Genomic DNA, 382,835 nt, shown 5'->3' on the forward strand with positions numbered 1-382,835 from the left:
CGCACGTCGATCGCCGATGGCAGGGGAGACGCCAGCGCCTTGAGCAAGGCAGAATCGAACTGCTCGAGAGTGTGAACCGAGAAAGCCTCAGCGCCCAGGCCACGGGCGACGGTGGCGACGTCGATCGGTGTGCCGTACATGGCGCTGACGGAGCGCCCGAACAGACCCTGATGAAGGTTGTGGACCATTGCGTTGCCGGCGTTGTTGAGGACAATCCATATGACAGGAAGGCCCAGTTCAGCGGCGGTGTGGATCTCCATGCCGACCATGGCGAACGCGGCATCGCCGGTCAGAGCGACGACGGGCCGGTCTCCGGCGGCGATCTTGCCTCCAATGGCTGATCCCGCGCTGGAGCCCATCGAGGCTATGTTGAGCGAGACGTGAATGGCGCCGGGAGGGCGGCTGATGAAGCCCTGCCCGAGCCAGCTGACGCAGTTGCCGTTGTCCGTGAACAGGATGGTGTCTCGCGGAAGGAGACGGCTCATGTGGGTCACGACCGCTGAAGCGCGCAGTGGGACGTCATCCTTCGATGCGTGTGCGGCTGGAGGGGGTGGTGTGATGACGGGCTTGGTCGAGGCTGGGCGGCACCGTACCTCGGCCAGCAAAGCGTCCATCACCGCGGTGGCGTCTCCGGAGACGTGTACGTCCGCTTCGAAACCGGCACCCGCGTGCAGGGGGTCGATGTCGATACGCAGGAGACGGCGACCTTTCACCAGGCGAGGCTCCCAGCCGTGTGTGGCAAGCTCTCCCAGCGCGCTGCCGACGACGAGCAACGCGTCCACGTCAGGTGCGAGCACTGTCTCGTGAGCCCTGGCGCCGCCGCCGAAACCGAAGACTCCCGCCGAGAGTGCATGGTCCTCGGGGAAGACACTCTTGCCCTTCAGAGTTGTCGCCACCGGCCAGGACAGTGCTTCTGCGAACCGGACCAATGAGCTGCCGGCCCCGGAGAGCTTGGCGCCCTGACCTGCCAGTACCACCCCACGGTGTGCGGCTCGCACGGCTCCGACCAGTTTCGCGACGGCCGAAGGATCCGGGGGGCCGATGCAGGGGCGGCGAAGGTCGGGCAGCGGCGTGGCCACTTCGAGGTATCCGGACAGCACGTCCGCGGGCAGGCTTATGTGCACCCCGCCGGGCCGCCCGAGGTACGCCGTGCGCACAGAGAGAGCCAAGAGCCGGGGAACCTGTGCGGGCGTGGCAGCCAGTGCCGAAAGCTTGGTGGCGGACCGGAAGACGTCCACGGTGTCCACACCCCAGCTGCCCCCGCTGCTGTCCTGGAGCCCTCCTCGTCCGAAAGACGAGGAGCTCACCTGCGCGGTGAGCGCCAGCACGGGCACTCCGTCCGCAGTCGCGCTGGCCACCCCGGTCAGCGCGTGCAGCGCACCGGGCCCAGCGGTACCGCAAACGACCCCCAGGCGGCCGGTGACCTGAGCATGCCCCAGGGCCATGAAGGCTGCCCCCTCTTCGTGCTTGGCCAGCACTGGCTCGATGCCCGGACAGTCCTCCAGCGCTTCGTAAAGGGGCATCAGCGGACCGCCCGGCACTCCGAAGACGTGGGTGACGCCCGCCTCGGACAGGGCCCGCACGATGAACCCGGCCACCGACTGAGGCTCGTCGGCTTCCCGGCCGGGAGGTTCAGGCGATTTCGTCGGATGAGTGCTCATTGCTTGACGCCTCGCTCACGGACATCGCTGAGTGGCCTGCGACGCGTGCGGCCGTCGGGGGACTGGGCGCGGCTCATGGCGTTGACGACGGCGGTCGCAGTTGCGATTGCAGGGTCGCTGTCGATGCCGATGCCGTGGGCGGAAGTCCCCTCGGTGGTGAGGTAGACGTACGCGACCGTGCGGAGGTCGCTCGGGCTGCCGAAGGAATGGCATCGGTGGTCATGCAGCTGTGAGTGGCTTCCGTCGCTTCGGGCGAGAGCGTCAAGGAGGGCTTCGGCGGTGCCTGCACCGACCCCGCTGAGGCGTATTTCCCGGCCCTGGGGTGTGACGAGTGTGGTGTGCACCAAGGTTCCGGCGTCGTGCTCTTGCTCGTGCAGCTCTTTCAGCTCGAGCCAGGGGATGCTCTCGAGATAGGTGTCGCTGAAGATTTCCCACATGCGTAGAGGGGTCACTTCGGTCCCGGTCTCGTCTGTGATTTTCTGGATGCGTCCTGCAAATTCCACGCGCAGAGCCGGCGGCAGGTCCAGGCCATGGCGAGTCTTCAGGATGTGAGCGACACCGCCCTTGCCCGACTGGCTGTTGAGACGGATGACTGACTCGTACGTTCGGCCGACATCCTTGGGGTCGACTGGCAGGTAGGGCACCCTCCACGGAAGCTCGGAGACCGTTCGGCCTGTGCGGTCGGCCTCCTGCGCCAAGGAGTTGAGACCTTTGGCGATGGCATCCTGATGGGTGCCGGAAAACGCGGTGTAGACCAGATCGCCCGCGTAAGGATGACGGGCGTGGACGGGCATCTGGTTGCACCGCTCGACCGTGTCACGGATGCTGTCGATGTCGGAGAAGTCCAGCTGCGGGTCGACGCCCCGGGTGAAGAGGTTCAGCGCCAAAGTTGCAAGACACGCGTTCCCGGTGCGCTCGCCGTTCCCGAACAGCGTGCCCTCGACCCGGTCGGCGCCGGCCATCACAGCGAGCTCGCCCGATGCCACAGCAGTGCCCCGGTCATTGTGGGGGTGCACCGACAAGATCACTGAATCCCGACTGCTCAAGTTGCGGTGCATCCATTCGACCTGGTCGGCAAAGACGTTGGGGGAGTCGGTCTCCACGGTCGTCGGCAGATTGACGGTCACCGGGCGGTCCGGTGAGGCATCCCAGGTGGTAGTCACCGCATCGCACACCTCCAGAGCGAACTCCGGCTCGGTGACGTTGAACGTCTCGGGTGAGTACTGGAAACGCAGCTGCGACGCCGGCGTCGCTTCCGCCAGTCGGACCATGTGCTCCGCCGCCCGGACAGTGAGCCCCTGCAACTGAGCAGAGGTCATCGAGAGCACGACGTTCCGCCACAGGCAGGCGGTCGCCAGACACAGGTGCACCATCGCGCGGTCCACCCCGCGGATCGACTCGAAGGTGCGGTCGATCAGGTCCATTCGGGCCGGCGTGAAAACCGAGATGGTGACGTCGTCCGGAATCCGATCTCGAGTGACCAGATCCCTCACGAATGCGAAATCTGCCTCGCTGGCTGCAGGGTAGCCGACCTCGATCTCTTTGAAGCCCATCTGCACGAGGAGATCGAACATCGACGCCTTGCGCACCGTGTCCATAGGACTGGGCAGAGCCTGATTCCCGTCCCGCAGGTCCACAGAAGCCCACAACGGAGCCCGGTCAGGAACGCGATCAGGCCAATGCCGCTCACGCGACCCAGCCGAAGAGCCTGCACCTGAACGTGCGTAGCGCGTTGTCGGCATCCCTGACGGCTGCTGAGGGTTCCACCAGGGCTGCGCGCCTCCGCCCCCCGGTGCCACTGGAATCTCTCGCATTCTGCGTCCCTTTCGAGTGTGGTGCCAGTCCGCACCGTGGATGGAACGGTGCGGTGGCTCGGAGCTGCAGGTGCATCCCACTTTGAGGTGTTATGTACGGTATGTTGCTTCGTACTCGAATGTCCATGAGTATGATTTTGGGATATAGGGCAGGCGCTACTTGGAGGCCTGCGATGGGCACAGTGGCCGCCGGTGAGGCGAGAGCAGGAGCTAGCGGCGTTCGAGGCGGCGTGGACGGACCGCCGCCGCAACGGCGTGGTGATCGCCGGGCCGGCAGGGTAGGCAAGCCGCGGCCGGCCGAGGAGTGCCTGGCAAGCGGCGAAAGCCGGATGCGCATGGCCGGGCGAGGGCCTCGGTAGCGCCCCGCCCGTGCCGCTGGGGGCCAACGCACATCTACTGCCAGGCGGGGCGGATATGCCCGAACACCGGGCTTCGCGCAGGTGGCGGCGGTGTTGGGGCGCGCGGCGGTGGTACCGCGGAGCGCACCGGCGGCGTGGAGTCGTCTATGTGGACGGTCTGCATCTGTTGGACCGACAGCTGGTACAACGTGCACCGGCACCACAGCAGCCTCGGCTACCGCAGTCCCGCCAACACGAGACCGCACTCGGGGCCTGCCCACACCAAAGGTGTCCGTCAAATCGGGGCAAGCTCACTGGCCGCCCCGTGGGCTTTCGATCACGCAGGACGGAAGTCCGGCCCAGGCGAGCCAAGCGTCGGTGCTTGCAGTCCGGCAGGCTCGCCAGAGCAGGCCCATAGGCATGAGATACCGCTACTCCGGCGTCGGGGGAGCGACGGAACCTGCCCCATATGTTCCACATGAGGGGAAAGCAACGGAAATGTCTAGGTAGTCATTGCTCATACGAGACTGGACCTCCCCTGCTGTGCTGAACGCATGCGAGATCTGCCGAGCATCCCGAAGGCCACCCCGGATCAAACGAACATGGACCAGCCGACCGAGGACCGGTGGGTTCAACTCGCCGGTCGGCCCAGCCTGCGATCCCCTCGGCGCAGCCGCGGGAGTAGGCAATGAACTCGGTGCGACGTATCTGCGTCTTCTGTGGATCGTCCCCCGGGGGCGAACCCGCGTTCCTGGCGGAGGCTGCACAGCTCGGACGTGAGCTGTCGCGGAGGGGGATCGGCCTGGTCTTCGGCGGCGCACGCGTCGGCCTGATGGGTGCCGTGGCTGCAGAAGTCTCCTCCAATGGGGGCGAGGTCATAGGGGTGCTCCCCCGGCAGCTGGCCGTCCCCGGCATTCGTTTCGAAGGCGCAGCCCAAATGCATCTGGTCGATTCCATGAGCGAGCGTAAATTTCTCATGGCGCAGATGTCCGATGCGTTCGTCGTCCTTCCGGGAGGGCTGGGAACCATGGACGAGATTTTCGAAGTAGCAACCTCAGGTCAGCTTTCCATGCACGGAAAGCCGTTCGGGATCCTCAATGGGAGTGGATATTACGACGACCTGTTCAGATTCCTGGATCGCGTCACCTCTTTCGGGTTCATGCGCCCGAAGGATCGTGCGCGATGGATCGAGGAATCCGATGCCGGTCGCTTGCTCTCTCAAATCGAGTCGCATCATTACGGGTCAATTTGCGGAACAGGTCGGGACGGCAATCCGCCCCGGAACTCCTGAAAGCGTCTTGAGCCGTAAAGGGCAACCATCCCTCCGGAGGTCGCAATGAAGTACATCTCCAACAATTCCCAGATCAGATTCCCAGAAAACTTCAAGGGAATATTCGAACCGGAGGCGCGATGGTATGAGGAGCGCCTGACGATCGCACGCAGGGATCTTTGCGAGATGCCGATCCCCGAAGGGTTCCGGACGTTCTTCGATTTCATTACTGAACGCAGCCAACCCTCTTTCATTCTTCTTCCGATCCTGTTTCTCGAAGTGGCCCGAGAATCCGGCGGAATCACGGAGCGACATCAGGAGTTCCTCCCCGTCCTGATGCTGTCCATGGAAATGATTGCCGTCATGGACGACACAATCGACGGTTCAAATGCAAGGTCGGAACATCTCACCTTCCCCGGACGATGGGGTGCACACAGCTCGACGCCCTGCGTCGCCGTTCTCATGTCCATGCTCATGCAACAGATCGCCAACGGCTTCCCCTCGCTCCTGGACCTGGCACTGGAGTCCGTACGCGGCATAGGGGCCAAAGAACTCCGAGAGGAGTTCGACAGGTACCCTCGACACCTCGACGACTTCCCCCGAATACTCGAGAACCGCTACGGGCAAGCAATCGACGGCTACCACTTCGTCATCAGCAGCGCCTTGAGACTGAACGGGAAAGCTGACTTTCCCCGCGCCTCCATGGTTCCCTTCGCCCGTATCGGACAGGACGTTGACGACCTGGTCAACGTGATCGAGGACAGAGAGAAGCAAGGAGAAAACGACGACCTGAGGAAGGGGCTCGTGACCGCAGCACTGCTCCAGGCCCTGCGCCAGCGCCCCGAGCTGGCCGTGGAGCTGCGCGAGCTCTGGCACCTGCGCACCGAAACGAGACTCCGAAGGCTCGACAATCTTCACCGATCGATCCGCACTTCGATTCTCGCCCATGGCGTTATGCCAGTAATCGACCAGATCGCAGCGGATGTCGAGACATGCGAGCAAGCCGCCCCCGTCTATCTGCAGAAACTGATGCGCCGCGCCGGGCAGACATGGCTTGACCGAGTAGCAGGATTCAGCCGCCCTGTCGTGACGAAAGACGCATAACAGTGACTGACCATGGGATTCTCTTCGCGACAACGAGCCCGGACAAATTCCTCCTAGCCAAGGCCGAGATGTCCGGCACGCAATTCACCTTGACTAGGTCTCCACTCCCCATCCCTGAAATACAGTCAGTCGACCCCTTGCATGTCGCCGTATACAAAGCCAAGCAAGCGCACGCAAGCCTTGGCCGACCGGTAATAGTGGTTGACAGCGGGCTTGACGTTCCTGCACTTATGGGATTCCCGGGAGCACTCCTAAAGCCACTTCTGGAGCGAGCCGGAGCATGCAGCCTCGTCCGGATGGCCAACGGATCAGAAGACCGGTCATGCGCTCTGGTCGACTGCCTTGTATACGTGACAGGAAGACAGAAAGTCAGAGCCTTCGTCAGCCGTACCGAAGGTCGTATTTGCCGCATGGTTCCCGTCGATATGGCTCGCGGTCCCAGCAGCGACATCCGGACCATATTCATTCCTGACGGTTATGATCAAACGATATCGAACCTTCCTCCGTCCGACTACTCGAGATTCATCAAGAGTTGGACCGAAGCTTCGGCATACCGGAAGTTCGCCGACTGGGTACGTCGATTTCCCGGTGTGGTGAGGAGCGATATCAGAAGGTCCTCGAAAAATCGCCCCTTTGATGCACCCCCTGGATTCGACGGAGCTTGGAAATGGCCCTCAGGATGAATGTGCAGGCACGCCTCGACCACCGGTTCGCTGCGACCTACAACCGTTTCATGGCTGCCGCCGAGCGCCGCTGGGCGTACGAGAGCCGTGGACAGCTTCTCAGCGGGCTGACCGGCAGGGTGTTGGAAGTGGGTGCAGGAACCGGGGTCAACATCCCCCACTACAAAAATGCGGACCACGTGGTGCTTGTGGAGCCCTGGCCCGCCATGCGGTCACAGTTGCATCAGAAAGTCGCCCGCGATGCCCGGGTAGCGACGACGGTGGTCGACGCGGTCGTGGAGGACCTGCCCTTCCCCGGTGCCAGCTTCGACGCTGTCGTGTGTACATTCGTCCTCTGCTCGGTCGAGGACTCCTATGCCGCACTCGCAGAGATACAGCGGGTACTCCGCCCCGGCGGGACCCTCGCATTCCTCGAGCACGTGCGCGGTGGCTGGCTGGCGTCCCGCGTCCAAGACCTCCTCACTCCCGTCATCCGACGCTTCGCAGCAGGGTGTCACCCCAACCGGGACACCGAAGGGGACATCGAGAGAGCCGGTTTTACCGTCCTGCAGTCCGAAACCTTGAAACCGCTGCCGGTCGTCCCCTGGTTCGCCCCGTTCGTCAAAGGAGCCGCAAGCCCTGCAGACCATCCGTGAGACTGTCGGCACTCAGGTCGCCCTTTGCAGGCTGCTACCGCTCAAGGCATCGAGCGCGCCAGAGCCGGTGAGGACTCGGTCCTCGGCACCGTCCTGCCGGCCCGTGCGGGGAGCTGGCCGGCGAGAAAGACGCGCGACGAATCACTGCACCAGACCGAACGATAACGGCTACGCCCCGATGCCGTGGCGCCCGTCCGGCCGGCCCGGCATGCGCATGACCTCGGAACCGGATGAGATGCGGGAACTGTTCCATCTGCGTGTGCGTCGAGTCGGCCTGCTGTGTCCGCCTCCGAGCGGCAATCAGCTGCGACGAGGCCGAACTGCATTGATTCGCCCTGGCTTTCCGGCACGCAGGCCGTAGCCCGGTTCCCCCCCCGTTATGTTCTTCGCGGTCCTGCAAGAGGGCCGCTGGCCTCCGGGTCCGGCATGACTGTGTCCCCCTGTCGAAGGCATGACCTGGGGGGTGGTGTCACCGGGTCCGGGGGTGTTCGTCGGAGACGCTGATCAGAGGTCCGGCCACCGCCCAGTCCGGCGCAATGCCGGACGGTTCGCGGGCGGCAGGTCTGCATAACGTGGATGCGCGAGCACGACACCCGAGCCGAGGCCGGTACCGCCAACACCCTTGAAAGGGAGCGATGTTCGAGATCGAAGACGTGGGCGTGTTCCTCGGCCTGGACGTCGGCAAGTCCGCTCACCACGGCCACGGACTGACCCCGGCCGGGAAGAAGGTCTTCGACAAGCCGCTGCCCAACAGCGAGCCGAAGCTGCGGGCCGTCTTCGAGAAGCTGACCGCAAAGTTCGGCACCGTCCTGGTCATCGTGGACCAGCCCGCCTCCATCGGCGCCCTGCCGCTGACCGTCGCCCGCGACGCCGGCTGCCGCGTCGCCTACCTGCCCGGCCTGGCCATGCGCCGGATCGCCGACCTCTACCCCGGCGAGGCCAAGACCGACGCGAAGGACGCGGCCGTGATCGCGGACGCCGCGCGGACGATGCCGCACACCCTGCGTTCGCTGGAACTCACCGACGAGATCACCGCCGAGCTGACCGTGCTGACCGGCTTCGGCCAGGACCTCGCCGCCGAGGCCACCCGCACCTCCAACCGGATACGCGGCCTGCTCACCCAGTTCCACCCCAGCCTGGAACGCGTCCTCGGGCCGCGCCTGGACCACCAGGCCGTGACCTGGCTGCTGGAGCGCTACGGCTCCCCGGCCGCCCTGCGCAAAGCCGGACGCCGCAGACTCGTCGAGCTGATCCGCCCCAAGGCCCCGCGCATGGCCGCACGGCTGGTCGACGAGGTCTTCGACGCTCTGGACGAGCAGACCGTGGTGGTGCCCGGGACCGGCACTCTGGACATCGTGATCCCTTCCCTGGCCAGCCAGCTCGCCGCCGTCCACACCCAGCGCCGGGCGATGGAAGCCCAGATCAACAGCCTGCTGGAGGCCCACCCTCTTTCCAAGGTCCTGACGTCGATGCCCGGCGTCGGCGTCAGGACCGCCGCCGTCCTGCTGGTCACCGTCGGCGACGGCACCAGCTTCCCGAGCGCCGCCCACCTGGCCTCCTACGCCGGACTCGCACCCACGACGAAGTCGTCGGGGACCTCGATCCACGGCGAACACGCGCCCCGAGGCGGAAACCGGCAGCTCAAACGCGCCATGTTCCTCTCCGCCTTCGCCTGCATGAACGCCGATCCCGCCTCCCGCACCTACTACGACAAGCAACGCGCCCGCGGCAAAACCCACACCCAAGCCCTCCTCCGCCTCGCCCGCCACCGCATCAGCGTCCTGTTCGCCATGCTCCGCGACGGCACCTTCTACGAATCCCGCCCGCCCGCGGACGTCGAACTCGCAGCATGACCCCAACAAGCCGAATCACCCCAAACCCGACAGGGATGCCTTGACGAAGGACATAGAGGCACCCCACCGGTGAAAGGGCCTTGACCCGGACGGACTTTGAGCACGTCTATGCGGCTTGGGGCAGGGTAGCCGAGGTTGGGTGGAAAATGTTCTCGTAGGGCGATCGGCGATCGTTGTCCGAGGTGGGAGTGGTGACGTCGGGTGTTGTAGCGATGGAGCCCGCGGAAGGGCGTCGAGTCGTGCCTCATGCTCGCCTGACCAGCCCTTTCGGCCCTTGTATGTCTCTCTTTTGAAGGTCGGGTGAACGGCTCGGCAGCGGTGTTGTCCACGCGATCCGATCGCGCCCATGCTCTGCCGCAGCTCTGCTGACCTGCATGCTTCGGCGAATGCCCGACTTGTGTGCTGCGATCTGCGGTCGGTGTGTACTATCGTCGCGGCCACGCCCCGCGCTTCCGCTCGGAGCTTTGCGCCAGCGGATGTTGCGGGTCCGACGGTGCTCGTACAGCAGCCGGGCGACATGCTCGACGAGCTCATGCGGGACGTCGGGCGTGGCAGGATACGGAACCAACAGAGCCTTTCGGTCGGCTGAGCGGAACCACCACGCCAACGATGACGGGCTGGCCCTGCCTCACCACGCCCGCTGACCAGTGGCCGCCCGCATGCTGCGACTCGGGCCGCTACGCCGGTGCAGTACCGCGCCAGGGAGACAGGCTGCTCCCTCTGCCCTGCAGATCACGCGGTGCCAACGGGCAAGGCAGCGCGTGCAGGAGTCAAGCTGTGGTTGTCGATCCCTGTCACGACGCCGCCCGAGTAAGGCTTTCACTGACTGGGTGGGCGGGTGGCACGGCCCCGGTTGCGGGTCGACACGCGCTATCTCCCGGGCTCCGCTACTGGACACTCCGGGTCCCGCACCCCTCACGATCCGTAAGCGGGTCGTGGGGGTGTTCTGGCGATCCTGCAAATCCCGCAGCCGTCTCTGACGTCGTAGATCTCGGGATGCGGGTCGTGCGGCTACAGCACGACCCGCGCCGCCGCTCAACATTCCATGCCGTCAAGCAGAACCGTCAGATGATCTCGCCATATATGGGTGCCTTGTTCTGGAAGTGAGCATATCAAGGAGCTCTTCTCGTCTTCCTGGAAGGCGATTCGAGTAGCAGATACTCGGACTTGAAGCCGCCTCTAGGTGTTTACTGTAGATCTGTCCGAACTGAGAAGAACCCTCTCGGACGCATTGTGGGCAATCGCAGTATAAAAGCGGGTTCGTCTTTCCTGTAGATATCATCTCGGAATGGAAATGATCATGTTTAAGCGTGCAGTAACAACTGTTGTGGCCGCACTCTCCATTGTCGCCACCGCTGCAGGCGTCAGCAGCGCCGCCACTCCGTTCAACGGAAACTGCCAGACGGCAGAGTTCTGCATCTATAAGGGTACCAACTACACCAACGGCATCGCAGACTTCACCGGCAGTAACGCCCAGTACATGCCGGCGGGGGCGCCCTACTTTGTCAACACGGGTGACTCTGTGAACGATGACGCCGGGAGCAGCTGGAACAAGTCGGTGGGCAACCCGGTTCGCGCCTATGTCGAGTCGAACTATGGTGGGGCTAGTGTTTACCACCAGGCCTCAATTGGTATCTGCGGTGGCGGTTATTGCAACAAGTACTCCGACCTTGGAACTTTCAACAACCACTTCAGCTCGCACCTATTCCTGTGAGCCACCTGCCTCCTGGCGGGGGTGATCCAGTTTCGTTTCCATCTCGACCTCCCCGCCACTAGCACCCCACTTCTGGCGCATTGAGTGCAAGAGCCCCCGGCTATTGGCGGTGCTGATTCAACTCGACACGGCCGAGGACCCGGGGGCTCTGGTGGTTCCGTATCTTTCCATGTGGAACCGCAGGCCTGCGTGAAGCTCTCGTAGGACCAGGTGACGCCTTCAGGATGATTAAGGATCTTCAGAGTGGTCGCCGAACGGGTGACGGCAGAGGATGGATTGCAGACGGTGCCTTCGGGCGGTGGTTCGAGATGTCTGCCGTCTCAACTGCTGCAGCCGGAGGCCTCGTTGGTTCCTTTTGTGGTGCCGCACTCGACCTGCCGCACGCACTCGGTGGAGTGAGTCACGATGCTGATCGTCACCCGTGAGGGTGACCGCCGCTGCAAGCTGAGGCCCTCACCACGCGCGATCATCACCCTGGTCTGCCTGCGTGAGCACACCACCTGTGCGAAGCCCGCCGCAGGCTTCCGCATCAGCGAAGACACCGCCATGCCGACGTACCGAGCCTGATCAAGCTCCTCGCCTCGAAGACACCGTCCCTGACGCAGGCTTTGCGTCACGTGCGTCCCGAGTACGTCCTGGCCGAGGGCACCATCGCCGAGTACGACCGGGCTGGTGACCACGAACGGGACTACTCGTGCAAGGCCCGACGGCACGGAGTGAACATCCAGGCCGTCACCAGCCCGGAGGGTGAGCTGCTCTGGCACTCGCCGGCACTGCCGGGCCGCACAGTCGGCATCACCGCTGCCCGCACCCACCGCATCGTCACCGTTCGTGAACGGCTGCGGATCCCCGTCCTCGCCGACATGGCCTGGCCTACGTCAGGGCCGGCAGCACGTTCCAAGTGCCGCTCATACGACACCTCGCACGCCCCCTCACACCCAGACCGTTGCTGAGGAGATCCGCGGCGAAGCCGCACTCTTTGCCGGTGAATCCCGGGCTTCGGGTCCCGGGCATCGGCTATGCATAGAGCCGTTCTATCGGAGGAAACGCTGAATTTTGAAACACGCCGGGACGCTGGCCGACTGCATTGTCGTGTACACCTGACGCGCGACGCATCCGAGTAGTGATTGCTCAGCCTTTGCTCGATGCGGGACGCAGAAAATCCTGATCATAGACGGACAGCTGCAGCGCGGCCCCACGACCTCTGCTTCTGGGCTGGGCGCGGAGCCAAGTCGTCCCTGCGCGTGACAGGGCCTGCAGAGCAGTCCCTCGCTGCACTTTGGAGAGTCGGAGGGGAGAACGCCCCTCACAGAGTTGGTACTCACAGGATTGGGGCACGGCGCATGGAGCAGTACGAGCCCGACAGCCTCTCCGCCGCGCAGACGGCGGCGATACGTCGCAGCCTGACGAGCGGCCGGGGAGCCCTCACCCGCCGTTCGATGCTGCGCGCGGGCGGTGTCGGCGCGCTCACCGTCGGCGGCCTCGCGTCGTTGAGCGCCTGTGGCATCCCGCCGGCCAAGCGGGAGGGCCAGGGCCCCGCCTCCACCGACGCGTCGGCCACGGAGAAGACCCTCGCCTTCTCCAACTGGACCGAGTACATGGACGTCAGCGAGGACGAGAAGTCCCGCCCGACCCTGGAGGCGTTCGCGAAGCGCACCGGGATCAAGGTCAAGTACACCGAGGACATCAACGACAACGTCGAGTTCTTCGGCAAGATCAAGCCGCAGCTCGCGGCCGGCCAGGACACCGGCCGCGACCTGATCTGCGTCACCGACTGGCTCGCCGCCCGGATGATCCGGCTCGGCTGGGTGCAGAAGCTCGACCCCGCGAACCTGCCCAACGCGTACGCGAACCTCTCCGCGCAGTTCCGGCGCCCCGACTGGGACCCGGGCCGCTCCTACTCGTACCCGTGGACGGGCATCTCCACCGTCATCGCGTACAACTCCAAGGCCACCGGCGGCAAGAAGGTCGACTCGGTCACCCAGCTCCTGGACGACCCCGCGCTCAAGGGCCGCGTCGGCTTCCTCACCGAGATGCGCGACTCCGTCGGCATGACGCTGCTCGACCTCGGCAAGGATCCGGGCGACTTCACCGACGCCGACTACGACGCGGCGATCGGGCGCCTCCAGAAGGGCGTCGACAAGAAGCAGATCCGCCGCTTCACCGGCAACGACTACACCTCCGACCTGGACAAGGGCGACATCGCCGCCTGCCTCGCCTGGGCCGGCGACATCATCCAGCTCCAGGCGGACAACCCGGACATCAAGTTCTCCATCCCGTCCGCCGGTTACATCACCTCCAGCGACAACCTGCTCGTCCCCGCCCAGGCCCGGCACAAGACCAACGCCGAGAAGTTCATCGACTACTACTACGAGCTTCCCGTCGCCGCCCAGCTCGCCGCGTACATCAACTACGTCTGCCCCGTCGACGGGGTGAAGGACGAGCTCGCCAGGATCGACCCCGAACTCGCGAACAACACGCTGATCCTCCCGGACAAGGCCATGGCCAAGAAGTCGCACGCCTTCCGCTCGCTCACCAGCGCGGAGGAGACGGCGTACGAGGAGAAGTTCGCCAAGCTCATCGGCGCCTGAGGCCGGGCAACGAGACCGGCGCCCGCGCCTGAAGGCCTTGCACGTTGTCCACTCCTCACCACGATCCGGGACCACAACCCATGACTGACAAGAACACCGGCGGCGACGTCCGTCTCACCGGGATCAGCAAGTCGTACGGCTCCTTCACCGCCGTCCACCCGCTCGACCTGACCGTCCCGCAGGGCTCCTTCTTCGCCCTCCTCGGCGCCTCGGGCTGCGGCAAGACCACCACGCTGCGGATGATCGCCGGCCTGGAGGACCCCAGCACGGGCACCGTCTTCCTCGGCGACAAGGACGTCACCGACCTCCCGCCGTACAAGCGGCCGGTCAACACCGTCTTCCAGTCCTACGCGCTCTTCCCGCACATGGACATCACCGAGAACATCGCCTTCGGCCTGCGCCGCCGCGGCATCAAGTCGGTGAAGAAGCAGGTCGACGACATGCTGGAACTCGTCCAGCTCGGCGACAAGGCCCGGCACAAGCCGCACCAGCTCTCCGGCGGCCAGCAGCAGCGCGTCGCCGTCGCCCGCGCGCTCATCAACCACCCGCAGGTGCTGCTCCTCGACGAGCCGCTCGGCGCCCTCGACCTCAAGCTGCGCCGCCAGATGCAGCTGGAGCTCAAGCGGATCCAGACCGAGGTCGGCATCACCTTCGTGCACGTCACCCACGACCAGGAGGAGGCCATGACGATGGCCGACCAGGTCGCGGTGATGAACGGCGGCCGCGTCGAGCAGCTCGGCAACCCGGCGGACCTGTACGAGAACCCGCAGACCACGTTCGTCGCCAACTTCCTCGGCACCTCCAACCTCATCGAGGCGGAGGTCCTGGAGACCGGTACCGACGTCCTCGTCACGGCCGGCGGCGGCAAGCTCCGTGTCCCCGGCGACCGCTGTACCTCCGCCGTCCGCCAGGGCGGCAAGGTGCTCGTGGGCATCCGCCCGGAGAAGATCTCGCTCGCGCACGCCGACGACGCGGGTTCGATCGCCGACGGCCGCAACCGGGTCACCGGCCGGATCGTCGACTCCTCCTTCATCGGCGTCTCCACCCAGTACGTGGTGAACTCGCCGGCGGGCGCGGAGCTCCAGGTGTACGAGCAGAACATCGAGCGCGACACCCGCCTGGTCCCCGGCGCGGAGGTCGTCCTGCACTGGAACCCGGCGCACACGTTCGGGCTCGACGCCGCCCAGGACATCGACGCCGGCGTGGAGACGGTGGAGGACGCCGGATGACTACGTCCACGCTCACGAAGGAGGAGGCGCCGCAGCCGGTCGAGGAACCGGTTCTGCGCAAGCCCTCCACCCGCAAGCGGCTCGTCCCCTACTGGCTGCTGCTGCCCGGCATCATCTGGCTGCTCGTCTTCTTCGCGCTGCCGATGGTCTACCAGGCCTCGACCTCGGTCCAGACGGGCTCGCTCGAAGCCGGCTTCAAGGTCACCTGGCACTTCCAGACCTACTGGGACGCCTTCCAGGAGTACTGGCCGCAGTTCATACGCTCCCTGCTGTACGCCGGGACCGCGACCCTGCTCTGCCTGCTGCTCGGCTACCCGCTCGCGTATCTGATCGCGTTCAAGGCCGGCCGCTGGCGCAACCTGCTCCTCGTCCTCGTCATCGCGCCCTTCTTCACCAGCTTCCTCATCCGGACGCTGGCCTGGAAGACGATCCTCGCCGACGACAGCCTGGTCGTCGACGCGCTCAACGCGCTCCACGTCCTCGACGTGACCAGCTGGATCGGCTGGACCGAGGGCGACCGCGTCCTCGCCACCCCGATGGCGGTCGTCTGCGGTCTCACGTACAACTTCCTGCCCTTCATGATCCTGCCCCTCTACACCTCCCTGGAGCGGATCGACGGCCGGCTGCACGAGGCCGCGCAGGACCTGTACGCCTCCCCGGCGACCACCTTCCGCAAGGTGACCTTCCCGCTGTCGATGCCCGGCGTCGTCTCCGGCACCCTGCTCACCTTCATCCCGGCGAGCGGCGACTACGTCAACGCCGAACTGCTCGGCTCGACCGACACCAAGATGGTCGGCAACGTCATCCAGTCGCAGTTCCTGCGGGTCCTCGACTACCCGACGGCCGCCGCACTCTCCTTCATCCTCATGGCGATCGTGCTGGCCATGGTCACCGTCTACATCCGCCGAGCGGGAACGGAGGACCTGGTCTGATGCGTTGGATCCGTCGGAACCTCGTCGTCATCGCGGGCCTGCTGACGCTCGCCTACATGATCCTGCCGAACCTCGTGGTGATGGCGTTCTCCTTCAACAGGCCGAAGGGACGCTTCAACTACTCCTGGCAGGAGTTCTCGCTCGACGCCTGGAAGGACCCCTGCGGCGTCGCCGACATGTGCGAGTCGCTCTCGCTCTCGCTCCAGCTCGCCGCCTGGGCGACGGTCGGCGCGGTCGTCCTCGGCACGATGATCGCCTTCGCGCTCGTCCGCTACCGCTTCCGGGCCCGAGGCGCGATCAACTCGCTGATCTTCCTGCCGATGGCCATGCCCGAGGTCGTCATGGCCGCCTCGCTGCTCACCCTCTTCCTCAACATGGGCATCGAGCTCGGCTTCTGGACGGTCCTGATCGCCCACATCATGTTCTGTCTGTCGTTCGTCGTGACGGCGGTCAAGGCCCGGGTCATGTCCATGGACCCGCGCCTGGAGGAAGCGGCTCGCGACCTCTACGCGGGACCCACGCAGACCTTCCTGCGCGTGACCCTGCCGATCGCCGCGCCCGGCATCGCCGCCGGCGCCCTGCTCGCCTTCGCGCTCTCGTTCGACGACTTCATCATCACCAACTTCAACGCGGGCTCCACCGTCACCTTCCCCATGTTCGTCTGGGGCTCGGCACAGCGAGGAACCCCCGTTCAGATCAACGTCATCGGCACCGCGATGTTCGTTCTCGCGGTACTGGTGGTCATGGCCGGGCAAATCATTACGAACCAGCGCAGTAGACGAACAGCACACTGAGCACGCCCCGCCACGCAAGGGAGGATGGCGAACGGTGTGGGCCCCTCCAGTCCTGGGTTTATGCCCCGGCGCGAGCGCCGCTGCGCCGCCGCCTCATCATCGACGAGACCGGGTGCATCGACGAGACCGGGTTCATCAAGAAGGGCATCACCTCCGCTGGGATCCAGCACCAGCCGGAAGCAATGAGAACTGGCGTCTTCGCCTCCTACGCCACCACCTGCGGCCGGGCCCTGGTGGAGCTGTGAGCTCTACCTGCCCAAGTCCTGGGCCGAGGACCGGATCCGCTGCCGCGCGACCAGATTCCCCGACGAGCGGGAGTGCGCCACGAAAGGGCGAACTGGCCCGGCGCATCGTGCTGCGGTCCGTACCCTCGCTGCTGCCCATCGCCTGGGTCACCGCGGACATCGCCTGCGAAGGGGAGAGCCGCTTCCGCCGGCTGCTGCAGCAGCCGGGTATCGGCTACGTGCTGGTCGTGTCCAAGTCCCAGTTCACCGCGGGCTGCCCCGTATCGCGCAGGCCCCCGGACGAAGCGTAGGAGAAAGTCTCGTGCGGTGACGGTGTGAAGGGCCCTCGTGTCTACCATTGGGCAGCGGTGCGGCGAGTTCGATTACCGGGGCAGGCTGCTTACCGCATGCGGTGGGGCACACTGGCCCGTCGGAGCATCCGAAAGCCCGACGAGATCGCCTACTGAGCCGTTGCTGGTGAGGATCGCCGGGACGCGCTGGGCGATCGAGGAGTGCTTCCAGGCCGCGAAGGAACGAACGCGGCCTGGACCAGTAGGTAGTCCGCCGTGGCGGCCAGGAAGGCGTGCGCGAGCATTGTGAAGGTGATGTGCCGATACCAGTCGTAGACGGTTTTGAACGGCGGGAAATCGTGCGGCAGGTACTCCCACGGGATCCCGGTGCGGTTGACGTAGAGGATCGCGTTCACGATCTCTCTCAGATCATGAACCCGCGCAGCGGTCCCGGGCCTAGACCGGGCGGCCCGCCAGGCGACGAACACCGGCTCGATCAATGCCCAGCGGGCATCGGAGACATCACTGCGATACGCGCGTCGAGGAGTCACACCCTGGCCAATGAGTGCCACCGTCTGCAGTCACAAGAACATCCCAAAACACCAACTACCTAGATCAGATGGCCTCTTAGCAGGGCCAGTGCCAGGGCTCGGTGACGGATCTGCCGACGGCGGTGCCTGAGGATGTAGGGATTGGTCCACAGGCCGATAGCGGTGGCATAGCGTCGGACGGACGGGTCCGGTGACGGGTCGCGCCGGACATGGGGACTACGAGCACGGGCGCCGGCGCCCTGAGTGGTGCGGGCTGCGATGGGGGAGGCGTAAGGACTGAACGCAGACGAAGATTCATGTGTGCGTTCTGTCCAAGGAACACCCCTGGACAGTTTCTGCGTTTGCCGCTACTTTCCCAGCGCTCGACATCGCACGCGAGCTCCAGCAGCAGGACAATCTGTGCCGGGCTGATTTGTCGTCCGTTCGACTTCAGGTACCTGTGGAGCATCGAGACGACCGCAAGAACGAGGCTGCGATTCGATAGGGAGCCATCGGCTCCTCGAGGAGTGATCGGATGACCCGTGTCCAGCGTCCAGCAGCGACACCTCTCGCAGTGGAGGTCACGGCATCAGGGCCGCCAGCGGGCGTCGCCGCGGCTGCGCAACTGGCCGAACAGCATGGTGTCGAACGGCTGTACGTGGCAGAGGCGGCTTACGACCCCTTCCAGGCGCTCGCCGTCGCCGCCGGACGCACGTCGAAGATAGAGCTGGCTACAGGTGTTGCCGTCGCGTTTGCGCGGACACCCATGACGCTGGCAAGCAGTGCGTGGACCCTGCAAGAGATGTCCGGCGGCCGAGCGGTGATCGGACTTGGATCACAAGTGAAGGCTCATATCACCCGCCGCTTCTCGATGCCGTGGAGTAACCCTGCTGCTCGCATGCGAGAGTTCGTGATGGCGACTCGGGCCATCTGGGACAGTTGGCAGGCCGGGGAAAGTATCACCTTCCGAGGGGAGTTCTACACCCACACCCTGATGACACCCACGTTCACGCCGACGCCTTTGGAGCCAGGTCCACCAAAAGTGCTGATTGCCGCAGTGGGCCCGTCCATGACACGCACGGCTGGGCAAGTCGGTGACGGACTGCTGTGCCACCCTTTCAGCTCAACTTCGTACCTCGCTGCATGCGTTGTCCCTCGCGCGATCGAAGCACGACTGGAAGAAAAGGCGGACAGTGCTCCATGGAGCCGCTTCCCCTTCGAAATCGCCGGCAGTGTAATCACGGCGACCGGCCGGACGCGGCAGGAGTACAACGATTCCGTGAGGGCAGCCCGTGAACGTATCGCCTTTTACGCGTCCACGCCAGCCTACCGGCCGGTGCTCGATCATCATGGGTGGGGACCCCTACAGGATGAGCTTCATGCGCTGGCAAGGCGTGGGAGGTGGTCGGAGATGGGTCGTCTCATCGACGACGAGATGCTTCGCACCTTCGCCGTGGTAGCGGAGTCACCTGCAGCAGCGGGACGTCTTATCCGGGAGCGCTGCACCGGGTTGCTTCACCGCGTTTCGCCATCGCTTTGTGGGGGGTCAGACCTGAGTCTCGCGCTTGAGGTGATGGCAGGTGCCCGAGAGTGATGCGTGCCCGGCACTGGGCACGCCCCGTGCAGGTGCATCGGAGCTTTCGGACGTCGCGTTGGGTTGCATGCCCCGGGCGCTATGGCCGGGGCAAGGTGGTTTCTATTTGCAGTGACCAGCCAGTCGCACAAGTCGTTCCGGCGGCTGGTTGAGGTCCAGATCGCTGCCACGATGGCAACGTTCCCCGCCAGCACGTTTGCCCTGGAAGTGAGTGCGCGCACTGCCGGACACGGTCGATCGTCCTGGACCTGGACCTGCTACTCGCCCATCCTGACCAGCAGCAGGTCCAGGTTCATGTGAGTGACGGCGGTCCGCGGAAGGCTCCCGAGCCGTGGGCTGCCCGCCGGCCCGACGAGCACGCCCGCGGGGATCTGATCGTCACCGCGCCGGCGCGTCACACCGGAAGCGGACACGACGGCACCGACGGCCTCCTCGACCCCTGGACCGACCTCGACATCACCTAACAGACGATCGGCGGACGCCCGAAGGCGCCCGCCGACCCATCCACTGTGAGTGGCCAGCCGCTCGGTCATCGTTGGGCGGCGATAGGAGATACCCCGATCTCGACACCAACCTGAGTGACCGAGCCCCCTTCAGTACCTGATGCTGTAGCCCGATCTCAGTCGGCGGTCATGAGACGAAGGCGTGAGCCTCCGTTCGTCCGGCGAAGGCGATGAACCTCACCGAACCCGAAAATCCGTCGACTGCTCAAGATGGCGCGGCCGGGGTCCTGCACAACGCCCGGAGTACGAGATCGAGCGTGGCAGTAACTTCACCACTCCCCGCGGAAAACCAGCACACGAGGGCCCCCACCCGTATGCGACATCGCTTGCCGAGCGGCAACTGTAGCTGCCTCACTGGCCTCATGACGGTGGGCACTGTCAGGAACGGCCACGTCGGGGCCGACCTGAACGGTGCTGCGGTAGGTTGTGCCAGTAAGCATCGCTGGTGTCCTCTGCTGTTGACTTCTCTTTCCCTAAGTCTCACCTGGCCCGTTCGGCCTGCCCTGAGTGGTGAGTACCTACTTGATCGTGTGGGACTCAAGTTGGTGAGTCAGCCCAGTTGTCGTGCCTCTACCCCGGCTCACCTGCCTGGCCAGGAGTACCATGCTGCGGCGATCGAGTCGTTCTGCTTCCGGGCCGGAGGTGTGGCCGGTGTGCGCGCACCCTGAAGCCGTTCCAGGGTGCGCACTCTTCTCGTCGACTCACGACGTCATCCGATAGGCCGGTTCCTGCCTTGATATGTCAAAAGGCGCCAAAGCCGGCCGACAAGCTGTTCCCGTACTTGGTGGTAGCCGCATCTGGTCGCACCCCCGCACCCACCTCTACCGTCGTTGACATGTCTCACCTACCCGATGCCGTGCTCTGGTCCATACCAGCATTTCTCCTGCTCGCCATCCTGGAGATGGTCAGCTACCGGCTCCATCCCGACGAGGACGCTGCCGGCTACGACGCCAAGGACGCGGCAACCAGCGTCGGCATGGGACTCGGCAGTCTCGTCTTCGACCTCCTCTGGAAGCTACCGACCGTCGCGATCTACACCGCCGTCCACGAGCTGACACCCATGCGTGTCCCCATGCTGTGGTGGACGCTTCCCCTGATGCTGATCGCACAGGACTTCCTCTACTACTGGCAGCACCGCGCGCACCACGTCATCCGCATACTGTGGGCCTGCCACGTGGTGCATCACAGCAGCCGCAGATTCAACCTAACCACTGCGCTGCGACAGCCCTGGACCGCGCTCACATCCTGGCCTTTCTACCTACCGATGATCGCCCTCGGCGTGCACCCGGCCACCGTGGCTTTCTGCTACTCGGTCAACCTCGTCTACCAATTCTGGATTCACACCGAGCGCATCGACAAGCTGCCGCGCCCGTTCGAGTACATCCTTAACACGCCGTCCCACCACCGCGTGCACCATGCCTCGCAGGGCGGCTACCTCGACCGGAACTTCGGCGGCATCCTTATCGTGTGGGACCGGATGTTCGGCTCGTGGGCCCGTGAGACCGGCAGGCCCGTCTTCGGTCTCACCAAGAACATCTCAACCCACAACCCGCTGCGGGTCGCTACCCACGAATATGCCGCTATCGCGAGAGACGTCCGAGTCGCACGTCACTGGCGCGAGCGCGCTGGGAACGTCTTTGGAAGACCGGGCTGGCAACCGGAGACGCGGCTGGACGACGGAGCCGCTGGAACCAGGATCACCACCCCGGAGCCGGCCGCGTCCACGGGACCGCTGGGGGCGAAGGGCATTGACTTGTCCTCAGAGGGTCGGCGAACTGCGTAGCCCGATAGTTGGGCCCTTCAGCCCGGCGGGGCCGCGCCCTTGCGCGCGGCCCCGCCGAGCGACCCGAAGTGCTTGCGCAGGGGCATCAGCGGCGAGCATGCCCATGAGTCTCGGACGGTCGCTCGGGAAGCACCCGAGCAGTTCGCAGCGACTCCTGAGTGCGAGGCTGCCTGCGCTCTTCGGCGCTTCGGAGTGAGGTACCCCCGGACCGGATCGCCGCTTCGATGACAGGCCACCCGCACCCCAGCTCCAGCCCGCGGAACCACAGCCTCCCGCGACACGCTTTCAACAGTCAGCGCCCCGACTCAAGTCGATTACTGGTGTGTGCCTTGACGTCGGTTCGAGCCGATGCTTCGCTGGCTTGACAACCGAGTCGCGATGCGCGTCAGCAAGGTGAGAGGACAGACGCCGGCTCGCCCCTTACGCAGCAGTGGCGCGGCACATCGCCTAGCCGGATGGGCCGAGGCAGCCAACACCAGGAGACTGCCAAACGCGCAGAACTGAAGTACGGCGCAACCAGCTGTCACGCCGTCCGAATGGACTTGTTTCCACGGTTCGGGAAAATGCCCCCATGGAGCGAATTCGGCGAGCTCGCCGAGATGAGCCTGATCCTTCATGGGCGGGTTGCCATCGTTACGGCCCGCCTGGCTCAACCCGGACAGTCACGTCGTGTGTGCCATGACAGCTCACGTCGCCGCTCACCGGAATGCGACGTCCCTTGTTGATCAAGGAGGTCCGGAACATGCATACTCGATGGCGCAGGGCCATATTACGCATGGGAGTGATGATGCTCCTTCATGCACTGTTGGGGCCAGCGCAGCCGAACGCCGAACAGGCTGAGCCGAATACCGTGAGGGTCTTCGTCCACTACGACACAGGATGGGGAAACCAGCTGACCATCCGCGGTAGTTCGGCACCTCTGAGCTGGACTGCCGGGAAGTCGATGACTTGGACCAGTGGGAACGTCTGGACGTGGGAGGCACCCTCCACGATCGGAGACTTCGAGTTCAAACTGCTGATCAACGACAAAACCTGGTCCACCGGAAGCAATTTCAAAACCACGACGGCCGTTTCACGCTCAATCCATATCTACCCGTTCTTCGGCATCCCCCGCGGCAGTATGGTGACGATTACAAACTTCTACTCGCCGCAGCTAGATAATCGTCGTAATCTCACTCTCTATCTTCCGCCGAGCTACGGCGAAAATCCTGCCAAGCGCTATCCGGTGGTCTACATGAACGATGGACAGAACCTGTTCGACCCTCGGTCTGCATTCGGGGGCATCGAATGGCAGGTGGATGAGGCCATCGACCGGTCTATCGGCCAGGGCTCCACACGGGAGACGATCGTTGTGGGAATAAACAATACGTCCAGCCGAATCAGCGAATACACTCCGAGCGTCGACCCTCGCTACGGGGGAGGTAACGCCGATGCCTATCTCGATTTCATCCAGCAGACCTTGAAGCCGTACATCGACGCCCACTACCGCACCCTGATCGGTGCACCGGACACACTCATGGTGGGGTCGTCCTTGGGCGGCCTTCTTAGCTGCTACGCCGGCTGGACCCGCAGCGCGATCTATGGAGGAGTCGGCTGCATGTCGAGCAGCTTCTGGTGGGACGCAGAGGCATTCACGCACGGAGTCGAGACCTATCAGGGAAAAAGGCCGGTGCGGTTCTACATGGACGCCGGCGGCAACAATGACGGCCTCACCGAGACGGTGCATTTCCGCGACGCCCTACTCGCCGACGGTCATGTCAGTGGCGTCGACCTGTTGCACGTTTATGATCCTTCAGGAAAGCACACCGAGTCGTCCTGGGCGCGGCGATTGCCCACGGCGCTGCAGTATCTTCTGCCGTTTGATGCAGAAATGCGCGCAGATTGACGTTGAAGGCAGTCTCCAGAGTCCCTGATCGACAGCGCGGAGGCAGCAGCCGGTGTGACAATCTCCGACGACTGGAAGGGGCATCGACGATGTCCCGAGAGGGTGGATCCCCACAGCCAGGCTTTCACGGAGACCTGCGATGGCAGGTGAAACCTCCGGCAGCTGGCCCCTGCCCGGCCGCGAACGAAACACGACGGGACGGATTCCGCCAGGCTGTGCTCCCGAGGGACGCCGTCTAGGCGACGGCCCGACCAGGGACGCGACGCGCTCGGAGACTTCATCGCGGTACCGCCGCGCCGTGACAGCGCCACTTCTCCACCGTGGCAGGCGGAAGGCTGCATGACCAAGAGCCAGCCGCTGCCGCCAGCGCGACGTGCAGTCCATCTCCCTTGACCGGCACTTCGAGCCCTAACTGGCTCAAGCGTGGTCGCGTTCTGGCAGTGAGCTTCTTCAGCGGTCACTCCAGAGGATGAGTGGCTGGCTGAGGTTGACTGCCCTCTGAGCTGCGGCAGCGCAAAGCTCTCGTGGGCCCAATCGTCACCCGATCGGTGGCCACTCTGAAGAAGCTCAGTGACTCGTACGAAACAGGCGGCGGATCTCGGCACTGAGCACTGAGCCTCCTCTCCTACGGAAAGCCCCACCAGGAGCGCTCTCCCCAGATCGAACAGCAGAGACGTGCGGAGTCCTGCCGATCGGCACCCGCCGTGCCATCGCACCGCGTATGAGTGGTGACTGCTCTGGTTGCCCACAGGTTCGCGTCCAGAGACTGGACGCGTTTGATGACCAATCGACCCGAGCGCAGAGAGTGTAGATGTCAACGAAGTTCAAGGTACGCCGATGGCATACTGGTGTCCTTGGGGAAACCGAATAACAGCGTCTCTTCGTGACGCATAGAGTGTCCGGACGATAGTGCATTGACCGGATGCGAGTCGGGGAGCTCCTTGCCCTGTCCGTCCGGCAGGGTCTGCCCATGAACAGGGGCGTCGTTCTTTTCGTCGGCATCGCTCATGCTGGTGTTGCGCTGTGATTCGTCTGCTGGTCGCTGTGTCGCGCACCGACCGCTGTAATCTGTCTGGAAGAGGAGTCATGCCCACGCTGGACCGCAAAGACGACGTCTTCGTTCTCGATCTGGGGGACGGCGAGAACCGTTTCCATCCCGACTGGATAGCCTCGGTCCAGGTCGCGCTCGACGCGGTCGAGAAGGCCAAGGGACCGCGCGCTCTGGTGACCTGCGCTACGGGAAAGTTCTACTCGACCGGCCTGGACCTGGAGTGGCTTCTCGCCCATCCTGACCAGCAGCAGGACTACGTCAACTCAGTCCACGGACTCCTCGCCAGGATGCTGACCCTGCCGATGATCACCGTCGCAGCACTCCAAGGGCACACCTTCGCCGCCGGCGCGATGTTCTCCCTCGCGCACGACTTCCGCATCATGCGGGCCGACCGTGGATTCTGGTGCCTGCCCGAAGCCGACATCGATATCCCCTTCACCACCGGCATGAGCGCACTCATCCAGGCCCGCTTGTCCCCCCGCACCGCCCACCAGGCAATGCTCACCGCTCACCGCTACGGCGGGACCGATGCAGCGACCGCCGACATCGTCGACCAGGCAGTCTCCGAACACGCCCTCGGACCGGCAGCACACCAACTCGCCCACGCGCACTCTGCCAAAGCCGGAGACACCCTCCACACCATCAAGAACCGCATGTACATCAGGGTCGTTAACGCCCTCCACCAGACACTCAGCCCCCATAGCTGACACCACCTGGCAGCACTCACCGCTAACGGAATGCTTCCGACTCACAAGCAGGACCAGCTGAGACGCTGCGATCCGGAGCAGGCTGCAGTTGACGCATCCAGCTGAGCGGGCCCCTGGATGCGTCAAAGAGGCACGCCGTGGGCGTCAAGGCTGCGTCCTGAGGGCCGACCGTATGCAGTCGGCTCGCAGCGGTGGCGCACGGCGGTGTGTCTGAATGACAAGCCGGGGGATGCTGGTGCGACGGCATTTCTCCTCGCCGAAACCTCGATTCGGTACGAGGCTACGGCGGGATCGCCCATCATCTGGTCGCCGATACCTACGTTCGCTCTCTTCACGGCTCGTGCTCTGTGGAGTGTGGCAAGCCGTCTATCTGATCGGACTCCCTGCTCCAGAACCATTCGGCGGTACAGCCGGAGCAGGTCCACGCTGATAAGCAAGGCCAGTTGCTCCCTGTCTTCGAGCTTGCGCACTTGCTGGGGATCGATCTGCTCCCCAGGATCCGACTCCGCACTACACGAGCAGATCCAGCGACCCAGAACACGGCCGAAGGCTTACAGCGGATTCGCCAAGCAGCTCTACTTCGGCAACGCCGGGCCGGCTGACCAGCTGCGACCCCGAGCTACAGGACAAAGCGATCAAATCCTCGGCCTCATCGCGGTGAGCGTGATCTTCTCCACCACCATCGACATGACCCGCACCGTGCGGAAGACTGGACGCGGGGGCTGGCCCCTGAGAGGGAGCGATCTGGCGATACTCAGCCCTTACCGGCGCGAGACCTGCGTTACGAGTAGATATTACTTAAAAGCGAGCAGAGCTGAGACCGATAATCTTCCGGAGGGTAGCTGCTCGTGGGGCCCTTGTTGGAGATCTCGCGTGGATGCCAGTGCTGACTCCTCGCTAGGATGCAGTATGGCTATATTCCGAGACTTAAATTTCAAACTTCTCGTCATTGAAAAGCTTATGTACGAAGACGGATCACTCGCCCCCGTATACAACATTATCGAGCGGATGCGGGGGCGTGGGATAATTGACCCCTGGGGGCACCTCCATGAGGGGGGCCTTCTGTACGATGTGCTCGATGAATCGCGGGCGTACTTCGAACAGCTGGAGATCGGCGACGAGCTCCTTGCTACAGTGGACGAGATCTACATCGAGGGTGGCCTCCAGGCACAATTGGAGTGCTGTCCATACTGGGACGGTGAGGACGACATGTTCGATGTCCGCTCCCTGGACGACCTCGTTCTTCTTCCGAATCTGAAACGGTTCCTCGGCGCAGACGAGAGCATGCTCGATGTGCCCGACAAGCTTGAGATCTTGGCCCGCCGCGGCATAGCTACAACCTAAGCGCCCTGCGCGACCCCTTGCGCGGGGCGGTTTCGACTGGCCCCGTACAAGGGATCCAAGATCCTCGTGCAACGGACACCTGGACATCCTCGCGAAGCTGAACGCCTGGTACCCCCGTGAAGCACAAGGCGTTTGGAGCGAACCGGCGCGGGGATCTGAGTCGTTACCGCGCCGGCGCGTCACACCGTAAGCGGACACGACGGCCTCATCGACCACTGGGGCCGACCTCGACCCAACAGGACAGGTCAACCCGGAATGCGTGGGTCGGACCGTCGGGACTCTGCTTGCTCGGTCCCTGAAGCTCCGATGCCGCCTGACGTATCCGCAGACTCCGATTCCGCTGACAGCAGCCACAGTAGGGACTTGGACGGGACACCCTGCTGAGCATGTTCCTCGCTCTGGACGTGACCAGTACCCGGCCCGCTCGGGATGACCGACCGGTTGCCGGCCCCCGCCATCCGCCGCATCGGCGTCGTCCGACTGGCGAAGTGGCTGGCCAACTGTAAGGCCTGCAACACCAGAACCTTTGCCGAATGTGTTCGGGGCGGCCGAACGCCAGCACTCCTCCGTCCCCGGGGGAGAAGATCACCGCGAAACTGGCCCGCATCCTGGCCGAGCAGGTGATGGCCTTCAACGAGCAGACCATCGAGATCGACAAACACGGAGGGCCGGTTTCGCCGGTACGAACTCGCCAGTATGGTCGCAGGCGTTGGCCAGGGGTGCCGTCAGCACAGCCTCTTTGCAGCGGGACCCGCCCGTTGGGACAACCAACGGGCGGGTGAACCGACACAGGGGGGTTGGACTGTGCCGGCCCTGACAACGCACCCCCCCGGGGTAAGCGTCGTCACTCCACCATCGCCGCGAGAAGGCCTTCCGTGGCTGGAAAGATTGGATCATGCAGGGATGGCGTCGGGATGAGTAGAAGCTACTCCAAGGATGGGCGAGGGGGTTCGTCTCGAGACCGTTGGTCACACGGAGCGTCAGCCGATTCCCTTTGTGCTTCCTGATGTCCGAGAACCGGTGTTAAGGGGCCGTTCTCGAGCAGTGGTCAGGCGTGAGCTTCGGGATCGGCGCTGGGCCAGCGCGGCGTCCACCACTGCCGGAAGTGCGCGTTATTTCGCGTTCCTCGCTGCGCTGGGACAGGCCTGCGTATCGTGTGAACTCTACGATCAAGCGGGGTTCTTTGCGCTTATGCTCCGCACGGTTCGGATCGCGCGGGCCAACTCTCGTTATTCGGGCCTTGGCTGAGCGTATGGGGAGCTGATCAGACGCAGCTGAGGCTCGTCCGGTGCTCACCGCGTACCCGCGATCGAGTTCTCCGGCCGAGCGTTTTGCGTGGCTGTGACCCATTGCTCGAGTTTCCGTGTCGCTGATCCTGAGTCGATAGACTTGGTCACCTGGATGAGCGAAGAGCGTAACTGATGCAAGAGCGGTTCATCGGTGAGCTGTACGGCTGTGATAGCGGCTGCTGCGTTCAGTAGTACTGTGTCGCGAATGGGGCCTCGTTCCCCCGCCAGCACGCTGCGCGCCACTTTGGCGTTGTGCCGGGCGTCGCCACCCTTGAGAGCGTCGATCCCGGCACGTGGGATACCCAGAACTCGAGGGTCGAGAGTCTGCTGGTGTGCGGCGCCTCCCTTGACTATCCAAACATCGGACGAGGCGCAGACACTGAGTTCGTCGAGTCCGTCTTGCCCTCGGAACACCAGGCCCTGCTTGTTTCGGTGAGCCAGCACGGAAGCGAACCTTCCTACAAGGGCACCGTCGGAACATCCCAACGCTAACGCTGGAACGTTGGCAGGATTGGCGAGAGGACCGAGGAAATTGAACGTGGTGGGTACGCCCAGTTCCGCTCTGACCGGGGCGGCATGGCGCATTGCCTTGTGGAACGTGGAGGCCAGGCAGAAGGTGATGCCTGCTGTGCGGGCCACATGCTCGACAGCACGCGGCGGTAGGAAGATCTCGACTCCCAGCTCCCTCAGTACGTCCGCAGCCCCGCTTGAAGAGGAGACAGCCTTGTTGCCGTGCTTGACCACGGTCGCGCCGGCGCCTGCGGCCACGACAGCGGCCATAGTGGAGATGTTGACTGTTTGAGCCTGATCTCCACCGGTGCCCACGATGTCCACGCTCGGGCCAGGTACGTCCAGGAGTTCGGCATGGGTGTACATGGCCTCAACCATGCCGTGCAGTTCGGTGACTGACTCTCCTTTCGCCCGCAGTGCGACCGCGAACCCCGCTAACTGTGCGGGAGTTGCGTTGCCCTCCATGATTTCGTTCATGGCCCAAGCAGCCTCTGCGACGCTGAGATCGCGTCGCTCAATCAGGTGTTGGATGACATGCCGCCAGGTCCGCGCATGTGGGTGTTGGGCCGTCACCGAGCGGACCAGGCCTTCCGGAGGTTCTTGTGCGCGGAACGCTCGACATGGTGCACCAGTTCGGCGACAACACCGATTCCGCGGGTGCTCAGCACTGATTCGGGATGGAACTGCACACTGGCGAAAGCGCTTCCGCGTAGTGCGTGCACTTCGCCTGTGCGCGGGTCACGTGCGAGTTCGATCCCCTGATCGAGTAGGGCACCCTCCGCAAGATCATCGCACCAGGTGGTGAAGGTGTTGTAGAAGCCGACGGTTTCACGTCGGCCGAAGAGCGTGATCTCCTCCTGGGTTCCTTGCCTTGGTTTCGGCATACGACGTATCGGTAGACCAAGCTCGGTGGCAAGCATTTGGTGCCCCAGGCATACACCCAGGACGCCGGCGTCTCGCTGAAGGGCTGCTTGGGCGATCGTTCTCAGCGTCCGTACCCGCGGATCGGTTGTGCTGGTGGGGTCACCGGGACCGGGTCCGAGCAGGACGATGCCGTCGTGGAATGCGACGCTCTCACTCAGTCCAGGAGAGTCGTAGCTCTCTACGACGACAGGATGGCCGAGAGAGCGGAGCTGATGCGTGAGCATAGCGGTGAAGCCGTCTCCGCAGTCCACGACCAGAGCCCGGCTGGCAATGGTCGGTGGGGAGGCGTCCTGCTTCTTCAACCAGAACGAGGCCAGCTTCCCTCTGCGCTTGTACAGCGCAGCCTGTACCTGGTAACTCTCGGCAAGCGTGTGTCCTTCACCTGGAGTGGTCTGGTGCTGTGGTGATGACTCGATCGCTCCGATCGCTCCGAGGATGGCAGCGGCTTTGACATGGGTCTCTGCCACTTCGGCCTCCGGATGGGAATTGCGGACGAGCGTGGCTCCGACTCGTACCACCGTGCGCCCCGTGGACACATCGATGTCCGCTGTCCTTATGCAGATTGGGGAATCCATCGTCTGGCCGCCGCTGGCCGAGCGGCCTATCAGGGCCAGCGCGCCGGCGTAATACCCACGTCCGGACTGTTCGTACCGGGAGATCACACTGGCAGCGTTCTGCAGGGGACTGCCCGTGACTGTAGCGGCGAACATCGTCTCACGCAGGACATCACGCACATCCATGCTCGTCCGCCCGCGCAACTCGTACTCCGTGTGTGCCAAGCGAGCCATCTGCTTGAGACGCGGCCCGATCACCTGGCCGCCGCGGTCACCGACGGAGCACATCATCTTCAGCTCCTCGTCCACCACCATGGTCAGTTCCTCGGACTCTTTGGTGTCCTGGAGGAATTCCATCAGCGATGACAACGTCGGACCGCCATCCGGGTAACGATATGTCCCTGAAATCGGGTTCATCACGACCGTGCCTTGGGCTTGACGGACGTGAACCTCGGGACTGGCACCCAACAGAACGCGTTCGCCGGTGTGAACCAGGTATGTCCAGTAGGCGCCGCGCTCCTGCTCCATGAGCCGACGGAACAGGCCGAGCGCCAAATGCAGCGAAAAGTTTCGTATCGTGGCTGTGAAATCCCGCCGGATCACGAAATTTGCTCCCTCGCCCTGCCCGATCTCGTCGCTGATGATCCGACGGACAGTCTCCGCGTACTGATGGTCGGATGTGACGAACCCTCCGTCAGCAAGATCAACCTCCGTCTCCGGAAGGGCAGCCAGCAGAAGTGCCACAGGAAGGGTTCTCTGCTGCGTAACCTGCAAGGCCTGCAGCGGAGTTCCATCGTCCTGTGCCTCGAAACCCCGCTCGCGTATCTGCCGGTAGGGGACAAGTGCGAGGAGATCGTGAACTGGACCGCCGCAGGCAGGTGCATCAGGAACAACGGGCAGCTGAGCCAGCCGCTCGTAAGTACCTATCGTGCCTGTGAGTACCTCGATGGTGCCGGGTGTCACGTGCGGCGCATTGCGGCGCAGCAATGCGAACGGAGGTGCGTCCTCGGAGGTGAGTCGATCGACGAGCTCGGCGACGGACAAAGGCAGAGTCATGGGGCTTCCTCATGGCGCGGTGGCGTGCACACGTATCCACGGAGAGAAGGCCTGGGGGCGTGCCTCAGAGAATACTCGTGAAGCACGCACCCTTGCCCTTGAGGCGGAGCAGCGTGGGGCCTTCATGAAAGCCGCCGATGGCCGTTGCCGCGCCGGTATCAGATACTCATCCTGACGAAGGATCATGAATGGTGTGTATGGCGCACGGAAGGTCACAGCGACTTGTGATGTGGAAGTCTGACCGTCACGCAATCACGGTGAGTCCATTGCGCATGGCTCAAGAGCGATGACTGCCCGGTCCGACACGGGTGGGTGATCAACTTGTCTCACCGAGTCGGACTTAACCAGCTTTTCGGGCGCTGTAGCACATAAACGTGCACCAGGTGCTACGGTGGCTGCTTCCAAGGCGCTTACCCTCTGGGTTCGGGATCCGCCTTCGGCCCCATCGGTTCCGAGGATGACGTTCACTCCCGAGCTGCTCATGCCGTCCGCACCTGGGTTTTCCTGGGCCGACAAGATGTCGGACGTAGCCACAGCTACAAAGGCCGGTCCGGCAGCGACCGCAAGACTGCGAATCCTGGACACGGAGGCCTCCTTCTAGAGTCCGTACCCTCACGACAGGGAGCCTTCAAGCTCCAGAGCGCACTGCCACCGCTGATGAGTAGTTTGCTACTTGCTTTGCGGTGAGAACCGCACACGAGTTTTGCCGCCGTGGCCAGCGAGGACCGCGGGGACCGAAGTGCCGAAGCAGGCGATTTTCAGGATCGCGGGGCGTGATGGAGCCCGGGACCGATGAGAGTCTGTGCCCGTTGAACAACCTGCAGCACCGGCCGGGATTCAAGTACGCAGTACTCACTCCACTATGCAGCTGAGGCGCTATGTTCAGGCGTACCGGGATTCCGGTGCGGACGCGCTCCTACGACCCCGGGGGCGCAGATCCCGGGCGGGCGGCAGTCGCCCCACACTTCCGCCGCCCGCCTGCCTTCGTAGCTCCCGTGGGGGAAGCTACGAAGGCAGGTACTGAACTACCTCTTGCACCTTGTGCATTCGCTGAGCACTGCCAATCGTGCAGTCATGTGCGCAGCCCTTTAACGACAGGTCGATGACTTCGGTACGCTGGAGCGCGGTGAGGGCCGCCAGCCGGCCGCCGGATCGGTGCCGGTGCGAAGCACCCGTTCGCGTTCGTTGACCGGCTCCACGCCGGGCTCGTTCATCTCCACCATGGGGCCACTCACGATGTGCCGGCCTGTTGGTTCGGCGTGGACCGCTCCACTGTCCCCCGGGCTGTCGGCGAGAGACCGACTCTTGTTCGCCGAGTACAGGTGCACGGTCGGCCCCGGTGCCCGGCTGCGAACGCTGGCTGAGGTCGTTGACCACCTTGGCGGCGCCAGCGGGCAGGCCGGCGGCATTGACGTCACCGGGATCCGGGTCCGGGGGCCAGCCCCGGAACTCAAGGACCGGGACAGTTGCCTCTCCGGCAAGAACAAGCGGAGCGACGCTGTTGTGTGAGGCATCGAGCTGGCGGATGAGTGTTACTGCCCGGTGTCCCAGGGCCTCCTCGACCTGCGGCAGCCGTCCAGATAGTCGGCGGTGAAGGTTGCCAGGAGCCACTCGCAAGGGCCTCGGTCTGCTGGAGAGCTCATGGGCTCGCGAACTGTTGAGAGGCCGGCCCTGCCAGCGGGCTGAGGACATGAAAGCTGGTGGTATTCCAGCCTCTGCCGGGCGGGACCGGTTTTTGACGAGGGGTCAAGGCCCCGGAACTACAGAAGGTTTGCGCCAGGCAGGGAGCGGGCGAGATAAGACCGGTCTGAACAGAGGGATTCAGTCCCAGAACGGCGGCAGGCTTCGACCTTGTCTGGTGGCCCTTCACTCACACGCCTGGGTTCACCTGTGACCTCTTCGAGCTACCCGTACTGCGTAAACCGTCAGGTCCGCGCCGCCGGCACCTGGCCGCGGCTGGCCGTCGCGGCCAGCCGGCCGTTGTAGGCAGCCGAAACGGCTGCAATTCATGAGAGTCTTCCGGAGCGACGGCCGCCATAGGACCCATGAGAGTGATCACCGACGGCGGCTACCTGGGTACCTGCGTGGTCAGGGACGGGTAAGGAGGAAGACGTCCGGCTGCTGCTGCTCCCATTCGGCAAAGGGAGTACCTGCCACGACTCGGAAGATCTCGTCGCGGGAGGCCTCGAAGGCGCCTTGTGATTCCCATAGTGCCAGGCCAACAAGGCGGCCGCTGCGCTGGTCGTGCCATACATCGATCTGTACCAGCCCTGGTGCACCCTGTGCGGCTTCCACGACTCGTTGCATCGAGGCGAGCACGTCGTCTCTGTTTTCGGGCCGGGGGTGATGGACGGCGAGCATCACGAACATCAGCGGGTTCCTGCCTTCTCGGGGGAGCGGAGGAAGGGGGCCCGCCCGTAGTCGTAGCACGGAGTCGTGCCATGGCTACGAGTGGGATCCCTATCCCGGTCGGCGCACGCGATGGTCGTCTTGGTGCCTTCAGCGCCGGCTGCTAAGACTTCCAGATCTGGCTCGGGAAAGGGGTCCTGGTCGTCTGGCCGCCGAGCAAACGTCATCCGGCCGGTCTGGAACCTTGCACCGGAATCGGGATCATGGAATTTGGCAACGGATCGGAGGGCGTCTCGCTGCCGTGGGCTGCCGGGGTCGGCAGTGAAGGCCGTCGTTGGCTTGTAAGGTGCCTTGAAGGGGAGTGCTGCTCTCGTTTTCGTGTCCATATGAGTTCCTTTGGTCATGCGCTCGCACGGGCATCCCAGATGCGCGATCCAACTGCCTGAATCCGGCCAAGCCGCAGCTAGCAGTGCCGTCGTGTTCATGACGGCACCGCTATGCGCAGATTTGGGCGTTCTTCGCACGCCGTCCGTGATCATGGGCTACCCGAGGGTGCCTGGGTTGCTGCCGGTGCGCAGTTCGGTTATCCGGCGCAGTACCTGACGGAGACATCAGGGGTCACATCAACAGCATCAACCACGTGGCTGACGGTTAACAAGGGCATTCGGCTGTCGATGCCTCACAGAACAGCTGGCGGATGGTGCGTCGTGAAGCAAATTTCTGACTGCATCCAGTCAGATCCTCGGGCAGAGTTCCCCCCTCCCTTCCTCCCCCTGGCGGCGGCTGGGTGGAACGGGCAGCGGACCTGTCGGCTGCCGGGTCTCTTGATCCAGTCGCATAGGTAGAGGCGGGTTGCCAGCCGGAGGCGGGCTCGTCAGGCAGGAGGCAGGTGAGCAGCAGAAGACGAGCCGTCATCCTTCCGGTCGGTGCGGATCGTCAAGCATTCATCGGGTTGAGCAGGCCCGCCGCCCGGCGAGGCGCGAGCACCTTGTGCCTCGGAACTCCCGTGGATTTTTCCTCCTCTGCGTCTGCCTATGGATTCGGACGGCTCGCGCGTGCGCCAGGCTGCTCGCTTCTGCGGTGTTGCCTCCGCGGGCGCGATGCCCGTCTCGGGGTGATCCTGGATGTATGGGTGACGTTCCCGAGGGGCTTCCGTCGTGGTCGCCCATGTACGCGTCCGTCGGCTCTCTACCCGGCCCCGCCAAAGAAGCGGAGTACACCTATGAGACGCTGTGGAACGGTGCGCGCGTCCTTGTTCATTTGCCCGGTGACGGCACGATGCGACTGATCACGGCCGCCGGTCTGGACGTCACCGCCGACTACCCAGAACTCACCCCGCCGGCCGGACTGCTGCCGCAGATACAAGCAGTGCTCGACGGTGAGATCATCACCCTCGACCACGCGGGACGCCCGTCAGTGCAACGGCTCCAGCAACGCATGAGCCTGCACCACCCACGCGCCGTCGCCTATGCCATGATTGAGCAGCCTGCTCATCTGATGATCTTCGATGTGCTGTTCTTGTGGCAGCCAGTCCTTCATCTGCCTTACACCGCTCGCCGCGCCCTCCTCGACGACCTACCTCTGAAGCACGACCACATTGCGGTGCCTGCCAGCTGGCCTGCCATGGGCGCGGAAGCCCTGGCCCAGGCGCTGCAAGAGGGCTACGACGGCATCATCGCCAAGCGCCTCGGCAGTCCCTACCTGCCCGGCCGCCGCAGCCGGGACTGGATCAAGATCAAAGGTATCGACTGAGCTCGTCTGCCGGCCGTCGCTGCGCTTCTTCCAGCTTGCCGGCGAGCCCTACTCGGCCCTGGGCAGGCGCTGTCAGCAGGCAGGAGTGAGCGTCTCCGCGGGCCTGTCGCCAGCTTTCGCGGTTGCGGTCGACCTGCCGGTGATCACTGCTGACTGCGTCGGCATCGACGAATCTCCTACCCTCCAGGGCCCAGACAGGCAACGGTTCGTCGCTCTCGGCAGTCGTCGGAAAACGCCGGCTCTGGCCGAAGGTACCGGGCGGGCTGGGTCATCCTGGGCACGGCCGCCTGTCTCCTGCAGCCATGGGAAGCGTCGGCCATCGCCGGACCAGGCTGGGGCGGTCGGGACTGTGGCGGTGCTTCTTGCGAAGCCCCCGTCCTTGGCAGCCCTCAAGGAGTGCGGGTCGGTCCACCGGCAGTGCCGCGACGGCTGGCGCTGCCGCCGTCGAGGCAGTGTGCCCCTGGCGCTGGCGCGGAGGAGCCGAGAGACAGGTACCAGGCACGAGCAAGAGGTGCTATTTGCATAAATGGACCTAAATAGGTATCTAGTGCTCAGGTGTAGGGGTGGGCATAGGAGTGGGCTGGAGAAGAGAAGTTGTGATTTGGCGCGTTTCACTACCAGGAGCCGTGATTTCCGTGATCTCATCGCCGCCGCAGATCGCTCCAGCCAAGGGTGGGTGGGGGTGCCCTCAGCCCCTACCCAGGGTCACCTTCGCCTGGTTTCTCGGACCAGGCGAGACGACTGCAGGTGGCGGCAGGAGCGCTCGATGAGGGGTGAAGAAGGAGGGTGCCCGACTGCACCCGACCACCCCCACCGATCGGGGGGACGAGGCAAGCGGGTGTACATCTTCGATACCAGCGTGCTCCTGTCCGACCCAAGGGCAATGACATGCTTTGCTGAGCACGACGTCGTGATTCCCATCACCGTGGTTAACGAACTCGAGTCCAAACGAAACCACCCAGAGCTCGGCTACTTCGCGCGTCAGGCCCTGCGACTACTAGACGAGTTCCGGACCAGATGGGGCCGTCTCGACGAGCCCGTGCCTATCGGAGACTCCGAAGGCACCATCCGTATCGAACTGAACCACAGTTCCCTCTCCCGTCTCCCCGTTGGCTACCGTCTCGACACCAACGACACCCGCATCCTCGCTGTGGCCCTCAACCTTCAGGCCGAGGGGCGCAGCGTCATGGTCGTCTCGAAAGACCTGCCGATGCGGATCAAGGCTGGCTCGATGGGGCTGGCTGCCCAGGAGTACCAGGCAGAGCTCACTGCCCCTACCGGTTGGACCGGCATGGTTGACATGCCGGTTGACGCAGACGAGGTCGACACGCTCTTCGAGCAGGGGGCGATCGACGTGCCCGAAGCAGACGACCTGCCTGTACACACAGGCGTTGTACTCACGTCTCCCCGCGGTCGGGGATTGGGCAGGGTCACCGTCGACGGACGGATCAGATTGGTTCCAGGCGAGCGAAAGGCGTTCGGGCTGCGCGGCCGCAGCGCCGAACAGAGAGTCGCGCTCGATCTACTTCTCGACCAAGAAGTTGGGATTGTCTCCCTGGGGGGCAGCGCAGGCACAGGGAAGTCGGCCTTGGCGCTATCGGCAGGGCTGGAGTCCGTCCTGGAGCGTCAACAGCATCGCAAGGTCATGGTGTTCCGGCCTCTGTACGCCGTGGGTGGGCAAGAACTGGGGTACCTCCCCGGCGGCGAGGCCGACAAGATGGGACCGTGGGCACAGGCCGTCTTCGATACGCTCGGTGCCCTTGCCGCGCCGGAAACGATCGAAGAGATAGTGTCTCGGGGATTGCTTGAGGTATTGCCGCTCACTCACATTCGTGGCCGCTCGCTGCATGATGCATTTGTCATTGTCGATGAAGCCCAGTCGCTTGAACGCAACGTACTTCTCACGGTGCTGTCAAGGATCGGGAAGAACTCGCGAGTGGTTCTCACCCATGACACAGCACAGCGTGACAACCTAAGGGTCGGCAGGTATGACGGCGTCGTTGCCGTTGTCGAGAAACTGAGAGGCCATCCGCTCTTTGCCCATATAACCTTGAATCGTTCTGAGCGCTCCGCGATTGCTGCCCTGGTGACACAGCTGCTCGAGCACGGCGATCTGCACTGATTCACGGCGAGTCACTCCAGAGGAGACCAGACGCGGCCGCGTCCACTTCGGAGCCTTGCGACAAAGGAGGCCAGCCGGGGCCTCCCGGTCCACGTCCGGCCGGCCAATCGGCCTGCTTCCGCATCGACGTGGCGGGGACCCCACGCCCTTTGACAAGCTGTCGAGATGATGAGCCGGCATGGCTGGTTCAGGAGGCCCAGGACAGACGCCACCGTCCATCGCGGCGGATGCGCGGGATTCCGGGACCTCTGATCCTGCCCAGGCGGCGGGTGGGAGTCTCGGTTCGGACACGCACGGCGATTGATTCGCATGTGAGACAGGCGGGTTCGCATAGAGGCGATGGTGTGGCATCGCCCCCGCTGGTCAGCGATGCGCAGCGTATCTCGAGGAGTGATACCCCACGTAACGCGGTGGCACTTCAGCCAGTTGGGCCACGAGACCCGCTCGAGGCTCACTTCACGTTCTCCACGTACTGGTCAAGGCAATCCGGCAGAGAGACTTCCGGTGGACCAGCACACGAATTCCTATCGGAATGGCTCCTGGCGTCGTCGGCGGATGAGCGAGCAGGCGGGGCCAGTGGAGATGGGGAGAGGCACGCTCGACGATCCGCCGGTGGGTATCGAGCCCGGATCGATGTGGGACGCCATGTCGGGCGTGGACGGGTTTCATGCCCAGGGCCCTTGGCGGCCGATGATGCCTTGCGCGGTCGTAGCCCGGTCGCCCGGTACGGGGGCCGTCGTCGCGGTCGGCCGAGGTGCCGCGGGCCGGTGGGACGGCCTGGAGCAGGGGGAAGAACCAGGTAGCGTCGTTGGGGTTTCCGCCAATGGGCGTGAGCGCAGGCGGCATGCCTGAAGCATCCGGTGATCAGGCGGTGCTTGCTGCCTCCTGCCCTGGCCGACGGGGCTTCGTCCCGTCCTGGATCCTCCTTTGACGGCCCTATGCGGGAGCCGTCGACCACTGCGCGCGAGAGAAGTTCGGAACATGCGCCGAGCCGGGCCAGGAGGGTCTCGTGCAGGCGCCCGGCACCTGCCCCTGCGCACGCTTCCCGATCCCTGCCGCGAGCCTTGTGACGACACCCTCGGCCACGGCCTGCCATGGATCGGCCACTCCTCGACCAGACGGCCGCATGCTGCCGGGAAACCGCCGTGAACACCTGATGCGCAAGAGCCGAGCATCCGCTCTCAGCACCCCGAACATAATTCCGAAACGATCGGTAACAACAGCGGCCCGTCCCCACGCCGACATCTGATGCGCGAAGGGATCCGGAAGCGCGACAGCCTGCCAGTCCTCTCCAGAGCAGGTGCTGTCGACGGGGCGTGCTTCTCAGAAGGCTCCGTCGTGCGCCACGGCTTGGTTCCCCTCAAGGAGGGCTGCTCGCCTTCTCGCCAATCCGTTGCGGCCATCCTGAGGCCTTCGACGGCATCAGAGTTGGCCCGTCGTTGCCTGCCGGACACAATCCGAAGCGGACGCTGCGGACTACGCCGGCCCTACACGGCTGCGCCACCAGTCGCGGGGGCGCGGCCATGGCGCATCAGTACAGCGATAATCAGACCGACCGCAGCAGCGGCAGCAGCCACGTAGAGCGCTAGTTCGTAGGCCGAGGCGGTGTAGAGCTGTGGAATTGTCTGGGCGGGACTCGTCGGTTTTCCGGGAATTTCGACGACGAATTTCAGAGGGTTCGCGCTCTGGAAGGCAGTCACGACAGCCGTTCCGATTGACTGGCCAACGGCGTTTGTGACGCCGTACATTCCGGCACTCACTCCCTGTTGCGTCGCCGGGACCGCTTCCACGATAAGGTTCGGGATCGAGGAGTAGAAGCCTCCCAGCCCGATTCCCTGAATCACCGAGATGATGGCGTACTGCCACCAGACGTGATTGAAGAGGGCGAACAGGACCGGAGACACCACCAAAGTGACTGTTGCAATGATAAGAGGCAGCCTCGGTCCCACTTTTCTGGACCAAGCGCCTGCCCCGACCCCGGTGACGCTGAAGGTTCCATAGCCGAAGACTGCTGCATGGGTAGCGAATCCCAAGAGGGTAAGGCCGAGGGCAAAGCTGATGTCTCCGATGACTCCGACATGGATCTGCTCAAGCAGGGACGCAGGCGGTGGAGTAGGGGAACTATTAGACACTTCACTGATGACTCGACCGGTGATCTGATCCTCGGTAGGTGACTGCATCATATAAGGGATGGAGTAAGTCATGACGCCGATAGAGACGGCGGTGATCAGTGAATTGGCGAGCACTAGGGAGAGTTTAGGATTGAAGAGAAGGCGGAGGTCGATGATCGGTTCCGAGACGATGCGTTCTGTGACGACGAATGCGACGAGCAACGCGACGCCTGAGAGCAGCCAGGCCAGTGAGGCTGCATTCGCCCAGCCCCACGTAGCCCCATTGGCCAGGTAAAGGAGGACGAGGGCCACTCCTGATGCCAGGAGGAATGCACCTGCGAAATCGAGGCGCTGCCGGAGCCGAAGCCTGCTCTCCGGAACTACGATCCAGAGAAGTGGAGCCACGATGCCGACAAAGATCAGCATGCTCCAGAACAGCCAGCGCCAACTGTAATGATTGAGGATCCATCCCCCGAGCAGTGGAGCGATGACGGCGGCAAGACCGAACCCACCGGCCACTGAACCGACCGCGAGTGGCACGTATCTGCGTGGGAGGATATCGCGGAAAAGACCGAAGGCGAGAACGGGAGTCGCGTACCCGAGAGCTGCTACACCGCGGCCCACAAGGAAGACGGGCCAAGATGTGGTGATGGCACAGATCAGATTCCCGGCAAAGAATGCTGCTCCAACGATCAGCAATAGGCGACGCTTTCCCCACATGTCGGACATCTTGCCGATGATGGGCGTTGTTGAACCACCAATGAGCAGGAATACGATGAGGATCCAGCTGATGTTCGGACCCGCCTCAGGGAAAGATGGCGCAATCTGCGGGATCGCCGCGAATACCATCGTGAACTGCAAAGGCGCAATCTCGACAAAGGCGATAACTACCGCGATGATGGCAAATACTTGAAATTTGGAAGGATTCTTCAGTCGGCCTTCACTGTCAAGTGGAATCCTCTGAAGCGTCATAGGGGAAATTCTCCTGAGATTGGGTTTGTTTAGGGGATGCAGAAAGGAGGCAGTCGGGTGGGATGGTGACGGGCCGCGGGATCCCATGGGGTTCCGCTCCGGCAATCAGTGTCATCTCGATGAGTGATCGCTGCGGAAACACCGGTGTCGCATTTCTCGCCGCTTATTCGGACGCGAAAAGTTTGCTTCTCACGCCCGCTGCTGGCCTTCCATGCTGCCCGTGACGTATGAATCAAAGGCAGGGTCGAGGGGTGAACACCTCGCCGCCGCTGGCTTGACCGGTGTCGTCCAGGACTATGGTGGCGATGTCCCTGTGCGGCTGATTTACCGCTATGCGGCAGGCGTTCGCAGGTGGCGCGCTTGTGCCCCGGAGCCGCCTACTGCTGCCCCTGAGCCCTGAATCCACAGCCTTGCCTGAGGGGGCTGCAGGGCCGCCGCCCACGTTCTCATCGGGATACGGACACTGGGATTTCTCCTCGAGTCGACTGTTGAAGGGGGTGTGGAGCGAGTGGCTTGCCGCTCGCGGTCGGGACTGCTCGGCGCATCAGCGATGACACGGACCAGGGAACCATCAATCGACGGCAATGACATTTCCGACATACCTCCAGCGGTGTAAATTGCGCGAGTCGTACTCCAGTTCGATGGATGTGCGGTAGCCGGTGGGACTGCCAGGGCCAAGCCCTGTGGATGTGACCGGGGCGCAGCCTCGGCACTGGTGGTGGAGGCGGGGTCGGCCTCTCGGCGTCGAGGTCACGGGGTCGTTTGCGCCAATCCGGGATCGCACCGGCCGGTATGTCCCGGTGGACGACGACCGAGGGGTGTCGGCTTCGGGCAGGCACCAGAATCCACGCTCGGCCCGCATGATGCGGAAGTCGTGCGCGAGGGAGAACATCGCGCCGGCGGCGAAGGTGTGCCCTTGGAGTGCTGCGACGGTGATCACCGGCAGGGTCAGCATCCGGGCGAGGAGTCCGTGGACGGTGTTGACGTAGTCCTGCTGCTGGTCGGGATGGGCGAGAAGCCAGTCGAGGTCCAGGCCGGTCGAGTAGAACTTTCCCGTGGTGCAGGTCATCAGAGCGCGCGGTCCCTTGGCCTTCTCTACCGCGTCGAGCGCGACCTGGACCGAGGCCGTCCAGTCGGGATGGAGGCGGTTCTCGCCGTCCCCTCAGATCGAGAACGAAGACGGGCCGTGCGGTACCAGAGAACGCAGCGGTGCCCCTCACGCCACTGAGGCTGATCCGCCAGGCCGGCTCTTCGCGGCATCCAGACGCGTCGTCTCTGAAGAAGGCTGCTGCGAGCGAGACCGTCCAGCGCAGATGCAATGCCTCTGGGTCCACCCCGTCGCGCACCTGGCATGCAAGGGGGCTTGCTTGCAAGCGGTGGGCCTGGCGAAGAGGGGTGAGTACCGAGTGCTCAAGCAGGTGCGTCCGGATGAGAAGGAGTGTGAGAGGGACGCCTCACCTGAGGAGAGGCGACGGCAGGCCAGACAGAGCGACCAGAGGCAGAGGTATGACAGGCAGTGGTGTTGGCGATCAGAGTTCTGTTTCGACGTCGGCGGATTCGGTTCTGTTGATCGATGTCGCACGTGCGGTGCTGGATCGATGTGGTGGACAGCGGTGGTCTATCAAGCCGAGTGAGGCATGGTGCTATCTGTCTCCACCGGATGGGCATTCGCGCGAGCACGGCTGGAAGCTGCATGTGTCGGCAACGCCCTTGTCGGCGCCGTTGGTACTGGCGCGTGCAGGGGAGGTGCTGGTGAAGGCAGGGTGCGCGTTCAAGTTCGGTACGGACCTGCCTCGGGTGGCGCAGTTGGTTAATCAGTGGTACTCCCGTGGGGGCGGGGGGAAGTTCATCACGGTGTATCCGAAGGACGACGCACAGTTCCGCGAGTTGGCCGAACAGCTGCACGAGGCGACCGCAGGGCTGCCAGGGCCAGGGATCCTGTCGGACAAGCGTCTGCGGCCGGGAAGTCTCGTCTACTACCGCTACGGTGAGATCAGTGGCAGCGGCCAGCGTTTCTTCAACGACGACGGCACGTTCGAGCGGCGCATGGTGGGGCCGGACGGTACGGCTGTCGAGGACGAGCGCAACGCGTGGTTCTCGCCGCCGGCGTGGGCGACCTCGCCGTTTCCCGACGAAGAGGTGGAGACCCCGCAGACGCCAGCATCAGTGCTTTTGGGCGACCGGTATCGGGTGCTGAAGGCGATCCGGCATGCGAACAAGGGCGGCGTCTACCGGGCAGTCGACGAGCGAGACGGTTCGGACGTGGTGATCAAGCAGGCGCGCGCCCATGTCAGCTCCGAACTCGATGGCACGGACGTGCGCGACCGACTCCGTCAGGAGGCCCGGATGCTGCAGGAATTGCAGCCTCTCGACGTCGCCCCCGCCTGTCTGGAGCTCATGCAGCTGGAGGATGACCTGTTCCTGGTCCAGGAACAGGTCCCCGGCCAGACCATGGAGAAGTGGGCCCAGGGAAACGGCGGCGCATCGAGGCTGTCCCGTGCTGAGGCCCTGGAGACTGCAACACGCCTCGTGGGTCTGGTGGAGAAGATCCACCAGGGGGGGTACGTGATCCGAGACCTGAAGACCAGCAACCTCATGATGCTCCCGGACGGCGACCTGCGGATCATCGACGTCGAATACGTGACCCGTATCGACACCGTGTGCCGCCCCATCGGCACGCCACACTTCATGGCCCCGGAACTGGCGAAGAAGGACGAGGCATCCAAGGTCGCCACGGCGGCCACCGACTGTTACAGCCTGGGTGCCACTCTCTTCCATGCCATCACCGGACTCTCGCCCTCCTGGCTGGCACGCAAGAGCGACGCGACCCGGCAGGAGATTGAGGAGACCCTTGCTCAAATCGTCGGTTCCTATCCTGCTCTGCCCGACTTCGCCGACCTGATCCTCAACCTGACCGAGCCGGACCCGGAGCAGCGCTGGACACTGCCTCAGGCCCGCGAACGACTCACCGCTCTCGCCGTTGGTGACAGCACCCTGGCCGCACTCACCCTGCGCCGGCCTGTACTCACCGACGAGCGTCTCGACACCATCATCGACGAACAGGTCCGCCTGCTGCAGACCTCTATGACCCCGCAAGCCGAACAGCTGTGGAAGCAGACCGAGGGCGACCGGGACGATTGCGCACTGTGGCAGGGTGCCGCTGGTGGGCTGTCCGCACTCACTCAAGCAGCTGCCCACGGCCACGGCGACGACACACTGCGCGAGGCCCTCACCCAGGCCGCTGCATGGGTAGATCAGAGGCTGTTCGCAATCCCCCGCCTGCTGCCCGGCCTCGCTTTCGGTCGCGCCGGCACCGCCTGGGCACTCCACGATGCCGGCCGCCTGCTGGAGAACCTCGAACTTCAGGCACGTGCCATCGAACTCGCGGAGAAGCTTCCTACCCGATGGCACACCGCGGACGTCACTCACGGCCTGTCCGGCGCCGGCGTAACCCACCTGCATCTGTGGTATACCACGGGCAAGTCCGAACAACTCGACCAAGCGCTGGCATGTGCCGACGCTGTACTTGCCGTAGCCCACCGCGACGGTGACGACTGGTCCTGGCCTATCCCCGAGGGCATCGACTCCGCTCTCGCCGGGCTGGAATCCTACGGATTCGCCCACGGGGTCGCAGGTGTCGGAGACTTCCTGCTAGCCGCCGCACAGGCAGCCGAACAGCACATGCCCGGATCAGGAGACCGCTTCCACCAAGCCGCCCTCGGTGCCGGCGACACTCTGGTCCGTGCTGCACAGATCACCGAGACTGGCGCGTCCTGGCCCCGCAGTACCAAGAAAGACGACTCCGACGCCACCCCGGACACCGAGAGCAGGATGTTCTGGTGCAACGGATCCGGAGGCATCGGCTCCTTCCTCATCCGCCTGTGGTCGGCTACTCGTGAACAACGCTTCGCGGATCTTGCCGAACACGCAGCTGCCGCGATTACTCACAACCCCTGGCCCCACCCCGCCGGTGCCTGCTGTGGCCTTGCCGGCGCAGGCCACTTCCTCCTCGACATGACCCACCACACCGGCCAGGACACCTACTACCAGCAAGCGCGCACCCTGGCCGCAGTCATCGACGCTCAAACCGCTGCCGCCCGCGATCCGCAGCACCCCCAGACTGACTACAGCTATCAGACCGGCACTGCGGGAACCCTCCGCTTCCACCTCCGCCTCCGCCACCACGACCAGCATCCCTGGACACCACCACACGCAGAAATCGCCCCGCTCGGTTAGGCCGTGCTTTTTGGTCGGGGTGCCGGTCCATGCCTCATGCCGTGATGATCACGGTGTGGGCATGGTGATCCTTCTGGTGGGAGTGGTCGGTGCAGGGGTTGTTGCTGCCGATGGTGGGCGCGGACCCGGTGTTCTGTGGCGTCACCTGTCGTGTGGGTGCGGGCCCTGGCAGGCCGTCTACGGGCTGTTCCGCGGGTGGCCAGAGGCAAGGGTAGGGCCCGGCTGATGTTGTTGTTGCAGGTGCAGGCCTATGCGGCAGGGCCGTTCACCTGGGAGACCGATGTCGACTCCACTGTCTGGCGTGCCCACGGCACGCAGCTGGTATCCGCAGGAACGGCGCCGGCAGAGGGGGCCGCCCGGCGGGTCGGGCACGAGCCGGACGACCACGGGCTGTGCAGGTCCCAGGGAGGGTTCACCGTGAAGATCCACTGGCATGCGAACACGTCCAGAAGCCGTTCTCGCTGCTGGTCATGATGGGCCGACGGGGTGACAGTCCGCAGTCCGAGCCGGTCCACGATCCGGGTTGCCAGGCACGGCCAGGGGCCGGCCACGGAGCCGACCCTGCGAGTACATGGGGGCAAGGCGTACTACTGCCGAGCGAACCGCGACTGCCGGTGCAGTTCCGGGATCTGGTGCACGATCCCGGAATTGGCAGCCGGATCCGCCACCCCCAAGTGCCGAGGTCCTGCGGGTGGTCGCCAAGCCTCCTTGCATGCGCGCCGAGCAGAATGCGGCATGGCGGCAGGTAACTCTCTCGCCTGCGGTGCAAATCGGCGTGCTTCCTGATGACATCGGAGTTGCCGATTCGGACGACCGGGCCAGAAAAATATGTAAGTCGAGCGTGGCGTGCCCGCTCGTGAGAGAGGAGGTGGGCAATGCTGCGAGACAGTCACGTCAGGAAGGTGGATGTATGTCGGTCACGTCCGTTTGTTCGAGTGTGAGGGTGCGCCGGTTCAGCGATGAAGACCGGGCGGCGGTGCTTCGGCTCATTGACGAAGACCGGCTGCCAGGCCAACCGGCTGTTAGTCCGACCGTGCTCAGTCATGCTCTGCGAGCAGAGGAAGGGCTTGAAAACGCCGGCTGTGACGTGCTGGTCTCTGCGGACGATGCGGTTCTGGGGGCGGTGTCATATGGTGTGCCTAAGGGCGACGGCGCTGGAGTGCTGCTGTGGTTGCACTGCATGGAGGACGAGCAGGGCCTCGCACAGAATCTGATTGATCACACGCTGACCCAGCTGGGACGGCGGACTGTGCACGCATATGCCGTGTCCACGGCGATGGCACCTGCCGGACTACCGATGCGGAAAAGACCTGGCACTCGGCGTGCCTTGGAGGCGTGTGGTTTCTCCGGGACTGACCGATGGCGGTACCTCCACCACAGCCTGGACACGCTTAGCCCTCGCCTGTATGCGATCGCGGACCTGATCGAGCACGTAGATGGCGGCTGGCAGCTCGATCTGCGGGAGCGGGACGGCACTCGGATCGGTGAGGCTTGTGTCAGTGTCCCGGTCGGCGGCGTAGCTGCCCTGGAGTGGGTCACTCTGGCTCCTGAACGCCGGCGCCTGGGCCACATCCTGCTCGAGCAATGCCTGACAAACCTCTCCGACCGTGGCGTTCGCCATGTCACCACGTGTCTGGACGCTCCCGATTTTGACAAGCCTCACCACGAGGCGGCCATCCACCTCCACGAGGCTGCCGGTTTCACAGTGACCGATCAGCTTCACACGTATATTCGCTGCCCTTGATGCACCCACCGTCAGCGTGCTGAGAACACGCTGACGGTGGCCCGGAGACCGAGGGGGAGAGCCTCGCGGGTTGCTGGGGCGGTCATCTGCTCGGGCTGTGGCTTTGCTGGTGTATTCGGGAGTGCCAGTCTCCGACTGCTTCAGAGCATGCTCGACGAGCGGTACGGGGTGCCACCTCGGCGATCTCCCCGGTCCGGTTGGCGGCAGGCTGCGGTCACCATGGCGGGACACCAGGTCCGAAGGGCGCCGTGTCTGGGCCGACTCGATGGGACTCCGTTTGCCAGAACATACCTGCCGTCTCATGCAGCGCCCGAAGCACAGCAAGCACTAAGTCGGGATCCGTCGGGTCGAAGTGTGCAGCGAGCGATGCGGCAAGGAAGGATCACCGCGTCGGCTCCGCAGTGGCATGAACAGAATCCCCGCTACTCTTGGCCTGTATGGGTGATGCGGCACGACGAGCCAGCTGGTTCCATGCCGTTGCCATTGAGGAGGTGCCAGGTGAGCACTGTCAGCCGGATGCAACGCTGGCCGTTCGTGGGCAGACAAGAGGAGCTTGACGCATTCGCCAAGGCATTGGCGGATGGCCGGGGACGGGGATTCGTGATCTACGGGCCCGCTGGCATCGGCAAGTCAAGATTGGCGGAGGAGTGCCTGGCCCAGGCGGTGCGTGCTGGCTACAAGAGCATGCGCGCGACGGCTAGCGCGGCGGCTGGCACCGTGCCTCTGGGCGCGATTGCACATCTAATTCCCGAAGGTGTCGATCTATCCGACCCGGTGCGCGGCTTCGCCGATGTTGCGGCAGCCTTGATGGGCCCTGGACGAGGCCGCCGCTGGGCCGTATGGGTGGACGACCTCCATCTTCTGGACGCCACCTCTGTCGTGCTGCTGCGACAGCTTATGGACGCAGGTGTGATACGGCTGGTCGCAACTGTCCGTACGGGAGAGCCGGCGAGCGACGCCGTAAACGCACTCTGCCACGGGGATGCCATACAGCGAGTGGACCTTGAAGCGCTGGACCGGAGGAAATGTGCGCGACTGCTGCACGAGGCGCTCGGCGCCCCCGTCGGACGGCGCACCCTGCGCCACCTGCACGAAGGCTCCGGCGGGAACGTGCTCTACCTACACGAGCTCACGCTCGGCGCTGTCGCCTCAGGCAACCTGATTCACGATGGAGAAGTATGGGAGCTCGCCGAGGCTTCGCTGGCGGGCACGCCCAGGCTGACGGAGCTGATCAGCACACGCCTTGCCTCGGCCGGCCAGGCCGGCCGCCCTGTGCTGGAGCTGCTGGCCTCGTGCGAGCCCGTTTCGCTGGCCGATACCGAAGCGGTGGCTTCACTTGAAGTGGTCGCCGACTTGGAGCAGGCCGGGCTGATTCAAATCACGGTGGACCAGCGACGGACCAGAGTGGCCCTTGAACATCCTCTGTACGGAGAAGTGCTGCGGAAGGGGATTCCTGACCCGCAACGGCAGGCATTGATTCGGGAGCATGCCGAGCGGGCGGAGCGCTACGGTGCACGGCGCCACGATGACCCGCTTCACGTTGCTACCTGGCGATTGGCTGCCACGGGTACCGCCGACCCCGGCCTGCTGATCCGAGCCGCAACACTCGGATTTCACACCCACGACTACGCCCAGGTCACCGCACTGCTGGACTCCCTGCCGGAACGGCACCAGACCACCGATACCCGGCTCCTACTGGGCTACGCGCTGATTGAGACCGGCAAGTGGGAATCGGCGGAGCGAATCCTGTCCGATGCCGACGAGCAGGCCGCTGACGAGAAGGAGAAACTGGAAGTCACTCTCGCCCGGATCATGAGCCTGTTCTGGCTGGGCTCGCGCACTCAAGAGACGCTGAAGGTCGTAGAAGGTGCACTCCAACAAGTGACCAGTCAGGCGGGTCGCCGCACGCTTCGCACTATCGAAGGCTACGTGCGCGTCATCTCCGGTGAACCTGCCCGCGGCCTGACCCTGCTCGAAGAACAGCTGGAGCCAGACCCCAGCGAGAGCTATGACCTGAACACATGGCTGCGCGGAGCCCTGGCGAAGACTCTCGCACTGGCAGCGGTCGGTCGCACCACGCAGGCCACGGCTTGGGCGGAGTTTGCCTACGCCACTCACGTGCGCGCCGAGGCCGAGGAACAGCTGGTGCCGCACCCGGCGACGCAGTTGAGCACCACGGCCCTGACGGAGGAAGGAAGGCTTTCCGAAGCACTCACTGTGGGGGAGCAGGCATTCAGCGACCTGATGATTTCTACAGATACAATGATTCCTCGTATCTGGGTCGCCTTCTGCCTGGGCAGGGCCGAATGGCAGTCCGGGCATCCCAGTGCCGCGCGACTGTGGTTCGCCGAGGCTTTCACGCCGGCCCGAAAGGCCAACCACATCAATGCCCTGCGCCTGATCTCGTCCTACGTGGCGGCGACGGCTGCCGAGCTCGGTGACCTCGGCGCTGCCCGATCAGCCCTTGCCGAGCTTGAGCAGTACCCGGTCAGGGGGTATCTGCGTGGAGAAGAGCGGTTGGGGGAAGCGTGGCTTCTTGCAGCGCAGGGCCAAGAGAGCAGAGCCCGAAGGGTACTGCTGGAGGCTGCCGAAGACGCCCGCACCGCGCAATACCTCACCTCGGAAGTTCTGCTCCTGACGGAGGTCGCTCGCCTGGGGGGTGCAGAAGACGTGGTGGAACGGCTCGTCGAACTCGCACGCACCTGTGACGGAGTCTTCACCCCCGCCAGGTCGCGCTTCGCCCAGGCCATCGCTGCCGACGACGTAGATCAACTTTTGGCCGTGTCGGCCGAACTCGAAGACATCGGTGCGGATCTGCTGGCCGCCGAGGCGGCGGCGACTGCAGCAGCGGCCTTGCGCCGCCGAGGGGAGCCTCGGCGCGCAACCGCGGCAAGCAACCGGGCCGCCGACGCGGCAGCACGCTGCCAGGGCGCGCGCACACCCTTGTTGGCTCTGGCCGAAGCCACTGCCCCATTGACGCAGCGCGAACGTGAGATCGCCGTGCTGGCAGCGGCCGATACCTCAAGCAAGGATATCGCCGAGATGCTGAGTCTTTCCGTACGTACCATCGACAACCACCTGCACCACGTGTACACAAAGCTTGGTGTCACTACCCGGGGTGAGCTCCGCAGGGCACTCGACACTGCCAAAGGCAACGCATCTGGCCTGCAATCGTCCTGACGAGTGACGAGCAGCGTCGTCTTCTTCGTCCACGAAAGTACCGGCTGCGGTAGGTGTTTGGGATGGATCGATCCACGGTGTCACCGAGCTGAAGAGTGCACATCACATCAGGCCAGTGCTTGCCTCTCGCTGGCGGCGTGTGTCAGCAGCTGCAGACATCCGTTCTTGCCGAGACAGAGATACTCGGCCGGGTACGTAGGGGCGTTCAGTAGCGACTGCGGTCAGCCTGCGGATTCACGATGCGCCGGGCAAGCGGCCTGGGGCGCGGTCGAAGGCAAGGTTTTCAGCGTGATCTAGCGAGGAACCCCGGGCCTTCGGGCGTTTGCCGTTCCTCGAGTCGGACTTCACCGAGAGGGTCTGTCCTCGCGCCCTCGAGAGCCGACTCCAGCAGCCGCTTCGTCAGCTGCTGGAGCAGACCGCCCTCACTCGTCGGCTGAAGAAGACCCTCGGCCCGGGCCCGTTCGGGAACCGGCCATCCACGTCCGTCGGCACGGCCCCACCTTCGGACGCCTTGGCCATATTCTTGCTGGTCAAAGGAGCAACCCTCCACGATCAGAGTCACACCGTCTTTTTTGCAGCCCCAATGCGGACAGAGCCGTTCTCTTGACAGGCCCTTGCAGACCCCTGGTTGAGCGTGTGAGCGAACTGATCGACCGCGTGGTTGAGGGCGTCGGCGGCAGGGGGCTCAATGGTGACGGACCCGTCCTCGTGGACGGTGATGTCTTCATCGAGAGTGAAGCGGCCCTGGACTATATGCGCCGCCCCCATGGAGTTGAGGACAGGGCGCAGGGCGTAGTCGATGGCGAGGACATACGCGTTGGAACCGCCGGTGGCCAGGGGCAGAACAATTTTGCCGGCAAGCGCGTGCTGGGGCAGAAGGTCTAGGAGCGTTTTGAGGGCACCGGAGTAGGCCGCTTTGTATATGGGTGTGGCGATGACGATGCCGTCTGTTTGAGCGACGTAGCGTACGGCTGCCGCGATGGCCGGGTGCCGGGTGTCGGCGTGAAAGAGGGCTTGGGGCGGAAGGGCTCGGATGTCCAGGCTGGTGACTTCGTGGCCATGCGCGGCCAATCGGTTGTCCAGCTGCCGTAGCAGGTGGGCGGTGCGGGAGGAGGCGGAGGGGCTTCCACAGACGGACAGGACGGAGGCCATGGGCCCTCGTTTTCAGGTGGGGAGCGAGCGCAGGATGGTGGCGGTGACGGCTGCGGTCGTGACAGCCTCGTACCCTTTGTCTTCGTTCGAGTTTTCGATGCCGGCCCGGTCCAGTGCTTGTTCCTCGGTGTCGCAGGTCAGCACGCCGAAGCCGACCGGGACGCCGGTGTCGATGGAGATTTTGGCCAGGCCCTGGGTGACGCCTTGGCATACGTAGTCAAAGTGTGGGGTGCCGCCCCGGATGACGACCCCGAGAGCGACGACGGCGTCGTAGCCCTGGCCCGCGAGGGCCTTGACCACGACCGGCAACTCGAAGCTGCCAGGCACTCGCAGGATGGTTCGCTCTTGGATCCTGAGCTCGTCCAGGGCCCGCAGGGCGCCACCGACCAGGCCATTCATGACCTTCTCATGCCACTGGGCCGCTACAACTGCGACTCTCAGGCCGGTGCAGCTTTCAACTACGAGTTCGGGTGCGCCGTTGCCGCTCATGGTTTTCCCTTCCGTTCGGGTCTCTGGGGCCAGGCTCTAGGGGTGTCACGGAGCGTCGTGCGCTGATTGGTTGTCGAGCCAGGGCAGTTCGTGGCCCATCCGGTCTCGCTTGGTCTGCAGATAGAAGAGGTTGTGCTCACCGGCCTGGACAGGCATGGGATGGCGCTCTTTGACCTCAAGCCCGTACCTGGACATGGCGGCAGTCTTCTCGGGATTGTTGGTCATCAGACGGATACTGCGTACACCCATGTCGTGGAGGATCTGGGCGCCGGCCGCGTAGTCACGGGCGTCGGCGGGCAGGCCGAGCTCGAGGTTGGCATCCAGGGTGTCTCGGCCTCGTTCCTGGAGTTCGTAGGCGCGGAGCTTGGATGTCAGGCCGATACCGCGGCCTTCGTGCCCGCGCAGATAGATGACCACGCCGCGGCCCTCTTGGGCGACGCGTCGGAGGGAGGCGTGCAGCTGTGCCCCGCAGTCGCAGCGCTGGGAGGCGAAGATGTCCCCGGTGAGGCATTCGGAGTGGACCCGCACGAGTACGTCTTCACCGTTTCCTATCTCGCCTCGGAGTAGGGCAATGTGTTCGACGCCGTCGGTGAGGGAGCGGTAGCCGAAGGCGGTGAAGTCGCCGAACGCGGCCGGGAGTCTGGTCTCCGCTTCCCTGCGGACCGTGGGTTCGCAGCCACGTCGGTAGGCGATCAGGTCCTCGATGGAAATGATCGACAACCCGTGCTTGCGGGCGAAAGGTACTAGCTCAGGCAGCCGTAGCATCCGGCCGTCTTCGCCTGCGATCTCGACGATTGCAGCGGCGGGCTTCAGGCCTGCGAGACGCGCCAGGTCTACGCCTGCTTCCGTGTGTCCTGGACGGACCAGTACGCCGCCATCCTTTGCACGCAAGGGGAAAATGTGCCCCGGGCGCACAAAGTCATCTGCGTTCGTCGTACCGTGAGTCAGCAGTTGCAGTGTGGTGGCCCTGTCGGCGGCGGAGATGCCGGTGGTGACGCCGTACTGTCCGACGGCGTCTACAGAGACCGTGAAGGCTGTACCCATGGACTCCGTGTTGTTGTCGACCATCTGCGGCAGGCCCAGCCGGTCGCATTCGGGCCCCGGCAACGGCGCGCAGATCAGGCCGCGACATTCGCTCATCATGAATGCGACGATCTCGGGAGTGGCCTTTTCTGCAGCGATGATCAGATCGCCCTCGTTCTCGCGGCCCTCGTCGTCGACAACGACGACGGGCCGGCCGGCCGCGATGTCGGATATCGCCTGTCCGATGGGGTCGAGAGTGAGATTCTCGGAGGTGTCCTGGCTCGTGCTCATGTGGTGGGCTCCTGGGGATTGAGGTTGATCAGGCGCTCGATGTGCTTGGCGATTGCATCGACTTCCAGATTGACCAGGTCTCCGGGCTGCTTGAATCCGAGTGTGGTCTCCGCCAGTGTGGTGGGGATGAGACTGATGGTGAAGAAATCCGAAGAGGCATCGACGACTGTGAGACTGACCCCGTCGATGGTGATAGAGCCTTTCGTCACGACGTACCGGGCCAGATTGGCGGGTAGTGAGACCTTGACGATCGTCCAGTTCTCGGAGGGGATGAGATCGAGAACTGTGCCGATTCCGTCAACGTGCCCTTGCACCAGATGTCCGCCGAGCCGCCCCCCCAGAGCTATGGGGCGTTCCAGGTTGACGCGAGAGCCGGCATGGAGCCTGCCGAGTCCTGAGCAGGCAAGCGTCTCGGCCATGACATCGGCGGTAAAAGTGCCCTCTTCCAGGTCCACGACGGTCAGGCAGACACCGTTAACTGCGATGGAATCACCAGCCTTGGCATCTTCCGTAACCAGCGACGCATGCAAGGTGAAGCGGAAGGCGTCGCCAAGGTCGTCCGCGGCGGTAATCTCACCCACTTCTTCAACGATTCCAGTAAACACTACGGCCCCTTAAGCTTGTGAAATACTATGGTGCGACAGATAGGGTCTGGGATCGGCCAAATTCACCGGCGGCAGAATCCTGATTCCCGAACCGGAATGTTGTGCGTTCTGTCACGGGAATGTGACTTGACCGCCATTCGCCTTCACGGTGAATACTTACCTGAATGGTGCGCGTTGCTCTGCAGCCATGCTCGGGCGAGACGCACATCTTCCTCGATCTTGGCAACCAGCGTTGCGGCATCCGGAAACTTGCGCATCTCTCTGAGCCGTGTCCCGAGAATTACGGTGACCTTTCTCCCGTATATCGAAAGATCGGTTCGATCCAGAACGTGCACTTCGACTCTTCGCTCGGCTGCGTCAAAGGTGGAGTTGACCCCAATGGAAATCGCTGCTGGCATGTAATGCTCATCCAGTACGAGCCATCCGGCATAAACGCCGTCCACCAGTGAGGGGGAACCTGCCTCTAGGGCAATGTTGGCTGTCGGAAATCCGAGAATGCGCCCTAGTTTGTCGCCGTGAACAATCGAACCCGCAACTCGGGTGGCCTCGTCCATGTAGCGCTGCGGCTCGTCCGCCGGAACACCCTCAGCGGGAATGTCTATGGCGTTTCTAAGCTCTGCTCTGTTGCTACTCATTAAATCCTCGGCGGGTCAGAGATAACCACTTGATTACCGAATGGAATGGGTAGAGAAACTGTGCGGCCATGTCGAGGAAGGCTGCATGGAGCGCATATGCCTACTGAATCCAAAAGGCGGCAAATGGGACTGAGTAAAAGATACTCATCATCGCTGTGTAGCCATCGCAGGCCATCAGTCGGCTGCCGGGAGCGGTCGGGCTGGAGGTCTTCGCGCCCTCGCCCGGTTCGGGGCATGTCCGGCCGTGGTGGTGACGTCCGGCCCGGGTCGCGGAGGCTCTACGGATGAGTGACGGTGATCCGATCTGGCGGCCTGACGGAGACAGGTTCGGTGCGGTGGCCGGCGCGGTGAGCGGGTGCCACGTCGGTGTCGGAATGCGGGGAGAGGTGGCGCCGCGCAGCTGGGTGATCATGCCATCGGGCAAGCCTCCGACCCGACTGGACAACGCCGCCGGCAATCCCGGGCCGCCGCGAACGATCAGTGCTCCTGCGTGCGGCCGCGGCTCGGCCCTGGCGGCAGCCCGGGGTGACGCTCTGTCACTTCCCTGTACGTCATTCGAGTGGCGTTCTAGGCGAGCGCGTCAATCATTATCTGCCGATACATTCCATTGAGTAGCAATTGCTCACTTCGATGGAGCAAGTGATCGCGAACTGTGGATGGTGCTCAGCTGATCCCCTTCCAAGGAGGACGCTTTGAAGATCGACCTGACCCGGGAGGGCTGTATGCCCCCCGCCGCCAACGGGGCAGCAGCCGGGCCCGAGGAGTTCGGTCCGGGCTTCCGCGAGACGCTGTACGAGCTGTTCCGATGGCGACGGGACGTACGCCATTTCTCAACCGAGCCCATTCCGGACGATGTGGTGGAGCAGTGTCTGGACGCTGCCTGTTTGGCGCCCAGCGTCGGTCTGTCGCAGCCTTGGCGCTTTGTATCCGTCGATGCCCCGGACAACCGGACCGCCGTGGCGGAGAACTTCACTCGGGCCAACGCTGACGCACTGGCCGGCTACTCCGGAGAACGTGCGAAGCTGTATGCGACGTTGAAACTGGCCGGACTGCGCGACGCGCCGCGGCAGCTTGCAGTGTTCTGTGATGAGGGAACCACGCAAGGGGCCGGGCTTGGCCAGCGCACGATGCCCGAGATGCTGCGCTACTCGGTGGTCACCGCTGTCTTCTCGTTCTGGCTGCACGCGCGGGCGCACGGCATCGGCGTGGGCTGGGTTTCGATCCTGGACCCCGACGGTGTCGCCAGGCAGCTTGAAGTACCGCCGGACTGGCGACTGGTCGCTTACCTCTGTGTGGGGCGCCCGCTCGACCGGCACGAGACACCCGAGCTGCATCGGGTCGGCTGGCAGCAGAGCACACCGGTTGGGCGCCGCGTATTGCAGCGATGACCGGTGCTGCAGCGCCTGGGAAGCACCTGGCCGGTGCGCGACGCGCCCTGAGCCCAGCCCTGCTGTGCCGCTGGAATTGGACATGCTGTTTCTGCTGCCGGGCCGGTGGGACGGACGGCCATCGGCGGAACACCCCACGACGGCTCCGCCGTCGTGGGGTGTTCCGCTTCGCGGATGGCGACCTCGGTCGGACGCCGCCAGCAGAGCATCGCCACGGCTGGTGCAAGGACTAAATTCTCAGGGTGCGAGGCCGTGGTGATCGTGAGGCAGCGGATGCGCCACAGAGACGGTGATGGGTGGTGCGGGAGGAGGCTTGGTCCTGTTTCACCCCAGAATTCCTGCCGCTTCGTGGCCCGTGCTCCTTATGACCCCATCGATGTCCTTACCGGGTGCCTGCTGTGATGATCCGGCGCGCGATGCCGGTCATGCCACGTTGGGCGGCGATGGTCGCAACTCGCCCGCGCACACACGGCGCTGGAGTACTTGTTACTCCGGCCCGGTGTGGCATGGCGTGATCGAATAGGCCCGCTGTCAGAGCGGGTTTCGCGCTTTCGACGGCGAGGGGTGGTCGCAGCCGGGGGGCGTGCGGTCTGGCCGGCCCAGGCAGCTGTTCCCTGTGCCGGCCGTCCTGCCCGTTTTCACCGGGCGGGCAGGAACCCCTGACCTGGCTTGACGCGAAGCACTGTCTTTGGCGGTCCTTTGGGGCTGTCGTCGTGTTCGGCCGGGAGTCCCAGGAGCTTGTTGTAGCCGGCTGAATCGCCGGTGATATGGATCTTGGCCGAGCAGGGTGCCCGTGTCGTCGACGAATGCTACGTCGTAGTGTCGGTCCGCTCAGTCGAGTCCGCAGAAGACGGTCAAAGACACCCTCCAAGATCTGTTCGTTTATACAGGTCACGAGCACATTCGGGGTTCACGTGGCGCCCTGATCCCAGGACGTGTTGGTCGGCCATCTCAGCAGCCGTTTGCGACACCAGTGCGTACCAGGGCTCGATCTGCCTGCAGAGCTCGCGGGTGTTGCAAGAGACCGGACCCGGAGAGGACCCGCGCCGTGATCCTCAACGTTTGGACGGCGTCCATAGGTCTCGCGGTGGTGGAGGAGACCCCGGAAACGAGGCCGCAGTCCTGGGGCCCGTCACTCCGCGAAGTCCGCTGACGGTGCCGCCCTTTGAGGAGGCCTCGGCGGGGCCTGGCGGACTCAAGGCATCTGTTGTGAACGACGCCGATGTTCCCCACCCCCAGCGTCACGGAATAGGCCATGGGGATCGCGGAGGTGCACCGTCGTCCCCATGGGGAGGCCAGATCTTCCCCGGCCGCCCGAGGTTCAGGGTCGGGGCGGGCAGTCAAGGATGAGCGCAGCTCATGGCCTTGGCGACGCCGGAGGCGTCCTTGACGGCCCGGCTCGGCCCGCACACTTCGAGATCGGGCGGCCCCCTCAACCAGCACGGTCGTGTCGATGCCGACGCATGGGGACGAAGGAGGCCGGGATGGGGAATTACGTGAACGCTGACATCTGTCACAGGCGTGATGCGGATCGAGCCCTTGCACGAACGAGTTCGAACCGTCTACAGCACGGACTAGGGGGCTCGCACTGGACCCTCGTCGGTCGACCAGCGGCGGCCGGGCAGCAAGCACCACCTGATCGTCGACCGACACCGGACCCCGTTCGCCGTCTCCCTGAGAGGGGAAACAGGCATGACGTCACCCAGTTCATGCCACTGCTGAAGAGGCCGGCCCCGCCATCGGCCCCGCAGGCTGTTCGCCGGCCGCTCCGGGGTGCCCGATCCGGGCACCCCGGACTCCAGGGTCTCGTGTTGATGCTGTTCTCGTTGTTGACGGTCCCGGGGTGCTCGAGCCGCGGAGTTGGCCATTGGACCATCTCAGCCTCTGGCCACCGTTGCGCCTGCAGGATGAGGAGGGAGGCCTGCTGTGCCGTCCGATTGGTCAGCGGACCGGCTTCAGAGCAACACCCGATGAGGGTTTCAGCCCCAGGGCTTGGGCGAGGCCTCGACGGGTGGTGACGCCTAGTTTGGTGTAGGCGTGGTGCAAATGGTTGTCAACAGTGCGCACTGACAGGTGCAGGGCTTCGGCGATGTCCTTGCTGGTGGTGCCATGAGCGGCAAGCCGGGCGACCTCCTGCTCACGGGCAGTAAGAGCGAGTGTGGCTTCACTGATGGCTATCAAGGGCGTGCGGGCACCTTGGCAGCGGGAGGCATACGCCTGCGCGCACTGTATTGCTGCCGTGGCGCGGCGAGTTTTGCCGACTCGCCTCAATGCAGCGGCGGCCGCACTGGCGGCCTCGGCAGCGAGGAGATCGGCACCGACGGCGGTTAGTTCCTCCGCTACAGCCAAGCACTGGTCGGGGTCGTCCGCGGCCAATGCCGTTGCCAGGTGAGCGTAGGCGGCGGACAGCGCACCGTCGAAGGTGCGGGTGAGCTCGGCCAGTCTCTTGGCGACATCCTTGGCACCCCCGAGTCGAGCGATGTCGGTCAGGAGAAGAGCTTCGGAGGCGACGTGGCCGTTGCGTTTGGCTTCCTCTGCTGCTTCTGCCAACACAGTGCGGGCTTTACGCAGATTGCCGCGGGCGACGTGCAGCCATGCCTCGCCCAGGCGGTCCTCGCCGTTGTGGAAGCCCATGCTGGGGTAGGAGGCGGCTTCGTTTACGAAGGCCTCCGCCTCGTCCACTCTGCCCAGCACAGCCGCAGTAGCAGCGAGTCCTGCAAGTGCAGGCCGCAGCCCACGGTAGTTGCGGCAGGCGCGAGACAACGCGGCTGCCTCGGCGAACCAATGGCGTGCGTCCTCTGGGTGGCCGGCCAGCCATTCTGTATGGGCCTGATAGAAAGCAAGCCAAATGCCGACGAGGGGGCTGTGCACCTCGTCGAGCTCCTGCCGGGCGCGCCCTCCGATTTCACGTGCTTCATCCAGACGCCCTGCCTTGGCAAGCGCCAATACGAGGGGTATCAACTGTGCGACCGGGCGCAACAGTGTCTGGTCACTGATTCGGGAATGCCGTGCGTACGCCTCTTCGGCCTCCCTCACCGCGTCACTGGTGCGCCCGATGAGAGCCAGCGCCGTGGGCTTGACTGCGGCCCCCATCACCCAGATGTTGGGACTCGGAAATGTCAGCGGGTCGTCCCCGAGATCCTGCAGCAGCGTCAATCCACGCTCTGGATGGCCGGCGAATATCCTCATGAAGCCTTCGTTCACCCGAAGGCATGCCTGCTCTGAAGGACCGGAGAGCTCCGCAGCGGCTTCTTCGTTGACCGCGAAGGCCTCGGCGGTACGGTCTTTCGCCCAGAAGAGACTTGTGGTCCGGGCAAAGACTGCACTCAGCTTCTCGGAGTCATTGCTCGCCAGCTTGTGAGCGCCGATCAGCGCTTCATCGGCTGCCGAAGCGTGACCCAGCTCGAAGAGCGAGTTGCCGAGCAGCAGCAGACTCATAAATATGTGTTGATCGGCGGGTATGGCACGCAGCAGAGTGACAGCCTGCTGAAAATCAAGTGAATGGGAGGCGAGGGCGGCAGCCTGGATGAGCTGCATCGGGTCAGCTGTCCCGGTGGCAGTGAGCCGCCAGCTTGCGATGTGCAGTTGATCGTCCCTCCGTCTGGCCCCGTGGGACTCGATGCGGTGGACAAGTTCGAGCAGGAGGCCACGACGGCGGATGCTGGGAATCTTGGACCGCAGCACTTCCCCGTACAGGGGATGCGCGAGGGAGATGGTGGTGCGGCGCCGCTCCTGCAGGGTGTGCGTCAGTCCGGCCGCCTCGGTCTCCGCGAGAACGCCCCTCGGCGCCAATGCTTCGGCATCGGCCAGAGACATCGACTCACACAGGGCGAGCATCTCCAGCACCGGCCGGGCCCGCGCATCCGCCGATGCCAGGTGGGCGCCGATCAATTCGGTCAGCCGGGGAGTCCCCAACGGCTGATCCTCGGACAGTTCCCAAATCTGTCCGTCGTTGGTCAGCGTCCCGGACGACAATGCACCTTCAACTAGCTCCCGAAGGTAGAGCATGTTCCCGCCCGATGTGGTGTATAGCGTATGCACGGTGCGTTTCCCCACCGTGCCGCCAAGAGCGCTCCGGAGCGCCACGGCGACCTGCTCACGGTCGAGCTCGCTCAGGTCCACCCGGTAGATGGCGTCTCCGCCACAAAGGGCCTGCACTGCCTCACTCATCGGCTCCCCGTTACGCACCGTGCCGATCAGCCGCATCACTCCCACGTCCAGCAGTTGCCGCAGCAGTACTGCCGAGGTGGCGTCCAGGAGATGCAGGTCGTCGACCAGTACCGCCCATCGGCTGCGCTGCGTGCCAGACAGCACTCGAGCCACATCGGCGAAGCCTTTGACCGGATTGGAAAGATCCACACCGTCCGGGATCAAATGGGCGACAGCACCCAAGGGTATCGCGGCAGCGGCTGCCGATGCGGTTACCCGAGCGATCTTCCAGCCGTCCTGCTTCGCCCAGGAGAGGAACTCATCTGCCAGCCGGGACTTGCCGGCTCCACCAACCCCGAAGATCACCGTTCCCTCGGCTCGCCTGGCCGCCCATGCCTGTTGAAAGCCCTTGAGCTCGGTCTCTCGGCCGACCAATGGCCACTGCGCGGTCCTGGTTTGCGTGTTCACGACGACTTCCTCTCGGCGTGCCCGGTTGCCTGAGGAGAATGGCCCGAAACTGCACGCTTAACACTGCTCTGCTCAAGACAGCGCGCCAGAGTGGGTGTACAGAGAATGCCCGCACACGTCACAGTCGGCGCCTGTGTGTGATCTGGTCCCGTCCGCTGTTCACAGTCCTCCCACCGGCTGAGGCGCGCATCGTTCGGCGGCTGCCGGTGTGAAGCCATGGCAGCCAAGGGCAACGTAGGGATCAGCAGAGTGTCGGGGGATGAGCAGTCGTTACCTAGTTGACCGATAGTCTTGGGGCCCCCGAATGTCGAGTGCCTGGATGAGCGGGACCGGACCCGCCGGATGGGGCCCGCCCGAGACACCGAGATGCAGCAAGCGTCGACCTATACCGGCACGGACTGCGTCCGGCCGGTGCCCTGCAGTACGACGTGGAGTGCACTTGGCCCTCGAAGACGAGCCAGGTCCACTGGCCGCCGCGAGTCTTCCGCGCAGGGCCACGCCTCCTTGGCCTACCCGGCCACCGCCTCATCCCGCTCGATCGCGTGTTGGGCCAGTACCTGGCAGGACCAGCCGTTGCGTACCAGGAGCTTGCGCACGCTCTGGAGGTGCAGGTCAGGTGGAAGCGCCGGTCGAACACCGCCTTCACGCAGCTCAGGGTCCAGCGCTGGTCTTTCCTGCCGTGAGCGGCCGGCTCCTTGGCCGCCTCCGCCTCCAGCTGGGCGAACTGCTTCTGCCTCAACCTCGGCAGCGACGCCGGCCCCTGCGACCGCAGGGCCCGCGGACCGCCCTGGTCCCACATCTGCCGCCATCGCTGCACCGGGCGGACTCTGACCCGCAGGTCTTTGGCGATCACTGAGCCGTTTTCATCCTGTCTCTGTGGGGTGAAATAGCAGGTCAGTAGGGGTGCGCAACGAGTCGGGGCTCCTGGTCGTTGTGGTGGTGTTCTCTACGCACCACGCATCGTCCGAGGAGCCTCGCCTGGTCCCGTCCCGTGCCACGGCCGACGTCCCGCATGAGCTGGCCGAGCACGTTTCCTGGCTCATCTGCGCGCGAAGGTGTGAACGCCGTTCGCGGTGGCGGAAGCCGGGGTGTTTCCAGCAGGCCCTGCTCGCGCTGGTGCACCTGCACAGGAACGGGACGCTGCCCGCCCTGGCAGCCGGCTTCGGTATCCCGGCAGCCACTGCCTGGCGCTACGCCGACGAGACCCCCGGCATTCTCGCGGCATGGGCGCCGGGCCTGCACGAGTCCCTGACCGGCCTGGGCGAGGGCGACTTCGTCATCGCCGACGGCGCCCTGATTCCCATTGCCCGCATCGCCGCCGACGAGCCCTGCTGCTCGACGAAGCACCGCAAGCACGGCTCGAACGTGCTGGTCATCGCCCGGCCCGACGGCACACCACTCTGGTTCTCCCGCGCGGCACCCGGCCGCACCCACGACCCGACCGCAGCCCGCGCCCACGGCATCGCCCAAGCCTGCCTCACCAGGCAGATCTCTGCCCTCGCAGACCGCGCCTGCCAGGGCGCCGGCGCCACCGTCCGCACCCCGTACTACCACCACCGCGAACAGCCCGAGCACTACCAGCAGTTCAACCGCGACCAGGCCAGACTGAGAGCCCCTGGCGAACGCGCCTTCGCGCAGCTGAAGTCCTGGCGAATCCTCCGACGAGCCAGGTGCTCCACCCGCCGCATCAGCACCATCGTTCAGGCCGTCCACACGCTGCTGACCTGTGGCTATTCAGGATGAAAAACGGCTCACTGAGACCGCCTCTCCCTGAGTGAGCTTCTTCAGCGGTCACTCCAGAGGATGAGTGGCTGGCTGAGGTTGACTGCCCTCTGAGCTGCGGCAGCGCAAAGCTCTCGTGGGCCCAATTGTCACCCGATCGGTGGCCACTCTGAAGAAGCTCAGTGAACCTCTCAGCCGCCCTGAGCCGTAGCGTAGTCACTTCCCGGATACCGCAGCTGACGACCGGCCGGCAGCTCTACGACTCCACGAGTTCAACCTCAGTAACTCATGACACTCCCGGTATCTCCGGTGCTTCAGGTACGAGTCAGAGCCGGGGGATTTGATCCCTCCATCGGGATTGGATAACCAGCCCGGATAGCTCAAGCCGAAATGCCTGCGCCTACTCTCATTTGAACCAGAATCTGACTTTGATCCCCGTGGTTCCCTGGATCACCGAATGGGATCTGCTATCGGCGATGTCCAATCTGTGAAGGTAGAAGCCTTCCCGCCGACTCGCCCTCAGTACACAAGCTTTCTCCGAGTTGGATTTCTATTGATCTTCGCCTTGATCCCATTTGAATGTCCTGATAGAGGCAAAAATCGCCATGCAGGCAACGCTGACGACGACCAGGACTGAAAGCCATGCAGGGTGAGACGACTTACTCTCAGATATCTGTGTCATCATCAGGTCTGCGTAGAATGTAGTGGGCAAGAAGCTCAAAACATTCGCAAGGGCTGATGGCATCAGCCAGAGCGGAAATGCCAAACCACTCAGGAAGAGAGACGCGAGCTGCAGTAGGTTGCCGACATTTGCCGCGGCGTTCGCGGACTTCAAGCGACCGCCGATAAGATAGCCGATGGATCCGAACATGGCCATGCCGAGCAACGTGATACCAAACATTACCGGCACTGCAGAGATGGCTACCGCCCCGATAGCGACTGCCACGGTCAGAAGTAGCACCGATTGGAAAGCCACCATCACTACTCGTATCGCCATATGGGTCATGATAAGTCGAGTTCGGCCAAGCGGAGTTGTCCCGAGGAGTTTCAGCGTTCCTTTGGTTCGCATCTCTGTCAGCGGCCCCGCGGTAACGGTCAGGGCGCTACTCGTAACCGCCAGGAATAGTGACATGGGAATGACTGTAGCCGTGAAGTCCGGAACGCTGGGACCCTTCGGGAGAAGTGCATTTATACCCAAGAATATGCCGAGCATTCCGAACGGGAAGACCAGAGCGAAGTAGAAGTATTTGCTGTCCCGGACCAGTTCGCGGGCGTGAAGTAGCGTCATCTCTCGAGTCGCGGTTGATATCACAGTTTCGCCTTCCTGGTGCGCTCGGCGGACTCTGTGTGGTCAGCCTCGGCAAATGCTCTGCCAGTGAGTTTACGAAAGACCGCATCCAGGCTGGCTTCTCGGATTTGAATCTTCCTCGCCGCCACGGGACCGGTGAGAATCCCCAGTACCGAGTCTGAATCCATGGTCCGGAGCCGTACTTGAATACCGGTGTCGGATTCGTGCGCCACTAGATGCGAAACCGCACTGTGATCTTTAAGGAATGTCAGATCAGTGTCCGGGGACACAGTAAAGTGCAACTCCTGCTCAGGAGCATGATTGCGCATGAGTGTATGAGGGTCACCGCACGCGACCACCCTGCCTTGGAAGAGGATGGCGACTCGATCGCACAACATCTCTGCCTCCTCCATCGAGTGAGTCGACAAAAGTGTGGTGCCACCGGAATCGGCATGCATGCGGATAGCATCCCAGAGTTCCTGCCTGGCGTTGGGGTCTAGCCCTGTTGAGGGTTCGTCAAGAACGAGAACCTTCGGTCGGGAAATTAACGCGGTTCCAACCAGGAGCCGCTGTCGCTGACCACCTGATAGCTTGGAAACCCGGACGTCCCTGGCGCCTTGTAGACCCATCCGCGAAATGACTGAATCGACGCTGTCTGGCTCCGGGTACAGTGATGCCCAAGTGCGTAGAAGCTCGGCTACAGTCTGGTTCTCGAATAGTGCTGCTTGCTGAGGTTGAATAGCAGCACAACTACGCAGCTTGTCCCGCTCTCTCGACGGATCAATTCCCAGGATGCGGACAGTTCCGCTGCTCGGTGCGCGGAGCCCCATCATGATTTCGATGCTTGTTGTTTTGCCTGCACCATTAGGTCCGAGGAGGCCAAAGATTTCCCCGGGGAGAACACCGAGATTGACATTATCGACGGCGGTGATGTCGCCCTGTGGCCCTCTGTAACATTTCGTCACATTGGTCATCAGGATTGCCGCTTGAGGCATCATCAGATGATCACTCATCGCTACCCGCCTTCCTTGAGTGCGTGGAGCCAAATTTGGGTTTTGCGTGCAGTCTCGCCGAGGTTAGTGCCTTCTTTGATCACTTTCGGTTCCTGGTTTCGTTATGGGGGCTAGGTGGGTATCTGGGACGAGGAAATAAGCCCCAACAGGCATTCTTCGGCGGGGAGGAAGCCCCAGCGGTTGAGGTCCATATGCATGTAATAGAGAAGCAGTTGGGATCGAGTGACTGGCAAGGCTGCAGCCTGACCGATATCCAGGACGTTACGGATGGTATCGACATGCTTCCGTAGCCCCGGCTGGTAATCGAGTTGGTTTTCGGTGCTCGACTCGATTTCAGACACTCGGCGGCGCAGCAGCGCTCTCAGATCTTCCCGCTCTGGAATGACCATCCGAAGCTGCCATCCCCAGTGCCGCCTGTGCTCTGCCCAGAATGCCTTCTGGTCATCGAGTGGCAGGGCCTCGCTGACAATTGACTGCATGTACTCGATGGCAAGAGCCGCACGGCCGAGGCGGTGATCCAATCCTGCTAGATCTTGCTCGGCGTACCAGGAGGTTGAGGCCGTGAATAGCTTCTCTGCAAGATGCACACCTCTCTCACCCCCGTACCTGGCGAGCTCGGGTGCGTACAGACGGGTCCGAACGAGACTGCTGCGGGGTACACCGGAAAAGGCGGCCCCGGGAACGAGCCGTTCACTGGGTGTGCCGGGTTTCAGGGTTCTGAGCAGGCCGGCGATCTCCTCAGTGCGACTGTACAAACGATCTGCCCCGTCTGCAGTGCACTGGACACGCATTCTTAGGTGATGACCCGAAGTGTCCCAGTAGCGAATGAAGAACCACTTCGCTGCTGACTCTTGGCGTGCTTGAACCTTGAGCCAGGGGATGAGGACACGGGTCGCCTCGTCCATCAGCTCTGCACGTCCGGGATAAGCGCAGACATACCACCAGTCCATCTCACACCTCCCGCGGCCAGAACAGCAGCGCAGCATGCTCAGTTACACGGCGCCGGCCGCCGAGGTCGGCCTGCGGCTGCAGGTGACGCTGGGGCAGAGCCTCGACCATGCGGACATGCCCGGTGCTGGAGCCAAGCCAGTGCAGGAGGACTTCAACGGACAGCGGCGAAGCCAGCGAAACCCACATGGGTTTGCGGTCGGCTCCGAGCGGTGATCCTGCGCCGGTCAACTGGTGTACGAAGAGTTCTTCCGGCATGTTGTTGGCCCGGCGGAACTCGTCCAGCCGCATGGCAAATTCGGCCTCGCGGTGTCGGCTGGGTTCAGGCCGAGGAATCCTAGTGACAGGCACGACCCACGAAGCGCGCCTGGTGACGAGCCGACCACTGGAGATCCTAGGAAGCGCTTTGACGTCCTCAGAGCAGTGCTCATACAAACTGTGGCTCATGGTGTAGTCGGAGTGCGGTGATCCGTTGATCCAGGGGTCCGCCAGGACTGCCAGCAGTCGTACATACGACTGCAGCATGTGCGGTGGTATCAGTCCCAGGTACACAAGGCCAATGGGCGCTCCGTGCACGTCGTACAGCGACACGGTGTCGGTGGCAGGATCATGCTTCAGGACAAGGTCGTCTAGCGAGGTGCCGTTCTCAGCCTCGATCTCACCTGGAATCATCAGCGATGGCAGCAGCCCTGAGCACTGGGCCTGGGCCGTGTTGCAATCAGTCCAGACAACTAGCTCCAGACACTGCAGGCCGTTCCAACTGCGTTCGACATGGCCGGTGAGCTCAGCCCGGAATTCCTCTCCCAGCAGTGCGCTGAACCTGGTGAAGAGCCCGCCGCTGCCTGGATTGAACTGATTAACGACTATTCGGTGACTTCCTGGTTCTTCGGAGAGCTCCTCAACCTGAAATAGAACGCTCGTGCCAGGAGGTGCGCTCGTAGGTCCGACCGGGAGTCGGGAACGATGGTTTGTCTCCTTCCCTCTGGTCGAGGCGTCCGATGCCAGGGCGGCTTCGAACTGCGGATTCGAATCACGGTCCACAGTGAGTCGCATGAGGAAGCCCAGCACGTCGCGGCAAGTACCTCCCGGACCGAATTCATCCCGGAAGCGGTCGACGATAAGATCGTAGACATGGGACCGGAAGACGTAGGGCCGCACCTGTTCCCCGAGACTTTCGAGACCGGCGTGGACTTCAGTTGAGTCGCAAGGGTTAGGGAGGAGGAGCTCGGTCTCCCTGTCTTCATACAGAAGGGCTGTGTCCAGCTCACGCTGCCCCCCGGCGCGCGCTCCCCAGTCGGCTGTGAGCCGCCGAATCCGCTCGACTGCATCGATCCGGGACTGAACGTCCATGTGGTGAGCAGTTGCGCCCGTACGGCGTACCTGCGACAGGACCTTAGCCAGTTCCGGCACGTATGCCGCAACGGTTTCGAGAGCGAGGAGAGGGTCCTGCCCCTGGCGCCAAGGCGCTATGGGGTAGATCACACCCGAGTCGAGGAGCCGGAGGAAGCGGGAGAAAGGCTGCTTGCCGCCCATCTTTCTGAGGAATTCGCTCAGTGTGAAGCGCTCGGGGAGTCGGCTGATCCATGTCAGAGCATGATCGGCTTCGACGACGCGTTCCTGGCGCCAGATGGCACCGGCCGCCGCGGTCAGCTCCGCCTGCAGCATGAGCCCGTTGGGCTCTTGAGGACCCCCGGGGCGTACCGGCGCTGTCCGGTACTCGATGAGGTCTGCAGTCTCCCTTGTGCGGGCGATGTATTCCAGCGCCACGTAGGCCGTGGCCGCGGAAACCCGGCTCTGGGCGCGGCCGAGCCCTTGGGCGCCGGCCTGCCCCACGGCGGTCAGTCCCGAAAACGGACTGGTCTTCGCTGACGTCCGAGACACATAGGAGTACAGCGTCCTGATACTTTTCGGAGACGCGGCACGATGCTTGCCGTGCCGCATCCAATCAGGGGCAGCCAGTGCCAGCGACTCAGCAAACCGATCTGACTCCATGAGGGCTCTGAATCGTTCGACCATTTCGGTGCGGTCAGCCTCCAGTTGGCGGCCGAGTGCCTCTCGCAGGTCCATCTGGTGTTGAGCCAGATCCATCCATGCCTCGACCTGGGCGAACTCCTGCGCCGTGGCCCGGGCTGCCAGTCGCTGGTGCGCTTGCGCGTTCCAGGGGAGGGGGGCAAGCCTGCCGACGGCTCGCTTGCCCGCAAGGACCTGACGGCGCAGCGGCACATCGTCGTCCAGGAGGGGGATAAGACCATAGAGAAAGTCGATGAGAGCTGGCGCCGCATTCCTGAGTTGCTCGTCGTGTTCGGCCAGTTCGGTAAGCAATCCTCGGGTGGACGAGCTGACGATGTCCAGCACATCTGCTGGAAGACCGGCGATCCTGGTCATGACCGGCGAGGAGACAATTGTCATTACATCACCGCCGTCGCTATTCCGCGAAGCATGCTGAAGGCTGCCCCGAGGACGTAGGCGCCCGATACGAGTCCGTATACGGTATAGGCAGCCTTGGCGCGCTTGCTCAGGTGTTCCAGGTGAGCCGGGAGTTCGGCCCGGCGCACGCGGCTCTTAAGTAGCGTAAAGGCCCGCCCGCGGGTGTCGACTGATCCGATGCTGGCCTCAATGGCCGAATAGCCGTCACTCGGGAACAGGGGGTTAAGGTTGATAACCAACCCGAACATCTGCATGGCCACCACATATGTCGCCACGTGCTGCACAAGCCCATCCGAATTGACGGCCACCAGACCTGCCACGCCCGTGATCCAGCCATCACTCATTATGCCCGCGAGTGCAAGTGCGACGCGACCCTTCCTGCCACGGACTCGGTAGGCGTCGGTGCGGTCCACGTAAGCAAGAGGCATAAAATAGAACAGCAGGGCCACGCCGAGTCCGCGAATCGGGACCTTGAGAACCTGTGCTACTAGAGCGTGCGCACTCTCGTGCACGAACATGATGGCTATCTGAATCACGCCAGCGCATGCAAATGCCAAGCCGACTTTTGGAGTAATCGGCGGAACGCTGGTGAAGAGGGCATGGAAAGCGAAGGCGAATCCGAGGATTGCACCAGCTGCGAACAATCCGCATATCAGCCCGAGGGGGCCGCTTCTTAGTGCACTCGCTATTGGTTCGAGTAGTTTTGGAAGAGATTTCGAGATGACGAAACGAGGCATCAGCATGTCGCCTCGGAAACGGCCGCCAGCCGCCTTCTTGGCGTCCTTCTTTGGAAGCTGAGATCCAACTAGCAGGCCACTTTCCTCGAGCGTAACAAGGAACGAACCTACCTGCTTGCCCACTTTTTCAGATCTGCTCGGATTGTGTCGGGAGAGGAACTCAATGAGCTCCTCAGTGGTACGAGTGCCATCCAGGAACGACAGTACCTTGACGGCGGCCGGCGTGATCCTGTGGTAATTTCCGGTGACCGGGTCAAAGATTAGTGGAATATCGTCCATTCCGCTAATAACTTGAAGTTCGGTTCGGATCTGAACTAGTGAGTCAGCCATTCGTCTACTACCTTCCGGATCGCTTGTTGCATGGGATCCTGAAATCTCTTCACATGTGGTACGGGCCCGGAGCCTCAGGCCTTTCGTCAGACTCCGGGCCCGACCTTCAAATCGGCAGATCTCAAAAGCGAACTAGAGGGAATTCAGGGGAGTCGATTCATGGAGTAGTGCTCGATCCCTGTATGCCGTGATTCCCCTTTTGGGCGGCGGGAAAGTATTCCCAGGCGCCTAGCTTGATTCGAGCCCCCTGCTATCACCGTGGGACTAGATCGCCACCACCGCTGAGGGTGGATGCCGTGCTCACAGACGAGGCCGATGTGAGAGGGCATGAGGCAGTTGTGGCACTACCATAGGTTGCAAAGCAGTCGGAGGGAGCATTTCCTTCGGGAAGTGCTTCGATCCCGAGGTCGCTTTCCACTGCGTAGAGGTCGAACTCGTTTCCCATAACTACCTACCTTTGAGTAAGGGTTCCGGGGGCTACGCCACCCTCGTACGTCGATGCGCTCATTACGCTTGCGGCGGTTCCTGCCGGGCAGGAAGCCGTTGAGAGGGTGGAAGCGCTCAACCAGCAGTCGAGAGCATTGCCCTGGGGGAGCTCTTCGAATCCGACGTCCCCCTCCACAGAGTAGAGATCAAATTGATTCTCAGGCATGTGGAATTCTCTCTTTCGTCTTACGAGCGGCATATATCCATCCGCTCATGAGGGGGTTAGGTGGTTAGGCCGCCGGCGGGGGGGCAGACCGAAGCTGCGGTGGAGACTGATCCTGCGGAACTGACAGGGCAGCTGGCCGTGCTCGCGGTGCCGGTGGAGCTATAAGTGCAGAGGGCCGTGCCTTCCGGGACCGTCTCCAGCGACAGTCCGTCATCCGGTAGATCCACAGAGTGCAGATCGATTTGAGTGTTCATTGATCCTCGCTTTGATGAATTAATGACTGATTGGTGCTAATTGGCGGAGAGCGCCGGGGCGGGTGCAAAGTCGCTCGTGTAGCAGCCCCACGTCGAGAACGATCCAGCCGACGTTGCAGGGCACGAGGCCGAGCTAACGCTGGTAGTGGTGGAAACGGACGCCGATGGGGCGCTGCTCTCGGCGAGAGACTCCAGCTCCAGTCCCTCCTCGAACGCGTAAAGGTCAATCTCTGGTTCGCGCATTGTCATTCCCTTCTGGGAATCGTTGGGATTCATTTCTCTTGAATGGACTCGCCAGTATGAGCTGAGTCCACTTCATCCCCGGCGTATGGTGGGACACCCAACGCCAGAGCGAAGATCGGGTGACGACTTGCACCGTCGTTGCATAGCGGCTCACGGATTGATGCCTGGATAAGGCCTGCAAAGACGCCACCTGCAAGACCATGAGAAACGGCCTCAAGCCACATCGAATATGCTGCTGCCGAGGCACGGCCAAGAAGTAGTCGGTATCCATGCGGGCCATGCGCCTCAAGAGCACCATCCAGGTCCGCCGCAATTGAGATGATGACGGCGGAGTCACAGAACTCTCGCTGGATCGTCATGTCGTAGAGCGTCTCAGGGTCGGGAAGCGGTGCCACCGGTGTGTACGAGAACGTCTGGGAAGAAAAGGAAAACATCCCCTGTGGTAGGCCGCCGACCCGCATAGCAACCACATCGGCTTGGAGGGAAGTATGGGTCTGTTCGTCCGGCCAGGTTCCGCAATCATCCTCGAACCCGCGGCCGATGATCCTGCTGACAAGCCCAGCCGGAACCGGGTCCGGGGCGAACGTCCTGACCGACCTCCGGGCACACAGTGTGGTGAGCAGATCTGCCTGTTTCCAGTCCCCCGGCCTGAATTGCATCGCTGGTCCGAGCGGATGCGGCCGACGCGGCGACCTCTCAGTCACAGGGGATGCCGGGGGTGGCGAGCGGAAAGCACGAATGAACTCTGCCGCGAGCCCAGTTGCATCATTCATCTTGGCACTCCGAGGTCTATGACGGCAGTGATCGGGTAATGGTCGGCATCAACTCCGGCAGCAGCGGCGAGAGCATCGTCGTCCCAGCGAGTTCGCGGCGAGAATTCAAGACGCAGTGCACGCGCTGCGACGCGAGCAGCAGCCTGGGCGCATCCGCTGTCCAGGAGAATGATCCGCAGAGCGAAGGCCGAGTACTTGGATGCCACCTTGCCGTAGTCACCTGTCAGAACCAGGGTGAGTGGTGCACCATGCGGGTCCTCCTCCACCGAGGGTGAGAGGCTGGCGAGCCGGTGTTCGGCAGGAATATAGGCATACACGCCAGAATCAAGGCCTGGTACATCCCGCACTATGCAGAACACGCCTGCTGAGCCGAGATTGCCTCCGGTTGCGGTCCACCGTAGGACTTTGCCGGCTTCCTCTCCCTGGATGCCAGCGGTGACTTTGAGCAGCAGGGAGAGCTCTTCTGTACCCAGTGCCGCTGTGGGCTGCTTCCGCGCCAGGTGCTCGAAAGGCGGCTCTGGAAGACTGACAACCCGTGCGACCGGCCAGGCTTTCGAGACATGCTGCAGGGCCAGATTTGATGGCCGGTAGTGCATCTGGTGTGCTTTGGGATCTGCATACTGCTTGGGCGGTATGGCTACATGCGCCTCGAATCTGGCGGCCAGGGACGCCTGCTCCGCGAGCGGCCCGTCGACGACAGAGCAGTTCGGGCACCCTGAGCGTGTCGCTGACGAGAGGTCAGCGATACGGAGAGTCTCAAGATCCACACGACGCCACCGAAGCGGTAGGGTCGTCGGGGTGGAGCGGGAGACCAAGGCGAACAGCTCTCTGGCGAAGAGAGCTGCGGCGAGCGCATGGTCCCCGTCGGTCGCCACACGTTCGTCGCTCTTGTCCTCGGTGACCAGGCAACTGAAGCAAGGGGTGACGCCAGCTTGCACGTAAGGCCCGAAATCAGCGAGGCGCCCGTCGATCCGCAGCCTGATCAGGGGCAGCCGATGCGTCCAACAGTGCTGCACCAACTCCGCGGATGGACTGCCCGCACACACGGCCAGCGTCGTTCCAGGCTGCGGTAGCTCTCGATCAGAGACTACGACCGGAAGCGCCCTGGCAAGCTCGGACTGGACCAGGCCTGCCAGCGTACGGTCTCCGAAGACCTCGACCTGCGCTCCGTGAAGGCGCGCTGCAGCCTGCTCCCAAGTCGGGTTGGCCCCAGTGGAGTCGCCCATCCGGGAAAGAAAGTCAGCCAGTGCATCATGTACTTCGGCCAACGACTCGGCGGGCGGTCCCTCCTCAATGACTCCGCACGTCCAGAGCAGGGAAAGCACCTTGAAGATCACGTCGTCGGACTGGCCCAACTCACGGGCGAGTGAAGGGTGATCACGTGTGCCGTCGAGCTGCGCGAGCAGGCTGGGAAGCAGATCGGTTGCCGTGCGGCCCCGCAAGAGCTGCTTCTTGGGGCCGCCCTCAATTACGATCTGGTCTTCCTCAGCGGTGATGACTAGACCTCTGCGTACACGTGGCTTCAGGGGAATCCTCAGTTGAGGATCTGTCCTTGCCGCGGCCCCGATGACGTCGGCTGTCATTGCCGCTTTGTCATTCATTTCCTTCTCCCCTCTTCGCCAGCTCAAGCTCGTTCCATATTTCGCCGCCTGCAAGACTAGGAGGGCTGCACCTTGAACATCGGTGCGCTCGGGCTACAGATGCTCTGCTTGTGATCCCGTTGATTTGGTCGAACCGCCGTACCGTGCCGCCGAGGCCCTTTGAGTTTCCGCTGAAGGCCTCGTTGATTGCTTGGCGTGCGAACGCAACGGCGATGCCTACATGATGATCGGGATAGCCCGTCGGGTGAGTCGCACCGTCCGGTTTGATTTCGCGTCTGGCCGCCGCGTGCTGATTCCTGCGACGGACGAAGCACTGGTAGCAGGCGGTGCGGCCGGGATCAACCAGTGGTCCACACTGGATTTCCGTGGGGCTGCTCCAGACAGGAAGCCACGGAATGCGCCGGACGAAAGACACTTGGTCGATGCTGTCGGCCAGAGCAGAGCGCTCGTGCGAGGCTGCCAGCACGATCATGTCTGCGTATGGCCAGAAGCTGGGATGTGTGGCAGGCTCAACATCCTGGACCACGGCGTGATATTGATCCTCCAGGCGGCTGGCTACATCCTTACCGAAAGCGCCGGCCGTGAGCACGAGAAGACGAGGGCCTTCAGAGATAGACTTCATGAGATCCTGTCTTCACGCGAAGGGCTGAGGGTTGGGATTGATGTGTTCCTCGTCATGTACGCTGTGCCCCATGGCCTCGGGAGCCTGGTAGAGGCGACGGTGACCGAGGTACCGCGCTCGATGGGCAAAGGACAGCGGCATGAGCTGCGGCACCATGACCTTGACGACGCTGGCGCCGACTTGCCTGGCCTCATCAGTGGTGAGGTCTGCTACCAACACTTCACACCCTGCTCTGGCCATGCGCTCCAGCAACCAGGGCAGGGGACTTGACAAAGCGTCGGGAACTGGAAGATCGGACAGCTTTCGGACCGGGCGGTCTCCCTCCAGCAGGAAGTCAAACAGGTGTCGCTGCGCGACCGGCCCTGCCAGCAGTGCGCCGCCTACCACGCTCTGCGTATCCTGTGGGTCCACATCCGGTGCTCTGCCTGCCATGGATCGCAGAGCGATGCGAAGCGATGCTGTCTCACGGTAGAGTTTGGCAACGCCCTTGGCCGGGTCGAGATCGCAGGTAGCAGCGACGACCTGCGCCAATACGGGATCATGGTCCGCTAGCTGCAGGCCATAGATGACGGGGACGCCGAGGTCGGTGGTGGCATCGAACAACAGTGTTCGCAGGTTGCGAGATGTGCCGCGTTCAACGTAAGCGCGGTACTCAGCAGGCAGCTCCTCCAGCTCGAACTCAAGCCGCGGGAGGCGTAGCCGCTGGAGCCATGTCAGTGAAATAGAGTCACGCTCGATGACCTCCAGCAGCCCGTTGACGACTGCGCTGACGGGGTCACCATGTGCTGCGCACCCAGTTGAGACGGGGTGGACGAAACGCTCGGCTGTGGACTCAGGCATGCAGCGCAGGTACACCTGCACGGCCGGGATGTACACTGCGCGCCCGCGTGTCAGGGACCACCCCTTCACCCACCGAAGGGGAATACGCGGATCCGGCGGGAGTAGACCGCAGTTGGGGTGAGTGAACTCTCGCTCCGAACACTGAGGCCAGTCCCACGGCGGGATCGCATCATCACCCAGCTCGGCAGCGGTAGCCCAGATCATGTCTGCCGGATCCCATGCGCAAGACGAGTAACGCTCGAGCGACTCGGCGACCGCAAGGTGCGAGGCGAGCTCATAGTCCAGGGCGCCGCCGGCGCCATCAAAATTCCCCGAAGCGGGATCGTGCGACCAACTGCTCTGGGCGGTTAGTACCTCGCCAGGGTTCCCCAGGGATCCCGACACGATCTGGTACTCCGGCTCTCCCTCCGTCGCCTTCAGCCAGGACAGCCTGGAGACCAAGCCGAATGGGGAGACCAGGTCCATCATGGATTTGAGCGATGCGGGGATTGTTGATGCTTGTACTGGTTCGTTGAGCGTCGTCATGCCGCGTGCTCCTGTTGTCGCTATGTCCCAGGGTGGGATGACTCACGCGCCCAGAGGCGTGCTCGCAATGCGATCGTGCAGGGTGTGGCCAAGCAATCGGGTGAGCAGGTCATGCTCATCTTGAGTGCAGGCGTGTGTTTACCCAGCTCAACGGCCTCTTCGGGCAACTCCTCCGGGGGAAGGAAGGGCGGGTCGCTGGCCGTTCAGCCTGCGGATCGAAGCCGAAAGCGTCAAGATCTCCACCTGAACCGTTCCGGGTTGGGTAGAGACTTCAGACGTTGGTTGTGACCTGGGGTTTCGTGGTCGCTCGGTAGTGGCTGACTTCGTAGTCGGCGGCGGGACGTGGCCTGTCTCAACGTGGAGTCGCCGGTGTTGTACCAGTGGATGTACTCGACGGTGGCGAGCTCGACCTGGGATGGTGCCTTCCAGGGCCGCTGAGGCTTGATCAATTCGGTCTTGAACAGGTGATCATGCTCTCCATCAGGGCATGAACCTCTCGGATGACGTAGCGGATGATCTCCCGTTTTGTTTTGGCTTCGGTGGTGTGACGCGCGAGGTAGTCGATCGCGGCTGATGGATTGCATCCGGACGATGAAGCCTCCCCCTTGATCGTGGACACCTGGAGACTGGGACGTGAGGTCCAGAGGGAGTGGTGACAGGTGGGAAGTAAGGGCTCGCAGAGGATCAACATGCTGACTTGATCTTCGTGGGGCTGCTGCTGGTGATGAACGCGGTGACGTCGGCGGGTATGCGGAACCTGGCTGTCGAGGGCGGACGGTGTGGCCGTGCTCGGCCAAGAGGGGCTGGACAATGGTGAGCTCGCCGGCGAGTCTGCGGGTCGACTTCGTCATCCATCGCAGCGGCGACATCGGATCCCCTCGCATATCGGGCTCGGCCAGCGCCAATAGTGCGGGCCGCAGCTCTGATCCACCTCGGCCGCCCGCTTGCGTTCGCCGCCACTGGGACGGCGGGCACGGCCCAGCCGTTCCGCCCCCGCCTCCAACTCGTCCACGCCTTTGCGTACGGTGGTCTCGATGACCTCGGCTTCCGGGCGACCGCCCGGATCCCGCCGTGGCCCAGGATCCTGGCCTCAGCCCCCATCAGCAGACGGCGCTGCCGCTCGTCCAGGTGCGGGAACAACACCGCGAACGTCAGGCCGAGTTGACCACGGACCTTGCCAGATATACGCACACGACACCAATGAGCTTCTTCAGCGGTCACTCCAGAGGATGAGTGGCTGGCTGAGGTTGACTGCCCTCTGAGCTGCGGCAGCGCAAAGCTCTCGTGGGCCCAATCGTCACCCGATCGGTGGCCACTCTGAAGAAGCTCAATGAGCTGAACTACGGGAGCAACACCTGGGCCTTGACCCTGAATCCTGGACACGGGTTATGCGGCTTGGGCCAGCGTAGTTGGCGTTGTTGTGGTTGCTGTCTCGTAGGCGGTGGGGCTGCGGTGTCCGAGGCGGGAGTGACGGCGGCGGGTGTTGTATCGGTGGAGCCGTCGAAAGGCATCGAGGCGGGCCTCGTGCTGGACCAGCTCTTGCGGCCTTGGAGCGTTTCGCGTTTGAAGGTCGTGTTGAAGGATTTGGCGAGCGCATTGTCCGCGCTGGTCCCGCTCGCGCCCATACTCTGGATCACCCCGCTGACCTGCAGGCTTCGGCGAATTCGGCTCTTGTATTGCGGCCGTGATCGGTGTGCATGATTGCGCCGGTGAGGCTGCCGCGCGTCCGCTGGGCGGCGGCGAGCGCGTCGGTGACGAGTTCGGTTCGCATATGACCGGCGATTGCCCAGCCGGTCAGGCGGCGTGAGGCGAGGTTGATGACGGTGGCGAGGCAGCAGAACTTCCCGCCGTCCAGGGGCAGGTAGGTGATGTCGCCGACGTACTTCGTGTTCACCTGCCGCGGTGAAGTCGCGGCCGATCACGTCGACGGCCTTCGCCGCGGCCCTGGGCCGGGATGTTGTTCCGGCAATGCGTTCGCCAGGCAGGACCCGACCCGTCGCGATTTGGAGCGCTTTCCCTGTGAAGATCGCCTAGAAGACTGATGAAGATGTTGGGTTCTCGCCCCGCCGTGTCAGCGGCGGGGCCAGACTAGTTGTTGTGGTTCAAGGGGAGTGGGTCGGGGAGACCGTCGGGCCTGATGTGTGGGCGACGTGCCGGGAGTTGATTCCGGCTGGGAGTGTGTGTTCGCGTTCCTGGCCGGGCATCGTGGCCGGCTGTTTCCCGCGGAGATGTTAAAGCGGACATGTATCCGTCGGTGAACGGGCGGCCGTCGATGCCGCCGCAGATCCTGGCCGCCGCGACTACGGTGCAGGCCTTGCATGGCCTGTCGGACTTCGAGACGGTCCAGGATTTACGCTGTGACCTGCGGTGGAAAGCCGCCTGCGGGCTCGGCCTGCACGACAATGGCGTTGGATCAGTCGCTGCTGGCGTACTTCCGTCGACGGCTGGCTCGTTCAACGCGCCCGAACCGGGTTTTCGAAGCGGTCCGCGAGGTCGTCAAGGCCACCGGGGTCCTGAGGGGCAGGCACCGGCGGGCGCTGGACTCCACCGTTTTGGACGATGCGGTCGCAACCCAGGAGACCGTCACTCAGATCATTGTCGCTGTCCGGGCGGTGATCCGGGAAGTCCCGGGAGCCGGCCCGGCCGCGGCCGGGCAGTGCACGGCCCGCGACTACACCGGTCCGGGCAAACCCCGAATCGCCTGGAACGACGCCCAGGCTCGCGCCGGGCTGGTCGACGCCCTCGTCACGGATGCACTGCGGCTGCTGGGGCACCTGCCGAGCAGCAGCTCGGCGAGAAGGCCGCGAACGCGGTGGTCATCCTGGCTCTGGTTGCCGGGCAGGATGTCGAACCGGCCGAGGACTCCGACGGCCGCGACGGGCGCTGGCGCATCACCCGGGGCACTGTCCCGGGCTGCATGCTCTCCACCGTCGATCCCGAAGCCCGCCACGTCCACAAGACCCGCTCCCACCAGCAGGACGGATACAAGGCTCACCTCGCCTCGAGCCCGAGACCGGCCTGTTCACCGCTGTCGCCCTCGCTCCCGAAGCCGGGCCGGAGCACCACGAAGCCGCTGTCGGCCTGGACCTGCTCGCCGAGGAGGACGAGCCGGTGCACGCCTTCGGCGACACCGCCCATTCCACCGGCGAAGCCCGCCAGGTGCTGGAACGGGCCGGACACCGGCTGTTCCTCAAACCCGCCCCGCTGCGGGCGGCCGTTCCCGGTGGCTTCACCCTCGACGACTTCGCCATCGTCACCACCGCGGCCACCGTGACCTGCCCCCAAGGACACACCGTCGCGCTGTCGGACCCCGGCGGACAGCACCACCAGCGCAAAGCAGCGTTCAAAGACCTGCGCACCAGATGCCCCCTGCGGGAAAAGTGCACCAAAGGCAGAGCGGGCTGGATCCTGACCATCTGCCCCCACCACGACCAGCAGGCGGCCGCCCGCCACCAGGCCGCCACCGACCCCGACTGGCAAGCCGACTACCGCCGCTGGCGCCCCCCGTCGAACGCGCCGTCGCCTGGATCGTCCGCCGAGGCAACCGCAGACTCCGATACATCGGCACCATCAAGAACGACCTGGCTCCGCACCCGAGCAGCCGCCCTCAATCTCCGCCGGCTGATCAACCTCGGACTCACCTACAACAACGACACCTGGCACCTCGCCCCAGCCGGCACATGACCACGCGAGGCTGCCCGGCCTCCGGCCGGACAGCCCCGCAACAAGATCTTCATCAGTCTTCTAGGGGCTGGCCAGCCGGGATGCGGCGATCACGTGCGGCGTATCCCCGGTGGTGGAGCCCGGTGGTTCTGTGAGTGTGGCGGCATGCCGACGGACCAGCTCAGTCGGCTATCAGGCCGGTACCTGTTCTTCACGGAGTGCGAAGAGATCGCGCTGCTCAATGCCCAGGGCGAAGGCGCGCGCGAGATTGCGCGTCGGCTGGGCAGAAACCCGTCGACCGCCTCACGGGAGCTGCGGCGCAACGTGACCACACGCGGCGGACAGCTCAACTGCCGGGCCTCAATCGCGCAGTGGAAGGCGGAGCTGATGGATGGTGTCCGAAGACGCCGAAGCTCGTAGCTGCGGTCCGCCAGTAGTGGAAGCTTGAGCGGGCGATTCCCGGGATGCGGCACAGCCGCTGGACGCCGTATCGGCGCCTGGTGGTCCTCGACGAACTGGCAGCGTTTGACCAGCACGTCTCCCTGAACCGCGAAACAATAGAACTACAGCTGTCGTGACAGAGTCCCCGGTCTTTGGCGTGATCGAATGGTCTCAACACGCCAAAGACCGGGGGTTCTGTTGCGTCACCGCCAACTCGACCAGAGCCTTTCACGCACAAGGGAGGATGAAAGAGGTCCCCTGCCGGAGGATTACTTCTATGCGGTGTCGAGTTCCTTTGGCAACTTTGATAGAATGACAGCACCAGACTTCGCTGAGCCGAGCGCGCAGCCGGACCTTCTTCACCAAAATATCTTCCTACCTGGGCAGGGTACATACCAGCTCGACGAGGCTATTCGCTGGCGAATCCCAATTACGAGGCGGTATTAGGGCTCAGGCTGGCACTCGAGAGTGTGCCGATGCATGCGACGGTTCCAGTCGAGCTGGTAGTCAGTGCGGTTAGAAAAGTGCTCGCCGGGGCGTTTCCATCTGGAAGTCCTTCCGTGGCGAGGTCTTCAACGACGTAAAGGTCAGTCTGTGAATCCTGCATAACATATTGATTTCTTCTGCCGAAGTGGTTTTCTTGGGTGCGTAGTCAGTCAAGGCTGCCCCGCAGTGAATGCTCGCATCCCTAGCCGAGCGAGTCTTGGGCATTGCTTACTCACCCCCAGACACACACAGGTCCGCCACGGTCGGCCCCGCGACCCGATCTCCACCGGCTACGCACTCGCAACGCTTGGCCCGCTCGCGCATCTCATGGTCCTGCAGGCTGCCCGCGCCTAGCTGAGCCACCACCAGCAGGCCGACGGCAGGGGCCGCCTGCCCGGCGGACACCGTCTCCCCATGCCGCTGGACCTGCCTTCGCTGGTTTCGGTCTACCGTTCCGGCACCCGATAGGGAGGCGCACGAGTGCCGAAGCATACGGAACCGGCCGCGCCACTCGGGCGCCCCACAGCTCAGCAGGTTGGGCCGAGTCCCTGTACCTCGTGCGGATCTTCGCTGGCCTACTCCTCGGAGCCGACCACCCAAAGCCCAAGGCCGTGAAGGTCACGGTCCGGGATCCGCCGTCTGGATGTCGATGCTGATGGTGGCGTTGTAGGTGTGGTGGTCGACCTTGATGCTTGGGCCGACCTTCGCCCGCCTTCACTGAGCGTTTTCAGTGTGGCCACTGATCGGGTGACGCCGGTGAGGTTGAGGTGGGGGGCCGCAAGGGACAAGGCTCCCGTGCCGTTGGGGGAGGTGTTCGAAGTCTCAACCCACCGGCACAGGAGCCTCGTTGGTTCCCTATCCTGCCGCACTCGACCTCCCGCATGCCCTGGTCGAGTGGGTCACGATGCTCGTCGTCACCCGTGAGGGTGACCGGCGGTGCAAGCTCCCGCCGCACCAGCGTGCGCTCGTCGCTCTGGTGTACCTGCGCCGCCACGACACCCTCGCCCGGATCGCGTCCGGGTTCGGGATATCCGTCGGCACCGCCCACGCGTATGTCACCGCCGTGACCGGCCTGCTTGCCGAACGGGCCCCGGGCCTGCTCAAGACGCTGCGCGAGCATGATCCGGAGTTCGTCCTCCTGGACGGGACCCTCGCCGAGTGCGACCGCGTCGGCGACAGCCGGGCCGATTACTCGGCCAAGCACCGCCGGCAGGGCGTGAACGTCCAGGTCGTCACCGACCCCGCCGGCGAGGTGCTGTGGATCTCGCCCGCACTGCCGGGCCGCACCCACGACCTGACCGCGGCCCGCACCCACCGCATCATCCGGATCTGCGAACGCCAGGGCGTCCCGGTCCTCGCCGACCGCGCCTACCAGGGCGCCGGCCCCTGGGTCACCACCGGACTCAAACGCCCACCGGGCGGCGAACTCACCCTCACCCAGCGCACCGTCAACCGGGCCCTGGCCGCGGCAAGGGCACCGGTCGAACGCGGCATGGCACGACTGAAGTCATGGCAGATCTTCCGCAGATCCCGCATCAGCCCCAACCGCATGACCGTCATCGCCAAAGCTGTCCTCACCCTGGAGAGGCAACGTTGAAAATGCTCACTGGTTCCGCCGACTGCGGATCCGCTGGGGAAGTACGGGACGACATCCACGAGGCGTTCCTCAGCCCCGCTTGCTCACTCATCTGCTGGCGACGCCTGAGGCCGGTAGCAGTTCTTACTCGGCTTCGCCATCAAGGCATCCATTTGGAATTGAGCAAATACTGCTCAGGAAGTCGGTCGTGAGGGCATTCTAGAGTCAAAAAACCAGTCGCACTACATCACTGTGGGCGGTACGTCCCTTACTTACGATAAGGATATAGTAATGATGGAATCTGATCTCGACCTCTACGCGCTCGAAGACGGACTCGGCGTTGAAGAGCTTCCTGAATCAAGCTCACTCAGCACCGTGTCGTCTGCAGCTTGTCACGGAACCTGCTGGGGTACCCTCACTCGGTAGATATTGATACGGCACCCGTGGGCACCACCCCTCGGGGCTGGTCTTCGGCGATGAGCTGATTGACGGAGCCGCCTCGATGAACGGGTCCACGTTCATCGGGTCTCCGTCGCTAAGAAAGCTGTTGCCCGCTTGAGGACCTCCACGTCCTCCCATACCCTGCAGTTCTCACGCCGTACAGCGGCCAGTTCCTCGCGTTCTCTGCTGGTCGGGCCGTCACGTTTCACCGGCGCCGACCTTGGTCTGAAGGATCCAGTCGCGGACCGCGGACTCGGTCAGGTCGACGTCTTTGGCGGCCTGACCGACCGAGCGGTCCACTCTGCGGCACAGCTCGACGATCTCGGCTTGAACTGCGGCGTGAACGAGCGGCGAGGGTGCGGCTTCCTTTTCCCGATGCTCTCCATGATGAACATCATCCTTCCGGGGCCGAAGCCCTGATGTCAGCCGTCCGTCAAAGCGGATCAGGCTCATCTATCAGGCGATCCGGATCGCCCTAGGCTCTGTCTGACAAACGATCTTGGGTGGGTTCGCGGAGCCAGAGGATGAGCGAGGCGAGGTGGACTCCGGCCTTGTAGCGGGCGGCCAGTTTGTCGAAGCGGGTGGCGATCGCACGGAACTGTTTGAGGCGGTTGAAGCAGCGTTCGACCACGTTGCGTGCCTTGTAGAGCTCGCGGTCGAAGACCGGCGGCCTGCCGCCGGTCTGCCCGCGCCGCACACGGTTGGCCTTCTGATCCGACCGCTCAGGGATCACCGCTCGGATGCCCCTGCGCCGCAGGGTCTGACGGATCGCCCGGGAGGAGTACGCCTTGTCCGCGATGACCACGTCGGGCCTGCGGCGGGGCCGCCCGGCACCGGTCCGGGGCACCCTCAACTCGTCCATGACCGTGTCGAAGACGGTGGAGTCGTTGACGTTGCCCGGCGTGACGACAACGGCCAGGGGCAGGCCCCTGCCGTCGCAGGCGAGATGGACCTTGGTGGTCAGCCCGCCGCGGGACCGACCGAGCGCCTGGCCAGCCGACGGACGTGCCGGATCTTCCAGTTCGTCCCCCGCCGCCGCCCCTTTTTGCGGGCGCCGGCGGCGTGCTGGTGAGCTCGGTTGATCGTGGAGTCGACCGACACGGTCCACTCCACGGCTCCGACGGAGTCGTCCCGGACCTGGGCCTGTTCGAGCAGACGGGCCCAGGTTCCGTCCGCCTCCCAGCGAGCGAACCGCTCATAGGCCGTCTGCCACGGCCCATAGCGTTCCGGCAGGTCACGCCACGGCGCACCGGTCCGCAACCGCCACAACACCCCGTTGATCACCTGCCGATGATCTCGCCACGGCCGACCTCGCCCATCAACACCCGGCAGCAGAGGCGCTATCCGCTCCCATGCCGCATCCGTCAGCTCACCACGACCCACCACAAGATCAATTATCAGACAGGTCCTAGCCGACGCCACCTAGCATCCGGTGCTGATCCCTACCGCTGCAGCTTCTCCATCGCCCTGAACTCTGGTCGACAGCCACACCATCAGCATCGACATCCTGACGTCGGATCCCGGGCCGTAACCTCACTGCCTTGGGCTGTAGGCCGGGCTTCCTGGGGGAGTGGGTGGGAACAGGCCTGCATGGCCCGAGCGATACGCGCTCGGGCCATGCCGATCTTGGGCTGTGGGGTCCTTGACGTGTCAGAAGTGCAGTGACCAGGAGTCGATAAAGCCCTTGTCGAAGTAGGCCACGTCTCGGACCCGGAGGCGCCAGATGCCGTTCGCTGTCTCCGATGAGCCATCCACGACGAACGTAGTGTTGACGTCGTCGGAAGAATCCCAAGAGGCAGCTGCCTTGACCGGGTAGACACTCCCGTCAGGTGACACGAGGCTGATGGTGAGGTCGCCGCGGTAAGGGTGCTTGATGTCCACGGCGACACGGAGGTCGGAGGGAGCCTTCTCTGCAACTCCAGTTACCGGGATGAGCGATTCCACGGCGGATCCGTGGCTGGGAATGTCCACGTTGCCGGTGTTCTCGAAGATCTGCGAGTCCGCCAGCGCTTGCAGAGTCCTGGTGGCGTCGACCAGGCCTGTGCCGCAGCCGCCGGGGCACTGTCCCTGTAGAGGACGTGTGTGCGCCTTGATGGTGGCCTCGACGGTAGCCGGGGCGAGTGGCTTCATGGAAAGCACGAGGGCGACCAGACCGGCGACGTGTGGGGTGGCCATGCTGGTGCCCTGGTAGAAGTCGTAGGCCTCCGCGGACGGTCGGGTCGTCCCAGAGTTCAGAGTGGAAAGGATGCCGTCGGCACGGGACGGGCGGGTCTCTCCTCCCGGTGCTGTCACATCCACTGCCGCACCGTAGTTGGAGTAGCTGGCGAGGTTGCCCTGGCGGTCGGACGCTGCGACAGCGATCACATTGTCGCAGTTCGCCGGTTCGGCGTCGCGTGCGTCGGCGGCTTCGTTGCCGGCGGCCACGACGACCGTCGTGCCACGACTGACTGCAGAGTTGATGGCGTTCTGGAAGGTCGCTGAGCACGATCCGGATCCGCCGAGGCTCATGTTGATGACCTTGGCGGGCGTCGGATTGAGAGGGGCACCCCATACGAAGCCGCCCGAGGCCCAGATGATCGCATCGGCGATATCGGCAGTCGAACCGCCGCATCGGCCGAGGACCCTGACGGGCTGGACCTTGGCTTGGAAGGCCACGCCTGCGGTGCCCCTGGCGTTGTTGGCGACGGCAGCGATGGTCCCGGCGACGTGGGTTCCATGCCAGGAGGAGGTGTCCGGCGCCTCGTCCGGGTCTCCGGTGCATTCGCCGGGGGAGCTGGTCCAGTCACCTTCGTCGCTCGCATCGAGGTCGCGGCCGTTGCCGTCTCGGGCCGCGGCAGCGTCGGAGATGAAGTCGTAGCCTTGGACGACATTGGCGGCCAGGTCTGAGTGTGCGGTGATGCCTGTGTCGATGACGGCCACGGTCACGCCGGTTCCAGTGGCGCGCTTCCATGCCTCGGGGACGTTCATGCCGGCTACAGGGTCTGCAAGGTCCCATTGCTCGGAGAAGCGTGCGTCGTCGACGGTTGCTGTTGCGTGCAGGCGCCTGTTGGGCTCGACGTAGGCCACGTCGGGTCGGTTGCGCAAGTCGGCTATCAGATTAGCCGTCTGACGAGGAGTCAAGGAAGAGTCGGTGCGCAGCAGCGCTCCTTTTGTGCCCAGTCGGCGGACGAATGACACTCTACGGCCCGCCTGCTTGAAGGAGTTCGCCGCCGTGTCGCGCGCCGCCTTGTCCGACACAGCGCCAGCCGCACCCTGCCGGTACCCGACAATGAACTCCTGAACTCCGATCTCGTGGATGGTGATTGGAGGCGAAGATGACGGCAATGGGAGGGCGGGGGCGAGAGCTGCTGCGCCGGCGGGAAATGATCCAAGAACCGCGAGCATGGTTGCCCCTGCGGCTAGAATGCTGAGTACAGGGCGTCTGTGTACCTGAAGTCTGGGCACGGTGGATCCCTCTGGTGAGAGGTGGTTTGGTGGCCACACCCTGTTCCCGGAAATGCTTGTTGGAGTGAGTAATTACTCCTCAACGATTGTCGTTCCGGGGACAGTTGGTCAGCCACCCTGTATCCCTGATTCTGGCGGGGCGACGGGTCCGCAAGGTGCGCGATGGCGCGGAGTCCGCGCACAGCGGATCGGACACCGGAGGCCGATCGAGCGCTTCTTCGGCACGAACGAGCTGGTGCCTTCGAAGAATCGAGCCCGATTCTTCGAAGGCACCAGCTTCATATGGGCGGGTCAGAATCGGAGGGACCAGGAGTCGATCTTTCCTCGGTCGAACATGGCGCTGTCCCTGACACGGAGCTTCCACGTACCATTGGCTGCCTCGGAGGAGGCATTGACGAGGTAGCTGGCGAGGACGTTGTCAGCGCTGCCGCCGGCGCCGGCCTTCTTGAGCGTGTAGACCGATCCGTCGGGGGCGACCAGGTCGATCTGAAGGTCGCCGATATAAGTGTGCTTGATGTCCACCGAGACACGGAGTCCGGACGGTGCGTTGCCGGAGACTCCAGCGACCTTGATCGGGGACTCCGTGGTGACGAAGTCGGAGATCGGGTAGTCGGTGGCGTTCTCAAAACGGGCCGGAGGGGCGACGGGAGGCATGACACGGAGCAGCCTGTTCGGAGAGCCCGTACCGGGGTTGCCCACGACGCCCGCAGTGGCTGTTGACGTCAACGCAGCGGCGACCTCGGTGGGCAGAGCCGCCGGGTGGTCCGCCAGGTAGAGCGCGGCCGCGCCTGTCACGTGCGGGGCCGCCATAGAGGTTCCGGAGATGGTGTTTGTGGCGCTGTCTCCGGTGTTCCACGCGGACGTGATGGCAGTACCCGGCGCAAAGATGTCGAGCGAGGTGCCCCAGTTGGAGAATGAGGAGCGGCTGTCCGTGTCGGCGGTGGCCCCGACAGTGATCGCTTCCGCCACGCGAGCAGGGGAGTAGTTGGCGGCGTTGGCGTTGGAGTTACCGGCCGCGACGGCATAGGTGACGCCAGAAGCGATCGAGTTCCGTACCGCATCGTCAAGAGCGGTGTTGCCGCCGCCACCCAGGCTCATGTTGGCGACTGCCGGCTTCACCGCATTCTGCGTCACCCAGTCGATACCTGCGATCACGCCCGTGAGGGTTCCGGACCCACTGTTGTTGAGCACCCGAACCGCCACGATCTTGGTGTTCTTCGCGACGCCGTGCGCGGTTCCGGCCACATTGGCCGCGACATGCGTACCGTGGCCGTTTCCGTCGTCGGCCACAGCGTCATTGTCGACGAAGTCGTAACCGTAGGAGGCACGCCCGCCGAAGTCCTGATGGCTGATACGGACACCGGTGTCGATGATGTATGCAGTGACCCCGCCGCCGGCTGAATCCGGGTACACGTAGCGGCTGTCCAAGGGCAACGAAGGCTGGTCGATCCGGTCGAGGCCCCATGACGGCGGGCTGGGCTGGGTTGCCGACGCCGAGACGACCTGATCCTGGACGACTGACTGCACCGCAGGGTCCTGTGCGAAGCGCCTCGCCTGCTGCTCCGTCACCTTCACCGAATAGCCGTTGAGGGCCGAACCGAACGTTCTGACGACGCGGGCGCCGAAGTGGCTCGCGAGATCCTTCGCCTTGGGCGAGCGCACATTGAGTCGGTCTGACTTGAAGGTGACGATGTAGCTGTCCTTGATCACGCCTGGCTGGCCGGCGTTGGCGATGAGCTTGTCCGCGTGGTCGGCCGCGACCGCGGGCTGGACCAATCCTGCACCGAGAGCAAGGAGTACGCCCGCGGCGGTCCCGCAGACAGTCACCTTGGTGGTACGCATCACTGCCATCAGAGGGATCCTCCTCATAGGTGGTGCGCAATATGGGTAGTAGCCGACTGGGAAGAGCCACACATGCATCTGACTGAGCGTCAGCTACTGGTCTCAAAGAGTGCCGACAACCTGTCGCCAGCGCAAGGGTGGCGCAGTGGTTCATACACCAAGCCGAGTCAGACCTCCGCTCTTCGAAGGTCACACACTGCTGGGTCGACGCTGGTCAGCGATCCCACCAACGGGCCCTTGCGCTACACAGGACCCTGAACATCGAATGAGCCATTGCGGCGCAGTTCGCTTGCAGCTTCAGGCGGGCGCCCCGACACCGCCGGGGCGCACCGTCCCTGTCAGGGCTTCCAGACACACCGACGGCAGGCCACGGAGGGGCGGCTCCCGTGTGGGGCGGGGGCTCACGAGACGGCCGAGAGCTCAAGGCCGCGGACAGTGGCGGGCTAGTCGGCGCGGTATGTATCCCTCCCAAGATCTGGGACGGCGTTGATGTGGCGCCCTCCGCATCAACTGACTACACAGGGTGACACCTGGGGGCGGTGAAGAAACCGAGCCAGCTCGCGGTCGGAGATGATCCGTTTGAACCGCGGCCAGGCCGTCCGCTCCACCGACGCCACAACTCCACCACCAATCACATGATCGGCAGCACTCGACTCGAGTCCGGAAGCGTACGAACATCACGGACCGTCATCACGCGATGGGTGCACCCCCGACGATCGTCTCGGGTGCTCCCTGCGGATTCCTCTGCCGGACCTCGGCGTTTCGGCTCAGTCGGGTGGGCATCCAGGCCTGCGGCACCACGACATCAGCCCGCAGGCGTCCCGCCTCACCGTCATCGCCCGAGTACCGATTGCTCAGGCGAGCCGGACTAGGGCGACGTTCCCTGGAACCTGATTCCGTATCGTCCGTCTGTCGTTCCGGGAGCGTGCAGCCGGCCCGTCCTAGCCCGCTAGTGCCGGTGAGTTTCGACGCAGCCGTACATGTCGGTCTGGACTCTTCGATGAATGCTCTCGGGGCTGCGCGTACTGAACAGGCCCATCAAATGATCAGCGAACTACAGCGGCGGAAGTATGTGCACCGATTCACCACCCTCGATGTGAACGGCTCAGGGTTCCTGGAGCTCTCGGACTATGTCACGGTGGCTGTAAGGATGTGCCACGCGTCCGGAGTGGCCACGAACAGCACCCTCGGCGCATCCTTGGTGAGTGCATGCCGGCAGGCGTTCGAACGGCTGGCCAGGGACTGTGGGCCAGTTGAGGACGCCAGAGTGGATCTCCAGACCTTCGTCGACTTCATGGGAGGTGAACTGGCTGGCCGCCCGGACGTCTTTGACCGAGGGATGAAGCCCATCGTCGACCTCATCGTCGACATCTGCGACATCGATCGCGACCACTATCTGGACGAGTCCGACTTCTGTCGTTTCCTGGGCTCCTACGCCGTCTCCGAGTGCGAAGTGATCGCTGCTGCGCGACGTCTGGGGATCGGTCCCACCGATCTCATCTCGCACGAGGAATTTGTCCACCACAGCCGGAACTTCTATTGCGGAGACGACCCCTCAGATCCTGGAAACTGGTTGTTCGGAGATATTTCTGCCCTGATTGAGTGAGGGGCAGCAGACTAAATCTTGTGCGCGGCTCGACGATCGCGTCGGGTTCGAAAAGCTGAAGCCGGCCGCACCGATTCATAGCGCGGGAACCCGACCGCTGCGTGAGTTGTCGCCGCGGCCGTCCCAGGCGGCGCCATGGGCATCACCACTGCCCCGGACCCGAACCCTCCAGAAACGCGCGAGCGAGCCGATGACGAATAGGCGTGCTCCACGTCGATGTTTAGTAGCCTCGGGTCCCCGGCTGGCTGTCGGACCGTTGCGACGGTTTTGGGTGGTGCGACCGATCAGGTATCGCAGGAGCGGAGAGTGGCAGCGTATCGGTGCGACACCCCAGCCTGGGCTCGGCAAGGCGCGCCGTCTCCTGGCAGCAACACCACATTGGTCCGAGGCGCCGTTTCACGCAGTCGGCCGCGGGACACTGAGCATTTTCAACAGTGAGCTTCTTCAGCGGTCACTCCAGAGGATGAGTGGCTGGCTGAGGTTGACTGCCCTCTGAGCTGCGGCAGCGCAAAGCTCTCGTGGGCCCAATCGTCACCCGATCGGTGGCCACTCTGAAGAAGCTCAGTGAGCTTCTTCAGCGGTCACTCCAGAGGATGAGTGGCTGGCTGAGGTTGACTGCCCTCTGAGCTGCGGCAGCGCAAAGCTCTCGTGGGCCCAATCGTCACCCGATCGGTGGCCACTCTGAAGAAGCTCAGTGAGTCTCCAGGATGAGGATGGCTTTGGCGGTTGACGTGAGGTTGTTGGGGCTGAGGCGGGCTTTGCGGAGGATCCGCCAGGTCTTGATCCGGGCGATGGCTCTCTCGACGGGCCATCGCAGCCAGGAGTGCGCACGGTTGACGGATCTTTGTTTGGCTGTGAGGTCTTTGCCTGGCTTTCTCCGGCAGGGCACGGCCACATTGCTGCCCGCTCCCTGGTAGGCCTTGTGGGCCAGAATCGGGATGCCGAGGCGGATACAGGTGGCGATGATCCGGTGCCGGCGGGCAGCGGTGAGGTTGTGGACACGGCCGGCGAGGGTCGGCGAGATCCAGACCAATGTCCCGTCCGGAGCTGTGATGACCTGCAGGTTCACCCCGTGTCGGCGGTGCTTGTCCGAGTAGTCGGCGCGGCCGTCACCGACCCGGTCGCACTTGATGAGCGTGCCGTCGAGCCGAACGTACTGGGCCGCGGAAGCCCTCAGGGCCGCGGTCAGTCCCGGTGCCCGGCCGGCCAGAAGGGCGATGACGGCGTGGACGTAGGAGTGGGCGGTGCCCACGCTGATCCCGAAGCCGGCGGCGATCTGTGTGAGCGTGTCGTTCTTGCGCAGGTACACCAGTGCGGCCAAGGCGCGCTGGGACGGCGGCAGCTTTGCACCGGCGGTCACCCTCCCGGGTGACGATCAGCATCGTGACCCACTCCACGAGGGCATGCGGGACATCGAGTACGGCACGATAAGGAACCAACGGAGCCCCAAGGCTGAGGAGCTGAGCGTAGACAACTCGCCCAACAGCCCTGCGGCTTCGTCCGTTCCACAGCCGCCCTCACGTCACCCGATCAGTGGCCACTCTGAAAATGCTCACTGAGCTTCTTCAGCGGTCACTCCAGAGGATGAGTGGCTGGCTGAGGTTGACTGCCCTCTGAGCTGCGGCAGCGCAAAGCTCTCGTGGGCCCAATCGTCACCCGATCGGTGGCCACTCTGAAGAAGCTCACTGACTGCGTCCTGCGACCGACCAGGGAGGGCTGCCCTATCGGCCCAGCACCGCCATCGCGGCATTGTGCCCGGGCACGCCGCTGACTCCCCCGCCACGTACGGCACCTGCCCCGCACAGCAGAACATTGGGGTGCGCCGTTTCCACGCCCCACCTTCCCGTCGACTCGCTCGCGTAGGGGAATGACAGGTCCCGGTGGAAGATATGACCGCCAGGCAACGACAGCTCGTGCTCGAGATCGAGCGGGGTCTTGGCCTCAATGCACGGAGCACCGTTCCCGTCCAGGGCGAGGCAGTCGGCGATCGGCTCCTCCAAATGGGAATCCAGTTCGGCGAGCGTTGCAGCCAGCAACTCCGCGCGCGCTGCGTCGTTGTCCGCTGCGAAAAGCCGCGCCGGGGTGTGCAGTCCGAACAACGTCAGGGTCTGATACCCCTGCGCCACCAGCTCGGGTGCGAGGATCGACGGGTCCGTCAACGAGTGACAGTAGATCTCAGACGGCGGCGCACTGGGAAGCCGTCCCGACGCTGCTTCCCGGAAGGCACTTGCCAACTGGCCATATCCCTCCGAGACATGGAATGTGCCGGCGAAAGCATGGTGGGAGTCGACCGAGCGATCACGCAGCCGGGGCAGGCGGCGCAGAAGCATGTTCACCTTAAGCTGGGATCCCTCCGCAGGCTCCGGCGCAGGCTCGCCCAACAGAGTGGCCAAAGCCTGAGGCGAGGCATTGACCAGAACATGCCGGGCGGCGACGGTGCCCTCACCGTCAGCCGAACAGAAGGAGACCTCGGCCCGTTCTCCATCGGTCTCGATACCGACAACCTCGTGCAGCGGCGCGATCTCCGCACCCGCCGCCCGCGCCGCGGTAGCAAGTGCGTCGGTGAGCGCTCCCATTCCACCGACGGGTACATCCCAGTCCCCGGTGCCACCGCCGATGACGTGGTAGAGGAAGCAACGGTTCTGCACCAGCGACGGGTCATGGGCATCGGCGAACGTCCCGATCAAGGCATCGGTGAGCACCACCCCTCGGACCAGGTCGTCAGTGAAGCGCTCCTCGATCGCGACGCCGATCGGCTCCTCGAACAGCATCCGCCAGGCATCGTCGTCATCGACGACGGCCCTCAGCTGCGCTCGAGGCAGCAATGGTTCGGTGAGCGTCGGAAATACCCGCCCAGCGACTTCGCGGGTGCGGCCGTAAAACTCCTCCCAGGCCGCGTACTCCTGTTCGCCACCTGTGAGTGCCGCAAACGAATCCCGGGTGCGGCCAGCACCCACGAGGAGACCACTGTCTCCCTTCGGCGTGTAAGAGGACACCGTGCGCTTGCGGACTGCGAAGCCGAGCCCCAGATCACGCACGATCTTGTCAGGCAGCAGGGAGACGAGATAGGAGAACTGAGACAGTCGTGCATCGACACCTGGGAACGGGCGCGTGGACACCGCAGCTCCACCGATGGCTGCGCGTCGTTCCAGAACCAGTACGGAGCGACCTGCGCCTGCCAGGTAGGCGGCGGCGACCAGACCGTTGTGGCCTCCCCCTACGATCACCACGTCGTACGAGGTGTGTGCGAGCATGCTCGACCCCTTGATTCGAATTCTGTACTCGCCACCACAGGAATGGTGGTCGATTGCGCTGGTGTTCTGGAATTTATTCTTACTTGTTTGTTAGAGGTTATGCAGCCAATCGCTATGGTCGACGCATTGAGCAGGCAGAACACCGTGGCCTGGGTAGATGCGAGCCGCCCTGAGTTGAGATAACTCCGACGAGACGTCCTGAAGCGGCGCAAGGATCTTCTCATCGTGCCACCTTGGCATCCCTATTTCAGGAGCAATAGATACTCAAACCCAGGCGGATTGGGACTGTCTTCGCGACCGGACCCGACGACTGAAAGACCATCACTGCGTGGCCTGTGCCGCAGGGGGACTTCTCCCCGCGGGGCGTATCCGTCAGTGGTGCACCCTGCAGGTGGGCACGAATCGAGTGAAACCCACAGGCCTTCGTAGGGCGGTGACTAACGCGCTCGGATCACACGATCGTCCAGGCCGACCGGCGTGTTGCTCTGAGAGCTGGATCAACGGACGCCGGACCCGGACAGGTCTACGAGCCCCGAGCGGCAGGCTCCGCCACCCACAGCAGGCAGAGTCAACCGCGGACGACGACAGCAGGACTGGACCTTCAGGCCCCCTCGGCCGAGGGGGGCACCAGGACTGAGGACCCACAACGCGTCGCGAAACACAGACGGCACTGCCGACGCGCCCCGCAGGCCCGGAAGAGCCGCCACCCGCAAGGCGGCATCGTCGAATGCCCCCTGCACCGCCACCGACAGCGCCCCGGATCGCCACCCATCGCAATAAAACACCCTATCTCCAATCCCGCCGAGGAGCGGTCGGCAGAGCTCATCTCCACTGCCCTGCGTGCAGTTCTGAGCGCTCGCCAAATCCCCCCGGGGACGCGAGGATCACGGCGATACGCGGACAAGATCCATTTGTGGACCACAATGGTCCGTGAGTAGTCGACACTCAAGGACATCCCTGCATGCACTCTGGACTTGTCCAAGCTCTTCTACGCGCGTTTCATGTCTCGTGCCGCAGCGCAGTCTGCGGCCATACACCGGATCGCCGCATGCGCCATGCACAACTGCCCAGCTGCAAAGCTACCGGGCAGCGCTTCCCTAGGAGGACCCCTTCGTGTCCGTCGTCCGCTTCAAAGACCACCGCAAACCCCTCCGACGAGCAGCAATATGGGCCTTCGTCACGTCGACAGCAGCCACATCCCTCGTTCTTGCAACGTTGCCTGCCGCGCAGGCGGCTCCGTCCACAAGTCTCGTGATTGCGGAGGTCTATGGCGGCGGAGGCAACGCGGGGGCGTTGCTAACGCACGACTTCATTGAGTTGGCGAACGCAGGCTCGACCGTGCGTGACCTGACCGGCTACAGCGTCCAGTACCTACCCGGCTCTCCCTCGGCCGGCTCGGCATGGGGCGTCACACCACTCACCGGCTCTCTGGCACCTGGAGGGCGCTACCTGATCAGAGAGGGCGGGGGGAGTAGCGGAGTGACGGCGCTGCCTGCCCCCGATGCGGCGGGCAACATAGCGGTGGGAGCCACTTCGGGCACAGTCGCTCTCGTCTCCGGCTCAGCAGCCCTCACCTGTCTGACTGCTCTCGACTGCGCAGCCGATGCTCGCGTGGTGGACCTGGTCGGCTACGGCAACGCGGTGGTACGCGAGGTAGGGCCGGCCGGAGGCGCCAGCAGCACCTCCAGCGTCTCGCGTCCGGCAACTCTGCTTGACTCGGACAACAACGCGGCGGACTTCAGCGCAGGGCAGCCTTCCCCGGTCAACAGCGCCGGACAGGCACCTGGCGGGGGTGACGAAGAGCCGGGCAGTCTCCGTATCCATGACATCCAGGGGCACACCCGGCTTTCCCCGTTCGTCGGGCAGAATGTCGCTGCCATCCCGGGCATCGTGACAGGTGTACGGACATCCGGATCGAGGGGCTTTTGGATTCAGGACCCGGTGCCTGACAGCGATGCCCGAACGAGCGAAGGCGTATTCGTTCATACAGGAGCGGTCACCCCATCGGTCAAGGCAGGCGACTCGGTTCTGGTCGGCGGTAGGGTCAATGAGTACCGCGGCGCCGGTCCGGCCCAGTCCCTGACCGAGATCACTATCCCGACGGTCACGGTACTCTCGAGCGGCAACCCTCTTCCCGCAACTGTTGTCCTGGACAGTGCCTCCGTTCCCGACAGCTACATCCCCACTGCAGGGGGCGGTAGCGTCGACGGGCTCCCTCTTCAGCCGGACGTGTATGCGATGGACTTCTACGAGTCCATCGAAGGTGCCCGTGCCGAGATCACGGAAGCTCACGTCGTGGGTGCAACGAACACGTACCACGAACTGTGGGTGACATCGAAGCCGGAGGAGAACCGGACACCGCGTGGCGGCACCGTCTACGGCTCGTACGCGCAGCCCAATACCGGCCGCATCAAGGTGGCGTACCTGGGTAGCCAGAGTGCCTTCCCGGTTGCCAATGTCGGAGACGAGCTGGCGGGCGTTACGGCCGGCCCGGTGGACTACTCGAACTTCGGCGGGTACAGCCTGCAGGCCACCACCCTGGGCACACACGTCGACCACCACCTTCAGCGAGAGATCACCCGTAAGCAGCGCCCCACTGAGCTGGCTGTTGCCACCTTCAACGTAGAGAACCTCGACGCACGAGACCCTCAGAGCAAGTTCGACCGCCTCGCCTCAGGAGTAGCCGTCAACCTGGCGGCTCCCGACATCGTTGCTCTTGAAGAGATCCAGGACGACAACGGAGCCACCAACGACGGTACTGTCACCTCCGAGGCGACGCTCACGCGCTTCACCGACGCGATCGTCACGGCCGGCGGACCGCGCTACACCTGGCGCTACATCGCGCCTCAGAACCTGCAGGACGGTGGCGAGCCCGGCGGAAACATCCGCCAGGTCTTTCTCTACAACGCCCAGCGTGTCACCTTCTCCGACCGCCCGGGCGGTAACGCCACCACGGCGACAACGCCCCTCACAGTCAAGGGTGCTGTTCAGCTCTCGCATTCGCCAGGCAGGATCAACCCCACCAGCCAGGCCTGGGCGAACAGCCGAAAGCCGCTCGTGGGCGAGTTCGAGTTCCTTGGCAAGAGCGTCTTCGTCATTGCCAACCACTTCGCCTCCAAGGGCGGCGATCAGCCACTACACGGGCACAACCAGGAGCCCGAACGCTCATCGGAAACCCAACGCCACCTGCAAGCAGCCGAGGTCAACGCGTTCGTCCGGCAGATCCTGACAGCCGACAAGCACGCTCAGGTGATCACACTCGGGGACCTGAACGACTTCGAATTCTCGCAGACCACCAAGATCCTGACCGGTGGCGGCACCCTCAAGCCGCTTATCAACACCCTGCCAGCCAACGAACGCTACAGCTACGTCTTCGATGGCAATGCACAGACCCTCGACCACATCCTGACCAGCCCGGCCATCCGACAGTTCAGCTACGACGTGGTACACATCAACGCGGAGTTCTCCGATCAGGCGAGTGACCACGACCCTCAGATAATTCGCTACAACCCTCCGCGCGCTTACTAATAGCGCAGGCGAGCGGCGGCTGATGGGCGGGGGACGCCAGTACCCCGCCCATCAGGCATCCCAGGCCCGCAGCAATCCGCCGGGCCCTGAACAGCCTCTACTCCGTGCCTTCCCCGCCACCACACTGAGAGACAGACAGTGGGACTTGAGCAATCGGAGTCGAGTCCGGCGCGATGCCATCTTGGATGCCGTCCATTGCACCCGATCGCACCCCCCAGCAACTCGACTACACCGTAAGCCTGTTCGGCAGTGACAAGGCCAGCGCTGGTGCACTGTCCGGCAGCAGGTGGCGCGACTTGAATCCGCTGCCCGCTTCGCAAGATTGCTGCGGACGGTCGGCTCGACTGAGTGTGGAGATGCGGAACCCTGCGCGGGGAGGGTGCATTCCCGCTTCGGCCATGAGTCGACGTTGCGAAGCCTCGGCCATGACCGCGACGGTAGACATATTGAGCTGTGACTTATCCGAGAACCATCACCCGATGATCAATGATTTGCCTAACAATTCTGTTAAATGGGGTGAGAGGTGCGCTATGTTCCGATGGTCTTCGAACCCGTTATGAAGCCCCGATTCCGTCCGAGACCAGGGCCCGCCGACTGCGAGGGAGAGCTGAGCATGACTGACTGCACGACACGAGGGGTGCACGTCTCCCCGCTCGTCAACGATGAAGGCGGCTGGCGATGAACTCAGCAGAGAAGGTGATGATCGAATCCTCGGGAGGTGGATACCTGGCAGCTACTGTCACTCTTCCGCCCGGAGACCCAGAGGCCGTGCTGCTCGTGTGCCCCGCGCTGGGGGTGAGAGCGGACTACTACACACCGTTCTGTGAGCTCATAGCAGAGACAGGTGTGGCAGTGGTGGTTGCCGACATGAGAGGCCAGGGCGACAGTGCCCCGCGAGCCGGCCGGACCACCCGACACGGATACCACCTTCTCGCCTCCCGGGACTGGCCCTCGCTGGTCGCCTGGACGAGCGAGCGCTTTGGGCCCGAAGCACGCCTATTCCTGCTGGGCCACAGCATCGGTGGGCAGATCTCCCTCCACTACAGTGCGCTGGCCAAGAACGAGGTCGATGGACTGGTACTGGTTGCCTCCGGATCGGTGGACTATCGCGGTTTCAGCGGACTAGCACGGCTCAAAGTCCTACTGGGTACTCAGTTCATTGCCGGTGTTGCAACGCTTCTGGGCTATTGGCCGGGACACCTTCTGGGGTTCGCCGGCAGACAGCCCGCACGTTTGATGCGCGACTGGGCGCGCACCGCGCGCACCGGCAGTTTCCGTCCAGAAGGATCGGATATCGACTACGAGCGGCTGCTGGCGAATGGTGGCGGCCTGCCCACTCTCGCGATATCACTGTCTGGCGACTCCCTGGCGCCGCCAGCTGCCGTGGACCGTCTCTGCTCCAAGCTGCCGACTTCACGGGTCGAGCGGTGGCACTACGAACCGAGGGAGGGAGGGAAGGCCGACCACGTCAGGTGGGTACGTGACGGGGCGGAAATCGCCTCGTACGTGCGGTCGTGGATGAATGGGAACGGCGCCCGCACTCAAACGGGAGACTCCGATGGCTGATGTCTCGAAACCGGGGGAGAGGCGTCCGGGCCGATCGCGCTGGAGTACAGAAGGGAAAAGTACATGCCGCATACCGTTGGTCGGCTGGGGCCGATCGTAGGTGCCATCCAGGCGGTGGCAGTCCCGGACTGCAGCCCAAACTGAAATGGTAATCAGATATGCGACTGATGGTCAGTCAAGTCGCCCGCGCCGGCAACGAACTCAGTGCCCGGAATCACCTCCATCCCCAGGCGTCGACGCGATGATCTAGGCCCGATGCGGGTGGTTTGGCGGATCTCCCGATCTTGTGCTTGAAAGCCAGGAGATGGGGAAACAAGGCCGCAGTCCAGCTCGGCGACCCGCTGTCCACCCGACGCTGCGGACCAGCCTTGCCCTCAACCGCCTGACGTCGATCCGTCTCCGAGGATCCTTCCTGATATTCGGCAGAGGCTCACCGGAAGGTCGCGGGGCGGTCTGTCCAGTAGACGGTGTAACCACCCGGCGGACCTTCGCGTTGACGGGAATTGATCGCATAGGTTTGCAGACGATCCGGCGGATCTCTGCATCGAACTGCGGGAACGGTACGAAATCGCCCCAGGCATCTTCCCCGCGATTGGACGATGGCCGGGCGCTTCTGTCCCGCATCCTCACAGAACTTGAGGAAGCTGCTGGTGGCGGCGTCATCGGTCGGTGCGGTGCAGCCAGGCTTGGGGGTCTTGGCGACCTGGCCCCGGCTCTGGAGGCCGGCATAGCGGAACCGATGCCGCAGCAGGCGGACGCGCAGATTTGGACGACGGTGTGGGGCCAGACCTCGCTGACGGCGTCGGGCAGCCCTTCAACCCGCCTCATCCAGCTGCCCCACGGCTGGAAAGCCCCGAAGATACGCGACGCGCTCGCCGGGCAACCGCCGGCTGCCCGCCTCTCTGCGTGGAACCCCTGACCTGGGGCCAGGGCCGCGAGCTCCACCTTCACCAGGAGGCAGAGGAGCTGACCGGATTCCGAATCCCATCCCGCGAGTCCCACTCACCCTGGCAGCGCGGCACGAATGAGAATCCGAAGGGACTTCTGCGGGAGTACCTGCCGAAAGCTACCGACCTCGCCCTCTACGCCTGTTGTCGAGGCGTGAAAGCTGACCCCTGAGCGACTTTCTAACGAGCTGGTGTGTGATAGCGGCGGCTGGTGGTGTGGCCGCTGCGTGGTGGCATGATCGGGATGTGGCGATCATGGTCAACCGGATGGTTCTCGCGCATCGGGTGTTCACGGGGGATCTCCCGGCGCCATCTCGTTTCTCTGCTTGAGGAGTTGGCTGGTCCGTGGCAGGCCGTGGCCGAGGGGCGTCGTCACGAAGTACGCGGTGGTGTCAGGAAGCGTGTGGCAGGTTCCGGCGCCCAGAACCAGCTGGTGTCCGTCGACCGGCTGGTGGCCACGCTGATCCGTCTGCGGCACGATCTGCCGCACGCGGTCCTGGGTCTGCTGTCCGGTGTCGGCCGTTCCACGATCACCCGCGCGACCGGTGAGATACGCGGGCTTCTCGCCGAGCGTGGATGCACGGTCCCCGACCGTCCTGGGCTGCGGCTCCGGGCCCTGGCTGACGTGTTCGCCTATGCCCAGGCCGAGGGTGTCGAGCTGCGTCTGGACGCTACCGAAGTCCGGGGTCCGCCAGCCCGCAGCCGGCTGCGGCGGCAGGCGCGCATCCGTCCCGGGATAGAAGAGGCAGAACACGGTGAAAGCCATAGTTATTGCCGACGCCCGGGGGCGCATGCTCTGGACCGATGCCCTGCGGCCAGGGCGCATGCATGACGCGACCGCCACACGCAGTGAAGGCATCGCCGTCTGCTATCAGCACTTTCCCGACGAGGAAGCACTCCTGGACGACGGCTATTCCGGCCTCAGACGCGACCACCCCGGTCAGGCCATCACACCACCCAGGAAAGCCAACAAGACCAGCCCACCCCTCCACGAAGCCCGCCTGCAAGCCCGCCACCAGCACTCGTCCCGACGTATCAGCGTCTCAGGCCCGGGCATACTCAAAGGCTCCACTCGCGCCCACGAAGGCCAACATCCGCCAGCCTTCGCCTCCCATTAGGCGTACTCGTCCAGGGCGATCCGTCAGTCCCTGCGCGGTCGGGGCATCCGGACGGTGATCCCGGAGCGGTCGGACCAGAAGGCCAATCGGATACTGCGCGGGCAGGCCGCCGGCCTTCGACCGAGAGCTCTACAGGGGCCCGCAACGTAATCGAATGTTGCTTCGGCCGTCTCAAGCAGTTCCGCGCGATCGCCACCCGCTTCGGCAAAATGGCCACTTGGTACAAAGCCGGAGTCCACCTCGCCTCGCTCATCCTCTGGCTCCGCGAACCCACCCGAGATCGTTTGCCAGACAGAACCAGCGGTGGTTGAGGCGGCGGTGGCCGGTGGGCCGGGACATGGTCCGCTCGATCGCCCGGCCGCGGCGTCCGAGCCGTTCTGATGACTCGGCGCCCTTGCAGGCGGTGGGGACACCGGTGCGTTTGCCGCGGAGTCATTTCCGAGTTGGAGTATGTCGCAGGGCGCGTCCCGGTTGGTGACCAAGCGCCATGAGCTTCAGAGCTTGGCTGTCGTGGATACTGGCGGCCGGGACGTTGATGAGGAGGGGCAGTCCGTTCGCGTCCGGCAGGAGGTGCGTCCTGGTACCCGGCTTGCCCAGGTTCACGGGGCTCGGACGGACCTGTGAGTTTGCCCCCTTTCTTTCGCCCGGCCGTGTGCGGAGTCGAGGACCGCACGGGAGAGGCGGGCAGGCCGGCGTGGCCGAGGCGGTGCAGGATCTCCTCGTGGAGTCGGCCCCTCACGCGGGCCCGCGACCAGATCAGGAACCGGCGATGGGCTGTCGACTTCGACATACCGAAGCGTGGCCGCCAGGCGCAGCCGGACACCAACACGTAGATGATCGCGGCGAACAGTGCCTCATCAGGTGTGTCCCGTATTCCGCCACCCTGTGGCCGCATCCGAGAGGGTGGGTGCAACGGCTCGCTGATCTCCCACAGCCCGTCCGGAACAATCCAACTCCACGTACCCCGCCCTATGTCGGTTTCAACGACCGCCTCACTACATGGGGCACGGTCTAAAGCCTGCGTCTGGATATCGGTGGCTGCTGGGGTGATCTTGGTGAGGAATTTGAGGATCCCCTCGGCGGACTTTGTCCAGGTGAAGAGCTTCGGGTCCTGGTTCCTGGTCTCGATCCAAACCCGGATGGAATCTTTGAGTGGCTGCATCGAGGTGTGGACACCACGGCGGATGAGCTTGTAGGTCAGTAGGCCGAATCCACCGCTCGACCTGGCTGATCCAGGACGATCCATGGGGGCGTGAAGCGGATGCGGAAGTGGGGGATGCTTGGCCAGCCACGTTCTGATCTCCATATGTTGTGGGTGGCATAGTCGTCTCAGACCAGGTGCACGTCAAGGTCGCGGGTCCGCTTGATCCGCGTTCACCAGGAACTTCTTGAACTCGATGGCGGTGGAGTTCACGGATGACGGTGCCATCGGCGATGCTGAGGGCCGCGAAGAGGTTGGTGCCCACCGGGCCTCGGATGGTCGTGGATGCGCCGCTCGGGCATGCCCGGCATCCTCGGCAGGGCCGCCTGAGAGCGGTCCAGTGCCTAGATCCGGGACGTCTTGGCCATGCAGAGCCCCAAGCTCCTCACCTCAGCCAATGCCGAGCCGTAGAGACCCCATGGACTTCAGCGACGGAGCCTTGGGGACCGGTCTTCGGTGACGGCGAGAGCCACGCTGAAGGTGTTTCAGAGCGCGCCGAGGTAGGTGCGCCCAGCGAATCTCTGCAGTTCGGTGGAACAACAGTAAAGCGTCTGGTAGAGAATGTGAGTAGCATCTACCTGTCATCACGTCTACCAGGGAGCGGCCATCATGCCCAAGTTCTCCGCCGACGCCATCGGAATCAAGTCGCACTACGCCACGCAGATCGCCGCGGACTTGGAGCGCAACACTCGAGAGCAGGAAGAGATCAGCTCGCAACTGACCGCACTCAAGGATCAGTTGCTGGCTCTCCAGAACGACCACACACTGCTCGTACACATGGAGCAGTCCCTCTCGAACTCGCTCTCAGCCGCAGGCAGGGACGGTGAAGCCAACGGAAGCAACGGGCACGTCAAGCCTGCCGAGGGTGGCCGCGCGCCGGCTTCGGCAGTCAACGGCGCAGGAAACCCCGTCAAGGAGACGGGCTCCCCCAAGAAGCGGGCCAAGTACCGTCGCGCGGATGGCAGCCTGCCTCTTCGTGAGCTTGTCAGCATGCATCTGGCCGAGCACGAGGGGCCGCGGTCCGCAGCCGAGGTCGCTGCTGCGGTTTCGGAGGCTCACCCCGAGCGCAATGTCAGCATCGCTGTGGTGCGCAACACTCTCGAGAACCTGGTGGCCAAGAGTGAAGCTTCGCGGACTAAGCAGCAGAAGTCTGTTTTCTACTCAATCATCGACGGGATGTCGGTGACTCAGTCCTGATCGCATCCGACATCTTCGCTGTTGGAAGCGAGTGATTATTCGAACTTCCGCTATCGGGAGACCCAGACTGGCCAGAAGGCCCGAGCATGAGTGCGGGCCGAGAGGAATCCGCTGGCCTGAGTCTTCCGGGAGCGGGGGCTTTCAGCGGGTCCTAGCGAGGAACCCCGGGCCTTCAGGCCCGGGAGGAATCGCTTCTCTGGGCTGCTGTGACCCGCACTGGCGCACGGGTCATCACCGTCGACCTCAGCCGGGGCGCTTCTGATTCTCGATGTACTCCTGCACCACCGCGAGCGGCGCACCGCCGCAGGAGGCCGCGAAGCAGGACGGGGACCAGAAGTGTGCGCCTCATAGGTACTTGCGGATGTGGTGTCCCTGCCACCCCATAGGGGTGTCTGGAGCTCACCCAGCAGCCAGTTGGGCACTACCTCCAAGCCCGGCCCTTCAGGGCCGGGTCAAGTTGATGGCGAAGGTAGGTTCTCCAAACGGGAGTGGCTCCGGCCGGGCCAGGCTGAACCTCTTCGGGGCATGCGGACTATTGTCGAACGGGTTGGAGGGCCTGGGCCGTCGACTGCGGCCAGCGGGGCATCCGCCACCGATTCGATATCCGAGACGCTCAGCCACTCCCACCATGGATGGCTCGTTGGCACAGGTGCCGTTCTGGATTCTCCGGCGACAGCGCGTGCCAGGTGGCCGACGATCTGCTCGGGGCCCCACTCCAGGTCGAGCTTGGCCCTGGACCTCGGAACGAAGCTCCGCATCGAGCCTGAGTTTCGCCTGCCTACGGAGTCCTGCCTAAACGGGAAGCGACCTCGCCTATGCCCAGGCGGCGCTTGCGTAGCGTCGCGATCCTCTTGCGTTCAGCAGGGACAGGCACCGTCAGCCCAAGAGTCACTGACATGGCGCATCGGCGGGTTCCATCTGCACTTTCACGCCCAAGAGTGCCTCGTGGCTGAACCTGGTCGAGCGGTGATTCGCCGAGCTCACTCAGAAGAGGCTCAGGCATGGAGTTCACGGCTCCGAGCGCTCGAGCGTGACATCCGGGCCTCGCTCGCTGACCGGAAAGACCAGCCGCGGCCGTTCGCCTGGAGGAAGGCAGCTGACGAAAATCCTCGACAAGGCCACGGCTCAATGCCGCCGCTCTGACCCAGGTCACTAACAGCCTGGCATGCACACCTCACTGGGATCCCGACCTGCACTTGGGTCGGCCCTTTCCTTCAAGGTCAGCCAGGTGCTGTCTCGGCCAAGAGCCTGGGCTCGGGAGATCCCGGACCGCGGCCTTGGGCAGGTTCGTTGCCGAGTCCGGGGACAAGCCTGCGCTCTGTCTACGCCCCGCCGGTCGGGCGCTGAATCTGCAGAGACTTCCAGCCGACTGGGTGGTTGGCAGCCCGCATGCGCTCAAGGGACCGAAGCCACCAAGCGGGCGAAGAGCGGAGCAGGGCCGGGCTCTACCTCGTGAGGTGATCGTTCAGATCGGCATACGGGATTAGGTGGCCGCGGGGTGTTGGAAGGTGGAACACCTCTGGCGAGCGTCGTTCGCCGAGATCACCCACGTGTTGGTGTCCGGCTGCTGACGGGCTCCGTCGTCCCGCTTCCAAGTCTTGGCATCGCTGGCTTGCCGCGGTTCCTGATCCGGCGGCGGGCCAGAGCGCAGAGCCGACTGTGCAAGGAGATCCCGCCCGCCTCGACGACGTCGGCCTGCTCGATCTCGACTCGGACCACGTGAGGGCGAAAGCGGGTAGGCAAGCTCGCAGGGCTCCTCGTCGGCGTCTCGGACACGACCGTGATGCCGAGGCAAGAGAAGCGCATGGTCGCATCCTAGACGTACGATTCGTCGGAATTGTCCAAGTAGTGACTACTCAGGCGCCAGGACGGCAGGCCAGATCACTGTGGCAAGGAACGTATCCGCTGTCACTGCAGAACGGACGTCCGCATCGCCATGTCAATGATCGATCTGGCAATACGCCAGGCTCTGCGTTCCGACTGCCGCCACAGGGTGGGGGCAGTACTGGTGGCAGGACGGCGTGTTATGGCAGCCTCACCAAACCTTCGCCGCAATGACCCGATGATCGATTTCCGGCATGCCACATTCCATGCGGAAGAGGCTGTCCTCAGGCGAGTGCGCCACGCCGCCGGGGCGATCATCTACGTTGCTCGGGTTGCTTCCGACGGGGCCTCTCTCCTTGCCCGCCCGTGCCCACGCTGCCAGGACGGGCTGGCCGAGGCTGGTGTCGTCCGCGCGTACTACACGGCCTCGCCCACCGCAGTGGACTACATGGGTATTTGCTCGACCGGAGGCCCGTCACGCCGAGCCGCGAGACGGGACCGCACTGCCTGAGCCTTTGGTGGAACTTACAGACGCCGGCACCGGCATTCCGGTCGTGCTGGCAGCCAACAGGCTCTCAGGCATCGAGGAAGGGCTAAGTAAGCACTGACTGCTCATGAGCCGTCGCATGCGAGGGCTCATGTTGGGAAAAGCTTGGGCAAGTGGCGGAAAGGCAGACGCGGCGGACTTAAAATCCGCAGTCCTCGAGACGTGTGGGTTCGAATCCCATCTTGCTCACTGTGCATGGCGCCCCGCAGCGCCACTACGACGCTGCGGGGCATCGAACATCTCGATTCACCGGTCATTTCGCATGCGGCTCGGGAACGGATCGCGTAGAGCGGATTCAAGCGGATCTCGCTCGTACCCGGCATCTGCAGCAGCTCGGAGTGCTGGCGTCAGTCCATTTCGTCTTGCGCCAGAACTCTCGCCATATTCCGTTCGGCGAGAGCAGTGATCGTGACAAACGGGTTCACTCCGAGGGAACCTGGGATGAGTGACCCGTCGGTCACGTACAGCCGCGGCGACCCTTTGACGCGGCCATAATTGTCGGTCGCACGGCCGAGGACACAACCACCCAGAGGGTGATAGGTAAAATCATCGGCGAAAGTCTTATTCTCGCCAAACAGATCGTACCGGTAAATAGTTGCGTTCGCTCGGTTGATGCGGTCGAAAAGCGACTTTGCAGCGGTTACGGACGGTTGATTCTGGGACCGACGCCATTGCAGTCTTGCGGTGTCGGATGCAGAATCGTAAGCGATAGTGCCTCGTTCAGGGTTCTTTGTGATAGCAAGGTAAAGGCTGATCCAGTGCTCGAACCCCATCGGTAGAGGCGCAATCTCTGCGAATACCGGGTGTGTGGGATTTGACCAGTCGTCAATGCCCATGACAGGCATCGTCGCTTGGTTCTTTCCTACCGTGTCCCAGAGATGGTTAGCACGGGCAGTCATGACGTTGCCGTTGCCTCCCCACCCTCGGCCAACCTCCAGGCTCAGGTCAGGCAGAGTGCCCCTGTCGCGTGCACGCAGAAGAATCTCGGTAGTCCCGAGGCTTCCCGCGCCGAGAAACAACTGACGACAGCCGACTTCGGTAGTGGCCACGACCCGTCCATGGTCGTCAGTCCGGTCGACAGTCAGTACATAGGTACCGTCTGGCTCTCTCCGCACACCTCTGACTCGACTCATGGTCCGGATCGTGACATTTCCAGTGCCCAGAGCCGCAGCCAGGTACGTCTTATCGAGGCTGCGCTTACCATGATTGTTGCCATAGATGACCTCGCCGGCGAGGGCAGATTTGACCGCAAGGCCCGCCGCCTCGCGCTGCATGTAAGCAAAGTCGTAGACGCTGGGGACAAAGACAGTATTTAGCCCTGCTCTCTCTGCATGCTTGCGGGAGACGCGTGAGAAGCGATACCAATTCGTGGAGTTGAACCATGACGGATCCACGGTATTGACGCCCAGCATTTGGCGCGCTTTGGGGAACCAGGTCTCATACATCTGTGCAGCATTGACCTGAGGCAGCACTTCGGAGAAATATGAGCGCTTCGGGGTCACCGCCATGCCGCCGTTGACAAGTGATCCCCCTCCCACACCACGGCCCATGAACACAGACATGTCGGAGTAGCGGACACGATCGAGGACTCCTGGATAGGGGTTGATGTCCTTGTTGACGACATCCAGCCACAGGAAAGTGGCGAGGGGCGCCTCGGTGCGAGTACGGAACCACATGGAACGACGATCGGGTGTTCGGGTGGCGCAGAAGACCTTCCCGTCCGGGCCTGCCGTGTTCCAGAGACGGCCCATCTCGAGGACCAGTGTCTCGACGCCTGCCTCGCCGAGGCGAAGCGCGGCAACTGCTGCACCGTAGCCAGAGCCGACGACGACAGCGGGAGCGTACTGGGTCGCCTCAGGCTCCACCGCAGCTGCCGCGGTAAGGCCGATACGAGTGAACCCGAATGCCGAGGCCGCCTGGAGAGCGCCAACACCTAGCATGTGACGTCTCGTCAGATAGTTTGTCATGTGCGGAGCATGGGTGCCAGATGGGCGCTCCGGCAACCTCTGGGACTTGAGCGGATACCCGATGAGCGTTCCGCGTCGAACTCTCGCTCCCCGAACACATCGAGACCGTTGCCCGCAGGAGAAGCGTGTCACGCAGCAGGTCTGAGCCAATCGCGGTGAGTTGGCGCCGGCCAACTACCGCCCCTTCGGGCTCACAGCCCCCGTCTGCCGCTGCAAGCACTTCCGTGGATCATCGAGCTGAAAATGCTCTTGCCGATCATCACAATAAATTCGGCTCAGTGAGCTTCTTCAGCGGTCACTCCAGAGGATGAGTGGCTGGCTGAGGTTGACTGCCCTCTGAGCTGCGGCAGCGCAAAGCTCTCGTGGGCCCAATCGTCACCCGATCGGTGGCCACTCTGAAGAAGCTCAGTGATTTAGTGGTTATGCTGACGAACGGCGACGTCAGGGGCCGGACGATCTTGTGGAGCTGACGGCTGCCGCCTCACGGGGCATCGCCTGCGCGAGCCGCCGGATCTCCACCACGGTGCGGACTGCGATGCCAGGCATTTCTGCAGTATTGCAAGCCCGGCGCATCTCAGGTGCTTCGGATCACCACTTACCGTCCGGCCTCCATCCATCGCGCAATTCTCTCGCTCAAGTAGCGACACGGGCCCACGCAGTGAGAATTTTCGATTTGGTCACTGAGCATTTTCAGCGTGGCCACCGATCGGGTGATGACCTTGGCGCCCGCAACGGACAGGGCTCCCGGGCCGTTGGGTGAGGTGTTCGAAGTCTCAACCTGCCGGCCCAGGAGCCCTGTTGGTTCCCTATCCTGCCGCACTCGACCTGCCTCATGCGCTGGTCGAGTGGGTCACGATGCTTATCGTCACCCGTGAGGGTGACCGCCGCTGCAAGCTCCCGCCGCACAAGCGCGCCCTCGTCGCTCTCGCCTACCTGCGCAAGCACGACACTCTCGCGCAGATCGCCGCCGGGTTCGGCATATCCGTAGGCACCGCCCACGCCTACACCACCGCCGTCGTGCGGCTCCTCGCCGACCGGGCGCCGGGCCTGCTCAAGACCCTGCGCGAGCACGACCCGGACTACGTGCTCCTGGACGGCACCCTCAGCGAGTGCGACCGCCTGGGCGACGCACGCGCCGATTACTCCCACAAGCACCGGCGCCACGGCGTGAACGTGCAGATAGTCACCGATCCCCAAGGCCAGCTTCTGTGGATCTCATGCGGCCTTGCCGGGCCGCGCTCACGATCTGACCGCCGCACGCACCCACCGCATCATCCGAATCTGCGAACGCCAGGGCGTCCCGATCGTCGCCGACCGCGCCTACATCGGCGCAGGCTCCTGGGTCACCACCGCCATCCGCCGCCCGCCCAACGGCGAACTGTCACCGACCGAACGGACGCTGAACCGGGCACTCGCCCAGGCCCGCGCTCCTGTCGAACGAGGCGTCGCCCGCCTGAAGTCCTGGCGGATCTTCCGCCGGAGCCGCTGCAGCCCGAACCGCACGACGGACATCGCCGCCGCGGTCCTCACCCTGGAGAGGCAACGCTGAAAATGCTCACTGATCGGGTGGGGGTGGAGTGGGCTGAGCCCCACGGATGTTGAGTGAGGTGTTTGGCCTCGGCTCTTCATCGGTGGGGATCTGTGGTTGCTTGTCGTGTCGTACTCACTCGACGTCCCGCAGGTCCTTGTGGAGTGGGGCACGCTGCTGATCGTCACCCGTGAGGGCGACCGCAGGTGCAAGCTGCCGCCGTCCCGGTGTGCTCTGGCCGACTGGTGTACCTGCGCAGGACGAACGCACATCGCCGTCGGGTCCGGCATCGGTGCGGGCGCTGCTCACGCCTGCATCCGTATGGTCGTGGCGCTTCCGGCCGGCCGGGAGCGCCACGCCTGACCGCAGCGTTGAGACCCGTCAACCCCCGGTATGTCCTGCCCGACGGGACGCTCGCCGGGTGTGACCGGGGCGATGATTCGGGCAAGCACCGCAGGCACGGCGTGACCCTTCAGGCCATCACCGCTCCAGACGGGACATTCGTGTGGATCTCACTCGAGGTGCCGGGCCGGCCCATGATCCGGCCGGGGCCCGTTGGCACCGGATCACCGCCACCTGTACCCGGCTCGGCATCCCCGTCCTGGCCGGCAAGGCGTACCAGGGAGCCGGAGACGGTGCCGGTGCCGCGTCGCACAAGGCCCGGCAAGGACCCCGCGATCGCGCAGAGATGCGCCGCCCGGGCACACTCCCGCCTGAGACGGCCGGTGGACAGAGCGACCGCCCCGACCAAGACCTCCCGCGTCCCCCGTAAAGACACCCTGCACCCCCGACAACCTCACATCAATGAGCTTCTTCAGAGTGGCCACCGATCGGGTGACGATTGGGCCCACGAGAGCTTTGCGCTGCCGCAGCTCAGAGGGCAGTCAACCTCAGCCAGCCACTCATCCTCTGGAGTGACCGCTGAAGAAGCTCAATCGCCAAGACCGTCCCCACCCCGACGACTCACCGGCTGAAACGGCTCAGTGGTCTCCCGCCGTTTCGCCTCACTCTGCTTCTCAGGCTGACAGCAGGTGCAGGCCGCGCCCCGTGACCGGCTGGGTGTAAACCCACATCTACCGAGGGCTGTGTTCAAAGTCACGCCGCTTGAGCGCTGACCTTGACTCGCCGACGGCCGCGTTTCAAAGCGGGCATGCACAAGGGTTCCAACCTGACGATTACGGGTGAAACTGCGATCTGATGCGTCCTTCAAGCCCGCCACAGACCTCGATTCGCTGTGCGTCCACCAGTCGTGATCCACGGCCGGAGACAACGCGCCACGCAGACGGCTTGGGTAGTTGCTACTCAAGTACTGCCGCACGGGCTTCTGTCGGGAAGACGGATAGGCAAGGGTGCCGTCGTCCGATACCGATTCCGGTTCTCTCATTACATGCAGGGATGCACATGACCCCCGAACCCCAGGAATCCATAACCCGGCGGCGGCGCCGCGGTTTTGTGGCAGCCGCGGCAAGCCTTGTTGCCGCTTTGGTCGGCGCCGGCGTCACTCCCGCGTTCTCAATTGCAGCAGTCGACGCCCCGTCAGGATCCGTCCCGTTCAAGGCGGTATCCGACAAGCTGGGGAAGGCTGACGCGGATCTACTGGCGCAGGCGGAAGCCAAGGGCGAAAAGACCGTCACCTTGATGGTCGCGACCGCGCCCGGTTCCACTGCGGCGGTCGCCGCGCAGCTTGACGCAGTGAAGGGAGGTTCCGTAGGCCAGGTTTATGACAAGCTCGGTTACGTTCGCGCCACGCTACCGACCGAGGGCGCGAAAGCCGCGATCAAGGCGGCTGTCAAACTCTCGGCTGTCCACGGCATCGACCTCAGCCACGAGATCGAGCTGGACGATCCGACGCCGGCTGCGGACCGGGCCAAGAACGCCCTCCTGGCCTTGCCGGTAGCCGGTTCTCCGGCCCCTGGCAAGGACACGCCTGCAGCGAACCCCTACAACCCGTCCTTCGAAACTGGAGCGGTGGAGTTCGTCAAGAGCCACCCCGGATACGACGGCCGCGGCGTGACCATCGGCATCCTGGATTCCGGCGTCGATCTGGGCCACCCTGCCCTGCAGCAGACCACCACCGGCGAGCGTAAGATCGTCGACTGGGTAACTGCCACGGACCCGATCACCGACAACGACGGGACGTGGCGGGCTCAAACAACGCCTGTCACGGGCCCGACGTTCACGGCATCAGGCACTTCCTGGAAGGCCCCTGCCGGTTCGTACCAGTTCAGTCGGTTCAGTGAATCGATAACAGCCACCGGTGACATGGCGGGCGACGTCAACCGGGACGGAGACACCTCTGACCGGTTCGGCATGCTCTACGATCCGGCTGCGGGGACGGTACGGGTCGACACCGACCAGAACGGCGACTTCACGGACAACGTGCCGATGAAGCCGTACAAGGACGGGTACCAGGTCGGCTACTTCGGCACGGACAACCCGGCGACCCCGGTGGCCGAGCGGATCCCGTTCGTCATTGAAATCCGCAAGGACGTCCCGATGGACCCGCTCGGCGGCACCTGGGTGGGCAAGAAGGCCGACTTCGTCAACGTCGGCATCATCGAATCCGAGCACGGCACTCACGTGGCCGGCATCACCGCCGCCAAGGGCCTGTTCGGCGGGAAGATGAACGGCGCCGCACCCGGTGCCAAGCTTGTTTCGTCCCGCGCCTGCTCGTGGAGCGGTGGCTGCACCAACGTCGCACTCACCGAGGGCATGGCCGATCTGGTCATCAATCGCGGTGTCGACATCGTCAACATGTCGATCGGCGGTCTGCCCGCGCTGAACGACGGCAACAACGCGCGCGCTGAGCTCTACTCCCGGCTCATTGACACCTACGGCGTTCAGCTGGTCATCTCGGCCGGGAACGAGGGGCCTGGTCTCAACACGATCGGGGACCCCGGCCTCGCCGACAAGGTGATCTCCGTCGGCGCTGCGGTCTCCAAGGAGACGTGGGCCGCCAACTACGGTTCGGTCGTGACGAATTCGTACGCCATGTTCCCCTTCTCCTCGCGCGGGCCGCGCGAGGACGGCGGCTTCACCCCGACCCTCACGGCACCCGGTGCTGCGGTCAACACCATCCAGACCTGGCTCCCCGGCGCGCCGGTGAAGGAGGCCGGCTACCAGCTCCCGGCCGGGTACGGCATGCTTCAGGGAACCTCGATGTCCTCGCCTCAGGCCGCTGGTGCGAGCGCGCTGCTGCTCTCTGCTGCCAAGCAGCGTGGTATGGAGCTCTCGCCCGCAGATCTGCGCACGGCACTCACAAGCACTGCGAAGAGGATCGTCGGGGCAAAGGCGCATGAGCAGGGCTCTGGGCTGATCAACGTCGTCGGAGCCTGGGCGGCGGTAGAGGATCATGCCACGGCGCACGAGTACAAGGTCATGGCACCGGTCGACACCGCGATCGACGAGTTCCTGCAGACTCCTGGCTTTGGTACCGGTATCTACGATCGCGAGGGCGGTCTGAAGGTCCGGCAGAAGAAGACGTACAACGTCACGGTCGTCCGCACGACCGGGCCGGACCGTCCGGTTCGTCATGAGATGCGCTGGAAGTACAACGACGGCACCTTCAGGCTGCTCGGTGCGCCTTCCGTGGAGCTCCCTCTGAACACGCCGGTCACCGTCAAGGTCGGTGCGCACCCACTTCTTTCGGGAGTTCGCAGCGCCATCCTGGAACTGGACGACACCACCACCGCCGGTGTGGACAAGCAGGTTCTCGCTACCGTTGTCGTCTCGGAGAAGCTGACCAAGCCCGGGTACTCCTTCTCGGCCTCCAGTTCCGTGCAGCGCAACAGCCACAAGTCGTACTTCGTGACCGTTCCGGAGGGCGCCAAGACTCTGGAGGTTGCCCTCGGCGGGCTGAAGGACAGCAGCCAGACCCGTTTCATCTCCATTCATCCGTACGGTGTGGGCGTCGAGGACAGCGCCACGATCAACTGCTACCCGAACTACACCAACCCAGAGAACACCTGCCGTCCCGACCAGCGCTCCTACAGCGACCCGCAGCCGGGAGTCTGGGAGATCGAGGTCGAGTCCCGCCGCACATCCCCGCTGCTGGACAACCCGTTCAGAATTGACGTCACACTGCTCGGCGCCGCTTTCGACCCCGCTGTGCAGACCCTCTCCGAGGTTCACGTCGGTGCACCGACTCAGGTCCAGTGGACGGTCAGCAACGGATTCGCCGGCATCAACGGCAAGCTGAGGGGCGGCCCGCTGGGCTCGGCGAAGGTCACCCGTCCATCGATCGAGGACCAGGAGACCCAGGAGACGGCCGTCACTCTCGCGAGCGGCGTCGAGAGGCTGGATGTCTCCATCGGCGGTGTCTCGGATGCCGCGGCCGACCTCGACCTTGAGCTCTGGCTGGGCGACACGTTGGTGGGACAGTCCGCGGACGGCGACTCGGAGGAGTCCGTCAGCATCGACAACCCCGCTGCCGGCACATACACGATCCGTGTGGTGGGCTATGCCGTACCGGCTGGTTCGACGGAGTTCGACTACCAGGACGTGTACTTCGCGCCCTCTCTCGGCAGCGTCAACGTCGACGATGCGCAGCCCGTAGTGCTCGCGAACGGTGCAACAGCCCAGCTAGCTGCCGATGTGGTTGCAGCCGCCCCCGCCCCCGAAGGACGCCGGTTCTTCGGCGAGGTTCAGCTGCTCAACGCCCATGGCACGCCCGCTGGCACGGGTCACGTCGTGATCGAAAAGGTCACGCCGTAGGAGCGTTGCGTATAGCAAGGGTGGGCATCTGGGCTACCGGGTGCCCACCCGCGCACGTTGCCGCAGAGTGGGCGCGTCCAGCATGGCGCCATTCTGAGCACGGCTTCACCCGCCTTGCCTTGCTCAACTGGAGGCCTCCGCGTAGGCGGGCGGGCCAGAGCTGTCTCTCGCATCTAGCGCCCTCGACTGTTGTCAGGGCGCTCAGCGATTTGCGCCACCATGGATTGCTTCGTGCAGATCACGAAGTGAGAGCTGCACCCCGGCTTAGCATGGGTACCGCTACTCCATTGTGCGAGGTGAGAGCCCTATAGCCTCTAATGCGCGCAGGCCCCGCCGCCATGCCCACTCCCGGGACGCAGTTTCTCGCGCCGACCCTGGCTGGAACGGGGCGAGCTCACCAATCGGCAGCGGCAAGCGCCCCGTGGCACTTCAAAGGAGACTTAGAACCGTGGCTGTACGCACTGCTGTCCTTGACGATCTTCCGTCCGTCTTGGAACTTGCCATCGCGTTCTACGAAGAAGGTGGATTCACCACACCGGAATCCACCCTTCGCGCCAACCTCGCCGTCTTGGTCGGTTCATCCATCGCTCGAGTGGCGGTTCAGGCCAAAGGTGATGACATCCTAGGGTTCGCGATCACCACGACGACCTTGGGGCTCGAAGGAGGACTGGTAGCTGAGCTCCAGGACCTCTACGTGACGCCAAACATTCGCGGACGCGGCTACGGTAGTCAGCTGATCAAGGACTCCTTGCGTTGGTCCTCTGCGCATGGCTGCAGCGCAGTCGAGTTGGTAATCGCCCCGAATGGAAGTGACGTTCGGCACTTGTTCGACTACTATGCCCAGCGCGGATTCGTCGACACAGGGCGGAGCCTGCTCGCCCACAGGTTCGCGTGGAATTCTCAGCCAGCGCACGGGAATCGGATGCCAGCATCTGCCACGACGCTTCCCAGCAATGCGCCTGGGCACTGAGCGATGTGGCGGTTGTTTGGTCGGCCCGAGGGACCGTAGCGCGAAGGCACCTTCGAGCCGCAGATCGTCAAGAAGCGCCAACACCGGCTGACCGGCGTTGACGAATTATCCTGTCGCTCGCGGCGAGGGGCCTGACCCGCAGCGAGATCTCCGCACCTCCGCCAGACGTCCAGGGAGCCGAGGTCTCCAAGCAGACCATCTCGACGATCACGGATTCGGTGATGGAGGGCGTGGCCGAATGGCAGGCGCGCCCGCTCGGCAAGGGGCGGTTTCCAGTGATCGTTTCGAATCAGCAGTAGGTGAGTCGCTTGGCCAGCGTCTCATGCCTCGGCCGGGGTGCGGTCTCCGACGACCCGGCGGGCACGTTGGCTGAAATGCTGCTCGACTTGCGCGAGGTCACGGGCGGCGGTGTTGTCAACGACTCTTTCATCTTGCCCCCTCCCGGGGCTCTCGGGCTCTGACGCTTGTCGTAGCACTCTTTGATCATGATGGGTGCGTCGATGGCGGGGCGGGGAAGGAAGCGGAGGCCGGCCCCTGAGGCTGAGTACTGGCGGCTGCTGGCGTCGGGTAAGGGCACGGTCAAGGCGCGCAGGCAGCTCGGGATTGGCAGGAAGACCAGCTGCCGTTGGAGGGAGGAGAGCGGCGGTGTCCCGCCGGCCCCCCTCCGGAGCATTCCGTTCGGACCGCTGCCTCTCGCTGCTGGCAGGCAATGGGATCGCCACCCTGCACGAGCGCGGCCTGGGCGTCCGCGAGATAACCGGGCGGCTCGGACGGGCGCCGTCGACGGCCAGGCGCGGGCTGCGCTGCAACAGCCGTCGTCATGACAACGGCGTCTATGACGCCGGCTTGGCCCATCAGCGATCCCGGGGAGCGGTTCCGTCGACCGCGGCGAGTCAAGATGGCGGCCGATCTGGAACTGAAGGCCGAGTCCCAGGACAAGCTCAATCCGAGTGCATCGCCGCTATCCGGGCGGCCATCCGGGAAGTCCCGGCAGCTGGCCGGGCCGCGGCCTGCAGTGCACCGCCCACGACTACACCGAGCCGGGCAAACCCCGCAGCGCCTGGAACGACGCCCAGGCCCGCACCGCGCTGGTGGAATCCCATGTCACGGATGCACTGCGGCTGCTCGGGCGGGACAGCTGCCCGAGAAGCGGCTCGGCGAGAAAGCCGCGAACGCGGTGGGCATCCCGGCCGCCGGGCAGGGCGTCGAACCGGCTGAGGGACTCCGGACGGCCGCGACGGGCGCTGGGGCCCGGGCCACCGCCCCGGGCCGCATGGTCTCCACGGTCGATCCCGAAGCCCGCCACGTCGCAAGACTCAATCCCATCAGCAGGACGGATACAAGGCCCACCTCGCCGTCGAGCCCGAGACCGGCCCGTTCACCGCCGTTGCTCTCGCTCCCGGAGCCGGGCCGGAACACCAAGAGGCCGCTGTCGCCTGGATCTGCTCGCCGAGGAGGACGAGCCGGTTCACGCCTTCGGCGACATCGCCTGCCTCACCGGCAACGCCCGCCAGGTGCTGGAGCGGGTCAGGCACCGGCTGCTTCGCCGTCGCCGCCACCGTGACCTGTTCCCAAGGGCACACAGTCCCGCTGCCGGACCCCGGCGGACAGCACCACCAGCGCAAAGCAGCCTTCAGGGACCTGTGCAGCGGGTGCTATCCGCGCGAGCGGTGCACCAAAGCCAAAGCAGGCCGGATCCTGACCATTCGCTCCCACGACCTCCAGGCGGCCTCTTGTCATCAGGCCGCGACCGCCCCTGGCAGGCAAGACGCCCACCGCCACCGGCAACCACCCGCCGAACATGCCCTGGCGGGGTGGCCGGAGCAGCGACGGCAGAGCTCTAGGCCGGTGGAAAATGGGGCGAACAGATTGCATGGATCATGAAGCTGCTGCGCCTGACTGATGAAATTGAGTACTCACTGCTCGGGAGATTGTCTATGTTTTGTCAAGATAATTCATACGAGCTAATCGACCCATGGGCATTGCCGCCTCACGGTAGGAACCGCTGTAGGAGCAGTGTGCAGGGCAATAGGTAAGGAATGAAATTGCGTATTCAATTAAGGATCACCAGTATGGGGATAGCGGCAGGGATCGCGCTTGCTGCTCTTTCCGGGTTTGCCGTCGCCTCATCCGCCAAGGGGGATCTTCGAAGCGCTGTAGTCGCGGGCGACGAGCTTGACCCGCCAAGGCCTACGACTGGCTACATCATCCACGTAACGGGCGGGTGACTGTCCAGGGATTCAAGTGGCTCATGAGCATCCACGCATAGAGTTGTGTCTTTGCCAGGCCTGCGCGGGCAATCGCCAGCTCAGGCCTGGTTGCTTGGACCGCTTGTCGTTCCTGGATTTGCCGCCGTTCTTGGCTGCCGGAGCCGGCCGGTCACAGCCGAGAGGATCGCTCATCTCCCCTCGAGAGCAGACTCCAACACACGCCCTGGCGGCTGCCTGGGCAGGCCTCCCTCATCCGTCAGCTGCAAGCCCTCGGCCTGAGCCCGGGCCACGAGTTCGTTCATGAACCGGCCATCCACGCCCGTCGACGCGGTGCCCGCTCCATGACCGGAGTTATACCGCTCTTCCATGCAGCCCTTCTGGAGTCGCCAGCAGGTGAGCGGGCGAGGCTTCTGGGGCGGTGGCGTGCTCGCCGACCTGCTGGCGGGCGCCGGGCCCGGATCCGTGTGAGACGCCACGTCCGGCATGGACGCGTTTCACGTCCAGGGCCCATGCCGGGCGACGGTGCCTGTCGTGGCCACGGTCGCCTGACACGGGTCGGGCCGTCGCCGCGGGCGGCCGAAGTTGCCACGGACCGGTGGGACGCTGCCTGGAGCAAGGGATGAACTGCGTGACGGCGGTGCGGTTCCCTCCGGTGGGCGTGACCGCAGGCGGATTGCCTGAGGCATAGCGACCAGGTGATACTTGCTGCCGTCCTGCCCGGTCGACAGGGCTTCGCCCTCTCTTGGATCCCCCTCTCTGCCGCGTGTATGCAGGAGTTGACTCACTGAGCTTCTTCAGAGTGGCCACCGATCGGGTGACGATTGGGCCCACGAGAGCTTTGCGCTGCCGCAGCTCAGAGGGCAGTCAACCTCAGCCAGCCACTCATCCTCTGGAGTGACCGCTGAAGAAGCTCACTGCGCGCGAGCAGTCAGGAACATCCGCTCCGCACAGCCGGGCCAGGAGAGTCTCGTGCAACCGCGGCCAACCGTCGGCTTCAGGCCACTCGGCCAGACGCCCCGGCAGGTCATGCCCGAACCGAAGCCCAGCTCCTGCGGAAGGCGCTTCCACATGATCCCTGCGTGCAGCACGAACAGGATGCTGCAATACCAGCCGGTCCGGATGCGGCTTCGGCCCAGGATGACGAACCGAGCCGCTACGCCTCGGCAACAGCGGCTCGATCACCGCCCACACGTGTCATCGACGTCCCACTGCCTACGCCGGCGCACCCCACACGACCGGATCAACGCTCTGAGAGCCACCCACCCAGCCCGAAGATCATTTCACTCAGGGGTTGTATAAGAGCGTCCGCCAGTAGGTGGGTGAAGTGGTGCAGGCACGGTCCCCGATCATGGAGTTCTTCACGCTTCATGATCACTCGGGGTGTCCGTGCCTGCTGTTCCATCATGCCTGCTCAAACCAGTCCGCGACCAGTTCCTGGCACTGTTGCCTGCCCGTGAGGACCATCATCCGCTCGGCTGTCACAACCCCCGGATTGCAGACGAGGTCGTCTTCGACCGCCTGGTGCAAGTGCTCGTGTTCGGCTGCGGATACGAACGGGTGGCCGATGGCCGCTGCTCTGCCACCACGCTGCGCCGGCGCAGAGACGAATGGATCGCACTCGGGGTGATGGAACAACTTCGGCTGCTGGTCCTGTCCGCCTACGACCGCATGATCGGCCTCGAACTCGATCATCTCATCGCGGACGGATGCATCACCAAGGCGCCCGCCGGCGGCGAGTGCGCGGGAAGAAGCCCGGTCGACCGCGGCAAACAGGGCCTCAAACGCTCGCAGTTGACCGAAGCGCAGGGCATACCGCTCGTCACCGAGCCGGCGCCCGCGAACATCCGCGATCACACCTTGCTGCCAGCCATTCTGGACGCCTACCGCGGCCTTGGGAACGTCCTGGGCCCCTTGCCGGAACACCCGCGGCTGGGTCTGGACGCCGGCTACGACTACCGGGGCCTTGACCCCTGATCTTGGACACACGAGAGACTGGATCCTGTGGATCTGAGGACGGACATCTCGTGGTCATGAAGAACTATCCGCCGGAGTTCAAGGCGGACGCTGTCGCGCTGTACCAGTCGCGGCCCGGAGCGACGATCAGGCAGATCGCCGCTGATCTGGGGATCAACCCCGAGACGCTGCGCAACTGGATCCGGGCGGGCGGCGCGAGCCGTCCCCGCGGTCACCGGGCGGAGGAACCGGCCCGGCCACCGGTGCCCCTGGAGGCGGAGAACGCCGCTTTGCGCAAGAAGGTCCGTGAGCTGGAGGAGGAACGCGAGATCCTGCGGAAGGCGGCGAAGTATTTCGCCGGGGAGACGCGCTGGTGAACCGCTTCCAGTTCGTCGCCGACCATCAGCGCCGCTTCGGCGTGAAGCGGCTGTGCACCATCCTCTGTATCGCCCGCTCCAGCTTCTACCACTGGCGCGCGACAGCCCCCGACCGGGCCGCCCGCCAGGCGGCCGACGCCCGCCTCGCAGCCCGGATACGGGCCGTGCACCTCGAATCGGATGGCACCTACGGCGTTCCCAGGATCACCGCCGAGCTCCGCGCGGACGGCGAACATGTCAACCACAAGCGGATCGCCCGCGTGATGCGAAGCATCAATCTGCAAGGAGTGCGGCTGCGTCGCAGACACCGCACCACGATCCCGGACGAGGCGGCCGCGAAGACCCCCGACATGATCAAACGGGACTTCACGGCCGACACGGTGAACAGTAAGTACGTCGGTGACATCACGTATCTCCCTTTGGAAGGCGGGAAGTTCTTGTATCTGGCCACCGTCATCGACCTCGCCTCACGGCGTCTGGCCGGCTGGGCACTCGCGGAGCACATGCGAACCGAGCTCGTCACCGACGCCCTGGCCGCCGCCCAGCGAACCCGCGGCAGCCTCGCCGGTGCGATCATGCACACCGACCACGGCGCGCAATACGTGAGTCGGGCATTCGCCGAAGCCTGCAGGTCAGCAGGGGTGATCCAGAGCATGGGCACGATCGGGTCCAGCGCGGACAACGCACTCGCCGAGTCCTTCAACGCAGCCTTCAAACGGGAAACACTCCAAGGCAGAAAGTCCTGGCCCAGCGAGCGCGAAGCCCGCCTCGACGCATTCCGGTGGCTCCACCGCTACAACACCCGGCGCCGTCACTCCCGCCTTGGACACCGCAGCCCCATCGCCTACGAAACAGCAGCCACAACACCATCAACTACGCTGGCCCAAGCCGCATAACCCGTGTCCAGTATTCGGGGTCAAGGCCCCCGGCCCGTCCGCGACGACCTGGCCGAACGCGGCATCGACGCCCGGATCACTCGCCGCGGAATGAAGGTCCCTATCCAGGCCGGTGGACGCTGGGCCGTCGAGCGGACGAACTCCTGGCTGAACAGCTTCGGGAAACTCCGCCGCTGCACCGAGCGACGCAAAGCCGCGATCGGGTTCTACATCGCCCTGGCCTGCATATTCGTCACCATCCGCCACCCGATCCGCAAGGCCTGGACCCACTACCGATGGGACACACGACCCCGCACACCCCGCATCCGATGACCTACTGGCGGACGCTCTAAGTACCGGCTGCTCATGAAGAAGCGCCGGGACTCATCGCATATTTGGAACCTGCGCCGGCAGCCCTGTTCAAGCTGACGGGTTTCAGGAAGCGGCCTTTGTTGTGCCGAACGTGGTCTGCTCCAAGGCACCGGCCTGCGTCAGTGATACCGCACCGGTGCGCATGCCACGTGATTCATCGGAAGGTTGCTCCATGGTGGGTGTTCCCACGGCTCCGCCCCGTCTATTGTCTCCTGACGCGCTCAAGGAGCAGGTGGCGATTGGGCAGATTGCCCTGCACGTCTCCGGTGACGGCCAAGGCACGGTCGTGTACACGCGCCGGGAGATCCGTGACGGCTTGGATCGCATCGATCTGTGGGCAGTGGACTATGACGGAGGGGAACCCCGTCGGCTCACGGACGGTCCTTCCATCGACACCCACCCCCGGATCGCGCCAGGCGGTGGATCGGTGGCGTTCATCTCTGATGACGGTGATCTTCCGGCACAGGTGGACGTGGTGTCGTTGGAGACCGGCAGCAGGCATCAACTCACTGCCCTTCCCGGAGGAGTCCGCGATTTCGACTGGTCCCCTGACGGGCGGTGGCTCGCCGTACTCGCTCAGGACGTGGATTCTCCATTCGAAGTGGCGGCCGCGCCACCGTCAGCGGACGCGGATGCCAAAGACAGCTACGGTGTGGTCTGTCGTGTGATCGAGCGTTCGAACTGGCGCTTTGACGGGGAAGGGCTGAGGCTGCGCCCGTTCCATGTGCACCGAGTGCCTGTGAGTGCCGACTCCACCTCAGCGCGTCAGCTGACGTTCGGCCCCGAGTTCCTATCTCGTCCACGCGTTGACCGTGACGGTGTGATCCATGTTCTGGCCGACCTGCGGGAGGACGCAGACATTGCGCCGTGCCCCCAGGTGCACAAGCTGCAGCCGGGGCCGCAAGGCACACAGGAGTGGGAGCAAGTCACATTCCTGGCTGGGGGAGTGCGGCGCTATCATCTCGCGGCTGATGGCAGCATCGTCGCGATCGGTCACGACGTCGCTGCCCCGCGTTCAGCCGAGCCCTCACAGGCGTACCGGATCTTGCCCGACCTGAGTCATGTGCCATTGCTCGGCGACTCCGTGGCGGACCTCTGGGTCGGCGAGCTCGGCGGTGAGAGCGATCTGCACGACTGGTGGACCGATGGCGACGACTCGGCGGATGTCACCACGGTCAGCATTGGCGGCGATGTGCTTCCTGTCCGCCTCAGCAGCGGGGAACGCCTGCTGGACGCCCGCTATGGATGCCAGGTGTCTTCCATAGCGGAGCACGGTGGGCGCACTGTCGCCGTACTGGTGCAAGGAGCTCTTTGCGCACCGGAGGTCTACGCCCTGGAGGGCTCAGGATCTCGCCGTCTGACCCAGCACGGCTCGCTCTGGCTGGACCGCTACGTGCTTCCTACTGTGGAACGCAGACAAGTGCCGGGCCCGGCCGGAAGCATCACCGTCTACCTTGCAGAGCCTCCCGGTCTGGTGGACCGGACAGCGGTGCCGCTCGTCCTGGCCCTCCACGGCGGTCCGACGCTCCAGTGGGGCATGTATCCCACTTTGGAAGCGATGATTCTGGCCTCTGCCGGCTACCGAGTGGCCATGCCGAACCTGAGAGGATCCCTTGACCAGGGCCGTCACTGGGCCGGCAGCTTGCACGGTGCTTGGGGAGAAGTCGACGCCGCCGACGCTCACGCCGTGCTGGACCACCTCATCGAGACAGGTCTTGCCGAGCACGGCCGCATCGGTGTGTGCGGAGCGTCGTACGGCGGCTTCCTCACCTATTGGCTTGCCGCCACCAGCCCTCGCTTTGCCGCGGCCGTCGCGGAGAACGGGGTCAGCAATCAGATCACGGCGTGGAGCGCCTGCGACACCGGCCCCACGTACGCAGAAGCCGCAGGGCTGGGCGACCCGACCAGCGAAGAAGGAGCAGCCCGCCTGTGGAGGGCCTCGCCGTTGCGCCATGCCGAACACCTGAACACCCCGCTCCTCATCCTGCAGGCCGAGGACGATCTCCGATGCCCCCCCGCGGACAACGAGCAGATGTTCATCGCGCTACGCCGCCTGAGCCGGCATGTCGCCTATGTGCTCTACCCGGAATCCGACCACCTGATGCAAGGCACGGCACGGCTGGACCGGCGCGTCGACCGTCATCGACGCGTCATGGACTGGTTCCGCCGCCATCTGCCGCTTCATCGCACCTGAAAGACAGGAAGGCCCGCACACGCCATGCCCGCATCCTTCAGCCTGCACCGACTCATTCGGCTCACCGCTCCGCTTGCCGCCGCGATCGGCCTCACCGTAGGCGCGAACTACGTGATCCCCGCCGAGTCGCTCGCCACAACGCCGTCAACAGGGGACTACCGCATCGGCCACGAACAACCGATCGACAGCATCAACCCTCTGGGGCAGCAGAACATCATCGCCAACACCGTCTCCCAACTGTCTTATGACCTCCTGCTGAACTACCGCACCCTGGACGGTCGCCCAGACCTGGAGCACTCGCTTGCCGAGTCCTACTCGCTCTCCCCGGACGGCAAGACGTGGACGTTCAAACTCAGATCCGGTGTCACCTGGTCCGACGGGAAGCCCTTTACGAGCGCGGACGTCAAGTGGACCTACGACGCAGTACGTACCAACGAGACCAACATGCTCAGCGGGTACACGACCAGCGTCCGTGAAATCGCCACACCCACCCCCCTCACCGTGCGCCTCAGCCTGACGGAACCGGACGCACGACTCGACTCCGTCTTCATTCCGATCCTTCCGAAGCACATCTTCGCCAGCGTGCCCATCGACAAGATCGACAAGGCGCCGGTACCACTTCCCAGCGTGACCACGGCACCGTTCAGCATCAAGAAATGGAACAAAAACGGCACCACGGAACTTGTCCCCAATCCAACTTTCCGTGGCGAGAAACCTCAGATGAAGCGCGTGCTCTTCGTCCACTATGACGACGGCGAGGCCGCACTGCGCGATCTGAAGCTCAAGGGCCTCGACATGGTCTCCGAGGGCAACAGCCGATGGGTGGAACAGCTCAAGACGGCCAAGGACATCAAGGTCTGGGGTGCTGCATCCCCCGGGTTCTCCGAAATAGCCTTCAACTCCTGCCCGCCCAAGGGAGCCGGGGCATGTTCAGGACCGGGCAAGGGGGCAAAGGTCTCCGTAGTGCAGGATCCCGCTATCCGGCAGGCCATCGCATGGGGCATCGACCGCGAAGCCCTCTCCCGCACGGTTTACGGCGGCCAGAACCCCCCTGCCTACGGACTGATTTCCCCTTACTACTCGCGATACTTCAAAGACCACTCTCGCGACGCAGAGATCGGCTACCAGTACGACCCTGCCAAGGCGCGAGACATCCTGAAGGCCGGCGGCTGGGACTGCACCCGGCATCCATGCACCAAGGGCGGCACACCCGCACGCTTCGAGATGATGGTGCGATCAACCGAAGACCAGGACCAGAATGCCGTACGTCGCATCCGTGCCTGGGCAGCAGACCTGGGCATCACCATCGACATGGCCGTCGTCACCGAAGACGCCCTCAACAATGCCATCTACGCACCGGGCAAGGACGATGACCACTACGCGCCCACCTTCGACGCCTTCTACTGGGCATGGTCCGGAGACATCGGTACCCCGGACTTCAACTTCGAAGTCCTCCGCACAGACAGCACCTGGCAGGACTCCTTCTACTCCAACCCCGCCTATGACCGCGTTTCCCTGAAAGCCCTGAAGAGCACAGACCCCGCAGAACGCATGTCCGCCATGCACGAGGCGGAGAAGATCGCCATGAAGGACCTGCCCTACATCCCCACGGTCTACTCACACAGCCTCACCCTCACCCGCAACGACACATGGCACGGATACCTCACATCACCGCAGCCGAACGGATCGCCCTTCGGAACGAACTGGCTGCAGCTGACTCACCTGCGGCCAGGACCCGACACGGCAAGCGCGAAGAGCCAGCGCCCGAATGCGGGCCCCCGGCAACTGTCGCTCCCCTCGGTAGCGGTGCTCGTTGCGGCAGCAGCGGGCGTCGGATTCATCCTAGGACGACGCAGGAAGCCGTCAGTAAGTCACCTGCGCGACTGGACCGATGAGGACTGAGAAAGGCGAGCGCCATGAACATGTTGAAAAAGTTGCTCACCGCAGGCAGCACCCTGGCCTTCGTTCTCTGCTTCAACTTCTTTCTCTTCCGCGCCGTCGGTGACCCCAAGCAGGACCTCGCGCGCAACCCCAAGCTGTCGAAAGCGGCACAAGACGCCATCATCGAGCAACGCGGCCTCGACCAGAGCCAGTGGATTCAGTTCAAGCACTATGTGGCGGACACCCTCTCCGGCGATCTCGGACGCTCCTTCGTCACCAACCGGCCCGTAGTCGAAGAACTCATCGATGCACTCCCCGACACCCTGCTCATCGTCGGTGTAGCCACCGTGCTCGCGTCCCTCATCGGCCCCTGGATCGGTCTCCACGCGGGTTGGAAGCGCGGGCGAACACAGGACACCCTGCTCACGCAGAGCTCCGTGGTCCTGTACGCGATACCCGTCTTCTGGCTCGGCATGCTGCTGATCGTCGCCTTCGCCCAGGCCATCCCTCTCCTACCGACCGGCCACGCCACGGAACCAGGATCAACCGCAAAGGGCATGGCACACGCAGTCGACATCGCAAAACACGCCGTACTACCGATCACGACACTGACCCTCGGGCTACTGGCCCAGTACTCCGTGAACATGCGCAGCTCCGTCGTCACAGCCATGCAAGAGGACCACATACTCACAGCCAGAGCAATCGGCCTCCCACCACGAACCATCAGGCGACGCCACATCCTGCGCAACGCCCTCCTCCCTGTCGTCACCGTCATCGGACTCAACCTCGGCTTCGTCCTCGGCGGCGCCATCACAGTAGAAGCGCTTTTCTCCTGGCCAGGCATCGGAACTCTCACGATGCAAGCCATCCAAGGCAAGGACTATCCCCTGCTTCAGGGCCTGTTCCTGCTCTCCTCAGCAATGGTCATCCTCATGAACGTGGCCACTGACCTCATCTACAGCCGTCTCGACCCCCGCATCAGGAACTGACCGGAGACTGCCATGAGCGAATCCTCAGAACCCCGTCAGCTCCTTACCTTCACGGAAGAGCAACGCGCCACAGCCCAAAAGATCCTTACTGCGAATCGACGAGGACCCATCGGAAGGATGGCCCCAGCCACTCTGTCAGTGATGCGCGACGCACGCGGAGCAATAGGCGGAATCATCCTGCTTCTGTTCGGCGTGATGGCCCTCCTGGCCCCCATACTCGCGCCGCAAGACCCGAACGCGGCATCGTCGTTCTCAAGCGAGATCCTTACCGGACCATCGGCACACTACTGGCTCGGCACCGATGAGAACGGCCGCGACGTCCTGTCCCAACTCCTTCTGGGATCACAAGCATCCATGCTCGTGGGACTCGCCGCCGCGTTCGTATCCACCGTCATAGGAACCGCCGTCGGCATAGCCTCGGCCTGGTTCGGCGGCGCCATGGACCGTGCGCTGAGCATGCTCGACGACTGGTTCCTCGTCCTTCCTCTCATTCCCGTAGCCGTCCTGGCCGCCGCCCTGCTCGGCAACCGGGCATCCTCCGTACCCCTTGGGCAAACAGGCGTCCTGATAGCCGTGATAGGCGTCTTCGGCTGGGCCGGCACCTCGCGCATCGTCCGAGCCGAAGCCCTCTCCCTCAAGAGCCGTGCCTACGTGGAACGATCACGCGTCCTGGGAGCCAGCCACCTACGCGTAATCCGCCAACAGCTCATCCCCAATCTACTGCCCCTCGTACTCGCCAACTCCGTCATCTACGTCTCGCTCGCCATCCTGACCGAGTCAACGCTCTCCTTCCTCGGCCTCGGAGACCCCAACCGATACTCCTGGGGAGGAATGCTCGAATCCGCGCAAAGCGCAGGTGCTCTGACATCAGGTGCCTGGACCTACTTCCTCCCACCAGGCCTGTGCATCGCCCTCGTAGTCCTCGCATTCTCACTCGTCGGACACGCCATCGAGCACCGCATCGATCCTCGGCTGGGAGAACAAAAATGAACCGACCCGGCGCAACCGAGACCCTGCTCTCCATCCGCGGGCTGACCATCACCAGCAGAACCGTCCCCGGAGCCACCCTCGTCAATGACATAGACCTCGACATCCAAAAGGGCCGAGTCCACGGACTCGCAGGCGAATCAGGCTGCGGGAAGTCCACCACAGCACTCGCCATCATGGGCCTTCTCCCGCCAGGACTGCATCGGACAGCGGGAGAGATCCACCTCGCCACCCCTGCCGGCCCCCGCCCATTGCACACACTCTCCCCACGAGGCATGCGCTCGATCCGCTGGAGACGCATCTCCATGATCTTCCAAGGCGCGATGAACGCCCTCGACCCCGTCATGCGCGTCGGCGAGCAGATCCACGAAGCCATCCAGACCCACGAACCGGAACTGGACCGCCCCGAGACGAACCAACGAGTCGGCGAACTCCTGCAGCAAGTCCACCTCAACCCCGCCCGGGCCCGGGACTACCCTCACCAATTCTCCGGAGGGCAACGGCAACGACTCATGATCGCCCTCGCCCTGGCCTGCCGTCCCGACCTCATCATCGGAGACGAACCGACCACGGCCCTGGACGTCATCACTCAACGCCAGATCCTCGACCTGCTGCACGAGCTACGGAAAGACCTCGGGCTCTCCCTTCTGCTCATCTCACACGACCTCTCGCTGCTGAGCGAGGTGTGCGACGACATCACCGTGATGTACGCAGGACAAGTCGTCGAACAAGGGGCGCCCCATCACGTATACACGAACCCCCGGCACCCCTACACCGAGCGTCTCCTGGCAGCGCTGCCGACTTTTGGCCCTGTCCGACAGATACCGACTCCCATCCCAGGCCACCCCCCAAGCCCCCTTGAACCACGAGGCGCCGGCTGTGCGTTCGCCCCCCGCTGCCACCGGGCCGACACCCTGTGCACTACCACGGAGCCAGCCTTCCACGAGGGCGTGACACCACACCACACGGCACGCTGCCACCGCCCGAGATAGGACCTCGACATGCTCAGCGCAGACCGCCCTCTGTTCGAAACGCACGGCCTCGGTGTCGAGTACGTCGCACGCACAGCCTCCGGCACCGTTACAGGCCTAGCCGACATCGACATCCAGTGGAACAAGGGAGAAATCCTCGGATTGCTCGGAGGTTCAGGCAGCGGTAAGACCACACTCGGGCGGACCCTCGTCGGGCTGCAACAACCGACTACAGGCGACGTGACCTATCAGGGACAACCCCTGAGCAGAGCACTGGCCGCCCGCTCCTTCCGCCGCGATGTACAGATGATCTTCCAGGACCCATATCAATCCTTGAACCCGCGCCGCACCGTCGGGCAACAGGTAACGGAGGGACTGGACATCCATCGGATCGGCACACCAGGACTGGAACGAACAGCCCTTGCGGTCGCTGCGCTGGAACAGAGCGGACTCACCCCCGCTGACCGCTACTGGCATTGCCACCCGCATCAACTCTCCGGGGGGCAACGGCAACGAGTGGTCATCGCCGCAGCCCTCGCGCTGGGTCCTCAGGCACTCGTGTGTGACGAGCCGGTATCCGCGCTGGACGTCTCGGTCCGCAGCCAAGTACTGCAGGTACTCAAGCAACTCCGCTCAGATCACGGGATAGGCCTGCTCTTCATCACGCATGATGTCGGACTCGCATGGGCCCTCTGCGACCGGTTGGCTGTCCTACATCAAGGGCAGCTCGTCGAATGCGGTGCAACCGAGGCGGTACTGAAAGATCCTCAGGCGTCGTACACGCGCGCGCTTCTGGCAGCCATGCCACGGCCGCTGCGACACGGTTGAGCAGACCTCAACACAATCCCGACTCTGATCAGGATGCCACACGAGCGGATCTGCAACCGCAGCAGAGCGCTATGGGAGCAATCGACTCATGGGTGCTTCACCTGGTATCTGCCGGGGCTCATTCTGCAGTACGCAGAGTAATGGAAACTTCCCGGCGACTCGTCGGCCGGCACTGGGTAGCCTCAGCGTGATCACTGATAGGGCCTGAGGCCGGATCGAGCCGTGAACGCCGCCGAGGTGTGGCGTAGGCAATGTGGCCCACGACCACCGAGCCATTGAGGTGCCCGACGAAGTGTCGTACTGGCCCGCGCTTCGACAGGACGTGCCCCGCGAGAATCGAGACGGGCAACCGCGGCGCGAACCCCTGCAGGGAGCGAGACCACAGCAGCCGCTCACCTTGGTCGCCAGCCTCGGCGGGCGTACGCCGGGGATTTTCAGCCGGTGAGTCGTCGGGGTGGGGACGGCCTTGGCGATTGATGTGAGGTTGTCGGGGGTGCAGGGTGTTTTTCTGGGGACGCGGGAGGTCTTGATCCGGGCGGTCGCTCTGTCCACCGGCTGTCTCGGGCGGGAGTGTGCCCGGGCGGCGCATTTCTGCGCGATGGCGGGGTCCTTGCCGGGCCTTGTGCGACGCGGCACCGTCTCCGGCTCCCTGGTGCGCCTTGCCGGCCAGGACGGGGACGTCGAGCCGGGTACAGGTGGCGGTGATCCGGTGCTAACGGGCCCCGGCCGGATCATGGGCCGGCCCGGCACCTCGAGTGAGATCCACACGAATGTCCCGTCTGGAGCGGTGATGGCCTGAAGGGTCACGCCGTGCCTGCGGTGCTTGCTCAACGCTGCGGTCAGGCGTGGTACTCCCGGCCGGCCGGAAGCGCTATGACCATACGGATGCAGGCGAGCGGCGCCCGCACCGATGCCGGACCCGACGGCGATGTGCGTGTCGTTCCTGCGCAGGTACACCAGCCGGCCAGAGCACACCGGGACGGCGGCAGCTTGAACCTGCGGTCACCCTCACGGGCGACGATCAGCAGCGTGCAAGCAGCCACAGAGCCCCACCGATGAAGAGCGGAGGCCGAACACCTCACTCAACATCCGTGGGGCTCAGCCCACTCCACCCCCACCCGATAAGTGACCTAGGTTCAAATGCTCACCTATCGACCGGTGTGTTGGTGGGAGCCCAGATTACTCGGGACTCCCACCAACGCGTTGATCTGGGAGGAACGACCCGTAACTTCAACGGGCCGGCCCAGGAGCTCTCGAATCTACGCCGGAGTGGAACAAGAGGGTGTTTCAGTGCGCTGCTTCGTACGCCTCGCGCACTTCGGCGGGCACTCGACCGCGCTCGTTGACCTCGAAGCCGTTCTGCCTGGCCCATTCACGGATCTCGGCGGTGGACGGCCCCTCTACCTGGTTGCGAGGGGAAGTGAGCTTCCTCGCCTTACCGCGCACCCTTCGGCCCGACTTCAGGTACGGGCCCAAGGCATCGAGCAACTGGTCGTAGCTGTCCGGAGAGAGGTCGATCTCGTATTGCACTCCATTGAGCGCAAACGTGTGGGTCGAGCCCTCCTGCGTTTCCTGTCCGGTCAGGTCGTCGATATAAATCGTCACGTGCTTCTGTGCCATAAGGGCAGAGTACACCTTCTGTCGCGCAATGAAACCTCGAGGGAAGAGGAGACTCGAAGAGTGTGATACGAAAGGGTCCTGTGTGCCAGAGAATCAGGACTCTACGCCAAACACCGGTCCGGATTTAGAGCACGGTTACCGATGGTCACCTTGAGGGCTGAGCGCGAGGAGCGCCTTTTATCGGTTATCCCGCGAATGATACGTGATGTGCCGGATGGCCCGGTAATGCGTTCCGATGGGTCGGAGGAAACCACCTAGCGGTAACCAGGTGGCTGGTAGGGCGTGTTTCGAAGTCCTGCCGGATGGCTCGAGTCGACATCGCAGATTGAAGCTCCGCGAACGCAGCAGGCTTCCGTGACAACAGCGGTTGCGAACCAGAAGGAGCCTCGTAGTGGTGCTCTACCGTTCTCAGCCGACGACGCCAACTAGGTTGCCTCTCCGTGCTGTCCGCGACCGGCACGTCGCGTCGGCCGCGGTGCCGCCTCACCTACTCGTAGGTGGCGCTATTCGTCGACATGACGGATGTCGAGTGGCGGTTCATCGAGCTATTGCTGCCTGCCTGTCGATGGGGGCGAGGCGGGCGCTCGGGAGGAGCGCCGCCGGCGGAAAATCGTCGATGCTGTCCCGGCATGTGGTGGGCAACGGGCGTAACGACCCCTAACGAAATGATCTTTCGGCTGGTTGGATGGCTCTGAGATCTTTGATCTGGATCTGCGGGGTGGCTTGGCGGAAGCCGTGGGAAGTGGATGATGGGATCTCGGCGGTGATCGGATCGCTCATTGTCGAGGGTGAAGCGTGGGGTTTGTCATCCGGGGCGGATGTGGCATCCGGGCCGACTGGTGTTCCAGGGCAGCACCTGTTCGTCCTGTATGCCGGGATCGTGTGGGAACGCCTCCCGCAGGAATTGGTTTTCGGATCGGGCCTGACCTGTCGGCGGCGTCTGGCCGAGTGGCCCGAGGCTGGCGCCACGGCTGCCCGAGGCCCTTCTCGCTCGGCTCCGCGGAGCGAACGGTCTGGACCCCTCACGTCCGACGGTCGAGGGCTCTCCCATACGCGAGCGTCTGGCCCGGGCCCTGGGCGTGAAGCCCGTCATCGCCCGACGTGGTGTCCCTTGCGGATCCGGTCTCGGCACCGACCGCTGGATCGTCGAGCAAACGTTCGCCCATCTCTACCGGTTCCGCCGACCACGGATCCGCTGGGAAGTACGCGTCGAAATCCACGAGGCCTTCCTCAGCCTCGCTTGCTCACTCATCTGCCGGCGGCGCCTGCAGTCATTCGGTAGCAGTTCTAACGAGCTGGTGCGTGATAGAGGTGGAGCCGTGTCTGCCTGATCGAGGTCGTGGTCAGGCGTTGGCGGTGCGGCCGGAGACGAGGTCGGCGATGGCCCGGCAGGTGTCGGGCAGAGTCTCGCGCCGGTGGGTCCAGCGGGTCAGCTGCTTCCAGCGTTTGTGGTCGGCGAGTGCGTGCTTGACGGTGATGCGTTTCGATGAGTGTTGGTGCCGGGCTTCCTCTCGGGCGGCATACACGTGCGGGAGGGCGACCTTGTTTGGCTTTCTGGGTGGGGTGATCGCCTGGCCGGGGTGGTCGCGGCGGAGGCCCGGACATCCGTCGTTCAGGAGAAACCTCCACATCGGGGAAGTGCTGGAAACAGACACTGATGCCTTCGTTGCGCGTGGCAGTCGCGTCATGCATCCGCCCTGGCCGCAGGGCATCGGTCCACAATGTGCGGCCCTGGTGGTCTGCGATGACGGTGGCCTTCATCGTGTTCTGCTTCGTCTTCCCTGAGACGAACGCGCCGCGTCCGCCGCGGCCGGCCAAGGGGCGGCGGACCTGGATTTCGGTGGCGTCCAGAAACAGCTTTGTGCCCTCGGCCTGGGCATAGCCGAACGCATCGGCCAGGGTCCGCAGCCGCAGGCCAGGACGGCCGGGGACCGCACATCCCCGCTCGGCCGGAGCCGTCCGTATTTCCCCGATGGCCCGGGTGACAGTGGAACGGCCGGCACTGGACAGCAGAGCAAGGACCGAGTGCGGGAGATCGTGCCGCAGATGGATCAGAGTGGCGACCAGCCGGTCGGCAAACACCAACTGGTACCGGGCGCCGGCACCCGCGGCCCGCTTCCTGGCCCCGCCGCGTGCCTCATGACGACGGCCCTCGGCACCGGCCTGCCACGGGCCGTCCAACTCCGCGACCAAGCAAGCGAGATGAAGCCGGGAGACGCCCGTGAACAACCGATGCACGAGCACCGTCCGACTGACCATGATCGCCACACTCGGATCATGCCACCCACCAGCACGGACGCCTCACCCGCAATCACGCACCAGCTCGTAAGCGGCGGGCTCTGCCGGTCGACTTCCCACAGCATTCCACCGTGTATGCCTTCTTTGTGTAGTGGGAGCGCACGCAGCACCTCGACGACCTCCAGGACGCACTCCGTGATCGCCTTCATCGCAAGGTGGGACGCGTCAACGAGCCGAGCGCAACCGTGACCGGCTCGTAGTCGGTCCGCGCCGCCCGAGACCGCCGCCGTCGTCAACCGAGGGTGGGACGCCGACAAGAAGGTGGGGCCGCAAGCGGCATACCGCGGTCGACGCCCTCAGCCTGCTCTTGGTCGTACCGGTCATGGCGGCCTCGGTCCAGGACCGTGACGGCGCCCGGCCCTGCTCTCGCAGCGGCGGCAGGTCCACCACCGAATGCGGCTTCGTTGACGTGGGCCGTAGTAGAGCACGGTCTGGGTCACGTCGAGAAGGCCGGCGTCCTCGAGTCGGCGCAGGACCGCTTCGTGGAGTCGGCCCCCCACGCCGGCCCGCGACCAGATCGGGAACCGGCGATGCACGGTCGGCCTCAAGACGCCGAACCGGGTGGCAGCGCCCCCAGGCACACCCGCCGACCAGCACGCAGACGATGGCGGCGAACAGCGCCTCATCAGGCGTGTCCTGCGTACCGCCGCCCTGCGGCCGTACCCGAGAAGGCAGGATCAACGGCTCCGTATTCTCCAGCAAACCATCCGGAACAATCCCAGCCCACATGGATGGCTGAGGTCCAGGTGTGGGCTGCGGAGTCGGACGCCGTGTTCGTACAGGTGGCGGGCCGGTTCGCCTAGGCTGATCCGCACTGGCGGCGCGACTATCTGCGGGGTCTGCTGGCGGGTGGCACGGAAGAACGGTTGGCAGCTGGCCGAATACACAGGTCATCGCATCCCGGATGGTTTCCAGAGTCTGTTGAACTCACGTGCGGGGTGTTCGTCGCGTCGCGTAGGCCACGAGCTTGGGACGGGCTTTGGTGGTCTGGGACGCGGATGCGGTCTGTGACGACGTGGGGGAGCATGTCGACGAGCGGATCGGACCGGGCGGTGTGTGTGATCTCGACGACATCGAATTCATCAAGAGGGGATCCACCGCGGCCGGGTCGGCCGACAGTACAGAGGCATCTTGGGGAAGACCGACCACGCCTCGCGATCAACCCACCCATCATGATCAAAGAATGTAGCGACAAGCGCTAGAACCGAAGGAGCAACCGAGCAACCGGTCCGTTGCTCGAGGAGCCAGGTGACGGCGGGGTGATCCAATCGTGGGCTCTGAGCCCGCTCAAGACGAGGAGCGGGCCGCCTCGGCCGAAGCCGGTCAGCACGCTCGGTTCAGCGGTGATCTCGACAGTCAGCTCCGGCCGCGATCCGCCCAATGCGAGTCCGGGCAGGTATCCGACCTGGCAGCCTGCGTCGCGGGCCACGGCCGGGCATCTGATGTATGCAGGCGCGCTGGTCCGCAGTGTCCAGGACACTTCCCGGCCGGGGCGGGCACACACGGCCGTGGCGGACGGTCTTGTCGATTTCCTCGAAGACCCCGCGCACCGCTGATTGGAAGCCAGCAGGCTGGGACTCAGCCTGCTGATGTCGAGGTACGACGCCGACGAAGGTAGCTTGCTATCCCGTGGGTCGGATGCCCCGCGAGTAGGACGATGGCACCTGCGTATGTTCCGGCCACGTCTCCCCAGGCCAGCAGATGTTCATGCTCCGAGTGATCGGCTGAGGCGGAGAGGAGCATGGCCGTGGCGTGCAAGAGGTTGGACGCGATGACGTAGTCGACGAGTGGCCTGTAGCGCAGCGGGTCCCGCGCCCCCCAGACGAGGAAGAAGCCCAGGGGGACGTAGATGGCGAAAAGCATGTGCTCGAAGGCTGGCATTCTGTGAGGTTCGCCCCACACCCACCCCGGTGTGGCGGAGATCACCAGTACCGGGTAGAAGACGGCGTAGCCAAGTCCTGCCACCGTCATGGCTATGCATGACTCCCTTGGTATCGCAGTGCCTTCTAGGCGACTACCCATTCTTTCCTCCGCGCTCTTGTGAGGTATGAGCTGAACTCGGCAGTCCTACTGGATGCCCAGCCACTTCGATACTGGCCGACTAACCTGGTTCGTGACCTGGAGCGATCGGCTTGGCATGGATCAGGTCTGACCAGCCGGGTTCGAGTCCCAGAAGATCGGTTTGTGGAACAGACACCGGATAGCGGCTGGTCGCGCCGTCTCAGGCGCGACCAGCACACGGGTCAACGCGGTGGTGTTTTCACCCGCTCCAACTTCTGGGTTCCGTGGAGAGTCCGGTAGGAACGATCCCAGGTTGCCGTCGCGTTGGGATCGGTGCGATCGGAGAGGACGTAGTAGTCCATTTGGGCACGCTCGGCGGAAACATCCAGGACTCCAAAGCCGTGGGAGTCGAGGTCGACCCACTTCAGATGACGGTTGGCTGCCCGCAAAGCAGTGGTGCCCACAAGAGACACAGTGTGGGGCGGCACCTTCAGGATGTCGTCGATGTTGTCGGACGTCACCGAAGTGACAACGAACTCAGTGGCCACAGAGTCAGAGAAGGGATACGTGGCTGCTTCGAAAGGCACATCACTCGCCCATGCAGAGTGGATGTCACCTGTCAGGAAGACCGTGTTCTGGATTCCGAACTTCTTGAGATGTCCGAGAAGCTCACGGCGATCGGCCGTGTAGCCGTCCCATTGGTCGGTGTTGACCGCCAAGCCTTCCTGCGGAAGACCCAGGAGCTTCGCCAGGGGACGCGCCAGATATGCTGGCAGAGAGAGGAACTGGACGGGTGACATCATGACGGAGTTGCCGACGAGACGCCAGACGCTATTGGACTGAGTCAGACCGGACTTGAGCCACTCCATCTGGGTTCTGCCGGTGATTGTCCGATCGGGAGCGTCCACATCACTTCCTGGACCCCAGTCACCTTCCGCAGAGCGGAAAGAGCGAAGATCCAGCAGGGCGATGTCTGCCAGCCTTCCATAGCGAATCCAGCGATAGGTCGTGCCTGCGACGGACTGCCGGACTGGCATCCACTCGAAGTACGCCTTCTTGGCAGCCGCCATGCGTGTTGACCAGTCGCCCTCGGAAGCGGGTTGATGGTTCTCGGCTCCCTCCGCAGTAGCGTTGTTCGCGAACTCGTGATCATCCCAAATTGCGATGGCGGGCAGCGAGGCATGCAGACGCTGAAGGTCTGGATCGGTCTTGTAAGTGCCGTGTCTCAGACGATAGTCGGCAAGGCTGACGATCTCGTGCGAGGGCTGGTGTGGCCGGACCACTTGATCTCGGGCGGTGTACTCGCCTGAGGCGTACTCGTAGATGTAGTCGCCGAGGAAGAGCACAGCATCAAGGTCACCACGTGCCTCCAAGTGCCTGTACGGGGAGAAGTAGCCGGCCTCCCAGTTGGCGCACGACACCACACCAAGACGAATCCGATCGACCATCGCATCGATGGCCGGGGCCGTGCGGGTCCGGCCCACGGGAGACTCCGCTCCCTGCATGCGGAAGCGGAACCAATATGTGGTCGCGGGCGCGAGACCTCGAACATCGATCTTGACCGTGTGATCGGCCTCAGGCCCTGTGTTTACCGAGCCGGAGGCCACGATGTGAGTGAACTGACGGTCAGTCGCTACGCTCCAGTCCACGACGGCGGCAGGGCCCCGTCCTGAGCCTGGAATAGAATCTGGTGTCGGGGTGACCCTGGTCCACAGCATGATGCCATCGGGCAACGGGTCGCCGGAGGCGACGCCATGCAGGAACACCGGAGCCGTATAGGTCGCATGGGCAACGCCGGGAGCGGTTGCGCAGGACACGAGCGCGACTCCCGTGGCGGCTTTCACGACCGAGCGCCGAGTGGGCTTCGCCGAATTCTGTGTGGTATGCGTCACAGGCGCAGAAATTACCAGTAGGTAACCGGATCGGCATGAGTACACCCTACTCATGCGCTTTCGGCAAATTGCTCATACCCGCAGCGGCTGCTCCCGCTCATCAGCCGGCTTCGGCCAGGCAGGAGATTCCGACGATTGACCCGGTCGGACAGGAGGATCAAGAGGGATCTCAGTCAACCGGTCGGCCAAGTTGTTGATGCTTAGGGCAGCAGGGTGTTGGCGTGGACGCATGCGATGGTGCGAGCGTTTATCCAACAGGAACTAGCGAAAGCCTTGGCGCGGAAGTCTTTTCATCGAACACTTGTCGATCAGTCCGCCGTATCATCCACGGCGGCAAACGTTCCCGTGGCATCGCGGACTCCGCCGGGTGTCACCGGGCACTGGACGTGGAAAGGTCACCGTGTGCCCGGTGACTGCCGGCAACTAGTCGGTCTAGCAGGTTTCAGCACCGGACGGCGTTGTGTAATCGGTGTCGCAGTGGGTGTAGTCCGTGTCGCGACACTGCGTGGCTGATGCGCCGCAGAGCGTCTTTACGAGTGTGAAGAAGCCACACCCGGGATGGGCGGACAGTCCCACTTCTTCGCTGGGAAGCATCTCTAGGTTGGCAATTTCTGGCATGATAGTCCCTATTCGCTCGCGATATACTTCATTTACGGATTTGTGGCTAGATGGCTCATCGGTGACGCCCGAATGCCAGTGGAGGTTCTACACCGGAAGACGGAGACCTGCCTCAGCAACGGCGATGCCCGGACTCGGCACTGCTGCAATAGTGGCAGGTCGGGTTGCTTTCGGCGTGAGTACTCCGCACCCTAGTTCTTCCCGTCGGCAGAAGTGCGATTGGAGTGGCTGCGCATCAGCCCTCGGTTGTCGTTGACCGCTGCGATCGGTGTGGCAAGAGGAGTTCCACAGCATGTCCGTCTCGCAAGTCGATCGCTCAGTTCACATCGGCGACGGCTATTGGTGAAATCCTGGAACCTCAAATGACAGCACAGTGCGCTCCGTGTCAGTAAGGGTCCACCTCTGACAAGCTCGTTCGATGGTGGATCATGGTGGCATGATACGCCGTATTGAACTTACTAATCAGGAGTGGGAATTGCTCGCCCCGTTGAGCTCCCTGTAGTAGTGAGCGGCTTATGATTCCGTGGATCGGTCAACGGCAGCTAAGATGAAGTCTGAGTGGATTAATTTCAATTTAATCCAACTGGCGGTCATTTTCGCCACCCGAGGCACTTGGTGTGCCCAATCAGTACCAGGGCTCGAATGCCCACCCGGTGGCAAAGGGGGTTGGGAAGCTTTCCATCCAGGAGTACCGGACCGAGGTAGATCCTGAAGCCTTTTCGGGGCCCCAGGTGAAGTCGTCAACCCAGACGGTATAGACCTTTGTTGAAGCATTAATCGCGAGTGCTTTCACTTCGCGCTTGTAAGCAAGTTGGTTTCCGTCGTCATCCCGGAGGGTCGCCGTAATGGCAACCTCTTTGGAAGATCCTGATCTATTTTCCACCTCGGTGTAGGCACGATCCGCGGTGGTCCCCGACCACTGAATGCAGCCACGCATCCAGACGTTTTGGTTAATTGTCCAGCTGCTGCATGAAGTTCCGCTAGCCGCCTGAGCGTTTCCAGCGGTAGCTCCGATAAACGCCCCAGCTGCTATCGCCGAGGTGAGCAGTGCCGGAATGATCCTTCTCTTTTTCATGCTCCCAATCCCCTGGTTTGTTGGCCAACACCTCAAGATAATGCTGGAACTCTCTTACCGCGTGAGCACGGAGTACTCGTCTTCGATCAAGCTCTTCGACCTGCACCTGTCGCTGGCCTGGGACCGCGGCACGAACGAGAACACGAACGGGCTGGCGCGGCAGTACTTCGCGAAGGGCACGGACCTGCCCCCGTGGCAGGCGGACGACCTCGAGGCCGTTGCCTTCGCCCTCAACTGCCAGCCCCGCGAACCCTCGGATGGAAGGCACCCGCCGAAGCCCTCACGAACACCCGCTCTCGATCCAAGAAGCGGGTGTTGCAAACGACCGGTTGAGTCCGGATCGCGATCTGGCATCGCTGTGGCGGATGAGCTGGTCCCGCCTGGCGGGCAGGGGTGCATTCGTGGCTGCGACACCACAGCGTCACTCCCCGGGGGCAGGTCGACCAGCCTCAGACCCTGCTTGGCCGAAGCGTGCCAGCCGACGATGAGAGCAGTCAGCCTGGCAAGGCGTCCGAGGCGGGGCCTTGACGGCCTTCTGCTTGTTCTTCCCGGAGACGAACCTGTCCCGGTCTTTACGTCCGGGGCGGCAGGCCGCCGGCCCCGGGTCTCAGTGCCGTCGATGTTGCCGGTCTTCCCGCTCGCACCGAGGTGCTCGACGACCACGGCCAGCGTCCGCAGCCGCACCCCGGGACTGACGGTGCACCCCCCGCTGGGCAAGCAGGGGCCGCACGTCGCCGATGGCGCGGGTGATGGTGGAGCGGTCCACACTGAACCAGCAGGCCAGCACATCGTGCGTGGTGCCGTGACGCAGATGAACGAGGTGGTCAGGAGCCGGTCGATGAACACCAGCCGGGTGCTTCGCACCGGCGCCCTCGGCCCGCTTCCGAGGCCGAGAGTCAGGCCTGTCCTGGTGACACGCATGTCACAACGGACCCGCCTCGGCGATGAGTTCAGCAACCACGTGGGCCGACAGACCCGTGACCCGGCGGTTGCTGATGACCACTGCGCGAGTCGTGTTTCCACCACCTGCCCATGATTACCCATCCAAGGCCCGACGTCTCGCCGGGGCGAGCCCGACCTGATGCCGTTCCTGCCACAACGGGCTGACCTCGGAGACGAGTTCAGCAATCACCGCAGGCGAAAGCCCCGTGATCTACCGGAAAGGCCTGCCAGGGAGCGGTCGACGATATGACGGCTTTCCGTCACAGGAGCCTGGCAAGGACCTCACCATCAAACAGAGATCTGAAACCGGGCCTGCTCCCACCCGAGGCGGCCCGGCGAAAGAGCCATCGCGCGGATGCAAGATCTTTACCTAGCCTGACTCAGCCCCCAATAGGCGCACGTCAACCCCCAGAACCATCCTCACCCTGGAGACTCACCGCTGAAAATGTTCACTGAGGCGTTTTCATCCTGAATAGCTGCAGGTCAGCAGGGTGTGGATGGCCTGAACGATGGTGCTGATGCGGCGGGTGGAGCATCTGGCTCGCCGGAGCAGTCTCCAGGACTTCAGCTGGGCGAAGGCGCGTTCGCCGGGGGCGCGGAGCCGGGCGTGGTCGTGGTTGAACTGCTGGTAGTGGGCGGGCTGTTCGCGGTGGCGGTAGTAGGGGGTGCGGACGGTGGCGCCGGCGCCTTGGTAGGCGCGGTCCGCGAGTACGAGGATGTGCCTGGTGAGGCAGGCCTGGGTGATGCCGTGGGCACGGGCGGCGGTCAGGTCGTGGGTGCGTCCCGGCGTGGCCCGGGAGAACCAGAGCGGTGTGCCGTCCGGCCGGGCGATGACCTGGACGTTCATGCCGTGCTGCTTGTGCTTCTGTGAGTAGTACGCTCGTCCGCCGCGATTCGGTCGGTGGCGATCAGGGTGCCGTCGACGATGACGAAGTCGCCCTCGCCCAGCCCGGTCAGGGCCTCGTGCAGGCCCGGCGCCCACGCCGCGAGGACGTCCAGGGTCTCGTCGACGTAGCGCCAGGCCGTCGCGGTCGAGACGCCGAACCCGGCCGCGAGCTGGGCGAACGTCTCGTTCTTCCGCAGATGGGCCAGGACGAGCAGCGCCTGCTTGAAGCAACCGAGCCGTCTCCACGGCGAGTTCAGTTCACGCCTTCGGGCGAAGATAAGCCAGGAGACATGCTCGACGAGCTCGTACGGGACGTCGAGCATGGAAGGATGCGGAACCAACAGGGCCCCTCGGTCGCCGGTGTGATGAGTGAGATCACCACGCAAACGACCAGGGGCCCTGCCCCGTCACACCCCCGCCCACCAGGTCATTCCACCCTCCCGGCACAGGATGAAAACACCTCACTGAACCTCTTTCATCTTTCATCCTGGCTGGCGGAAAGTGGGCTGGTCAGCGGGTGGGGTGACGAGGAGGGCCCCACTCAGCACACCGGCAGCCGAGGAGCCCCTGCTGGTCCCGGATCCCGGGTCTATCCCAGGCCGCCGCCTGGCGGTATGCCGACGAGATCCTAGACGTTCTCGCAGCGTGGGCGCCGACCCTGCGGGAGGCCCTCGTCGGCCCGGATGAGAGCGATCACGTCGTCTTCGACGGCTCCCCTGATTCCCACCGACCGGATCCGCACGGACGATCCGTACTGCCCGATGAAACATCGCAAGCACGGTATGAACCTGCAGGTAAAGCCCGCCCGGACGGCACACCGCTCTGCCTTCTCCCGCGCGGCACCCGGCCGCACCCATGATCTGACCGAGGCCCTGGCCCACCCCATCGCCTCCGACCGCTCCCACCAAGGCGCCGGCGCCGCCTTGCGCACCCCGTGCCACCACCATCGCGAACAGCCCGAGCATCACCAACCGTTCAACCGCGATCATGCCCGACCACACGCTCCCGGCGAACGGACCTTCACCCAACCGAAACCTGGCACCTCATGCACAGAGCCCACCGCTCACCCGACACATCAGCCGCACCCTCCAAGCCATACAAACCCTAGCGACCTGCGGCTATTCGGGATGAAAGAGGTTCACTGTGATTGCGTCTTCATTGCCTTGACGAGCTCCTGGCGAGTGGTGACAGAGAGCTTGGTGTAGGCATGCTGGAGATGGTTGTTGACGGTGCGAATCGAGAGCTGGAGCGAGTCGGCGATCGCCTTACTGGAGTTGCCTGAGGCGGCGAGCACTGCGATCTCACGCTCGCGCGGAGTCAGCGGTATGGCGGCATCTGCGAATGTCAGTAGGGGTGTATGAACCCCCGGACAGAGGGCCGCGTATGTCTTGGCTTGATTCGTTGCGGCGGCGGCCTGTCTCGATTGTCCCTGCTGTTGCAAGGCTACCGCGGCTGCGTTACTCGCTTCGGCAGCGAGAAGATTTGCCCCGATTTCACCAAATTTATGTGCTGCCTTATTGAGGCCAGAGGAGTCACTTGCAGCGAGGGCGGCAGCGAAGGCGGCTCGTGCGGCAGAGAGGCGGCCGACACAGATCTCAGCCAACTCTGCAAGCCGATCAGCGACTTCAGCTGCACCACCGAGGCGAGCAATGTCGGTCAGCAGTCGTGCTTCGGAGATGAGGCGGCCGGATTTTCTAGCCGTGCTCGCTCCTTCGTGCAACGTGGCTCGCGCCTCGGCAGCGTGCCCACGAGCACCAAGTATCCAAGCCTTACCGGAGCATTCTTCGGCGGCCAGATGAGAGAACTGAGCGTATGCCTCAAGGTCTGCGATGGCGGATTCAGCGGCTGGAATGTCGCCGAGGAGTGCCGAACAAGCAGCCAATCCAGATGCCGCAGACCGCAACAACCAAGTGTTGCGGTCTCTTGCTAGGCGGCTGACCTCGGCGAACGAGCGCCTCGCCTCGCCCAGATCGCCAGTCAACCAATCCGTGCCAGCCAGTACGTAGAGCAACGACGTTCTTGTCCTTGTATCCACCGCTGCTTCCAAGCCCTGCTCGGCAAGGAGCCGTGCACGACTCAGCTCCCCAAGTCCTGTGTACGCCTCGATGAGCCCTGGCAGCTGAGCCGTCGAATGGTGAACGACGACCTCAGGATCAGCAGAGGCATGCTCGATGTAAGCGCGTTCCCCCAACTCCACTGCCTCTGCTGATCGGCCTACGTCACCCAGACCAACCACCTTGAGTGCCATCCCATAGGTGCGAGCGCGGATGTCGGGGAATTCCTCGACACCGTCGAGGAATCCCAACCCTGCCACTGGATCCCCGGCAAAGATCTGCATGGCCCCATGGTTGATGGCCAGCACGTTTTGCATGACTGGATGACTGACGCTGGCCTCGGCAGCCTCATTAATCTTCATTGCCTCATGCACCTTGCCCAGGCCCCAGAAGAGATTCTGCGTGCGCTCCATGACGATCGCGAGTGCTTCCTCATCGCTCGTCGTATGCTCAGCGGCATCTGCGAAGACGTCTTCGGCCCGAGTGAAGTCATTCAGTTCATAGTGGGCTTCGCCGTAGAGCAGGCGAGTAGCCGTGGTGTGCTGTCTTGCAGGCAAGGCTTGCAGGAGCGATACGACCTGCTCATAGTCGTGGGCGTGGCGGGCAAGGCTGGCAGCAAGGACCAGTTGCTCGGCGTCTGCGGTGCCCGTGGCTGCCAGTCGCCATGTGGCAATCCGCAACGGATCATCGTGTCGTCGAGCGCCGTGAGCCTCGACCCTCTGGACCTGGTTCAGCAGCAGTGCCCGGCGCCGCAGCATAGGAGTGCCCGCTCGCAAAACCTCTCCGTACAATGGGTGAGCAAGTGCAATGGTTGTTCGATGCGCGTCGTGGCTGAGATAGACCAGCCCCTCATCCTCGAGTCTTGCAACAAGCTCGCTAGTGGCGACTGCTGTGGCGTCGGCAAGGGACAGCGGCTCGCATTCGGCGATCAACTCAAGGACCGGCCGTGCATCCGGGCCAGCTGCAGTCAGCCTCGTACTGATCAGTTCGGTCAGTTTCGGCGTTCCCGCACTGCGGCCTCCGGCCAGCTCCCAGATCTCCCCGTCGCTCGACAGAGTGCCGGCTTCCAGCGCGCCTGTCACCAATTCCCTCAGATACAGCAGGTTGCCCGCCGAAGCGGCGAACAGCTCGTGCACTGTTTGGCGCCCTACAGCGCCTCCCAGAGCCGCCCGCAGAACCGCCCCGATACCGTCGCGATCGAGCGCACCGAGCTCTATGCCGCACATCCCCCCGACACTGCACAGGGCCTCGCCAGCCTCACTCATCCTGGTTCCGCTGCGTACCGTCCCGACCAGCCGCAGCACTCCGGCCTCCAGCATTTCGCGCAACAGGACCGCCGACGCAGCGTCGAGCAAGTGCAGATCGTTGACCAGAACCACCCGCTGGCGGCCGCCTGCCCTCATCACCCGCACGACCTCGGCAAACCCGTGGCCTGGGTCAGCGAGATCCACCCCTGCCGGAATCAGGTGAGCGATCGCTCCCAGTGGCACGCCCGCAGCGGCCGCAGACGCCGTCACCCTGCCGCCCTGCCATCCCGAACGCACCATCTGAGCGAAAAACTCTTCGGCAAGACGGGACTTTCCCACCCCAGCCGCTCCATGGATCACCACGCCCGGGCACCGTGGTTTAGACCAGGCCACCTCGAGCACGCCCAACTCGGCCTCGCGTCCAACCAACGGCCATCGCGCCAAACGCTGCCGCACCACCACGACAACCTCCAAGCGGGACACACTTCACCAGCCCACCAGCACAACCATATATCGGGTAGGTGCATAGTATGCACCGGTCTACCGCAAACGCCTAGGAATAGACCTATATGCCCTTTGGTCCGGAGGCATCTCTCCAGTGATCGGATCGCAGGTCGGGGCTTTGATGTCGCATGGCCGTGACCGCGTCGCTGCCGCCCGTGGGCCGGGCTAACGCTCACGCACACCACCCCCCGGCGAGGCTCGAAAGGCCCGCGGGCCATGACTCGCCTGTTCCCCCACCTGCGCGGGCGCAGCCAGCTGGGACGAGGCCGGCTCGCGCCAGCAGTCCGGGCGGAGTGTTCGAAATCAGGTGCCGTGCGTTCTGCATGAGCTTCGAAAGGGTCCTGCTACTGCGGGACGGTCCGTCTGCCGCTCTCGGGCGCTTGGCTGCTCGTAGTAAGAGCTGGTTGCACGGTTCACCTCTGCCTTGAGCTTGCAGCTCTGGCGCGAACCGCGGACCGCGCGACTCGCTGGGGTTGCGAACGCCTGGCGGGATGACGTGTCTTGAGCACTTCCACTAGGGAGTACGCGCACCCTGCGCAGGCTCTGGCCTGGGAAGAGAGTTGTCACTAAGGAGGATCGGATGGAGATCACCGGGTTGCCGGCGCCAGTGTTCTGCGGGGTGGGCTGGGCCGGAGCTCACCACGACATCGCACTGGTCGATGCGAGTAGGCGGCAGCCCGCAAAGGCGCGGATCAGCGACGATGCCGCGGGGTTTGCTCTGCTGGCCGGGCACGGCAGTAGCGAGGACACCCCCATTCCGGTGGCGATCAAGACGTCACGCGGACTGTTGTCGCGTGTCTGCGGGCCACCGGCCGAGCAGTCCTCGCGATCAATCCACTGGCGGTCGCCCATTATCGGGACCGCCACTCCGTCGCGCGCAAGAAGTCGGACGCCACCGACGCCGCGGCCCTGGCCAATCTCCTGCGAACCGACATGGCCGTCCACCGCCCGCTGCCAGCGGACTCCGAGCTCGTCCAGGCCGTCGCCGCGCTCGCCCCGGCCCATCAGGACGCCGTCTGGCCCCGCGGTCAGGCCCACAACAAACTTCGCTCCCGGCTCAGAGAGTTTTTATCTGGCGACCCTCGACGCCTTCGCCCAGCACAAGCAACGGCCTATGTTAGAGGGAAGCCCACAGCATCGCTGATGCATCCCCGGCCTGGCCAGGTGCGAACACAAATGCCAGGCCGGCATCGGCAGCCAGATGGACCTTCGTCGTCAGGCCGCCACGCGACCGGCCAAGGGCATGATCGTCCGGCTCACCGGCTTGCGGCCCCGAGGGGCTATATCGCGTCATTGAGACGCGGCGGAACACTGTCTCCGCCGCGCTGCGAGCCCGACCCGCAAGCACTGCAACAGCGTCACGACCTGCAGGACCCATGCAGTCGCAGGTCACACTTCGCCTTCCTGCAATGCGAGTAACATCTACCCAGAGGCCGCGTGCTCGACCGCAGTGCATTGGAAAAGCTAGAGCCGACTGACCAGCGCCGGCTCGGACAGGCAGTGATCCCGATGACGATCTCGATTCCCTGCATTCGGTACCTACACCTCAGCGGTGGCACCGCCCCAGGCGGAGAGCATGCGCTCGACCGACGCGTGGAGCCTGCGTCCAGCGCCCTTCACCTCACGGCATCAAGCCTGGCCGTCCCTGCCTCTCCGTTGGCGGACCGCCAGCACCATCATTCACACAGTCCCCACCCGTCAGCCTGCATCCCTCCGTGTCTCTATCAATCGCGCCTATGCCCGCATCAGCGACAGCGGCCTGCACATCGCCCCCTGGTCACTATGGTCTCGAGGCCGCGAACCGCTCCCAGGCGACGGCCGCTAGGCCTGAACGTACGCGTTGGCTCTGCACCACCATCGCCAGCCCGACTGCCGCAGGAGCTGCCATGGATATGAAAGACCGGGCGTCGCAGTGGCCGCTCGCTGGACGGGATCATGATCTGGAGGCTTTCGCGGCGGCATGGTCGAGTGGCCGCTGCCAGGGAGTGCTGATCTCCGGGCCGGCCGGCGTGGGCAAGTCTCGGCTTGCCGAGGGATGCCTGGCCTTTGCAGTTCGCGATGGTTCGAAGGGCTTCCGTGCGACGGCTTCTGCCTCCGCTGCAGCAGTCCCATTGGGTGCGATCGCGCACCTGATTCCGGACGGGGTTGACCTGTCCGATCCAGTAAAGGGATTCGCTCAGGTCGCCACGGCTCTCGCGGGGCCGCAACGCCGATGGCGTTGGGTGCTCTGGGTGGACGACCTCCACTTGCTAGACGCTGCGTCTGCGGTACTTCTGCGACAGCTGCTCGACGCTCGCGTGGTAAAGCTGATAGCCACCGTTCGCTCCGAGGAACCGATCAGCGACCCTGTGAAGGCCCTGGCCGGTGGCGATGGCATAGACCGGATCGATCTGGCGCGATTTAGCCGGGAACAGACGGACGCCGTCCTGCAGGCTGCGCTAGGCGGGCCGGTAGGGCACCGTACGTTGCACCAATTGCACAACGCCAGCGACGGCAACGCACTGTACCTGCGAGAATTGGTTCTCGGGGCACTGCACTCAGGAACTCTCGCAAGCGACGGGGAGATCTGGGAACTGACTGGCAACGGGTCGATCAGAACGCCGAAACTGACAGAGCTGATCGGAGCCAGACTGGCAGCCCAGGGCCTGCACACCCGGCCAGTATTGGAGTTGCTCGCGCTCTGCGAACCTGTATCCCTGACCGACGCCCTTGCCGTGGTCTCGCTGGAAATACTGGCCGACTTGGAAGAAACAGGACTGGTCGAAGTTGTCACCGCCCGTCGGCGGACGACCGTGCAGTTGGCCCATCCGCTGTACGGGGAGGTCCTGCGCAGCACGATCCCCTACATGCGGCGCAGTGAAGTGCTCACGCAACAAGTAGCCCGAGCCGAGGGCCACGGCGCACGGCGTCGCGAAGACCTCCTGCACATAGCGACCTGGCGGCTGGCGGCGACGGGTTCTGCCGAGCCCGGCCTCCTTGTCCGGGCCGCCACTTTGGCCAGACACGCCTACGACTACCAGAGTGTGGTCGCCTTGCTCGAAGCCGTGCCTGACACGCACCACAGCACAGAGACGCGCCTCATCTTGGGCGAGGCATACTCGAACCTGCAGCGATTCGGTGACGCTGAAACAGCACTGACGCTGGCGGACGAATCAGCTGCCAGCGAACCGGAAAAAATCATGGCAGTTCGGACGAGGGCCTTGAATCTGTTTATTAGTGGCCGATCGGAGGATGCACTACGAGTCACTGAAGATGCGCGACTGACGATAAAGAGCGCACTTGGGCGAAGGATTATAGATGTAACCGACGGTGCCATACGGGCCCTGACAGGCGACCCCCGACGGGGTGTCAGGGAAATACAGGACCTTACAGATCTTCAAAGCGCAGAGCAAGGGCCAGTTGCCGCCGACGCATGGACGCACGCAATTGCGGCAAAGGCGAACGGACTCGTGTTTCTCGGCCGGATCGCCGATGCTGTCGAGCTGTCCCAAGGCGCATACGATTTTCACACAAGCAACTCGGTTCGTTTCTACCACCCAACGACCCATTTTGTAGCATGGACAGCAGCCCTGTGTGAAGGAGCGAGGATAGAGGAGGCCCGGTCCATGGCCCGGAGCGCCATGCATCAATCAATTCAAGACAAGGCCGCCGTTCCTTATCTTTGGCTGTCGTTCTGGTCGGCTCGAAACGAGCTCGTGGCGGGACATTACGCAGAAGCGCGTACTCTCTATGCAGAAGCCCTGGCTAACTCGAGGAATCAAAACTCAATACTTTCTATTCGCCTTGCAGCTTCCGGACTGGCAGCAGCTACCGCAGCATTGGGACATTACGAGGCAGCGGTATCTGTACACGACCAGAACAAGAAGTATCCTGTTCTTGGGCTTCTCGCAGGAGAAGAGCGACTCGGGGAAGCGTGGATCCTGGCAGCTCAAGGAAACATTTCTGGCGCCCGTCAAGTTCTGACCGAAGCAGCCAGATATTCCCGTGACACCGGACACGTGTCTTCTGAAGCGCTGATCCTCGCCGATATAGCACGCCTCGGCGGAGCAAGAGAAGTGTCGCAGCGCCTCGCAGAGCTGGCAGAAATATCCGACGGACTACTCACCCAATGTCGTGCTCATTTCGCCCAGGCCTTGGCGGCAGACGACCCGGAGCAACTCCTTTTGGTCGCGCAAGAGCTTGCTGATCTTAGGGTCGATGTCATGGCTGCCGAGGCTGCGGCAGCGGCGGCGGCCATATTTCGCAGTAGAGGAGAAGGACGGAGAGCCACCGCAGCGAGCCATAAAGCGACGTCCATCACCGAACGCTGCAAGGGGGCGCGCACCCCACTCCTTGGGCTGGCAGAGGAGACCGCACCTCTTACCGGAAAGGAAAAAGAGGTAGCGATGCTTGCTGCCACAGGAAGCACGAGTAGGGAAATAGCACAGAAGTTGACGCTTTCAGTCCGCACCGTCGACAACCACCTTCATCACGCATATACGAAACTCGGCGTATCGACGAGACAAGAATTGGCTGCTGCGATGAATGTCAAATACCGGCGATCTCCGTAGCCGGCGCCCGCTCACGCCACCACCGATGCCAACGAGATGCATCGGAGTCGAACCCGTTCTAGCCTGCTGCATAGAACACTGCCCACGTATCCTGTCAAGCATGAGCCCAGAAGAACACCATGTTCAACCCGCCGAAGCAGACTCCGACCAGGCCATCGCCCGCTGGCTCGCACATGAGACCACGGACAGCATGCGAAGGCTGGCCGAGTTAGGTCCGAAGGCACTACGTCGGGCAATTCATATCTACTACGAGGGCGCAGCTTCGGAAACCATCACCCTTGCCCTGAGATCTCGCGAGGACCGCCCGATCGTCGACGCCTGGGCAACCTTGCTAGCCGAGCTGGCGACCACTTTCCCTGCTGTGTACCTAGAAGAGTTCGAAGCTGGCCGGGTGCGTCTGGGGAGCAGCCCGACATTGGAGGTCATGATTCTCGACTCCATCCATCTACCGCAGGTAACCGCCCTGCTGGCTCCCTTCGTCAAACACTCGGACCAGCAGACACGCGCACGAGCGGTCGGAGGTCTGGGTCGTCGGTCTGACCTTGCGTCCTTGCAGGCTCTCGCAACTGCGGTGACCGACGAAGAGGAGTCGATCAGGCGGGAAGCGGCCCGGTGGCTGGAACGCCGAGACCCGAGGCGTGCCCACAGCCTCTACCTGTCCCTCCTGGAAGACCCGGCTGTCCCGCTCAAGGTCCGCGCTGAACTCGTGAAACGTACACCGATCGCGAAGCGTCTCTCCGCTCGACGAAATCGAGGCTGTCGCCCGAGGTGATCGCGCAACTCGTTGCCAAGGTCGGCCCGTTGTGCCACAAACGGCATCAGGCCGTGCTTGCCTCGGCACCGGCCAGTGGGCGCAGGGGCGAAGCGCAAGCTAGTCGTCGATCGGCTGCTGGCCACTCTCGTTCAGCTTCGCCACGGTGCCACCCATGACGTACTGGCCTGCTGGTTCGGTATCGACCGGTGCACCTCACGCGTGCGATCGGTGAGGTGCGGCCGCTGCTCCCCGAAAGGGGTGCACCATCGCGCCCGGCGTCAAGCTCCTCACCCTTGCCGAGGTCATTGAGCATTTTCAGCGTTGCCTCTCCAGGGTGAGGACCGCGGCGGCGATGTCCGTCGTGCGGTTCGGGCTGCAGCGGCTCCGGCGGAAGATCCGCCAGGACTTCAGGCGGGCGACGCCTCGTTCGACAGGAGCGCGGGCCTGGGCGAGTGCCCGGTTCAGCGTCCGTTCGGTCGGTGACAGTTCGCCGTTGGGCGGGCGGCGGATGGCGGTGGTGACCCAGGAGCCTGCGCCGATGTAGGCGCGGTCGGCGACGATCGGGACGCCCTGGCGTTCGCAGATTCGGATGATGCGGTGGGTGCGTGCGGCGGTCAGATCGTGAGCGCGGCCCGGCAAGGCCGGCGAGATCCACAGAAGCTGGCCTTGGGGATCGGTGACTATCTGCACGTTCACGCCGTGGCGCCGGTGCTTGTGGGAGTAATCGGCGCGTGCGTCGCCCAGGCGGTCGCACTCGCTGAGGGTGCCGTCCAGGAGCACGTAGTCCGGGTCGTGCTCGCGCAGGGTCTTGAGCAGGCCCGGCGCCCGGTCGGCGAGGAGCCGCACGACGGCGGTGGTGTAGGCGTGGGCGGTGCCTACGGATATGCCGAACCCGGCGGCGATCTGCGCGAGAGTGTCGTGCTTGCGCAGGTAGGCGAGAGCGACGAGGGCGCGCTTGTGCGGCGGGAGCTTGCAGCGGCGGTCACCCTCACGGGTGACGATAAGCATCGTGACCCACTCGACCAGCGCATGAGGCAGGTCGAGTGCGGCAGGATAGGGAACCAACAGGGCTCCTGGGCCGGCAGGTTGAGACTTCGAACACCTCACCCAACGGCCCGGGAGCCCTGTCCGTTGCGGGCGCCAAGGTCATCACCCGATCGGTGGCCACGCTGAAAATGCTCATTGAGCATCTCGGCGCGAGCGGGCAGACCGGGATCATCGACGGCACCGAGATCCGGGTCCGCAGACCCGCAGCGGGGCGCAAGGGCCGGGAGTAGTTCATCTCCGGCAAGGCAAGCAGAACGTCGTGAAGTCCATGGTCGTCACGGACGCCGCCGACAGGCTTCTGTTCCGACAGCCCGGCCGAGCCGGCGAGCTGTGCCGACATCACTCATGGCCGACGGTTAGGCCTGGTCAAGCTCCTTGCCGACGGGCCCGCCGTGGAGGTCCTGGCCGACGCGGGCTATCAGGGACTCGGTGCCCAGAGGGCGGTCGAGTCGTGGCGCCGCCGCACCGCAATTTCAAGAAGAACGCTCCGGACCGGTACGAGGAGATGCACGAACGGCAGCGTAAAGCTCACTCCTCCCGCCGCATCCGCGTCAAGCACGGCATCGCGCACCTGAAGAACTGGCGAGCCCTCGCTCGCCACCACGGCTGCTGCGAGCACATGACCGACACCATCCAAGCCATCGCCGGGCTGCTGTCGCACCAACAGACCACCATCCTCATGGCTGGTCAGCGAATGTGAACACCGGAGCGGAACCAGACCTCACCAGGCACCAGCGGCCAACCATGCACGAGCTCGTTAGGGCTCGCAGAAGAACAACACGCGGACGAGCAACGCGCTGACCTGCTGTGTCAAGGCCTAAAACACGCAAGTTTATTCTCTGCGAGCCCTTAGGGCCCGGCGATCCGACGATCCGAGGGAAGCAGCCCTATTCCTCCGAACCGGGGCTACGCGGCGCAAGGCCGACCTGCTGCTGGAGTGCACGGCGATTGGTGATTCCCAGTTTTCGATACACCCGGTAGAGATGGTTACTCACGGTGCGGACCGACAGGGTGAGCTGCTGCGCGATCTCTTTGTCGCTGTGTCCTTGAGCAACGAGCGTGACGAGTTCTTGCTCTCGCGAAGTGAGCGGCTCGCTGGAACTCAACAGCCACAGCGCTGGCGTCTTCGCTCCCTCACATCGCTCTGCGAGCTCCTGCGCACGCCGGGTCGCTGCAGTGGCTGCCCTCCCCTGACCGGTTCGACGCAGCAAACGAGAGAGTTCAGCATATGCTTCTGCTCCGTAGAGTTCGGCCCCACTGTTGGCGAAGGCTTCGGCCGCCCGTCGCAGCATCGCGATGTTATCTGTGGCGAGGCCGCGAGCATAGTTGATGCGGGCGTTGAGGTATGCCCCTTGTAGTTGCGTCTGCCAGTACGGACTAGATTCTGCGGCCACGCCGATGCGTGCCATCTCATGCACTGCGATGGCTACATGCGCGTACGCTCCTTGTTTCACGGCAGTTTCGGCGGCACGGATGAGGATTGCGGCAGAGCGTTCTCGATTGCCGTCAAGCGAACTGATCCATGCCTGGGCGACTTGCTGGAAGATCAGGAAGTGGCTGGGATTTTCTTCCGGCAGGTCTACCTCGTTATTTCGACCGAGCGTCACTGTGGCGAGTGTCCTCAGGGTGCGGGCTCGGTCATGCCAAAGCTGCCACCCGACCTGGTAGGAAGGATGAAAGGTGAGCAGGTTCAATGCCTCGCGAGGTCGGCCTCTCTCCAGTAGGACAGCACCAAGGGCAAGGCCACGCTGGGCATCAATGCGGGCCCGGCCGTCCCTGACAGCACTGCGATGGGCCTGTGTGAGATGAGCGACGGCGTCACTGAGCTGGCCCAGGTCGGCAATCATGACAGCGTAGATCTGTTTGAGCGAGTCCCCGTGGAAAAACCTCCGCTTCTCGGGGCTGGCGGGGAGCCGTTTGTAGATCGTTAAGGCGTCCTGGGGACGGCCGGCGTGGAGCAAGGAAGCCATATAGAAGATCGCGGCCTCCAGGTATTGATCGGACGTCGGATCTTCGACCAGGGGTCGGCACAGCTCGAGGGCAGTGCCAATCGCCCCCTGAAAGTAGGCAGCCATCCCCATGTAGAGGCGTCGTTGATCTTCTGGAAGGCGGGCGATCACGGACTCAGCGGCGTCGAAACGTCCCTGAAGAAGGCAACTACGGGCCCGAGCAGCCGTGAGTTCCCAATTTGGCGAGACGGTAGCCTCAGCAGCGTCCAGCACCTCTGCGGCAGTGGTGAAGTCCGCGAGTGCGATGAGCGCACGTGCATGCGCAGCAGCCGTCTTGGGAGACGGGGAGATGCTCCAGGCGGCTGCAGTCAGAAGGGATGCACCATCCAGATCCTGGACCTCTTCTGCACACTGGGCAGCCCGCAACAGTTCGTCTGAGCAGATAGGCGTTCCTGTCTCCAGCATCCAGCTGGCAACAGTGACGGCGTCCTGCCCTGCGCACTGCTCCAGCGCTGGGTACGCCTTGAGCCATGCTTCGAGATGGGCGCGCCGGCGTAGAACAGGAAGAGTGTGGTCGATTGCATAGCCGATCAAGGGATGAGCCACCTCGACCAACGGTGCTGTGTGAAGCCCCAGTGATGCTGAGGGGGTCACACGGATGAACCCTTCGTCCTCCAGGTTGAGCAGGCTGTCCTGGGTAGCGACGGCCTCTAGTCGAGGGAGCGGCACAGGCTCGGCGACCACTACACGCTCAAGGACCTCCAAGGCGTCTGGGCGCAGACGGCTGATCTTTCGCGTGAGCAGTTCACACAGCGGCACAGAAAGGGGAATCTGGCCGGACAGGGTCCAGCCTGCCGGCGAGGGCTCGAAAAGGTGATGCTTCGTTGCTGCCCGAATCAGCTCACGCAGGAGCTGAGGGTTTCCCTGCGCCAGCCGGGCGAGCGATGCTGCCGTCTTGTGTGCCAGGCGCCGTCCGGAGAGTGCAGCAACCAGGCGACGCGTGGCGGTGACATTCAACGGTCCGATGTCCATCCGGTGCAGGTGGTCATCCTTCCATAGCGTAGTGATCGCCATGGGAGCAGGTTCGTCGGTGTTCAGGGTCAACAGCATGCGAACGGAACGCCGCTGGGCCAGCTCGAGGACGAGAGCGGCTGCGGCTGGTTCAAGCAGGTGAGCATCATCGATCAAGAGCACGACACTGCGCTGCCGGTTACGGATCGATTCAAGTGCTTGCCTGAGCTCCCACGCTGGCAGGCCATTGGCATGTGCTTCCGATGGGGTCTGCTGGAATCGCTCTTCCTCGGTGAGACGATCACGGTCTGGCCAAGCCGCCACCACCGGAACGACTTCGATCTCCGACCCAAGTTCCCGAAGCGCTTCCGCCGCCAGTCGGGTCTTACCTGTACCTGAGGCGCCAGCCAGCAGTACGCCGCTATGGTGACTGCGCTGGGCAAGCAAGCGTACAAGCCTGGCCAACTCGACCTGGCGCCCTACCAACTCCACTTCCTGCGCGGGTAGTGCAAAAGAGCCCTCGCCACCGCCGATGGCCGAGTGGGCCTGCGGTGCGCACCTACCAATTGAGGTAGGGCCTGCAGGACTGCGAGACGACAGGGGCACTCCGACCGTTGTCGACACTTCGCCACGTCGGGCCGGATCCAACTTTCTCAGCTCCCTAACCCTCTTCAGTCTTCAGCATCCTCGATCTGGCCATGTAGCGGCGGCCAGATCACGCGCGCTGCCGCACACCACGCCTATTGGTGTGCGGCAGGCTCGCCGCGGCTCCCGTGCCAGACGGGGGTTCTGGCCCGATACCGCACAACAGAGCCTGTGCGCACTGCAGTAGAGATCCATGAGTAATTGATACTCATTCATATGTGGTCGGGGCATCACTTATAGTTACATGCGAGCCTGCGCGGTGGCGCTGACATGGGTCACTCAAGGCGACTCCCTGGTGCTCAGCTTGCTGCTGATACTGGAACGGTCTGCCGTGCCGGTCGGGCAGGTGGGTCGTTGATCTGTTCATCGGCGGGTCGCGGCGATGCCGGTCGTGGGCTGGTGAACTGAAGGCTCTGCATGAGCGGTTCGTGTACCGTTTCGCCAGGTTTGAGCTTCGCGAGTCGGCGATGGCATATATGCACGCCTTGATCGCTGGGTTGGGGCGGAGGAAGGGCTGGGCTCTGGCGCAGGAGGCCGGTCATGCGAGTCCAGACCGGATCCACCGGCCGACTATGAACAGATTGGCTCGGAATGCCGGGAAAGTCCTCGACGACACGCGTGGGTGCGCCGTCGAGCATCTCAGTGAGGTGTTTTCATCCTGTGCCGGGAGGGTGGAATGACCTGGTGGGCGGGGGTGTGACGGGGCAGGGCCCCTGGTCGTTTGCGTGGTGATCTCACTCATCACACCGGCGACCGAGGGGCCCTGTTGGTTCTATATCCTTCCATGCCCGACGTCCCGTACGAGCTCGTCGAGCATGTCTCCTGGCTCATCTACGCCCGAAGGCGTGAACTGAACTCGCCGTGGAGACGGCTCGGTTGCTTCAAGCAGGCGCTGCTCGTCCTGGCCCATCTGCGGAAGAACGAGACGTTCGCCCAGCTCGCGGCCGGGTTCGGCGTCTCGACCGCGACGGCCTGGCGCTACGTCGACGAGACCCTGGACGTCCTCGCGGCGTGGGCGCCGGGCCTGCACGAGGCCCTGACCGGGCTGGGCGAGGGCGACTTCGTCATCGTCGACGGCACCCTGATCGCCACCGACCGAATCGCGGCGGACGAGCGTACTACTCACAGAAGCACAAGCAGCACGGCATGAACGTCCAGGTCATCGCCCGGCCGGACGGCACACCGCTCTGGTTCTCCCGGGCCACGCCGGGACGCACCCACGACCTGACCGCCGCCCGTGCCCACGGCATCACCCAGGCCTGCCTCACCAGGCACATCCTCGTCCTCGCGGACCGCGCCTACCAAGGCGCCGGCGCCACCGTCCGCACCCCCTACTACCGCCACCGCGAACAGCCCGCCCACTACCAGCAGTTCAACCACGACCACGCCCGGCTCCGCGCCCCCGGCGAACGCGCCTTCGCCCAGCTGAAGTCCTGGAGACTGCTCCGGCGAGCCAGATGCTCCACCCGCCGCATCAGCACCATCGTTCAGGCCATCCACACCCTGCTGACCTGCAGCTATTCAGGATGAAAACGCCTCAGTGAGCTTCTTCGAGTTGGGCACTGACGGGGTGGCCGGCGAGGGCTCGTGACGGACAACTCCCGGGCGGTTGAGCAGAGATTTGACATCTCAACTCGTGCGCCAAGGAGCCTGGTTGGTGGCGTGTCCTGCCGAACTGAAGCTTGCGCATTCTCTCGTGGCGTGTGTCACGATGCTGATCGTCACCCGTGAGGGGTGGCTGCCGGTTCAAGCTGCCGGCCTCCCGGCGGCTCTCGTGACGCCGGTGTACCTGCACAAGTACGACACTCTGGCCCTGATCCCTGCCGGGTTCCGGATCAGCGGGAGCATTGACATGAGCCTTGGACGCCTCAAGGTCTGGCAGATCCTTCCGAAAGGCACGCGCCAGCCCCAATAGACTCCCGTCACACCCTGGAGAAGCAACGCTGAAGAAGAGCTCAGGGACCCGGCGCCGCCTGACGCATTCGAACAAGCCCAGGCTGGCAGTGATGCAGCGGTACGTGCTCGTGGATGGCCCGCGCGGTGTGGGGGACCTTTTGGGAGAGCGGCGATCACTCGGATCTGGCATCCCTCCGGGCTCACGTTCATTTGCAACCGTTGCGATGGCCGCGGAGGCAGGCATTATGTGCGGAGGGGGAATTGAGGTACCCCTCCCACGCCATGGCCCCTCGGTGGGAGCCGGCGCGAAGCCCACGAGCCGACCTTCATCGACCGACTCGTGGACCCCTTGATCAACCTTGCCGGAGTGTAACTCTAGACGCGCTCGCGCTCGGAGTCCGTGGTTAGCCGCCGAGCGCCTTGTGAGCGTTCCTCATCCGCTTGTCCCAGGCCTCACGCCTGATGCGAAGAGCCTCTGAATGCGTTTCTATCGCACGCTTCTGATATGCACTCTCCAAAGCGAGCCACATTCCCGGAAGGTTGGTCTTCTGCTTGCATGAAATATCAGCCTTCGCGGTCGCTATTTCAAGATCGGATACAACCTTCTGCTGCCAGCGCTTATCATTGTTGGACTGGATCGGGGTTGTGTACTCAAATCCATATTTCGCCATGCAGGAGCTCCACGCCTTGAAGACCTTCTGCATACGGCTGTCTTCCTCGCTCCTATGCCAGGATTCGGCGCTCAGCTCATGTATCACCACATCCGAGTCCTGCCCTACACCCTCTTCCAGGATCGAGTGCGCGGCTGCTCCGCATCCCTTCCCGGAGTTCGGGTCTTGGCTTTCATCGTCAGGGTCATGCCCGAGCCAGGCGGTCAAGGCGGCTTTCGACTCGAGACCTGAAGGAGATTGCTTCTCCTTTTTCTCCATCATTCTCGACGGTCGATATCCGTATCGTTCTGCTTCGGCCATGTTGATGATGAAATAGCGTCGGCCGTAGATGGATTCCGCGTCCTCTGGGCGACGCTCGGGCATAGTAACCTTAAAGCCCTTTTCTTTCATACACGCAGTACCCATGAGGTCGTATACCTGCTGAAGAGCGCTCCGTTCCTCGGAAGTAAGGTCATAGGCGTCTAGAGGCAGGGAGATGTCGTTTGCGGACATCACCTTTTTGACCTCGCCGATAGGAGGCGGTGAATCGCCGGTTTCGGCTGCACCACACGCAGTGGCCAGAAGCACCGAAAGTGCAGCAGTTGGTCTTCCGATCCTCATCTATGTTTCTCCTTCTGTTGCCAACGCGCCGGTGGAACCGCTTCGATTCACCGGTGGCTACTCATGGCAAACCGTCCGCGACCGGGCCTCACATGCAGGTGTAGAAGCTGGAGGCTTAAGTTCTTCGCGAGGCCATGCCTACGGAGAGTTTTAGAATCCATACACCTGTTTCGGCCCCGGTGTTTTGTGTATCTTGGAGGCGGCCCCAGAGGTGATGTGAGGTATTGCAATTCTCCAGAGTGTGCTATGAGAGTTTCTCAGATCCGTCGCCAGCCAGGCAGAGTAGTAGTTGCTTGGTGTGAGGGCAGCCCGGCTGGGAGGGCTGCACGCCTGGGCGATTGACTGCCGGCGCTCCAGGATCGGACGACCCGCGAGGGTCAGTGCCAGCGCTCATGATCGCGATTGGATGATCGGCGTTTGAGTACTAAGTACCCACTGGTCGTCGCGGTGGCAGTGGTTTAATTGTCCGAGGATGTCCGATAGGGATTCCAGGGCGTCCGGATATACCGGGTCACCGCATGAGTGCTATCGATCGAGTTCGCTCTCCGAGGCGGAGACTTCCTGCATTGTTGCGCTTGCCGTGCAGGCGAAGAGCGCCCTTCCTGTACCTCGCTCGGCTGGGTCGGCAGCATCATCAGTTCGCACGAAATGGTCATCCGATTCGATCGGGTTGATGACGGATTTCGCATCTATTTGCTCGCGGATTGAAGAATTGGTCTGTGGCTTCGAGATGTGCGGCTTCCAGTATTGCTGGGGGCGAGCGCAAAAGTGCGGACGGGTGACCAATGTGACTGCTTGCTGATCGGTTGAGTGTTTCACCTGTAGGGAGACTGTGAATGTACGACCATTCTGTAGAGGAAGCTGGCGGAGTGTCTGCCGCTGCCGAGCACAGTGACGTTACGGTGCGCAGGAATGGGCGGTCATCCCTGCTGGCAACACGGCGACGATGGGTCGCCGCAGTTGCTGGGGGAGGCATGCTGCTCGCGGCCGCGGGCGTGGCTGCCTCGTTCCTTGTGAAGTCTCCCGCCCAGGTCGCGCTCGACACTGACGCCCCACCCCCCGGCGTCATAACGGCGAGGGTCGAGCACCGGCTACTGACGGATTCGGTGATTCTTCGCGGCACTGTTACGGCTGGTCAATCTGTGCTTGTGAATCCCACTGGCGCAGGCAACGAAGGGGGACGGCCGGTCACAACCAGAATGCCGATACGAATGGGCGGTCGAGTTAATGCCGGTCAGGTAGTGCTGGAGGTCTCGGGGCGACCTGTCTTCGTGCTGAAGGGCAGCCTACCCGCATACCGAGACATCAGCCCGGGAACCGTCGGCAAGGACGTGAAACAGCTGCAGCAGGCCCTGTCCATGCTTGGACATTCGTACGGCTCGGACGGACTGGGAACCTTTGGTGCAGGAACGAAGCGCGCGCTGAACTCCTTCTACGATTCGATCGGTTACAAGCCCATCCCCTCCAACTCTGAGAGTGCAGACCAGCTAGAGGCTGCCGAGGACGGCGTCGTCGCTGCTGAGCGCGCCCTGGAGGACGCGAAGGACGCTCTTGGCCAGAATGCGAGCACGCCGGATGGGGATCTGCACAAGAACGCCGGCCGTGCCGGCGAGGACCTCGCGAAGGCACGTAGACAACTCGCAAAGCTCCGTGATAGCTCCGGCCCTATGCTGCCTGCTGCTGAGGTCGTCTACGTGAGAGAGTTTCCGGCACAGGTGACGCAGGTCTCAACATCGGTGGGAGCCGCAGTCGCGAATACTGCACTCACCCTGTCCTCTGGCGAACTTGTCGTACACGGCTATCTGCAGAATTACCAGAAGGATCTGGTGAGAGCAGGACAGAAGGCACACGTTCTGTCGGAGTCCAGCGGTGACGACGTGGAAGCCACCGTCGTATCAGTTGGGAACACGCGGCTCGCAAGCGGTAAGGGGCAAGACGCGGACAGCGGAAACGGCGACGCGGGCACGCCGGAGCAGACTGGTGGATACCTGATGGTCGTTCGCCCCAACCAGGCCATCGCCAGCTCGCTCACCGGCCAGGACGTGCGGGTCACGGTCGAAGCTGCCTCCACCGTGGCCAAGGCCCTCGTGGTGCCTGTGTCCGCAATTTCCTCCAGCGCCGACGGCAAGAGCGTTGTCACCGTCGTGGAGGACAGCGGCGCGCAGCGGCGCGTCGTCGTGAAAGCAAGCACGTCGGGCGACGGCTTCATAGCCGTGTCTCCTTCAGCCGGCGAGACCCTGCGAGAGGGCGACGAGGTGGTCGTCGGGGCCGACAGGGGCGACACAACGGGGGAGGACGGCAAGTGAGCACCCAGCATCCACCTGTGATCGAATTACGGCAGGTCGGTCTGACGTACGCTGGCCCACCTCCTGTCGTGGCGCTGAGACAGTGCAACCTGACCATCGAGCGAGGCGAGTTCGTCACCGTGGTCGGCCCATCCGGCTCCGGTAAGTCGACATTCCTCAACATCGCAGGTTTGCTGGATACCCTTACCCACGGTTCCTATCATTTCGACGGCATCGACACAGCAGCTCTCAAGGAATCAGAACGTACAGCCCTGCGGGGCCAGCGCATCGGCTTTGTCTTCCAATCCTTCCACCTGATGCCCCACCGCACCGCTGAAGAGAACGTGGCGCTCGGCATGATGTACAGCGGAGTTCCCCGTGCTGATCGCATCTGTCGCGCCCGTGAAGCCCTGATACGGGTCGGGCTCGCCCACCGGATGGGAGCCCTCTCGTCCAGACTCTCCGGAGGCGAGCGACAACGTGTCGCCATAGCCCGTGCGGTGGCGGCCACGCCCTCACTGCTGCTGTGCGACGAGCCGACCGGTAACCTCGATTCGGCCAGCGCTGAGGCAGTCCTGGCACTACTTGACGAACTTCACGCGGACGGCATGACGATTGTGGTCATCACCCATGACCAGACGGTCGCCGAGCACGGCGATCGAACCATCTCAATCCGCGACGGAGCTCTATATGAAAGGGCTGCCACATGAGGCGATCAACGGCAGCCAAGCGGAAGCCATCTACCATCACCCTGCGTGACCTCATGTCCGAGGCACTTACAGGGATTCTGCAGCGGCCCGCCCGGGCGATTCTGACAGCATTAGGCACAGTCTTGGGCGTTGGCGCATTCGTCGCGATCCTGGGACTTACAGCGACCGCCTCCTCGCAGATCGACACAAGGTTCTCGGTACTCACGGCAACCGAAGTGACTGTCGAGGACGTGGCGAAGAAGGTCAACCAGTTTGCCGATCCCGCCTTTCCGATAGACGCCGACGATCGAGTCGCAAGGTTGCCGGGCGTACGCGAGGCAGGAGTCTTCTGGACAGTAAGGACGGACACCCGCACTGCCGTGAGGCCATCGCTGGCCGCTACCTCCGACAGCGGTGAGACAACCAGCGTCATGGCGGTGTCGGCGGGAGCCTTTCGCGCTGCCGTCCCCCATCTCCAACAGGGGCGGATCTACGACGACTTCCATGAGCGGCGAGCCGAGCAAGTAGCGGTCATCGGGTCGGCCGTCGCTGCTCAGCTCGGCATCACCACCCTGACCGCCCAACCAGCTGTCTTCATCGGCGAGCAACCGTTCACCGTCATCGGAATAGTCGATGACGTCGAACGCAAGGCCGAACTGCTGCTATCCGTAGCCATACCGAGGGCTACGGCCGAGGCGATCTGGGGACCACCACGCGACGAACCCGCCAGCATGCTGATATCCACCAAGATCGGCGCAGCGACGCAGGTTGCCCAGCAGGTACCGATCGCATTGCGCCCTGACCACCCGGAGTACCTGAAAGCGACCCCACCCCCGGACCCACGCAGCCTGAGAAGCGGGGTGAACAACGACCTCAGCCAGCTGTTCCTCCTCCTCGCCACGATCTGCCTGATCATTGGCGCGGTCGGAATCGCCAACACCACGCTCGTCGCCGTACTGGAGCGGACCGGCGAGATCGGGCTGCGCCGTGCGTTGGGGGCACGAGCCCACCACATCGTCGCCCAATTCCTGGCCGAGTCTGCTGCGCTGGGCACACTCGGTGGCATCGTGGGTACGAGCCTGGGAACGATGACGGTTGTCGCAGTCGCTGTAGCCCGCGATTGGACACCGGTGATCCACCCCCTGACCGTAGCAGCAGCCCCCGGAATCGGACTGCTCACAGGTATCGTGGCCGGCTTGTACCCGGCACTGCGAGCCTCGCAGATCCAGCCAGTAGAAGCCCTGCGCCGCTGAACCTTGGTCCCGCGTAGACTCGCGCGGGAGAAAGGAGGCCCTCGAACTTGCGGTAAATCGATCATCCCCCGCAGACGAGATACCCGGCCTCCGTCGCCACCGCCCCTCTCGCTGGCCGCCAGCTGTCCACGACACCGTGCTACTGGATCACCGCCGACATGCGGATCTGCGAAAGCTGAGACTGCTCAACTGGTTTCAATAGCTTCTCAGTTCTCCCCGGAGCGAATCGGTGACCACGATGTGAGCGTGGCGGAGGAGCCGGTCGACGCCCGCAGCGGCGAGGGTCATGGGCGTGATCTCGTCGAAACCGGACGGGTGGAGGTTGCTCGAGACGGCCAGGGCTCGTCCTTCGCAGGCGGCGTCGACCGGCCAGGAGAAGCCCTCGGCGGCGTCCGGCGTGGCGGGCGCTTCCGACCGAGGGACTGATGCCCTCGGGCCGGAGATGTTGAACCGTACGCTCGTATATTGCGACCGAGTGGCATGTGAGCTGGTCCCGCCGGCACGGGTGCCCTCGTGATCGCGGCGACCTGAGCGGCGCGTCGACCAGCTCCACGTTCCGCTTCACGGAAAGCGTGCCAGCCCACGGTCTGGTGGGAGAAGCAGTCCACGATGAACGCGAGGTAGGTGAAGTCGGCGATCCGCTTCTGGGCCGCGGTCGGCGCGGTGGAGTCCCTGTTCAGCAGGTACGCAGCCAGGCTGCCGACTGGGTTGGGGACGGTAGTTCTGGGTTTCTTCCCTCGCACCACGCTGGCCAGTCCGAGGGCCCCCATGGCGCGGTCGACGGCTCCGAAGCTGGCTTCGGGCGATGAGGGCCAGCATTTTGTGCCGTAAAGCCCCTCTGGGGCCAGCAGACGCTTTCCTGCCCCTTTGGTGATGGTGGCCAGCGTCCGGACGGTGTCCTCGGCCAGGGCGTCACTCACGGTCCGGGCCGCGGGTCCGGTCGCCCGGTCCGGGGCGCTCCAGGCCCGTAAGAGTTCGTGCCGCGATCTCTCTCTCCCCGTTATGTTCTTCGCGGTCCTGCAAGAGGGCCGCTGGCCTCCGGGTCCGGCATGACTGTGTCCCCCTGTCGAAGGCATGACCTGGGGGGTGGTGTCACCGGGTCCGGGGGTGTTCGTCGGAGACGCTGATCAGAGGTCCGGCCACCGCCCAGTCCGGCGCAATGCCGGACGGTTCGCGGGCGGCAGGTCTGCATAACGTGGATGCGCGAGCACGACACCCGAGCCGAGGCCGGTACCGCCAACACCCTTGAAAGGGAGCGATGTTCGAGATCGAAGACGTGGGCGTGTTCCTCGGCCTGGACGTCGGCAAGTCCGCTCACCACGGCCACGGACTGACCCCGGCCGGGAAGAAGGTCTTCGACAAGCCGCTGCCCAACAGCGAGCCGAAGCTGCGGGCCGTCTTCGAGAAGCTGACCGCAAAGTTCGGCACCGTCCTGGTCATCGTGGACCAGCCCGCCTCCATCGGCGCCCTGCCGCTGACCGTCGCCCGCGACGCCGGCTGCCGCGTCGCCTACCTGCCCGGCCTGGCCATGCGCCGGATCGCCGACCTCTACCCCGGCGAGGCCAAGACCGACGCGAAGGACGCGGCCGTGATCGCGGACGCCGCGCGGACGATGCCGCACACCCTGCGTTCGCTGGAACTCACCGACGAGATCACCGCCGAGCTGACCGTGCTGACCGGCTTCGGCCAGGACCTCGCCGCCGAGGCCACCCGCACCTCCAACCGGATACGCGGCCTGCTCACCCAGTTCCACCCCAGCCTGGAACGCGTCCTCGGGCCGCGCCTGGACCACCAGGCCGTGACCTGGCTGCTGGAGCGCTACGGCTCCCCGGCCGCCCTGCGCAAAGCCGGACGCCGCAGACTCGTCGAGCTGATCCGCCCCAAGGCCCCGCGCATGGCCGCACGGCTGGTCGACGAGGTCTTCGACGCTCTGGACGAGCAGACCGTGGTGGTGCCCGGGACCGGCACTCTGGACATCGTGATCCCTTCCCTGGCCAGCCAGCTCGCCGCCGTCCACACCCAGCGCCGGGCGATGGAAGCCCAGATCAACAGCCTGCTGGAGGCCCACCCTCTTTCCAAGGTCCTGACGTCGATGCCCGGCGTCGGCGTCAGGACCGCCGCCGTCCTGCTGGTCACCGTCGGCGACGGCACCAGCTTCCCGAGCGCCGCCCACCTGGCCTCCTACGCCGGACTCGCACCCACGACGAAGTCGTCGGGGACCTCGATCCACGGCGAACACGCGCCCCGAGGCGGAAACTGGCAGCTCAAACGCGCCATGTTCCTCTCCGCCTTCGCCTGCATGAACGCCGATCCCGCCTCCCGCACCTACTACGACAAGCAACGCGCCCGCGGCAAAACCCACACCCAAGCCCTCCTCCGCCTCGCCCGCCACCGCATCAGCGTCCTGTTCGCCATGCTCCGCGACGGCACCTTCTACGAATCCCGCCCGCCCGCGGACGTCGAACTCGCAGCATGACCCCAACAAGCCGAATCACCCCAAACCCGACAGGGATGCCTTGACGAAGGACATAGAGGCACCCCACCCCGCGGTGTTCAGGGCGATGAGGATCGACGCGACGGCGACGGGTGACGACGGCTTGGAGCGTTTGCCGTTTCTCGAGTTGCCGCCGTTCTTCCCCGGCCGGATCGTGCCGGACTTCACCGACAGGGTCTGTCCTCTCCCCCTCGAGAGCCGACTCCAGCAGCCGCTTCGTCAGCTGCTGGAGCAGACCGCCCGCACTCGTCGGCTGAAGGCCCTCGGCCCGGGTCCGGGCTCGTTCGGGAACCGGCCATCCACGCCCGCCGGCACGGCCCCACCTTCGGGCGCCTTGACCGTGTTCTCGCTGGTCACAGGCGCAACCCTCCATGATCGGAGTTACACCGTTTTCTTTACCGTCCCCGATCCTCCGGAGGACGCGACCTGCCGACCTCAATTGAGTAGCGCCTACTCGCGATGCCGGTTATGCCTGATGATCAAATGAGGTCCTGCCGGGGCGGTGCCCCCCACCTCTCGGCAGTGTTTCGGGGTGGCAACGTGTGAGGGGAAGCCACGTTGCTCGGTTGGTGAAACTACCCCTCTGTGAAGCCGGCCGTCCTGTCCGCGTTCGCCTGTCGGGCAGGCCCTATCCCTTCGCTTCCTCGGGCATGGCGGAACCTCCGACTGTCGGCGGCCGGAGGTTCCGTCACGCTGCGACCGTCCCCCTATCTGCACACACCCGAGGCTCCCCTCCGGCGGGAGTGCGTAGGGCTGATCTGGAACCCAGTGGATTTGGATCATGCCGCGAGTGATGCCCCGCCTACGTCTCGATGCGGCGCAGGCCAGCTGGAGTGCGTGAGAATGCACCCCTTGTCGGAAGCGGCATGCTGAGTTGTCCGCCGGGTCGTGGGCTTTTGTCGGCGCCGAAGAAGCACTTTGAACTGCGCAGAGGCGGCCTGAAAGCAGCAGCGGCTGCCCGCTGGGCCACTGTGCGCAGATGCCGGCCCAAGCCGGAGAAGCTCCGGACCGGCTCCGAGCTGCGTGACCTCGTCAACGCCAAGCTGGGGCAAGACTGGTCACCGCAGCAGATCACCCGCCACCTCGCCTGCATCCATCCCGGTGAGCCGACAATGAACCTGTGCCTCGAGACCGTCTGCCGAGCCCTCCACCAGGAGGGCATCTGATCTAGGTAGCTGGTGTTACCGGCACGGAGACCTCATCGCCGGAAAGGCGCAGGCATCCGCGATCGACACCCTCGTCGACTGCGCCACCCGCCTCATGCACCTGCCCCAGGTTTCAGCCAGTCGTGTGTGGTGGTGAGCACAGACGGGTCCATCAGCGGCCGCTGCGGACAGCGAGGCCGGGCGGAAGGCGCGACTGACAATGCGAGCGATACTTCGGCATAAGCCGATGCGGTCTCCTGACCCTGGAATTGAGGCATGGGTGGAATGCTCTGGGTTTCGCCTCGGCACGCGAGACGGTCAGGCCTTATGGTCGAAACCGGCTGGTGAACCCAGTGAGACTGGGCGCGCAGTGTTTTGATGCACGCCATTACCCTGGAAGGACTCTGGTGTCTTCCTGTCTGAGATACGAGAGGTGTCAGGCCAAGGTTTCTGTCCGAAGGGTTTCCGGAGGTAGCTGTGCTACCTGATGAACTGCTGCGGATCCGCAGCCTGCGACGTGGGGACACAGTGCTTCTGCGGCTGACCGGGGAGCTCGACATGGCTACTGCCCCGCTGGTCGACAGTGCGGCGGTGTCTGTACCTCTGAGCGACGCGCGCTGCCTCCATCTGGATCTGGCGAACGTCACGTTCTGTGACGAGGCGGGACTTCGAGCGCTGCGGCGTATCTCTGACCTGGCCCAAGCATCCCATGTCGCCCTGTGCCTTGTCGGGATCCATCCCAATGTCCGGAGAACCGTGGCCTGGCTTGGATCCGCCTCGCCTTGGCTCCCGCCGATGGCTCTGAGCTGAAGGGGGAGCCACCCCTTCCACGCGGTCCGTAACCAGACCGTGATCATCAAGCAGTTCTCCATTGACCGGCCAATTCGGGCTCATGTATCCGTGGGGTGGCCGCTGTCGGGGCTATGTGGCTTGGAGCTGTGGCGAGGGGAAGTCCTGACGATTTGCCGCAGTCTCCGATCCTCGAGCACGCTGTAGTTCGACTCGATCAGCGTGAGAAAGAGAATCGTGACGTCGTGTGCTGGCAGATCGCACACGCAGCACCTGGCATCGAAGGCGGAGCATGCATGCATCGGTGTTTCCCTTCATCAGGAAGAACGGACGCTCTGGTGAGGGATCTACTGCTTGTGGAGGTGGGCCACGGCGAACGTGCCGAGCGAGCTGCTGCTGACTGCGAAACTATCTGCTAGCGCGGAGACCAGCTGCAGCCGGTAGGAGCCGGCCCCGGCGTCCGGTGTTAGGGGCGTCGCCGCCGGAGGGCCGGTGTGGTGGAGAATAACGGTGATTCCACCATCGGCGTAGACTAGCTGCAGCCGTATCGGATGCCCGACGTGATGTACGGCGTGGGCGACAAGCTCACCAACAAGTAGGCATACGGCGCTGACTAGTTCGGCGTCGAGCTTCCATCGGCGCAGGTGCGGGCGAACAAGACGCCGAGAGGCAGGAGCGGCGTCAACTGATGGAGGAAGGTGCCACAGGGCGCTCCAGTCGGTCACGGTGGTCATCTGTACAACAGTCCGTGATACTCGAGCTTCGAGCCGAGGCGGTCAGGATCCGGCGGGCGGATGTTGCGGTGACCGGCCCGGAGAGGCAGATGGTTCGCACGAGACCCGGCTCCTGGGTCCTTGCGTGCAGGTGGAAAGGCCATGCCCGTTCTCTCCTTGCTGACGCTACCGGCGATCCGCCAATCAGATGTCGGCGCATGTGGGGATGCCTGCTGGGGCACCCGATGCGAGTCGGGTAGCTGATAGAGTAGACAGCCCGATGATCAGCCCGGGGTGACACCCCTCGCCAGAGCACCTGGTACTCGTTCCGCCGTAACACCTGTCGAACGCTCTACCCTTCCATCTTGACCGTGCGTAAGCTCCGGCCGTGTATCCCTGAAATGGATGCCACGTCTGAGATGCGCGGCGTAGCAGGTCGGTTTCAGTGGGTAGTCGACGGCTTTGGCTGCCTGTGCGTCTGACGAGATCGTGCTGTGTGCAGCGACTATCGGGATCTGGCGGATCACGGGGCTGACACCCGATGTGATCGCTGAACTCATTGCCGAGGTACTACCAACCCCGCATCGACGGCTGGGCCGTCCACCAGGATCTTGACCAGGCCCAGCTGGCGGGCATGGGCGATGTCCGCGCAGCGCCCGACCTGGCCGGGCTGCAGAACAGCATCCGCCCGTTCTGGTCGGTGAGGACCATGGTCCTGACGGCGTTCTGCTCGTTCTTCCCAGAGATGAACGTGTCCCGGTCCTTGCGTCCAGCAGCCGGCGGACCCGGATCCCGGTGCCGTCGATGATCCCGGTCTGCCCACTGACGCCGAGGTGGCCGATGACTTCGGCCAGTGTTCACAGCAGGACGCCGGGGCTGATCGGGCACCCCCGCTCGGCGGGCAACGGCCGTATCTCGCCGATGGCCCGGGTGATGGTGGAGTGGTCGACTCCGAACCAGCAGGCCAGCACGTCATGAGTGGCACCGTGACGGAGATGGACGAGGGCGGCCAGAAGCCGGCCGGCGAACACGAACCGGTGCTTCGCACCGGCGCCCGCAGCACGCTTCCGCGGCCGAGAGGTCAGTTTGGCCTGGTGACACTCATGCCACAACGGGTCTAACTCGGTGATGAGTTCAGCGATCACATCGGCCGACAGCCCCGTGATCCGGCGATTGCTGACGATCACTGCACGAGTCACGGTCCCCACCACCCGACCATGATCAACCACCCGAAGCCCGACGTCACACCGCTTACCGTGCACGAACTCGTTAGGGCTCGCAGAAGAACAACACGCGGACGAGCAACGCGCTGACCTGCTGTGTCAAGGCCTAAAACACGCAAGTTTATTCTCTGCGAGCCCTTAGTCGTCCCGGTTCAGCGGGTTCCTTTGCCTAACGGGCCGCGAGGGGGTCGGCGGATGCTGCGCCTTGCGCTCGGAGGCGATCAGGAGACCGAAGAGCGTATCGATTGTGCGTTGCCGGAAGAGGCACGGACAAGCGGCTGTGTTGCGGATGCTGCAAAGAAGAGCCATCTCATCCTCCAGGGCGAGTGTCGGTATTGGCCGGCAGAATGCCCGGTTTGCCCGCTTATTGATCGCTATGCTGCTAGGGTTTCCCCTCGCAGTCCTGAGCAGACGCTACTTACGTCACGCCGTGTCGGCATATGGGTCTCAAATGTAACTCTATGTGATGTAGGTGAGAGTCTTCAGAGGGTGTTGCCAGTCCAGCTCTCTCAATCGCCCAAGGCCCGGCCCAGCGTGCTGGCGCGTGCGTGGGGATGGAACAACACGGCGCTTGCTGCGCGGTTGGGTATCGAGCGTAAGACGGTGGCTAGGTGGTGGACCCGGTTCTGCGGGACCGGCTCGGTGGCTTGCCGGACGAGTCACCGCCGCGGTTCCGCGGACCATCACCGATGCCGGGGTGGAAGAGGCCGCGGTCCGCCCCCTCGAAGCAGGGCCGGAGGCCGTATGGCCGACCGCGTAGGCCGCCCCTGCGTGAACTGCGTCGCCACATCGGTGCCGGGCCGATGCGGATCCTGTTCGACGTACTTGTTGGGCCGCTTGCCCGGCCGACGATACGCGGCGTGGACCGGACCGTTCCACACGGTCTCCTTCAACGGCTCCAGCTCCATCAAGGTCCCCGAGAGTGACAGGAATGTGGACTGGGTGGGGTCGCAGAGCCGCGGCGGCTACCCGAGGGCGGAGTCGAATACCTCGGCGAGACCGGCATCCGGGCCCTGATCGGCGCGGTGTCCGGCCTCACCGACGTGGGCGAGACTGACTACGCTCGCCAGCTGCAGCGCCATGCGCCCCGACGAGCTCAGCCTTATGAGGCAAGGGTTTCGACGCCCTTGCCTTCGTGGCCGGTACCGGTACCGGCGCCCAGTTCCTTGGCCGACTCCTACCTGTCCCTCCGCGGTCCCTCGCGGCCCGCATCGTCGAAGTGACTGTCACCGTCACTGCGATCTGCAAGGACGGCACCTCGTTCACCAGCTCCTACCGCCTCGCCACCGCATTGACCGACGCCACCCTGCCGGACCTCTTGTCGCCCTCTGCCGTCGGCGGTGGGATCACGAGTCCGCCTACTTCGCGCTGCGGCACACTCGCTGACCGGCCGACGTGCTCCGCTCTGGCGGCGTCGAGCAGGCGATGTGTGGGCCATGCTCCCGCTCTACCGGGGCCCTGCGCATGGTCATGGCGGATGTCGCTGAGCCCGGCCGGGCACTGCCCCGGACCGCTGCGGCTTCACCACCGCCCGGGATCTGGTCGTCCAGGCCACAGGCATCACCGGACACGGCACGACCGGCGCCATCGGCTAGCGGATCCTGGCCCAGCTCCTCTCACTCAGGCGGCCACGCGTTCGCACCCGCACGGTCAAGTCACCGATCTCGCGTGACCACGACCGCCGGCAAGACGACCGCCCGGACACCAGCCGCACCGTCACCGGTCTGCCCGGCACCGTCCTCGAACCCGAGCCAGTCTGCTACCGCGTGGTCGCCCCCGGACCTGGGGAATGCATGGCCGCGAAAGCTCTCCGATCCTCACGATGTGCAGGTCGAACGGGAACCGCCACCTTATGCTCGCGCCAGCCTCTGCCCGCTGCACGCGGTGCCCTCCTCGGTGCCCACGCAGGTACTCGGGCCCTCTTGAGCGTAGCGAGGCTCCGACCACGACTGTGGCGACGACCGTACCCGAACGCCGCCCTTGTCACGCCGCGGTGCCTGACACCCAGTCCCAGGGGATCTGACTGAGGGGCAGAGATGAAGTGGACGGACCCAGTCATCGCATCATCTGTGCATGACTCACTGCTCCGCCTCTTGTACCCGACGGTAGGTTACTGCATCCTCTGTGTGCTGGTCCTGACGCCTCGTGACGTCACGACACTGGCGTTCCTGAGTCATTGTTGTCCCGCTCCGCTTCGGGAGGTCTCATGTCTTCGCTGCGCATACGTACTTCAGTAGTGTCCCTTGTTCTAGGGACATGTGCTGCGCTCATTCCCAGCACCGCGTCCGGTGCTTCGACCACACACACTCTGCCGGTTTCATCTGAGGATCACGTAGGGCCCTTCGTCGAGCCTGGGTTTGCCAGCGCATGCGAATGGCACAGGTTCGGGGAGGGGGAACGCCCGTCCTGGCGACTGATGTTCGCTGATCCGTTGTGCATCGAGTACAGCAAGCGTGACATCACGATCGACAACGGTGGGGCGACCCAGTTTCTGCTGGCCGAACCATCCCGATTCGCCGTGGCCTCGATCACCTGTCGCTACTACCAGAAAGACCACTGGAGTGTTCAGTCCACCTCGGGGGCCGTCCCCTGGGTGACCTGGGATGGCCAGTACTGGTGGGACAAGCGGGCGCGGCGCGGCGGCGCACGACTGACGAACTTCAAGGTACAAGGTCAGGCGGTCGGCATCGGTGATGCCGTTCTGGCCCTCCGCCCGCGCTTCCCGCAACTTGCCGATGCCCTCGATGACTACGGCAGGACCTCTGGGGAGAGCGGTATGACGGTGGACTTGCCGATGGATCTCTACTGCGCAGCGACGGGGTGACAGCAGTGCCCCCGTTGGACCGCCGGGCGGTGATCAAAGCGTTGACGGCTGCAGTCGGCATCTCGGTCGGGCAGCCGGCCTCTTGGCTGCCCGCTGCTGCGGCCGTCAACGAAACGAATTGGACGGTGCAGACCTTGGAGGCCTTCGCCGACACCCTCGTCCCTGGAGAGCGCCGCTTCTCTGGGGACGTGCCGATCGCAGGTGTGGTGCAAGGGCCCGGGGCGGTGCAGGCGGGCGCCGTGCAGGTACTGCAGTCTCCCGACCTGCCCCTGTTCCCCTTCTTGCCGGGCATCGCCGCACTGCTCAATACACGAGCAACCGCCTATGCGGCGATCCGCCTGATCTGGCTGCCGGTGACTCGACCGGCCTTCGTCGGGTTGTCATTCGCCCACCGCACAGCGCTAGTCAGCAGCTTGTTCGACGCCAACGACCTAGATCGACAGATCTGGCAGATGCTGAGCCTTCTGACAAGTCTGGCCTTCGACAGTGCCAGCCACCTCGACACCTCTGCGGCCGTCGAGCAGCATCACTCGGGGCTCGCCTGGTTGGGCTTCCCGCCGCCGGACACGGACGGGCTCTGGAGGTTCTCTCAGTTCTCCTACGGCAGGGCCCTCGCAGATCTCCATCCGAAGACGACCGCTTCAGGAAGCCCGGCATGAACCAGCAGACGACAGATGTCCTGGTAGTAGGTAGTGGATTCGGCGGCGCGATCCCTGCATATCATCTTGCGGCCGGCGGTGCGCGAGTCACGATCCTGGAGCGTGGCCCTCGCCTGACGGCAGGGCAATTCGAACAGTCCATGGAGCTCGGTAAGTTCAATCGGATCGTCGACGTGATCCAAGGGGACGGCGTTTCCGTGCTCGCTGGCAACTGTGTAGGTGGAGGCAGTGTCGTCTACTTCGCAGCTTCCTTGCGCGCTCCAGCACTGGCTTTCGAACGGCGTGGCAGTATCGGACAACGCATTTGGCCTGCCAAGCTGACGCGCACCACTCTGGACCCCTGGTATGACCGGGTCGAGGAGGCGCTTCCCGTGGCTCGTGCGAACTGGAACGATGTCTCCTATGCCGGTGGCGTGTTCGCAGCCGCCTGCCAGCGAGCCGGACACACCTGCAATCCTGTCCCGCTGGCGGTAGATCTTACGGCCTGTACCAACTGTAACTGGATGCTGTCCGGTTGTCGGTTCGATGCCAAACGCTCGATGCTTTTGAACTACCTACCGGCGGCGGAGTCGCACGGTGCCGTTGTGCGCCCGCTCCATGAGGTCCAACTCCTTACACCGTCATACGTTCCCGGCTATCGGTACGCGGTCGGCTATACGGTCCTGGATGGCGATGACTACACTTGCACCGTCGAGTCAGGTGTCATTCATGCGAAGGTGGTCGTCCTGGCTGCAGGGGCAGTCGGCACCCCGGTGATTCTGCAGCGCTCGTCATTGTTCCTGGGTGGAGTGCCGGCTGCCGTAGGCAAGTACTTCTCGGGAAACGGCGACCGAGTCAGCGTCGCCGACATCGACGAAGGCAGGGTGCGCTCTCTTCTGGGGCTGTCCCGATCTGATGACATGGCCTACCAGGCATTGCCCATTGGGCGTCCTATCACTGCTGCGACCTATGACTACCTGAACCCGGACGCTCCAGAATTCGAGCGATTCACCCTTCAACAGATATACTTCCCACCGCTGACGAACCTGCTTGCGCAGGCGGCAGGTTCGCCGGGCTGGTTCGGGATCGCTAAACGTGACATGCGCGCTCGCTGGCAGTCGTGGCTCACCCTCCTGGCGATGACCGAAGACGACAATGAGGGAACCTTCGGCTCGCCGCCTGTCACGGGAGGCTTCACTCGCCTGGCTCCAGGACTGGGGAAGGGCACCATGCGGTATCACCCCACTTTCCGCACGCGGCACTCGTGGAGTGTCGCAGATGATGCACTCCGACAGATCGTGGAGAAGGACGGACTCGGTCGAGCGCGCCCCTGGAGCGAGCAGGTAGCCGGCACCGTCACGGCCCATCCACTGGGATCGGTGCGCATCGGCGACAACCCCGCGACCAGTGCACTGAACGCCAATCACGAACTGCGCGGATGCCCCGGAATCTTCGTCACAGACGGGTCGGCCGTGCCCGCTTCCCTGACCGTCAACCCGTCTCTGACCATCGCTGCGTTGGCCGAGCGCGCGAGTCCCGTGATCACAGACCGGACGGCCGAGGCCGGTGTCGCTGTCCGCTACCTTGCCACCTTGCCAGCGAGATAAGAGTGCATGCCCCTGTGAGACACGGAGAGACGAGAAGCCAGCGTAAGGGGAGTTGCGAAGCAGCTGGGGCGAACCGCTGTCCGTCTTGCTCCGCACGCTCTGGGACTGCTCGGGCCCCGTCCTCCCAGCACAGCCTGGGCGGAAGGGGAGGGGATGGAGAGCAGTGGGCGGAGGATGTTGCCAGCCGATTGTATAACTGCTGTTGTCTCTGTTGATGGCTCTGATGCCGGTGTGGCGGTCCAGGAAGGAGCGGATTGCCGGGGTCTTGTGGGTGGCGTAGTTATCACACAGCAGGTGGACGTCGAGGCCGTCGGGAAACCTCTCGATCGATCTTGGCGAGGAACTTCTTGAACTCCACCGCCCGGTGTCGGGGTGCAGAGGGGAGATGGCCTTTCCAGCGATGGTGTCGAAGGCTCGGACGTCCGAAGAGCACTGCCATTCTGTCTCCGGAACCCGAGTGGTCATCGGCCGAGGAAGTCGGCTATCCGATGGTTGATCGAGCGCCCGTTCTGATCGAGCAGGGGACTGTGCCCGGCATCAGGTGCCTCGATGAACTCCAGATCAGCGCCATATCGGAGGTCGATGAGCTGCTGATGGAGTGTGCGACTCTGAGATATCGGGACAATAGAATCTGCGGTGCCGTGGACCAAGAGGATTTTTGCGCGCAGCGCCTGAGCGGTCCGTAGCAGGTCACGAGAGCCGATGCGATCGGTGATCTCGGTACGACCTCCGAGACGGTTCAGCAGGTTACGGACGGGCGTCGTGGCCTCGGAGTAGAGACGCTTGCCGCTGAGAAAGGGCGCCACAGCCACACAATGCGACCATCGGGCGGGCTGCGTGGAGGCTGTGAGCAGCGCCAGGAACGCCCCGTAACTCGTGCCGTAGATCATCAGCCGGTTTTCGCGGTGAGGCCGACGCATGGTGGCGATGTGGTCGGCGATGTAGTGGATGTCTGCCAGATCCGGCCCGCCCCAAGCGTCTTGAATGGCCGTCTGATGTCGATGCCCGTACCCCGTGCTTCCGCGTTGGTTGACAGCGATCACGGTGAAGCCGCAGTTGGCAAGGTGCACAAGCGATGGATTGAAGGCGGCCTGCCAATGAGCCTCGGGTCCACCATGAAGGGCGATAACCACCCGGTGCGCGGTGGTCCATGATTCCCCGTAGACGAGTGCTTCCACCGACCCCGCGGGCGTGGAGAACGATTCGGTCCTGACGGAGAGACAGGGGACCGATTCGCCGGCAGGCTGCACGGCGAGGCGGGCCCGACGTGCCGATGCATCGCTGACTGTGGCGAGTGTGAGCTGACGGACGGGCGTGGAGACAGGGAAACGCAGAACTCCGTCGTGGCAGGCACCGCTTGCAGTCACCACCCCGAGAGGCATCGGCACCTGCTCCTGGAAGCCGTTTGCGAGCCGATGGCGGATCATACAGGAACGCACCCCACGGTCGACCGCCAGGTACAGCGCAGAGCCGAGCGTGTCGAAGGCCACCGGACGAATAACGGCGTCGAGATCGTTGACATGCGGTGGCAAAAGCACGATGTTCTGCGCAATGAGCAGGATCGGGTCGAGTTGTGCGGTGGCCAGCCTCGGCCGTTCGGGGAGTCCGACGGCCAGCAATAACTGGCTTCTGCCCGGCTGGGTGAGGAGGATCTGCACTCCTTGCTGATCTGGTACCAAGGGGGACAGGATTCCCGTGTCCGTGTCGAGGCAGACAGGCTCACCGTGGTCGTCACGGCTTAGCCGGTTGAAGGCGACGTGGCGCCCCGACGGTTCCAGAGAGAGACCACCCTTGAGCGTGCCATGCGTGGTGATCAGTGGAGACGGCGGCCCGTCCGTGCTGAGTTTCCATACGATGGTGCCAAGGTCTGTGTAGCTCATGGCGAGTCCTGGTGCGCCTTGGGCAAGCTGACAAATGAGAGCCGGAACAACCTGCCCCGGCCCCTGGATGGTGCCCTCATGGAGAGCAGGTATCCGCAGCAGCTCGTGCTGGCTGCCATTCGGCGTGAGCACAGTGATGGTCCCGGCATCGTCGACGCCCACCTGGGCAAAGCCTGCAGCCGGCACGCTGAGCGGCCAGCTTCGAACCGGTTCCCCAATACTCCAACGCTCGATCATCCATCGCTCGCCGGAGAGCAGCAGGCACACGCTGTGCCTGCCGTTGGGCGAGAACCGGAAGGCGCCACGTGACGTGTCGGGATGCCCGGACTCAACGAGAGCCCCATCGGCGGAGAGAGATGCGCCATTCTCTAGCGGAACAGGAGAAGAGCTGACCATGAGGAGCATACTCCGTGTGCGTAGTCGTACAGGGCCAGCGCGATTCCCGACGCGCCGTCGAGGAACTCCGGTGAGTCCAAGGCTCCGGACTGGCGGAACTGAGGGAACCCGAACGTGGTGCGGGGGTTCCAGTAGTCCAGTGCACCCTCGGCGGCCGAATCGGCCAGGCGCTTGAGCCGGGGGTCAGGGTCTCGACTCATCACAGTCAGCGCGGCCTGGAGCACGCCGCTGTAGCCACAGCACAGTGCAGGCCCGCTCACCGCCCAGTGGCCTCGAGGGGATGCGTCGAGCGAGACGAGTGCCCCGATTCCTGCGTCGACGAGAGGTTGATCATTCAATGCCCTGCCTGCAAGATGAATGGCTGTCGCAATCCCCGTCGACCCGGCGCACCAGCGGTGATCCGGAGCGGGCGAGCCAACCGGATGGCCACGGCCGACGCTCGCGGGCCACGTCCAGGTCCCGGCATAGCGCTGGGCGAGAAGCCATTCGGCTGTGGAACGGATGACGTCGTGCTGACCCTTTACGTAGTTGCCTTTAGACAAGGCAGTGGAGAGAAATGCCAGGGGACCTGAGACCCCGCGGGCCATACCCAGCTCCGCCTCGCCCCGGCGGGAATCCTGCCTCGAGGACGCCCATAGACCTGACATGCGGTCATCCAAGCCTGTGAGTAATTCGGTGAGCACCTCGAGTGCAGCTTGAAGTCCGGGCTCGGCCGGGGAGTAGCCACTGTGGAGTCCGAGCAAGAGCATCCGTCCCAGACCGGCCAGGCCGCTGACAGCGTCGTAGTCCGCGACCGCCAGATGCCGGCCACCGCCGCGGCGCTGCACCCTGCATCGCTCCGCGAGACTCTCGGCCTGGTCGCTCAGCCGAGCTGTGCCCGAAAGGAGGAGCGGTCGCAGCCGAGGATCGCCTGTCATTGCATTGACGATGAGAGCGGTACTGATCGCTCCAGTCACACCTCGGAACAGATTGCTTGGATGCGCAGGCAACACCTGCGTGATCGTGCGCAGATGCTCCACGGCGGACTCTGCGAACTGAGGGCTTCCGAAAGCAAACCTGGCGGCGAGCATTGCGCAGCCCGGCAGAGACACATGTACAGGAATCGGCCTCTGTGTCAGGTCCAAGACACGTGCGGTGACCCTGACGCGCTCTGCTACATCGGCAGATACATACTTGGCTCTTTCAGCAGTGGTCACGCCTGGCTTTCCTGCCGAGGGGAATTCTGGGCCGGGAGACTGTACTGGTGACGTTGCGCCTGGTACATACGGGCAAAGGATCCACCAAGGGACATGAGTTGATCGTAAGTGCCGGCTTCTGTGAGACGACCCTCGTCGAGGTGATAGATCCGGTCGGCGTATCGAATCGAGCCAAGCCTGTGCGTGATCAGTACGACCGTCTGGCCATTGCTGGCGAGACGCATCAGTTTGTCGAAAGTCTCTATCTCGGTCAGAGGATCGAGAGCAGCTGTCGGCTCGTCGCAGATCAGGATCTGAGCATCCCGGAAGTGCCCTCGGGCCAGGGCCATGCGCTGCCACTGCCCGCCGGAGAGATTGACTCCACCCTCGAATTCTCGAGCCAGTAGGGTGTCCCACTTCTCGGGGAGACCGGCCACGATCTCATCTGCCTCCGCGAAGCTCGCAGCAGCAGCCAAACGGGCTTCCTCATTGTCGGTTCCTGGCCGTCCGAGCGTGGCGTTGAGCCGAGCAGTGAACGGCCAGCGATGGAAATCCTGCCCGATCCACGCCACCCGAGAGAACAGCGAAGCGCGGTTCAGGCTGCTGACATCCACTCCGTCCCAGGTGATGGAGCCCTGCTCCGGCTGGTGCAGTCCGGCAAGGAGTCGCGCCAGAGTGCTCTTGCCGCTTCCGTTGACGCCCACCAGCGCGATGATCTCACCCCGGCGCAGCTCCAGATCGACCCCCTGTACAGCCGGCTTCTCACTGCCCGGATACGTGAACTGAACATTCCGAACAGCGATGTGCGAGGGGTACTCAGACACTTCCCGGCCATCTACCGGTATGGCGTGGGTAGCTGCCTGGTCCATCGTCCTGGTGTAGTCCGCAACAAACAGCCCATGTGTGTAGAGGTCGTTGAACTGCAGCAAAAGGGAGGTCAACTGTCCTGTCACTCGCGTGATCGCAATGACTGCCGTGGCAGCTGTAGCCAGCGGTACTGCGCCTGTCACCAGGAGCCACCCCAACGCAACGTACGTCAGCACACGTGCAATCCCACCTGCGGCATCGGCGATGACTCCCACCACGGCCTGGCGCTTCGCCAGCCGAGAACGCTCGCCCTCCAGGGCGCCTGCCAGCCGGCGATAGTGGCCCAGCAGGAAGTCGGCCAGCCCGTGCACCCTTACCTCTTCGGCCGGAGCACCTTGTGCCGTGAGAACTTCTGCGAGGACGCTCTTCTGTCGGCTTTGGTTCATCCACTTCATTGCGGAGAGGTACTCCCAACGCGCAGTGGTGACTGCTTTCCAGGCCTGCGGGATGACGGCCAGGAGCAGGAGCGGTACAAGGAGTGGATGCATCATAGACACCGCGCTGGCCATGGCCGCGACACTGAGCATGGCCCCGGCTGACGACAGCACGCTGGAGGTCAGTTGCTGGGTGGCAGTCACACCAAGCTTGGCGCCGGCCAACGAGCGTTGGAACGCTCCGTCCTCAAGCACAGAGAGCTCGACTCGCGCAGCGTGCTCCAGCATTCTCTGCTCTGCAGCCCGCTGAACCTTCGGTGCGAGCGTGCCCTGCGCAGCCGTGGCCAGCGCACGCGTCAGTGAACCCACAGCAAGGACAAGGCCGACCACCAGCAGCGCCGGCACAGCTGCTCGCACACGTTCCGGCGTGGGGCCGGCGGCCAGCAACCCGATCAGCACTTTGTTGACGGCTAACAGACCAAATGCGCTCACCGCTGCTTGCACCACCTGGGCAAGGCCCACTGCGAGAAAGGCCCTTCGATCAGCGCGCCAGGAGGTCCGGAGCGCAAACCGAGCCAACGACGGCAAGGCTCTCGCTGTCGTCCAGAAGCCAACTTCTGACGCAGCCGAGACGTGGGATACCCACGCTCCGTTCATCCGTATACCGGACCCGTACAGCGGATCGTGCGCCACGCGGTACCTCGTTCCCATGGTCAGCATGCGCCTGGCGCGGTTGCCATCGGCGGCCGTTCGCTCGGGGCGTCCATTGATCGACAAGACAGCCATTCTCGGTCCGCGCCGTGACCGGGGGCATGAGTATCAACTACCTGCACTGGCCGCCGCTGCCGGGTGCGAGTCCGCAGGACACCGTCCAGACACAGGATGACAACCGCTTTCTCGACCCTTCACTGAGGTCTTCGGGCCGCCGTCAGTCGTGACCCGTCATGGTCCCTGCCACGTGCCGACTGGGTGAGATATACGAAGGGTGGGAGCCTCGCCACGGAGCGTCGGGCGTTTCGCAAGAAGAGCCGGCTTCAGGCCGGCAGGCGGTTCGCAGTGAGTGAGATGACTGCGGTGATCGCGGAGGATCTGCGGGTGAGTGTGCGGTCGGCAGAACGCCAGCGTCGTGCCTGGCGCGAGGGTGGGATGGAGGGCCGGTGTTCCGTGGGTCGGGCGCCCCCCGGACGTCGCCGATGCCTGGTTCGGCGTGCTGGAGGAGAAACTCGGCAAAGGCCCCGGCAGCGCACGGCTTCGACGACGAACGCCGGCCCCTGTTCCGGCTTGAGACCGTGACCGCCGCGGCCGCAGGTGGGTCTGCCGGCGGCAACGGTGCGGCGGCTGCTAAAACGGCACGACTGCCCCCTGGCAGGCACCCGCCCGCGGAGCCCTGGAGCGTGACGAGTACGCGGTGGAACTCTGGACACGACACACTCCCGTCATCCGCGTGCGTGGCAGGTTCCGCCGCCTGACCTCGGTCTCCGACCTGTGCAGCTACAAACCCGGCGAGAAGAGCCGGCTCATCGACCGACCCCGCACCCATCTTCTATTCAAGGGCGCACGCAAGTGCTTCTCCTGCAAGACCATCGCGACCTCCTGGTGCGGGGCACACATCCATGCCTGACGGCCCGATCGTTGTGGTCTGGGACAGACAATCTCAACACCCATCCGGCCGCCGGGCTGCAGCCGTACGACGCCGAACACGACCGGTTCACCACCATCGACTGCCGACGCGCCCGACCCGAACCCCGTCGAAGCCGTCTGGCGAATCGTGCCCAAGCGACACTGCCTTCGCCGTACCCGACGACCTCGACCGCAAGCTCCGCCGCGAGTTACGCAGGATCCAGCCCCGCCCCGCGTGGTCGACGCCTGCCCCACCGCCACCAGCCTGGCCATCAACCCACCGGCCTCGCCCTGAAAACGTCAACAGGTAGCGCGGGCATCGACTTGCGGCTTCGTTCATAGCGGTGAGCTGACCAGAAGGTGCCGCCGCGCCCGGCGGGGCGGGGCAAGCCTACGTTCACCACAGGCGCCGACGACGCCAGGCAGACGCCGATACCGACAGAAGGCCCATCAGCCTGCATGGTTCGGGAGTGGTCCCGGGCCCGGCCGCTGGGCCAGGGCATCTGCATCCGGGCCATGACCATGTGAACGCGGGCGGCAGCGCCTGTCTGTGCCGAGGTGGATCTCGGTTTTCGGTCCGCGACGGGGCCTTGGCCGAGAGGTAATTGAGTGGAGTAGTGAGTACTCACGTCGACCTACTCATATCCCGGTAGGCATTGACACACCGGCGAGCAATTGAGTGTGCACATTGTCATTAAAAATGCCGACAGTGGCCGCCTGGACTCTCAGCGAACTGGCGGGCAGCAGACGGCTTCTAGTGAGGTAGCAAGTAGTGAGTAGTCTGATCGGGGCTGCAGGAACAGACGGCTCTGCGAGGTCTGCCGACCTCACTCGGTGGCCTTTCGTCGGCAGACAAACGCAGCTGAACGCCTTCGCCGAGACGCTGGCAGCACGGCGGAGCTACGGGTTTGTAGTGTGCGGGCCATCAGGTGTCGGCAAGTCACGGCTGGCCGAAGAGTGCCTGGCAAGCGCAGTGCGCGCCGGATTCCAAGGCGCTCACGCTGTAGCAAGCGCAGCTGCTGCGGCAATGCCGCTGGGCGCAATCGCACATCTCGTCCCGGACGGCATCGACCTCAATGACCCGGTTTCAGCATCGGCAGATGTAGCCGCCGGTCTGAAGAGGCGCACTCGCCGAGTCATCCTGTGGGTGGACGACCTGCACCTGCTGGACGCGACAACCGCGACGCTGTTGCGGCAGCTGATGGACGACGAGTTGGTGCGACTGATCGCCACTGTTCGTGCCGGAGAACCCACGAGCGACGCGGTCAAAGCACTCTGCCTTGGCGCCTCCGTGCACCGGGTAAATTTGTCCGAGCTGAAACAGAAGGAGAGCGAGCAGCTCCTCAAGGCCGTGCTCGGAGGGCCGGTGGGCCGGCGCACCGCGCAACGGCTGCATGCAAGATCGGGCGGGAATCTCCTGTACCTGCGTGAACTAGTACGCGGAGCCATGGACACCGGAAGCCTCGTTCATGACGGAGAAGTGTGGCGCCTGTCCGCTACATCACTCTCGGTCCTCCCGACACTGACTGAGTTGGTCGAGTTCCGCCTGGCAGCCGCCGGCCCGAAGGAACGGCCTGTGCTGGAGCTACTTGCGCTGTGCGGGCCGCTGACGTTGGACGATGCAGAATGCGTGACGTCACCGGCAGAGCTCAACAAACTGGAGAAGGCAGGGCTGATCCGCACGATGGAATATCGGAGTCGGACGGCCGTAACCCTCGTTCATCCGCTGTACGGAGAAGTGCTCCTCAAGAACACTTCCGTCCTTCGGCGCCGGAACCTTCTCCGGGGCCAAGCACAACGAAAGGAAGCGCTGGGTGCCCAGAGACGAGAAGATCTCCTTCGCATTGCCATCTGGAGACTGAACGCGTCCGAAAGCGTAGATCCTGATCTCCTGATCCAGGCAGCCACCTTGAGCTTTCACGCGCACGACTACCCCCAGGCGGTCGCTCTCCTGGAGGCCCTGCCCGATGCAAGGCACACGACATCGACTCGAGTTCTCCTTGGCCACGCACTGACCGAACTTGGGAGATGGCAATCCGCGGAGAGTGTGCTCTCTGTTGGTGACGCACATGCTGCCGACGAGCAAGAAAGGCTGGAGGTCGCGCTAGCTCGTATTATGAACCTCTTCTGGCTCGGACAGGAGACCGAGAAGACGCTGGAGGTCGTAGACAGTGCCCTGCTGCATGTCACTAACCTCTCGGGCCAACGAACACTGCGGATCATCGAAGGCTACGTTCGGGTCATCTCAGGCCAGCCGGATCATGGATTGAAGCTCCTCGAAGAACACATGGAAAGAGAAGCCGAAACCAGCCACGACTGCAGCACTTGGCTCCTCGGCGCACTCATGAAGACCATCGCGCTTACTGCAGTCGGGCGCACCGCCGAAGCAATGACCTGGGGAAAACACGCCCATGACATTCATGTAAGAGCCTACAAGGAAAAGCGCCCCGTGCCTCATCCTGCAACGCAGCTGATTCATCATGCGTGGACAGAATCCGGCATGCTTACCGAAAGCATCGCAACGGGGGAGCAGACGTTCCGCGCGTTGATGGCCACTGCTGGCACAACAGAGCCACGAATCTGGACCGCGTTCTTGACAGGACGAGCAGAATGGCAAGCAGGTCATCCAGGAGTGGCTCACCGATGGTTTTCAGAAGCGCTGGCTCCTGCACGGGAAAGCCAGCACCTCAGGGCACTACCGCTGACCCTGTCGTACCTGGCAGCGACGGCGGCAGTGCTCGGCGACTTCAGCACTACAGAATCATCCCCGCCGGACACCCGCGCATACCCCACGACGGGGTGGCTCACTGGGGAAGAGTTTCTGGGAGAAGCGTGGATACTGGCAGCCCGTGGACAGACGGCAGATGCCAGACGAGTGCTCACGAAAGCTGTAGCCAGAGCCCGCGCCGGGCATTTCTTCACATCTGAGATTCTACTCCTGACGGATCTGGCCCGACTCGGTGGCGCTAGGGAGGCGACCGGACGGCTTTCTGAGCTGGCAGAATTCTGCGATGGAGCGTTCACGCCAGCACGGGCTCACTTCGCCTCAGCTCTGGCAGCCAACGATCCAGACGAACTAATGGCTGCCGCTGATCAACTCGAGGATCTCGGCGCGGATCTTCTGGCTGCAGAAGCCGCTGCTGCTGCAGCCACGACGCTTCGTCGTCTGGGCGAGTCCCGAATGGCCGCTGCAGCGCGGAACCGCGCCGCAATCGTCTCCGGACGATGCAATGGGGCCCGCACACCTCTTCTGGGGTTGACAGAAGCAACTGCAGCACTGACAGCACGTGAACGAGAGATCGCTCAGTTGGCTGCAGGCAGCCTCACAAGCAAGGAAATCGCTGAGATGCTGAGTTTGTCTGCACGAACCGTGGAAAACCATTTGCAGCGCGCCTTTACCAAGCTGGGTATCACGAACCGGCGAGACCTGCGGCGGGTTCTACGCTTGTGACCGACGGTCAGCTGCAGCTGGCAGAAGATTGCACCGCCGCGCTCCTCAGCCCGACCTCGACTGGCCTTAACCAAGGCACCTGGCACTGCGAAGTCGGCGCAACTCCATCCACTGGAGTCTTGACCATCGGACGCCGGCAACGGACCGGCCCCTCAAATCGCTGGAAGTGAGGGGCACCCGGGCGCGGTCCGTTGCCGGCGTGGCAGTTGTCGCAGGCTCCGCTTCTAAAATTTGCGCACGGCGAGGAGAAGGCGAGCGCCGGCCAGGGTCAGTCGTTTCTGAATCCCGCAACGGTTTTGGCACGTTCAGCCAGCGGGGGAGAGATTTCTGCATCCACGTGAACTTCGATCACCGTTGGCCCCGAAACGGTGATCGCCTCTCTGAGGACGTGGCCGATCTGACCTGGCTGATCAACTTCCCACACTGGGATCCCCATGGCACCGGCAATGGCTGCCGCGCTGATCCGCTTATTGTTCACGATGCATTGCATGGCGCGCCCACCGTTCACGAGTTTGCTGCCATGATAGGAGATTCCGTGCCCCTGGTTGTTCTCCACGATCCACACAACGGGGATGTCATATTCACGGGCCGTCAACAGATCCATTCCGTTCATCGTGAAGCACGCGTCACCCACGATTGCGATAATCGGTGTTCCCGGACACCCCAAGGAAGCCCCAATAGGGGCCACTGTGCCGTGTCCCATTGACCCGAATCCCATGTTAAGAATGAAGCGTTGATCATTTCGCATCTGCAGGTGTCGCAGATTGAAAAGCATGTGTCCGCCGATGTCGGAGAAGACGATGGCATCCGATGGTAGTGCGTGATTCAATTCGGCACGCCAAACAGCCGGACCGAGTTCTGCGGCAGACGAGCCTTCGGATACATTGACAATCTCCGGGATGCTTCTGCTACCCGGGATCGCAGATGTGGCCGGCTGAGGGGAACTGTCATGTGCTTGGAGACGCTTCAACAGCTCTGCGAGTGTCGCTTCGGTGTCGCCCACCAGGGCAATATCCACGGGGTAATTTCGACCTATGCGTGCCGGGTCGATATCGAGTTGAATGATGCGGCGTTCATGTCCAATTCCGGCGTGCCAGTTAAATGTAGTAGTTTCGTTCATAGACGCGCCAACAACGAGTAAGGTGTCGACGGAATCTTCCACGAGGGCCGATTGCGCGGCTGGACTGCCTGCCAGACCGCAGACCCCCAGGGAAAGCGGATGATCTTCTGGAAACACCCCCTTCGCACGTGGTGTGGTGGCCGTGGGAGCGCCAAGGTGAGTGGCCACCTCTTCCACTAGGCGCCTGGCTCCGAGCGACGAAGCACCCGACCCGACGAGGACGACGGTGCGCTGTGCTTGAGTCAGAAAAGCTGCAGCCAGCTCGACCGCAGGAAGATCCACAGGCCGCGAGGGTTCTATCGCGGTGCTTGCCACGAGGGGCTCGTCAACTGGCTGTTGCCAGAAGTCGACCGGCACATTCAGATGTACGGGGCCCGGACGGCCGCTCAGAGCCAGGGTGATGGCCCGCCGAAAATGACGAGAGAACTGTGCAGGCGACGGCACCATAGCGGAGTACTTGGTCACTGGACCAAAAATCCCGACGATATCGATATCTTCACGTGCCGTTTCTTGAGCCGCACCCCTGCCCAAGGTATGGCTCGGAGCCTGTCCAGTTATCACAAGCATAGGTACACCGTCCGCAAAGGCAGCCGCCACACCAGTCAGTAGGTTGGTAGCGCCCGGACCTGATGTGGCGGCAGCCACGGCAATTCTTCCACTCGCCCGAGCGTATCCATCAGCCATGAAAGCAGCACCACCTTCATGGCGGGCCACGACAACCGAGAATTCTTCGTCCTGCTCGACTCTGTCGAAGAACGGATGTATCAGACCGCCGGGAATTCCGAACACCGTAGTGATGCCCTGATTTTTGAGGTGGTGCATGGCTACGTCGATGAGCAGGTTTGGATAGTTCGACACCGGTTCTTCCTTCGGAACGTTGAGGGGACGCACTGTGTTCACTCTCTTGTTGGCGCAGCCTTTTTGATTGAAAGGCGCTGCAGCGGCTGCGCTCGGTCTAGTTGAGCAAGTCCTCTGCGACGCGCAGGAACCCGACGTTGTCTTCCGGAAGGCCAATTGTTACGCGCACGCCGTAGTCTCCGAAGGAACGCACTACATACCCCTGCTGCTCGCACGATGAGGCAAAACGGGCAGAGAGTGGTCCCAGAGGCATCCAGAAGAAGTTTCCTTGCGAGTCCGGTATCCCAGGCAGCAGCCGGCGAAGCTCCTTGATCATTGAGTCACGTTCCAGGGCGATTTGCGCTGCGCGACGACGCATCTCAGGAGCTTGGTGCAAGGCCGCAATAGCCGCTGCCTGAGCGACAGCATTGACTGAGAATGGAGTGATGCACTTGCGGATATTGGCAGTGACGGTACGGTGGGCACAGAGCCATCCAACGCGGAGGGCAGCCAGTCCCCAGGCCTTCGAGAATGACCGCATTACGACCAAGTTGGGATGTTTCGCCGGAAGAGTGGTGCTATCTCGCTGAGGCGGCGGTGTGACAAATTCAATGTATGCCTCATCCGCGATGACCAGGATATTGCGGGGCACCAGGTCGAGGAATCTTTCGAATTCCTCCAATGGAATATACGTCCCTGTGGGATTGCTGGGATTACAGATAATGATGATTCGAGTCCGGCTTGTGACTGCTGTCAGCAATGCATCAAGGTCATGTGCGTGCTTGTTGCGAGGGGCTGTGACCGAAACGGCTCCAGCCACCGTAGTGACCAGTGGGTATGCCTCGAATGCAGGCTGCGAGTGCAGAACCTCTTCGCCTGGCCGAGTGATTCCCTTGATCAGGGCTTCGATCAAGGCTACCGAGCCATTCCCCACCGCGACAGTGGATGGATCGATTTCATATTGCCTGGCTAGTTGCGTAATGAGGGCAGTGTTTGACAAGTCGGGATATAGGCGAGCGTCGTCAGCGACCCTGGCGACCGTTTCCGTGATGCCAGGAAGCGGCCCAAAAGGCACCTCGTTTGTGTCAAGCTTGACAACCCTGCCTAGGCCGTGAGTGTTTGCCAGTTCCTTCGGGTTGGGGATGGGGCGATAGGAAGGCATATTGCTTATTTCGGGGCGAAATTGATTATGCATTGTGCTCGTTTCGAACTGAAATATCTCGGGACTGTCGTTGATGGGTCAGTGGCATGCTTTTAAAGTCTCCATAGCATGGCAATCATATTGAACCCAGCGCCAGCCGCGAACAGAAGGAGCGTGTCCCCTTCATTGACTACAGGTACTTCTCGTCGGAAATGATCGAGCACGATCGGGATGCTCGCCGCTGCGAGTGTGCCGTGTTCGTGGAAGGTGGTGAGTAGCTGATTCTCGTGAAATCCAAGAGATTCGCCCCAGTGGCGGCACATGCGATCAGTTGTTTGATGAGGGAGGAACCAGGTGAGATCCTCAGGTGAGATCTGGTGCTCATTTAAGAAGTCATTCAGAAACAAGACGGGTGCTTGAGCTGCGAACTTATCGAAATCCGCAACCTTGTTCGCTGTGAGGTACTCCGGGCGCCCGGTGGCCAATGAAGAGCTGGCGCTGATCACGTCGATGTAGCGAGGCTCTCTAACGTGTTTCATACCGAGCAGAGAGCGTTCAACTCCTCGGGAGAGCACCAGCGCTCCGGCTCCGTCTCCCACGGGGCCAATGTCCGTCCCTTTTTCGAATGCTCTGTTTGCCCAGTTGGCCACAGTGACAACAAGGACCCGATCGAATGTTCCACTTTCGATAAAGCTTGAAGCCATGCATATCAATGCCAGAGAGGTGGCGCTGAGCCCCATTTCTGCGGCGATGCACGCGGCTTGACTGGCGCCGATCTCCATGGCAATCCGCGTGCCATCGTTTGGTGTCTCGGAATCCGCAACGAATGACCAGTAGAGAATGAGATCGATGTCGGTGGGACTTACATCTGCGTCTTCGAGGGCGCGTTGCGCCGCCCGGGCTCCCATGTATACCGACGTTTCGTCCGGTGACGCATAGTGTCGTCTGTTTGAGTCCTCGAATGCGTCGGAAAGCGAATCTTTTAGTCGGCTAGTTGAATGCGATACGGGGCCGTCTACCCTATTTCTGGGGATGTAGGATCCGGTTCCGATGATGCGGGCGTGATGCATTGAATTCCTGAGAAGGGTCGCGGTGCCAGTCGATGTTCTATCGAGCCGGGTGAGGGTAGCATCTTGTCGGTAGTAGAATCCGGAGGTTACTCGATCAGGTCATTGTTCGACATTGCTGGTGGGGCGCAATGCGGGGAGGGTTTGGATTTGAAGATGATTCTAACCCAATTGCACATGAAATCGGATCGTTTCGCTTCGGCGCGCTGTACAGGTCGTAGATTCGATGACCTCTGGTATCGGTTTGAATCGGTATGGCAAGTGGTCGAAGGAACGCATCGTTTCTCCTTTGTTCGCTACATCAGGAAAGAGTCGATTATTCCTCAGATTAAACTCTCTCCGGACTATGCGGTCACTGCAGCAGTAGGAACTACTCAGGTTTCCCTCAAGGCAGGCGGAGACATGAGAAGCCGGGAGGGGCGATGTGCTCTGAGCAGGGTGACTTCGGACGGCGTGGTGCGCGCACGAGCGGGTCAGCCGGTAGAGAAGAGCCTGAGTGGGCTTGTCCATCGTGTGCCGGTGCAAGTGGTTACCAGGTGTGGGGTGAGCGGTGTCCACTGTGCAGGCGAGCGCCGCTGCTCTAGTGAGGGCCGGCCCCCTGGACTCCGCAGAGTTGTCCCCCTGATCGGCTGAAGAGCCCTGAAGGCGGAGGAGAGGCCGAGATGCTTCGTCTGTGATCAAAGGTCGCGCTGCGGTCGAGCGGCCCGGACTCGGTGAGGGCTGCGATTGAGCGGCGACCGACCTTCCGGTGTTCGCCGAGCCTCACGGCGGAGTGCCATGGAGGCCGCGAGGTTGGAGATACGGGCCCTGGCATAGGAGCGATCGACGATGCCATCCCCCCGGCGGTTCGCCGAGCGCATCGGCTGGCTGTACTCACCGGCACCGTTCCTGACGCGACTCAAAACGCTCCGGCCCGAGTAGAAGGTATGGCGACGTCCGTCACGCGTCACGGCGCACAAGACGTTTACCGTTCTCCGGGTCAGCGCGAGAACAGCCAGGCATTCCGCTGGCCTTCGGGCCGCTCGGGTTCCTAGGAACGCTGCAATGCTTCGCAGCCGCGGATGCTGATCAGCGCGGATGCGTAGAAGACGCGCTGCCGGCCGCGGCGGGAGCACCAGGGGCGGTCAGGTTGCTGCTGACATTGCCCCAGTCTCGGGGCACCAGGGCGACCCGGCGAGGCCGGCCGGACGATCGGCAGTTCCGAAGCGCCTTACATCCCCTTCTGCGGCCGCGAGGAACTTGGCGCCAGCAGCGTGCGCCGAGGCGGTGATCATGGCCTGTGCGGTGGGGAACTGGGCAGTGCGACGATCGTCAGGAGTCGACAGAACACGGGGCTGACGCCCGACGTGGTCGCTGAACTCGTCGCCGAGCTTGGCCCGTTGTGGCATGGACGGCATCAGGATGGGCTCGCGTCGCGACCACGGCGCCCGGCAGCAGGCGCCGACGCGAAGCACCAGCTGGTCTTCGCTGATGCTGACGGCCACGCTCGTCCACCTTTGCCACGGTGCCGCTCATGATGTGCTGGCCTGCTGGTCCGGTGTCGATCGTTCCAGGATCACGCGTGCAGTCGGTGAGGTGCGGCCGCTGCTCGCGTTGCGCGGGGCCGCGTGATCGCCCCGGCGTCCGGCTCCGTCGACTCGCCAAGGCCGTCGACGGTCTCGGCGCAAGCGGGCAGAACGGCATCATCAACGGCACAGAGGTCAGGGTCCGCAGCCGCTGTGGGACGCAAGAACCGGGAGAAGTACATAGCCGGCAAGGACAATACAGAACGCTGTGACGTCCATGGCCGTCACTGACGCCGACGGAAGGCTGCTGTTCTGCAGCCCGGCCCGGCCGGCCAGCTGCGCGGAGATGCCCAGTCAGAGCGGGACCCAGACTGGCGGCCACGTCGTGACGCCGGCACACCGCAAGTTCAAGCAGGCCCCCGACTGGTACGAGGAGATGCACCACCATCAGCCCAAGGCTCACTCCTCCCGCCGGATCGGGGGCGAGCACGGCATCGCACACCTCAAGAACTGGCGAACATCCGCTCACCATCAGTGCCGCCGCGAGCACGCGACCTACGCCGTCCAAGCCAATGCCGGTCTGCTGTCACACAAGCAGCCCCTCACCCTCGCGGCAGGTGGGCGAAATACCCGGCGAAACCGCGCCCCTCGACGCATCGCTGTCAACCATGCGCGAGCTCGTAAGCACGGGATCAGCCGACCTCAGTGACGTCGAGTCTGGTGTCAGCATCGAGTGAGGCTCGAACGTTCACAGAGGGCGTGTCCGTCCACGATCCACAGGCCGTCGACTGTGTCGGTGAGCCGGGAAACCGGCTCGCTTGCGAGCAGTGGCCGCAGCCGCTTGATCACCCGGCAGGCCACCGAACGGATGTGCGAGATGGCGCACCGTGGGAGTCCGTGCGTGATGGGCGGCAATCAGTAGTACGAGGTCGGCCATGGGCAGACACCACGGCGCCGCCAGGCCCATTGCATGTTCTGCCGCAACGTGCGTGGCGGTGCTCTCGGCACAGGCTGTGCGTCAGGTACCGTGTCGCGGATTGATCGATCTCAAGACGAGAGTCCATTTGTCTGATTTGTGAGTGAGTAGGTACTGCTCACGCACTTTCCGGGTGTCGGCTCCGACGATGGACGAACACAGGTAGTCGGGGGTACGGCTGCGGAGGTCAGTAGATGCGAACATCCGGCACACACAACATGGGGACGGTTGAGAGGTGCGCAGCGGTATTGGCGCGCGTCCACTCCCAAGCCGTACAGCTCGAAGACTCCGAGAAGGACCGAGAAGAGTTCCGCGGCTGGGCTCGGTTGATGCTGAGGGCGATTGCGCAACTAGGCTTTTCTCCGCCGCCTCCGGAACCTCTTGCCCGCTGTTACCACCAGGGCATTCGGGAGCTCATCGATCAGAAGATGGCTCCGGTGGTCGGAGACCACACCACCTCGGGTTGGCTGCTTCAAGCACTGCAGGCCATTGATGAGGAAGAGACATCCGGTCCTGCTAGGGACGGTTATGCGACATGGGTCGCTGCAGCATGCCGCACCTTCGTAGCCGTTCTCGAAGCAACCAAGTTTGACGATCTTCTTCCTGGGAGGAGTGTGCTCGCGTTGAGCGAGCGCATTCAAAATAACCTGGCTGAGACACTGAATGCTCTGACCTCTCCGAGGGTTGGCTTGTATGAGGAGACGCTAGTTCCGTAGAGGCGCAGGCCTACCACTCTTGCTTCTCCGTTGATCCGTGAGCTTTGGGGCCGTTGAACGGGGCCCGGGAGGACTCGCTTCTCTGGCCCGCACGGCCCCCACGGGTCCACACTGTTGACCTCAGCCGGGACGCTACTGGTTCTCGATGTACTCCTTCACCACGGCGAGCGGTGCGCCGCCGCGGGACGCGGCGAATCAGGACGGCGATCAGAAGTGTGAGCCCCACAGGTCCTTGCGGATGTGCCCGGGGAACTCCTCGCGAAGAAGCCCCAGGCCAAGAGAACCAAGTCCGCGAAACGCCTCCTCAAGAAGCGCTCCCGCAAGGAGGCCCGGCACTCCGACAACGTCAACCACGGAGTGCCGTTGGTGTACGTTGATCCGGCGTAGACCAGCCAACAGTGCTCCGAGCGTGGGCACATCAACCGGCTCGACCGCCATCCACAGGCATCGTTCACGTGCCGGTCCTGCGTGATCGTCCTGTACGTGGACGACAACGCCTCCCACAACATCGCCCGCAAGGGCGAGACCGTGTGGACTGCGGGGAGTGAATCACGCGTCCCTGCCACCCCAAGGCGGGGTGCCTGGACGGAGGAACCCACCCAACAGCCAGTTGGGCGCTACCTCCAAGCCCGGTCCCTTAGGACCGGCTCAAGTTGACGCCTGCGTACTGAGCCAGTTTCGGGTGATGGCGAGCGATGCGGCCATGATGGACAACTGCGGATTGACTTCGGGGCAGCTGGGGAGCACCGAAGCGTCACTGATCAGGACACCGCGAACCCCACGAAGGCGGCCTTGCGGATCTGCAGGCGACAGCTGATCTTGGGCGCCTGCAGCGACAGTGCCTGTGGGGTGGAAAGCGGACAGATGGAGCTGCCGGGGCCGGGTGTGGTCAAGGAGCTCCTCCAACTCGTGCAGGGATTTGACAGGCGCTGCTGCGGGAATTCCGGTGAGGACTTCGTCTGCGCCGGCTGCGAAGAGCACGGTGCCGGCTGCACGCAGAGCTGCGATGAGTCGTCTGCCGTCGTGCGGGTCAAGGTCGTAGAAGACGTGCGCCTTGGAGCGCCCCAGGACTCGACCGCTCGGTCGGTCGGCGATCATAGCGCCCAGGGTGGCGAGATGGTCCGACTCGAGGAGTTCGCGCCGCAGCTCCGCGCCTGCACCGGGAAGGACGAAGCTGCCCATGCCCGGTGGAGCCGCAGTTGCTTCCAGGAGGATTCCCTGGCTGTGCCACTCCTCGATCCCAGTGCTCTGTAGTACTCCCTTCGACGCCAGGACAGGTTCACTGAAACGGCCTGCAACGCTGATAGCGGGATGAACACTGAGATTGCGGCCGACTCGTGGGTGGCTGCCCAGGCCGGAGCGGCGCAGCAACGGCGGCGTCTGCAGTGCTCCGGCCGCGACGACAACCAGGGGAGAAAGGATCTCCAGGTCGGTCCCGTCCGCGCGGCGTACCCTCACACCGGCAGCCCGTGGGCCGCCAGGCCGATCGGCGTCGACAAGCAGGTGCAGTGCTCTGGCTCGCGTGACGATTCTGGCTCCCGCCGAACAGGCTTCCGGCAGGATCGAGACCTGCATACTCTGCTTGGCGCCTGTGGGGCAGCCCACCACGCACTGGCAGGATCCGGCACACCCTGACGCGTTGCGCCGCAGCGGTGCGGCCTGCCATCCGAGCCGCTTGGCTCCAAGAAGAGACAATTGCCCGTTACGCCCTAGGACATCGGCAGGCTGCACCCCCACCCGCAAGTCGCTTTCGACCTCGGTAAGACGGGACTCCATGTCATCTGCCAGCCGGAAACCGTAGGTTCTGCTCCAGCGTCGCAGAACGTGCTCCGGTGTGCGATAGCAGGTGCCGGAATTGATGATGGTGGTGCCCCCTACGGCGCGGCCGTAGGGAAGGAGGAGCGGCGGTCTTCCATAGGCGATGGTCGCGCCGCCATCTCGGTAGAGCTGGGTAAAGCGGTCCAATGGAGTCTGTTGAGCAAACGATGCGGTGGTGTGATGTTCTCCCTCCTCGACAATGACCACGCGCATGCCTGCTTGTGCGAGGGTACGCGCGGCGGCGGCACCGCCGGCTCCGGAACCGACAACGACTGCGTCTGCAGTGCTTCGCGACGGCCAGTCTTGTGCGGGAGTGCAATCCAGGTAGGGGTCTGGACGAGACACGACTGTGGTCTGCTGACCATTGCCCAGAGCCAGCATCCGCTCGGTGCCGGCTGCCAACAGGACGGGCATTTTCACGGCGTCCAGCAGCGCGGCTGTCGTGGGCCTGGTGGCCAAAGTCGCGAGCAATCGGTCGAGTTGTGCTGCCGGGAGCGTGCTGGTGCGCCGCCCTGTGCGGGCGATCGCGTAGACGTCAACAGCGGCTGCGGCGCTGCGTAGGGCCAGTCGCATGGCGGGAGGCATCGCGGCTGCTACCGCCTCGAGGCGGTGAGGGACGCTGGCTGTCCAGGGAAGGCTGGGGTCGTCCCCCAGCACTGCGCGGACCAGGGGGGCGAGGTTCATCGGTGGCCAACTTCCGCGTGCGCAGTGCCGTTGAGTGTCCACTCGGCCTCAGTACGCCAGCCCCCTCGCCATTGTTCGAGGACGATGCGGGCGTCGGAGCGTTCGCTGTTGCTGCACACGGCGATGCTGCCGTCGGGGTCCTCGTACTTGAGGCTCAGGGTGTGTTGTGCCGGTTGCGTGACCTCGACCCGGATGCGGCGCAGACCTGCCCGTCCGGTCACGGTCCAGCTGGGGAGTCCCAGGTCGGCGCGGAACCTGCGCCATCCGGCCCAACCGACGGCGGTTCGCTCCGCTCGCCGTGGCCAGATGGTGGTGCCGCGACGCAGTCGCAGAAACACCATGGGTGGCAAGCTGCGAAGCAATGGGCGCATGGAGGTGGCTGCTACGACCTCGAGTACGTCTCCGTCGCCGAGATCAGCGTGCAGCCATGACCACCTACGGGCGTTTCCATGGCCGTAGATGCGGGCCGACGCGCCGGGCGCATCCGTAAGGGACAGAGTGGTGGTGCCGAATCGGAAGGTGCCGGTATAGGTGGAGCGGCCTGAGGGGAGCATCTGGGCGGCTGGGAGCAGGGCGTGACGCCAGGACCAGGCGGGGAAGGTGAACAGCGGTGCCTGGGTACCATGTTCCGTCAGTTCCCAGGAGAAGTCCTCTACAGCCCCTGCCAGCCGGTCGGGCAGCGCATGAACGTCGTCGGTGAGAAAACCGTCGCGCGGTTTGCCCCATGGCTGGGGCCCAAAGCGGGCGTACTGGGGGGGCCGGCTCCTGGGAAAGGCTGCAACCCAGCCGTGTGCGAAGGGAGGGCTGCCGTCGGTGGGTGCAACGACTTCGTGGTGCAGCCAGATTCCAGTTCCAGTCAGAGGGTCGGTCAGGGTGGTGTACCAGACCTCCGTCCGCCCGTTTTCTCCGTTCCACCGCGGGGCACTGTGGACTGCGACTTGCGCCGCCTGGCGCGGGAAACGGAAGCTCCTCAGGAAGGGAACAAGACTCGTACTCAGGGGGAAGCGCAGCGTTCCAGTGCCTGCACGGGTGCCGTCTTCCTCGTGGAGAGTGAAGGGAAGTGTTGTCATCGACGCCACCGGACGCAGTGCCGTCACCGATTTCCATCCGTCAAGGGTCAGGCGCCGCCCTCCGGCATTGAACGAGAGGCGGTAGCGGATCCTACGTCGCTTCAATGGTGAGATTTCCAGATCTGCGGTGACTGTTGAGTCGTCGGTGAGACCCGTGACACGAATTCTGCCCTTCGCCTTGGCGTGAACCGTCCGCCAGGGCCTGAGCAGCTCGTCGGTCTCCACATCCAGGTCCAGGCGTATGGATCGTTCATGCCCGTCGAGTGAGACCGTGCCGAGCATCGTCTCTGAGAAGCGCGTTGTCGTCCTCACCGCAGGCACTCCCACATGATGCGTTCCGTAGCGGTGAGATACGATTCTGCTTCGGACTTGGCCGCGACCGGATCGCCTGCTGCGACGGCCGCGATGACACCGGCAAGGCGATCATGCGCGGCCTGCGCGTCGATGAACGGTCTTGACAGGGCCGCCCGCAACGGCAGGTACGCTTGGAAGAGAGTATTGGTCAGCAGCAGGTAGACGCGGTTGCCCGTTGCACGAGCAAGGGCCCTGTGGACCTCCACGTCGGCCAGCTGGACTGCCGCCGTCTCGTCTGCCTCAGCGACTGACTTGAGCAACGAGTGCAGCTCTGCTACTTGTTGGGGTGTTGCCCGGACAGCCGCGCGCTCGGCGATCAGCGCTCCGATGGTGCGACGGACCTCAAACACATCGCCAAGCCAGTCGCTGCCGTGCCGAACTAGTACCGGCAGCAAGTCGGCCCCGCCGAGCCGAAGGTAGTCACGCACGCGAGTACCTACCCCGTGGCGAGTCTCGAGCAGGCCAGCCTGCACGAGCCGACCGAAAGCGTGCTTGAGTGTAGTTCTGGTCACGCCGTAACTGCGGGCCAGTTCCCGCTCAGGTGGCAAGAGACTCCCCACCGGGTGACACCCGACGATGATGTCGTCCCTCAGCCGGTTCTCCAGTTCATCGACGATTGTTCGCCGAGACAGGGCCTCCATGCTTCCTCCCACGCTCTACTGGTTCAGTGGCTCAGCCACTGAACCAGTAGAGCGTGGGAGGGTCAAGACGTTCAGCCATACCGCCCTCAGCGGATGGCACCTGTCAGGTGATCGATGCCTGCGAATACGGATGCCCACTACCCGCAGCCGGAGACAGGGGCTTGCCTCCGGCTGGGTGGCCGACCTGATTGCCGAGTGCGTCCATTGCCACCGCCCTGCGCGAGGCGGGCCGTGGCTGTCGCATGGCTGGGGTTGGATGCCACGATTCCGGACGGGCTCCGGCCTCATCATCGGGCCGCCGGTCACGGATGGTTCGGCACGTTCGCTGAGCTGCCGGCGCATTCGCGTCGCGCGGTGAAGCCGCCAAGGCTTCGGCCCACGGAGGCTCAAATCAGGGGCGGGGCGACGCGGCCGGTACCTCACCTGCAGACAAGGGAATGGGACCGGTTGCGACAGGGGGGCCGTCCCTTTGCGGGGTCTATCGCGCGGCGTCCGTGTGATGTAGGCAGCCGCCCCGTTCTGTCAGGGGGTCGGGGCGGGGGCATACGGGTCAGCCTGTGATGATCCTGGCCCAGTGGGTGGTGGTACCGGCGGAGTGGGTGTGCGTGCCGTGTGTTTCGGCGAGTGCAGCGACGATCTTGAGACCACGGCCGTGTTCATCGTCCGCGCAGGAGGCAGTCCAGGGGCCAGCATGCATGGCTGGACCACCGTCGCTCACTCCGACCCATACCCGATCGTCGCAATCCTGGCGGAGGTGGAGCACAACCGGCGGGAGGGCATGCTCAATGGCGTTGGTGACCAATTCGGACACGACCAGTACCACTGCCTCGACGCAATCCCTACTCACCTGCCAGTTCTCCAACAGCCGTTGCGCGGTGCCGCGAGCAACTGCCACAGTGTCGGGACGGTGTTCGAGAATCTCATGTACACCGTCACCGTGACCGACTTCAGTTGCCATACGTGACGTGGGAACGTGACTCAGGAGACTGCTACCGGTGAGTGGATCGCTATCCACGCTGTGTTGGCCGGGTTCGCTGGCTTTATGCACGATGATCACCTCCGGAGGGCGGCGTGGTGGCTGTGCTGAACAGCGACAGGAATCTCGCCTGTCCCCGACCGTACCTATCTTTTCCCGCCAGCCACTCGTCTGCCTGAGTAGCCGCTACACAACTAGCTGAAAGGGTACGTTTCGGCTGCGACCTTCGGTACGTACGGGCAGGCGACGCCAGACCATGCAGAAAGCTCCGCGGGTGCCTCCTCCATGTGTGGTTGGCCTTGAATCGACGAAACCGCCTACGTGTGGAGGGAGTGACGACCCTGATCGCACATACATCAGAAGTGGCGGATCCGCGAGGAAGGCGAGTGGTTGCTCCTCGACATCGAGTTGACGTTCTCGCGCGGGCGCCTCAGTCGTAGATGTGGGCTGTCTCCGCCATCTGGAGACAGCCCACGGCGAGTAGTCCACTGGGGTGAGTGGAGCCGTCTCGCAGGGTCGATTCGAACACGAGGTTTCGGTGCCCGCTTGGGTGGCCGCTACTCCACCACGTCCCGCGCGTGAACAGCTGGACACGCCTCAGCGCCGGTATTCCAAGAGCCTCTTCCATCTGTACGCTCTGAGAGGGTGTTCGGTACTGCTTTAGGCTGTCGCGGGGGGTTTCGGGCGGAGATATTGCCCGGTTTTGTTCGGGCTGGCGGTCAACCGGTTGGCCATGGAGTTGACCATGGACCAGTGGATCATTGAGCGTTTTCAGTGTGGCCACTGATCGGGTGACGCCGGTGAGGTTGAGGTGGGGGGCCGCAACGGACAAGGCTCCCGTGCCGTTGGGGGAGGTGTTCGAAGTCTCAACCCACCGGCACAGGAGCCTCGTTGGTTCCCTATCCTGCCGCACTCGACCTCCCGCATGCCCTGGTCGAGTGGGTCACGATGCTCGTCGTCACCCGTGAGGGTGACCGGCGGTGCAAGCTCCCGCCGCACCAGCGTGCGCTCGTCGCTCTGGTGTACCTGCGCCGCCACGACACCCTCGCCCGGATCGCGTCCGGGTTCGGGATATCCGTCGGCACCGCCCACGCGTATGTCACCGCCGTGACCGGCCTGCTTGCCGAACGGGCCCCGGGCCTGCTCAAGACGCTGCGCGAGCATGATCCGGAGTTCGTCCTCCTGGACGGGACCCTCGCCGAGTGCGACCGCGTCGGCGACAGCCGAGCCGATTACTCGGCCAAGCACCGCCGGCACGGCGTGAACGTCCAGGTCGTCACCGACCCCGCCGGCGAGGTGCTGTGGATCTCGCCCGCACTGCCGGGCCGCACCCACGACCTGACCGCGGCCCGCACCCACCGCATCATCCGGATCTGCGAACGCCAGGGCGTCCCGGTCCTCGCCGACCGCGCCTACCAGGGCGCCGGCCCCTGGGTCACCACCGGACTCAAACGCCCACCGGGCGGCGAACTCACCCTCACCCAGCGCACCGTCAACCGGGCCCTGGCCGCGGCAAGGGCACCGGTCGAACGCGGCATGGCACGACTGAAGTCATGGCAGATCTTCCGCAGATCCCGCATCAGCCCCAACCGCATGACCGTCATCGCCAAAGCTGTCCTCACCCTGGAGAGGCAACGTTGAAAACGCTCACTGAGCATTTTCAGCGTGGCCACCGATCGGGTGATGACCTTGGCGCCCGCAACGGACAGGGCTCCCGGGCCGTTGGGTGAGGTGTTCGAAGTCTCAACCTGCCGGCCCAGGAGCCCTGTTGGTTCCCTATCCTGCCGCACTCGACCTGCCTCATGCGCTGGTCGAGTGGGTCACGATGCTTATCGTCACCCGTGAGGGTGACCGCCGCTGCAAGCTCCGCCGCACAAGCGCGCCCTCGTCGCTCTCGCCTACCTGCGCAAGCACGACACTCTCGCGCAGATCGCCGCCGGGTTCGGCATATCCGTAGGCACCGCCCACGCCTACACCACCGCCGTCGTGCGGCTCCTCGCCGACCGGGCGCCGGGCCTGCTCAAGACCCTGCGCGAGCACGACCCGGACTACGTGCTCCTGGACGGCACCCTCAGCGAGTGCGACCGCCTGGGCGACGCACGCGCCGATTACTCCCACAAGCACCGGCGCCACGGCGTGAACGTGCAGATAGTCACCGATCCCCAGGGCCAGCTTCTGTGGATCTCGTCGGCCTTGCCGGGCCGCGCTCACGATCTGACCGCCGCACGCACCCACCGCATCATCCGAATCTGCGAACGCCAGGGCGTCCCGATCGTCGCCGACCGCGCCTACATCGGCGCAGGCTCCTGGGTCACCACCGCCATCCGCCGCCCGCCCAACGGCGAACTGTCACCGACCGAACGGACGCTGAACCGGGCACTCGCCCAGGCCCGCGCTCCTGTCGAACGAGGCGTCGCCCGCCTGAAGTCCTGGCGGATCTTCCGCCGGAGCCGCTGCAGCCCGAACCGCACGACGGACATCGCCGCCGCGGTCCTCACCCTGGAGAGGCAACGCTGAAAATGCTCATTGACCGGGACCGGGTCGGCAAAGCTTCGTAGTCGCGGTGCAGGCGGCGGTACCGGCTCATGATCCCGAAAGTCTGCTCCACACGCCATCGGACTTTCTGGACCACGAAGCCCTTCTGCTCCGCATCACGTGAGACGACTTCCACATCGATGCCAAGGTCCGAGGCGTGCGCGATCATTTTTGCCTTGTATCCGGCGTCCACCCAGGCTTTCGTCACGGTGGGCAACTTTGTGGCGAGTTCGTCGGCGGCGAGTTTGCCGCCGTTGGTGTCCTGCACGCCGGCGGCGGTGACGATCAGGACCAGGAGGAGCCCGAGGGTGTCAGTGGCGATGTGCTGCTTACGGCCCTTGACCCTCTTGCCTCCGTCGTATCCCTGCGTGGCCTCCGGTGCGTTCGGTGATGCCTTCACCGTCTGGGCGTCGATCACTGCGGCTGTGGGCAGGATCCGGCGGCCCTTCTTCTTCCGTAACTGTTCACGGAGCGTGTCGTGGATCTCCTCTGTAGTGCCGTCCGCCTCCCACGCCTGGAAGTAGCCGTAGACCGTCGTGTGAGGCGGCAGATCATGAGGCAGATACCGCCACGCGATCCCTGTTCGGGCGACATAGAGGATCGCATTGACGACCTCACGCAGGTCGGTAGTGGGTTCCCGGCCCTCGACCCGAGCAGCCCGCCACTGCAGAAGCAGCGGCTCGACCAGTTCCCACTGGTCGTCCTTCAAGTCCGAGGGATACGCACGTCGTTCGGTCACCACATAGTCAATACAGCCCCGAAGCGCTACCCGCTACGAGATCATGAAGACACGTCCATCTCGCCTCAGCGTAGATCGGGCGGATAGGGGGATACCGCTACCGAACACCCTCTAAGGCCGTGTCCTATGTGGTGAGGTGGAGAAGCCGTTTGTAGCAGCCGAGGGCGGCGGCGAGGCCAAGGAAGGCTAGGTAGTTGCGGGGTTGGCGTTCGTAGCGGTGGTTGAGCCGACGGTATCCGGTGAGCCAGGGCATTGGTCCGCTCGATCACCCACCGGGTGTGGGCGATTCGGAGCTTGAACTTGAGGGAGCGGGTGGTCGCAGGTCCTCGATCGGCACAGACCGGCTTCCGGTCCTTGGCGATCTTGTCCCGGTCCTGCCCCGGACGACGCCCGCATCAGGTGGACCACACGGTTCTGGAGGACGGTCCTGGGCCAGACCTCGCCGACCACGTCGGGAAGACCCTTCGAGCCGCCGAAGACCAGCATCAACACATCCTCAACGCTCCTGTTCTTCAACTCCGCCAGCACGCGCAGCCAGTGCTTGGCGCCGACGGCTTGCCACCCCTCGAGCTGCCGCCATTCTCCCCGGCCGTGTCATGCCAGTCATAGCTGAGGTGATCAGTCATCTCACCTTCGAGGGCGGACTCGATCAGCAGTTTGGCCGGCTGCTGAAACAGGGCGCCCTCACCCGTCAGTTACAGGCCCCAAGCCCGGGCCACGGGCTCGTTCATGAACCGGTCATCCACGCCCGCCGACGCAGCCGCCACCCCGGACGGACTGGCTATGTTCTCGCTTGTCACCGGTGCACTCTTCCATGATCGGAGTTACACCGTCTCCCCATGGGCCGCGCGGAGCAGTTCATCCCTGCTCCGCCCTAGCTCACGCGGAAATGCGAACTTCTGAGACTCGGTAGCAGTGCGCACTATGTCGACCTCGTCGTAACCGCGCTCCGCAAGCCATTTCAACACGCCACCCACAAGGAATTCTGGAACTGAGGCACCACTCGTCACACCGACAGCGCTCGCTCCCCTCAGCCAGTCCTCTTCTACCTCCTCGGCACAGTCCACCAAGTAGGCTGCCCCGGCGCCATATTCCAAAGCAACTGTGACCAAGCGACTGGAGTTATGCGAATCCTTGGAACCAATCACGATCACCAAGTCACATTCTGGAGCCATCCTCCTGACTGCTCCCTGACGGTTCTGAGCTGCGTAACAGATGTCGTCGCTGGGTGGGCTCTCCAGCAACGGAAAGAGTCGCTTCAACTGGGTAACGGTTTTTTCAGTTTCATCCATGGACAACGTGGTTTGCGATAGCCAAACAACCTTACGCTCGTCCCGAACGCTCACATGCACGGCATCACCCGCTTCACTGACTAAATGAATATGCTCAGGCACCTGCCCCAGCGTGCCGAGCACCTCGTCGTGCCCCTCCTGGCCAATGAGAAGGATGTCGTAGCCGTCCTCGGCGTAGCGCCGCGCCTCATTGTGGACCTTGGTTACCAAGGGGCAGGTGGCGTCGATGGTGGCGAGCTGGGAACGCTTCGCCGCCTGGTGAACCGATGGAGCGACACCATGTGCGGAGGTGATGACGATGGAATCCTCGGGAATATCTTCAATCTCTTCAACGAAGATCGCTCCCCGCTGCTCCAGAGCATGCACTACGTGCTTGTTGTGCACAATCTGCCTGCGGACATAGATTGGAGCTCCGTATAGCTCGAGCGCCTTCTCAACCGTGGTTACCGCACGGTCGACACCTGCGCAGAAGCCACGCGGAGCCGCGAGCAGGACACGGCGACCGTCCTTCTTTTGACGCGAGGTTGGGCTGCTTGCGTCCGCCGGATCGGCAGCAACGACTCCATCGGCCATCTTGTGAACCTTCTTCCTTGGTCCGCCGTCGCGTCCTCCCGAACAGACAATGCTCCGCGAAAATGATCGGGAAGACGTGGATCGCGAGAGCTGAAGCGACTTCCCGAAAAGTGGGAGAGAGAACGCGGTGAGACCAGCCTTCATGACATAGGTGCGCCTTCTCGACGGACAGAGCATTCGATACCCAGCTACCAATCATCCAAGGTGAACAAGTGAGCCGCTGAAGCGTGCTGTAGATCATGGGTCGGTTGGCCAGGGTGGCGGTCTGGGTGCCTGTCGTGATTGGTGACGGTGCCCACGCCGTTGCTTGAGGCGGTGAGGGTGGGGTTCCACGCGCTGCATCGCCGGTGGAGGGTTTCGTCGAAGCTCCGGGGCCGGTCGGGGCGTCGGTTACTGACTTCAGCTCGTCGGGGTGAATCTGTGTGAAGTCCCTGACGGGTGAAGGCGGGTGGCTGTATCCGTGAGGTGTGAGATATGCAGATGGGGGCGGGCTGACGCCGACGGGGCGCCGGCGTCGGGAGACGGTTCGGATGCAGGCGGCTGAACTGTTCGAGCAGCAGATCAAGCCGTCGGAAGTCGCACGGCGGCTGCGGGTGAGTGTGAAGTCGGCTTATCAGTGGCACCAGTTGTGGCGGGATGGCGGTGTTCAGGCGCTGGCCTCCCGTGGTCCGAGCGGGTCGCGGTGCCGGCTGTCCCCGCGGTCTTTGGAGAAGCTGGCCGCGTATCTGGAGCAGGGGCCGGCCGCGCATGGCTGGGTGGAGGACCAGGTGTGGACCGCCTCGCGGGTGGCCACGCTGATCGGCAGGAAGTTCCATGTCTCCTACAGCGTCTCGGGTGCGACCCGGCTGATGCACCGGCTGGGCTTCAGCCCGCAGGTGCCCGCCCGGCGGGTCGCGGAGCGCGATGAGCAGGCTGTCGCCGTATGGAAGGAGGCGACCTGGGCGGAGGTAAAAGGGCGAGGGCGGCCTGCGGGGGCTACGTCTGCTTCGAGGACGAAGCCGGGTTCACCCGCAGGCCGCCGCGGGGACGGACCTGGGGCCGGCGCGGAGTGACCCCGGTTGTCACCATCAGCGGCCGCCGTTCGGGCCGGCTGTCAGTGGCCGGGCTGATTGCAATGCGGCCGGGTTCCCGGACCCGGCTGTGTCACCGCCTGCGGAGTCATCCCGCGGGGAAAAGTGCCCGTCGCAGTATGGGCGAGCGGGACTTCATCGCGCTGATCGACGGTGTCCACCAGCTGGTCGGGGCACCAATCGTGCTGGTCTGGGACCGGTTGAACACCCACGTGTCCCGCAGGATGCAGGCCCTCGTGGCCGAGCGGGCATGGCTGACGGTGTTCCTGCTGCCCGCCTACTCGCCCGACCTCAACCCCGTCGAGTGGGTATGGGCCCACGTCAAACGCAGCCTCGCCAACCTCGCCGTCATGGCCCTCGACCAGCTCGAAGCCCTTGTCCGTAACAGGCTCAAACGCCTTCAATACCGGTCCCACACCCTCGACGGCTTCATAGCGGGGACCGGCTTGACCCTCGTCGAGCAACTATCACCCTGACGAGCTGACGTCAGTAACGTTCTGCAAGATTGTCACTACGTTGAGGCGTCGTAGCCTCGGGTCCCAAGCTGGCTGATGCGGGCTTGGCAACTGCGGGCGTCAGGCATCCTCCGCAACGTGTGCGCAGATTGCGCCGAGGGCCTTCCCTAGCGGCCGGCGGCGCTCACGGGCCCGGTGCCGATCGCGGTCCGGGTGCAGCGTCGCAGTTGCCAGCAGCGTATGAGTCGGCCGAGGGGCCCTCGGCCGACTCATACGAGGCGGAATGTACTGCTCAAACCGTCGTGGGACGCGCGAGCCTGCGCTCTTGGAGTCCACTTTGGCCGTGTGCCGTGGGGCTCACACGGCCGTGAGCTCGATCGCGACCAACCGGGCGACCTCCACCCTGTTCCGGAGTGGGCCAGGAGTCGGTCGAAGGTAGCGGGACCGGCATGTCACCCGCCCCACCACGGGCAGGCCAAGGCCAAGATCCATGCGCCTGAAGCGCGACACCTTCAAGGCCGAACGGTTGTACGGCCCCGTCTCGTGTCCCCCTCGGCAATCAGGGCTGTGGCAACTGCCGCACGCTCTCGATCGTGTGGCGAACGAAACAGGTAGCAGTTACTCAAGTGGAGCGCCGCATCTGCCAAGACGATGAAATAGGGCAACTTGGACAAAGCGACCACGTGCTTTGATCTCAGTTGATGACCTTGGGAGGTGATTTTATGGTGGGTAAGTCGATACAACTCAGTACTCCGGCTGGCACCGTGATCGGTGAGGACGTACTCACAGCCCTTTCCGCAGCTCTCTTCTGTACCTCATTGCGCCCCCACGACATGCCTCAGCCGGACTCCATTCGCCGCGAGGTACTGCACATGCTCGGCACCGACATCACTGGCTGGTGCAAAGCGCAGATTGCCCGGGCTGCTGCGGAGCACCCACTCAGCCATGCCTCGCGCATAGCTTGGTGCCGCCAGATGATCCTGCTCGTCTTCTTCGGCGCTGCCGCCTCCCCCAGGTCAGGAGCTAGACAATCGCTCACGCCTTGAGCAAGGAGGGCACTCGGGCTATCGCACTCCCAGGCGCCGCGGCGTCCCAGCGAAGGCAGGCGCGTATGCCGAGGACTGGGCTTGCCGACTGTATTGATCACGACCGTTCTCAACAGGGCTGGTTCTTGATCATGGCGAAGACCGCCGGTGTGGGGGTGTCTGAGCTCCGCACCACACACGGAGTCCTTCGCGTCCCACCGTAGTGCCCGGCCCACCGTTCGCGGCAGGCGGATCCTCCGCCTCGGTTGACCGGGACTCCGTTGCGAAGCAGGCTGTCGCACGTCTGAGGATGCTCGGCCAGGCCGAAGTCCTTCGCGACACCGACCGAACGGTCTCCCTGCCGGCACAGGTCGGAGATCTCGGCCTTGAACTCTGGCATGATCGAACGGCGAGGGCGCTTCCTGGCCCCGCAATCGAGGCCACAAACACACCGCTGCAATTCTCATCCCCTTTTCGCCCCCCTCGAGCCGCCCTCGCCGTCTGAACCAACTGACTACCGGAACGCGAGGGGGCGGCCTCATTTGCACTCGGCGTAGTCCGACCGCCGCACACTCGACCGAGCTGTCCCAAGCTCCACCCGACACATCGACAGTCTCAGCACTGGCTACTCAGGCCTCGGCATGCCCGACCCGGGCTCTTCCTGCATCGTCATCCCGCGAGCGTCGCCGAAGATCTGGCGCTGCCCAAAGCGGCGCCGCGAGTACGGCTGAGCCACCGATCAGGCCTTAGATTTGAAGCATGACTGTAGTGATCAGGCTCATCGGTGAGAGACAAAGCGTTACCTGGTCGGACGAAAGTTCGAATGGAAACTCGCTGCGGTACTTCTACGAGCTTCGCGACAATGGTGCGCTGCTCGTGCATTCCCGGACGAGTTCTGCCGATCAGAACGGCCACGTGCAGGAGAGACACCGCATCGAGGTGGTGTACGGGCCGGCCGCCTGGCTTGAGGTCCGCGGAGATCATTGACACAGGTTGGAAGCTTGCGCGCGATTCGCACGCACGACGCGCATGCCATCCTTCGCACTCAGCAGTAATGAGTGCAACGGAACCTATCGCCCCCTATGGCGCGACGAGACCAGAGATCCAGCCTCTTAAGACCCAATACCGGTGATTTAAGGGGTTTCAGGCGCCTGTTGGTCAATTGGCGGGTGGCACCAGTGTGACGGTGTGAGTCGGTGGTAGGGGGTGGGTTGCGGTGGTCGGTGTGTTTGAGGTGCCAGTTGACCATCTTGCGTTTGATGACACGGGGGTTGGAGCGTTGTCTGCGGGGCGGGAGGAGTCGTTCGAGCAGCTCACGGATGGTGTGGGTCAGGGCTTGGTGGAGTTGCGAGGGGGGAAGGCGCCGCCTGTGCGGTGACGTGGCGGCGGGCAGCGTTGAGGTGCGAGTGAAGGAGATCCGGTCGGGATCGAAGCCGGCCTCGGATGCCGCGTGGTGCAAGACGACGTCGCGCAGTGCGTGGTGGACGAGGAGGAATCCGTAGACCTCCTGTTCGACACCGTCGGGATACTGCGAGCGCAGGACGTGTCCACCTCCGCGGGGCGGCACTCGTTTCCGCCAGGCCGACCGCATCAAAAGCACAGATTGACAGACGGGGCGTTGCGGCTTCACGGGCAGTGCTCGTGAGATCAACCGGCTCGCAGACGTGCGTGGCTTCGTCAGGTGGCCTACCCTGGTGAAGGTTCATAGGAGTGTGGCGGAACTGGCAGACGCGCCGGCTTCAAGTCCCGGTGTCCATTGCGACGTGAGGGTTCGATTCCCTCCACTCCTACCAACCAAGCACTGTCGATCTCGTGCGGCACCACGGAACATCGCATAGGGCGCCGCAGTTCGTTGGAGCGCCGGGTGAGTTCCTGCCGTTAAAACTGATCATTTAGAATGAGTTCGGTTCAGGGTCTTGGCGCGGGTGGCGGCGGAGTCTGGCGATTCCGGATGATCTTGTGCCTGCCGCCTGTGGGGCCGTGTGGCCCCGCTCCTCCCCATCGAGATGCCGCAGGTGTCCCCGGCCGCCCGCCTGTGGACGACCTGGCAACTCTCCGTGTGATCGTTCGTGCCCTCTGCAGGGGCGTGAGCCGGGCCGATGTGCATACACGGACAGGACCGGCTGCGGCAGGATGGCGGTCTGGCGGCAGCCGCGGGGGCTGGACCGAGGCCGTGTCCGGACCCGTCTGCACGACGTCCTTCCGGCAGAACTGCGGGCGGCCGGTCTGCCGGACATGAACGACGCCGCGGTCGACGGCTCCCACGTCAGGGCCTCCGGAAGGGGGCGCACGCGGGATTTACGCACATCGACCCCGCCTGCCCGTGCAGCAGACACCGTCTGATCACCGACAGGCATGCCACACCCCAGTCGATGCCGCTGCTCAATGCGATACCCCGCATCCGCGGGGTTCGCGGGCGACCGAGGCACAGACTGGGCTGGCTGTTCGCCGGCCTCGGCTACGACTCAGACAAGTACCGCCGCCTCCTGCGGGTCGCGGCATCACGCCCAAGATCGCCCATCGGGGGGTCACGCGCGGCTCCGGTCTGGGCAGGACACGATGGGTCGTCGAGCGGACCTTCGGCTGGCTCCACCAGTTCAAGCGCCTCCGGATCCGCTACGAGATACGCACCCCACAGGCTTCCGGATCAGCGAGGGCGCTGCCCATGCCTACGTGCAGAGCATGATCAAGCTTCTCGTCTCCGCAGGGCGGAGAAGGTCCTATAAACAAGCTAACCAGCGGTATGTACCGTTCGTCATGTCTCATCAGCGCTCTGCAACCAGCTCGCTCTCAGAGGGTGTTCGGTAGCGGTATCTCCCTATCCGCCCGATCTACGCTGAGGCGAGATGGACGTGTCTTTATGATCTCGTAGCGGGTAGCGCTTCGGGGCTGTATTGACTATGTGGTGACCGAACGACGTGCGTATCCCTCGGACTTGAAGGACGACCAGTGGGAACTGGTCGAGCCGCTGCTTCTGCAGTGGCGGGCTGCTCGGGTCGAGGGCCGGGAACCCACTACCGACCTGCGTGAGGTCGTCAATGCGATCCTCTATGTCGCCCGAACAGGGATCGCGTGGCGGTATCTGCCTCATGATCTGCCGCCTCACACGACGGTCTACGGCTACTTCCAGGCGTGGGAGGCGGACGGCACTACAGAGGAGATCCACGACACGCTCCGTGAACAGTTACGGAAGAAGAAGGGCCGCCGGATCCTGCCCACAGCCGCAGTGATCGACGCCCAGACGGTGAAGGCATCACCGAACGCACCGGAGGCCACGCAGGGATACGACGGAGGCAAGAGGGTCAAGGGCCGTAAGCGGCACATCGCCACTGACACCCTCGGGCTCCTCCTGGTCCTGATCGTCACCGCCGCCGGCGTGCAGGACACCAACGGCGGCAAACTCGCCGCCGACGAACTCGCCACAAAGTTGCCCACCGTGACGAAAGCCTGGGTGGACGCCGGATACAAGGCAAAAATGATCGCGCACGCCTCGGACCTTGGCATCGATGTGGAAGTCGTCTCACGTGATGCGGAGCAGAAGGGCTTCGTGGTCCAGAAAGTCCGATGGCGTGGGGAGCAGACTTTCGGGATCATGAGCCGGTACCGCCGCCTGCACCGCGACTACGAAGCCTTGCCGACCCGGTCCCGGTCAATGATCCACTGGTCCATGGTGAACTCCATGGCCAACCGGTTGACCGCCAGCCCGAACAAAACCGGGCAATATCTCCGCCCGAAACCCCCCGCGGCAGCCTAAAGCAGTACCGAACACCCTCTGAGAGCGTCCGCCAGTAGGTGGTGAGCTTGTTCCGCTTTGACGGACACCTTTGGTGTGTTGGTCAGGCCGCCAAGGCGGTCTCGTATTCGGCGGGGCTGCGGTAGCCGAGGCTGCTGTGGAGTCGGTGCAAGTTGTACCAGCTCTCGGTCCACTCGAATATCGCGGTGTGGGCTGCGGCCCGGCTGGGCCATGGCCGGCTGTCGCCGAGCTCGTTCTTGAGGGTGGAGAAGAACGATTCGGCGAGGGCGTTGTCCCAGCATTGGCCAGTGCGTCCGACTGACAGCCTGATGCCGAAATCTGTTGCCAGGGTGGCGAGTTCACTGCTGGTGTATTGGCAGCCGCGGTCGGAATGGAAGATCACCGGGCTGGCCGGGCGGCGGGTTCGGCAGGCGGCCGTGAGGGCGTCGGCGACGAGTTCGGTCCGCAGGTGGTCGGCGGTGGCCCAGCCGACGACGCGGCGGGAGGCGATGTCGATGACGGTGGCGAGGTAGAGCCAGCCCTCGTCGGTGGCGAGGTAGGTGATGTCCCCGCACCAGCGGGTGTCGATCGCGGCGGGGTCGGGCTGGAAGTCGCGAAGCACCAGGTCAGGCCGGGTCACCGTGTGCGGGTCGGGAACGGTGGTGCGGTGGCGGCGCCTGCGGTGCCGGCCGGTCAGGCCGGCCTGTCGCATCAGACGGGCGACCCGGCGCCGCCCGCAGCCGGCTCCTTCACGCTGGAGGACAGCGTGGACGCGCGGGGCGCCATAGGTGCCGCGGGACTGCTGGTGGACGGCTGTGATCTGTTCGGTCAGCTCGGCGTCTCTCACCGAACGGGGGCCGGGGGTGCCGTTGCGGCGGGCGTAGTAGGCGGTCCGGGAGACCTTGAGGAGTTCACACGTCCGTTTGACGGTGTGACCTGCTGTTTTCTCCGCCTCGGTGAACGGGTCCACGTTCACCGGGTCTCCGTCGCGAAGAAAGCCGTCGCACGCTTGAGGATGTCGACGTCCTCGCGCAAGCGGCGGTTCTCCCGCCGCAGAGCCGCCAGTTCCTCGCGTTCGCTGCTGGTCAGGCCGTCACGTTCACCGGCGTCGACCTGGGCCTGGCGGACCCAGTCGCGGACCGCGGTCTCGGTCAGGTCGAAGTCCTTGGCGACCTGACCGACCGAGCGGTCACCCCGCCGGCCCAGCTCGACGATCTCGGCCTTGAACTCCCACGTGAACGAGCGCCGAGGACGCGCCTTCTTCTTCCCCATGCTCTCCATGATGAACATCATCCTTCCGGGGCCCAAGCCCCTGATCTCCGATGTCCGTCAAAGCGGATCAAGCCCACCGCGTCGGTGAGTCGTTGGACTGGTCATGGGTGGGGACTCTCGGCCTTGGATTATTCGGACGGTTTCTGGGAGACCACGGAGCCGTTGATCCTGCCCGCTCGGGTGCGACCGCAGGGCGGCAGGACGCAGGGCACCCTCATAGGACGCTGTTCGCCGCGATCGTCTATGTGCCTGGTCGGAGCTCCTGGCAGGCTCTGCCACCCTGCTTCGGCATGTCGGAGTTCACCGTCCATCGCCCGTTCCTGATCTGGTAGCGGGCCGGAGCGAGGGCCGGCTCCACGAAGCGGTTCTGCGCCGACTCGACGACGCAGGCCTGCTCGATCTGTCCCGAGCGGTCCTCGACTCAGCCCACGCCCGGGGCGAGAAGGGCGACGAACGCACAAGTCCGAGCTTCGCGGACCGGGGGAAGGCCCGGTCCGAAGTGCCTGCCCTGCGGGACCGCACAGGACTGCCCCTGTCGTGGCAGCTCCGCTGGCAACGTCCACGACAGCAATGCCCTGAAGCTGATGGTCGCGGGACTCCAAACGAATCACGACCAGATGGCTCCGCCCCAAGCACATCCCCCCGCATCGCCCGCTAAGGCATCGAGTTGAAGGAACGCCTCAGCCGACATCGCCGGTTCACCGAGCGGACCCCCTGGCTGACCGGCTACCACCGCCTCAACATCCGCTACGAACTCACCCCAGCCAGCTACCTCGCCTTCCTCGGCATCGCCGCCACTCTCTGCCACTAAAAACGCCTGCATCGCCACATGGGGCACGGTATGAGGTCTGATGTCGCGGGCGCGGAACAGGCGTCGGTTTTGTCGCAGTCCTAACCGCGGTCGGCCGGGGTGTGGTGAAGTCGTCCCTGGTGGCCTCAGATGCGGGGTATCGCGTCCCGCAAGGGCATCAGCCGGGTGACGTCATGCCAAGTTTCCACTGGTCAGCGACGCTGCGAAGGGAGTCGTGTGCCGGTCGGTGATCAGGTGGTGCTTGCTGCCTGGTCGACCGCGGTCGACCAGCGAAGGGCCGGTGTGCGCTCCTCTTTGAGGGCTCTGCCATGCCAGCCGTCGTCCATGTCCAGCAGGCCCGTCTTGCGGAGTTCTGGCAGGAGAGACCTCGTGCAGGCTGTGGCATCCGACACGAGATTATCTGAAACCTGCAGAACTCCGCTGACCGTTGGCCCAACTGTCAAACCCCCGAGCGAAAGTCATTCTGAAGTGATCAGGTAGTTGGGCATCGTTGCATTTTTCTAAATTCTCAGGAGACCCTAGCTGAATCGCTAACTAAGGAGCAGCAGGGATGGCCACAATGAGTCTTCTTCGGTGGCGAAATCGTGGAGGGCAAGGGCAATACCGGATGCTCCGTAGAGCAGGTCGGACATCCCTTGGATTTCCGTTCCCGAGGTCGCCAGGTGCCGGAAGCCGAAGGGGGTGTCCGGGTCCCAAAGTCGCACAAGGCATTCGGCGGCCTGCTCGGTGACTGCGTGCAGGCGTGGATCAGAGGTGCTTCGCATCATACTCACCGCACAGCGGAGGATGCCGGCATAGCCGCAGCACACGTGCGGCCCGTAGGCGCCCCAGTCGGAGACGGGCTTATCTGCAAGCGCCGACAGTGCACTGACTCCGGACTCGACAAGCACGGGATCGCCAAGGGCCCGTCCGGCCATGTACAAGGCACTGGCTATACCCGATGAACCGTTGCACCAGCGATCGTTGGCCACGCTCGGAGTGGAATCTTCCACCCCGGTCCGCAGTCGGTCACCGCTCACTTCTCGAGGCCATTGCCAGGTTCCCGGGACTCGGTGCTCGAGCAGCCAGTAGGCCGCATAGTTCACGGACTCTCGCGTTCCTACGGCCTCGAATCCGCTGTCCAGGGCGATACACAGGAAGGCAAGCGGCCCGGCCACTCCGTGCGCCATGCCTGTACTCGCGCCTCCGGAAGGTGCCTGAGGGGCGAAGTGGCTGCGAACGCCGTGGGGCAGCCACCAGTGGGGCATCTGTCTGACAGGCGGAGACAACAACCATGTCACACTCTGTAGTGCCGCCGCGATGCCCGGTTCGGCTCCCGTGTGTCCGGCAGCCCAGGCACGAAGCAAGGTACGGCCTAAGCCAGCCAGGCCGCTTACAGCGTCGTACTCCTCGATGAGCATCCCGGCGGAGGCGTCGTCCACAGTACGTTTCCGTGCTTGGTCGGACAGTTCGATCACGTAGCGGCTCAGCCACCCACTGCCAGAGTCAGCAAAAGACTGCAGCTGGACGTCTGACGTCTTCCCGAGAATGAGTGCTGTGGTCAGGGCGCCGATGCTCCCTTGAAACACATTGTTCGGCCCCGCGGGCAATTCTCCGAGAACGGTACGCATCAGGGCCGCGACGGACCCCGCGGCGTGAGGATCGCTCTGTGTATAGCGCGCAGCCAGCAGAGCGCAGCCAGGTAGCGCTATGTGCGCCGGCACGGGATGGGTCCGCAGCAGCACTTGCTGCGGGTCGGCTAGCCGTCCGGCCACTGCGGCGGCAATCTGGGCAGCGCTGGTGGCGAGTTCGGGCCGCATATCAGTCCTCCGCGTGTGATGCCGAAACAGAGCTGCGGCGAGCGGGGGGAAAGAGCACGAGAAGCCTCTCCGCTGCCGGGGACTGACGCCTGCCAGGAGGCGATTGCCAGCTATGCCGAGCAGCTGAATCAGTTCTGCCGAGCAAGTTTCACCGACACAGAGCAGGCCCTGAAGTAATCATCTGACTCTGATACGGGCGACGAAAGCTCTGCACCGGCGGTGTGTAAACTTCGTTAATTGCGACGCTTCCGTTACGTTCCAGCAGAGGCTGGCTGACCGTAACGGAAGCGTCGCCTGGTCGGGAGTGAGGTGACCTTCAGGCGTAAGAGAAGCGCAACGCCCATCCAGCTCATGAGCCGAGCACGGGAGGCCCAGAGCCACGAGCCGCGAGTATGAATGGACATGGCGAGCGGAACCATCAGGCTTTTGAGATGGTTTCACCTTTTCCATAAATCTGCCGAACGACATCTTCAATCCCTCAAAGAAGGAGTGAACGGGATTGGTTCGCAGACAGCCCTCTGCGAACCAAGCCTACTTCCGAGGGTCCGGGGCTACTTAACGACTAGGCAGTCGCGCCCGCTCGGCGTAGTTTGCCACTGGTCACAGGTGTATGGTAGGCAACACGGAGAACCGCCGCTGGGCGTGGTGAAATTTGGCCAGCAAGGCTGCTTGTTGAGCCCGACCTCGACTGGTTCGGTCTCCGGGAGAAGTTGCAAGTCCTCAATTTGAGGCATTAGCGCTCCAGTTATATGATCAGGGTCGAGAGTGATTGAGTCGGTGAATGTCACCTTCTTTATTATTCTCACAGAGTTGGATCGCCGAGAAGAGCATCTGCTACCCCATGAGCTTCCTGGAGCCGCTTCCGTTGTGCCGTACGGTTTTGGGCTGGTCGCAGAGCGTTGACAGGGCATGACGAACGGGGCATGCCGCTGGATTAGTCGGCCACCACGCCTTGTCTGAACTGCGGAGACACCCTGGGTCCTCCTGTCTGCCGGATGCGATGCCAGCGAGGAGCTCGCTCCGAGACCTGTCGGCCCTCCAGCGACGTGATCGCCATCGTCACCACCTCCAGGTGTCCATACGACCGGGCTCGCTGCACGCTGGTCTACCTGCGGAAACAGGACACCCTTGACAGATCGCTGCTGGTTTCGGTGTCAGCTTGTCATGGCCAGGCGCTATGGGGCCTTGACCCCGAAGCCTGGACACGGGTTGTGCGGCTTTGGTCAGCGTAGTTGATGTTGTTGCGGTTGCGGTTTCGTAGGCGGTGGGGCTGCGGTGTCCGAGGTGTGAGTGGCGTCGGCGGGTGTTGTAGCGGTGGAGCCATCGAAATGCGTCGAGGCGGGCCGTGCGCTCGCTGGGCCAGCTCGTGCGGCCTTGGAGCGTCGTCGTTTGAAGGCGGCGTTGAAGGACTCCGCGAGCGCGTTGTCAGCGCTGGATCCGGTCGCGCCCATGCTCTGCCTCACCCCGGCTGACCTGCAGGCTTAGGCGAAGGACCTGCTTGGGTTTCAGCCGGACAGATCCAGCCATCCGAGGCCCTCTCCCTGGCGCCTCCGCCCTCGGCCGAGAACTACCTCTGACCAGCAAAAAGACCCCTCCCGAAGGAGGGTCTTCCGTCGTGCGCCCCCGGCAGGACTCGAACCTGCGGCCAAGTGCTTAGAAGGCACCTGCTCTATCCACTGAGCTACGGGGGCCGGTTGGGTGGTCGAGCGGCTGATCCTGGTGGCTTATACCTCAGTCACATCCGCCGAGCGCCACGGTACGCGGTCGATACTCCCTCCCCATTCCTCTCACAATTCCAGGAAAGGGCTGTCGTCACGCCCTCGGTCGGAGTGGTGCAGACCGGCTTCAACGCTTTCGGCGGTCTTGTCCTACGCCTGACGGCTGGCGCGACAAGACCCGCAAGGGGTGGACGGCGAACGTTTGCGTGACGGTCCCAGGCGGGACCTGGCCAACCGCGTCGGCCGGCTCTTCAGGCCGTCGCAAACAAGCATGAGGACATCTCCGACGCCGCGGCTCTTCAGCTCGGTCAGGACACGGAGCCAACGCTTGGCGCCCTCGCCGACGGCCGCAAAACCGAGAATGTCGCGGTGACCTTCGGCTGTGACCGCCAAGGCCATGTGGATAGGCCAGTGAGTGACCGCGCCCGTCCCTTCCATGGCACGATCCGTGATCGTCTGCTTCGACTAGGGCGGAACGGCCGACGCCCAACCGCAGCCCGAGCATTGCATGTGGCAGGTCATGCCGCAGACGAATCAGCGTGACGCCGACCCGGTCGACGAACACCAGCCGATGCCGGGGCACCGGCACCCTGCCGTGGGCTTTCTCGACCCACCTCGACCTTCGTGGCGGCCGGTCGCCAGTGTGGGCTCATCAGCATGGCAGGGAGTCCAGGGTTCGGCGGGCCTTGAGAAGCGTGGGATGGTCTGGACCGACTTGCGGGACGAGGATGTGAACCGCGTGTTTGAGGTATCGCCGGGCCCGGTCCGGTTCGTCGAAGGTGCGGTACAGGAGACCTCCGAGGTTCACCAGCGTCATCGCAATTTCAGGATGCCCGCCCCCCAGTAGCCGCAGCTTGATGGTCAAGGCCTGGACGTTGTCGGCAAGAGCCTCTCGAACCGCGCCTCGACGCTGCTCCAACGCCGCAAGATTGTGCAGTGTCACTGCTCTCTCGTAGTCGTCCCCGGCAGCCTCGAAGATCTTCAGTGCCCGACGCAATTGCATTTCTGCCTCGTCCAGACGACCGCAGCCGGCAAGCAGAGGAGCCCAGGCGGCGATATCGGCGGCCACCAGTGGATGGTCGGGACCGTGCAGACTCTGGCGGATCTCCACCGACAACGCGGACCACGGCTCACCTGTCTCCGGATGGCCGCGACTGTGCTCCAGTCCACCGAGGTTGTGGTACACCGTCGCCACAGCATCATGCTGAGGTCCGTACACACGATGAAGGATGGTCAGCGCCCGGTGATAGACCCTCTCCGCATAGATGAAATCTCCGGTGTACTTCCCCACCACGCCCGACTGGTTGCACAACCGTGCCACCTCGGGCGAGTTCCTCCCGTAGAGGGTCTCTGCTGTGCCAAGCGTCAGCCTCAACATCAGCGACGCGCGACGATAATCACCCGCCACTCTCCAGAACTCCGCAAGCTCAGCCTGTGCCCACAGGCGAGCGTGAGGATCGTTCTTCTTGGAGAGGATAAGCGCGCGCAGGGAAGCCTCCGGAACTGAAGAATCCGCAGGTCGCGGCGTCCGGATATCGGGCATGACCACCTCGCTTAGGATCCGTTGAGATGCCGGCAGGTACAGTCCACTCAGATGGACCGCTTTCACGGAACGGTCCACATTCAGATGTAACCATTTTCATTAATTATGAAAGAGGGTCGATTTGGTCGGGTGAGCAACAAGTACTCATTCGCTGCGTCCTGTCTCGAACTCTGCAGCCTGCGTTGCGGAGCACCGCGGGCCGCAGCGTCGCTATCGGTCGGCAGGTGGTGCGTTGTGGCACAGACTTCGCCTCCCTGAGGATGGAGCGCAGTGGTCCGCTCCGCCCCGTGCAGGCCGCCACGCGCGGGCAGGACGCTGAGCCGCCGGATCCTTGACCTGCGCATGGTGTGGCTTTACGCCTCAGCTCGAAGTCGATGAGGGCTGTGCGGCCTGTTGCGGGATAGGACCCACGGGGCTCGTGCCCCGAAGCGGGGTGCCGTCCGCGGCCGCGGTGGACGCGCAGAGCGTGAAGCCTTCGAGCAATCTCGTCGAAGCCAGCCAGCACGTCGATGCCGGTAAGAAGATCAAAGGGAGGAAGCGTCACCTGATCACTGACACCACCGGTCCTCACCGTCCTTGGCATCGCCGTGTCGGGACATGGCTTCGGCGGCGACAAAGGGAACTGACCGAGCCAACTCGGGTACATCCGAATGCGACCAAGGTTGTCCGGCCGACGGCGGCTACCGGACCAGTGCTGTCCAGTATGGCGCGCGCCTCGGGATCGCTATGGAGGTGGTGGACAGACCGCGGGTGAAGGGCTTCGAGCCGGTACGCAAGCGATGGGTGATCGAGCGGACTTTCGGCTGACTGATACAGCGCCGCCGCCTGGCGCGTGCCTACAAAGCCCCGCCGGAGAGATCCTGGACGTTGATCCACTGGGTCATGGCCAACAAGATGAACCGCAAACTCACCGGAGAATTAGGACCAACCTGACGAATCGAAACGGACATCCCACTCACAACCGCGGGAATATTGATCAGGTGCCCTCTTGATCGGTCAGGGCGACAGCAGCAGAGGCAGATCCGGTTGCACGGTTCAGAGCTGATGCTGCAGACAGCACCGCCGGGGCTGCAGCGAGCATGAAACACACCGGCAGCGGGAGGCGGCCCAGCAGCAGCCCCGTAGCGGCCGTTGCACCTGCTGAACCGGCATTGCAAGCGGTATTGACCCAAGCCCCCACCCGTGTTCGGGTGTCCGACCCGGCGGACTCGTCAGCGATCAGATATGCGGTCGTCATGACCGGGGCGACGAACAGTCCGCACAGAGCTGCCCACGCGATAAGCACAGAGACATGAGAAGAAAGCCCGGCCGTAGCCAGGGACGTCCCAAGAGCCGCGGCAAGAATCGACAGCCGCTGCACCCTCGAGGCGCGCCATGAGACAGCTCCATAGAGCAGGCCTCCGACCGCACTGCCTGCGGACAACGAGGCCAGGATCCAGGCCACTGTCTCAGGGGCGTGATGTTCGTCAGCGAAGGCGATCACAAGAAGATCGAATGCCCCCAGACACACACCCACCCCGGCCGAGACTGCGATCGCCCGGCAGAGGTCAGGGGAGCTTCGCACCGACAGCCGCTGCAGCGCGGCAGGCTCTACGGTGGACACAAGCTCCTTGGACAGCCCCTGCCTGGACAGAGACTCCCCGCGATCGACTTCCGGGAGGACCGCGGGAGACGAGACCAGGAACAGTGAGCCGACCAGCATGAGCGCAGCGCTCACGGCAAGGCCGACGGAAGGGGCTGTGACTCTTCCCAGCAGACCAGCCAACAGCGGCCCCGCGACAAAGAGGAGTTCCTCGGCAACCGAGTCCAGGCTGTACGCACGCTGCAGCATCCGCCTATCAGGAACCAGGTTGCTCCACACTGTCCGCATCACTGGACCGAGCGGCGGTGCGCTGGAGCCGGCAGCCGCGGCCAAAAGTCCCATCAGAACCCTTGAAGCGTCGGACCACAAGGCCGCGAATGCCAGCCCGCTCAACGCCAGTGCGTAAGCAGCGCCCATCGGTGGGAGAGCCCGACGGGGCCCGTATCGGTCGACCAGACCAGCACGGGTCGGCGAGAGAAAGACGCTGGTCAGCCCGAACAAGCCCATAACGGTGCCGGCAACGGCGTAAGAGCCGGTGGTCTCTTTGACCGCCAAAACCAGCGACAAAGACACCATTCCGTATGAGAGCCGACCTGAAAGCGCCGCACCGAACGTACGGCAGGCATACCGGGTGCGCAGCACAGCCGCATACGACGGTGCCGCAGAAGACGAAGACACGAACTTGTTCCTCTGAGGGACAACGCCGAACCAATGGGTTCAGCGCATGGGCAACAGCGAGGAGCATGGCCATCCGTCGGGCTGGCGCCGGCTCTGGAATCCTCGGTCGCGGCCCATACTCCAAAGCACTGCGTGTCACGCAGCTGATGCCGACTGCGCCGGACTGATGTCCCTCAACATCCGAAGTCCTCCCCGGGCGTAGGGCCTCGCCCACAGGGTCGCACCGGCTTTGCCACTGACTGCGCTGGCATCAGAACGCGCTACTCCGCCTGTTTGCACCGATCCGGTGACACTGCCTTGGCCAGAGACTGCGCCAGTTAGCTCTTCGGCACCCTGCCGTTCGACGTCCCGCAACCTCCAAACGGCGAACCACACGCTCCTCAACCAGTACTGCCGCGCTTCCCCAGTGGGGCGAATTCGGGGATGTATCTGCTTCATCAAATGACCGGAGTCCGGGAACGTCGTCCGCGCTCCGTGCGCTCACGATTCGAAGGGCCAGCCTTTCTGGGCTGACCCTTCTAGACAGCTTAAAAATATGAATCTGGGCTGCGGCCCCGTTACCCGAGGTCTACGGCTATGCCCCACGAGTGATTCGAGTGTTGTCCGGTTGCGGTACCCGCGGCAGTGGTGTGGACCGGGCTGCTGGTAAGAGTCGAAATACTCAGCAAGGGTGCTGCGATGGCAAGGGCCAGGATCGTAAGAGCCCTCTTTCTGGATGCCAGCACACAGTCAATGATGTCTAGCAATTCTATGCTCCTATCTCCATTTTGATTGCAAATCTTATCCGGATCGAATGAACTTTCACCTGGGTAATCAATGCTTATTTTCAGGCATGGGAGGGAGTCGCCCGCAGAGTAGCTGACCGCCGCCCACGCACTCGTCTGCCAGCTGCTCAAGCGCACCAGCCCCCACGATCCGAAACAATCGCTTGACGCCTATCGGCCCTGATAATCTTCGATGAACTGGCAGCGGTTCACCCGCATGTCTCGGCGAAAGGCTTCGCAGCCCGCCGCGGGATCGCGCGTTCCTCTGCCAGCTCGCGGAACCGTTTGCGCGCGGGTAGTGCCCTCGGACTCGAACGGAGACTCGAGCACCGGAGCCGCCTCAGCCCGTCCTCGGGGCCAGCCTGCTCCAGCCGTCCGGCTCCAGTCCCGCAGTGTTTCGGGATTGACCCACTTGATCCCCGATCGGCGGCGCTTACTTGATCGTGGCCCCGAGCCGCGACTGATACAACGCGACCGAATCCGCAGCGTGTGCTGTTCCGGGCGTCACTCTTGGAGAACACGCGGGGCCCAAGGAACGACGGTCTCTAGTCGGGCGAGGGTGCGGTGAAGATTGGGGTGAAGGTCTGTGAGGTGGAGAGTTGTGTGAGCGGCGCCGACCCGGTGGGTCAGCCGCTGTAGTGCGCGCAGGCCCGTCATGTCACAAAAGACCAGCCCGGTGAGATCGAGACACAGGGCTCGTGGTTGTCCTGCCAGCGCTAGGGACACGGCCCGGTCGACGATCTGGACGGTGGCCAGATCAAGTTCACCGTCCAGGCGGAGCAGAACCGTATGGCCCCACCACACGGTGTGTGCCTCCAGCAGTTCGTCTGCTCGCACGGCCGCCTCCGGCTTCACATGCATCAAATTGGTTCGAGTTCTCCTTCCCCAGCATCCGGGGTAGGTGGTGGCTGCTCCGGATGCCGGGTGGGGGTCAGGCCGTAGCGAGGTCAGCCCAGTGGTCGATGAGCCCGGCGAGGTCGTCGTGGTCGGTTCCGGTGTGGTCGGTCAGGGTGGAGACGATCAGGTCGCCGCGGCCGTGCTCGTCATCAGATCGGTCGGCGGCCCAGCTGCCGGGATCGGCTCCGGTCCGGGCTCCACCGTCGGTGACATGGATCTGGATCCCCAAACCATCGGTGGAACCGTGCAGGTGCAGCACGACCGGAGGAGATGCGTGTGTGACGGCATTGGTGACAAGCTCGGAGATGACCAGCAGCGTGTCGTAGATCCGATTCTCGTCCAGCCCCCATGCCTCCAGAGCCGGACGGACGGCATGACGGGCGGTCGCCGGCGCCAGCGGTCCGTGTTCCACAGGCAGGCTGAACACACGCTCACCGGCCAGCACGGCGTGCAGCACAGGCGCTGCTGCTCCGATGCGGGAGATCGTGGTCGTCATCGGGATCACTGCCTGTCCAGTGGGTCGGGAGTACCTCTTCCGGTACTTCCAGCACACTCCTCCGCAGCACACAATCCCTGAGCAAGCAATACCCATATGCGGATAAATCGGCACTGCTTCGGTCACCTGTCCCCCACGACCTAGGGCTCGCAGAGAATCAACATGCTGACTTGATCTCCGTGGTGCTGCTGTTGGTGAGGAACGCGGTGACGTCGGCGGGTGTGCGGAACCTGGCTGTCGAGGGTGGGATGGTGTGGCCGTTCCCGGCCAGGAGGGGCCGGACTTGGTGAACGGCCCTGGTGATGGTGCTGGCGTCGACTCCGAAGAGCTGGGCGATCAGGTCTCGGGTTCCGAGTTTGCGCAGGTAGAGCACGGTGGCCAGGACTCTGTCGGGGGTGGTCAGCTTGTCCTTGGCGCCGGCTCCGCGAGCGCGGAGGCGTTCGCCTCCTCGTTGCTGGGGCCGCCCGTGTTCACGTAGCTCATCGAGTTGGTGGGACAGCTCGCCGACGAGTTCGTCCAGCACCGGTTCTGTCATGCCGGTCAGTTCCGGACTGCGCAGACCGCCACCGCAGCACTGTGAGGGCAGGTCCTCGTTTGGCCTCGGATCCCCGGCCGCCCCGGCCGTGTCGTGCCGTTGCGGGTGGAGGGTGTAGTTCCAGCCGCCGTGGAAGCGGTGCCGCTGCATGGGCAGGGCGTCGATGTCGCTGTCGGTGACCTTGACGCCGGTGTCGTATGTGCCCGGGTCGAGTTCGGCATGGACTGTCAGCCCGGTGTGGGTGGTGGTTGCTTTGATGCTGTTCACGATGACGTCGTGGCTGGCCAGGGGCCTGCCTCGCTGGATCATCCCACCCTCGCGCGATTGCCCCTCAACCGCTATCACGCACCAGCTCGTAAGGGCTCGCAGAGAATAAACTTGCGTGTTTTAGGCCTTGACACAGCAGGTCAGCGCGTTGCTCGTCCGCGTGTTGTTCTTCTGCGAGCCCTAACAAAGGGACGTGTCGGTGGATGATGAGGCAGGTGCCGAGGCCGAGGAAGGCTTCGTGGATGTCGTCTCGTCGCGCTCAGCGGACGCGTAGGCCTCGGAAGCCGTGCAGTCAGGCGATCGTCTGCTCGACGACCCAGCGGTGCATTCCGAGGCCTGAGCCGTGTGGGATGCCGCGGCGGGCGATGACCGGTTTGATGCCTTGGGCCCAGACGAGACAGCGGTACTTGTCGTGGTCGTAGCCCCCGTCGGCCACTAGCATGTCCGGTCGGCGCCTCGGCCGGCCGACCCGGCCTGCGACTGAAGGGATCTTCGCGAGCAAGGGCATCAGCTGGGTGACGTCATTGCGGTTGCCGCCCGTCAGTGACACCGCGAGCGGGATGCCCTGCCTGCCGACGAGGACGTGGTGCTTGCTGCCCGGACGTGCTCGGGCGACCGGGGCCTGCAGGCGCCGATGACAACTTCACTAGGCGCACCCCGTCAGACCACCACGATCGAACGTCCAGGGTTCGATGTCTAGCGTCAGTCATGCCGGACATCGTTAGGTAAGCAATGCTCTGCCTATGGCCTGAGGGACATGCTTCAATGCGTCTAAGCGCATGGAGAATCTTCATGCCGAATCAATGTCGCAGCGGGCAAGTGCATTTATGCTACTGCCCGAACTTTGCGCAATAGATTTCAAATGCTTGCTATCGAAGCAGCGTTGGATGAGGTTCAGATGAATACGTTTAAGCGAGTCGCGGCGGTCGCTCTGTCCGCTCTCGCCGTTACTGTTGGCTCCATATCGGCAAGCAGTGCGGCTAATGGGGTTTGCGGTAATGGCGATTTTTGCCTGTATAAGAATACCAACTATTTGGGCGGGGTCTACGATTACTCCGCCGTAGTCACCGAAAACTCTTACGTCGGAGATCAGTTCTACGGCGCCGGAACTGCAGTAAACAACAGCGCAAGCAGTAGCGTGAACAAGCATTCAAACTACATCGTTTACGCTTACGAGTCCTCATTTCAAGGAGGAGACTTCATTCGCCATCGCCCGGCAGGAAGCGGATGTGTCTCTGGAGAGTGCCCCGCCTACAGCAGCTTGGGATGGATCAACGATACTATCTCCTCGCACGACGCTATGTGGGTTCCGTAAAGAGTGATTCTGCCGGTGGGCCCACACGGCCGAGGCTGTGACAATGGGACTCTCGAGTTATAGCAGGGGTGCCTGGTATCCGCGACTGTTCGACTCGAGGGCTTTCATGCCGATTTTGCGCCGCACTTGTTGGACGCTCTATTCCTGCTCCGGTGAACGATTCGCTGGAACAGATCACACGGCACGTCTGGCATTACTGAGGTTTCAGGGCGGGTCGGTGGTGCGAGGGCCAGGCCGGTAGCGGTGAGGCAGCCGGCGATGAGGTGGGGCCGGAGTTGGATTCTGCGTAACTCGCGGCGGAGTGTGCGGTCGAGGTCGGCGGGTGTGGCGTAGGCGGTGTTGGCCATCGCTCTGCGCACGAGTGACCAGGCGGCCTCGACGGGGTTCAAGTCGGGTGCGTAGGGCGGGAGCCGGACGGTGGTGAGCCAGCCGTGCTCGGCCTCGTACCGTTTCAGTCCGGCGGCCAGGTGGGTGTTGAGGTTGGCCCAGACCACCACTATCGGGCTGTCCAGCTGGATGTGCGCGCGGACCAGCAGGTCGCGGTAGTCCTTCCAGGAGAAGCCCTTGCGGGCGCCCTTGAGGAGGAGATGGGTGCGGGGCCGGTGGATGAGACGGCTCTTCTCACCGGGTTTGTAGCAGCACAGGGCGGCGACCGAGGTCCGGCGGCGGGGACCTGCCGCGGACGCGGATGACGGGTGTGTATCCGCGCCGGCCCCAGGTGCGGGCTCGCGGCGGCGTCATGGAGAATCCGGCTTCGTCCTCGAAGACGATCCATGCCCCGGACGCCGCCGCGAGTCTCTTCGGCCACATCGCCTTCTTCCACAGCTCTACCGCGTGCTCGTCGCGTTCGAGGGCTCTGCGGGCGGGTGCCTGCCAGGACCAGCCATGCCGTTTCAGCAGCCGCCACACCTCGCCACCGACAGGCTCACCCGCAGACGGCGGCGGATCACCGTCTGGACCCGGATCAGAGTCCACCGTTCATCCTCGAAACCGTGTGCTGACGGGCCCTTGCCGAGTTCCTCCTCGAGCACGGTGAACTGGGCGGCAGTGACGGTCGGGGAGTTCGCCGGACCCGCCGAGCGCAAGGCCTCCATTCCGCCCTCGCGCCAGGCGCGTCGCCAGCGTTCCACCGACCGCACGCTCACTCGCAGCTCTTTAGCGATCACCGCAGTCTTCCCACCCGCCGCGAACCGCCTGCCGGCCTGAAGCCGGATCCCCTCACGAAACGCCCGACGCTCAGCGGGCAGGCCCCCACCCTCTGGATACCTCACCTCACCGGCATACCGCAGGGATCATCAACCGTCACTACCTGACGACAACCCGAAAACCTCAGTAGCTTAGAGTTCGCGCTGATAGGTGTGCGGTCATGGTCGGCGATTCGGGCGTTCGTCCCAGCGGTGAGTCGTCCATGCTTGTCGGATCAGGCTACGCACGGTGATGATCGTGTCGGCGAGGTCGAAGAATGTGTCGATGACAGTGGTACGCCGCTCGTAGCAGCGGGCGAGCCGGTAGAAGGCGTTCTGCCAGGCGTGGGTGCGTTCGACATGCCAACGCTGACTGGCCTGGATGGGAGCTTTCTCGCCTTTGTGTGCGATGCGTCCGTGCAGGCCGCGTTCGCTGAGCAGTGCGCGGGTCTTGTCGGAGTCGTAGCCGGCGTCGAGGTGCACGGTGATGTCGTCGGGTAATGGCCTCAGGTTGTCCAGACGGTCCAGGGTAGGGGCGAGTAGCGGGGAGTCGTGACGGTTGGCGCCGGCCAGGACTCGGCCCAGTGGAATGCCGTATCCGTCTGTCATGCCCGAGCGTTTCAGGCCCTGTTTGCCGCGGTCGACTGGTGAGCGTCCGGCCACCTCGCCGCCTCCGGGCGCCTTGGTGATGGAGCCGTCCACGGCGATTTGATCGAGGACGAGGCCGACGATCCGGTCGTAGGAGTTCAGTGCGATCCGCTTGAGCTGGGCGAACGCGCCGAGTCGTATCCACTCGTCGCGGCGGCTGCGGATCGTGGTGGCTGAGCAGGTCGTGTCGGCGATCGCTTCGTAAGAACAGCCGAAGCGCAGCAGTTGCAGCATTTTGTCGAAGATGATCCGGTCACTGACGCGTCGGCGGTGACAGCCGAGTGGATGGTCCGGGTGGTACTCCGGCCGCTCGGGCAGCAGAGCCACGAATTGGTCCCAGAGCGGTTCGGTAAGCCATGATGGCGGCGCGGGCACAGGTCTCCCTAGTGATCACAGAGCGTCGCAACTCCATGATCGCTGGAACCTGTGCCCGTTCTGCTGCCGGGGTCCCCAACCTGCCTATCAGCGGGACCTCTAAGCGGGCCCTCTCGGCGCTGCCCCAATTGCGGATGAGATGTTCCCGCAGCGCGCGGCTGGTTTCGGTGTACACAGTGATGGGCGGTACATGAACGAGACTAGCCGAGGTTCTGGCCGCGTGGGGCCGGGCCTGCATGAGACCCCGTGAACGGGCTGGGTGAAGGCGACTCCGTCATTGTCGACGGCACCCTCATCCGTACCGATCGGATCGCCGCGGATGAACCGATCGATCGGGGCGGGTCGGCGAAACCGACAATGCCCTGCTGGAGAGCACGATCGGCCTGTTCAAGGCCGAGCTGGTCAAACCCCGACGGCCGTGGAAGGAACTGTCCGGCATGGGACTCGCCACCGCCGAGTCCGTCGACTGGCAGAACTACTGATTGCACGGTGAGGCAGGCCACGTCCCACCGGTCTAGTGCGAGAACATCCACTGCCGAGCCACCACGAAAGCCCAGGTCGTAACCATAACTGAACTGTCTGCGCAACCCGGAACAGTTCAGTTTTCGACGTGGGAGAGGTTCTTGGTCGTGTCACGTGCCCGGGGTCGGGTCATTGGAGCAACGGTACGAGTACCGCTGCGGGGTCGTGGCGGTGTTGAAGCATACGGAGTCGGGCCAGGTTGCCGCCGTATGCAGCCCGCGTCTCGGTTTCGGTTTCGGGGAGGCCGGGTCGCAGTTCTACGTTGTAGACCCCGACGGTATGAGCGGCCAGTGCCCGCAGCGTGTCGCGGGCCCATGCTATGCAGGCTTCGCCGTCGACGGCGTCGTCCCAGATCGCGTTCACCGGGATGCTCCATTCGCTGGCTCTGCCCCAGAACGCGGTAGCGGTGTCGTCGACGTCGGCCAGAGCCCCGCCGGTGTGCTGGAAATCGATGCGGCACGCCCGCGTGGGTGCGGTATGGATCCGGTCGGCAAGGGTGTCGGCGGCCGCGGCGTCGAGAGTGGGACCGGTGAAGGCCGCCTTGCCGAAGAACGAACCACGCGGTCCGTCGCCCGGCTGGGGCAGCCGGATCGGGTTGGGTTCCGCGCCGTCGGCACCGGGGATGGCGAACTCGGGCAGCCCGGCCGGATAGCGGCCGGAGGTCTCCGATCGGTGGAGCGGCGAGGAGCCCGCGCCGGCGACGACGGCGGAGGCCGCTGACCTGGCCTGCCGGATGGCGCTGTCGTGCTGGCTCGAACAGGCGGTGTAGAGGAGCAGGACCGGCTCGTCGGGCGAGAGGGAGGTGCGGCCGAGGACTGCGCTCATCGTGGTGTGTCGCGGGAGCTCGGGAGCGATCCGGAAGTAGGTGGCGAGCGCGTCCAGGCCCACCACTGCGCGGTCGACCCAGACCGGGCCGATCTCGTGAGTCCGGAACACGGCGGAGGTGACTACCCCGACGGAGGGCGCGCCCCCCTGCACCGCCCACCACAGGTCGCCTTCGTCGCCCGAGTTCCTCTCCGAGAGGTGGACGACGTCACCTGACGGGAGCACGAGCTCGACCCCGACGAGGTGATCGAGGGTGAGTCCCAGGGATCTTGTCAGACAGCCGACCCCTCCGCGGGTGGCCATTCCAAGGCCGGTGTGGCCGACGACGCCGATGGGCACGGCACGCCGCGCCGGGGCGACGGACCTGAGCATGGTGGTCATGGTCGCACCACCGTCGGTGACCACTCGGTCTCCGTCCGGACGGGCGGCGGACAGATGCTGCGAGAGGTCCAGCATGATGGCTCCGTCGGCGACACAGTTCGAGCTCAGACCGCCGCCACGCACGGCTACCCGCACTCCCGCCGCTGTCGCGGTGCTCATGACGCTCGCGACGTCGTCGACCGTGCGGGGCGCCACGACGCACGTAGGCCGTCGACGGCTGGCCTCGGGAAAGAAGACTTTCGCCAGTGCGTTCCCGTACCCGGCGGTGCCAGGCGCGTGCACCCCTGATCCGAGCCTTGATCGCAACTGCCCGACGATGTCGTCAGAGGGGCGGACGCGCGCGCTCAATGGGGCGTCCAGGGGCGGGGGTTGCCCGGGGAACGGACGGGGAGTGCGGGGGTGTCATAACAGGTCACGGTGGCTCCGACTTCCCGGTGATGGGTTTCGGGCAGAGAGCCTTCGGTTGTCCCAGATGCACAGAGAGGCGACTTCGGAAGAGTAGAGAAGCCGAGAGCGGTGCACAAGAGTTCGGGGCCGAGCGGGACCGGCCTGCCCACGGAGCTTGGGCAGCTCCACGGCCGTGGGGTCGCTGCACGAACCGCTCTCCGGCGTCGCAGTTCACATACCGGCCCCCGTCCGCCGGATCAGGAGTCGATGAATGTGGTTGACGCTGGCGCCGCAGCATAGAGGCCGGTCTGGCGTCCGCCAGTAGGCGGACCGGCTCAAAGCGACCTGGCCCTGGGGCGGTCCGGGTACACAGTCGGCGGTGAATTCTGGTGGTAGCGCGACTCTCTCAGGAGTCTCGCCTCACCATGATCTGTACAAGATCAACTCAGTGCGATCGGGGCCGAGGCGGCGAACAGTGACGAGGTGCGAGGGTCGTGTAACTGGGGTCACACTGGGTTGATCCATCAATTCCCGGCTGTGGCCGGGACGTGCTGAGAAGAGGTCGCGCATGCGTGTGAACGTGGGTGATGTGCTGCGGTTCACCAGCCACAAGGTTGGTACTGCGGAGCACCATGCGGAGGTGTTGGAGGTTCTTGGGGCCGGGGGCGAGCCGCCGTATCGGGTGCGCTATGACGATGGCCGCGAGACGGAAATTTTCCCGGGCGTCGACTGTGTGCTCGAGGATGCCGTGCATCTCAGATCCCCGCACGTCGACTGACCTGCCCATATGGTGGTGGTCCTGTCTTCTTCGTGTTCGTCCAGAATGCGGGTGGTGATGGTCGTGAATGATCGGGCGGTGTCGGTCAAGGTGACTTCGGGCGGCTATGTGGTGTCCTGCCCGGGCACGCGGGTGATCGGGTGGGGGCCGACGGAGGCGGCTGCCTGGGAGGACTTCTGGGCGGCGGTGCGTGCTGACTGGAAGTCGCCGGAGCAGGACACGGTCGCCTCTCTGGGCGGGCGGCTGCCACCTGGTCTGCCCAGGTGGCGGCGGGTGCGCACGATTCGGGTGCGGGACCTGTTCGGCTGACCGGCGAAAGGGGATCCGGCCTCGGAGCTGAGAAGGCGGCGATCTGTGACGGTCTTTGTCGTGATGGTTGGGCAGTTTCTTGTGGGGGTGTGTGACCGCGTCGTCTGTAGTGGCTGGTGCGGGCTTGGTGTTGTCGTCTGCATCGCAAGTGTGACCAGTGCAGGACGGGCCGATGGGTATGGGGCGGCGGTGGATCAGGCGTCGGAGTCCGGGGAAGCTGAGGGGGACGAGGTCGGAGGATCCGTTTCTGCTTTGTCGGTGTCGAGCGTGTGGGCCCGTAGGACGGTGAGGCGGCCATGGCCTGGGTCATGCGGCGGTGCCAGCCCGGGTGGCAGCGGACCTGGTAGTCGGCCAGGCCGCATTCCTGCTTGGCGGCCTGAGGCACTCCTGGACCACTCAGCGGCTGCCGGCGACGTGGATCAGCTGGTCGAGGGCGGTATCGGCAGGGTCGTAGGATTCAGGCCGCGGCGGATGATCACCCGGTGACGGTATTCCCGGTGTCAGGGCCTGACTTCCACTCGGGCCTGGTCGAAGACGCGGGGTCACGGGCGCCGTTCCCGGTGGGGTTGTTGTTGATGCCCGGTCGTGAGCGGGTGAGCTGAAGGCTGTGCATGGGCGGCTCGTCCATCGTTTCTTCAGGTCGGAGCCGAATCGACGCTTGCGTGTATGTGGGGTTGCACTCCGCTCGAGTGCATCGATTCGCGCTGCGGGGCGTGCTGCCAGGGCGTCAGGTGGCTCGAGCAGGCCGGGAGATGGGCGGCGGCGATTCGCGGTGGCGTCCGGTGGGGTGTAGCCGTCAGCGGGGGCCGGTACTACTCACGCTCACGCCCGGAGTGACCACGCCGATGCTGGGCGGCTGTGTGGGGCTGCCAGGCATGTGCCGGTATATGTGATGGCGTCAATGGAGAGGGTGCCGGGCAGGGGCGATGGCCGTGGAATCGGCACTGGGGGAGTCCAGGGGCTTCCATGTCGCGAGTCGAGGGGCGCGGCGTGCTGATCTGGGCGACGTCGGTGTGCTGAGTGTCGCAGTGGGCAACGGCATGCAGCGGGTCGTTCATGTGCCGACTTGGAGAACACCTTCAGTGCGTGGAGTGCCGCGTCTGCGGCGGTGTCGCCATCCCGACGCGGTTTGTCATCATCACGTACCCCGTCCGGCTCTTCATGTACGTCGGCCGGTTGCCTCGACAGTCTGCACCACACCTCACCATGCGGCCGACATCGGCTTCATCCCGATCAGGGAATGCCTGCCAGTAGTTCTGGCCTCGGTGTGCGCGGTCAGCTTCTCGGCGCCACTGTCTCCGGCGCCTCCGATCGCGTGGGTAGCCAACCGGTGACCTGGCCGCCGGCGGCGCGTTGGTACGACGATGAGGCGAGCCGATCTTCACCGCGCTGACCGTCCACTGGGCCGCCACAGGCGTGTCGTACCGGGTACCGAGGGACTCTGAGCGGACCATGTTGACAGGCAGCCCTTCCTGGCCCGGGCCGGCAGAGGCCGACGGGTACGGGCACTCCCACCTTTCCCGCACCCTGCCGCACCGGCCAGTAGCCCCGAATGGCCTGCCCGGCGCAGCCGGACTGCCGCTCCGCAACAGCATCCGATGGGGCATTTGTTCATTTTGGGTATTGGTTGCTCAGTGATGACAAGCAAAGCGGGAGGAAGGTGGTCAGTGGAGGGATATCCCGGACCCGCCTCCCGGACCACAAGAGCAGTTCCTCGCGGAAGTGATCGCCATGTATGCCACCACTGTTCTCGGCACCCTCACCGGCCGGTCCGGCGGCGCGGGTGCGCGACCGCAGGCCGCGGAGACCGGCGCCGGTGACGCCGGCGTGGCGCGCATCCCCGCTCCCCGTAAGCCTGCTGATGACGACGTCACTCAGATGCTGGAGCACCGCCCGGAGGCTGCGGGCGACGCCCGGCGCACCGCCCAGGCCGTTCTTGAGGCATGGAGGGTGGACCCGGAGACGGCCGAGACTGTTGTACTGGTGGTCTCGGAGCTGGTCACTAACGCGGTCGAACACGCCTGCGCCCCGCTTCATCTGCATTTGCACCGCGAGCGTTGCGGGAGCCGGGTGTGGGTGGGTGTGACCGACGGAGGCCCCGCCCTGCACGATGGCGCGTGGACCTCCTCGTGCGGCGAGGGCGAGCACGGCCGTGGGCTCGGCATCGTTGAAATGCTGGCCGACGCCCACGGTACGCGTCGCCACACCGGCGGTTCCACCCACTGGGCACGCCTCACGGCAGCCTGATCCCCTCCAGACCCCGGCCCCGCACACCTGACAGATCAGGGGCCCGGTCGGCACCAGAGGACGCGGCGTGGCGGACCAGCCCCCGGCGGTATCCCCAACGTTTCCCCGCGGGTCCCGCCCGTCGCCTTGCTCGTGGCCTCGCAGTGAAGCTTCCCGCCTTCAGAGGTCTCCGAAGCCGCCCACAAAGTCGCAGCCGAGTCGCCCCCGCCTCGAAGCCGCCATCGATATCGCGGTGACTCGCGCTGGTGCAGCAACCGACCGATGAAGGGCCGACACGACGGACTGCGGGGCACCGCCCTGCACGAGATCCGCGACTTCGAGCCCGACAAGCTCGGCTGGCTCTTTCAGGTATAACTCCTGGGATCGCTGATAGATCAAGCGCGCCTATGCCCATCAGCTCATGGATGCTGCGCCCGTTCTCGCCCGGATGGCTGCAGCGGGCAGACATGCCTCCGCCAACGAGATGGGCACGAAGTCCACCACACCTGCTATCAGATGTGCGGTCAAGGCCCGAAGGGCTCATTCCTGCCCTGACGTTCGGCGACGACGAAACCGGCTGAATCCGGATCAGGGCCCGGCGTTCGTCGTCGAACCCGTGCGCTGCCGGGCTTTTGCCGAGTTCCTCCTCCAGCGCCGAACCGGGCATCGGCGACGGCCGGAGAGTTCGCCCGACCCACGGAACACGAGCCCTCCATGCCGCCCTCGCGCCAGGAACGACGCCAGCGCTCCACCCACCGCGCACTCACCCGCAAATCCCTCGCGATCACCGCAGTCATCTCACTCACTGCGAACCGCCTGCCAGCCTGAAGCCAGCTCTTCTCGCGAAAGCTCGACGCAGTGGTCAGGCGCCCACCCCTCCGGATATCTCACCCTCGGCACACTGCAGGGATCATGACGGGTCACCACCCGACGCGACCCGAAACCTAGTAGCAGGCCAGGCATTCGGCATTAGGGGCAGTTGACCTGGCCCGGACACTGCGGTTTGACATGGTTCATGCGTGTCGTGGGGCTTCTTACAAGAAGAGGGAGGGAAGCTTGGCCGTCGGTATGGCAAGGGAAGGGGCTGGTACGGGTGGCCACGGAGGCGAAAGAGATGAGTACCGCGGTGCTGCGGCCGTTCAGGGGCGAGGACAGGACGGCGGTGCTAGAACTCGTCTCGGCGGATCTGCTACCCGGTTTGCCCGGTCTGACCTTCGCCGAGCTCGACCAGGCAGTGCAAGGTACCGGCCCCAGCGGCCCCGCTGTTCGGGCCGGGCTGGAGGGAGTGTGTACCGAGGTGCTTGCCTGTCCGGATGGTCGGGTCGTGGGCGCGGTTTCCTGGGCGGTCCGATCATCTGACGGGACGGTGATGTTGTTGTGGCTGCACTGCCTGGAAGATGAGCAGATCCTGGCTCGGGCGCTGATCGGGCGTGCGGTGGCACGGTTGGGACGGAGGGCGGTGCACGCGTTTGCGGAGCCCACCGCACTGGCACCCGCGGGCCTTGCGGTGAACAACCGTGCCGGAACCCGCCGGGCCTTGGAAGACTGTGGATTCTCCGGTACGGACCGGTGGCGCTACTTGCACCGTCGGCTGGACGATCGCGGTGGCCACTTGCCTGCGCTCGCGGATGTGGTCGAGTGCCCAGGGCTTCCGGGCTGGCGGCTCGATCTGCGGGAGTGGGACGGCGCACGGATTGGAGAGGCTCTCGTCCGTGCACCAGTCGAAGGCGTCACGGCTCTGGAATGGGCGCGGCTGACACCGGGGCGGCGCAGCATGGGCAACAGCCTTCTGGAGCAATGCCTTGCTCACCTTGCCGACCGCAAAGTACGCGAGGTTTCCACCGTCCTGCCAGCTCCCTCGGACGACCAGCCGAGCCTGGACGCCGCCCTTGCGCTCCACACAGCTGCCGGTTTCACCGAGATCGACCAGCTCTACACGTTCATCCGCCGCCCCTGACCAGAAGCGGTCAGGCCAGGTTCAAGGAGAAGATGTGTCGATCGATCGAACGGGCAGCCGGGGAGGGGCTGATGGCCCGTTTGATGGCCCCGGATGACGAGCTGGCGATGGTGGATCTGATCGACCGGAGCATCCTGGTGCCTGGGAGAGAGTTTCAGGGCGGGCTGGGGGCTTCGCCGTGTGCGACGAGCACGGCGGCGTGGCGGGTGCGGTGCAGTGCGGTGTCCGGTCTGCAGACGGGGGAGGCCTGATCGTGCGGCTGCACGCCGCGAGGATTCAGGGCGAGCGCGCGCTGATTGCGCTGGCTCAGACCCGTCTCGGCGATCGGATGCCATATGCGTGCGCCGGGCCGGCCACTACTACCGGACTTCCGGTTCTGCCCGTCTCACGGCGTCCCGTGACACCCGCGGGCCCTGACCGCCGCCATCTTCACCCCGGCTTCGGCGCAGCGGTACTTCCCTCGTGATCTCACCGCCACTCCGCCGCTGCCGTCAACGGTGGTCCGGCAGAGTGGCAGGGCCACAGGGCATCGTAGGCACCCGGGGCCTTGACCCCTGATCTTGGACACACGAGAGACTGGATCCTGTGGATCTGAGGACGGACATCTCGTGGTCATGAAGAACTATCCGCCGGAGTTCAAGGCGGACGCTGTCGCGCTGTACCAGTCGCGGCCCGGAGCGACGATCAGGCAGATCGCCGCTGATCTGGGGATCAACCCCGAGACGCTGCGCAACTGGATCCGGGCGGGCGGCGCGAGCCGTCCCCGCGGTCACCGGGCGGAGGAACCGGCCCGGCCACCGGTGCCCCTGGAGGCGGAGAACGCCGCTTTGCGCAAGAAGGTCCGTGAGCTGGAGGAGGAACGCGAGATCCTGCGGAAGGCGGCGAAGTATTTCGCCGGGGAGACGCGCTGGTGAACCGCTTCCAGTTCGTCGCCGACCATCAGCGCCGCTTCGGCGTGAAGCGGCTGTGCACCATCCTCTGTATCGCCCGCTCCAGCTTCTACCACTGGCGCGCGACAGCCCCCGACCGGGCCGCCCGCCAGGCGGCCGACGCCCGCCTCGCAGCCCGGATACGGGCCGTGCACCTCGAATCGGATGGCACCTACGGCGTTCCCAGGATCACCGCCGAGCTCCGCGCGGACGGCGAACATGTCAACCACAAGCGGATCGCCCGCGTGATGCGAAGCATCAATCTGCAAGGAGTGCGGCTGCGTCGCAGACACCGCACCACGATCCCGGACGAGGCGGCCGCGAAGACCCCCGACATGATCAAACGGGACTTCACGGCCGACACGGTGAACAGTAAGTACGTCGGTGACATCACGTATCTCCCTTTGGAAGGCGGGAAGTTCTTGTATCTGGCCACCGTCATCGACCTCGCCTCACGGCGTCTGGCCGGCTGGGCACTCGCGGAGCACATGCGAACCGAGCTCGTCACCGACGCCCTGGCCGCCGCCCAGCGAACCCGCGGCAGCCTCGCCGGTGCGATCATGCACACCGACCACGGCGCGCAATACGTGAGTCGGGCATTCGCCGAAGCCTGCAGGTCAGCAGGGGTGATCCAGAGCATGGGCACGATCGGGTCCAGCGCGGACAACGCACTCGCCGAGTCCTTCAACGCAGCCTTCAAACGGGAAACACTCCAAGGCAGAAAGTCCTGGCCCAGCGAGCGCGAAGCCCGCCTCGACGCATTCCGGTGGCTCCACCGCTACAACACCCGGCGCCGTCACTCCCGCCTTGGACACCGCAGCCCCATCGCCTACGAAACAGCAGCCACAACACCATCAACTACGCTGGCCCAAGCCGCATAACCCGTGTCCAGTATTCGGGGTCAAGGCCCCCGGGAGCCCGCCACGCTGCGTACTGCGGGCCTACACGGGAGCGGCACTGCATGCTTTGTAGGTTCCGTACCCAACGCGGGAGGTATCGGGCGCGCCGGGTACGGAGCATAGGGCGGCGGTGGTGCCGCCGGTTTCAGGCCCCGGGATATCCGGCGGCCATGCGGCTGCTCGGGGCATGGGCTGAACCACCAGGTGGTGGTGATGTCGAGTGCGGTGGGAGCATCGGTGATGCTGGCGCCGGTGCGGGCGGGGTCGGCGCCGGGGATCGGGTGGCAGGTGGTGCGCAGCAGTGTGTAGAGCTGGATGGTTCGGGCGGAGGTGCGCACGTGGTCGTGGTGCCGGTGGCTCGGATGTGGCCGCCGCCGGGTGCGGTGGTGATCACGGCGACGCCTGGCGCGGCGAGGTCGACGCCGGCGGCGGTGGAAGGGCCGGGTAGGGGCTGGGCCAGGGCTGCTGCTGCATGGTGGCCGCCTGCCGGGTGGGTTCCGGTGCGTGCGAGAGGCGCAGCGGCCAGTAGGCACTGCCGGGCGGATGTCCAGGGCAGCCTTCACCGTGGCGGGGGTGTCCGAGGCGAGGGCGAGGCCGGCCTTGCCCTCGGAGCCGGTCACGGCATGGGCGGTGGCGCCGGTCCCGATAGCCCACACATGCGCGCCTGCCACGATGACTCCGGCTGCGGCTGGCCTCCTGGCTCACGTAACTCGCCGGGCTGCGTTCCCGCTGACCCCTGCGTGCCCTCAGGCCTTGCCGCTCTGATACCAGACCCCGGCTTGATGCCGCCGCCCTGCTCAATCATCACCCAACAGTCACTTTCGAAATGTCCGTCACACGCCGCACACCACTGGAATGCCGCCGGTGGTGTGCGGGCATGCCACCGCGCACATCGGACCCCGGGCCGCCACAGGGCCATGTCAGCCTTGTGGCGGTCTCGGTGGCCGGGTGGGCTGCTCAAATGGAAAAGCGGCCGACCTGGCCATGTCTCACATGCCCATGCCAGGCGTCTGTCCGTACTGCGGCTGAAGCCCGAAGAGGCTCTGACCCTGCAGCTGGCCGAGCTGGGCCTGCGGCTGCATGCCGGGGAACTGGCCGGACTGCCCCTGTCCCGGGAACCGTCCCATCTGGCCCTGCTGGCTCTGGTTGGTGAGCTGGGTCAACGCAGTGTGGACGATGGGGGCGATCCGGCGGGCGCATTCGGTCAGCACCTGGCTGAAGGCGTGAGGCGGGATGTGTCCCTGCGCCTGGATGCCCATCAGGATTTGCGGGTCCGTCCGCAGCTGCTCCACCACTGCAGACAGTGCGGTCGCCGAACAGCGCAGGGACAGTTCCGTCACCATCAGCGGCAGCTGCTGCATGCCCTGCATGCTGAACTGCCCGTGGCCCTGCTGGGCCCAGGGCTGCTGGCCGGGGGCCTGGAGGCTCCACGGCTGCTGAGGGGAGATCGGCTGGTCGTAGGGCTGCTGGGTCTGGGGCTGGCTGATCTGCTGGGGGGTGTAGACAGACATACGGGACTCCTCCTTGAGTCTCCGGGGGAACTGCAGGGGTGAACGACGCGACCGGACGACGGTCTGCCGACGTGGAGCAGCAAACCACCAACTGACCAAGAACACATTCCGGGACATACCACCAAGCGGTGGAGTGCCCACTGACAGCCTGCTACGGCACACGCAGCTGTCCGTATTGCAGGTGTCGCCTGTCCCTGGGAGGCGCGGGGGTGAGGTGGCAGGGCGCATGGCGGGGTAGGGCCGGAGATATGAGTGGCATGCGCCTTACGCCATCAGGCGGGTCGCCTGCATCACGGCCGTGATCGGCGTGCCGACGGAGAAGCGGTGGCCAGGCAGTGCCAGCGCCCCTACCGACTTCCACAAGGCCGAAGTGTGTGGATGATGCATTGATCTCCCTCGGGCTGGCATCTGTACCTGTCGATGAGTCAGCTCCGGAGGTCCGAGCGCCTCTGGTGTCAACGGCGCTTGGGTGCAGCGAGGCTCAGATCTCTTGTTCACCCGCAACGGGTCGTAGACCGGCCAGCTCCGATGCTGGAGCTGCCTAGGCTCTGTCTGACAAACGATCTTGGGTGGGTTCGCGGAGCCAGAGGATGAGCGAGGCGAGGTGGACTCCGGCCTTGTAGCGGGCGGCCAGTTTGTCGAAGCGGGTGGCGATCGCACGGAACTGTTTGAGGCGGTTGAAGCAGCGTTCGACCACGTTGCGTGCCTTGTAGAGCTCGCGGTCGAAGACCGGCGGCCTGCCGCCGGTCTGCCCGCGCCGCACACGGTTGGCCTTCTGATCCGACCGCTCAGGGATCACCGCTCGGATGCCCCTGCGCCGCAGGGTCTGACGGATCGCCCGGGAGGAGTACGCCTTGTCCGCGATGACCACGTCGGGCCTGCGGCGGGGCCGCCCGGCACCGGTCCGGGGCACCCTCAACTCGTCCATGACCGTGTCGAAGACGGTGGAGTCGTTGACGTTACCCGGCGTGACGACAACGGCCAGGGGCAGGCCCCTGCCGTCGCAGGCGAGATGGACCTTGGTGGTCAGCCCGCCGCGGGACCGACCGAGCGCCTGGCCAGCCGACGGACGTGCCGGATCTTCCAGTTCGTCCCCCGCCGCCGCCCCTTTTTGCGGGCGCCGGCGGCGTGCTGGTGAGCTCGGTTGATCGTGGAGTCGACCGACACGGTCCACTCCACGGCTCCGACGGAGTCGTCCCGGACCTGGGCCTGTTCGAGCAGACGGGCCCAGGTTCCGTCCGCCTCCCAGCGAGCGAACCGCTCATAGGCCGTCTGCCACGGCCCATAGCGTTCCGGCAGGTCACGCCACGGCGCACCGGTCCGCAACCGCCACAACACCCCGTTGATCACCTGCCGATGATCTCGCCACGGCCGACCTCGCCCATCAACACCCGGCAGCAGAGGCGCTATCCGCTCCCATGCCGCATCCGTCAGCTCACCACGACCCACCACAAGATCAATTATCAGACAGGTCCTAGGGATCGTTCACGACTAGGCAGAAGAGCTCCGAGGCAACGCTCTTGGAGTCCTCGGCGCGTTACTCAGGCCGCCTGAGCGGCGCCCCCTTCCCCTCTTCTGTCCCCGTGGCTCGGACAGGTACGTCCCGTAGCTCAGGCGCTTCGGTCGCCGGCGAGGCGGAGACTCCTGGGGCCGCTTGCACAGTCGGGCCCTGCAGCCGAGGACTCGGTGAGCGGCTCGATGGAAAGGAGGACATGATCGACAAGCATGATCATGTTCTCGTCCAGATCGGCCAACCACCTCTGAAGTAGGGCGCATTCACCGGCCTCGATCGACGCAACGCGGCCCGAGTGAAATGAGAGAGGAACGCACGGCGGGCACGCCTGGTCGGCACGCCGCCCCGAAGCCTCGGCGGACTCGACGCTGTTCTCCGAGCCGACGAACGGGTTGAAGGTAGCCAACAGCGGCGGATTTGCACAGTCCCTCGGCCAATATGAGTCTGGGCCGTCCTTCTTGACCACGGGGCCGACGGTGGTACCGAAGGAACCTCACCCGTCGTGCGCATGATGTTTATGTCTCCCGGCAATCGATTGAGGACGTACTACTCATGGACACGTCATCCCCTTGGCGGGGCACCATAAGTAGACGCGAGCGGAGGTCTGTTGCTCACTCCAGTAATAGCCGCCTCCCGGCTGCCTCGGGCTCTTCGGCTCGCCCGCGCACACAACTCACCTGTGGAGCCACCATGCCAGAATGGCCAAGACGCTTGTCTTCGCTCGTAGCCATGACGTGTTTCGCGTCCGCTTCGCTCCTGTTCTGCGCGCCGGCGCAGGCCGCGAGCATGCCTGACCCGGTTCTCTTCGTACACGGATGGTCCGGGGCCTCATGGAACTGGTCGCTCATGATCAGTGACTTCAGGGCTGCCGGCTACCCGGGGGGCCGGCTGGAGGCCATCTCGTACAACACGGAGCAGTCCAACGCGGAGACCGCCGAAGAAGTCCGTGATGCCGTGAACCGACTGCGAGCTCGTACGGGATCGGACAAGGTCGACATCATCAGCCATTCCATGGGAGGACTCAGCACCCGTTACTACCTCAAGAAGCTCGGCGGTGTTGAGGCTGTAGACGACTGGGTGTCGATCGGCGGGCCGAACCACGGAACGTACACAGCGTCACTGTGCGCACCGTTCCTCCCATCGTGCCGCGAGATGGCGGTCGGCAGCGCGTTCCTGAGCGACCTCAATGGAGGGGACGAGACCCCAGGGGATGTGCACTACTCGACCTTGCGATCCTGGTGCGATGAGATCATCAACCCCGACACCAGCACAAAACTGTATGGAGCAACCAACATCAACGTCGGTTGTGTCGGACATGCAGCCCTGCTGGTGGACTATGACGTCTCTTTGGCGGCCCAGAATCTTGTCAAGGCGCAGTGATTTAGCGGTGGTTCGCATCTGCGCTTTTTCTCGCTGGTAGTGCCAGTGCCGAGGGCTCGGTGGCAGCGAGGCCAGTCAGTGGAGCCTACGTTGGGTTGAACGGGCCAGTTGTAAGGTCCAGAGCTCCAGAGACGCCGGGTGGTATGGCTTTCAGCGGGTTGCATTCGATGGTTCCCGTTACCTGGCCACCCGGTGTCTCATGTCGACTCGGCCGCCGATTACTGACTTCAGCTCGTCGGGGTGAATCTGTGTGAAGTCCCTGACGGGTGAAGGCGGGTGGCTGTATCCGTGAGGTGTGAGATATGCAGATGGGGGCGGGCTGACGCCGACGGGGCGCCGGCGTCGGGAGACGGTTCGGATGCAGGCGGCTGAACTGTTCGAGCAGCAGATCAAGCCGTCGGAAGTCGCACGGCGGCTGCGGGTGAGTGTGAAGTCGGCTTATCAGTGGCACCAGTTGTGGCGGGATGGCGGTGTTCAGGCGCTGGCCTCCCGTGGTCCGAGCGGGTCGCGGTGCCGGCTGTCCCCGCGGTCTTTGGAGAAGCTGGCCGCGTATCTGGAGCAGGGGCCGGCCGCGCATGGCTGGGTGGAGGACCAGGTGTGGACCGCCTCGCGGGTGGCCACGCTGATCGGCAGGAAGTTCCATGTCTCCTACAGCGTCTCGGGTGCGACCCGGCTGATGCACCGGCTGGGCTTCAGCCCGCAGGTGCCCGCCCGGCGGGTCGCGGAGCGCGATGAGCAGGCTGTCGCCGTATGGAAGGAGGCGACCTGGGCGGAGGTAAAAGGGCGAGGGCGGCCTGCGGGGGCTACGTCTGCTTCGAGGACGAAGCCGGGTTCACCCGCAGGCCGCCGCGGGGACGGACCTGGGGCACGGCGCGGAGTGACCCCGGTTGTCACCATCAGCGGCCGCCGTTCGGGCCGGCTGTCAGTGGCCGGGCTGATTGCAATGCGGCCGGGTTCCCGGACCCGGCTGTGTCACCGCCTGCGGAGTCATCCCGCGGGGAAAAGTGCCCGTCGCAGTATGGGCGAGCGGGACTTCATCGCGCTGATCGACGGTGTCCACCAGCTGGTCGGGGCACCAATCGTGCTGGTCTGGGACCGGTTGAACACCCACGTGTCCCGCAGGATGCAGGCCCTCGTGGCCGAGCGGGCATGGCTGACGGTGTTCCTGCTGCCCGCCTACTCGCCCGACCTCAACCCCGTCGAGTGGGTATGGGCCCACGTCAAACGCAGCCTCGCCAACCTCGCCGTCATGGCCCTCGACCAGCTCGAAGCCCTTGTCCGTAACAGGCTCAAACGCCTTCAATACCGGTCCCACACCCTCGACGGCTTCATAGCGGGGACCGGCTTGACCCTCGTCGAGCAACTATCACCCTGACGAGCTGACGTCAGTAAGAGCTGCGGGCCCCTGTAGGGGCATCGCTGAGTAGAACCACGCTGGCGAGGTCGTCCGGGAAGGGCAGCGCACACCGAGCGACCGGAGGAACTGGCGGCTCAGATCCGGGCGGGTACGGACATCGGAAAGACCCGCGAGAGTGTCCGGCGAGCGCTCCTTCGCCCAGCTGCAACCTGGCTGATCCTGCCGGGCTCCTGAACCGATAGCGGGGCGTCTGTAGATTGCGTATCGTGCGAGGCGGCGTCCCGCGAGGATGATCATGAGCCACTTGGCCATCGCCTCGTGGCGTTCTGGGAGCGTCCATAGTCGTGGACGCACGCTATCCGGACCTGCCTGGCCGATCGTCCGTCGTCGGTTCGCCCGCTGGTGCAAGGAGCGGGTCTGGGCCCGCCGCGATTCATGGGGCGACTCCTTTCTGTGGAGGAAGAGAGGGGCCGAGGCTGGCGCGCAGGTGCGTGGAAGCAGGAATCGCGTGATGGTGGGGGTATGGCAGCGTTGATCGTTGTAAGTGAGCCGGGCGAGACAGGTGGCCGCCAGGTTACCGTGATGCGTCGTGGTCACGAGGAGTCTCTGGGGACGGCGTTCTCTGATCACGATGTCATCGCCTTCCTCCAGGGCGCGGGCTTGAGTGATCCGGAAGAGGTGCTGGACGACCCGCGCTGGCTCCAGTGGCGTGGGGGACGGGCATGGAATCCGCTTTCGAACGGCGGCTGACAAGTCAGAGCCCCACGAGAGGGCGCGTCTCTATGGCACGGGGCTTTGCGGTATGCGCCTGGTGAGCAGTGAGTGGGTCTTGGGTAGCCGGGTAGTCTCTCTTCACGCGATGACAGGAAGAGCCCTCCCCGGCCCGCCAGCGCCCCCCTGCACAACCTTTCGACTCCTAACGAAATGATCTTTCGGCTGGTCGGATGGTGCCCTGAGATCTTTTGATCTGGGTGTGAGGGTGGCTCGGCGGAAGCCGCGGGAAGTGGATGACGAGCTCTGGCCGATGATGGGACCGCTCCTGCCGAGGGCGGAGCGTCGGGCTCGGTTTCCGGGTCGGATGCGGCATCCGGTCCGGCTGGTGTTCCAGGGCATCCCCTGTTCGTCCTACATACGAGGACCATGCGGGAACGCCCCCCCCGTTATGTTCTTCGCGGTCCTGCAAGAGGGCCGCTGGCCTCCGGGTCCGGCATGACTGTGTCCCCCTGTCGAAGGCATGACCTGTGGGGTGGTGTCACCGGGTCCGGGGGTGTTCGTCGGAGACGCTGATCAGAGGTCCGGCCACCGCCCAGTCCGGCGCAATGCCGGACGGTTCGCGGGCGGCAGGTCTGCATAACGTGGATGCGCGAGCACGACACCCGAGCCGAGGCCGGTACCGCCAACACCCTTGAAAGGGAGCGATGTTCGAGATCGAAGACGTGGGCGTGTTCCTCGGCCTGGACGTCGGCAAGTCCGCTCACCACGGCCACGGACTGACCCCGGCCGGGAAGAAGGTCTTCGACAAGCCGCTGCCCAACAGCGAGCCGAAGCTGCGGGCCGTCTTCGAGAAGCTGACCGCAAAGTTCGGCACCGTCCTGGTCATCGTGGACCAGCCCGCCTCCATCGGCGCCCTGCCGCTGACCGTCGCCCGCGACGCCGGCTGCCGCGTCGCCTACCTGCCCGGCCTGGCCATGCGCCGGATCGCCGACCTCTACCCCGGCGAGGCCAAGACCGACGCGAAGGACGCGGCCGTGATCGCGGACGCCGCGCGGACGATGCCGCACACCCTGCGTTCGCTGGAACTCACCGACGAGATCACCGCCGAGCTGACCGTGCTGACCGGCTTCGGCCAGGACCTCGCCGCCGAGGCCACCCGCACCTCCAACCGGATACGCGGCCTGCTCACCCAGTTCCACCCCAGCCTGGAACGCGTCCTCGGGCCGCGCCTGGACCACCAGGCCGTGACCTGGCTGCTGGAGCGCTACGGCTCCCCGGCCGCCCTGCGCAAAGCCGGACGCCGCAGACTCGTCGAGCTGATCCGCCCCAAGGCCCCGCGCATGGCCGCACGGCTGGTCGACGAGGTCTTCGACGCTCTGGACGAGCAGACCGTGGTGGTGCCCGGGACCGGCACTCTGGACATCGTGATCCCTTCCCTGGCCAGCCAGCTCGCCGCCGTCCACACCCAGCGCCGGGCGATGGAAGCCCAGATCAACAGCCTGCTGGAGGCCCACCCTCTTTCCAAGGTCCTGACGTCGATGCCCGGCGTCGGCGTCAGGACCGCCGCCGTCCTGCTGGTCACCGTCGGCGACGGCACCAGCTTCCCGAGCGCCGCCCACCTGGCCTCCTACGCCGGACTCGCACCCACGACGAAGTCGTCGGGGACCTCGATCCACGGCGAACACGCGCCCCGAGGCGGAAACTGGCAGCTCAAACGCGCCATGTTCCTCTCCGCCTTCGCCTGCATGAACGCCGATCCCGCCTCCCGCACCTACTACGACAAGCAACGCGCCCGCGGCAAAACCCACACCCAAGCCCTCCTCCGCCTCGCCCGCCACCGCATCAGCGTCCTGTTCGCCATGCTCCGCGACGGCACCTTCTACGAATCCCGCCCGCCCGCGGACGTCGAACTCGCAGCATGACCCCAACAAGCCGAATCACCCCAAACCCGACAGGGATGCCTTGACGAAGGACATAGAGGCACCCCCCCCCGCAGGAATCGGTTTCCGGAAGGCATGACCCTGTCGGCGAAGCCTGTCGAGTGGACCTAGGCCGGCGCCGAGGCTGAGCGAGACCCTCTGGTCCGGCCTCACGGAGAGGACTGGACTTCTCGTGGGCGGGCGAAGCTGGGGCTGCTAGTACTGCAACGGTCTTTGTTGTGACGGTTGGGCAGTTTCTGGTGGTGTGTGGCCGCGTTGTTTGTAGTGGCTGATGCGGGCTTGGTGTTGGCGTCTGCGTCGCCAGTGGGACCAGCGCAGGACGTGGTCGATGGGTGCCGGTTGGCGGTGGGTGAGGCGGTGGATCAGGCGTCTGAGGTCGGGGAGGCTGAGGGGGACGAGGCCGGAGGATCCGTTTCTACTTTTCCGGTGTCGAGTTCGCGGGCTCGCAGGACGGTGAGGCAGGCGTGGGCTGCCATGGCCAGGGTCATGTGGCGGTGCCAGCCGGGATAGCGGCGGACCTGGTAGTCGTCCAGTCCGCATTCCTGCTTCGCGGTCTGGAAGCACTCCTCGACGGCCCATCGGCTGCCGGCGACGCGGATCAGCTGGTCGAGGGTGGTGCCGTCGGGGCAGTAGGCGATGTAGTACGAGATCTCCTCGGGCTGGCGGACACTGCGGCGGGCGATCACCCAGTGCCGCCGGTCTTCCCGGTGCCAGGGACGGACCTCGACTCTCGCCCAGTCGAAGACGCGCGGTCCGCGGGAGCCGTTCCCGCAGGAGCGGCGCTTCCACTTCTGCCGGGGCAGATCGTGGAAAAGGTCGTGGACGGGATGGTCGATGGCCCAGCGGGTGACGACGGTGTCGTGGCGGGTGGTGGCCATGACATGGAAGACATCGGCCTGCTCGAGCTCGGTCCGCCAGCTTTTCGAGTAGCCGTAGCCGGCGTCCGCGGTCACCCACCCGAAAGGGATCTTCTCCTCGATCGCACGGCGGACCATCGCCCTGGCCATCGCAACCTTCGTCTCGAAGGCGACCGCGTCGTCGATACCGGCCCGTCGGCACCGTTCACGATCGTCCGTCCAGGATGCCGGCAGGTAGATCCTCCGGCCTCGTCCCTCTCAGCCTTCCCGAGCTCAGACGCCTGATCCACCGCCTCACCCACCGCCAACCGGCACCCATCGACCACGTCCTGCACTGGTCCCACTGGCGACGCAGACGCCAACACCAAGCCCGCATCAGCCACTACAAACGACGCGGCCACACACCGCCCGAACCTGTCGAACCGTCACAACAAGGACCGTTGCAGTACTAGATGCCCACGGATACCCGGCTGCCGCCACGCCCAGATTCCTCACAGCGGTTGGCAAAAGCCTGCGTGGTACGGAGAAGGTGAGTGTCACGCACGACGAGCCACGACAAGCGCTGAGGGCGTGTATGTGGTGATGCCGCCAGCCAACGGGGCAGGTTTGGCCGGATGGCTGCGCGGCTGGAGGAGCTTGAGGTGATTGCTGCGTTCACCGTGCACCAGCGCCTGTCTCGGCGCCCCCACCGACTACGCGTCGACAGAACCTCTTTCGCGGCGCTTGTGCCAGTCCTCAAATGTCCACAACTCTGCTGCAGATTAAGCAACTTGAGTAGCGAGTGCTCTTCGAGGCGGGCGACGGCGCTGGTTCCATCGTATGACTGGATCTCCCTGCGAACTCGGTGCCTACGTAACTACCTTGCCCATCCGACTGTTCCGCAGCCGCAGCCGCAGCCGCAGCCGCAGCCGCAGCCGCAGCCGCAGCCGCAGCCGCAGCCGCAGCCGCAGCCGCAGCCGCAGCCGCAGCCGCAGCCGCAGCCGCAGCCGCAGCCGCAGCCGCAGCGGCGCAGAGCGGTCATCCAGGCTCACCGGAGGTATCAGCCCAATGAGACGTCACGCGCATTCGTCCAGAATCGCTTCGATTGCCGCATGCCTGCTGGTCCTATCAGCGGCCACCAATGTGGCCGCTGTGCCCACCGCCGATGCGGTTGAGGCACCTGCATCTGCCGTCGCCATGGCGGAGGATGAGGGGGCCCGCGCTATGGCTCATTCGCTCTCGGACTCCGCCTGGCGCGCTAAGGTTCAGAAGGCAGCGCTTGCCTTTGACGAGGTGCCCATCACCACTTTGGCATCCGAAACACGCAGCGCTGTGCTGCCAACTCTAGTCGAGGCCGACCGAAAAATTCTCGCTGCCAAGGGTCTTGATCCGCGCGTTGGCCAGTTGCTGCGGCTACGACTGGGAGACGACTCCATGCGGGCCGCACTGGCAGCTGGAGTCACCCCCTGGGTCGCAGCGGCAGCTTTTGATGATGATGCCCGCTTCGTGACCGCATACGACATCAGCGGCCAGATGCACACACTGGATGTCCGCGTTATACCCAGTCATCCCGTCTACGTCGTCGACATCGACAGTGCACAGGCTGTGGCTGCTGGTCTGGGAGTCATTCACGAGGAGCTACTTCGTCAGGGCTTGAACTCTTCGGCGTCCGCCGTCCCTACGGGCCTTTGGACCACCCGCATCACTGCGGTAAGAGTCTCCAATGACGAAGAGCCGTGGATCAAAGGCAAGGCCGAAATCTACACCCTGGTCACTGGTTTCGGGAAGGACGGCAGGGTGCGAGTCGACCTTGTCGGCATGCCCTACCTCGACGAAGGCAAGACCACTTACCACCCCAACCAGATCATGGTCAACTGGTCCAACTACAGGTATAACCTCGCTGACGCGGTGATGATGGAGGACGACGGCAACACCAACTACCGCGACCTCGCCAAGGCGGTCGCCACAGCCCTGCTCGCCATCGCCGACCAGGGCATGTACGTCCCCCTGGTGAATGCGGTCCTGGACGCTGTCCCCGACAGTTGGTGGACGGACGAGGACGACTACGTCGACTCTTGGTACGCCCTGGCCAAGAGCGCCAACGGCAAACGCTATGGAGCCCGTGGCAACGGCTGGATGACTGTTCAACCGTACTTCGTGGAACAGTTTTGACCCGTAACAGATCGCCCCTTTCTCATCCAGTTCGGTGACAGGAGATGCCAGCGGCACCTCGAGCTGGCAGCGCCCTCTTGAACAGCAGACCGGCGAGGTCCTTGGGCCGAGCTTGCCATGGTCGTGTCCGGCTCTGGGCGGCGATCGCCCGCGACGTCCGGACGGAGGAAGCAGCAGCTGAGGGAAGGGCAAGCCACGGCGGGAGGACCAGAGGTGGGCCATGTCGTGGAGTCTGCAGCCGATGGCAAACCGGCTGCCGGTGGGCTTCCCGGGTGATGAGTCCATGCGGATCCCGGTCGGCGACGATCGCCGTGGCGACGTCCTCACCGCTGCGGCATGACCGGACCGGGAACCGGCTGGCCGTCGGGGCCCGGATTGCCCCGGCAGCCCGTCCTGCACGTACTGGCACAAGTTTTGCAGCCAAGGGCTGCCGTCAAGCGGTTCGGGGAAGTTGATGCAGAGGGGCGGGGCACTGCATAGGACGGAAGTCGACCGAGACACCGTGGCTACGAGGAGCCCCGTTGGTGCAGTCAGGCATGTTCGCACAGACCGATGCCGGTGGAAAGGCTTTCGCGGTCGGGCACTTGGGGGAGTTGACGCAGACCAGGCAGGGGGAGCCACGGGCTGTCGTGTACTTCGTGCCAGCTCGTTAGAGCGTTCGCCAGGAGGCGGGTGAAGTGGTGCAGGCACGGTCCCCGATCATGCACGCTCGCTGAGCGCGACCGTGTCGGCAACGGCCAGAACGACTACTCCGGCAAGCACCGCGAGCACGGCGTGAACATCCAGGCCATCACCGGTGCTGCTGACAGGCTTGTCCGGTACTCGCCGGCCCGGACGGACCGTGGACGTCGCAGCTGCCCGCACTCACGGCATCATCACGCTCTGTGAGTGACCGAACATTCCAGTCCCGGCGGACAGGGCCCACCAGGGCGCCGCCGGGGGAACACTCACCACACCGATCCAGCGACACCGAAGCCGGCAGCTCGCTGCCGAAGAGGAAACTGTCAACGGGCGTACACCCGACCCATTCACCCGCGGAACGGGCCTACGCACGCCTCAAAGCCCGGCGAATCTCCCGCAAAGCCTGCGTCAGCCCCCAACAGACTCACGTCAATGATCAGGGATGCACTCACCTTCTGTGTTCGTGGGCCAGAGTGCTCTCCCATAGCGGCGAAGACTCGTCAGGCGGTCGCTGGCCTGCGGGGCAGGACGGCTGCGGGGGCGCGACGACGGTCAGTGGGATGCCGAGGCCTTCACTCAGGCGGCGAGCCCGGGCGAGCACGCTGAGGGATGCTGGTGACGGGTCGGCCGCGGACAGCCGGATCCACACGTGCAGGGCGCGGTGGGCGACGAGGAGCATTTCGATCTGCAAGGCGGCAGCCGCCCGGTTGGGCACGTCCAGGTGCCCCGGGATCGTCAGACGGAGAACTCCATAGCTGGCCGCGTGCTGGATGAGCATGCTTCCTCCTGCTGTCGGGCCGTCTCTGCCGCAATGACACTCTGTGTGAGCACAGCAGAGGCAGCATGCCCATTATCTTCTTGATCTACCGATTGTGCCGATCTATCGCCGGGGTGGTGATCCAGAACCTTTGGCGGGCTCGCTGGTGGCCACGCAGTCCTGGCTCGCGGGACGGCGGACAGCCTCCCCGGATCCTGGTCACCGGGCAAGCACCTGGACCTCTTTGTGGCCACGTATACCGAGGACATCGATATCACGTATCCAGACGACACTGTGAGGCGTGTGGATAGTCTGTTCGCCAGAAGTCTTTGCCGGGCGGAGCCGGGCGACAGGCTCGCCGAGGGTAAGTGGGTTGCCGACCATGGGCGGTCGAACCCTTCGCGCCCTGGTCGTGTATCGGGTGCGTGAGGGCTCATCGACCGGTAGCGCAAATGGTGGGTCTAGCCAGGCCGGACCGGACAACTGTGTCCGGGCCGAGGCCATCAGGACCGGCGTGAGCTGCGCGCCGCCCTCTATATGGGAGATCGGCGCCGCGGTAGGGCTCAACAGCACATCGTCCGTGGCGCACCCGCTCTTGGCATTGGAACGGAAGTAGGTCCTGTACTGCGATCCGCATCGGCCCCGTTTCTACCGTGTCCGGGCCCGCTGGACCGAGGACTTCCCCCAGATGCCGACGTCGGCCGCGCTGGCGATGGCCCCGTGGTCGGCCGGATCGCAGCCAGCGCCCCGATATTGCCACGGAATCGGCGGACGATGTTCTGACCTTGCCGCGGCAGCTGGGTCGGCGAAGGCTGGCTGGTCACGTTGGGGGTGGTCGGGGACAGCATGATCGGCGCAGCGATCTGTGACGCTGGCATTCGTCACCGTGAGGTATGCGGATTCAGTGGACCACAGCGACATCGTGGCCGCGACCCTGGACGGCGAGGCCACGGTGAAGCGCCTGCGCCGTGAAGGAGACCGGGCATGGGTGATGCCCCACCCCCGACCTGTGGGCCGATTCCCGGCGACGAGGCGATCATCCTCGGCAGAGGTGCCGCGTTGCTGCGCTCTCTGTAGACCGACGCCAGTCCGCCACTTTCCAGCTCGTCCACTGTCCGGGTGCCGAAAACTTCCGGCCCCCGGCCGTTAGCCTGCCGGTATGTCAGAGCATGTCATCCCGGGTCGTAGAGGCAGCCCGATAACTCTGAGCGCCGCGGATACTCTGCGGGCCGACTCGAACACCCGACAGCGCTGCGCCGACAGCCTCTGCCCCGTTCACCCGTTCACCCGTTTTCCTGCCGACGCCCGGTCGGGGTAGCTCTATGGGCAGGGTGTGGGGGACGTGGCGCAGCAGCCGTGCGAGCTGGGGCGGGATGTTGCGGATAGTTAGGGCGGCGCTGCGTGCGTGGGCAGTTTTCTGTGCGGTGATGAGGGAACTGAGGCCGGCGCAGTCACAGAAGTCGAGCCGGTCCAGGTCGATGATGACCTGCTCATGCCTGTGGACGGTGTCGAGGAGCGTCTGGCGGATACGCGGTGCGGTGGCGATGTCGAGTTCGCCGCTCACGTACGCGACGGCCTGGCGGCCGTCGCGGATCACAAGGACATGGGTGCTCATTCCAGGCCTCCCTGCGGGGGTGACTGGCTGCCCCGGTGTGTGGTGGTGGCCAGCGAGGGCTGTGTCAGCCGAAGAGGTCGCGGACGTGCAGGGTGAGGATCTTGCGTAGGCGCTGGGGGCCGTTCAGGCCGTCCGGTGCCGTGATGGTGACGGGGGGTTTCCACTGGGCGTGGTATGCGCTCCAGAAGTCGTCCCACGCGGCTGTTTCGGTGGGGCCGTGCCCGGTGACGTGGGTGCCGGGACAGGTGACGGTGTAGCCGTCGGGGGTCAGTTGAACGGACACACCGGTGTTCGGCATCGCCATCACCTCCATGCAGGTTGTGCGGCGTGATACTGCCCTTCAGTGTGCCGACCATCGCCGCCATATACCAGCCCAAACGGTGCTCACTATTCGGGCGGGTGGCTCGCAGCGATTGAGGCGGGGGATGTGAGCAATACAAGATTGAGGCGGCATCGCCGTCCGATACCGATGCGGGGTCCGTGCGCGGCAGCAGACGTTCCGGCCCGATGGTCTCTCCCAGGTCTGGCCGGCCAGTCGACCGGCCAGGCCGGTATCCCGTACTTCGACTGCGCCGTGATCCATGAGCCCTGCACCCGGACAGCGGTCGTCGACGGGGGCTACTGTTCCTCACCCGGCCGGTAGGCTCGCGCCCCCATTGGCGCGTCTACCTGGCGCTCTTCGCCCCTGCTGGGGAGGGTGCCTGGCTGGTCCTAGGTACAGGAGGCAGCCGAAAACCTGACTACTCAGATGCACCGCGCATCCTGGCGCCACGCCGTGGGGCTGCTCGCCCGCCCTTTCCGAACCTGACAGACGCCACGGGGCGAGGGTGCCCTTGCCGTGTACGGTGCTGCGGGATAGCGGCCCCCGACATGCCGGGGAGGCCGACGTGGTCAGGGTGACTCCGCCTGCGTTCCGCCCGGATTTTCTTCGGTTTCGGGCTTCTGGGGCGGGCGCGATTCGTCGCGGCTCGCGTTGTGGTGGTCGAGGGTCTGGGTCAGTGCGAGGACGTCTGCGTGATGCTCGAGCGCTCTGAGGAGCAGGACGGCCAGTTCTTCATCGGGCCATGCGTCTTCAGGGACGGGGCCGAGGAGGTAGCCGGTGACCCACAGCCGGGCCAGCATGCTGGCGGCCGAGCCACGCAGCGTGGTGAACAGGGCCGGATCGTCTCTGGTCAGAAAACCACCTGGGTCCAGTTCCAGTCCGTCGACAAAATGCCACGCTCTGGCGAACAGTTCATCCGCGTCGTGCTCGGTCCCGGCGAAGCGGCAGGCGATGTCGTCCAGCCACACCCCGGTCATCACCCCCACAGCGTGCAGCAGGTCCCGCACCCGCTCCCCGTCATCGTCCTCGCACGCCATCAGCTCAGCGTGCAGCTCTCGCAACCCGCGCAGCAGTGCCTCGATGTCGCGCAGCGTCTCCAGGCGCAGCACCTGTGCCCGGCGTGCCGCGCCCTCGCCACCGCCGCCTGTCGGAGCGGACATGCCTTCATCGTGACCCTGCACCCGGACTCCCCGCACGCGCAGGAGTGGGCACGCACGTCCTTGGGTGATTCGGCCATCGGTACGCAAGGATGTAACCCTGCAAGCGGTCGCTTTCCGGCGCGCGGCCCCGCAGGATACCGAGACCGGGTGCATGTTCTAATCGAACTGGTGGGGTGGTAGCTCAGCTGGTCAGAGCAGCGGACTCATAATCCGTCGGTCGTGGGTTCAAGTCCCACCCACCCCACTGCGAGTCGCAGGTGATGAAACGATCTCACCTGCTATTGGGTATTTTGCTATCCAACCCTAAGCTAAGCCTTTGGTCGGGAACCACTTGGGAACGAGGGCCCCGGCTGGAGTCCTCACGTTCGTCGGCGCGGCACGAGGGGCACTGCCTTCTCGGCCGCATCGCGCCCGACTCCACCCAGCAGTTGAGGCGTGTACATATTTCCCCTCCGCTTTGATGGCAAGCGGCTCACCGTGAAGCGGTGGCAGCAGCGGGCCACGAGCGAGAAGGGCGCGACCCGTACGGTCGCGGCGCTCGGGCCGTACGGCGTCGGCCCAGCACTGCGAAGGCGTGACCGTGCTCGAAGGTGCGTACATCAACACTGGCCTCGTCGTCCCGCACCGCAAACGCCAAGGACGAGCCCTCCTGCCCGGCGAAGAAGACAACGCCGTCCGAGCCCGCGTCGAGTATGCCTTCGCCCCACATTCAGCACTACAGGATCCTCCGCGACTGCCGACAGCGCGGCCACGGCCTCCACCACGCGGTCCAAGCTGTCGCCCACACGCACAACCTCGCCCTCGCAGCATGATCAGACCAGCTGCGATCCCGGCTCCGACCTGCCCAAACGCGACCTCTGCAACACGCTTTTACTGTAGCTGGACGTCTGCGGTCAGCCGGCTCCAGGGCTGTCCCGGCCCCAGCCGGGACAGACTTGCGCCTGACGCAATCGGGGGATACCTGCCGTGTCGACCTCAGATGATCATGGAATCCTGTCTTCTGGGTGAGTGATCGCTACTCCACCCTGCAATCACGACCCGGTCCACGACCCGGTCCACGACCCGGTCCGCAAGCGGAATACCGGTGACGTCGGTGATCAGGTGGTGCGTGCTGCCCTTGCAACCCCCTAATTAACGTTCTCAGGACCGTCCACCAGCCCGAAGATCATTTCGCTATGAGTTGTAAGGCTAGTGTGCGGAGCGGCCTTGGCGGAGCCAGTGGGCGGCCGATCCCGTCGCCCTGCGGCCGTTGACCGCAGCCGTAATACCCGCGCCGCGTGCACCAGGCACCGAAGCGCCGAGTCCTCCGCATGTACGACGAGATCGCTGGCGTCCTCGACGGCATCACCAAGCGCCCCGGCCCGAAGGACCCGCCAGCGCGTGGTCGTCGACACCGCCTTCATTGACACGAACAACAGGCCCATTACGGCACCTCTGCCAGCCGGTAACAGAGCACCGTCACCGGCAGTCCTGCAGGGGCGAGGCCCCTGCCGGGGAGCGTGACGGTGAGCGGCGACGACTTGCAGGCGATGTCCTGCTGCCTACGGCCGTCGTCTGCTCAGTGCCGGTCAGTAGTTGAACCTGTAGGCGACTTTATCGATGGAGCCGTAACGGTGCCATGCGTAGTTGCAGGCGGCGGTGATGTTCGCGATGGGGTCGTAGATGTTCCACGACGTGCCCTTGACATGGTATGCGCGGAACGTTGGATCGATGACCTGCATGAGGCCCTTCGATGGAATGCCCGCTCGCGCGTTGGAGTCCCACAGGTTGATCGCGTAGACGTTTCCGCTCGACTCCCGCATTATCGTGGCGCGGATCGCCCAGGCGCTGCCGGGAATTTTTTTGGCTCGCATCACGGCGAGCGAGTGGGTAATCCACCCATCGAGTCGGTTCTTGCTGGCCGGCGCGGCGGTCGCTTGAGGCGCCGCGACCACTGTCGTGCCGGCTGCTAGCGAGAGGCCTGCCAGGGCAATGGTCATGCGCCGGACTGCTGCGGTCGTTGTCTTTCTCAAGCTTGTCAGGTTTCGCATCGGTGCGTCCTTCCTGCAATGAGCTGGAAGGACGATTGGACCGGGACGCCGGGCGTGAGCCATGGGGAAGTACTACTCAGCTGGCCTGTAAGTGATGTAGCTAACGCTCAGCGCGTTTGCCGGATGGGCGTGACTTCGCGCTACTTCTCGCCCCGAAGAGGCGGTGACTGGTATTCGTTTGATCTGCTTGGATGTTTGCTCGGTCGACGGCGCGGGCCTGGTCCGGCCCGCACCTAACGTCGAGGCTGCGCCCCGGAGTCCGTCTGCGGGCGACGACCCCACGGCGTCCCACCACCACACCGGGAGGCACACAGTGACACGAGCCGAGGGACCGCGGTGACCGCCGCGGTGGCCGTGGAAGGCCTGCAGAAGCGGTACGGCGACCACGAGGCCGTGCGCGGCGTCGACTTCAGCGTCGCCGAGGGCGAGATCTTCGCCCTGCTCGGGCCGAACGGCGCGGGCAAGACCACCACGTTGGAGATCCTGGAGGGCTTCCGCGACCGCGACGGCGGGCGGGTCGAGGTCCTCGGGCGCGATCCCGGCGTCAAGGCCGACGGCCACTGGCTGCGCGGCCAGGTCGGCCTGGTGCTCCAGGACATCGCCGTGGAGCCCTATCTGTCGGTGCGGGAGACCGTGGCCCGCAACGCCGGCTACTACCCGGACCCGCGGAACGTCGACGAACTGCTCGACCTCGTCGGCCTGAACGAGAAGAAGGGCGCCAAGGTCAAGGACCTGTCCGGCGGCCAGAAGCGCCGGCTCGACCTGGCGCTCGGCGTCGTCGGCCGGCCCAGGCTGCTGTTCCTGGACGAGCCGACCACGGGCTTCGACCCGAACGCGCGCCGCGGGGCCTGGGACGTCGTGCGCAATCTGCGGGACGACGGCACCACCATCGTCCTCACCACCCACTACATGGACGAGGCGCAGGCGCTGGCCGACTCCGTCGTGGTCATCGCCGAGGGCCGGATCGTCGCCTCGGGCACCCCGGACACGCTGGGCGGCCGCGACAGCGCCCGGACCCGGATCCGCTTCGCGCTCCCGACGGGCGCCGCGCTCGCCGACGTACCCCTGCCGGTGAGCGATGTCGAGGACGGCCTGGTGACGGCGGAGACGACCGAGCCGACGGCCGCGCTGCACCGGCTGACCGGCTGGGCGCTCGACCGGGGCACGCCGCTCGACCGGCTGACCGTGGGGCAGCCCACCCTCGAGGACGTCTACCTGAGCCTGACCAGCGAGTACGTACAGCAGGAAGCCTCCTCGCCGTCGTCCGCGGGGGAGCGCAAGGCGCCCGCCGGACGAGGCCGCCGACCCGGACGGAGCCGCTCATGACTCCCCTGATCCCCCCGACCGCCGAGACGACCGCCCCGGCGGCCTCGGCGAACCACGCGGACGCCCCGCGCGAGCGGAACCCGCTGGCCCTGCTGGGCCATCAGATCCGGTACGAGCAGCTGTCGTTCTGGCGCAACCCGCAGTCGATGGTCTTCACCTTCGTGCTGCCGATCGTCATCATCGGCATCTTCGGCGCCGTGTTCGGCGGCAGCGAGGGCCAGGACTTCTTCTTCGGCCTGACCGGCATGCAGTACTACACGCCGGTGATCGCGGCCGTGTCCGTACTGGGCGCCTGTTACGGCCAGTTGGCGATCGTGCTGGCGATGCGCCGGCAGACCGGCGTCCTGAAGCGGCTGCACGCCACACCGTTGCCCGCCTGGGTCTACTTCGCCGGTCTGCTCGTGCACTGCGTCGTCGTCAGCATCGTGGACGTGGCGCTCGTCTTCGGCATCGGCGCGCTCTACGGCGTCGACCTGCCCACCCACTGGGGCGCGGTCCTGCTGACGCTCGTCCTGGGCGCGGCGAGCTTCTGCGCGCTCGGGGTCGGCGTGGCCTCGCTGATCAAGAACTCGGAGGCGGCGCCGGCCGTCGTGCAGTTCATCCAGTTCCCGCTGGTCTTCATCTCGGGCAGCTACTTCCCGATCCACGCGGAGCTCCTCAACACCATCGCGGGTCTGCTGCCCGTGAAGCCGTTCAACGACGCCATGCTGGCGCTCTTCACCCAGGACGCCGGTTTCCAGTGGCGTGACCTGGCGGTCCTCGCCGCCTGGGGTGTCATCGGCGCCCTGATCGCCGTCCGCAGCTTCCGCTGGGACCCGCGCCCCGAGTAGCCGGGGCGAGCACCACGAAAAGGCCCGACCGGGAGACCGGCCGGGCCTTTTCGTGATCCCCGTGGGGGGTGTCTCTATGTTCTTCGTCAAGGAGGTGGTGTCTGGTGTGCGGGTGTTTGGGATGGTTATGTAGCGAGGGTGATGCTGGGGGTTCGGGACTCGTAGAAGGTGCCGTCGCGGAGCATGGCGAACAGGACGCTGATGCGTTGGCGGGCGAGCCGGAGGAGTGCCTGGGTGTGCGTTTTGCCGCGTGCTCTTTGCCGGTCGTAGTAGGTGCGTGAAGCCGAGTCGACGTTCATGCAGGCGAAGGCGGAGAGGAGCATGGCGCGTTTGAGCTGCCGGTTTCCGCCTCTGGGGGGCGTGTTCGCCGTGGATCGAGGTTCCGGATGACCTGGTCGTGGGGGCGAGACCGGCGTAGGAGGCGAGGTGGGCGGCACTGGGAAAACTGGTGCCGTCTCCGACGGTGACCAGCAGGACTGCGGCGGTCCTGACTCCGACTCCGGGCATCGAGGTCAGGACCGGGTGAAGAGGGTGGGCCTCCAGCAGAGGTGCTGATCTGGGCTTCCAGGGCTCGGCTCTGTTCGTGGACCGCGGTGAGCGAGGCGGCCAGCGACGGGACGACGACGTCGAGGGTGCCGGTTCCCGGGACCACGACGGTCTGTTCGTCGAGGGCGTCGTAGACGTCGTCGATCAGCCGTGCGGCCATGCGCGGGGCCTTGGGACGGATCAACTCGACGAGTCTGCGGCGGCCGGCCTTCCGCAGAGCGGCCGGGGACCGTATCGCTCGAGGAGCCAGGTGACGGCCGGGTGGTCCAGCCTCAAAGTCGTCCTGAACAAACAGCCTGTCATCCGGATGAATGGCGAATCCATCGGTATCCCCAAGGACAGCCCCGATGCATACGATCTCAACGTCCGCCATGCCATCCGGGTCACGTGGAGCGTCGAGTACCTGCACGCCGCACCCTGGTCAGCCGATGCCCACGGTGTGGAAAACGACAGCCACGGCTGCACCGGCATGAGCACCGGCAACGCCGCCTGGCTCTACAACACCCTCAACGTCGGTGACGTCGTCCGCGTTATCAACGGCTCCGGACAGCAGATGAGCGCCTTCGAAAACGGCTCCGGGGACTGGAACCTCAACTGGCGGGAATGGCGCGCAGGCAGCGCCCTGCCATCCTCACCCGCCCGCTACGGACCGCTCCTTCGCCCCAGTCGGCCCGAGAATCTACCCGATGATCTGAGGTTTGCATGCTTTTGCCGCGGCTGGGGCTGTGGACGCCGGGCAGTGCGCGCGTTCTCGGCAACGGTGGGGCAGGAGATTCCTCCAAGCGCAAGGCTCTGGGTAGAGGAGTCTTGTCCCCGAGCCCCTGGTTATGGCCGCATCTCGGATGGCAGGGGTGCACTCGCGCCTCCATTGCCTCTAGCGAGCCGTTTGCCGGGTGTGACGCCGAGTTTCCCGCCCTGTCGCCCTGGCGGCTGACAGGGCCTGCGTACAGGGCCGTGTCGTCGCCTGGCACAGGTATCAGCTGAGATCTGAGCGGTTTGGTGGGTGGTGGCCTCACGCTCCGGCCCTCGACCAGATACGCAATGCCGCCCACCTGGCCAGACCACAACCGTGGTGAAAGGGCGCGTGTCGCGAAGCTGAAGAACCGCAGCTTGAGCTCATCTGGACCAGAGAACTCTTGGCGCTTGGTTTGAAATGCCAGTTTTTGAGTACATTCTACTCTTCCGGTCGCATGCTGCCTCAATGCTAGCTTCCGTGGGTCACAGTTTCCCTCACGTGAATTTGAAAGGCGGATAGGGGAATTATGCTCAAGCGCATGGCTACAACCCTGATCGCAATGTCGGCGCTACTTGTGGGAGGGGCCGGCATTAGCAGTGCAGCCGAGTGGAACGGATCCTGTGAGAATAGTGAATTCTGCATGTACAACGGGACTAGTTTCACCGGGAACAGGGCTGATCTTGTGGCGACTCCCGCAGATGATTTCACCTCTTTCTGGGGTTGGGACTTCCCGGGCACTAGCGTCGATGTCGACAATGCAACAAGTAGCAGCTGGAATAGAACGATAATGCAGATCAGGCTCTACGAAAACAGTAACTGGGGCGGATCTGAAGTCCTCCATCGCGCCTCGGGCGCGGGTTGCATCGGAGGTACATGCCCCTCCTACAGTGGCCTAGGCCTTTTCAATAACAAGGCAAGCTCGATGCAGTCAGGGGTGTAACCGCCTTCCGCGTACATTTGGGAGGAATGTGCCGGCCACGCGATTGCCGTGACGCTGGCAAGGCGCCTCGTCGCGGCCGCGGCACGCCGTCAGGGCGTAGGTGGCGCTCGCGTGGTCCTGTCGCTCGCCGGGCAGGCGCTGTCCAAGATGGGTCTCACCATCGGTACCCCCGCGCGGCGACCTATCGGGCTGTGAGGCGCACAGACTATTTCCTCAGACAGACGGGGTGGTCTGTGAGGGTGTGAGCCTGTGAGGGGGAGCTTGCGCTCGTGCTTGCGTACACCCTCCGCGTCGGCCCGCGGGCGCGGAGGGGGACGGGGGCGTGGGCGAGCACGACCAGGACATCGTTGCCGGACCGGTGCGGCCGCCGCTCAGCGCGGCGCAGGCCCGGGAGTCGCGCCGGGTCTTCGCGAGGCGGGTGATCTCCACGCGCTGCATGGTTCAGGAGCAGTGACTACGGGGGCGCATAGATGACCAGCCAGGCCGGCCTGAGGGTCCCAGTGCGGTTCATGCGGCATCACCGTCACCGCATCGAGGTCCTCGACGCCGTCACAAGCCGCTACCTGGGGGCCGCCGCACATCAAGCGCAGTGCGTGAGGTAACGGCGGCCCAGGATCTGAAGGCGGCGCGCCGTGAGCGTTTCGCCGCATCAAGCCGCCACCAGGGCTCCGGTTCGCTCATGAAGTCGCGGTAGTCGCGTTCAGAGGAGCCGAAGGCGCGCCCGGTCGTGGTTGCACCTCACAGTGTCTGCCCCGCGAGATAGCGGTGCAGTGTGCGGTGAACGGTGTACAGCTCGATGCAGCGCTGGTAAGCGTCAGTGAGTCCGGGAGACTGCCGTTGGCTCACCCAGGGCTGCAGTCCAGGGTTGTGCCCGTGGATCGACCGGAAGAATTCCTTCCACCGCTCCGGAACGAAACGCAGGCCGTTCATCTGGGCCTCGGCGGCACCCAGATGGCTGTATTCAACCTGGAAGAGCGCGTCCAGCATGATCATGAATGGCAGTTGATAGCCGGAGGCTGCCCCGTTCAGCTCGTCGTTGATCCAGCCGCCGGTGAGCTGGATCTTCCGAAACTCCAAAGGATCGACCTTGGGTACGAGGTGCCGGACGCAGAAGTAGACGTTGCGCAGCGCGTCGTGAATGCACCGCAGTGCGAAGGCGCCCAGTTCGGCGTCATCCGCGGCGGCACATTCCAGTGCCAGACAACCCCAGCCGTACACCGGTACACCGAAGGATTCGACGGTGAAGAATGCACGGTAGAAGTCGAGCTCAGACTTGTTGACTCCATTGAGCCAGAAATAAGGTCTCACGTGATCCAGGGCGGTGAGATCACGATACGACACCTCTGCACCGTCTGACAGGCTGTCGATTCTCCATGCCCGCATGGTCATGATCAGCTGATTGAAGCGAGGCAGAATCCCTGTGGACTCCGAGAGTGCCGTGAGAAGCACGTTCAGGCAGGTGGGCATCTCGCTCGGCCCGCCGGCCGCCTCCAGCGCCGGGCTGCCCTGTCGCCACATGTGGTTCAGATAGATCAACGGGACCATCAGCATCTCTTGCTGCGGAAGAGGCAGGGAGATCGCTGCTTGGATGAGGTTGACCAGAGTCCCCGCGCGTGCAGCGAGGGACTCGTTTTCCCCCTCCATCCAGCGCCGGAAGGAGCGTGCGTCTTCGTGGGAGTAAAGAGTGCTTGCGGCGTCACACAGCGCGGCCATGCCTGCCAGGGGCGCGGGGAAGCGGTAGTCGGGGGACCTGGACGGCATGAATCCGGTCTGTGTCGACGCGAGCAGGCCCAATGCGTCCAGCGGCTGCCGGGCCGCGCAGCCGAGTGGATCGCCGTAGTCAAAATCCAGCCGGGTTTCCGGAAGAGCGAGCAGCGGAACGTCCCGTGTTGCCACTCCGTAGACCGGCTCGCCGAGGGCCGGGGTCCGCACCTGCGGTGAGGACAGTTCTACGGGCGGCAGGTCCGCTGACAAAGGGGTCGGGTGGGCCCGGAGCGTTTTCAGTCGCGTCGGCCAGGAGACGGGTGCCAGGTGAGGTTCGTCGACGTACAGCTGAATGGTCACAGCTAGTCACCGCCTCCGGCGCGTACGGTTGTCCTCTGTCCTTGAGGGGCCTATCCCAACTCTTCGCTGCCAAGACGAGGGCGGCATGAGTACCTACTGCTCATCCCGCCTCGATGTTGTATCGCCCCTCGTCACAGAGCAGCCCATGCCATGGAGTAGGGCGTCCAGTGTCAGCAGCTCCCGGGTCTGCGGAGAGCGGCGGCGAGAGGCCGGGCGGGCGGAGCTGGGCGCGGGTGGCGACGACCCACCCAAACCCACCGGTCGGCCTGGACGGGTGACGCAGCCGGAGCCGGGGCATCCCCATGGTCTGCTTGAGGAAGCGGAACCTGTGCTCGAGGTCGAATCTCCCGAGGAAGATTCCCCACAGACGGTCGACGTCGTGCGCGGCAGCGTCGGGTCGCTGTGCCATACGGGGGCACGGTTTCCCGGCAGGTATTCGATCGCCAGATGTAGCAACGTGCCTTCGATAATGTGGAGTTCGTTCGCCCTCGTGCCCGGTCCACGGGCCGCGGCGTTCCAGCTTCGGGTACAGGCGCCTCCAGCAGAGGGCGATGACGGCGCCGAACCGGTCGTGGACGGCGGACTCCTGGCCGGGGTCGCGTGGGTGGCCTGGTCGGTGAGGGCGACCGCGACCTGGTACGCCATCCCGGAATCGTCTGCCGCCACCCGTAACCCGGCGCGATCGACAGCTGCCGGTCACTCCCACGCGGCAGCTCAAGCCTGGCAGAACGGCCCGCAGCCGGCACACATCGATCCGACCGTCAGCCAGTACGTCGTATATCGCGCGGTGTCCCCGCCGACGCACCGCCTGAAGCGACAGCTCCGGCAGCGAGGCTACCGGACCCTCCGCGGACAACACCGCGTCCACCAGCTCGAGCAACGCACCCCCACGGCCTTGACCGTCCACCGCGGGCCGTGATGCTCGACCGCGATGAACACTGCCTGCTGCTCCTGCGCGGCCCGGTAGGCGGCGTTGAAGGTGTCGGGGTCTGTTGCGTCCGGGATCAGGCCGGCGGGGCAGGGGATCGGCAGCGGCTGCATCGGATCATTCTTCCAGGCGGAGGGGAAACCACTGTGTTGACGTGGTGCGTGTCTTTGGGGGTGTGGGCGCGTTGAGGTGTGTGACGCGTGCACTGGTCGGGGCGCCCCACGCCCGGACCCGCGCGGTCGGCGGCCCCGGTTCTACGCCTCAGCGCCGGGGCCGCCCCACAGATCCGCGGTTCCCTTTCCCGGATCATGCGACCGGCCATCCTGGTTTTTCCTCCGGACCGGGACTCCGCGCCACCAGCCAGCGACGGCCCTGGGCCGCACTGACCCGGGGCCGGGGAGGTGGCCCCCAGGCTGCCGACCAAGACCGTAAGCCTGGGGCCGTCCTGGATGGTCTCGAGGGTGGCTTTGGTTCTTGTGGCGGTCACGAGGCGTTTCTTGTGATGACAGAGGGTGGGGATGTGTAGCGTCTGAGGTAGCTGTCGTGGTTCGAAAGTTCCCTTTGCCTGCGTTTGCGGCGTGGGCGTTTTGCTGCGTGCTGTGAGGCGCGGGGACCAAGGCGGCCACCTGTGTCTTCCGCGTGGTGTGGGAGGCGTTCATCGGCTGGAAGGCATAAGACATGGCTACGGGAACTGTGAAGTGGTTCAACGCGGAGAAGGGGTTCGGTTTCATCGCCCAGGATGGTGGAGGCCCGGATGTCTTCGCCCACTACTCGGCGATCAACTCCACGGGCTTCCGCGAGCTCCGGGAGGGCCAGAATGTGACGTTCGACGTCACACAGGGCCAGAAGGGCGCGCAGGCGGAGAACATCTGTCCCGCCTGACCTTTACCGCCCAGCCCCGCGAACAAGGGCCTTGCCCTGGGTAACGGCACGCCCCAACTGGCTTTGCCCGGGGGGCGCTTGTCGACCGCGACGCGCATGGTGTCCAAACCCGGGGTCAAGGCCCATCCGCGCACGACTCCACGGCCGCCACGGGGGCACTCTTCAGTGGTGCTTCACACTGGCTGGAGTCGGCGAATGGCTGGCTGTCTCCGGGGAGGCGAAGCCCTTGTCCGTGACCGGTAGCAGGCCGGGGCGGCCGGTGACTGTGTCCGGCTCACGATCCAACATCGCCGTCAGTACCTCGCCCTCGTCTGGCCTGGGTTCGCAAGGGACCACAAGATCGGCATACAGACTGGGGTGCGCACGAGGTGTAGCCCCATGCCCCAGAGCAATCGGGAAAGGCTGGTGCAGTATCCGGCCCGGCTGGCCAGGTCCGATCGCTTCGCGGTAGGGCGTGAGCGGTCGTACTCGACCGGAGTGGAGCCGATGATTCTTGTCGAACCAGAAGTCGGTATCCGTCGAGAGAAGCCGAACCCCTATCGAAATGATCTTTGAAGTGGTTGGCAGCGCGATCTCTTCGAGTTCCGTGTAAGGACAGCTATCTGCCAGAGGCCGGGCTGAGCTCGGTTGACGGCATGCCGCCACGCTCAAGGAACAACCGGGGGCCCACCACCGGGGATGCCGCACGCGACCGCCGTGGCCCCACTGGTCACTACCTCGGGGATCTTCAAAAGCCCCCTCCATCTCCCGGCGGATCGGGGGCCGTCGCGGCGAACGCATCGCCGGACGCCCCGTCATCCGTTTGGCACCTCGCCTCCCGGCTGAGGACGCTCTGTCGAAACTGCCCCAGGCTCGCACAGGTATCTGTTTTTTGGCTTTTGGGTATTGCTTGCTCAGGGATTCTGTGCTCTGCGGGAGTGTGCTGGAGGTACCAGAGAAGGCTTCCGATCCCGCACTGGACAGGCAGTGATCCCGATGACGACGACCACGATCTCCCCAGGCGGGCCGCAGCCTCCCGTGCTGCAGGCCGTGCCGGCCGGCAGCCGTGTGTTCAGTCTGTCTCTGGAGCACGGGCACCTCGCGCCGGCCGCCGCGCGTCATGCCGCCCGCCCGGTCCTGGAGGCCTGGGGCCTGGCAGAGGACCGGGTCTACGACACACTGCTGGTGATCTCCGAGCTGGTCACCAACGCCGTCACACATGCGCTGCCCCCGGTTGTCCTGCACCTGCACGGCACCATGGACGGCTCAGGACGGGTCCAGGTCCACGTCACCGACGGCGGCCCCAACAACGCGGCTCGACCAGGGCAGCTGGGCGGCCGGCAGGCCCGACGGCGAACACGGCCGCGGCGACCTCATCATCACCGCACTCGCCGGCAGCACCGGAACCGGCAGCGAGACCGACCCCGGCCTCAACGGGCTCATCGATCACTGGGCCGACCTCGACGCAGCCTGAACAACCGTCCTGGCACCCGGCAAGAACCCCCACCCACGGCCGACGCCCGCAACGAAGACGACAGAGCACTCAGCCCCGCGAGAAGCCGGAGGCAGCCGTGCGAGCGGACAAGGAAGGGCACGGTATTCGTCGAGGAGACGAGACCCGCAGGTGCCTGAGTACGTCTTCGTGGTGTTCTCCGCTCACGACGCCATCCCCCTTGGCATACCGCGAGGCCCAGGTCGTCACCATCGACGCGACCTGTTCGCTGGTTACCACGGTGCATCAGCATGCGGAGGCCGTGTGATCGGGCTCGAAGCGGCACCTGATGTGGTGCTTCAGCCAAGGCCGAGTTCAAAGGCTGGCAGGGTCGCTTATAGGCCGTGACCGATACTGCCTGGGACACTTCGCTGCGGCCAGTGCATGGGGCCCGGCTCCGCATATTGCTGTGAACAAGCGGTGCAAGGGCAATGGCTGAAGACTGTTCTGCATCAGGGCGTGTGCTCGCAACGTCGGCATGCAGTGATGACATCGTCGGATCTTGGCACCGAGCTGCCGCACAGTGCATCATCCTCCTGTCCTGCGTCAGCCCACGACCGTCCACGTGTCGTTCCCCGTCAGCAGCTGCCCCAGGTCGCCCTTGCCGTGCTGCTCCACCGCCGTCTCCAGCTGGTCCGCCATCAGCGTGTCGTACACCGGCCGTTCCACCGACCGGAACACCCCGATGGGGGTCTGGTGGAGGGTGTCCGGGTCCGCGAGCCGGGAGAGCGCGAAGGCCGTGGTCGGGGTGGTGGCGTGGGCGTCGTGGATCAGGGTCCGCGACTCGTTCTCGGGGGTGACCGTGACGACCTGGAGGTCGCCGGTCGCCTGGTCGCGGATGACACCCTTCTCGTTCTCGGCGCCGAAGCGGATCGGCTGCCCGTGTTCGAGGCGGATGACCGCTTCCTTGGCCTGGTCCTTGTCCTTGAGGACCTCGAAGGCGCCGTCGTTGAAGATGTTGCAGTTCTGGTAGATCTCGACGAGTGCCGTGCCGTTGTGGTCGGCGGCCTGCCGCAGTACCTCGGTGAGGTGTTTGCGGTCGGAGTCGACCGTGCGGGCCACGAAGGAGGCCTCGGCGCCGAGGGCGAGCGACACCGGGTTGAAGGGCGCGTCGAGCGAGCCCATCGGCGTCGACTTGGTGATCTTGCCGACCTCGGAGGTGGGCGAGTACTGGCCCTTGGTCAGCCCGTAGATCCGGTTGTTGAAGAGCAGGATCTTGAGGTTGACGTTGCGCCGGAGGGCGTGGATGAGGTGGTTGCCGCCGATGGAGAGTGCGTCGCCGTCGCCCGTGACGACCCAGACGGACAGGTCGCGGCGGGAGGTGGCGAGGCCGGTGGCGATGGCCGGGGCGCGGCCGTGGATCGAGTGCATCCCGTAGGTGTTCATGTAGTACGGGAAGCGGGAGGAGCAGCCGATGCCGGAGACGAAGACGATGTTCTCCTTCGCCAGGCCCAGCTCGGGCATGAAGCCCTGGACGGCGGCGAGGACCGCGTAATCACCGCAGCCGGGGCACCACCGCACCTCCTGGTCGGACTTGAAGTCCTTCATGGACTGCTGGGCCTCGGCCCGGGGGACCAGGTGGAGGAGGGGCTCACTCATCGATGGCCTCCTTGAGAGCGGCGGCGAGCTGCTCGGCCTTGAACGGCATGCCGTTGACCTGGGTGTGGCTGCGGGCGTCGACCAGGTACTTCGCCCGGACGAGGGTGGCGAGCTGTCCGAGGTTCATCTCGGGGACGACGACCTTCTCGTACTGCTTCAGGACCTCGCCGAGGTTCTTCGGGAAGGGGTTGAGGTGCCGCAGATGGGCCTGGGCGATGGGCAGTCCGGCAGCCCTGAGGCGGCGGACGGCCGCCGTGATCGGCCCGTAGGTGGAACCCCAGCCGAGGACCAGGGTCCGCGCGCTGTCCGGGTCGTCGACCTCGATGTCGGGGACGTCGATGCCGTCGATCTTGGCCTGCCGGGTGCGGACCATGAACTCGTGGTTGGCGGGGTCGTACGAGATGTTCCCGGTGCCGTCCTGCTTCTCGATGCCGCCGATGCGGTGTTCGAGACCGGGGGTGCCGGGCACGGCCCAGGGGCGGGCGAGGGTCTCCGGGTCGCGCTTGTACGGCCAGAAGACCTCGGTGCCGTCGGCCAGCTCGTGGTTGGGGCCGGTGGCGAACTGCGTCCGTAGGTCCGGGAGTTCCCCGACGTCCGGGATGCGCCAGGGCTCGGAGCCGTTGGCGAGGTAGCCGTCGGAGAGCAGGAAGACCGGCGTGCGGTACGTGAGGGCGATCCGGGCCGCCTCGATCGCCGCGTCGAAGCAGTCGGCGGGCGTCTTCGGGGCGACGATCGGGACCGGGGCCTCGCCGTTGCGCCCGTACATGGCCTGGAGGAGGTCGGCCTGCTCGGTCTTGGTGGGCAGACCGGTGGACGGGCCGCCGCGCTGGATGTCGACGATGAGCAGCGGCAGCTCCAGGGAGACCGCGAGGCCGATCGTCTCCGACTTGAGGGCCACACCGGGGCCTGACGTGGTCGTCACGCCGAGAGCACCGCCGAAGGCGGCCCCGAGGGCGGCGCCGATGCCGGCGATCTCGTCCTCGGCCTGGAAGGTCCGCACACCGAAGTTCTTGTGCTTGCTGAGCTCGTGGAGGATGTCCGAGGCCGGGGTGATGGGGTACGAGCCCAGGTACAGCGGCAGGTCCGCCTGGCGGGAGGCGGCGACGAGGCCGTACGAGAGGGCGAGGTTCCCCGAGATGTTCCGGTAGGTGCCGGTGGGGAAGGCCCGGGTCGCGGGGGCGACCTCGTACGAGACGGCGAAGTCCTCGGTGGTCTCGCCGAAGTTCCAGCCGGCCCGGAAGGCGGTGACGTTGGCCTCGGCGATCTGCGGCTTCTTCGCGAACTTCTGCCGCAGGAAGGTCTCGGTGCCCTCGGTCGGCCGGTGGTACATCCAGGAGAGCAGCCCGAGCGCGAACATGTTCTTGGAACGCTCGGCCTCCTTCCTGGACAGGCCGAACTCCTTGAGCGCCTCGACGGTCAGCGTGGTCAGCGGCACCGGGTGGACCCGGTAGCCGTCCAGCGAACCGTCTTCGAGGGGCGAGGTCGCGTAGCCGACCTTGGCCATGGCGCGCTTGGCGAATTCGTCGGTGTTGACGATGATCTCGCCACCGCGCGGTACGTCCCCGATGTTGGCCTTGAGGGCGGCGGGGTTCATCGCGACCAGCACGTTCGGGGCGTCGCCCGGGGTCAGGATGTCGTGGTCGGCGAAGTGGAGCTGGAAGGACGAGACGCCCGGCAGGGTTCCGGCGGGTGCCCGGATCTCGGCCGGGAAGTTCGGCAGCGTGGAGAGGTCGTTCCCGAAGGACGCCGTCTCCGAGGTGAAGCGGTCACCTGTCAGCTGCATACCGTCACCGGAGTCACCCGCGAAGCGGATGACCACCCGATCGAGACGGCGCCCGGGCTTCCTTCGCTGGCTGGGGATCACTGGGCTGCTCAGTGCAGTGTCTGCAGGGGAGTGTCTGGACAGTGGTGGCATGCCGGTGTGCTTTCGTGAGCGAGCGGGTGGCTGATTCTGGCTTCCTGGATGCAGACGGAGATCTGCCGGGCGATGCCTGGCGCGGTGAGGCCGATCTCGGCAAGGACTTCCTCCCGCTTGGCGTGGTTGAAGAATCGCTGCGGGATGCCGAAGTTGCGCAGGGGCACGTCTACAGAGGCGTCGTGCAGCTCCTGGGCGACAGCGGAGCCCACGCCTGCAGAGCGGCTATTGTCCTCGACGGTGACCACCATGCCGTGCTCAGAGGCGAGAGCGGGCAGCGCAGGATCAACGGGCTTGACCCAGCGAGGGTCGACGACCGTAGAGCTGATCCCCTGTGCTTCGAGCAGCTCCGCAGCTTCTATACAGGTGGAGGCCATGGCGCCCACAGAAACAAGCAGCACGTCGGCACGCTGGGTGCATGGACTGCTCTCGCTGGCGGGGGCAGTGCTGCCACGCAGTACGTCCATGCCGCCGATGCGGCCGAGAGCGGGGACGTCGGGGCCGACGGCGCCCTTGGGGTAGCGGATGACGGTGGGGGCGTCCTCGACGCCGGCAGCCTCGCGCAGCTGGGCGCGGAGCTGGCTGGCATCCCTCGGCGCGGCCAGACGCAGACCGGGGACAACCTGAAGGATCGACATGTCCCACATACCGTTGTGACTGGCGCCATCGGGGCCGGTGATGCCGGCACGGTCCAGTACGAAGGTGACGCCCAGCCGGTGCAGGGCAATGTCCATGAGGAGCTGGTCGAAGGCCCGGTTGAGGAAAGTGGCGTAGATCGCTACAACTGGATGAACTCCCCCGGTGGCCAGGCCAGCGGCAGAGACGGCAGCGTGCTGCTCAGCGATGCCCACGTCGAAGACCCTCTCGGGGAACTCCTTGGCGAAAGGCGCCAGGCCAACAGGATGCAGCATGGCTGCCGTGACGGCCACGATGTCCTCACGCTCACGTCCCAGGGCGAGCATCTCTTCGCCGAATACCGCAGTCCAGTCTCTGCCGGAGGGCTTCAGCGGCAGACCGGTGTCAGGATGGATCGCGCCCACAGCGTGGAAGCGGTCCTCGTCGCACCGCTCGGCGGGGCTGTAGCCACGGCCCTTCTCGGTGAGGCAGTGGACGATGACGGGTCTGCGGAAGTCACGAGCCTGCTGCAAGGCGGCTTCCAGGGCGGCGATGTCGTGGCCATCGACGGGACCGATGTACGCCAGCCCCAAATCCTCGAACACCGTGGGTGCCGAAGAAAGGTCTACGGTTCCTCCGCTGCCGTGGGGGGAACTGGGGAACGGCCGCCCCGAGACGCGGCAGCCGTCTGCCTGGTCCACGCTGTCCCGCGCGGGGCGAAGAGCGGCCAGATGGCTGGCGAGGCCGCCTATGGTCGGTGAGTAGGAGCGCTGGTTGTCGTTGACGACGACAATGACGGGACGTTCCTTGGCTGCGGCGATGTTGTTAAGTGCCTCCCAGGCCATGCCTCCGGTGAGCGCCCCGTCACCTACGACGGCGACGACAGGGCGGTTATGGTGCCCGAGCAGCTGGTTGGCCTTGGCCAGGCCATCTGCGTAGCCGATGGCGGTGGAGGCGTGCGAATTCTCGATCACGTCGTGCTCGGACTCTGTACGTGAGGGATAACCGGACAATCCGCCACTCGCTCTGAGCCGAGAGAAGTCCTGGCGGCCTGTCAGGATTTTGTGCACGTAAGACTGATGGCCGGTATCGAAGAGGATACGGTCGCGGGGAGAGTCGAATACTCTGTGCAACGCAATGGTGAGTTCGACTGCACCGAGGTTCGGCCCCAGGTGACCTCCAGTCTGCGCGACATTGTCCACCAAGAAGCTGCGGATCTCTCCTGCCAGGGACTCGAGTTCCTGACCGGTGAACGCGTCCAGCTTCCGCGGGTTCGTGATAGTCGGCAGCAACGGCCGGTGCTGGCTTGGGCGCGGCGCTGAAAGGATTGGCGAAGCCTCCTCATGGCAGTCCATAGTGCGCGCGGAGGCCAGGGAATACGGTTCCATCAAGACTCCTACCTTTCCCGTTTTACGATGAATGTGGCCAGCATGGTGAGCTGTTCCTCAACCTCGCCAGGAATGTGCACCTCGCTCAGGGCAGCCACTGCTGTGGCGTGCTGGCGACGTGCCTCGGCTTCCGCGAACGCACGCCCGCCAGCGGCTTCGATGAGCGCGGCGCGCTGAGCGAGTTGATGCTCATCGTCGTCTGAGGTGTTCGGGTCGGTGAGCAGGTCGGACAAGCGGCGGGAGGCGGTGCCGCCTTCGGCGAGAGCGGCACAGACAGGCAGGGAGTTCTTGCGCCGCCGCAGGTCTCCCCAGCGTGCCTTGCCGGTGATCTGCGGGTCACCCCAGATACCCAGTAGGTCGTCTACTGCCTGGAACGCAAGCCCTAAGTGGTACCCGTAGCGGTACAGGGCGTGGGAGACACGGTCGTCAGCACCCGCCAGTACTGCACCGATCCGGCATGCACAAGCCAGCAGAGCCCCAGTCTTGCCGCCCTCCATCACCAGGCACTCCTCAACAGTGATGCCCTCGGTCTTTTCAAAAGCCAGATCCTGGCACTGACCGTCAATCAGCGCACACGTCGAGCTGGTGAGCTGCTGGACGGCACGCAGGGTGTCTTCAGGAGCGCTGCCTCGTTCCGTGGCCTGCAAGAGCACCTGCGGGGCAAGCGCCAGCAGGGCGTCGCCCACCAAGATCGCCTGAGCGGAGCCGAAGACCGACCAGGCCGTCGGGCGGCCCCGGCGAGTGTGGTCGCCATCCATGATGTCGTCGTGAAGGAGGGAAAAGTTGTGAACCAGCTCTATGGCCACCGCACCCGGGATCCCCACCTCGTCTGTGGCGTCGGCGGCCTGAGCGGACAGCAGAACCAGGGCGGGACGGACTGCTTTGCCCGCGTCGTCGGCGGTGGGGCGGCCGTACTGGTCGTTCCAGCCGAAGTGGTAGCCGGCGATCGTGTTCATAGGGGCGGCTAGCCGGCCGACGGATTCACGCAGGGCTGGTGTGTACCGGGCCCGGCTGTATTCCAGCAGCGCAGGTGCCGAGAGAAAAACTGTGTCTGCCATGGTGGACGCATTCCGTCGTATGTGAAGTGCGGGGAGAGTGCTACTTTGAGGCGATCACTGTGACGGTGGGATCGCCTTCTCCGCCCATCTGGCCGGCGAGTGCGAGGGCTTCGTCAATCAGGGTTTCCACGATCCTCGACTCTGGCACGGTCTTGATCACCTTGCCTCGGACGAAAATCTGTCCCTTGCCGTTACCCGCTGCCACGCCCAGGTCTGCCTCCCGGGCCTCTCCCGGACCGTTGACCACACACCCCATCACTGCCACGCGCAGCGGGACAGTCAGCCCGTCAAGCCCAGCGGTGACTTCCGCCGCCAGCTTGTAGACATCCACCTGTGCACGCCCGCACGACGGACACGAAACGATCTCCAGCCGGCGCTGACGCAGGTTGAGCGATTCCAGGATCTGGATACCGACCTTGATTTCCTCGGTCGGAGGAGCCGACAGGGAGACCCTGATCGTGTCTCCGATGCCCTCAGCCAGCAGTACACCGAAAGCAACTGCTGACTTGACGGTTCCCTGGAACGCCGGGCCGGCTTCAGTCACCCCCAGGTGCAATGGGTAGTCGCAGGCGGAAGCCAGCTGCCTGTAGGCGTTGACCATGACGACTGGGTCATTGTGCTTCACCGAGATCTTGATGTCCCGAAACCCGTGCTCCTCGAAGAGAGAGCATTCCCACAGAGCTGATTCCACCAGAGCCTCGGGGGTCGCCCGTCCATACTTCTCCAGGAGTCTATTGTCCAGAGACCCGGCGTTCACCCCGATGCGGATCGGCACACCTGCCCCTGCAGCCGCACGGGCAATCTCTTTGACCTTATCGTCGAACTGCCTGATATTCCCGGGGTTCACCCGCACGGCAGCGCAGCCCGCGTCGATTGCTGTGAAGACGTACCTCGGCTGAAAATGGATGTCGGCGATCACGGGAATTTGGGACTTGCGGACGATGCCGGGCAGTGCCTCTGCATCGTCCTGCGAGGGGACCGCCACCCGGACGATCTGACACCCCGCCGCGGTCAGCTGCGCGATCTGCTGGAGCGTGGCATCGACGTCTGCTGTCACGGTCGTGGTCATCGACTGCACCGACACGGGTGCGTTGCCGCCCACCGGAACGTTTCCCACCATGATCTGCCGCGATGTGCGCCGAGGGGCAAGGGACTGGCTCGGCATGGCGGGCATGCCCAGCGAAACCGTGGTCATGAGATCCCCTCAACGGCGTCATCGCTGGCGGGGGCTCCAGACTCTGCCACACCAGAGCCGCCGAACAGCTCCTCACGGGTGCGGGCCAGCTCGCGCGGGAGCCCGAAGCGCTGGGTCTCGGTGGTCGTCTCCACCGTCTGAACATCGTTCCAGCCGCGTTCGGCGAGCCATGCCAAGACATCGTTAACCAGCACCTCCGGTACAGAGGCACCGCTAGTGAGGCCGATGGTGGCGACGCCCTTCAGCCAGGCTTCGTCGATCTCGCTGGCGGAGTCGACCAGACAGGCGGCTCTGGCCCCGTACTCCCGGGCAACCTCGACCAGCCGTACGGAGTTGGAGGAGTTCTCCGAGCCCACCACGATCAGCAGGTCGCTCTCGGGGGCGATCTCCTTTACCGCGTTCTGGCGGTTCTGGGTGGCATAGCAGATGTCGTCGCTGGGCGGGGAGACCAGTGCCGGAAAGCGTTCCTTGAGCCGCCCGACGGTTGCCGTGGCCTCGTCCACCGAGAGAGTGGTCTGGGAAAGCCAGACAACCCTCTCCCCGTCTGGCACACGCACCGTGGCCGCGTCGTGCGCGTTGTCCACCAGCGAGGTGCGCTCCGGGGCCTCGCCCATGATCCCAATCACTTCCTCATGGCCCTCATGACCGACGAGCAGGATGCCGTAACCCTCCTCTGCGAAGCGCACGGCTTCCTTGTGCACCTTGGTCACCAAAGGACAGGTGGCATCGATAATGGCGAGCCCGCTGCGCTTGGCCTCACCGTGCACGGACGGCGCGACGCCATGCGCAGAGAACACCACAATCTCGCCGGCCGGAACCTCCTCCGTTTCGTCGACGAAGACCGCTCCTTTCTTCTCCAGGCTCTGCACGACATGCTTGTTATGCACGATCTGCTTACGGACGTAGATCGGTGCCCCGTACTGCTCCAGGGCCTCCTCAACAGCGGTGACTGCACGGTCCACCCCCGCACAGAAACCACGGGAACCGGCAAGCAAGACGCGGCGTGCGTTAGTTCGAGGCATCAGACATCAGTTTCTGCATCATCCATCTTGGCGGGTGGGGGGCCGGTGCTCGATATCGCAGGTATATAGAACAGAACCTTCATCTAGGTAAGTGTCCCGGCAGGATCATATTCATTCTCTGGAATCGTATGGCAGACTGGATTGAATTACTCATGCTGCCCGAGTCTGCGGTGAACCGAAATTACGGGTGGAGGAGGAAAAGTGACCTGCCTGGATACGGCAGTCCTTAAAGAGGAACATTGAAAGTGCATATGCAGCGGATACTAGTGTGACATGGCGGTTCCAACCCTCGTAGGAACGCCCTCTGAAATCCCGGATCCCGAGCCGGTCAGCAGCTTCCCCACACTCTTGATCGATGCGCTCGGGCAGTTTTGTCAGCTGGACCAGGGCGCACATATGTGCATTAGTAATGTTGGTGAGCCAGAGCTCTGCGGGCCACTCCCGTCGGCTCTGCCCCGTCGCCAGCAGGGTCAAGTCCGCAGGCCCCGTCACCTGGCGTATGCGGACTTGCACCGTTGCGGCGAGTTCAGGGTGCGTCTCCGGCTCGCGGGGCTGTGGCCGCCGAACCGGGCGAATGCAGCCGCTCCATCCTTTGACCATCTGACCCGCCGGTTGGAAGGCCCCGGTTCGGTTCGCCGGTCCTGGCTCAGCAGCCGCCAGAGGAGTGTTGTCGCTGATCCGTGCAACAAAAGGCACGCCTGCGTCATGAAACCGCTTGACCAATGAGGCCACATCGATCCGTCGGGCATCGATGACTACTGGCCTGACTGGCAGACCCCACCCGCTGGCTGTTTCCAGCGCTGCCTCAACGGCGCATTCCTCGAGGGTGCGTGCCGTCAGATCATCTGGAATCGACGCCTGGCGGCGCCGCTCCGGGTCTTCGAGCCACTTCTCCGGCAGCCGAAGCCGCCAGTTCACCGGGCTGCTGACATCCTCGGTGGAGGCCCACACACCAACGGCCTGCTGGGCGATGGCAACCTGGCCGAGTTCCGGAACGTACTGGCGCTCCGAGCCCACTGAGGTGGTGCCCCGCTTGGGAATGGCCAGGGGCACAGTCACCCAGGCTGCCGGCTGGAGGCTGCCCACCAGGTACTCGGCAAGCGCTTCACGCATCGGTGACCATTCCCATGTGGAGTTCGAGATGAAGTGATGAAGGCTCTGTGCCATGGTCGGATCGCCGTGCAGCGCAGCAATGTTGCGGATGGACCGTCGGCCGTCCGCGCCAAGCAGTCCGCGAAGATAAGCAAGGGCGTGCCGACGCTGATCACTACGATCGAGTGACTTGAACAGCACTGCAGTCAGTTGGCGAAGGGCGAAGTCCTCCTGCCGTACGCGCTGCGTCGGCAACGAGGCCGAGGAGCCTGCCAGGGTGTCGAACCCGGTCCTGCTTTCCGTCGCAGCCATGACCAGTCCTCCAGCATCGTCGCGCCTGCAGCCACTGAGATCCTGTCCGGCAACACTGATGCTGTGGCTAGGGCGCCAGGCTTGAGCGAAAGCACCTCAGGCCGCGACTGCCAGATAGGGCAAATCGGACTCTTCAACTGTGCGCTCCGGCCAGCACGACACTATGAGCAATCGATACTCATTACTGCTCCGGATGGCCGGTGGCTGCCCTGCCTACCGCCAGGCAGCAAGGTGTGATATCAGCCTCGCGCGTGACCGCTAGGCTCACTGCCGCGGAGGCGATATGCAGCAGAGACGCCGCCGACTCCGCCAGGACGATGTCTCACACACTGCGGACGATCGATCCCGCCGACGAGACCCGAGTTCGCGATGATTGCCGGGGTCGACGACGACCTGGCGGGCCCCTCCGCGCTCGCCTCGCTCTCCCAGCTCGAGTCACGCGCCTGCTACCCGCAAACGCCGCGAAGGGAAGCACCACGTCGCCGCCCTCATCGCATTGGCCCGACGCCGCATCGACGTCCTCCTCGCCATGCTCAGCGACGGCACCTTCTACCAGCCACCCACACCGGGCTACGGCTTGACGAGAGCCATAGAGGCGCCTTAAAGGCCCCGACACTCGAGCCGTCACCCCGCTGCGGCCGACTCGCTCTGCGAGCACGTCTGCCCAGCCCGCGCCACAGCACGTAGACCATCCCACAGACGCTGCCCGCGGCATCTGTGGGCAACTGGCCGGTATACCTCCGGAGCTGCCCGACTTCTTGACGGCCGCCCGCGTTCCAGGAGATCTCGGAGGAGGGCCCCGACACGCCGTTTCGACTCGCGCCGGCTGCTCGGCTTCGTCGCGAAGAAGGATCTCTCCCGGCGAGGCCTCGGAACCCTCGGGGACCGGTGCCAACGCGGGCGGGCTGCCGATCTTCCAGTACAGGACGCGATGCGGCAGGTCTACGGCCACACCGACAACTTCCCCGGCTACACCCAGCTCACGGTCAGCACGGCGGACTGCAAGCGGTCGCTGACGTTTTCGATCAACCCACAGACCAACAAGGGCCTCAAGCCCGCGCTGCTGGCCAGGGTCCGAGCGGTCCAGGAGGACCTCGCCTGCGCCCCGCTGCGACGCTGACCACGGTAGAAGCGGGCCCTGGTAGGCCTTCGGCGGCCGCCTCGCCAGCAACCGAATCTGACCTCAGCAACCAAGCCGGTTACACCGTTTGCTGGACAGACCCACGCCTCACCAACAACCCACTCACCGACTATTTCTCACCGACCTTGGTCGCGGCGGGCGTGCAGGCTCATGAGCAGGGGATGCGGCCGCAGGGTGCTGCTGAGCCGCGGCTGCGTTGTGGATTTGGGGTCGGGGTGAAGCTCAAAGCGGTTGACGATTGTGCTGAGGGCGAGGGTGGCTTCGGTCAGGGAGAAGGTGTCGCCGATGCACTTTCGGGAGCCGCCGCCGAAGGGGATGTAGGCGCCGCGGGGCGGGGCGGGGCGCTGGGAGAGCCAGCGGTCCGGATTGAAGGTGTCGGGGTCGGGGTAGATCTCGGGGCGCCGGTGGACGATGTATGGGCTGAGGAACACGTCGGTGCCGTTCGCAATCTTGTGTCCACCGAGTTCGGTGTCGGCTGTGGTGATCCGAGTGGTCAGTACCACGGGTGGATACAGGCGCATGGTCTCGATCAGGATGCGATAGGTGAAGTCCAGGCGGGGGATATCGGCCCAGGTTGCCGGCCGGCCGTCGAGGACTGTGTCGACTTCGGCTTGCAGTTGCTTCCGGATGTGGGGTTGCGTCCCGACAACGTGCAGTGCCCACGCCAGAAGAGTGGCGGTGGTTTCTGTGCCAGCCGCAAAGAAGGTGAATACCTGGTCGTGGATTTCCTGTTCGCTGAGTCGATCACCATCTTCGCCACGAGCAGCGAGAAGCGTTGCAAGGAGGTCACCGCGCTGTATCCCGGAGCGGCGATAGAATTCGATAGTCTGCTGGACGATTTCGTCCATGCGAGCGCGTGCCTGCGCGTAACGACGATTGGCAGGGGTGGGCAGCTTCATCAGCACAGGTAGCGGCGACGTTACACGTTTGAACAAGCCATCCAGCACAATACCCAGGCAGTCCATGAACTCTGAAATGGTGTCTGCATCGAGAGTGGCAGTGAACATGGTGCGTGCCGTTACCCGAGAGGTGATCTCCATCATCTCCGGAAGGACGTCAATCACTTGGCCGTCCTGCCAGGAGTCAAGCGCGGCAGAAATGTAGGGAGGCATCATATCTGCGTATTCGGCAAGACGGTCTTTATTGAAGGATGGCTGAATCAGCCGACGTTGACGCCGATGCGGCTCATAAGGGCAGGTCACCATGCCGTCACGCAACAGTGTCCGGGCCGTATCCATCACGGGGCCGCCCTTGTCGAATGTACGACTGTCGCGCAATACGAGATGGGAGAGTTCAGGGTCGCAAACGAGATAGGCGGTGCGGGTGCCGAGTCCGATCTTGACGAGATCGCCGAGTGCTGGAAGCGAGGACAGGAAATCTAGTGGAGTCCTCCGCAGAGCCACCGCATGGCCGAGAATCGGCAGTCTACGCGGAGCCATACTCAATTCCTGAGCCAGCGGCCCCGGCACCTTGACCGAGCTTTGCAGGGCCTTATTCGTCGCCATTCTTCTTCCCGTCTCGTCAGCCGCAATGAGTTGGATACTTAGGTCTCAGTTATCTTGCCTGCGCTGGGTCGCGGCGTTCTTCTCAGTCGTCTCCGTGATTCGCGGAGACGAGATCCGCCAGTTCGTGCTGGGGGCGCTCGAGTCTGGGACAGGGACCATATTGTGGCCACCTCTATCTCATCGATGCTCTCCCACCAGGTGAGAAGGTCCAGAACGCCCTGCCCTCCGCTCTGGGATCCCGGGACCGGCGGAAGGCCTTGTTGGTGAGCCCGGCGCCGGTCTCCGTCCAAGATGACAGCCAAGCGACGGAGGACGGGCGGGGCCATCTCATCGGGGAGTGTGACCATGTCTGTCACTCCCGGGGCTTGTTCCCATGGGATGCCTTCAGGTACTGGTACTGGATGGATCAGCCCCCAGAGCCGTGGCTTCTCACGGCACGACAGCTTCCAGAGGAGCCTGCGTTACACATGCTCCGTGAGAAGCCCTAGGTCTGCCTGAAATAGCCATGTTTTGTGTCAGGTCGGTTGCGGTCCCGCACACCCACGGGCCTATGCTGAACGGGCATCCTGATCGCGAACCCAACAATCTGCTGACGCGAAGAGCCGTCCAAATCGTGGCATCCGCGAATCAGCTTCAGATACGCTCAACCTTGATGCGGCTCACCGGCCCGGCGCGTTCGGCGGGGGACGTACGTCATCGGGATGCCGATGTTGATGTGGAGCACCCCGTCTCGACGACGTTCGGCCCGGTCTCGGCGTCCGCGACGGCCGACTAGGATACCGCGACCGCCACCGCGAAGGTGACATCGGTCCGCTGGCCCATGGGCGACGGAACCGCCACCTGCCCCGGCAGCCGCTACACCCCCGACCAGGGCAAGACGCCGTCCCCGATGTGCGGTCACTTCTCGAGCGTGTACGGCCAGCCCGGCGAGCGGTGCAAGGGCCGCGCCACCGCCACCTGGACCATCGAATGGGAGGCGCTCGCACTCAGAGACTCTCGGGCACCCCGACCGAGACCCGCGAGACCGTGGCCGTGGTAAGCGGCCGGGGCCAGCACTCACCACGGCGCATCACTGGACGTTCAGCGCCTGTGCCTCGACGAGGAGGCGGGGGAACACGGCCGGTTCTCCTCCAAGACCCTCGTGCCGTGGTGCCGCAAATCTCCGAAGATCAGCGAGGTGCTACCCCTGCTCCACCTCCACGGACTGTCGTTCGGTGACTTCGTGTCGGCGCTCGAAGAGTTCCTGGGTGGCGCGGCGGGTCTGCCGCCAGCCACCGTGACCCGGCCGCCGATTCAAGTGGACCGAGGGCCACTCCGCCATCCAGCACCCTGACCTGACCTACCGACTACGTCTACGTGTGGGCCGACGGAGGGGGGTGCATTGAGCTTGTTCAGCGGTGAGCCTCGAGGGTGAGGATGGCTTTGACGATTGACGTCATCCGGCTGGGGTTGCAGCGGGCTTTGCGGAGGATCCGCCAGGTCTTGACGGACGCGATGGATCTCTCAACGGGCCACCTGAGACGGGAATGTGCCCGGTTGACGCACCTCTGTTTGACCGTGAGGTCCTTGCCCGGCCGTCGCTTGTGGGGAACGGCGACGATGTCACCGGCTCCCTGGTAGCCGCGGTCGGCCAGGACCGGGATACCCAGTCGGATGCAGGTGGCGGTGATCCGGTGCTGTCGGGCCGCGGTCAGATCGTGGGCCCGTCCGGGCAGGGCGGGTGAAATCCATACCAGGGTGCCGTCCGGAGCGGTTACCACCTGGAGGTTCACCCCGTGCCGCTTTCCCGAATAATCCGTCCGGCCGTCGCCGGTCCGGTCGCACTCGGCGAGCGTCCCGTCCAACAGGGCATAGCGGGCATTGGCCGACCTCAAGGCCGCAGTCAGACCGGGCGCGAGTCCGGCCAGATGACCGATCACGGCGTGAACGTGGGTATCAGCGGTGCCCAGGCTGATCCCGAAGCCGGCCGCAAGCTGACGCAGGGTGTCGTTCTTCCGCAGGTACACCAGTGAGACCAGGGCACGCTGGGACGGCGACAGTTTGTACCTGCGGTCACCCTCCCGGGTGACGATCAGTATCGTGACCCACTCCACCAAGGCATGCGGGACATCGAGTACGGCACGATAAGGAACCACGAGGCCCCCGAGTTGAAGAGCTGCGGACGTCAGATACCCCGCTCAACAACTCGAGGGCCTCTCCCGTCATGCCTCCAAGCTGTCACCCGATCAGTGGCCACACTGAACAACCTCATTGACGCCAGAGACTCGGCAGCGCCGGGGCACGCTCGGCCAGCCTCGACGAGCGCGCAGGCCGGTTCGTAGCAGTACCCCGCCGGATTCGTCATGGGCACGGTGGATCAGCCGGGAGGCGAGGACGTTTTCGGTGCCGACTGCGGACATCGCGGGCTCGTCGAGACCCGGCATGCATGGCCTTGGCCAAAGGCGCTGCACGAGGCGGCAGGGGAAGGGCTATTGTCCCTTCCCCTGCCGCCCTCAGCTCCGGTCAGACCAGCAGCTCGTTGTGGTTTCCTAGCCAGCCACCACTGCCCCCACCGGGGGCAGTGGTGGTGCTGCTGTCCGTAGAACCGGTGGTGTCGGCCTGCACGGTGGTGGCCGGGCCAGCCACGACAACCGCCGCTACGGCTGCCGCAGCCGCGCCGGTTGCCGCCGTTCCCTTTGCAAATCGCCGAGCCTTGGTGCTCAAGTTCTTGTACCAGTTCATAATTAAGACTCCTTGGGAGGGGATTTTGCCGCGGAGAACGCCCGCAGGAGCTGGGGCATGGCTTCGCGTTGCGGGTTAGAGGTGGATGCTCGATCGGCGTCCCGGTCAGATCGGCATGCAGGGCACTTGACCTCGGCGACTCGAATCCCAAGAGTGAGGGAGGAAGATGAAAGATCGACTGAGCAATGGGTACTCATATCGCTATCCCGCATTCTGCACCCCAGTTCGGGTGAATCGGGCGAATCGGGAGAAAGGGTTGAACTTAATAGAGATGCGCGTAGCCTCTTCCATATGGCAGCAATATTTCGCCGGTTTCCTCGTCAGCTCTCTTGCCTCCAGGAGCGCATCGAGGCGAGCGTGTTCGGCCGGATACTGATCAGTTCTCTGGTCGTCGCGCTACTGTTTCCGGTATTGGAAAGGTGGTTGCCTCCTGGCCCTGTTCGTACACAAGCGGAGTCAGTTGGAGCCCCCATCCGTAACGCCGGCGGCGTGGACCAGAACTGGGGCATGTTCTCACCGAATCCGCCCAGACATGCTGAGGGCATCGACGTGATCGTGACGCTCAGCAATGGTCGTGAGGTGACTTGGAATGTCCCGCACGGTGACCCCCTGCTTAGCCATCTCTGGACCTACCGGTGGCAGAAGCTCAAGGAGAGCGCAGTGCGCCATGCGGAGATTCGTCCGGCGCTTGCCCTATGGGTCGCCGAGCAGGCTCAGCGCGATGGAGCGAGGGCAACGCACGTGCGTATCGTGCTCTCCTCTCGGAGTCTTCCGCCGCCGGGCTCCGCTGTCACCCCTCAGGAGAGCCAACAGATCCTCTACGACAAAGCACTCTGACATGACCGAACACATCACCGGGCCACGAGCTCGGCACGCCGAAACCAGCACGCCGAGTGCCACCGGTACCTGGAATACCTTCTGGTTCCAGCCACAGCCCATGACTAGCCTCGGCATCATCCGGATCTGCTTCGGACTGATAGTGCTGGTATGGACCCTCACGCTCCTGCCGGACCTGCTCACGTTCTACGGTCCCACTGGTGTAACCCCAGAGCCGCCGTCCTTCCGCTACAGCTGGGGACTGCTGCACCTGTTCCCCAGCAACCAGGCTGTGCTCATCGTATGGACCGTCATGCTCCTGGCAGCGGCTGCGCTCTCCGCAGGCTGGCACAGCCGCATCGCCGCCTCTGTCGTCTTCCTATGTCTGCTCTCCTTTACCAGACGCGATCCCGTCATCATCAACTCCGGCGACGGGCTTCTTGTCATCGAAGCTCTGTTCCTAGCCTTGGCTCCTACCGGGGCGGCATTGTCGCTAGACCGCCGTCGCACCACCGGATCCTTCTGGGACGCCCAGATACGGGCGCCGTGGACGCTCCGTCTACTGCAGATCCAAATGTGTGTCATCTACCTGACGACGGTGCAGCTCAAGCTCAAGGGCGAGACCTGGCCTGACGGTACGGCCGTCTCCTATTCGCTGCGGCTGCCCGATCTGGCGAATCTGTCGCCACCGGAGTGGATCGTTACCCAGCCGCTGCTCATGCAAGCCGCAACCTGGGGCACCCTCGCCCTCGAATTCGCCCTAGGTACCCTGGTATGGAACCTCCGCCTACGGCCCTGGATCCTCTCCGCCGGAGTCATGCTCCACCTATCGATCCACGCAACCTTGACAGTCGGCTTCTTCAGCTTTGCCATGTTCATCCTCTACCTCGCGTTCATCCCCCCTCGCACAGCAGACGCATACGCTGGCCGCCTTCACCGTTGGCTGGCCTTGAAGCACCGGCGATGACCAACCCCTTCAGGACATCGCGCCCAGCGCTTCGCCGGCAGCGACCTGCAATTCCGAGACGCCGGGCTTTGGCCCGTGAGATGCCGCGACGCCGCGATATATACGTGGCTGCCAGCCGCGGGCGTTGGCTGGGGCGTCTGTGCTGCGCAGAACGGCACTGATCGGCCTGGCGGCCGCGGCTTGCAAGAGTGTCGCGCCGGGCACGGCCACGTGACCCAGGTCGTCCTCGACGCAGGCCTCGGCGACGGCCGCTCCACCCGCAAGAACATGCTGCTCACCCGTCTTCACTGAGACGTCAGGCTCGGGGCGCAACCACGAAAGCCTTACGAGAGGCTGCGTGACCGGGCTCGAAGCGGATCACCTGATGTGATGCTTCAGCCAAGGCCGAGTCGCCGGCTGCGGGCGTCGTGAACGGCCTGGTGCAGACCCTGTACATGGGGTTCGCCAGGACGTACGCGGTCTTCGCGGACAGGTCCATCGCCCTCGTGGGGCTCTTCCTCTGGCAGGTGAAGGGCAGAGTGCCGCGGTTCCACGGGAAGTTCGACGAGACGGCGGCGAAGGATATGTGAAAGGGTCCCTTACCGTCGCCACCGCCGTCCGGGCCGGCGCCCTCGCCGTCTACGCCTCTGCCCGGGTCGCCCCGGAGGATGCGACCGAGGCGGACCTCCAGATCCTCGCCGCCGCCCCGGAGGTGCAGTTTGGAGGCGTACGGCCGGACCGGGACCTGCTTCGACAACGCCGTCGCGGAGAGCTTCTGGGCCCTGCTCGAAGAAGAGATTGGCACTCGCGTCCGGCCCGACCGGGCCACCGCCCGCTCCGAGGTCTTCGCGTTCATCGAGAGCTTCTACAACCACCGCCTGCGCAGGCACGAGAACTTCAGTTACCTCACCCCGACCGAAACCCGGCAACGGCACCAGCATCCTCGCGGCAACATGAACGAGTGTCCGGGATTACGGGAAACAGGCCAAGGGTTCGTTGCAGGTTGAGGTCCAGGCTGTTCAGGTGGAGGCTCGTGTAGACGTGCGGACCTGGTGGGTGAGCTGGTTCAGCGCGCGAGACCCGTTCCGTTGCAGAAGGTTCGGCCGGTGAGGTCCAAGCAGAGGGCCCGGGGGCTCCCGGCCAGTGCCGTGGTGACGGCCCGGTTGACCAGCGGAGTGGTGGCGAGGCCGAGTCCTCCAGTCAGGCAGAGCGGGACGGTGTCCCAGCACCACGGGGTGTGGGGTCTAGGGCCAATACCGGTGACTTTGGTGGGTGTTGGTCGTTGGGTGTGGTGTGCCGAGGCCTGGGCAGGTGAAGTCGTCGGGTGGCCGGTTGTCGGACCGGATCGCTCTGGGTGTGCTGACGCGGGTGTTTCCGCCGGAGTTGGCGGATGAGGTGGTGGCGGAGTGCGGGCGGGTCGAGCAGCGTTCACGGCTGTTGCCGGCCCGGGTGGTGGTGTATTTCGTGCTCGCGATGTGCCTGTTCTCCGGGCAGGGCTATGAGGAGGTGGCCCGGCTTTTGACGCAGGGGCTCGAGCGGGTGCGGCGGTGGGACAAGCCGTGGCCGGTGCCGACGACGGCGGCGATCGGGCGGGCCCGCCGGCGGTTGGGACCGGAGCCTTTGAAGGTGCTTTTCGGCCGGGTGTGCCGTCCGGTCGCGACGCCGGAGACGGTGGGTGCCTGGTATCGGCGGTGGCGTCTGGTCGCGGTCGACGGCACCGTCTTCGATGTCCCGGACACCGACGCCAACGGCGCCTTCTTCGGCCGGCCCGGCTCGGGCCGAGGTCAGCAGCGTAGTGCGTATCCGCAGGTGAGAGTGGCTGCTCTGGTGGAGTGCGGGACGCATGCGGTGTTCGCCGCGGCGACCGGCCCGTTGACGGTCCACGAACAGCACCTGATCCCCGGCCTGCTGGACCGCCTCACGCCGGGGATGCTGCTGATGGCCGACCGCGGCATCACCGGCTTCGGCCTGTGGCAAGCCGCGTCCGCCACGGGTGCGGACCTGTTGTGGAGAGTCCGCAAGAACATCGTCCTGCCGGTCCTGGAGACCTTCGAGGACGGCTCCTGCCTCTCCGAGATCGTGGCGAGCGGAGATCGCGGCCGCCGCGATCCGGCCCCGGTCCGTGTCATCGAATACCGGCTCGACGGACACGGCGAGGACACCGTCTACCGTCTGATCACCACGGTCTGCGACCCCGACGACGCACCCGCCGTCGAACTCGCCGCGCTCTACCACCAGCGGTGGGAGATCGAGAACACCCTGGACGAGATCAAGACCCACCAGGGCGGCCGGCAACTCGTCCTGCGCTCGGAGTATCCCGACGGTGTCGAGCAGGAGGTCTACGGATTCCTCCTCGTCCACCACGCACTGCGCGACGTCATGCACCACGCGGCATCCGAGGCCGGCCTCGATCCCGACCGGATCTCCTTCACTCGCACCCTCAACGCCGCCCGCCGCCACGTCACCGACCAAGCGGCGCTTTCCCCCCTCACGACTCCACCAAGCCCTGACCCACACCATCCGTGAGCTGCTCGAACGACTCCTTCCGCCCCGCAGACGACGCTCCAACCCCCGTGTCATCAAACGCAAAATGGCCAACTGGCACCTCAAACACACCGACCACCGCAACCCACCCCCACCACCGACTCACACCGTCACACTGGTGCCACCCACCAAACCAACCACCAGACGCCTTAAAACCGCCTAAATCACTAGTATTGGGTCTAAGGGTCTGCCGATCATCAAGGTGTTGCTTTCAGAGCTCGGGCTCGTTGGTGTCGTTTGCGCATCCCGGACGAGACTCGTGATCAACTTGCCGTGAAGTTCGCGGTGTTGTTCCCACACCTGGACGAACGACAGCGGCGGCTGCTGATGGCCGCGGAGGCCCGAGGACTGGGCCATGGCGGCATTCGGGCCGTGGCCCGGGCGGCCGGGGTGAGCGGGACGACGGTTCGCAAGGGCATGTCCGACCTGGAGACAGGCCAGTTCCTGACCGGGCGGGTGCGGCGGCCGGGCGGCGGACGCAAACGCGTCGCGGACCTCGACCCTGGACTGCGGGGTGCCCTGCTGAGCCTGGTCGAGCCGGACGAACGTGGTGATCCGATGTCGCCGTTGCGGTGGACGACGAAGTCGACCCGCACGCTGGCGGCCGAGCTGACCCGTCAGGGTCACCGGGTCGGTGCGGACACCGTCGCCGGTCTGCTGCGGCAGGAGGGGTCCCGCACCGGACTGCGGGTGAAGGCCGAGCTGGACACCAACACCTACCCCACCGGCGTCGGTGTCGGCGACGCGGAGATGGCGGCCCTGCCGCTGACCCGGCACACCTTCCACGGCGAGTGGAACTATGCCCTGCACCCCCAGCCGAGCCCGGCCGTCCCGGCAGCCCGCAACGGCCGGCCACCGACACCGCCGTGGCACTCGGCGCTGCTGTCCGACCCCGAACTGACGGGCCTGACTCCACACCAGCTGCAGAACCTCATCCACATCCTGGCCGCGAAGGGCCTTCCCCGCCGCGGACGCCCACCCCGCCTCACCTTCGCCGACCAGGTCCTGGCCACCGTGCTCCACCTGCGCGTCAACCTGGCCGCGGAACCTCTTGCCGTTCTGTTCAACAGCAGCCGCACCGCAATGCACCGCACCCTGCTGAAGATCAGGAAACTGCTTGAAGCACAGGGCATCATCATCTCGCCGGCCGTCATCCCACCGACCGCCCTGCCAGCCCTTCGAGCCCGAGTGGCCGCCCAAAGCAGCAGCCCCAACAGCAAGATCAAAGCGGCAGGTTAATGATCGGCAGACCCTTAGTGATGCGTGCCTTCACCGCGGACACGCTCAACACAAAGTGGTGCGGCGACATCACTTACATGGCCGTCGGTTCGGCCTGGCTTTACTCGCCACGGTGATCGACATCTGCTCGAGGAAGGTCGTGGGCTGGTCAACCGCGGACCATATGCGCACCTCGCTGGTCACCGACGCGATCGCGATGGCCGTGGCCGCCCACGGTGGCCGGGTCCACGGCGTCGTCTTCCACACCGACAGGGGCGCTCAGTACAGCGCGGCAGCCTTCGCCGAGGTCTGCCGACGGCACGGCATCCTCCGCAGCATGGGCCGGGTCGGCTCGAGCTACGAGCACGCTGTCACAACTCGTCGCATGAAACCCGGTGTCCACTCCCCGGGATCAACCTCACTTGGGCTTGATCCGCTTTGACGGACATCGGAGATCAGGGGCTTGGGCCCCGGAAGGATGATGTTCATCATGGAGAGCATGGGGAAGAAGAAGGCGCGTCCTCGGCGCTCGTTCACGTGGGAGTTCAAGGCCGAGATCGTCGAGCTGTCGCCGGCGGGGTGACCGCTCGGTCGGTCAGGTCGCCAAGGACTTCGACCTGACCGAGACCGCGGTCCGCGACTGGGTCCGCCAGGCCCAGGTCGACGCCGGTGAACGTGACGGCCTGACCAGCAGCGAACGCGAGGAACTGGCGGCTCTGCGGCGGGAGAACCGCCGCTTGCGCGAGGACGTCGACATCCTCAAGCGTGCGACGGCTTTCTTCGCGACGGAGACCCGGTGAACGTGGACCCGTTCACCGAGGCGGAGAAAACAGCAGGTCACACCGTCAAACGGACGTGTGAACTCCTCAAGGTCTCCCGGACCGCCTACTACGCCCGCCGCAACGGCACCCCCGGCCCCCGTTCGGTGAGAGACGCCGAGCTGACCGAACAGATCACAGCCGTCCACCAGCAGTCCCGCGGCACCTATGGCGCCCCGCGCGTCCACGCTGTCCTTCAGCGTGAAGGAGCCGGCTGCGGGCGGCGCCGGGTCGCCCGTCTGATGCGACAGGCCGGCCTGACCGGCCGGCACCGCAGGCGCCGCCACCGCACCACCGTTCCCGACCCGCACACGGTGACCCGGCCTGACCTGGTGCTTCGCGACTTCCAGCCCGACCCCGCCGCGATCGACACCCGCTGGTGCGGGGACATCACCTACATCGCCACCGACGAGGGCTGGCTCTACCTCGCCACCGTCATCGACATCGCCTCCCGCCGCGTCGTCGGCTGGGCCACCGCCGACCACCTGCGGACCGAACTCGTCGCCGACGCCCTCACGGCCGCCTGCCGAACCCGCCGCCCGGCCAGCCCGGTGATCTTCCAGTCCGACCGCGGCTGCCAATACACCAGCAGTGAACTCGCCACCCTGGCAACAGATTTCGGCATCAGGCTTTCAGTCGGACGCACTGGCCAATGCTGGGACAACGCCCTCGCCGAATCGTTCTTCTCCACCCTCAAGAACGAGCTCGGCGACAGCCGGCCATGGCCCAGCCGGGCCGCAGCCCACACCGCGATATTCGAGTGGACCGAGAGCTGGTACAACTTGCACCGGCTCCACAGCAGCCTCGGCTACCGCAGCCCCGCCGAATACGAGACCGCCCTCGCAGCCTGACCACCACACCAAACGTGTCCGTCAAAGCGGAACAAGCTCACGACGAGGAACCCTGGCCGAGACCCGGCAGACGACTTACCCAAGCCCCGTGACCTGTGCGGGTCACCATTCGGGTCACCATTGCCAAGGGCGGACCCGAGGACCAGGAGCGCGATTCCGGCCGCCCTGGCCGCGTACGTCGCCGATGCGGCGTGTACGTCACCGTGATGGCGTACAGCCGGGTCTTCGTTCGCCGGTTGCGGCGGCCCCGTCGGAACGGTGAGACGTGGCTCTGCCAAGTGTTCGAGCGGCGGGGGCCGGTCCGATTGCTCGACGGGTCGCCTGGTCGGTCGCGCGGTGAGTTGCCGGGCCGGTTGCCGACCTGCACGAGTGCATCCTGCGTCCGCGCAGGTCACGGGCTGCGGGTCGCCGGATTCCGGAGCCGACACCTCTGATTCGCCTGCAGTGCCAGGTGAGGTGTCTTCCTGTTCCTCCCTGGGGTGGTGGGGTACGGCCTGGTGCTCCGTCAGGCTGCGTAGCCCGCCAAGGGTCTCGCTGCTGGCCGGCGGCCTCGGGTGCGGGCGCATCCCCCGGGCAGGCTGTCCCGTGCTCTCGCGGGGCCCGTATCTCCCGCTGCGCGGCGCTTGAGATCATGGGGGCATGACCAGCACTGAGCCATCCATGACAGATGCGCAGCAGCGGAGAAACGAGCTGCAGGCGCTCCACCGGCGCCAGGTAGACGCTCTCGATGCCTATGACAGGGCACTTGAGCAGACTTCTCTTGCTCAGGCTGCCCTCACCCAGTCTGTTGTCGAGGCTGTGAATGTGTTCGGGGGTATTGGCATGGCGACAGAACTGCTGGGCATTACGGCCAAGGAAGCGCGTGCTCATGTCGCGGCTCATGAGGCGGCGGTGAATCAGCAGTCGGATCCGGTTGCCGGATCAGTCTTGGAAGCTGGCGACGGCTGAGCGGCCCTGGGCCTGCATGGGGCTCTGGCTTCAACGGCCTGGCGAGTCATTGCAGACGGCAGGCTGTTCAGCGGTTCACCTTCCTGGTGCCTGGCCATCGGCGGGTGCGCGGGGAGCGGCAGCCGGAAACCGGGTGGAGCCTGTAGTGCCTGCCGGCGTCGGCTGCCCGGATCCCGTTGCGCAAGGTCTCCGGGTTGACCCTCAGATCCGCGGCGGTCTGCTCGGTCGGTGCCCGTGGTCGTCGAGGTGTCCCGGCACGGCGAAGTGGGGCGGGATTATCTCCCGCCCCACTTCGTGGCCCGGCGCACGTGGCGTCCCCTGGTGCGGCCGGACAGACCGGCCCGCGTGTCAGGGCGGGGCCGGGGCTATGAGGTGCGTCAAGCGGCGATGCGTGCCCAGTGGGTGGTGCCGCTGGGGTGTGTGCGGGTGCCGTGGGTTTCGGCGAGGGTGTCCACGATGGTGGGGCCGTGTTCGTCGTCGGCGCGAGAGGTGGTCCTTGTGCCTTCTGTCTCGACGGGGCCGCCGTCGGTGACCCCTACCCAGACTCGGCTGCCGGTCCGCTCGCGGTGCAGGTGCAGTGCGAGGGGCGGTGCGGCGTGCTCGACGGCGTTGGTGACCAGTTCGGACACGACCAGCAGTACCGCATCGCTGGCCACCTGCCACTCGTCCAGCACCGCCTGCGCTGCGTGCCGGGCGGTTCGGACGGCCTGCGGCCGGTGGTCCAGGGCCTCGGTCACGTCATTGCTGTCCACGGGCGGGCGCGGAGCGGGAACCCGCACGCCCTCGCCACCGGTCTGGCCGGTGATGATGGTGTTGTATTCGGTGGCGTACATGACGATCACTTCCGAAGAACGGCTGCTTTTCAGCCCTGGGTTTCCGTCTCTGTACTGACCACCTTCCTCCGGCCGCCGAGTGGGTACCTGAGCAACACATACCCAAAACGAGACATATCCGGCGCATGTGGTGTCCCAGGTGGCGGGGAGTGGGGCAGCGCCGGGTGAAACCCGGAGGGCCTGCCTGCGTTGCCGGGTCTCCGGGCCAGTCCCTGTCTCCTGGAGCGGCGGCGGCCGGGGTGGCGGGGGCTGCCAGGGGGTGTGAGGTACGGAGTGGGCCCAGGGGGCCGGGTTACCGTCGAGAGCGGCGTGCAGGGCTGCGGCGAGTTCGCGTGCCCAGGGTTCGCTGTTCACGTCGTGGAGCACGTAGCAGACCGGACCACCGAAGGAGCCGGAGCGGATCTGTCGGGCACGGAGCAGGCGGGTGACGGCCTGGCGGACGCTGTCGTGCGCCGCGGTGTCGATGGTGTGCCGGGGTGTGGTGAGTGTGCCGGCTTTGACTGTCCACCGCGGGCCGTGGTGTCGATGGCGAGGAACACCGCCCGCCGTTCTTCGGCGGCGGAAGGCGGTGTTGAAGGCCTCGACGCCTGTCGCGTCTGGGATGAGAGGGCGGGCAGGTGACCGGGAGCAGCTGCATCGGATCATCCTCCCCGGCGACGGGAGAACCACCGGGTTGACGCGGCCCGTGTCCCTGGGGCACCAGGGGCGTTGGGTTGTGTGGTGTGTGCGCGGGTCCGGGCACCCCGCGGCCGGACCCGCGCCGTCCGCGGCCCCGATTCCACGCCCGGCGTCGGGGCCGCTCCTCAGATCCGCGGTTCTCTCCTGGACCGTGTGGCCGGCCGCTCCGGTCCTTCCTCCGGACCGGGATTTCGCGCTGCCAGCGACGCCCCATGGCCGCACTGGCCTGGGCGTGGAGGCTGGGGGCCTGTGTTGCGGGCCAGGGGGGCGTCTGGATGGCTCTGTGGGCGCCTTTGGTTCTGGTGGCGGTGGCGTGAGGTGTTCTCTGCGATGGCAGAGCCGCGGTGCGGGCAGCCAGGGGCGGGCTGTTCAGCTGGTGGCTGTTCGCGTGGGGTGGCTTGTCTGCGGGTTGCCGGGAGGCTGTGCCCCGGACCTGACGGGGAACGGGTGCGAAGCCGTTTGTCAGGTCCGGGGTTGTGCCGGTGGAAGAGCCTGCGCCGTGTGACCTGGGCGAAGCGGCCGACACTCGTGGCAGCGGGCCCCGGCGGAGGCTGGCGAGGCCTGCTGCGTATCTCGCTCGGACTCTAGCGGGCCGTGTGCCGTGCCTGCGTGCGCCACGCTGGTGGCGTTGCAGGGTGAACAGTTCAGACTTGACGACACACGGAATCATTTCCGCCGGGCCCTGGAAGCCCAGATCAGCAGCCCGCTGGAGGCTGCAGCCGCACTCGCCGTACAGGACGACTGTCCCCGAGCGAGCGTGTGGCGCCCGCCTGGGTCACGGGCGTGGGGAGATGCTGTGCCGACGTGGTGCGTGTCTTTGGGGGCCCGGGGGCGTTGAGGTGTGTGACGCGTGCACAGGTCCGGGCGCCCCACGCCCAGGCCACGTTGTCAGCGGCCCCGGTTCTTACGCCTCGGCACCGGGGCCGCCCCCAAAGTCCGCGGTGCCTTCCCGGGCTGTGTGGACAGCCGCTCATGCTTCGTTGCTGTTCCCAGGGCCTGGCTTGGAAAGCTGCCGGTACGGCTTTCCCCGGCCCCCGTCCCGCCCCGAGTCTCTCTTCGCGGGGTCCTGTCGGCACCGGCGACGGTGCTCGGCAGGGCTGTCTGGGCAGGGCTCGGCGGTGGCTCCGTGGTGTCGTTGCGGGCGGCTGTTTCGCTGGGTTCGGCGCTGAGGGCCCAGACTCTTCCGATGTCCGTTTTTCCTGTTTTTGGGTATTGCTTGCTCAGGGTTTCTGTGCTGTGGGGGAGTGTGCTGGAAGTACCAGAGAAGGTACTTCCAGACCCACTGGCAGGCAGTGATCCCGATGACGACGACCACGTTCTCCCGTAACGGACAGCAGCGTTCCGCGCTGTCTGCCGTGCCGGATGGCGGGCGCGGGTTCAGCCTGTCTCTGGAGCACGGGCCGCTTGCCCCGGCCACTGCCCGTCACGCGGTGAGGCCGGTGCTGGAGGCCTGGGGGCTGGACGCGGACCGGGTGTATGACACGCTGCTGGTCGTCTCCGAGCTGGTCACGAACGCTGTCACTCATGCGCTTCCGCCGGTTGTCCTGCATCTGCAGGGTTCGGTGGACGCCTCGGGCCGGGTCCAGGTTCATGTCACCGACGGCGGGCCGCGCACGGAAGCCGGCCACGGCAGCTGGGCCGCCGCCCGGCCCGAGGACGAGCATGGCCGGGGTGACCAGATCGTCTCCGCCCTCGCCGGCCACACCGGCACCGGGACCGAGGCCGGTCTCGACGGGCTGATCGACCACTGGGCGGGCCTCGACGCAGCCTGACGTCCGTCCCGCATCCTGCAAAAGCCCGCACTGAAACAAGCGGAAGAGGAGACTGGAAGCCTGTTGCGTCCCATGGAGCCGGAGGCGCCCGTGCGAGCGGACCAGCTGCTGCAAGCCCACACCGTGTGGTGGGGCGGCACCGTCCTGCTCCGCCTCGAGGGAGAACTCGACATCGCCACCGCCCCGCTCCTCGACCGGGCCGTCTCCTCCGCACTGGCCGCAGGGCCAGACCTCCTCTGCCTCGACCTCACCGCCCTCGCCTTCTGCGACGTGACGGGCCTGCACGCACTGCGCCGCCTCACCGACCAGACCCACGCCGCCCACACCCGCCTGCACCTGGCCGGCCTGCACCCCCGGCTCCGCTACACCCTCGACCGGCTGAAAACCCTCTCCCCCTGGAACCCACCCGTCCTCCAGCACTGACGAGGGCAACTGCTGTAACTCCACCCGGAAGTGTTCCATCCGGCTGTCATCCTGACGCCCAGCCGGGTGCGGGACCGGCCAGCACCTGATAACCCCCGCCCTCGGCGCTCGATCGGGCGCCGCTGTCACCGTGCGTCGAGATGCAGACGCTGAATGTCCGGTGACCGATGGCAGGTTTGGTGGCCGGTCAGACCCACGATGGTCCCGGCTGCTCACTACTTCGCTTGCCAGGCCTCGGTCGGCTGGTGGATAGCAGAAGACCAGTGCCCGGAGTGATCCGGTCGGTGATGACTGCGCGGTCAGCGCTGCTCGTAGGGATCGCTGTAGAGGGTCAGTGACTGACGTGCTACTGGCGGCCGCACAGTCGCCGGGCTGGTCGTGGACCGGTTTGCGGATGGAGCAATGATCACTCACTCCGAAGGAAGGGATTCCATGGTCGACTAGGGTCGACGCAGCAGGTACCCCCCTCGATGTGTCAGCTGCATGGGCTGTCCCGGCTGGGCCGGGACAGCCCATGCAGTCGCACCCTCCCGGTGCCCCATATGAGACTCGGGCGTGAAGCTCACGCTCCGTGCAGCGGGCTTCGGCGGGAGATGCGCCAGGTCTTGATTCGTGCGATGCCGCGTTCGGCCGGGCAGCGGGGCCTGGCGTGGGCCCGGTTCAGGGACCGTTGTCGGGTGGTGAGCTCTTTGCGGGGCCGCCGTCGCTGGGGAACGGTGAAGGTTCCGCCTGCTCCGAGGTAGTCGGGGCCGGCCAGGGCCGGGACGCCAAGGCGGATGCAGGTGGTGGTGATCTGGTGTTTCCGGGCTGCGGTGAGGTCGTGGGTTCGGCCCGGCAGGGCTTGTGAGATCCACAGGATTCGGCCTGACGCATCGGTGATGACCTGCAGGTTCACCCCGTGGCGGCGGTGCTTGCCGGAGTAGCCGGCCCGGCCGCCGGCGGCCCGGTCGCACTAGGTGAGAGTCCCGTCCACCAGTACGTATGCCTGCTTCGCCGCGTCCGGCCTGCCGCGCAGTGCGGCGGTCAGTCCGGGTGCCCGACGGGCGAGGAGGGTGACGGCTTGGCGGACGCAGGCGTGGGCCGTTCCGGCGCTGATGCGGAAACCGGAGGCGATCTGGGCGAGGGTGAGGTGGTGTCGCAGATACACCAGTGCGACGATCGCCCGTCCGGACGGGCGGAGCCTGCATCGGCGGTCACCCTCACGGAGGACGATGAGCATGGTGACCGTCTCGACCAGGGCGTGGGGCAGGCCGAGTGATGCAGGACAGGTGACCAACGGGGCTCCCCGGCAGGCGGGATGAGATGTCAGGTACCTCCCTCAACTGCCGAGGAGCCCCGTCCGTTCTGCCACGACCCGCTGCCCGTTCCCCTCACCCGATCAGTGGCCACTCTGAAAGAGCTCTGTGCTTTGAGCCGGACCGGCCAGTTGCGACGTGCGGCACCGGGTCGCCAACCGCCCCAGGAAAATTTGTTGGCACCAAGACCTTCAGATGACGAGACTGCATGGGTGACCACCCTGCCGCTGTTGCCCGGCCTGCTCCCACTGGGCGCTGCGGACAAATTGTGGTTTGACCTGACGGGCGAGAGTGCTGTGTCGACGGCTGCTGCGGCGTTCACCTGTTCTCCTGCCCACGCCTGGGTGGGGTATGTACTGCTCGGCGGCCACGTGGTGGCGACGGTGAAGGCAAGGTCGGCGCACCTGCAGGTCAGCTCGGAGCAGTCCATGAGCGCGCGCATGATCTGCATCTGGGCCCGGCCGCCCGAGGTGCTCGCGGTCAGGCAGGAGCCCAGGGCTCCTTGGCACGTGGTGTGGCGTGTGGCAGGACATGCACGCCTCCATAGCGTTCTGCATCTCGGCGCTGAGTGGGGACGCGGCAGACTGCTGGGCACGATTCCTCCTCGAAAGCGGGGGAAGCCGGGTGCCGGCCTCTCTCTCGTTCTACGTCCAGTCGCCCACGCCTATCTGGGAACCTGGCCGTGCCCGCCGGGCGGCCCTCGTGCGTGGTCGCCAGGGGACGTGGACTCATCGAAAGAGAATCTCGGGGACCGGCCTGGACCTGGCAGGTCGCGGTTCCGGCGCCGGGCTGGGGCTGCCGACGATGGCCGGCGCCGACGCAGCAGTGCGACAGAGCTGGTCAGCCCAGGAATTCGACGCGGTCGATGCGCCCGCCCCGGATCCGGTATGCCACGAGGACGCGGAGCGGTTCAGCGGCGATGCCGTGGGCTGTCTCGTGGTCGACGACCCAGTCGCCTTCGGTGAGTCTGCCAGTCACCTCCGCGTGGCAGCGGCCTTCGGTGAACTGGCCGGCGTACGCCTCGCGCACCGCTTGGCGCCCCTGGAGCAGACTGCCGTCCGGGTACGTGATGCAGACGTCCTCGGCGTACGTGTCGGTGAAGCTCTCTAGGTCATGGTCGTTGTAGGCGGTCAGCTGGCGCTCGACCACACTGGCTGGCCCAGTCAAGGCGTTCATGCGCAACAGCATGTCAGGCGCAAACCGGGGGATGGACAGAGGAAATACGGTCTGCCAGTACCGCGGCCGTCAGGTCAGCCGGCGTTGGTGACGGCCTGCGCGGACTGGGCCGCCTACAGCCGGGCACAGGACCCGCCCGCCGCCATCGGCTCGCCATGCGCCCGGTGATCGAGCCGGTCCCCATCGCGAGGATCACATCCGCGTCCCGGGATGGTCGAGAGAGACGGTGCGCGATCAAGAACGACGTACGCCCGCGGCTCTCTCGTGCGGGACTGTAAAGATTTGAGTGCAACTGGGTTGGTCGGCTGGGTCGGATTCGGTTGTCCGTCGAAGGCGATGCCGAGGGCCTGGAGGGCCTGCTTCCAGCGGCTGGTCCAGCGTTTGCGGCCGGTGCCGGTCGGGTCGAGTGACATGACCGCGAGGTAGATGCCCTTCAGGGCGGCGTTCTCGTTGGTGGTGCAGTTCAACGCCTGCCGAACAGTCCTGCGGTGAACCCCCTTCTCTCCCAATGCCCGCTGCGACATCTCCGGATCGACACGTTTATCCCTCCGGATCGCGGCGTACAACTCCGCCCGCGACAAACCCCGACGCGCGCACGCAGGGAAATAACTGCAGGCTGTGTCAACGGGACGCTTGCCATGATCGCCTCGCCTGGAATCCACTCAGCTGCTGGGGCATGCTGAAAAAGAGGACGGGCTGCCGGTCGGCAGCCCGTCCCCGGTGTATCAGTCCCCTGCTAACCTTCCACCGCAATTTCGTTGTGGTTTGTGAGCCAGCCGCCGTCGCCGCCTGTATGTCCGCATGAGCCGGGGCACGCCGTTCCGTAGGCTTCAGCGAACCTCTCATCCGTCTCTTCAGAGGGCAGCATTTCAAGGTTCTGAGAGTTCTTCATGTTATTCACTTCCCTGAAATTCGAAATGCACTGTTCCAGTCAGCGCAAGCGGAATGCTTGCGCATGTATCGGGTAGTAACCGAAGCAGATTCTGCTGTTTGGGCTGTGCACCCGTCAGTCCACAGACGACTCTCCAGGTGTGAGCAGAGACATGCCTGAGCAATTACTACTTACATCACGAAGGGGTGATAGTGTGACTGGTTCTCTCGCTAGTCTTCTGAGTCAGGAATTCTGTTCAGATGTTTAGACTTGGCCTGTGGCACGTACTGGACGGCCGAAGGCCGAGTTAGTTCTGTCGGACGAGGAACGGGCTGCGCTCGAGGGCGGGCGCAGCGCCGTTCCACGCCGCAGGCGTGGGCCTTGCGCTGCCGGATCATCCTGGCCTGCGCGGAGAGTGCTTCCACAAGGACGTCGCTGCCCGGCTCGGCTCGACGACGCATGCGGTGGGCCGCTGGCGGGCAAGGTTCGTAGAGCATCGGATCGCCGGCTTGGGAGACATGCCCCGCTCGGGCGGTTCCCGGACGGTGACCGACGAGCAGGTAGCCGCGCTGGCCACCAGGACGCTGGAGTCGGCTCCGAAGAACGCGCCCCCACTGGTCGACGCGGTCGATGGCGAGGCAGGCGGGCCTGTCGCAGTCGACGGTGTCGCGGGTCGCGTTCGGTCTTCAGCCGCACCGGTCGGAGGCGTTCAAGCTGTCCACAGACCCGTACTTCGTAGGCTAAGGTCCACGATGTCGTCGGCCTCTATCTGGACCCGCCCGAGCGGGCTCTGGCCTTCTGCGTGGACGAGAAGTCGCAGATCCAAGCCCTGGACCGCTCGCAGCCGGTGCTGCCGATGATGCCCGGAGTGCCGCAACGCGTCGCGCACCACTATGTCCGCGCCAGCACCACCACCCTGTTCGCCGCCCCGGAGGTCGCCACCGGCAAGGTCATCGGTTCCCTGCATCGCCGCCACCGGGCCGAGGAGTTCAAGAAGTTCCTCATCAAGCTCGACTGGGAAGTGCCGGACGGCCTCGACATCCACCTCGTGCTGGACAACTACGCCACCCCCAAGTCCCCGGCCATCAAGACCTGGCTACTGGCCCACCTGCGGTTCCATCTGCACTTCACGCCGACTGGATCGTCCTGGCTCAACCTTGTGGAGCGATGGTTCGCCGAGCCGACGAACAAACAGATACGGCGAGGCGTCCACAAGACCGCCGAAGCCCTGGAGAAGGACATCCGGATCTGGAGCGCAGCCTGGAACACCGACCCCAGGCCCTACATCTGGACCAAGACCGCGGACGAGATCCTCGAACGCCTCGCCTCATATCTGAACAGAATTCCTGACTCAGAAGACTAGGATCGGATGCAGCCCGTGCCAGGTCCGGCGTGCGCAGGTGAGGCCCGGTGCACACATGCTCTGAGCTTGACGTTTAACCTCGTCTGTCACCCGACGCTGATCTGCGGTTCGTGTCGGGACAGCGGAGGCGGCCGTTCTCCAAGCTTCGAGATGTCGAGTAACGAAGCATGAGAGAACGGTCGCTGCGTATGAGTCTCCCTGTTCTCGGGGCTGCAGGTGAGGCGTTCGACGCCTTGTCCCGCTTTCGTGTCGAGTTCTACGAGTGCCCTTACGCCCGGAGGGAGGCACTCTCCGAGCTCACGGACGCGGTGCTGTGTGCGGACGGGCCGGTGAAGACACTGGTCGAGCAACTGGCACCTCAAACACCCCCACCACCACAACCCACCCCTACCACCGGCTCACACCGTCACGCTGGTGCCACCCACCAAACCAGCCAGCAGACGCCCTAAGCCCACCTAAATCACTAGTATTACCTATAGAGCAAAATGAGCGTAGGCCCGATGGTCGCCAAGGCGTTTGTGGGCCCCTAGGGCCACGCTGTCCCGTTTCGTTCGGCGGATCAACTGGTCCAGCAGGCTTGTGGTGGCATCTATTCGGGGCTTGTACCTGAATCTGCACATTGGTAGGTGAACGCTGCGAAGGCTTCAGGAGCTGCGGGGGCAGTGATTCTAAGGGTGGCTTTTGCTTGATATGTGCCCCGGCCGCTGACCGTCCAGTTCAGACGGAGAGAGACGGATCTCTGTCCTATGGTCAGCTTCTCCTCGAGGAGGGCCGACGTGCTGCCGTCGCTCCGTATCCACTGATAGGAGAGCACGCCAGGTGCGCCATTTGTGATGATATGTCCGGTAATTTGGGTGGTCTCTCCGCAGCCCACTTTGCGACCTTTGCTCGCTGGTTCCACTGAGACGCCGGTGACGGCCAGCTCCGGTCCCAGATACGAGGGCGCCAGATACGCAGTTACTCCAGCGAGGATGAGCGCCGCCGGCCCGTACCGGAGCAGTGCTCGGGACCTGCGGCGCGAGGCCGGTCGATTCGGAAGGGCTACGCAGGCCGGAAAGGCAGCGGGCAGACCATGGGGCATCGGCCGGGTCGCCTGGCGCGTGGACACGAGTGTCTCCGGCGCAGCGAATTGGGCCGGCTGAGCCGCAGGAGCCGACGTCCAGTTCTCGTCCAGGTAGGTAGGCATCGTCTGCGCGGCACTCGGAGAAAAGGGTTGCGGGAGCGGTGCCCCGTCGCTGGCAGGGATCTGCGATGGCGCATGCCAGGCCGAGTGGAGCGTCGGCATCTCGTCCGGGGTCGGCTGCTCAGAGCCTCGAGACTGCGTGCTCATTGACTGCCCCTCAGCATGCGTTGCTGGGAATGTGCTGGTAGGGACGTGCAGGCTCAGAGGATGGGGAGCTTGAAAGCAGAACGCCCCATCGCCGTGTGCAGAACGCGGGACCGAAGGTGTGGCCTAGGTTGAGGGTGTACTGAGTGTTCCCGTTGAGCACGAAGGTCTGAGCAGCTCCGTCCTGCTTGCCAGGACTGGAAGCTGTGCTGTTCACGTTCGCGTCGAACCATGTCACTGTGACCGTGACGGACGCTGGGGTATGCGTTCTGACAAGAATGCCCGCGTCTGCACGTCCGTTGCCTGTCGCAGCCAGGCTGGTCAGGCCGAGGAACGAAACTCTGGAGGGTGGAGTAGGACTGGTGGTGGATGCCGACGCAGCAGGAGAGGGTTGCTGGGGCGGAGTGACAGGGGGAGAAAGAGGCGGCGGCCGTTCAGTGCTTCCGGGTGTTACAGCCGGAGAAGTGCTGGCAGTGGGCTGCAAATTAGCCTTTCCGGCACCAACGGTGGTTCCGCTGGTGTCACCCTTGCCATCAGGTCCGGTGGGTTCCTCACTGCCGGAATCTGAGTTCGCCTCAGGTGATCTGCTTGCGGTCTGACCGTCCGAGGCAAAGGCAGGGTCAGAAGCAGACGCTGCCGGGGAAGGACTGTTACTGGGAGAGGCAGTGTGGCCAGGACTCCCGGGCGTGTTCCTGGGGGATTCAGCCAAGGCTCCGGCAGGCAGGGAAGGCGAAGCCCGGTGCAGCGGACGCGGTGCGTGATTTTCGCCAGCAGCAACGACAACCCCTGCGACACCGGTTGCCACGACCACCGCGGCACCTGCAGTGCGTGCAGCCCACGCAGGGATCCTCTTGATGTCCGAGCCACGCGCCGTACCCCTGGCAGCGGGCCTTTGCGATGGAGACAGAACAGTTGTCGCGAGTTCCGTGCTCCCTGCCGCGACAGACCCAGGAGCGGGGATGAGCAGGGGCAGCAACGCGACAGCCGCAGCCAGGGTGCCCTTGCCGCGCTTCTCCCAGTCCGATCCGTATGCCGCTCCTGCGGTCCTCTCCAGTTCATCGAGGAAGGAAGATGCGTCAGCCGGTCTGTCTGCCGGTGCTTTGGCCATACCCCAAGTGATCAGAGGCCGGAGAGCATCGGGAACCTGTGCTACAGGGACCGGCGCCGTACTGTGGGCAAGGGCCAGTTCGGCGAGCGTTGACCCGGCGAAGGGCTGTTCACCCGCGAGACACTCAAAGAAGGTTGCCGTCGCGGCATAGATGTCAGCACTGGGCGTGACCGGCTCGGCTCGCCATTGCTCGGGGGCCATGTAAGCGGGTGTGCCAACAGCCTGAGTGGCGGCACCTGAGCGCACCGCAATGCCAAAGTCGGCCAATTTGGACGCGCCTTGCGCCGTCACCAGGACGTTTGCCGGCTTGTAGTCACGATGCACGACACCCGCGCTGTGGGCTGCGCCCAGGCCAAGAAGCGAACCCTTGAGGATGGCCAGAGCTGACTCGGGCGTGGTCGCACCTTGCTCACGGAGCAGGATACGCAAGCTGACTCCCTGCACCAGCTCCATCACGATGGCAGCTCCGGTGCGGGCTTCGGAGTAGCCGTACAGGCGTACGATGTGCTCGGAGTCGAGGCTTGCCAGCAGTCTAGCTTCGGCGCGAAACGACTCGACAAAGTCCGGGCTGCTGCGAAGTTCGGGGCTCAGGTACTTGATGGCCACCGCTTCCGATGTCGTCTGGTGCACTGCTTGGACGACACGCCCGCTGGCTCCTGTTCCCAACTCCCTCAGAGTCCGGTACCCCGGGACCTCCCATGCGTAGTCCGAAGACTCTGCTGAGAACACGCCCGTCATTCCGTGCCTTCCCTTAGCCATCTGAATTTGACCGGAAGCGGAGTAGCAGGCGCTGCAGGCCTCCCCTAGGGTCGTCGCGTGCCGCATGTGCGGCCTGAGCAATCACCGCTCAATCGCGCAACTGGAGCTCGCCTTGAAGCTTCCCTCTGATCGTGGACACCTGGAGACTGGGACGTGAGGTTCCAGAGGTAGTAGTGCCAGGTGGGAAGTAAGTACACGATGCGGCACTCGGCGGAGTACCGACGGGACGCGATCCCGCTCGTCCGCTCTTCGGGTAGGACGGTGACCGAGGCCGCCCGGAGGTACTGTCAAGTTGTCGGAGGTGTGATCGTCTGAGGGCAGGAAGAGGCGCTGGCTGGCCTGATGTTCAGGCTGTGGCGGACATGCTGGTGTTGCCGGTGTTGTGGTTCCAAATAGTCAGGCGGAGGGCCATCTCGAAGCGGTGGTGGCCGACGGTCATCAGGTGGCGTCCGGGCTGGAAGTGGGGCGAAATGCCGGTGAACGCAGACAGGAACCGCTGCGCTCCGCCGACGGACCGGAGGCGTTTCATCGCGCGTTCGCGCTGCCGGGTGGGCTGGTGGGAGTTCTCCGCCCGGCTGTTCAGCCCCTTGTGGGAGCGTGTTCCACCGAGGGCATCACCTCGCGGTGCGCGGCACGGTAGGAACGGAGTTTGTCTGTCACGATCACCCGGGGTACCGACCGGGTCTTCTTCAGCATCCTCGCCACCGCCATCCTCGACCGGCTTCTCCACTGCTGCGACGTCGTCTCGATCAACGGCCCCAGCTACCGGCTCACGAACCGACTCGCAGCCATCGAGCGCGACACCCAGGTCGCCTGACGACTGAGCACATCTTCATCGGCTCTGTCGCTGATCTTGTGATGCTGGGCGGTTGAGCTGGGCAGCCTCCGGGTGCGGAAGGGGAGACTGGAAGGCTGTTGCGTCCCATGGAGCCGGAGGCGGCCGTGCGAGCGGACCAGCTGCTGCAAGCCCGCACTGTGTGGTGGGGCGGCACCGTCCTGCTCCGCCTCGAGGGAGAACTCGGCATCGCCACCGCCCCGCTCCTCGACCGGGCCGTCTCCTCCGCACTGGCCACAGGGCCAGACCTCCTCTGCCTCGACCTCACCGTGAACCGTTCTGACTTCTCTGCCGCTCCGTTGTGAGCCATCAGAGAGGATGGGGGCACGTGCCCGAGAAGATTGCTGCGCGGCGGACTCGCCGCCTGCTGCGGCTTCTGATCGGCAGGCACGTCTTCCTGATGACCGCCAGCCGGCAACGCCTCGAGATGACCAACCGCTTCACCCTCTGGGACCACATCACAGGCACCGCCAGCCTGCCTGCCGCCATCTGCACCAGACCAGGCCCGGACCCCGGCCTGCCCCTCAGACGACCACACCCCCGACAACGTAACAAGGCCCTACTTGCGCTTCTGTGCCACGTACTTTTTCTGTCGATCAGACCAGCAGTTCTAGTTGGTCCGGTGTCCGGAAACTTCGGGGCGGCTCACCTGGCTGCGGACGCCGCTGGCGGACAGAGAGTTCGCGTGCGCTTGCCCGAACTTCAGGCACCAGCGCCGGATGGTCTCGTGGGGTCTGAGTACGTCTTGCTCTCCAGCGAGGCATGACCGAAGCGAGAGTATTGCTCTGCTCCCGACGTCCGGGGCGCTAGGGGGCAGGGCTCTCACGCTTGCGCAAGTCATCCGCAGAGCATCGGCACTCTCTGGCATATACGAAACATCACAAAGGAGCAGCAATGATTCGACGTTTGGCAGCGACTGTGGCCGCGGCCTTCGCTCTTGTGGCTGGGGTCGCTGGAACCAGCCATGCGGCGGAGGCACTAGACGGAAACTGTGAGTCCGGAGAATTCTGCGTATACCGCTACGAATATTACGCTGGCGGAACGACAGACTTCGCCGCGAGCAGACTTAGCTATAAGGGTCTTATTTTCGGAGGCACTCTGACTACGACAGATAATCATGCTAGCAGCAGCAAGAACAGGTCTACCGCCGAGGTTACCCTCTATGCGTATGCCAACTATGGCGGCCCGTTCGTCGTTCACTCGGGCGTGTATGCACCCTGCACCTCGGACTTGTGCGCCGCCTACACTCAGATTCCACAATTCGACAACGTCGCCAGCTCGCACGAGTTCACTTGGTAGTAGAATCTTCAATATTGCATACTGCTTGACCCGGTACTACAGGAGCGCTTCCGTGCCGGCTGGCGGGGCGGTCCGTTGTCCTGCGCGTGGAGATGTTGCGTGATGTGGAGCGGGGTGAGCGGAGTGGTTCAAGGCTTTCTTCGCTTCGCTCGGGTCTGTTCGGCCGGAAGGACCCGCGTGGGAATGCGCGTGCGTATCTTAAGGCGTTGCTGGGGCCGGTGGAGCGGAAGAACTCCTGGCAGATCGCTACGCAGGCGGGGCACGTGGTGCCGGACCGGGTGAAGAACCTGCTGCGGTGTACGGCGTGGAGCTGGAGCGGGCTCCGGGGCGGGGTGCGGGCCTTCGTCGGCGGGTGTCTGGGCGATCCGGAGGCGGTTCTGGTGATCGACGAGCCCGCATTTCTGAAGAAGAGAACGAAGTCGGCCGGGGACGCCCGGAGGTACGCCGCGACCACCGGGCAGGTCGAGAACCACCAGGTCGCGGTGTTTCCTCGCGTGCGTGCCCCCGCAAGGCCGGGCGTTGACCGACTTCGCCCTGTACCTGGGCAAGACCTGGGCCGGTAACCGTGATGCGGTGCCGGGAGAAGAGGGTGCTCACGAAGGCGGAGCTCGGTCGGTGCCTGGTCGAGCGCACCCGCTGTGCGGGAGTTCTAGTTGGTCCGGTGTCCGGAAACTTCGGGGCGGCTCACTGGTCGCTGGGTGTGCAGCCGATGACGTGGAGCAGGGTGGCGCCTGGGTACCCGGAGCGGTGGGGCAGGTACTTGGGGTGTCCATGCGGGCCGGCTTCTCTGTGGCAGGCCGTCTGCCGGGGGGCGGGTGGTGCGTGGGGACACTCCAGGGACGGGGCGGGCCTGCGCGGAGCTTACCCAGGCACGGTGCTCGGCGGCCTGACCGAGACCAGAGCCCGGGCCAAGCACGCCCTGGCGCACCCCCACCCCTCAAGCCCTCACCAACGTGACAACACCTGTGGCAGTGCTCTGACAACGTCCCGAATTCATGCAGTCCCAACCGGAGCGATGAGAGGGGCCCTCCACGAGTGAGTGGCCATTACTCAAGTACTCCATCTCACCTGTGGGGTTCCGTGGGTATGGCCCGGAGTGACGGCTCGGGATGCCGTTCGGAATACCCACCGGGCTTCGGCTGAGCCTGCGATAACACACGGGCTTCTGATGTGCATGAGGTGTTCTGTGATCACAAATGTTGAGATTCTCCAGCTAGTTCCTGAGGAGAGCGTCGACGGTTCCCAGGATGGAGGCTTCGCGGGGGCTACGACTACCAAATGCGGAGAAACCCGTTGGTGCACCGCAACGGACTTGCCGCCGCAAGGCCATTAGGACTGACGCTAGTGTCCTGAGTGAACCCTTTTCCCCTGTCCCTGCAGGGCGAATGTGCAGGTCAGGTGGGGGTGCCACGAGGCGGGGCTCCTGGTCGTTGCGTTGGTGTTCTCTACGCACCACGCCCCGCCCGAGGAGCCTCGCTTAAGGCCCGTGCGATGCGCCGGTTTGGTGTCAGTGATGGTGCATCAGGTTGATGGGTTTGTGCTGGTGGTGTGGGGGCGGGATGAACCGTTCCGACTTCTCTGCCGCTCCGTTGTGAGCCATCGGAGTGGATGGGACCCCTGTGCCCCTGGAGCCCCGGTCAGCCCGGCGGCGGGCACGGCCGATCCCGGTACCGCGCTGGTCCCGTAGAGACAGCGGCAAACTCACGGCGGTTCGTCGTCCCCGGCCCGGTCGAAGCCTTCAATAAAGCCCTTCAGGACGCTCAGCGGAGGCGCCGCAGAGCGAACACAGCCGGACACCGGGCCGTTTTGCAGTGCACGTGTGGCGGCACCGGCCTCTTTCTCCTTACCACCGACCCCCTCGCCCCCTCCATGGGCAGCGGCGTCCGGCACGTCGAGACGACCCACCCGGGCCAGAGCCTCTCAGCCTCCTGGCGCTGCACACCGACGACGCGGCCGTCACCCGCAACACCCGCTCACTCGACCGCAGCGACCCCCGCCCCTGGTTTGCGGGCCTGAACGCGGCTCTGACCGCCAACTTCTGACCGGTGGCTTCGTACGCGAGAACGCGTCGTCTGTTGATCAGCTCGGGAGGCGCTCCGAGACCGCCGCACCGAGTTGCGCGGACCGTGGTGTCTCGCGACGGGCTGCCGCTGACCCCCGTCCCATAGGGTCAGCGGCAGCCCGTGCCGATATGGCGTGCGCGGGTGATTGCGTCCTGAACATGAAAGGGAGTTGGCTGTAGGGCCACTCCTGGAAGTGGTGCTGTGCCAAAGATGAAGGCAGGCGCTTCGGAGTCGCCCTACGGGGGGAGGCTTCAAACGCCTCATGCTGCGTTGGCTGAAGACCGTCGTGGTGAGCGATGGGGAAAGGGCGCTGTAAGAGGCGTCAGGCGGGGATCGGGAAGACGAGCGCAAACGAATCGCTGCTGACGTGTCGAAATCCACAAGGGTGACATCAAAACCGGGGCTTTCACCCGGTCTCGGGATAGGTCCGGCGGGTACCCGTTTGCTGGCCTATGAGGGGGAAGGGCGCCCTGTGTCGACGTGGTGCGTGTCTTTGGGGGGCCGGCGGCGTTGAGGTGTGTGACGCGTGCACAATCTGGGCGCCCCACGCCCAGGCCACGCAGTCCGCGGCCCCGGTTCTTACGCCTCTGCGCCGGGGCCGCCCCCAAAGATCCGCGGTTCCCTCCTGTGCTGTGTGGACAGCCGCTCCTGCTCGTGGCTGTGGCCAGGGCCTGGCTTGGGAAGCTGCTGGTACGGCGATTCCTGGCCCCGTCCCGAGTCTCTCTTCGCGGGGGCCTGCCGGCCCTGGCGGGGCTGTCCGGGCAGGCGGGCGGCGGCATTCTCCAGGTGCCCGTTTTTCCTGTTCTGGGTATTGCTTGCTCAGGGTTTCTGTGCTGTGGGGGAGTGTTCTGGAAGTACCAGAGAAGGTACTTCCAGACCCACTGGCAGGCAGTGATCCCGATGACGACGACCACGTTCTCCCGTAACGGACAGCAGCGTTCCGCGCTGTCTGCCGTGCCGGATGGCGGGCGCGGGTTCAGCCTGTCTCTGGAGCACGGGCCGCTTGCCCCGGCCACTGCCCGTCACGCGGTGAGGCCGGTGCTGGAGGCCTGGGGGCTGGACGCGGACCGGGTGTATGACACGCTGCTGGTCGTCTCCGAGCTGGTCACGAACGCTGTCACTCATGCGCTTCCGCCGGTTGTCCTGCATCTGCAGGGTTCGGTGGACGCCTCGGGCCGGGTCCAGGTTCATGTCACCGACGGCGGGCCGCGCACTGAAGCCGGCCACGGCAGCTGGGCCGCCGCCCGGCCCGAGGACGAGCATGGCCGGGGTGACCAGATCGTCTCCGCCCTCGCCGGCCACACCGGCACCGGGACCGAGGCCGGTCTCGACGGGCTGATCGACCACTGGGCCGACCTCGACGCAGCATGACCTGACCTGCATCCGGCCCCGCACTGAAACAAGCGGAAGAGGAGACTGGAAGCCTGTTGCGTCCCATGGAGCCGGAGGCGGCCGTGCGAGCGGACCAGCTGCTGCAAGCCAACACCGTCAACGTCCCAGACGCCCGCCCGTCACGGACCATCACCGCCACCATGGGCCGCGTCGCCGCCGCATTCCGACCGACAGAGACCGGAGCCCGTCATGTCCCAGGCCACCGTCCTGACCCCGGCCGCCGCCGCACCCGCCGTGGCGCCCGCCCGTGCCAGGGGCGGCAGCGAGTTCACCCCGCTCCTGCGGACGGTCAGGGAACAGGGCCTCCTCGAACACCGCCCCGGTTGGTACGCCCGAGGAATCGCCGTCAACCTGCTCGGCATCGCCGCCGTCGTGGCCGGGCTCGCCCTGATCGGCCCCTCCTGGTGGGCGCTGCTGCTCGCCGTACCCCTCGCGCTGCTCTCCGCCCGGGCCGCGTTCGTCGGCCACGACGCCGGCCACGCCCAGATCACCGCGAACCGCAGGGTCAGCAGGATCCTCCAGCTCGTCCACGCCAACCTCCTCCTCGGCATGAGCCGGGAGTGGTGGAACGACAAGCACAACCGCCACCACGCCCACCCCAACCACCTCGACAAGGACCCGGACGTCGCGGCCGACATCCTCGTCTTCGCCGAGCACCAGACGGCCGGCCGCACGGGGCTGCGCGGTTTCCTCACCCGTCACCAGGCGTGGCTGTTCTTCCCGCTGACGACCCTGGAGGGCGTCGCGCTCAAGGTGTACGGAGTCCAGGCCCTGCTCGCCAAGGACGGGCCCTGCCGCTCCCGCCGTGAGCGGCTCGTCGAAGGCGCGCTGCTCCTCGCCCACTTCGCCGGCTACACGGCCCTGCTGCTCACCCTGCTCACCCCCGCCCAGGCGCTCGTGTTCGCCCTCGTCCACCAGATGCTGCTCGGTGTGCACCTGGGCATGGCCTTCGCCCCCAACCACAAGGGCATGGAGCGGCCCGACGAGCACGCGGACGGCGAGAGCTGGGGCCATCTGCGGCGCCAGGTGCTCACCTCGCGCAACATCCGGGGCGGCGCGCTGACCGACTGGTTCCTCGGCGGCCTCAACTACCAGGTCGAGCACCATCTCTTCCCGAGCATGCCGCGCCCGAATCTGCGTCTCGCCCAGCCTGCAGTCCGGGCCCACTGTGCGGCCCTGGGCGTTCCGTACACGGAGACCGGTTTCGTGGACTCGTACCGCCAGGCCCTCGGCCACCTGCACGAGGTGGGCGCGCCGCTCCGGTCCGAGTGGGCCGAGTAGGGTCACAGACGGTCACAGGGACGCTGGCTCTCACCGGTTTCGCGCCCTTCATCCCCACGCAGTCAGGCTTCAGTCGGTTCAGCCCAGTTGACCATGCCCTCTACGCGGCTGCGGCAACCGGCAGTTGCAGCGCATCCGCCTCAGCGGCCAGGCATATTCCTCGCACGCATCACCCTGACTGCCCGGAAACCGAAACAGGTCCAGACATGGGCAGTCCGAGCAATGCGCGTCAACAACATTCTTTCAATTTCCACTACCCTTCTGCTATTTACTGTTGCTTCCAGAGCGGGCGGCTGAACCTTTGCTCCTACGGCCAACGCTGCGGCATCTCAGCCCGGGAACATTGCGGCAAACGATGAACCGGATGCAGACAACCCTCCGCGCCGTCGACTGCAGTTGGCCCCCTTACTACGGGTGAGGCCAAGTAGGTAACTCGGCTGCTCGGCTGGCATTCACCCTCACGGTGCGGCTTCAGGAGGCGGGCGGCTGCTGTGGGTCCAGGGAGCGGGCGGCGTCGCATTCCGTGCAGGCTGCCGCGCGTGGCTGCTGGAGTGCGGCAAGTGCCTGTTCCCGGTCCGGGGGCCTGGTCGCTGGGGATGCAGCCGATGACATGGAGGAGGGTGGCGCATGGATGCCCGGGGCAGTGCGGCAGGTACTGGGGAGTCCACGCGGGCCACTGGGCGCGGGGGAGACTGGAGCAGTGAGTACCGCACGACGCCGGGCCCTCGGTCCCGGCCCTGAGATCTCCGAGCCGGCTGCACGCGACCCGCGAGCCCGGACGGCCGCTGAACGTGCCGCCACCGGCGACTGGACCGCCGAACTGGCCGCCACACCGCCGGAGCCCCGGCCCGCCCGGCGGCGTCTCGGACGGCCCGGTACGGTGCCGGTCCCGTAGAGTCGGTGGCAGCCCGTGCCGATATGGCGTGCGTGGGTGAGGCCCGGTGCCCAGCCGTGCTCTGGGAGCGGTACCGCCGGGCCGTCCCACCTGTTGGCTGTGCATGCCCCAGCGGCAGCGCCGCCAGCAGCCGGACCGCTACGCATACGACGACATCCGTGTACTGGCCCGCCTGCTCCTTTTTCGCGGCCTGGTAGACGGTGTTGAAGGTGTCCGGGTCTGTCGCGTCCGGGATCAGATGGGCGGGGCAGGGGACGGGCAGGGGCTGCATCGGCTCATCCTTCCAGGCGGTGGGAGAACCGCCACGTTGACGTGGCGGGTGTCCCTGGGGGCGCGGGGGCGTACAGGTCCGGGCACCCCGCGGCCGGACCTGTGCAGTCTGCGGCCCCGTTCGATGCCGCGGCACCGGGGCCGACCCCATAGAGCCGCGGCCCTGCGTTGGGCCGTGTGGACGGCGGCTCCTGTTTCGTCGTGGCCTGGGGAGCTGGCGGTACGGCGGTCTCCCGGTTTCTGTCTTTGTGAAGGTCCTGGTCGGTGCTTGGCAGGGCTGTCTGGGCAGGGCTCGGCGGTGGCTCCGTGGTGTCGTTGCGGGAGGCTGTTTTGCTGGGTTCGGCGCTGAGGGCCCAGACTCTTCCGATGTCCGTTTTTCCTGTTTTTGGGTATTGCTTGCTCAGGGTTTCTGTGCTGTGGGGGAGTGTGCTGGAAGTACCAGAGAAGGTACTTCCAGACCCACTGGCAGGCAGTGATCCCGATGACGACGACCACGTTCTCCCGTAACGGACAGCAGCGTTCCGCGCTGTCTGCCGTGCCGGATGGCGGGCGCGGGTTCAGCCTGTCTCTGGAGCACGGGCCGCTTGCCCCGGCCACTGCCCGTCACGCGGTGAGGCCGGTGCTGGAGGCCTGGGGGCTGGACGCGGACCGGGTGTATGACACGCTGCTGGTCGTCTCCGAGCTGGTCACGAACGCTGTCACTCATGCGCTTCCGCCGGTTGTCCTGCATCTGCAGGGTTCGGTGGACGCCTCGGGCCGGGTCCAGGTTCATGTCACCGACGGCGGGCCGCGCACGGAAGCCGGCCACGGCAGCTGGGCCGCCGCCCGGCCCGAGGACGAGCATGGCCGGGGTGACCAGATCGTCTCCGCCCTCGCCGGCCACACCGGCACCGGGACCGAGGCCGGTCTCGACGGGCTGATCGACCACTGGGCGGGCCTCGACGCAGCCTGACGTCCGTCCCGCATCCTGCAAAAGCCCGCACTGAAACAAGCGGAAGAGGAGACTGGAAGCCTGTTGCGTCCCATGGAGCCGGAGGCGCCCGTGCGAGCGGACCAGCTGCTGCAAGCCCACACCGTGTGGTGGGGCGGCACCGTCCTGCTCCGCCTCGAGGGAGAACTCGACATCGCCACCGCCCCGCTCCTCGACCGGGCCGTCTCCTCCGCACTGGCCGCAGGGCCAGACCTCCTCTGCCTCGACCTCACCGCCCTCGCCTTCTGCGACGTGACGGGCCTGCACGCACTGCGCCGCCTCACCGACCAGACCCACGCCGCCCACACCCGCCTGCACCTGGCCGGCCTGCACCCCCGGCTCCGCTACACCCTCGACCGGCTGAAAACCCTCTCCCCCTGGAACCCACCCGTCCTCCAGCACTGACGAGGGCGACTGCTGTAACTCCACCCGGAAGCATCCCATCCGGGCTTCAAGCCGGACTGGCGCCGACCGCCGACCGCCGGCGTTCTCTCTGCGCTCAGCCGGGCCGGGGGCTGGCGAGTGCGTCGGTATGCCGATGTGGATGTGGGTCACCCCGTCCTCGAGCACCCTTAGGCCCCATCACGGCGTCCGCGGCCGTCGGCGGCGGCGCCGGCGGCCGCCACGGCGAAGGTGTCGTCGGTCCGCTGGGACATGGGCGACGGCCACCATCACCTGCGCTGGCCCCGGCACCCGCTACGCCCCGGACCGAGGCAAGACCCCGTCCCCGGAATGCGGCCACCGCTACAACCGCGCCGCCTACGACAAGCCCGACCAGCGGCACAAGGACCGCGAGACCGCCACATGGACCGTCCAGTGGTCCGCAGCGGCGCTCGGCGACGCCGGAACCCTGGCCGAGGCCCGGCAGACAGAAGTGCTCCGCGAGGCGTTCGAGCGGCGGGTCGGTCCGGTTGCTCGGCGGGTTGCCTGGTGGATCGCGAGGTGAGTTGCCTGGCTGGTTGCGGTACAGGTTGCCCGGCCGGTTGCTGACCTGCACGAGCGCGTCCTGTGTCCGCACAGGTCACGGGCCATGGGTCACCTGATTCCGGCCCCGAACCTCTCAGTCGATAGCAATTGGAGGTTCTGGATCTCTGACAGGCCCGGCGGGCGGTGCTTGCCAGCCGGAGGTGAGTGGTGCGGTTCTGTAGGGCCAAGGCGAAGTTCCTCTCACCCTCTCCTTGGGGCGGGCGGCCTGGTTGCCCTCGCCGTGGTGTCGATGAGCGATGAACGCTGCCGATTGTTCTTGGCGGTCTGGTCGGGGGTGGTGAAGGTGCCCGTGTCTGTTGCGTCCGGGGGTCAGGTTGGCCGGGCAGGGGACTGGCCGCGCTGCATCGCTCATCTTCCCGAGTGAAGGGGAAACGTCGTGTTGACGTGGTGCGTGTCTTTGCGGGGTGTGGGGCGTTGCGCTGTGTGACGCGTGCACAGGTCCGGGCGCCCCACGCCTGGGCTGCGTAGTCAGCGGTCCGGTTCTGCGCCTCAGTGCCGGGGCCGTTGGCTCCTTTTCTGAGCCGTGTGGACGGCCCTCCTGTTTCCAGGCTGTGGCCAAGGGGGCTGGAGCGGGGAGCTGCCGGGATGGCGTTTTCCCGGCCTCCCGCCCCGGGGTCTTGCCTGCAGGGCCCTGGCCGCGGTGCTCGGCGGGGCTGTCCGGGCGGGGTCGGCAGTGGGTTTCGCGCTGTTGTCGCCAGGGCTGTTCTCGCCCAGGTCGGCTGTGGTCAGACCCACGGTCAATTGTCCGCTTTCCAAGGAAGGCCGCCGCCACTGGCGGGATCACCGTGGAGACCCGGGCCCACTTCGGCTACACCGCGCCGGCGGGCAGCATCGACGACGGACGCTTCCACAGGCTCACCGTCCACCTCCCTCCGGCGTGCGCGAGGATGGTCTCTTCCGCGAGAATCTCCCGCACCACCGCGAAGTGGCCCTGTCACTCGGCAGACCACGACGGGTTCCATTTCTCATCGATTGCCCCCCGGCGGCGGGTCACAAGGTCCTCCTCAAGCTCGTCGAGGTGTGGCAGCGTCTTCGAGTTGATGCTCAGCATCGGGCAGCGGATGCAGGCGTGTTCGAGATGGACGCGGCGCATTTGGGTAGCAGCTACCTATAGCAGGGCACCTTGCTTACGAAATACTAATCAATGCACTTAAACATCAACCAGAAAGGACACTCCAGCTATGCTTCGACGCCTGGCGGCTACCTTCCTTGCAGCTTCCGCCCTCCTCGCAGTCACCACAACAGCAAGTAATGCGGCAGATGGAGACGGCAGCGACATCAAGATCAGCACGAGTACTCACCAAAAGGTCTGGTCGTGATTCCTCCGGGAGCGGTCGAGTCACGTCCCGGTTCCATGGGTCTTCTGGCTGATGCCTACTGATTTGGGGACTGACTGACTGCCAGCACCACCAAGGCCGCTCATGGAATGCAGGTCCATGAGCGGCCATCACCGCTCCAACCGCCGTCGAGCCCCTTCGGCGGCTCTGCCACGTTGTCTCCAGTTCTGGTTTCAGGGATGAGGCGGTCTGGGGGCGGTCGTAGGATCCCGTCCGGTCGTCAGGGAGCGTGGACTCATCGACAGGGACTTTCGGAGAACCGGTCTGGATCTGGCAGTGCGCGGTTCCTGGTGCCGGGCTTGGGTTCGGTCTGCCGGGCGGGATGGCCGCCGCCGCACAGCAGTGCGGCGGAGCTGGTCAGCCGAGGGATTCGGCGCGGTCGATGTATCCGTCCCGGACCAGGTATGCCACGAGGACGCGGAGGGGCTCGGGGGCGAGGCCGTGGGCTGTTTCGTGGTCTACGACCCAGTCGTCTTCGGTGAGTCTGCCGGTGATTTCTGCGTGCCAGCGGCCATCGGCGAACTGGCCGACGTAGGCCTCGCGTTCCGCTCGGCGGCCCTCGAGTACCCACTCGACCAGAGCATGAGGCGGGTCGCGTGCGGCAGGATGGGGAACCAACAGGGCTCCTGAGTCGATGGGGTGAGACTTCGAACACCCCCTCAACGGCGCGGGAGCTTTACGCGTTGCGGTCCTCATCCTGACTCGGCCTGGGGCACCCGATCAGTAGCCACTCTGAAAGAGCTCACGGGATCGCTCTGTTCAGGGACCGGCCAGGTGGTGTTGACGCCGACCTGATACGACCACAACTTCACTGCCGGATTCGGGTGGGACGTTGAGGCGTAAGCCGACAGCGCCGGTCATCGCTTTGTTCCACGCCTCCAGGAGAGCAACCGCCTTCACCCCCTCAAGCCAGGAATTCGGATCTGGCGCCAACAAGGATGACAACTGATCGATCGGTGCCAGTAACCCTGTCAAATCAGTTCCGCTAGTGTCCTGCGCCGGAGATCCGTTGGCAGAAACGGGTGAGTGAGTCGAGGATCTCTTCGGCTGTTTTGGTCCAGGTGAACGGGGTCGGGTTTTCGTTCCACTGCTTGACCCAGGCGCGGATGTCGGCTTCCAGGGAGCACACACTCTTGTGGGCGCCTCGCCGGATCTTCTGGTCTGCGAGGAAGCCGAACCATCGCTCCACCTGGTTGATCCAGGAGGAGCCGGTGGGTGTGAAGTGCAGGTGGAACCGTGGGTGTTTGCCCAGCCACGCCTTGATTGCCGGGGTCTTGTGGGTGCCGTAGTTGTCGCAGATCAGGTGGACCTGAAGGTGCCCGGGGACCTCTTTGTCGATCTTGATGAGGAACTTCTTGAACTCCGCGGCCCGGTGCCGGCGGTGCAGTGAGGTGATGACTTCACCGGTCGCGACGTCGAAGGCTGCGAACAAGGTGGTCAGACCGTTGCGGACGTAGTCATGAGTGCGGCGCTCGGGCATGCCGGGCATCATCGGCAACACCGGCTCCCTGCGGGCCCAACGCTCCAACACCACACGCTCATCGGGCGACAACAACAACGGTTCCAACTTCGGACCGCGACGAGGCACCGGCACATCCGCAGAAGCAGTGAGCTCTTTCAGCGTGGCCACCGATCGGGTGACGGCGGCGAGCCCGAGGTGAGGGCCGCAACGCACAAGGCTCCCGTGCCGTTGGGGGAGGTGTTCGAAGTCTCAACCCACCGGCACAGGAGCCTCGTTGGTTCCCTATCCTGCCGCACTCGACCTCCCACACGCCCTGGTCGAGTGGGTCACCATGCTCATCGTCACCCGCGAGGGTGACCGCAGGTGCAAGCTCCCGCCCCACCAGCGTGCGCTCGTCGCTCTGGTGTACCTACGCTGCCACGACACACTCACCCGGATCGCGGCCGGCTTCGGGATATCCGTCGGCACCGCCCACGCATACGGGTCACCGCCGTCACCGGCCTGCTCGCCGACCGGGCGCCGGGCCTGCTCAAGACTCTGCGCGAGACGATCCGGACTTCGTCCTCCTGGACGGGACCCTCGCCGAGTGCGACCGCGTCGGCGACAGCCGGGCCGACTACTCGGCCAAGCACCGCCGGCACGGCGTGAACGTCCAGGTCGTCACCGACCCCGCCAGCGAGATCCTGCGGATCTCGCCCGCGCTGCCCGGCCGCACCCACGATCTGACCGCGGCCCGCACCCATCGCATCATCCAGACCTGCGAGCGTCAGGGCGTCCCGGTCCTCGCCGACCGCGCATACCAGGGCGCCGGCCCCTGGGTCACCACCGGACTCAAACGACCACCGGGTGGTGAGCTCACCCTCACCCAGCGCACCGTCAACCGGGCTCTGGCCGCAGCCCGGGCACCAGTCGAACGCGGCATGGCACGGCTGAAGTCCTGGCAGATCTTCCGCAGATCCCGCATCAGCCCGAACCGCATGACCGTCATCACCAAAGCCGTCCTCACCCTGGAGAGGCAACGCTGAAAACGCTCAGTCATGCACAAACTAACCATGGATCTCCGGCGCAGGACACTAGCGTGGCGCTTGCGACGCAAAGAGCCAGGCCAGCCCGACTTGGCAGTTCCGACTAGCGTGTCACGGCACAGGTCGACGTCTGCATGACGCTCCAGGTCACCGACTCGCTCGCGCATTGAGGTGTGACAACTACGGCTGCGAACCTGCGATTGGTGACAACAAGCGCGCGCATCTGGTGGCAGATAGCACTGAGATTCCGGCGCGAAGCCGGCAGGTCGACTGCCGTCGCCGGTGACAACTACCGCTGCGAGGCAGAGCGCTGTGTGGGCCAGGCCGGTTCCCACCTCCAGGCCGTCCACCGCACCGCGTGTGCGAACAACCCGGCACGTTGGGTGCTCGAAGTTCACGTACCAGTTCCCAGTCGGCGCCAGCCTCCGCTGTCGGGACGAAGAAGGCGTTGACGCTAAACCAGGCCGCAGGCGGCTTCTACCTCTGATCTTGCGCAGTGCTTCGCTCTTTAGGACTCTGCTGAGAAGGGCGTGCTTCGGGCAGGCGGGGTGTTGTTGGTCCTCCATGGTTGCTGTGAACGTGGGAGGGTTGAGAAGGATGTCGCTGGAGCCTCGGGCGGACGTGGGGGTGCCGGAGCTGTGGGCCGCGCCCGCGGCAAACCCACACCCAGGCTCTCCTGAGGCTCGCCCGCCAACGCATCAGCGTCCTGTTCGCCATGCTCCGAGACGGCACCTTCTACGAGTCCAGAGTCCCCTGTCACCCTCGCCGTATGACCATCGCAAACAGACTCATACCCGGCATCACGTCCTTGACGAAAAACATAGAGACCCCCCGAGCGGTGCACGTCGCGCCATATGGCCGTCTCGCCCAAACGCACTACGTTCTCCTCTGGCCACGGCCAGGATGTTGCCGGGCTTGCCTACCTCAGCGAGCGCGTCGTCGGCGGTACCGTGCGGGCTGAAAGCGCCGCCGCTGAACTGAGCGGCCACGTCTGGCACCAGCGGCACCTTCCCGGACGCAGGCGTGAAGAATGAGCTTCTTCAGCGGTCACTCCAGAGGATGAGTGGCTGGCTGAGGTTGACTGCCCTCTGAGCTGCGGCAGCGCAAAGCTCTCGTGGGCCCAATCGTCACCCGATCGGTGGCCACTCTGAAGAAGCTCAATGTCTCACCCCCCGCCTGACAACATGGAAGCGCTCCTGGCGGTCGGGAGACTCGAGAAACGAGTGGAGTAGCCGGTGCTGATGCTGCTGCGCATTTTCGCTTTGAGGATGGGCGGTACAACCTCTGAAACACCGAAGGAGACGTGAGCCAATGCCCGACATCGCCGATCTGCAGCATCTTCCTGAAGAGTCGCCTCAGACTGAACACGCTACCAATGGCGAAGAGGTCTCTTAGGGTCTGCCGATCATTAACCTGCCGCTTTGATCTTGCTGTTGGGGCTGCTGCTTTGGGCGGCCACTCGGGCTCGAAGGGCTGGCAGGGCGGTCGGTGGGATGACGGCCGGCGAGATGATGATGCCCTGTGCTTCAAGCAGTTTCCTGATCTTCAGCAGGGTGCGGTGCATTGCGGTGCGGCTGCTGTTGAACAGAACGGCAAGAGGTTCCGCGGCCAGGTTGACGCGCAGGTGGAGCACGGTGGCCAGGACCTGGTCGGCGAAGGTGAGGCGGGGTGGGCGTCCGCGGCGGGGAAGGCCCTTCGCGGCCAGGGTGTGGATGAGGTTCTGCAGCTGGTGTGGAGTCAGGCCCGTCAGTTCGGGGTCGGACAGCAGCGCCGAGTGCCACGGCGGTGTCGGTGGCCGGCCGTTGCGGGCTGCCGGGACGGCCGGGCTCGGCTGGGGGTGCAGGGCATAGTTCCACTCGCCGTGGAAGGTGTGCCGGGTCAGCGGCAGGGCCGCCATCTCCGCGTCGCCGACACCGACGCCGGTGGGGTAGGTGTTGGTGTCCAGCTCGGCCTTCACCCGCAGTCCGGTGCGGGTGGTGGTCGCGGCGATCGACTCGAGGATGACTTCGTGGCTGGTCAGCGGGCGACCGCGCCAGTTCATCGTGATGTGGGAGAAGAGCCGGTGCTCGATCTTGTTCCACTTCGACGTGCCCGGCGGCAGGTGGCAGACCGTGATGACCAGCCCGGTTTCCGCGGCCAGGCGGGCGAGGTGGAGTTTCCAGGCCCGGGCGCGATAGCCGTTGGACCCGCCCGCATCGGCGGTGATCAGCAGCCGGGAAGCTTGCGGGTAGTCGGCCCGGCCCTGACCGTGCCACCAGCGTCGGATCGACTCCACCGCGAACGCGGCGGTGTCGTGGTCGGTGCCGACATTGACCCAGCCGGTGTTGGCCGCCAGGTCGTAGACGCCATAAGGGATGGCCTTGCCCAGCAGCGGATCGGCGAAGTCGTGGACGCGGACCGGCACCGGTTCGCCTGTGGGCCGCCAGGAACGGCCATGGTTGTGGAAGTCGCCGACCAGCTCTTTCTTCTTGGTGTCCACGCTGATCACCGGCTGGCCGGCATCCTGGTGATCACGTGCCTGCTCGTTGAGATACCGGAACTGGGCATCCCGGTCGGCATGCTGGCTGCCCTCGAGTGTCTTGGCATTGGCCTGCAGCCGGAACCCCTCCTGCCGCAGCAGACCGGCGACGGTGTCCGCACCGACCCGGTGACCCTGACGGGTCAGCTCGGCCGCCAGCGTGCGGGTCGACTTCGTCGTCCACCGCAACGGCGACATCGGATCACCACGTTCGTCCGGCTCGACCAGGCTCAGCAGGGCACCCCGCAGTCCAGGGTCGAGGTCCGCGACGCGTTTGCGTCCGCCGCCCGGCCGCCGCACCCGCCCGGTCAGGAACTGGCCTGTCTCCAGGTCGGACATGCCCTTGCGAACCGTCGTCCCGCTCACCCCGGCCGCCCGGGCCACGGCCCGAATGCCGCCATGGCCCAGTCCTCGGGCCTCCGCGGCCATCAGCAGCCGCCGCTGTCGTTCGTCCAGGTGTGGGAACAACACCGCGAACTTCACGGCAAGTTGATCACGAGTCTCGTCCGGGATGCGCATACGACACCAACGAGCCCGAGCTCTGAAAGCAACACCTTGATGATCGGCAGACCCTTACTGCTATACCGGAAAATCCTGGATCAACAATCACAACGAGATCCTGGCCTAAAGACCGTTGCAGTAATAGGAAGTGTCTTTCCGATCATCGGATCGTTGGTCCGGTTGTGAGGGATGGCGAGATTTCTGACGCTGCGTGGGCGGTGATCGAACCACTTCTGCCGCCAGCCAGTCGGGCTCGTGGCAGGTGGCGGGATCATCGCCAGGTCAGACCGTCCACGGACGATTCGCCTCCAAGACGGTGACCGCGGCGTTCGGCGCGCTGGTCATGACGGTCGAGGACCTGCCCGCCTACGGCCCGCATCTCAAGGGCACCGTGGAGGGCCGGAACCGGGCGGTGGAGACGATGTTCCTGGCCGCGCTGCCCGGCTACGCCCGTCAGCCGCGCCCCGGCAAGCGTCCTGCCCGCCCGAAGGACGAGGTGCTGCTCGGCTTCGAGGACTTCACCTGCCAGCTGCTGGCCTGGGTGTCGTGGTGGAACACCGTCCACCAGCCTGCCCCGCTGGGCGGGAGGACCCCGCTGGAGACGTGAGAGGCCAATCCCACCTCTCTTCGGGAAGCGAGTTCCGAGGACCTGCAAACGTTTACGCTGGAGGACGACAGCCGGCCCCGGTTGGCACCCTCAAGTGATCAACGCACCACCTTCGGATGATCATGTGATCGTGGAGGCACAGGCGCGTGATTACGGGTTTTCACCAGCTCAGCAAGACGAGATCTGAAGACGCTGGCGCGAGGGGCAGTCGTTCAGTTGGTCGGGCGGGCACTCGAGGCACCGATGCAGCACGCCCGTCGCTTCCTGTACCAGGGCGGCGGCGTCCTACAACCACATCCCGGACCTGCGCGAGCTCCGCGCAGGCGGCATCCCGCACCAGCCGATGGAGCGGAGCGGTGATCCCGGGCCCGCCGTGCGGAGGACCGGTTCAGGAAGGATCTTCAGCGTCGCCTCTCGAGGGCGAGGATGGCTTTGGTGATTGACGTGAGCCGGTTGGGGCTGATCCGTGCTTTGCGGAAGATCTGCCAGGCCTTGAGTCGGGCGAAGGCCCGCTCGACGGGGAAACGGAGCCGGGCGTGTGCTCGGTTGACGGCTGCCTGTCTGATGGTGAGGGGCCTTCCGAGGTGGCGTTTGAACGGGACCTGGAAGGTTCCGCCGGCGCCGGCGTAGGCCTTGTCGGCGAGGACGGGGATCTGCAGTCGTTCACAGACGGTGACGATGCGGTGGGTGCGGGCGGCGGTGATGTCGACGGTGCGGCCGGGCAGTGCGGGTGAGTACCAGATGAGCTCGCCGGCGGGGTCGGTGACGGTCTGGATGTTCACGCCGTGCCGTCGGGCCTTGCCGGAGTAGTCGCGTTCGTGGTCGCCGACCCGGTCGCACTCGGCGATGGTGCCGTCCACCAGGACGTACTCGGGACGCGCGCGGCGCGGGGCCTGCGTGAGGGACGGTGCTTTCGAGGCGAGGAGCTTGATCACGCTCTGTACGTAGGCGTGGGCGGTGCCCTCGCTGATGCGGAAGCCCGCGGCGAGCTTCGCGTAGGTCGTGTGCTCGCGCAGGTAGACCAGGGTGATGATGGCGCGTTGCGAGGGTCGCAGCTTGCATCGGCGGTCACCCTCACGGGTGACGATCAGCATCGTGACCCACTCCACGAGCGCGTGCGGCAGGTCGAGTGCGGCAGGATAAGGGACCAACGAGGCCTCCGGTCGCAGCGGTTGCGACGTCAGACATCTCGAACCACTGCCCGAAGGCCTCGCCTGCTATCCGCAGGCGGCCGTCACCCGATCGGAGACCACTCTGAAGATCCTTAGGGAGCGTTGATCTTCATACGGAGGGACCGTAACTGTCCGAGCACCGCGCGTGCCGCCCAGGATCACCTGACGCAGCCGAGGCGGGGAATTGCGCGTCCGCTCACAGGCGTGCGTAGTGTCACTTGTCGGCGGCGAGCTTGCCGCCGACGCCGAAGCTGTCTGTGGGGGTCTCCTCGATGAAGACCATCACCGTCGCAGCGGGGATTTGGTAAGTCTCGACGAAAGCGTCGGTGATCTTTTTGATCAGCTCCCGCTTGAGCTCGACGTCGCGGGGGCCCTGCTGGACGGTCACTGCGGGCATGGCTGCCTCCTGGTCTTTCTTGAAGCCGTACGGCTTGAGCCGTGGCGTAGCCCAGTTCACCGCCCCGCGCTGTGGCGATCAAGGCACACTTGACTCATACACTGATCACGGATCGTAATGAGTGAAAGGGGTGGGTATGGAGTTGCGGCAGGTCAGGTATTTCCTCGCGGTCGCCGAGGAACTGCACTTCGGACGCGCCGCCGAACGGCTGCGCGTCGTCCAGCCGACCGTCAGCCAGCAAGTCCGCAGGCTGGAAGGCGAACTCGGCCTGGAACTGTTCGACAGGACCACCCGCAGCGTCACATTGACCACCGCGGGGCACGCCTTCCTGCCGCGCGCCCGGGCCATCGTGACGGCCGAGGAAGCGGCACTGGAGACGATGACCGCGTTCCACGCCGACCAGCTCACGACGTTGCGTGTCGGCACCAACACCGGTCTCGGCTCACGCCTGGAGCAGCTGTTGGCGGACATGGCACACCATGCGCCGGAGGTCACGGTGGAACTGCACAACGCCCCACCCGGGCCTCGGCTGCAACGGGTACGGGACGGCGCACTGGACGCCGCCTTCGTCCGCGGGGTCGGCCAGAGCCCGGGGCTCGACCTGATCCCGGTGTGGCGGGACGAACTGGTCGCGGCGTTGCCCGCGTCGCATCCGCTGGCCACACGCGAACGCGTCGAGATCGCCGACCTGGCCTCCATGCCGCTGCGCATCGCGCCACGCCACGCCAACCCGCACCTGGTCGACCTGATCACCACCGCCTGCCGGGCCGCGGGCTTCGAGCCCGTCATGGGCCCCGCCTTCACCACCGACCAGAACACCCTCGCGGCCATCGGCAGCGGCAAGCCCTCCTGGACCGTGTTCTACTCCTCCAAGGCCGCGATCTTGCCCACCGCCCGCACCGCCTTCCGCCCGTTCGCCCCGCCCGCACCCGCCCTGCAGACCTACCTCGCTGTCCGCCCGACCGCTTCCGCGCGACGCCTGGCTCCCCTTCTGAACGCCTGCCGCTCTCAGGAATCCTGACCAGAAGGAGTTCCGCAGGCCGGGGTACCGGCGGCCAGATGGCTTCCCACCCCGAAGACCACGGGCTGGTCCCCGAAAACCGCCGGCCGTTCGGGCTCCTCCGGCCGCTCAAGGGCGCCTTTGGCGGTGCTCTGCACGGCAGTGCCGCGCAGTTACTGCCGATCTTCGTCTGGACCCTACGCCCCTTTGATGAGGTCCCCGTAGGGCTGGCTGGGTTCAGGGGCGGGCAGGGGCAGCGCTCTGCTTACTCGGAGTCTGCTGGGACCTTGTCCTGGGGGTCATCTTCTGGAGCGTCTGGGTCGCGCAGTGGACGCAGCCCTTCGCCTGGCTGGGAGGCAGAAAACGAATAGCGTCCCAGGACGTTGAGGTGGGCGCTGCCCAGCGGGGACAGCCGGGCCACGTCCTCGGCTTTGACCTCGTGACCCTCGGCCTGAGATCGCTCCCGAAGTGCTCCTTGAAGAACTCCACACAGCTTGCGAGCTTGTCCTGGAGGAGCTCGTGAACAAGCGGCTAGGAAGCTCAGCTTCGCCCAACTTATCGCCGCGGCCGCCGAAGCTGACCTCTTTCACAGAGCCCACGACGGCGAACCGTCCACGACCGAGCTTCTGGAGGACTTGAAGGATCTGTGTAAGAACGTGCGGCATCGGGCCGCCGAGGGTGCACGCTCCTGGCTGGAGAAGCGCTGGGAACACGTGTCGGTGTGCCTCGAACGGGCTTGTGAGGCACGTCAATGATCAGAACTCTCAGTCCCCAGTTGCTCCGCGCTGAGGCGCCCCGCGCTGGTGCGGAAGTCGGGCATGCCGAGATGGACAGTGGTGTGCCGGGTGGCGAGGCCCCTCATCCGCGGCCTGGTGGGCCGGCCCCGTCACCGACCACGGCGTCTGTTCGCCGACCGCGGCTACGACTACGACAAGTACCGACGCCTGCTCCGCGCCCGGCGCGGCGCCCGAAAGAACCCGCCCAAGAACATCGCCGCCCGGATCGAGACCGCCGTCAAGGCCCGCTGGCTGCCAGGTGTCCGCCGACGCCGGCGCAAGCAGGCCGCCACCACCGGCATCAAAGTCTCCACCCGCGCCCGCTTCGGCTACACCGCCCCCGTCGGCACTACCGACGACGGCCGCCTCCGCCGCCTCACCATCAACCTCCCCGCTACCTATGCCCAGCGCCTCTTCGACGCCCAGGTCCAAGGCCTCACTGACCAGCAGAAGCGCGCGATCATGGCCGAGGGATTCAAGGAGGTCTACTCCCAGGACAACGGGGCCCCCGCGCCGCAGGACTCTCCGAAGTCAGACTCACTGACATCGACTACTTCGACATCGAGTACTGAGTCAGCCGGACTTCCTGTCGCGCCCGCCACAGCTCTCCTCCAGGGCCGCACCTCCCCGAGGACGTCTCCTGAACGATGCGTGACTGATGTATCGCTCACAGCTAGGGGCGCTCGCATCATCTCCGGAACAGCCGGTGTCCAGGCCGTCCTCCCCGATCCAGTAACTGCACGGCAGGGGAGCCGCTTGCCTGAGGGCGCCCCCCCTGTCGTGCGGACAGATGTCAGCCGTCGGTGGTGTGGGGGAGTCCGTCGTCGAGGACGATGCGAATGGTGTCGCCCTGGCCGGTGACATCGGCTAGTTCGGCGGTGATCCGGTGGTAGGAGGTCGTGGCCAGGGCCCAGTCGGCTCCCAACGGAGCCGCGGTGGAGCGGGTGTTCCACAGCTCGATCAGCAGGGCGATGAGGGAGCGTCCGGACAGGACGGTCTGGACGCGGCCGTCCTTGATGTCCTCGACGGCGGGCGGGGTGTGAAAGTGGCCGTGGTCGGTGGCCAGGCCGGAAAGCCATTCCCAGCTGTCGCGGTGCGCGACGACTTCGACGGAGGCGACACCGGCGGCCCTGAGGAGCAGGACTCCGTGCCTGACCTCGGTGTTCTCGGACTGGATTTCGGGAGCGTGCGGCACGGCGGGGGAGGAGGCAGCGGAGATGTCCGCACCGTGGTAGGCAGCCTCGATGGCTTTCTTGAGGCCGAGGTCCTGGTCGTTGTCCGTGCGTACGGGCTGCGGCTGCTGCTCGGTGGGGTCCACGGTCTCCCTCTGTGCCTGGGGCTCGGTCTCGGTCTCGGCGTGCTGGCGTGAATCGGCGGCTGCGGAATCCGGACCGGTTCGGCGGCCAGCCGGGGCCGAGGGGGCGTCTGCCGGCTGGGCGGGGACGGTCTCTGGCCCTTCCTCCGGCGGCCCGTCGGCCTTCTCCTGACCGTGGACTGAGGGAACGGTGAGGGTGCGCAGGGTGCTGGCGAGGTCGAGCAGCTGGCGGAGTTCGCCGCGGGTGTCGTGGAGGTCGTTGATCATCCGGTCCTGGCGGCGGCGGACTTCCCGGTTCTCTTCACGCAGTCCGGTGACGCCGGTGAGGACCACCTCCTGGATCTTGATGCGGGTCTGCGTGATCTCGCCGTGCAGCGCTGCGAGCCCGATGGTCGGGTCGTTGAGGGCGTTCAGCTGGTTCTGAACGGAAGCCAGCTGTCTCATCGCCTCTTCGAACGAGTGTTTCCACCCCATGTAACTCCCTAATTACTCTTGGTTGACGACCGCTCGTATCTCCCCACAAGAACTTCGTATGACGCGGCGGTTTCTGGCCCTTTCCCTGGCCGAAGGGAAGGCCCGCCTGGGAGGCGCGGCAAAGTTCGTGCCTGCTGCGGCGGGTGTCTTTGCGAGGATGCGCGGGCCACGGCGGCAAGGGGCCGGATCGCCCACGGCCGGCGCCGCCCGGACGAGGTGCTGTCCGACTACGACGAGTACTGCCGGCTGCCCTGGTCGTTGACGGGCGGGCCGGCCTACTCATCATGCTTTCCAGCGCGTGCCCGTCGTGCCCGGCCCGGCTTCTCACGCTGATCTCGCGGCGCCCGTTGCGTACGGACTGCGGGCCGGAGGAGCTGCTGCGGGGGTTGGGGCCGCCACCCTGCACGCGGCGGCGAGACGGTCGTGCGGGGCCGCCTCCCCGTTCCACCGGGTCTGCCACGCACTGCGCGACACCGGCTCCCGCCGACTCCGCGCGGGAGGCGCTCGGCTTCGGCCGACCCGACGGCACTGAGGCCGGGCAGGTCCCCCCTGCCCGGCCTCAGTGCCTACTCCCAGAACCGTGGCACGAAGCCCCGCAGAATCTTGGCCCAGTCCGGTGGGTCTGCCAGGAACTTGTCCGTCAGGTAGGACATGTACGCCCGTGCCGTGCCCTGGGCAGGCCTTGGACTGCGCCCCAGAATGAGTATCAATTACTCACCCCATATACTCGCAAAAGGTGAATTGTCGAACTCACGGAAGTTTGCCCATATAGGTACCTGAAAATCGGATATGGTCCATTTGGTGCAGCGTGGCAAAGGACTGTCCGGTCAGTCGGCCTAAGGCATTACGCCGCCTCGCTGCCGCTAGTTGGAGAACCAGCATTATGCCGCCTTCAGCCAAATCCTCGATACTATCTGCGCAGCTACATGGCAGTACACCAGCGCAGCAGGGCACGCCAAGGCATATCGGCGTGATCCTTGACGGAAACCGCCGCTGGGCGCGCCATCACGGCGTTACGCTCGCCGAAGCCTACGCGCGGGGGGCTGCCCGGGTGCGTGATCTGGTCACCTGGTGTGAAAGTTCGGGGATTCCTGCCGTCACGGTATTCGCTCTGTCTCGGGATAACCTTTACCGTGCCAACGAGGCTATCGGCCAGATCCTGTGTGCAGTCGCGATGGGGCTGGAATCGATAGCGGAAACGGGAAAGTGGCATATTCGGATTATCGGGGAGCTTGACCTGGTTCCGGCCGCTGCGGCCGCTCAGTTGGCTTCCATTGCCGACAGAACCACAGGTGAATCATGGGGAACACTCAACGTCGGCGTTGCCTACGACGGACGAACTGACATCGTCAATGCCGTGCGGTCCCTGATGCAGGAAGATTCTGCTGGGGATCTCGTCACGGAGAATGATCTGGAACGCTACCTTTCCACAGCTGGCCAACCCGATATCGACCTGGTCATCCGCACCTCAGGGGAGTGCCGCTTGTCCGGCTTCATGCCCTGGCAGGCGGCATATGCCGAGTACTACGTGACCCAAACTGCCTGGCCAGAATTCACAGTTGAGGCGTTCACCGATGCGCTCAACTGGTTTCTGGCGCGCGAGCGGCGCTTCGGACACTGAAATTAGTTGGTGTAGCCGAGACCAACCGTTAAATCGCTATCAGAGGTTTAGCATATGGACGTCGACCTGCCTGCAATTTACTGCCCCTACCCAGTACGTGAGCACGCAGCTATTGAGCGGATCACAGAGGAGAGCTTTGACTGGGCAGACCGGTTCGGAATATATCCTTCAGATCAATACCGGAAGATCGCCCGGCATGCACAGTTTCCGTGGTGGCACGGACTTATCACTCCGACCGCCGACGAGAACCGTATTCTTCCCTTCGCTAAGTTCCTCTCGCTTCAGACTGTCGTGGCGGAATTTATGCCCCAGGAGTTGGCGCGGCAGCCCGGGGCTGTGGCTGACTTGATCGCACGCGTCGAATGCACACTGGAGGTGCATAACGCGAAAGTTCTGGCAGATTACCCCAATATCATGGGAGCTTTAGAGGACCTGGTTCCGCAACTGCGGCAATTGGCAAATCCTGTCCAGTACGAGAGGTGGCTGGAATCTGCTCGCCAGGACCTGCAGAGCATCATACGAGAAACATGGGTAAACAGCAGAGGGATCAACCTCAGTGTCAATGAATACATCCCGTTAAGGGTACGGACGATGCAGATCACCCCGTATTTCTTCTCGAACGATATCGTTTGCGAGCGAGCTGTGCCTGATCTTCTTTACAGTCGGCTGGATGTCCGCGCCTTGCATTGTCTTGTACTTGCACACATCGGAATACGAAATGACGTCAGGGGATATCGGAAGGACGCCTCGGAGGAGCAGTGCAACTTCATTCCCTCGCTTATCCGGGATACTCGATGCTCCGAGGGTGAGGCCATAGCCCAGTCTGTTCGAATGCTGGACAGCATAATGTATCGTTGCCTGGAAATCAGAGCCAGGGCAGAGAAGGGAGAAATACCCGATACGCTGCTCGAGCACATCGATAACACTCTCAGTGTTATAAGCGCCACACTCGCCTACGAACAGCACGCTCGGCACAGTTGGTACAAGTACGCAGGGGACATGGCGCAAGAATTTAGCGATTCCCCGTCCTCGGTAGCCCCGCTATCCTATCCTGCTATCGCCTGGTGCTGGGAAATGTAATCTCTGCCTCCGAAAGAATTTAAACCAAGAGGTGTAGCTCAGGGCCGCCCGCCATTTTCGCTGCTGTCCAAACGGGAATCCTGTAGTGGCGACTATAAGGCCTTCATCACCCAGGGGCCCCATTCGAGGGAAGGTTTCATGACGGTCATCAGCCCTTCACAAAGCGATTCTTTCCATAGCGGAACGCGTAAACCGCCTCTGGCGCCGGGTTCCCATGTTCTTACCGGACATCTCGGGCCACTCCTATGGGATCCCCTCAAATTCTTGCGAAGCTGCTCAAACGTTGCGCCCGTCGTTCGCATGAAGGTGGCAGGCCGGAGCATTTATCTCGTATGTGATGCAGACCTCGTCCGCGAGATGCTGGTCAACAAAGACGGCGCATTCGACAAAGGCGGTCCTGTATACGAGGCAGGACGTTCGGTCGCACCCAACAGCCTCGTAGTCTGCCCCGCTCACGTACACCGCGAGCAGCGCACATTGATGCAGCCCGCGTTTTCACCGCGGTCGATCAGCGCTGCCGAGTCAGTGATGGCCGACGAAGGCGAGCATGCCAGCCAGAGCTGGCAAGCCGGCCAGGTGCTGGACGTCCTTGCAGAGGCCGGACGTATGACTCACCAAGTCGTGGCGCGCACCCTGATGCCGTCGGTCACCGACGCCATCGACGTGGATTACCTTCTTGGCGTCGTGAAGGAGCTGACGCGCCTGCTGGCGCTGCAAGTCGTTGTTCCGAAACCGGTGCGTCGCATCGTGCCGAGCCTCGATAGGCGCTTCGCTGTTGCAGTCGCCGGCACCCGCCGTGCAGCGCATCAGATCTTGCAGGCAAGTCGCGACTCGGACACCCCAGAGCAAGGACTGCTGGGTGTCCTGATGCAGGGCGACGGGACGGGAGGGGCGCGACTGACAGAGGAAGAACTATGCGACCAGATCATCACGCTGTTTACTGCAGGCACGGAAACTACGGCGATCACCCTTGCCTGGGCAATGTACGTTCTGTCTGTACGCCCTGACCTCGAACGCCGCCTTCACGCAGAGCTCGACAGCCTGCCTCCTGGCCCTGTGTCTTTTAAGAACCATCTCGGCGATCTCCCATTTACGTGCAACTTCATAAGTGAGACGCTCCGCTGCTATCCTTCAAACTGGTTGCTGAGCAGGAGCCCCGATGAGTCGACTGTGCTGGGCTCCTATCTATTCCCTGCCGGGTCGAGCATCATGTTCAGTCCGTACCAAATCCACAGGAACCCGCAATACTACTCAGATCCGCTCACCTTCGATCCGGACAGGTGGGATGGTCGACCTCCGACCGTCTCCCGCCGCGCCTATATCCCTTTCGGAGTAGGCGCACGTGGTTGCATCGGCGACCGCTTCGCAGTGAGCGAGATTGTCAACCTGCTTTCATCGATCACCCGGCGCTGGTCGCTCAGGCCTGCTCACGGTTTCCGGATCCGTAGCAAGCGGCCAAATCTCTTTGCCGCTCCCTACGGATTGCACCTCCAGGTAGAAGGACGTCGCCAGCAGCCATGAGGCCACTGGCGAGCATGCACAGCTACCGGCGCCGTGCTGCAACCGGGCCTGGCCGCCATCCAGCAGGGCGCTGACGCTGGCCTGCTCCAGTTGTATGTGTGGGGGCGCCCCCGGGCTCCCCCACGGCTTGATCAAGGCGGCCGGCCCGGCATGGAAGTGTGGCCAAGTGGACATTTCAGCGGTGAGCCTCCAAGGTGGGGCCGGCTTTGGCGATTGACGTGAGTCTGTTGGGGCTGTAGCGGGCCATGCAGAGGGCTGGCCAGGTCTTGGTCCAGACGATGACTCTCTCCACTGGCCATCTCAGACAAGGACCAGAGCGCGGCCCTGCGCATCCGCCTCGACCTCAACCAGGCCGAGCCCAGCCTGCGAAACCGTCGCGGGTCTGCGGCGCCAGGTCGACGGCTCAGCCGCCGACGGCGATGGGCTGCGCAGCGCCATCGCTGCCCGCTTTGCCGGCCAGGAAGCGGCGCAGCCCGATGCGTAGCTGACAGATTGCGCCCTGCAGCACAGCCCCGCCAACCAGCGGGGCTGTGCTGTGTAAGGGCGCATGTCGACCACGTTCGAGGAGATCGAAGCGGAGTACCTGGCGGCGCTGAAGCGGGCTACGGAGGCTTTCCAATATCTCCGCGACGTCATACGCCCCGTGGCTCCGCTTCCCCCAGCAGCAACGTTCCGGCCCTGACCGCGGAGCAGCTCGACGCGCACGAGGCAGCCATGAGCGCGGAGAAGGGGTACGAATCGGCCCGGGACGCTTACTGGGCGGCCCGTGCCATTTAGTAGCATTTGCCCAGTCTGGCGCAGGTGTCAGGCCTGCCTGTCACACTCTCCTCCAACTTTCCCGAGAGAAGGTGAATTTGATGTCGAAGCAGGAGAAGGCCTGGGTTGCGCTCCTGGGTGCAGTGGCGGTGCAGGTCATCGCTAGCCGGTACGCGAAGCAGCAGGCGGCCGCGGTCGGCCTGCCGGTCCTGGCAGCGCTTGCCCTGCCGGTCGTGGCCGGCGCGGTGCTCGGCTGACACAGCGAGGCCCCTCGCCGCAGCACTCGGGGAGGGGCCTCTCAGGTCAGTCGAGCGGGAGCGCCTGGTGCGCGGCAACGAGCGCGTCTACCCGGTACGCGAGGTCGAAGTCCGCCTCGGTCAGCCTGTGGCCGGCGTCGTACGTGGTGATGGCCGCGCGCAGGTGGTCCATGCGCAGGTCGAGGTTGGCGTGGTGCTGGACCCGGCGGGACCGGTCCGCGATCGTCACGATCGCGGCCGAGCGCGCAGCCTACGACAAGCTCGACCAGCGCTACGCCGGCCGCGCCACCGTGACGTGGACCATCGAGTGGGAAGCACCCGCCCTCGGAGACGCCTGCACCCTGACTGAAGTCCGGGAGACCCCATTCACCGTCAGCGTCGTCGTGATGCAGGCCTGAACGTCCGTTGACCGGCAGTGGTGCGTCTGGTCGGCTTACTCACCACAGTCACGGGCCGCTTACCACCGGGCTTACCAAAGCGGGAAGTGGCCTCACCGGCTCTGACCGGCGTGGGTCAGGAGCGCGATTCCGGCCGCCCTGGCCGCGTACGTCGCCGATGCGGCGTGTACGTCACCGTGATGGCGTACAGCCGGGTCTTCGTTCGCCGGTTGCGGCGGCCCCGTCGGAACGGTGAGACGTGGCTCTGCCAAGTGTTCGAGCGGCGGGGGCCGGTCCGATTGCTCGACGGGTCGCCTGGTCGGTCGCGCGGTGAGTTGCCGGGCCGGTTGCCGACCTGCACGAGTGCATCCTGCGTCCGCGCAGGTCACGGGCTGCGGGTCGCCGGATTCCGGAGCCGACACCTCTGATTCGCCTGCAGTGCCAGGTGAGGTGTCTTCCTGTTCCTCCCTGGGGTGGTGGGGTACGGCCTGGTGCTCCGTCAGGCTGCGTAGCCCGCCAAGGGTCTCGCTGCTGGCCGGCGGCCTCGGGTGCGGGCGCATCCCCCGGGCAGGCTGTCCCGTGCTCTCGCGGGGCCCGTATCTCCCGCTGCGCGGCGCTTGAGATCATGGGGGCATGACCAGCACTGAGCCATCCATGACAGATGCGCAGCAGCGGAGAAACGAGCTGCAGGCGCTCCACCGGCGCCAGGTAGACGCTCTCGATGCCTATGACAGGGCACTTGAGCAGACTTCTCTTGCTCAGGCTGCCCTCACCCAGTCTGTTGTCGAGGCTGTGAATGTGTTCGGGGGTATTGGCATGGCAACAGAACTGCTGGGCATCACGGCCAAGGAAGCGCGTGCTCATGTCGCGGCTCATGAGGCGGCGGTGAATCAGCAGTCGGATCCGGTTGCCGGATCAGTCTTGGAAGCTGGCGACGGCTGAGCGGCGACGTCTCAGGTCTACTCGGCCTGCGGCGTCAAGGACGGCCCCAAGCCCCTGCATATCCGATCGTGGACGTGCGGGACCTGCGGGGCCGTCCTGGACCGGGACATCAATGCGGCGGTCAACGTCGCCAAGGCCGCCGGACTGGAGGTATCAGCCTGCGGAGCGCGGGTAAGACCGGGACTCGTCCCGGCACAGCGCGAAGAAACAGGAGCCCACCGGAAGCCCCAGCCGGTGACCACTGGCAGGCAGGCGGGAATCTCCGTCCTTTAGGGTGGAGAGGATGTCAACGCTGCTACTCAGCTACCCAGGTTCCGCTGTCCACCCTGGTGGGGGTCGCCGGACTCAGATGGACGGTCGAGAAGACCTTTCAGTCCGGCAAGGGTCTGGCTGGACTGGACGAACACTAGGTCAGACGCTGGACGTACCGGCACCGCTGGGTCACCCTCGCGATGCCCGCCCACGCCTTCCTCACTGTCGTCCGCGCCGATGAACATGCCCGCCGCCCCAGGTCTGACGGGTTGATACCGCTCATCTGCAACGAGATCCAGCACCTGTTCATCGCGCTCGTCGCGTGGCGCGTCCGCGACGCCGCCCATTGGCTTGACTAGTCCCACTGGCGACGCCGCCAGTGGGACCGATCCCAGGCCAGCCACTATCACCGACAAGCCACTGAGCCGTTTTCATCCTGTCTCTGTGGGGTGAAACACCAGGTCAGTAGGGGTGTGCAACGACGAGGCTCCTGGTCGTTGCGGTGGTGTTCTCTACGCACCACGCATCGTCCGAGGAGCCTCGCCTGGTCCCGTACCGTGCCACGGCCGACGTCCCGCATGAACTGGTCGAGCACCTTTCCTGGCTCATCTACGCACGAAGGTGTGAACGTCGCTCGCGGTGGCGGAAGCCGGGGTGCTTCCAGCAGGCCCTGCTCGCGCTGGTGCACCTGCGCAAGAACGAGACGCTGACCGCCCCGGCATCCGGCTTCGGCATCTCGACAGCCACTGCCTGGCGCTACGTCGTCGAGACCCTCGACGTCCTCACGGCCTGGGCGCCGCGCCTGTACGAGGCCCTGACCGGCCTGGGCGAGGGCGACTTCGTCATCGTCGACGGCACCCTGATTCCCACCGACCGCATCCCCGCCGACGAGCCGTACTACTCGATGAAGCACCGCAAGCACGCCATGAGCCTGCAGGTCATCGCCCGGCCCGACGGAACACCGCTGTGGTTGTCCCGCGCGGCACCCGGCCGCACCCACGACCCGACCGCAGCCCGCGCCCACGGCATCGTCCAGGCCTGCCTGACCAGGCAGATCCTCATCCTCGCGGACCGCGCCTACCAGGGCGCCGGCGCCACCGTCCGCACCCCGTACTACCACCACCGCGAACAGCCCGAGCGCTACAAGCAGTTCAACCGCGACTACGCCAGACTGAGGGCCCCTGGCGAACGCGCCTTCGCGCAGTTGAAGTCCTGGCGAATCCTCCGACGAGCCAGATGCTCCACCTGCCGCATCAGCACCATCGTCCAAGCCGTCCACAGGCTACTTACCTGTGGCTATTCAGGATGAAAGCGGCTCACTGAGGAATGAAGATCGCGATCTACAGCTGGAGCATTAGGGTACCGAATGCTCTGTCTGGAACGCCCGAGCAGCCTGTTGAATAATCACCGGAATCCAGCAGGAGAGTTAAGTAATGAAGAAGAAGATCATCCCGATGCTGCTTGCCTCGATGGCCACTTCCGGAGTACTTGTCGGAGGGCTGGCCGGAACCGCCCAAGCAGCTGAGGGCAGTAGCTGCAGCAGTTGGAAGAAGGTGGATGCGAGCGGCCTTTGGGGGCGTTCTTGTATTCAGTGGGACGGAACAAGTTGGGATCGCGCCTATATTGAACTTAATAATGCGAGTGGATCTTCCAAAAGGGTGAATTTTTCAATACAGCTCTTCCAGTACTTGGGCCCTGTTCTCGGTAGCAACTTGAGCACGAAGACAGTTCAGAGTGGCGACACGGTTAAGGTGTATACCCCTTGGATAGCGGACTATCACTCCGGGCCCGAATGGGCTTTGGGTACAGTCACCGTTAATACCGGTACAGATTACGCCACTGTATCCGACACCGGCTGGGTCCACGAACCCTGGGTCTAGTTACGCGTCTTAAAGCGACAGCTTGTAGAGGACGGGCCCGAAGGCTTTCTCGTCGTCCATGGAGGCCGCCATCTCACGCGGCAGCGGGTCACGCACCCCCATCCGTGACCTCGCGGTTCAGCCGCTCCTCCCAGATCCGCGGCGTCGCCGTCAGGTACAGCCGGCGATGCGACGGGATCACGGTCTGATCGTGGACGTCCGCCCGCGCCTTACCCATCGACCCGGAAGTCCTGTGGGCCTCATCGACCACCGTGAGGTCCATCGGAGCCAACGGCTGCCCGTAGGCGCCCTCGAACGCCTCCGCCTGGACACCCAGACTGGCGTACGTCCCGGAGCCGTGCCACAGACCCAACGGCACCGGATTTGCAGTGGAGCGCACCTGGAGGTTCCACAGCTCCGGGTCGTCCTGGAGCGAGCACGCCGCAACCGCTGGCCCCTCGTGCCCGGCCCCGCGTCACGCCTGCACCGTCTGGGTCAGAAGTCCAGCGTCGGCACCAGCACGAGAATGCGCCCTTGGGCACAAGACGCTTTGCCGACGCCGCCGCGATGATGATCCCCGTCCCGCACCTGCCCGCGCAGACAATTAACGGGAATGCCGCCCGGCGGGACGTCGAGACCGTGCGCAATGGCGGCCATGGCCTCGATCTGATGGTCACGCAGCTTTACCGGTCCTGACGTCACCCAGGCAGAGTGTCGACTCGGCCAGCCACTCCTTGCCATGTCCTGAACCGTCCGAGTTCGCCGCGCGCTAGGGCTAGTTCTCTGCGTCTGAAATCTTGGGGCTAAGTCTGTATCCTGTTGTCATGTCGCCGGGTCCTCGAGCTGTTGAAGTCCGTTTGTCCGATGTAGAGCGCGCCGAGTTGTCCCGCTGGGCGAGTGGGGCGGTTGCTCCGCGGTTCGCGGAGCGGGCGCGCATCGTGTTGGCGTGCGCGGAGGGGATGCCGAACTCGCGGGTGGCGGTGGAGGTCGGGGTGACCGTCGCGACGGTGAGGAAGTGGCGTGGGAAGTTTGCCGCCGAGGGGATGTCCGGGCTGGAGGATGCCGCTCGGATTGGCCGGCCGAAGGCCGATCTGGTTCTGAGCGAGGCCGAGCGGGACCAGTTGGTCCGGTGGGCCCGGCGGGCGAAGACCGCCCAATACCTGGCATTGCGCGCGAAGATCGTGCTGCGTTGCGCGGAGGGTGGGACGAACAGGCAGGCCGCGGCCGGTCTCGGTGTCGATGCCTCGACCGTGGACCGGTGGCGGGCGAGGTTCATCGCCGAACGCCTGCAAGGTCTGCAGGATGAGCCCCGGACCGGCCGGCCGCCCTCAATCCTCCTCGACCAGGTCGAAGATGTGATCGAGGCGACCCTGGAATCCGCCCCGGGGAAGGACACCCACTGGTCACGGGCTTCAATGGCCGCTCGCACCGGGCTGTCGAAATCGACGATCGGCCGGATCTGGAAGCGGTTCGACCTCAAGCCGCACCTGCAGGACTCCTTCAAGCTGTCGACCGACCCGCAGTTCGTGGCCAAGGTCGTCGATGTCGTCGGGCTGTATCACAATCCGCCAGAGCGGGCCGTGGTGCTATGCGTGGACGAGAAGTCCCAGATCCAGGCCCTGGACCGCTCGCAGCCCGTGCTGCCGATGATGCCGGGCATGCCCGAGCGCCGCACCCACGACTACCTGCGGCACGGCATCACCAGCCTCTTCGCCGCGTTCAACATCGCCGACGGCACCGTCATCAGTGAACTGCACCGCCGGCACCGCGCGATCGAGTTCAAGAAGTTCCTGGTCACGATAGACAAGAGAGTGCCCCGCGAGCTCGACGTGCACCTCGTGTGTGACAACTACGCCACCCACAACACCCCTGAGATCAAAAGGTGGCTGGCCAGACACCCCCGCTTCCACGTGCACTTCACCCCCACGGGATCTTCTTGGATCAACCAGGTCGAGCGCTGGTTCGGCCTGCTGACCGACAAACTCATCCGCCGCGGCGTCCACACCTCCGTCAAGGCCCTGGAGAGCGACATCAAGGAGTGGATCGCGACCTGGAACGAGAATCCCAGGCCGTTCACCTGGACCAAGACCGCCGACGAGATCCTCAAATCCCTCGCCGACTACCTCACCAAGGTCACCCCACCAACCAACCAGAAACATGCAGATACTTAGCCCCTAGATTTCAGGCGCAGAACACTAGTGTCCTGCGCCGGAGATCCATCGTTAGTTTGTGCATGCTTCTGCGGATGTGCCGGTGCCTCGTCGCGGTCCGAAGTTGGAACCGTTGTTGTTGTCGCCCGATGAGCGTGTGGTGTTGGAGCGTTGGGCCCGCAGGGCGTCATCTGCGCAGGCAGTGGCCTTGCGGGCCCGCATCGTATTGGCGTGTGCCGGTGCTGATGTGCCGCCGATTGTCGTGGTGGCGCGGGAGTTGCACATCGCGGCCGACACGGTCCGAAAATGGCGTCGGCGGTTTCTGGCGGCCCGGCTGGACGGGCTGGTCGACGAGCCCCGGCCGGGCCGGCCGCCCACCATCGGCGTTGATCAGGTGGAGGCGGTCGTGGTCGGCACGCTGGAAGAGATCCCGAGGAACGCCGCTCACTGGTCGCGTTCATCAATGGCCGACCGCAGTGGCCTGTCGAAGTCGACAGTGGGCCGGATCTGGCGGAAGTTCCAGCTCAAGCCGCATTTGAGCGACACGTTCAAGCTGTCGACGGACCCTCTGTTCGTGGAGAAGCTCTACGACGTGGTGGGGCTGTACTTCAACCCGCCCGAAGGAGCGGTGGTGCTGTCGGTGGACGAGAAGTCCCAGATCCAGGCTCTGGACCGCTCTCAGCCGGTGTTGCCGATGATGCCCGGCATGCCCGAGCGCCGCACTCATGACTACGTCCGCAACGGTCTGACCACCTTGTTCGCAGCCTTCGACGTCGCGACCGGTGAAGTCATCACCTCACTGCACCGCCGGCACCGGGCCGCGGAGTTCAAGAAGTTCCTCATCAAGATCGACAAAGAGGTCCCCGGGCACCTTCAGGTCCACCTGATCTGCGACAACTACGGCACCCACAAGACCCCGGCAATCAAGGCGTGGCTGGGCAAACACCCACGGTTCCACCTGCACTTCACACCCACCGGCTCCTCCTGGATCAACCAGGTGGAGCGATGGTTCGGCTTCCTCGCAGACCAGAAGATCCGGCGAGGCGCCCACAAGAGTGTGTGCTCCCTGGAAGCCGACATCCGCGCCTGGGTCAAGCAGTGGAACGAAAACCCGACCCCGTTCACCTGGACCAAAACAGCCGAAGAGATCCTCGACTCACTCGCCCGTTTCTGCCAACGGATCTCCGGCGCAGGACACTAGCGGTCGGGATCGGCAGAGCCGGGTTGATCTTCAGTGTCCGCGAGTTGCCTCTCGGCCTGCCGAGGTCGTGGCGCGGTGCCGGCCCGGCGTCTGCGATCGGGGGCAGGATCACGGGCGCCGGGCCGCCAGAGGCGCTCCGTCCAATCGGAGGCCGTTTCCTGACGGTATGGAATGCGAGGGCCTGCCGCATCTTCCTATAAGTCGGACGGAGGGGCGAGGTGCTCGCGCCGAGTGGGTGAGCGGCGCGTACCTGGCGGAGTTCGGCTCCGTGCGCGGGGCGGCGCACAGGTCAGGATGTGGATGTCGAGCAGGCCGCCGATGAGTTGTACGGGTTGAAGCCGGGCGAGTTCACCGCGGCGAGGGACGCGTACGTCGCCGAGGCGCACCGGGCGAAGCACACAGCCGCCGGCCGGACCGAGTGGATGGCGCGACCTGGCCGCCGCCCCGGCGAGCGCGTCAGAACATCGTGGGAGGAGCAGCGCCACACCTTAGGGCCGCCGGGCTGTGGACGCGTGACGAATCTCGTGATTCCCCGTTTACCGGTTGATGTAGCAGCAACTTCGGCATAGGCGGGCATGATGGGGAAAAGAGCGCAGCAGAAGCGGTCGGCTAAGCAGGCCAAGCAGCGCAAGGCCGCGGCCTCACGGAACGCCGCGGCGGTGGCGGCGAGCCTGCCGCAGCTGACGTCGATGGACGACTTTCTCTTCGGACCGCTGGCGACGCCGTGGGGCGATTTCACCGACAGCTACGCGACGGTCGAGGACGCGGTGGCCGCGGCGGAGGAGGCCGGCGGGGTGCTGTCGTGCTTCTCCTTCGACGATTCCGGCGAATACGAGCGCAGTCTGCGCCACGTCAAGGACAGCTGGCGGTACGAGGTGGTGCTGTACCCGCGGCAGGCGCTGCGGGATCTGATGAAGACGAGCTGGCTGGACGCCGACGACCAGGACCAGGCCGTGGAGCAGCTGCGCGGCGTCCTGGCCGCGTACGTGCCCGAGGACCTATGCTGCCTCGGGCTCGAGGTGGTCCAGCGGCCGTCGACCACGAGCGTGCCGCGCATCGGCTGGGCGCAGAGCCTGCCGGTGGCCGGGATGCGGACCTGGGAGGACGTGTGCCTGGCGGAGAAGGAGCTGCCGCTGTTCGACCTGGCGCCGCTCGCCGACGGCCCCGGCAGCGACCTGTGCGTTGCGCTGCCAGAGGAGACGTTCGCCCTGTTCCGTGAGCACGGCCTGTCCGCCCGCGGGTGCGCCGGCTGCGGTGCGCCTGTGACCGGCAGGCACCCGCACTGGCCGGGCGTGCTTGTCAGGATGGAGAACGAATACGGGCCGGTGTGCGACCGTTCCCGGCTCGGAGGCAAGGCCACGGAGCGGGTCGGCCACGTCCTCGATGCCGCTCAGGCCCGCCCGGCCGGGACGCTGACCGACAAGGAGCAGCAGGTCCCGTGCCAGCACTGCGACGTATACGTCACCGACCAGCACCCCGACTGGCCCGGGGTATGGACCGAGGCCGGCAGATCTAGCAGGCCGATCTGTGCGGTGGTCGGCTCCGGAGCCGATGACGCGACGGCGTACGACCTGGTCGACTGCGTCTACCCGCACATCCCGGTCGGTTCCGACAGCTCGGCCACTGCTGCCATCAACGTCGCCAGGAAGACCGGCTATTTCTTTCAGCCACGCCTGCCGATCTGGGCGAAGTAGCCGAGGAAGACGTCGGGATGCAGCGCGTGAGGAATTCGTGCTGGAGACGGTGTACTGGGACGCTGGCACCGCTCGGCTGCTGCCGAGGCTGATCCGGGGTCGCACCCGCGGGCCGCCCCGCGAGGCATCAAGGGCGGCGACGCCGTCGTAGACGAGGGCGAGTAGCCGTGGCCCCCGCGAACACCACCACCGGCGGGGCGCCGTCGCTGGATGCCGACGCGGAGCTGGAGCGGACGCTGGACAGCCTTCAGGCGCGCATGGAGGCGGTCCAGTTCTCCCTGCGCGCCCGCTGGGCCTCGCCGCGGCTCGAACTGTGGCGTTGCGACCTGCGCGAGACGCGCGAGACCTGGTTCCGGCTCGTCGACCCCGCCGGCCAGGACCCCACCCCCGAAGGGAGCTGAACCGTGGCGGGAAAGATCGAGGACGCCATCGAGCGGGCCGACCGGGAAGCGTTCACCTGGGAGCCACCGAAGACACTCAAGGGCCAGATCAGCTGCCTGCTCAAGCAGCTCGGCAGCGCCAAGGCCGTCGCCCAGGAGCTCGGCGTCACCGCCGACTCCGTCAACCGCTACCGGCGCGGCGCCCGCAAGCACCCCCGCGCCGATGTCGCCGCAGAGATCGACGACGCCGTACGGCAGCGGTGGCAGCCGATGCTGCGCAAGCGCCGGTGCAAACAGGCCGTCGCTACCGGGATCACGGTGGAAACCCGGGCCCGGTTCGGCTACGAGTCGTCAGCCGGATCGACCGACGGCGGCCGCCTCCGCCGCGCCGCGTACGCGCAGCGCCTGTTCGACGCCCGCGACACCGGAGCCAGCGAATACATGACCACCGAATTCCCGCACTGAGCCGAAGCACGTGATAGCTGTCACAAAGGTAGCGATACTGTCACCCAGACCCTCAACCGCGGGACCAGCGAAGCGCGTGCGAGAGTAGGGCATGAAGACCATCGGGTTGATTGGCGGCATGAGCTGGGAGTCGACGGCCGAGTACTACCGGCTGCTCAACGAGCGAGTCCGGGAGCAGCTGGGCGGCCTCCACTCGGCCAAGTGCGTGCTGTACTCGGTCGACTTCGCCGAGATCGAGCGGCTGCAAGTGGCCGGGCGCTGGGATGACGCCGGCGAAGTACTCGCTGACGCCGCCCGGTCCCTGCAGGCCGCTGGTGCGGGCCTGCTGCTGATCTGCACCAACACCATGCACAAGGTCGCCGACCAGGTGGTGGCGGCAGTAGACATTCCGCTGCTGCATCTGGCCGACGCGACGGCGGCTGCAGTGCGGACCGCGGGCCTGCGCCGAGTGGGGCTATTGGGCACCGCGTTCACCATGGAGCAGGACTTCTACCGCGACCGCGTGGCCGGGCACGGCCTGGAGGTCCTGGTGCCTGACGCGGACGACCGGGCCATCGTCCATAGGGTGATCTACGAAGAACTGTGCCTCGGCATCATCCGGGAGGAATCCCGAGCGGCCTACGGTGAGGTGATCAGCCGACTCGTGGCTTCCGGCGCGGAGGGCATCATCCTCGGCTGCACCGAGATCGAGCTCCTTGTCGGCCCGGAGCACAGTATCGTTCCTGTCTTCGCCACCACCCGCCTGCACGCCGAGGCCGCTGTTGCGGCGGCACTCGCGCCCGGACGGTAACCCAGGCGGCTACGCCTGGCCGGCCGGGTCTGTTCGAGAGCTCCACCGAGCGGTGACAGCGACCTGGCAAACTCAGCACTGGTGACAAGCGGTCTGCCGCGATGGTGACAACTGGCCTGCTTCGCGAGACGGGAAGACCCTGGTCGGAAGTGGCAGGGGTGACAACTAACGTGCTTCGGGTGCGACACGAGGCCGCTCCCGATGGCCACAGCAGTCAGCAGCCCGCCCCTGGTGGTGCATTCCAGCTGCCGCCGTTGTCGGAAACGATGACCGATCCGGCGGGCACATCGTCGATGCAGTTCGCCGCATTGCGGAACCCCGCCGCCTCCGCGCCGGCCGGTACCGGACGGTGTAGGCGGGGCCGACGCAGACGGCTCCCCGGACACGCGCGGCGATACCTGGAAGCACTCCGCCCAGGGCCAGGCTGTACAGCGCGTCGGAGAGCGCGGCGGTGTCGAGGTGCTCCAGGCGGGTCAGCATCTCTTCGCCGAGTGGCGCGTCAGGGGCTGCGTGGTCAGCGGTCGGCATGGGCGTCTCCTTCTCCGGCGCAGGCACGCAGCACGGACCAGGCCACGAAGTCCGTTGCCATGTCGACCACTTCGGGGCCACGCTTCGGGGCGGTCAGGGCGTATGTACGGGTGAGGTCGTTGATGCGGACCTCGCAGTGCATGGTCACCGTGCCGTCCCACACCTGGCCGTCCGTGACGGTCAGCGGCTCGTCGCTCCAGGCCCGCACTGCGATACCGGCGTCTGCTGCGCTCGCCAGCCGCTCGGCTGCCAGCCCGTCGGTGAGCCGGTCGTCGAGGCTGATCACCGGCTTTCCCGGGTGCATCCGCAGCTCCTCGGCCGCAGTCAGCCGGCGACGACTGACGACGTGGCCGGCGAGGATCCGGTCGATCAGCGCTTCGAGGTCGGGATGTTCACCCACTGCGACCGGGAGGGCGATGTCCACGTACGGATAGGCCCAGAGATAGGAGGGCGTCAACGTGAGCCCTTCGGCCTGGACCGCCTGGTCGATGAGGGCGGCCACGTCGGCCTCGATGAGTCCGAGGGTCCGCCAGTGCGGGTGGTCGGCCGGTTTGCTCGCCGGGGCGATGCGGTCGAGAATCTCCTGGAGCATGGGCATGCACTCGCGGGGCGGCCCGGGAAGCATCACGACACGGGTGCCGTCCGCTGTGGTGGACGATCCCCAGGCGGTCCCGTTCGCGTTGGGAAGCGGCTCGCTGCCCGCGGGGAAGAACGCCTGGCGCTCGTTGTCCTGGTGGACCGCGAGCCCGAACCGCTTCAGCCGGTGCTGCACAGCCGTCCACGCCTCCGCGTGGTGCTCCAGGGGGACACCGAGGGCCTGGGCGACGCCTTCGCGGGTCCGGTCGTCCGAAGTGGGGCCGAGACCGCCGATGACGACGAGCAGGTCGTGGCCGAGCAGCCCCCGTACGGTCCGGGTGATGTCGGCTAGCGGGTCACCGGTGGTGGCGGTCGCCCGGACGCGGAAGCCGTGCCCGGTCAGTAGTCGTGCCGCCTGGGTGGTGTTCGTGTCCTCCACTGCTCCGCTGAGCAGCTCGTCGCCCACGGTGAGGACCGCGGCGGTCGGCTGCTGCGCGGAACCCGGGCCGCAGGCGGCCAGGAGCGCATCGGCTGACTGCCTGGTACCGGCACCACCACCGAGGTCGAACGTCAGTGACTCACCGCGGGCGAGTACGGAACGTACGGCCTTGGGGATCTCCAGAGCCGCATCGCTGAACCCGAGGTGTTCCAGCATCATCCCGACGGCGAGCAGCATGGCGGAGGGGTTGGCACAATCCGCGCCGGCCAGGTGCGGGGCACTGCCGTGGACCGGCTCGAAGTAGCTGCCGTGCTGTCCATAGTTGCCGCTGGGCGCCAGCCCTAGGCCGCCCACGACGCCCTCGCCGAGGCCGGAGAGCACGTCGCCGAACATGTTCTCGGCGACGACGACGCCGAAGCGCTCCGGCTGCTCGACCATCCACATCGCCACGGCGTTGGCGTTCTGTACCTCCACCGCGATGCCCGGGTACTCGGCGGTCACCTCTTCGAGGACCTCCCGGGCGAGCGCGCTGCTGCTCCGCAGGACGTTGGGCTTGTCGACCCAGGTCAGCAGAGAGTGGCCATGGGCTCGGGCGTAGGCGAAGGAGAAACGCAGGAGGCGATCCAGTCCGAGGCGGGTGACGAGCCGGAGCGAGACCCCGAGGTCCTGCCCGGCGTTGGCGACGACGTTTGCGTGTCCCCCGACCATGGAACGCAGTGCGGCCGGAACCACGTCACCTGTGTAGTCGAAACCGGCGTACATGCCCTCGGTGTTCTCCCGGATCAACGCGAAGCGATACGGGCGGCCATGTCCTTGCAGGTTTTCCACCGGGCGGACATTGGCGAACAGCCCGAACCGCTGTCGCAGCTGGATCACGGGGGACACATACCGGATGCCCTGCCCCTGCAGACTGCCGGCGAGCTCGGCCTCGGCCTCGCGAGGTGGCTTGCTGGTGATCGCGGCCAGGAGGCATGTGTCGACGGTGTCGAGCAGCTCCCAGGTTCGTTCCGGTACCGGGTCGCCTTCGCGCCGCCAGTACTCCCACCCGATGTCGCCGTACGTCAGCTCGACCGGCACCTGGAGCAGGTCCAGCACGGGCAGCACCGCGTCCACAACCTCAGGCCCGATGCCGTCGCCCGGCAGTACTGCGACCTTCTTGACCGATGTCACGCCATGTCCTCAAAGTGATCGCGCTCTGCACGAAGCGCGGGTTGTCATGTCCGGTAAAGGGACTGTAGAGATTGTTCCGAAACAATGTCGACTGTTTCGTGCCACATTAGTGGAACGCCCACTGTCAAAGGGCGATACCGGCTAGAAGCGTGGAGACGGTCACGAGAAGGAGCTTGAACCGTATCCCCTTAAAGGAAAGCAAACGAGCATCTGCGTACCTCGAATTACGAATGAGGGCAATGTATCTCACGTGGAGCGGGAGTAGGGCAATCCAGCAGATGGCTAACCTTGGGAGAATGTGCCAGTAAAAACCCGCAAGCCAGATCATCCAGAAGGTGGCGAGTAGGAACGCGGGAAGGAGGGCCGCAGCCCTTTTCGGGCCCATCACAATTGTAAGGGTGAGTCGACCTGCATCCTTATCGCCGTCATGGTCGATCAGATTGGAGATTACTATTTGAGCCGCATAGGGAAGGCCCATCATGGCGGCCACCATAATGGCACCCGGAGGCACCGAACCCGCCAGCAGCCAGACGGGAAGGCAGATGGACGCTGGTATCCCGAGCATCAGCACTACCTCACCAAGCCCCCGGTAGCTCAGTTTCAGACCTGCCGAGTACTGGGCCGAATAGAGCATCAAAGCTACCATGAGCAGGACGGAGATCGCCGGGTAACGGGTCTGGGTGGACACGAGGACAAGGAGCAGGCACCCCAGTAATACTGCACATGCTGCCGCACGTCGGACATCAGACTGTTCGAGTTCTCCGGTAAGCAGTGGCTTGGTGATGTTACGTTTGGTGTTTAGCGTGTCGAGTCGATCGACTCCATCGATGTACCCATTCAAGTCATCCAGGGAGATGGACAGGGCTGAGCAGCAGAACACAAACAGGAGAAACCCGGAATTGATCAGCCAGTAGCGTGCTTCTTGGATATGGACAGCCGTGAGACCGAACGAAATCAGAGGATATAGGGACAGTTCGGGAACGTTAATCTTGAGGAGCCTTGCGTAAGCCGCTATCCTTCGTGGCGGATTCACAGAGAGGTATCTATTTTCGGCCATGGCTCCTCCGGTCTATCATGTCTACGATTGCAGCAGGGTCCCGGTTGGGTGCTTCACGGTGGCGGCTCGGCGTGAAATTGCATTCAAGTGGGCCCTCCTCGGTGCGTGTCAGGTTCAACGAAATTGGGTGTGCGTGACACGGCGTCGGTCATAACGGGATGCCGTTCCGAAATTCCCAGAAGCCTTCCACTCTGGGTTATCTGACTCTGCCCATCAGGGACTCGCTGAACTCGGATAGTTGTCTTCGCGTGCGCTGCGGTATCGGAGCTTCGTCGAGCGCATTGAGCGCGGCCTCATGGTGCCAGCGAGCCTGTCGCTCGGTCCAGGCCCGGCCTCCTGCCTTCTCGATAAGCAATGCACGTAATGCGAGCAACGAGTCAGGTTCAGTGCCTCTGTCTGCCGGGGCCGCCAACTGATCCGCCAGTTGACGTGATGCGCCTCCGCCTTCGGCGAGAGCGGCGACGACAGGGAGCGTCTTCTTCCGGCGCCGCAAGTCGCTCCAGGCGGTTTTCCCTGTCGTGCCCGCCGGCCCCCAGATGCCCAGCAAATCATCTACGGCCTGGAAGGCCATGCCAAGGTGGTGACCGTATCGTTCGAGCGCCCCCACCACGGTGTCGTCGGCGGCGGCCAGTACGGCGCCTATGCAAGCCGAAAGCCCGAGCAACGAGGCGGTCTTTTCCGCCTCCATCTGCAGACACTCCGAGATGTCAACGTGGTCACGTTGTTCGAAGGCCAGGTCGCGCGCCTGCCCGTCGACCATCTGACAGTTGGCAGCCGTGAGGCGCTTGACGGCCCGGGCTGCCGCTGAAGGGGGCGCTTGTTCACACAGCACTTGCGGGGCGAGGGCGAGCAGCGCATCCCCGGTCAGGACGGCCCAGGTCCCGCCGAAGACGGTCCACGCGGCTGGCCGGTGGCGTCGTTCCGTGTCACGGTCCATGAAGTCGTCATGGAGAAGAGAAAAGTTGTGAACCAACTCCACGGCGATGCCGCCCGGGATGCCGACGGTCCGCTCGGCCCCGGCGGCCTCTGCAGACAGCACCGCTAGCGCCGCTCGCACGGCTTTTCCTCCGTGTCCGCCGACCAGTCGACCGTGCTGGTCGGTCCAGCCGAAGTGGTAGGAGGCGATGCGGCCCATGGGGGAGGCAAGTCTGGCTACTGCGTCCTTCAGCGGCGGCACACACAGGGCCCTTCCCTGCTCAAGCCATGACGGTGCAGCAAGGTCGGCGGGCAATGCGTGGTTCATCGTGAATCTTCCTCTTCTCCGTTGTCGATCTCCTTCGTTTTGCCTCAGCAGCCCTTCGTCACTCCCTGGGCCTGACGCCTGTGGCCGATAGCCATGCGCGTGCGCTCACCCGTTGCGCACCGGCGATGAGAGGGGATCGGTACAGGGTCTTCCCCATCCACAGAGGAGGGTCGCCCTCTTCTGATGCCCCGTCCAGAAATCTTCCGGCAGCCGCTAGGATCGCCTCAGGAATATCGAATAGGTTGTTCAATTTGGCTATACATAAAGCACGGACTGCGTATCCAGACTCCTCCACAGTCGATGCACCACAGCCGAAACCGCCATCATCGTGCTGCTGGGATAGTATGTACTTTATGCACGTGTGCATCAGTTCCAAGAGGCTCTGACGATGAACTCCCGGAATAGGCTTTGAGCCAGATGAGAGAAGGGCAAATAATTCGACTGCATGTGCTGTCGAATAAATGTCAGACAGATGCCACTTGTCTTCGACTAATCCTTCGTCCTTGATGGCCTGAATCACCGGCGAAAGGGCATTCTTCAACATCCTCGCCCGTTCGACGGTATAGTGCCGTAAGGGTGCCATCGCGATCGTCATAGCCGCATGAATGTTGGCGCTGGGGGACGTTCTCCGCTCGCTCTCATAGCAGATGAACACACCGTCAACGTGGAAGCGCTCCAGGAAATCCAGATTGACGTTGTAGCCGAGACTGAGGAGTGTGGCAGCCTTCATGGCCGTGGTATCCACATCGGGCAGAGCGAAGGATGAACTGACGGCCACCCCTTGAGGCGGAACACCGCCGACATCGATGCCAGGCACCATGCAGCGCCCCCTGAGGGGTGACTGAGCAAGAGCAAGCAGGACCCACCAGCGCTCGAACTCCTCGGACGGGAAGAACGGCGGAACCTCACCGCGGTCGTTCATCGCCCGGGTAAGGTATCGCGAGGCATCGAGGGCGTGCCGCGAATCGCCGGGAATATTGCGCACGAGCGCAGCCGTACTAGACGGATAGCTGCCCATCGAGCCGTTTCCATCTTGGAAGCGCGCAACGGAAAGCCAGTCGACACCCGCACTGCCGAGAGCGTCCAGGATGCTGTGAATCGTGCTTGGTCCTCCGAGAAGCAGCGAACCCTTTCCCTCGATCGCTCGGCGGCAGCGAGCAGATATCCCGGAAAGCTGCTCCTGGTCGAGGATCGGGCGCCCCCGTGCAGCCAGCCGAGTCAGGAGTTCGCACGCCAGGGCGTCGTAAGCGATCGGCTTCTTGTTCTCCTTGGACTTCAGCGAGGGGACGACAAACTGCACGAGAAATCGACGCGCCCGTTGGAATACCAAATCGGGAAGAACGCCGTGGACGTCTGCCGCATCGATCACTGCAAGGGTGGTAATTATCCGATCCGGAAGGAACGGAACGCGCGGATCACTTCCCCACCAGCCCTCCTGATCCTGCTTCGCTATGACGTCGGAGAGCGCACTGCGTATGGATGATTCGTTCCAGTCTCCCACTCTTTGAGTGCTGTGTAGGCAGCTGAAAACTGCGAGTGATTCATACAGCGATGGGGCGAGAGCGCCGGAAAAGTCTTCGGCAGTAACGACTGCGACAAGACGATCCGCATCACGCGCCAGGGAGGCCGTGCCAGGCAGGATCTCGGCAGGACGGGACCGGCTGGCGCCCGGATGCTCTTTCGACAATGCGCATCCTCTCGAAATCCATTTGCCCACGGAACGTGTGTCTGGCATTCGAGGGTCCACAAAAAATCCCACCACACGCTTGAGCATCGACTACTCATTGATCGTTTCCGGGAGAGTCGGCAGCTGGCGGCGTAGAAGGCTCGCTCAGGCTGCTCCTGCAGATCTCGCAGCTGGAATTACCAGAAAAGGGACTTCGACCCCACTGGACAGGCCGTGGTCCAGATGACCTCGACCACGATCTCCCGTAGCGAGCAGCAAGCAGCGCTTGCTGCGTGCTGCGCCGGCTGGTGGGTGTGTGTTCGGTCTTCCCTCTGGAGTACGGTCCGCTTGCCCCGGCTACCGCCCGTCACGCGGTCCGTCCGGTGCTTGAAGCGTGGAGGCCTCGAACCGGCCACCACAGCCGACGCCGTTCCCGAAGCACTCATCGCATAGCAACAACATGGACCACCGAGTGGTCGTCGATACACCACTCCAGCGGACGTGACCCGCAGCCTGCGACACTGGCTGACCGGCGGCACGACAAAGGCAAGGCTCCGGGCCGCGTGATACTCCAGGGCGGAGCCGAGGTTCCCCACAGCCTGCCCCATCTGCGTATAAGCACTAAATACTCACGTAGTGGTCGAACCGGACCGCCTAACTTCAGTGCTGCGTCGTCGCGTGGCGAACCTAAACTCCGAGGTACCGCGTCGCAACCCCGCACCTAACGGCATTTAATAAAGGAGCAATGAATGAATGTCAACTTGCTGCAGATGCTCGGCCACGAGCAATCAACCACCTTCGCAAGGTGCGGCGAGGAAGCGACAGCGGGAACTGTGATCGTAATCTGCGAGAAGAGTTATGCTGGTCCAGGGCACACCGAAGCTGGCGATCAATGCCCACAGTGCTGATGGCGATTGGGCCTCTTTCATCCTGAATAGCGAAGGTCAGCAGCGTTTGGACGGCTTGGACGATGGTGCGCCGATGCGGTAGGTGGAGCATCTGGCTCGTCGTAGTAGCCGCCAGGACTTCAGCTGTGCGAACGCTCGTTCTCCCGGCGCTCTGAGCCGTGCGTGGTCGTGGTTGAACTGCTCCTAGTGACCTGAGTCGGAGATTCGTCGTTAATCCGGCATGAGTCGTCCGGGTCCGAAGATTCCGCCGTTGTCGGTCACTGATGCCCAGCGGGCTGTGCTGGAGGGCTGGTTACGTCGCCGCACGACGGCCCAGGCTCTGGCCCAACGCTCGTGGATCGTGCTGGAGTGCGCCGAAGGCCACTCGATCACGGAGGTGTCCCGCCGGCTGCGGATCGCTCCGGACACGGTCCGCACCTGGCGACGCCGCTTCATCGAGCGGGGTCTGGACGGCTTGTGCGACGACCCGCGGCCCGGTGTCCCACGGAAGATCACCGACGCTGACGTCGAGCGGGTCATCGTCAAGACGCTGGAAGAGACTCCGAAGAACGCCACACACTGGTCGACCAGGTCGATGGCGGCGGCCACGGGCATGTCGCAGTCGACGGTCTCGCGGATCTGGCGGGCGTTCGCCCTGGCGCCGCACCGGTCGCAGACGTTCAAGCTGTCCACCGACCCGCTGTTCATCGACAAGGTCCGTGACGTCGTCGGCCTCTATCTCGACCCGCCGGAGAAGGCCCTGGTTCTCTGCGTGGACGAGAAGTCGCAGATCCAGGCCCTGGACCGGTCCCAGCCGGTCCTGCCGATGGTGCCCGGCATTCCCGAACGCCGCAGCCACGACTACGTCCGGGCCGGCACCACCACTCTCTTCGCCGCCCTCGAGGTCGCCACCGGCAAGGTGATCGGCTCCCTCCACCGCCGCCACCGGGCAGCGGAGTTCAAGAAGTTCCTCGCAAAGCTCGACAAAGAAGTCCCAGCTGATCTGCAGGTTCATCTGATCCTGGACAACTACGCGACCCACAAGACACCCGACATCAAGCGGTGGCTGCTGGCCCACCCGCGGTTCCACCTGCACTTCACACCCACGAGTGCGTCCTGGCTGAACCTGGTCGAGCGGTGGTTCGCCGAGCTCACCCAGAAGAAGCTTAAGCGCGGCGTCCACCGCTCCGTCCCGGCCCTCGAACGCGACATCCGAGCCTGGCTCGCCGACTGGAACGAGCACCCCAGACCGTTCATCTGGACGAAGACCGCCGACGAGATCCTCGACAAAGTCGCCGCCTACTGCCACCGAATCTCTGGCTCAGGTCACTACTTGACATTTTCATTAGTTCTGTGGGGTTGGTGGGTGGATGGTGAGTCCGGTGTGAGCGAGGAAGGACCAGGGCAGTTGGGGGTTGTCGTTGATCCGGTGGATGCCCGCTTCGGTGGCGTCGGCGACATCGGCGAGGTGGTCGCCGGCGAGGTTGGCGAGCTCGCGTTTCTTGAGCGAGGACCACAGCAGTTCCACAGGGTTGAGCTCGGGTGCGTAAGCGGGTAATCGCTCGAGGGTGAGCCAGTCCTGTTCGGCGACCCAGGCCCGCATCGCCCGGCTCCAGTGAGCGGACAGGCCGTCCCAGACCAGAACCACCCGCTCGCCGCGGTAGAACACCTTCATCTGCTCCAGGACCTCGATGAGTCCGACCGTGTCGTAGCTGCCGGGCTTGAGGTGGAAGCACAGGCGAGGACCTCGATCGGGGTCGGTGGAGTGGAATCCCAGGGCCCCGGCCATCGAGGCACGTTTCCAGTTCAGGCGGTGCCGCAGGAGCGGTGTGCGGCCGCGGGGTGCATAGGTGCGGCGGACCTGCGGCAGTAGAGAGACTCCTGATTCGTCGAGGAACACGATCCAGGCACGTGTGTTCACGGCCCCTTTTTGATGCGTGGCCACTCGTGAGCGATCCAGCGGGCAATCTCGGACTCGTTCCGCTCGACCGCCCGCCGTTCGGGCCGCTGCAGACTCCATCCGAGTCGGCCGGTCAGCAACCGCCATACCGAGGCCTTCGACAGCGTCACCCCCGTCTCCCGCGTGACGACCGCACCGACCCGTTCCAGCGTCCAGAGATCGGCTTCGAAGCCATGTGCCTGGGCGCCCTGCTCCAGGGCGGTCCGCACCCGCTCGACCTGGGCATCGTCCAGCTTGGGCGGACGCCCGATGGCCGGGCGCCGACGCAGAGCGTCGGCCCCGTTTTTCTCCCAGACCCGTTTCCACCGCCGCACACTCTCGTCACTGAGCTTCTTCAGAGTGGCCACCGATCGGGTGACGATTGGGCCCACGAGAGCTTTGCGCTGCCGCAGCTCAGAGGGCAGTCAACCTCAGCCAGCCACTCATCCTCTGGAGTGACCGCTGAAGAAGCTCACTGACCCCCAGCATCCGCGCGATAACAGCACCCGAACGTCCCTGGTCGAACAACTCAGCCGCCCGCACACGCCGGGCCTCGGCCAACTGCGGCCGCGTCAAAGGAGGAACAACAGGCGAAGGCTTGAAAGACACAGCATCAGGATCCCACCAACGACTCCACGGCGCCCACAGAACTACTGACGTCAGCTCGTCAGGGTGATAGTTGCTCGACGAGGGTCAAGCCGGTCCCCGCTATGAAGCCGTCGAGGGTGTGGGACCGGTATTGAAGGCGTTTGAGCCTGTTACGGACAAGGGCTTCGAGCTGGTCGAGGGCCATGACGGCGAGGTTGGCGAGGCTGCGTTTGACGTGGGCCCATACCCACTCGACGGGGTTGAGGTCGGGCGAGTAGGCGGGCAGCAGGAACACCGTCAGCCATGCCCGCTCGGCCACGAGGGCCTGCATCCTGCGGGACACGTGGGTGTTCAACCGGTCCCAGACCAGCACGATTGGTGCCCCGACCAGCTGGTGGACACCGTCGATCAGCGCGATGAAGTCCCGCTCGCCCATACTGCGACGGGCACTTTTCCCCGCGGGATGACTCCGCAGGCGGTGACACAGCCGGGTCCGGGAACCCGGCCGCATTGCAATCAGCCCGGCCACTGACAGCCGGCCCGAACGGCGGCCGCTGATGGTGACAACCGGGGTCACTCCGCGCGCAGCCCCAGGTCCGTCCCCGCGGCGGCCTGCGGGTGAACCCGGCTTCGTCCTCGAAGCAGACGTAGCCCCCGCAGGCCGCCCTCGCCCTTTTACCTCCGCCCAGGTCGCCTCCTTCCATACGGCGACAGCCTGCTCATCGCGCTCCGCGACCCGCCGGGCGGGCACCTGCGGGCTGAAGCCCAGCCGGTGCATCAGCCGGGTCGCACCCGAGACGCTGTAGGAGACATGGAACTTCCTGCCGATCAGCGTGGCCACCCGCGAGGCGGTCCACACCTGGTCCTCCACCCAGCCATGCGCGGCCGGCCCCTGCTCCAGATACGCGGCCAGCTTCTCCAAAGACCGCGGGGACAGCCGGCACCGCGACCCGCTCGGACCACGGGAGGCCAGCGCCTGAACACCGCCATCCCGCCACAACTGGTGCCACTGATAAGCCGACTTCACACTCACCCGCAGCCGCCGTGCGACTTCCGACGGCTTGATCTGCTGCTCGAACAGTTCAGCCGCCTGCATCCGAACCGTCTCCCGACGCCGGCGCCCCGTCGGCGTCAGCCCGCCCCCATCTGCATATCTCACACCTCACGGATACAGCCACCCGCCTTCACCCGTCAGGGACTTCACACAGATTCACCCCGACGAGCTGAAGTCAGTAATGAAAAGGTGGATGTCCGGTCGTGGGCGGGTGAGTTGAAGGCTCTGCATGAGCGGTTCGTGCATCGTTTTGCCAGGTCGGAGCCGCGTGAGTCGGCGCTTGCGTACATGCAGGGGCTGATCGCTCCGTTGGAACGGAAGAATGGCTGGACGCTGGCGGAGGAGGCCGGGCATACGGGTCCGGACCGGATCCACCGCTTGTTGAACCGGATCGACTGGGACGCGGAGGAGGTCCTGGACGACGTTCGCGAGTACGTCGTCGAGCATCTCGGCGACCGGGAGGCGGTGCTGATCGTCGACGACACCGGATTCCTGAAGAAGGGTGTGCGATCGGCCGGGGTCCAGCGCCAATATTCGGGCACGGCCGGGCGGACGGAGAACTGCCAGGTCGGGGTCTTCCTCGCCTATGCGGCTTCGCTGGGTCGGACGCTGACCGACCGGCGCCTCTACCTGCCGGCATCCTGGACTGACGATCGTGAACGGTGCCGGCGGGCCGGTATCGACGACACGGTCGCCTTCGAGACGAAGGTCGCGATGGCCAGGGCGATGGTCCGCCGGGCGATCGAGGAGAAGATCCCGTTCGGGTGGGTGACCGCGGACGCCGGCTACGGCTACTCGAAGAGCTGGCGGACCGAGCTCGAGCATGCCGATGTCTTCCATGTCATGGCCACCAGCCGCCACGACACCGTCGTCACCCGCTGGGCCATCGACCATCCCGTCCACGACCTCTTCCACGATCTGCCCAGACAGAAGTGGAAGCGCCGGTCCTGCGGCAACGGCGCCCACGGCCCACGGGTCTTCGACTGGGCAAGGGCCGAGGTCCGTCCCTGGCACCGGGAAGACCGGCGGCACTGGGTGATCGCCCGCCGCAGCGTGAACCGGCCCCAGGCGATCTCCTACTACATCGCCTACTGCCCCGCCGACACCACCCTCGACCAGCTGATCCACATCGCAGGCAGCCGGTGGGCCGTCGAGGAATGCTTCCAGACTGCCAAGGGCGAGTGCGGCCTGGACGACTACCAGGTCCGCCGCTACCCCGGCTGGCACCGCCACACGACCCTGGCCATGGCAGCCCACGCCTGCCTCACCGTCCTGCGAGCCCGCGAACTCGATACGGAGAAAGCAGAAACGGATCCTCCGACCTCGTCCCCCTCAGCCTTCCCGACCTCAGACGCCTGATCCACCGCCTCACCCACCGCCAACCGGCACCCATCGACCACGTCCTGCACTGGTCCCACTGGCGACGCAGACGCCAACACCAAGCCCGCGCCAGCCACTACAAACGACGCGGCCACACACCACCAGAAACTGCCCAACCGTCACAACAAGGACCGTTGCAGTGCTAGGGCCAATACACCGAGACACACCTAAATCACCGGTATTGGGTCTAAGTGGACCAGAGTCGCTTCTCGTGAACAGAGCCAGGATCTCTTGTCCAAGGGACAGGGGATGTGCCTGAGGCGGTGCGGCTCTGGGAGGGGTGTGCTGGACTGGGCTGTGCGGCCTGTGTAAAGGGAGTGGGCCCCATGGACGTGAACATGCCGGTCCGGTTGCGGGACGGGAGTGGGCTGACCGTCCGCCCCATGAGCCCGGACGATCACGCCGCCGTGGTGTCGCTGATCGACACCGACTGGCTGCCCGGACAGCATCATCCCAGCCGCCAGTTCCCGCTGAAGCCCGCAAAGCGGCTGCGTGAGGCAGAAATCCTCGTCGTGTGCAACGTCCACGGCGAAGTGGCCGGGGTGGTGGATGTGGGAGTGCGGCTCGCCGACGGGGCCGGGCTGATCGTGCAGCTGCACGGCCGGGAGGACTTCGAGATCGTCACCGCGCTCCTGACGGTGGCCAGGGCCCATCTGGGCCAGCGGACGCTGTACGCGTGTACCGGCCCGGCCACCGCCACCGGCATCCCCGGCCTGCCCGTCGAGCACCGCGCCGTCACCGCCCGCGCCCTGACTGCTGCCGGTTTCTCCCCGGCCTCCGCCCAGCGGTACTTCCTGCGCGACCTCACCACCGCCCCGCCCGCCCCGCCAGAGTGTCCCCTGGCCGACGTCACCCCGATCGCCGACCCGCCAGGCTGGCAGCTGGAACTCACCGACACCGACGGCCGCCACATCGCCACCGCGATCCTGCGCGCTCCCACCCCCGAAACCGCCGACATGGCCGTCCTGTGGCAGCTCACCGTGCGCCACCCTAACCGCCGCCAGGGCATCGCCACCCGCCTCCTCAGCCAGTGCCTCCGCCACGCGGCCCAGCACGGTGCCCACCACCTCACCGCCGACGCCCCCGACGGCGACATCCCCGCCGCCCACCTCCTCGCCGGCGCGGGCTTCCTCGCCCTCGACACCCTCACCGTCTACCAACGACGCCTGTGACGTGGCCCGCCCCACCCCTGTGTACGAGCTCACGTACGTGCACAGCCGGGTACGACTCACATGCAGAGTCGCTGTGCTCCAACTGGCGCAAACACGACGGGCATCGGGGCCGTCCGGCCGTGCCGAATGCCGAACCGCTACGAGCGATCAGGCGCCTGCGGCGGCGCCGGCTCGTACGCAGGCATCCGTTGACCGTACAGACGGGGCGGCGGCACAAGGATGGGGCCAGGACGCGGGGGAGACCCCCGTCCTGACTTTCCGGGGCCCATGACCGGGGCCGGTATGCCGAAGAGACCGCATCAGCCGCCCTCCGGGTGCTGTCCGGCCGCTGTCGGGGCAGGGGGCCGGGACGCCGGTATCGGCATCCGGAAGCCAGAGCCGGAGGTCAGTCTGAGGTGGTGGGCTGGTGGCGTCCGTGGCCGGGCTGGTCAGGGGCGGCGGTAGACGGTCGGGGTGTCGATGAGGGCGAAGCCGGCGGCGGCGAGGAGGTGGGCTGCGGTGTGGTCGCCGGCGTTGGTGCGGGCGGTGACGTCGGTGGCGTGGTGGGCGGCAGCCAGGTGCAGGCACTGGGCCAGCAGCCGCCCGCCGGTGTCGCGGCCCTGGTGGGCGGGGTGGACGGCCAGCCGGGCCAGGGCCACGGTGCCGTCAGCGGCGTGCAGCACGGCGGTGGCCAGCAGCCGGCCGCCGGTGTCGGTCATCTTCAGACGCCAGCCGGGCGGATCGGTCAGCGCGGTGACCTCGGCCAGCGGATAGCCGGGCGGGCGCCTGGGCACAGCCACCAGGCGCCGAAAATACCAGATGGCACCATCCGGGATGAACCCGGCCGCCTGCAGGACCCGGACCGTGACGGGCCGGTGCCTGACCGGCAGCCCGGGCAGAACCGCCGCGTCCGGGGACCCGCCGAAGGCATACAGAGGACGCCGCTCGCCCAGGTGCGCCCGGGCCAGCGCGAGCAAGGAGGCGATCACGCCGAAATCCTCACCGCCATGCAGCCACCAGATCACCCCGGCATCGTCCCCGGGCCGTACCCCGCAGCGGACCGCCCCCTCGGCCCGGCCGGCCGGGCCGACGAGGACGAAGGTTTCCGCCAGGTCCGCGCCGGGCCCTGACAGCGGCTGATCCAGCAGGAATGGCGCCGCCGGGGGAAGGCCGGGGAGCCGGTCGGCCTGGAGCAGGGCCAGCACCGCGTCCTGGTCGGTGTGTGCGTACCGGCGGGCCGACATGTGGTCATGCTTCCCGGCATGCGACCGCAGCTCCACAGTCCCTCCCGGAACACCTTGCCGGCCGGAGTGTCACGGCGGGTGGTCAGGCGCACGATACGGCCACCGGGCCCGGTCCGGCGTGTGTGACGCGCCGACGGCCGCGGCAGGGGCCGTCAGCCCCCGGAGTATGCCCGGTGACTGAGGGACGTTTCCCGCGGGCCGGGAGCCAGCGGCGCGGCGGGCGGAGAGGTTCCGGCGGGCACGGCGCGGCCCGCGGCCTGCCACTGGGCTCGACGTGCTCAATGCCGGTCAGCTCAACCAGGAGGCCCGGACAGTCCCTCGTCGACCTCCTTCAACGCGGCTTCCCACTCCAGCTTGTCGGCGAGCGCACCCGGGCGTAAACGTGGCCTGGGTCTTGAGGGTTCATGGCTGGCAGGAGGGGTTGCAGGAGACCGGGTCGGTCCGGTGCCCGGGGTATGAGTACCGTCCCCGGGCTGCCTGTTCCGAACGGTGTGGCCCGTCAGGTCGTTGCCTTTCCCGCCCGAACCCGGCACGAGCTCATCGACTCCTGTCCGGAGGCGTACGGCCTGCTGGTTCCGGCGGGTACGCGCGCTCATGCTGGAACAGGCCGGTGAAGCGCTCGGTGTCTTCGCACGCGGTTGATGGCTGGCGCCGCCGGACTCAGCAGGACGCTTCGCGGATGCCTGGTCCGCGGCCGGGGGAGTGCCGGCCCTTGGACCTGGCGGCTGAAGGGGGGATTCCACTCGCCAGGTCCAAGGGTTTGTGCCGCGACCGGCACCGCAGCAGTGAACCCCGGGAGTGTCGCCGCCCCGGGCTTTACTGTGCTACCTCGTGCCAGGACCGTAGTGGGCGGAAGGGGCATATCGGAGTGTGCCGCGCCGCGGGCTCCATAACTGTCAGCCGTGCATGACACTCCCGTGTCGCGTCTCCTGCTCTGCCCGCTGACAATGGAAAAGCAGCGGAGAACTGCCCCTTCAGGGACCAGGACCAGCTGAGGCGGCAGCACCGGTGGTCCCTTCGCGGAATGTCCCGCCGCGAAGGGACCACTGGTGTATCCGGGAGCACTGGATCGGATACACCAGTGGGAAAGCACCACCCTCAGGATCTCGGTGTCGGCCATGGCCGACCACCGGGGCGGGCTGATAGTCACCCTTCCGGCGCCCTGCAGTTCCCGGACCATGCCGGTCACCGGCTATCACCGTGTCGGTGCTGGCCGTTAGCCTGCTGGTATGCCAGAGCGTGCCATCCAGGGCCGTAGGGGCGGCCTGATCTCCTTGGCCGCTGCGGACGCATTGAGCTTGTTCAATGTGGCCACTGATCGGGTGATGGCTGGCGTGGTGTGCCGGGAGAGGCCCTCGAGTTGTTGAGCGGGATGTCTGACGTCCGCAGCTCTTCGACTCGGGGCCTCGTGGTTCCATATCGTGCCGTACTCGACGTCCCGCATGCCCTGGTGGAGTGGGTCACGATGCTCATCGTCACCCGTGCGGAGGGTGACCGCAGGTGCAAGCTGTCACCGTCCGAGCGCGCCCTGGTCGCACTGGTGTACCTGCGCAAGAACGACACCCTGCGGCAACTCGCGGCCGGCTTCGCCACCGGCCTGGGCACCGCCCACGCCCATGTCCACGCCGTGGTCGGCCACCTCGCCGGGCTCGCCCCCGGTCTGACCGAAGCGCTGAGATCCGCCGACGCCCGCTACGTGCTGCCGGACGGGACTCCTGCCGACTGCGACCGGACCGGTGACGGCCGGGCGCACTACTCGGGAAAGCACCGCCGGCACGGGGTGAACCTGCAGGTGGTGACCGCTCCGGACGGCATGCTGGTGTGGATCTCACCCGCCCTGCCCGGCCGGACCCACGACCTGACCGCGGCCCGCCGGCACCGGATCACCGCCACCTGCATCCGCCTGGGCATCCCGGTCCTGGCCGGCCGCGGCTACCAGGGAGCCGGTGACACCGCCGCGGTTCCCCACCGGCGACGGCCGGGCAAGGACCTCACGCTCAAACAGAAGTGCGTCAACCGCGCGCGCCCGCGTCTGCGGTGGCCCGTCGAGAGATCCATCGCGTTGGTCAAGACCTGGCGGATCCTCCGCAAAGCCCGCTGCACCCCGAGCCGGATGACGTCAATCGCCAAAGCCATCCTCACCCTCGAGACTCACCGCTGAACAAGCTCATTGTGGGTTGGCCTGACGGGCGAGAGCGCTGTGCTGACGGCTGCCGCGGCGTTCACCTGTTCTCCTCCCGGGGCGGCGGGCGACTGACGGATGCGGGGGCTCAGTCGGTGTCGATGCCGCGCGCGGCGAAGACCTCCGCCGCGTCCGGCACTGCCAGGACGCCGTCCTCCACGAAGGTGACCTCCCGCAGGTTGGGCAGCAGGGAGAGGTCCTCGAGCGAGCGGACGTCGAACAGGTCGTCCTCGCCGTCCCAGGCGGGGGCGCAGTGCCGGAAGACGTCCGCCCCGGCGTCGAAGCACAGCTCCTCGACGCGGGCGAGCAGCTCGGCCGGGATTTCCAGGGCCTCGAAATAGGCCCGGGACTGCGGCAGTACCTCTGCGTGGAGGCCGTTCTCCAGGGCGTAGGACGCTGGGTCGGCGATCCCCCGCTCGGCCAGCCGCGCAGGCAGGTCGTAGACCGGGAGGAGGGGCTCGGGGCCGTACATGAGCTCCTCGATGATGAGCAGCTTGAGGTTGAAGTCGCGGAACTGGCGCATGGGACATGGGTACCACGGAGGTACGACAGGGGTCGTCCGGTCGGCCCCGGCCGCGCGCAGGCAGGTGGCGGACGGGGCCGCCCCCCACGGCCGGGCCCGGCCTCGCTCAGGCTCGTCCCCGATATGCGGCCATCTCTACGAGCGCGCCTCCTACGACAAGCCGGACCAGCGCTACGCGGGCCGCGCCACCGCGACGTGGACGGTGGAGTGGACCGCGCCCGCCCTTGGAGACGCCGGCACCCTGACCGAGGTCCGGGAGACCGCGTTCACCGTCCGCGTTGTCGAGATGCAGGCGCTGAACGTCCGCTGACCGGCCGTGGTGAGTCCGGTCAGCCACACTGCCCCACCGGCTCTGACCTGCGTGGGTCACTGTTTGGGCCACCCTCGGCGGGCGCGGCCCGAGGACCAGGAGCACAAGCCCGGCTGAGCCCACCGCGTACGTCGTCACCCCGGGCCGTACGTCACCTTGATGACGTACGGACACGCGCTGCGCCCGCCGTGCACCTTGGCATCCCGGTCGCGGCGACGGCGTCCGGGTACCCGCCCCGACCGGTTGCCTGGCTGATCGCCTCACTGGTGCAGCGTGAACTCGCTGCCCGCAGGGCTGGACGCCCCGGCGCCGGGGCGCAGGCCGGGGCACCGCGCGGTTCAGGTCGGCCGCCGGGTGTGCCGTCGCTGACGACGCTGCACCGGGCGATCCGCCGTGATCTGACGCCGGGGGAGCGGGCGGGGCTTGCGAGTGGTGAGCGGGAGGCGCGTAAGCACGATGTGTTCCTGGCACGGCCGCGGGGCTGGCGCAACAAGGTGTGGGAGACCGACCACGTGCAGGCCCCGGTGCTGGTCGATGTCGATGGCAAGGCCCGCAGGCCGTGGATCACCTGGCTCACCGACTGCGCGACGAACGCGATCACCGGCGTCGCGGTCACGCCGGTGCACCCGTCTCGGGAGTCGGAACTGGCCGCGCTGCGCTCCGCGGTCCTGCGTGGACGTGGATATCGAGATGGTTCACCTTGACGCGTATTGCACCACGGCCGACGCTGCCTGCCCGGGATGCGGAGTACCAGTCGACCTGGGTTCACAGCTCCTACCTGCGGTCTCGCTGATGTCCCGAGTGCCGGACGAAGCGTCGTACTCCAGCTGCGTAGCTGCGGGTCCGGCGGTTCCGGTGCGGGAACACCAAGTGCCCAGGCCAGACGTCCGTGGAGCAGATATCCGGTCTCACCTGCAGGCACGGCCAGCACACCGAACGACTGCGTTCCATCCTGACCGCAGTCGGCCTCGCCCTGGCTGGTCGAGCTGGCGACCGCCTGGCTCCCGTGCTCGGCATGTCCATCAGCCGGAGTATGGATCGAGGTTGATTGCCGGGACCGCGCACCGTTCTTCGCCGAAGGCACCTCTGCCGGGGCACCCCAGGCGACGCAGGTCGCCGACCGCTGGCACTTGTGACACAACCTCGGGGAAGCCGCTGAGCGAGCGGTTCGCCAATCGCGTCCGAGCCAGGCACGCCACGGTCCACGCGCTGCTGGAAGCCGGCCACAGCTGTCGCTCCATCGGGCGTCAGCTCCAGATGACCCACCGCATCGTCAAGAGCCTCGCCGATGCTGCGAAGCCGGGAAGACCTCTTTCGCGGCAAGCGGCAGCACAACAGGACCTTCGTCCTCGACGAGTACAGGCCTGTATGTGACCGCGATGACGTACAGGCGAGGTCTCCGCCGGTTGCTCCGAACCCGCCGGAACGGTGAGAGGTGGCTCCGCCAAGCGTTTGAGCGGCGGGCTGGTCCAGTTGTTCGCCGGGTTGCCTGGTTGGTCGCGCGGTGAGTTGCCTGATCGGTTGCGGCACAGGCTGCCCGGCCGGTTGCCGACCCGCACGAGCGCACTCTGCGTCCGTGCAGGTCACGGGCCATGGGTCACCGGATTCCGGCGTCGACACTTCTCTTGTAGGACCGAGGAGAGATGTTTCCTTTCCCTCTCTTCCCGGGGCGGGCGGCGCAGGGTCTGCACGGGGATGCCTCTACGGCGCTCCCCGGGCTTCGGATCTCGTCCGGGCCCGCTCTGTGGGGCGTTGAGCGGGTGGGGCTGAGATCGCCGCGCGTGCCTCGCGGACCTGGGCGCGGGGGAGACGACGCGTGCCCGGATCTCGCCGTTCACTCCCGGGACGGAATCCGAGCACACCAACCCGGCCTCGGGGCCCGCGCCTGACACCGAGGCCGCGCCCTCTGAGGCGTCGTCGTACCGGGTGTGGCGATTGTCGTAGGACGGTGTCGCGCTTCATGGCCTGGCCGGTCGCGTGGACGCGGCCAGGCAAGAGGCCGTCCCACGCTGTCGGCTACGTGACGGCGCCCCTGTGCTCCCCCCCTCGCACATGCCAGGCGAGAAGAGAGCACAGGGGCGTTATGCGGGCCTGCCGTCAGCGGGTCTGCTGCTCGACCGTCGACTTGAGCTCACGCAGGAGTTCGGTGGTCTCCTGCTTCTTGCTCCAGTCCGCGGGAGCGGACTTGACGTTGGACTCGATCTTCCTGACCTTCTCTGCGGCGTCCTGCATGCCGTGCGGCATTTCCGGCATCTACGTCACCTCTCAGAACGGCCGGCTGCTGACTGCAACCAGCTTCACAAAGGTACATATCACATAAAAAGCCTCAGTCGTCTGATTCGGGGTGCGTGCTCCTGTACGTCACCACGATGACGTACAGCCAGGTCTCCGCCGGTTGCTCCAGCCTTGCTGGAACGGTGAGAAGGGGCTCCGCCCGGCGTTTGTGCCGGGACGCGCGAGATGTCAACTGTCGAACCTGTCCCCGCCCCGGCGCGCCCTTGGAGCAGGGGGCATGCGGCACCTCAGAGCAGGGGGGTCATTCGTGGAGCGGCTGGGGTAGGTGGGTGTTCCGCGGCTGGCGGGGGCGGCAGGGTGCTGCCTGCTTGCCATTGGGCCCAGTTGAGGTTCCAGTCTCCGTAGCCGTTGTCGAAAGCGTTCATCTGCGGTCCGGGACCGTTGATGACGCGGATGACGTCTCCTGGAGTGAGGGTGTCGTAGAGCCAGGCGGCGTTGTCGGTGCTCATGCCGGTGCAGCCGTGGCTCACGTTCTCCGCTCCGTGGGCGTCGGCTGACCAGGGTGCGGCGTGCAGGTACTCCCCGCTCCAGGTGACCCGGACGGCATGGCGGACGTCGAGATCGTAGGCATCGGGGCTGTCCTTGGGAATGCCGATGGATTCACCGTTCATCCGGATCGCCGGCTGCTTCTCCAGAACGGTTTTGACCCCTGTGCGGGTTCGGTAGCCGTCTTTGCCGGTGGTCACCGGAATCGTCCTGACGGCCTGGCCGTTGCGGTACACGGTCATGGAGAACCGGGCCACGTCGGTAACCGCCTCGACCCGGTCTCCCGTGGTGATCTTCAAGGCTTCCGAACCGCCGCCGTACAGCGAATCTGTGATCTTCGCCCCGTCCAGGATGCTGTGGGCGGTGATGACGGCGTGCGCGGGCCAGAAGGACGGCGGCCTGAAGTGGAGGGTCTGCGCGTCCACCCAGTGCCACGATCCTCCGGCGTCCGGGACGGATGTGACCCGCAGCCCCTGTTCGACCGCTGCCCGCGGCCGACCGGTCGCTCTGCGGCACGGGGTGACTCAGACGCGCCGCCAGTGGCTGTCCCACCCCGTAGACACCCGGCCCCGGGCCGAACCGGACAGCCAGCACCCCAGCCCCGGCCGGGCGCGCCCAACAGCCCGGAACACCAGCCGGGAGGCGCTCCCTACCCAAGGCGAAGTCGCGGCGGTGGCAGAGACGATGCCGGAACGGGAGTCCGCGACCTGCCTGGCAACCCCACCCTTGTACCTGAGCACGGTCCGGGGTGCTTCCTCCCCGGGGAGTAGCGCGGGAGCCAAGAGCATCACTCCCGTGGACACCGGCAAAGCGCCCCACTTCCACAAAGCACGCGCAGGCATGCCCACCTCCCGCCCAAAACAGACCGCACCGACAGAGACCCTTGCCTGAATGATCAACTCGTCTGCCAGCCAGCGCGAGCCCGCAGTCGGATACCGGGAGCCCCGACAGCGGCTGGGCGTCATCCCGGCAGGCGCAGCTACCCCGCCGCCGCCCACGCCAGCCCGAGGGCGGCGAGCGCGCCGAGCTTGTCGGGGGTCAGCTTCGCGCGCCTGCTCTTGCTTAGAAATACCCCGAGCTTGACCTCCGTGCCATCCTCCAGCTGCTCTGTGTGGGCTCTGGAGACGATCACGGAGCCCGTACGGGCTTTGTACTGGGCCAGGCCGGAACTCCCCGCTCGAAGGCCCCCACTGGCTTTGTGGACGGCTTCGCGGACGCTTCTGGCTCCGGGGCCGTGCGGGATGACGCCGACGACCTCCAGGCGCTCGCGCTGCGCCACATGCCCGGCACCACTGACCTGCGCACCATCCACCAGCCCTGGCTACGCGATCTGCTCCGGCACTGGCTGACCACCAGTTCCCCACGCACCGACAACTACTCCAACACCATGCGCGCCCTGGCCATCGCCTCCCGCGCCCTGGCCCAGCGGCCCGGTGAAGGCCTCGACCCGGCAGCACTGGGCTTCACAGATGCCAGCGCGGTCGTCGACGCCTTCCGCACGGCACTGCGACGCGACGGCACCGCCTACCGCTCCTCCCAGCGGCGCACACTCCTGGCCTGCTTCTTCCAGCTGATCGACTACGGCCGCCGGTCCGAACACCTGAACACCCTCGCGGGACCCTTCAGCCGCGACCCGGTACAGCACCGCATCCGCCTGGAAGGACGAGGACGGCATCGGCAAAGCCCTCCCCGAGTCGGTCATCCGCCAGCTCGACACCCACCTGGACACCCTTGGCACCGGAGAGGTCCAGGGCCGCCGCGACATTGATGCCGATCTCGAATTTTCCCCACTGCTGCTCTTCGCCCCAGTTGGTTCACGAAGTGAACCAACTGGGGAAAGTGGGGAGCGGGAAGCAGAAGGACTCACCGATCGCTGGTGGGCTTGTCGCAGTGCGGGCAGTTCCGGACGGCCGTGGGTGCGAGTGGGGTCGGGTCTGGCGATGCTGGCGTCATCGGTTCGCCTTCAGCGAGGTCTGCGGCTTCGTCGCGTTCGCGGCGTCGGCGCCGAGCGGCCTCTGCTTTGCAGCGAGGGGTGCAGTAGGTGTGCCGGGCCGCCGCATTGCGGTTGACCTGGAATGACGTCCAGCAAATGGGGCACTCCCGAAATTCAACCAGCACGTCCGGTCACCCCTTTGCGGAGGTTGTCGGCGTGGGACTGGTGAGAGCGGAGCCGGTAGGACGGTCCGTCGATGCCGACCACGGCGGCGCGGTGAAGGAGCCGGTCGAGCATCGCGGCGGCAACGGTCGCGTCGCCGAAAGCGCCGGCCCAGTCGGCGATACCGACGTTGGTCGTGAGGATCGTGCTCGACTTCAGATACCTCTGGTTGATCACCTGGAAGAGGGCCGAAGCGCCATCGCCCGGCAGCGGGAGATAGCCGAGCTCGTCGATCACGAGCAGGCGGGGGCCGGCGAAGAACCGCATGATGCTCGACCAGCGGCCTTCGAGGGCGGCCTTGTGGCACTTGGCGGCAAGTTCGGCGGCGGTGGTGAAGTAGACGCGGTGGCCGGCGTCGACCGCGGAGCGGGCGAGTGCGACGGCCAGCATCGTCTTGCCGACGCCGGGCGGGCCGACCAGCAGCACGTTGGAGGCGTTGTCGAGGAACCGCAGGGTGGCCAGGTCGCGGATGAGTTTCTCGTCGACGCCGGGCTGGGCTGCGAAGTCGAAGTCGTTCAAGGTCCACGGTTCTGGCAGGCAGGCGAACCTCAGCCGGGAGGAGAGTTTGCGGGCCTCGGTCGCCTCGACTTCGATCTCGAGGAGTTTCTCCAGGGCGGTGGTGAGGGTCATCCGCTCGGCGCGGGCCTGGTCCAGGACGCGGGGAAGGGCTTCGGCGGCGTCGTTAAGTTTCAGATAGGACAGGTGTCCTCGCAGCTGCTGGTAGCGGCGGGCCTCGCTCATCGGCATGGTGTCACTCACTCTCACGCTCCTGGTCTTCGTGGGTGGGGGCCTGCCGCAGCCGGTCGGCAACGGCGGCGTAGTGGGACAGGTCGATCACGACCCGGTTCGCGACGTCCGATTCGGGGCGGCCGCGAAGCTTTTCGGCTTCCGCTTGGGCCGCGGCCGACGGGGGCCGGCGGACCTTGGTGCGGCAGGGTGCCTTGTCGGAGAACGAGGCGAGTACGGCTCGTTCGAGGGCGATGACGTGTCCGGCGTCCCGGATGGTCTGTCCGGCCCCGTCCGGTGCCCGGCGGTGGTGCGCGATGACCGCGCGGCCAGCGGTGACCACATGCAGGTCGTCCTCGCCGAGCCGGATCCGGACGGTGACGTGGGCGCCGGTCAGCCCGGGCGGGACGGAGTAGTGGTTGCCGGCGAAGGAGGCGAGTCCTTGCGCGCTGACGACGTGGGTCTGCTCCAGCTCGGCGGGGAACGGACGGGTCGGCAGGTCCAGCAGCGGCTCGGCCTCGGCGAGCGCGCCGACTGTGGTCGAGGCTCCATCAAGCTTGCGTTTGCGGCTGTCCATCTGGACGGCCAGCTTGTCGATGCCGTTCTGGCCTGCCTCGATGTTGATGCCGTCGGGGACGGTTCGCCACCAGCGTTGGGCTGCCGAGTGGTTGGCCTTCTCGACGACGCCCTTGCGGTTGCCCCGCCGCGGCGGGCAGATGTCGACGCCGGCTCCGTAGTACTTCGCGACGGCAGCGAAGGTCGGCAGGACCCGTCCCGTCGGCGGGTGGCAGACGGTGGCCATCCGGTCGAACCGCCACCTCCGGGCGGTTCCGCCCAGGCGCCGCAGCACTGCGTCGATGGACTGAACCAGGTGCGGGAAGGTCTCTGCCTTGGCGAGCACGGCCCGCCATCGCCCCGAGTGAGCCAGGGCACCGACGAGGAGATGCGCGTTGGCACCGACGCCCCACTCCGCGGGCGGGTCCGGGAGCTCGACCCAGTCGAACTGGATCTCTTCGCCCGGAGGATGCGCGATGATCGCCACGTCTCGGCCGCTCGAAGCCCGGCATGGTTCGCAGTGCGGACGTGTTTTGTATCGCCGCAGGGCTCGCGTGAACGTGGAGTACCCGCCTGCATAGCCGAGTTCCACCACTTCGTCGAAGAGCGTCGAGGCCCACAAATGAGGGTCATCGCTCAACCGTTGGCGGCAGTACTCCAAGAAGGGCATGAACGCGTCCGGCGACTGGCGGCGATAGCCGGAGACTCGCTCGCCATTCAGATAGGCGCGGATCGTCTTGCGGTCGTGCCCCAGGTGCCGGGCGATCGCCGAGATCGACCAGCCCTGGCGACGCAATGCGTGAGCATCCACGTCTTCCTCCCAGGTGAGCATCCAGGGCCCTTCAAACAGGCCGAACTCCGTGCTCACGCAGGCTCTCCACGACACGCCGACACCAGTTCGACACGCCGACAAGGATCACGCAAAGGGTGGGGAGATTACCTGAGCAGGTTTGGCCAGCTGAAGAGCGGCACCTGAGGACATCAAAGAGCGCCATCAGAGCCGGTCGGAGCTACCGAACACAGACATGTCTCCACCGGTAGCGGCGATGAACTCGGCGCCCAGCGTCATGCCGATGCCGGGCATGCTGGTGATCACCTCTGCGTCGGGATGCTCCCGGAACCGGGCCTCGATCTGGGCTTCGAGCTCCGAGATTTCCTCGTCGAGGGCCGGCACCGCCGCGGCCAGCGTGTGGACCATCCGCGCGCAGGTCCTTTCCCCGGGAACGACGGTGAACTGGGCTTCTCCGGCGGTCACCGCGGCCCCGGCCGTGCTCCTGGCAGCGGTGCTGGTGCGCACGCCGTGGTTCTTCAACCAGGTCGTGAGCCGCGACCGGCCGATCCTTCGCAGGGCTGCCGGGGTTTGGTAGCCGGCCAGCGAAATCAGCGCGCTCTTGGAGGTGCTCAGATCGAAGGCACGCTCCAGGGCGGGGAAGTACTCCAGCAGCTGCGCGCGGAGGCGGTTGATCGCGCGAGCGCGGTCGGCCGCGATGCCGGTCCGGCGCGCGGTCAGAATCCGCAGGTCTACTGCGATCTCACCGAGCTCCTGCAGAGGCTGCAGGTCACGGCGCATGCGGGCGGTGTCGGCGATGATGAACGCGTCCTGCGCGTCCGTCTTCCCGCTGCCCCGGTAGGCCGCTGAGGCGTGGTGCACGGTCCGGCCGGGGATGCAGAGCAGCTTCTGGCCGTGGCTGACCAGCAGCGCGATCCACAAGGAGGCCGGGCCTTGACCCCGAATACTGGACACGGGTTATGCGGCTTGGGCCAGCGTAGTTGATGGTGTTGTGGCTGCTGTTTCGTAGGCGATGGGGCTGCGGTGTCCAAGGCGGGAGTGACGGCGCCGGGTGTTGTAGCGGTGGAGCCACCGGAATGCGTCGAGGCGGGCTTCGCGCTCGCTGGGCCAGGACTTTCTGCCTTGGAGTGTTTCCCGTTTGAAGGCTGCGTTGAAGGACTCGGCGAGTGCGTTGTCCGCGCTGGACCCGATCGTGCCCATGCTCTGGATCACCCCTGCTGACCTGCAGGCTTCGGCGAATGCCCGACTCACGTATTGCGCGCCGTGGTCGGTGTGCATGATCGCACCGGCGAGGCTGCCGCGGGTTCGCTGGGCGGCGGCCAGGGCGTCGGTGACGAGCTCGGTTCGCATGTGCTCCGCGAGTGCCCAGCCGGCCAGACGCCGTGAGGCGAGGTCGATGACGGTGGCCAGATACAAGAACTTCCCGCCTTCCAAAGGGAGATACGTGATGTCACCGACGTACTTACTGTTCACCGTGTCGGCCGTGAAGTCCCGTTTGATCATGTCGGGGGTCTTCGCGGCCGCCTCGTCCGGGATCGTGGTGCGGTGTCTGCGACGCAGCCGCACTCCTTGCAGATTGATGCTTCGCATCACGCGGGCGATCCGCTTGTGGTTGACATGTTCGCCGTCCGCGCGGAGCTCGGCGGTGATCCTGGGAACGCCGTAGGTGCCATCCGATTCGAGGTGCACGGCCCGTATCCGGGCTGCGAGGCGGGCGTCGGCCGCCTGGCGGGCGGCCCGGTCGGGGGCTGTCGCGCGCCAGTGGTAGAAGCTGGAGCGGGCGATACAGAGGATGGTGCACAGCCGCTTCACGCCGAAGCGGCGCTGATGGTCGGCGACGAACTGGAAGCGGTTCACCAGCGCGTCTCCCCGGCGAAATACTTCGCCGCCTTCCGCAGGATCTCGCGTTCCTCCTCCAGCTCACGGACCTTCTTGCGCAAAGCGGCGTTCTCCGCCTCCAGGGGCACCGGTGGCCGGGCCGGTTCCTCCGCCCGGTGACCGCGGGGACGGCTCGCGCCGCCCGCCCGGATCCAGTTGCGCAGCGTCTCGGGGTTGATCCCCAGATCAGCGGCGATCTGCCTGATCGTCGCTCCGGGCCGCGACTGGTACAGCGCGACAGCGTCCGCCTTGAACTCCGGCGGATAGTTCTTCATGACCACGAGATGTCCGTCCTCAGATCCACAGGATCCAGTCTCTCGTGTGTCCAAGATCAGGGGTCAAGGCCCGCCCCGCCGGCGTTCAGGTCGACGGACCAGGTGACCGGGCCGCCGTCGGCTATCCCCAATACGTCACCAAGGAGTTCGAGCAGTTCAGCCTCGCTGTTCGGCACACGCCGCGACAGCAGCGTCGTCCCGTTGGCGTCGATGACCGTGCACTGGTGCTCGGCCTTCCCCGCGTGGTGATCACCGACAAGCTGAAGTCCTACGGTGCCGCGCACCGTGAGGTGATGCCGTCGGTGGAGCACCGCTCCCACAAGGGGCTGAACAACCGGGCGGAGAACTCCCACCAGCCCACCCGGCAGCGCGAACGCGCCATGAAAGGCTTCCGCAGCGTGGGCGGAGCGCAGCGGTTCCCGTCCGCGTTCACCGGCATCTCACCCCACTTCAGACCCGGACGCCACCTCATGACCGCGAGCCGCCACCGCTTCGAGATGACCCTCCGCCTCGCCCTCTGGAACCACATCGCCGGCAACACCAGCCTGCCCATCACCGCCTGAGCAACAGGCCAGCCGACGACCTCTTCCTGCCCTCAGCCGATCACACCACCAACAACGTGACAACGCCCACGCGGGCTCTCCTACTCGCTGGTTCATGTCTCTCGTTTGGCTCGGGTTCAGGCGCGGGGATTGAACGGGTCGGCGATGCGGTTTCCCGTGTCGATCCACACGGTTTTGATTTCGGTGTACTCGTTGACGGCCTCAATGCCGTTTTCCCGTCCCAGACCGCTCTCTTTGAACCCGCCGAAGGGCGCGACGTAGTTCGTCTTGCGGTAGTTGTTGATCCAGACGGTGCCGGCCCGCAGGCGCCTGGCCATGCGGTGGGCGCGGGCGACGTCGGTGGTCCAGACACCGGCGGCCAAGCCGAACGGCGTGTCGTTGGCGATCTCAACCGCATGGTCCTCATCGCGGAACGGGATGAGGACCACGACCGGGCCGAAGACTTCTTCGCGAGCGATCCGCATGTCGTTGGTGACACCGGAGAAGACGGTCGGCTCGACGAAGAGGCCCTTCGCCAGCGCCGGGTCATCCGGGCGCTTACCGCCGGTCAGCAGGGTGGCGCCCTCCTTCTGGGCGATCTCGATGTAGTCCAGGACCTTGCGATGCTGGGACAGGCAGGCGACCGTGCCCATCTCGGTCTCCGGGTCGAGCGGGTCGCCGATCTTGATCTCCTTGGTGCGTTCCACCAGGGCTGTCGCGAACTCGTTGTACACGTCCTGGTGCACCAGGACCCGCGAACCCGCCATGCAGGTCTGTCCGGTGGCCGCGAAAACACCTGCCAGGACACCGTTGACGGCGTTGGACAGGTCGGCGTCGGGGAAAATGATGTTGGGCGACTTGCCGCCGAGTTCCAGCGAGACGCGCGCCAGCCGTTCCGCGGCGGTGACGGCGATCGTCTTGCCGACCGAGGTGGAGCCGGTGAAGGCGATCTTGTCGATTCCGGCATGCCGGGTGAGGGCGGCTCCGGTGGAGCCCCCACCGGTGACGATGTTCACCACCCCCTCGGGGAAGCCTGCCTCGGTGATGAGTCGGCCGAGGATGAGGGTGGAGACCGGGGTGACCTCGGACGGCTTGATCACCATGGTGTTCCCGGCGGCCAGCGCGGGGCACAGCTTCCACAGCAGCAAGGCCAGGGGGCTGTTCCACGGGGTGATGGCCGCGACGACACCGATGGGTTCACGCACGGTGAAGACGTGCATATTGGGGACGCTGCTCGCGAGCGTCTGACCGTGCATGGTCTCGGCGACCCCGGCATAGAAGTAACAGTGCCCGGCCAGTGCGCGCGTCTGCCCCGCGACCTCGCGGATGAGCTTGCCGTTCTCCAGGACCTGGACACAGGCGAGGTCGTCGGCACGCTCGGTGATCAGATCACCGAGGCGGCGGAGCAGGGCCGCTCGCCGGGACGGCGGCGTGGTCGGCCACGGGCCGCTGTCGAAGGCGGCGCGAGCGGCGCGGATGGCGGCGTCCACGTCATCCTCGCCCGCCAGCGGGACGTCGGCCCAGTGGCTTCCGTCAAACGGGTTGATCGAGTCGAAGCGCCGGCCGTCGGCGGCATCGGTCCAGCTGCCGCCGATCAGCATCTGGTAGTGCTCGCGGCCGTCCGGTCCGGTCGGGGTGGGGGGCTGGGTCGGGCTACCGGTCGTCATGATCTGTGTCGCTTTCAAGGAGTGTGGCCTGATACAAGCGGCTCGTTATAGTTAGGCCGTGCCTTCGCCGGGCACTGCGGCCAGGGCATCCGCCGTACTGTCGGCGGGGCTGGGCCCGTGATGGCGAGGGCCGGACCGGAGCACGCCTCGGATGGCGACCAGTGAAATTAGTGCGGCGAGAACCATCATGACCCCGAGGGGCCACCACCGGGTACCGGTCGGGCCGGCCTCGGCTATGAGCGGGGTGGGTGCGCTGAAGACGAGGCCGCCGAGCGCGTTGCTGAGGGAGATGAGGGCGGCCGCGGTGCCGTAGATGAAGAAGTCGAACCATTCGATGGTGGTGTGCCGACGAGGCTGGCCAGCGCGGCGCGGCGTGCGGTCGCTGCTGGGAAGTGCGGGGTCGCAGGACGTGGGGTCATCGTCTCCTCATTCCTTCGTGCCGGGTCTGGGTGCGGGGGCAGGGGTTTGTCCGGTCGTCGGCTTAGTGGACGGGTGGGCGGCGGTGCGGGCGGCCGCCTGCTCACCGGCGATGCGGCCGAAGACCAGTGCGCGCAGGACCGAGGTCGCGCCAGGGTAGGCGTGGTGATAGATACCGGCGACTTCACCGACCGCGTACAGGCCGGGGACGGGCGTGCCCTTCTCGGTCAGGACCCGGGCCTTGGCGTCGGTGCGCAGTCCACCGAAGGTGAAGGTGATCGCGCAGGTCACCGGCCAGGCAACGTACGGTGGCTCGTCGATGGGTCGGGCCCAGTTGGATTTGGGCGGCTCGATTCCTGTGGTGGCGATGCCGTCGAGCTGGGTGATGTCGAGGTCGCCGGGCACGGCGGCGGCGTTGTATGTGTCCACGGTTGCGCGCACGGCGGCGGGGTCGATGTCGAGGCGGGCCGCGAGCGCTTCGAGGGTGGGGGCGGTCTCTGGTGACCTGTCGGTCAGTACGGCGCGGTCGATGTCGTGCCGCATGAGCTTCTGGTCGGCGATCAGGAAGGCGAACTGATCGGCCTCGTGCCAGATCCTGTAGGCCACCTCTTCGAAGGTGTTGTCCGGGGTGTCGGCGCCTTCGTCGAGGAAGCGCTGCCCTCGGTGGTCGACGAGGATGCCGTAGGGGTAGGCCATGACGAGCGCCTCGGCGGTGCGGGTCCGGGGGTCGATCGGTTCGCCGTGGAACCGGTCGAACTGCCCGTCGGTGTCCGCCCCGACCTGCATTCCCATGACGATGCCCTCGCCCTGGTTGGCCCTGCCGCCGGGGGTGATGGTGGGCAGATCCGGTCCGTGCTCGCCGAGGTGTTCCCGCAGTAGCTCCGCGCTTCCTTCGAAGCCTCCACAGGCGAGAACGACGGTGGTGGCCCGCCATGCCCGTTCCTCGCCAGTGGCGTCCGTGCCGACCACGCCGCAGACGGCTCTGTCGTCCTGGCGGAGGGCCCTGGCGGTCACCTCGTATTCGATGATGCCGCCGAGTTCGGCGATGCGGCCGCACAACCGGTCGACGATGGCCCCGCCCCCTCCGGCAGGCATGAGGCGGGGACCCTTGGAGGTGAGGAAGTACGTCGGGCCGGAGGTGGTTTCGACGCCTTGGGTGTGCAGCCACTCCACAGTGGGCTTCGCGTGCTCGCTGAGGGTGCGGATGATCTCCTTGTCAGTCCGGCCGCGGCTGAGCTCGTGCATCCGCTCCTCGAAGTCCGGCGCCGGAGTCCCATCCGGCTGCAGGCGGAAGAACGAGCCCGTCCATGCTGTGTTCCCACCGCGTCGCTGGCGTGATGTGCGTTCCAGGACGACGACGCTCGCACCTGGCGCGGCTTCCAGAAAACGCACGGCCGTGGCCAGACCGCCAGCGCCGCACCCGACGACCACAAGATCAACTTGGATTTCGTTCACTGTCTCTGCCCTTGTGTGTTGCATGCCTCGCAGATGCGACCAGCCAGCGGTTTCAATAAACCATTTCCGTGGGAGCTGTGTTCGGCTCGCCCTCATAGAAGCACGGGCGACAGCCCCACACAACCCACCAGGCGGTGTCGCCAAACCGTTTTTCGGTTTACGATGTCGGCGTGACCACAGACGAGAAGACCCCGACCGACGCCCGGACCGAGGGGGTCCGCAGCGTCGTCCGCGTTGCCGAGCTGCTGCAGCTCTTCGACGCCCACCACCCGACACGGCCCCTGCGGGACCTGGTGGAACTGACAGGCCTGCCCAAGACGACGGTCGTCCGGCTCCTGGCGACGCTGACGTCACTCGACCTGATCACTCCCACTGGCGAGATGGTCTACGGCCTCGGAGCCGGATTCCTGCGCTGGGTCAGGCTGTCCCAGCGCCTGTGGGAGGTGAACGCCGAGACCCGCGCAGTGATGCGCGATCTGGTGGACGAGTGCGGCGAGACCGTCAACATCTACGTCCGCCAGGACACCGACCGCATCTGCGTCGCCCAAGAGGAGGGCACCGCGACCGTGCGCAGCATCGTGGAGGTCGGCGTCCCCATGCCGCTCACTGCAGGGGCAGCAGCCAAGGTGCTCCTCTGTGACACCCCTGCCGCCGTGTTCGACGAACTCGCAGCGAAGGAGGAACAAGTGGACATGGACGCCCTCAAACGGCAGGTGGCCGCCGTAAACGAGACCGGCAACGCGGTGACACACGGCGAACGCGAGTTCGGAGCCTCAGCAGTCGCCGCCCCCGTCCGCGCCCAGGACGGCAGGGTCATCGCAGCCCTGTCCGCCAGCGGCCCCACCTCCAGGTTCACCGCCGAGCGGATCGTCGACTACATCCCGGCGGTCACCCGCGCCGCCGCGCGGATCACCGAGACCGGACTGGGCACCATGGAGGCGTTCCTGTGAGCCCGGCCCTCCTCGATGGCGTGCGCGTCCTCGACATGACCAACGTACTGTCCGGCCCATTCGCCGGTTACCAGCTCGCCCTCATGGGCGCCGACGTCATCAAACTGGAAGTGCCCGGCACCGGCGATCTGGCCCGCCAGCTCGGTGCGGACCCCCAACTCAGCAGCGAGAACCTGGGCGTATCGTTCCTGGCGCAGAACGCGGGCAAGCGCTCGGTCACCCTCAACCTGAAAAAGAAGCGGGGCGGCGAGGTCTTCGCGAAGCTCGTCGCTGAGGCGGACGTGCTGCTGGAGAACTTCCGTCCCGGTGTCCTCGAACGGCTGGGCTTCGGCTGGGACCGGCTGCGCGAGATCAACCCGCGCCTGGTGTATTGCGCGCTGTCGGGATTCGGCGCCGACGGCCCGATGCGGGAACGGCCCGCATACGACCAGGTGATCCAGGGCCTCTCGGGCACCATGAGCATCACCGGGACGCCGGACACGGCGCCGCTGCGCGTCGGCTACCCCTTTTGCGACAGCATCGGCGGCATCACGGCAGCCCTCGCTGTAGCCTCCGCTCTGCTACGCCAGCACCGCACGGGGGAGGGCGCCCGCCTTGACGTCTCCATGCTGGACGCCACCTTGACCTCCATGGGCTGGATCGTCTCGGACTACCTCATCGCGGGCCGCGAGCCGATGCCCATGGGAAACGAGAACAGGACCTCCGCCCCCTCAGGCACCTTCGACACCGCCGACGGCAAGCTCAACATCGCCGCCAACAAGCAGGAGCAGTTCGAGGCTCTCTGTGCCGTCCTCGATCAGCGGGAGCTGATCACCGACCCCCGGTTTGTCACCCGGGAAGCCCGCAAGACCAACCGCGACACGTTGCGCAAGGAGTTGGAGAAGACACTGCGGACGAAGTCCGCCGAGGATTGGGACGCGGTCCTGGTACCGGCCGGAGTCCCCGCCGCGCCGGTGCTGACCGTCCCCCAGGCACTGAGCTCGCCGCAGGTCAAGCACCGGCGGCTCACACACCGGGTACCCGCGCCGGCCTTGAATGGCCGCGAGCTGACACTGCTCGGCAGCGCGGCGCACGTCGACGGCGAGAGCCTGGCCCCGTCCGGGCCGCCGCCCCGACTCGGCGAGCACACCGACGAGGTTCTGCAAACGCTCGGCTACACCCCGGACGACATCGCCCGGCTGCGCGAGGAGGGAGCGGTATGAGCGGCTCGCCCCAGGACACGCCCACTACGGAGCAGGTCACCGGATGGTGGGCGACGGCCATCTCGGACATCAGCCCGGGAGTCATTCGCCTTCGCGGGTATCCCATCCAGCAGCTCATCCAGCACGCCTCGTTCGCCGACATGATCTGGCTCCTGCTGCGCGGCGAACTGCCCGACCCCCGCCAATCAGCGCTGCTGGAGACCGCGATGGTCGCCGCGGTGGACCACGGTCCTCAGGCCCCCTCGATCGCGGCGGCACGCATGGCGGCGACCTGCGGCGTTGGCCTCAACAGCGCCGTGGCGACGGGGGTCGGCCTCCTCGGTGATGTCCACGGCGGTGCCGGACAGCAGTGCATGGAGATCCTTACGGGCATCCGCGACCGCGTCGACAGCACCGGAACACCCATCGCCGACGCCGTCGGTGACCGCCTCGCCGAACTCCGCGCCGCAGGACGGTACGTTCCCGGCTTCGGACACCGGTTCCATCCCCGGGACCCACGTCGGGACCCGCTCATGGCAGCCCTCACCGACGGCGTGAAGAACGGTGTCGTCGCGGGAGCGTTCCAGGAAATCGGCTTGGAGATCGAACGACAGCTGGCGGCCGGGCGCCCCCGCCCCGTGCCCATGAATATCGACGGCGCGACCGCGATCATCTACAGCGAGCTCGGCTTCGCCCCCGATCTCGGCCGCGGCCTGTTCGTCCTGTCGCGCGCAGTCGGCGTCCTGGCGCACGCCTGGGAGGAGAAGGAGCAGGGGCGACGCATCAAGGGCCCCATTCCCCCGCCGCTCCTCCCCACCTATCGCGGCGCCGGAACACGCGACGTGCCCACCGGCCGATGACACCCCTTGTGTCAATCTCACACCGCGAGAGCCAACGTTTGTGGTTCCGTGAAGCGCTGCATTCCGCCGCGTCGGTCGGGCTGGTAGGGCTCGTAGTTGAGCCAGCACCGGTGGATCACGCGGATCCAGGCACGGGCCAGGACACGGACGGGCCTTGACCCCTGATGTTGGACACACGAGACACTGGATCCTAAGGATTCGAGGACGGACATCTCGTGGTCATGAAGAACTTTCCGCCGGAGTTCAAGGCGGACGCGGTCGCACTGTACGTGTCGCGGCCCGAAGCGACGATCAGGTCGGTCGCCACCGGTCTGGGGATCAATCCGGAGACCCTACGGAACTGGGTGAGGGCTGCGGGGGCAAGTCGCCCACGGGGACACCGGACGCAGGAAGCGGCCCAGCCGCCGACCCCGCTGGAGGCGGAGAACGCGGCTCTGCGGAAGAAGGTCCGCGAACTCGAGGAGGAACGCGAGATCCTGCGCAAAGCGGCGAAGTATTTCGCCGGGGGAGACCCGCTGGTGAACCGCTTCCAGTGTGTCGCCGGCCTCCAGCGCCGCTACGGCGTGAAGCGGCTGTGCACCACCCTCGGTGTCAGCCGCTAGAGCTTCTACTACTGGCGCCGGACGGCCACGGACCGGGCCGCCCGGAAGGCGGCCGACGCCCGCCTAGCCGCCCGGATACGGGTGGTGCACCAGGAATCGGACGGCACCTACGGAGCCCCAAGAATCACCGCCGGGCTCCGCGAGACGAGCGGAGAGGCGGTCAACCACAAGCGGGTCGCCAGGAGCATGCGGGCTCTCGGGACCGAAGGGATCCGGTTGCGCCGGCGGCACCGCACCACCGTCCCCGACCCCGCCGCGGCCAAGGCTCCGGACCTGATCGGCCGCGACTTCACCGCGGGCGAGCCGGACACGGAGTACGTCGGCGACATCACCTAACTGCCCATCGACGGCGGGAAGTTCTGCTACCTGGCGACCGTCATCGACCTCGCCTCGCGCCGCCTGGCCGGCTGGGCGATCGCCGACCACATGCGCGCGGACCTCGTCACCGATGGCCTGGCGGCGGCGATCCACACCCGCGGCAGCCTCGCCGGATCGATCATGCACACCGATCACGGAGCCCAGTACACGAGCCGGGCCTTCGCCGAAGCATGCAGGTCAGCAGGGGTTCAGCGAAGCATGAGCGCGGTCGGGTCCAGCGCGGACAACGCACTCGCCGAGTCCTTCAACGCGGCCTTCAAACGCGAGACCCTGCAAGGACGAAAGAGCTGGCCAACCGGCAACTCAAATAGTTCCGGCTCAATATCCGTCCGTCGCTTGCCAGAATGCATCAATTCGCGCGTTAAACGCTTCCGGCGATTCCTGGAAAGGCCGGTGTGCCTCGCCTTTCAATACTTCGAAGGCCGCTCCCGGAATTTTCTCAGCTACTACCCGTCCGAACCGGGGGGGCGTGACTATGTCCAGATCGCCAGCTAGGACGAGAGTGGGTGCCGCGATCCTTGACAAGCGCTCGAGAGTATCGTTTCCCGTGAATGCCTCCAGCTGACGCTGGAAGTCTTCAGGCGATTGGGGGTGAGGAGACTGCAGCATCTCATGGATGACCCGCTCAACAGTACCGTCGTTGTGAGCGCGCGGCGTATATATCCACAGCAGCAACGCTTCCAGCATGGCTCGCTCATCCGGTGCCTCCGTCGCAAGCCAACGCCAGAACCGGATCACCGAAGCCAGGTATGCGTCCTCACGAGCCCATGTGCTTACAAGCACGAGGCTCCGGACAAACTCGGGGTGCCGCAACGCAAGCTCCTGTGCGACCATGCTGCCGCCCGAAAAGCTCGCGACATGGGCGTTCTTCACGTCGAGCGCCTTGAGAATTCCCATGGCATCGTCTGCCATCATAGCCAGCGACAGCTGCTCGTCCCGTAGCGGGGTGCGTCCTGTGCCTCGATTGTCGTAGGCAATCATCCGGTACCGCCCGGAAAGGCCATCCATCTGAGCTTGCCATGCCTCGGCGGGATCGCCTAGCCCCGCAATCAGCAGCACCGTCGGCCCTTCGCCTCGGGTCTCCACCCTGATTTCTGTCCCATTGACATCGACGAGTTCATCCATGAGATGCACCTCCACCACCCATCATTACCCGTATCACCCTCGCGCGCCCACCAGGTCGCGTCCAGAAAGTGGTGTAAAAGGCGACGAGCGGTTCGCGGGCCGTGCGACCGTGGAGTGGTCCGCGCCCGCGCTCGGTGACGCGGGCATTCTGACCGAGGTCCGGGAGACTGCGTTCACCGTCCGCGTGGTCGAGATGCAGGCCCTGGGCGTCCTGTGACCGGCTGTGGTGAGTGCTGTCGGCGGCACTCACCACACCCCCGGCCCCGGCCGTGACCTATCGCGGTGGCCGATGGCGAGAGCCGGTGCCACGCTGCCCACGAGCACGTCCAGGGCGTCATTCCCAAATTTGGGAATGACCCCGATGGCTCCACCGGACCGCGGTCTCGCCCGGCTCCGCGTCGGCGGAAGCCGACGCGGGGCGAACAGCCCCTCCGGCTCCTTCGACTCGCCCGGCTCCGCGTCGGCCGCCGGCAGCGCGCCGCTTGCGGCCGGTACTCGGCCAGGTTCTCCACGGCCGCGGCCCCTCACGCTGCCTGCGCCCACTGCTCCGCAAGCGGCGCAGCCGCGCAACGCTGCGGCTGCGCCGCTTGCGCCACGCGACCGCCGAAATTCCTGCCTGCTGGGCCGCAGACCGGGACTCCTCACGTACTTCGGCCGCGATCCGGCGCACCCGCGCCTGTGTCAGCAAGCCCTTCTGCACGCCCCACAGCAGCAGCTCGGCCAACTCGGCCTGCGCCGGATCCAGCTCCCCGGGGGAGCCCGCGAGCCCAACGGCTACGGCCTGCTCCGCCAGGGCGTTGCGGCAGGCGATCTCCGCGACGTTCTCGGCACCTTGACGTTCAGCCAGCGCCGGATCCCACGCCAGCCCCCGAGGGTCGTCGTCCCGCAGCTCCCGGCTCGCGCGGTGCGTCACGTCCGGCCCGACTCACACGGAACTCGTCCTCACTCCCAAGGGCCCTCGGGTGATCGAAACCCACCTCCGCATGGGAGGCGATGAAATACCCCAGCTCATCCACGATGCCACCGGCATCGACCTCCCCGGCTACGTAGCCAGGCAAAGCGCCGGCATCGACGTCCTTGACCACCTCAGAACCCAAGCAACCCAAACCAACCCCGCGCGCCATGCCGCCATCTGGTTCGCAAGCCCGCCTGCCTCCGGACTCCTCACGTCCATCGATGGCATCGACGAAGCCCGACAAACCCATGCAGTCACCAGCATTCAACTGCTCGTTGATCCCGGAACCCGCCTTAGCTCCCTGGACTCCAGCACGTCCCGGCTTGCCTTCGTCCGAGCCACCGCGCCCACAGGTAACCAGGCGCTGGAAGCCGTCAGGCAAGCCATTGCCTGCCTCACCTTCAGCATCCGCATGCAAGCACTTGAGGAAGAGACCATCTGAGACCGGCAGAGACGGCCCGTTAGACCGTCGCCTGGCCGATTCAGAGGCTGCGAGGGCGCCGAGCGCGACCGCCGACGGCGTCACGGTGGCCACCGCTACGAGCGCACCGCAGCCGGGAAGCCGGGCGAGCGCCCGAACCTGGCGCCCACGTGTGCCGGGACACGGTAGATGTCACCAGAGTGAGGTAGCGGACTGCGCTTTTACGACGACCGGGACACGGTAGTTGTCACCAGTTGGCCAAGCTTGTTGTCACCTCTGGTACGCGGTCAGTCGTGTTGTCACCAGATCCGGAGATCTCTCCCGATCTTGTGTGGTTCGGCGGTTGGCTGAGTGCATGGAGGACGGACGACTGTCTGGCATGCGTGCCGGCATGGCTGCGGCGCCTCTCGACGGGGGGTTGTGGTCGCACGACTGTGGCTGGGCTGATCTTCTGGTTCCGGTGTCGCTGGTCGACGGCCTGGACAAGCTGGATCTCGCTGAGGGGTGGGCCAGCAGATGGACCGCGACATGGTCGTCGGGTGGTGATCCGGTGTCCTGTGTGGTGCGAGACCTGGCTCAGACATCGGTCCTGGACGGTGGCCCGACTCGCTGGTTTTCGTGGCGGCGGTCCCAGCGTCACCGTCCTGGCCTGCACTTCCTTGTCAGTACGGGGCGGCATCACGGTGCCGAGAGTCTCGAAGAGGCCCGCGTCTTGCTCGCCCTGGACTTTGCCGGCGGCTTGGTCGATGTGATCGCGCAGCCGGTGAAGTTCAGATTTGATGCGGGCGGGAAGCGTCGGGAACACACCCCGGACTTCCTCGCCGTGACCCTGGCGGGCGTCTGGCTGGTCGATGTCCGGCCGAAGGCGCTGATCAAGGGATCAGACCTGGAGGCGTTCGCCGCGGCTGCGGAAATCGCGTTGGCCTGCGGCTGGCACTACGTGGTTGCCGTTCAGTGGCGGGAGAACGTCGTGGCGGCGGTGGATGCGTTTTCCTCCCAGCGACGGGCTCTGAGCGACCCGCTTGGGCTGAGGTTGGGCCTGCTTGAAGCCGCTCGGCAGGGCGGGACGTTCGGAGAGCTGGCGGATGCGACGCCGTTTCCGCCAGTGGCCCGGGCTCAGCTGCTGCACTTGCTCTGGCACCGCCAGGCGGGCATCGATCTGCGCAGGCCCTTCGGCGACCAGTCGTTCGTCATCCGTTCCACAGGGCCGGATTCGTGACGGCGGCGCGGGTGCTGGATCTGTCCCCCGGCGCCGGGCTGGTGCTGGACGGGAGCGAGTGGACCGTCGAACGACGTGAGCCTGAGCTGGGCCGGGTCCAGCTTGTTGCCCTGGATGGGGTCCGTCAGCGGGTGAGCTTCCGGTTCCTGGCGAATCACCCGGACTGTCGCTCCTCGTCACGGACGTCGGCAACGGGGGCCGACAGGGGCCGGCAGACGAAGACGCTGCAGGACCTCGGGCCTGGCAAGCGGGAGTTGTCTGCGTTGAGGCTGGCCCATCTGCTGGAGGTGGCGACGGGGTTTCGCAGCGGGGATCCGCTGCGGCCGGGCCCGGGTGAGCCCAAGCCTGAGTACGACCCCGCGAGAACGACGCTGACCAGCCGGCGGTTGTCGAAGGTGGCCGAGCTGGAAGCCATGGACCGGCAGCAAGCGAGGCTGCTGGGTCTGGACCGGGTCGGCTATCGCACGCTGATCCGCTGGGATCAGGATCGCCGCCGGTTCGGCCTGATCGGCTGTGCTGACGACCGGTGGCTGCGGGAGAGTGGTGGGCATCCGAGCGTCAGCGAGGCGGTCCGCGAGGCGATCTTCGCCGTCCGGCAGGAGACGCTGCACCGCTCGAGGGTGAGCATGCGGACCAAGGACCGCATGATCCGTCAGTACGTACGTGAAGTTCTGCACCTCGATCCGGTCAGGGACGTTCCGTCGTATCGGACGCTTTGCCGGGTCTGGAAGGAGTGGTTCGGGCCCGGCGGATCGCGGCAGCGGTATGCCCGGTCGGCCGAGCTGCCGGAGAAGAACGGGCATGTGTTGGTGCACCGTCCGGGCCAGGTCGTCGCGTTGGACACCACGGTGCTGCCGGTGATGGTTCGGGAGAGCGTGTTCGGCGAACCGGTGAAGGTCCACCTCACACTGGCGATGGATGTCCATACGCACTCGCTCTGCGCGTTCCGGCTCACGCTGGTGTCCGATACCTCGGTCGACGTCGCGATGCTGCTGAGGGATGTGATGCTGCCGCTGCCGATGCGGGACGACTGGGGCGAGGACCTGGAGTGGCCCTACCCCGGCTTGCCGGCGGCGGTGGTCGCCGAGTTCGCCGGCCACAAGGTCGCGGGGCTGCCGTTCTTCGCACCCGAGACAGTGACGACGGATCACGGGTCGGTCTATCGCAACCACCACCTGGTCGAGGTCGAGCGGGTGGTGGGCTGCAACATCCTTCCGGTCCGGGTGCTGCGGCCGACGGACAAGCAGACCGTCGAGCGGGCCTTCGGCTCGATCCGTTCACTGCTGTTCGAGCAGCTGCCCGGCTACACCGGCATCGACGCGGCCGACCGCGGAGCCGATCCGGAAGGTGACGCGGTGCTGACCATCGAGGAGATGGAGCACTTGATCGCGACGTGGATCGTGTCGGTCTGGCAGAGGCGGCGGCTGGGGGAGTACGCACCGAGCTGGGATCCGGGCGGGGACCACAGCCCGAACACCCTGTTCGCGGCGTCCTTCGCGCAGGCCGGGTTCGCGATGGACATCCCGTCGCCGGAGCTGTTCTACGAACTGCTGCCGGCCCACTACGTCGGCATCGACGCCCGGCGCGGGGTGAAGATCCGCGACCTTTGGTATGACGGTCCAGCCCTGGCGGACTACCGCGGCCGGCGGTCCACCCGTGGTGGCCGGCACAAGGGCAAGTGGGTGATCCGCCGCGATCCCCGGGACCGCCGGCGGGTGTTCTTCCAGGACCCGCTCACCCACTACTGGCACCCGCTGGACTGGACCGGGCTGCCGCCGGACGGCAAGGCCCCGGCCTTCGGGGACGCACGGGTACGCGAGCTGATGGCCAAGGTCCGTGCCGGCGGGATGCAGCCGAAGTCCGACCAGGAGCTGCTGCCGGTGCTACTGGAGCTGATCGGGCTGCGGGCTCCGGTCAGCGGCTGGAAGAGCCGGCGGAAGACGGAGCGGACCGAGCATGCCCGCGAGATGACCCAAGCCGCCGCGGCTCGAGCTGACCGGCCGCCGCAGGAGCCTGCCGCTGACCGGACTGAGGATGTCGTGGAAGCGGGTGCGGTGGTCACGCCGTTGCGCTGGAGCCAGCGGGCCAGGCAGGCCGAGCAGAGCATCGACACCCAGCGTCGGCACCGGCGCGAGCAGGCCGTCCGGCGCCGCCCGGCTCCACCGCCCGCGCTGGGCGAGTCGTCGGGCAGACGCGATCTGTTCCTCCTCCCGGAGGATGACGAAGAGGAGCCGCATGGCGGACCGCACGCAGGATGAGAGCGGCATCGTCCCCTTCCTCCGGTCCGGGCCGCCGCCTGACCGCACCACATGGGAAGGCTGGCAACAGTGGCGGCAGCAGCGCGGGCTGTTCGTTCCGGCGCCGCGGCTGTCCTTGGAGGAGTACGCGGCGCTGAGCCCCAGGCGGCGGGCGCTGAACGACCTGCACCGCACCGCCACCCACGTCAACATGGGGTTGCTGGAGACCCCCATGAGCGCGAAGGTCACCAAGCTGATGCGGGGCCGACTGAGGAACAACGCGCTGAACTTCGAGCCGGGCACCCGAGACGGCCTCATGATCAGCGGCGGCGGCTTCCTGGGAAAAACCGAGACCGCTTGCGCGGCGGCCGGGGCCTTCGAGGAGCTCTGGCGGGACCTGCACCGGCAGCTTCTGCCCGGGCCGGTCCCCGGCACACGCGACCTGTTCGTGCCGGTCGCCTACTGCCGAACACCAGTGCGGGCCACCCCCAAGGGGCTCTGCGCGGCCATCCTTGGCTTCTTCGGAGCCCCGCACGCCAAGACGCTCAACGGCATGATCCGGCAGGTCCGCGACTCGATCCGGGACCATCACACCACCGCGCTGCTGCTGGACGACATCACGCGGCTGCGGCTCCACCGCGAAGACGACCAGGACACTCTCGACCTGGTCCGAGAACTGATGGACCTCAACGTCACGCTGGTCCTCATCGGCGTCGACATCCCGAACTCGGGGCTGATCAGAGGCGGTCACGCAGACCCCCGCACGGGGCAGTGGGCGCTGGGTCCGGCCAAGGCCGGCAACAGCTTCAACCCCTCCGCGGCCACCCAGACCGAGCGTCGGTTCGACCTGGTTGACCTCGACCCGTTCGACTACGACACCGCCGAGGGCATGACCGCGTTCATCGACCACCTGGTCGGCATCGAGGACCGGCTGCGGCTGCTGCGGGCCAAGGAGGGCATGCTCACCGAAGGCGAGATGCCCGAGTACCTCTTCCGCCGCACACGCGGCATCGTCGGCCTGCTCAAGCGGTTGATCGAGGACGGCTGCAGGGAGGCCATCGAGTCAGGGACCGAGGAACTGACACCGGAGCTGCTGGCCACGATCCCCATCCGGCTCGGCAACGTCGCCGACCGCGATCCGAGCGCCGGCGAGATCCCCCGTCATCCCGGACGCCCAGCCTCCCAAGGCCACCAGGCGCAGGAGAGGCCGCAACACGGTCTTCGACGACCGAGGCGGGCAAACCGCAGATGCCTGAAGCCCTCGACGCGAGCCAACTCCGACCCATGGCACGGAGCCTGGACCCCCTGGAAGGCGAGGCCTTGTCCGGCTACCTCCTGCGGCTGGCCCATCGTCTCGGTGTCGATCCCCTTCACCTCTATGTCCGCACCGGGCTCACCGGCACCCGGCTCGAAGGAACGAAGATCACTCGTGTCTCGCCTGCCCTCGGGTTCAGCCTCGACGACGTCAGTCTCGAAGCGTTCGGCCGCACAACCCGCCTGTCCCGCGAGGAGGTCACAGGGCTGCTGGTGGCTCCTTTGGGAGCCCGCTACGGGCCGCTGAGCACCGAGTACTCCAGGTCCCAGGCTGATGAACGGACCCGGTTTGTCTCTCCGTGGGTTCTTTCCGACCGCACCCAGTACTGCCCTGACTGCCTCGCCGGAGACAGCTCGTCGCAGATCGAGCAGGTTCACGGCGGAGCATGGCAGCGGATCTGGCGCCTGTCCGCCGTCTTCGCCTGCCTTCGGCACAGGCGTTTCCTCCGGCAGCGCTGTCCCAACTGCGGCGAGCACGTCCAAGGCGACGCGAAGAACCTGATCGCCAGGCCGCGGGACGGTGAGCTTCACCCCACCCAGTGCCGGGCATCTACACCGGTCGAGACCCTCCGGGCAGTCCGGCCGGCCTGCGGAGCGGACCTGGCCAAGGCCGACCGGCCGCGGGACCTCCTGCCCACCGCCAGTCGCACTCGGGAGGCCGCCTTCGCCACCCAGGCCCGGCTGCTGACCCTCCTTGCTCCGGACGGACCGGAACACGTCAGCAGCGTCGGTTGGCTCATCCCCACTGCCCAGTACTTCAACGACCTGCGGACGGTCGCCACGCTGATCCTCATGACCTGGCCCGAAGCCCGGCCCCATGCTGCCACCCGAACCTTGGCCAAGATCCTCGATCACGAAGCCGAGCAGCGGCACCGAGCGTTCGAGAACGTCCGGGACACCCCCGGCGCCTATCGCCGAAAGGTCAGCGTCTACATCGCTCCACCCGAGAACCCCGCGGTTACCGCCGCCGTCCTGGAGATGGCGGATCGGTTCCTGAGCGCTCGGGACGAGCGCGAGGCAGCTCGATTCCTTGAATTCCTGGCGGTCGAAGCGACCTACATTCACCGAAAGGTGGGCTATGCCCTTCGAACTAAACCTGGGACGTCCTTCCCCCTTCAGGTCGCCCTCCTGGCCCACCGACGCGGCGAGAGTAAGGCGGCAACGGCCGAGGAGATCATCACCAAGCGCGGCGGCTTCCGGAGGGCCCACCGGTGACAACAAACGTGTCCAGGTGACATCTATCGTGTCCCGGCACACCCGGGTACCCGCCCCGACCGGTTGCCTCACCAGTTGCCTGGCTGATTGCCTCATTGGTTGCGTGGGTGGTCGCCTCACTGGTTGCTCCACCAGTTGCCTACCCGTCCGTGGGAACCCCGCGTCTCCTCTGGTCACGGGGCATGGGTCACCGTTTCTCGACGCCGACACCTCTCCCCGTAGGACAGGAGAGTGTCTCTCCCTCTTGCTCCCCAGGGTGCGCAGAGGCGGCGGGCCCGGATCCGGGCGCACGGGCGTTTCGGGGAGAATCGGGTGGTGAGTACCGCACGCCGCCGGGTCCTTGGCCCTGGCCCTCATGTTCCTGAGCCGGCTGCCCGTGACCCGCGCGCCCGGACCGCTGCCGAACGCGCCTCCACGGGGGACTGGACCGCCGAACTGCGCTCTACCCCAGTGGAGCCCCGGCTCGCCCGACCCCGGTGCCGCGCCGGTCTTGTAGGGTCGGCGGCAGCCCGTGCCGATATGGCGTGCGTGGGTGAGGCCCGGCGCCCAGGGGCACACCCCAGGGGCACACCCCGGGGGCATTACCGCCCGGCTGCCCCTAATCCACCACCCCGTCAGCCGGGGACCGTGATCCGTTGGCGTGGGGCTCGTTGCGTACGGCGTGGAGACGATCAGCGAGACCGGCGTGGACGTGGCGTGGATGCGGTGCAAGGGGTGCTCGGGAACGGGCCGGGTGGTCCTGTGGTCTGGGGAGCGATCCGGTGGCGACGATCCTTACGGAGGCCGGCGCCCACGTGGCGACCGCGCACCCGGGCACGAGCGTGATGCAGCTCCTGGGGCTGGAGACGGCCGATGCGGCGGTGTTCCGGGGGCCTGATCCTCGACCCGTCCCGGCGGCATGGGTGACGGCCCTCAACGCGAAGATGCCCTCCGACTTCTAGCCGACGCGCTCGCGCGGCCGTCGACGCCCCATCGCGACCTTGACAGGTCGTCGCCCTCGGACCCGACATCGAGCCCCCGCAGGACTGGGGCGGGCATGGCAGACCCCCAGGCCGGGGAGCGCTGGGGGTCTTGTGGAGACCGTCGACTGGGATCGGCGGTCTGGATCGACATGGTCCCGGTGGGTATCGACGCAGATCCTCTTACGCGATCCATGTCTGCCCGTGTCCCGACGCAATTCAGCCGTGCGCACCCGGGCTAGATCCGAGTGGATCTAGCCCGGGTGGCTTTATCGACGTCACACGACAGCGGTTGTCGACGACCTCGGGAGGCACTCACCGCGCCCGGATCTCGATGTCGACGAGAACGGAAGGCACCAGCCGGTACTCGGCAACGGCGGAACGAGGGCCGCCATCTACGCCCGCAGCCAGCGCTTTTGTCCCGGGGCCTCGGGCGAGCGGCACACGGCGTCTTGCCGGTCGGCACCGAGCTGCTATCCGAAGGAATCGATATCCGACGCGGGCAGCGCCTCCCGAACCGCCCGAGAAACGCTGCTCCTCGTCATCGGCAGAGCCACCCGGGGGGCCGGGATACGGTGGGCGATCGAGGATCGCTTCCAGGTCGCGAAGAACGAATGCGGCCTGGCCTATATGAAATCTGCTACTACGTGTCGAATAGTAGAATTCCGTAACCGCCCCCGCCTGTGGGGAGTCTGCCACCGCCATTCGAGTTGCCTGAATGTTCGCCGCAGCTATTCTCTCCGCAGGTGGTATCGGTTCCGGAGCACGTCTGTTGCCCGTCGCATTGCGGAGAAGTGCCGCCGCCTTCTTCTAGGAGCATCTGTAGGTAATTGATAGGCATGCGCACTGGCCCTTCGGGGTCTGACATTTGAACTGATAGGTATATTGCCGACTGTTGTGGGTCGGCACCCTCTAGATAGGGGTCAGAGTCCATCACGGCGAGGCCTCGGTGGAATTGAGTAACGAGTACCTAGTCGTGTCCTGAGTTCCTATCCGTCGGCAATACGGGCCGGTGAACCCTTTCGGCTTCTCTGCCTCTCCTATGTGAGCCATCGGAGAGGATGGGACCCGTGCCCAGGAAGACTGACCCCGCGCTTCGTAGCCGGACTGTGCGTCTGATGAAACAGCACCGCTCGGAGTACTCCACCGAACGTGCGCAGTCGACGGCATGCACCACGGCCTGAGACGGACCACGCCGCCCGCCGAGTGGCTCCAGGACCCACCCGGAAGGCCGGCGGGGGCCGAGGATCTGCTGGACGAGCGACGGCGGTTCAAGCCGCTCGGTGGGGACAGAGTCGTACGACGTTCCCTCGACCGGCCTCAGGTGGTCCTGGGGCCGGAGCCACATCCGATACTCCGCAGGCTCGACGTCCTCGTTGGAGTTCCGGTAGACGGGGATGGAGACGAGGTAGACCCAGCCGTCAGGGAGTTGCCGACGGGCGTACAGGCGCCCCACGATGTCCTGCCCGTCCGGCAGGACCACGCGGATAGGCACCGGCTCGAACTCGGCAGGCTCGGGGGACGTCCTCACGTGACCACCGTAGGCAGCCGGCCCCGCAGCTCCCTCACCACCTCGCTCGGACACGACCACCCCGACGAGTGATCGTTCCGTCCGGGGGATGTGCCCGTGATCCGCTACGGTGCACACGGCCCCGGGTGCCGATTGGTCTCGCCCCGGCGCCCAGATGCGCTCTGGGAGCAGTACCGTCGGGCCGCCCCCAATCCCCCCGTCAGCCGGGACCGTGATCCCCGTCTGCCGCGTCAGGTGCGATCTCTCGGTTTGGTGACAGTGGTGTGAGAGACAGTGGTCTGGGTGTGTTGATGCTGGTCAGGGCCGGTTGAGAGGTGTGGGGTCACTGTCATGGTGGTGAGAGATCGGTGGGGGATCGCTGTCGTGGGTCTTTATCGCGGCAGGTGTGACGCTGTCTCAGTTTCGTGAGTTCTGATCCACTGGCCGGCGGGTGGTTGGTGTGATCGACGGGTGGAACGAGAAGAACCGGACGTGGCCTCGGAGGGATCGGGTGACGAGTCGGCCGCTGTTTTGCCTGCTGTGTCGGTTCGGGCGTTGCGGGGCCCCGCGGTGCGCCGGCTCCTGGCTCTGCGTCGGAAGGGGATCCTTACGACCCGGCACGTCCGGGTGGCGGCGGATGCTTTGGGTGTGCGGGAGCGGGCGGTGTGGCGGTGGCTGGCTGCCGCTGAGGAGGACGAGGCCGCGGCTGTGGCGCCGGGGGAGCGGGCCCCGTATCCGGGACGGTTCACGGTCACTGCGGAGGTTCGGGCTCTGCTCGGGCTATGGAAGGGGAACGTCGCCGCTGTCCATCGTGAGTTGACGGCTCGTGCAGCCAGGGGCGAGGGTGATCCGCCTCCGTCGGTTCCGACGCTGCACCGCGCGATCCGGCGTGATCTGACGCCGGGGGAACGGGCCGGGCATGCCGGCGGTGAGCGCGAGGCTCGCAGGCACGATGTGTTCTTGTCCCGGCCTCGGGGATGGCGGAATCAGGTCTGGGAGACCGATCACGTCCAGGCCCCGGTCCTGGTCGACGTCGAGGGCACCGTCCGCCGGCCGTGGATCACCTGGTTCGTCGACTGCGCTTCGAACACGATCATGGGTGTCGCGGTCACACCGGGGCATCCGTCGCGGGAGTCCGTCCTGGCCGCGCTGCGCGCCGCGGTGGTGCGCGAGGAGCCGTTCGGGCCACAGGGCGGCCTGCCGGAAAAGGTACGCGTGGACCGGGGCAAGGACTTCCTGTCGAAGACCGTTGCCGCCGCGTTCAACGCCCTCGACGTCACCGTCGAGGACCTGCCTGCCTACACCCCGCACCTGAAGGGCACGGTGGAGGGCCTGAACCGGGCCGTGGAGTCGATGTTCCTTGCCGCGCTGCCCGGATACGTCCGCCAGCCGCGCCCCGGCAAGCGTCCCGCCCGCCCGAGGGACGAGGTGCTGCTCGACTTCGAGGACTTCACCGCTCGGCTGCTGGATTGGGTGTCGTGGTGGAACACCGTGCACCAGCCCGATCCACTGGGCGGGAAGACCCCGCTGGAAGCCTGGGAGACAGACCCGACACCGTTGCGGGAGGTGAGTGCCGAGGAGTTGTGGACGTTCACGCTGGAAGAGACCGGCCGGTTCCGGGTGATCTCCACGCGCGGTGTCCGGTTCAGGAGCCGTGACTACGTGGGCGCGTGGATGACAGGCCAGTCGGGTCTGAGAGTTCGGGTGCGGTTCATGCCGCACCACCAGCACCGCATCGAGGTCTTCGACGCCGCCACCGGCCGATACCTGGGCCCCGCCGAACTGGCGGACGCCGCCACACCGGAGCAGATCAGCGCGGTACGTACAGCGCGGGCCACCCGCACCCGTCGGCTGCGGCAGGACCTTGCCGCAGCGCAGCGTGAGCGCTACGCCGCAGCCACCCGGCCAGGGAAGCCCGAGCGGCTTGGTGCGGTGACCGGGGCGGAGGCCGGCCGGGAGCTGGCAGCGGCCGAGCAGTCGGATCTGTCGCGGCTGGCATTGCCGGATCTGATTCCGCCTGCTGCGCCTCCGGCCGGCTGGCGCACGCCGCCTTCCCTTGTGGCCCGCACCCACCGCGCCCCTGCAGATACACCGACCGCTGACGAGCTGCCCCGCTCAGGCACCGCTGGCGCTCACAGCCCGGGCGCTGCCGCCGGTGCCGGTGCCGACCTGACCGGCGGGGGAGAATCGCGGTGACTGCCCCGACGTATCAGTACGTTGATCTGCCCGATGCGCAGATCGTGACGACCCGAGCTCTGCTGACCGCCAGGGAGAACATCGCCGACACGGTCGCGGCCCGGGCGATGATGTGCATCCACGGCGGTGCCGGGTTCGGGAAGACCCTCGCGGTCAACACCTGCCTGCGCGAGCTGGAGGAGACGGCGGGCGAGGAGGTGTGCCGGGTCACCTTCCGCGCCCGCCCCACCGCCCGCGCAGTCCGCTACGAGCTTTTCGAGACCCTGCGTCTGCCGGGGGAGCCGCCCCGTCACCCCAGCGAGTTCGACCGCCTCCTGAAAACGGCTCTGGCGGAACGGCCCCGTACATTCCTGGTGGACGAGGCGCAGTGGCTCAACGGGGAGGCGTTCGAGTACTTCCGCTACCTGTGGGACGAGCCCGCCACACAGATCGCGATCGTCTTCGTCGGCGGCGCCGGCGCGCATACCGTGCTGCGCCGGGAGCCGATGCTCTCCTCCCGGATCTTCATCTGGCAGCAGTTCACCCGTCTCACCCCGGCTGAGGTCCTCGAGGTCGTCCCGCTCTTCCACCCTGTCTGGGAGGACGCCGACCCCGCGGACGTGACGTTCGCCGACGAGCAGGCCGCCCACGGAAACTTCCGAGCCTGGGCCCAGCTCACCGCCCACCTGCGCACCGCCCTGGAACGCACCAGCCGCCCCCGCCCGGACCGCGACCTGCTGCGCTGGGCCTTCAGCCGCCTCGCATGACCCTCCCCGCACCCCGGACAGGCCTCGCCGTCGTCTTCGACCCCGGGGACGACGCCGCCTTCACCCACACCGCCCTGGCCGCGCACGCCCCGCAGGCCAGCCGCATCACCCTTCACCCCGGCCCGGGCACGACCAGCGACACCGCCCTCGCCTCCGACCTGCTCCAGGCCCTGGGCAAACCGGCCCACATCCCGGGCCCGTACCCGCACGGCCGACCACCACTGTGGGAGGCCGCCGCCGCGTGGACGACCGCCCTGGCAGTCACCCGCCTGACCGTCCTGCGCGCCCACCTCCTCGACCAGCGCCGCCTCCAATGCCTCCTCGACCTGCAGTGCCAGACCGGCATCCACCTGACCCTCGTCGTCCACCGCCCCCGCCTGACCGCAGCCCTCCACCGCGCCCTGGCAGCCGGCCACCACACCACCGTCCACACCCTCACCGAAGCCCGCGCCCTCTACCTGGGCGACACCGCCTCATCCAGCCCGCCGCCAGCAGCTCCCACCCTGCCCGCTTCGCCCGCTGCCCTGCGCTGGATAACCCTCGCCGCCCTCGACCGCCTCGTCTCCTACGACAGCCCCCAGCCCTGCACCACCGCCTGCGCACCGAAGCCGATCGTCTACCACCAGCGCCCGGCACCCCTACCACCCACGCCCGCCCAGACAGCCCGGCTCACCGACCGCCTGCACACCGCGACAGCCCACCCCGCCCGCGCCGCCGCCCTCGCGGCAGCCATCGCCACCGGAGCCTCGTTCCAACAACTCACCACCGCCCACACGGACGGCTTCCACCCCGCCGACCACACCCTCACCCTGCACGACCGCACCCGGTACACCGACGGCTGCGCGATCTACCCCATCCCGCCCTGGGCCACCGTCTTCCTCCACGCCGCGACCCGCTTCGCACACCTCACCAGCACACCCCACCTCCTGGCCGCCCCCACTGACCGCCCCGCCCTCCTACGCCTGGCCGAGACCATCAGACTCCGCCCGCCCCAGCCCCCGGCCGGCCGAGCAGGCACGCACCGCGGCCCGGTGGTCTGGGACTGGCGGGAGAAACACGAGGCACTGAGCCATGAGACCGGCCAGCCCGCCCCACCGCCGGCCGGAGGCAACTCCACAGCCGCTACGCGAGCCCGAAGTCGATGAAGTCGACTTCCCCGAACCGCACCTGCAGCGCGTCCGCCCGCCGGCCAGCCTGCCGGAAGTAGACGTGCCCCAACGCCCGGCCCAGGATCACCTCGTGCTGTCCGTCGGAAGCCCCGGCCTCCCAGGCGCGAAACAGCTCCCGTGCCACCTCTCCGGGCACCGCCACCGTCAGCAGCCGGAGCCGGGGATCGTCAGAGGTACCGGCACCGGCCGCGAACCCGAACCGCGCCCGCGTGTGCACCACCAGCCCCCGCTCCTCCGCGGCAGCCTGCCGACGAGCCCGCACCCGCGGCTGCCACCGCGCCCGCACCCGCTCCTCGATCAGCACCAGGTGGCGACCACTCGGCCTGCCCCGCCCCGACCCCCTCCGCGCCGTCCACCGCTGAACCGTCCGCAACGACACCCCCAACTCCTGCGCCACCACCCGCTTCGACCCCTTCGCCCACCTGAGCAGCACACGCAACTGCTCCTCAGCGGTACCCGGCACCGGCTGCGTGAACAGCAACTGATCCAACGCCGCCCGTACCACCGTGGCCTCCGTCCGTCGATCGCCTCATGCACCGGGTCTCCCATGTCTGACGGCGACGGGCAGCCGGAATCTCGATCTTCCTGCACGCAGTATTGAGATGCGGTAGGGCTCTGGAGATCACTTCGAGAAGACACTCTGTCAACGCGCCCACTGAAGTCCGAGTTCGGCGAGCGCGGCGAGCTTGTCCGCGGTGAGCTTGGCCCGACGGGTCTTGCTGTTGCTCAGAAATACCCCGAGCTTGACCTCCGTGCCATCCTCCAGCCGCTCTGTGTGGGCCCTGGGGACGACCACGGAGCCCGTACGAGCCTTGTACTGGGCCAGGGCCGCAACACCCCGCTCGAAGGCGCTCACGGGCGCTGCGGACGGCTTCGCAGGTGCTTCCAGCTCCGGGGCGTGCGGGATGACGCCGACGGCCCCCAGGCGCTCGCGCTGCCCCTCCGTGAGGGCTGCCCAGACTTCAGGCTTGCGCTGTCGGGCGAGCCACTTGCCGATGTCCATGCCGTGCACGGTGACCCCCGGCTCGACGTACGCCAGGATGGTCTCCTCGGCGAGCATCTCCCGCACCACCGCGAAGTGCCGCTGCCACTCCGCCGGCCACGACGGGCTCCAGTCCTCGTCCGCCGCCTCCAGCGCGGCCTTCCACTCCGGGCGGCCCTCCAGCGCACCAGGACGGCGAAGGTTCGCGAGCCACTGTCCGATCGGCCGGTCCAGCATCGTCGCGGACCGGGGCGCGCACAGAGTCCAGTGCTCCTCGTAGTACGCCTTCGCCGCCGCCAGGTTCTCCTGGAACCGCTCATCCGCCACCGACCACACCATCCCGAGCCGCTCCAGCCGCCCGGCTCGCTGCCCGCTCATCTCCCCAGCCGCGTAGGCCCGCCGCTGCTCCGCCACCCACTGCCCAAGGGGTGCCGCACCCTCCCGGTGTCCGTAGGGCACTCTCGCGTTCCCGACCCGCTCGACGTACGCCTTCAGCTTCGCCCAGCCACGCGCCCAGTCCTGCCGCTCGGTGTCGATCACGTTAAAGCTGACCCAGTCGGCGACCATCACCGGGTCACGCGGAGCCGCGAAACGCAGCAACAGACGGGCTTCTTCTTCACCCTCCCCGGGCGCCGAACCGATATTCACAGACGGCTCTGCCCAGTTCCTCTGAGGCTCCTGAGGAATGGCGAGCAATTCCACGGCCTCATTGTCGTGAGCGCGCAGACCTTCAAGGACCTTCACCAAAGGCCGATACGATCCGGAGGTGAACATGTCCTCTGGCTTTTCTCCCGGCTGGAGAAATACCGGCACGATCAACGAAGCAACCTTGCCCTCTCCGGGCTTCTGACGCAGAGCGCGGCCGATGGCCTGCACGATGTCGTGCGGCGCGCCCTTGGGGTCCAGCAGCGCCACGCTGTCCACCGCCCTGATGTCGACACCCTCACCCAGGACACGACAGTTCGACAGCACAGCCCGCTGCACCGTGGACCCGAACCCGCCCAGCACCTCCCGCCGGCGCTCGGGCGCGTGCTCGCCACACAGCCAGTCCGCCCAGATCCGCCTCGGGTACGTCTCAGGCTGATCGGCGTGCAGCTTCGCCGCCACCTTCTCCAGGCCCTCCGCGTACGCCTGCGCCTCCATCGTCCGATGGTGGAACGTGATGCACGTCGACAGACCGTGCTGCGCCATCGTGTGCAGCAGCGCGGCCTGGAGCGCCCCGAGCCGCTGACCGCGTACCTCCTCCGTATGCCGCTCCTCGCCCATCAGCCGCTCGGGCGTGACGACCGGGTCCTGAAGCTCCAGAACGATGATCTGATACCGCGCCAGCAGACCGCGCGACACCGCCGACGCCAAGGACAGCTTGTAGAAGACCGGCCCGAAGACCTTCTCGTCGTCCATGGAGGCCGCCATCTCACGCGGCAGCGGGTCACGCGCCCCCTCCGCGACCTCGCGGTTCAGCCGCTCCTCCCAGATCCGCGGCGTCGCCGTCAGGTACAAACGGCGACGCGACGGAATCACGGTCTGATCATGGACGTCGGCCCACGCCTTACCCATCGAGCCGGAAGTCCTGTGCGCCTCATCCACCACCGTGAGGTCCATGGGCGCCAACTGCTGCCCGTAGGCGCCCTCGAACGCCTCCGCCAGGACCCCCAGCGAGGCGTACGTCCCGAAGATGACCACAGGCCCAGAGCCGTGCCACAGAGCCAGCTGCACAGGATTCGTGGTGGAGCGCACCTTGAGGCTCCACAGCTCCGGGTCATCGGTGAGGCTGCACACCGCAACCGCCGGCCCCGCATGCCCAGCCCCACGCCATGCCCGCACGGTCTGGGTCAGAAGATCCAGCGTCGGCACCAGGACGAGAACGCGGCCCTTGGGCACGAGCCGCTTGGCCGACGCTGCCGCAATGATGGTCTTCCCTGTTCCGCACGCGGCGTGCACCTGCCCACGCAGGCCATTCCAAGGAATACCGCCCGGCGGGACATCGAGACCGCGCACAATGGCAGCAACGGCCTCGATCTGGTGGTCACGCAGTTTCACGACCATTCCCGTGTTCTCCTTTTCGCGGAATACGGCGCGCAATCATAAAGAAAGTCCGGCGCGGCGAGTGGTGGGCCGGGGTATTGGTGTCTGATCCCAAACTCTACACAGCTGGCATCTGCGATGCATCACCCGCGCCAGAACTTCGCCCCCCAGAGTAATACGTGACTCGATCTCACTCGCTAACGGCCGGTTTCCCCGTATGCTGGCAGGGTCACAATGGACTTGACGGTCTGTCGCGAGAGCGGGGGAGAGGCACGGGTGGAGCGCAGCGGAGCCCGTCACTCGATACCCCGTCAGGCCGACGGTCCGTCATTCCCATTGGGACGGTGGTGGCTGGGATTCCCAGACCCTACACAGGCCCGCGCGCGATGCACCGCCCCTCATAGCCAGCCTAGGCGACCGCGCTTGCGCGGGTGCCCGCAATTCGCGCTTGCGCGAATTTGCTTGCTTTTAGAATTCCGTTTACGGAATTCCATTCCGGCGCTTGCGCCGGAATCCGAATTGCGCTTGCGCAATTCGCGCTCTATGCCCCGGCTTGCCGGGGCATA

At 65.1% G+C, this 382,835-nt stretch carries 261 protein-coding genes, 4 tRNA genes and 66 pseudogenes (1 of these 331 running past the window's edge); 178 read left to right on the forward strand and 153 right to left on the reverse strand.

The window, feature by feature from the left end; all coding sequences use genetic code 11:
* Positions 1 to 1,661: the 5' portion of a thiamine pyrophosphate-binding protein gene (locus OG462_RS43335; RefSeq protein WP_406053831.1), read on the reverse strand. The gene continues 100 nt to the left of window position 1, outside the view; 1,661 of the gene's 1,761 nt are visible here — the first part of the coding sequence; it begins with the start codon at positions 1,659 to 1,661; its stop codon lies beyond the left edge, outside the window.
* Complete coding sequence (locus OG462_RS43340) at positions 1,658 to 3,475, reverse strand: 2-isopropylmalate synthase (RefSeq protein WP_406066240.1); 1,818 nt, start codon at positions 3,473 to 3,475, stop codon at positions 1,658 to 1,660. The genes OG462_RS43335 and OG462_RS43340 overlap by 4 nt, the downstream gene beginning before the upstream one ends.
* Before the next feature lie 1,026 nt (positions 3,476 to 4,501).
* On the opposite strand from OG462_RS43340, the gene OG462_RS43345 reads away from it, so the two are divergent.
* The 12 genes and pseudogenes from OG462_RS43345 (at position 4,502) to OG462_RS43400 (ending at position 17,153) form a co-directional block, all read left to right on the forward strand.
* Positions 4,502 to 5,104: a TIGR00730 family Rossman fold protein gene (locus OG462_RS43345; RefSeq protein ID WP_406053827.1), complete on the forward strand. Its 603-nt coding sequence runs from the start codon at positions 4,502 to 4,504 to the stop codon at positions 5,102 to 5,104.
* A gap of 45 nt (positions 5,105 to 5,149) precedes the next feature.
* The gene (locus OG462_RS43350) at positions 5,150 to 6,187 is read left to right on the forward strand and encodes a hypothetical protein (RefSeq protein ID WP_406053825.1); all 1,038 of its coding nucleotides are present in this window, start codon (positions 5,150 to 5,152) and stop codon (positions 6,185 to 6,187) included.
* Positions 6,188 to 6,189: 2 nt separating this feature from the next.
* Positions 6,190 to 6,870 carry a non-canonical purine NTP pyrophosphatase gene (locus OG462_RS43355; RefSeq protein ID WP_406053822.1) on the forward strand — a complete coding sequence of 227 codons (681 nt, stop codon included), beginning with the start codon at positions 6,190 to 6,192 and terminating at the stop codon, positions 6,868 to 6,870.
* Positions 6,855 to 7,505 (forward strand): class I SAM-dependent methyltransferase, encoded by a 651-nt coding sequence (locus OG462_RS43360; RefSeq protein ID WP_406053820.1) that lies wholly within the window; start codon positions 6,855 to 6,857, stop codon positions 7,503 to 7,505. Before OG462_RS43355 ends, OG462_RS43360 begins: the two co-directional genes overlap by 16 nt.
* 635 nt (positions 7,506 to 8,140) lie before the next feature.
* On the forward strand, positions 8,141 to 9,358 hold the full coding sequence (locus OG462_RS43365; RefSeq protein WP_406053818.1) for an IS110 family transposase: 1,218 nt from the start codon (positions 8,141 to 8,143) through the stop codon (positions 9,356 to 9,358).
* 1,288 nt (positions 9,359 to 10,646) lie between these two features.
* The gene (locus OG462_RS43370) at positions 10,647 to 11,072 is read left to right on the forward strand and encodes a peptidase inhibitor family I36 protein (RefSeq protein WP_406053816.1); all 426 of its coding nucleotides are present in this window, start codon (positions 10,647 to 10,649) and stop codon (positions 11,070 to 11,072) included.
* Between the two features lie 308 nt (positions 11,073 to 11,380).
* Positions 11,381 to 11,956 (forward strand): annotated as a pseudogene (locus OG462_RS43375) (IS5/IS1182 family transposase); the annotation flags it as partial.
* Positions 11,957 to 12,415: 459 nt separating this feature from the next.
* On the forward strand, positions 12,416 to 13,663 hold the full coding sequence (locus OG462_RS43380) for a PotD/PotF family extracellular solute-binding protein (RefSeq protein WP_406053814.1): 1,248 nt from the start codon (positions 12,416 to 12,418) through the stop codon (positions 13,661 to 13,663).
* 80 nt (positions 13,664 to 13,743) lie between these two features.
* Positions 13,744 to 14,892 (forward strand): ABC transporter ATP-binding protein, encoded by a 1,149-nt coding sequence (locus tag OG462_RS43385; protein ID WP_406053812.1) that lies wholly within the window; start codon positions 13,744 to 13,746, stop codon positions 14,890 to 14,892.
* Positions 14,889 to 15,824: an ABC transporter permease gene (locus tag OG462_RS43390; RefSeq protein ID WP_406053810.1), complete on the forward strand. Its 936-nt coding sequence runs from the start codon at positions 14,889 to 14,891 to the stop codon at positions 15,822 to 15,824. Before OG462_RS43385 ends, OG462_RS43390 begins: the two co-directional genes overlap by 4 nt.
* Positions 15,824 to 16,618, forward strand: coding sequence for an ABC transporter permease (locus tag OG462_RS43395; RefSeq protein WP_406053808.1), 795 nt, complete (start codon positions 15,824 to 15,826; stop codon positions 16,616 to 16,618). Before OG462_RS43390 ends, OG462_RS43395 begins: the two co-directional genes overlap by 1 nt.
* A 352-nt stretch (positions 16,619 to 16,970) precedes the next feature.
* Positions 16,971 to 17,153, forward strand: a complete 183-nt coding sequence (locus OG462_RS43400) for a hypothetical protein (protein WP_406053806.1) — start codon at positions 16,971 to 16,973, stop codon at positions 17,151 to 17,153.
* Positions 17,154 to 17,455: 302 nt separating this feature from the next.
* Here OG462_RS43400 and OG462_RS43405 read toward each other — a convergent pair.
* Positions 17,456 to 17,683, reverse strand: a pseudogene (locus tag OG462_RS43405) (transposase); the annotation flags it as partial.
* 514 nt (positions 17,684 to 18,197) lie between these two features.
* On the opposite strand from OG462_RS43405, the gene OG462_RS43410 reads away from it, so the two are divergent.
* The 4 genes from OG462_RS43410 to OG462_RS43425 all read left to right on the forward strand — a co-directional run bounded on the left by OG462_RS43410 (position 18,198) and on the right by OG462_RS43425 (position 23,427).
* Positions 18,198 to 19,256: a TIGR03617 family F420-dependent LLM class oxidoreductase gene (locus tag OG462_RS43410; protein ID WP_406053804.1), complete on the forward strand. Its 1,059-nt coding sequence runs from the start codon at positions 18,198 to 18,200 to the stop codon at positions 19,254 to 19,256.
* Between the two features lie 296 nt (positions 19,257 to 19,552).
* Complete coding sequence (locus OG462_RS43415) at positions 19,553 to 19,720, forward strand: hypothetical protein (protein WP_406053802.1); 168 nt, start codon at positions 19,553 to 19,555, stop codon at positions 19,718 to 19,720.
* 874 nt (positions 19,721 to 20,594) lie between these two features.
* On the forward strand, positions 20,595 to 21,542 hold the full coding sequence (locus tag OG462_RS43420) for a sterol desaturase family protein (protein ID WP_406053800.1): 948 nt from the start codon (positions 20,595 to 20,597) through the stop codon (positions 21,540 to 21,542).
* Positions 21,543 to 22,317: 775 nt separating this feature from the next.
* A complete protein-coding gene (locus OG462_RS43425) occupies positions 22,318 to 23,427 on the forward strand; it encodes an alpha/beta hydrolase-fold protein (RefSeq protein ID WP_406053798.1) in 1,110 nt (369 codons plus the stop codon).
* An 814-nt stretch (positions 23,428 to 24,241) separates the two neighbouring features.
* Here the strand turns inward: OG462_RS43425 and OG462_RS43430 are convergent.
* Positions 24,242 to 24,436 (reverse strand): hypothetical protein, encoded by a 195-nt coding sequence (locus OG462_RS43430; RefSeq protein WP_406053796.1) that lies wholly within the window; start codon positions 24,434 to 24,436, stop codon positions 24,242 to 24,244.
* Between the two features lie 77 nt (positions 24,437 to 24,513).
* On the opposite strand from OG462_RS43430, the gene OG462_RS43435 reads away from it, so the two are divergent.
* The 4 genes and pseudogenes from OG462_RS43435 (at position 24,514) to OG462_RS43450 (ending at position 26,529) form a co-directional block, all read left to right on the forward strand.
* A complete protein-coding gene (locus tag OG462_RS43435) occupies positions 24,514 to 25,185 on the forward strand; it encodes an enoyl-CoA hydratase-related protein (protein WP_406053795.1) in 672 nt (223 codons plus the stop codon).
* Between the two features lie 249 nt (positions 25,186 to 25,434).
* Positions 25,435 to 25,688 (forward strand): annotated as a pseudogene (locus OG462_RS43440) (Tn3 family transposase); the annotation flags it as partial.
* Positions 25,648 to 25,899: pseudogene (locus OG462_RS43445) on the forward strand (hypothetical protein); the annotation flags it as partial. The pseudogenes OG462_RS43440 and OG462_RS43445, both read left to right, overlap by 41 nt.
* A gap of 195 nt (positions 25,900 to 26,094) precedes the next feature.
* Entirely contained in the window at positions 26,095 to 26,529 is a 435-nt protein-coding gene (locus OG462_RS43450; protein WP_406066304.1) for a DUF6892 domain-containing protein, read from the forward strand.
* 1,292 nt (positions 26,530 to 27,821) lie between these two features.
* Here the strand turns inward: OG462_RS43450 and trpD are convergent.
* Both trpD and OG462_RS43460 read right to left on the reverse strand, forming a co-directional pair.
* A complete protein-coding gene (gene trpD, locus OG462_RS43455) occupies positions 27,822 to 28,805 on the reverse strand; it encodes an anthranilate phosphoribosyltransferase (protein ID WP_406053793.1) in 984 nt (327 codons plus the stop codon).
* A 92-nt stretch (positions 28,806 to 28,897) separates the two neighbouring features.
* Positions 28,898 to 30,862, reverse strand: a complete 1,965-nt coding sequence (locus OG462_RS43460; RefSeq protein WP_406053791.1) for an anthranilate synthase family protein — start codon at positions 30,860 to 30,862, stop codon at positions 28,898 to 28,900.
* A 1,151-nt stretch (positions 30,863 to 32,013) separates the two neighbouring features.
* Here OG462_RS43460 and OG462_RS43465 point away from each other — a divergent pair.
* A complete protein-coding gene (locus OG462_RS43465; protein ID WP_406066302.1) occupies positions 32,014 to 32,226 on the forward strand; it encodes a transposase family protein in 213 nt (70 codons plus the stop codon).
* A 724-nt stretch (positions 32,227 to 32,950) separates the two neighbouring features.
* Here the strand turns inward: OG462_RS43465 and OG462_RS43470 are convergent.
* Positions 32,951 to 33,232 (reverse strand): putative quinol monooxygenase, encoded by a 282-nt coding sequence (locus OG462_RS43470; protein ID WP_406053789.1) that lies wholly within the window; start codon positions 33,230 to 33,232, stop codon positions 32,951 to 32,953.
* 1,107 nt (positions 33,233 to 34,339) lie between these two features.
* Between OG462_RS43470 and OG462_RS43475 the strand changes: the two genes are divergently transcribed.
* Together OG462_RS43475 and OG462_RS43480 are read left to right on the forward strand one after the other, a co-directional pair.
* Positions 34,340 to 34,963 (forward strand): hypothetical protein, encoded by a 624-nt coding sequence (locus OG462_RS43475; protein ID WP_406053787.1) that lies wholly within the window; start codon positions 34,340 to 34,342, stop codon positions 34,961 to 34,963.
* An 838-nt stretch (positions 34,964 to 35,801) separates the two neighbouring features.
* A complete protein-coding gene (locus OG462_RS43480; protein WP_406053785.1) occupies positions 35,802 to 37,085 on the forward strand; it encodes a PhoH family protein in 1,284 nt (427 codons plus the stop codon).
* A 1,487-nt stretch (positions 37,086 to 38,572) separates the two neighbouring features.
* Here OG462_RS43480 and OG462_RS43485 read toward each other — a convergent pair.
* Positions 38,573 to 40,168 carry an MFS transporter gene (locus OG462_RS43485; protein ID WP_406053783.1) on the reverse strand — a complete coding sequence of 532 codons (1,596 nt, stop codon included), beginning with the start codon at positions 40,166 to 40,168 and terminating at the stop codon, positions 38,573 to 38,575.
* 769 nt (positions 40,169 to 40,937) lie between these two features.
* Positions 40,938 to 41,388: pseudogene (locus OG462_RS43490) on the reverse strand (enoyl-CoA hydratase-related protein); the annotation flags it as partial.
* A 286-nt stretch (positions 41,389 to 41,674) separates the two neighbouring features.
* Here OG462_RS43490 and lanL point away from each other — a divergent pair.
* The 3 genes from lanL to OG462_RS43505 all read left to right on the forward strand — a co-directional run bounded on the left by lanL (position 41,675) and on the right by OG462_RS43505 (position 49,328).
* Positions 41,675 to 44,404 carry a class IV lanthionine synthetase LanL gene (gene lanL / locus OG462_RS43495; RefSeq protein WP_406053782.1) on the forward strand — a complete coding sequence of 910 codons (2,730 nt, stop codon included), beginning with the start codon at positions 41,675 to 41,677 and terminating at the stop codon, positions 44,402 to 44,404.
* A 712-nt stretch (positions 44,405 to 45,116) separates the two neighbouring features.
* On the forward strand, positions 45,117 to 46,148 hold the full coding sequence (locus tag OG462_RS43500; protein WP_406053780.1) for a hypothetical protein: 1,032 nt from the start codon (positions 45,117 to 45,119) through the stop codon (positions 46,146 to 46,148).
* A 498-nt stretch (positions 46,149 to 46,646) separates the two neighbouring features.
* Complete coding sequence (locus tag OG462_RS43505; RefSeq protein ID WP_406053778.1) at positions 46,647 to 49,328, forward strand: LuxR C-terminal-related transcriptional regulator; 2,682 nt, start codon at positions 46,647 to 46,649, stop codon at positions 49,326 to 49,328.
* 558 nt (positions 49,329 to 49,886) lie between these two features.
* Here OG462_RS43505 and ssuE read toward each other — a convergent pair.
* The 5 genes from ssuE to OG462_RS43530 all read right to left on the reverse strand — a co-directional run bounded on the left by ssuE (position 49,887) and on the right by OG462_RS43530 (position 53,523).
* Positions 49,887 to 50,480 carry an NADPH-dependent FMN reductase gene (gene ssuE, locus OG462_RS43510; protein ID WP_406053776.1) on the reverse strand — a complete coding sequence of 198 codons (594 nt, stop codon included), beginning with the start codon at positions 50,478 to 50,480 and terminating at the stop codon, positions 49,887 to 49,889.
* 12 nt (positions 50,481 to 50,492) lie between these two features.
* Positions 50,493 to 50,969: a 6,7-dimethyl-8-ribityllumazine synthase gene (gene ribH, locus OG462_RS43515; protein ID WP_406053774.1), complete on the reverse strand. Its 477-nt coding sequence runs from the start codon at positions 50,967 to 50,969 to the stop codon at positions 50,493 to 50,495.
* Between the two features lie 45 nt (positions 50,970 to 51,014).
* A complete protein-coding gene (locus OG462_RS43520) occupies positions 51,015 to 52,283 on the reverse strand; it encodes a bifunctional 3,4-dihydroxy-2-butanone-4-phosphate synthase/GTP cyclohydrolase II (protein ID WP_406053772.1) in 1,269 nt (422 codons plus the stop codon).
* Positions 52,280 to 52,888: a riboflavin synthase gene (locus OG462_RS43525; RefSeq protein ID WP_406053770.1), complete on the reverse strand. Its 609-nt coding sequence runs from the start codon at positions 52,886 to 52,888 to the stop codon at positions 52,280 to 52,282. The genes OG462_RS43520 and OG462_RS43525 overlap by 4 nt, the downstream gene beginning before the upstream one ends.
* Before the next feature lie 143 nt (positions 52,889 to 53,031).
* Positions 53,032 to 53,523 (reverse strand): riboflavin kinase, encoded by a 492-nt coding sequence (locus tag OG462_RS43530; protein ID WP_406053768.1) that lies wholly within the window; start codon positions 53,521 to 53,523, stop codon positions 53,032 to 53,034.
* A gap of 692 nt (positions 53,524 to 54,215) precedes the next feature.
* Between OG462_RS43530 and bluB the strand changes: the two genes are divergently transcribed.
* A complete protein-coding gene (gene bluB / locus OG462_RS43535; protein ID WP_406053766.1) occupies positions 54,216 to 54,911 on the forward strand; it encodes a 5,6-dimethylbenzimidazole synthase in 696 nt (231 codons plus the stop codon).
* Between the two features lie 1,578 nt (positions 54,912 to 56,489).
* A pseudogene (locus OG462_RS43540) lies at positions 56,490 to 56,678 on the forward strand (transposase); the annotation flags it as partial.
* A gap of 174 nt (positions 56,679 to 56,852) precedes the next feature.
* On the opposite strand, the gene OG462_RS43545 reads toward OG462_RS43540, so the two are convergent.
* The gene (locus OG462_RS43545) at positions 56,853 to 59,528 is read right to left on the reverse strand and encodes a LuxR C-terminal-related transcriptional regulator (protein WP_406053764.1); all 2,676 of its coding nucleotides are present in this window, start codon (positions 59,526 to 59,528) and stop codon (positions 56,853 to 56,855) included.
* A 936-nt stretch (positions 59,529 to 60,464) separates the two neighbouring features.
* Here OG462_RS43545 and OG462_RS43550 point away from each other — a divergent pair.
* Complete coding sequence (locus tag OG462_RS43550; RefSeq protein ID WP_406066300.1) at positions 60,465 to 61,271, forward strand: transposase family protein; 807 nt, start codon at positions 60,465 to 60,467, stop codon at positions 61,269 to 61,271.
* A 529-nt stretch (positions 61,272 to 61,800) separates the two neighbouring features.
* Here OG462_RS43550 and OG462_RS43555 read toward each other — a convergent pair.
* From OG462_RS43555 to OG462_RS43630, 16 genes and pseudogenes are all read right to left on the reverse strand, one after another.
* On the reverse strand, positions 61,801 to 62,538 hold the full coding sequence (locus OG462_RS43555) for an ABC transporter permease (RefSeq protein WP_406053762.1): 738 nt from the start codon (positions 62,536 to 62,538) through the stop codon (positions 61,801 to 61,803).
* A gap of 20 nt (positions 62,539 to 62,558) precedes the next feature.
* The gene (locus OG462_RS43560; protein ID WP_406053760.1) at positions 62,559 to 63,551 is read right to left on the reverse strand and encodes an ABC transporter ATP-binding protein; all 993 of its coding nucleotides are present in this window, start codon (positions 63,549 to 63,551) and stop codon (positions 62,559 to 62,561) included.
* Between the two features lie 110 nt (positions 63,552 to 63,661).
* Entirely contained in the window at positions 63,662 to 64,501 is an 840-nt protein-coding gene (locus OG462_RS43565) for a lantibiotic dehydratase C-terminal domain-containing protein (protein WP_406053758.1), read from the reverse strand.
* A gap of 1 nt (position 64,502) precedes the next feature.
* Entirely contained in the window at positions 64,503 to 66,884 is a 2,382-nt protein-coding gene (locus OG462_RS43570) for a hypothetical protein (protein ID WP_406053756.1), read from the reverse strand.
* Positions 66,885 to 66,907: 23 nt separating this feature from the next.
* Positions 66,908 to 67,942 (reverse strand): PqqD family peptide modification chaperone, encoded by a 1,035-nt coding sequence (locus OG462_RS43575; RefSeq protein WP_406053754.1) that lies wholly within the window; start codon positions 67,940 to 67,942, stop codon positions 66,908 to 66,910.
* 304 nt (positions 67,943 to 68,246) lie between these two features.
* Positions 68,247 to 68,438 (reverse strand): thiocillin family RiPP, encoded by a 192-nt coding sequence (locus OG462_RS43580; protein ID WP_406053753.1) that lies wholly within the window; start codon positions 68,436 to 68,438, stop codon positions 68,247 to 68,249.
* A gap of 6 nt (positions 68,439 to 68,444) precedes the next feature.
* A complete protein-coding gene (locus OG462_RS43585; RefSeq protein ID WP_406066242.1) occupies positions 68,445 to 68,678 on the reverse strand; it encodes a thiocillin family RiPP in 234 nt (77 codons plus the stop codon).
* Positions 68,679 to 68,701: 23 nt separating this feature from the next.
* Positions 68,702 to 68,899: a thiocillin family RiPP gene (locus tag OG462_RS43590; protein ID WP_406053749.1), complete on the reverse strand. Its 198-nt coding sequence runs from the start codon at positions 68,897 to 68,899 to the stop codon at positions 68,702 to 68,704.
* A 36-nt stretch (positions 68,900 to 68,935) separates the two neighbouring features.
* Positions 68,936 to 69,175: a thiocillin family RiPP gene (locus OG462_RS43595; RefSeq protein ID WP_406066243.1), complete on the reverse strand. Its 240-nt coding sequence runs from the start codon at positions 69,173 to 69,175 to the stop codon at positions 68,936 to 68,938.
* A complete protein-coding gene (locus OG462_RS43600; RefSeq protein ID WP_406066245.1) occupies positions 69,172 to 69,915 on the reverse strand; it encodes a nitroreductase family protein in 744 nt (247 codons plus the stop codon). Before OG462_RS43600 ends, OG462_RS43595 begins: the two co-directional genes overlap by 4 nt.
* The gene (locus OG462_RS43605; RefSeq protein WP_406053746.1) at positions 69,912 to 71,498 is read right to left on the reverse strand and encodes a hypothetical protein; all 1,587 of its coding nucleotides are present in this window, start codon (positions 71,496 to 71,498) and stop codon (positions 69,912 to 69,914) included. Before OG462_RS43605 ends, OG462_RS43600 begins: the two co-directional genes overlap by 4 nt.
* 10 nt (positions 71,499 to 71,508) lie before the next feature.
* Complete coding sequence (locus OG462_RS43610) at positions 71,509 to 72,138, reverse strand: TOMM precursor leader peptide-binding protein (protein ID WP_406053744.1); 630 nt, start codon at positions 72,136 to 72,138, stop codon at positions 71,509 to 71,511.
* A 12-nt stretch (positions 72,139 to 72,150) separates the two neighbouring features.
* Positions 72,151 to 73,503, reverse strand: a complete 1,353-nt coding sequence (locus OG462_RS43615; protein ID WP_406053742.1) for a YcaO-like family protein — start codon at positions 73,501 to 73,503, stop codon at positions 72,151 to 72,153.
* Between the two features lie 445 nt (positions 73,504 to 73,948).
* Positions 73,949 to 74,122, reverse strand: coding sequence for a hypothetical protein (locus OG462_RS43620; protein WP_406066921.1), 174 nt, complete (start codon positions 74,120 to 74,122; stop codon positions 73,949 to 73,951).
* Between the two features lie 193 nt (positions 74,123 to 74,315).
* Positions 74,316 to 74,604: pseudogene (locus OG462_RS43625) on the reverse strand (ISAzo13 family transposase); the annotation flags it as partial.
* A gap of 532 nt (positions 74,605 to 75,136) precedes the next feature.
* Complete coding sequence (locus tag OG462_RS43630) at positions 75,137 to 75,397, reverse strand: DDE-type integrase/transposase/recombinase (protein WP_406053740.1); 261 nt, start codon at positions 75,395 to 75,397, stop codon at positions 75,137 to 75,139.
* A 378-nt stretch (positions 75,398 to 75,775) separates the two neighbouring features.
* Here OG462_RS43630 and OG462_RS43635 point away from each other — a divergent pair.
* Positions 75,776 to 75,844, forward strand: a pseudogene (locus OG462_RS43635) (hypothetical protein); the annotation flags it as partial.
* Positions 75,845 to 76,494: 650 nt separating this feature from the next.
* Here OG462_RS43635 and OG462_RS43640 read toward each other — a convergent pair.
* On the reverse strand, positions 76,495 to 76,683 hold the full coding sequence (locus OG462_RS43640) for a hypothetical protein (RefSeq protein ID WP_406066920.1): 189 nt from the start codon (positions 76,681 to 76,683) through the stop codon (positions 76,495 to 76,497).
* Between OG462_RS43640 and OG462_RS43645 the strand changes: the two genes are divergently transcribed.
* From OG462_RS43645 to OG462_RS43660, 4 genes and pseudogenes are all read left to right on the forward strand, one after another.
* Positions 76,663 to 77,187: a transposase gene (locus tag OG462_RS43645; RefSeq protein WP_406053738.1), complete on the forward strand. Its 525-nt coding sequence runs from the start codon at positions 76,663 to 76,665 to the stop codon at positions 77,185 to 77,187. The two genes, OG462_RS43640 and OG462_RS43645, sit on opposite strands and share 21 nt — an antisense overlap.
* Before the next feature lie 114 nt (positions 77,188 to 77,301).
* Positions 77,302 to 77,556: pseudogene (locus tag OG462_RS43650) on the forward strand (helix-turn-helix domain-containing protein); the annotation flags it as partial.
* Between the two features lie 1,384 nt (positions 77,557 to 78,940).
* On the forward strand, positions 78,941 to 79,690 hold the full coding sequence (locus tag OG462_RS43655) for a transposase family protein (protein ID WP_406053736.1): 750 nt from the start codon (positions 78,941 to 78,943) through the stop codon (positions 79,688 to 79,690).
* Positions 79,691 to 79,963: 273 nt separating this feature from the next.
* On the forward strand, positions 79,964 to 80,095 hold the full coding sequence (locus OG462_RS43660) for a thiocillin family RiPP (protein ID WP_406066910.1): 132 nt from the start codon (positions 79,964 to 79,966) through the stop codon (positions 80,093 to 80,095).
* A 213-nt stretch (positions 80,096 to 80,308) separates the two neighbouring features.
* Here the strand turns inward: OG462_RS43660 and OG462_RS43665 are convergent, their stop codons facing one another.
* The 4 genes from OG462_RS43665 to OG462_RS43680 all read right to left on the reverse strand — a co-directional run bounded on the left by OG462_RS43665 (position 80,309) and on the right by OG462_RS43680 (position 85,405).
* Entirely contained in the window at positions 80,309 to 80,563 is a 255-nt protein-coding gene (locus tag OG462_RS43665; protein WP_406053732.1) for a hypothetical protein, read from the reverse strand.
* A 22-nt stretch (positions 80,564 to 80,585) separates the two neighbouring features.
* A protein-coding gene (locus OG462_RS43670; protein ID WP_406066283.1) for an IS5 family transposase occupies positions 80,586 to 81,493 on the reverse strand; the annotation gives its coding sequence in 2 pieces (ribosomal slippage) (positions 80,586 to 81,148 and positions 81,148 to 81,493; 909 coding nt in all).
* 267 nt (positions 81,494 to 81,760) lie between these two features.
* Positions 81,761 to 83,347: a S8 family serine peptidase gene (locus OG462_RS43675; RefSeq protein WP_406053731.1), complete on the reverse strand. Its 1,587-nt coding sequence runs from the start codon at positions 83,345 to 83,347 to the stop codon at positions 81,761 to 81,763.
* A gap of 498 nt (positions 83,348 to 83,845) precedes the next feature.
* Entirely contained in the window at positions 83,846 to 85,405 is a 1,560-nt protein-coding gene (locus OG462_RS43680; protein ID WP_406053729.1) for a S8 family peptidase, read from the reverse strand.
* Positions 85,406 to 86,438: 1,033 nt separating this feature from the next.
* On the opposite strand from OG462_RS43680, the gene OG462_RS43685 reads away from it, so the two are divergent.
* Positions 86,439 to 87,002, forward strand: a complete 564-nt coding sequence (locus OG462_RS43685; RefSeq protein ID WP_406053727.1) for an EF-hand domain-containing protein — start codon at positions 86,439 to 86,441, stop codon at positions 87,000 to 87,002.
* 691 nt (positions 87,003 to 87,693) lie between these two features.
* Here OG462_RS43685 and OG462_RS43690 read toward each other — a convergent pair.
* Positions 87,694 to 88,441 (reverse strand): annotated as a pseudogene (locus OG462_RS43690) (transposase family protein).
* 282 nt (positions 88,442 to 88,723) lie between these two features.
* Positions 88,724 to 90,256: a phytoene desaturase family protein gene (locus tag OG462_RS43695; protein ID WP_406053725.1), complete on the reverse strand. Its 1,533-nt coding sequence runs from the start codon at positions 90,254 to 90,256 to the stop codon at positions 88,724 to 88,726.
* A gap of 1,164 nt (positions 90,257 to 91,420) precedes the next feature.
* Here OG462_RS43695 and OG462_RS43700 point away from each other — a divergent pair.
* The 4 genes and pseudogenes from OG462_RS43700 to OG462_RS43715 form a co-directional block, all read left to right on the forward strand.
* Positions 91,421 to 93,784 (forward strand): lamin tail domain-containing protein, encoded by a 2,364-nt coding sequence (locus OG462_RS43700; RefSeq protein ID WP_406066296.1) that lies wholly within the window; start codon positions 91,421 to 91,423, stop codon positions 93,782 to 93,784.
* A 678-nt stretch (positions 93,785 to 94,462) separates the two neighbouring features.
* Positions 94,463 to 95,350 carry an alpha/beta fold hydrolase gene (locus tag OG462_RS43705; RefSeq protein WP_406053723.1) on the forward strand — a complete coding sequence of 296 codons (888 nt, stop codon included), beginning with the start codon at positions 94,463 to 94,465 and terminating at the stop codon, positions 95,348 to 95,350.
* 1,202 nt (positions 95,351 to 96,552) lie between these two features.
* Positions 96,553 to 97,340 (forward strand): annotated as a pseudogene (locus tag OG462_RS43710) (transposase family protein); the annotation flags it as partial.
* Positions 97,341 to 97,415: 75 nt separating this feature from the next.
* Positions 97,416 to 97,726 (forward strand): annotated as a pseudogene (locus tag OG462_RS43715) (transposase); the annotation flags it as partial.
* On the opposite strand, the pseudogene OG462_RS43720 reads toward OG462_RS43715, so the two are convergent.
* Together OG462_RS43720 and OG462_RS43725 are read right to left on the reverse strand one after the other, a co-directional pair.
* Positions 97,713 to 97,856, reverse strand: a pseudogene (locus OG462_RS43720) (IS5/IS1182 family transposase); the annotation flags it as partial. The pseudogenes OG462_RS43715 and OG462_RS43720 overlap by 14 nt on opposite strands.
* A 30-nt stretch (positions 97,857 to 97,886) precedes the next feature.
* Positions 97,887 to 98,388, reverse strand: a pseudogene (locus OG462_RS43725) (transposase); the annotation flags it as partial.
* An 837-nt stretch (positions 98,389 to 99,225) separates the two neighbouring features.
* Between OG462_RS43725 and OG462_RS43730 the strand changes: the two are divergent.
* Positions 99,226 to 99,813: a hypothetical protein gene (locus OG462_RS43730; protein WP_406053721.1), complete on the forward strand. Its 588-nt coding sequence runs from the start codon at positions 99,226 to 99,228 to the stop codon at positions 99,811 to 99,813.
* A 243-nt stretch (positions 99,814 to 100,056) separates the two neighbouring features.
* Here OG462_RS43730 and OG462_RS43735 read toward each other — a convergent pair.
* Positions 100,057 to 100,146 (reverse strand): annotated as a pseudogene (locus OG462_RS43735) (IS200/IS605 family transposase); the annotation flags it as partial.
* Between the two features lie 1,609 nt (positions 100,147 to 101,755).
* On the opposite strand from OG462_RS43735, the gene OG462_RS43740 reads away from it, so the two are divergent.
* Both OG462_RS43740 and OG462_RS43745 read left to right on the forward strand, forming a co-directional pair.
* Complete coding sequence (locus tag OG462_RS43740) at positions 101,756 to 102,148, forward strand: hypothetical protein (protein ID WP_406066246.1); 393 nt, start codon at positions 101,756 to 101,758, stop codon at positions 102,146 to 102,148.
* Between the two features lie 143 nt (positions 102,149 to 102,291).
* Positions 102,292 to 102,373: transfer RNA gene (locus OG462_RS43745), tRNA-Leu, on the forward strand.
* Positions 102,374 to 102,531: 158 nt separating this feature from the next.
* On the opposite strand, the gene OG462_RS43750 is transcribed toward OG462_RS43745, so the two are convergent.
* Positions 102,532 to 104,151 carry a GMC oxidoreductase gene (locus OG462_RS43750; protein WP_406053717.1) on the reverse strand — a complete coding sequence of 540 codons (1,620 nt, stop codon included), beginning with the start codon at positions 104,149 to 104,151 and terminating at the stop codon, positions 102,532 to 102,534.
* 798 nt (positions 104,152 to 104,949) lie between these two features.
* Between OG462_RS43750 and OG462_RS43755 the strand changes: the two are divergent.
* The 15 genes and pseudogenes from OG462_RS43755 to OG462_RS43825 all read left to right on the forward strand — a co-directional run bounded on the left by OG462_RS43755 (position 104,950) and on the right by OG462_RS43825 (position 124,999).
* A pseudogene (locus OG462_RS43755) lies at positions 104,950 to 105,700 on the forward strand (transposase family protein).
* Positions 105,701 to 105,796: 96 nt separating this feature from the next.
* Positions 105,797 to 106,473 (forward strand): annotated as a pseudogene (locus OG462_RS43760) (transposase family protein); the annotation flags it as partial.
* Positions 106,474 to 107,080: 607 nt separating this feature from the next.
* Positions 107,081 to 110,392, forward strand: coding sequence for a S8 family serine peptidase (locus tag OG462_RS43765; protein WP_406053715.1), 3,312 nt, complete (start codon positions 107,081 to 107,083; stop codon positions 110,390 to 110,392).
* Between the two features lie 448 nt (positions 110,393 to 110,840).
* Positions 110,841 to 111,362 carry a GNAT family N-acetyltransferase gene (locus tag OG462_RS43770; RefSeq protein WP_406053713.1) on the forward strand — a complete coding sequence of 174 codons (522 nt, stop codon included), beginning with the start codon at positions 110,841 to 110,843 and terminating at the stop codon, positions 111,360 to 111,362.
* Positions 111,363 to 111,401: 39 nt separating this feature from the next.
* Positions 111,402 to 111,619, forward strand: a pseudogene (locus tag OG462_RS43775) (transposase); the annotation flags it as partial.
* 1,303 nt (positions 111,620 to 112,922) lie between these two features.
* Positions 112,923 to 113,246, forward strand: a complete 324-nt coding sequence (locus OG462_RS43780; protein ID WP_406053711.1) for a transposase — start codon at positions 112,923 to 112,925, stop codon at positions 113,244 to 113,246.
* A 1,712-nt stretch (positions 113,247 to 114,958) separates the two neighbouring features.
* Positions 114,959 to 115,531: pseudogene (locus tag OG462_RS43785) on the forward strand (IS5/IS1182 family transposase); the annotation flags it as partial.
* A 65-nt stretch (positions 115,532 to 115,596) separates the two neighbouring features.
* Positions 115,597 to 116,798, forward strand: a protein-coding gene (locus tag OG462_RS43790; RefSeq protein ID WP_406053589.1) for an IS3 family transposase whose coding sequence is annotated in 2 segments (ribosomal slippage) — positions 115,597 to 115,882 and positions 115,882 to 116,798 — 1,203 coding nt in all. Because the reading frame shifts where the segments join, the coding sequence is not laid out codon by codon here.
* A gap of 18 nt (positions 116,799 to 116,816) precedes the next feature.
* Positions 116,817 to 117,110, forward strand: a pseudogene (locus OG462_RS43795) (IS5/IS1182 family transposase); the annotation flags it as partial.
* A gap of 271 nt (positions 117,111 to 117,381) precedes the next feature.
* The gene (locus OG462_RS43800; protein WP_406053709.1) at positions 117,382 to 119,343 is read left to right on the forward strand and encodes a S9 family peptidase; all 1,962 of its coding nucleotides are present in this window, start codon (positions 117,382 to 117,384) and stop codon (positions 119,341 to 119,343) included.
* A gap of 24 nt (positions 119,344 to 119,367) precedes the next feature.
* Positions 119,368 to 121,245, forward strand: a complete 1,878-nt coding sequence (locus OG462_RS43805; protein WP_406053707.1) for an ABC transporter substrate-binding protein — start codon at positions 119,368 to 119,370, stop codon at positions 121,243 to 121,245.
* Positions 121,246 to 121,259: 14 nt separating this feature from the next.
* Positions 121,260 to 122,213 carry an ABC transporter permease gene (locus tag OG462_RS43810; RefSeq protein WP_406053705.1) on the forward strand — a complete coding sequence of 318 codons (954 nt, stop codon included), beginning with the start codon at positions 121,260 to 121,262 and terminating at the stop codon, positions 122,211 to 122,213.
* 141 nt (positions 122,214 to 122,354) lie between these two features.
* Positions 122,355 to 123,203, forward strand: a complete 849-nt coding sequence (locus tag OG462_RS43815) for an ABC transporter permease (RefSeq protein ID WP_406053703.1) — start codon at positions 122,355 to 122,357, stop codon at positions 123,201 to 123,203.
* Positions 123,200 to 124,192 carry an ABC transporter ATP-binding protein gene (locus OG462_RS43820; RefSeq protein ID WP_406053701.1) on the forward strand — a complete coding sequence of 331 codons (993 nt, stop codon included), beginning with the start codon at positions 123,200 to 123,202 and terminating at the stop codon, positions 124,190 to 124,192. Before OG462_RS43815 ends, OG462_RS43820 begins: the two co-directional genes overlap by 4 nt.
* Positions 124,193 to 124,201: 9 nt before the next feature.
* A complete protein-coding gene (locus OG462_RS43825) occupies positions 124,202 to 124,999 on the forward strand; it encodes an ABC transporter ATP-binding protein (protein WP_406053700.1) in 798 nt (265 codons plus the stop codon).
* A 1,287-nt stretch (positions 125,000 to 126,286) separates the two neighbouring features.
* Here the strand turns inward: OG462_RS43825 and OG462_RS43830 are convergent.
* From OG462_RS43830 to OG462_RS43855, 6 genes and pseudogenes are all read right to left on the reverse strand, one after another.
* Positions 126,287 to 126,619 (reverse strand): Lsr2 family protein, encoded by a 333-nt coding sequence (locus OG462_RS43830; protein ID WP_406053698.1) that lies wholly within the window; start codon positions 126,617 to 126,619, stop codon positions 126,287 to 126,289.
* Between the two features lie 1,343 nt (positions 126,620 to 127,962).
* A pseudogene (locus OG462_RS43835) lies at positions 127,963 to 128,878 on the reverse strand (transposase family protein).
* 388 nt (positions 128,879 to 129,266) lie between these two features.
* A pseudogene (locus OG462_RS43840) lies at positions 129,267 to 129,646 on the reverse strand (transposase); the annotation flags it as partial.
* An 849-nt stretch (positions 129,647 to 130,495) separates the two neighbouring features.
* Positions 130,496 to 130,888, reverse strand: a complete 393-nt coding sequence (locus OG462_RS43845) for a DUF6632 domain-containing protein (RefSeq protein WP_406053696.1) — start codon at positions 130,886 to 130,888, stop codon at positions 130,496 to 130,498.
* A gap of 272 nt (positions 130,889 to 131,160) precedes the next feature.
* Entirely contained in the window at positions 131,161 to 132,864 is a 1,704-nt protein-coding gene (locus tag OG462_RS43850) for an alkaline phosphatase D family protein (protein ID WP_406053694.1), read from the reverse strand.
* Between the two features lie 1,189 nt (positions 132,865 to 134,053).
* The gene (locus OG462_RS43855; protein WP_406066919.1) at positions 134,054 to 134,503 is read right to left on the reverse strand and encodes a hypothetical protein; all 450 of its coding nucleotides are present in this window, start codon (positions 134,501 to 134,503) and stop codon (positions 134,054 to 134,056) included.
* 118 nt (positions 134,504 to 134,621) lie between these two features.
* Here OG462_RS43855 and OG462_RS43860 point away from each other — a divergent pair.
* A pseudogene (locus tag OG462_RS43860) lies at positions 134,622 to 134,836 on the forward strand (IS30 family transposase); the annotation flags it as partial.
* A 274-nt stretch (positions 134,837 to 135,110) separates the two neighbouring features.
* Here OG462_RS43860 and OG462_RS43865 read toward each other — a convergent pair.
* Positions 135,111 to 135,314, reverse strand: a complete 204-nt coding sequence (locus OG462_RS43865; RefSeq protein ID WP_406066294.1) for a transposase family protein — start codon at positions 135,312 to 135,314, stop codon at positions 135,111 to 135,113.
* A 594-nt stretch (positions 135,315 to 135,908) separates the two neighbouring features.
* A pseudogene (locus OG462_RS43870) lies at positions 135,909 to 136,713 on the reverse strand (transposase family protein).
* A gap of 204 nt (positions 136,714 to 136,917) precedes the next feature.
* Between OG462_RS43870 and OG462_RS43875 the strand changes: the two are divergent.
* Positions 136,918 to 137,462 (forward strand): annotated as a pseudogene (locus OG462_RS43875) (transposase family protein); the annotation flags it as partial.
* A gap of 7 nt (positions 137,463 to 137,469) precedes the next feature.
* Here OG462_RS43875 and OG462_RS43880 read toward each other — a convergent pair.
* Entirely contained in the window at positions 137,470 to 140,115 is a 2,646-nt protein-coding gene (locus OG462_RS43880) for a LuxR C-terminal-related transcriptional regulator (RefSeq protein ID WP_406066248.1), read from the reverse strand.
* Between the two features lie 601 nt (positions 140,116 to 140,716).
* Here OG462_RS43880 and OG462_RS43885 point away from each other — a divergent pair.
* Positions 140,717 to 141,204 (forward strand): annotated as a pseudogene (locus OG462_RS43885) (transposase); the annotation flags it as partial.
* Between the two features lie 73 nt (positions 141,205 to 141,277).
* Here OG462_RS43885 and OG462_RS43890 read toward each other — a convergent pair.
* Positions 141,278 to 141,496: pseudogene (locus OG462_RS43890) on the reverse strand (IS5/IS1182 family transposase); the annotation flags it as partial.
* 526 nt (positions 141,497 to 142,022) lie between these two features.
* Between OG462_RS43890 and OG462_RS43895 the strand changes: the two are divergent.
* The 3 genes from OG462_RS43895 to OG462_RS43905 all read left to right on the forward strand — a co-directional run bounded on the left by OG462_RS43895 (position 142,023) and on the right by OG462_RS43905 (position 145,749).
* Positions 142,023 to 144,686: a LuxR C-terminal-related transcriptional regulator gene (locus tag OG462_RS43895; RefSeq protein WP_406053692.1), complete on the forward strand. Its 2,664-nt coding sequence runs from the start codon at positions 142,023 to 142,025 to the stop codon at positions 144,684 to 144,686.
* A gap of 100 nt (positions 144,687 to 144,786) precedes the next feature.
* Positions 144,787 to 145,458: a HEAT repeat domain-containing protein gene (locus tag OG462_RS43900; protein WP_406053690.1), complete on the forward strand. Its 672-nt coding sequence runs from the start codon at positions 144,787 to 144,789 to the stop codon at positions 145,456 to 145,458.
* A gap of 75 nt (positions 145,459 to 145,533) precedes the next feature.
* The gene (locus OG462_RS43905) at positions 145,534 to 145,749 is read left to right on the forward strand and encodes a transposase family protein (RefSeq protein WP_406053688.1); all 216 of its coding nucleotides are present in this window, start codon (positions 145,534 to 145,536) and stop codon (positions 145,747 to 145,749) included.
* A 6-nt stretch (positions 145,750 to 145,755) separates the two neighbouring features.
* Here OG462_RS43905 and OG462_RS43910 read toward each other — a convergent pair whose 3' ends face one another.
* Positions 145,756 to 146,505, reverse strand: coding sequence for a transposase family protein (locus OG462_RS43910; RefSeq protein ID WP_406053686.1), 750 nt, complete (start codon positions 146,503 to 146,505; stop codon positions 145,756 to 145,758).
* Between the two features lie 433 nt (positions 146,506 to 146,938).
* On the opposite strand from OG462_RS43910, the gene OG462_RS43915 reads away from it, so the two are divergent.
* The gene (locus OG462_RS43915; RefSeq protein WP_406053684.1) at positions 146,939 to 147,187 is read left to right on the forward strand and encodes a transposase; all 249 of its coding nucleotides are present in this window, start codon (positions 146,939 to 146,941) and stop codon (positions 147,185 to 147,187) included.
* 187 nt (positions 147,188 to 147,374) lie between these two features.
* Here OG462_RS43915 and OG462_RS43920 read toward each other — a convergent pair whose 3' ends face one another.
* On the reverse strand, positions 147,375 to 150,071 hold the full coding sequence (locus OG462_RS43920) for a LuxR C-terminal-related transcriptional regulator (protein WP_406066911.1): 2,697 nt from the start codon (positions 150,069 to 150,071) through the stop codon (positions 147,375 to 147,377).
* Between the two features lie 386 nt (positions 150,072 to 150,457).
* On the opposite strand from OG462_RS43920, the pseudogene OG462_RS43925 reads away from it, so the two are divergent.
* The 3 genes and pseudogenes from OG462_RS43925 to OG462_RS43935 all read left to right on the forward strand — a co-directional run.
* Positions 150,458 to 150,739: pseudogene (locus tag OG462_RS43925) on the forward strand (IS701 family transposase); the annotation flags it as partial.
* Between the two features lie 78 nt (positions 150,740 to 150,817).
* A pseudogene (locus OG462_RS43930) lies at positions 150,818 to 151,622 on the forward strand (transposase family protein).
* Positions 151,623 to 151,803: 181 nt separating this feature from the next.
* Positions 151,804 to 152,007 carry a hypothetical protein gene (locus tag OG462_RS43935; protein WP_406053681.1) on the forward strand — a complete coding sequence of 68 codons (204 nt, stop codon included), beginning with the start codon at positions 151,804 to 151,806 and terminating at the stop codon, positions 152,005 to 152,007.
* Between the two features lie 385 nt (positions 152,008 to 152,392).
* On the opposite strand, the gene OG462_RS43940 is transcribed toward OG462_RS43935, so the two are convergent.
* On the reverse strand, positions 152,393 to 153,259 hold the full coding sequence (locus tag OG462_RS43940; protein WP_406053679.1) for a hypothetical protein: 867 nt from the start codon (positions 153,257 to 153,259) through the stop codon (positions 152,393 to 152,395).
* A gap of 974 nt (positions 153,260 to 154,233) precedes the next feature.
* Here OG462_RS43940 and OG462_RS43945 point away from each other — a divergent pair.
* The 6 genes from OG462_RS43945 (at position 154,234) to OG462_RS43970 (ending at position 161,935) form a co-directional block, all read left to right on the forward strand.
* Positions 154,234 to 155,565, forward strand: a complete 1,332-nt coding sequence (locus tag OG462_RS43945) for a peptidoglycan-binding protein (RefSeq protein ID WP_406053677.1) — start codon at positions 154,234 to 154,236, stop codon at positions 155,563 to 155,565.
* Positions 155,562 to 156,254, forward strand: coding sequence for an ABC transporter ATP-binding protein (locus OG462_RS43950; protein WP_406053675.1), 693 nt, complete (start codon positions 155,562 to 155,564; stop codon positions 156,252 to 156,254). The genes OG462_RS43945 and OG462_RS43950 overlap by 4 nt, the downstream gene beginning before the upstream one ends.
* Complete coding sequence (locus tag OG462_RS43955) at positions 156,251 to 157,486, forward strand: ABC transporter permease (RefSeq protein WP_406053673.1); 1,236 nt, start codon at positions 156,251 to 156,253, stop codon at positions 157,484 to 157,486. Before OG462_RS43950 ends, OG462_RS43955 begins: the two co-directional genes overlap by 4 nt.
* 1,258 nt (positions 157,487 to 158,744) lie before the next feature.
* On the forward strand, positions 158,745 to 159,962 hold the full coding sequence (locus OG462_RS43960) for an IS110 family transposase (protein ID WP_406053581.1): 1,218 nt from the start codon (positions 158,745 to 158,747) through the stop codon (positions 159,960 to 159,962).
* A gap of 85 nt (positions 159,963 to 160,047) precedes the next feature.
* Entirely contained in the window at positions 160,048 to 160,467 is a 420-nt protein-coding gene (locus OG462_RS43965; RefSeq protein WP_406053671.1) for a hypothetical protein, read from the forward strand.
* A gap of 1,135 nt (positions 160,468 to 161,602) precedes the next feature.
* Positions 161,603 to 161,935 carry an STAS domain-containing protein gene (locus OG462_RS43970; protein WP_406053669.1) on the forward strand — a complete coding sequence of 111 codons (333 nt, stop codon included), beginning with the start codon at positions 161,603 to 161,605 and terminating at the stop codon, positions 161,933 to 161,935.
* A 326-nt stretch (positions 161,936 to 162,261) separates the two neighbouring features.
* Here the strand turns inward: OG462_RS43970 and OG462_RS43975 are convergent, their stop codons facing one another.
* Together OG462_RS43975 and OG462_RS43980 are read right to left on the reverse strand one after the other, a co-directional pair.
* On the reverse strand, positions 162,262 to 162,648 hold the full coding sequence (locus OG462_RS43975) for an ATP-binding protein (RefSeq protein WP_406053667.1): 387 nt from the start codon (positions 162,646 to 162,648) through the stop codon (positions 162,262 to 162,264).
* A gap of 836 nt (positions 162,649 to 163,484) precedes the next feature.
* Entirely contained in the window at positions 163,485 to 163,838 is a 354-nt protein-coding gene (locus tag OG462_RS43980) for a transposase family protein (RefSeq protein WP_406053665.1), read from the reverse strand.
* Between the two features lie 2,443 nt (positions 163,839 to 166,281).
* On the opposite strand from OG462_RS43980, the gene OG462_RS43985 reads away from it, so the two are divergent.
* The 3 genes from OG462_RS43985 to OG462_RS43995 are packed head-to-tail and all read left to right on the forward strand — an operon-like array spanning position 166,282 to position 168,919.
* Positions 166,282 to 166,674: a hypothetical protein gene (locus tag OG462_RS43985; protein ID WP_406053663.1), complete on the forward strand. Its 393-nt coding sequence runs from the start codon at positions 166,282 to 166,284 to the stop codon at positions 166,672 to 166,674.
* A 29-nt stretch (positions 166,675 to 166,703) separates the two neighbouring features.
* Positions 166,704 to 167,333, forward strand: coding sequence for a DUF5987 family protein (locus OG462_RS43990; protein ID WP_406053662.1), 630 nt, complete (start codon positions 166,704 to 166,706; stop codon positions 167,331 to 167,333).
* On the forward strand, positions 167,330 to 168,919 hold the full coding sequence (locus tag OG462_RS43995) for a GMC family oxidoreductase N-terminal domain-containing protein (protein WP_406053660.1): 1,590 nt from the start codon (positions 167,330 to 167,332) through the stop codon (positions 168,917 to 168,919). The genes OG462_RS43990 and OG462_RS43995 overlap by 4 nt, the downstream gene beginning before the upstream one ends.
* Positions 168,920 to 169,380: 461 nt before the next feature.
* Here OG462_RS43995 and OG462_RS44000 read toward each other — a convergent pair whose 3' ends face one another.
* From OG462_RS44000 to OG462_RS44010, 3 genes are all read right to left on the reverse strand, one after another.
* Positions 169,381 to 171,204 (reverse strand): alpha/beta hydrolase family protein, encoded by a 1,824-nt coding sequence (locus OG462_RS44000; protein ID WP_406053658.1) that lies wholly within the window; start codon positions 171,202 to 171,204, stop codon positions 169,381 to 169,383.
* Positions 171,168 to 172,214 carry a lanthionine synthetase LanC family protein gene (locus tag OG462_RS44005; protein ID WP_406053656.1) on the reverse strand — a complete coding sequence of 349 codons (1,047 nt, stop codon included), beginning with the start codon at positions 172,212 to 172,214 and terminating at the stop codon, positions 171,168 to 171,170. The genes OG462_RS44000 and OG462_RS44005 overlap by 37 nt, the downstream gene beginning before the upstream one ends.
* Positions 172,215 to 172,387: 173 nt before the next feature.
* Positions 172,388 to 174,133 carry an ABC transporter ATP-binding protein gene (locus OG462_RS44010; RefSeq protein WP_406053654.1) on the reverse strand — a complete coding sequence of 582 codons (1,746 nt, stop codon included), beginning with the start codon at positions 174,131 to 174,133 and terminating at the stop codon, positions 172,388 to 172,390.
* A 922-nt stretch (positions 174,134 to 175,055) separates the two neighbouring features.
* On the opposite strand from OG462_RS44010, the gene OG462_RS44015 reads away from it, so the two are divergent.
* Both OG462_RS44015 and OG462_RS44020 read left to right on the forward strand, forming a co-directional pair.
* Positions 175,056 to 175,232: a hypothetical protein gene (locus OG462_RS44015; RefSeq protein WP_406053652.1), complete on the forward strand. Its 177-nt coding sequence runs from the start codon at positions 175,056 to 175,058 to the stop codon at positions 175,230 to 175,232.
* A gap of 771 nt (positions 175,233 to 176,003) precedes the next feature.
* Positions 176,004 to 178,682, forward strand: coding sequence for a LuxR C-terminal-related transcriptional regulator (locus tag OG462_RS44020; RefSeq protein ID WP_406053650.1), 2,679 nt, complete (start codon positions 176,004 to 176,006; stop codon positions 178,680 to 178,682).
* A gap of 268 nt (positions 178,683 to 178,950) precedes the next feature.
* Here the strand turns inward: OG462_RS44020 and OG462_RS44025 are convergent, their stop codons facing one another.
* The 4 genes from OG462_RS44025 to OG462_RS44040 all read right to left on the reverse strand — a co-directional run bounded on the left by OG462_RS44025 (position 178,951) and on the right by OG462_RS44040 (position 184,331).
* Positions 178,951 to 180,660: a thiamine pyrophosphate-binding protein gene (locus OG462_RS44025; RefSeq protein WP_406053648.1), complete on the reverse strand. Its 1,710-nt coding sequence runs from the start codon at positions 180,658 to 180,660 to the stop codon at positions 178,951 to 178,953.
* 97 nt (positions 180,661 to 180,757) lie between these two features.
* Positions 180,758 to 181,801, reverse strand: a complete 1,044-nt coding sequence (locus OG462_RS44030) for an aminotransferase class I/II-fold pyridoxal phosphate-dependent enzyme (RefSeq protein ID WP_406053646.1) — start codon at positions 181,799 to 181,801, stop codon at positions 180,758 to 180,760.
* A 92-nt stretch (positions 181,802 to 181,893) separates the two neighbouring features.
* Complete coding sequence (locus OG462_RS44035) at positions 181,894 to 182,688, reverse strand: 3-oxoacyl-[acyl-carrier-protein] synthase III C-terminal domain-containing protein (RefSeq protein WP_406053644.1); 795 nt, start codon at positions 182,686 to 182,688, stop codon at positions 181,894 to 181,896.
* 1,283 nt (positions 182,689 to 183,971) lie between these two features.
* The gene (locus OG462_RS44040) at positions 183,972 to 184,331 is read right to left on the reverse strand and encodes a hypothetical protein (RefSeq protein ID WP_406053642.1); all 360 of its coding nucleotides are present in this window, start codon (positions 184,329 to 184,331) and stop codon (positions 183,972 to 183,974) included.
* Between the two features lie 1,191 nt (positions 184,332 to 185,522).
* On the opposite strand from OG462_RS44040, the gene OG462_RS44045 reads away from it, so the two are divergent.
* The 3 genes and pseudogenes from OG462_RS44045 to OG462_RS44055 form a co-directional block, all read left to right on the forward strand.
* Positions 185,523 to 186,044 (forward strand): hypothetical protein, encoded by a 522-nt coding sequence (locus tag OG462_RS44045; RefSeq protein WP_406053640.1) that lies wholly within the window; start codon positions 185,523 to 185,525, stop codon positions 186,042 to 186,044.
* A gap of 240 nt (positions 186,045 to 186,284) precedes the next feature.
* On the forward strand, positions 186,285 to 186,431 hold the full coding sequence (locus OG462_RS44050) for a hypothetical protein (RefSeq protein ID WP_406053638.1): 147 nt from the start codon (positions 186,285 to 186,287) through the stop codon (positions 186,429 to 186,431).
* Positions 186,432 to 186,443: 12 nt separating this feature from the next.
* Positions 186,444 to 186,701, forward strand: a pseudogene (locus OG462_RS44055) (hypothetical protein); the annotation flags it as partial.
* Here the strand turns inward: OG462_RS44055 and OG462_RS44060 are convergent.
* The 4 genes from OG462_RS44060 to OG462_RS44075 form a co-directional block, all read right to left on the reverse strand.
* A complete protein-coding gene (locus tag OG462_RS44060) occupies positions 186,693 to 188,276 on the reverse strand; it encodes a GMC family oxidoreductase N-terminal domain-containing protein (protein ID WP_406053636.1) in 1,584 nt (527 codons plus the stop codon). The pseudogene OG462_RS44055 and the gene OG462_RS44060 sit on opposite strands and share 9 nt — an antisense overlap.
* 266 nt (positions 188,277 to 188,542) lie before the next feature.
* A complete protein-coding gene (locus OG462_RS44065; RefSeq protein ID WP_406053635.1) occupies positions 188,543 to 189,928 on the reverse strand; it encodes a hypothetical protein in 1,386 nt (461 codons plus the stop codon).
* The gene (locus OG462_RS44070) at positions 189,925 to 190,611 is read right to left on the reverse strand and encodes a FadR/GntR family transcriptional regulator (protein ID WP_406053633.1); all 687 of its coding nucleotides are present in this window, start codon (positions 190,609 to 190,611) and stop codon (positions 189,925 to 189,927) included. Before OG462_RS44070 ends, OG462_RS44065 begins: the two co-directional genes overlap by 4 nt.
* A 550-nt stretch (positions 190,612 to 191,161) precedes the next feature.
* Positions 191,162 to 191,569, reverse strand: a complete 408-nt coding sequence (locus tag OG462_RS44075; RefSeq protein WP_406066290.1) for an ATP-binding protein — start codon at positions 191,567 to 191,569, stop codon at positions 191,162 to 191,164.
* Between the two features lie 909 nt (positions 191,570 to 192,478).
* Here OG462_RS44075 and OG462_RS44080 point away from each other — a divergent pair.
* Together OG462_RS44080 and OG462_RS44085 are read left to right on the forward strand one after the other, a co-directional pair.
* Positions 192,479 to 193,228 carry a transposase family protein gene (locus tag OG462_RS44080; RefSeq protein WP_406053631.1) on the forward strand — a complete coding sequence of 250 codons (750 nt, stop codon included), beginning with the start codon at positions 192,479 to 192,481 and terminating at the stop codon, positions 193,226 to 193,228.
* Positions 193,229 to 193,355: 127 nt separating this feature from the next.
* Positions 193,356 to 194,104 (forward strand): annotated as a pseudogene (locus OG462_RS44085) (transposase family protein).
* On the opposite strand, the gene OG462_RS44090 reads toward OG462_RS44085, so the two are convergent.
* The 4 genes and pseudogenes from OG462_RS44090 to OG462_RS44105 form a co-directional block, all read right to left on the reverse strand.
* Positions 194,082 to 194,831 (reverse strand): IS5 family transposase, encoded by a 750-nt coding sequence (locus OG462_RS44090; RefSeq protein WP_406053627.1) that lies wholly within the window; start codon positions 194,829 to 194,831, stop codon positions 194,082 to 194,084. The pseudogene OG462_RS44085 and the gene OG462_RS44090 sit on opposite strands and share 23 nt — an antisense overlap.
* A 154-nt stretch (positions 194,832 to 194,985) precedes the next feature.
* Positions 194,986 to 195,151: pseudogene (locus OG462_RS44095) on the reverse strand (transposase); the annotation flags it as partial.
* Between the two features lie 154 nt (positions 195,152 to 195,305).
* A pseudogene (locus tag OG462_RS44100) lies at positions 195,306 to 195,389 on the reverse strand (hypothetical protein); the annotation flags it as partial.
* A 296-nt stretch (positions 195,390 to 195,685) separates the two neighbouring features.
* Positions 195,686 to 196,726, reverse strand: coding sequence for a 4-hydroxy-3-methylbut-2-enyl diphosphate reductase (locus OG462_RS44105; RefSeq protein WP_406053625.1), 1,041 nt, complete (start codon positions 196,724 to 196,726; stop codon positions 195,686 to 195,688).
* Between the two features lie 491 nt (positions 196,727 to 197,217).
* Between OG462_RS44105 and OG462_RS44110 the strand changes: the two genes are divergently transcribed.
* The 6 genes from OG462_RS44110 to OG462_RS44135 all read left to right on the forward strand — a co-directional run bounded on the left by OG462_RS44110 (position 197,218) and on the right by OG462_RS44135 (position 203,030).
* The gene (locus tag OG462_RS44110) at positions 197,218 to 197,778 is read left to right on the forward strand and encodes a winged helix-turn-helix domain-containing protein (RefSeq protein WP_266977486.1); all 561 of its coding nucleotides are present in this window, start codon (positions 197,218 to 197,220) and stop codon (positions 197,776 to 197,778) included.
* The gene (locus OG462_RS44115; RefSeq protein ID WP_406066281.1) at positions 197,664 to 198,272 is read left to right on the forward strand and encodes a transposase; all 609 of its coding nucleotides are present in this window, start codon (positions 197,664 to 197,666) and stop codon (positions 198,270 to 198,272) included. Before OG462_RS44110 ends, OG462_RS44115 begins: the two co-directional genes overlap by 115 nt.
* 1,763 nt (positions 198,273 to 200,035) lie before the next feature.
* Positions 200,036 to 200,263 carry a hypothetical protein gene (locus OG462_RS44120; protein WP_406053623.1) on the forward strand — a complete coding sequence of 76 codons (228 nt, stop codon included), beginning with the start codon at positions 200,036 to 200,038 and terminating at the stop codon, positions 200,261 to 200,263.
* Between the two features lie 719 nt (positions 200,264 to 200,982).
* Positions 200,983 to 201,069: transfer RNA gene (locus OG462_RS44125), tRNA-Leu, on the forward strand.
* Positions 201,070 to 201,599: 530 nt separating this feature from the next.
* Complete coding sequence (locus OG462_RS44130; protein ID WP_406053621.1) at positions 201,600 to 201,962, forward strand: transposase; 363 nt, start codon at positions 201,600 to 201,602, stop codon at positions 201,960 to 201,962.
* A 219-nt stretch (positions 201,963 to 202,181) separates the two neighbouring features.
* A complete protein-coding gene (locus OG462_RS44135; protein WP_406066288.1) occupies positions 202,182 to 203,030 on the forward strand; it encodes an IS5 family transposase in 849 nt (282 codons plus the stop codon).
* Positions 203,031 to 203,112: 82 nt separating this feature from the next.
* Here OG462_RS44135 and OG462_RS44140 read toward each other — a convergent pair whose 3' ends face one another.
* Together OG462_RS44140 and OG462_RS44145 are read right to left on the reverse strand one after the other, a co-directional pair.
* Positions 203,113 to 203,985: an IS3 family transposase gene (locus OG462_RS44140; RefSeq protein WP_406053619.1), complete on the reverse strand. Its 873-nt coding sequence runs from the start codon at positions 203,983 to 203,985 to the stop codon at positions 203,113 to 203,115.
* Positions 203,982 to 204,290 (reverse strand): transposase, encoded by a 309-nt coding sequence (locus OG462_RS44145; RefSeq protein WP_406053617.1) that lies wholly within the window; start codon positions 204,288 to 204,290, stop codon positions 203,982 to 203,984. Before OG462_RS44145 ends, OG462_RS44140 begins: the two co-directional genes overlap by 4 nt.
* Positions 204,291 to 204,939: 649 nt before the next feature.
* On the opposite strand from OG462_RS44145, the pseudogene OG462_RS44150 reads away from it, so the two are divergent.
* A pseudogene (locus OG462_RS44150) lies at positions 204,940 to 205,092 on the forward strand (IS5/IS1182 family transposase); the annotation flags it as partial.
* 128 nt (positions 205,093 to 205,220) lie between these two features.
* Here the strand turns inward: OG462_RS44150 and OG462_RS44155 are convergent.
* From OG462_RS44155 to OG462_RS44205, 11 genes and pseudogenes are all read right to left on the reverse strand, one after another.
* Positions 205,221 to 205,454: pseudogene (locus OG462_RS44155) on the reverse strand (IS5/IS1182 family transposase); the annotation flags it as partial.
* Between the two features lie 168 nt (positions 205,455 to 205,622).
* Positions 205,623 to 206,891, reverse strand: a complete 1,269-nt coding sequence (locus tag OG462_RS44160; protein WP_406066251.1) for a lanthionine synthetase C family protein — start codon at positions 206,889 to 206,891, stop codon at positions 205,623 to 205,625.
* Between the two features lie 1,227 nt (positions 206,892 to 208,118).
* A pseudogene (locus OG462_RS44165) lies at positions 208,119 to 208,369 on the reverse strand (integrase core domain-containing protein); the annotation flags it as partial.
* Between the two features lie 140 nt (positions 208,370 to 208,509).
* Positions 208,510 to 208,582 (reverse strand) — tRNA-Arg (locus OG462_RS44170).
* Positions 208,583 to 208,759: 177 nt separating this feature from the next.
* Positions 208,760 to 209,047, reverse strand: a complete 288-nt coding sequence (locus OG462_RS44175; protein WP_406066253.1) for a transposase — start codon at positions 209,045 to 209,047, stop codon at positions 208,760 to 208,762.
* Between the two features lie 214 nt (positions 209,048 to 209,261).
* The gene (locus OG462_RS44180; RefSeq protein WP_406053614.1) at positions 209,262 to 210,230 is read right to left on the reverse strand and encodes a tetratricopeptide repeat protein; all 969 of its coding nucleotides are present in this window, start codon (positions 210,228 to 210,230) and stop codon (positions 209,262 to 209,264) included.
* Positions 210,231 to 211,128: 898 nt separating this feature from the next.
* Positions 211,129 to 212,376 (reverse strand): MFS transporter, encoded by a 1,248-nt coding sequence (locus OG462_RS44185; protein WP_406053612.1) that lies wholly within the window; start codon positions 212,374 to 212,376, stop codon positions 211,129 to 211,131.
* Between the two features lie 1,304 nt (positions 212,377 to 213,680).
* Positions 213,681 to 214,037 carry an STAS domain-containing protein gene (locus OG462_RS44190; protein ID WP_406066285.1) on the reverse strand — a complete coding sequence of 119 codons (357 nt, stop codon included), beginning with the start codon at positions 214,035 to 214,037 and terminating at the stop codon, positions 213,681 to 213,683.
* Between the two features lie 70 nt (positions 214,038 to 214,107).
* A complete protein-coding gene (locus OG462_RS44195) occupies positions 214,108 to 214,569 on the reverse strand; it encodes an ATP-binding protein (protein WP_406053610.1) in 462 nt (153 codons plus the stop codon).
* 157 nt (positions 214,570 to 214,726) lie between these two features.
* A pseudogene (locus OG462_RS44200) lies at positions 214,727 to 215,404 on the reverse strand (ISAzo13-like element transposase-related protein); the annotation flags it as partial.
* A gap of 148 nt (positions 215,405 to 215,552) precedes the next feature.
* Positions 215,553 to 215,993: pseudogene (locus OG462_RS44205) on the reverse strand (transposase); the annotation flags it as partial.
* A gap of 276 nt (positions 215,994 to 216,269) precedes the next feature.
* Between OG462_RS44205 and OG462_RS44210 the strand changes: the two are divergent.
* Positions 216,270 to 216,686, forward strand: coding sequence for a peptidase inhibitor family I36 protein (locus OG462_RS44210; protein WP_406066912.1), 417 nt, complete (start codon positions 216,270 to 216,272; stop codon positions 216,684 to 216,686).
* Positions 216,687 to 216,901: 215 nt separating this feature from the next.
* On the opposite strand, the pseudogene OG462_RS44215 reads toward OG462_RS44210, so the two are convergent.
* From OG462_RS44215 to OG462_RS44235, 5 genes and pseudogenes are all read right to left on the reverse strand, one after another.
* Positions 216,902 to 217,427: pseudogene (locus tag OG462_RS44215) on the reverse strand (transposase); the annotation flags it as partial.
* Between the two features lie 114 nt (positions 217,428 to 217,541).
* A pseudogene (locus OG462_RS44220) lies at positions 217,542 to 217,595 on the reverse strand (winged helix-turn-helix domain-containing protein); the annotation flags it as partial.
* A complete protein-coding gene (locus OG462_RS44225) occupies positions 217,580 to 217,957 on the reverse strand; it encodes a helix-turn-helix domain-containing protein (RefSeq protein WP_406053606.1) in 378 nt (125 codons plus the stop codon). The pseudogene OG462_RS44220 and the gene OG462_RS44225, both read right to left, overlap by 16 nt.
* Positions 217,958 to 218,050: 93 nt before the next feature.
* A complete protein-coding gene (locus OG462_RS44230) occupies positions 218,051 to 218,893 on the reverse strand; it encodes an IS5 family transposase (RefSeq protein WP_406053604.1) in 843 nt (280 codons plus the stop codon).
* Positions 218,894 to 219,544: 651 nt separating this feature from the next.
* Positions 219,545 to 220,903: an FAD-binding oxidoreductase gene (locus tag OG462_RS44235; protein ID WP_406066254.1), complete on the reverse strand. Its 1,359-nt coding sequence runs from the start codon at positions 220,901 to 220,903 to the stop codon at positions 219,545 to 219,547.
* 673 nt (positions 220,904 to 221,576) lie between these two features.
* Between OG462_RS44235 and OG462_RS44240 the strand changes: the two genes are divergently transcribed.
* On the forward strand, positions 221,577 to 221,786 hold the full coding sequence (locus OG462_RS44240) for a DUF1918 domain-containing protein (RefSeq protein WP_406053601.1): 210 nt from the start codon (positions 221,577 to 221,579) through the stop codon (positions 221,784 to 221,786).
* Between the two features lie 9 nt (positions 221,787 to 221,795).
* Entirely contained in the window at positions 221,796 to 222,095 is a 300-nt protein-coding gene (locus OG462_RS44245) for a hypothetical protein (RefSeq protein WP_406053599.1), read from the forward strand.
* A 194-nt stretch (positions 222,096 to 222,289) separates the two neighbouring features.
* Here OG462_RS44245 and OG462_RS44250 read toward each other — a convergent pair.
* Positions 222,290 to 222,634 (reverse strand): annotated as a pseudogene (locus tag OG462_RS44250) (IS701 family transposase); the annotation flags it as partial.
* A gap of 1,192 nt (positions 222,635 to 223,826) precedes the next feature.
* Between OG462_RS44250 and OG462_RS44255 the strand changes: the two are divergent.
* Positions 223,827 to 224,342 (forward strand): ATP-binding protein, encoded by a 516-nt coding sequence (locus OG462_RS44255; RefSeq protein WP_406053597.1) that lies wholly within the window; start codon positions 223,827 to 223,829, stop codon positions 224,340 to 224,342.
* Positions 224,343 to 224,845: 503 nt separating this feature from the next.
* On the opposite strand, the gene OG462_RS44260 is transcribed toward OG462_RS44255, so the two are convergent.
* Complete coding sequence (locus tag OG462_RS44260) at positions 224,846 to 225,118, reverse strand: helix-turn-helix domain-containing protein (protein WP_406053595.1); 273 nt, start codon at positions 225,116 to 225,118, stop codon at positions 224,846 to 224,848.
* A gap of 317 nt (positions 225,119 to 225,435) precedes the next feature.
* Here OG462_RS44260 and OG462_RS44265 point away from each other — a divergent pair, with 317 nt between their 5' ends.
* The 3 genes from OG462_RS44265 to OG462_RS44275 all read left to right on the forward strand — a co-directional run bounded on the left by OG462_RS44265 (position 225,436) and on the right by OG462_RS44275 (position 228,088).
* Entirely contained in the window at positions 225,436 to 226,278 is an 843-nt protein-coding gene (locus OG462_RS44265; RefSeq protein ID WP_406053593.1) for a GNAT family N-acetyltransferase, read from the forward strand.
* A 71-nt stretch (positions 226,279 to 226,349) separates the two neighbouring features.
* Complete coding sequence (locus OG462_RS44270; protein WP_406053591.1) at positions 226,350 to 226,529, forward strand: hypothetical protein; 180 nt, start codon at positions 226,350 to 226,352, stop codon at positions 226,527 to 226,529.
* A 357-nt stretch (positions 226,530 to 226,886) separates the two neighbouring features.
* Positions 226,887 to 228,088, forward strand: a protein-coding gene (locus tag OG462_RS44275; RefSeq protein WP_406053589.1) for an IS3 family transposase whose coding sequence is annotated in 2 segments (ribosomal slippage) — positions 226,887 to 227,172 and positions 227,172 to 228,088 — 1,203 coding nt in all. Because the reading frame shifts where the segments join, the coding sequence is not laid out codon by codon here.
* A gap of 1,007 nt (positions 228,089 to 229,095) precedes the next feature.
* Here the strand turns inward: OG462_RS44275 and OG462_RS44280 are convergent.
* The 3 genes from OG462_RS44280 to OG462_RS44290 form a co-directional block, all read right to left on the reverse strand.
* Positions 229,096 to 229,617, reverse strand: a complete 522-nt coding sequence (locus tag OG462_RS44280; protein WP_406053588.1) for a hypothetical protein — start codon at positions 229,615 to 229,617, stop codon at positions 229,096 to 229,098.
* Between the two features lie 541 nt (positions 229,618 to 230,158).
* Positions 230,159 to 231,066, reverse strand: a protein-coding gene (locus OG462_RS44285) for an IS5 family transposase (RefSeq protein WP_406066283.1) whose coding sequence is annotated in 2 segments (ribosomal slippage) — positions 230,159 to 230,721 and positions 230,721 to 231,066 — 909 coding nt in all. Because the reading frame shifts where the segments join, the coding sequence is not laid out codon by codon here.
* A gap of 161 nt (positions 231,067 to 231,227) precedes the next feature.
* Positions 231,228 to 231,596, reverse strand: a complete 369-nt coding sequence (locus OG462_RS44290; RefSeq protein ID WP_406053586.1) for a hypothetical protein — start codon at positions 231,594 to 231,596, stop codon at positions 231,228 to 231,230.
* A gap of 320 nt (positions 231,597 to 231,916) precedes the next feature.
* On the opposite strand from OG462_RS44290, the gene OG462_RS44295 reads away from it, so the two are divergent.
* The 4 genes from OG462_RS44295 to OG462_RS44310 all read left to right on the forward strand — a co-directional run bounded on the left by OG462_RS44295 (position 231,917) and on the right by OG462_RS44310 (position 236,503).
* Positions 231,917 to 232,510: an esterase/lipase family protein gene (locus OG462_RS44295; protein WP_406066913.1), complete on the forward strand. Its 594-nt coding sequence runs from the start codon at positions 231,917 to 231,919 to the stop codon at positions 232,508 to 232,510.
* 319 nt (positions 232,511 to 232,829) lie between these two features.
* The gene (locus OG462_RS44300; protein WP_406066914.1) at positions 232,830 to 233,885 is read left to right on the forward strand and encodes an IS630 family transposase; all 1,056 of its coding nucleotides are present in this window, start codon (positions 232,830 to 232,832) and stop codon (positions 233,883 to 233,885) included.
* 504 nt (positions 233,886 to 234,389) lie between these two features.
* Positions 234,390 to 234,617 (forward strand): hypothetical protein, encoded by a 228-nt coding sequence (locus OG462_RS44305; protein ID WP_406053582.1) that lies wholly within the window; start codon positions 234,390 to 234,392, stop codon positions 234,615 to 234,617.
* Positions 234,618 to 235,285: 668 nt separating this feature from the next.
* Complete coding sequence (locus OG462_RS44310; protein ID WP_406053581.1) at positions 235,286 to 236,503, forward strand: IS110 family transposase; 1,218 nt, start codon at positions 235,286 to 235,288, stop codon at positions 236,501 to 236,503.
* Positions 236,504 to 236,883: 380 nt separating this feature from the next.
* Here OG462_RS44310 and OG462_RS44315 read toward each other — a convergent pair.
* Positions 236,884 to 237,624: pseudogene (locus OG462_RS44315) on the reverse strand (IS701 family transposase); the annotation flags it as partial.
* 602 nt (positions 237,625 to 238,226) lie between these two features.
* Positions 238,227 to 238,409, reverse strand: a complete 183-nt coding sequence (locus OG462_RS44320) for a hypothetical protein (protein ID WP_406053579.1) — start codon at positions 238,407 to 238,409, stop codon at positions 238,227 to 238,229.
* A 16-nt stretch (positions 238,410 to 238,425) separates the two neighbouring features.
* Here OG462_RS44320 and OG462_RS44325 point away from each other — a divergent pair, with 16 nt between their 5' ends.
* Complete coding sequence (locus OG462_RS44325; RefSeq protein WP_406053577.1) at positions 238,426 to 239,529, forward strand: DUF3103 family protein; 1,104 nt, start codon at positions 238,426 to 238,428, stop codon at positions 239,527 to 239,529.
* Between the two features lie 1,129 nt (positions 239,530 to 240,658).
* Here OG462_RS44325 and OG462_RS44330 read toward each other — a convergent pair.
* Positions 240,659 to 240,988, reverse strand: a complete 330-nt coding sequence (locus OG462_RS44330; RefSeq protein ID WP_406053575.1) for a hypothetical protein — start codon at positions 240,986 to 240,988, stop codon at positions 240,659 to 240,661.
* Between the two features lie 361 nt (positions 240,989 to 241,349).
* Here OG462_RS44330 and OG462_RS44335 point away from each other — a divergent pair, with 361 nt between their 5' ends.
* A complete protein-coding gene (locus tag OG462_RS44335; RefSeq protein ID WP_406066279.1) occupies positions 241,350 to 241,583 on the forward strand; it encodes a hypothetical protein in 234 nt (77 codons plus the stop codon).
* Positions 241,584 to 241,889: 306 nt separating this feature from the next.
* Positions 241,890 to 242,117 carry a hypothetical protein gene (locus tag OG462_RS44340; RefSeq protein ID WP_406066915.1) on the forward strand — a complete coding sequence of 76 codons (228 nt, stop codon included), beginning with the start codon at positions 241,890 to 241,892 and terminating at the stop codon, positions 242,115 to 242,117.
* 12 nt (positions 242,118 to 242,129) lie between these two features.
* Here OG462_RS44340 and OG462_RS44345 read toward each other — a convergent pair whose 3' ends face one another.
* The 3 genes from OG462_RS44345 to OG462_RS44355 form a co-directional block, all read right to left on the reverse strand.
* Positions 242,130 to 242,582, reverse strand: a complete 453-nt coding sequence (locus OG462_RS44345) for an STAS domain-containing protein (RefSeq protein WP_406053571.1) — start codon at positions 242,580 to 242,582, stop codon at positions 242,130 to 242,132.
* A gap of 64 nt (positions 242,583 to 242,646) precedes the next feature.
* Positions 242,647 to 242,880, reverse strand: coding sequence for a hypothetical protein (locus OG462_RS44350; RefSeq protein ID WP_406053569.1), 234 nt, complete (start codon positions 242,878 to 242,880; stop codon positions 242,647 to 242,649).
* A 593-nt stretch (positions 242,881 to 243,473) separates the two neighbouring features.
* Positions 243,474 to 244,064, reverse strand: coding sequence for a hypothetical protein (locus tag OG462_RS44355; RefSeq protein ID WP_406053568.1), 591 nt, complete (start codon positions 244,062 to 244,064; stop codon positions 243,474 to 243,476).
* 170 nt (positions 244,065 to 244,234) lie between these two features.
* Here OG462_RS44355 and OG462_RS44360 point away from each other — a divergent pair.
* Positions 244,235 to 244,308: transfer RNA gene (locus OG462_RS44360), tRNA-Ile, on the forward strand.
* Between the two features lie 315 nt (positions 244,309 to 244,623).
* A pseudogene (locus tag OG462_RS44365) lies at positions 244,624 to 244,876 on the forward strand (IS5/IS1182 family transposase); the annotation flags it as partial.
* Positions 244,877 to 245,632: 756 nt separating this feature from the next.
* Here OG462_RS44365 and OG462_RS44370 read toward each other — a convergent pair.
* Entirely contained in the window at positions 245,633 to 246,043 is a 411-nt protein-coding gene (locus tag OG462_RS44370) for a transglycosylase SLT domain-containing protein (protein WP_406053566.1), read from the reverse strand.
* 387 nt (positions 246,044 to 246,430) lie between these two features.
* Between OG462_RS44370 and OG462_RS44375 the strand changes: the two genes are divergently transcribed.
* Both OG462_RS44375 and OG462_RS44380 read left to right on the forward strand, forming a co-directional pair.
* On the forward strand, positions 246,431 to 247,420 hold the full coding sequence (locus OG462_RS44375) for an ABC transporter ATP-binding protein (protein ID WP_406053564.1): 990 nt from the start codon (positions 246,431 to 246,433) through the stop codon (positions 247,418 to 247,420).
* Positions 247,417 to 248,250: an ABC transporter permease gene (locus OG462_RS44380; protein WP_406053562.1), complete on the forward strand. Its 834-nt coding sequence runs from the start codon at positions 247,417 to 247,419 to the stop codon at positions 248,248 to 248,250. Before OG462_RS44375 ends, OG462_RS44380 begins: the two co-directional genes overlap by 4 nt.
* A 125-nt stretch (positions 248,251 to 248,375) precedes the next feature.
* On the opposite strand, the pseudogene OG462_RS44385 reads toward OG462_RS44380, so the two are convergent.
* Positions 248,376 to 249,069, reverse strand: a pseudogene (locus OG462_RS44385) (transposase); the annotation flags it as partial.
* 34 nt (positions 249,070 to 249,103) lie between these two features.
* Between OG462_RS44385 and OG462_RS44390 the strand changes: the two are divergent.
* From OG462_RS44390 to OG462_RS44400, 3 genes are all read left to right on the forward strand, one after another.
* Complete coding sequence (locus tag OG462_RS44390) at positions 249,104 to 249,730, forward strand: L,D-transpeptidase (protein ID WP_406066277.1); 627 nt, start codon at positions 249,104 to 249,106, stop codon at positions 249,728 to 249,730.
* 361 nt (positions 249,731 to 250,091) lie between these two features.
* Positions 250,092 to 250,472, forward strand: a complete 381-nt coding sequence (locus OG462_RS44395) for a peptidase inhibitor family I36 protein (RefSeq protein WP_406066916.1) — start codon at positions 250,092 to 250,094, stop codon at positions 250,470 to 250,472.
* A 322-nt stretch (positions 250,473 to 250,794) separates the two neighbouring features.
* On the forward strand, positions 250,795 to 250,926 hold the full coding sequence (locus OG462_RS44400; RefSeq protein WP_406053558.1) for a hypothetical protein: 132 nt from the start codon (positions 250,795 to 250,797) through the stop codon (positions 250,924 to 250,926).
* 284 nt (positions 250,927 to 251,210) lie between these two features.
* Here the strand turns inward: OG462_RS44400 and OG462_RS44405 are convergent, their stop codons facing one another.
* Positions 251,211 to 252,536 (reverse strand): hypothetical protein, encoded by a 1,326-nt coding sequence (locus OG462_RS44405; protein ID WP_406053557.1) that lies wholly within the window; start codon positions 252,534 to 252,536, stop codon positions 251,211 to 251,213.
* A 1,606-nt stretch (positions 252,537 to 254,142) separates the two neighbouring features.
* Here OG462_RS44405 and OG462_RS44410 point away from each other — a divergent pair.
* Positions 254,143 to 254,346: a cold-shock protein gene (locus OG462_RS44410; RefSeq protein ID WP_406053555.1), complete on the forward strand. Its 204-nt coding sequence runs from the start codon at positions 254,143 to 254,145 to the stop codon at positions 254,344 to 254,346.
* 975 nt (positions 254,347 to 255,321) lie between these two features.
* Positions 255,322 to 255,957, forward strand: coding sequence for an ATP-binding protein (locus OG462_RS44415; RefSeq protein WP_406053553.1), 636 nt, complete (start codon positions 255,322 to 255,324; stop codon positions 255,955 to 255,957).
* A gap of 406 nt (positions 255,958 to 256,363) precedes the next feature.
* Here OG462_RS44415 and OG462_RS44420 read toward each other — a convergent pair whose 3' ends face one another.
* From OG462_RS44420 to OG462_RS44450, 7 genes are all read right to left on the reverse strand, one after another.
* On the reverse strand, positions 256,364 to 257,416 hold the full coding sequence (locus OG462_RS44420) for a 2-oxoacid:ferredoxin oxidoreductase subunit beta (RefSeq protein ID WP_406053551.1): 1,053 nt from the start codon (positions 257,414 to 257,416) through the stop codon (positions 256,364 to 256,366).
* Positions 257,409 to 259,331, reverse strand: coding sequence for a 2-oxoacid:acceptor oxidoreductase subunit alpha (locus OG462_RS44425; RefSeq protein ID WP_406053549.1), 1,923 nt, complete (start codon positions 259,329 to 259,331; stop codon positions 257,409 to 257,411). The genes OG462_RS44420 and OG462_RS44425 overlap by 8 nt, the downstream gene beginning before the upstream one ends.
* The gene (gene dxs / locus OG462_RS44430; protein ID WP_406066275.1) at positions 259,289 to 261,301 is read right to left on the reverse strand and encodes a 1-deoxy-D-xylulose-5-phosphate synthase; all 2,013 of its coding nucleotides are present in this window, start codon (positions 261,299 to 261,301) and stop codon (positions 259,289 to 259,291) included. Before dxs ends, OG462_RS44425 begins: the two co-directional genes overlap by 43 nt.
* 41 nt (positions 261,302 to 261,342) lie before the next feature.
* A complete protein-coding gene (locus tag OG462_RS44435) occupies positions 261,343 to 262,392 on the reverse strand; it encodes a polyprenyl synthetase family protein (protein WP_406053547.1) in 1,050 nt (349 codons plus the stop codon).
* Positions 262,393 to 262,432: 40 nt separating this feature from the next.
* Entirely contained in the window at positions 262,433 to 263,587 is a 1,155-nt protein-coding gene (ispG, locus tag OG462_RS44440; RefSeq protein ID WP_406053545.1) for a flavodoxin-dependent (E)-4-hydroxy-3-methylbut-2-enyl-diphosphate synthase, read from the reverse strand.
* A complete protein-coding gene (locus tag OG462_RS44445) occupies positions 263,584 to 264,609 on the reverse strand; it encodes a 4-hydroxy-3-methylbut-2-enyl diphosphate reductase (RefSeq protein WP_406053543.1) in 1,026 nt (341 codons plus the stop codon). Before OG462_RS44445 ends, ispG begins: the two co-directional genes overlap by 4 nt.
* Positions 264,610 to 264,759: 150 nt before the next feature.
* Positions 264,760 to 266,013 carry an IS701 family transposase gene (locus OG462_RS44450; RefSeq protein ID WP_406053542.1) on the reverse strand — a complete coding sequence of 418 codons (1,254 nt, stop codon included), beginning with the start codon at positions 266,011 to 266,013 and terminating at the stop codon, positions 264,760 to 264,762.
* A 931-nt stretch (positions 266,014 to 266,944) separates the two neighbouring features.
* Between OG462_RS44450 and OG462_RS44455 the strand changes: the two genes are divergently transcribed.
* On the forward strand, positions 266,945 to 267,133 hold the full coding sequence (locus OG462_RS44455) for a hypothetical protein (protein WP_406053540.1): 189 nt from the start codon (positions 266,945 to 266,947) through the stop codon (positions 267,131 to 267,133).
* A gap of 137 nt (positions 267,134 to 267,270) precedes the next feature.
* On the opposite strand, the gene OG462_RS44460 is transcribed toward OG462_RS44455, so the two are convergent.
* The 3 genes from OG462_RS44460 to OG462_RS44470 form a co-directional block, all read right to left on the reverse strand.
* Entirely contained in the window at positions 267,271 to 268,659 is a 1,389-nt protein-coding gene (locus OG462_RS44460; protein ID WP_406053538.1) for a cytochrome P450, read from the reverse strand.
* 1,391 nt (positions 268,660 to 270,050) lie between these two features.
* Positions 270,051 to 270,794 carry a transposase family protein gene (locus tag OG462_RS44465; protein ID WP_406053536.1) on the reverse strand — a complete coding sequence of 248 codons (744 nt, stop codon included), beginning with the start codon at positions 270,792 to 270,794 and terminating at the stop codon, positions 270,051 to 270,053.
* Positions 270,795 to 271,161: 367 nt separating this feature from the next.
* Complete coding sequence (locus tag OG462_RS44470) at positions 271,162 to 271,380, reverse strand: hypothetical protein (protein WP_406053534.1); 219 nt, start codon at positions 271,378 to 271,380, stop codon at positions 271,162 to 271,164.
* A 291-nt stretch (positions 271,381 to 271,671) separates the two neighbouring features.
* Here OG462_RS44470 and OG462_RS44475 point away from each other — a divergent pair, with 291 nt between their 5' ends.
* Together OG462_RS44475 and OG462_RS44480 are read left to right on the forward strand one after the other, a co-directional pair.
* Positions 271,672 to 272,217, forward strand: coding sequence for a hypothetical protein (locus OG462_RS44475; RefSeq protein ID WP_406053532.1), 546 nt, complete (start codon positions 271,672 to 271,674; stop codon positions 272,215 to 272,217).
* Between the two features lies 1 nt (position 272,218).
* The gene (locus OG462_RS44480) at positions 272,219 to 273,163 is read left to right on the forward strand and encodes an HTTM domain-containing protein (RefSeq protein ID WP_406053530.1); all 945 of its coding nucleotides are present in this window, start codon (positions 272,219 to 272,221) and stop codon (positions 273,161 to 273,163) included.
* A 295-nt stretch (positions 273,164 to 273,458) separates the two neighbouring features.
* Here the strand turns inward: OG462_RS44480 and OG462_RS44485 are convergent, their stop codons facing one another.
* Positions 273,459 to 273,998 carry a hypothetical protein gene (locus OG462_RS44485; protein ID WP_406053528.1) on the reverse strand — a complete coding sequence of 180 codons (540 nt, stop codon included), beginning with the start codon at positions 273,996 to 273,998 and terminating at the stop codon, positions 273,459 to 273,461.
* 437 nt (positions 273,999 to 274,435) lie between these two features.
* Here OG462_RS44485 and OG462_RS44490 point away from each other — a divergent pair, with 437 nt between their 5' ends.
* The 7 genes and pseudogenes from OG462_RS44490 (at position 274,436) to OG462_RS44520 (ending at position 279,521) form a co-directional block, all read left to right on the forward strand.
* Positions 274,436 to 275,668, forward strand: coding sequence for an IS4 family transposase (locus OG462_RS44490; protein WP_406053526.1), 1,233 nt, complete (start codon positions 274,436 to 274,438; stop codon positions 275,666 to 275,668).
* 345 nt (positions 275,669 to 276,013) lie between these two features.
* A pseudogene (locus tag OG462_RS44495) lies at positions 276,014 to 276,358 on the forward strand (ISAzo13-like element transposase-related protein); the annotation flags it as partial.
* A gap of 12 nt (positions 276,359 to 276,370) precedes the next feature.
* Complete coding sequence (locus tag OG462_RS44500; protein ID WP_406066917.1) at positions 276,371 to 276,925, forward strand: ISAzo13-like element transposase-related protein; 555 nt, start codon at positions 276,371 to 276,373, stop codon at positions 276,923 to 276,925.
* A 14-nt stretch (positions 276,926 to 276,939) separates the two neighbouring features.
* Positions 276,940 to 277,277 (forward strand): annotated as a pseudogene (locus OG462_RS44505) (DDE-type integrase/transposase/recombinase); the annotation flags it as partial.
* Positions 277,278 to 277,521: 244 nt separating this feature from the next.
* Complete coding sequence (locus OG462_RS44510; RefSeq protein WP_406066311.1) at positions 277,522 to 277,704, forward strand: hypothetical protein; 183 nt, start codon at positions 277,522 to 277,524, stop codon at positions 277,702 to 277,704.
* Positions 277,701 to 278,573 (forward strand): IS3 family transposase, encoded by an 873-nt coding sequence (locus OG462_RS44515; protein WP_406053522.1) that lies wholly within the window; start codon positions 277,701 to 277,703, stop codon positions 278,571 to 278,573. Before OG462_RS44510 ends, OG462_RS44515 begins: the two co-directional genes overlap by 4 nt.
* A gap of 639 nt (positions 278,574 to 279,212) precedes the next feature.
* Positions 279,213 to 279,521 (forward strand): hypothetical protein, encoded by a 309-nt coding sequence (locus OG462_RS44520; RefSeq protein WP_406053478.1) that lies wholly within the window; start codon positions 279,213 to 279,215, stop codon positions 279,519 to 279,521.
* Positions 279,522 to 279,898: 377 nt separating this feature from the next.
* On the opposite strand, the gene OG462_RS44525 is transcribed toward OG462_RS44520, so the two are convergent.
* Entirely contained in the window at positions 279,899 to 280,354 is a 456-nt protein-coding gene (locus OG462_RS44525) for an ATP-binding protein (RefSeq protein ID WP_406053520.1), read from the reverse strand.
* A 1,979-nt stretch (positions 280,355 to 282,333) separates the two neighbouring features.
* Here OG462_RS44525 and OG462_RS44530 point away from each other — a divergent pair.
* Together OG462_RS44530 and OG462_RS44535 are read left to right on the forward strand one after the other, a co-directional pair.
* On the forward strand, positions 282,334 to 282,804 hold the full coding sequence (locus OG462_RS44530) for an ATP-binding protein (RefSeq protein WP_406053506.1): 471 nt from the start codon (positions 282,334 to 282,336) through the stop codon (positions 282,802 to 282,804).
* Between the two features lie 90 nt (positions 282,805 to 282,894).
* On the forward strand, positions 282,895 to 283,227 hold the full coding sequence (locus OG462_RS44535) for an STAS domain-containing protein (protein WP_406053504.1): 333 nt from the start codon (positions 282,895 to 282,897) through the stop codon (positions 283,225 to 283,227).
* Positions 283,228 to 283,807: 580 nt separating this feature from the next.
* Here the strand turns inward: OG462_RS44535 and OG462_RS44540 are convergent.
* The 3 genes and pseudogenes from OG462_RS44540 to OG462_RS44550 all read right to left on the reverse strand — a co-directional run.
* Positions 283,808 to 284,503: pseudogene (locus OG462_RS44540) on the reverse strand (transposase family protein); the annotation flags it as partial.
* 859 nt (positions 284,504 to 285,362) lie between these two features.
* Complete coding sequence (locus OG462_RS44545; RefSeq protein WP_406053518.1) at positions 285,363 to 285,698, reverse strand: nuclear transport factor 2 family protein; 336 nt, start codon at positions 285,696 to 285,698, stop codon at positions 285,363 to 285,365.
* Between the two features lie 320 nt (positions 285,699 to 286,018).
* Positions 286,019 to 286,150 (reverse strand): annotated as a pseudogene (locus tag OG462_RS44550) (IS256 family transposase); the annotation flags it as partial.
* A gap of 696 nt (positions 286,151 to 286,846) precedes the next feature.
* Between OG462_RS44550 and OG462_RS44555 the strand changes: the two are divergent.
* Together OG462_RS44555 and OG462_RS44560 are read left to right on the forward strand one after the other, a co-directional pair.
* Positions 286,847 to 287,932 (forward strand): annotated as a pseudogene (locus tag OG462_RS44555) (IS630 family transposase).
* Positions 287,933 to 288,120: 188 nt separating this feature from the next.
* Positions 288,121 to 288,279: pseudogene (locus OG462_RS44560) on the forward strand (transposase); the annotation flags it as partial.
* Between the two features lie 993 nt (positions 288,280 to 289,272).
* On the opposite strand, the gene OG462_RS44565 reads toward OG462_RS44560, so the two are convergent.
* Together OG462_RS44565 and OG462_RS44570 are read right to left on the reverse strand one after the other, a co-directional pair.
* Complete coding sequence (locus tag OG462_RS44565) at positions 289,273 to 291,192, reverse strand: protein kinase domain-containing protein (protein ID WP_406066256.1); 1,920 nt, start codon at positions 291,190 to 291,192, stop codon at positions 289,273 to 289,275.
* 280 nt (positions 291,193 to 291,472) lie between these two features.
* A pseudogene (locus OG462_RS44570) lies at positions 291,473 to 291,825 on the reverse strand (DDE-type integrase/transposase/recombinase); the annotation flags it as partial.
* Between OG462_RS44570 and OG462_RS44575 the strand changes: the two are divergent.
* The 10 genes and pseudogenes from OG462_RS44575 to OG462_RS44620 form a co-directional block, all read left to right on the forward strand.
* Positions 291,821 to 291,943 (forward strand): annotated as a pseudogene (locus OG462_RS44575) (ATP-binding protein); the annotation flags it as partial. The pseudogenes OG462_RS44570 and OG462_RS44575 sit on opposite strands and share 5 nt — an antisense overlap.
* Before the next feature lie 125 nt (positions 291,944 to 292,068).
* Complete coding sequence (locus tag OG462_RS44580) at positions 292,069 to 292,266, forward strand: hypothetical protein (RefSeq protein ID WP_406053514.1); 198 nt, start codon at positions 292,069 to 292,071, stop codon at positions 292,264 to 292,266.
* A 589-nt stretch (positions 292,267 to 292,855) separates the two neighbouring features.
* The gene (locus tag OG462_RS44585) at positions 292,856 to 293,260 is read left to right on the forward strand and encodes a peptidase inhibitor family I36 protein (protein WP_406053513.1); all 405 of its coding nucleotides are present in this window, start codon (positions 292,856 to 292,858) and stop codon (positions 293,258 to 293,260) included.
* A gap of 92 nt (positions 293,261 to 293,352) precedes the next feature.
* Positions 293,353 to 293,823, forward strand: coding sequence for a transposase (locus tag OG462_RS44590; protein ID WP_406066271.1), 471 nt, complete (start codon positions 293,353 to 293,355; stop codon positions 293,821 to 293,823).
* Positions 293,824 to 295,977: 2,154 nt separating this feature from the next.
* The gene (locus tag OG462_RS44595) at positions 295,978 to 296,694 is read left to right on the forward strand and encodes an ATP-binding protein (protein ID WP_406053512.1); all 717 of its coding nucleotides are present in this window, start codon (positions 295,978 to 295,980) and stop codon (positions 296,692 to 296,694) included.
* A 210-nt stretch (positions 296,695 to 296,904) separates the two neighbouring features.
* Positions 296,905 to 297,996, forward strand: coding sequence for a fatty acid desaturase family protein (locus tag OG462_RS44600; RefSeq protein ID WP_406053510.1), 1,092 nt, complete (start codon positions 296,905 to 296,907; stop codon positions 297,994 to 297,996).
* Between the two features lie 700 nt (positions 297,997 to 298,696).
* Positions 298,697 to 298,891, forward strand: a complete 195-nt coding sequence (locus OG462_RS44605; RefSeq protein WP_406053508.1) for a hypothetical protein — start codon at positions 298,697 to 298,699, stop codon at positions 298,889 to 298,891.
* Positions 298,892 to 299,642: 751 nt separating this feature from the next.
* Entirely contained in the window at positions 299,643 to 300,113 is a 471-nt protein-coding gene (locus tag OG462_RS44610) for an ATP-binding protein (protein WP_406053506.1), read from the forward strand.
* 90 nt (positions 300,114 to 300,203) lie between these two features.
* On the forward strand, positions 300,204 to 300,536 hold the full coding sequence (locus tag OG462_RS44615; protein WP_406053504.1) for an STAS domain-containing protein: 333 nt from the start codon (positions 300,204 to 300,206) through the stop codon (positions 300,534 to 300,536).
* Positions 300,537 to 301,864: 1,328 nt separating this feature from the next.
* A pseudogene (locus OG462_RS44620) lies at positions 301,865 to 302,023 on the forward strand (XRE family transcriptional regulator); the annotation flags it as partial.
* Between the two features lie 789 nt (positions 302,024 to 302,812).
* Here OG462_RS44620 and OG462_RS44625 read toward each other — a convergent pair.
* Entirely contained in the window at positions 302,813 to 303,073 is a 261-nt protein-coding gene (locus OG462_RS44625; protein WP_406053502.1) for a hypothetical protein, read from the reverse strand.
* 367 nt (positions 303,074 to 303,440) lie between these two features.
* Positions 303,441 to 304,028 (reverse strand): annotated as a pseudogene (locus tag OG462_RS44630) (IS630 family transposase); the annotation flags it as partial.
* A gap of 163 nt (positions 304,029 to 304,191) precedes the next feature.
* On the opposite strand from OG462_RS44630, the pseudogene OG462_RS44635 reads away from it, so the two are divergent.
* Positions 304,192 to 304,942, forward strand: a pseudogene (locus tag OG462_RS44635) (transposase family protein).
* 1,408 nt (positions 304,943 to 306,350) lie between these two features.
* Here OG462_RS44635 and OG462_RS44640 read toward each other — a convergent pair.
* A complete protein-coding gene (locus OG462_RS44640; protein WP_406053500.1) occupies positions 306,351 to 307,979 on the reverse strand; it encodes an ISAzo13 family transposase in 1,629 nt (542 codons plus the stop codon).
* A gap of 298 nt (positions 307,980 to 308,277) precedes the next feature.
* On the opposite strand from OG462_RS44640, the gene OG462_RS44645 reads away from it, so the two are divergent.
* Positions 308,278 to 308,568, forward strand: coding sequence for a hypothetical protein (locus OG462_RS44645; RefSeq protein ID WP_406053498.1), 291 nt, complete (start codon positions 308,278 to 308,280; stop codon positions 308,566 to 308,568).
* 401 nt (positions 308,569 to 308,969) lie between these two features.
* Here the strand turns inward: OG462_RS44645 and OG462_RS44650 are convergent, their stop codons facing one another.
* Together OG462_RS44650 and dmpI are read right to left on the reverse strand one after the other, a co-directional pair.
* The gene (locus OG462_RS44650; protein WP_406053496.1) at positions 308,970 to 309,719 is read right to left on the reverse strand and encodes a transposase family protein; all 750 of its coding nucleotides are present in this window, start codon (positions 309,717 to 309,719) and stop codon (positions 308,970 to 308,972) included.
* Positions 309,720 to 309,954: 235 nt separating this feature from the next.
* Positions 309,955 to 310,137 carry a 4-oxalocrotonate tautomerase DmpI gene (gene dmpI, locus OG462_RS44655; RefSeq protein ID WP_406053494.1) on the reverse strand — a complete coding sequence of 61 codons (183 nt, stop codon included), beginning with the start codon at positions 310,135 to 310,137 and terminating at the stop codon, positions 309,955 to 309,957.
* A 136-nt stretch (positions 310,138 to 310,273) separates the two neighbouring features.
* Here dmpI and OG462_RS44660 point away from each other — a divergent pair, with 136 nt between their 5' ends.
* Positions 310,274 to 311,158, forward strand: coding sequence for a LysR substrate-binding domain-containing protein (locus OG462_RS44660; protein ID WP_406053492.1), 885 nt, complete (start codon positions 310,274 to 310,276; stop codon positions 311,156 to 311,158).
* A 244-nt stretch (positions 311,159 to 311,402) separates the two neighbouring features.
* Here the strand turns inward: OG462_RS44660 and OG462_RS44665 are convergent.
* Positions 311,403 to 311,591, reverse strand: a pseudogene (locus tag OG462_RS44665) (hypothetical protein); the annotation flags it as partial.
* Positions 311,592 to 312,087: 496 nt separating this feature from the next.
* Between OG462_RS44665 and tpg (OG462_RS44670) the strand changes: the two are divergent.
* Positions 312,088 to 312,485 (forward strand): annotated as a pseudogene (gene tpg, locus OG462_RS44670) (telomere-protecting terminal protein Tpg); the annotation flags it as partial.
* A gap of 221 nt (positions 312,486 to 312,706) precedes the next feature.
* Here tpg (OG462_RS44670) and OG462_RS44675 read toward each other — a convergent pair.
* Positions 312,707 to 313,672, reverse strand: a complete 966-nt coding sequence (locus OG462_RS44675; RefSeq protein ID WP_406053490.1) for a hypothetical protein — start codon at positions 313,670 to 313,672, stop codon at positions 312,707 to 312,709.
* Positions 313,673 to 314,585: 913 nt separating this feature from the next.
* Here OG462_RS44675 and uppS point away from each other — a divergent pair.
* The 4 genes from uppS (at position 314,586) to OG462_RS44695 (ending at position 318,937) form a co-directional block, all read left to right on the forward strand.
* Positions 314,586 to 315,323: a polyprenyl diphosphate synthase gene (gene uppS / locus OG462_RS44680; RefSeq protein WP_406053488.1), complete on the forward strand. Its 738-nt coding sequence runs from the start codon at positions 314,586 to 314,588 to the stop codon at positions 315,321 to 315,323.
* Between the two features lie 54 nt (positions 315,324 to 315,377).
* Positions 315,378 to 316,403, forward strand: coding sequence for a terpene synthase family protein (locus OG462_RS44685; protein ID WP_406053486.1), 1,026 nt, complete (start codon positions 315,378 to 315,380; stop codon positions 316,401 to 316,403).
* A gap of 138 nt (positions 316,404 to 316,541) precedes the next feature.
* Positions 316,542 to 317,924, forward strand: a complete 1,383-nt coding sequence (locus tag OG462_RS44690) for a cytochrome P450 (RefSeq protein ID WP_406053484.1) — start codon at positions 316,542 to 316,544, stop codon at positions 317,922 to 317,924.
* Between the two features lie 857 nt (positions 317,925 to 318,781).
* Complete coding sequence (locus tag OG462_RS44695) at positions 318,782 to 318,937, forward strand: hypothetical protein (protein ID WP_406053482.1); 156 nt, start codon at positions 318,782 to 318,784, stop codon at positions 318,935 to 318,937.
* A 46-nt stretch (positions 318,938 to 318,983) separates the two neighbouring features.
* Here OG462_RS44695 and OG462_RS44700 read toward each other — a convergent pair whose 3' ends face one another.
* Positions 318,984 to 319,166, reverse strand: coding sequence for a 4a-hydroxytetrahydrobiopterin dehydratase (locus OG462_RS44700; protein ID WP_406053480.1), 183 nt, complete (start codon positions 319,164 to 319,166; stop codon positions 318,984 to 318,986).
* On the opposite strand from OG462_RS44700, the gene OG462_RS44705 reads away from it, so the two are divergent.
* From OG462_RS44705 to OG462_RS44730, 6 genes and pseudogenes are all read left to right on the forward strand, one after another.
* Positions 319,108 to 319,335: a hypothetical protein gene (locus OG462_RS44705; protein ID WP_406066918.1), complete on the forward strand. Its 228-nt coding sequence runs from the start codon at positions 319,108 to 319,110 to the stop codon at positions 319,333 to 319,335. The two genes, OG462_RS44700 and OG462_RS44705, sit on opposite strands and share 59 nt — an antisense overlap.
* A gap of 612 nt (positions 319,336 to 319,947) precedes the next feature.
* Positions 319,948 to 320,256 (forward strand): hypothetical protein, encoded by a 309-nt coding sequence (locus OG462_RS44710; protein WP_406053478.1) that lies wholly within the window; start codon positions 319,948 to 319,950, stop codon positions 320,254 to 320,256.
* A gap of 6 nt (positions 320,257 to 320,262) precedes the next feature.
* Positions 320,263 to 320,529, forward strand: a pseudogene (locus tag OG462_RS44715) (zinc ribbon domain-containing protein); the annotation flags it as partial.
* Positions 320,520 to 320,933 (forward strand): annotated as a pseudogene (locus tag OG462_RS44720) (IS701 family transposase); the annotation flags it as partial. The pseudogenes OG462_RS44715 and OG462_RS44720, both read left to right, overlap by 10 nt.
* 80 nt (positions 320,934 to 321,013) lie before the next feature.
* Positions 321,014 to 321,817 carry a transposase family protein gene (locus OG462_RS44725; protein WP_406053476.1) on the forward strand — a complete coding sequence of 268 codons (804 nt, stop codon included), beginning with the start codon at positions 321,014 to 321,016 and terminating at the stop codon, positions 321,815 to 321,817.
* A gap of 124 nt (positions 321,818 to 321,941) precedes the next feature.
* Complete coding sequence (locus tag OG462_RS44730) at positions 321,942 to 322,388, forward strand: hypothetical protein (protein ID WP_406053474.1); 447 nt, start codon at positions 321,942 to 321,944, stop codon at positions 322,386 to 322,388.
* Positions 322,389 to 322,400: 12 nt separating this feature from the next.
* On the opposite strand, the pseudogene OG462_RS44735 reads toward OG462_RS44730, so the two are convergent.
* A pseudogene (locus OG462_RS44735) lies at positions 322,401 to 323,108 on the reverse strand (DEAD/DEAH box helicase family protein); the annotation flags it as partial.
* 83 nt (positions 323,109 to 323,191) lie between these two features.
* Between OG462_RS44735 and OG462_RS44740 the strand changes: the two are divergent.
* The 7 genes and pseudogenes from OG462_RS44740 (at position 323,192) to OG462_RS44770 (ending at position 329,047) form a co-directional block, all read left to right on the forward strand.
* Positions 323,192 to 324,538: an IS630 family transposase gene (locus tag OG462_RS44740; protein WP_406053472.1), complete on the forward strand. Its 1,347-nt coding sequence runs from the start codon at positions 323,192 to 323,194 to the stop codon at positions 324,536 to 324,538.
* An 82-nt stretch (positions 324,539 to 324,620) separates the two neighbouring features.
* Positions 324,621 to 325,718: an IS630 family transposase gene (locus OG462_RS44745; RefSeq protein ID WP_406066269.1), complete on the forward strand. Its 1,098-nt coding sequence runs from the start codon at positions 324,621 to 324,623 to the stop codon at positions 325,716 to 325,718.
* Between the two features lie 575 nt (positions 325,719 to 326,293).
* A complete protein-coding gene (locus tag OG462_RS44750; protein ID WP_406053470.1) occupies positions 326,294 to 327,412 on the forward strand; it encodes a hypothetical protein in 1,119 nt (372 codons plus the stop codon).
* Positions 327,402 to 327,527 (forward strand): annotated as a pseudogene (locus OG462_RS44755) (site-specific integrase); the annotation flags it as partial. The gene OG462_RS44750 and the pseudogene OG462_RS44755, both read left to right, overlap by 11 nt.
* Positions 327,528 to 327,579: 52 nt before the next feature.
* Complete coding sequence (locus OG462_RS44760) at positions 327,580 to 327,813, forward strand: hypothetical protein (RefSeq protein ID WP_406053468.1); 234 nt, start codon at positions 327,580 to 327,582, stop codon at positions 327,811 to 327,813.
* A gap of 3 nt (positions 327,814 to 327,816) precedes the next feature.
* Positions 327,817 to 328,230: pseudogene (gene tpg, locus OG462_RS44765) on the forward strand (telomere-protecting terminal protein Tpg); the annotation flags it as partial.
* 118 nt (positions 328,231 to 328,348) lie between these two features.
* Positions 328,349 to 329,047: an aspartate/glutamate racemase family protein gene (locus OG462_RS44770; protein ID WP_406053466.1), complete on the forward strand. Its 699-nt coding sequence runs from the start codon at positions 328,349 to 328,351 to the stop codon at positions 329,045 to 329,047.
* A 514-nt stretch (positions 329,048 to 329,561) separates the two neighbouring features.
* Here the strand turns inward: OG462_RS44770 and OG462_RS44775 are convergent.
* The 5 genes and pseudogenes from OG462_RS44775 to OG462_RS44795 all read right to left on the reverse strand — a co-directional run.
* The gene (locus OG462_RS44775; protein WP_406066257.1) at positions 329,562 to 331,760 is read right to left on the reverse strand and encodes an isocitrate/isopropylmalate family dehydrogenase; all 2,199 of its coding nucleotides are present in this window, start codon (positions 331,758 to 331,760) and stop codon (positions 329,562 to 329,564) included.
* Between the two features lie 124 nt (positions 331,761 to 331,884).
* A complete protein-coding gene (locus OG462_RS44780) occupies positions 331,885 to 332,817 on the reverse strand; it encodes a UbiA family prenyltransferase (protein ID WP_406053460.1) in 933 nt (310 codons plus the stop codon).
* Between the two features lie 196 nt (positions 332,818 to 333,013).
* On the reverse strand, positions 333,014 to 334,060 hold the full coding sequence (locus tag OG462_RS44785) for a polyprenyl synthetase family protein (protein WP_406053459.1): 1,047 nt from the start codon (positions 334,058 to 334,060) through the stop codon (positions 333,014 to 333,016).
* A gap of 58 nt (positions 334,061 to 334,118) precedes the next feature.
* Positions 334,119 to 335,834, reverse strand: coding sequence for a hypothetical protein (locus OG462_RS44790; RefSeq protein ID WP_406053457.1), 1,716 nt, complete (start codon positions 335,832 to 335,834; stop codon positions 334,119 to 334,121).
* 837 nt (positions 335,835 to 336,671) lie between these two features.
* Positions 336,672 to 336,817, reverse strand: a pseudogene (locus OG462_RS44795) (IS5/IS1182 family transposase); the annotation flags it as partial.
* Between the two features lie 37 nt (positions 336,818 to 336,854).
* On the opposite strand from OG462_RS44795, the pseudogene OG462_RS44800 reads away from it, so the two are divergent.
* Positions 336,855 to 337,925 (forward strand): annotated as a pseudogene (locus tag OG462_RS44800) (IS630 family transposase); the annotation flags it as partial.
* Between the two features lie 33 nt (positions 337,926 to 337,958).
* Here the strand turns inward: OG462_RS44800 and OG462_RS44805 are convergent.
* The 3 genes from OG462_RS44805 to OG462_RS44815 all read right to left on the reverse strand — a co-directional run bounded on the left by OG462_RS44805 (position 337,959) and on the right by OG462_RS44815 (position 340,299).
* Complete coding sequence (locus tag OG462_RS44805; protein WP_406053456.1) at positions 337,959 to 338,633, reverse strand: transposase; 675 nt, start codon at positions 338,631 to 338,633, stop codon at positions 337,959 to 337,961.
* Entirely contained in the window at positions 338,531 to 338,920 is a 390-nt protein-coding gene (locus OG462_RS44810; protein ID WP_406053454.1) for a winged helix-turn-helix domain-containing protein, read from the reverse strand. Before OG462_RS44810 ends, OG462_RS44805 begins: the two co-directional genes overlap by 103 nt.
* A gap of 299 nt (positions 338,921 to 339,219) precedes the next feature.
* Positions 339,220 to 340,299: an IS630 family transposase gene (locus OG462_RS44815; protein WP_406066258.1), complete on the reverse strand. Its 1,080-nt coding sequence runs from the start codon at positions 340,297 to 340,299 to the stop codon at positions 339,220 to 339,222.
* Positions 340,300 to 340,383: 84 nt separating this feature from the next.
* On the opposite strand from OG462_RS44815, the gene OG462_RS44820 reads away from it, so the two are divergent.
* Together OG462_RS44820 and OG462_RS44825 are read left to right on the forward strand one after the other, a co-directional pair.
* Positions 340,384 to 341,553 carry an IS701 family transposase gene (locus tag OG462_RS44820; protein WP_406053450.1) on the forward strand — a complete coding sequence of 390 codons (1,170 nt, stop codon included), beginning with the start codon at positions 340,384 to 340,386 and terminating at the stop codon, positions 341,551 to 341,553.
* Positions 341,554 to 341,900: 347 nt separating this feature from the next.
* Complete coding sequence (locus OG462_RS44825) at positions 341,901 to 342,746, forward strand: GNAT family N-acetyltransferase (RefSeq protein WP_406053448.1); 846 nt, start codon at positions 341,901 to 341,903, stop codon at positions 342,744 to 342,746.
* Between the two features lie 428 nt (positions 342,747 to 343,174).
* Here OG462_RS44825 and OG462_RS44830 read toward each other — a convergent pair whose 3' ends face one another.
* Positions 343,175 to 343,969, reverse strand: coding sequence for a GNAT family N-acetyltransferase (locus OG462_RS44830; protein WP_406053446.1), 795 nt, complete (start codon positions 343,967 to 343,969; stop codon positions 343,175 to 343,177).
* Positions 343,970 to 345,377: 1,408 nt separating this feature from the next.
* Here OG462_RS44830 and OG462_RS44835 point away from each other — a divergent pair.
* The gene (locus OG462_RS44835) at positions 345,378 to 346,130 is read left to right on the forward strand and encodes a transposase family protein (RefSeq protein WP_406053444.1); all 753 of its coding nucleotides are present in this window, start codon (positions 345,378 to 345,380) and stop codon (positions 346,128 to 346,130) included.
* 109 nt (positions 346,131 to 346,239) lie between these two features.
* Here OG462_RS44835 and OG462_RS44840 read toward each other — a convergent pair whose 3' ends face one another.
* A complete protein-coding gene (locus OG462_RS44840) occupies positions 346,240 to 346,674 on the reverse strand; it encodes a DUF6892 domain-containing protein (RefSeq protein WP_406053442.1) in 435 nt (144 codons plus the stop codon).
* Between OG462_RS44840 and OG462_RS44845 the strand changes: the two genes are divergently transcribed.
* Both OG462_RS44845 and OG462_RS44850 read left to right on the forward strand, forming a co-directional pair.
* Complete coding sequence (locus OG462_RS44845) at positions 346,673 to 346,984, forward strand: hypothetical protein (RefSeq protein ID WP_406053440.1); 312 nt, start codon at positions 346,673 to 346,675, stop codon at positions 346,982 to 346,984. The two genes, OG462_RS44840 and OG462_RS44845, sit on opposite strands and share 2 nt — an antisense overlap.
* A 356-nt stretch (positions 346,985 to 347,340) precedes the next feature.
* Positions 347,341 to 347,688: a hypothetical protein gene (locus OG462_RS44850; protein ID WP_406053438.1), complete on the forward strand. Its 348-nt coding sequence runs from the start codon at positions 347,341 to 347,343 to the stop codon at positions 347,686 to 347,688.
* A gap of 1,393 nt (positions 347,689 to 349,081) precedes the next feature.
* On the opposite strand, the gene OG462_RS44855 is transcribed toward OG462_RS44850, so the two are convergent.
* The 3 genes from OG462_RS44855 to OG462_RS44865 all read right to left on the reverse strand — a co-directional run bounded on the left by OG462_RS44855 (position 349,082) and on the right by OG462_RS44865 (position 351,044).
* Entirely contained in the window at positions 349,082 to 349,237 is a 156-nt protein-coding gene (locus OG462_RS44855) for a hypothetical protein (protein ID WP_319323310.1), read from the reverse strand.
* A 269-nt stretch (positions 349,238 to 349,506) separates the two neighbouring features.
* The gene (locus OG462_RS44860) at positions 349,507 to 350,235 is read right to left on the reverse strand and encodes a L,D-transpeptidase (RefSeq protein WP_406066267.1); all 729 of its coding nucleotides are present in this window, start codon (positions 350,233 to 350,235) and stop codon (positions 349,507 to 349,509) included.
* Between the two features lie 509 nt (positions 350,236 to 350,744).
* Positions 350,745 to 351,044: a hypothetical protein gene (locus OG462_RS44865; protein ID WP_406053436.1), complete on the reverse strand. Its 300-nt coding sequence runs from the start codon at positions 351,042 to 351,044 to the stop codon at positions 350,745 to 350,747.
* On the opposite strand from OG462_RS44865, the gene OG462_RS44870 reads away from it, so the two are divergent.
* Positions 351,045 to 351,533 (forward strand): hypothetical protein, encoded by a 489-nt coding sequence (locus OG462_RS44870; RefSeq protein ID WP_406053434.1) that lies wholly within the window; start codon positions 351,045 to 351,047, stop codon positions 351,531 to 351,533. It abuts the gene before it with no gap.
* 339 nt (positions 351,534 to 351,872) lie between these two features.
* On the opposite strand, the gene istB is transcribed toward OG462_RS44870, so the two are convergent.
* The 5 genes from istB to OG462_RS44895 all read right to left on the reverse strand — a co-directional run bounded on the left by istB (position 351,873) and on the right by OG462_RS44895 (position 356,497).
* The gene (gene istB / locus OG462_RS44875; protein ID WP_244529887.1) at positions 351,873 to 352,679 is read right to left on the reverse strand and encodes an IS21-like element helper ATPase IstB; all 807 of its coding nucleotides are present in this window, start codon (positions 352,677 to 352,679) and stop codon (positions 351,873 to 351,875) included.
* Complete coding sequence (locus tag OG462_RS44880; protein WP_406053432.1) at positions 352,672 to 354,069, reverse strand: transposase; 1,398 nt, start codon at positions 354,067 to 354,069, stop codon at positions 352,672 to 352,674. Before OG462_RS44880 ends, istB begins: the two co-directional genes overlap by 8 nt.
* 126 nt (positions 354,070 to 354,195) lie before the next feature.
* Positions 354,196 to 354,912: an IS110 family transposase gene (locus OG462_RS44885; RefSeq protein WP_406053430.1), complete on the reverse strand. Its 717-nt coding sequence runs from the start codon at positions 354,910 to 354,912 to the stop codon at positions 354,196 to 354,198.
* 36 nt (positions 354,913 to 354,948) lie between these two features.
* A protein-coding gene (locus tag OG462_RS44890; protein ID WP_406053589.1) for an IS3 family transposase occupies positions 354,949 to 356,150 on the reverse strand; the annotation gives its coding sequence in 2 pieces (ribosomal slippage) (positions 354,949 to 355,865 and positions 355,865 to 356,150; 1,203 coding nt in all).
* A 50-nt stretch (positions 356,151 to 356,200) separates the two neighbouring features.
* Positions 356,201 to 356,497, reverse strand: coding sequence for a transposase (locus OG462_RS44895; protein WP_406066260.1), 297 nt, complete (start codon positions 356,495 to 356,497; stop codon positions 356,201 to 356,203).
* Between OG462_RS44895 and OG462_RS44900 the strand changes: the two are divergent.
* Positions 356,381 to 356,707 (forward strand): annotated as a pseudogene (locus OG462_RS44900) (DDE-type integrase/transposase/recombinase); the annotation flags it as partial. The gene OG462_RS44895 and the pseudogene OG462_RS44900 overlap by 117 nt on opposite strands.
* A 116-nt stretch (positions 356,708 to 356,823) precedes the next feature.
* Here the strand turns inward: OG462_RS44900 and OG462_RS44905 are convergent.
* A complete protein-coding gene (locus tag OG462_RS44905) occupies positions 356,824 to 358,353 on the reverse strand; it encodes an aldehyde dehydrogenase (protein WP_406053426.1) in 1,530 nt (509 codons plus the stop codon).
* A gap of 426 nt (positions 358,354 to 358,779) precedes the next feature.
* Positions 358,780 to 360,321: an FAD-binding protein gene (locus OG462_RS44910; RefSeq protein WP_406066262.1), complete on the reverse strand. Its 1,542-nt coding sequence runs from the start codon at positions 360,319 to 360,321 to the stop codon at positions 358,780 to 358,782.
* Between the two features lie 74 nt (positions 360,322 to 360,395).
* Between OG462_RS44910 and OG462_RS44915 the strand changes: the two genes are divergently transcribed.
* The 4 genes and pseudogenes from OG462_RS44915 to OG462_RS44930 form a co-directional block, all read left to right on the forward strand.
* Complete coding sequence (locus OG462_RS44915) at positions 360,396 to 361,175, forward strand: IclR family transcriptional regulator (RefSeq protein ID WP_406053425.1); 780 nt, start codon at positions 360,396 to 360,398, stop codon at positions 361,173 to 361,175.
* Positions 361,172 to 362,377, forward strand: a complete 1,206-nt coding sequence (locus OG462_RS44920; protein ID WP_406053424.1) for a CaiB/BaiF CoA transferase family protein — start codon at positions 361,172 to 361,174, stop codon at positions 362,375 to 362,377. The genes OG462_RS44915 and OG462_RS44920 overlap by 4 nt, the downstream gene beginning before the upstream one ends.
* Positions 362,374 to 363,216 (forward strand): citryl-CoA lyase, encoded by an 843-nt coding sequence (locus OG462_RS44925; protein WP_406053422.1) that lies wholly within the window; start codon positions 362,374 to 362,376, stop codon positions 363,214 to 363,216. The genes OG462_RS44920 and OG462_RS44925 overlap by 4 nt, the downstream gene beginning before the upstream one ends.
* Before the next feature lie 215 nt (positions 363,217 to 363,431).
* Positions 363,432 to 364,514, forward strand: a pseudogene (locus OG462_RS44930) (IS3 family transposase); the annotation flags it as partial.
* On the opposite strand, the gene OG462_RS44935 reads toward OG462_RS44930, so the two are convergent.
* Positions 364,515 to 365,321, reverse strand: coding sequence for an alpha/beta fold hydrolase (locus tag OG462_RS44935; RefSeq protein WP_406053420.1), 807 nt, complete (start codon positions 365,319 to 365,321; stop codon positions 364,515 to 364,517).
* Between the two features lie 962 nt (positions 365,322 to 366,283).
* Here OG462_RS44935 and OG462_RS44940 point away from each other — a divergent pair.
* From OG462_RS44940 to OG462_RS44975, 8 genes are all read left to right on the forward strand, one after another.
* Positions 366,284 to 366,718, forward strand: coding sequence for a hypothetical protein (locus tag OG462_RS44940; RefSeq protein WP_406053418.1), 435 nt, complete (start codon positions 366,284 to 366,286; stop codon positions 366,716 to 366,718).
* A 334-nt stretch (positions 366,719 to 367,052) separates the two neighbouring features.
* Positions 367,053 to 367,916 carry a TnsA-like heteromeric transposase endonuclease subunit gene (locus OG462_RS44945; protein ID WP_406053416.1) on the forward strand — a complete coding sequence of 288 codons (864 nt, stop codon included), beginning with the start codon at positions 367,053 to 367,055 and terminating at the stop codon, positions 367,914 to 367,916.
* Positions 367,913 to 370,174 carry a transposase gene (locus tag OG462_RS44950; protein WP_406053414.1) on the forward strand — a complete coding sequence of 754 codons (2,262 nt, stop codon included), beginning with the start codon at positions 367,913 to 367,915 and terminating at the stop codon, positions 370,172 to 370,174. Before OG462_RS44945 ends, OG462_RS44950 begins: the two co-directional genes overlap by 4 nt.
* A gap of 1,263 nt (positions 370,175 to 371,437) precedes the next feature.
* Positions 371,438 to 372,682 carry a TniQ family protein gene (locus OG462_RS44955; RefSeq protein ID WP_406066263.1) on the forward strand — a complete coding sequence of 415 codons (1,245 nt, stop codon included), beginning with the start codon at positions 371,438 to 371,440 and terminating at the stop codon, positions 372,680 to 372,682.
* Between the two features lie 761 nt (positions 372,683 to 373,443).
* The gene (locus tag OG462_RS44960; RefSeq protein ID WP_406053411.1) at positions 373,444 to 373,623 is read left to right on the forward strand and encodes a hypothetical protein; all 180 of its coding nucleotides are present in this window, start codon (positions 373,444 to 373,446) and stop codon (positions 373,621 to 373,623) included.
* A 2,098-nt stretch (positions 373,624 to 375,721) separates the two neighbouring features.
* Positions 375,722 to 377,347 carry a Mu transposase C-terminal domain-containing protein gene (locus OG462_RS44965; RefSeq protein ID WP_406053409.1) on the forward strand — a complete coding sequence of 542 codons (1,626 nt, stop codon included), beginning with the start codon at positions 375,722 to 375,724 and terminating at the stop codon, positions 377,345 to 377,347.
* A complete protein-coding gene (locus tag OG462_RS44970) occupies positions 377,344 to 378,093 on the forward strand; it encodes an AAA family ATPase (protein ID WP_406053407.1) in 750 nt (249 codons plus the stop codon). The genes OG462_RS44965 and OG462_RS44970 overlap by 4 nt, the downstream gene beginning before the upstream one ends.
* Positions 378,090 to 379,238, forward strand: a complete 1,149-nt coding sequence (locus tag OG462_RS44975; RefSeq protein ID WP_406053405.1) for a hypothetical protein — start codon at positions 378,090 to 378,092, stop codon at positions 379,236 to 379,238. Before OG462_RS44970 ends, OG462_RS44975 begins: the two co-directional genes overlap by 4 nt.
* Here OG462_RS44975 and tpg (OG462_RS44980) read toward each other — a convergent pair.
* Positions 379,216 to 379,752 carry a telomere-protecting terminal protein Tpg gene (gene tpg, locus OG462_RS44980; protein WP_406053403.1) on the reverse strand — a complete coding sequence of 179 codons (537 nt, stop codon included), beginning with the start codon at positions 379,750 to 379,752 and terminating at the stop codon, positions 379,216 to 379,218. The genes OG462_RS44975 and tpg (OG462_RS44980) overlap by 23 nt on opposite strands.
* A gap of 153 nt (positions 379,753 to 379,905) precedes the next feature.
* A complete protein-coding gene (locus OG462_RS44985; RefSeq protein WP_406053401.1) occupies positions 379,906 to 382,290 on the reverse strand; it encodes a Helicase associated domain protein in 2,385 nt (794 codons plus the stop codon).
* Between the last annotated feature and the right edge of the window lie 545 nt (positions 382,291 to 382,835).

Origin of the sequence: Streptomyces sp. NBC_01077, from assembly GCF_045162855.1 — a bacterium.
Classification (GTDB): domain Bacteria; phylum Actinomycetota; class Actinomycetes; order Streptomycetales; family Streptomycetaceae; genus Streptomyces.

What these genes read in the sequence shown, in the direction of transcription:
- OG462_RS43665 (WP_406053732.1), bottom strand. Translation starts at nt 80,563, where the DNA reads ATGAGCCTGATCCGCTTTGACGGACGGCTGACATCAGGGCTTCGGCCC.
- OG462_RS43975 (WP_406053667.1), bottom strand. Translation starts at nt 162,648, where the DNA reads ATGACCACCGTGACCGACTGGAGCGCCCTGTGGCACCTTCCTCCATCA.
- OG462_RS43660 (WP_406066910.1), top strand. Translation starts at nt 79,964, where the DNA reads ATGGAATCTGATCTCGACCTCTACGCGCTCGAAGACGGACTCGGCGTT.
- OG462_RS44260 (WP_406053595.1), bottom strand. Translation starts at nt 225,118, where the DNA reads ATGACTGCGGTGATCGCGAGGGATTTGCGGGTGAGTGCGCGGTGGGTG.
- OG462_RS43430 (WP_406053796.1), bottom strand. Translation starts at nt 24,436, where the DNA reads ATGAGCGATGCCGACGAAAAGAACGACGCCCCTGTTCATGGGCAGACC.
- OG462_RS43685 (WP_406053727.1), top strand. Translation starts at nt 86,439, where the DNA reads ATGATCAGCGAACTACAGCGGCGGAAGTATGTGCACCGATTCACCACC.
- OG462_RS43830 (WP_406053698.1), bottom strand. Translation starts at nt 126,619, where the DNA reads ATGGCACAGAAGCACGTGACGATTTATATCGACGACCTGACCGGACAG.
- OG462_RS44460 (WP_406053538.1), bottom strand. Translation starts at nt 268,659, where the DNA reads ATGGCGACGAATAAGGCCCTGCAAAGCTCGGTCAAGGTGCCGGGGCCG.
- OG462_RS44425 (WP_406053549.1), bottom strand. Translation starts at nt 259,331, where the DNA reads ATGCCACCACTGTCCAGACACTCCCCTGCAGACACTGCACTGAGCAGC.
- OG462_RS44355 (WP_406053568.1), bottom strand. Translation starts at nt 244,064, where the DNA reads ATGTCCGCTCCGACAGGCGGCGGTGGCGAGGGCGCGGCACGCCGGGCA.
- OG462_RS44450 (WP_406053542.1), bottom strand. Translation starts at nt 266,013, where the DNA reads ATGGCTGCGACGGAAAGCAGGACCGGGTTCGACACCCTGGCAGGCTCC.
- OG462_RS44590 (WP_406066271.1), top strand. Translation starts at nt 293,353, where the DNA reads ATGTTGCGTGATGTGGAGCGGGGTGAGCGGAGTGGTTCAAGGCTTTCT.
- OG462_RS43485 (WP_406053783.1), bottom strand. Translation starts at nt 40,168, where the DNA reads ATGACGCTTCAGAGGATTCCACTTGACAGTGAAGGCCGACTGAAGAAT.
- OG462_RS43580 (WP_406053753.1), bottom strand. Translation starts at nt 68,438, where the DNA reads ATGGGAAACGAGTTCGACCTCTACGCAGTGGAAAGCGACCTCGGGATC.
- OG462_RS44475 (WP_406053532.1), top strand. Translation starts at nt 271,672, where the DNA reads ATGGCAGCAATATTTCGCCGGTTTCCTCGTCAGCTCTCTTGCCTCCAG.
- OG462_RS44685 (WP_406053486.1), top strand. Translation starts at nt 315,378, where the DNA reads ATGGACGTCGACCTGCCTGCAATTTACTGCCCCTACCCAGTACGTGAG.
- OG462_RS43365 (WP_406053818.1), top strand. Translation starts at nt 8,141, where the DNA reads ATGTTCGAGATCGAAGACGTGGGCGTGTTCCTCGGCCTGGACGTCGGC.
- OG462_RS44770 (WP_406053466.1), top strand. Translation starts at nt 328,349, where the DNA reads ATGAAGACCATCGGGTTGATTGGCGGCATGAGCTGGGAGTCGACGGCC.
- OG462_RS44525 (WP_406053520.1), bottom strand. Translation starts at nt 280,354, where the DNA reads ATGTACGCCACCGAATACAACACCATCATCACCGGCCAGACCGGTGGC.
- OG462_RS44255 (WP_406053597.1), top strand. Translation starts at nt 223,827, where the DNA reads ATGTATGCCACCACTGTTCTCGGCACCCTCACCGGCCGGTCCGGCGGC.
- OG462_RS43695 (WP_406053725.1), bottom strand. Translation starts at nt 90,256, where the DNA reads ATGCTCGCACACACCTCGTACGACGTGGTGATCGTAGGGGGAGGCCAC.
- uppS (WP_406053488.1), top strand. Translation starts at nt 314,586, where the DNA reads ATGCCGCCTTCAGCCAAATCCTCGATACTATCTGCGCAGCTACATGGC.
- dmpI (WP_406053494.1), bottom strand. Translation starts at nt 310,137, where the DNA reads ATGCCCGCAGTGACCGTCCAGCAGGGCCCCCGCGACGTCGAGCTCAAG.
- OG462_RS43450 (WP_406066304.1), top strand. Translation starts at nt 26,095, where the DNA reads ATGGCTATATTCCGAGACTTAAATTTCAAACTTCTCGTCATTGAAAAG.
- ispG (WP_406053545.1), bottom strand. Translation starts at nt 263,587, where the DNA reads ATGACCACGGTTTCGCTGGGCATGCCCGCCATGCCGAGCCAGTCCCTT.
- OG462_RS44520 (WP_406053478.1), top strand. Translation starts at nt 279,213, where the DNA reads ATGACCAGCACTGAGCCATCCATGACAGATGCGCAGCAGCGGAGAAAC.
- OG462_RS43555 (WP_406053762.1), bottom strand. Translation starts at nt 62,538, where the DNA reads ATGACGCTACTTCACGCCCGCGAACTGGTCCGGGACAGCAAATACTTC.
- OG462_RS44070 (WP_406053633.1), bottom strand. Translation starts at nt 190,611, where the DNA reads ATGGAGGCCCTGTCTCGGCGAACAATCGTCGATGAACTGGAGAACCGG.
- OG462_RS44975 (WP_406053405.1), top strand. Translation starts at nt 378,090, where the DNA reads ATGACCCTCCCCGCACCCCGGACAGGCCTCGCCGTCGTCTTCGACCCC.
- OG462_RS43680 (WP_406053729.1), bottom strand. Translation starts at nt 85,405, where the DNA reads ATGGCAGTGATGCGTACCACCAAGGTGACTGTCTGCGGGACCGCCGCG.
- OG462_RS44610 (WP_406053506.1), top strand. Translation starts at nt 299,643, where the DNA reads ATGACGACGACCACGTTCTCCCGTAACGGACAGCAGCGTTCCGCGCTG.
- OG462_RS43805 (WP_406053707.1), top strand. Translation starts at nt 119,368, where the DNA reads ATGCCCGCATCCTTCAGCCTGCACCGACTCATTCGGCTCACCGCTCCG.
- OG462_RS44545 (WP_406053518.1), bottom strand. Translation starts at nt 285,698, where the DNA reads ATGAACGCCTTGACTGGGCCAGCCAGTGTGGTCGAGCGCCAGCTGACC.
- lanL (WP_406053782.1), top strand. Translation starts at nt 41,675, where the DNA reads ATGACAGGCAGTGGTGTTGGCGATCAGAGTTCTGTTTCGACGTCGGCG.
- OG462_RS44305 (WP_406053582.1), top strand. Translation starts at nt 234,390, where the DNA reads ATGGCAGCGTTGATCGTTGTAAGTGAGCCGGGCGAGACAGGTGGCCGC.
- OG462_RS44780 (WP_406053460.1), bottom strand. Translation starts at nt 332,817, where the DNA reads ATGGCCGAAAATAGATACCTCTCTGTGAATCCGCCACGAAGGATAGCG.
- OG462_RS43600 (WP_406066245.1), bottom strand. Translation starts at nt 69,915, where the DNA reads ATGAATGATGCAACTGGGCTCGCGGCAGAGTTCATTCGTGCTTTCCGC.
- OG462_RS44790 (WP_406053457.1), bottom strand. Translation starts at nt 335,834, where the DNA reads ATGCTCAAGCGTGTGGTGGGATTTTTTGTGGACCCTCGAATGCCAGAC.
- OG462_RS44270 (WP_406053591.1), top strand. Translation starts at nt 226,350, where the DNA reads ATGGCCCGTTTGATGGCCCCGGATGACGAGCTGGCGATGGTGGATCTG.
- OG462_RS43390 (WP_406053810.1), top strand. Translation starts at nt 14,889, where the DNA reads ATGACTACGTCCACGCTCACGAAGGAGGAGGCGCCGCAGCCGGTCGAG.
- OG462_RS43825 (WP_406053700.1), top strand. Translation starts at nt 124,202, where the DNA reads ATGCTCAGCGCAGACCGCCCTCTGTTCGAAACGCACGGCCTCGGTGTC.
- OG462_RS44245 (WP_406053599.1), top strand. Translation starts at nt 221,796, where the DNA reads ATGGTGGTGGTCCTGTCTTCTTCGTGTTCGTCCAGAATGCGGGTGGTG.
- OG462_RS44310 (WP_406053581.1), top strand. Translation starts at nt 235,286, where the DNA reads ATGTTCGAGATCGAAGACGTGGGCGTGTTCCTCGGCCTGGACGTCGGC.
- OG462_RS44380 (WP_406053562.1), top strand. Translation starts at nt 247,417, where the DNA reads ATGACTCCCCTGATCCCCCCGACCGCCGAGACGACCGCCCCGGCGGCC.
- OG462_RS43420 (WP_406053800.1), top strand. Translation starts at nt 20,595, where the DNA reads ATGTCTCACCTACCCGATGCCGTGCTCTGGTCCATACCAGCATTTCTC.
- OG462_RS44000 (WP_406053658.1), bottom strand. Translation starts at nt 171,204, where the DNA reads ATGCTCCTCATGGTCAGCTCTTCTCCTGTTCCGCTAGAGAATGGCGCA.
- OG462_RS43855 (WP_406066919.1), bottom strand. Translation starts at nt 134,503, where the DNA reads ATGAAAAAGAGAAGGATCATTCCGGCACTGCTCACCTCGGCGATAGCA.
- OG462_RS43820 (WP_406053701.1), top strand. Translation starts at nt 123,200, where the DNA reads ATGAACCGACCCGGCGCAACCGAGACCCTGCTCTCCATCCGCGGGCTG.
- OG462_RS44190 (WP_406066285.1), bottom strand. Translation starts at nt 214,037, where the DNA reads ATGCATGTGAAGCCGGAGGCGGCCGTGCGAGCAGACGAACTGCTGGAG.
- OG462_RS44420 (WP_406053551.1), bottom strand. Translation starts at nt 257,416, where the DNA reads ATGAGTGAGCCCCTCCTCCACCTGGTCCCCCGGGCCGAGGCCCAGCAG.
- OG462_RS44035 (WP_406053644.1), bottom strand. Translation starts at nt 182,688, where the DNA reads ATGGGAGCCCGGGCGGCGCAACGCGCCCTCGAAGACGCAGATGTAAGT.
- OG462_RS44045 (WP_406053640.1), top strand. Translation starts at nt 185,523, where the DNA reads ATGCGAACATCCGGCACACACAACATGGGGACGGTTGAGAGGTGCGCA.
- OG462_RS44675 (WP_406053490.1), bottom strand. Translation starts at nt 313,672, where the DNA reads ATGAGACAGCTGGCTTCCGTTCAGAACCAGCTGAACGCCCTCAACGAC.
- OG462_RS43965 (WP_406053671.1), top strand. Translation starts at nt 160,048, where the DNA reads ATGAGGATCGACGCGACGGCGACGGGTGACGACGGCTTGGAGCGTTTG.
- OG462_RS44445 (WP_406053543.1), bottom strand. Translation starts at nt 264,609, where the DNA reads ATGCCTCGAACTAACGCACGCCGCGTCTTGCTTGCCGGTTCCCGTGGT.
- OG462_RS43460 (WP_406053791.1), bottom strand. Translation starts at nt 30,862, where the DNA reads ATGACTCTGCCTTTGTCCGTCGCCGAGCTCGTCGATCGACTCACCTCC.
- OG462_RS44870 (WP_406053434.1), top strand. Translation starts at nt 351,045, where the DNA reads ATGCCCGGCACCACTGACCTGCGCACCATCCACCAGCCCTGGCTACGC.
- OG462_RS44640 (WP_406053500.1), bottom strand. Translation starts at nt 307,979, where the DNA reads ATGCGCATCCCGGACGAGACTCGTGATCAACTTGCCGTGAAGTTCGCG.
- OG462_RS44390 (WP_406066277.1), top strand. Translation starts at nt 249,104, where the DNA reads ATGAATGGCGAATCCATCGGTATCCCCAAGGACAGCCCCGATGCATAC.
- OG462_RS43520 (WP_406053772.1), bottom strand. Translation starts at nt 52,283, where the DNA reads ATGAGCACGAGCCAGGACACCTCCGAGAATCTCACTCTCGACCCCATC.
- OG462_RS44825 (WP_406053448.1), top strand. Translation starts at nt 341,901, where the DNA reads ATGGACGTGAACATGCCGGTCCGGTTGCGGGACGGGAGTGGGCTGACC.
- OG462_RS44195 (WP_406053610.1), bottom strand. Translation starts at nt 214,569, where the DNA reads ATGACGACCACGATCTCCCGCATCGGAGCAGCAGCGCCTGTGCTGCAC.
- OG462_RS44415 (WP_406053553.1), top strand. Translation starts at nt 255,322, where the DNA reads ATGACGACGACCACGATCTCCCCAGGCGGGCCGCAGCCTCCCGTGCTG.
- OG462_RS44345 (WP_406053571.1), bottom strand. Translation starts at nt 242,582, where the DNA reads ATGAGCACCCATGTCCTTGTGATCCGCGACGGCCGCCAGGCCGTCGCG.
- OG462_RS44435 (WP_406053547.1), bottom strand. Translation starts at nt 262,392, where the DNA reads ATGGCAGACACAGTTTTTCTCTCGGCACCTGCGCTGCTGGAATACAGC.
- OG462_RS44690 (WP_406053484.1), top strand. Translation starts at nt 316,542, where the DNA reads ATGACGGTCATCAGCCCTTCACAAAGCGATTCTTTCCATAGCGGAACG.
- OG462_RS44295 (WP_406066913.1), top strand. Translation starts at nt 231,917, where the DNA reads ATGCCTGACCCGGTTCTCTTCGTACACGGATGGTCCGGGGCCTCATGG.
- OG462_RS43995 (WP_406053660.1), top strand. Translation starts at nt 167,330, where the DNA reads ATGAACCAGCAGACGACAGATGTCCTGGTAGTAGGTAGTGGATTCGGC.
- OG462_RS43395 (WP_406053808.1), top strand. Translation starts at nt 15,824, where the DNA reads ATGCGTTGGATCCGTCGGAACCTCGTCGTCATCGCGGGCCTGCTGACG.
- OG462_RS44695 (WP_406053482.1), top strand. Translation starts at nt 318,782, where the DNA reads ATGTCGAAGCAGGAGAAGGCCTGGGTTGCGCTCCTGGGTGCAGTGGCG.
- OG462_RS44175 (WP_406066253.1), bottom strand. Translation starts at nt 209,047, where the DNA reads ATGGAAGGGACGGGCGCGGTCACTCACTGGCCTATCCACATGGCCTTG.
- OG462_RS43470 (WP_406053789.1), bottom strand. Translation starts at nt 33,232, where the DNA reads ATGTTCGTGATGCTCGCCGTCCATCACCCCCGGCCCGAAAACAGAGAC.
- OG462_RS44280 (WP_406053588.1), bottom strand. Translation starts at nt 229,617, where the DNA reads ATGTCTGTCTACACCCCCCAGCAGATCAGCCAGCCCCAGACCCAGCAG.
- OG462_RS43815 (WP_406053703.1), top strand. Translation starts at nt 122,355, where the DNA reads ATGCGCGACGCACGCGGAGCAATAGGCGGAATCATCCTGCTTCTGTTC.
- OG462_RS44335 (WP_406066279.1), top strand. Translation starts at nt 241,350, where the DNA reads ATGGGCGGTCGAACCCTTCGCGCCCTGGTCGTGTATCGGGTGCGTGAG.
- OG462_RS43845 (WP_406053696.1), bottom strand. Translation starts at nt 130,888, where the DNA reads ATGACGGTGGCAGGACTTGGCTACGCCGTCTTCTACCCGGTACTGGTG.
- OG462_RS44710 (WP_406053478.1), top strand. Translation starts at nt 319,948, where the DNA reads ATGACCAGCACTGAGCCATCCATGACAGATGCGCAGCAGCGGAGAAAC.
- trpD (WP_406053793.1), bottom strand. Translation starts at nt 28,805, where the DNA reads ATGAACGAAATCATGGAGGGCAACGCAACTCCCGCACAGTTAGCGGGG.
- ssuE (WP_406053776.1), bottom strand. Translation starts at nt 50,480, where the DNA reads ATGGCCTCCGTCCTGTCCGTCTGTGGAAGCCCCTCCGCCTCCTCCCGC.
- OG462_RS43570 (WP_406053756.1), bottom strand. Translation starts at nt 66,884, where the DNA reads ATGACCAGGATCGCCGGTCTTCCAGCAGATGTGCTGGACATCGTCAGC.
- OG462_RS43955 (WP_406053673.1), top strand. Translation starts at nt 156,251, where the DNA reads ATGAGGCGATCAACGGCAGCCAAGCGGAAGCCATCTACCATCACCCTG.
- OG462_RS44210 (WP_406066912.1), top strand. Translation starts at nt 216,270, where the DNA reads ATGAATACGTTTAAGCGAGTCGCGGCGGTCGCTCTGTCCGCTCTCGCC.
- dxs (WP_406066275.1), bottom strand. Translation starts at nt 261,301, where the DNA reads ATGGACTGCCATGAGGAGGCTTCGCCAATCCTTTCAGCGCCGCGCCCA.
- OG462_RS44740 (WP_406053472.1), top strand. Translation starts at nt 323,192, where the DNA reads ATGTCGCCGGGTCCTCGAGCTGTTGAAGTCCGTTTGTCCGATGTAGAG.
- OG462_RS44785 (WP_406053459.1), bottom strand. Translation starts at nt 334,060, where the DNA reads ATGAACCACGCATTGCCCGCCGACCTTGCTGCACCGTCATGGCTTGAG.
- OG462_RS43385 (WP_406053812.1), top strand. Translation starts at nt 13,744, where the DNA reads ATGACTGACAAGAACACCGGCGGCGACGTCCGTCTCACCGGGATCAGC.
- OG462_RS43410 (WP_406053804.1), top strand. Translation starts at nt 18,198, where the DNA reads ATGACCCGTGTCCAGCGTCCAGCAGCGACACCTCTCGCAGTGGAGGTC.
- OG462_RS44240 (WP_406053601.1), top strand. Translation starts at nt 221,577, where the DNA reads ATGCGTGTGAACGTGGGTGATGTGCTGCGGTTCACCAGCCACAAGGTT.
- OG462_RS44455 (WP_406053540.1), top strand. Translation starts at nt 266,945, where the DNA reads ATGCGGCAGGTCTACGGCCACACCGACAACTTCCCCGGCTACACCCAG.
- OG462_RS43605 (WP_406053746.1), bottom strand. Translation starts at nt 71,498, where the DNA reads ATGACAGCCGACGTCATCGGGGCCGCGGCAAGGACAGATCCTCAACTG.
- OG462_RS44565 (WP_406066256.1), bottom strand. Translation starts at nt 291,192, where the DNA reads ATGCGGCACGCGACGACCCTAGGGGAGGCCTGCAGCGCCTGCTACTCC.
- OG462_RS44845 (WP_406053440.1), top strand. Translation starts at nt 346,673, where the DNA reads ATGGGACATGGGTACCACGGAGGTACGACAGGGGTCGTCCGGTCGGCC.
- OG462_RS43340 (WP_406066240.1), bottom strand. Translation starts at nt 3,475, where the DNA reads ATGCGAGAGATTCCAGTGGCACCGGGGGGCGGAGGCGCGCAGCCCTGG.
- OG462_RS43565 (WP_406053758.1), bottom strand. Translation starts at nt 64,501, where the DNA reads ATGGACTGGTGGTATGTCTGCGCTTATCCCGGACGTGCAGAGCTGATG.
- OG462_RS44330 (WP_406053575.1), bottom strand. Translation starts at nt 240,988, where the DNA reads ATGCTCATCCAGCACGCGGCCAGCTATGGAGTTCTCCGTCTGACGATC.
- OG462_RS44905 (WP_406053426.1), bottom strand. Translation starts at nt 358,353, where the DNA reads ATGACGACCGGTAGCCCGACCCAGCCCCCCACCCCGACCGGACCGGAC.
- OG462_RS43585 (WP_406066242.1), bottom strand. Translation starts at nt 68,678, where the DNA reads ATGCCGCTCGTAAGACGAAAGAGAGAATTCCACATGCCTGAGAATCAA.
- OG462_RS43595 (WP_406066243.1), bottom strand. Translation starts at nt 69,175, where the DNA reads ATGAATCCCAACGATTCCCAGAAGGGAATGACAATGCGCGAACCAGAG.
- OG462_RS44925 (WP_406053422.1), top strand. Translation starts at nt 362,374, where the DNA reads ATGAGCGGCTCGCCCCAGGACACGCCCACTACGGAGCAGGTCACCGGA.
- OG462_RS43345 (WP_406053827.1), top strand. Translation starts at nt 4,502, where the DNA reads ATGAACTCGGTGCGACGTATCTGCGTCTTCTGTGGATCGTCCCCCGGG.
- OG462_RS44105 (WP_406053625.1), bottom strand. Translation starts at nt 196,726, where the DNA reads ATGGCCGATGGAGTCGTTGCTGCCGATCCGGCGGACGCAAGCAGCCCA.
- ribH (WP_406053774.1), bottom strand. Translation starts at nt 50,969, where the DNA reads ATGAGCGGCAACGGCGCACCCGAACTCGTAGTTGAAAGCTGCACCGGC.
- OG462_RS43900 (WP_406053690.1), top strand. Translation starts at nt 144,787, where the DNA reads ATGAGCCCAGAAGAACACCATGTTCAACCCGCCGAAGCAGACTCCGAC.
- OG462_RS44030 (WP_406053646.1), bottom strand. Translation starts at nt 181,801, where the DNA reads ATGCCTTCCTATCGCCCCATCCCCAACCCGAAGGAACTGGCAAACACT.
- OG462_RS43350 (WP_406053825.1), top strand. Translation starts at nt 5,150, where the DNA reads ATGAAGTACATCTCCAACAATTCCCAGATCAGATTCCCAGAAAACTTC.
- OG462_RS43610 (WP_406053744.1), bottom strand. Translation starts at nt 72,138, where the DNA reads ATGAAGTCTATCTCTGAAGGCCCTCGTCTTCTCGTGCTCACGGCCGGC.
- OG462_RS43945 (WP_406053677.1), top strand. Translation starts at nt 154,234, where the DNA reads ATGCTGCTCGCGGCCGCGGGCGTGGCTGCCTCGTTCCTTGTGAAGTCT.
- OG462_RS44985 (WP_406053401.1), bottom strand. Translation starts at nt 382,290, where the DNA reads ATGGTCGTGAAACTGCGTGACCACCAGATCGAGGCCGTTGCTGCCATT.
- OG462_RS44955 (WP_406066263.1), top strand. Translation starts at nt 371,438, where the DNA reads ATGGCACGGAGCCTGGACCCCCTGGAAGGCGAGGCCTTGTCCGGCTAC.
- OG462_RS43740 (WP_406066246.1), top strand. Translation starts at nt 101,756, where the DNA reads ATGATCGATCTGGCAATACGCCAGGCTCTGCGTTCCGACTGCCGCCAC.
- OG462_RS43615 (WP_406053742.1), bottom strand. Translation starts at nt 73,503, where the DNA reads ATGACGACGCTCAACGAACCAGTACAAGCATCAACAATCCCCGCATCG.
- OG462_RS43730 (WP_406053721.1), top strand. Translation starts at nt 99,226, where the DNA reads ATGCCCAAGTTCTCCGCCGACGCCATCGGAATCAAGTCGCACTACGCC.
- OG462_RS43765 (WP_406053715.1), top strand. Translation starts at nt 107,081, where the DNA reads ATGACCCCCGAACCCCAGGAATCCATAACCCGGCGGCGGCGCCGCGGT.
- OG462_RS44805 (WP_406053456.1), bottom strand. Translation starts at nt 338,633, where the DNA reads ATGGAGTCTGCAGCGGCCCGAACGGCGGGCGGTCGAGCGGAACGAGTC.
- OG462_RS44075 (WP_406066290.1), bottom strand. Translation starts at nt 191,569, where the DNA reads ATGGCAACTGAAGTCGGTCACGGTGACGGTGTACATGAGATTCTCGAA.
- OG462_RS43960 (WP_406053581.1), top strand. Translation starts at nt 158,745, where the DNA reads ATGTTCGAGATCGAAGACGTGGGCGTGTTCCTCGGCCTGGACGTCGGC.
- OG462_RS43560 (WP_406053760.1), bottom strand. Translation starts at nt 63,551, where the DNA reads ATGAGTGATCATCTGATGATGCCTCAAGCGGCAATCCTGATGACCAAT.
- OG462_RS43895 (WP_406053692.1), top strand. Translation starts at nt 142,023, where the DNA reads ATGGATATGAAAGACCGGGCGTCGCAGTGGCCGCTCGCTGGACGGGAT.
- OG462_RS44485 (WP_406053528.1), bottom strand. Translation starts at nt 273,998, where the DNA reads ATGAACGCGAAGACCTCGGAGCGGGCGGTGGCCCGGTCGGGCCGGACG.
- OG462_RS44530 (WP_406053506.1), top strand. Translation starts at nt 282,334, where the DNA reads ATGACGACGACCACGTTCTCCCGTAACGGACAGCAGCGTTCCGCGCTG.
- OG462_RS44660 (WP_406053492.1), top strand. Translation starts at nt 310,274, where the DNA reads ATGGAGTTGCGGCAGGTCAGGTATTTCCTCGCGGTCGCCGAGGAACTG.
- OG462_RS44945 (WP_406053416.1), top strand. Translation starts at nt 367,053, where the DNA reads ATGGAGGACGGACGACTGTCTGGCATGCGTGCCGGCATGGCTGCGGCG.
- OG462_RS43575 (WP_406053754.1), bottom strand. Translation starts at nt 67,942, where the DNA reads ATGGACGATATTCCACTAATCTTTGACCCGGTCACCGGAAATTACCAC.
- OG462_RS44830 (WP_406053446.1), bottom strand. Translation starts at nt 343,969, where the DNA reads ATGTCGGCCCGCCGGTACGCACACACCGACCAGGACGCGGTGCTGGCC.
- OG462_RS43475 (WP_406053787.1), top strand. Translation starts at nt 34,340, where the DNA reads ATGGGTGACGTTCCCGAGGGGCTTCCGTCGTGGTCGCCCATGTACGCG.
- OG462_RS44705 (WP_406066918.1), top strand. Translation starts at nt 319,108, where the DNA reads ATGCGCAGGTCGAGGTTGGCGTGGTGCTGGACCCGGCGGGACCGGTCC.
- OG462_RS44120 (WP_406053623.1), top strand. Translation starts at nt 200,036, where the DNA reads ATGACTGTAGTGATCAGGCTCATCGGTGAGAGACAAAGCGTTACCTGG.
- OG462_RS43360 (WP_406053820.1), top strand. Translation starts at nt 6,855, where the DNA reads ATGGCCCTCAGGATGAATGTGCAGGCACGCCTCGACCACCGGTTCGCT.
- OG462_RS44600 (WP_406053510.1), top strand. Translation starts at nt 296,905, where the DNA reads ATGTCCCAGGCCACCGTCCTGACCCCGGCCGCCGCCGCACCCGCCGTG.
- OG462_RS43425 (WP_406053798.1), top strand. Translation starts at nt 22,318, where the DNA reads ATGGGAGTGATGATGCTCCTTCATGCACTGTTGGGGCCAGCGCAGCCG.
- OG462_RS44910 (WP_406066262.1), bottom strand. Translation starts at nt 360,321, where the DNA reads ATGAGGGCGAGCCGAACACAGCTCCCACGGAAATGGTTTATTGAAACC.
- OG462_RS44470 (WP_406053534.1), bottom strand. Translation starts at nt 271,380, where the DNA reads ATGAACTGGTACAAGAACTTGAGCACCAAGGCTCGGCGATTTGCAAAG.
- OG462_RS44480 (WP_406053530.1), top strand. Translation starts at nt 272,219, where the DNA reads ATGACCGAACACATCACCGGGCCACGAGCTCGGCACGCCGAAACCAGC.
- OG462_RS44325 (WP_406053577.1), top strand. Translation starts at nt 238,426, where the DNA reads ATGAGACGTCACGCGCATTCGTCCAGAATCGCTTCGATTGCCGCATGC.
- OG462_RS44395 (WP_406066916.1), top strand. Translation starts at nt 250,092, where the DNA reads ATGTCGGCGCTACTTGTGGGAGGGGCCGGCATTAGCAGTGCAGCCGAG.
- OG462_RS44750 (WP_406053470.1), top strand. Translation starts at nt 326,294, where the DNA reads ATGATGGGGAAAAGAGCGCAGCAGAAGCGGTCGGCTAAGCAGGCCAAG.
- OG462_RS43370 (WP_406053816.1), top strand. Translation starts at nt 10,647, where the DNA reads ATGGAAATGATCATGTTTAAGCGTGCAGTAACAACTGTTGTGGCCGCA.
- OG462_RS43705 (WP_406053723.1), top strand. Translation starts at nt 94,463, where the DNA reads ATGAACTCAGCAGAGAAGGTGATGATCGAATCCTCGGGAGGTGGATAC.
- OG462_RS43940 (WP_406053679.1), bottom strand. Translation starts at nt 153,259, where the DNA reads ATGAGGATCGGAAGACCAACTGCTGCACTTTCGGTGCTTCTGGCCACT.
- OG462_RS44145 (WP_406053617.1), bottom strand. Translation starts at nt 204,290, where the DNA reads ATGGAGAGCATGGGGAAGAAGAAGGCGCGTCCTCGGCGCTCGTTCACG.
- OG462_RS44350 (WP_406053569.1), bottom strand. Translation starts at nt 242,880, where the DNA reads ATGCCGAACACCGGTGTGTCCGTTCAACTGACCCCCGACGGCTACACC.
- OG462_RS44840 (WP_406053442.1), bottom strand. Translation starts at nt 346,674, where the DNA reads ATGCGCCAGTTCCGCGACTTCAACCTCAAGCTGCTCATCATCGAGGAG.
- OG462_RS44060 (WP_406053636.1), bottom strand. Translation starts at nt 188,276, where the DNA reads ATGCCCGTCCTGTTGGCAGCCGGCACCGAGCGGATGCTGGCTCTGGGC.
- OG462_RS43380 (WP_406053814.1), top strand. Translation starts at nt 12,416, where the DNA reads ATGGAGCAGTACGAGCCCGACAGCCTCTCCGCCGCGCAGACGGCGGCG.
- OG462_RS43810 (WP_406053705.1), top strand. Translation starts at nt 121,260, where the DNA reads ATGAACATGTTGAAAAAGTTGCTCACCGCAGGCAGCACCCTGGCCTTC.
- OG462_RS43435 (WP_406053795.1), top strand. Translation starts at nt 24,514, where the DNA reads ATGCCCACGCTGGACCGCAAAGACGACGTCTTCGTTCTCGATCTGGGG.
- OG462_RS44855 (WP_319323310.1), bottom strand. Translation starts at nt 349,237, where the DNA reads ATGCCGGAAATGCCGCACGGCATGCAGGACGCCGCAGAGAAGGTCAGG.
- OG462_RS43750 (WP_406053717.1), bottom strand. Translation starts at nt 104,151, where the DNA reads ATGACAAACTATCTGACGAGACGTCACATGCTAGGTGTTGGCGCTCTC.
- OG462_RS44935 (WP_406053420.1), bottom strand. Translation starts at nt 365,321, where the DNA reads ATGGATGAACTCGTCGATGTCAATGGGACAGAAATCAGGGTGGAGACC.
- OG462_RS43590 (WP_406053749.1), bottom strand. Translation starts at nt 68,899, where the DNA reads ATGAACACTCAAATCGATCTGCACTCTGTGGATCTACCGGATGACGGA.
- OG462_RS44410 (WP_406053555.1), top strand. Translation starts at nt 254,143, where the DNA reads ATGGCTACGGGAACTGTGAAGTGGTTCAACGCGGAGAAGGGGTTCGGT.
- OG462_RS44160 (WP_406066251.1), bottom strand. Translation starts at nt 206,891, where the DNA reads ATGCGGCCCGAACTCGCCACCAGCGCTGCCCAGATTGCCGCCGCAGTG.
- OG462_RS44585 (WP_406053513.1), top strand. Translation starts at nt 292,856, where the DNA reads ATGATTCGACGTTTGGCAGCGACTGTGGCCGCGGCCTTCGCTCTTGTG.
- OG462_RS43935 (WP_406053681.1), top strand. Translation starts at nt 151,804, where the DNA reads ATGCTGATCGTCACCCGTGAGGGGTGGCTGCCGGTTCAAGCTGCCGGC.
- OG462_RS43530 (WP_406053768.1), bottom strand. Translation starts at nt 53,523, where the DNA reads ATGAGTAGCAACAGAGCAGAGCTTAGAAACGCCATAGACATTCCCGCT.
- OG462_RS43500 (WP_406053780.1), top strand. Translation starts at nt 45,117, where the DNA reads ATGCGCGCCGAGCAGAATGCGGCATGGCGGCAGGTAACTCTCTCGCCT.
- OG462_RS43850 (WP_406053694.1), bottom strand. Translation starts at nt 132,864, where the DNA reads ATGAGTAGGGTGTACTCATGCCGATCCGGTTACCTACTGGTAATTTCT.
- OG462_RS44370 (WP_406053566.1), bottom strand. Translation starts at nt 246,043, where the DNA reads ATGACCATTGCCCTGGCAGGCCTCTCGCTAGCAGCCGGCACGACAGTG.
- OG462_RS44730 (WP_406053474.1), top strand. Translation starts at nt 321,942, where the DNA reads ATGAAGAAGAAGATCATCCCGATGCTGCTTGCCTCGATGGCCACTTCC.
- OG462_RS44265 (WP_406053593.1), top strand. Translation starts at nt 225,436, where the DNA reads ATGAGTACCGCGGTGCTGCGGCCGTTCAGGGGCGAGGACAGGACGGCG.